This is a genomic window from Martinezella rhizogenes (assembly GCF_000799715.1).
Taxonomy (GTDB): Bacteria; Pseudomonadota; Alphaproteobacteria; order Rhizobiales; family Rhizobiaceae; genus Rhizobium; species Rhizobium rhizogenes_C.
Genome location: NZ_JUHG01000011.1, coordinates 569,186 through 1,028,998 on the forward strand (window position 1 = coordinate 569,186; position 459,813 = coordinate 1,028,998).

The 459,813-nt window shown below is 59.4% G+C and carries 436 protein-coding genes, 3 tRNA genes, 2 other RNA genes, 1 pseudogene and 2 riboswitches (2 of these 444 only partly in view); of the genes and pseudogenes, 179 read left to right on the plus strand and 263 right to left on the minus strand.

The window, feature by feature from the left end:
* Positions 1-165: the start of a Swt1 family HEPN domain-containing protein gene (locus EX00_RS06695; protein WP_202903697.1), read on the minus strand. It extends 381 nt beyond the left edge of the window; 165 of the gene's 546 nt are visible here — the first part of the coding sequence; it begins with the start codon at positions 163-165; its stop codon lies off the left edge, out of view.
* A gap of 43 nt (positions 166-208) precedes the next feature.
* On the minus strand, positions 209-838 hold the full coding sequence (locus EX00_RS06700; protein ID WP_047455353.1) for a DUF5343 domain-containing protein: 630 nt from the start codon (positions 836-838) through the stop codon (positions 209-211).
* 578 nt (positions 839-1,416) lie between these two features.
* Here EX00_RS06700 and EX00_RS06705 point away from each other — a divergent pair.
* Positions 1,417-1,629, plus strand: coding sequence for a cold-shock protein (locus EX00_RS06705; protein ID WP_007696646.1), 213 nt, complete (start codon positions 1,417-1,419; stop codon positions 1,627-1,629).
* 354 nt (positions 1,630-1,983) lie between these two features.
* Here EX00_RS06705 and dusA read toward each other — a convergent pair whose 3' ends face one another.
* Positions 1,984-2,982 carry a tRNA dihydrouridine(20/20a) synthase DusA gene (gene dusA / locus EX00_RS06710; protein ID WP_404944014.1) on the minus strand — a complete coding sequence of 333 codons (999 nt, stop codon included), beginning with the start codon at positions 2,980-2,982 and terminating at the stop codon, positions 1,984-1,986.
* Between the two features lie 156 nt (positions 2,983-3,138).
* Between dusA and EX00_RS06715 the strand changes: the two genes are divergently transcribed.
* Together EX00_RS06715 and EX00_RS06720 are read left to right on the plus strand one after the other, a co-directional pair.
* Positions 3,139-3,834 (plus strand): fumarylacetoacetate hydrolase family protein, encoded by a 696-nt coding sequence (locus EX00_RS06715; RefSeq protein WP_047455358.1) that lies wholly within the window; start codon positions 3,139-3,141, stop codon positions 3,832-3,834.
* A 16-nt stretch (positions 3,835-3,850) separates the two neighbouring features.
* A complete protein-coding gene (locus tag EX00_RS06720) occupies positions 3,851-4,381 on the plus strand; it encodes a gamma carbonic anhydrase family protein (RefSeq protein ID WP_047455360.1) in 531 nt (176 codons plus the stop codon).
* 52 nt (positions 4,382-4,433) lie between these two features.
* On the opposite strand, the gene EX00_RS06725 is transcribed toward EX00_RS06720, so the two are convergent.
* The 3 genes from EX00_RS06725 to EX00_RS06735 are packed head-to-tail and all read right to left on the minus strand — an operon-like array spanning position 4,434 to position 6,503.
* Positions 4,434-4,832, minus strand: coding sequence for a Fur family transcriptional regulator (locus tag EX00_RS06725; RefSeq protein ID WP_047455362.1), 399 nt, complete (start codon positions 4,830-4,832; stop codon positions 4,434-4,436).
* Positions 4,829-5,656 carry a zinc ABC transporter permease subunit ZnuB gene (gene znuB, locus EX00_RS06730; RefSeq protein WP_047457519.1) on the minus strand — a complete coding sequence of 276 codons (828 nt, stop codon included), beginning with the start codon at positions 5,654-5,656 and terminating at the stop codon, positions 4,829-4,831. The genes EX00_RS06725 and znuB overlap by 4 nt, the downstream gene beginning before the upstream one ends.
* Positions 5,649-6,503 (minus strand): ATP-binding cassette domain-containing protein, encoded by an 855-nt coding sequence (locus EX00_RS06735; protein ID WP_047455364.1) that lies wholly within the window; start codon positions 6,501-6,503, stop codon positions 5,649-5,651. The genes znuB and EX00_RS06735 overlap by 8 nt, the downstream gene beginning before the upstream one ends.
* A 99-nt stretch (positions 6,504-6,602) precedes the next feature.
* Between EX00_RS06735 and znuA the strand changes: the two genes are divergently transcribed.
* From znuA to EX00_RS06750, 3 genes are all read left to right on the plus strand, one after another.
* On the plus strand, positions 6,603-7,568 hold the full coding sequence (znuA, locus tag EX00_RS06740; RefSeq protein ID WP_047455366.1) for a zinc ABC transporter substrate-binding protein ZnuA: 966 nt from the start codon (positions 6,603-6,605) through the stop codon (positions 7,566-7,568).
* Positions 7,569-7,661: 93 nt separating this feature from the next.
* The gene (zigA, locus tag EX00_RS06745; RefSeq protein ID WP_047455368.1) at positions 7,662-8,867 is read left to right on the plus strand and encodes a zinc metallochaperone GTPase ZigA; all 1,206 of its coding nucleotides are present in this window, start codon (positions 7,662-7,664) and stop codon (positions 8,865-8,867) included.
* Positions 8,864-9,052, plus strand: a complete 189-nt coding sequence (locus tag EX00_RS06750; protein WP_047455370.1) for a hypothetical protein — start codon at positions 8,864-8,866, stop codon at positions 9,050-9,052. Before zigA ends, EX00_RS06750 begins: the two co-directional genes overlap by 4 nt.
* A 10-nt stretch (positions 9,053-9,062) precedes the next feature.
* Here EX00_RS06750 and EX00_RS06755 read toward each other — a convergent pair whose 3' ends face one another.
* The 14 genes from EX00_RS06755 to EX00_RS06820 all read right to left on the minus strand — a co-directional run bounded on the left by EX00_RS06755 (position 9,063) and on the right by EX00_RS06820 (position 22,224).
* Positions 9,063-9,797, minus strand: a complete 735-nt coding sequence (locus tag EX00_RS06755; RefSeq protein WP_047455372.1) for a PAS domain-containing protein — start codon at positions 9,795-9,797, stop codon at positions 9,063-9,065.
* A gap of 270 nt (positions 9,798-10,067) precedes the next feature.
* The gene (locus tag EX00_RS06760; RefSeq protein ID WP_047457522.1) at positions 10,068-11,000 is read right to left on the minus strand and encodes a lipid A biosynthesis lauroyl acyltransferase; all 933 of its coding nucleotides are present in this window, start codon (positions 10,998-11,000) and stop codon (positions 10,068-10,070) included.
* A gap of 5 nt (positions 11,001-11,005) precedes the next feature.
* Positions 11,006-12,034, minus strand: coding sequence for a zinc-binding dehydrogenase (locus EX00_RS06765; RefSeq protein WP_047455374.1), 1,029 nt, complete (start codon positions 12,032-12,034; stop codon positions 11,006-11,008).
* A 53-nt stretch (positions 12,035-12,087) separates the two neighbouring features.
* Positions 12,088-13,374 (minus strand): beta-ketoacyl-ACP synthase, encoded by a 1,287-nt coding sequence (locus EX00_RS06770; RefSeq protein WP_047455376.1) that lies wholly within the window; start codon positions 13,372-13,374, stop codon positions 12,088-12,090.
* Positions 13,375-13,385: 11 nt separating this feature from the next.
* Entirely contained in the window at positions 13,386-14,591 is a 1,206-nt protein-coding gene (locus tag EX00_RS06775) for a beta-ketoacyl-ACP synthase (protein WP_047455377.1), read from the minus strand.
* A 42-nt stretch (positions 14,592-14,633) separates the two neighbouring features.
* On the minus strand, positions 14,634-15,107 hold the full coding sequence (locus EX00_RS06780) for a 3-hydroxyacyl-ACP dehydratase FabZ family protein (protein WP_047455379.1): 474 nt from the start codon (positions 15,105-15,107) through the stop codon (positions 14,634-14,636).
* 121 nt (positions 15,108-15,228) lie between these two features.
* Positions 15,229-15,513, minus strand: a complete 285-nt coding sequence (locus EX00_RS06785; protein ID WP_155294026.1) for an acyl carrier protein — start codon at positions 15,511-15,513, stop codon at positions 15,229-15,231.
* Positions 15,514-15,723: 210 nt separating this feature from the next.
* Positions 15,724-16,146 (minus strand): L,D-transpeptidase, encoded by a 423-nt coding sequence (locus EX00_RS06790; protein WP_047457534.1) that lies wholly within the window; start codon positions 16,144-16,146, stop codon positions 15,724-15,726.
* A 122-nt stretch (positions 16,147-16,268) separates the two neighbouring features.
* Positions 16,269-17,249 (minus strand): adenosylcobinamide-phosphate synthase CbiB, encoded by a 981-nt coding sequence (gene cbiB, locus EX00_RS06795; protein ID WP_047455381.1) that lies wholly within the window; start codon positions 17,247-17,249, stop codon positions 16,269-16,271.
* Positions 17,246-18,244, minus strand: coding sequence for a threonine-phosphate decarboxylase CobD (cobD, locus tag EX00_RS06800; RefSeq protein ID WP_047455383.1), 999 nt, complete (start codon positions 18,242-18,244; stop codon positions 17,246-17,248). Before cobD ends, cbiB begins: the two co-directional genes overlap by 4 nt.
* Entirely contained in the window at positions 18,241-19,548 is a 1,308-nt protein-coding gene (locus tag EX00_RS06805) for a cobyrinic acid a,c-diamide synthase CobB (RefSeq protein WP_047455385.1), read from the minus strand. Before EX00_RS06805 ends, cobD begins: the two co-directional genes overlap by 4 nt.
* A complete protein-coding gene (gene cobA, locus EX00_RS06810; protein WP_047455387.1) occupies positions 19,545-20,393 on the minus strand; it encodes a uroporphyrinogen-III C-methyltransferase in 849 nt (282 codons plus the stop codon). Before cobA ends, EX00_RS06805 begins: the two co-directional genes overlap by 4 nt.
* Before the next feature lie 306 nt (positions 20,394-20,699).
* The gene (locus EX00_RS06815; protein ID WP_047455389.1) at positions 20,700-21,650 is read right to left on the minus strand and encodes a nucleoside hydrolase; all 951 of its coding nucleotides are present in this window, start codon (positions 21,648-21,650) and stop codon (positions 20,700-20,702) included.
* Between the two features lie 169 nt (positions 21,651-21,819).
* Positions 21,820-22,224, minus strand: coding sequence for a cobalamin biosynthesis protein (locus EX00_RS06820; RefSeq protein ID WP_047455391.1), 405 nt, complete (start codon positions 22,222-22,224; stop codon positions 21,820-21,822).
* 151 nt (positions 22,225-22,375) lie between these two features.
* Between EX00_RS06820 and EX00_RS06825 the strand changes: the two genes are divergently transcribed.
* The 3 genes from EX00_RS06825 (at position 22,376) to EX00_RS06835 (ending at position 24,427) form a co-directional block, all read left to right on the plus strand.
* Positions 22,376-23,161, plus strand: coding sequence for a TSUP family transporter (locus EX00_RS06825; protein WP_047455392.1), 786 nt, complete (start codon positions 22,376-22,378; stop codon positions 23,159-23,161).
* A gap of 100 nt (positions 23,162-23,261) precedes the next feature.
* Positions 23,262-23,627 carry a nuclear transport factor 2 family protein gene (locus EX00_RS06830; RefSeq protein WP_047455395.1) on the plus strand — a complete coding sequence of 122 codons (366 nt, stop codon included), beginning with the start codon at positions 23,262-23,264 and terminating at the stop codon, positions 23,625-23,627.
* Entirely contained in the window at positions 23,624-24,427 is an 804-nt protein-coding gene (locus EX00_RS06835) for a helix-turn-helix domain-containing protein (RefSeq protein ID WP_047455397.1), read from the plus strand. The genes EX00_RS06830 and EX00_RS06835 overlap by 4 nt, the downstream gene beginning before the upstream one ends.
* 18 nt (positions 24,428-24,445) lie before the next feature.
* Here the strand turns inward: EX00_RS06835 and cobO are convergent, their stop codons facing one another.
* From cobO to cobU, 5 genes are read right to left on the minus strand one after another with little or no spacing between them, the layout of a single operon-like run.
* Positions 24,446-25,090 carry a cob(I)yrinic acid a,c-diamide adenosyltransferase gene (cobO, locus tag EX00_RS06840; RefSeq protein WP_047455399.1) on the minus strand — a complete coding sequence of 215 codons (645 nt, stop codon included), beginning with the start codon at positions 25,088-25,090 and terminating at the stop codon, positions 24,446-24,448.
* Positions 25,087-25,686, minus strand: a complete 600-nt coding sequence (locus EX00_RS06845) for a dimethylsulfoniopropionate lyase (protein WP_047455401.1) — start codon at positions 25,684-25,686, stop codon at positions 25,087-25,089. Before EX00_RS06845 ends, cobO begins: the two co-directional genes overlap by 4 nt.
* Positions 25,683-29,669, minus strand: coding sequence for a cobaltochelatase subunit CobN (gene cobN / locus EX00_RS06850; protein WP_047455403.1), 3,987 nt, complete (start codon positions 29,667-29,669; stop codon positions 25,683-25,685). Before cobN ends, EX00_RS06845 begins: the two co-directional genes overlap by 4 nt.
* Before the next feature lie 9 nt (positions 29,670-29,678).
* Positions 29,679-30,728 (minus strand): cobalamin biosynthesis protein CobW, encoded by a 1,050-nt coding sequence (gene cobW / locus EX00_RS06855; RefSeq protein ID WP_047457537.1) that lies wholly within the window; start codon positions 30,726-30,728, stop codon positions 29,679-29,681.
* 5 nt (positions 30,729-30,733) lie between these two features.
* Positions 30,734-31,258 (minus strand): bifunctional adenosylcobinamide kinase/adenosylcobinamide-phosphate guanylyltransferase, encoded by a 525-nt coding sequence (gene cobU / locus EX00_RS06860; RefSeq protein ID WP_047455405.1) that lies wholly within the window; start codon positions 31,256-31,258, stop codon positions 30,734-30,736.
* 141 nt (positions 31,259-31,399) lie between these two features.
* A riboswitch (cobalamin riboswitch) is annotated at positions 31,400-31,803 on the minus strand.
* A gap of 178 nt (positions 31,804-31,981) precedes the next feature.
* Between cobU and EX00_RS06870 the strand changes: the two genes are divergently transcribed.
* The gene (locus tag EX00_RS06870) at positions 31,982-33,778 is read left to right on the plus strand and encodes a chloride channel protein (protein ID WP_047455409.1); all 1,797 of its coding nucleotides are present in this window, start codon (positions 31,982-31,984) and stop codon (positions 33,776-33,778) included.
* On the opposite strand, the gene EX00_RS06875 is transcribed toward EX00_RS06870, so the two are convergent.
* Positions 33,775-35,229 carry a cobyric acid synthase gene (locus tag EX00_RS06875; RefSeq protein WP_047455411.1) on the minus strand — a complete coding sequence of 485 codons (1,455 nt, stop codon included), beginning with the start codon at positions 35,227-35,229 and terminating at the stop codon, positions 33,775-33,777. The two genes, EX00_RS06870 and EX00_RS06875, sit on opposite strands and share 4 nt — an antisense overlap.
* Before the next feature lie 236 nt (positions 35,230-35,465).
* On the opposite strand from EX00_RS06875, the gene EX00_RS31700 reads away from it, so the two are divergent.
* The 5 genes from EX00_RS31700 (at position 35,466) to bmt (ending at position 40,818) form a co-directional block, all read left to right on the plus strand.
* On the plus strand, positions 35,466-35,609 hold the full coding sequence (locus tag EX00_RS31700) for a hypothetical protein (RefSeq protein WP_202903698.1): 144 nt from the start codon (positions 35,466-35,468) through the stop codon (positions 35,607-35,609).
* A gap of 839 nt (positions 35,610-36,448) precedes the next feature.
* Positions 36,449-37,447: an ABC transporter substrate-binding protein gene (locus tag EX00_RS06880; RefSeq protein ID WP_047455413.1), complete on the plus strand. Its 999-nt coding sequence runs from the start codon at positions 36,449-36,451 to the stop codon at positions 37,445-37,447.
* Between the two features lie 245 nt (positions 37,448-37,692).
* Entirely contained in the window at positions 37,693-38,604 is a 912-nt protein-coding gene (locus EX00_RS06885; RefSeq protein ID WP_047455414.1) for an ABC transporter permease, read from the plus strand.
* On the plus strand, positions 38,597-39,649 hold the full coding sequence (locus EX00_RS06890) for a quaternary amine ABC transporter ATP-binding protein (protein WP_047455416.1): 1,053 nt from the start codon (positions 38,597-38,599) through the stop codon (positions 39,647-39,649). Before EX00_RS06885 ends, EX00_RS06890 begins: the two co-directional genes overlap by 8 nt.
* Before the next feature lie 155 nt (positions 39,650-39,804).
* A complete protein-coding gene (gene bmt, locus EX00_RS06895) occupies positions 39,805-40,818 on the plus strand; it encodes a betaine--homocysteine S-methyltransferase (RefSeq protein ID WP_047455418.1) in 1,014 nt (337 codons plus the stop codon).
* Between the two features lie 83 nt (positions 40,819-40,901).
* Here the strand turns inward: bmt and EX00_RS06905 are convergent, their stop codons facing one another.
* From EX00_RS06905 to EX00_RS06925, 5 genes are all read right to left on the minus strand, one after another.
* Positions 40,902-43,424 carry a class I SAM-dependent methyltransferase gene (locus tag EX00_RS06905; protein ID WP_080761211.1) on the minus strand — a complete coding sequence of 841 codons (2,523 nt, stop codon included), beginning with the start codon at positions 43,422-43,424 and terminating at the stop codon, positions 40,902-40,904.
* A 61-nt stretch (positions 43,425-43,485) separates the two neighbouring features.
* Complete coding sequence (locus EX00_RS06910; RefSeq protein ID WP_047455421.1) at positions 43,486-44,952, minus strand: glycosyltransferase family 2 protein; 1,467 nt, start codon at positions 44,950-44,952, stop codon at positions 43,486-43,488.
* Positions 44,953-45,055: 103 nt separating this feature from the next.
* Positions 45,056-45,796: a phosphodiester glycosidase family protein gene (locus EX00_RS06915; protein ID WP_047455424.1), complete on the minus strand. Its 741-nt coding sequence runs from the start codon at positions 45,794-45,796 to the stop codon at positions 45,056-45,058.
* A gap of 77 nt (positions 45,797-45,873) precedes the next feature.
* Positions 45,874-46,563 (minus strand): ferredoxin, encoded by a 690-nt coding sequence (locus EX00_RS06920; protein ID WP_047455426.1) that lies wholly within the window; start codon positions 46,561-46,563, stop codon positions 45,874-45,876.
* A gap of 104 nt (positions 46,564-46,667) precedes the next feature.
* Positions 46,668-48,248 (minus strand): trimethylamine methyltransferase family protein, encoded by a 1,581-nt coding sequence (locus EX00_RS06925; protein ID WP_047455428.1) that lies wholly within the window; start codon positions 48,246-48,248, stop codon positions 46,668-46,670.
* 259 nt (positions 48,249-48,507) lie between these two features.
* Between EX00_RS06925 and EX00_RS06930 the strand changes: the two genes are divergently transcribed.
* Positions 48,508-49,209, plus strand: coding sequence for a corrinoid protein (locus EX00_RS06930; protein ID WP_047457543.1), 702 nt, complete (start codon positions 48,508-48,510; stop codon positions 49,207-49,209).
* A gap of 63 nt (positions 49,210-49,272) precedes the next feature.
* Here the strand turns inward: EX00_RS06930 and EX00_RS31935 are convergent, their stop codons facing one another.
* Entirely contained in the window at positions 49,273-49,434 is a 162-nt protein-coding gene (locus EX00_RS31935; protein ID WP_080761212.1) for an entericidin domain-containing protein, read from the minus strand.
* 19 nt (positions 49,435-49,453) lie between these two features.
* Between EX00_RS31935 and EX00_RS06935 the strand changes: the two genes are divergently transcribed.
* The 6 genes from EX00_RS06935 (at position 49,454) to EX00_RS06960 (ending at position 55,536) form a co-directional block, all read left to right on the plus strand.
* Positions 49,454-50,092: a DUF1638 domain-containing protein gene (locus tag EX00_RS06935; protein ID WP_052210683.1), complete on the plus strand. Its 639-nt coding sequence runs from the start codon at positions 49,454-49,456 to the stop codon at positions 50,090-50,092.
* 240 nt (positions 50,093-50,332) lie between these two features.
* Positions 50,333-50,635 carry a virulence factor gene (locus tag EX00_RS06940; RefSeq protein ID WP_047455430.1) on the plus strand — a complete coding sequence of 101 codons (303 nt, stop codon included), beginning with the start codon at positions 50,333-50,335 and terminating at the stop codon, positions 50,633-50,635.
* Positions 50,628-51,206, plus strand: a complete 579-nt coding sequence (locus EX00_RS06945) for a methylenetetrahydrofolate reductase C-terminal domain-containing protein (RefSeq protein WP_047455431.1) — start codon at positions 50,628-50,630, stop codon at positions 51,204-51,206. The genes EX00_RS06940 and EX00_RS06945 overlap by 8 nt, the downstream gene beginning before the upstream one ends.
* A 3-nt stretch (positions 51,207-51,209) precedes the next feature.
* Positions 51,210-52,316 carry a methylenetetrahydrofolate reductase gene (locus EX00_RS06950; RefSeq protein WP_047455433.1) on the plus strand — a complete coding sequence of 369 codons (1,107 nt, stop codon included), beginning with the start codon at positions 51,210-51,212 and terminating at the stop codon, positions 52,314-52,316.
* Between the two features lie 94 nt (positions 52,317-52,410).
* Complete coding sequence (locus EX00_RS06955; protein WP_047455434.1) at positions 52,411-53,373, plus strand: methyltetrahydrofolate cobalamin methyltransferase; 963 nt, start codon at positions 52,411-52,413, stop codon at positions 53,371-53,373.
* 135 nt (positions 53,374-53,508) lie between these two features.
* The gene (locus EX00_RS06960; protein ID WP_047455436.1) at positions 53,509-55,536 is read left to right on the plus strand and encodes an ASKHA domain-containing protein; all 2,028 of its coding nucleotides are present in this window, start codon (positions 53,509-53,511) and stop codon (positions 55,534-55,536) included.
* 18 nt (positions 55,537-55,554) lie between these two features.
* On the opposite strand, the gene EX00_RS06965 is transcribed toward EX00_RS06960, so the two are convergent.
* Complete coding sequence (locus EX00_RS06965; protein WP_202903699.1) at positions 55,555-56,496, minus strand: LysR family transcriptional regulator; 942 nt, start codon at positions 56,494-56,496, stop codon at positions 55,555-55,557.
* Between the two features lie 78 nt (positions 56,497-56,574).
* Between EX00_RS06965 and EX00_RS06970 the strand changes: the two genes are divergently transcribed.
* On the plus strand, positions 56,575-56,823 hold the full coding sequence (locus EX00_RS06970; protein WP_047455437.1) for a hypothetical protein: 249 nt from the start codon (positions 56,575-56,577) through the stop codon (positions 56,821-56,823).
* Here the strand turns inward: EX00_RS06970 and EX00_RS06975 are convergent.
* Both EX00_RS06975 and EX00_RS06980 read right to left on the minus strand, forming a co-directional pair.
* Positions 56,809-58,611 carry a hypothetical protein gene (locus EX00_RS06975; protein ID WP_150192115.1) on the minus strand — a complete coding sequence of 601 codons (1,803 nt, stop codon included), beginning with the start codon at positions 58,609-58,611 and terminating at the stop codon, positions 56,809-56,811. The genes EX00_RS06970 and EX00_RS06975 overlap by 15 nt on opposite strands.
* A gap of 6 nt (positions 58,612-58,617) precedes the next feature.
* A complete protein-coding gene (locus EX00_RS06980) occupies positions 58,618-59,073 on the minus strand; it encodes a helix-turn-helix domain-containing protein (RefSeq protein WP_047455441.1) in 456 nt (151 codons plus the stop codon).
* Between the two features lie 196 nt (positions 59,074-59,269).
* On the opposite strand from EX00_RS06980, the gene EX00_RS06985 reads away from it, so the two are divergent.
* From EX00_RS06985 to EX00_RS07025, 9 genes are all read left to right on the plus strand, one after another.
* The gene (locus EX00_RS06985; RefSeq protein WP_047455443.1) at positions 59,270-59,575 is read left to right on the plus strand and encodes a hypothetical protein; all 306 of its coding nucleotides are present in this window, start codon (positions 59,270-59,272) and stop codon (positions 59,573-59,575) included.
* 20 nt (positions 59,576-59,595) lie between these two features.
* Positions 59,596-61,584, plus strand: a complete 1,989-nt coding sequence (locus EX00_RS06990) for an AAA family ATPase (RefSeq protein ID WP_047455445.1) — start codon at positions 59,596-59,598, stop codon at positions 61,582-61,584.
* A gap of 217 nt (positions 61,585-61,801) precedes the next feature.
* Positions 61,802-62,614, plus strand: a complete 813-nt coding sequence (locus tag EX00_RS06995; protein WP_047455447.1) for a metallophosphoesterase — start codon at positions 61,802-61,804, stop codon at positions 62,612-62,614.
* 201 nt (positions 62,615-62,815) lie between these two features.
* Positions 62,816-64,828: an AAA family ATPase gene (locus EX00_RS07000; protein WP_047455450.1), complete on the plus strand. Its 2,013-nt coding sequence runs from the start codon at positions 62,816-62,818 to the stop codon at positions 64,826-64,828.
* 74 nt (positions 64,829-64,902) lie between these two features.
* Positions 64,903-67,857, plus strand: a complete 2,955-nt coding sequence (locus EX00_RS07005; RefSeq protein WP_150192116.1) for a hypothetical protein — start codon at positions 64,903-64,905, stop codon at positions 67,855-67,857.
* A 9-nt stretch (positions 67,858-67,866) separates the two neighbouring features.
* On the plus strand, positions 67,867-68,331 hold the full coding sequence (locus tag EX00_RS07010) for a response regulator (protein ID WP_052210684.1): 465 nt from the start codon (positions 67,867-67,869) through the stop codon (positions 68,329-68,331).
* Positions 68,313-69,479 carry a phosphorylase family protein gene (locus tag EX00_RS07015; protein WP_047455455.1) on the plus strand — a complete coding sequence of 389 codons (1,167 nt, stop codon included), beginning with the start codon at positions 68,313-68,315 and terminating at the stop codon, positions 69,477-69,479. The genes EX00_RS07010 and EX00_RS07015 overlap by 19 nt, the downstream gene beginning before the upstream one ends.
* 367 nt (positions 69,480-69,846) lie before the next feature.
* Entirely contained in the window at positions 69,847-70,632 is a 786-nt protein-coding gene (locus EX00_RS07020; RefSeq protein WP_047455457.1) for a DUF4393 domain-containing protein, read from the plus strand.
* Positions 70,633-70,638: 6 nt separating this feature from the next.
* On the plus strand, positions 70,639-71,820 hold the full coding sequence (locus tag EX00_RS07025; RefSeq protein ID WP_047455459.1) for an AlbA family DNA-binding domain-containing protein: 1,182 nt from the start codon (positions 70,639-70,641) through the stop codon (positions 71,818-71,820).
* A 92-nt stretch (positions 71,821-71,912) separates the two neighbouring features.
* Here the strand turns inward: EX00_RS07025 and EX00_RS07030 are convergent, their stop codons facing one another.
* From EX00_RS07030 to EX00_RS07040, 3 genes are all read right to left on the minus strand, one after another.
* Positions 71,913-73,340, minus strand: a complete 1,428-nt coding sequence (locus EX00_RS07030) for a hypothetical protein (protein WP_150192117.1) — start codon at positions 73,338-73,340, stop codon at positions 71,913-71,915.
* A 330-nt stretch (positions 73,341-73,670) separates the two neighbouring features.
* Complete coding sequence (locus tag EX00_RS07035) at positions 73,671-74,387, minus strand: hypothetical protein (protein WP_047455463.1); 717 nt, start codon at positions 74,385-74,387, stop codon at positions 73,671-73,673.
* Positions 74,374-75,015 carry a hypothetical protein gene (locus EX00_RS07040; RefSeq protein WP_047455465.1) on the minus strand — a complete coding sequence of 214 codons (642 nt, stop codon included), beginning with the start codon at positions 75,013-75,015 and terminating at the stop codon, positions 74,374-74,376. The genes EX00_RS07035 and EX00_RS07040 overlap by 14 nt, the downstream gene beginning before the upstream one ends.
* 255 nt (positions 75,016-75,270) lie before the next feature.
* Between EX00_RS07040 and EX00_RS07045 the strand changes: the two genes are divergently transcribed.
* Positions 75,271-76,242, plus strand: coding sequence for a DNA-methyltransferase (locus tag EX00_RS07045; RefSeq protein WP_080761213.1), 972 nt, complete (start codon positions 75,271-75,273; stop codon positions 76,240-76,242).
* A gap of 166 nt (positions 76,243-76,408) precedes the next feature.
* Positions 76,409-76,699, plus strand: a complete 291-nt coding sequence (locus EX00_RS07050) for a hypothetical protein (protein WP_190362258.1) — start codon at positions 76,409-76,411, stop codon at positions 76,697-76,699.
* 179 nt (positions 76,700-76,878) lie between these two features.
* On the opposite strand, the gene EX00_RS07055 is transcribed toward EX00_RS07050, so the two are convergent.
* Positions 76,879-77,205 carry a hypothetical protein gene (locus EX00_RS07055; protein WP_047455467.1) on the minus strand — a complete coding sequence of 109 codons (327 nt, stop codon included), beginning with the start codon at positions 77,203-77,205 and terminating at the stop codon, positions 76,879-76,881.
* Between the two features lie 141 nt (positions 77,206-77,346).
* Positions 77,347-77,577, minus strand: a complete 231-nt coding sequence (locus tag EX00_RS07060) for a hypothetical protein (protein ID WP_047455469.1) — start codon at positions 77,575-77,577, stop codon at positions 77,347-77,349.
* 192 nt (positions 77,578-77,769) lie between these two features.
* On the opposite strand from EX00_RS07060, the gene EX00_RS07065 reads away from it, so the two are divergent.
* A complete protein-coding gene (locus tag EX00_RS07065; protein ID WP_047455471.1) occupies positions 77,770-78,408 on the plus strand; it encodes an alpha/beta family hydrolase in 639 nt (212 codons plus the stop codon).
* A 104-nt stretch (positions 78,409-78,512) separates the two neighbouring features.
* A complete protein-coding gene (locus EX00_RS07070) occupies positions 78,513-78,956 on the plus strand; it encodes a hypothetical protein (protein WP_047455473.1) in 444 nt (147 codons plus the stop codon).
* 318 nt (positions 78,957-79,274) lie between these two features.
* On the opposite strand, the gene EX00_RS31940 is transcribed toward EX00_RS07070, so the two are convergent.
* Genes EX00_RS31940 through EX00_RS30750 form a run of 3 tightly spaced genes read right to left on the minus strand, consistent with a single transcriptional unit; the run spans position 79,275 to position 81,307 of the window.
* Positions 79,275-79,697 (minus strand): ubiquitination-like system serine protease family protein, encoded by a 423-nt coding sequence (locus EX00_RS31940; protein WP_309546359.1) that lies wholly within the window; start codon positions 79,695-79,697, stop codon positions 79,275-79,277.
* Positions 79,627-80,865 carry a ThiF family adenylyltransferase gene (locus EX00_RS07075; protein WP_047455474.1) on the minus strand — a complete coding sequence of 413 codons (1,239 nt, stop codon included), beginning with the start codon at positions 80,863-80,865 and terminating at the stop codon, positions 79,627-79,629. The genes EX00_RS31940 and EX00_RS07075 overlap by 71 nt, the downstream gene beginning before the upstream one ends.
* Positions 80,840-81,307 carry a multiubiquitin domain-containing protein gene (locus tag EX00_RS30750; protein WP_052210685.1) on the minus strand — a complete coding sequence of 156 codons (468 nt, stop codon included), beginning with the start codon at positions 81,305-81,307 and terminating at the stop codon, positions 80,840-80,842. The genes EX00_RS07075 and EX00_RS30750 overlap by 26 nt, the downstream gene beginning before the upstream one ends.
* 159 nt (positions 81,308-81,466) lie before the next feature.
* Between EX00_RS30750 and EX00_RS07085 the strand changes: the two genes are divergently transcribed.
* Together EX00_RS07085 and EX00_RS07090 are read left to right on the plus strand one after the other, a co-directional pair.
* On the plus strand, positions 81,467-81,820 hold the full coding sequence (locus tag EX00_RS07085; RefSeq protein WP_047455476.1) for a helix-turn-helix domain-containing protein: 354 nt from the start codon (positions 81,467-81,469) through the stop codon (positions 81,818-81,820).
* Positions 81,821-81,838: 18 nt separating this feature from the next.
* Entirely contained in the window at positions 81,839-82,423 is a 585-nt protein-coding gene (locus EX00_RS07090) for an ImmA/IrrE family metallo-endopeptidase (protein ID WP_047455478.1), read from the plus strand.
* Between the two features lie 238 nt (positions 82,424-82,661).
* Here EX00_RS07090 and EX00_RS07095 read toward each other — a convergent pair whose 3' ends face one another.
* From EX00_RS07095 to EX00_RS07110, 4 genes are all read right to left on the minus strand, one after another.
* Positions 82,662-84,536, minus strand: coding sequence for a hypothetical protein (locus EX00_RS07095; RefSeq protein ID WP_047455480.1), 1,875 nt, complete (start codon positions 84,534-84,536; stop codon positions 82,662-82,664).
* Positions 84,529-85,545 carry a TniB family NTP-binding protein gene (locus tag EX00_RS07100; protein ID WP_047455482.1) on the minus strand — a complete coding sequence of 339 codons (1,017 nt, stop codon included), beginning with the start codon at positions 85,543-85,545 and terminating at the stop codon, positions 84,529-84,531. Before EX00_RS07100 ends, EX00_RS07095 begins: the two co-directional genes overlap by 8 nt.
* Positions 85,546-85,611: 66 nt before the next feature.
* Positions 85,612-87,936: a hypothetical protein gene (locus EX00_RS07105; RefSeq protein WP_047455484.1), complete on the minus strand. Its 2,325-nt coding sequence runs from the start codon at positions 87,934-87,936 to the stop codon at positions 85,612-85,614.
* On the minus strand, positions 87,933-88,847 hold the full coding sequence (locus EX00_RS07110) for a hypothetical protein (protein ID WP_047455486.1): 915 nt from the start codon (positions 88,845-88,847) through the stop codon (positions 87,933-87,935). The genes EX00_RS07105 and EX00_RS07110 overlap by 4 nt, the downstream gene beginning before the upstream one ends.
* Positions 88,848-89,043: 196 nt before the next feature.
* On the opposite strand from EX00_RS07110, the gene EX00_RS07115 reads away from it, so the two are divergent.
* The 3 genes from EX00_RS07115 (at position 89,044) to EX00_RS07125 (ending at position 92,503) form a co-directional block, all read left to right on the plus strand.
* Positions 89,044-89,601 (plus strand): hypothetical protein, encoded by a 558-nt coding sequence (locus EX00_RS07115; protein WP_150192118.1) that lies wholly within the window; start codon positions 89,044-89,046, stop codon positions 89,599-89,601.
* Between the two features lie 1,374 nt (positions 89,602-90,975).
* The gene (locus tag EX00_RS07120) at positions 90,976-91,182 is read left to right on the plus strand and encodes a DUF1127 domain-containing protein (RefSeq protein WP_047455489.1); all 207 of its coding nucleotides are present in this window, start codon (positions 90,976-90,978) and stop codon (positions 91,180-91,182) included.
* A 301-nt stretch (positions 91,183-91,483) separates the two neighbouring features.
* Positions 91,484-92,503, plus strand: coding sequence for a GlxA family transcriptional regulator (locus tag EX00_RS07125; protein WP_404944007.1), 1,020 nt, complete (start codon positions 91,484-91,486; stop codon positions 92,501-92,503).
* A gap of 36 nt (positions 92,504-92,539) precedes the next feature.
* Here the strand turns inward: EX00_RS07125 and EX00_RS07130 are convergent, their stop codons facing one another.
* From EX00_RS07130 to EX00_RS07155, 6 genes are all read right to left on the minus strand, one after another.
* Positions 92,540-93,871 (minus strand): diguanylate cyclase, encoded by a 1,332-nt coding sequence (locus EX00_RS07130; RefSeq protein WP_047457563.1) that lies wholly within the window; start codon positions 93,869-93,871, stop codon positions 92,540-92,542.
* Positions 93,872-94,069: 198 nt separating this feature from the next.
* Positions 94,070-94,900 (minus strand): response regulator, encoded by an 831-nt coding sequence (locus EX00_RS07135; protein ID WP_047455494.1) that lies wholly within the window; start codon positions 94,898-94,900, stop codon positions 94,070-94,072.
* A 216-nt stretch (positions 94,901-95,116) separates the two neighbouring features.
* Positions 95,117-97,711 (minus strand): mechanosensitive ion channel family protein, encoded by a 2,595-nt coding sequence (locus EX00_RS07140; RefSeq protein WP_047455496.1) that lies wholly within the window; start codon positions 97,709-97,711, stop codon positions 95,117-95,119.
* Between the two features lie 176 nt (positions 97,712-97,887).
* Positions 97,888-98,448, minus strand: coding sequence for a DUF924 family protein (locus EX00_RS07145; RefSeq protein ID WP_047455498.1), 561 nt, complete (start codon positions 98,446-98,448; stop codon positions 97,888-97,890).
* A 180-nt stretch (positions 98,449-98,628) separates the two neighbouring features.
* The gene (locus EX00_RS07150; RefSeq protein WP_047455501.1) at positions 98,629-100,044 is read right to left on the minus strand and encodes an FAD/NAD(P)-binding protein; all 1,416 of its coding nucleotides are present in this window, start codon (positions 100,042-100,044) and stop codon (positions 98,629-98,631) included.
* 378 nt (positions 100,045-100,422) lie between these two features.
* Entirely contained in the window at positions 100,423-101,022 is a 600-nt protein-coding gene (locus tag EX00_RS07155) for an RBBP9/YdeN family alpha/beta hydrolase (protein ID WP_047455503.1), read from the minus strand.
* Between the two features lie 194 nt (positions 101,023-101,216).
* On the opposite strand from EX00_RS07155, the gene EX00_RS07160 reads away from it, so the two are divergent.
* On the plus strand, positions 101,217-102,434 hold the full coding sequence (locus EX00_RS07160; protein WP_047455505.1) for an SfnB family sulfur acquisition oxidoreductase: 1,218 nt from the start codon (positions 101,217-101,219) through the stop codon (positions 102,432-102,434).
* 57 nt (positions 102,435-102,491) lie between these two features.
* Here the strand turns inward: EX00_RS07160 and EX00_RS07165 are convergent, their stop codons facing one another.
* The 11 genes from EX00_RS07165 to EX00_RS07215 form a co-directional block, all read right to left on the minus strand.
* Positions 102,492-102,962, minus strand: a complete 471-nt coding sequence (locus tag EX00_RS07165) for an RrF2 family transcriptional regulator (protein ID WP_047455507.1) — start codon at positions 102,960-102,962, stop codon at positions 102,492-102,494.
* Between the two features lie 203 nt (positions 102,963-103,165).
* Positions 103,166-104,629 carry an FAD/NAD(P)-binding protein gene (locus EX00_RS07170; protein WP_047457566.1) on the minus strand — a complete coding sequence of 488 codons (1,464 nt, stop codon included), beginning with the start codon at positions 104,627-104,629 and terminating at the stop codon, positions 103,166-103,168.
* A gap of 704 nt (positions 104,630-105,333) precedes the next feature.
* Positions 105,334-105,409, minus strand: a tRNA-Lys gene (locus EX00_RS07175).
* 206 nt (positions 105,410-105,615) lie between these two features.
* Positions 105,616-105,691, minus strand: a tRNA-Lys gene (locus tag EX00_RS07180).
* 125 nt (positions 105,692-105,816) lie between these two features.
* On the minus strand, positions 105,817-106,734 hold the full coding sequence (locus EX00_RS07185) for a PhzF family phenazine biosynthesis protein (protein ID WP_047455510.1): 918 nt from the start codon (positions 106,732-106,734) through the stop codon (positions 105,817-105,819).
* A gap of 84 nt (positions 106,735-106,818) precedes the next feature.
* Positions 106,819-107,571 (minus strand): DNA mismatch repair protein MutT, encoded by a 753-nt coding sequence (locus tag EX00_RS07190; RefSeq protein ID WP_047455512.1) that lies wholly within the window; start codon positions 107,569-107,571, stop codon positions 106,819-106,821.
* Positions 107,568-108,680, minus strand: a complete 1,113-nt coding sequence (locus EX00_RS07195) for an endonuclease/exonuclease/phosphatase family protein (RefSeq protein ID WP_047455514.1) — start codon at positions 108,678-108,680, stop codon at positions 107,568-107,570. The genes EX00_RS07190 and EX00_RS07195 overlap by 4 nt, the downstream gene beginning before the upstream one ends.
* Positions 108,681-108,728: 48 nt before the next feature.
* The gene (locus tag EX00_RS07200) at positions 108,729-109,724 is read right to left on the minus strand and encodes an isopenicillin N synthase family dioxygenase (RefSeq protein ID WP_047455516.1); all 996 of its coding nucleotides are present in this window, start codon (positions 109,722-109,724) and stop codon (positions 108,729-108,731) included.
* A gap of 88 nt (positions 109,725-109,812) precedes the next feature.
* Positions 109,813-110,844: an ABC transporter ATP-binding protein gene (locus EX00_RS07205; RefSeq protein ID WP_047455517.1), complete on the minus strand. Its 1,032-nt coding sequence runs from the start codon at positions 110,842-110,844 to the stop codon at positions 109,813-109,815.
* Positions 110,832-112,526, minus strand: coding sequence for an ABC transporter permease (locus tag EX00_RS07210; protein WP_047455520.1), 1,695 nt, complete (start codon positions 112,524-112,526; stop codon positions 110,832-110,834). Before EX00_RS07210 ends, EX00_RS07205 begins: the two co-directional genes overlap by 13 nt.
* A 17-nt stretch (positions 112,527-112,543) precedes the next feature.
* Entirely contained in the window at positions 112,544-113,524 is a 981-nt protein-coding gene (locus EX00_RS07215) for an ABC transporter substrate-binding protein (protein WP_047455522.1), read from the minus strand.
* Positions 113,525-113,700: 176 nt separating this feature from the next.
* On the opposite strand from EX00_RS07215, the gene EX00_RS07220 reads away from it, so the two are divergent.
* The gene (locus tag EX00_RS07220; RefSeq protein ID WP_047455524.1) at positions 113,701-114,759 is read left to right on the plus strand and encodes an aldo/keto reductase; all 1,059 of its coding nucleotides are present in this window, start codon (positions 113,701-113,703) and stop codon (positions 114,757-114,759) included.
* Positions 114,760-114,781: 22 nt separating this feature from the next.
* On the opposite strand, the gene EX00_RS07225 is transcribed toward EX00_RS07220, so the two are convergent.
* On the minus strand, positions 114,782-116,011 hold the full coding sequence (locus tag EX00_RS07225; RefSeq protein WP_047455526.1) for an aminotransferase-like domain-containing protein: 1,230 nt from the start codon (positions 116,009-116,011) through the stop codon (positions 114,782-114,784).
* A gap of 232 nt (positions 116,012-116,243) precedes the next feature.
* Here EX00_RS07225 and EX00_RS07230 point away from each other — a divergent pair, with 232 nt between their 5' ends.
* Genes EX00_RS07230 through EX00_RS07240 form a run of 3 tightly spaced genes read left to right on the plus strand, consistent with a single transcriptional unit; the run spans position 116,244 to position 117,425 of the window.
* A complete protein-coding gene (locus tag EX00_RS07230; RefSeq protein WP_047455529.1) occupies positions 116,244-116,453 on the plus strand; it encodes an AbrB/MazE/SpoVT family DNA-binding domain-containing protein in 210 nt (69 codons plus the stop codon).
* Entirely contained in the window at positions 116,453-116,833 is a 381-nt protein-coding gene (locus tag EX00_RS07235; RefSeq protein WP_047455531.1) for a type II toxin-antitoxin system VapC family toxin, read from the plus strand. Before EX00_RS07230 ends, EX00_RS07235 begins: the two co-directional genes overlap by 1 nt.
* Before the next feature lies 1 nt (position 116,834).
* Complete coding sequence (locus tag EX00_RS07240; protein WP_047455534.1) at positions 116,835-117,425, plus strand: class I SAM-dependent DNA methyltransferase; 591 nt, start codon at positions 116,835-116,837, stop codon at positions 117,423-117,425.
* Positions 117,426-117,480: 55 nt separating this feature from the next.
* Here EX00_RS07240 and ilvC read toward each other — a convergent pair whose 3' ends face one another.
* The 3 genes from ilvC to EX00_RS07255 all read right to left on the minus strand — a co-directional run bounded on the left by ilvC (position 117,481) and on the right by EX00_RS07255 (position 120,218).
* Entirely contained in the window at positions 117,481-118,500 is a 1,020-nt protein-coding gene (ilvC, locus tag EX00_RS07245; RefSeq protein WP_047455536.1) for a ketol-acid reductoisomerase, read from the minus strand.
* A 43-nt stretch (positions 118,501-118,543) separates the two neighbouring features.
* The gene (locus EX00_RS07250; RefSeq protein WP_047457569.1) at positions 118,544-119,194 is read right to left on the minus strand and encodes a TetR/AcrR family transcriptional regulator C-terminal domain-containing protein; all 651 of its coding nucleotides are present in this window, start codon (positions 119,192-119,194) and stop codon (positions 118,544-118,546) included.
* 115 nt (positions 119,195-119,309) lie between these two features.
* Positions 119,310-120,218 (minus strand): AraC family transcriptional regulator, encoded by a 909-nt coding sequence (locus tag EX00_RS07255; RefSeq protein ID WP_047455539.1) that lies wholly within the window; start codon positions 120,216-120,218, stop codon positions 119,310-119,312.
* Positions 120,219-120,424: 206 nt separating this feature from the next.
* Here EX00_RS07255 and EX00_RS07260 point away from each other — a divergent pair, with 206 nt between their 5' ends.
* The gene (locus EX00_RS07260; RefSeq protein WP_047455541.1) at positions 120,425-121,468 is read left to right on the plus strand and encodes an NAD(P)-dependent alcohol dehydrogenase; all 1,044 of its coding nucleotides are present in this window, start codon (positions 120,425-120,427) and stop codon (positions 121,466-121,468) included.
* A 53-nt stretch (positions 121,469-121,521) separates the two neighbouring features.
* Here EX00_RS07260 and EX00_RS07265 read toward each other — a convergent pair whose 3' ends face one another.
* The 3 genes from EX00_RS07265 to EX00_RS07275 all read right to left on the minus strand — a co-directional run bounded on the left by EX00_RS07265 (position 121,522) and on the right by EX00_RS07275 (position 124,016).
* Positions 121,522-122,784 (minus strand): NAD(P)/FAD-dependent oxidoreductase, encoded by a 1,263-nt coding sequence (locus EX00_RS07265; protein ID WP_047455542.1) that lies wholly within the window; start codon positions 122,782-122,784, stop codon positions 121,522-121,524.
* Positions 122,785-122,904: 120 nt separating this feature from the next.
* Entirely contained in the window at positions 122,905-123,459 is a 555-nt protein-coding gene (locus EX00_RS07270; protein ID WP_007696917.1) for a PH domain-containing protein, read from the minus strand.
* A gap of 92 nt (positions 123,460-123,551) precedes the next feature.
* Complete coding sequence (locus tag EX00_RS07275; protein WP_047455546.1) at positions 123,552-124,016, minus strand: Lrp/AsnC family transcriptional regulator; 465 nt, start codon at positions 124,014-124,016, stop codon at positions 123,552-123,554.
* A 159-nt stretch (positions 124,017-124,175) separates the two neighbouring features.
* Here EX00_RS07275 and EX00_RS07280 point away from each other — a divergent pair, with 159 nt between their 5' ends.
* The 5 genes from EX00_RS07280 to EX00_RS07300 all read left to right on the plus strand — a co-directional run bounded on the left by EX00_RS07280 (position 124,176) and on the right by EX00_RS07300 (position 128,485).
* Positions 124,176-124,895, plus strand: coding sequence for an aspartate/glutamate racemase family protein (locus EX00_RS07280; protein ID WP_047455548.1), 720 nt, complete (start codon positions 124,176-124,178; stop codon positions 124,893-124,895).
* A 74-nt stretch (positions 124,896-124,969) separates the two neighbouring features.
* A complete protein-coding gene (locus tag EX00_RS07285; RefSeq protein WP_047455550.1) occupies positions 124,970-125,899 on the plus strand; it encodes a bifunctional helix-turn-helix transcriptional regulator/GNAT family N-acetyltransferase in 930 nt (309 codons plus the stop codon).
* 89 nt (positions 125,900-125,988) lie between these two features.
* Positions 125,989-126,495, plus strand: coding sequence for a GNAT family N-acetyltransferase (locus tag EX00_RS07290; protein WP_234708984.1), 507 nt, complete (start codon positions 125,989-125,991; stop codon positions 126,493-126,495).
* A 102-nt stretch (positions 126,496-126,597) separates the two neighbouring features.
* Positions 126,598-127,215: a TetR/AcrR family transcriptional regulator gene (locus EX00_RS07295; RefSeq protein WP_047455553.1), complete on the plus strand. Its 618-nt coding sequence runs from the start codon at positions 126,598-126,600 to the stop codon at positions 127,213-127,215.
* A gap of 55 nt (positions 127,216-127,270) precedes the next feature.
* Positions 127,271-128,485 carry an MFS transporter gene (locus tag EX00_RS07300; protein ID WP_047455555.1) on the plus strand — a complete coding sequence of 405 codons (1,215 nt, stop codon included), beginning with the start codon at positions 127,271-127,273 and terminating at the stop codon, positions 128,483-128,485.
* On the opposite strand, the gene EX00_RS07305 is transcribed toward EX00_RS07300, so the two are convergent.
* A complete protein-coding gene (locus EX00_RS07305; protein ID WP_047457572.1) occupies positions 128,486-129,733 on the minus strand; it encodes an FAD-dependent oxidoreductase in 1,248 nt (415 codons plus the stop codon).
* 10 nt (positions 129,734-129,743) lie between these two features.
* The gene (locus EX00_RS07310) at positions 129,744-130,160 is read right to left on the minus strand and encodes a winged helix-turn-helix transcriptional regulator (RefSeq protein WP_047455557.1); all 417 of its coding nucleotides are present in this window, start codon (positions 130,158-130,160) and stop codon (positions 129,744-129,746) included.
* A 137-nt stretch (positions 130,161-130,297) separates the two neighbouring features.
* Here EX00_RS07310 and EX00_RS07315 point away from each other — a divergent pair, with 137 nt between their 5' ends.
* A complete protein-coding gene (locus tag EX00_RS07315) occupies positions 130,298-131,185 on the plus strand; it encodes an SDR family oxidoreductase (RefSeq protein WP_047455559.1) in 888 nt (295 codons plus the stop codon).
* A gap of 303 nt (positions 131,186-131,488) precedes the next feature.
* Here the strand turns inward: EX00_RS07315 and EX00_RS07320 are convergent, their stop codons facing one another.
* Positions 131,489-132,073: a glutathione binding-like protein gene (locus EX00_RS07320; RefSeq protein ID WP_047455561.1), complete on the minus strand. Its 585-nt coding sequence runs from the start codon at positions 132,071-132,073 to the stop codon at positions 131,489-131,491.
* Between the two features lie 124 nt (positions 132,074-132,197).
* On the opposite strand from EX00_RS07320, the gene EX00_RS07325 reads away from it, so the two are divergent.
* On the plus strand, positions 132,198-132,566 hold the full coding sequence (locus EX00_RS07325; RefSeq protein ID WP_047455562.1) for a winged helix-turn-helix transcriptional regulator: 369 nt from the start codon (positions 132,198-132,200) through the stop codon (positions 132,564-132,566).
* 248 nt (positions 132,567-132,814) lie between these two features.
* On the opposite strand, the gene EX00_RS07330 is transcribed toward EX00_RS07325, so the two are convergent.
* From EX00_RS07330 to EX00_RS07355, 6 genes are all read right to left on the minus strand, one after another.
* Positions 132,815-133,567: a pyridoxine 5'-phosphate synthase gene (locus tag EX00_RS07330; protein ID WP_047455564.1), complete on the minus strand. Its 753-nt coding sequence runs from the start codon at positions 133,565-133,567 to the stop codon at positions 132,815-132,817.
* A gap of 186 nt (positions 133,568-133,753) precedes the next feature.
* Positions 133,754-134,881, minus strand: coding sequence for an ATP-dependent DNA helicase (locus tag EX00_RS07335; RefSeq protein ID WP_047455566.1), 1,128 nt, complete (start codon positions 134,879-134,881; stop codon positions 133,754-133,756).
* A 49-nt stretch (positions 134,882-134,930) separates the two neighbouring features.
* On the minus strand, positions 134,931-135,302 hold the full coding sequence (locus tag EX00_RS07340; RefSeq protein ID WP_047455568.1) for a nitrile hydratase accessory protein: 372 nt from the start codon (positions 135,300-135,302) through the stop codon (positions 134,931-134,933).
* Entirely contained in the window at positions 135,289-135,948 is a 660-nt protein-coding gene (gene nthB, locus EX00_RS07345; RefSeq protein WP_047455570.1) for a nitrile hydratase subunit beta, read from the minus strand. The genes EX00_RS07340 and nthB overlap by 14 nt, the downstream gene beginning before the upstream one ends.
* Positions 135,945-136,589 carry a nitrile hydratase subunit alpha gene (nthA, locus tag EX00_RS07350; protein ID WP_047455572.1) on the minus strand — a complete coding sequence of 215 codons (645 nt, stop codon included), beginning with the start codon at positions 136,587-136,589 and terminating at the stop codon, positions 135,945-135,947. The genes nthB and nthA overlap by 4 nt, the downstream gene beginning before the upstream one ends.
* A 24-nt stretch (positions 136,590-136,613) precedes the next feature.
* Positions 136,614-137,207: a LysE family translocator gene (locus tag EX00_RS07355; protein ID WP_047455574.1), complete on the minus strand. Its 594-nt coding sequence runs from the start codon at positions 137,205-137,207 to the stop codon at positions 136,614-136,616.
* 210 nt (positions 137,208-137,417) lie between these two features.
* On the opposite strand from EX00_RS07355, the gene EX00_RS07360 reads away from it, so the two are divergent.
* On the plus strand, positions 137,418-138,263 hold the full coding sequence (locus tag EX00_RS07360) for an aldo/keto reductase (RefSeq protein ID WP_047455576.1): 846 nt from the start codon (positions 137,418-137,420) through the stop codon (positions 138,261-138,263).
* Here EX00_RS07360 and EX00_RS07365 read toward each other — a convergent pair.
* The 3 genes from EX00_RS07365 to EX00_RS07375 form a co-directional block, all read right to left on the minus strand.
* Positions 138,260-139,234, minus strand: coding sequence for a capsular polysaccharide export protein, LipB/KpsS family (locus EX00_RS07365; protein ID WP_052210711.1), 975 nt, complete (start codon positions 139,232-139,234; stop codon positions 138,260-138,262). The two genes, EX00_RS07360 and EX00_RS07365, sit on opposite strands and share 4 nt — an antisense overlap.
* Before the next feature lie 157 nt (positions 139,235-139,391).
* Positions 139,392-139,964, minus strand: coding sequence for an acetolactate synthase small subunit (gene ilvN / locus EX00_RS07370; RefSeq protein ID WP_047455580.1), 573 nt, complete (start codon positions 139,962-139,964; stop codon positions 139,392-139,394).
* A 117-nt stretch (positions 139,965-140,081) separates the two neighbouring features.
* Complete coding sequence (locus EX00_RS07375) at positions 140,082-141,875, minus strand: acetolactate synthase 3 large subunit (RefSeq protein ID WP_047455582.1); 1,794 nt, start codon at positions 141,873-141,875, stop codon at positions 140,082-140,084.
* Positions 141,876-142,203: 328 nt separating this feature from the next.
* Between EX00_RS07375 and EX00_RS07380 the strand changes: the two genes are divergently transcribed.
* Positions 142,204-144,243, plus strand: a complete 2,040-nt coding sequence (locus EX00_RS07380) for an ATP-binding protein (RefSeq protein WP_047455584.1) — start codon at positions 142,204-142,206, stop codon at positions 144,241-144,243.
* 6 nt (positions 144,244-144,249) lie between these two features.
* On the opposite strand, the gene miaA is transcribed toward EX00_RS07380, so the two are convergent.
* Positions 144,250-145,131, minus strand: coding sequence for a tRNA (adenosine(37)-N6)-dimethylallyltransferase MiaA (miaA, locus tag EX00_RS07385; RefSeq protein ID WP_234708985.1), 882 nt, complete (start codon positions 145,129-145,131; stop codon positions 144,250-144,252).
* A 13-nt stretch (positions 145,132-145,144) separates the two neighbouring features.
* Between miaA and serB the strand changes: the two genes are divergently transcribed.
* A complete protein-coding gene (gene serB / locus EX00_RS07390) occupies positions 145,145-146,035 on the plus strand; it encodes a phosphoserine phosphatase SerB (RefSeq protein WP_047455588.1) in 891 nt (296 codons plus the stop codon).
* Between the two features lie 35 nt (positions 146,036-146,070).
* The gene (locus EX00_RS07395; protein WP_047455590.1) at positions 146,071-146,646 is read left to right on the plus strand and encodes a GNAT family N-acetyltransferase; all 576 of its coding nucleotides are present in this window, start codon (positions 146,071-146,073) and stop codon (positions 146,644-146,646) included.
* A gap of 3 nt (positions 146,647-146,649) precedes the next feature.
* Here the strand turns inward: EX00_RS07395 and EX00_RS07400 are convergent, their stop codons facing one another.
* From EX00_RS07400 to EX00_RS07430, 7 genes are all read right to left on the minus strand, one after another.
* On the minus strand, positions 146,650-148,416 hold the full coding sequence (locus EX00_RS07400; protein WP_047455592.1) for a Do family serine endopeptidase: 1,767 nt from the start codon (positions 148,414-148,416) through the stop codon (positions 146,650-146,652).
* Positions 148,417-148,634: 218 nt separating this feature from the next.
* Positions 148,635-149,558 (minus strand): protease modulator HflC, encoded by a 924-nt coding sequence (gene hflC, locus EX00_RS07405; RefSeq protein WP_047455594.1) that lies wholly within the window; start codon positions 149,556-149,558, stop codon positions 148,635-148,637.
* Positions 149,558-150,682 (minus strand): FtsH protease activity modulator HflK, encoded by a 1,125-nt coding sequence (gene hflK, locus EX00_RS07410; RefSeq protein WP_047455596.1) that lies wholly within the window; start codon positions 150,680-150,682, stop codon positions 149,558-149,560. The genes hflC and hflK overlap by 1 nt, the downstream gene beginning before the upstream one ends.
* A 176-nt stretch (positions 150,683-150,858) precedes the next feature.
* Positions 150,859-151,377 carry a dihydrofolate reductase gene (locus EX00_RS07415; protein ID WP_047455598.1) on the minus strand — a complete coding sequence of 173 codons (519 nt, stop codon included), beginning with the start codon at positions 151,375-151,377 and terminating at the stop codon, positions 150,859-150,861.
* A 108-nt stretch (positions 151,378-151,485) separates the two neighbouring features.
* The gene (locus EX00_RS07420; RefSeq protein ID WP_047455600.1) at positions 151,486-152,322 is read right to left on the minus strand and encodes an NAD(P)-dependent oxidoreductase; all 837 of its coding nucleotides are present in this window, start codon (positions 152,320-152,322) and stop codon (positions 151,486-151,488) included.
* A 269-nt stretch (positions 152,323-152,591) separates the two neighbouring features.
* On the minus strand, positions 152,592-153,479 hold the full coding sequence (gene yghX / locus EX00_RS07425; RefSeq protein ID WP_047455602.1) for a YghX family hydrolase: 888 nt from the start codon (positions 153,477-153,479) through the stop codon (positions 152,592-152,594).
* Between the two features lie 103 nt (positions 153,480-153,582).
* Entirely contained in the window at positions 153,583-154,506 is a 924-nt protein-coding gene (locus EX00_RS07430) for a thymidylate synthase (RefSeq protein ID WP_047455603.1), read from the minus strand.
* 182 nt (positions 154,507-154,688) lie between these two features.
* Here EX00_RS07430 and ssrA point away from each other — a divergent pair.
* The 5 genes from ssrA to EX00_RS07450 all read left to right on the plus strand — a co-directional run bounded on the left by ssrA (position 154,689) and on the right by EX00_RS07450 (position 157,091).
* Positions 154,689-155,060, plus strand: a transfer-messenger RNA (tmRNA) gene (ssrA, locus tag EX00_RS30995).
* Positions 155,061-155,178: 118 nt separating this feature from the next.
* The gene (locus EX00_RS07435) at positions 155,179-155,688 is read left to right on the plus strand and encodes an SspB family protein (protein ID WP_047457575.1); all 510 of its coding nucleotides are present in this window, start codon (positions 155,179-155,181) and stop codon (positions 155,686-155,688) included.
* 54 nt (positions 155,689-155,742) lie between these two features.
* A complete protein-coding gene (locus EX00_RS07440) occupies positions 155,743-155,937 on the plus strand; it encodes a DUF4169 family protein (RefSeq protein WP_047455606.1) in 195 nt (64 codons plus the stop codon).
* A 105-nt stretch (positions 155,938-156,042) separates the two neighbouring features.
* Positions 156,043-156,255 carry a ribbon-helix-helix domain-containing protein gene (locus tag EX00_RS07445; RefSeq protein WP_047457578.1) on the plus strand — a complete coding sequence of 71 codons (213 nt, stop codon included), beginning with the start codon at positions 156,043-156,045 and terminating at the stop codon, positions 156,253-156,255.
* A gap of 104 nt (positions 156,256-156,359) precedes the next feature.
* Positions 156,360-157,091, plus strand: coding sequence for a metallophosphoesterase (locus tag EX00_RS07450; protein ID WP_047455608.1), 732 nt, complete (start codon positions 156,360-156,362; stop codon positions 157,089-157,091).
* Positions 157,092-157,168: 77 nt separating this feature from the next.
* Here the strand turns inward: EX00_RS07450 and EX00_RS07455 are convergent, their stop codons facing one another.
* A complete protein-coding gene (locus tag EX00_RS07455; RefSeq protein ID WP_047455610.1) occupies positions 157,169-160,876 on the minus strand; it encodes an AsmA family protein in 3,708 nt (1,235 codons plus the stop codon).
* Between the two features lie 193 nt (positions 160,877-161,069).
* Positions 161,070-162,482 carry an FAD-binding oxidoreductase gene (locus EX00_RS07460; protein WP_047455612.1) on the minus strand — a complete coding sequence of 471 codons (1,413 nt, stop codon included), beginning with the start codon at positions 162,480-162,482 and terminating at the stop codon, positions 161,070-161,072.
* A 391-nt stretch (positions 162,483-162,873) separates the two neighbouring features.
* On the opposite strand from EX00_RS07460, the gene EX00_RS07465 reads away from it, so the two are divergent.
* The 4 genes from EX00_RS07465 (at position 162,874) to EX00_RS07480 (ending at position 165,730) form a co-directional block, all read left to right on the plus strand.
* Positions 162,874-163,635, plus strand: a complete 762-nt coding sequence (locus EX00_RS07465; protein ID WP_234709005.1) for a transporter substrate-binding domain-containing protein — start codon at positions 162,874-162,876, stop codon at positions 163,633-163,635.
* A gap of 64 nt (positions 163,636-163,699) precedes the next feature.
* Complete coding sequence (locus EX00_RS07470; RefSeq protein WP_047455616.1) at positions 163,700-164,371, plus strand: amino acid ABC transporter permease; 672 nt, start codon at positions 163,700-163,702, stop codon at positions 164,369-164,371.
* Positions 164,368-165,027 carry an amino acid ABC transporter permease gene (locus EX00_RS07475; protein WP_047455618.1) on the plus strand — a complete coding sequence of 220 codons (660 nt, stop codon included), beginning with the start codon at positions 164,368-164,370 and terminating at the stop codon, positions 165,025-165,027. The genes EX00_RS07470 and EX00_RS07475 overlap by 4 nt, the downstream gene beginning before the upstream one ends.
* Complete coding sequence (locus EX00_RS07480; RefSeq protein WP_047455620.1) at positions 165,005-165,730, plus strand: amino acid ABC transporter ATP-binding protein; 726 nt, start codon at positions 165,005-165,007, stop codon at positions 165,728-165,730. The genes EX00_RS07475 and EX00_RS07480 overlap by 23 nt, the downstream gene beginning before the upstream one ends.
* 19 nt (positions 165,731-165,749) lie before the next feature.
* Here the strand turns inward: EX00_RS07480 and EX00_RS07485 are convergent, their stop codons facing one another.
* On the minus strand, positions 165,750-166,655 hold the full coding sequence (locus tag EX00_RS07485; RefSeq protein ID WP_404944008.1) for an AraC family transcriptional regulator: 906 nt from the start codon (positions 166,653-166,655) through the stop codon (positions 165,750-165,752).
* A gap of 14 nt (positions 166,656-166,669) precedes the next feature.
* On the opposite strand from EX00_RS07485, the gene EX00_RS07490 reads away from it, so the two are divergent.
* Positions 166,670-167,077, plus strand: a complete 408-nt coding sequence (locus EX00_RS07490; RefSeq protein ID WP_047455624.1) for a DUF2000 family protein — start codon at positions 166,670-166,672, stop codon at positions 167,075-167,077.
* 71 nt (positions 167,078-167,148) lie between these two features.
* On the opposite strand, the gene EX00_RS07495 is transcribed toward EX00_RS07490, so the two are convergent.
* From EX00_RS07495 to EX00_RS07510, 4 genes are all read right to left on the minus strand, one after another.
* A complete protein-coding gene (locus EX00_RS07495; protein WP_047455626.1) occupies positions 167,149-167,817 on the minus strand; it encodes a YiaD family glycine zipper/OmpA-like lipoprotein in 669 nt (222 codons plus the stop codon).
* A 200-nt stretch (positions 167,818-168,017) separates the two neighbouring features.
* Positions 168,018-169,031 (minus strand): flagellin N-terminal helical domain-containing protein, encoded by a 1,014-nt coding sequence (locus EX00_RS07500; protein WP_047455628.1) that lies wholly within the window; start codon positions 169,029-169,031, stop codon positions 168,018-168,020.
* 248 nt (positions 169,032-169,279) lie between these two features.
* Entirely contained in the window at positions 169,280-172,438 is a 3,159-nt protein-coding gene (locus EX00_RS07505; protein ID WP_047455630.1) for an efflux RND transporter permease subunit, read from the minus strand.
* The gene (locus tag EX00_RS07510) at positions 172,435-173,583 is read right to left on the minus strand and encodes an efflux RND transporter periplasmic adaptor subunit (protein ID WP_047455632.1); all 1,149 of its coding nucleotides are present in this window, start codon (positions 173,581-173,583) and stop codon (positions 172,435-172,437) included. The genes EX00_RS07505 and EX00_RS07510 overlap by 4 nt, the downstream gene beginning before the upstream one ends.
* Positions 173,584-173,941: 358 nt before the next feature.
* Between EX00_RS07510 and EX00_RS07515 the strand changes: the two genes are divergently transcribed.
* On the plus strand, positions 173,942-176,413 hold the full coding sequence (locus EX00_RS07515; protein ID WP_047457581.1) for an ATP-dependent helicase: 2,472 nt from the start codon (positions 173,942-173,944) through the stop codon (positions 176,411-176,413).
* Between the two features lie 38 nt (positions 176,414-176,451).
* Here the strand turns inward: EX00_RS07515 and EX00_RS31000 are convergent, their stop codons facing one another.
* Positions 176,452-176,778: a hypothetical protein gene (locus tag EX00_RS31000; RefSeq protein ID WP_080761215.1), complete on the minus strand. Its 327-nt coding sequence runs from the start codon at positions 176,776-176,778 to the stop codon at positions 176,452-176,454.
* A 300-nt stretch (positions 176,779-177,078) separates the two neighbouring features.
* Here EX00_RS31000 and EX00_RS07520 point away from each other — a divergent pair, with 300 nt between their 5' ends.
* The 3 genes from EX00_RS07520 (at position 177,079) to EX00_RS07530 (ending at position 180,262) form a co-directional block, all read left to right on the plus strand.
* On the plus strand, positions 177,079-178,362 hold the full coding sequence (locus EX00_RS07520; protein ID WP_047455634.1) for a sugar MFS transporter: 1,284 nt from the start codon (positions 177,079-177,081) through the stop codon (positions 178,360-178,362).
* Between the two features lie 111 nt (positions 178,363-178,473).
* Entirely contained in the window at positions 178,474-179,097 is a 624-nt protein-coding gene (gene pncA, locus EX00_RS07525) for a bifunctional nicotinamidase/pyrazinamidase (protein WP_047455637.1), read from the plus strand.
* Positions 179,098-179,176: 79 nt separating this feature from the next.
* Positions 179,177-180,262, plus strand: a complete 1,086-nt coding sequence (locus tag EX00_RS07530; RefSeq protein WP_047455638.1) for a glycosyltransferase family 4 protein — start codon at positions 179,177-179,179, stop codon at positions 180,260-180,262.
* Position 180,263: 1 nt separating this feature from the next.
* On the opposite strand, the gene EX00_RS07535 is transcribed toward EX00_RS07530, so the two are convergent.
* Complete coding sequence (locus tag EX00_RS07535; protein ID WP_047455640.1) at positions 180,264-181,661, minus strand: hypothetical protein; 1,398 nt, start codon at positions 181,659-181,661, stop codon at positions 180,264-180,266.
* 188 nt (positions 181,662-181,849) lie between these two features.
* Complete coding sequence (locus EX00_RS07540) at positions 181,850-182,740, minus strand: DMT family transporter (RefSeq protein WP_047455642.1); 891 nt, start codon at positions 182,738-182,740, stop codon at positions 181,850-181,852.
* Positions 182,741-182,816: 76 nt separating this feature from the next.
* On the opposite strand from EX00_RS07540, the gene EX00_RS07545 reads away from it, so the two are divergent.
* The 3 genes from EX00_RS07545 to panB all read left to right on the plus strand — a co-directional run bounded on the left by EX00_RS07545 (position 182,817) and on the right by panB (position 185,506).
* Positions 182,817-183,503: a helix-turn-helix transcriptional regulator gene (locus tag EX00_RS07545; protein WP_052210686.1), complete on the plus strand. Its 687-nt coding sequence runs from the start codon at positions 182,817-182,819 to the stop codon at positions 183,501-183,503.
* A gap of 304 nt (positions 183,504-183,807) precedes the next feature.
* Entirely contained in the window at positions 183,808-184,683 is an 876-nt protein-coding gene (panC, locus tag EX00_RS07550) for a pantoate--beta-alanine ligase (RefSeq protein ID WP_047455644.1), read from the plus strand.
* A 1-nt stretch (position 184,684) separates the two neighbouring features.
* Positions 184,685-185,506, plus strand: a complete 822-nt coding sequence (gene panB, locus EX00_RS07555; RefSeq protein WP_047455645.1) for a 3-methyl-2-oxobutanoate hydroxymethyltransferase — start codon at positions 184,685-184,687, stop codon at positions 185,504-185,506.
* A gap of 6 nt (positions 185,507-185,512) precedes the next feature.
* Here the strand turns inward: panB and EX00_RS07560 are convergent, their stop codons facing one another.
* Positions 185,513-185,764 (minus strand): DUF2164 domain-containing protein, encoded by a 252-nt coding sequence (locus EX00_RS07560; RefSeq protein WP_007697121.1) that lies wholly within the window; start codon positions 185,762-185,764, stop codon positions 185,513-185,515.
* Between the two features lie 235 nt (positions 185,765-185,999).
* On the opposite strand from EX00_RS07560, the gene EX00_RS07565 reads away from it, so the two are divergent.
* Together EX00_RS07565 and EX00_RS07570 are read left to right on the plus strand one after the other, a co-directional pair.
* Positions 186,000-186,722 (plus strand): AzlC family ABC transporter permease, encoded by a 723-nt coding sequence (locus EX00_RS07565; protein WP_047455647.1) that lies wholly within the window; start codon positions 186,000-186,002, stop codon positions 186,720-186,722.
* A 2-nt stretch (positions 186,723-186,724) separates the two neighbouring features.
* The gene (locus EX00_RS07570) at positions 186,725-187,036 is read left to right on the plus strand and encodes an AzlD family protein (protein WP_047455648.1); all 312 of its coding nucleotides are present in this window, start codon (positions 186,725-186,727) and stop codon (positions 187,034-187,036) included.
* A gap of 34 nt (positions 187,037-187,070) precedes the next feature.
* Here EX00_RS07570 and EX00_RS07575 read toward each other — a convergent pair whose 3' ends face one another.
* A complete protein-coding gene (locus EX00_RS07575) occupies positions 187,071-188,906 on the minus strand; it encodes an aminopeptidase P family protein (RefSeq protein ID WP_047455651.1) in 1,836 nt (611 codons plus the stop codon).
* Positions 188,907-189,248: 342 nt separating this feature from the next.
* Between EX00_RS07575 and EX00_RS31635 the strand changes: the two genes are divergently transcribed.
* Complete coding sequence (locus EX00_RS31635) at positions 189,249-189,389, plus strand: hypothetical protein (protein ID WP_162184541.1); 141 nt, start codon at positions 189,249-189,251, stop codon at positions 189,387-189,389.
* Between the two features lie 232 nt (positions 189,390-189,621).
* Here the strand turns inward: EX00_RS31635 and EX00_RS07580 are convergent, their stop codons facing one another.
* The 3 genes from EX00_RS07580 to EX00_RS07590 are packed head-to-tail and all read right to left on the minus strand — an operon-like array spanning position 189,622 to position 192,279.
* Positions 189,622-190,500: a 50S ribosomal protein L11 methyltransferase gene (locus EX00_RS07580; protein WP_047455653.1), complete on the minus strand. Its 879-nt coding sequence runs from the start codon at positions 190,498-190,500 to the stop codon at positions 189,622-189,624.
* A 20-nt stretch (positions 190,501-190,520) separates the two neighbouring features.
* Entirely contained in the window at positions 190,521-191,669 is a 1,149-nt protein-coding gene (locus EX00_RS07585; protein WP_047455655.1) for an FAD-dependent oxidoreductase, read from the minus strand.
* 7 nt (positions 191,670-191,676) lie between these two features.
* The gene (locus tag EX00_RS07590; protein ID WP_047455657.1) at positions 191,677-192,279 is read right to left on the minus strand and encodes an SCO family protein; all 603 of its coding nucleotides are present in this window, start codon (positions 192,277-192,279) and stop codon (positions 191,677-191,679) included.
* A gap of 379 nt (positions 192,280-192,658) precedes the next feature.
* On the opposite strand from EX00_RS07590, the gene EX00_RS07595 reads away from it, so the two are divergent.
* Positions 192,659-193,123, plus strand: a complete 465-nt coding sequence (locus EX00_RS07595; protein ID WP_047455658.1) for a chemotaxis protein CheW — start codon at positions 192,659-192,661, stop codon at positions 193,121-193,123.
* 265 nt (positions 193,124-193,388) lie between these two features.
* Here EX00_RS07595 and EX00_RS07600 read toward each other — a convergent pair whose 3' ends face one another.
* A complete protein-coding gene (locus tag EX00_RS07600; RefSeq protein ID WP_047455660.1) occupies positions 193,389-193,883 on the minus strand; it encodes a CreA family protein in 495 nt (164 codons plus the stop codon).
* Between the two features lie 324 nt (positions 193,884-194,207).
* Here EX00_RS07600 and EX00_RS07605 point away from each other — a divergent pair, with 324 nt between their 5' ends.
* Positions 194,208-194,744: a GNAT family N-acetyltransferase gene (locus EX00_RS07605; RefSeq protein ID WP_047455662.1), complete on the plus strand. Its 537-nt coding sequence runs from the start codon at positions 194,208-194,210 to the stop codon at positions 194,742-194,744.
* 40 nt (positions 194,745-194,784) lie between these two features.
* On the opposite strand, the gene ligA is transcribed toward EX00_RS07605, so the two are convergent.
* From ligA to aqpZ, 9 genes are all read right to left on the minus strand, one after another.
* Positions 194,785-196,938, minus strand: coding sequence for an NAD-dependent DNA ligase LigA (gene ligA / locus EX00_RS07610; RefSeq protein WP_047455664.1), 2,154 nt, complete (start codon positions 196,936-196,938; stop codon positions 194,785-194,787).
* 80 nt (positions 196,939-197,018) lie between these two features.
* Entirely contained in the window at positions 197,019-198,692 is a 1,674-nt protein-coding gene (gene recN, locus EX00_RS07615) for a DNA repair protein RecN (RefSeq protein WP_047455666.1), read from the minus strand.
* A 12-nt stretch (positions 198,693-198,704) separates the two neighbouring features.
* Positions 198,705-199,574, minus strand: a complete 870-nt coding sequence (locus tag EX00_RS07620) for an outer membrane protein assembly factor BamD (RefSeq protein ID WP_202903700.1) — start codon at positions 199,572-199,574, stop codon at positions 198,705-198,707.
* A 287-nt stretch (positions 199,575-199,861) separates the two neighbouring features.
* On the minus strand, positions 199,862-200,818 hold the full coding sequence (gene lpxC / locus EX00_RS07625) for a UDP-3-O-acyl-N-acetylglucosamine deacetylase (RefSeq protein WP_047455670.1): 957 nt from the start codon (positions 200,816-200,818) through the stop codon (positions 199,862-199,864).
* A gap of 330 nt (positions 200,819-201,148) precedes the next feature.
* Positions 201,149-202,909 (minus strand): cell division protein FtsZ, encoded by a 1,761-nt coding sequence (gene ftsZ / locus EX00_RS07630; RefSeq protein WP_047455672.1) that lies wholly within the window; start codon positions 202,907-202,909, stop codon positions 201,149-201,151.
* 110 nt (positions 202,910-203,019) lie between these two features.
* Complete coding sequence (ftsA, locus tag EX00_RS07635) at positions 203,020-204,351, minus strand: cell division protein FtsA (protein WP_047455674.1); 1,332 nt, start codon at positions 204,349-204,351, stop codon at positions 203,020-203,022.
* Positions 204,348-205,280 (minus strand): cell division protein FtsQ/DivIB, encoded by a 933-nt coding sequence (locus EX00_RS07640; RefSeq protein ID WP_047455676.1) that lies wholly within the window; start codon positions 205,278-205,280, stop codon positions 204,348-204,350. The genes ftsA and EX00_RS07640 overlap by 4 nt, the downstream gene beginning before the upstream one ends.
* A complete protein-coding gene (locus EX00_RS07645) occupies positions 205,268-206,194 on the minus strand; it encodes a D-alanine--D-alanine ligase (RefSeq protein ID WP_047455678.1) in 927 nt (308 codons plus the stop codon). The genes EX00_RS07640 and EX00_RS07645 overlap by 13 nt, the downstream gene beginning before the upstream one ends.
* Positions 206,195-206,492: 298 nt before the next feature.
* Positions 206,493-207,179, minus strand: a complete 687-nt coding sequence (gene aqpZ / locus EX00_RS07650; RefSeq protein WP_047455680.1) for an aquaporin Z — start codon at positions 207,177-207,179, stop codon at positions 206,493-206,495.
* 260 nt (positions 207,180-207,439) lie between these two features.
* Between aqpZ and EX00_RS07655 the strand changes: the two genes are divergently transcribed.
* A complete protein-coding gene (locus EX00_RS07655; protein ID WP_047455682.1) occupies positions 207,440-208,771 on the plus strand; it encodes an MFS transporter in 1,332 nt (443 codons plus the stop codon).
* Positions 208,772-208,862: 91 nt separating this feature from the next.
* Here EX00_RS07655 and murB read toward each other — a convergent pair whose 3' ends face one another.
* The 17 genes from murB to EX00_RS07740 all read right to left on the minus strand — a co-directional run bounded on the left by murB (position 208,863) and on the right by EX00_RS07740 (position 227,486).
* Complete coding sequence (gene murB, locus EX00_RS07660; RefSeq protein ID WP_047455684.1) at positions 208,863-209,837, minus strand: UDP-N-acetylmuramate dehydrogenase; 975 nt, start codon at positions 209,835-209,837, stop codon at positions 208,863-208,865.
* Positions 209,834-211,249, minus strand: coding sequence for a UDP-N-acetylmuramate--L-alanine ligase (murC, locus tag EX00_RS07665; RefSeq protein ID WP_047455686.1), 1,416 nt, complete (start codon positions 211,247-211,249; stop codon positions 209,834-209,836). The genes murB and murC overlap by 4 nt, the downstream gene beginning before the upstream one ends.
* On the minus strand, positions 211,246-212,370 hold the full coding sequence (murG, locus tag EX00_RS07670; protein WP_047455687.1) for an undecaprenyldiphospho-muramoylpentapeptide beta-N-acetylglucosaminyltransferase: 1,125 nt from the start codon (positions 212,368-212,370) through the stop codon (positions 211,246-211,248). The genes murC and murG overlap by 4 nt, the downstream gene beginning before the upstream one ends.
* A gap of 178 nt (positions 212,371-212,548) precedes the next feature.
* Complete coding sequence (gene ftsW / locus EX00_RS07680) at positions 212,549-213,703, minus strand: putative lipid II flippase FtsW (RefSeq protein ID WP_047455691.1); 1,155 nt, start codon at positions 213,701-213,703, stop codon at positions 212,549-212,551.
* 1 nt (position 213,704) lies between these two features.
* On the minus strand, positions 213,705-215,114 hold the full coding sequence (murD, locus tag EX00_RS07685) for a UDP-N-acetylmuramoyl-L-alanine--D-glutamate ligase (RefSeq protein ID WP_047455693.1): 1,410 nt from the start codon (positions 215,112-215,114) through the stop codon (positions 213,705-213,707).
* Positions 215,115-215,121: 7 nt separating this feature from the next.
* Positions 215,122-216,243 (minus strand): phospho-N-acetylmuramoyl-pentapeptide-transferase, encoded by a 1,122-nt coding sequence (gene mraY, locus EX00_RS07690; RefSeq protein WP_047455695.1) that lies wholly within the window; start codon positions 216,241-216,243, stop codon positions 215,122-215,124.
* 11 nt (positions 216,244-216,254) lie between these two features.
* The gene (locus tag EX00_RS07695) at positions 216,255-217,715 is read right to left on the minus strand and encodes a UDP-N-acetylmuramoylalanyl-D-glutamyl-2,6-diaminopimelate--D-alanyl-D-alanine ligase (RefSeq protein WP_047455697.1); all 1,461 of its coding nucleotides are present in this window, start codon (positions 217,713-217,715) and stop codon (positions 216,255-216,257) included.
* Entirely contained in the window at positions 217,712-219,175 is a 1,464-nt protein-coding gene (locus EX00_RS07700) for a UDP-N-acetylmuramoyl-L-alanyl-D-glutamate--2,6-diaminopimelate ligase (protein ID WP_047455699.1), read from the minus strand. The genes EX00_RS07695 and EX00_RS07700 overlap by 4 nt, the downstream gene beginning before the upstream one ends.
* Positions 219,176-219,240: 65 nt before the next feature.
* Positions 219,241-220,989, minus strand: a complete 1,749-nt coding sequence (locus EX00_RS07705; RefSeq protein ID WP_047455701.1) for a peptidoglycan D,D-transpeptidase FtsI family protein — start codon at positions 220,987-220,989, stop codon at positions 219,241-219,243.
* Complete coding sequence (gene ftsL / locus EX00_RS07710; RefSeq protein ID WP_047455703.1) at positions 220,989-221,540, minus strand: cell division protein FtsL; 552 nt, start codon at positions 221,538-221,540, stop codon at positions 220,989-220,991. The genes EX00_RS07705 and ftsL overlap by 1 nt, the downstream gene beginning before the upstream one ends.
* 1 nt (position 221,541) lies before the next feature.
* Positions 221,542-222,567 carry a 16S rRNA (cytosine(1402)-N(4))-methyltransferase RsmH gene (gene rsmH, locus EX00_RS07715; protein WP_047455704.1) on the minus strand — a complete coding sequence of 342 codons (1,026 nt, stop codon included), beginning with the start codon at positions 222,565-222,567 and terminating at the stop codon, positions 221,542-221,544.
* 14 nt (positions 222,568-222,581) lie between these two features.
* Positions 222,582-223,022, minus strand: a complete 441-nt coding sequence (gene mraZ, locus EX00_RS07720; protein ID WP_047455706.1) for a division/cell wall cluster transcriptional repressor MraZ — start codon at positions 223,020-223,022, stop codon at positions 222,582-222,584.
* 429 nt (positions 223,023-223,451) lie between these two features.
* Positions 223,452-223,851, minus strand: an RNA gene (gene rnpB / locus EX00_RS30780) — RNase P RNA component class A.
* 67 nt (positions 223,852-223,918) lie between these two features.
* On the minus strand, positions 223,919-225,112 hold the full coding sequence (locus EX00_RS07725; RefSeq protein ID WP_047455708.1) for an NAD(P)/FAD-dependent oxidoreductase: 1,194 nt from the start codon (positions 225,110-225,112) through the stop codon (positions 223,919-223,921).
* An 82-nt stretch (positions 225,113-225,194) separates the two neighbouring features.
* Positions 225,195-225,752 (minus strand): lytic transglycosylase domain-containing protein, encoded by a 558-nt coding sequence (locus tag EX00_RS07730; RefSeq protein ID WP_047455711.1) that lies wholly within the window; start codon positions 225,750-225,752, stop codon positions 225,195-225,197.
* A gap of 265 nt (positions 225,753-226,017) precedes the next feature.
* Positions 226,018-226,779 (minus strand): N-acetylmuramoyl-L-alanine amidase, encoded by a 762-nt coding sequence (locus tag EX00_RS07735; RefSeq protein ID WP_047455713.1) that lies wholly within the window; start codon positions 226,777-226,779, stop codon positions 226,018-226,020.
* Entirely contained in the window at positions 226,776-227,486 is a 711-nt protein-coding gene (locus tag EX00_RS07740) for a J domain-containing protein (protein WP_047457585.1), read from the minus strand. The genes EX00_RS07735 and EX00_RS07740 overlap by 4 nt, the downstream gene beginning before the upstream one ends.
* A gap of 288 nt (positions 227,487-227,774) precedes the next feature.
* Here EX00_RS07740 and EX00_RS07745 point away from each other — a divergent pair, with 288 nt between their 5' ends.
* The 3 genes from EX00_RS07745 (at position 227,775) to EX00_RS07755 (ending at position 230,953) form a co-directional block, all read left to right on the plus strand.
* Positions 227,775-228,986, plus strand: a complete 1,212-nt coding sequence (locus EX00_RS07745) for a pyrophosphate--fructose-6-phosphate 1-phosphotransferase (protein WP_047455715.1) — start codon at positions 227,775-227,777, stop codon at positions 228,984-228,986.
* Positions 228,987-229,045: 59 nt separating this feature from the next.
* Positions 229,046-229,681 (plus strand): LysE family translocator, encoded by a 636-nt coding sequence (locus EX00_RS07750; protein ID WP_047455717.1) that lies wholly within the window; start codon positions 229,046-229,048, stop codon positions 229,679-229,681.
* 114 nt (positions 229,682-229,795) lie between these two features.
* Positions 229,796-230,953 (plus strand): transglycosylase SLT domain-containing protein, encoded by a 1,158-nt coding sequence (locus tag EX00_RS07755; protein WP_047455720.1) that lies wholly within the window; start codon positions 229,796-229,798, stop codon positions 230,951-230,953.
* 34 nt (positions 230,954-230,987) lie between these two features.
* Here EX00_RS07755 and EX00_RS07760 read toward each other — a convergent pair whose 3' ends face one another.
* Positions 230,988-232,376 (minus strand): serine hydrolase domain-containing protein, encoded by a 1,389-nt coding sequence (locus EX00_RS07760; RefSeq protein ID WP_047455722.1) that lies wholly within the window; start codon positions 232,374-232,376, stop codon positions 230,988-230,990.
* Between the two features lie 190 nt (positions 232,377-232,566).
* Between EX00_RS07760 and EX00_RS07765 the strand changes: the two genes are divergently transcribed.
* From EX00_RS07765 to EX00_RS07780, 4 genes are all read left to right on the plus strand, one after another.
* A complete protein-coding gene (locus tag EX00_RS07765; protein ID WP_047455724.1) occupies positions 232,567-233,814 on the plus strand; it encodes a BtaA family protein in 1,248 nt (415 codons plus the stop codon).
* Complete coding sequence (locus tag EX00_RS07770; protein WP_047455726.1) at positions 233,811-234,485, plus strand: class I SAM-dependent methyltransferase; 675 nt, start codon at positions 233,811-233,813, stop codon at positions 234,483-234,485. The genes EX00_RS07765 and EX00_RS07770 overlap by 4 nt, the downstream gene beginning before the upstream one ends.
* A 219-nt stretch (positions 234,486-234,704) precedes the next feature.
* Complete coding sequence (locus EX00_RS07775; protein WP_047455727.1) at positions 234,705-235,496, plus strand: glycoside hydrolase family 25 protein; 792 nt, start codon at positions 234,705-234,707, stop codon at positions 235,494-235,496.
* Between the two features lie 79 nt (positions 235,497-235,575).
* On the plus strand, positions 235,576-236,820 hold the full coding sequence (locus EX00_RS07780; RefSeq protein WP_047455729.1) for a lytic murein transglycosylase: 1,245 nt from the start codon (positions 235,576-235,578) through the stop codon (positions 236,818-236,820).
* Positions 236,821-237,352: 532 nt separating this feature from the next.
* On the opposite strand, the gene metF is transcribed toward EX00_RS07780, so the two are convergent.
* The 4 genes from metF to EX00_RS07800 form a co-directional block, all read right to left on the minus strand.
* Positions 237,353-238,249 (minus strand): methylenetetrahydrofolate reductase [NAD(P)H], encoded by an 897-nt coding sequence (metF, locus tag EX00_RS07785; protein WP_047455732.1) that lies wholly within the window; start codon positions 238,247-238,249, stop codon positions 237,353-237,355.
* 1 nt (position 238,250) lies between these two features.
* Complete coding sequence (locus EX00_RS07790) at positions 238,251-239,276, minus strand: ArsR/SmtB family transcription factor (protein WP_047455734.1); 1,026 nt, start codon at positions 239,274-239,276, stop codon at positions 238,251-238,253.
* Positions 239,277-239,469: 193 nt separating this feature from the next.
* On the minus strand, positions 239,470-241,119 hold the full coding sequence (gene ettA / locus EX00_RS07795) for an energy-dependent translational throttle protein EttA (protein ID WP_047455737.1): 1,650 nt from the start codon (positions 241,117-241,119) through the stop codon (positions 239,470-239,472).
* 127 nt (positions 241,120-241,246) lie between these two features.
* Positions 241,247-241,993, minus strand: coding sequence for a ribonuclease T2 family protein (locus tag EX00_RS07800; protein WP_047455740.1), 747 nt, complete (start codon positions 241,991-241,993; stop codon positions 241,247-241,249).
* Positions 241,994-242,158: 165 nt separating this feature from the next.
* On the opposite strand from EX00_RS07800, the gene EX00_RS07805 reads away from it, so the two are divergent.
* From EX00_RS07805 to EX00_RS07820, 4 genes are read left to right on the plus strand one after another with little or no spacing between them, the layout of a single operon-like run.
* Complete coding sequence (locus EX00_RS07805) at positions 242,159-243,091, plus strand: alpha/beta fold hydrolase (RefSeq protein WP_047455742.1); 933 nt, start codon at positions 242,159-242,161, stop codon at positions 243,089-243,091.
* A 20-nt stretch (positions 243,092-243,111) separates the two neighbouring features.
* Positions 243,112-244,071, plus strand: coding sequence for a DMT family transporter (locus tag EX00_RS07810; RefSeq protein WP_047455744.1), 960 nt, complete (start codon positions 243,112-243,114; stop codon positions 244,069-244,071).
* A gap of 17 nt (positions 244,072-244,088) precedes the next feature.
* Positions 244,089-245,291, plus strand: coding sequence for a succinate--glutarate CoA-transferase (gene caiB / locus EX00_RS07815; protein ID WP_047455746.1), 1,203 nt, complete (start codon positions 244,089-244,091; stop codon positions 245,289-245,291).
* Positions 245,288-246,946: a thiamine pyrophosphate-binding protein gene (locus tag EX00_RS07820; RefSeq protein ID WP_047455748.1), complete on the plus strand. Its 1,659-nt coding sequence runs from the start codon at positions 245,288-245,290 to the stop codon at positions 246,944-246,946. Before caiB ends, EX00_RS07820 begins: the two co-directional genes overlap by 4 nt.
* A 39-nt stretch (positions 246,947-246,985) precedes the next feature.
* Here the strand turns inward: EX00_RS07820 and EX00_RS07825 are convergent, their stop codons facing one another.
* From EX00_RS07825 to EX00_RS07835, 3 genes are all read right to left on the minus strand, one after another.
* Positions 246,986-247,330, minus strand: a complete 345-nt coding sequence (locus EX00_RS07825; protein WP_047455750.1) for a RidA family protein — start codon at positions 247,328-247,330, stop codon at positions 246,986-246,988.
* A 95-nt stretch (positions 247,331-247,425) separates the two neighbouring features.
* On the minus strand, positions 247,426-247,764 hold the full coding sequence (locus EX00_RS07830; RefSeq protein WP_047455751.1) for a protein tyrosine phosphatase family protein: 339 nt from the start codon (positions 247,762-247,764) through the stop codon (positions 247,426-247,428).
* A gap of 73 nt (positions 247,765-247,837) precedes the next feature.
* The gene (locus tag EX00_RS07835; RefSeq protein ID WP_047455753.1) at positions 247,838-248,677 is read right to left on the minus strand and encodes a DUF4432 family protein; all 840 of its coding nucleotides are present in this window, start codon (positions 248,675-248,677) and stop codon (positions 247,838-247,840) included.
* A gap of 226 nt (positions 248,678-248,903) precedes the next feature.
* Between EX00_RS07835 and EX00_RS07840 the strand changes: the two genes are divergently transcribed.
* Positions 248,904-250,331 carry a L,D-transpeptidase gene (locus EX00_RS07840; RefSeq protein ID WP_047455755.1) on the plus strand — a complete coding sequence of 476 codons (1,428 nt, stop codon included), beginning with the start codon at positions 248,904-248,906 and terminating at the stop codon, positions 250,329-250,331.
* A 110-nt stretch (positions 250,332-250,441) separates the two neighbouring features.
* On the opposite strand, the gene EX00_RS07845 is transcribed toward EX00_RS07840, so the two are convergent.
* From EX00_RS07845 to EX00_RS07865, 5 genes are all read right to left on the minus strand, one after another.
* The gene (locus EX00_RS07845; RefSeq protein ID WP_047455757.1) at positions 250,442-251,590 is read right to left on the minus strand and encodes an iron-containing alcohol dehydrogenase; all 1,149 of its coding nucleotides are present in this window, start codon (positions 251,588-251,590) and stop codon (positions 250,442-250,444) included.
* Positions 251,587-252,972: an aldehyde dehydrogenase family protein gene (locus EX00_RS07850; RefSeq protein WP_047455761.1), complete on the minus strand. Its 1,386-nt coding sequence runs from the start codon at positions 252,970-252,972 to the stop codon at positions 251,587-251,589. The genes EX00_RS07845 and EX00_RS07850 overlap by 4 nt, the downstream gene beginning before the upstream one ends.
* A 160-nt stretch (positions 252,973-253,132) precedes the next feature.
* Positions 253,133-254,503, minus strand: coding sequence for a glutamine synthetase family protein (locus EX00_RS07855; RefSeq protein WP_047455762.1), 1,371 nt, complete (start codon positions 254,501-254,503; stop codon positions 253,133-253,135).
* A 147-nt stretch (positions 254,504-254,650) separates the two neighbouring features.
* Positions 254,651-256,222, minus strand: coding sequence for an amino acid permease (locus EX00_RS07860; protein WP_047455764.1), 1,572 nt, complete (start codon positions 256,220-256,222; stop codon positions 254,651-254,653).
* Between the two features lie 126 nt (positions 256,223-256,348).
* Positions 256,349-257,116 (minus strand): N-formylglutamate amidohydrolase, encoded by a 768-nt coding sequence (locus tag EX00_RS07865; RefSeq protein ID WP_047455766.1) that lies wholly within the window; start codon positions 257,114-257,116, stop codon positions 256,349-256,351.
* A gap of 180 nt (positions 257,117-257,296) precedes the next feature.
* Between EX00_RS07865 and EX00_RS07870 the strand changes: the two genes are divergently transcribed.
* The 7 genes from EX00_RS07870 (at position 257,297) to EX00_RS07900 (ending at position 263,492) form a co-directional block, all read left to right on the plus strand.
* Positions 257,297-258,169, plus strand: a complete 873-nt coding sequence (locus EX00_RS07870; RefSeq protein WP_047455767.1) for a MurR/RpiR family transcriptional regulator — start codon at positions 257,297-257,299, stop codon at positions 258,167-258,169.
* Between the two features lie 185 nt (positions 258,170-258,354).
* Positions 258,355-259,458 carry an ABC transporter substrate-binding protein gene (locus EX00_RS07875; protein ID WP_047455768.1) on the plus strand — a complete coding sequence of 368 codons (1,104 nt, stop codon included), beginning with the start codon at positions 258,355-258,357 and terminating at the stop codon, positions 259,456-259,458.
* A gap of 71 nt (positions 259,459-259,529) precedes the next feature.
* Positions 259,530-260,423 carry an ABC transporter permease gene (locus EX00_RS07880; protein WP_047457587.1) on the plus strand — a complete coding sequence of 298 codons (894 nt, stop codon included), beginning with the start codon at positions 259,530-259,532 and terminating at the stop codon, positions 260,421-260,423.
* Complete coding sequence (locus EX00_RS07885) at positions 260,420-261,208, plus strand: ABC transporter permease (RefSeq protein WP_047455770.1); 789 nt, start codon at positions 260,420-260,422, stop codon at positions 261,206-261,208. Before EX00_RS07880 ends, EX00_RS07885 begins: the two co-directional genes overlap by 4 nt.
* 11 nt (positions 261,209-261,219) lie before the next feature.
* Positions 261,220-262,281 (plus strand): ABC transporter ATP-binding protein, encoded by a 1,062-nt coding sequence (locus EX00_RS07890; RefSeq protein ID WP_047455772.1) that lies wholly within the window; start codon positions 261,220-261,222, stop codon positions 262,279-262,281.
* An 88-nt stretch (positions 262,282-262,369) separates the two neighbouring features.
* Positions 262,370-262,516: riboswitch (FMN riboswitch) on the plus strand.
* A gap of 89 nt (positions 262,517-262,605) precedes the next feature.
* Positions 262,606-263,082 carry a 6,7-dimethyl-8-ribityllumazine synthase gene (locus EX00_RS07895; RefSeq protein WP_047455774.1) on the plus strand — a complete coding sequence of 159 codons (477 nt, stop codon included), beginning with the start codon at positions 262,606-262,608 and terminating at the stop codon, positions 263,080-263,082.
* A 59-nt stretch (positions 263,083-263,141) separates the two neighbouring features.
* On the plus strand, positions 263,142-263,492 hold the full coding sequence (locus EX00_RS07900) for a VOC family protein (protein ID WP_047455775.1): 351 nt from the start codon (positions 263,142-263,144) through the stop codon (positions 263,490-263,492).
* Between the two features lie 5 nt (positions 263,493-263,497).
* Here the strand turns inward: EX00_RS07900 and phnF are convergent, their stop codons facing one another.
* The 4 genes from phnF to EX00_RS07920 all read right to left on the minus strand — a co-directional run bounded on the left by phnF (position 263,498) and on the right by EX00_RS07920 (position 265,952).
* Positions 263,498-264,226 (minus strand): phosphonate metabolism transcriptional regulator PhnF, encoded by a 729-nt coding sequence (gene phnF / locus EX00_RS07905; protein ID WP_047455777.1) that lies wholly within the window; start codon positions 264,224-264,226, stop codon positions 263,498-263,500.
* Between the two features lies 1 nt (position 264,227).
* Positions 264,228-264,914 (minus strand): class I SAM-dependent methyltransferase, encoded by a 687-nt coding sequence (locus tag EX00_RS07910; protein WP_047455781.1) that lies wholly within the window; start codon positions 264,912-264,914, stop codon positions 264,228-264,230.
* Between the two features lie 114 nt (positions 264,915-265,028).
* Positions 265,029-265,424: a VOC family protein gene (locus EX00_RS07915; protein ID WP_047455783.1), complete on the minus strand. Its 396-nt coding sequence runs from the start codon at positions 265,422-265,424 to the stop codon at positions 265,029-265,031.
* 75 nt (positions 265,425-265,499) lie between these two features.
* The gene (locus EX00_RS07920; protein ID WP_047455784.1) at positions 265,500-265,952 is read right to left on the minus strand and encodes a tautomerase family protein; all 453 of its coding nucleotides are present in this window, start codon (positions 265,950-265,952) and stop codon (positions 265,500-265,502) included.
* Positions 265,953-266,073: 121 nt separating this feature from the next.
* Here EX00_RS07920 and EX00_RS07925 point away from each other — a divergent pair, with 121 nt between their 5' ends.
* Positions 266,074-266,679 (plus strand): TetR/AcrR family transcriptional regulator, encoded by a 606-nt coding sequence (locus EX00_RS07925; RefSeq protein ID WP_047455786.1) that lies wholly within the window; start codon positions 266,074-266,076, stop codon positions 266,677-266,679.
* Between the two features lie 70 nt (positions 266,680-266,749).
* Here EX00_RS07925 and EX00_RS07930 read toward each other — a convergent pair whose 3' ends face one another.
* From EX00_RS07930 to EX00_RS07950, 5 genes are all read right to left on the minus strand, one after another.
* Entirely contained in the window at positions 266,750-267,754 is a 1,005-nt protein-coding gene (locus tag EX00_RS07930; protein ID WP_047455788.1) for an ABC transporter ATP-binding protein, read from the minus strand.
* Positions 267,755-267,766: 12 nt separating this feature from the next.
* Positions 267,767-268,831: a Gfo/Idh/MocA family protein gene (locus EX00_RS07935; protein WP_047455789.1), complete on the minus strand. Its 1,065-nt coding sequence runs from the start codon at positions 268,829-268,831 to the stop codon at positions 267,767-267,769.
* A complete protein-coding gene (locus EX00_RS07940; protein WP_047455791.1) occupies positions 268,828-269,667 on the minus strand; it encodes a carbohydrate ABC transporter permease in 840 nt (279 codons plus the stop codon). The genes EX00_RS07935 and EX00_RS07940 overlap by 4 nt, the downstream gene beginning before the upstream one ends.
* A 12-nt stretch (positions 269,668-269,679) precedes the next feature.
* On the minus strand, positions 269,680-270,633 hold the full coding sequence (locus EX00_RS07945) for a carbohydrate ABC transporter permease (protein WP_047455793.1): 954 nt from the start codon (positions 270,631-270,633) through the stop codon (positions 269,680-269,682).
* A gap of 217 nt (positions 270,634-270,850) precedes the next feature.
* Positions 270,851-272,110, minus strand: coding sequence for an ABC transporter substrate-binding protein (locus tag EX00_RS07950; RefSeq protein ID WP_047455795.1), 1,260 nt, complete (start codon positions 272,108-272,110; stop codon positions 270,851-270,853).
* Positions 272,111-272,662: 552 nt separating this feature from the next.
* Here EX00_RS07950 and EX00_RS07955 point away from each other — a divergent pair.
* Both EX00_RS07955 and EX00_RS07960 read left to right on the plus strand, forming a co-directional pair.
* Positions 272,663-273,547 carry a glucosamine kinase nucleotide-binding domain-containing protein gene (locus EX00_RS07955; RefSeq protein ID WP_047455798.1) on the plus strand — a complete coding sequence of 295 codons (885 nt, stop codon included), beginning with the start codon at positions 272,663-272,665 and terminating at the stop codon, positions 273,545-273,547.
* The gene (locus EX00_RS07960; protein ID WP_047455800.1) at positions 273,544-274,308 is read left to right on the plus strand and encodes a GntR family transcriptional regulator; all 765 of its coding nucleotides are present in this window, start codon (positions 273,544-273,546) and stop codon (positions 274,306-274,308) included. The genes EX00_RS07955 and EX00_RS07960 overlap by 4 nt, the downstream gene beginning before the upstream one ends.
* Before the next feature lie 113 nt (positions 274,309-274,421).
* Here EX00_RS07960 and metH read toward each other — a convergent pair whose 3' ends face one another.
* Positions 274,422-278,198, minus strand: coding sequence for a methionine synthase (metH, locus tag EX00_RS07965; protein ID WP_047455803.1), 3,777 nt, complete (start codon positions 278,196-278,198; stop codon positions 274,422-274,424).
* A gap of 269 nt (positions 278,199-278,467) precedes the next feature.
* Here metH and EX00_RS07970 point away from each other — a divergent pair, with 269 nt between their 5' ends.
* Positions 278,468-279,724, plus strand: a complete 1,257-nt coding sequence (locus tag EX00_RS07970) for an AGE family epimerase/isomerase (RefSeq protein ID WP_047455805.1) — start codon at positions 278,468-278,470, stop codon at positions 279,722-279,724.
* Between the two features lie 44 nt (positions 279,725-279,768).
* Here the strand turns inward: EX00_RS07970 and EX00_RS07975 are convergent, their stop codons facing one another.
* Both EX00_RS07975 and EX00_RS07980 read right to left on the minus strand, forming a co-directional pair.
* The gene (locus EX00_RS07975; RefSeq protein ID WP_047455807.1) at positions 279,769-280,257 is read right to left on the minus strand and encodes a heme-degrading domain-containing protein; all 489 of its coding nucleotides are present in this window, start codon (positions 280,255-280,257) and stop codon (positions 279,769-279,771) included.
* 60 nt (positions 280,258-280,317) lie between these two features.
* Positions 280,318-281,256, minus strand: coding sequence for an ATP-grasp fold amidoligase family protein (locus tag EX00_RS07980; protein WP_047457589.1), 939 nt, complete (start codon positions 281,254-281,256; stop codon positions 280,318-280,320).
* A 93-nt stretch (positions 281,257-281,349) separates the two neighbouring features.
* Between EX00_RS07980 and EX00_RS07985 the strand changes: the two genes are divergently transcribed.
* The gene (locus EX00_RS07985; protein WP_047455809.1) at positions 281,350-282,858 is read left to right on the plus strand and encodes a lipopolysaccharide biosynthesis protein; all 1,509 of its coding nucleotides are present in this window, start codon (positions 281,350-281,352) and stop codon (positions 282,856-282,858) included.
* 5 nt (positions 282,859-282,863) lie between these two features.
* Here EX00_RS07985 and EX00_RS07990 read toward each other — a convergent pair whose 3' ends face one another.
* A complete protein-coding gene (locus tag EX00_RS07990) occupies positions 282,864-284,066 on the minus strand; it encodes a GumK N-terminal domain-containing glycosyltransferase (protein WP_234708986.1) in 1,203 nt (400 codons plus the stop codon).
* A gap of 290 nt (positions 284,067-284,356) precedes the next feature.
* Here EX00_RS07990 and EX00_RS07995 point away from each other — a divergent pair, with 290 nt between their 5' ends.
* The 3 genes from EX00_RS07995 (at position 284,357) to EX00_RS08005 (ending at position 286,263) form a co-directional block, all read left to right on the plus strand.
* Positions 284,357-285,328 (plus strand): polysaccharide lyase family 20 protein, encoded by a 972-nt coding sequence (locus tag EX00_RS07995; RefSeq protein ID WP_047455813.1) that lies wholly within the window; start codon positions 284,357-284,359, stop codon positions 285,326-285,328.
* Between the two features lie 130 nt (positions 285,329-285,458).
* Entirely contained in the window at positions 285,459-285,755 is a 297-nt protein-coding gene (locus tag EX00_RS08000) for a hypothetical protein (protein ID WP_047455815.1), read from the plus strand.
* 301 nt (positions 285,756-286,056) lie between these two features.
* Entirely contained in the window at positions 286,057-286,263 is a 207-nt protein-coding gene (locus EX00_RS08005) for a hypothetical protein (protein ID WP_047455816.1), read from the plus strand.
* A gap of 80 nt (positions 286,264-286,343) precedes the next feature.
* Here the strand turns inward: EX00_RS08005 and EX00_RS08010 are convergent, their stop codons facing one another.
* The 14 genes from EX00_RS08010 to EX00_RS08075 all read right to left on the minus strand — a co-directional run bounded on the left by EX00_RS08010 (position 286,344) and on the right by EX00_RS08075 (position 300,691).
* Positions 286,344-287,204 carry a sugar phosphate isomerase/epimerase family protein gene (locus EX00_RS08010; RefSeq protein ID WP_047455818.1) on the minus strand — a complete coding sequence of 287 codons (861 nt, stop codon included), beginning with the start codon at positions 287,202-287,204 and terminating at the stop codon, positions 286,344-286,346.
* A gap of 51 nt (positions 287,205-287,255) precedes the next feature.
* Positions 287,256-288,341, minus strand: a complete 1,086-nt coding sequence (locus EX00_RS08015) for an NAD(P)H-dependent flavin oxidoreductase (RefSeq protein WP_047455820.1) — start codon at positions 288,339-288,341, stop codon at positions 287,256-287,258.
* Between the two features lie 284 nt (positions 288,342-288,625).
* Positions 288,626-288,955, minus strand: coding sequence for a hypothetical protein (locus EX00_RS08020; protein WP_047455821.1), 330 nt, complete (start codon positions 288,953-288,955; stop codon positions 288,626-288,628).
* Positions 288,956-289,026: 71 nt separating this feature from the next.
* Positions 289,027-289,278 (minus strand): hypothetical protein, encoded by a 252-nt coding sequence (locus EX00_RS08025; RefSeq protein WP_047455823.1) that lies wholly within the window; start codon positions 289,276-289,278, stop codon positions 289,027-289,029.
* 245 nt (positions 289,279-289,523) lie between these two features.
* Positions 289,524-290,159 carry a hypothetical protein gene (locus tag EX00_RS08030; protein WP_047455825.1) on the minus strand — a complete coding sequence of 212 codons (636 nt, stop codon included), beginning with the start codon at positions 290,157-290,159 and terminating at the stop codon, positions 289,524-289,526.
* 62 nt (positions 290,160-290,221) lie between these two features.
* A complete protein-coding gene (locus EX00_RS08035; protein WP_047455828.1) occupies positions 290,222-290,482 on the minus strand; it encodes a hypothetical protein in 261 nt (86 codons plus the stop codon).
* Between the two features lie 10 nt (positions 290,483-290,492).
* Positions 290,493-290,870: a DUF4376 domain-containing protein gene (locus EX00_RS31945; protein ID WP_436030976.1), complete on the minus strand. Its 378-nt coding sequence runs from the start codon at positions 290,868-290,870 to the stop codon at positions 290,493-290,495.
* Positions 290,871-290,891: 21 nt separating this feature from the next.
* Positions 290,892-291,143 (minus strand): hypothetical protein, encoded by a 252-nt coding sequence (locus tag EX00_RS31950; protein ID WP_047455829.1) that lies wholly within the window; start codon positions 291,141-291,143, stop codon positions 290,892-290,894.
* A 10-nt stretch (positions 291,144-291,153) separates the two neighbouring features.
* Complete coding sequence (locus EX00_RS08050) at positions 291,154-296,469, minus strand: phage tail protein (protein ID WP_052210687.1); 5,316 nt, start codon at positions 296,467-296,469, stop codon at positions 291,154-291,156.
* A 105-nt stretch (positions 296,470-296,574) separates the two neighbouring features.
* Positions 296,575-297,003, minus strand: a complete 429-nt coding sequence (locus tag EX00_RS08055; RefSeq protein ID WP_155294027.1) for a DUF6950 family protein — start codon at positions 297,001-297,003, stop codon at positions 296,575-296,577.
* Positions 297,000-297,620 (minus strand): hypothetical protein, encoded by a 621-nt coding sequence (locus EX00_RS08060; RefSeq protein ID WP_047455831.1) that lies wholly within the window; start codon positions 297,618-297,620, stop codon positions 297,000-297,002. Before EX00_RS08060 ends, EX00_RS08055 begins: the two co-directional genes overlap by 4 nt.
* 3 nt (positions 297,621-297,623) lie before the next feature.
* Positions 297,624-298,268 (minus strand): hypothetical protein, encoded by a 645-nt coding sequence (locus EX00_RS08065; RefSeq protein WP_047455833.1) that lies wholly within the window; start codon positions 298,266-298,268, stop codon positions 297,624-297,626.
* A complete protein-coding gene (locus EX00_RS08070; RefSeq protein WP_047455835.1) occupies positions 298,268-299,128 on the minus strand; it encodes a hypothetical protein in 861 nt (286 codons plus the stop codon). The genes EX00_RS08065 and EX00_RS08070 overlap by 1 nt, the downstream gene beginning before the upstream one ends.
* Before the next feature lie 81 nt (positions 299,129-299,209).
* On the minus strand, positions 299,210-300,691 hold the full coding sequence (locus EX00_RS08075) for a hypothetical protein (RefSeq protein WP_155294028.1): 1,482 nt from the start codon (positions 300,689-300,691) through the stop codon (positions 299,210-299,212).
* A gap of 58 nt (positions 300,692-300,749) precedes the next feature.
* Between EX00_RS08075 and EX00_RS08080 the strand changes: the two genes are divergently transcribed.
* Both EX00_RS08080 and EX00_RS08085 read left to right on the plus strand, forming a co-directional pair.
* Entirely contained in the window at positions 300,750-301,292 is a 543-nt protein-coding gene (locus EX00_RS08080) for a hypothetical protein (protein ID WP_047455840.1), read from the plus strand.
* 153 nt (positions 301,293-301,445) lie between these two features.
* Positions 301,446-301,817 carry a hypothetical protein gene (locus EX00_RS08085; protein WP_047455842.1) on the plus strand — a complete coding sequence of 124 codons (372 nt, stop codon included), beginning with the start codon at positions 301,446-301,448 and terminating at the stop codon, positions 301,815-301,817.
* A 38-nt stretch (positions 301,818-301,855) separates the two neighbouring features.
* Here EX00_RS08085 and EX00_RS08090 read toward each other — a convergent pair whose 3' ends face one another.
* From EX00_RS08090 to EX00_RS31955, 13 genes are all read right to left on the minus strand, one after another.
* A complete protein-coding gene (locus EX00_RS08090) occupies positions 301,856-302,161 on the minus strand; it encodes a phage tail assembly chaperone (RefSeq protein WP_047455846.1) in 306 nt (101 codons plus the stop codon).
* Between the two features lie 23 nt (positions 302,162-302,184).
* A complete protein-coding gene (locus EX00_RS08095) occupies positions 302,185-302,586 on the minus strand; it encodes a hypothetical protein (RefSeq protein WP_047455848.1) in 402 nt (133 codons plus the stop codon).
* A gap of 76 nt (positions 302,587-302,662) precedes the next feature.
* On the minus strand, positions 302,663-303,148 hold the full coding sequence (locus EX00_RS08100; RefSeq protein WP_047455850.1) for a hypothetical protein: 486 nt from the start codon (positions 303,146-303,148) through the stop codon (positions 302,663-302,665).
* Positions 303,149-303,151: 3 nt separating this feature from the next.
* A complete protein-coding gene (locus EX00_RS08105) occupies positions 303,152-303,583 on the minus strand; it encodes a phage tail terminator-like protein (protein WP_047455851.1) in 432 nt (143 codons plus the stop codon).
* Positions 303,584-303,621: 38 nt separating this feature from the next.
* A complete protein-coding gene (locus EX00_RS08110) occupies positions 303,622-304,014 on the minus strand; it encodes a hypothetical protein (protein ID WP_047455853.1) in 393 nt (130 codons plus the stop codon).
* Positions 304,015-304,251: 237 nt separating this feature from the next.
* Complete coding sequence (locus EX00_RS08115; protein WP_047455854.1) at positions 304,252-304,608, minus strand: hypothetical protein; 357 nt, start codon at positions 304,606-304,608, stop codon at positions 304,252-304,254.
* Positions 304,608-305,105 carry a DnaT-like ssDNA-binding protein gene (locus tag EX00_RS08120; protein ID WP_047455856.1) on the minus strand — a complete coding sequence of 166 codons (498 nt, stop codon included), beginning with the start codon at positions 305,103-305,105 and terminating at the stop codon, positions 304,608-304,610. The genes EX00_RS08115 and EX00_RS08120 overlap by 1 nt, the downstream gene beginning before the upstream one ends.
* Positions 305,106-305,176: 71 nt before the next feature.
* On the minus strand, positions 305,177-306,148 hold the full coding sequence (locus EX00_RS08125; protein WP_047455858.1) for a DUF2184 domain-containing protein: 972 nt from the start codon (positions 306,146-306,148) through the stop codon (positions 305,177-305,179).
* A gap of 3 nt (positions 306,149-306,151) precedes the next feature.
* Positions 306,152-306,622, minus strand: a complete 471-nt coding sequence (locus tag EX00_RS08130) for a structural cement protein Gp24 (protein ID WP_047455860.1) — start codon at positions 306,620-306,622, stop codon at positions 306,152-306,154.
* 28 nt (positions 306,623-306,650) lie between these two features.
* Positions 306,651-307,775: a DUF2213 domain-containing protein gene (locus tag EX00_RS08135; RefSeq protein ID WP_047455862.1), complete on the minus strand. Its 1,125-nt coding sequence runs from the start codon at positions 307,773-307,775 to the stop codon at positions 306,651-306,653.
* Positions 307,776-307,828: 53 nt separating this feature from the next.
* The gene (locus tag EX00_RS08140; RefSeq protein ID WP_047455864.1) at positions 307,829-309,229 is read right to left on the minus strand and encodes a DUF1073 domain-containing protein; all 1,401 of its coding nucleotides are present in this window, start codon (positions 309,227-309,229) and stop codon (positions 307,829-307,831) included.
* Positions 309,230-309,274: 45 nt separating this feature from the next.
* The gene (gene terL, locus EX00_RS08145) at positions 309,275-310,759 is read right to left on the minus strand and encodes a phage terminase large subunit (RefSeq protein WP_202903701.1); all 1,485 of its coding nucleotides are present in this window, start codon (positions 310,757-310,759) and stop codon (positions 309,275-309,277) included.
* Entirely contained in the window at positions 310,716-311,258 is a 543-nt protein-coding gene (locus tag EX00_RS31955) for a hypothetical protein (protein WP_234708988.1), read from the minus strand. The genes terL and EX00_RS31955 overlap by 44 nt, the downstream gene beginning before the upstream one ends.
* Before the next feature lie 96 nt (positions 311,259-311,354).
* On the opposite strand from EX00_RS31955, the gene EX00_RS08155 reads away from it, so the two are divergent.
* Positions 311,355-312,158: a class I SAM-dependent methyltransferase gene (locus tag EX00_RS08155; RefSeq protein WP_080761234.1), complete on the plus strand. Its 804-nt coding sequence runs from the start codon at positions 311,355-311,357 to the stop codon at positions 312,156-312,158.
* A gap of 41 nt (positions 312,159-312,199) precedes the next feature.
* Here EX00_RS08155 and EX00_RS08160 read toward each other — a convergent pair whose 3' ends face one another.
* The 5 genes from EX00_RS08160 to EX00_RS30760 all read right to left on the minus strand — a co-directional run bounded on the left by EX00_RS08160 (position 312,200) and on the right by EX00_RS30760 (position 314,098).
* Entirely contained in the window at positions 312,200-312,865 is a 666-nt protein-coding gene (locus tag EX00_RS08160; protein ID WP_047455868.1) for a DUF6362 family protein, read from the minus strand.
* Positions 312,840-313,256, minus strand: coding sequence for a hypothetical protein (locus EX00_RS08165; protein WP_047455870.1), 417 nt, complete (start codon positions 313,254-313,256; stop codon positions 312,840-312,842). The genes EX00_RS08160 and EX00_RS08165 overlap by 26 nt, the downstream gene beginning before the upstream one ends.
* Before the next feature lie 57 nt (positions 313,257-313,313).
* Complete coding sequence (locus EX00_RS08170; protein ID WP_047455872.1) at positions 313,314-313,598, minus strand: hypothetical protein; 285 nt, start codon at positions 313,596-313,598, stop codon at positions 313,314-313,316.
* A 99-nt stretch (positions 313,599-313,697) separates the two neighbouring features.
* The gene (locus EX00_RS08175) at positions 313,698-313,895 is read right to left on the minus strand and encodes a hypothetical protein (protein WP_047455874.1); all 198 of its coding nucleotides are present in this window, start codon (positions 313,893-313,895) and stop codon (positions 313,698-313,700) included.
* Positions 313,892-314,098 (minus strand): hypothetical protein, encoded by a 207-nt coding sequence (locus EX00_RS30760; RefSeq protein ID WP_052210688.1) that lies wholly within the window; start codon positions 314,096-314,098, stop codon positions 313,892-313,894. Before EX00_RS30760 ends, EX00_RS08175 begins: the two co-directional genes overlap by 4 nt.
* Positions 314,099-314,256: 158 nt before the next feature.
* On the opposite strand from EX00_RS30760, the gene EX00_RS08180 reads away from it, so the two are divergent.
* The 3 genes from EX00_RS08180 to EX00_RS08190 all read left to right on the plus strand — a co-directional run bounded on the left by EX00_RS08180 (position 314,257) and on the right by EX00_RS08190 (position 316,064).
* A complete protein-coding gene (locus EX00_RS08180) occupies positions 314,257-315,045 on the plus strand; it encodes a LexA family transcriptional regulator (protein ID WP_047456167.1) in 789 nt (262 codons plus the stop codon).
* A gap of 303 nt (positions 315,046-315,348) precedes the next feature.
* Positions 315,349-315,681 carry a hypothetical protein gene (locus tag EX00_RS08185; protein ID WP_234708989.1) on the plus strand — a complete coding sequence of 111 codons (333 nt, stop codon included), beginning with the start codon at positions 315,349-315,351 and terminating at the stop codon, positions 315,679-315,681.
* Positions 315,678-316,064: a hypothetical protein gene (locus tag EX00_RS08190; protein WP_047456171.1), complete on the plus strand. Its 387-nt coding sequence runs from the start codon at positions 315,678-315,680 to the stop codon at positions 316,062-316,064. The genes EX00_RS08185 and EX00_RS08190 overlap by 4 nt, the downstream gene beginning before the upstream one ends.
* Positions 316,065-316,077: 13 nt before the next feature.
* On the opposite strand, the gene EX00_RS08195 is transcribed toward EX00_RS08190, so the two are convergent.
* Complete coding sequence (locus EX00_RS08195) at positions 316,078-316,548, minus strand: MEKHLA domain-containing protein (protein WP_047456174.1); 471 nt, start codon at positions 316,546-316,548, stop codon at positions 316,078-316,080.
* 114 nt (positions 316,549-316,662) lie between these two features.
* A tRNA-Ile gene (locus EX00_RS08200) sits at positions 316,663-316,738 on the minus strand.
* 164 nt (positions 316,739-316,902) lie between these two features.
* On the opposite strand from EX00_RS08200, the gene EX00_RS08205 reads away from it, so the two are divergent.
* Complete coding sequence (locus EX00_RS08205; RefSeq protein ID WP_047456176.1) at positions 316,903-317,643, plus strand: SIMPL domain-containing protein; 741 nt, start codon at positions 316,903-316,905, stop codon at positions 317,641-317,643.
* A 127-nt stretch (positions 317,644-317,770) separates the two neighbouring features.
* Here EX00_RS08205 and EX00_RS08210 read toward each other — a convergent pair whose 3' ends face one another.
* The 4 genes from EX00_RS08210 to EX00_RS08225 form a co-directional block, all read right to left on the minus strand.
* Positions 317,771-318,112, minus strand: a complete 342-nt coding sequence (locus tag EX00_RS08210; RefSeq protein WP_047456178.1) for a hypothetical protein — start codon at positions 318,110-318,112, stop codon at positions 317,771-317,773.
* 281 nt (positions 318,113-318,393) lie between these two features.
* On the minus strand, positions 318,394-318,699 hold the full coding sequence (locus EX00_RS08215) for a hypothetical protein (protein WP_047456180.1): 306 nt from the start codon (positions 318,697-318,699) through the stop codon (positions 318,394-318,396).
* A 176-nt stretch (positions 318,700-318,875) separates the two neighbouring features.
* Positions 318,876-319,304, minus strand: a complete 429-nt coding sequence (locus tag EX00_RS08220; RefSeq protein ID WP_047456182.1) for a secondary thiamine-phosphate synthase enzyme YjbQ — start codon at positions 319,302-319,304, stop codon at positions 318,876-318,878.
* 80 nt (positions 319,305-319,384) lie between these two features.
* Positions 319,385-319,738: a DUF1428 domain-containing protein gene (locus EX00_RS08225; RefSeq protein WP_047456184.1), complete on the minus strand. Its 354-nt coding sequence runs from the start codon at positions 319,736-319,738 to the stop codon at positions 319,385-319,387.
* Between the two features lie 176 nt (positions 319,739-319,914).
* Here EX00_RS08225 and EX00_RS08230 point away from each other — a divergent pair, with 176 nt between their 5' ends.
* Entirely contained in the window at positions 319,915-320,313 is a 399-nt protein-coding gene (locus tag EX00_RS08230; RefSeq protein WP_047456186.1) for a GNAT family N-acetyltransferase, read from the plus strand.
* A 14-nt stretch (positions 320,314-320,327) separates the two neighbouring features.
* On the opposite strand, the gene EX00_RS08235 is transcribed toward EX00_RS08230, so the two are convergent.
* The 9 genes from EX00_RS08235 to EX00_RS08275 form a co-directional block, all read right to left on the minus strand.
* Positions 320,328-321,251 (minus strand): LysR substrate-binding domain-containing protein, encoded by a 924-nt coding sequence (locus EX00_RS08235; protein WP_047456188.1) that lies wholly within the window; start codon positions 321,249-321,251, stop codon positions 320,328-320,330.
* A 325-nt stretch (positions 321,252-321,576) separates the two neighbouring features.
* Positions 321,577-322,806 (minus strand): MFS transporter, encoded by a 1,230-nt coding sequence (locus EX00_RS08240; protein WP_047456190.1) that lies wholly within the window; start codon positions 322,804-322,806, stop codon positions 321,577-321,579.
* 149 nt (positions 322,807-322,955) lie between these two features.
* Positions 322,956-323,648, minus strand: coding sequence for a B3/B4 domain-containing protein (locus EX00_RS08245; RefSeq protein WP_047456192.1), 693 nt, complete (start codon positions 323,646-323,648; stop codon positions 322,956-322,958).
* Positions 323,649-323,731: 83 nt separating this feature from the next.
* Positions 323,732-324,541, minus strand: a complete 810-nt coding sequence (locus EX00_RS08250; RefSeq protein ID WP_047456194.1) for an AraC family transcriptional regulator — start codon at positions 324,539-324,541, stop codon at positions 323,732-323,734.
* Between the two features lie 47 nt (positions 324,542-324,588).
* The gene (locus tag EX00_RS08255; RefSeq protein ID WP_047457596.1) at positions 324,589-325,560 is read right to left on the minus strand and encodes a DMT family transporter; all 972 of its coding nucleotides are present in this window, start codon (positions 325,558-325,560) and stop codon (positions 324,589-324,591) included.
* Positions 325,561-325,695: 135 nt separating this feature from the next.
* Complete coding sequence (locus tag EX00_RS08260; RefSeq protein ID WP_047456196.1) at positions 325,696-327,147, minus strand: DUF930 domain-containing protein; 1,452 nt, start codon at positions 327,145-327,147, stop codon at positions 325,696-325,698.
* Positions 327,148-327,484: 337 nt separating this feature from the next.
* Positions 327,485-329,551 (minus strand): RNA polymerase sigma factor RpoD, encoded by a 2,067-nt coding sequence (rpoD, locus tag EX00_RS08265; RefSeq protein WP_047456198.1) that lies wholly within the window; start codon positions 329,549-329,551, stop codon positions 327,485-327,487.
* Positions 329,552-329,996: 445 nt separating this feature from the next.
* The gene (gene tdh / locus EX00_RS08270) at positions 329,997-331,034 is read right to left on the minus strand and encodes an L-threonine 3-dehydrogenase (RefSeq protein WP_047456200.1); all 1,038 of its coding nucleotides are present in this window, start codon (positions 331,032-331,034) and stop codon (positions 329,997-329,999) included.
* A 21-nt stretch (positions 331,035-331,055) separates the two neighbouring features.
* Positions 331,056-332,243, minus strand: a complete 1,188-nt coding sequence (locus EX00_RS08275; RefSeq protein WP_047456201.1) for a glycine C-acetyltransferase — start codon at positions 332,241-332,243, stop codon at positions 331,056-331,058.
* A gap of 264 nt (positions 332,244-332,507) precedes the next feature.
* Between EX00_RS08275 and EX00_RS08280 the strand changes: the two genes are divergently transcribed.
* A complete protein-coding gene (locus tag EX00_RS08280; protein WP_047456203.1) occupies positions 332,508-333,278 on the plus strand; it encodes an SDR family oxidoreductase in 771 nt (256 codons plus the stop codon).
* A 20-nt stretch (positions 333,279-333,298) separates the two neighbouring features.
* Here the strand turns inward: EX00_RS08280 and recQ are convergent, their stop codons facing one another.
* Positions 333,299-335,179, minus strand: coding sequence for a DNA helicase RecQ (gene recQ / locus EX00_RS08285; RefSeq protein ID WP_047456205.1), 1,881 nt, complete (start codon positions 335,177-335,179; stop codon positions 333,299-333,301).
* A gap of 7 nt (positions 335,180-335,186) precedes the next feature.
* On the minus strand, positions 335,187-337,181 hold the full coding sequence (gene dnaG / locus EX00_RS08290) for a DNA primase (protein WP_047456206.1): 1,995 nt from the start codon (positions 337,179-337,181) through the stop codon (positions 335,187-335,189).
* 564 nt (positions 337,182-337,745) lie between these two features.
* Here dnaG and EX00_RS08295 point away from each other — a divergent pair.
* Positions 337,746-337,988 (plus strand): hypothetical protein, encoded by a 243-nt coding sequence (locus EX00_RS08295; protein WP_047456208.1) that lies wholly within the window; start codon positions 337,746-337,748, stop codon positions 337,986-337,988.
* A 201-nt stretch (positions 337,989-338,189) separates the two neighbouring features.
* Here EX00_RS08295 and EX00_RS08300 read toward each other — a convergent pair whose 3' ends face one another.
* Entirely contained in the window at positions 338,190-338,642 is a 453-nt protein-coding gene (locus EX00_RS08300) for a GatB/YqeY domain-containing protein (RefSeq protein ID WP_047456210.1), read from the minus strand.
* Between the two features lie 309 nt (positions 338,643-338,951).
* On the opposite strand from EX00_RS08300, the gene carA reads away from it, so the two are divergent.
* The gene (gene carA / locus EX00_RS08305) at positions 338,952-340,160 is read left to right on the plus strand and encodes a glutamine-hydrolyzing carbamoyl-phosphate synthase small subunit (protein WP_047457597.1); all 1,209 of its coding nucleotides are present in this window, start codon (positions 338,952-338,954) and stop codon (positions 340,158-340,160) included.
* Between the two features lie 92 nt (positions 340,161-340,252).
* Here carA and EX00_RS08310 read toward each other — a convergent pair whose 3' ends face one another.
* The 4 genes from EX00_RS08310 to ypfJ all read right to left on the minus strand — a co-directional run bounded on the left by EX00_RS08310 (position 340,253) and on the right by ypfJ (position 344,999).
* Positions 340,253-340,825, minus strand: a complete 573-nt coding sequence (locus EX00_RS08310; RefSeq protein WP_047456212.1) for an EVE domain-containing protein — start codon at positions 340,823-340,825, stop codon at positions 340,253-340,255.
* A 98-nt stretch (positions 340,826-340,923) separates the two neighbouring features.
* A complete protein-coding gene (locus EX00_RS08315; RefSeq protein WP_047456214.1) occupies positions 340,924-342,321 on the minus strand; it encodes an MATE family efflux transporter in 1,398 nt (465 codons plus the stop codon).
* 148 nt (positions 342,322-342,469) lie between these two features.
* Positions 342,470-343,726 carry a TCR/Tet family MFS transporter gene (locus EX00_RS08320; RefSeq protein ID WP_047456216.1) on the minus strand — a complete coding sequence of 419 codons (1,257 nt, stop codon included), beginning with the start codon at positions 343,724-343,726 and terminating at the stop codon, positions 342,470-342,472.
* 340 nt (positions 343,727-344,066) lie between these two features.
* Positions 344,067-344,999: a KPN_02809 family neutral zinc metallopeptidase gene (ypfJ, locus tag EX00_RS08330; RefSeq protein ID WP_047456220.1), complete on the minus strand. Its 933-nt coding sequence runs from the start codon at positions 344,997-344,999 to the stop codon at positions 344,067-344,069.
* A 208-nt stretch (positions 345,000-345,207) separates the two neighbouring features.
* Here ypfJ and EX00_RS31960 point away from each other — a divergent pair.
* The 4 genes and pseudogenes from EX00_RS31960 to EX00_RS08345 all read left to right on the plus strand — a co-directional run.
* Positions 345,208-345,315, plus strand: a pseudogene (locus EX00_RS31960) (LytTR family DNA-binding domain-containing protein); the annotation flags it as partial.
* Between the two features lie 170 nt (positions 345,316-345,485).
* Positions 345,486-348,971 carry a carbamoyl-phosphate synthase large subunit gene (gene carB, locus EX00_RS08335; protein ID WP_047456222.1) on the plus strand — a complete coding sequence of 1,162 codons (3,486 nt, stop codon included), beginning with the start codon at positions 345,486-345,488 and terminating at the stop codon, positions 348,969-348,971.
* Positions 348,972-349,212: 241 nt separating this feature from the next.
* Positions 349,213-349,689 (plus strand): transcription elongation factor GreA, encoded by a 477-nt coding sequence (gene greA, locus EX00_RS08340; RefSeq protein WP_047456224.1) that lies wholly within the window; start codon positions 349,213-349,215, stop codon positions 349,687-349,689.
* Positions 349,690-349,695: 6 nt separating this feature from the next.
* A complete protein-coding gene (locus EX00_RS08345; RefSeq protein ID WP_047456225.1) occupies positions 349,696-350,766 on the plus strand; it encodes a glycosyltransferase family 4 protein in 1,071 nt (356 codons plus the stop codon).
* 9 nt (positions 350,767-350,775) lie between these two features.
* Here the strand turns inward: EX00_RS08345 and EX00_RS08350 are convergent, their stop codons facing one another.
* The 3 genes from EX00_RS08350 to EX00_RS08360 are packed head-to-tail and all read right to left on the minus strand — an operon-like array spanning position 350,776 to position 353,089.
* On the minus strand, positions 350,776-351,690 hold the full coding sequence (locus EX00_RS08350) for a glycosyltransferase family 92 protein (RefSeq protein ID WP_047456227.1): 915 nt from the start codon (positions 351,688-351,690) through the stop codon (positions 350,776-350,778).
* Positions 351,691-351,708: 18 nt separating this feature from the next.
* Positions 351,709-352,617 (minus strand): glycosyl transferase, encoded by a 909-nt coding sequence (locus EX00_RS08355; protein WP_047456229.1) that lies wholly within the window; start codon positions 352,615-352,617, stop codon positions 351,709-351,711.
* A gap of 4 nt (positions 352,618-352,621) precedes the next feature.
* Entirely contained in the window at positions 352,622-353,089 is a 468-nt protein-coding gene (locus tag EX00_RS08360) for an Lrp/AsnC family transcriptional regulator (protein ID WP_047456230.1), read from the minus strand.
* Positions 353,090-353,329: 240 nt separating this feature from the next.
* Here EX00_RS08360 and trxB point away from each other — a divergent pair, with 240 nt between their 5' ends.
* The 5 genes from trxB to EX00_RS08385 all read left to right on the plus strand — a co-directional run bounded on the left by trxB (position 353,330) and on the right by EX00_RS08385 (position 358,201).
* Positions 353,330-354,304 (plus strand): thioredoxin-disulfide reductase, encoded by a 975-nt coding sequence (gene trxB, locus EX00_RS08365; protein ID WP_047456232.1) that lies wholly within the window; start codon positions 353,330-353,332, stop codon positions 354,302-354,304.
* Positions 354,305-354,327: 23 nt separating this feature from the next.
* Positions 354,328-355,224, plus strand: coding sequence for a LysR family transcriptional regulator VtlR (locus EX00_RS08370; protein WP_047456234.1), 897 nt, complete (start codon positions 354,328-354,330; stop codon positions 355,222-355,224).
* A 567-nt stretch (positions 355,225-355,791) separates the two neighbouring features.
* Positions 355,792-356,085 carry an ArsR/SmtB family transcription factor gene (locus EX00_RS08375; protein ID WP_047456236.1) on the plus strand — a complete coding sequence of 98 codons (294 nt, stop codon included), beginning with the start codon at positions 355,792-355,794 and terminating at the stop codon, positions 356,083-356,085.
* Positions 356,086-356,205: 120 nt separating this feature from the next.
* Positions 356,206-357,315, plus strand: coding sequence for an alkene reductase (locus tag EX00_RS08380; protein WP_047456238.1), 1,110 nt, complete (start codon positions 356,206-356,208; stop codon positions 357,313-357,315).
* Between the two features lie 82 nt (positions 357,316-357,397).
* On the plus strand, positions 357,398-358,201 hold the full coding sequence (locus EX00_RS08385) for an aminoglycoside phosphotransferase family protein (RefSeq protein ID WP_047456239.1): 804 nt from the start codon (positions 357,398-357,400) through the stop codon (positions 358,199-358,201).
* A 9-nt stretch (positions 358,202-358,210) separates the two neighbouring features.
* On the opposite strand, the gene EX00_RS08390 is transcribed toward EX00_RS08385, so the two are convergent.
* Positions 358,211-359,185, minus strand: coding sequence for an SDR family oxidoreductase (locus EX00_RS08390; RefSeq protein WP_047456241.1), 975 nt, complete (start codon positions 359,183-359,185; stop codon positions 358,211-358,213).
* A gap of 91 nt (positions 359,186-359,276) precedes the next feature.
* Between EX00_RS08390 and EX00_RS08395 the strand changes: the two genes are divergently transcribed.
* A complete protein-coding gene (locus EX00_RS08395; protein WP_047456243.1) occupies positions 359,277-360,167 on the plus strand; it encodes a LysR family transcriptional regulator in 891 nt (296 codons plus the stop codon).
* On the opposite strand, the gene EX00_RS08400 is transcribed toward EX00_RS08395, so the two are convergent.
* Positions 360,164-360,445, minus strand: coding sequence for a DUF2188 domain-containing protein (locus EX00_RS08400; protein WP_047456245.1), 282 nt, complete (start codon positions 360,443-360,445; stop codon positions 360,164-360,166). The genes EX00_RS08395 and EX00_RS08400 overlap by 4 nt on opposite strands.
* 231 nt (positions 360,446-360,676) lie before the next feature.
* On the opposite strand from EX00_RS08400, the gene EX00_RS08405 reads away from it, so the two are divergent.
* Entirely contained in the window at positions 360,677-361,774 is a 1,098-nt protein-coding gene (locus tag EX00_RS08405; protein ID WP_047456247.1) for a calcium:cation antiporter, read from the plus strand.
* 148 nt (positions 361,775-361,922) lie between these two features.
* On the opposite strand, the gene EX00_RS08410 is transcribed toward EX00_RS08405, so the two are convergent.
* On the minus strand, positions 361,923-363,125 hold the full coding sequence (locus tag EX00_RS08410) for a pyridoxal phosphate-dependent aminotransferase (protein WP_047456248.1): 1,203 nt from the start codon (positions 363,123-363,125) through the stop codon (positions 361,923-361,925).
* Positions 363,126-363,761: 636 nt separating this feature from the next.
* On the opposite strand from EX00_RS08410, the gene EX00_RS08415 reads away from it, so the two are divergent.
* The 4 genes from EX00_RS08415 (at position 363,762) to EX00_RS08430 (ending at position 367,188) form a co-directional block, all read left to right on the plus strand.
* Positions 363,762-364,907 carry a PQQ-dependent sugar dehydrogenase gene (locus EX00_RS08415; RefSeq protein WP_052210689.1) on the plus strand — a complete coding sequence of 382 codons (1,146 nt, stop codon included), beginning with the start codon at positions 363,762-363,764 and terminating at the stop codon, positions 364,905-364,907.
* Between the two features lie 106 nt (positions 364,908-365,013).
* Entirely contained in the window at positions 365,014-365,904 is an 891-nt protein-coding gene (locus tag EX00_RS08420; protein WP_047456250.1) for a DMT family transporter, read from the plus strand.
* 494 nt (positions 365,905-366,398) lie between these two features.
* Positions 366,399-366,614, plus strand: a complete 216-nt coding sequence (locus EX00_RS08425) for a cold-shock protein (protein WP_047456251.1) — start codon at positions 366,399-366,401, stop codon at positions 366,612-366,614.
* 148 nt (positions 366,615-366,762) lie between these two features.
* On the plus strand, positions 366,763-367,188 hold the full coding sequence (locus EX00_RS08430) for a BA14K family protein (protein WP_047456253.1): 426 nt from the start codon (positions 366,763-366,765) through the stop codon (positions 367,186-367,188).
* A gap of 59 nt (positions 367,189-367,247) precedes the next feature.
* Here EX00_RS08430 and EX00_RS08435 read toward each other — a convergent pair whose 3' ends face one another.
* A complete protein-coding gene (locus EX00_RS08435; RefSeq protein WP_047456255.1) occupies positions 367,248-367,892 on the minus strand; it encodes an MBL fold metallo-hydrolase in 645 nt (214 codons plus the stop codon).
* 282 nt (positions 367,893-368,174) lie between these two features.
* Here EX00_RS08435 and EX00_RS08440 point away from each other — a divergent pair, with 282 nt between their 5' ends.
* The 6 genes from EX00_RS08440 to EX00_RS08470 all read left to right on the plus strand — a co-directional run bounded on the left by EX00_RS08440 (position 368,175) and on the right by EX00_RS08470 (position 373,114).
* Positions 368,175-368,813 carry a DUF1236 domain-containing protein gene (locus tag EX00_RS08440; RefSeq protein WP_047456257.1) on the plus strand — a complete coding sequence of 213 codons (639 nt, stop codon included), beginning with the start codon at positions 368,175-368,177 and terminating at the stop codon, positions 368,811-368,813.
* A gap of 246 nt (positions 368,814-369,059) precedes the next feature.
* Entirely contained in the window at positions 369,060-369,320 is a 261-nt protein-coding gene (locus EX00_RS08450; protein ID WP_007701529.1) for a hypothetical protein, read from the plus strand.
* 530 nt (positions 369,321-369,850) lie between these two features.
* A complete protein-coding gene (locus EX00_RS08455) occupies positions 369,851-370,327 on the plus strand; it encodes a MarR family winged helix-turn-helix transcriptional regulator (protein ID WP_047456278.1) in 477 nt (158 codons plus the stop codon).
* Positions 370,328-370,415: 88 nt separating this feature from the next.
* The gene (locus tag EX00_RS08460) at positions 370,416-371,117 is read left to right on the plus strand and encodes a response regulator (protein ID WP_047456280.1); all 702 of its coding nucleotides are present in this window, start codon (positions 370,416-370,418) and stop codon (positions 371,115-371,117) included.
* A 25-nt stretch (positions 371,118-371,142) separates the two neighbouring features.
* Complete coding sequence (locus tag EX00_RS08465) at positions 371,143-372,522, plus strand: ATP-binding protein (RefSeq protein WP_047456282.1); 1,380 nt, start codon at positions 371,143-371,145, stop codon at positions 372,520-372,522.
* A 10-nt stretch (positions 372,523-372,532) separates the two neighbouring features.
* On the plus strand, positions 372,533-373,114 hold the full coding sequence (locus EX00_RS08470) for a DUF1349 domain-containing protein (protein WP_047456285.1): 582 nt from the start codon (positions 372,533-372,535) through the stop codon (positions 373,112-373,114).
* A gap of 58 nt (positions 373,115-373,172) precedes the next feature.
* Here EX00_RS08470 and EX00_RS08475 read toward each other — a convergent pair whose 3' ends face one another.
* From EX00_RS08475 to EX00_RS08495, 5 genes are all read right to left on the minus strand, one after another.
* Complete coding sequence (locus EX00_RS08475; RefSeq protein ID WP_155294029.1) at positions 373,173-373,760, minus strand: hypothetical protein; 588 nt, start codon at positions 373,758-373,760, stop codon at positions 373,173-373,175.
* Between the two features lie 167 nt (positions 373,761-373,927).
* Complete coding sequence (locus tag EX00_RS08480) at positions 373,928-374,269, minus strand: tRNA-binding protein (protein WP_047457600.1); 342 nt, start codon at positions 374,267-374,269, stop codon at positions 373,928-373,930.
* A gap of 26 nt (positions 374,270-374,295) precedes the next feature.
* A complete protein-coding gene (gene proC / locus EX00_RS08485; protein ID WP_047456287.1) occupies positions 374,296-375,135 on the minus strand; it encodes a pyrroline-5-carboxylate reductase in 840 nt (279 codons plus the stop codon).
* Position 375,136: 1 nt separating this feature from the next.
* Positions 375,137-375,637: a type III secretion system chaperone family protein gene (locus EX00_RS08490; protein WP_047456289.1), complete on the minus strand. Its 501-nt coding sequence runs from the start codon at positions 375,635-375,637 to the stop codon at positions 375,137-375,139.
* Between the two features lie 391 nt (positions 375,638-376,028).
* Complete coding sequence (locus EX00_RS08495; protein WP_007701515.1) at positions 376,029-376,289, minus strand: accessory factor UbiK family protein; 261 nt, start codon at positions 376,287-376,289, stop codon at positions 376,029-376,031.
* Positions 376,290-376,551: 262 nt separating this feature from the next.
* Here EX00_RS08495 and lgt point away from each other — a divergent pair, with 262 nt between their 5' ends.
* The 6 genes from lgt (at position 376,552) to EX00_RS08525 (ending at position 382,661) form a co-directional block, all read left to right on the plus strand.
* Positions 376,552-377,439, plus strand: a complete 888-nt coding sequence (lgt, locus tag EX00_RS08500; protein ID WP_047456290.1) for a prolipoprotein diacylglyceryl transferase — start codon at positions 376,552-376,554, stop codon at positions 377,437-377,439.
* Between the two features lie 78 nt (positions 377,440-377,517).
* Positions 377,518-378,615, plus strand: coding sequence for a class I SAM-dependent methyltransferase (locus tag EX00_RS08505; protein ID WP_047457601.1), 1,098 nt, complete (start codon positions 377,518-377,520; stop codon positions 378,613-378,615).
* 135 nt (positions 378,616-378,750) lie between these two features.
* Positions 378,751-379,533: a peptidoglycan editing factor PgeF gene (pgeF, locus tag EX00_RS08510; RefSeq protein ID WP_047456293.1), complete on the plus strand. Its 783-nt coding sequence runs from the start codon at positions 378,751-378,753 to the stop codon at positions 379,531-379,533.
* 1 nt (position 379,534) lies between these two features.
* A complete protein-coding gene (locus EX00_RS08515; RefSeq protein WP_047456295.1) occupies positions 379,535-380,686 on the plus strand; it encodes a M24 family metallopeptidase in 1,152 nt (383 codons plus the stop codon).
* Positions 380,687-380,741: 55 nt separating this feature from the next.
* Positions 380,742-381,623, plus strand: coding sequence for a hypothetical protein (locus EX00_RS08520; RefSeq protein ID WP_047456296.1), 882 nt, complete (start codon positions 380,742-380,744; stop codon positions 381,621-381,623).
* A 105-nt stretch (positions 381,624-381,728) separates the two neighbouring features.
* Positions 381,729-382,661: a ribose-phosphate pyrophosphokinase gene (locus EX00_RS08525; RefSeq protein ID WP_047456298.1), complete on the plus strand. Its 933-nt coding sequence runs from the start codon at positions 381,729-381,731 to the stop codon at positions 382,659-382,661.
* A gap of 18 nt (positions 382,662-382,679) precedes the next feature.
* Here EX00_RS08525 and EX00_RS08530 read toward each other — a convergent pair whose 3' ends face one another.
* The 3 genes from EX00_RS08530 to EX00_RS08540 form a co-directional block, all read right to left on the minus strand.
* Entirely contained in the window at positions 382,680-383,915 is a 1,236-nt protein-coding gene (locus EX00_RS08530) for an MFS transporter (RefSeq protein ID WP_047456301.1), read from the minus strand.
* 25 nt (positions 383,916-383,940) lie between these two features.
* A complete protein-coding gene (locus EX00_RS08535; RefSeq protein WP_047456304.1) occupies positions 383,941-385,401 on the minus strand; it encodes a YdgA family protein in 1,461 nt (486 codons plus the stop codon).
* A gap of 104 nt (positions 385,402-385,505) precedes the next feature.
* Entirely contained in the window at positions 385,506-386,966 is a 1,461-nt protein-coding gene (locus EX00_RS08540; protein WP_047456306.1) for a hypothetical protein, read from the minus strand.
* Positions 386,967-387,268: 302 nt separating this feature from the next.
* Here EX00_RS08540 and EX00_RS08550 point away from each other — a divergent pair, with 302 nt between their 5' ends.
* The 5 genes from EX00_RS08550 (at position 387,269) to EX00_RS08570 (ending at position 392,507) form a co-directional block, all read left to right on the plus strand.
* Positions 387,269-387,880 carry a 50S ribosomal protein L25/general stress protein Ctc gene (locus EX00_RS08550; RefSeq protein ID WP_047456309.1) on the plus strand — a complete coding sequence of 204 codons (612 nt, stop codon included), beginning with the start codon at positions 387,269-387,271 and terminating at the stop codon, positions 387,878-387,880.
* Between the two features lie 244 nt (positions 387,881-388,124).
* The gene (locus EX00_RS08555; RefSeq protein WP_047456311.1) at positions 388,125-390,491 is read left to right on the plus strand and encodes a putative bifunctional diguanylate cyclase/phosphodiesterase; all 2,367 of its coding nucleotides are present in this window, start codon (positions 388,125-388,127) and stop codon (positions 390,489-390,491) included.
* A gap of 14 nt (positions 390,492-390,505) precedes the next feature.
* Complete coding sequence (locus EX00_RS08560; protein ID WP_047456313.1) at positions 390,506-391,237, plus strand: substrate-binding periplasmic protein; 732 nt, start codon at positions 390,506-390,508, stop codon at positions 391,235-391,237.
* Between the two features lie 75 nt (positions 391,238-391,312).
* The gene (gene pth / locus EX00_RS08565; protein WP_047457602.1) at positions 391,313-392,029 is read left to right on the plus strand and encodes an aminoacyl-tRNA hydrolase; all 717 of its coding nucleotides are present in this window, start codon (positions 391,313-391,315) and stop codon (positions 392,027-392,029) included.
* A gap of 1 nt (position 392,030) precedes the next feature.
* Complete coding sequence (locus tag EX00_RS08570; protein WP_047456315.1) at positions 392,031-392,507, plus strand: GNAT family N-acetyltransferase; 477 nt, start codon at positions 392,031-392,033, stop codon at positions 392,505-392,507.
* Positions 392,508-392,528: 21 nt separating this feature from the next.
* Here EX00_RS08570 and clpS read toward each other — a convergent pair whose 3' ends face one another.
* From clpS to EX00_RS08585, 3 genes are all read right to left on the minus strand, one after another.
* Complete coding sequence (clpS, locus tag EX00_RS08575; RefSeq protein ID WP_012651940.1) at positions 392,529-392,840, minus strand: ATP-dependent Clp protease adapter ClpS; 312 nt, start codon at positions 392,838-392,840, stop codon at positions 392,529-392,531.
* Positions 392,841-392,950: 110 nt separating this feature from the next.
* Positions 392,951-393,355, minus strand: coding sequence for a type II toxin-antitoxin system VapC family toxin (locus EX00_RS08580; protein ID WP_234708990.1), 405 nt, complete (start codon positions 393,353-393,355; stop codon positions 392,951-392,953).
* Positions 393,352-393,609 carry an AbrB/MazE/SpoVT family DNA-binding domain-containing protein gene (locus EX00_RS08585; protein WP_047456319.1) on the minus strand — a complete coding sequence of 86 codons (258 nt, stop codon included), beginning with the start codon at positions 393,607-393,609 and terminating at the stop codon, positions 393,352-393,354. The genes EX00_RS08580 and EX00_RS08585 overlap by 4 nt, the downstream gene beginning before the upstream one ends.
* 185 nt (positions 393,610-393,794) lie before the next feature.
* Here EX00_RS08585 and ychF point away from each other — a divergent pair, with 185 nt between their 5' ends.
* From ychF to EX00_RS08600, 3 genes are all read left to right on the plus strand, one after another.
* Positions 393,795-394,898: a redox-regulated ATPase YchF gene (ychF, locus tag EX00_RS08590; protein WP_047456321.1), complete on the plus strand. Its 1,104-nt coding sequence runs from the start codon at positions 393,795-393,797 to the stop codon at positions 394,896-394,898.
* 206 nt (positions 394,899-395,104) lie between these two features.
* Positions 395,105-395,569 (plus strand): MaoC family dehydratase, encoded by a 465-nt coding sequence (locus tag EX00_RS08595; RefSeq protein WP_047456323.1) that lies wholly within the window; start codon positions 395,105-395,107, stop codon positions 395,567-395,569.
* The gene (locus EX00_RS08600; RefSeq protein ID WP_047456325.1) at positions 395,566-396,033 is read left to right on the plus strand and encodes a MaoC family dehydratase; all 468 of its coding nucleotides are present in this window, start codon (positions 395,566-395,568) and stop codon (positions 396,031-396,033) included. The genes EX00_RS08595 and EX00_RS08600 overlap by 4 nt, the downstream gene beginning before the upstream one ends.
* 38 nt (positions 396,034-396,071) lie before the next feature.
* Here the strand turns inward: EX00_RS08600 and EX00_RS08605 are convergent, their stop codons facing one another.
* From EX00_RS08605 to petA, 4 genes are all read right to left on the minus strand, one after another.
* Entirely contained in the window at positions 396,072-396,614 is a 543-nt protein-coding gene (locus EX00_RS08605) for an adenine phosphoribosyltransferase (protein WP_047456327.1), read from the minus strand.
* Positions 396,615-396,734: 120 nt separating this feature from the next.
* A complete protein-coding gene (locus EX00_RS08610) occupies positions 396,735-397,601 on the minus strand; it encodes a cytochrome c1 (protein ID WP_047456329.1) in 867 nt (288 codons plus the stop codon).
* Positions 397,602-397,616: 15 nt separating this feature from the next.
* Entirely contained in the window at positions 397,617-398,891 is a 1,275-nt protein-coding gene (locus EX00_RS08615) for a cytochrome b (protein ID WP_047456331.1), read from the minus strand.
* Between the two features lie 14 nt (positions 398,892-398,905).
* The gene (gene petA / locus EX00_RS08620; protein WP_047456333.1) at positions 398,906-399,481 is read right to left on the minus strand and encodes a ubiquinol-cytochrome c reductase iron-sulfur subunit; all 576 of its coding nucleotides are present in this window, start codon (positions 399,479-399,481) and stop codon (positions 398,906-398,908) included.
* Positions 399,482-399,952: 471 nt separating this feature from the next.
* Here petA and EX00_RS08625 point away from each other — a divergent pair, with 471 nt between their 5' ends.
* Positions 399,953-400,888, plus strand: a complete 936-nt coding sequence (locus EX00_RS08625) for an endonuclease/exonuclease/phosphatase family protein (RefSeq protein WP_047456335.1) — start codon at positions 399,953-399,955, stop codon at positions 400,886-400,888.
* A 56-nt stretch (positions 400,889-400,944) separates the two neighbouring features.
* Here EX00_RS08625 and EX00_RS08630 read toward each other — a convergent pair whose 3' ends face one another.
* Both EX00_RS08630 and EX00_RS08635 read right to left on the minus strand, forming a co-directional pair.
* On the minus strand, positions 400,945-402,807 hold the full coding sequence (locus tag EX00_RS08630) for an ABC transporter ATP-binding protein (protein ID WP_047456338.1): 1,863 nt from the start codon (positions 402,805-402,807) through the stop codon (positions 400,945-400,947).
* Between the two features lie 203 nt (positions 402,808-403,010).
* Positions 403,011-404,864 carry an ABC transporter ATP-binding protein gene (locus EX00_RS08635; RefSeq protein ID WP_047456340.1) on the minus strand — a complete coding sequence of 618 codons (1,854 nt, stop codon included), beginning with the start codon at positions 404,862-404,864 and terminating at the stop codon, positions 403,011-403,013.
* 398 nt (positions 404,865-405,262) lie between these two features.
* On the opposite strand from EX00_RS08635, the gene EX00_RS08645 reads away from it, so the two are divergent.
* The 3 genes from EX00_RS08645 to EX00_RS08655 all read left to right on the plus strand — a co-directional run bounded on the left by EX00_RS08645 (position 405,263) and on the right by EX00_RS08655 (position 408,819).
* Positions 405,263-405,724, plus strand: a complete 462-nt coding sequence (locus EX00_RS08645) for a tRNA (cytidine(34)-2'-O)-methyltransferase (protein ID WP_047456344.1) — start codon at positions 405,263-405,265, stop codon at positions 405,722-405,724.
* Between the two features lie 82 nt (positions 405,725-405,806).
* On the plus strand, positions 405,807-406,964 hold the full coding sequence (locus tag EX00_RS08650) for a hypothetical protein (RefSeq protein WP_047456346.1): 1,158 nt from the start codon (positions 405,807-405,809) through the stop codon (positions 406,962-406,964).
* Positions 406,965-407,175: 211 nt separating this feature from the next.
* Positions 407,176-408,819 carry a Na/Pi cotransporter family protein gene (locus EX00_RS08655; RefSeq protein WP_047456348.1) on the plus strand — a complete coding sequence of 548 codons (1,644 nt, stop codon included), beginning with the start codon at positions 407,176-407,178 and terminating at the stop codon, positions 408,817-408,819.
* A 28-nt stretch (positions 408,820-408,847) separates the two neighbouring features.
* Here EX00_RS08655 and EX00_RS08660 read toward each other — a convergent pair whose 3' ends face one another.
* The gene (locus EX00_RS08660) at positions 408,848-409,108 is read right to left on the minus strand and encodes a hypothetical protein (RefSeq protein ID WP_047456350.1); all 261 of its coding nucleotides are present in this window, start codon (positions 409,106-409,108) and stop codon (positions 408,848-408,850) included.
* Between the two features lie 158 nt (positions 409,109-409,266).
* Between EX00_RS08660 and hemF the strand changes: the two genes are divergently transcribed.
* From hemF to EX00_RS08675, 3 genes are all read left to right on the plus strand, one after another.
* Entirely contained in the window at positions 409,267-410,178 is a 912-nt protein-coding gene (hemF, locus tag EX00_RS08665) for an oxygen-dependent coproporphyrinogen oxidase (RefSeq protein ID WP_047456352.1), read from the plus strand.
* Positions 410,179-410,248: 70 nt separating this feature from the next.
* Positions 410,249-410,527 carry a hypothetical protein gene (locus EX00_RS08670; protein ID WP_047456353.1) on the plus strand — a complete coding sequence of 93 codons (279 nt, stop codon included), beginning with the start codon at positions 410,249-410,251 and terminating at the stop codon, positions 410,525-410,527.
* 133 nt (positions 410,528-410,660) lie between these two features.
* On the plus strand, positions 410,661-410,846 hold the full coding sequence (locus EX00_RS08675) for a DUF1059 domain-containing protein (protein ID WP_047456355.1): 186 nt from the start codon (positions 410,661-410,663) through the stop codon (positions 410,844-410,846).
* 17 nt (positions 410,847-410,863) lie between these two features.
* On the opposite strand, the gene EX00_RS08680 is transcribed toward EX00_RS08675, so the two are convergent.
* From EX00_RS08680 to EX00_RS08690, 3 genes are read right to left on the minus strand one after another with little or no spacing between them, the layout of a single operon-like run.
* Entirely contained in the window at positions 410,864-412,120 is a 1,257-nt protein-coding gene (locus EX00_RS08680; protein WP_047456357.1) for a CCA tRNA nucleotidyltransferase, read from the minus strand.
* Positions 412,117-412,752: a CoA pyrophosphatase gene (locus tag EX00_RS08685; protein WP_047456359.1), complete on the minus strand. Its 636-nt coding sequence runs from the start codon at positions 412,750-412,752 to the stop codon at positions 412,117-412,119. Before EX00_RS08685 ends, EX00_RS08680 begins: the two co-directional genes overlap by 4 nt.
* Positions 412,749-413,372 carry a DUF1285 domain-containing protein gene (locus EX00_RS08690; protein ID WP_047456361.1) on the minus strand — a complete coding sequence of 208 codons (624 nt, stop codon included), beginning with the start codon at positions 413,370-413,372 and terminating at the stop codon, positions 412,749-412,751. The genes EX00_RS08685 and EX00_RS08690 overlap by 4 nt, the downstream gene beginning before the upstream one ends.
* A 168-nt stretch (positions 413,373-413,540) precedes the next feature.
* Between EX00_RS08690 and EX00_RS08695 the strand changes: the two genes are divergently transcribed.
* From EX00_RS08695 to EX00_RS08715, 5 genes are read left to right on the plus strand one after another with little or no spacing between them, the layout of a single operon-like run.
* The gene (locus tag EX00_RS08695; RefSeq protein ID WP_047456363.1) at positions 413,541-414,554 is read left to right on the plus strand and encodes an AAA family ATPase; all 1,014 of its coding nucleotides are present in this window, start codon (positions 413,541-413,543) and stop codon (positions 414,552-414,554) included.
* 28 nt (positions 414,555-414,582) lie between these two features.
* Positions 414,583-415,503, plus strand: a complete 921-nt coding sequence (locus EX00_RS08700; RefSeq protein ID WP_047456365.1) for a DUF58 domain-containing protein — start codon at positions 414,583-414,585, stop codon at positions 415,501-415,503.
* A complete protein-coding gene (locus EX00_RS08705; RefSeq protein ID WP_047456366.1) occupies positions 415,500-418,325 on the plus strand; it encodes a DUF4159 domain-containing protein in 2,826 nt (941 codons plus the stop codon). Before EX00_RS08700 ends, EX00_RS08705 begins: the two co-directional genes overlap by 4 nt.
* Position 418,326: 1 nt before the next feature.
* Positions 418,327-420,399 (plus strand): membrane protein, encoded by a 2,073-nt coding sequence (locus EX00_RS08710; protein WP_047456368.1) that lies wholly within the window; start codon positions 418,327-418,329, stop codon positions 420,397-420,399.
* Positions 420,400-420,404: 5 nt separating this feature from the next.
* Positions 420,405-420,830 carry a GNAT family N-acetyltransferase gene (locus EX00_RS08715; RefSeq protein ID WP_047457604.1) on the plus strand — a complete coding sequence of 142 codons (426 nt, stop codon included), beginning with the start codon at positions 420,405-420,407 and terminating at the stop codon, positions 420,828-420,830.
* A 35-nt stretch (positions 420,831-420,865) separates the two neighbouring features.
* Here the strand turns inward: EX00_RS08715 and EX00_RS08720 are convergent, their stop codons facing one another.
* The gene (locus EX00_RS08720; RefSeq protein WP_047456370.1) at positions 420,866-422,857 is read right to left on the minus strand and encodes a PhoX family protein; all 1,992 of its coding nucleotides are present in this window, start codon (positions 422,855-422,857) and stop codon (positions 420,866-420,868) included.
* A 141-nt stretch (positions 422,858-422,998) separates the two neighbouring features.
* Positions 422,999-423,568 carry a GNAT family N-acetyltransferase gene (locus EX00_RS08725; protein ID WP_047456372.1) on the minus strand — a complete coding sequence of 190 codons (570 nt, stop codon included), beginning with the start codon at positions 423,566-423,568 and terminating at the stop codon, positions 422,999-423,001.
* Positions 423,569-423,875: 307 nt separating this feature from the next.
* Here EX00_RS08725 and EX00_RS08730 point away from each other — a divergent pair, with 307 nt between their 5' ends.
* Positions 423,876-424,865 carry a glutathione S-transferase family protein gene (locus EX00_RS08730; protein ID WP_047456373.1) on the plus strand — a complete coding sequence of 330 codons (990 nt, stop codon included), beginning with the start codon at positions 423,876-423,878 and terminating at the stop codon, positions 424,863-424,865.
* A gap of 295 nt (positions 424,866-425,160) precedes the next feature.
* On the opposite strand, the gene EX00_RS08735 is transcribed toward EX00_RS08730, so the two are convergent.
* The gene (locus EX00_RS08735) at positions 425,161-425,652 is read right to left on the minus strand and encodes an NUDIX domain-containing protein (protein WP_047456375.1); all 492 of its coding nucleotides are present in this window, start codon (positions 425,650-425,652) and stop codon (positions 425,161-425,163) included.
* Between the two features lie 68 nt (positions 425,653-425,720).
* Here EX00_RS08735 and EX00_RS08740 point away from each other — a divergent pair, with 68 nt between their 5' ends.
* The 5 genes from EX00_RS08740 (at position 425,721) to EX00_RS08760 (ending at position 429,181) form a co-directional block, all read left to right on the plus strand.
* Entirely contained in the window at positions 425,721-426,638 is a 918-nt protein-coding gene (locus EX00_RS08740; protein ID WP_080761216.1) for a metallophosphoesterase family protein, read from the plus strand.
* Between the two features lie 96 nt (positions 426,639-426,734).
* Complete coding sequence (locus EX00_RS08745) at positions 426,735-427,301, plus strand: tetratricopeptide repeat protein (RefSeq protein ID WP_047456379.1); 567 nt, start codon at positions 426,735-426,737, stop codon at positions 427,299-427,301.
* Between the two features lie 212 nt (positions 427,302-427,513).
* Entirely contained in the window at positions 427,514-428,029 is a 516-nt protein-coding gene (locus EX00_RS08750) for an RNA polymerase sigma factor (RefSeq protein WP_047456380.1), read from the plus strand.
* A 20-nt stretch (positions 428,030-428,049) separates the two neighbouring features.
* Complete coding sequence (locus EX00_RS08755) at positions 428,050-428,868, plus strand: anti-sigma factor (protein WP_080761235.1); 819 nt, start codon at positions 428,050-428,052, stop codon at positions 428,866-428,868.
* 109 nt (positions 428,869-428,977) lie between these two features.
* The gene (locus EX00_RS08760) at positions 428,978-429,181 is read left to right on the plus strand and encodes a hypothetical protein (RefSeq protein ID WP_047456383.1); all 204 of its coding nucleotides are present in this window, start codon (positions 428,978-428,980) and stop codon (positions 429,179-429,181) included.
* Between the two features lie 51 nt (positions 429,182-429,232).
* Here the strand turns inward: EX00_RS08760 and EX00_RS08765 are convergent, their stop codons facing one another.
* Positions 429,233-429,637: a hypothetical protein gene (locus tag EX00_RS08765; protein WP_047456384.1), complete on the minus strand. Its 405-nt coding sequence runs from the start codon at positions 429,635-429,637 to the stop codon at positions 429,233-429,235.
* Positions 429,638-429,997: 360 nt separating this feature from the next.
* Here EX00_RS08765 and EX00_RS08770 point away from each other — a divergent pair, with 360 nt between their 5' ends.
* On the plus strand, positions 429,998-431,845 hold the full coding sequence (locus EX00_RS08770; RefSeq protein WP_047456387.1) for an ABC transporter ATP-binding protein: 1,848 nt from the start codon (positions 429,998-430,000) through the stop codon (positions 431,843-431,845).
* A gap of 69 nt (positions 431,846-431,914) precedes the next feature.
* Here the strand turns inward: EX00_RS08770 and leuA are convergent, their stop codons facing one another.
* The 5 genes from leuA to EX00_RS08795 form a co-directional block, all read right to left on the minus strand.
* Positions 431,915-433,627, minus strand: coding sequence for a 2-isopropylmalate synthase (gene leuA, locus EX00_RS08775; protein ID WP_047456389.1), 1,713 nt, complete (start codon positions 433,625-433,627; stop codon positions 431,915-431,917).
* 328 nt (positions 433,628-433,955) lie between these two features.
* Positions 433,956-435,179, minus strand: coding sequence for a benzoate/H(+) symporter BenE family transporter (locus EX00_RS08780; protein WP_047456391.1), 1,224 nt, complete (start codon positions 435,177-435,179; stop codon positions 433,956-433,958).
* Positions 435,180-435,275: 96 nt separating this feature from the next.
* On the minus strand, positions 435,276-435,758 hold the full coding sequence (gene greA / locus EX00_RS08785) for a transcription elongation factor GreA (RefSeq protein ID WP_047456393.1): 483 nt from the start codon (positions 435,756-435,758) through the stop codon (positions 435,276-435,278).
* Positions 435,759-435,926: 168 nt separating this feature from the next.
* The gene (locus tag EX00_RS08790; RefSeq protein ID WP_047456395.1) at positions 435,927-436,883 is read right to left on the minus strand and encodes an MYG1 family protein; all 957 of its coding nucleotides are present in this window, start codon (positions 436,881-436,883) and stop codon (positions 435,927-435,929) included.
* Positions 436,884-437,031: 148 nt separating this feature from the next.
* Positions 437,032-437,619 carry an ATP-dependent Clp protease proteolytic subunit gene (locus EX00_RS08795; RefSeq protein WP_047456399.1) on the minus strand — a complete coding sequence of 196 codons (588 nt, stop codon included), beginning with the start codon at positions 437,617-437,619 and terminating at the stop codon, positions 437,032-437,034.
* A 232-nt stretch (positions 437,620-437,851) separates the two neighbouring features.
* Between EX00_RS08795 and EX00_RS08800 the strand changes: the two genes are divergently transcribed.
* Positions 437,852-438,643, plus strand: a complete 792-nt coding sequence (locus EX00_RS08800) for a DUF2076 domain-containing protein (protein WP_047457605.1) — start codon at positions 437,852-437,854, stop codon at positions 438,641-438,643.
* A 62-nt stretch (positions 438,644-438,705) separates the two neighbouring features.
* Here EX00_RS08800 and queF read toward each other — a convergent pair whose 3' ends face one another.
* Together queF and emfA are read right to left on the minus strand one after the other, a co-directional pair.
* The gene (gene queF, locus EX00_RS08805) at positions 438,706-439,170 is read right to left on the minus strand and encodes a preQ(1) synthase (protein ID WP_007692459.1); all 465 of its coding nucleotides are present in this window, start codon (positions 439,168-439,170) and stop codon (positions 438,706-438,708) included.
* 1 nt (position 439,171) lies between these two features.
* Positions 439,172-440,086 carry a CDF family cation efflux transporter EmfA gene (emfA, locus tag EX00_RS08810; protein ID WP_047456403.1) on the minus strand — a complete coding sequence of 305 codons (915 nt, stop codon included), beginning with the start codon at positions 440,084-440,086 and terminating at the stop codon, positions 439,172-439,174.
* Between the two features lie 315 nt (positions 440,087-440,401).
* On the opposite strand from emfA, the gene bluB reads away from it, so the two are divergent.
* The gene (gene bluB / locus EX00_RS08815) at positions 440,402-441,148 is read left to right on the plus strand and encodes a 5,6-dimethylbenzimidazole synthase (protein WP_234708991.1); all 747 of its coding nucleotides are present in this window, start codon (positions 440,402-440,404) and stop codon (positions 441,146-441,148) included.
* Between the two features lie 39 nt (positions 441,149-441,187).
* On the opposite strand, the gene EX00_RS08820 is transcribed toward bluB, so the two are convergent.
* The 4 genes from EX00_RS08820 to EX00_RS08835 form a co-directional block, all read right to left on the minus strand.
* Complete coding sequence (locus EX00_RS08820; RefSeq protein ID WP_047456405.1) at positions 441,188-441,823, minus strand: glyoxalase superfamily protein; 636 nt, start codon at positions 441,821-441,823, stop codon at positions 441,188-441,190.
* Between the two features lie 217 nt (positions 441,824-442,040).
* Complete coding sequence (locus tag EX00_RS08825) at positions 442,041-444,230, minus strand: anthranilate synthase (RefSeq protein WP_047456407.1); 2,190 nt, start codon at positions 444,228-444,230, stop codon at positions 442,041-442,043.
* Positions 444,231-444,760: 530 nt separating this feature from the next.
* A complete protein-coding gene (locus tag EX00_RS08830) occupies positions 444,761-446,284 on the minus strand; it encodes an ABC-F family ATP-binding cassette domain-containing protein (protein WP_047456409.1) in 1,524 nt (507 codons plus the stop codon).
* A 409-nt stretch (positions 446,285-446,693) separates the two neighbouring features.
* A complete protein-coding gene (locus EX00_RS08835) occupies positions 446,694-448,916 on the minus strand; it encodes a TonB-dependent hemoglobin/transferrin/lactoferrin family receptor (RefSeq protein WP_047456410.1) in 2,223 nt (740 codons plus the stop codon).
* Positions 448,917-449,213: 297 nt separating this feature from the next.
* On the opposite strand from EX00_RS08835, the gene EX00_RS08840 reads away from it, so the two are divergent.
* On the plus strand, positions 449,214-449,993 hold the full coding sequence (locus EX00_RS08840) for an extensin-like domain-containing protein (RefSeq protein ID WP_080761217.1): 780 nt from the start codon (positions 449,214-449,216) through the stop codon (positions 449,991-449,993).
* A gap of 51 nt (positions 449,994-450,044) precedes the next feature.
* On the opposite strand, the gene EX00_RS08845 is transcribed toward EX00_RS08840, so the two are convergent.
* On the minus strand, positions 450,045-450,893 hold the full coding sequence (locus tag EX00_RS08845) for a protein-L-isoaspartate O-methyltransferase family protein (protein WP_047456415.1): 849 nt from the start codon (positions 450,891-450,893) through the stop codon (positions 450,045-450,047).
* A 149-nt stretch (positions 450,894-451,042) separates the two neighbouring features.
* Positions 451,043-452,722: a formate--tetrahydrofolate ligase gene (locus tag EX00_RS08850; protein WP_047456417.1), complete on the minus strand. Its 1,680-nt coding sequence runs from the start codon at positions 452,720-452,722 to the stop codon at positions 451,043-451,045.
* A gap of 168 nt (positions 452,723-452,890) precedes the next feature.
* Here EX00_RS08850 and EX00_RS08855 point away from each other — a divergent pair, with 168 nt between their 5' ends.
* Positions 452,891-453,400 carry a TIGR00645 family protein gene (locus EX00_RS08855; RefSeq protein ID WP_080761218.1) on the plus strand — a complete coding sequence of 170 codons (510 nt, stop codon included), beginning with the start codon at positions 452,891-452,893 and terminating at the stop codon, positions 453,398-453,400.
* Positions 453,401-453,415: 15 nt separating this feature from the next.
* On the opposite strand, the gene EX00_RS08860 is transcribed toward EX00_RS08855, so the two are convergent.
* Positions 453,416-454,282 carry a COG3904 family protein gene (locus EX00_RS08860; protein WP_234708992.1) on the minus strand — a complete coding sequence of 289 codons (867 nt, stop codon included), beginning with the start codon at positions 454,280-454,282 and terminating at the stop codon, positions 453,416-453,418.
* 630 nt (positions 454,283-454,912) lie between these two features.
* On the opposite strand from EX00_RS08860, the gene EX00_RS08865 reads away from it, so the two are divergent.
* The gene (locus EX00_RS08865) at positions 454,913-455,644 is read left to right on the plus strand and encodes a helix-turn-helix transcriptional regulator (RefSeq protein ID WP_047456421.1); all 732 of its coding nucleotides are present in this window, start codon (positions 454,913-454,915) and stop codon (positions 455,642-455,644) included.
* Positions 455,645-455,746: 102 nt separating this feature from the next.
* Here the strand turns inward: EX00_RS08865 and EX00_RS08870 are convergent, their stop codons facing one another.
* The 4 genes from EX00_RS08870 to EX00_RS08885 all read right to left on the minus strand — a co-directional run bounded on the left by EX00_RS08870 (position 455,747) and on the right by EX00_RS08885 (position 459,209).
* Complete coding sequence (locus EX00_RS08870; RefSeq protein ID WP_047456423.1) at positions 455,747-456,886, minus strand: DUF2333 family protein; 1,140 nt, start codon at positions 456,884-456,886, stop codon at positions 455,747-455,749.
* 126 nt (positions 456,887-457,012) lie between these two features.
* Positions 457,013-458,014 (minus strand): hypothetical protein, encoded by a 1,002-nt coding sequence (locus EX00_RS08875; protein WP_234708993.1) that lies wholly within the window; start codon positions 458,012-458,014, stop codon positions 457,013-457,015.
* 131 nt (positions 458,015-458,145) lie between these two features.
* On the minus strand, positions 458,146-458,532 hold the full coding sequence (locus EX00_RS08880) for a c-type cytochrome (RefSeq protein WP_047456427.1): 387 nt from the start codon (positions 458,530-458,532) through the stop codon (positions 458,146-458,148).
* 95 nt (positions 458,533-458,627) lie between these two features.
* Positions 458,628-459,209, minus strand: coding sequence for a thymidine kinase (locus EX00_RS08885; RefSeq protein ID WP_047456430.1), 582 nt, complete (start codon positions 459,207-459,209; stop codon positions 458,628-458,630).
* A 235-nt stretch (positions 459,210-459,444) separates the two neighbouring features.
* Between EX00_RS08885 and EX00_RS08890 the strand changes: the two genes are divergently transcribed.
* Positions 459,445-459,813, plus strand: partial view of a choline ABC transporter substrate-binding protein gene (locus EX00_RS08890; protein ID WP_047456432.1) — the start only. Its footprint extends 588 nt past the window's final position; 369 of the gene's 957 nt are visible here — the first part of the coding sequence; the start codon lies at positions 459,445-459,447; its stop codon lies off the right edge, out of view.

Consider the following 459,813-nt stretch of genomic DNA (forward strand, 5'->3'; position numbering starts at 1 on the left):
TGAATAGAAGACTTCATAGTGCCGGGCCATATTCGCACCTTCGGCCCGTACGGCAGCATCCAATTGCGGATAATATTCTTTTTCAACAATTTCACCTGACGCCGGCAGGTGTCCCAATTGAATATTGTAATGCCTCTCGATCGCTGCAAGATCTTCGCCAATCATCTGGTTTGTCATTCCAAACGATTTTATTTTCTCGACAGTATCTCTACTCGCCATTCAATAGGTGCTCGCGTAGGCTGCGAAAAATAGCATTAAAAACAGCTTGATCAGACGTTGCCGGAAGATTGAGATTGATCGTGTAAGACAAATTTAGACCGAGTTTCCCTTCCGGCAAATGGGTCGGATGGTAGGGCTTAGTGACCGACAGCGTATCTTCGTCATTCGTGATTTCCGTAGCCTTGGCTTTGGCATCGAAATCGGCGAAGCTCCGCAAATTCTTAAAAGAAGCTACCGTTAGTTTTGCTGTACTGCTGTCCACGGCCGCTCCAGTGGCTTGGCAGACAAGAGACAATAAATCTCTATCTATCAGATCGTAGCAATACTCGTTGATGTCAAATAATTCACGATAACCAATGCGCATTGCTTCCGCTATGGCAAAGCCTGACGTCTGGGTATTTCTAAACCTGTTATAGAGAACACTGGGCGTCGCGTCTGAGTTCACGAGTCCGATCTTCTTTAAGAATGGCGGAATACTCGCCCCTGTTCCGCCTTTTATCTGGAGTTTTGTTTGAATAAAATCCTGAGTTACCCGTTCGGGCGTCGCTGCATTCCTAATCTTATCTAAAGCAGTTTTTATAGATCCCGGAGATGCTATATATGGCAGATTGTCCGGCATACGCAGGAGCTCCTATGATGAGTCGCCGTCGCAACAATACCGGATACTATTCTAAATTACCGTCATTATTACAATAGAATTTCAGAGTTTTAAACAGGTCTATAATTAACGACGAAATAAAAAGCTCTATAGTAATACTACAATCCCCTTACAGGTGACGATAGCCAAAACATAATCTTCGCCATCTTTCAAAATGCCATCGAAGCTATGTTAACTATCGTCCGCATTCTGCTCGTGATACATCATGACGCCAAATTGAAACATGTACGGCGATCATCACGCCCCCAACCCCTTGAAATCCCCCTCCAATCCTTCCCCTTTTCTTGGCTCAGCCCTAATATTCCCCCTTGCCTTTTGTCGCAAATCCTGTCACCGATAGTGTGCTCGGGCATTTGCATGCCGGTGACTGGACTGATTTGGCAATGCCGACTGCGCGAGGCAGCCTCAGGGGGTTAACCTCTGCGTAGACGTTCTTTCCCCGTACGTGAACTTCTCGACTGGCTTTCGCATTTCGCGGGGGCAAAGCCGTCCGGGAGATCTCGGGCAATATTCAGACTGTAGGGAAAAGGACTATCCCAATGGCCACCAAGGGCATCGTAAAATTCTTCAACCAGGACAAGGGTTTTGGTTTCATCACTCCTGATGGCGGCGCTAAGGATGTATTCGTCCATATCTCCGCTCTCCAGGCTTCCGGTATCCAGTCGCTGCGCGAAGGCCAGCAGGTCACCTTCGACACCGAGCCGGATCGCATGGGCAAGGGCCCGAAGGCTGTTAACATCCAGGCTTCCTAAGCCTTAGGTTGATATCCGGATAAAGTTTCGAACGGCGCGGTGCAAACCGCGCCGTTTCGCGTTTGTGCGGATGGGGTAGCCGCTGAGTCGGGGACCTATCTCGCCCTTGGCGGGCGAGAAAGCAATTTCACTGGTTTAGGAATTGCGATACCGAAGGCTCTGCACATTCAAAAGCGCAGCGCAATTTCTAAGCCACTGAAATTGCCAGAGCGGGGGTCACGTTCTTGAGCGAAGTAGTTCAGGATTCAGTGCGTCCCTGCCTACCCCCTCTCTTGCAAAATCTAGCACTTAGCTGAAGCTAAATGCTGATTTTGCTTTCTCGCCCGCAAGGGGCGAGATGGGGGCACCAACCCCTCAGGCGCTAACCCGCTCCACATCCCCGCCAAAATCCACTGCCGCAAACGCCGCCGCAATCACCTCTGGCCCTGCCCCCGGCTTGTTGGCGTCGGTCGACAGGATCTGGCGGTAGCGCCGCGAGCCCGGCAGGCCGGTGAAGAGGCCGACCATGTGGCGGGCGACGTGGTGTACGCGACCACCATTGGCGATGTGGCGTTCGGTATAGGCCATCATCCGGTCGCGCAGGTCGTTCCAGTCCGGCTCGACGGCGGCTTCGCCAAAGAAGCGGCGATCGACATCGGCGAGAATGGCCGCGTTCTGATAGGCGGCGCGGCCGAGCATGACGCCGTCGACATGAGCAAGATGCGCTGCCGCCTGATCCAGCGTCTGGATGCCGCCGTTGATGCCGATGAAAACGTCCGGCCAGCGCTGCTTCATCCGATAGACGATGTCGTAGTCCAGCGGCGGGATCTCACGATTCTCCTTCGGCGACAGACCCTTCAGCCAGGCCTTGCGGGCGTGGACCCAGATGGCGTCGGCACCGGCATCGAGCACGCGGGTGATCAGCTCGGGCAGTGCCTGTTCCGGCTCCTGCTCGTCAACGCCGATCCGGCATTTCACCGTCACCGGCGCCTTGGACACCGCCTTCATCGCCGCGATGCAATCCGCCACCGTCTCCGGCGTCAGCATCAGGCAGGCGCCGAAAGTGCCGGATTGCACACGGTCCGACGGACAGCCGACATTGAGATTGATCTCGTCGTAATTGTAGGCCTCGGCGATCTGCAAGGCGGTCGCGAGCTTCACCGGATCGGAGCCGCCAAGCTGCAACGCAACGGGATGTTCGCTGACATCATGCCCCAGCAGCCGGTCACGCGGCCCATGGATGATCGCATCCGCCACCACCATCTCGGTGTAGAGCAGAGCATTGCGGCTGATCTGCCGGTGCAGATACCTGCAATGGCGGTCAGTCCAGTCGATCATCGGGGCCACCGCGAAAATCTTGCGGCCGTGGTTCAGGGCGTCAGCGTACATGGGAAACCTTTCTGCCCGCGCTCTACACCAAAACCTTCTCCAAGGCCAGTTTTCCCGGTGGCAACAATGATGCTACGCTGACCACTGGAGTCGGAGGGCCACACGTCTTCCAGATACAGATTGAACATTTGAAGAGTAGCCATGACCGAGACCACCGCCACTGTCATTCCCCTGCCCGCGCCCGTGCTGCTGCCGATCGAAGGCGAGGCCGCCTTCTTCCCCGTGCGCCGCGTCTATTGCGTCGGCCGCAACTATGCCGACCATGCGATCGAGATGGGTCACGACCCCAGCCGCGAGCCGCCCTTCTTCTTCCAGAAGAACCCGGACAATCTGCTGGTGTCGGGGGATTTCCCCTATCCGCCGCTGTCGTCCGATGTGCATCACGAGGTCGAGCTGGTGATCGCGCTCAGAAGCGGCGGCGCCGACATTCCGGCCGAGCGTGCGCTGGACTGCATCTACGGCTATGGCGTCGGCATCGATTTCACCCGGCGCGACTTGCAGGGCGAGGCCAAGAAGCTCGGCCGCCCCTGGGAAATCGGCAAGGCGTTCGAACATTCCGCACCGGTCTCGGCGCTGGTGCCGGCAACCCAGGTTGGTCATCCCGACAAGGGTGGCATCTGGCTGATGCGCAATGGCGAGGCGGCGCAAAGAGGCGACCTGTCGCAGATGATCTGGAAAGTGCCTGAGATCATCGCAGAACTGTCGAAGCTCTTCACGCTGGCGCCTGGCGACATCATCCTGACCGGCACGCCCGCCGGCGTCGGCCCCGTCGCGCGCGGCGACCGGATCACCTGCGCCGTTGATGGTGTGGCAACGCTGGTGCTGAACGTGGTTTGATCGCAAGGAGAACCCAATGCCGCTCTACGCCCTTTCCGGCCTGGTGCCGAAGACGCCCGAACCCGGCCTCTACTGGATCGCGCCGGATGCCACCGTTATCGGCAAAGTCGAGCTCGGCGAGGATGTCGGCATCTGGTTCGGCGCGGTGCTGCGCGGCGACAACGAGCCGATCATCGTTGGCAAGGGTACGAACATTCAGGAAGGCGTGATGGTGCATACCGATCCGCGCTTTCCGGTCGAGATCGGCGAAGGCTGCACCATCGGCCATCACGCCATCATCCACGGCTGCACCATCGGCGACAATTCGCTGATCGGCATGGGGGCCACGGTGCTGAACGGCGCAAAGATTGGCAATAACTGCCTGGTCGGCGCCAATGCGCTGGTGACCGAGGGCAAGGAATTCCCGGACGGTTCCCTGATCGTCGGCGCACCGGCCAAGGCGATCCGCGTGCTGGATGAAGCCGCCATCGAGGGCCTGCGCCGCTCGGCGCGCAATTATGTCGCCAACTGGCAGCGTTTTGCGCGGGATCTCAAAAGACTGGATTAGACAGCGTTCCCAAAAGTGTACTCGGTTTTGGGATAAAACGCCGTCCAGAGACTTAAGCCGCGCAGCTCGCGCAATGGCCGCGGATTTCGATGGTCGATTTCTCGGCCTTGAATTTCTGCGATTTCAGCCAGTCCATCAGCCGGTGGTCCACTTCATGGTCGTGGAATTCTGTCACCTGGCCGCAGCTCTCGCAAATGGCGAAAGCGACGAGGCCGTGGCTGTGGCAGTTCTCATTTGGATGGGCGCAGGCGACGAAGGAGTTGATGCTCTCGAGACGATGCACGACACCATATTCCAGCAGCTTGTCCAGCGCCCGGTAGACCTGTAGCGGCGCGCGGAAACCGCTGTCACGCAGCTTGTCGAGGATGGTGTAGGCGCTGAGCGGCCCTTCCGCCTTGGTGAGGACATCGAAGACAAGCGTCTGGTTCTTGGTGAGCATCGGAGTGGTCATGATTCCTGTCCTCCTTGTTGCGCCGCCGGCGCGCCGCCCCTGCGAACGAGGGGCAGCAGACTGAAGATAAATAGGATGAGCGCCGCAACCACGATCGATGGGCCGGACGGCGTGTCGTAGCGCAGCGAGCCGAACAGGCCACCGACGACCGCGATGGCGCCAATGAGCGAGGCGAAGATCGCCATCATCTCCGGTGTTGCCGCAAAACGGCGCGCGGCGGCGGCGGGAATGATCAGCAGCGCGGTAATCAGCAGGATGCCGACGATCTTCATGGCGATGGCAATGACGACAGCCATCAGCAGCATGAAGAACAGCTTGGCGCGCTCCGGCTTCAGGCCCTCGGCCTCGGCCAGTTCAGGATTGACGGTCGATGCGAGCAACGGCCGCCAAAGCCAGACAATCGCTGCCAACACCAGGACACCACCGCCCCAGATCATCGCGATATCCGAGCGGCTGACGGCGAGGATGTCGCCGAACAGGAAGGCGATAAGGTCGATCCTTACCCAGCTCATGAAAGCGACGATGACGAGGCCGATCGCCAACGTCGCATGCGACAGGATGCCGAGTAGCGCGTCCGCTGACAGCGCCTGCCGGCGCTGCAGGAAGAGCAGTAGGATCGATACGAGCGCCGCAACGGCAAAGACCGAGAGCGTCAAGTTAAGCTGGAACAGCAGCGACAGCGCCACGCCGAGCAGCGCCGAATGCGAGATCGTATCGCCGAAATAGGCCATGCGCCGCCAGATGATGAAGCAACCGAGCGGTCCGGTGGTCAGCGCCAGCCCGACACCGGCGACGACGGCGCGCAGGAAGAAGTCGTCAAACACGGCGCTCCCCCTCGGCGTGATGATGCCCATGGTCATCGTGCTCGTGATGGCCGTCATCGGCATGGCAATGGTCGGTGATCGTGCCGTCGGCATGCTGCACCCGGCCATCCGGCAGATGCATGTGGTCGTGATGATGGCTGTAGATCGCCAGCGACTGCGCCGCGCGCGTGCCGAACAACTGGACATATTCCGGGGTCTGGCTGACCGCCTGCGGCGTGCCGCGGCAGCAGACGTGGCCGTTCAGGCAGACAACGGTATCGGTCTCGGCCATGACCACATGCAGGTCATGTGAAATCAACAGAATGCCGCAGCCTTCGGAATTGCGGATCGATTTGATCAGATCGTAAAGCGCGATCTCGCCGCTGAAATCGACGCCCTGCACCGGCTCATCCAGCACCAGCAGATCTGGCTTGCGGGCGATGGCCCGCGCCAGCAGTGCCCGCTGGAACTCACCGCCGGAGAGATGCTGCACCTCGGCCTTGGCGAGATGAGCGATCCCCACCGCCTCCAGCGCCGCTCTCAATTCGGATTCGGGCAAAGGCCCGGTCAATGTCATCAGGCGGTGGACGCTCAGCGGCAGGGTCCAGTCGATCGCAAGCTTCTGCGGAACGTAACCGACCTTGAGGCCGGCAATGCGCTCGACGCTGCCTTCATCCGGCTTCAGCACGCCGATGGCCGCTTTGGCGCTGGTGGATTTCCCCGAACCGTTCGGGCCGATCAGCGTAACGATCTCGCCGCGACTCACTGAGAAATCGACGCCGCGCACCAGCCAGCGGCCGCCACGGCGAACGCCGACCTCATGGAGCGACACCAGCGGCCGTCTCTGATTGTCCACGGAAGAAAGCATGAAATTTCCACTTGCGCTGTTGCGCCTTGCTATCGCACACGTTATAGCATAACGCAATTGATGTAATAACATAACAGACCCATTCAAGGGCGATCGCGTATGACCATGGTAAAAACCATTCTCCCCCTCACCGCTTCTCTGCTGTTTTCCGGACTTTTCGCCGGCGCCTCGCTGGCTGCCGATGCGCCGGATGTGGTGGTGTCGATCAAGCCCATTCATTCCCTCGTCGCCGCGATCATGGACGGCGTCGGCACGCCGGACCTGATCGTCGATGGCGCCGCCTCCCCGCACACTTATGCGCTGAAGCCCTCGAATGCGCGCGCGCTTCAAGACGCCAAGGTGGTTTTCTGGGTCGGCCCCGGCATGGAAGCCTTCCTTGAAAAGCCGCTCTCCGCCCTCGGTGCGAATGCCATCGTCGTGGAACTCGACAGGGCCCCGGGCATTACCAAGCTCAAATTCCGGGAAGGCGGAGCCTTCGAGGCTCATGACGATGGCGACGAGCCAGCCGAAAGCGCCGGTCACGACCACGATCATCATGACCACGATCACGAAGAATTCGACACGCATCTCTGGCTCGATCCGCACAATGCCAAGGCAATGGCGGCTGAGATCACCACGACATTGGTCGCCGCCGACCCTGCCAATGCCCTCACCTACGAAGCCAACCAGAAGGCGCTGGACGACAAGTTGGACGCGCTCGACGCGGAAATCGCTTCAACCCTTGCCCCGGTGAGGAGCAAGCCCTTCATCGTCTTTCATGACGCCTACCAATATTTCGAGCGCCGCTATGGCGTGCGCGTCGCGGGCTCGATCACGGTCAGTCCGGAAAGCATTCCCGGCGCGCAGCGCGTATCGGAAATTCACGGCAAGCTCGCCGAACTCGGCGCCACCTGCGTTTTCGCCGAGCCGCAATTCGAGCCTAAGCTGGTCAATGTGGTGCTGGAAGGCACATCGGCGAAATCCGGCATCCTCGATCCGGAAGCGGCAACCCTGCCGCAAGGCCCGGATCTCTATTTCGACCTGATGCGCGGCATCGCCAATTCCCTGAAGACCTGCCTCTCCTGAGACAGGCACTCTATCGCTGAAGAGAGCGAGCCTATTGTTCGCTTTTTTCAAAACTGCAGACGTAACGATATTACATTACATAAAGAGGCTGCCATGAACAAGAAACTCCCGGTCACCGTCCTCTCCGGCTTTCTCGGCGCCGGCAAGACGACGCTGCTCAACCATATTCTCAACAACCGCCAGGGTCTGCGGGTTGCCGTCATCGTCAACGATATGAGCGAGGTGAATATCGATGCCGCGCTTGTGCGCGATGGTGGCGCCAATCTCTCGAGAACCGAAGAACAGCTCGTCGAAATGACCAATGGCTGCATCTGCTGCACACTGCGCGACGATTTGCTGAATGAGGTGCGCCAGCTCGCCGCGCAGGATCGCTTCGACTATCTGCTGATCGAATCGACCGGGATCGCGGAACCCCTGCCTGTCGCAACAACCTTCGAATTCCGCGACGAAGACGGCAACAGTCTTTCCGATGTCGCCAGGCTCGATACCATGGTCACCGTGGTCGACGCCGTCAATCTGCTGGCCGACTACGGTTCGACCGATTTCCTGGCCGACCGTGGTGAAACCGCCGGCGATGGCGACAACAGGACCATCGTCGATCTCCTTGTCGAGCAGATCGAATTCGCCGACGTCGTCATCCTCAACAAGATGGGTGCGGCAAGCCCTGAGCAGCAGGACGCTGCCCGCAAGATCATCGTTGGCCTCAATCCCGACGCACGGCTGATCGAGACCGATTTCGGCAAGGTGAAACCGGCGGAGGTACTCGGTACCGGCCGCTTCGACATCGACCGCGCCGAAACGCACCCGCTCTGGTATAAGGAATTGCATGGTTTCAAGGATCATGTTCCCGAGACAGAGGAATACGGCATACGCTCCTTCGTCTATCGCGCGAAGAAACCATTCGATCCCATGAAATTTCAAGAATTTCTCAATCGCCCGTGGCCAGGCGTCGTGCGCGCCAAGGGCTTCTTCTGGCTCGCGACCCGTCCGCACTATGTCGGCGAAATGAGCCAGGCGGGCGCACTGGTTCGCACCGCCAAGATGGGCCTCTGGTGGGCCGCCGTACCTCGGGAGCAATGGCCAAGCGATCCCGCCTTCAAGCGGGCGATCGGCCCCTATCTCGACCCGACCTGGGGCGACCGCCGTCAGGAACTGGTTTTCATCGGCGCCGATCCAATGGATCAGCAGAAGATCACCGCTGAACTGGATGCCTGTCTCATCGACGCGAGGACATTCACGCCCGAACGCTGGAGAAATCTGCCAGACCCCTTTGCGAGCTGGAACAGACCAGCCGCATGAGCGAGCCGAAAGCCATCAGCTTCCGCTGCCTCTGCTTTGAATGCGAAACGGAAGCAGGCAAAAAACCAGCAGCAATAGTCCCGAAAGCCGTTTCACCTGCTTTTGATCATGAAAATGAAGATGTTAACAAACCAGCGGCCCGCAAATTTGCGGGCGCGCTGGAACGTTTGCTGTTCGGCACTTGAAACGGTGCGGTCAGGCCACCAGCATGTTCGCTGGAACGACACTGACCTCATGCACGATCAGCAGTGCACCGATCACCTCGCCCCTCGGCCTGGTGGCCCGCAGCGGTGTCATGTGGCATTGCATCGTCTTGCCGGTATCGGACGGACGCTGGACCGGATAAAGGCAATCGACCGTCTCGCCAGCCAAGCAGGCATCGAGCTTGCTCCTGAAGCTGCTCTCGAAGCATTCGGAACCGATGAATTCGGCAAGATGCCGTCCGACCAGCTCGATCGGCTTCGACTTCAGAGATTCGGAATTGGCCGCATTGCTGTAGAGATACCGGTAGTCGCGCGTGATGACAGCGACACGATCTGGCAGGCTGTCGAGAATGACATCGTTCAGAACGTTATCCTCGTCGAAGCCCGGAACCTGGCTCTCGTGCTCGTCTTTATCCGTGGAGAAAGCCATCAGCACATCAGCCGCGGCCTCACTGGCGCCACCGAAATAGCGGTCGATCAGCAGTGACAGCGACGCAGAATTGTTCATCACTCGCGAACGGTCATCCGATTCCTCGCGAATGAGATTACTCATGAATTGGAGCTGCATGTACATTTCAAGAAGACTGTTGGCCTTGTAAGCCATAATCGCCGCTATGAGCGGTTCCAATTCGCGATCCAGAGAACTAACCAGTTCGTCATCACCCAGTTTGATCGCACGTTGAATCTGGGCGCATTTCGTGGAGAAGGCATGAAAGAGTGCCAGCAAATTGCCCTCCTGCCCTTGCCCAAAGATAAGCCCCGGGCCTCATTCCCGACACTCCCATGACCAAGGATTTTCAGCTTGGTGTCCGCAATCTCACCAAACTTTCTGTAAATTGAGATAACATGACTTACCCTCACTTTCAATGCTGGTGAAGGGAAGTTCTCGGAAAAGGCGAATTTTTCGAAAGCATTCGCTTACCCAAGGTCAAGAGTGCGACCCATTGGGATCAAAAGTGTTTCATTTTGGCACAGATCGCTCTGTTTCGGTAATATTTCAGAAAACAGACTTCTTGATATTCCACCGGTCATGATACCAAAGCCACTGCTCCGGATACTCCCTCACCCAGCTCTCGACCTTGTCGTTCAGCATCTGCGCGGTGGCGGGCAGATCCAGGTTTCCACGCTCATCGCGCGGCATCTCCAGCTTCGGTTCTATCTCCAAACGGTAGCGATTGCCGGGCAAACGGATGCATCGGGCCGGATAGACCTCACAATTGAACTGCCGCACCAGCTTGGGCAGCAGCGGATTGGTCTTGACGCCGCGACCGAAGAACAGGGTCCTCAGCCCTTTGCGGAATTTCTGATCGACCAGCACGCCGACCCCGCCGCCATTCTCGAGTTGCCGGGCAAGGGTGAACGACGACCCCGCATGCGAGGGCACGAGACTGCCCATGCGCTTGGCGCGGAAATCGAAGACTTTCTGTGCCACATAGGGATTGTTCGGCGGCCGAAAGAGCACGGTAACCTTCAGTCCGAAGGCCGCGCCGGCCACCGGCAACAACTCGAAGTTGCCCGTATGCCCGGTAAAGACGATGAATGGACGGGGGTTCTCCCGAAGGTCGAGAAAGATCGGAATGCCCGAGACCTCGATACGGCCCGGCTCGTCGCGAGACGGATCAAAATCGAACAGCCGGTCGAGGAAAACATACTCCGCCGCCAGCCGCCCCATATTGCCCCAGCTTGCCAGTGCGATCTCAGCAATCTCCGTCTCGCTCTTCTCAGGAAAAGCATTACGCAGATTGGTCAGCATCAGCTGATGGCGGCGCATGCGCGGCCCGATTTTTCGCGTCAGCCAGTCCGCGAAATTGATGCCGCCATCGGCCGGAAAGAGCTTCAGGAAGTTCAGGAACCCGAAGATGACCTGCGCCACCAGCCACTGCGGGAACTTCCTGAGCGCAATGACGATCCGGGTGATGACGAGCTTCACGCCGGTCAATCCATCTTGAGGATGATCTTGCCGAAGATCTGGCGCGATTCCATCCGCTCTAGTGCGCGGTCGATATCGCTGAAGCTCACTTCAGTGTCGATAACCGGATGCACCAGCCCGCGCGCCATCTTCTGCATGGCGTTCGCCATGTTCTCCATGCGGCAACCGAAGGAACCGAGCAGCTTCAGCTGCTGCTGGAAAAGCATCATCAGGTTCATTTCGGTGGACACACCCGAGGTCGAGCCGCAGGTGACGAGGCGGCCGCCACGCTTCATGCAGAGCATGGAGCCGGCCCAGGTATCCTTGCCGACATGTTCGAAGACGACATCGACGCCCTTCTTCTTGGTCAGCTTGCGCACCACGCCCTCGAAACGGTCGGTGCGATAATTAATGACGTGATCGGCGCCGAGTGCCTTGGCCTTTTCGATCTTGTCGTCGGAACCGACAGTGGTGATGACGGTGCAGCCGATCTTCTTGGCAAGCTGGATCGCCGCCGTGCCGATGCCCGAGCCGCCAGCATGGACGAGGATCGTCTCGCCCGGCTCTAGCTTGGCATTGTCGAACAGCATGTGCTCCACGGTACCGAAGGTGACCGGCGCGAGTGCTGCGCCGATCGCATCGACGCCGGGAGGCGCCGGAACCAGCAGGCGCGCCGGCAGATTGACCTTCTCCTGCGCGAAGCCGTCGAGATGGAAACCATGCACGCCGCCGACATGTTCGCAAAGATTGTCGCGACCCTCGCGGCAATGACGGCAAAGGCCACAGGTGCGCGCGCCGTAAATCGACACCAGCTGCCCCGGCAGCACATTGGCAACGCCCGGCCCGATCGCTTCGACAACGCCGGATGCTTCCGCTCCGATCACCAGCGGCATCTTGCGCTTGGCAAATGCCATGCCGCGCCAGCCCCAGACGTCGATGTGATTGAGGGCGACCGCCTTCACGCGCAGGGTCACCTCACCCGCGCCAGGTGCCTCTGGCTCCGGCAGATCGGTGATCTCAAGTTTGCGGTCGTCGACCAGTTGCAAAGCGCGCATGTCAAAATCCCTCGCCCCTTGGGCGCAGTAATATTTTTTCTTCGAAGGTCCGATTAAGCCGGTTCGAGCGCCATGACAAGGCTGGCGTTCTGTCCGCCGAACCCGAATGAGTTCGAAAGGATGGCGCCCACCTGCTTTTCACGCTTCTGGTTCGGCACGACGTCAAGGATGATCGTCGGATCGGGAGTGTTGTAGTTGATGGTCGGCGGCAACGTGCCGGTGAGCATCGTTTGCAGCGAGAACACCGCTTCGACTGCGCCAGCCGCCGTCAGTGTATGGCCGATCATCGACTTGTTTGACGAAACTGGAATGGAGGCCAGTCCCTCGCCGAAGACGGCGGACATGGCACCATATTCCATCTTGTCGTTTTCCGGCGTCGATGTGCCGTGGGCATTGATATAGCCGATATCGGTCTCGGCCATGCCGGCATCGGTAAGTGCCGCGCGGATCGTCGCGATCGCCGGACCGCCATCAGGCGACGAGCGAGTGCGATGGAAGGAATCGGCCTTGTCGCCGGCGCCCTTCATGATGCCGAGGATCTTTGCGCCACGGGCAACCGCCGATTCCAGCGATTCCAGCACCAGTGTCGCCGCACCCTCGGCGATGACGAAACCGTCGCGGTCCTTGCTGAAAGGCTTGGAGGCCTTGGTCGGCGGATCGTTCTGCGTGGAAAGAGCCGACAGCAGGGAGAAGCGGATCAGTGCTTCGGCGCTGAGCGAACCATCGGTCGCAACCGTCAGTGCCCGCGTCGTGCGGCCCTGGCGGATCGCCTCGATGCCGAGCTGGATTGCGGTAACGCCCGACGCACAGGCCGTCGACAGGGTTACCGGCAGGCCGCGCGTGCCGAACCGGTCGGCAAGACGCTCCGAAATGGCGCCGAACAGGGCCGCCTCGTGAAAGGCCGGATCGGGACGCTGGCGCATAGCGGCAAGAAAGCGATCATAGGCGTCGCCTGGATGATCGGCCGGCGGCGAACGGTCGGCAAGTGCGAAGCGTGCGCTCCATTCCGGCTCGATCGGCGGCGCGGCCAGGAAGAGCGGCGCGTTGAAATCGCCGGAAAGTCCAGCCTGGGCAAGCGCCTCGATCGTCGTCTCGCGAGCGAAGGCGTAGGAACGCTCGACAGCGTTCGGCACCGGGATATCGATGAAATCCACAGTGCCGGCAATCCGCGTCGACAGCCCGTCGGTCGGAAAGCGGGTAATGCCGTGAATGCCCGATGTGCCCGAGGAAAGCGCGTTCCAATTGTCCTGCAATCCCTGGCCGAGCGAAGTGATGATGCCCATGCCGGTAACGGCGACGATCGGACGTCCCAAATGATCCTTGTAGGCGGATACGGTCATGATCTAACTCCTCACGCTTCGGCGGACAGTACGGCGATGCCTTCGCCGCGCGCATGGCCAACGGTCGTCACGACCGCTTTTGTCGCTCCGCTTGTCATCGGCTTTTCATGCGCGGCGTCGAAAGCCGGCACCTTGGCCTTGTTGGCGACCGCGAGCGCCGCAAGAGCAATCCCGAGCGGGAACTGGCTTTCGAGCCCGTGGCCGGAAACCCCGGCATAGCCGCGAATGGCCGAAGCCGGCAACTGCGCCTCCAGCACGGATTTTTCACGCGTTGCAAGATCGGCGATCGCCGTCGTGCCGCAGAAGACGACCGTATCTTCGCCTTGCGCGTCCTTGGCGGGCGCGAGCAGACGCTCCAGCCGCGCCTCGAATTTGCCGGCATCGCGGCTGCCACGATCGCCTTCGATCGCGTCGATCGTCACATAGATGCGTGCGCCCCGCGCTTCCGCATGAGCGCGGGATTCAAGCACCAGGAAGGCACCCAGCGAACCCATGATTATGCCGCCGCCGTTTTCCGGCTTGCGGGACCAAAGCGGATGCCAGTCACCGATCGCATGCGCGTTCACCGACTCGATCAACAGCATCATGTCCTGTCGCTCGGCCGAAAACGCGCCACCGACCAATGCATGGCTTGATTCGCCCGACTTGATGCGATGGAAAGCAGTTTCAACGGCCGAGATGCCGGCAGCTTCTTCGCCCATGAAGGTGCGCGACGAGCCGGTCACCTTATGAACGATGGAGATATTGCCGGCGAGCAGATTGGAAAGCTGCGCCAGGAAGAGCGTCGGGCGCAGCTCGGTCGTCAGCTTCTCGTTCAGCAGCAGTTCGCGGTCGTTACGCTTCAGGCCTTCGTCGACGATCAGCGTATCGACATTGAGATCGCGCTCGCCGCCGCCGGCAGCAACGATCATGTCCATGCTGCCGCAAGCATCAAGATCGTCCTTGAAGCCGGCATCGTCCAGCGCCAGGCCGGCGGTAAAGACGCCGATGCGCTGCCAGTTTTCCATCTGCCGCTGATCGCCGCGCTTCGGGATCTGCTGCGACCAGTCGATCTCCGGCAGCGGATGCACGGGATAGGGTTTGAATTTTTCGGTTTCGACGATGGTCGGCGGCGTCTTGTCCGAAGTCAGCAGGGCGACATGCGCATCCTTGCCGACACCCTGACAGGTGACGATACCGATACCCGTAATCACCACATCATTCTGAGCCTTGCTCATTCATCAATCCTCTAAGAATGCGGGCCATGCAAGCCGGAAGCATCAGCCATTGGCGGCGATGGCGTCGAAAAGTCCGACCTCGCCTGCCCGCTTGCGCACGATATCGGCGAGCGGCACCTCATTAAACGGCATGGTGCGCAGCTTCAACTGCGCATCGCAGATCTTCTTGCCGGCTATGGTGATCCGCGCCTTTGTCACCGCGAAGCCCGAGCCGTCATGCTCCAGTTCCGCCTCGATGTCGAGTTCCGCTTCCGGCTCGACGAAGGTGCGCATCTTGGCGCCATCGACCGACATCAGGAACGGCATGGAGGCGAAGTTGGTCGCAGCCAGCACCAGCATGCCCGAAGCCTGGGCCATGGTTTCGATCAGGAGAACGCCGGGAACCAGCGGCATGCCGGGAAAATGGCCTTCGAAAACAGGACTCTTGGCCGGAACGACCGAATGCGCCTTCAAAAGACCCTTGGACAGATCGACGGACACAACCCGATCGATCATCTGGAAATACTCCAGCAGCATCAACGCCTCCGATCCTCCCCGCTGACCTCTAATAGTCCGGGCAGGATACGATAGTTAAGAATGAAACCGCCCGGCCGCTATAGTCAGGAGCGGCTGGGCGTCAAAAAAGTAAAGACGTTGCTCAGCCCTTGGCGGCGCGCAATTCGTCGATCTTGGCGCAGAGATTCTTGAGAACGAAATATTCTTCGGTCGAAGCCTTGCCGTCGTTAACTTCCTGCGTCCACTTTTCCAGCGGGATCTTGATGCCGAATTCCTTATCGATAGCGAAGACGATATCCAGGAAATCGAGGCTGTCGATGCCGAGATCGTCGATCGTATGGCTCTCCGGAGTGATCGTTTCACGGTCGATTTCGCTTGTCTCAGCGATGATGTCGGCAACTTTGTCGAATGTAGCAGTCACGCCCATACCTCATGAAATAATAATTTAATCCCCCTCATAGGGAAATCCATTCCAAAAGCCAATGGTCTCCACCCGAAACCCCGGCAATTTGGCGGAGCACTGTTGCGCAAACAGCAAAGATGCTTCCGGCCCAGGATACCGCCGGCATGCGAGCAAGATGCGGCAGCATTGCGGCTTGGCCGCCAATGCCTGACAAATTTGCCGGGACAAAGCCGATCAATCGCTGATGATGATACGCGTGTTCCTGAGCCCTGCTTCTGATGTCATCGAGAAGAAGGTTGCGGCGTTTCGCGGCTCCAGACGCACGCAGCCATGCGATGCCGGCCGGCCAAGGCGCTTCAGCTCATAGGTGCCGTGCACGGCATAGCCGCCGTTGAAGAACACCGCGTAGGGCATCGGCGCGTCATCGTATTTCTTGGAGCGATGATCGCGCGACAGCCATTTCGCCGTATAGGAACCGGTCGGCGTCACATAACCCTTGCGCGCCGTCGATACTTTCCAACGATACTTAAGGACGCCATCCTCGGAAACAGTCATCGTCTGCGAGCGAAGATCAATCTTGGCAAGAACGGTTTCGGCCTGCGCCGAAGCGACATGAAACTGCAGGAATAAACATGCGGCTGCCAGTATCCGTTTCATCTTGTCCCCTTCCATCGTTTGCTTCTCTTTGAAACAATTCCGATGAAGGAAACCACTATCATACATGAGATTATGCTAAATTAATACATATGGTATGCGATTCATTAACGCAAACCGATCGATCAAAGCAGCAGCAGGAAACCCACGAAAGCAAGGAACGTCAACATCGAGCAGGCGGAATAGAAGATCGAGATGCCTGCCTCGACATCGCTGACGGTGGCCGTATCCCGGCCGGAACCGTTGATCATCGGCTCGCGCACGATTTCGCCGCCATAGACGCGCGGTCCGGCAAGCTGGATATCCAGGGCGCCGGCCATCGCCGCTTCTGGCCTGCCGGAATTCGGCGAGCGATGCAGCCCGCCATCGCGGACCGCGACGCGGATCGTATTGCCGAGCGCCGAAAGCCCCTTCTTGACGAGCGCGCCGGCGGCGATCAGCAGGATCGAGAGCCGCGCGGCCGGCCAGTTGGCAACGTCGTCCAGCCGGGCGGCGGCCCAGCCGAAATCGATATAGGTCTCGGATTTATGGCCAATCATCGAATCGGCGGTATTCAGCATCTTGTAAATGAACAGGCCCGGCAGGCCGAAAACGCCATACCAGAGCGCCGGCGCGACGACGCCATCGGAGAAATTCTCCGCAAGGCTTTCGATCGCGGCGCGGCAAACGCCCGGTTCATCCAGGGTCTCCGGATCCCGGCCGACGATGCGCGACACCGCGCGGCGTCCGCCTTCCAATCCCTCGCTGCGCAGCGCGCTCGACACCTCGCCGACATGATCTGCGAGGCTCTTCTGCGCCAGGAATATCGCCACCAGTCCCGCCTCGACCAGAAGGCCAAACCAGCCGAAAAAGGCAAACAGCCCATGAACGGCCCAGCCTGCGACGGCCGCGCCGAACAGCAGCGCGACGATCGACATCACGCCATTGCGGCGACGTGTCAGATCCGGCAGATGCACCGCATTGAAATGGCGGTCGAAAAAGGAAATCGCCTTGCCAAACAGCACGACAGGGTGCGGCAGACGCTGCCAGAGCCAGTCCGGATCGCCAATGATACGGTCCAGCAGCAGTGCCAGAATGAGGATGAGCAAGTGTTCGTCGATGATCATATCGAATAAGCCTCCAGCGCTCCGGCCAGCCTGCGGTCGGCCTCCTCGTCCGGGGCAAGACCGAAACGCAGCCAATTCGGCGCATAATCGAACTTACGGACAAGAATATGATGACGGCAGAGATGCGCATATATGTCGCTTGCCCGCTCGTCGATAACGAGAGCGAATAGCCCCGTGCCACCGGCTGCATCGAGTTTGGCACGGCGAAGAATAATGTCCAGCGCCGAACGGCGGTCGAGGATGCGGTTGCGAATAGTGGTCGTGTCGCCGGTCATCAAGGAAGCGGCCAGTGAAAGCGCCGGCCCGGAGACCGCCCAAGGGCCGAGCCAATCCTCGAAACGCGCGAGGATAGAGGCTTCCGCGATGACGAAACCAAGGCGCAGGCCAGCGAGGCCGAAAAATTTGCCGAAAGAACGGAAAATAACGAGGTTCGGCATCAAGGAAGCATAAGGCGCAAGGCTGCACTCCGGCTCCATGTCCCCGAACGCCTCATCAACCACCAATATGCCGCCGTGCTCGCGCAGTCGATCATGCAATTCCCGCAGCCGATCGACGGACAGTCGTCGGCCATCCGGATTGTTGGGATTGACGACCACGACAAGGTCATTGCCGTCGGTGACATCATTGATCTCGGTGGCTTCGTTCAACGGCAATCCGGCCAGCCTAAAGGCTCGGGCATATTCCCCATAGGTCGGCGAGAGGATCGTAGCGCTGCCGACTGGCGCAAGCCGTGGCAAAAGCTGAATGACCGATTGCGTGCCGGGAACCGGCAGCGGCAGGATATCGCCGCTGCGATAATAGCCTCTCGCCGCCTCCCGCGCCCGCTCCAACAGATGTTGATCCGGCAGCCGGTGCCAGGCGGAAACGGGGATATCGGGCAATGGGACCGGATTGGGATTGATACCGGTCGACAGGTCGAGCCAATCTTCCGGTCGTCCGCCATGGAGACGCGCCGCAGCAGTAATACCGCCGCCATGTGCGATCCTGTCCGTCACGCGCCGTCACCGGCAAGGTCGATCAGATGCATATAGGACCCCGCGACATTGCCACGCTGCAGGCCCGCCGTACCGAGGTCGACGCCGAGCGCATCCGTGACCGCGAAGAGCCGATCAGCCTCACCTTCCGAGACGATAGTCGAATAGTGAAACTCATGCGCCGTCATCGGCCGCTCGAAGAAAGACCCCGCAAGCGGCGTCACACGCCGGTAGCCGAGGTGACGTTGACGCTTCTCATAACTGGTGACGACCGGCAGTAGGCCGAGCATCGCGTGGCGCGTGCCGGTGGCATCCACCAATCCCTCGCCGAGCACCATATAACCGCCGCACTCGCCATAGATCCGCACGCCTCGCGCCGCCGCGGCCTTCATCCCGTCACGGAACTGGGCTGCAGCCGCAAGCTTGCCCGCATGCAGTTCGGGATAGCCGCCGGGCAGATAGATGGCATCCGCATCCGCCGCCGGCGCCTCATCGGCCAGCGGCGAGAAGAACGAAATCTCCGCGCCGCGCCGGCGCCAGCCGAGCAGCATATGTTCGTAGCTGAAGGCGAAAGCGATATCGCGCGCGACAGTGATCCGCTGGCCGAACGGCATCAGCCGGGCAATATTAGCGACCGAGGGCCGGACCACATGCTGCTGTGCTGCGCGCAGCAGCAATCCGAAATCGCAGACCTTGTCCAAGGTCTCCGCCGCATATTCGATGAAGTCTTCCAGCCCTGCATGTTCTCCCGCCTGCACCAGCCCCAAATGCCGCTCCGGCAAGGTCAGCCCCTTGTCGGCGCGAATAACAGCGGCGACGGGGATACGAACCGCTTCCAGCGCCCGGCGCAGCATCGTCTCATGCCGGTCGCTGCCGACCCGGTTGAGGATGACGCCGGCGACGCGGATATCGGTGCGGAAATTGGCAAAGCCACTGACAAGGGCGGCAACTGAATGCGACATGCGCGAGACATCGACCACCAGCACGACGGAGAGCCCGAGAAAAGCGGCAAGATCGGCCGGTGTGCCGGAACCATCCGCCGCGCCATCGAACAATCCCATCATGGCTTCGATGACCAGCATCCGCCCGCCAGTACGGTGCAGTGCCGAATTGGCGGAAATCAATTCGTGGCGCATGGCCCAGGGATCGAAATTGAGACAGGGCGAACCGGCGGCCGCGGCAAGAAAGGCGGGATCGATGTAATCGGGACCGGCCTTGCCCGGCGCAACCGCGATCCCCTTCTTCCGCAGCGCCCTGAGCAGGCCAAGCGTGATCGTGGTCTTGCCAGAGCCCGAGGACGGTGCTGCGATCAGCAGGCCGCTCATGCCGGCACCTTGCGACCGCCACCCGCCCGCATCTCCGTTGCCGGCAGGAGTTTGCGTCCGGATAAAGCGCCCAGCCAATCGAGGGAGGGCCGCAGCCGCACCACATCGCCGACGACAACAATCGCCGGCGGCTCCAGGCCGGATGCGATGATATCCGCCTCGGCGCGCCCGAGCGTGGTCTCCAGCACCTGTTGCGCAGGCGTTGCGGCATTGCACACGAAAGCCACCGGCTCGTCGACCGAGCGGCCAGCGGCGATGAGATTGGCGCTGATCTGGGCGATATGCTTCATCGCCATATACATGACGATAACCGGCGAACCCTTGCCGATCGCCTCCCAATTGATCGCATCCGGCACGAGGCCGGAGGAATCATGACCCGTCAGGAAGGTAACGGCGTGATTAACGTCTCGGTGGGTAACGGGAATGCCGGCATAGGCAAGACCGCCGATCCCGGCGGTAATGCCCGGAACGATGCGAAAGGGAATGCCGTGCTCCACCAGCATCAGCGCTTCTTCTCCACCTCGCCCGAACACGAAGGGATCGCCGCCCTTCAGCCGCAGCACGCGTTTCCCCGCACGCGCCAGCTCGACAAGACGCAGCGAAATGTCCCGTTGTTTGGCGGACGGCTTGCCACCGCGCTTGCCGGCATATTCGAGTGCGGCGCCAGGACGGGCGAGCTTCAGGCAATCCTCGTTGACGAGCGCATCGTGCACAATAATGTCCGCCTCCGCCAATCCCTTGGCCGCCAGCAATGTCAGCAGCCCGGGATCGCCCGGTCCGGCGCCAACGAGCCAGACGGAGCCCGGCTCCAGCGCCGGCAGATTGGAAAATGCGGTATCGTTCATCCCATCTGTCCTATGCCCGGATAGCCAAAATTGCAATCTTGAGAACGGGATAAGGCGGCGATGGCGAGCCTCCCGTTTCCTCGATGGAATGATAAATCAAAGCGGATCCGGATGCTGGCAACCGCGCGCTATTCGTTTTCCCGACGACGACGAAAGAAAATCCGATTCAACGCTTTAGGTCTTTGACTCAAGTTGTCATAAGGCACGCACAACAACTTGATAATATTATCAAATAAACAAACTTGTGAACCCAAAAACCTCGGAGAGGGTAGCATCGCCGCCCTCTCCGAGGCTGACTTCAGCGGCTCACTTGCCGAGAATCACATCACGGATCAGGTCGATCGTCGCCTGCGAACGGATACCGGTGCAGACGATCTGGCTTGGCAGATTGTCCCATGCGTTCGCCGGGAAATGCCGGCCGTTGGGCTTGACGATCGTCTGGCCGTCGGCAATGCCGCCACAGACGACACGCACCGAACCCTCGATCGTATCAAACAGCTCCGGCGCCACGACATAGACGCAGGCGCAGCTATCGTGCACCATCATGCCGTCTTCGACGATATGGCCGTAGAAATCGATATAGGATTGCGACAGGTCCGACAGAAGCTGCACGGACGGACCGCCAGATTTCGCCATGTCACCAAGATAGGTGCGGCTCATCGTTGTGACTGCCGTGACGTCGAGACCGACGACAACGACCTTCCAATCGGCGGTCATCACCAGATCGGCCGCTTCCGGATCGCCATGGATATTGGCTTCCGCCACCGGCGTCACATTGCCCGGAATATAGAAATTGCCGCCCATGATGACGACATCCTTGACCAGCTTGGCAATCTCCGGATCGTGCTTCAGCGCCAATGCCAGATTGGTCATACGGCCGACGGCAACCAGTCTCACCTCGCTCGGATTGGCGCGGACGGTATCGATGATGAACTGATAGGCCGGACGCGGATCAGTCGGCAGATCGATCGTCTGCGGCACCTCGATATCACCAAGACCATTATGGCCGTGCACGAAGGTCGGCCACGGCCGCTCCTCCCGCGAGGGATCGAACGTGACGCTAGCGCCGCGGGCAACGGGGCACGGAATGCTCCACTCACGCTTCAGGAATAGCGCATTGCGCGTTGTTGTATCGACTGAAGCATTGCCGAACACCGTGGTGACACCGAGAAGATCGATATCCGGATGACGGTGCAGGAAGAGAAGCGCCATGGCGTCATCGACGCCAGGATCCGTATCGTAAATTACCTTATGCATGAGATTTCCTTACGAACATTCTGATCAAGCTTGATATCGCCGAAAAATGGCATCGTATTGCCGGGGATCTTGCTTTCGGGCTACTCGAATACATCAGAACCACGGCAGGCGAAATGCCTCACCGATGCCTCACCGGTCATTTTCGAGATGTGCTCGACGGCATCAACGCTCAGCCGATTTTCGCAATCGCCGCCGTGGCAAAACTGGATTTGATTTTGGGAACGACAAGCTCCGCATCGGGTCCTGCCGCAGCCAATGCAGCCGCCTCGGCGACCCCATGGCAACCGATATGGGCAAAGACGAGCTCGGACGGATTCTTCAAACGAGGTGTCTCCCGCTCCAGTGCCGCAACAGTGAAACACCGCAGCGGCAGGCGGAAATGCGTGGCGACCTCCAGCATCGCCGGCTCATTCATCCGCGTATCGATCGAGACGACCGCGAGGATCTGGTCGGTCCCTATCCCGATCTCTCGCATGGCGCGCTCGGCAAGCAGGCGCACATCGTTCCAATCCGTACCGCGCTCACAACCCAAGCCAAGGAGGTAGCGGCGAGTAGAATTGGAATAGGTTGTCATAGTCACTCCCGGGCGGCGGTGGTTATGGTCACACACATTTACCCAGCCATCCGCTGCCCGTCAATTTCGCGCAATGTGTCCCATCGGCAATTGCCTTGACGCATCTGGAGTGCAAGAAGGCGCCTCGATTTCATGCCGCCGAGTTCCCGCCTTGCCAGATATTACCCTTCATCTGCTACTTCTGCTCTTTGCCGCCGCCTTCTTCGCCGGATTTGTCGATTCGATCGCCGGTGGCGGCGGATTGGTCACTGTGCCCGCCATGCTGCTTGCCGGCATTCCGCCGCTGCAGACGCTTGGCACCAACAAGGTGCAGTCGATCTGCGGCGCGGCCTCCGCGACCATCGCCTATGCCCGCCAGGGCCATGTGCAACTTCGCGAGCAATTGCCGATGGCATTGATGGCCGTGATCGGCGGCATGCTGGGCGCAGCATTGGCGACAATCATGCCCGGCGATGTCCTGCGCATCATCTTGCCGTTCCTGCTGATCGCGATCGCCCTCTATTTCGCCTTCAAGCCCAATCTCAACGATATCGAAAAACATCGCCGCATGAGCGCTGGCCTCTTCGGCATCACCCTGGTACCGCTGATCGGCTTCTACGACGGCGCCTTCGGCCCCGGCACGGGTTCGTTCCTGATGCTCGCCTTCGTCACGCTCGCCGGCTTCGGCCTGCTGAAGGCGACGGCGCATACCAAGCTGTTGAATTTCGGCTCGAACCTCGGCGGCCTGATCGTCTTCATCTTCTCCGGCGCCATCCTCTGGAAAGTCGGTATTGTCATGGGCTTCGGCCAGTTCCTCGGCGCGCAAGTCGGCTCGCGGCTCGCCATGCGCATCGGCGCGCGGCTGATCAAGCCGCTGCTGGTCATCGTCTGCATCGCCTTCGCCATCAAGCTGCTGGCCGATCCGACCAATCCAGTCCGTCTCTGGATCGGTTTCTAATATCGCGGCTTTGATTACCTGAGACGTAATTGATACTGCTTGCGGGCTCACCCATGATCGCCCTGCCTGAACGGTTCAGGCGATCCAAAGGAGATGACCGATGACCGATGCGACAACCATTGCCGAACGCTATATCGCCGTCTGGAACGAAACAGATGCCACACGCCGGCGCGCGCTTATCAGCCAAGCATGGACGGAATCCTGCACCTACATCGATCCGCTGATGCACGGCGAAGGCCGTGAGCAAATCGATGCGCTGATCGCTGCCGTTCATGACCGCTTCCCCGGTTTCCGCTTCAAACTCTCCGGCTCCCCCGATCGCCATGGCGACAATATCCGTTTTTCCTGGGATCTCGGCCCGGCCGGCGGCGAAGCGCTGGTCAAGGGCACGGACTTCGCCATTCTCGACGGCGAACGGCTGAAAGCCGTGCATGGTTTCATCGACCAGATGCCGGCAGCGGCATGATGATGCCCGCCCGCTCTCTCGGCGATTACCTGCGCGAATGGCGGCAGCGCCGCCGTTTGAGCCAGCTCGAATTCGCCCTCGAAGCGGAGATATCGCAACGGCATCTCAGCTTCATAGAGAGCGGGCGCGCGCTTCCGAGCCGCGATATGCTGATGCATATTGCCGAACGCCTCGACGTACCTCTGCGCGACCGCAATCCGATGCTGCTGGCTGCCGGCTTCGCGCCGGTTTTCCCGGAGCGCTCGCTGGACGACCCGGCGCTTGCCCCGGCACGCCGGGCCATCGACCTCGTGCTGAAGGGCCACGAACCCTTTCCGGCATTGGCGATCGATCGACACTGGACGCTGATCGCCGCAAACGCTGCCCTTGCGCCCCTGCTATCCGGCGTCGCCGACATCTCGCTGCTCAAACCGCCGGTGAATGTACTCAGGCTGAGCCTGCATCCGGGCGGCCTCGCGCCCCGCATCCTCAACCTTGCGGAATGGCGCGCCCATTTGCTGGAGCGCCTGCGCCAGCAGATTGCCGCAACCGGTGATCCCATCCTCGCGGCATTGCTGAAGGAACTTGCAGCCTATCCCGCTCCGCCAGCACAGAGGCCTAATCCGACCGACAGGGACTATGCCGGCATTGCCGTGCCCCTCGAACTCACCACCGATGCAGGGCGCCTCTCCTTTATCTCCACAACCACCGTTTTCGGCACACCAGTCGATGTCACCCTGTCGGAACTGGCAATCGAATCCTTCTTCCCAGCGGATCAGCCGACGGCTGATCTGTTAAGGGAGATGACATCGGTCGGCTGAAACACGTCACTCCCGCAATCAGAACTCGACGCCCGGCTGTCCCTTGATGCCGGAGCGGAAGGGATGCTTGATCAGTTCCATCTCGGTGACGAGATCGGCGATCTCGATCAGCTCTTCCTTGGCATTGCGGCCGGTCAGGACGACATGCGTCATGTGCGGCTTTTCTTCCTTCAGGAATTCCACCACCTCGTTGATATCGAGATAGTCATAACGCAGCGCGATATTGATCTCGTCGAGGAGCACCATGGAGTTCCGCTCGTCGCGGATCAATTCCTTGGCCTTTTCCCAGGCGGCAGAGGCCGCCGCCACATCGCGGGCGCGATCCTGCGTCTCCCAGGTGAAGCCCTCGCCCATCGTGTGGAACTGGCAGATATCGGAGAAATGCGTCTCGATCAGATCCCGCTCGCCGGTCCACATCGCGCCCTTGATGAACTGCACAACGGCGCATGGCTTCTTATGGGCGATATGCCGGAAAATCATGCCGAAGGCGGAGGACGATTTGCCCTTGCCCTTGCCGGTATGGACGATGATCAGACCCTTCTCGTCGGTCTTCGTCGCCATGATCTTGTCACGCGCGGCCTTCTTCTTGGCCATCTTGTCGGAATGGCGGGCGTCGTCGTTCCTCGGTGCGTCCGTGCCGGTTTCGGCTATTTCTTCGCTCATTTTGCTCTCCCTGAAATGATGGATTTCTGCGCCAGCGGTCCGCCTCGCCAGAGGTAGAGCGCCACCAGCGGCGTCTTCTCGGTCCGCATCGCATGGCGGATGTCCGAGGGATGATGAATGATCTCGCCGGACCAGCGCGGCAGAAAATGTTGACCGTCCTTGCTCCACAGCGCCCCGTCGGTCAGCGGAATATAGATTTCCTCGGCCGTATGATGGTGATCCGGATAGTGGATATCCGGCCCGAGCAGAAGAAAACCGCCGGCCATATCATCGCTGACGAAGTGACCGCGTGTACCGAACAGCTCGACCCAGCCGTATCTCTGGAGGAAATCCACGCCGAAATCCGCAATGCTGTAGGTCTGCCCCCAATGCAGAGCGCTCGCAGCATCCGAGAGGCTGGAAAACAACTCACCCTCGGCGACGTTGGCAGGCTGCTGGAGCCCATTGAGATAGTCCAGAACAGGCAGCCGACGTGCAGCAAGCAGCCGCTCGTCCATCCGCCAATCGAAGCCTTCGATGAAACGCCGCAGTAAGGGATCACTCCGCGAAACAACGTAGTCATGGAAAGCCTGAAGAAGATCGCCGGCCTCGCTCACGCTACGGCCTCCTTGCCCCGCACGGGAGCCTCCAGATCGAACCGGGCAGAATTGCTGCGCGGCGTCCAGAGCTGGCGATCGATGGCTTCCAGCAGGCGCTCCTTCATTTCTCGAAGCGCAGCCGGGTTCTTTTCGGCCATAAAGTCGCGCACTTTCTGATCGACGACGAAAGCCTGATAGACGGCTTCGAAATGATGGTTGCGCACTGCGCCCGTCGTCGCCGCGAAGGCGAAGAGGTAGTCGACCGTCGCGGCAATCTCGAAGGCACCCTTGTAGCCATGGCGCATGACACCATCGATCCATTTCGGATTGACGACCCGGCCGCGAACGACCCGGCCGATCTCCTCTTCCAGCGAGCGGATGACCGGTTTTTCCGGCCGGGAATGGTCGTTGTGATAGATCGACGGGCGCGCGCCGGCGAGCTGCTCCGCCGCCGCCGCCATGCCACCTTCAAACTGATAGTAGTCGTCGCTATCAAGCAAATCGTGTTCGCGATTGTCCTGATTCTGCACGACAGCTTGGATCGAGCGCAGCCGCTCCTCGAACACGCCGCGCTCGGCCTTGCCGTCTTCGCCTGCCCCATAGGCATAGCTGCCCCAAACGAGATAGGCTTCCGCCAAATCAGCGCGCCGCTCCCAGCCCTTCTCGTCGATCAGCGCTTGCAGCCCGGCGCCATAAGCGCCCGGCTTGGAGCCAAAGATGCGATAACCGGCACGCCGGCTGGCCGAGACCTGATCCAGTCCCGCCGCCTCAAGCCGCACGATCTCGCCGCGCATCCGCGCCGCAATCGGATTGTCCACCGCATCCTCCTCCAGCGCGCCGACCGCACGGACCGCCTTGTCGAACAGCGCGATCTGCTCCGGAAAAGCATCGCGGAAGAAGCCGGAAATGCGCAGCGTGACATCGACGCGCGGGCGACGCAGCAGAGCGGGCGGAATAATCTCGTAGCCGGTCACCCGCCGCGAGGTCATATCCCAGACCGGTTTGACGCCGATCAACGCCAGCGCCTGGGCAATATCGTCGCCACCGGTACGCATATTCGACGTACCCCAGGCCGTCAGCCCGAACGAAACCGGCCATTCGCCGTGATCCTGCACATAGCGGCGGATCAACAGCTCGGCCGATTTCTTGCCAAGCTCATAGGCCGCCGGCGTCGGCACGGCGCGGCTGTCGACCGAATAGAAATTCCGTCCCGTCGGCAGCACATCCGGCCTGCCGCGCGTCGGCGCACCGGAAGGACCAGGGGGCACGAACCGACCATCAAGGCCCTTCATCAGGGCGAAGATTTCGGCATCTCCGCAGGCAAGGATCGAGGGTTTCAAGCGGGTTTCGATTTCGGCGAGAACGGCGCGCGTGTGGGGCCAGTCCTCGGGGCATGCGATTTCGCCAGAGACGAATTTGGCGGCGAGAAGTTCGATGCGCTCGACGGTATCGCCCTGGGTGCGCCAGGGATCGTCGGAAATATCGGCGAGAATGTCGGGGCGTTGGTCGGTCCATTCGGCAGCCATGTCGCAATCCAACGGGTCGAACGGCTTGCGCGGAGGGATACCCCCCTCTGTCAGCTTTGCTGACATCTCCCCCACAGGGGGGGAGATCGGTGGGAGTATGCCGCTCCGCTCTCCCAAACCGTGACGCACAGCGTCAACAGATTCGATGTCTGTTTGATACGAGGAAGCGCCGCGATTAGACGATCTCCCCCCTTGAGGGGGAGATGTCACGTCAGTGACAGAGGGGGGTATCGCACCCTCCGCATTTTCTGACCTCAACGCATCCCGGGCAATCGCCCGCTGCAAACTCTGATCACCACCCTCACCCAAACCACGCGGCACACGCGCCAGAGCGACGGTCAAATCGGTGAGCAGCCTACCTGTCGGCGAGACACCAAAGATATGCAGCCCATCGCGGATCTGCATTTCCTTGAGATCGCAGAGATAGGCGTCAAGCTTCTTCAGCGCCTCGTCTTCGCCTTCTCCCTTGGCAATGCCCGCATCCTGGTCGAGGCCGATATCCGCGACGAGATCGAGGATCTGTTTGCGCAACAGGCGAATACGGCGCGGATCGCCGCCAGAAGCTTCGTAATATTCATCCACCAGCGCTTCGAGATCCTTCAGCGGACCGTAGCTTTCAGCACGGGTCAAAGGCGGCGTCAGGTGGTCGATGATCACGGCGCTCGTGCGGCGCTTGGCCTGCGTTCCCTCGCCGGGATCGTTGACGATGAAGGGATAGAGATGCGGCAAAGGCCCGAGGATCGCTTCGGGATAGCAGGCCTCCGACAGCGCCAGGGCCTTGCCCGGCAGCCATTCGAGATTACCGTGCTTACCCATATGGATGACGGCATGGGCGCCGAAGGACTGGCGTAGGAACGCATAGAAAGCGAGATAGCCGTGCGGCGGCACCAGATCCGGAGAATGATAGCTTTCCTTGGGATCGATATTGTAGCCGCGCGCCGGCTGGATACCGACTAGCACCTCGCCGAAGCGGGTGAAGGGCAGTGCGAAAACGCCGTCGCGAACATAGGGGTCGCTCTCGGGACCACCCCAACGGGCAACGATCTCGTCCTGAATCTTTATCGGAAGAGACGAGAAGAAATATTTGTATTCACTTAAGGAAAACGTCTCGCGAACGACCTTGCCATCGTGACCCGAATTGGTCGGCCCGTCCATCAGATGCCGGATCAGCGCATCGCCATCACCGGGGAGATCGGCGACCGGATAACCGGCCGTCCGCATCGCTCTCAGCACCTCGATCGTACCCGCTGGTGTGTCGAGCCCAACGCCGTTGCCAAGCCGTCCGTCCCGGTTCGGATAGTTCGCCATGACCAGCGCCACACGCCGTTCCAGCGGCGGCGTCCCGCGCAGTCGCGCCCAATTGGCGGCAAGCCGCGCCGTATAGCGCATGCGGTCTTCAGCCGGCTCGCTACCAACGATATTGGCTTCCACTCGATCATCATAACGCGCCGCCGCCTTGAACGAGACAGCGCGGGCAAGCACACGCCCATCCACTTCGGGCAAAGCCACGTTCATGCCGAGATCGCGCGCTGAAAGCCCTTGCGACGACGCCTCCCATGCCTGTCTCGACGAAGCCGAAAAAATCGCCTGCAACACGACGGAATCGCTTGTCTCCAATACGGTCGGCTGGCGATCGGCACCCGGCGCCGAGACGGCAAAGCCGGTCGTGTTGATAACGACCTCCGGCTTCAATTCGGTGAACACGCTTTCCAGAATGCCGATCGACACCGGGTCCTTGAGACTATAGGCAAATACCGGCAGCGGCCGCATGCCCTCGGCAATAGCGGCTTCGATCAAGGCTTCGACGGGCTTGGTTTCACCGCTTTGAACAAGCGCGCGATAGAACGAGATGGCAACGGTCGGAGGTTCGCGTCCTCCTGGGACTGCCAATTCGGAGGTTCTTCTCCATTCCTCGACCCCAATCACGCCCCTGCCCGGCCACCAGATCCCGGCCTTCATCAGCGGTGATGCCGTTGCCGGCTTCTCCGCCCCCGACAGCACGGCCTCGGCATAGCCAAGAAACGCCCGCGAATTCGCATCCCCGCCTTCGATCAGGTAGGCCCACAGCGCATTGAGATCGTCGAGCGCAATGTTGGAAAACGGCATCAGCCCCGGATCGGACTTCGAATCTCCCGGCAGCACCGCAATAAGAGCGCCACTGCGCGCGGCACAGGCATGCAGCGCCTCGAGCGCATAGTGGAAATAGCTGGCGCCGCCGAGCGCGCGGACGATGATCAGCTTTGCATGCCTCGCCGTCCGCTCGACATAGGTATCGACCGACATCGGATGCTTGAGGCTCATCAGGCTCGCGAGCCGCAGCGAATAGCCGGCCTCTCCCCGCCTATGGGCGGCGGCGATCGCCGCAAGCTCGGTATCGGCCGCCGACAGGAACAGGATATCGCCCGGCGACTGACCGAGATCGATCGCCTCCTCGCCGTCGCTGATCGTTCCCTTTTGCGCTAGGAGGAGATGCATGGGTCCGCCTTAGACCAAAGCCTCGATCGACTTGCGCACGATCCCTTCGTCCATCTCATGCAGCCCGATCACCACCAGCCGTGTCGCGCGCGCTTCGCCCGGCGTCCAGGCGCGGTCGAAATAATAGTCGATGCGGCTGCCGACAGCCTGGATTTGCAGGCGCATCGGCTTGCCGGGCACATCGACAAAGCCTTTGAGACGCAGGACATCGTGTTCGGAAATCACACCCTTCAGTTTTTCGATGAACGAGGTGGGATCGGCGATCGGGCCGAGCTCGACGACGAAGCTGTCGAACTCGTCGTGATCGTGCGGTGCGCCGTCCTCATGTTCCAGTTCATGATGCGATTTGCGGTTGGCGATATCGGCTTCGGTGCCGATGCCGAGACCAAGCAGGATGGCGGCGGGGACATCGCCGTTCTTCGCCTCGATAATCGTCGGCTTGCGAACGGTGCGTGACGCGACTTCTGCGCGGACACGGCCGAGGCCAGTGACGTCGATCAGGTCGGTCTTGTTGAGAACGATGAGATCGGCGCAGGTGAGCTGATCCTCGAACAGTTCCTCGATCGGGCTTTCGTGATCGAGCGAATCGTCCTCGACACGGCGGGCTTCGACGGCGTCATGATCATCGGCGAAACGGCCGGCGGCAACGGCGGCGCTATCGACCACGGTGATGACGCCATCGACGGTGACCTGGGTGCGGATATCCGGCCAGTTGAAGGCGGCGACCAGCGGCTGCGGCAGTGCCAGGCCGGATGTCTCGATGACGATGTGGTCGGGGCGCACGTCGCGCTCCAGAAGCTTGGTCATGGTCGGAATGAAATCGTCGGCGACGGTGCAGCAGATGCAGCCATTGGTGAGCTCGATGATGTCGTCCTCGGTGCAATTCTCCGCGCCGCAGCCCTTCAGCACATCGCCATCAACGCCGAGATCACCGAATTCATTGATGATCAGGGCGATCTTCTTGCCGCCGGCGTTCTGCAACAGATTGCGGATCAACGTCGTCTTGCCGGCGCCAAGGAAGCCGGTGATGACGGTGGCGGGAATCTTTTCTTGGCTCATGCGGATCAACCCTTCATTTTCAGCGGCAGTCCCGCCGCGATAAAATAGACTTCGGCGCTTGCCGCCGCGATCATCTGGTGCAGCCGGCCGGCATGATCGCGAAACTCGCGCGCCATGCGGTTTTCCGGCACGATGCCGAGCCCGACCTCATTGGAAACGAGAACGAGCCGCGACTTGGCCTTCGGCAGAAATTCGGTGAGAGCGGAGAATTCCGCCGCGATATTACGCTCGGCCATCATCAGGTTGGTGACCCAGAGCGTCAGGCAATCGACGAGAATGGCACGACCATCACCGTCGACCGCCGCCAGCCGCGCGGTCAAATCGAGCGGCTCCTCATGCGTCGTCCACAGATCGCCGCGGTCGTTTCGATGCTGGGCGATACGGTCGCGCATTTCGTCGTCCCAGGCCTGCCCGGTCGCCACATAATGACGGTCAAGGCCGGTATCGGAGATCAGGGATTCGGCGAATCGGGATTTGCCAGAGCGCGCGCCGCCGAGGACGAAGACCGCGCTAGATAGTGAGGATGGCATGGGCTATTGTCGCTCCCATACGAGAGCGCAGGTCAGCGCAACGCGGCTAAGACCGAAAAGCAGGCGCTTACGCGCGAAAAATTCGTTTGACGCCATGACAACCTCCGTGCTGGCAACGAGACATGCGTCCCAAGATAGGCTTTCCGCCCGGTACGCATGGCAGGTCTCCTGGCTCGCGGGTGAGGTGCGGCAAGCGGAGGCGAACCGAAACCGGTCGCCCCCGCTCATGCACCAGCGGATCTTCCTCGCCTTCCCGGCAAACCATCATGAAAAAGCGGACGATTCGTAGATATTAGAGGCGTCCAGCCCTGGTTGATCATGACGCTACGCCAGTGGCTTTTTCCGGTTCTAAAGCTGCTTCCGCTTGCCCGCACCATTGCGGGCTGTCAGCGAAATGCCCTCGAAATCGGATGGAAGACCCTGACCGCTCTACAGTCGCGGGGTCGGCTGTGATGAGAACGCCCGAATTGGGTCCGCCCCTTCACATTCCCTTTTCATCCCATGCGGCAGATCGCCGCTCGGGAACCATTCGTTATGCCTCAATGATTAGGCTTTCGGCTCCGTCAAGTCAATCAAGGCGGCGGACGCGACATCGGCTGTTCCAACAGCGAAAAAGGCTTGAGAACCGCTAGCTACGCAGTCTTTTTGCCGTAATTGTTTGATGTTAGGAGTTTATGGAAGCCAGGTATATACATCTGAGCACGAAACTATCGTCAGTTCCCCATGTTGCAGAAATTTCAACCGCGCCGTCTCGGTGTTCTCTCCGCCTTTTTCAGCGCTAGCCGGCTGAGGGCGCTTTTTCGCCGTGGCGAGCTTGGGCTCGTCATTGCCGGCGCTTTCGTCGGCGTCACCTCCGGCTGTGCCGTCACGGCGATGAGCCTGATATCGCGTGAGCTGCACAGCCTGGTCTACGGCATCCCCGACGACGACCGGCTGAGCTCGGCCGCCATGCAGATCACCGACAAGTCGCTGCTGCTGATCGCCCCGATCGCCGGCGGCATCCTGCTCGGCCTGATGATCTTCATTATGTCACGCACCCGCAAAAAGCCGATGGTCGACCCGATCGAGGCCAATGCGCTCCACGGTGGTCGCCTGTCGCTCACCGACAGCATTCTGGTCGCCGTCCAGAACTTGATCTCCAACGGTTTCGGCGCCTCCGTCGGGCTGGAGGCCGGCTATACCCAGCTCGCCGCCGGCATCGCCTCGAAATTCGGCTACAAGATGCAGTTCCGCCGCGCCGATCTTCGGATGCTGGTCGGCTGTGGTGCTGCCGGCGCCATTGCCGCCGCTTTCAACGCGCCGCTCACCGGTGCCTTCTACGCCTTCGAGCTGATCATCGGCACCTATTCCATCCTGACGCTGACCCCGGTTGTCGTCTCGGCGCTGATTTCGACCTTCATCGCCCGCCTGCTTGCCGGCGACGACTTCGCCATCGATGTCGGCCGCTTCGGTGCCGTGGTTCCCGCCGACTACATCCCGGCCATCCTGCTGGGCGGCTTCTGCGCCGGCGTCGGTATCCTGATCATGCAGGGCGTCGCCTTTATCGAGGAGCTGGCGCGCAAGAGTTCGATCGCGCCACCCTTTCGCCCGGCGCTCGGTGGTCTCGTCGTCGGCCTTCTGGCACTGATCTCTCCGCAGGTTCTCTCCGCCGGCCACGGCGCGCTGCACCTGAACCTCGGCAGCGAAGTCACCCTATGGGGACTGGCGAGCCTCCTCCTGCTGAAGTCGCTTGCCTCCGCGGTTTCGATCGGCTCCGGTTTCAGGGGCGGCCTGTTCTTTGCCTCGCTGTTCATGGGCGCGCTGCTCGGCAAGATCTTCGCCTATTGCGCGCCCTATTTCGACCATACCACGCTGACGCCGGTCATTTATGCCGTCGTGGGCATGAGTTCGCTTGCGGTCGCCATCATCGGCGGGCCACTGACCATGACCTTCCTGGCGCTGGAGATCACCGGCGATTTCCCGATCACCGCGCTGGTACTGGCGGCCGTCATCACCTCGTCGCTGGTGGTGCGCACCACCTTCGGCTACTCCTTCGCCACCTGGCGTTTTCATCTGCGTGGCGAAAGCATTCGCAGCGCCCATGACGTCGGCTGGATCCGCAACCTCACCGTCGCGCGGATGATGCGCCCGGATGTGCACACGGCACATGTGGACATGAGCATCGAGGAGTTTCGGCACGATTTTCCGATCGGCTCGGCCCAGCGCGTCATTCTACTCGACAAGGACGAGAAATATGCCGGCATGGTGCTGGTGCCGGATATTTATGCGAGCCCGGTCGAAAAAGACGACGAACAACACGGCCTTGCCGACTTCATCCGCCACCGCAACGACTTCCTGCAGCCGCAGATGAACGCCAAGCAGGCGGCCGCTTTGTTCGACCAGACGGCAAGCGAAGCCCTGGTGGTGGTCAACGACCTCATCGAGCGCCGCGTGATCGGCCTGCTCACCGAGAGCTATACGCTGCGCCGCTACAGCGAAGAACTCGACCGCCGCCGCCGCGAGGTCTCCGGCGAGCTTTAGCCCGCGAGACTGTCGAGCCAGGCCGGATCAAGCACCGCTTCCAGCTCCGCAGCAATCTCATCCAGCGCCGTGTCGACGCTGGCGCGATAATTCATCCGCTCACCGCTCAGGCCGAAGCTTGCCAGCAGCTTTGCCCGATAGGCATCGCTGCTGAAAAGCCCGTGCAGATAGGTGCCCATGACCAGGCCGTCGCCGGAGCGCGCGCCATCCGGCCGGCCGTCGATCATGGTCGAGGGCCGGTCGCAATCCTTGCCGCGTGTCACGCCAAGGTGGATTTCATAGCCGGATAGCGGCGCGTCATATTCCGCAGATTGAGCCGTGCTGTTGCGCACGGTCTTTTCCGGCGCCATCTCGGTCTCGACATCGAGCAGGCCGAGCCCCGGCGTCTCCGTCACCGATCCTTCGATACCGAGCGGATCATGAACCATACGGCCGAGCATCTGGTAGCCGCCGCAAATGCCGATGACGCGCCCGCCGCGCCGGACATGAGCGGCGATATCCCGGTCCCATCCCTGCGTCCGCAAATCCATGAGATCGCCGATGGTCGATTTCGAGCCAGGCAGGATCACGAGCCCCGCATCCGCCGGCAGACGCTCGCCAGCGCGAACGAAGACCAGATCGACATCCGGCTCGGCGCGTAGCGGATCGAAATCATCAAAATTGGCGATGCGCGGCAAAACGGGAACCGCGATCTTCAGCGCGCCGTCGGAGCCGCGCGCCAGCCGCTCCAGCACGACGGAGTCCTCCGGCGGCAACCGGCCCGCCGCCTTCAGCCAGGGCACGATGCCGTGGCAGGGCCAACCGGTGAAGCTGCCGATGGCCTCGATCCCAGCGCCGAACAGCGAGACATCTCCGCGAAACTTGTTGATGATATAGCCGCGGATCATCCGCCGGTCTTCTTCCGGCAAGATGTGATAGGTGCCGACCAGCGAGGCGATGACGCCACCGCGATCGATATCGCCAACCAGCACCACCGGCACATTGGCGCGGATGGCAAAGCCCATATTGGCGATGTCGCCCTGCCTGAGGTTGATTTCGGCGGGCGACCCGGCACCCTCGACGATCACAAGATCGGTTCCGGCGCGCATGGTCGCAAAGCTTTCCAGCACCGCGCCGAGCAATTGCGGCTTCAGCGCCTGATAGTCCCTGCCCTTCGCATATCCCCAGACCTTGCCCTGCACGATGATCTGGCTGCCGGTCTCCGACTGCGGCTTCAGCAGCACCGGGTTCATATGCACCGAGGACGGCACACGTGCCGCCAGCGATTGCAGCCACTGCGCCCGGCCGATCTCGCCACCATCCTCGGCAACGGCGGCATTGTTGGACATGTTCTGCGGCTTGAACGGACGGACCCTCACGCCCCTGTTGGCGAACAGACGGCAGAGCCCGGCAACCAATACCGTTTTTCCGACATCGGAACCTGTCCCCTGCAGCATGATCGCCTTCGTCATCCGTCATTTCTCCGATCGGGCTTTACCACTGAAATACCGGGATTCCGCCTTGATTTAACCGCCATCATCCACGGCTGAAAATCAGCAATCCAGGGCAAGAATGCACCACCTCACCATTTACTCTATTTGCGACATTGGATGACGATTTCATCCGTTGCTCGCCCCGCGGAAGAGGATTATCTCCGCCGTCAAATCATACAACAAAAGCCGGCCGATCCGGCCCGGAGGATACCCCGATGCTCTTCATCTTCAACAACAAGAATTCCATCCAGATCGCCTGGAATTCCAAGCTGCCATCACCCCGTCCCGACAGTCGGCTTCAGCAGCTCGACACCCGCTCCGGCCCCATCGGTTTCATCCGCACCTACAGCGTCGGCTGATTGGCCGTCAAGCCACAGCCTGTTCGCACAACAAGCCGCCATGCGACCGCATCGGCGGCTTTGTTCATATTCCCGCCGTTCAGCGAACAAACTTTGCGCCCGCTAATGCGCCGAGATCACATGCTACATCAATTCTGACGGCGAAGTGAGGCCAAGCCCTGAAACGCGAAAACCGCGCGATCCGGGGATCGACGCGGTTTGCCAAAAACGCCGGCTCGCTTGCATCTTACACTGCAAGGCTCGCTTTCTCCGGGACGCATTACCTGATCCGGAGATGGGCGGTGTCCCCCGCCACATCTCGATTGATAGCCACACATCGTTACCGGAGGGTTATTAAGTGCTTAAATAAGGATGAATCTGAAAGATTTTCCGAAAATTTTCTGGTTTTTCTCGAGGGGCTGAAAACGACGCGAATGGAATATAAAAAGTCTCTGCCGGACGCGATATTTTAGAGATTTTTCATCTCCGCCGGATCAGAACGGCCACCTCCAGCCTGCAATGCCCATTTTACAGCCATGAATAGCGGAAAAGAGGCTAATTCAAGCGCTTATATAAGCTTCCCGATAAGTCGCCGTAAGTCAGATTGGCCGACGGCAGGTTGATTTCCCCCCTCAAATCATTAGGCTGCATCACGTCGATGTGAAAAGAGCACGGCTGCGACAGGGTTCCGCGGCCGTATAAAAAGCAAATGCACGACAGCAGCATGAGGGGGCCGGACAGACGTCGTCAGCGACGCGTGAACGGTTGTGGTTCGACCACGCTGAAGGGAGATCGACCGGCACTAAGTCTGCTTGACGCCGATTTCCGTAACTTAACGAGAAACTGGGAGACATAATCCAATGAAGAAGCTTATCGCTTCCGCCATCTTCGCACTCGGTGCCTATGCTTTGGCTGGCTCGGCACAGGCTGCGGAATGCGGCGACGTGTCGATCGCCGAAATGAACTGGGCATCCGCCGGCGTCGCCGCGCAGGTCGACAAGATCATCCTGCAGAATGGCTATGGCTGTAATGTCACGCTGGTGACCGGCGACACGCAGCCGACCTTCACCTCCATGAATGAAAAGGGCACGCCCGACATCGCGCCCGAACTCTGGATCAACTCCGTCCGCATCGCGCTCGACAAGGCCGTTTCCGAAGGCAGCTTGATCGAGGCAGCGCCGCTTCTCAGCGACGGCGGCGTCGAAGGCTGGTGGATTCCGAAGTTCCTCGCCGACGCCCATCCCGACATCAAGACCGTCCAGGACGCATTGAAGCATCCGGAACTCTTCCCTGCCCCGGAAGATAAATCCAAGGCCGCAGTCTACAATTGCCCGTCGGGCTGGAACTGCCAGATCTCCACTGCCAATCTCTATAAGGCGACTGGCGCCGAGAAACTGGGCTTCACGCTGGTCGATACCGGCTCGGCCGCCGGCCTCGACGGCTCGATCGCCAATGCCTTCGAAAAAAAGACCGGCTGGCTCGGCTACTATTGGGCACCCACCGCCATCCTCGGCAAGTACGATATGGTGCGCCTGAGCTTCGAGGTACCACACGACAAGAAGGAATGGGACGCCTGCACCTCGCAGCAGGATTGCGCCAATCCGAAGATCAACTCCTATCCCGTATCCGAAGTCTATACGGTCGTGACCAAGGGCTTCGCATCCAAGGCAAGCGTCGCCATGGACTACGTCAAGACCCGCAAATGGGACAATGGCACGGTCGGCAAGGTTCTGGCCTGGATGACGGATAACCAGGGCACGAACGAAGATGCTGCAAAGTACTTCCTGAAGACCTACCCCGACATGTGGACCAAGTGGGTTTCCGCCGATGTCGCGACCAAGGTCAAGGCTTCGCTCTGACAGAAGACGCCGGAACTGGCGGCAGGCGCACTGTCGGCAGCCAGTTCCGCATTCGCAACGGCCGCGGCGACGCTCATATACCGACAGGCCGGCACGGCTCAAGGTCGCAACAAGTCCAGAATGGCGCCTGCGAATGATGTAAAAAGGAAGAAGCAGCCTGAAGAACCGGCTCAGCGTTGCTGTACCATCTTGCGTGAAGGCCACACGCATGGGCTGGACAACAACCGGGCAAGAAGGGGAAGTCCATGGCTATTCAATGTAGTTTCCTGCCGGATGTTCTGTGCAATTTTCCGGCGATCGACGAAACGCTGATCCGCCTCGCGCGCAAGAATATCGATGACGGCTTCAGGGCAATCGTGCGTTCCTACGGCGGTATCATCGATACCGTGGTGCAGCCGCTGCAATGGTTTCTGAACCATCTGGAATGGCTTTTCACCAATACGCCCTGGTTCATCGTGATCCTTGTCATGATGGGCGTCGTCTATGCCGCCAGCCGCAATCTCAAGATCGTCGCCGGCACCGCCATTTCCTTGATCCTGATCGGCGTCTGCGGCCTTTGGGGCGACACGATGGTGACGCTCGCCATGGTGACGGTCTGTACCCTCATCGCCATCGTTATTGGTCTTCCGATCGGCATATTGATGGCCCGCTCCGACCGGCTGCAGTCGATCATCAACCCGACTCTTGACGTGATGCAGACGATGCCGAGCTTCGTCTACCTCATCCCCGTCGTCGTCATCTTCGGCATCGGCAAGGTCCCGGGCCTGATCGCCGTCGTCATCTACGCCGTCCCGCCGATGATCCGCCTGACCAATCTCGGTATCCGCCTTGTCGACAAGGAAGTGCTGGAAGCGGCCGACGCTTTCGGCTCGTCGCACCGGCAAAAGCTGTTCAACGTGCAGATCCCGCTTGCCTTGCCGACCATTATGGCCGGCATCAACCAGACCATCATGATGTCGCTTGCCATGGTCGTCGTCGCCTCGATGGTCGGCGTCGGCGGGCTCGGCAAGAACACGCTGCAGGCCATCAACAACCAGTTCTTCACCGTCGGCTTCCTCAACGGTTTCGCCCTGGTCGCCATCGCCATCATTTTCGACCGTACGAGCCAGGCCTATGGCAGGCGGCTCCAGAAGCACTCGGAGGTCATCCATGGCTAGTCACGCGATCCAGATCAAGAACCTCTACAAGATCTTCGGCCCACGCGGACGCGACTATGTGGATGCGGTCAAGAACGGCCTCGGCAAGGCCGAGCTCAACGAGACGCATGGCCATGTCCTCGGCCTGCAGGATATCAACATCGACATGCCGGCTGGCGCGATCACGGTCGTCATGGGCCTCTCCGGCTCCGGCAAGTCGACGCTGATCCGCCACATCAACCGGCTTATCGAGCCGACGGCCGGCGAAGTGCTCTACGACGGCGTCGACGTCTGCAAGATGAGCGAGAATGCCCTGCGCGAATTCCGCCGCCACAAGACGGCGATGGTGTTCCAGAAATTCGCCCTGCTACCGCACCGCACGGTGATCGAAAACACCATCTATGGCCTGGATATCCAGGGCGTTTCTCGCTCCGAGAGCGAGAAAAAGGGCCAATACTGGATCGAGCGCGTCGGCCTCAGAGGCTTCGAAAATCATTATCCGAACCAGCTTTCCGGCGGCATGCAGCAGCGCGTCGGCCTTGCTCGCGCCTTGACCAACGACGCCGACATCCTGTTGATGGACGAAGCCTATTCCGCGCTCGACCCTTTGATCCGCGTCGACATGCAGAGCGTGCTCCTGGACCTGCAGAAGGAATTGAAGAAGACCGTGGTTTTCATCACCCACGATCTAGACGAGGCGCTGCGCCTCGGCGACAAGATCGCCATCCTGCGTGACGGCAAGGTCGTGCAGCAGGGCAGCGGCCAGGACATCGTGCTGAAACCCGCCGACGACTACATCACCGCTTTCGTCAAGGAAGTGAACCGCGGCCGCATCATCCAGACCCAGACCGTCATGAAGCCGCTTGCCGGCGAGGCACACGGGCCTCGCGTACCCGGCGACATGACACTGGAAATGGCAGCCAAGCAGATGACCGACAACGCACAGAATGCTGCCATCGTCACCGATGCCGACGGCCGGCCGATCGGCACGATCGATCTGCAAGGCATCATCACCGCCATGGTGACGCCGACGACGCACGAAACAACGCGTATGGCGGCAGCCTGAAATCGACCACCGTCGCAAAGTGGAAAGCGCCCTGCCTGGGCGCTTTTTTCTTCCACATCGGGTTATCGAGCAAGCGCTGCCTTTATCCCGACATTGCGATCACATAAAGAAATGTTTATATCTGCATTTCAATTCAGAGCATCCGAGGAGACGCCATGACCGTCACAGCCAATCCCTTGACCGATCTTCTCGCCGAAAAGGGCGTGCTGCTTGCCGATGGCGCGACAGGCACCAATCTCTTCGCGATGGGACTGGAGGCCGGCGAAGCGCCGGAAATCTGGAACGAACAGCATCCCGAACGGATCACCAAGCTGCACCAGGATTTCGTTGACGCCGGCGCCGATATCATCCTCACCAACACCTTCGGCGGTACGCGTCATCGCTTGAAACTGCACCATGCGCAGGATCGCGTTCACAGCCTGAACAAGACGGCGGCGGAAATCGCTCGTGCCGTCGCCGACAAGGCCGGTCGCAAGGTCATCGTCGCCGGCTCCGTCGGCCCGACCGGCGAGCTGTTGGTACCGCTCGGCGCGCTGACCTATGACGACGCCGTCTCCGCCTTTGCCGAACAGATCGAAGGTTTGAAAGCCGGCGGCGCCGATGTCGCCTGGATCGAGACCATGTCGTCGGCCGAAGAAATCCGCGCCGCGGCCGAAGCCGCCGTCAAGGTCGGCCTGCCCTACACCTATACCGGCTCCTTCGACACCGCCGGCAAGACGATGATGGGCCTGCATCCGAAGGATCTCCAGGGCGTTGCCAAGGATGTCGGCGAAGGTCCGCTCGCCACGGGCGCCAATTGCGGCGTCGGGGCCTCGGATATCCTCTCGAGCCTGCTCGACATGACCGAGGCAGACCCAACCGCGACCATCATCGTCAAAGGCAATTGCGGCATTCCCGAATATCGCGGCGCCGAGATCCATTATTCCGGCACGCCGCCGCTGATGGCCGACTATGCACGCCTTGCCCGCGACGCCGGCGCCAAGATCATCGGCGGCTGCTGCGGCACGTCCTGCGACCACCTCGCCGCCATGCGCGAGGCGCTCGACAACTACACGCCCGGCCCGCGCCCGACACTGGAGGTCATCATCGAACGTATCGGCCCGCTGCGTAACAAGACCGCCAATGAAGGCGGAACCGCGCCGGTGCGCGAACGCCGGCGTCGCGGCTGAGCGTCAGCCAATATAAAAGCCGGCCGCGAAATCAAGGCGGCCGGCTTTCACTTGAGCCTGTCTTCCGGCGCTTGATACCCGCCTTATTGTCCGAGCGGGCGCTCGTTGATCGTATCGAGGAAAGACATGTCCTCGGCGCCGTCCTTGCCAAAGACAAAGAAGTCCGCCTCCGAAATCAGCGGGTGCTTGTAGGGATTGTCGATGTGCTTGAGCAGCCTCCATTCCGGCAGCCAGCGCGCCACATCATCGGTGAACCGCCGGTTTCTCACATGGATCGCACCGTGCCGGTCAGGGGCATCGTAATTCGAGGTGTAGACGACGACATACCGGTTCGACAGGGAGAACAACCTGTCGATATAGGCGCGGTAAACCTCATCCTCGACAAGATGAAGAATGACGTCGAGTGACAGGGTCAGCTCGAAAGTTTCGTTGTAGATGCTGATGTCCAGCTGCGGGTCGCCAAGCCAGACGAAGGCGCGACCGGGGCGATTTCCGTGCATCTGCCGGCAGAGATCGACCGCTGTCTGCGAGATGTCAAATCCCGTATAATCGTCAAAGGCAAGATAGCGGAGCTGGTTGCCGTCACCGCTGCCAAGTTCGCCTACCCGCTTCAGCTGCTTTTCGGCCACGAAGGCGTTCAGGATATGAGCCTTGTATTCGGCTGATTTATTATACGAGCCGGCCCCTGAATTGCCGCCGGCCAGATAGCGTTGCTCCCAATACTTCGCCGAATCGAAGCCCGGCCGGCCATCGGCAGCGGGCTGCTGAGGTAGAGGGATCAGCGGCATGACATCGGCGAGCGGCGCAATCGGCGCGAGCCATTTTTCCCACTCGCGGCCAGCCGCCGGCTTCAGCTCATTGCCGTTGCGAAGGGTCCATGCCTTGACGCGTGCCGCATGCTTCGACAGCAAGTCATGGTAGGCGGGTGCATGACCGCCACTACGCGCGACAAGATGCACTTCGCAAAGAAAATCCGGATGAAGCGTCACATTGCGCATCTCATCCGTCTCGTGATCGCAAGTGACGAAAACGATGGGATCGCGCTCACGTCCGGCGACCGCCAGGATGAACTCCACCAGCCCGTCGACACGGTCGGTATCCACAAGGTAGACAATCGATGCGGCATCCGCCGCGTCCGATGCGAGGAGCGAGAGCGGGTATATCGACGACAACACCTCGTCCTGCCTGCGCGAGCTGTCATAGGCCGATCCGGTATTGGCCGCCGATTGCGCATAAATCGAGGAACGCGGCACCTCTATCGAGAGCAACCAGCCTTCCTTGCGCGGCACGGCATAGGCCGGAATACCATTGCGATGCAGATATTCCGCAAGCCAGATATCCGCCATGTTGCGATGGCGGAAATCGGCGAGCGTCATCTTGATGAGGCTGGAATGAAACGCGCCGGTGCCGGTCGCCGCCACGTGAACCCGGCGCCGCCGCATGAGGGAACGCTCGTAGTGGAAGACGGCACGGCCGCGATCCTTATAGTAGCCACGGCTCGGCTGCAGGATGATCGAACCGTGCACGCTGACGACCGCCTGGCCGCGCAACTGCGCCAGCTCGCCGACCATGCGCGCGACGAAATCGTCGGGATAGATGATGTCATCGTCGCAGGTGACGTAGATGGCATCCTCGACCTGCTCCAGCCCCCAGAACTTGCCGGCGTCGCCATAGCGACTGCCATCGGTGTCGATGAAATGCCGGATCTTCGGATGCTCGGCAATGAAGCGTGGAGCCTCGGTGAAGCCGTTGAGATAGACATAAAGTCGATCGACCTGTGGCAGTAGCGACATGACCGTTGCCCGCAGGGCAATCTCGTTGCCGGCAACGGTCGCCATGCCGGCGGCGATCTCCCGGGTCGGCGGCAGTGCGGCGAGGTCGCGCGGATCGAGCAGGTCGATTGCTCGTTCAGGTATGGCCGCTTCGACATGCGACACCTCGAAAAGATAGGTCGGCGTCTCGTTGTAAAGCCGAATTTTCCGATAGCCCAAGGGGCGGAGAACGGCCTCCACCGCCGCCAGCACCGCGACACTGCCGGCACTGACGAGCAGTTTCGGCCGGCAACGTGCAATCGTTGCCGCCGCCCCTTGCAGCACATCGGCTTCCGTACCGTTGACATCGATCTTGATAAGATGAACTCGCCGTTCGCCAACGATATCGTCGAGGCTCGCCATGCGGATAGCGCCTTGGTCAGCCGGCAGGAACCGCGCCCCACCGAGGTTGGTGGCATCCGTTCCGACGATCCCGCCGGTGCCGGCGACGGCACCCAGCGCAAGCAGATGGAGTTCAACCAGCCTGTTTATGCCGTTGAGTTCGACATTCGCCTGAAGCACGGCAAAGGCAGCGGGGTTCGGCTCGATGGCGAGCGTCCGGACACCGAGGACGGAGCTGAGAAAGAGCGTGTGGTTGCCGATATAGGCGCCCACGTCGACTACCAGCGCATCTTCAGGCAAGGAGGAACCGACCTCTTCCAGCATGGCCCGCTCATAGAAAGTCCGGTTCTGCAGGATGAACCTCTGTATATGATCGTCCGGATTGGGAAGGTGGAACCGGACCGGGGTCCGGTAGCTGTTCACTTCGCAGGCGACGGTGGCTTGCAGAGTCATCGCGGTTCTTTCCAACATGCAGAGGTTTGTCGAGAATATGCCGGCGCGTTCGAAAGCATCATCAGCGGCCGCCGATGACCATCAAGCCGCTGCCGCCGATCGCATCGAGGCAGAATTTCAGTCCGGAGCTGACGCTCGCCCAACGCTTGGCGGCCATCGCCTCGGTGGCACTGTCCTGGGCGAAGAGGCAGAAGCTGAAGCCACGCGGCGACAGGTTGTTTGCCAGTGCCGGCAGGGCGACGAGCGCGCTCTCGGCCGGATAGGACGTATTCCACAGGTCGACGACCACCAGATCGAACTTGATGTCCTCGCTGATCTGCCTTGTATCGGGGAACGCGGCGGAAAATTCCTCGAAATTTATATTGGTCGCTTCGGATTCGATGATGGAAATGCCCTCGGTCAGACCACTGGCCACGAAGCGAGCTTCCATGTCGCCGACCTGTTCGGGCGAAAGACATAGGCAGTTCAGCCCGGCATCGAGGCCGGAGAGAATGGACGCCAGCGCCAATGCGGAGCGTGGCGCACCGATATGCAGGATATTCGGGGTATCGCCCCTGCTGAGGGCAGCACGGCGAAGCGCCCAGATCTGCATCGGTGTCAGCATGTCTCGACCGGCTGCGGATTGCGCGTCGAGCAGGGTCGGATAGCCGGCAACCAGAATCTGGCCCGCCGTTTCCTGCCAAGCCTGCGAAGCATCGGCGGCGACGCCAGTAGCCGGCGCACGATATTCGGCGGCAACGTTGGCCACCACCGGCGTCGCGGCTGTCTTTGCCGGCCTGGTTAGCGGCAACGGCGGCTTGTTGAATGCCTCCTGCGCAGACCGCTGCTGCGCGGTGGAATTCAGCCCGCGCGACTGCGGATCGAGATTATGGTGCGAATAGGGATTGGTCGCCGTGTAACGGTGAGCGTTGACCGGGATGAACTCATAGCGCCGGGTCTGATCGAGTATGGGCAGGGCAAGGGCGATGTCGCAGGCCGCCATGAACCATTGTCCGGCATCGTCGCGCAAATAGCCCTCGGGAACATTGTCCAGCAGCGAGGCGCGGAAGCTGAAGAGATGGCTGGTCTTCCAACCCTGCCGGCGCGGCGAAAGGTTGGGATCGAGAGCGCCATTACCGCCGACCCCGCCGCCATCGGTGACGAAGTTCGTCCAGACGACATCCTGCCCGCCGGCATAGCTTTCAGACATCCGCTCCAGAATATTGGGAATGATCAACTGGTCGTCGCCATCAAGCATGGCGATGAACTCGGCCATCTTGGTGCGTGGCCTCAGATGCTCCCAGACGTTGCACGACTTTCCGAGACGCGTTTCGTTGCGGATGAAGGTATGGCGATTGGGGAAAAGATCGTTGAGCAGCGCCGCTGCGATAACACCGGTGTCGTCGTCGGAGCGATCGTCGATAAAGAGAACGTGCAGATCGTCAAGCGTCTGCCTGGAGAGGCTTGCCAGGGATTGCCTGACATACATTTCGCAATCGCGCGCCGTCATGAAGATCAGCGCTTTTGCCTCGCCTGCAATTTCCGTCATCGATGTTCGAAGCCCCAATCCGACAATCCGCATCCGAAGGATAAAATCCCCCGCGATGTGGATTAGCGATTGTGGCTGGTTCCAACCTTACGCCTTATGGCGCTCAGCCCGGCAGCGATTGCGTCACCGCGATGATCGGGCCAAGCGGGAATAGGCCGTCCCGCCGCCGCCATTCCGGAATGTCGAGACTGGAAATACTGCCATCGAGGAAGAGCGCATTGGCGCAACCGAGATCGTCGCGGAACAGGGTTGCAAAATCATGGAAGCGGACGAAACCGTCGGAGACGGCGAAGATCACCTTGCCGTCGGCCGAGACGCCAACGCCATTGCGCGTCTTGAAACTGGTGCTGTCGGCAAGGAACGACGGATGCAGCTTGCCGTCGATCACCAGCATCGGCCCGGATTGCGTCGCGTAAAAAGGCTTGATGCCGGAGGCAAGGAAGGCCTTGCTCTCCATGACGCTGGCGCGGCCCGGCTGGATATAGAAGATACCGTTGGGCAGGAGATGGAAATTACCCCATCCCCTGTTGGTGTTGATCGCCTTCAACTGCTTGCCTGCCTCGATATAGAGGCCGACCGGTGACAGATCGTCCTGATACATGCCGCCATTCATCGCGAAACGGACGAAGAGGCGGTCCTGCGCCAGATCGCTTTCCAGCGCCCGGAACGAACCATAGGGCTTGCCGCTGTGGTCGTATTCATAAAGCTGGATGCCGTCGACGGCCGGATCGAAGGTGCAGACGGTATAGCTGTCGCCGAGATGCAGAACCTTGCGGCATGCTTCGTCGGCAAAGGCCGTGGTGGCGCAGGCAAGAATGGCAAGCACAGCCAATAATCGAATCAAGTGACAACTCCGCAGAGGATTACGGCAACGCTAAAGCACATCGCAAATAAGGCGAAAGAAGGAGCGTTCTCGCCCTTCTAAGGTTGGAGCGCCGCCATGTGAAAGGCAAGCTGTGCCGACGAATAGCGATAGTTGGCTCCGACGGGACAGGCGTTGCGCGCCAGACAGCCACCGGTCATGCAGCCGGCCAGCCCCGCATCCGTCCCGAGATGCGACCGACAGCCCACGACATCGAACCCGCCGGATGTGACTGCATCGACGGGACAGGCCGTCAGACAAGGCTTCTCAGCGCAATGATCGCAGAGATGCGCGGTAGCCACGACTGGCTCCCCGGTCTCGATAGCATCGGCAAACCCCAGGGCACCGCGATAGCCATGCCACAAGCCGTATTCCGGGTGAATCAGAATGCCAAGCGGCGAAGCCTTCAGACCTTCCGCCTGCATTGCCCATCGCTGAAACGGCTGCCAGGGCGGATCGGACGGGAAATAGGCCGTCGCGCTAAAAGCTGCGGCAATCGGCTGGATGACCACTTTCGACCAATCGTCGAGCGGATCACGTCGACCGGCATTTTCCGGCAATTGCCGCCAGTGCGAAAACGGCTGCCAGATCGAACCGCCGATATTGCCGAGCAGGATCACGCTTCGTGCCGGCGTGCCATCGTGCAGCAGCGGCCCCTCGCCTTCGTCAAAACACACCACGCCACGAACAAAAACTCCGTGGGCGCCAAGCGCTGCACGGAGTTTTCCAATCATGGGCGAGCCGCTCATCACCGCGGCCCCTTATATTCGTAATGCGGTCGCCAGACTTCCTTCTGGATCAGATCGGCAACACGTACCGCACCGCCTTGCTCCCTGGCGGCATCGGGCTCTCTTCAAGTGAAGGCGTCCGGCATGGAATCCTTGCGCTTCTGGACATAGGCGAGCAGCGCCTCGTCGATCGCGGGGTCGAGCGGCGGAGCTTCGTAATGATCGAGCCAGGAGCGGCAAAGCGCGTTGGCGCGCTGCTCGACACGCTTCTGGCCTTCGATTTCCCACTGCTCGAAGGAGTTGTTGTCGGCGAGCGCCGAGCGATAGAAAGCGCTCTGGAAGTTCGCCTGCGTATGGGCGCAGCCGAGATAATGGCTGCCGGGGCCGACTTCGCGGATAGCGTCCAGAGCCTGGCCGTTTTCGGAGAGATCGACGCCCTCGGCCATCTTCTGCATCATGCCAAGCTGATCCTGGTCGATCATGAACTTCTCGTAGGAAGAAACCAGACCGCCTTCGAGCCAGCCGGCCGCATGCAGCACGAAATTCGTGCCGGCCAGAAGCGTCATGTTCAGCGTATTGGCCGATTCATGCGCCGCCTGCGCATCCGGCACCTTGGAGGCGCAAAGCGAGCCACCGGTCCGGAACGGCAGGCCGAGACGCCGGGCAAGCTGGGCCGAGCCATAGGACACCAGCGACGGCTCAGGCGTACCGAAGGTCGGAGCACCCGACTGCATCGAGATCGAGGCGGCGAAGGTGCCGTAAAGCACCGGTGACCCCTTGCGGATCAGCTGCGTGAAGGAGGCGCCAGCCAGCACTTCCGCCAGGATCTGCGTCAGCGTTCCCGCCACGGTCACCGGGCTCATCGCGCCGGAAAGGATGAAGGGCGAGACCACGGAGGCCTGGTTATGGCGCGCATAGACCTTCAACGCGCCGAGCATGGTCTCGTCGAAGACCATCGGCGAGTTGGCGTTGATCAGGTTCAGCGTGACGCAATTATTTTCGACGAAATCGTCACCGAAAACGATCTTCGCCATGGCAACCGTATCCTCGGCGCGCTCAGGCGCGGTGACAGAGCCCATGAACGGCTTGTCGGAATATTTGATATGGCTATAGATCATGTCAAGGTGGCGTTTGTTGACGGGCACATCGACCGGCTCGCAGACCGTGCCGCCGGACGAATGCATTGACGGCGCCATATAGGCGAGCTTCACGAAATTGCGGAAATCCTCGATCGTCGCGTAACGGCGATTGCCTTCGAGATCGCGGACGAAGGGCGGGCCGTAGACCGGCGCGAAGATCGTCGCCTTGCCGCCGACATGGGCGTTGCGGTCGCTATTGCGCGCATGCCAGGTGAATTCCTTCGGCGCGGTCTTCAGAAGTTCGCGGCACAGCCCCTTCGGGAAGTGCACCCGCTGCCCCTTGACGTCGGCACCGGCGTCTTTCCACAGCGCCAGCGCCTCCGCGTCATCGCGAAACTCGATACCGATTTCCTCGAGTATGGTGTCGGCATTGCGTTCGATAAGCTGCAGGCCCTCTTCGTCCAGCACCTCATAGACGCCGATCTTGCGGACGATATAGGGAAGCGATGGGCCTGGTCCGCCGCCGCTGCGCGATGCGCGCCGTGCGGCGGCACCCCTGCCCTCACCGCGCGAACGCCGTCCGCCACCATCACCGCCCGCGGCCGGTTGCTCAATGATATCGTCCATGATGATCCTCACTCCTCCGCATGAATGCGTCTATTCTGCTCCATGCTACCCTATTCCGCCGCATGAACATTCCTTTATGCGCCAGCGACTAGCATAGGACAGACATGGGCAAGGCGAAATTGCCTCATTTCCATCCGTCGCGATTTATCCGCGCAACGTCGCTTTCGAAAAGAGTTTTGTCATCGTTGAGGTTTATCGCTTATTGAGGCAGTATTTTATACAAGCTTCCGATGCACTGCACGAAAATGGGATGGAGCGCATGTCTGACGACGAAATCATTCTCGCGGAACTTTCTGATGAGGAACTCGTGCAGCAGATGCATGATGACCTGTACGACGGAATGAAGGAGGAAATCGAGGAAGCGACCAATATCCTCCTCGCACGTGGCTGGACGCCTTATGACGTCCTGACGCAGGCCCTCGTTGAGGGTATGCGTATCGTCGGCATCGATTTCCGCGACGGCATTCTCTTCGTTCCCGAAGTGCTGCTGTCCGCCAATGCGATGAAGGCCGGCATGTTTATCCTGCGGCCGCTGTTGGTCGAGACTGGCGCACCGAAGCTCGGCAAGATGGTGATCGGCACCGTCAAGGGCGACATTCACGACATCGGCAAGAATCTCGTCGGCATGATGATGGAGGGCGCCGGCTTCGACGTCATCGACCTCGGCATCAACAACCCGGTCGAAAACTATCTCGATGCCATCGAGCGAGAACAGCCCGATATCCTCGGCATGTCGGCGCTGCTGACGACGACCATGCCCTACATGAAGGTCGTCATCGATACGCTCAAGGAAAAGGGCATGCGCGACGATTACGTCGTTCTTGTCGGCGGCGCGCCACTGAATGAGGAATTCGGCAAGGCTGTCGGCGCCGATGCCTATTGCCGCGATGCGGCCGTGGCGGTCGAGACCGCCAAGGACTTCATGAAGCGCAAGCACAACAGCCTGGCTGCACGAGCCTGATCACCATGAATGTGAGGCCAGCGGCCCCCGCAAGGGTTGCCGCCGGCTGATCGGCATCCCAAATTAGTTGACGACTGCCCGTTTAACCTTGTGACCGGCATCTTCCGTCGCATTAACAGCACCCGCCGTATCTCTGCCTATGCCGCGAATTGTGTTGGCGCATGAAGCGAGTACCATAAGGACGGCGCAGGCGGCGGCGATTTTAGTGAGTGTCGGTGCAGTCATGATCGGGAGCCCTCTCTGAATGGATGTTGATCGACAAAAGGCGGAGACAAACCCTTCGTCCAAGAAACGCATAGCAGCACAAAAGGTTCATGTAATCGCGTGCGGCGCAATCGCGCGCGAGATACTTACGGTCACCAGAATAAATAGCCTCGATCACATCGACCTGCACTGTCTTCCCGCAATCTATCATTCCTATCCACAGAAGATCGCACCGGCCTTGGAAGAGGCGATCGCAGACGCACGCTCCCGCGGCTTCGAGACGATTTTCATCGGCTATGCCGACTGCGGCACAGGGGGTGACATCGACAGGATCTGCGAACGCGAGGGCATCGAACGCCTCTCCGGCCCGCACTGTTACTCCTTCTTCAGCGGCAACGAGGCCTTCGCCGCCCGCGAGGATGACATCACCTCGTTTTTCCTCACCGATTTCCTTGCCCGCCAGTTCGAAGCCTTCGTCATCGTACCACTCGGCCTCGACCGTCATCCGGAGCTGCGGGACATGTATTTCGGCAATTACCGCAAGGTGGTCTATCTCTCGCAGGAAGAAGATCCGGCACTTCAGGAAAAAGCAAAAGCAGCAGCAGCTTTTCTCGGCCTGGACTATGAATATCGCTTCACCGGCTATGGCGATCTCGCGCGTGAATTGCTGGCTGTCTGATTACGACATTCCATCCCATTTCGCCGCTTGCGGCCTCCCTGCGATATCGCCATGCTGCTCCACATCGAAGGCGTTGAATCATGGCCCGAAACCGCTGCCGCCTTGCGCGACGGCAAAGTTTATTGCCGCTTGTGAAGATGCTTTGCCCGGAGCGTCGTTTTTCGGCATGTGCCGCGTCGTGGCGAGCGCAGTCCCGGGGTGGACGGACGTGCATTCTTGATCAAAGAGGAGAACTTGTGCATGGCGGATCGCATTGTCGTCTATTGGCGGGATATTCCGGCCCAGGTGATCATCAAGAAAGGGCGGCAGGCGGCGAAGCGTGAGCTGTCCCTGCGCTTCACCGAGGCGATCGACATGTGCGCCATGCGCACCGGCGCCGCCGAGACGGACGACTATCTGGCTGAATGGCGCAAGGCCGATCCCGTACCTGTCTCCGACGATCTGGAAGCCGAGGCCGACAAGGCCGCAAGCGAACTCGAAGCCGCCTATGACCGGGAGCGTCTCATTGCTCTGGTGAAGGCCGGGGGCCGCGACAATGGCTGATGCCGCCCCAAAACCGGGCAATGCCGCCCCGGGCGCGAAGGCCGCCAGCGGCGCCTATACGCCCGCCGGCGTCTCGCCGAACCGCCGCGCACGGCGCAAATACACCGTCCGCCTCTGGGCGGTGCGCCATTCGCGCTTCCTCGAATGGTTCTACCGCCGCTTCGCCGACGCTTTCCTCCTGCTGCATCCGCTCTGGAAGAAAATTGGCTACGAGCGGGTCGAACGTCCCATCACCTTCGTCGAACGCAATGTGAAGGGTTTTCTCTTCGACTGTCGCATGTGCGGCCAGTGCGCACTGTCATCGACCGGCATGTCCTGTCCGATGAACTGTCCGAAGCAGTTGCGAAACGGCCCCTGCGGCGGCGTGCGCGCCAATGGCAATTGCGAAGTCGAGCCCGATATGCCCTGCGTCTGGGTGCAGGCCTGGAACGGTTCGCGCAACATGGCCTATGGCGATGCGATCATGAACGTACAGAAGCCGGTGAACCAGTCGCTGCGCGAGACCTCTTCATGGTTGCGAGTGACGGCCGAAGCCGCCGCTGCTCGCGAAGCGGCTAGGAAGGAAGCCTGACCGATGGCGCATGTCGATGAAAATCCGCTGGGCGCCCATCTGCCGCTCGATCCCCTGCCCGGCCACTCCTCGCTCGGACGGCTGGAGCGGGTGCTTCGCCGCGGCGAATTCGCCGTCACCGCCGAGCTGAACCCTCCCGACAGCGCCAACCCCGAAGATGTCTATGAGCGCGCCGCGATCTTCTCCGGCTGGGTCGATGGCATCAATGCGGTCGATGCCTCCGGCGCCAATTGCCACATGTCCTCCGTCGGCATCTGCGCACTGCTGACGCGCATGGGCTATGCCCCGATCATGCAGATCGCCTGCCGCGACAAGAACCGCATCGCCATCCAGGGCGACGTGCTGGGGGCTGCCGCCATGGGTGTCTGCAACATCATGTGCCTGACCGGTGACGGCGTGCAAGCCGGTGACCAGCCGGGCGCCAAGCCGGTTTTCGACCTCGACTGCATGTCGCTGCTCGAAACCGTGCGCGTCATGCGCGACAATGCCAAATTCCTCTCCGGCCGCAAGCTGACCTCGCCGCCGAAGGTTTTTCTCGGCGCTGCCATCAACCCATTTGCGCCACCCTACGACTTCCGTCCCTATCGCCTGGCAAAGAAGATCGAGGCCGGCGCGCAGTTCGTCCAGAGCCAATATTGCTACGACGTGCCGATGTTCCGGGACTACATGAAGAAGGTCCGCGATCTCGGCCTGCATGAAAAATGCTTCATCCTGGTCGGCGTCGGTCCTCTGGCCTCGGCAAAGACCGCCCGCTGGATGCGCTCCAACGTGCCGGGCGTGCATATTCCCGATGAGATCATCAAGCGCATCGAAGGCGCGCAGGATCAGAAGAAAGAGGGCAAGCAGCTCTGCATCGATATCATCAACGAGGTGAAGGAGATCGAGGGCGTGTCCGGCGTCCACGTCATGGCCTATCGCCAGGAAGAATATGTCGCGGAGATGGTGCATGATTCCGGCGTGCTGAAAGGCCGCCGGCCATGGAAGCACGAGGCCAACCGCACAGACGCTCTGGTTGCCGAGAGACTGGAACGCATCCGCGAGGGCAAGGAAGAGAACCAGCAGGAAATGGCCGAAGCCGCCTCCCACCAACCGCCGCATCAGACGCATTGAAACGAGTGGCGGGCGGAGGAGCCCGGCCCGCTTGTAACGCCCATCACGGCACGATAGATCTTCTCTATCGTGCCAACTGACCAGAGGATCAGACATGACGCGCACCATCGTTGCATCCGCCACTCGCGAAATCATCATCGGTTTCGACCAGCCCTTTTGCGTGATTGGCGAACGCATCAATCCGACGGGGCGCAAGAAGCTGGCCGCCGAGATGATCGAGGGCAATTTCGATACCGTCATCAAGGATGCGCTCGAACAGGTGGCCGCCGGCGCGACCATGCTCGACGTCAACGCCGGTGTCACCTCGGTCAACCCGAACGAGACGGAACCGGGCCTTTTGGTGCAGACGCTGGAAATCGTCCAGGGTCTCGTCGATGTGCCTCTGTCGATCGACAGCTCGGTGACGGCCGCCATCGAGGCGGCGCTGAAAGTCGCCAAGGGCCGACCTCTGGTCAACTCCGTCACCGGCGAAGAGGAAAAGCTCGAAGCCATCCTGCCGCTCATCAAGAAATACGACGTGCCGGTCGTCGCCATCTCCAACGACGAGACCGGCATTTCCATGGACCCGGACGTTCGTTTCGCCGTCGCCAAGAAGATCGTCCAGCGCGCCATGGACTACGGCATCAAGCCCGAGGACATCATCGTTGACCCGCTCGTCATGCCGATCGGCGCGCTCGGCGATGCCGGCCGCCAGGTCTTCGCGCTGCTGCATCGCCTGCGCAACGAGCTGAAGGTCAACACCACCTGCGGCCTCTCCAACATCTCCTTTGGCCTGCCGCACCGCCATGGCATCAATGCCGGCTTCATCCCGATGGTGATCGGAGCCGGCATGACTTCCGCGATCATGAACCCTTGCCGCCCCCAGGAAATGGAGGCCGTGCGCGCCGCCAACGTGCTCAACGGCACCGACGCCAATTGCACCAACTGGATCATGACCTACCGCGACTACAAGCAGGCAGAAGGTGGTGTCGCCCCGACAGCAGCGGCTCCGTCAGCTGGTGGTGGACGCCGTGGCGGTCGTGCCGCGAGAGCTGGTGCAGGCGCTGCGAGGGAGTAAAAGCCCTCATCCGTCTTTTCGCGATTTCGCTTCGCGCAATCGCTCAAATCCACCCTCTCCCCCCGTTTACGGGGAGAGGGCTAGGGTGAGGGGCAACAGAGGCCTCCATAGGAAATTGTCCGAAAGCCGAATCCAATGACCAACCAAGACCCCCTCGTCCTTTTCATGCCCTCCGGCAAGCGTGGCCGTTTCGCCGTCGGCACGCCGGTGCTGGAGGCGGCAAGGCAGCTTGGCGTCTACGTCGAGAGTGTTTGCGGCGGCCGCGCGACCTGTGGGCGCTGCCAGGTCTCCGTGCAGGAAGGCAATTTCGCCAAGCACAAGATCGTCTCCGCCAACGACCATCTCTCGCCGATCGGCCCAAAGGAAAAGCGTTATGCCGAGGTCCGCGACCTGCTGGATGGACGCCGCCTCTCCTGCTCGGCGCTGATACAGGGCGATCTCGTCATCGATGTGCCGCAGGATACGGTGATCAATGCGCAGGTGGTCCGCAAGGCCGTCGACGAGCGCATTATCGCCCGCGATACGGCCGTGCACATGTGCTATGTCGAGGTCGAAGAACCGGACATGCACAAACCGACAGGCGATCTCGATCGGCTGAAGGCGGCATTGGCCACCGACTGGAAATACGACAATCTCGAGGTCGACTTTCACATCATCCCGCAGGTGCAATCGATCCTGCGCAAGGGCGAGTGGAAAGTCACCGCCGCAATCCACAGGGATCATGAGAGCGATCCCCCACGGCTTATCGCGCTCTATCCGGGCCTGAAGAACGAAGCCTATGGCATCGCCTGCGACATCGGCTCGACCACGATCGCCATGCATCTCTCCTCGCTGCTCTCGGGCCGCACGGTGGCATCCGCCGGCACATCCAACCCACAGATCCGCTTCGGCGAAGACCTGATGAGCCGCGTTTCCTATGTGATGATGAACCCGGACGGGCGGCCCGCGATGACCAACGCCGTGCGCGAGGCGCTGAACGGGCTGATCGACAAGGTCTGTGCCGATGGCGGCGTGTCGCGCCAGGACATTCTCGACGCCGTCTTCGTCGGCAATCCGATCATGCATCACCTCTTTCTTGGCATCGACCCGACCGAGCTTGGCGGTGCGCCGTTTGCGCTTGCCGTGTCCGGCGCGGTGCATCTGACCTCGGCCGAAGTCGCACTGCCTATGAATGCGGGCACGCGCGTCTATATGCTGCCCTGCATCGCCGGCCATGTCGGCGCCGACGCCGCCGCCGCGACACTGGCCGAGGGACCACACCGGCAGGACGAAATGATGCTGCTGGTCGATATCGGCACCAATGCCGAAATTGTGCTCGGCAACCGCCAGCGCGTCGTCGCCGCCTCCTCGCCCACCGGCCCGGCCTTCGAAGGCGCCGAGATATCCAGCGGCCAGCGCGCTGCTCCAGGCGCAATAGAGCGTGTGCGCATCGATCCCGTGACGCTCGAGCCGCGCTACCGCGTCATTGGCATCGAACCTTGGTCCGACGAGCCCGGATTCGTGGAAGCGGCCGCAACCGTCGGCGTCACCGGCATTTGCGGCTCGGCCATCATCGAGGTCGTCGCCGAAATGTTCCTCGCCGGCATCATCTCCGAAGATGGCGTCGTCGATGGTGGCATGATGGCGCGCTCGCCGCGCATCCTGCAGAACGGCCGCACCTATTCCTATCTGCTGCGCGACGGCGAACAGCGCATTACGGTGACGCAGAACGACGTCCGCGCCATCCAGCTCGCCAAGGCCGCGCTTTACGCCGGCGTCAAGCTGTTGATGGACAAACAGGGTATCGATCATGTCGACCGCATCGGCCTTGCCGGCGCCTTCGGCACCTTTATCGACCCGAAATATGCAATGGTGCTCGGCCTCATCCCGGACTGCGCCCTCGACAAGGTGAAGGCGGTCGGCAACGCCGCCGGCACCGGCGCACGCATGGCGCTCCTCAATCGTGGCTACCGCCGCGAGATCGAGGAAACCGTCAGCAAAATCGAGAAGATAGAGACGGCGCTTGAATCAAAATTTCAGGAGCATTTCGTCTACGCCATGGCGCTGCCAAACAAGGTCGACACCTTCCCGGAACTGTCCAAGGTCGTGATTCTGCCGGAACGCAAGTCCGCTGACGATGCGGGTGAAGGTGGCGGCCGCAGACGTCGCCGCAGCCGCGAGTAGCACTTAACTGGCCGCAGTTTACGCGGCCATTTTCCGCCCGATTTCTACGAATGCCTGCCGGATACTATCGGCCACCGCCTTCATCGGCCCCGTCATCTGCGATGCCGTCAGCAGGCGAATGTCGAAGGATGTCAGTTCCGGCAACCCCTCGTTGGGCCCGAGGATCTCCATATCCTCACCAATGTAGGAGCGCGGAAACGGCGCGACCGCAAGATCGGAGACGATAGCGGCGCGCTGCGCCATCGTATGAGCACTGAGATATGAGACACGGTAAGGGCGCTTGTGCCGTTCCAGCTGCGCCAATGCTTCCGACCGCCAGATGCAACCGTCCTCCCAGATCGAGATTGGCAAGGGATCGCGCCGATAGGCCGTGCCACACTTGGCACCGGCCCAGACGAGACGTTCCGTAAAGATCACCTCACCGTCCGTCGGGAAAGGCCGGGTCGCGCAATTGATCAGCGCGAGATCCAGTCGCTGCTCCTCGATGCGCTTCTTCAGCTGGAGGCTCATATCCACGACGACATCGACCATGATGCCGGGATAGCTCTCCGAAAAGCTCTTGAGAATGGTCGGCAGCAGGCGCTCGCCAATATCATCGGGCGCGCCCAGCCGAACGACGCCGCTGAGCTCCGGCATAATGAAGCGGGACACGGCTTCATTAGAAAGCGCCAGGATATTGCGGGCATAGGAAAGCAGCATTTCGCCATGCTGCGTCAGGCTGACCGAGCGCGCATCACGCAGGAACAGTATCACGCCAAGTTGTTCCTCCAGCTTCTTGATCTGCATGGAGACGGCCGACGGCGTGCGAAAGACCGCATCGGCGGCGGTCGAGAAATTACCGGTCTCGGCGATGGCGACAAAGGTGCGCAGAACTTCGTTGTCGAGCAGCGGTATGGGCCGGCGAAACGGTACGGTCATATCGGCATCCTTCAATTTTTCTGATCTTAAGCACCATATCATTTCGTTTGTCTGAATGTCAACGAAGGACCATATTAGCTTTAATGAAATGGACGAAGCAGCCGAAAAGGAGTGACGATCATGGCTGGCGCAGTATTTTACGAGGCATCTCGCCTGTTCAACCTCATGCGTGTCCGCATCATCCAGCGGACAGCACAGCACACACTCGATGAGATTTCGGCGTGCTTTCCGGCGCATCTGATCGACGACGTCAACGCTCGCGGCTTGCCGCCGGATCGCATGCTATGTAGAAACCAATCAAACGAGATTCAGCCAACCTATTGGCTTCTCAACTACCGTCAAAGGTTTATCGATTCAAAACTGCCTTAACCGGTCAGCATAGAACTCTTCGACGGTAGAGCGCGACCTGACGTAGACACGCTCGATAACCGGCTTGATGCCCGCTTCATTAAGTTCCGCACCCACGAAGTTAAGCCGCAAAAACTCGCCGTTCATGAGCAGCCTACAGGATACTTCCTTGGGGCTTATATAATTCCGCCTGAAGGCCCAGACCTCGGTTATTGGAATCTTACCGGCCGGAAGCAGCCGAGCGGCCACAAGGTTCGATATCTGAACAAAACTGCAGTTTAGGTGGAAGCCTGCCTCCCCGCCGGTAACATGCAGGCCGCCCTGATCGCATCCGACTGAATTCTCGCGAAAGAACCTCTTCCAGGGTTTGAAATCAACCACGCCAACAGAATCCAGGAGGCGTGATTGCTGCCTGAGCTTGACCAAAGGAAGTCGGTCCAACGCGATAGCTTCCAGCACAGATGGCCAAGGATTTCCTGGTCCAGAATACAGCGCGGCGACGATATCGCGTAGGGAGAGCACATATCTGCCTCGCGTACGCCGAGTGGGGTTGATCGCAGAAAACTTATAAGCTGATGGTCCGAACGCACGCCGCATGATGCTGTCTGGGCACTCGAAGCCCTTCTGAGAATAGCAATGTAGCAGCGTGTTGATCGGTAAGCCGGTCTCTTCAACTTGAAGCCTCACGGCTTTCGAGGCTCTCGCAAACCGAAAATTATCTTCCCAGGTTTGCTGCGCATCAGGCTGGATAGCCGCACCAATGCTTTCTCTCGGTCTTTTCAGGATGGGCGTCGACTTATCTGATGACTTGAGAGCGCCAGCAACGAGCTTTCGAAATCCTTTTTCGTATAAAGGCGAAGCAAGACGTACCCGCAGAGGATGACTGTAGAAGTCCTTGGTCCTTGGAAAGAACCAAGCGTCCTTCAAGCTCTCCGCAAGTTCCACAAATGCATCTGGCCACCCGAGTATCGCACGTGCGGATCGGCTGAGAGAATGGGCACTCACCTCGCCTACTGAAGCAAAATTCGCTTCAAGTACGCCACAACGGCCTTCATGGAAGTCGATGGCTTTCGCTACCTGACATATGAACTCGAAGAGGTGACCGGGATCGGTTTCCCCCAGAGACGTGTTGATGTTCCACTTAGCGAGATCAGCAAGCGACGTTTCTGGATTGACTAGGTCGGTAGCAAACCGCAGCGCTTCCTCATCGTCAAACTGAGCACGTTCTTGGGGAAACTCGCGTAGATCGACCACTGGACGCATGGGATTGTCTGCGTCCACACAGCGATGGCAGAACGAGATACCTCGCGCCACTTGGAAATTCAGGCGTGTTTTGCAAACGGGACAATGATCGAGAAGAAGCTCGAAAGATTTGGGATCGAATGTAAGCGAGCTGATGTGCCAGACGGCCTTCTGGTAGCCAAGTGTGCGCAAACTGGTTGGGGCCACCCGGCGATGGCCTAGCAATTGTTTCAGCGGCAGATTTCGCCCAAAAAAAGTCACCTGCTGTCTCGCTGAGAGCCCGTAAAGGAGAGGCTCGATATCCGCGTCGCCGTTGGGAAGTCCCAGAAGGTCCCCGAGACCTTCGTAGGAAAGGCTCCACTTGCCCGAGCCGAAGTGAGAAAATCGCTGTTCCCGACGGCCGCCTATCAACTGGATGAGCTGATATGGGTATTGGAAGCCGTTCGCGGCAGCCGCTCGAAGGAGCACATCAGGAATGCCTTCCCCCGGTCTTAAATCGACAGCGACTGCCAGGGACTTCCTGCTTCTATCCAGCCTGCGAAGCGCCGTGTCTCGTGTGACTGTCAAGGAGTGTCACTTCTCGGCTCTCACGTGGCTACGGAGGCGCACGCCCGCTCCGACCTCGACCTCTTCGGCAAGAATTACGACCCCATTCTCAAAGAGCACATCACGGAGTCGACGAGCCGACTGCTCGTTGATCCTCTTACGTTCGGTGGTTTCCAAACGAGCAATGACGTACCTGCCGACACCAGACTTCTCTGAAAGCTCATCAAGCGTATAGCCCAGCATCGCGCGAGCATACCGCAGGCAGTCCACCCACACCTTTCCACTGGGTTTAGCAAACCTTACCCCCTCGCCCGCAGCCTCAGTAGCATCAACGAAGACTAACCCTTCGCCGAGAAGGGCATCGCGTAATTTAGAAAGTGCAAGTTGATCAGGAAGCTTTCGTCCGGGTTGCTCAAGACCAAGCAAGACGCTCCGCGTGATCATCGCTTTGCTGGCGAGGACGCTCTGCGTGAGCCCAAGCATCGAGCGTGCCGCTCTAATCTGACTATGAGTTGGAAGCCCCGCCATGCACGGGAACAAATGCCAAAACCTAAAAATGTCAACATATCTACTCCTATTGCATATTTTCGATTTGTATCGCGAATTTCCTACTTCTGTTGCGCGAATCGGTTTACACATCGTGCAAGGAAATCAGAAATCGAATCGAAGGAGGCTTCGGATGAACGATAAATGGCTCGGCGGTCCCCCTAGCGTGATAATCCCGCGACTGCAGTCGCTTCTTGCCGATATTCAGAGCCTTGCCTCACCCGGCGGCTTCGATGGGCCTACTGATGCTGTCATCATTCGCAACTGCATCCTCGCACAACGCTCCGTTCCTTGCTTGATCGGCCAAATGAAGGGGCACCCTCAGATCAAAGATGGACCCGGGATAACCAGCGAACTCTTCTATCTCGACCGAAAGCGGAAGTTGGCGAGGACGCTCAGCCGCTGGTACCGTTTCGACCAAGGCCTTTTGGACATCTGAGCCCTGTGCGGAGAAAACCGATGGACAAGTCTTTGGCCAACCAACTTGATAATTACATCCACAAGCTTCAGGAAGTATCACGGCAGCTTAAAGGCTCTCGATCTGCGAGCTTCTTGAGAACAGAGCACAGCGGCGCAGCCATCGCACGCGGTTCTGCGCGGGAGTTCCTTGCTTATTGTGCCCTGATAAGCCTTCTTCGGCGGAATATAGGTCCGATCTCGGAGCCCTCTTGCGTGGCATTAATTGCTGTACCCAACCATTGGCGACTGGCGGACGTGAACGAAGCGGTCAAGATTATCTTTAAAGATGAGAAGGTTCGCTATTTGATGCATCCAACTACCCAGAGGCGGGGCAGTTGGGAAGTCGACGCAACCGACTATCTAAAGTCTGGCAAACTGATCGTATTTTTCAATGAAGGCTCGCCTATTCATGAGGATTTCGAGCTTGCGGCGACGATGCGTGACCGACTTAAGTTATGTGACATTCGGCATCTCCAGGCGCTCGGACGACTGCGAGGCTGCGGTAATATTACTGACGACCAAGCTGCGATCATCGCGACGCAACCCTCGGAGAGAATGGAAGCGATCTTTCGGATAGGTCAGCCTGTCAGAAGGATCGCCGTCCGGCTTGCCGAGGAAAATTACCAGCGTTCGGGCTCCAACGATACCAAGCAACTCGATGTCTCCAAGGGCTTCGGAGAAGCCAGTGTCTGGGCACAGGAGCTAAAGACAGACATCCATGAATGGCGCGATGGCAAACTACCTTGGTCCGAGGTCGACAAAGGATGCTTGCTATACGGCCCACCAGGCACAGGAAAGACGCGTTTCGCGGCAGCCCTTGCAGCAGAATGCGGGATGCATTTGGAAGCGACGTCGATTGCAAAATGGCAAAGCAGCAAAGAGGGCCACCTCGGCGACATGCTCAAAGCAATGTACAGAGCCTTTGGGGCTGCCAAAGAGCAGGCACCGTGCCTCCTGTTTATCGATGAATTCGACTCGATTGGCGACCGGGCCAAATTTCCATCGAGGCACGCGGATTACTCCACAAACGTCGTCAATGCACTTTTGGAGTGCCTCGACGGTACTGAAAGCCGTGAAGGCGTAATCGTCGTTGGCGCATGCAATTTCCCAGAGAAGATCGATCCCGCACTGATCAGAAGCGGCCGTCTTGAAAAACACGTCTATTTTCCAATGCCTGATGTGAACGCTCGCGCTGAAATCCTTGCATTTCACTTGCCATCTCTTGCGGAAGACCCTGCCCTCAACAAAATCGCGGCTAGACTTCCTGGAAAAAGCGGAGCGGATTTAGAGCGTCTGGCAAGAGAGGCCCGCCGGGTCGCGCGACGGGAGCGCCGACCTATAACAATAGACGACATCCGAAGTAAAATCGTGCCGCTGCCCGAACTGAACTTTGAGCACCTGCTGCGGATTGCCACCCACGAGGCAGGACATGCGCTCGTGGCGCACATGCTGAAGGTCGGTCGCGTCGAGAGGGTCGAAATTTTTGATAATATCGTGACCTTTTCAACTGAGCTTGACGCTCACGGCATTACCGTTATCGAGCTGCCTGAGCGACCGTTCTGGACGCGATGGGAGATGATGAAAATGATCACCTTTCATCTTGCTGGCGCTGCGGCAGAGGAGGTGTTTTTCAAGGATACCTCGACTATGGCTTCAGGAAGCAAGGATAGCGATTTCGCGAAGGCAACGTCGCTCGCTGTAAAAATGGTGACTGAGCACGGCTTTGGGAGTTCGCGATATTATCTTCCCGGCTCCGTCGATGCGAGCAGTCCTCTTGACCTGTGGCAGGATCAGCGTCTGGAAGCCGAGGTCAATGAAATTCTCGAAACGCAGTATGACCGAGCTTTTGACATGCTTAGCGGCCTGGAAACGAGCCTGGTTCAGTTTGCCGTAAAGCTAGCCGAAATGAAAACTCTTCAGGGAAACGACCTGAAAATGCTCTGGCCGGGAGCAGACATTTTGGATGGGAAGGAGGCAAGGAGATGTTGAGCACTATTTCCCGCTGTATTTCCTTTGTCGAAGCCAAGAGAGCGCCCTCTACTGTTGTCGTCCGTGATGGTGCCGAACCTGAATTCCAAGCACATGGCGGACACGCTATGAAATCCGGCTGATGTAACCGGGCCCCCGAAAATTCAAAACTAAAGAGACTGCGGCGGAGTTCCGGCGCGTCACCACTCCCCATTGTCTTCACGAAAGGAACGGTCGAATGCGAGCATGGATCGTCAGCGACATCCACACCTCCCCTATGGACACTCTTTTGGGTACCTCCCTTCGCATCCAGGATGCGGACATTTGCATCTGTGCTGGTGACATCTCCAACGATATCTCGACGAGCATCGCTTACCTGCTGCGGAATATCGAGCCGCATATGCCCGTCGTCTTAACGCTTGGAAATCATGACTTTTACGGTTCAAGTATTGATTTCGCACTTGAAAAAGCACGGCGCGAAATCGATGGTAGCCGTATCCATCTCCTTGAAAATGACAGTATCGAGATCGGTGGGTGCCGTTTTATCGGCGCTAGCCTTTGGACGGATTTTGCGGTTTCAGTCGGCGACGATGAGCACATTCCGCCAGAGGAGCGACGGACCAAAGCGTTTGAACTCGTTCCATGGCAGATGGCGGATTTCCATGCAATTTTCCGATCCGACGAGCGACGACCAGGTGAAAACGGCCTGGTAACCGTCCAAGAGATTCTCAATCGTCATATTGCAAGTCGATCTTATATCGACCACGAACTGTCGAAGCCGTTCGGTGGCCGGACCATTGTTCTCACGCATCATGCGCCGCATATGCAGTCGATGGATCCGAGCTTTTTCGGCGAAGTTACCAACGCGGCTTTTGCGAGTGATCTATCTGACGTGATTACGCGGCGACGGCCAGCAATTTGGATACATGGCCACATCCATAAATTCCGCGACTATATGGCGGATCAGACTAGGGTGATCTGTAATCCTCGGGGATACAGCCGCGAGCGCGAAACTTCGGGATTTAGGGATAGTTTTGTGATCGATTTATAGGACCACTTCGGCGGCGACGCTTATGTCGCTCTACTTAGAGGCAAGTGGTCATGAAAAGCCCACCCCGCTTGTTTCTTATCCTAATGCACGAATTTCTCGATTTATTTCAATACTGGTGGATTGTTTTTCTATCTAATTATTGGAAGTTGCAAAACGAGCCTCTTCAGCTCTACTATCAGCGGCAGCTGGGAGGATAAGAAGTTGAAACTTTTGAAGGCTCGTATCACCGATTATCGCAGTGTCAAAGATTCCGGTTGGATCGATTTCGAACAATCGAAAACAATTTTGGTTGGCCCAAACGAGGCCGGAAAATCCGCCATCTTGCGTGCCCTTCAGCAAATAAATGCACCCAGCGCAACACCCAGTTTTGACGCTTTGCGAGATTATCCACGCAAGGACTACAACGACATAACCACAAATAAAACAGACCCTTCAAAAACGGATGTTGTCGTTGCGCATTTTACGTTGGACGAAGATGACATAAAGGCAATCGACGAGGAATTCCGAGCGGTAACTTATGTCTTTGGCAGGCGATTGGACAATTCTTGGTGGCATGACTTGGAGGCTGCGCCCCCAAAACCTACGACAGAAAGTATCGCCAAGGATTTGCAACGGTTAGCCGCGCATATCGACGGGAGGCAAAAAGAGGAGGACGAAAAGTCGAGCAAGCTTCTCGAAGTCGCGCTCTCGAAGTGGGCTCATGCCAATCATTGGCTACAAGGCGATATCAGTGCGACCGTGATTGCTTGGCTTACCACGCACTATCCTCTGGTAGACGAAGAAGACGAAAAAGAAGAGGCTCGGTACGATAAAATTTTAAAGCTGGCGAAGTCCGACGCGAAGCGAAAAGCTGCACTGGCCCATCTGCAGAAATCCGTGCCCGTCTTCGTCCTCTTTAGTAACTATTATCGCGTCCGCCCACTTATCCATCTCGAACATCTCGCCACTCGTATTGAACAAAATTTGCTCGATGACGACCAATATGACTATGGCAATCAATGCTTATTGAAGCTCCTGGGTTTTACAGCGCGTGAACTTTCGGACCTCGGGAAAGCACCCGAACCATCCGCAACAGACCACGAAGGGCTGAAGAGGTACAGGGATCAACTCGACAAACGATCTTATCAGTTGAATGCCGCCAGCGTTCGGCTGACGTCAGAGATAGTAAAAATCTGGAATCCAAATCCGGATCGGGCAGAGGCAAACCGGCTTCGAATTACGGCGGATGGCCAGTATTTGAAGGTCGTAGTGGAAGATGAGCTTGGGGTCGAAATCGAGCTTGACCAGCGATCTGAAGGCTTTCAATGGCTGGTATCTTTTTTCGTCGTATTTTTCTCGGAGACTGAAGGGAAGCATTCGAACGCGATTCTTTTGCTTGATGAGCCTGGGATGAGCTTGCATGCGCTCAAGCAGCGTGACTTTCGTGAAACAATCTCAAAATTAGCCGAAGCCAACCAGACTGTTTATACGACGCATTCGCCTTTTCTTGTGGGCCCCGGCGAACTCGACCTCGTCAGAGTTATCGAGATGAAGGATAGGCGAACAGGTACGAAAGCGCACACAACTATTACAGCTGCTGACCCAGCCGCTCTTCTTCCTTTGCAAGAGGCTCTGGGATACGACCTTGCTCAAAGCTTGTTTGCCCAGCAGCGCAATCTTATTCTCGAAGGATTGACCGACTTTTGGTATATCGAAGCCACAGCCGAGCTTCTGCGGCAAGATGGCGTGGCTGATCTGAACTCAAAGATTGCTCTTATTCCCGCCAATACGGCCAGCAAAGTCGTTTACTTTGCAACCATTCTTGTCGCTCACAATTTGAAAGTTGCAGCATTGCTCGACTCGGACAATGCGGGTGATCAAGCCGCAAAACAAGATGTCTTAGTGCATCGCCTGGGCGCGAAACGTATCCTGCGCACAATGGACTTCATAACCCACCCGATCCCCAAAGCAGAAATCGAGGATTTACTTCGAGATACTTTAATAAATATTGCAAATAGGGAGTTTGGACTCGACGTGAGTATGGAGGCGACATCTTCAGCTCAAACGCCAATCGTAGACGTATTAGCCAAAAAGGGTGGTGGAAATTTTTCCAAATATAAGTTGGCTAAGGCGTATGTGCGATGGACTAGAGACCACTCGTCAACAGAACTGAGTCAGGCGGAACGCACAGGATGGGGGAAATTGATCGACGCAATAAATGCTGCTTTAAAATAAATAACAGCAAATGTGGCGGCAAGTTGTAGAAGCCGTGCACCGGCCAGGATCTTGTCTCGATATTCGAATAAGGCGTGAAAATTCTCAATTCGAGGATAGAATTATTGCTTAGTCAGATAGCTAATGTAAGAATTAAAAACCTTCTGCGCGGCGTCCTAAATGCAAATAACGAACGCGCAAAAGAAGAGACCTTCGCCAACTTGCGAAGGGAGACGTCAATTTCGGACGCATATGCGGTCTATCAATTCCTGGAGAGCCCTCTTGCCAGAGGCTTCGCCAAGGTAGATGCCTTTCCTGCCAGGCCACATCGCACATCAGCATTTAATTTTTTCGGTCCAGCTCCGATTGCGCACGAGCTAACGGCGCAACGCGTGCGTATTGAAAACAACAAGGAAAAAATACTTCAGGCGATCAAACACCTTAAAGCTCTGAACACAGCGTTCATACGTGACGAAGACGCTGAAATCGCAAATCAGATACGCTCGATATCATCGCAATTTGGGTATTCTTTATTTTTTTTAAAAAAAATTCTCAGTATTAAGCACCTAAGAACCAACAACCATGACGTAAACCAGGCTATACAGTTGTATGTATCCGCGTTTAATACCCCGAGACGTAATATAATTGCGGTAGCCATCGAGGATTCTATTGATCCGTCGGGGTCGTACCCGAAAACTAGAAAGAGTTTTATAGGTTTCATTGCGCAAGGGCGTTTTGATAAGCCAACCGATGCAATAATTACTGATCATTTCCATCCCGCTCTCGCGAATGAAAGCTCTGCGTCAGCGGTGCTTCAGGCTTATGGTATCATTTCAATAATTGACGTCGCGTTCTTTTTATTGGCCCGAAACGAAGACATTTTGTCGGTCATCACAGAGCGCGATCAACCTTTCCTCGTCCAAGCTGTACCCGCAGAATTGCGAAAGGCTTGGACTGCGGATTTCGACAACTTGGACCTCTCCGTGTTTACGCGGCATGACGATGATGACCCAAAATTCTTTGAGTATAATTTTTTTAGACACACAAGTGCCTGGAATGAATACCGAAATGTTGAGCGTTATAGGCGGTGGGTCGAAGTTGTTGTTGGGAACCGCCTGAACGGCTTAGCGACCAGATCCTTGTCCCGAACTATCGCACCGGCATTACCACAGGTATCATTTACCCTAACGGACCTATGGAAAACTGAATGCAAGGCTCCGCTGCAAATTGCCGCGTTCGATCCTCTTTCAGGTGGCTGCTTTCATCGAACTATCGCGCTGATGTCAATGATCGAAGCCGGAGAAACGTCAGAAGATATGACTGGGAACGAATTACTCGCTCTTCTCGATAAAACGGTGGACGTGGCTCATTGGGCGAGCGCGGTCGAATTGTCATCATTTCTAAGCGAAAGACCGAAAGATTGGCTCTTTCGATACCTAAAGGCCGCGCTAATCCACGATGCTTTGGAAACCAGCGTTTCTGGACACCGGTTGAGAAAGACAATTGAAAACGTAGTTATTGAGCAGTTTGGTGGAAACATCGTCAAGTTCACTGACTTCCTTTATTCTCAAGGCCAACATGTCGGAAGCCACTGCTACCATACTTGTACGGAATCATTCCTTGTGCAGCTTTATCGTCTTTTTGGGAGTTCGAACGATGTCGTTGAGGCCAGAGCGGCCTTATTGGAATGGTATTCAGAAAGGACTAATGCGGCACATCTCGCGGACCGAGCTAAGTCTCTGCGCTTGGACATAAAGCTCAGAAAGGTCAGAGATGACATAGATGACAACCGCATATACGTGGATCCGCTGCGCTTCATTCAATGGTTGAGTGATACAATAGGTCCCGATTTGCGGTCGGCAATTCCACTTCTTTCGGAGTGGCCACAACAGGTTGTTTCAGCAAGCGACCTTGCAAACCCTGTTGCCCCTATCCAGCATCCGGAGCTTCGTCTGGGATTCCTCCTGAATCAAGCGTTTACGGAGTTTTGCTCCAATAAATTTTACGGAGTCGATTCTTATATCGGCAGGCGAATTAGGCATGGAACTCTTCGCGGGACGATGGTCCCCGAAATGCGCTCGCTTCTCGACGGGTTCAGAGCACAGAACTTGCTAACCGAACCTCAAGCTTGTGCCAAATTCGAAACTTGGATGATCAATTATGAAGCAATAATCAAAGCCTTGGGCTTGGAACTTCTACAAATTCGGTCTGACTCCAAAGGAAAAGGAGCAATTTTATCGAACATAGGAGGCAGTGCCAAATATAACACAGTGAAACTTGCGATAGAGAGTGTCGCCAAGTTACTCACGTTAGAAAATCCGGTTCCTAACGCCATTGCGCTTATACCGGAATATTGCTGGCTCATACTTGAAATAGATCTGAAAAAGATACGCGCTGAACTTCAACGCGTACGCGATGAAGAAATTTTGATAGACCCAACTCACTTTCTTTCAGATTGCGAAGCCCAAAATACACGGGCAGTCACAGAGCTTTGCAGAAATTTAAATGAGGCCGTCAGTCGAAAATTCTCGACACTTTCACTTTGGCTAACCAGACCTACCAATATTAGTCCCTCGACAACATTGGCACTATTGTTCAAGGCCGTAATCGTCGAAGTAAAAGAGCAAATTCCGGGATACGACCCGGTGGTCACCGAGTTGGGAATATCTGATTTAGACCTTTACGGGAACAGATATCACTACGTCTACGATATACTTTACATTTTGGTATACAATGCAGCGAGACACGGAAATCCGCGCGGCAAGCTTATATTTACGACAATCGCAGGTGAAAGCGTCGGTTCCAATGCCACATTTGAGGTCACTGTCATGTCAGAACTCAAAGGAGGCGACTTAATTTCCGAAGTGGAGGAAAAAATCCAGGCGGCGATGACCGCCGATATTGAAAACGCTATGGTCGTCGAAGGGTTCAGCGGCATTCGAAAGATACGGACGCTAGCAGCCCAACTGGATGAAATTTCTCATTTTGGTGTGGGAAGTGAAGGTGATTCAGTTAAGTTCCGGGTCGATCTGACCTTTCCGATCACGTAGGCCAGCCCAATGGATTTTCTAGTTGTTGAAGATGACCCGTTCAAGTTCAGAGAAATAGAAGCTTTATTGGATAGTCTAGTTCCAACCGCTACAATCGCGAACGTGACGTCAGTCCAAGCAGCAGTGCTGGCGGTGGAAAAAATGCAGTTTGACTGCATCTTTCTCGACATTGCGCTCCCAAGTCATGATCTTCGACGCGGCGAAGGTGCTCCAACGTCGATGCCGTCTGGCGGCTTGGAGGTGCTTCTCGAATTAAGCTACCTCGGCAGGATCGACCGTGTGATTATTATTACTCAGTATCCCGAGGTGGAGATCGAAGGAAAACTTGTCCCGCTGGCAAAAGTATCCAAGGAAATAAAAACAATAATTGATGTCAATCTCTTGGGCGTGATTCAGTTCGACAAATACACAACCAATTGGAAGAAAGACATCGCTAATAAGATAGGGGGAATTGAGTGGCTACCGCTCTCATAGTTGAAGATTTACAATCTAAAAAAGATTCAATCGCATTAGAAATCGAAATATATTTCGGAAAAGAAAATGTAAATATTGAATGGGTTGACAATTTTTCCGCTGCTACCAAGCGAATATATGAGGCCGCCTACGACATTATTATCGTTGATCTCTTACTTCCCCGAAGACATGGTGAGAATGAGGCCGATGTTTCCGATGAGATAATTGATCATATCCAAGATAGCGAGAAGAATGCCGCCTCTACGGTCGTGGCAATATCGCAGTTCGAAGATGTGGTCGAAGAAAAGAGAAAGCGCTTCGTTGAGGCTGGCATCGTCTTGGTGCATTTCGATAAGCCAGACGGCAGTTGGAAAGCCAGTTTGAATGTCTGCCTTCAGCGGATAGAGCGGAAGCTACAGGTCGATTTCGTTATTATTTGTGCGCTCGAAAAAGAACGAAATGCATTTCAGTCGACGAACTGCCAGATAGGTGAGTTAACTGTAATTAACGGGCTGGATTGTCTTCGCCTTAGGGCTGGAAACATGGAGGGAGTTTGCATCAAATTGCCTCGAATGGGCCTTGTCGATGCCACTGCGATAAGTGCGAGGGCAATCGAGGTATTTTCGCCGAAAGTCATTGCAATGGCGGGAATATGTGGCGGCTTTTCAGATGAAGTTCAGGTCGGGACAATCATCGTCTCGGATGTTTGCTGGGAGCATCAGGCTGGTAAGTGGGCGAATGAGGTTTTCAAACTCGAACACTACCAAATTGGTATCGAAAACAAGGTGCGGGCCTTGCTGAGCCAAATGATTGAGCGTGAAGGAAATTTTTCACGTATCAAACAGAATTTGATCAATGACTGCGACGTGCTTAACCAAGGAGTCTTGCTGAAACCAACGGTAACCGGCTCCGTTGTAATTGCATCGACTGAAAAACTCGACAACATCAAGAGCCAACATCGGAAGGTGGCTGGGTTGGATATGGAGATGTACGGTCTCTACCGCGCGTCAGATTTGTCCACAGTTAAACCAATCTGCTTTGGAGCGAAAACCGTTGTTGATTTAGCCGACTCCGCCAAGGGCGATACTTTCCATATCTACGGATGTGTAATTTCGGCTCGATTCATCGTCGAGGCCCTGCTGGCTGTTCAGAAGGGCTTACTGATCTAGCGCGGAGACCCATCGGACGGCTGTGTGAAGAAGCTGATGGCAGATGGTATGCCGTGGGAAACCCCATGAGACTGATTTCAGCAGTCGAAGGCCATCCTTTTCGATGACGATCAGACCTGGTCCGCCCTCGATTGTTTCGCTTGGTACAGAGAGGGACGGAGACACATCGACATCGAAACGCGTTGCGATCTCCTCGGCCGTCCGAGCAACTGCAAATAGTCTGGACATGGTACCGGCCTCACTACATCAGTTTCCCTTCAATAGCACACGAACAAAAAGGGAACAAGATTTACACTCGGAAACATTCGGGTGATTGCGGAACGAGGTAGCTGTGAAAATCGCCGTCCTAGTGTAAAAAGATTGAGTAATGAGGAGTCCGGGAATAAGTATCGATCCGAAAACAGCGGTTGCAGTTGCCGAAGTCGCCGAAAAAATCGCTCCCCAGACGCTGCAGCAAGTCGATAAATTTGGCGCTGACGTAGCGAAAGCAGTCCGTTTGCTTTTGGCTCCCCTCCAATTCGTGGCAGCATGGCAGGACCGACTTGAGGGTCACATTGAACGTGCAATCCGGCAGGTGCCGGAAGCGCAGCGAATACCTCCCGTCGAATTCATTGCTCTGCCAATTGCCGAGAAGCTTCGATTTCACGAGGAAGGTGACCCTATCACCGATCTCTATGTTAACCTTCTCGCGCGGGCCATGGATGGGCAACGCGTGGGTGAAGCGCATCCAGCTTTTTTCACTGTGATCACGCAGTTGGCACCGGATGAGCTTCTCTTCCTTAACGACGTGGCGACCCACGAACAGTCTGTCATTATGGCGCGTTCGGGCGAGACGGAATATCCCATCCCTTCCGTGCGGGACGCTGTTCTCAGCGAGCTCCAGCTTTCATCATCCACCATCGCGAACGTGCAGGAAATGATGTTTCGCTACGAGAACCTGAACCAGCCGGAAATGTTTCCAGTTTACCTAGAACATTTGCAGCATTTGGGCTTGATTGAATATTCCAATACACTGAGCAAGATTGCGAGTGAGCTTATAGCCACCGGCTACCCTAGAGATGGTTTCAGGCTCTTCTGCATCCGCCTGACACATTTCGGCCGGTTGTTCCTTAAAGCGTGCACCACAAGCGGATTAAGCACCGAAAGGAGTTGATGTCCAATGTCTCTACAGGGCGTTCCCTTCACCAAGGTCTCGGAAGCCGATGTACGGCGACTGCTCGACTTTGGCGTCGGAGAATCCGTTTATCTGGACTATAAGCGGCAGCCTTACGAGAGGTCTGATCGCAAAGAATTCCTGAAAGACATCTCCGCGATGGCAAACACATTGGGCGGAGATTTGCTGATCGGGGTTGCTGAGAAAGACGGGTTTCCTTCGTCACTAAACCCATTTTTAGGTGACTGTGATGAAGAGATGCGGCGTCTTGAACAAATCGCCATTACTGGATTGGACCCTCGGATCCGCAACTTGCAGATTAAGCCGATCCCCCTGGCGGCCGGTGGCAACCTCATTATGGTCCGCGTCCCTCGAAGCTATCTGGCCCCCCATCGAGTCATCCTTGAGAACAGTGCCCGCTTCTACGCACGTGCAGGCACAACAACATACGAGCCAAACGTTGACCAGCTGCGTCTAATGTTCAATTCCACAACGGTTGTTGCTGAGAAAATTAAAGCCTTTCACGCGGATCGCTTGGTCAAAATCACAGCCGGTGAAACACCCATCGCGATGAATGGCGCGGGTAAACTGGTGATCCATGTCGTCCCCTTACCTGCGTTCACTCAGGGGTCAATGATGGACCTCATTGCGAAACTCAGCCATGGGGCCGAAATTCCAATTCCCCCAGATGAGATCGGAATGCCGACAAACCAATCCGTAAATCTGGATGGATATTTGAACCATGTGAGCCCCCAGTCGCACATAGGTTTTCGGATGGCATATGCTCAGTTCTTTCGAAACGGCGTGATCGAAGGCGCTGCTGATCTACGAACGGACGACGGCAAATCATCGCGTTTTGTCGGAATCCCGTTCGTCCAATTGGTCGTCAATCGCGTAAAGCAATATCTGAACATTGTCGATCACTACGACATGGGGCTACCGGCGTATGTCTTTTTGTCATTTTGCAACGCGACGAACACTGCCTATCGCTACGCAGCATCAGGAGGTGGTTTCCAGGAAACAGAACCATTAGGGCGGGAAATAGTCGCTCTGCCGGAAATTTACATCGACAGCTTTGATACTGATGTGGCTAAGGTCATGCGCCCCGCGTTTAACGTGCTTTGGAATGCCTTTGGCCACTATCACTGCGACGTATACGACGCGGACGGTAAAATTCCTGAATCCTGAACGGGCTCTCGCCGTCCAAAGAATGACTGGCCGAATCTCTGCAGCCATGAAAGGCGATCCGGGCATTTCCTCAAGTCAGGCGGGGCTAACGATCAATCGTGCTTTCCGTCGGCATCGCGAATATTACCCCACCATGGCAATAAGTCGTTCGTGTCCAGGGGATAGGCGCGTCCCTCTCCCTCGTCTGCCGTTGACCTTCGTACTTCACGTAACGGCCATCCTTTGAACTCCTCTTTGGCAGCATTCCCCAAAGTAGCGAGAAATTGATCTTCATCCGATATGAACATGATATCTGCCACTTCTTGCATCGCGCAAAATATTACCGGGCGCATATCAGATTCTGTTATTTCCTGATCGTGTTCGACACGGATCTTCGCAAGCGCTATTGCGGCCGCCTGAAGCTCTGCAGATGTCTGCATCCAGGCATCCATGGTAAGCAAGATTCCATGAGCACTGTTGGCGACGGGAATTGCGGAAAATACTCCACGCCGGACGTCAGAGAAAAATTTCCAGAGCTGTGTGATCCCCTTGACCACTTGGGAGTAGGCTTGGTCAGCCGCTTCCATCGGGTTCTCAGCGAATTGGGCTTCGTGGGTCAGTTTCGTCGCCTTGCACTCAATCACGCCCACAACTTCTTCGCCATCCCGTATGAGAATATCCGGAGTGTCGACGGCGGCCTTTTTCGGGCCGTAGCGCTGACTCGGCAGCACGTCAAAGCGTGGAAAGAAGCCTTTGATTACAAGTCGTGCATACTCCTCAAAACGATTGTTCGCTTCTGTAATAAGGTTCCCTGGGCCACCCGCAATGTCATAGTACAGCCCGGCTGTCATTCGAAGCATAATGAGCTGCGGGAGCGGCGCGATGTAAGCCCCGTGTTCTGGTGCAGTGATAATCGGGAAACGTCGCAGCGAGCTGGGCAAGTATGCAGTCTGGGCCGTCCGGTTCTTTCGGGCCTTAGCGACCAAAGCCTGCGCATCCGCACGAGTTTCCTCTAATGACCGTGCGAATAGCGGAAGCGCTCGTTCGAGATGCGCGACGTCCAATGCCAAGCCATCAATCTGGACTGCTTTTGTCCAAGCATACTTTTGTAGCTGAACAAAAAAAACAAAACCGATTTTTAGAAATTCTTGGATCGTCAATCCGTAAGTGGCCTCAAAATAATTTGCGCAAGCACCCTGGCCGTAAACATACGCAAATCGATAGAGTCGCTCGCCAGTAGCAAATCCTCTTTGCCAGCCAAATTGACGATGCCCAATGCGGTGCATTTCTAAAAGCACGTTGTCAGGGTTTAGAAACGTGCCGCTCTCATGTGTCTCTACATCTCGAAGTAAACTTACGGCATTTCTCAAAAGGCCATATTGGACGTAGCTTTGAGTACTGTACAGCTCTCGCTTGGACGAAGCTTTGGACGTCGTGAGCAACAAGGTGAGGAGCGTTTCAATCTCCCATTTAAATACGGAAAATGGGCTATCGAGATCTGTGGTCGCGGCATCCCTCGGGTAACGAAGATAGCTTCGCACGTCTATCCTAAAATCCGACTGCAACATGTTTACGGCCCATGCGAGCCGTAAAAACCCTTCATCATCACACCTGCTCAGCATGTCCCGGAGCTGAGTTATTTTCTTAATGAACCTTCTACGATGTAAATCACGCGAAGCCCGACACATTGCTCACTTCTCAGATATTTCGAATGCAGTCTGTTATGAGTAATCGGCGGTATACTGCCAAACAACTTGCATGGAACGCTGAATGGGGATGATGGCTTTTCTAATCCGCGAAAAACAAGCGAAAGCCAGCGGGCATATTATTGAGATCGGCACGTCGTTCGATGGCCTGCTGGGAGCAGCGTTTTAGTTAGATTTCAACTGTCGTTCCAGGGTCTCGATCTCGCTGGCGTTCGTTGGATCGGCCACAGATAGCCCTACAACTTGCTTGATACCCGTAGGTGTGGTGACGTCGTCGAGAGGTACCGTCCAGAATGACGGAATGGACGAGCAATTCTTTGGAGCAGATGCTGCCTTGAAAATGCTGGCCATATCCACGCCAAATAGACTTTTTACATCGGCGGCATCGACCTCTTTACCTATCACAACGCCCTTATTCTGTTCAGACTGCTTCTTGGCAGCAAGAACGTAAGCCGTCGGCACGTCTTCACATTTCACCACCTGCTTGTGAGGACTGCCCGCAGCGTCTATCGCGCTTACTATAAACTCTCCATTATCTTGAAGCATCCAGGAAGATATGCTGTCGAGCAGTGGGGTTCTGGGCGTGCCTGGCAGAGACTTGCAGTCTTCAGTTGTTTCGACCACGTCGTCTGCTCCCAAATCTTGGGCAGAGTCTGGCTTTCCGCAGGGATGAAACTTGATCCTCGTCTCGCCGCTAGTACTGTAGAAGTAACCAAGCGGCGACGGCGGTGCCTTCATAACCGCGTATTTTATTGTCCCAACATACGCGACGATGGAGATGTCAGCGATTTTGGCTTTCGTCGGATTAGATTGCTGAGCCGTCGCCTGGTGAGGGAGCAAAGCAATAACCAAGCATGCAAACACTATTTCAGCTGTTCTCATGTCGAATATCCCTAATCGGAAGCAATCGCCCGTCTTCATGACGCTGTCCAATAACAAGACCTTCGGTTCCGCCGTCGCCAACAACGCATAGAGCGTAAGTCACTGTCGCCGTGGATATTATGTGACGAAAGTCATTTCTTGCGACGCAGTTCTCATACGTCATGCGTTGTCTGACGCCGAGGCTTAACTCCCAAGACTCTGGCAGTTGATTAAAGAAGACTCGGGCCGTGTCGCCTTTCCAGAGCAGTTCTGCCGCCCGATCCGCGCTCCACTGCGCACAGTGATAGATGAGCAAGAATATAAGGAAGCAAGACACTAGGGCGGCAATGGTTAAATTTAGCGTGGGCTCAAATACTTTAATCAGCCACTCGCGCTGCTTCTTCGCGCATTTTATTTGTATAGCGAAATACGCCACCAGCAAAACAACTACTACCAAGACAAAAGGCAGGCTGTAAAAGACCTTGTAGGAATAGGTCAAAACGAGCTGAACAGAAAGATCAACCTCATGAATATTGATAGAGTAGCTCGAAAGATATGCCGATAAATATATGATCCCACCGAAATATCCAATGGACAGCGGGATGATGATTAGCACAACCTCTGAAAGCTTCTCCGCCAATTTATCCATGCCGCCCCTCGCAACAAGACGACGATACTACGATGTGGGATCATAAAACAGAGGGGGATCGGTTGATCTCGACGTCAGCCGCCTGTCTTTCCGCACTAAAAGGCAGCGTCGCCAGCTCTGTCGCAATCAACAACGCCACAAGGTCTGACCGGCTGCGTGCGCCAATTCGTGCTTTCAGCTTTTCAAAGCGGGTTCTACAGTTCGGTGAGGCAAGCCTACGCTTCGGCGATAAGCACCCTACTGTGACATGGCACTTTGGAAATCACTGTCTTTCTCCTCGGAATGCCTGCCGCCGATTTTCCGCTTGCGCATCTCCTGGATTTAAATGACCATTCTTTTAACGCAACGTTTTCATCACCAATGTTCATATCGAAAGCATCCGGGAATCCAGAGGCCGTTCGTCTCTGTACCCTTTACAACGGCGACTGCGCCGAAATCCTTCCCACTCTGCCCGACGCCTCCGTCAACCTCATTGTTACGTCGCCCCCGTATAACATCGGAAAGGCTTACGAACGGCGGGCTCGCCTCGACGATTACGTAGCGTTCCAGCGCTCGGTTATTACCGAATGCCACCGTGTTCTCAGAGCAAACGGCTCCATCTGCTGGCAGGTCGGCAACTACGTCGATGATGGAGAAATCGTGCCGATAGACAGTCTGGTCATACCGATCTTCCGGGAACTCGGCATGAAAATTCGAAGCCGCATCATCTGGACTTTTGGCCACGGAATGCATTGCACTCGTAGGCTTTCCGGCCGACACGAGACTGTCGTCTGGGCAACGATGTCCGACGACTATCTGTTCGATCTCGATGCCATCCGGATACCGCAAAAATATCCGCAGAAGCGCCACTACAAGGGACCCAAAAAGGGCGAACTCAGCGGGAACCCACTTGGAAAGAACCCCGGTGACGTCTGGGAGATTTCCAACGTCAAGAACCGCCATCCGGAAAAGACGGCTCACCCCTGTCAGTTTCCGGAAGAGTTGGTCCAGCGGCTAGTGCTATCGCTTACTACGCCGGGCGAAATCGTTCTTGATCCTTTTGCGGGCTCAGGAACCGTCGGCAAGGTTTGCAGTCGGCTTGACCGAGCTTCGATATTGATCGAACGCGACGAAGCCTACTGCGACTTGATCCGAGAGCGGCTTGGGGATGGCAATGACGATGCCAGCAAAAGAATGAGAACGGCTGCTCCGGCACATGCTCCAGACTTAACCGCGCTCACTGCGTAGGCGGTGGCGGAAGCCTTGATGCCATTACGACCAAATTGCGGATTGTCGTCAGTTCATCGCGGATTTGGCTCATTCCGTTATCCAATCCTGCAGGCTAAACGCGACCTTCAGCCTGTTTCAGGCGACGGAGGAAGAGTTTGTTGTCATATTCCCGGACGGGCAAGACATGGAATTGGTCGAAGACTTGATCCAACGACTTGGCGACGAGGCTGCAGGTTCCGTTCTGGAATCGATTTGGAACCGCCCAATCCTAAAGCGTGATGCGCTCGGCATTCATGGGACGCTATTCTACGACAATGAACATCGACGGGACCATATCCCGCCGTCGAAGCGCGAAATCGATTGGGATGATGGCTCGATCAATAAAGCCCAGCGAGACCTATTCGAGACATCGGTAATCTGTCCACGCTGCCTGGCCCAGGCGGGCATCCCGGCTGCAGCGGCCGGGAACACCTGAAGATTTCCTACCATGGCTGCAACCGGATACGCTTCGCTGGTGGGAAAGAGTTCGGGGTTTTTCGGCTTCGGGAAAGCCACTATTGCCGCACGCTGCCGTTGTCCCATCCACTGACCACTAGGTCGTGTAATCGTAAACGAAAACGTCCACGGGTTGAGCGTGCCTCGAAGAACCGCGCATCACCACACCAACGCGACTGGTCCACCATTCGAGACGGCTGTTCGACAGGCTTCAAACAGGTCCTCTGCGCATTCGTTGAACATCGGTCGAGGGTCGTTCGGCTTGCTTTCTATCCAAACTCCCAGGGGGTCAATAAGTTTGACCGCATCGGCGGGCGCAATGAGGATATGATCGCTCGCTATCGCAAGCGCCTCGTCGATTCCTCGAACAACATTCTCGACTTCAGGTCCGGCTCCTTCCGAAATCTCAGCCAACACCGCCTCAAACGGCGTCCCGGATTTGTCGCGTCCGACGAACGGTGGACAATGAATATTGATACCGCCCATAACGGCTCTCCCCTTGCTCGGCGAAATGCTTGGCAGCCATGATATCCGCGATTTAGGGGCGAATGCCAGCGGACAGCATCCACATTATGCCGAAATCTGATTCAGCTTTAGCGTGAGCCGCTATAATCGGACTGGCTTGGGCTAAGACATATTTTCGGCAATGGCCAACAGCGCATCGCGCAAGCCAGCAAACGTCAGAGCCTTCACGTGTTCTCGATTATATACGAGCGCACTGCCATCAATTTCGAATGCTCTGTACGTATCGACGCCTTGCCGAAGCTCCAAACCGCTCAGCTTCGCACCAACTGCCGGGTGAGAGAAACAGACACCGACAATTCCGGCGCGTATTACATTCCGAACTGGATCATCCATGCTGATTCATCTCTTTCTTAGCTCGTATGGCGTGACAGACACTTTAGATCCGGGGTGTGATCGCATCGATGACGAATCGGTGCCACGCCTATTGGTGACGGTAACTGCTGCCGGTATGTAGATCGCGACCGGCTCTTCTGAAGTGGCTCTCGCCTTGGTATGACAGCGGTGCCTCGAACCAAGAGAAACCGAATGCCCCACAACCTTCTCGTCGCCGGTCCCGAAGACGCCAAGATCACGATCCTTCTCGCTCATGGAGCGGGCGGTGCAATGGACGCGCCGTGGATGGAAAACATGTCCCAAGCACTTTCCGAGAAAGGGCTACGGATCGTCCGGTTCGAGTTCGGTTACATGTCCGAGCGGCGGTCTACCGGAAAGCGGTCGCCGCCGCCACGCACGGAACTCTTGAAGCAGGAATACGAAACCGTGATCGATAAACTCGGTCCGCAAGGGACACTCGTGATCGCAGGAAAATCCATGGGCGGACGCGTGGCCAGCATGATCGCGGACGACCTCCACGATATTGGGAAGATCTCGGGACTGCTTTGCCTCGGCTACCCATTTCATCCAATTGGAAAGCCAGAGAACTTGCGGACTGATCATCTTGAGGAAATGAAGACACCTACCCTCATCTGCCAGGGAACGCGCGACCTGCTCGGATCGCAGGAGGAAGTTTCTGGCTATAAGCTTTCCAAAATGATCGAAATTCTCTGGCTGGAAGATGGGGATCACGACTTCCGGCCGAGAAAGGCTGTCTCGGGCCTGACGGTTGGCGAGCATGTCACGACGGTCGCCAATCACGTAGCTAAATGGGCCCATGGGCTACCTTAAGCCCCGGACACCTGTTGGGACCGCCGGATGTTAGCCTTGACGGGTGACCGAGTAGCCGCACTTTACATCTGGTTTGCAGAAGTCCCCACCCGGTGAGGCCACGTATGCCGAAACGTGCGAAACCAGAAGCAAGCAAAATTATATGGCCTGAGGTCGAGGTCGATCACTGGAGCGGCGAGTTTGCCGAGAGGCCCTCCGGCTCTATAGGTCAGCACATTCAGCCAGGTCCACCACCGACGCCTGTAGAATTTACCTATCTTATCGTCGGTGCAGTAATCTCATCGCCACGCACAAAGATGCGGTGGCCCGCCGTCGTATCATTCTGGGTACGCACGCCTTTCACTCCACACAGAGTTGAGGCTGGCTTTATGTTTAAGTCGGAGAATAAGCCCACCTTCAATCTCGGTCTGGAGGTGACGCGGCAGCAGTTCACTGAAATGGTATGGTTCTTTAGAGAGAAACTGCTGAGCAACTTCCATTTCACTGTAGGTCAAGGACGCGACAACCATTGGCCAATTACCAGCTGGGGTGCCAGCTTTGAGCTGTAGACCGTTCGCATACGAACGGATCTAGTTTCCGGGCTGAAGGTGTTAACCGAGAATTTTCCGCACGGCACGTGGCTCGGAGTTCTCGAACAGAAGCGCTTCTATCCGAAGAAGAGAACGTCGATATATCCCCCCGAAAGCGTTCCGCTTCCTTTTTCGGTGAGCGACAGGGCGTTTCGAAGATTACATCATTGCGGGACGGCAGCTTCGCGCAATTTTCAGACTAGCGAGCTACAATCTCTGCACAAAGCTGTGCGGGCGAAGAGGCATCGGGACGCACTTTCTATCGCATTGTCCCTCAAGACCAATGACCGTAACTCGCTACAGCCCGAGCCATTTCGCCAGGTGTTTCCAAATCCTGCCAAAGAAACCAAGTTCCTGCGCATGGCGTTCGGCATGAGCGGCGGCAGAAACCCGCTGATCACTGGCTCGATTAGCCCGTATTTGAGCATCGGAAAACGCACCCTCCCACCTGATCTCATTTCGCGAGATGACGTAGTGCGATTGACACGCCGAACTCCAATTTCCAATTGAGGGATGAAGCGATACGAACCCGCCGTCGTTTCTCAACTCCCACTTTCCTGGTTTTAAAGGAGTGACAACTTTCGTACCGCAGCCGCAGCAGCAGTTGTGTGCCGCAGTTCCAAACTCCTCCGATATATATATGACACCGTCATCCATCTCCTTCGGTATTCTTTTCACAAACTCCGGGCGTATCTGTATGCGTTTTGTCATAGATGTCATCTTTGCTCAGGAGGCTATTTCCAATGGTATACGAGACGAACCGTTCACGACCCAAATCGAAATAGAAGCCTCTCACTTTTTTCCAAGCGATCACCGCAAGGCACGCATTCAAAGCATTGAGATCGGCGACCTGAATGTTTCGGTCATATTCATTTTGGGCGTCGTCAGACGCAAAGGAAATTCTTGATCGAGCCTCGTTTCGATTATCAGGAAGACTGAGGACCGAACGCAAAATACCGCCAACGCTGTAGCGCTTGGAATAAAGGCCCATGCCGACATCGATGAACGGCGTCCCGAGGGCCTCAAGCTTTTCAATGATGGCCCGCTTCTCTGGTCCGCTTTCCATGCACAGGAAAACAAAAGACATGCCTTGGAGCTTGTCGACATTCTCGCTCGTCAGCTTTTCAGGATGAGGTACGATGCCGCGATGCATCTTGGAGTAAATCGCGGCAAGGTACTCGACCTTCTTCGGTCTGCTGCGGAGTTCGTCTAACGAAGCCGCCCCTGGCGCTCTGAACGCGTTATGGGTAAGGAAGTCATCTGCATCAAACAGATGAATATTCTTCGCGACGGTTTTGGCGACGAGGTCCAATACGTAGGAACCGGTTCCGCCCAACCCCACAATGGCAACCGCTTCTTCAGCCAGCTTCGCCGTCGCCTCATTGATTTCAGCCCGAGAGGATGCCGTGTCGAGGTAGTTGTGGGGCGATGTGTCAGGATCACCCTCGACAATGCGATGGGTTTTAGCGGTGACAAAGGGATCGATTAGAGCGACCTCTTTCGCCAACAAGGCGATGTAGGTCGTCATCTTCTCGTAGTAGTCATTGTAATAACCGCAAGGCGGCTTCCTGGAGAAGGAGTGGTCCGCCCGAAGGCCGCTGCCAAGCGGGAATGCCTGCGTCTGGTGTTGAAGGATCAACAGCGGATTGCCCTGAGAATCGCAAGGATACTCACCGGAGAATTTCGCGGTGTGATCCTGAGGGCGTACAGTTACGTCACCCGCGAGATCGAGGTTCGTGGCGAACGCCCCGAAGCCAATAGTGCGGTCGTTTTTGACGTACGGGACGTCCTTCACGACGAGAAAATTGGCGTCCGTGATTTGGATGTTGAATCCCTCATCACGGAGCCGTTGGAGATCGGCATTACGAGCGATTAGTGTGTGCGACATCGAAGATCGTCCCATGCTTCTTCACGGTCACGGTGCCGCCAGGTGCAAGATCGCCGTGGTGCGGCTTGCTCTTCGCATGCTCAAAGCTCACCGTAAACGCAGGGTCCAGGCCGGTAGGCGGCTCGGGATATGCAAGCTTCACAAGCTCGTCGAATGTCAGCTCGTCGTGGTCGACAACGAAAGGATCGGTGTTGACGATTATCACGAAATGCTTCTGAGGAGCTTCGGCGCTGTGGAAGTGCTCATCTTCCTTAAGATGAACAGTCGGCCGGTCGATCCGAATAAGCTTGTCTTCTTGGTCGCCCGTGACTTCGCGGTAAAGCACGTAGCCGCCACGAACATGACCAAGCTCATATAGATCGACGCCACTGGTCGGATTTATAGAATGATAAGGCTTCTGATCGATATGGATGCGGACCTTACCCTTGCTTTCTTCGCTCATTTTTCTTCCCTGTAAGCACAAGCCTTGGTTCGCAAGGCGTTTCCTTACCCCTGAACGGCAAGGGCACCGTCGCAATTGCGACTCTGAACAAAAATTGCTAGAGTGCAATTACTTGCTATATTGCGAGATAGGAATCAAATTGCAAGAGTGCAATCAGCTATGACCCCAAAAAAATTCGATGGTGAAGGATTCTTTGCCGCGTTGGATGCCGAGAGGCTAACTCGGACCGCGACGTGGAAGAAGGTGGCAGAAGAAGCAGGCGTACCCGCCTCGACGCTGACACGAATGTCCCAAGGTAAGCGCCCCGATATCGATACACTGGCAGCGCTTTGCCAATGGTCGGGTCTCGAACCCGGTCGGTTTACTGGGCAGATAGACACAAAGCCTGGTGGAGCCTCGACTCTTTCCGAGATCACAACCTTGCTTCGAGGCGACAAGCACCTCTCGAAAGAAGGTGTGCAAGCCTTGGAGGCAATATTGAAGACTGCATATGCGCAACTCAAAAGAGACTAGTTAGTGGGTTGGAGTTAGATGGCCAAAGCGCAGTTTCGTCGCGGTTTCAAGGCAGACGCTAGCTGGTATTCCAAGTCGGTTCGCGCTGAACTCGGCCTGAAACCCTATGAGCCGATTTGCCCATGGACGCTTGCCGAGCACCTTGAACTACCAGTGCTCAAGGTATCGGACTACGTGAAGGTCGAGCCTGATGCGGTCGCGTATCTTCACTCGGTGGCAGGCCAAGACGAGTTTTCAGCCATCACCGCCAATCTTGGCGGCATACGCGTAATCATCCACAACGACGCGCATGATCGCAAGAGGCAAGCTGCCGACATTGCTCACGAAATCGCTCATGGCCTGCTGCTCCATGAACTTGCGCCGCTGACCGGAGCGGAAGGCAAAAGGAATTATCACAGCGAGGTAGAGGCCGAAGCCAGTTGGCTCGGCCCTGCCCTTCTGGTGCCTGACGAGGCAGCGGTCTTCATAGCCAGCCGCCTTGCCGATGGGCGTGTCACAATGCAACAGGCAACAGACGAGTACGGCGTCAGCGAGAGTTTGCTTCGAATGCGGCTCAACGTTTCGGGTGCATTTATTCGGGTGGCAAGACGCAGGGCAGCTTGATCCGGCGTCGTGTTTCGGAGGCTCTATCGCAAGAGAAATAGTGTGTTTCGTCCTGCCCCTCACGGGCCGCTATAACGACATTGTATGGGTTTTGTGCTGGCTCGGGCAACCTGCAGCATTACGTTTTCAAGATTACTCGGTTGCCGCTCTTTGTTGTAAGCGCGGCCTCAGCGCGGACTTGGTTAGATAGTATCGCGCCCATTCGTGGAAATGGAGATAGAGCGTCTTCCGGTTTGCTTCACATGCTGCTCCGACCGCCAAGCGAGAGACTTCCGGCACTTAGGCCGAAATGCTCCTGGACTCCAATGCGAGACCATATCGTCGTGTCACCAATTGAGACGCGGGCCAACGAGGATGCAGCGAGCACCTTCGGGGCGTTCGCAAGCGCCATTCCATGCAAAAACGCCAGATCGCGCACCTCGGACAGAAACATCCAGCTCTTTCGATATTCGGCGACGTCAATACCTGTCGGATTGGGCGGTAGTAGATCATTCCGCACGAGATTACGAATGGTCGTGCGTGATCTACCGAACGCAGCTGCGACATCGGCTTGCGATAGCGGAACGAAGTCAGATTGAGAGCGGGTCTCGCCAAGCGACAGTGCGTGCGCCAGCGAGTCCGCATTAGAGATACAGAGGCTCTGAACGAGGGGCATGCGCAAAGTCGGAACCCACGCAGCCTTGATCGCTCCCGTGATGATTGCTCGGAATATCCGGTTCCACTGCTTGCCATTCAAACCGCCCGAAGCGAATGCCAGGTCGAACAGCGGAAGCGCGTCGCGACTTATGCCGGTACGTTGGATGGGCTCCAACTGCTTGAACAGGGACAGGCCCTGACCAGGAGCGGGAGCCGTTCTCAGAGGACCGAGCACCGAATTGAGTTCTGGAAGCAACCCGTCGTCGAAGAGATCGACAAGATGGGGGATCGGCACGCCGATGTAGCTGGCAAGGCTTCTTGCCTGAGACGAGTTGCGCAGCAGCGCCACCGCTGCTTCCACGGCGTTGATTCCTCCAGCTCTATCGTTCAGCCGCCTCAGTACGACCCGGCCTTGTCGCATTGGACCGGTCTGTCGAATAGGCGCGGAAGGGAGGGACGAACTCGTGGACCGGTCAACCTTCTCGACAATCACCTGTGCAAGGCAAATGTCTTTTCGCTCCTTCAAAAGCGACCGAATATGGGACGACAGCGTTTGATCGAAACATAAGGCGCTGATGTCGCCCTCGTCGTCGTGGGGCCTAGCTGTTTTAGGGGCCATCAGTTGGTCGACGCTATTCGGCCATTCCAGGATCGCACGCCCGGCACGCTCAATCGACCTGACATTAAGGCAACGGCCCCATCCAGCTTTGGTTTTGTGAAAGCGGCTTGCTGTTTGAACGGCAAACTGAAAAAGCGCCCCTCGACCCAACTGGCTCAACTCAGGATGCAGTTTCAGCTTGGCACGACGATCTGCCGCCTCAGGATCAACAAGATCGGCGAAAAGTTGCACCGCCGCTTCATCCCGGATGTCGGCGAGCGGTTGCGGGAAGTCACGCAAATCGACTGCAGCTCTGCCCGGACGTACGCAGCGGTCGCAGAAGTTGACGCCGAGGTTTCTTGACCAACCCAATTCGCCTTGGCAGAGCGGGCAATAATCCAGCAATTCTTCCTTGGTGGCGACGTCGAAGCCAAGTGGTTGCAGCGACCACATCGCCTTCTGCGTTCCGTATTTGCGAAGTGACATCGGCGAAACACGCCGTCGACTTGTCACATGTCGACGGCGCAAATTGACACCAAAAAATTCAACCCAATCCCGACCGCATCCAGGTGTTTCCGTAAGAAGCCCCTTCACCGCATCTGCATCCTTCCGAATACCAAGGACGTCAATCAGGCGAACTATATCGTCGGCCGCCCCGCCATGGAGAGAGGCCAAACTCCTGAAAGACTTCGACTTCGCCAATTTGAGAACGACGCCACTGTTTGAGAACCCATTTCGGTTGACCGCTCGGAACGCAGCGTCCCGGAGGTGTTCGCCAGCCTCCAGGTCGACTGGCAAGGCCAAAACGTGGCCAACGTTCGCAGCCCGTTCAACAGCGTGGGCAATCTCAGCTTCGTGGCGGTCCAACAACTCAGACATGAGCCGCCTCTCCTGGCGCAGGCGGAGCCTGGCGCATCCGCTCTGGCTTATCGAATGGATTGCTGGTCGCAAGCTCGTTAAATACGGTGTAATCGTCCGCTGCCGCTTGTAAGTGGTCGTACTCGACCCGAACTGCACCGGCCTCGATTGCGTAAAGAGCGGCTCGTTCGATCAAATTTGCCGCGTGGCCGAGATAGCCTTTACAAGCAACGAAGAGGCGAGCGGACACGTCCTTGCTCACGAAGTTAGAACGTTCAGCCAGTAACCCCGAACGCTGTAGATGCAGGCCAATCAGGCCAACAAACTCGCCGAACGCCTCGCGATGCTTTGGCTTCTTATAGTTCAACGGTCCCAGGAAGAGCTGCCTGATGCACCTGGCGCGTATCTGTTTGTCTAAGAAGACCTTCGTCCTCGCTTCGCTTGTGCCCACGAAAACGACCGGGCAGCCACCAAGAAGGAAATCCTTCAGTGTGTTGTGCACCCTGGTAGCCTCTGATCTTGCATTTATAGACGCCGCACCGATTCTGAGATGGTTCATCTCGTCGAAAATCAGTAGCTCCGTCCGGAATTCATTTATGTAATTGAGAACCCGATGTTTCTTGTTCCCCAGATTGCCGGTTTCTGGGCAGGGATCGTTGTATGCCCGGAGTATGTCTTCAAGAAGCGACATGAGGGTGGACGTTCCGGACACCGAGATATGCACGACAACCTTCTGCAGCAGCGCGACGGCAACTCGCGGAGTGTCCCGCGCGAACAGCCCGGTTTCGTAGCAGTAGTCTACAACGTTCCGTTCCACATAGGCCGTCACGATGGTGGTTTTGCCACTCTGAGTGTCTGCGAAGAGCGTCGCGCACCTTGCCTCATTCCCAACGGCAGTCCTTTCCATTATGCGCCGCCTGGTGCTGCGAAGCGCATCGAAAGTCTTGTGCGCTTGCTTCATGAACGAGTGCTCGATTCTAAGGTTTTTGAACAAATGTTCGAGTTCATCGAGGGGAGACGTGGTGTGCACGTTGGTTTCCTTATTTGGTGGTTTTTGATGAGCTGGGTGCAGGCTTTCCGCCCGCACCCACTGGATTTAGAAGCCGTAGCGACGCGCCAGCTCATCGAGCGCGGCTTCGCTTTCGTCGAAATCTGGTTGAGCGGCCCAATCAATCTTTGCTGCCCCCTGCTCGTGAGGCTTCGCGTGGTCGTTCGCCACTTCCGCCACTGCCGCATCCTTGCGGGTCTTCGGCTTTTTGGGTTTACGGCCTTTTGGTGCAGTCAAGACATCCGCCCGCTCATTGAACGGCATCGACACTGGGACCGCCTCGGCGACCGGCATCCCGCTGATCGAAGGGCTGATCTTAAGGTCGATGATCTGGCTTCCTGCGGCTAGTTGCGGCTTCTCACGCCCTTGGAGCACACGGATAGTACGCTTCGCTTCAGCGTGATTATCGTTCGCAAGCTTTGCCTCAAGCTCCTTGGTGTATTCGCGGCGAGCCTTGGCCTTTTCTTCCCGCGTGTGGAAGTTCTTGTTGAGCTTGGCCTGATACTCACGCTCGCCCTTGGAGAACGCAAAGGAGACCGGCTTTTCGGCATAGAATGGATCGCTGTTCGGAAGCTCGACGATCTCGTTCGTGAACTCATCAATGACGGAAATCGAGGAGCAATCCATGTCGTCAAAGAAGAGGTGAACACGAAACGACGCGGTCTGACCTGGTTTCTTTTTCCGCCTTTCACGATGGAACCGTGCCATGTGATCGAGCAGCATCGACACGATCCCTTGGTCGTGGAAGGTGTGGCCATTGAGAAGGATGCCTTCCGCATCGAGCGTGCGGGTGTCGTAGCGCCCCAACACAAGTTTGAATGAGCGGGCGTCGTCAACGGAAAGACGACCAAACTCGGCAACGCCTTCCGTCCACTTTTGAGCAGGAGCCATGCCGATGCCGTCATGCTCATCGAGGTTATATTCGATGATCTTGTGATCCATGAGGTCTCGGATCGAGTCGATGGTCAAAGCAGCGCTCTTTTGAGGATCGATGCCCCTGATCTCCAACTCATCGGGAGGATAAGGAATTCCTCCTGGCAAGGCGTGCAGTGCGCCATTCATGGTGCGAACCAATCGCTCGATCCAAGGTTTGTACTCTGGCGTTCGGATCGGCGCGTAGTCGACCTCGAAGCCTACGATGTCACCGACCAGCTGGAGGCTCACGCCAATATGAGCCAACGCGTTGTCGAGAATGACAGTTTTGTACTTCCCCCAGCCGTCAGCAGCGCCCTTCGATAAACCAAAGCGCTCAATCAATGCTGCTTTCGGGCTGACAACGTCACGCAAGCAGGCCATTAGCGTTGCGAGACAAGGCGGATCGAATGTCATGATGAACCCAACGTTCAGCCGCGAAAACAAGTCCATCGCCCACACGATCCAGGGCCGCTTCAGGACAACCGCTATCGTGCCGTCGACTTGAACCTCTTCGCACGCCCACACGTCGCCGAGCGTCTGGTCCAGTACGATGATTTCCAGCGGGGCAATCGCGGTAATGCTTTCCCCTCGGCCGCGCAGCTCTCGGTTCGCCTGCCGCATGCCGAACTTCGACTTTATCGTCGCATGGCATCGCGCCTCATTGATCCAGTTGGTCAGTGTTTGATGGCAGGGCGGCTCGAACATCAAGTCCGCGTATTCAACCGGCTCCGACGAACCGCAGGATAAGGCTTCTCCTTCTTGCTCTCTACGAGCACGGATCAGTTCATCGCGCTTTGCGTAGAATCTATCATCGAAATAGCCATGGGCATGGGTGAAGAGTACAACTGGATCACCCCAGTAGTGGGCTACCGTCGCTTGGCCCAGTTCGTACACCCATGCGGGCCATTTCGACTGCTTCCTAGCGCTCCCCCTTTTGCGAAGGTAGAGAGCTATCGTTCGATTGTTTTCCCCTCCTTTTGCCAACGCCTTGCGGACAGCACTGGCAGACGGTGTCCATTCAAGCCCGGCCGCTTTCGCCTCGCCACCCCTGCCCTCGATAAATGGGTCGAGCGCTTGTGTGCTTTTCTTTGTCCCGGGTGCAGCATCAAAAGCTCGTACGTAGAAAAGAAGCGTTGCCGCACGCTCGAAGTCCGCCCTCCTGATTTTCCAGTCCTTCAACTGCCTGTTTGTCAGATGTTTTCTGGGAGGCTCGTGCAGGCTCCGGATGTCGAAGGCAGTGACGGTGCGTACTATCTCGCCCTGGCGCTTAGTGCGTACCGCGCCGCCTCTCGCTTGAAGGACGGCCAGGTCGAGCGCCTTGATATGGACTACCCGTCCATCCGACAGACCTCTCAGGGAAATCAGCTTGTCATCGTTCTCGCTTTCAACGTTGAAAGCGCCTCGGACCGTTCCGCTACAAAACTGGTATTGATCACCTACAGAGATATCAAGGGTCATTGCGCCGCCCCCTGTTGAACCAGGTGAACCGGCGAACCGCTTTTGGGTCCAGCAATTAGGTCGATGGATATGAACCGTCGGTAATGAAGGGCGACCACCTTCGCTCGCGCGGATGGACCATTTCCAAATGCTTGCTGCAGGGAGGCAAGCGACACCGTGTCCCTTCGAGCAAAGTGGGCAAGGCACGTCATGTAGTCACGCTCGTCGAGGGCAGAATATTTGTGCAGATCGGCACGCCTCGCGATTGCGACGAAGCGCTTATCTAGATGCACCGACTGCCTGATTGTGAAGAACGCAAATCCGCGGCGGTGATAGAGTTCCTGAGCCAGGCTAAGCTTATGCTGATATGCCGGATCGTCGTCACGAGGGTCTTTGTCAGCCTTGATCTCAAGAAGCAAGATTTGCAGTCGATGACGCGGGACATCACGATTGGCTGTAGCGCATGCAGCCTGCGAGAATGGCATGCCCCTCCGGAGGTCTTCGACGAACGAAGGATGCACGTGTAGCAGCAGATCGGGAAAGTATATCAGTGGCCGCCCCCTGTTGCCTCGGACGGAGATTTCAAGTCGGTGCGGCTGCGCAAGCAGGTAGTGAACGCGAGTTGAGAAGTCGGCCAAGGACATTGCCGTACGCTCAAGCTTCGATTCCCAGGGCATAGCTCTCGCGCCACCCTTTAGAGCATGGAAAGTTCCCGTCGGACGGGACTTGCGTCCATCAATGATCGTCCTGATTGGGCCTCCATTTTCAGCCCAAAACAGCTTAGCAACGACGTCCAACGTGTTGGGACGAACGTCCTGCGGGACGTATTCGTCCTCCTCGTCGAACGCTGACGGGTCGAATTCGGGGTCGGGAACGCGCTGGGTTCCGAACACTGCGAATGGGTCGAAAATGTTGTCAGACCGGTGTTTCATTTCAAGCTCCTAGTAAGATTTCTGTGAATTGGCGAAAGGAAATAGGCTCCAACAGAGGCTGAACGGCCCCTAGTGGATGACTGAATCCTCTAGTTGTGTTAATGGTTACAAAATACAGCGCCGCTCGCGACAACAAACAGGAGCATTGCGGCGCATCTTGTACCTATAGCGATTCTCTAGGACACGGAAGAGCCCCATGCAGCAATCATCAAATCAGCCCCAGGAAAGACCGACGCACGCCGCGATGGTGCCGATTGATCGCCAAGTGGCGACCTTGGAGAAGCGGCGCGAAGAGATACGAGCTGAGATGGCGCGGTTGGAAGCCGAGACGCGGCAGGTCGAGCTTGATCTGAGACATCTTCGCGACGCCAAGAGATCGCTCAGCCTACTCGGCGCGACCCCTGGCGACGGGCCAAACCATCTCGATGAACTCCCAGATGTTCCACAAGAGTTCGCAAAAAGGCGGATTCAGCGGCCCGACTCGCAAGCTTGGCAAGTTCGGCAACAGGCTTACCGGATATTAAAAGATCAAGGGCATTCTCTAAGCAGAATCGAAATCTATGACAGGCTTAAAGCGCTGGGCGTCGAAATCGACCACCCCACCCCGGCGAAAAGACTGGGACGGATCTTGACGGACGCAAAGGAAGAGTTCGTGTACCGCGATAATGGCTACTGGATCGCCGGTGAGCCGATAACTGTCGCGGCAGAACGTCCGAAGCGCTTTCGCACGCGACGGAAGCGCAAGGAAATCTAAGCAACAATCCCGTAGACTAACTTGTATCCAAATGATGTTTTGGATACGTAATTCCTTTGGGGGAAGATGTTGACATTTTCGGATACGCAAGGAAATAACTCAATTTGGGTACTAGAAAATACGGTGCCTAGCGCGAATTGCGTTTCCTTGTTTTTCGAGTTCAATCGCAAGGTAATCGGTGCGCTAAAGGCGAAAGAATTCCTTTTGCTGCTTAGATGTCAGGGAATGATCTTCTTGTCTGTCAGAAGCTGATGAGAGCCTTTGCATCCGCGCCGACAAACGTAAGCCCAGGAAATAACTTCGATCTCGCGGCTGCCCGGATGATGGAGAACCAAGAGCGTTCGGCCGATCTTCGTGAGCTTGCGTGTATCGCCCGCGTTTAAGGGCCGCCAACGTCACGGGGAGACCGGAAGATTCTGCCGAGACCCCGCGCCGAGGAGATTCACGCGACGCCCCTTTAGATACCACGTAGCTCGCTGTGGGCGTCGACCAGCACGGGGACTTCGGATCGGACAGCCGACGACGAATGTCTCCTATCAGTTAGCTAACCACGACAGAGGCCCGCAGGGCCCACCAGTCGTGGCGCGGGTTCGCCATCCAAGCGCTGATACAGCTCTACGTGTTTTTGAGTTCGGAGGCGGCAGTCGCCTCGAACTATCGTCTGGTAAGCTGGCCGTTGCGATCCCCGCCTTCAATGATCGAACGTTACCCGTCATCGCCTGGGCTCAGTTGATCATCGCGAGACCACATCCGCAGAGCGCCATAAGATCAATCGAGTAGTAGCAGACTATGCATTGGTGTCGGTTCTTGGCCTATCCCTGTGAGCGTAGCGATGAGCCGCAAACCTGTCTGGTTGGGCGGCGATGTGCGGCTTCTGAATGCTACCGTCGAAACGTACGGTATAGCCTCCGGATCAGCCTCGGTATTCAGTGCAGCAACACATCGCGAGCCGGTGTGGGTCTACACCGTGCCCTCACGGACAGATCAAAGCAGTCCAGAAGCGCGAATAAGAAAATCACTATCCTTTGGATGAAATCGCAAATTTCTTGAGTTGACGTTCAACAACTCTCACGGTGAGGTCCAGTAGTAGCTCGGCTATAACCGCCTGATCTGTCGCAGATTGTATCAGGATATCGATTCAGAAAATCCCAATCCTTTGGGTTTGAATTCCAATCCCTTGAATCGAAAATCGCGTTTGGTTGGGTTCTACATGCTATCGGTCCACGAACGGAAGCCCGCCAAGGCACCATCGTTCAATAATAATCATGGCAGCTATAAGATCTATTCGTTTGATTGATACGCAAACCAACTCCATATTAGCTCGTAAAGGTCGCGACCTTTCGGGCATCTAAAAAAACCGAAAGGAACCTGGAAATGACGACGATTATCTATAGAGACACCGGCGGAACGCGGGGCACATCTCCCTCGGGCGGTGGTTTTGTACCGTTCATGACGCGGATTGCCGACCGTTGGCAACAATGGCGTTCCGAGCGCGAGCTTGAGTCCCTTTCGGACGACATGCGCAAGGATCTTGGCTGGCCCGCCATCGACGAAACCAAGAATCCCAAGGCTACGCGATGATTCTGATACAATCTAAATCCTAAAGGCGGCACTCAACCGAAACGAGTGTCGCCTTTCGAACATTTAGGGCAGCCGAACCCACGTCGATTTTATCTTGATTATCATTCGCATATATATTTGGCTATTTTCGTATATTGCTTACCTACCCTGCCTGCTTTCTTTATCGCGGCAATTTTAATGAGCCAGCATAAATATCTCTTTGCGGCCGCTATTATCCATGCCAGTGTCGCTATTAGACCATCGAGCCGACGCATTTGACGCAAGGTATACGGAATGGTCCTGGAGCATGGATTTTCCCGATATGAGCAAGACTCCGATTAAGACGCGTTCCCTGGTTTTCTTTCTCGTACCCCATTTTACCATGCTGCCGTTTTCCGCTGCGGTTGAGACGCTGCGGATCGCCAACCGTATGCTGGGCTATCCCGCCTACTCCTGGCGCCTTGCCTCGACCGACGGCCAGAAGGTCTATTCCTCCAGCGGCATCGGCCTCGAGGTCAATTCGGCGCTTGCCGACGAGCGCCGCTATCTTGGCGGCGAGAACCGGCCGAGCATGGTGCTCGTCTGTTCCGGCATCTATGTCGAGGAGTTCAACAACAAGTCGGTCAATGCCTGGCTGCGCGAGAGCTACAATCGCGGCGTTGCCGTCGGCAGCCTCTGTACGGGCGCACATGTGCTGGCCCAGGCAGGTCTGCTCAACGGCAAGCGCTGCGCCATCCACTGGGAAAACCTCCCCGGCTTCTCCGAGACCTTCCCGCAGGCCGAAGTCTATGCCGATCTCTACGAGGTCGACAGCAATCTCTACACCTGCGCCGGCGGCACGGCTTCGCTCGACATGATGCTGAACCTGATCGGCCAGGACTTTGGCGAGAATCTTGTCAACCGTATCTGCGAGCAGCAGCTGACCGATCGCGTCCGCAGCCCGCACGACCGCCAGCGCCTGCCGCTGCGCGCGCGCCTCGGCGTCCAGAATGCCAAGGTGCTGTCGATCATCGAACTGATGGAAAGCAATCTCGCCGAGCCGCTGTCGCTCCTGGAGATCGCCGACGATGCCGGGCTCTCACGCCGCCAGATCGAGCGCCTGTTCCGCCAGGAAATGGGACGCTCGCCGGCTCGCTATTACCTCGAAATCCGCCTCGATCGCGCCCGCCACCTGCTGGTGCAGTCTTCCATGCCGGTGGTGGAAGTGGCGGTTGCCTGCGGCTTCGTCTCCGCCTCGCACTTCTCCAAGTGTTATCGCGAACTCTACAATCGCTCGCCGCAGCAGGAGCGCGCCGAGCGCAAGCTCACCATGTCGAGCAACCGCACCGGCGTTGTCATCTGAAGCTGCAATTCATATCCGATCAATAATCGAAGCGGCCTATTCGGCCGCTTCTTTCGTCATTCTGAAGTCGGAATAGACCTGGTTGCGGCCATTATGCTTGGCCATATAGAGAAACTGATCGGCGGCATTGAGATAGTTATCGAATGCCTCGTAGCCGGCGATTTCGGCCACGCCGATCGATACAGTCACCGACAATTCCTCATCATCCGCGCTGACCTTCAGGTTCGAGAGATTGACGCGCACGTCGTCGCAAATGGCGGTGGCGGCGCGTGAATCCATCTCCGTGAATAGAATGGCGAACTCCTCGCCGCCGAGCCGGGACAACAGGTTCTCACTGCCTTCAAACAAGGACTGCAACCGCCCGGCGACCGCCTTCAGCACCTGATCGCCGATCTCGTGACCGTAGGTGTCGTTTAATTTCTTGAAATGGTCGATATCGAGGATTGCCACTGAGCTCGGGCGCTGACGGCGCAGGCACTCATTCACAATCGTCGGACCCTGGTCGAAAAAATATCGCCTGTTGTAGAGCCCGGTCAGATAGTCGCTCGCCGCCAGAGCGCGCAGCTGTTTGATCTGCATCAAGGTTTCGGCATTGAGTGCAATGCGGCACTGCAGCTCTTCTTCCACGAACGGACGATAGATGAAATCGCTGGCGCCCGCCTTCAGGAACGTCGCCGAAAGCAGACGGTCGTTCGAAGAGGATACGCCGATGACGCGCATCCGATCCGAACCGAAGCGATGGCGAATGCGCCGCGTCAATTCCTGGCCGTTCATGTCGGGCATATGATAGTCGGTCAGCACCATCTCGATGTCGCTATAGTCCTCAAGCGCCGTCAGGGCTTCGACACCGGACCCGGCTTCGACGACCTTGAACTGCTGCGCTTCCAGAATTTCGACCAGCACGCGCCGTGCCGACGGTATGTCATCCACCACCAGCACTCGCGTGCTGCGATTGGAGATGGCTCGCTTGACGGAGGAAACGAGATTGTCGAGGGCGAATTCATTGTCCTTCAGGACATAGTCGACAATACGGCGCTCCATGATGCGGTTTCGCATCGCCACATCGAAGGAGGCAGTGAAGACGATGGAAGGGATATGGTGGGCAATGGCAACATCCAGAGCCTCGCCATGCGGAGAATCCGGCAGGTTAAGGTCGACGACGGCCATAGTGAAACCATGCCCATCAAGCGCGAGCACCTCGTTCAGTTGCTTCAGTGAGGCGCAGTGGGTGACGTCAAGTCCAAGTTCTGCTTGGAAGCGATGGCGAAGAACAGCGGAGAACATGCGCGAATCTTCCACCAGAAGTATCTTCTGGCCGCCACGGCGATGACCATGGCCATCACTGAGGAAATTCACGCCGAGCACCATTTCCTTCACGCCCTCCGAACCGCCCGGCATCGCCTGTTCGTCGCTGCTATTGCGGACGAAACGACAATGCCATCGTTCCCATCGTGAACAGGATTCATAAAGAAAGCGGAACCACGGATTGTACAAATCTTATGAAAAACATGAATTATCTTCACGTTTCTCTCAGCTGAACGTCCGTGACCTACCCCTTCCAGCATATCAAGCCCCTATTCTCACCTGTCGGACCGACTGGATCTGCAGCAGCGTGTCGAGATTCTGGTTCACGCGGCAATAGAACTCCTCATCGATAAATGGCCGCAGCATGAAGTCGTTGCCGCCGGCCTTGAGGAAGCGTGCCGACAGGAGCCGATTGGTGGAGGACGAGACGCCGATGATGCGCAGCTCATGCGAACCGATGCTGGCGCGGATGCGGCGCGTCAGTTCGAAGCCGTCGATATCGGGCATGTTGTAGTCGGTGACCATCAGACCGATGTCGCGGTTGGCCTTGAGGATTTCCAGCGCCTTGGCGCCGTTCTCCGCCACGCTCACGCGGAAATTGTAGCGTTTCAGGCGGCTGGACAGCAACGCGCGCGCCGTGGCGCTATCGTCGACGATCAGCACATGATGGCGATGATTGGTGAGGAAACGGCAGATCGATTCCACCAGCAGATCGACGGCGAAGACATTGTCCTTGAGAATATAATCGACAACATCCTTGGCGATCAAATCGTCTCGCGTGCCCGCAAGGAAGGTGCCGGTGAAGGCGATCGTCGGAATGCTGAGATCGATGAGATATTCGAGCGCCTCGCCCTTTTCCGCGCCCGGCAGATTGATGTTGGAGATCGCCAGCCGGATCGGCTCCGACGACTTGTCGTAGGCAAGCTGCAACTCTTCGAAGTTCCGGCAGATTTCAATGTCGATGTCGAGGAGCTCCTTCAGCTTCGCGCTGATCATCGACGTAAAGACATTCGAATCCTCGGCCAGGAGAATACGTGCTCCGGCAAGCGACCCACCGGAATATTGCATTCCGGAAATACCCAAAAATGACATGATAAAAACCTGCTAATAAAAACTCCGCCTCGTCCGAAGTTTCTACAGCAAAGCCTTTGAGTATTTGTTAAGTCGACTGGTTTCCCATAGATGAAGAAAGCAGCCATCATAGCACCGGGCGTGCATCTGGACGCCGAAGGATGCCCTAGTCTTTCAGAACCAGGGCATCTCCATCCTATACTTTCGAACTTTAGATTTCAGATGGGCGACGCCGCATCATTCCGCCGGCGTCCTGCTGCCCCGGCGACGGCCGACGCCTTTGGTTTCCAGCGGCTGTTCCTCTGCCGGGGAAACGACATCCTTAACGACCTCTTCGCTCTCGCCTTCCGGTGCATCCGCGGATTCGACGAGAATGCTGCTCGGCTTGCCACGCTTGCCGTCGCGAACGATATGCAGCTCCTGATGCGGATAGGGAATGGAAATCCCCTCTTCGCGAAAACGCTTCAAGATCTCGATCCGCAGACTGTTGCGAATCTCCATGCCGTCGGACAGATCGGAAAGATAGAAACGCATCTCGAAATCGAGCGAGGAAGGGCCAAAGCGCAGGAATTCGACATGCGGCTCCGGGTTTTTCAGCACCTTCGGGACGCTGCGCACCAGTTCCAGCAGGATATCCATCACCTTCTTTGGATCGGATTCGAAACTGACGGAAACCGGAATTTCCGAGCGTGCCAGACGGTTTCGATGCGTCCAGTTGCCGACGGACGCATTGATCAGCTCCGAATTCGGCACGATGATCGACTGCTTGCGGAACGTCTCGATCTCCGTGGCGCGCACGGAGATGCGCTTGACGATGCCTTCCGAGGCGCCGGAAACGATCCAGTCGCCGACCTTGAACGGCCGTTCGACCAGAAGGATCAGGCCGGAGACGAAGTTCGACACGATATTCTGTAGACCGAAACCGATACCGACCGAAAGCGCGCTGGCGACGAGCGCCAGGCTGGACAGGTCGATACCGGCCGCCGAAATAGCGATGATCGACGCCAGCGCGATGCCGAGATATCCGATGCCGGTCTTGACCGAGTTGCGGACACCGAGGTCCATCTGGCCGCGCGCCATGACATTGCTGTCCAGCCAGCGCTGGAACCAGCGTGTCACCAGATAGCCGCCGGCAAAGAGAAGGATTCCAACGAGAATGCCGACCAGCGAAATCGACATATTGCCGATCCGGATCTCGGTGAACAGCCGGTAGGCGATAAGCTCCAGATCCTGGATATGAAAGCCCCAGGACAGCAGGATCAGCGGAATGCCGGTCAAAAGCGCGACCGCATAGGTCGCAAGGCCCGCGACGAGCCCTGCCTGATCGAGCACGACGTCGCTGAGCTTGAAACGGCTCTCCAGGAAACGCCCGATAATTGTTTCCGCAAAGACGCCCTGCCGCGACACCGCCTTGCCCAGCTGGAAGCCGAGATACATGGTCGCCAGAACCGCGCTGGTCAGGATCAGCTGAGTCGCGATAAAGCGCGCGAGGCCGACATAGCCGATGACAGCGGTGAAAATCAGTAATGTACCCAGCACCCGAAGGATGATCGCCATGCCGTGCGGCCAGCGACGACCGGGAGCTTCGGGATCGCCGCTCTTGGCGAGAATAGGCTTGCCGAAGGAGGCGGCAATCAGGATCAGGCCGATCAGCAGCGCGGCGAAGAAGCTCTTCGCCACCGTGACGACGACAGGCGATCCCATGGATTCGCTGATGCGGTCGAACACGTAATCGAGGCCGTTGACGACGGCCATGGCCTGCATACACCAGCTCAGCGACCTCGCACCCTTGTTCGACAGCTTGACGAGCCGCCAATGCGGCCTGAAAGGCGCAAAAACGGCATTGGTCAGACGACCGACGAAATAGACCAGCCAGATGAAGCCGAAGAACGCCGCCAGCACCGGCGCGATATCCGGTCGCAGCACGTTGAAGTTCGAAAGGCTCAAAAAGGACGTGACGAGAAAGGCGACCAGCGTCAGCGTGCGGATCAATGTCGACCAGAAGGCGACGGAGAGACGACTGATATAGGGCGGGTTCTCGATGGTTTCGTCCCGCACATAATAACGGCGGAACAGCCGGTAGCCACCCAGCAGGAAAATCATGGCCGCGGTGAGCGACAGGAAGACGGCAGCCAGGAGCGGGCCAAGCTTGGCCTTCACAACGAAACCGATCCAGCTTGTTACCGCATCGCTGAACTTTACGCCTTCGTCGACGAAAGCCGTTCCCGCGTCTTCGAATGTCCCGGCGGAAATCCCCGTGCGCTTGAACAGCGTCTCGGCGAATAGCTTGCGGCGCATTTCGACGAGCTGCATCGAGAGCCGATTGGTTGCCGCGACGAGATTATCGCCATCAAGCGTCGCAGCGCTGATCAGCGAGCGTTCGGCGGTGAGCCGGTCACGCTCCTGGGTAACGATCGGAGCTTCGGGCGGCTGTCCTTCCTTGGGAGCCGCGCCGAGTTGCGTCAGACGCGTGTCGATCTCTGCGAAGCGCGGCTTCAACCGCGCGGAAATCGCCGCGATGGAGCGATTGAGATCATCCGTTCGGCCGGACAGCGCCACCAGCGCATCATCGTCCGCTCCTTCGCTCTTGGAACTCTCCTCGATCGAGGTGAAGTCCTTCTTGGCCTGATTAAGATCGGCAACGGCCGTGTCCAACAGACCATTGGCAAGCGGTGCCGGCTGTGGTGGCTGTTCCGATTGTTGGACCGGCTGTGCCTGTTGCTGATCCTGCGCGAAGGCATCCCTGCCCGGCAAAGGACTTGCCATCACGGCAAAGCTCAGCCCCAAAAGCAGCAAGGACAAAAAACGAAGGTGGTGTTTCAGCAGGCGCAAGCAAAGCTCCTCGTCGCGGATAAAGTCGCTGGCGGCCTGAGTAAACGGATTCGCCGCGCGGAAGAAATGAAAGAACGGAATCTATCTATACCGCGATTGCGCATTTCATAGTCCCTACGCGTAAGCCTTGTAAGGCAAAGAAAGGCGACAGAAAGGCATTTGCCGCCTTTATCCCCTCAGAAACCCGCCCCCGGCTCGGCGAGATAATCTTTCTCAGCCTCGGTCGATACGCGCCCAAGCATGGCATTGCGATGGGGAAATCGGCCGTAAGCGGCAATGACGGCACGATGCCGGAGCGCATAGTCGATCTGTTCGTCCATGCCGAGCGATTGAAAAAGAGCAACCGCCCGATCCTGCTCGGCAAGGTTCTCGGCGTGTTCGAACGGCAAATATAAGAATATTCGCCGCTCCGCCGGCATCTCCCGATCCGCGCCAACCTCCAAAGCCGCTTTCGCCTCCTGCAACGCCAAGCCGTCGGTGGCAAAGGCAAGCGGAGTGCCGCGATAGACATTGCGGGGGAATTGATCGAGGACAATGATTGCGGCCAGCCGGCTTTCCGGCGTTGCCCGCCAAAGGTCGGTCACCCCGGCCGCCAGAGCCAGATGCGTGTCGCGAAACCGGCGACCGATCTCCTCATCGAGATTAACCGTCGAGCGAAACCAATCCTCGCTCGTGCATTCCTCGAACCAGAAGCTCAACACCTCTTCCGGCGTACAAACGATAGGCTTTGCTGCCATTCCCTGCCTCCCAGCATTGCACCTCGGGAGATAGGTCCATCAGCGCGTCGCTGCAATGGCGAAATTCGCCATTGCTCGCTCTTTTCGCAGGATGGGAATGAGCCGACAGCGCACCGAAGGCGGCGCTGAGTGGTAGCTCTATTGACGGGGCTTAGTTGAGCACAGAGCCATCTGTCCCAGTTACACTGCCTTGCATTGTGGATAGAACCGCGTCGCAACACCTTCGGCGGCCGCATAGGCCTGCGTCACAATCTCCGGCACCAGATCGATATCCGGCAGGCTCCCAAGCCCCAGCGGTCCCACAGCAAAAAGCCCGTCCGTCGTTCGACTATCCACCGAAAGCGCACCGGTGGCCTCGACGGCAAGGCCGAGACCAAGCTCGTCGGGCATGGCAAGGCCGGCATTGATCAAGCTCTGCATCAGGGGCGTCGTCAGGTCAGGCGCCTGGCAGCGGCAATCGATCACCTCGTCGGCATAGATCTGCTCGATCCCCTGCTGGCCGGCAGGCCTCATCGTCAAGCCGGTCGGCGTACGCCGCAAGAAGTGTCCACGGCGCAGCAGCGTGTTGCCCTCCGCGAGTTCCTGTTGCAGCCGCACATGCAGCGCCTCCGGCAGGCGATTGCGGTGGCTGTCGTAAAGCGCGCGCAGATGGCGGTTGAACTGCTGCTTCTGGCCCGCAGGCAACGCGCGCCAGAGCGAGCGTGCATGCTTGCGCAGACCGTTCATGACGGATTGCCAGTTTTGTCCGCTGGCTTCGGCATTTTCGCAAGCCGCGCGAACGAAGCGGACGATCTCGCTGAGATTGCCGGGCATCGCTTCGGCCGGAAAGACCGGATCAGCGTTGCTGCGAGTGTGGCTCTGCGGCAGGAAGCCTCGCCTGGAAACGAGGGTGATCTGGCCGTCATAACCGCTGTCACGCATCTGCAGCAGCCGGTCGACGACGCGCAGGCCGCTGCCGAGCAAGACCGTATGCGCGCGCGACACCAGGCGACGGGCGCGCACCGTGGTCGGCGTTGCCACGGGCTCGCCGCTCTGCGGCTGATCATCGGCAATGCCGTAACCGGTCGCCAGAACCACCATGTCGAACAACGGATTGGCGACACCGGGACTTTCCACCAGAAAACGGCGGCCACGGCTGCGGCGAAGGCCGACCACCGTCTCGCCGCTGACCTGAACCGTAATATCGCGTCGCGAGGACAGTGCCTCGGAGAAGCGCTGATAGACATAATCGCTGAAAATGCTCTTCGGCACGAAGATCTGCAGAAATCCCGGTATCGCCGCCGGAACGGCGCTGCGAAACGGGGCGTTGCTACAGAGCCAGTCGTTGAAATCGTCAGGGTCTCCGGCTGAGACCGAGAGATCGCGCACGCGGCTGTTGAGGATTTCGCTGCTGTGACCGGAGGCTAGAGCCTGACCACCGCTGACACTGGAGTTGGGGTCGAAGAGCTGCAGGTGAAAGGGCGTCCGCACCGTCTTCATCAACGCGATCGCCATCATCATGCCGGAAAAGCCGCGGCCGATGACGGCAATGCGCGGTATCCCATAGGCTTGTGCCGCGGCATTTGCCTTGGCGGAGAAAAATCCCTGAACCGTCATATCAACTCCTGGGGGGCGAGGTGGTCGATCATGCTTTTCTAAGGGCATACTGATACTTTGCCGGTGAACCTCATACGGCTCGCAGCCATCTGGCCACGAGAGTGCTGCGCGCCCGTAAACACACAAGGGCCGCTTTGGTTCCTTGAACCTGAAGCGCATTTCCAACTTCGGCTCTCATCCGAAAGAGGGATGCTTCAGGCGGGCTTCCGCTCCAGCGCGAAACCCTGCTCCCTTCGGCAACCTTCATACTGCAAGCCTATTGGCTCGGAGGAATGTGGTTGCTCATATAGTCTACTTATTTAGTCGTATATGAAAGCGCGAAAATGCGCCGGTAGCAAGCGCTTTCTTGCGACCGGCGCTTCTGATCGCGGATAGCGCCTACGACATGGCTGGGCACAAGACGTCGTGCAGCCGTGGCCTTGCGCGCTTATTCCCTTGGTTTTCAAACGGCTTGGCAAAGTCGGAAAACAATCGATAGCCCTGCTCCCAGCGACCAAAACCGCTGGCAATATTGATGTGGCCGGCATGGCCGAGATCATGAAACTCGCTGCCCCATTGCGCGGCATAACGGCGAAGCTCCGTAAAATCCATATATGGATCGTCGTGGCTACCGACGACGACGCTTGGAAACGGCAGAGCCTCGGTCGGCATCATGCCGAAATCGATGGCGCCGGGATGCAGCCGCTCCGTCCGTTCTAGATCGCAAGGCGCAACGAGAAAGGCGCCTTTCACACGGCGAGCAGCAGGGCGATTTGCGAGATTGGCGGCAAGCAGGCATCCGAGACTATGGGCAACGAGCCATGCTTCCCCTACCCGCTCCAGCTCGACTTCCAGCGCCGCCTGCCAATCCTCGAGCACCGGCCTTGCCCAGGAGGCCTGGCGGACGATGGTCGCGGCCGCATGATCGCGCGCCCAATGGCGCTGCCAGTGGCCCTCGGCGGAGCCATTCAAACCGGGAACGATCAATGTCGCGACCATGGCGCTCTCCTGGATGGCTTCGGCGGCCGTCGAGCCGCACGCTTACAATTTCTCCATTCAACGCCTATTATGCCGAGCAGCGAAATCAGGATAAGCAAAGAAAATCTAATGTACAGTACATCTATAGAAATTAAGAGCTTATCGATTTAGCGCCGCTAAGTCACTGAATATACCATCGGCTGGTGGAGTGATGGATGGGAACTGTTTCGCAGTTGCACGAGCATGTCAGACCGCTCGCGCATCGCATTCAAAGCGAGGAGGAAGCGCTGCAGATCGCCCGATCGCTGGCCGACCTTTTCGCGCAGCAGGCAAGCGACCGCGATATAAACCGCGTGCTCCCATACGAAGAAGCGGAGGCCCTGTCGCAATCCGGCCTGCTCGGCATCACCACACCCTCCGAATATGACGGCCTCGATATCTCCAATTCCATTCTCGCCGAAATCATCGCCATCCTGGCGGAAGCCGATCCTTCGATCGCCGAGATTGCACGGAACCATTTCTACGTTCTTGAAGCGCTGCGCACCGGCGGCAGCGAAGAGCAGAAGGACGCCTTCTTCGCAAGGGCATTGGCCGGCGATCGCTTCGGCAACGCCCTCTCCGAAACCGAAACCACGACGGCTGGGCAAGATAACACCCGCCTGACGTCTGAAGGACCTGGCCGTCGCATCAATGGCCGCAAATCCCATGCCGCCGGCGTTCTTTTCGCCGACTGGATCGCGATCTCCGCGCTCGATACACAGGATGAACTGACCATCTCCCTCGCCCCGCGCGGCACCGAAGGCATCCAGATCATCGACGACTGGGATGGTTTCGGGCAACGCACCTCCGGCAGTGGCACGACCATCCTGCACAATGTCTATGTAGGTGCCGACGCCGTCCTTGCGCACTACAAAGACTTCGAGCGACCGACGACCGTGGGCCCGGTGGATCAGATCATCCATGCCGGCATCAATCTTGGCATCGCTCGGGCCGCCTTTGCCGAAACCGTGGAATTCGTGAAGACCAGCGCCCGTCCGTGGATGGCCAGCGGCGTCGAGCGCGCGGCAGACGACCCATTGACCATCGCCACGATCGGCCAGATCGCCATCCGCCTCGAGGCGGCGGCGGCATTGCTGGAACGTGCAGGCCGGAAAATCGATACCGCCCAGATCAATCCGACCGATGACCATGTGATCGACGCCACGCTTGCCGTTGCGGCCGCCAAGGTATTGACGACGGAAATCGCCATTGAAGCTTCGAACGCGCTATTTGAACTTGCCGGCACCTCCTCCACGCGTATCGGCCTCAATCTCGACCGCCATTGGCGCAATGCCCGCACCCACACGCTGCAGGATCCCACCCGCTGGAAATATCATCTCGTCGGCAATTATCATCTGAACGGCATAACGCCGCCGAAGAACTGGACGCCGTGAAACGCAAACCGCCGGCTTAGAGCCGGCGGACATGTCCAAAATATTCAGGCTGATAACTCAGCCGACATTCGAAGCGCGATAGTCTTCCCGTTCGTCGGTATCGATCCCCGGTCCACCGCCGGCAACGAACTGTTCCAGCGTCATGTTGTCGAGAATATCGGCGATCGCATCACGGACTTCCGTCATGGAGCGCCGCACATGACAGCGCTCCGGATCGGCGCAATCGTCACAGGCTTCGTAGGCAGTGCGGCTGGCACAGCGGATCGGCGCGAGCGGACCGTCGAGCGTGCGGATGACATGGCCGATGCGGATATCGGAGGCAAGGCGCGACAGCGAATAACCACCGCCAGGCCCCTTCTTCGAACGCAGCACGCCGGCATTGCGCAATTCCAGCAGGATGGTGTCGAGAAACTTCTTCGGGATATTGTTGCGCGAAGCAATGTCGTTGATGAACGCAGTCTCGCCCGGCGCGAGGCGTGCCAGATCCACCAGCGCCTTCAACCCGTATTTTCCTTTTTTCGTGAGCATCGCTATCCGCTTTACTACAAGTTCGATTGTTGGGAGTCCGGCTGACCAATCGAGACTCGGCCACCGATCCTGTCATCACTGGCCACGGAAGTAATCCCGCTGCCTTTGACGAACAAGACAATAACTCACAAATTGTATAGTTTATATGAGTAAATTTAGGCAAATGTATCGTCTAAGCAACGATTTTGCAGTTTTTCTTGCCTTTACGCGGCGCTGGTATCGAATAACGGCCTATCATGCTTGCGATTTGCGTGGTCGCAGATTGCCGACGCCACCTGCCCCGCGACGAAGACGCCATGCTCGACCACCTCCGGCAGGCCCATGAGTTCGCCGAACGTGCCCCGCGCCAGCGGCCCGGAAATGAACAGCGACGGTGCCACCGCGCCATCATCGCTTAGCGCCTGGGATGCCGCATTGCAGGCAAGACCGAGGCGCGTGGCATCGATGGCGAGATAGCCAGCATCCGCAAGTGCACCAATCCAGCCTTGCGTCTCCAATATGCCGCGATGGCCCGGCCCTGTCGTCACCACGACCGCATCAAATTGACGGTCGATGTTCCCGGCCGAGTGGCTGAGGCGGAGCCGGCAATCAATCGCCTCATCCTTTGTCTCCACGGATGCGACGGAGGCTGCGAGCACCTCCAGCCTGCCATTGCGAATCGCTTCCTCGCTGGCGGCCTCCACCTGTGGTGCCACACGGAAACGGTGCACGTCCCAGAAGGGCCGCAAATGCCGCACCACGCGCCGCCGTTCTTCAAGCGGCATCGCCCGCCACAAATCCTGGCCCTGCGCACGTACCTGATCGATGACGGCGTGCCAGCTCCGTCCCTCGGCTTCTGCCTCGCGAATGGTGGCACGCACAAGCCGCAACAGATCGAGCGCCGTGCGCGATGGGTGACTGACGAAATCGCCGAACAATTCCTGTCTCACCGGCGCATGGCCGCGCGAGCGCAGACCACGTCTGGAGATGGCGGTGATCGGTCCCGTGTGACCGCGCAGGGTAAGGGAGGCGATGACGTCGGCGGAGGTCAGGCCGTTGCCGACAACGAGCACGCGATCGTCAGCGCGAATGGCGGCGACCGCATCCGGCCGCGTCGGATCGACGACGAAGCGCGGATGACCGGCCAAAGCGCGCCGCAGCGGCTCCGGCGGCAACGGCGACGGATGGCTCGTCGCGATGACGAGAATATCCGCCTCCAGGCGCCGACCCGCTTCGCCACTGATCACCCAGCGATCATTCAGCCGCCGGACTTCGGCGGTCTTTTCGGCCACATGGGTGATGCGACCATCGTCGACGAAAGGCTGTACCATGTCACCGATATACCGGCCGAAAAGCGCGCGGCGCGGAAACAGGTTGCCATTCGCCGCGACTGCCGTCTCGTCGCCGACCAGTGCATCATTGGCTTCGATCCAGCGCTGAAAATGTTCGAGATCGTCGGGCAGCAGGCTCATCTTCGCCGCCGGCACATTGATACGGTGCGCGGGATCCTGGGTATCATAGGCAAGCCCCGCCCCCAGCCGGGCGCGTGGCTCGAAAATGAAAAGCTGACCGGGCTGCAGCCGCTGGCGCTGCAGCAAATGAAATGCGACCGCCGCGCCCGAAACGCCGCCGCCGATAATTGCGATGACTGGCCGATCATTCGACGGATCGTGAGAATCAGTGGTCATCGCCAAATCCTTCCAGTCGGAGCGATCGCGCGGACGATCTTGGTGCCGCCAATCGCGCATGCTGAACAAGCATTATACTCTACAAATTTTATTGACAATAGAATGCCGCGGCAAGCCGATGGTTCCCACAAGCAAGCGCAACAGCGGCAAAAGCCGATATCGCCTTTGCGAACAAATACTTCTTTGTGCTGCGCACAACAGCGCTATTGCACCGCAGGATGTAAAAACCTTGGCATACACCCAATAAAAGAACATACTAATGATTGTTCTGACTCATGTTCTCTGGGAGGAGAAACATCATGGAACTGCTCCACATGCTATCCGCCTTCGACTATACGCTGATCCTGCTTCTGGTGGTGATCTTCGTCTTCAGCGTGATGGAAAGTGGCGGCCATAAGAGGCATTAGGTAAGCGCTGACACCAATGTCGATTGGTTGAACGCCTGGCGCGCACTGTCGCCCGCATTTTCGCGCTTTCCCTGCGAAAATCTCCCAATCCTGACTTTAAAAAAGCGCGCCGACTAGCGTCTATATGGATGAAGCGGCTCATGCGTGATCATCTGATCGGCTTCTTCGGCCCGATCTGCAAGCTGATGATGGCTATAGCCTTATTGTCCTGAGATCCTGCAAACGAAAACCAAACACCAAAAAGAAAGGCTGCCAGGTTGAGCTGACGCCGTTATCCCTATGTAATTCAGGAGAATTTGGTGGGTGATGTAGGGTTCGAACCTACGACCCGCTGATTAAGAGTCAGCTGCTCTACCAACTGAGCTAATCACCCGTAACCGCTCGCTAGCGGTTTGAATGGCCATATAGATGGGATCGGTTTGATTGTCTAGCGGCCAGATGCATTATCATCAGGTCGACCTTCTCAAACCGATGATGCCTACAGCTTTACGGCGTTGAGTTCCCTCAAAGGAAAAAAATCACAAGGGAAGGCCGACAGCTTAAACTGACGCCTCTATCCCAATGTAACCTAGGAGAATTTGGTGGGTGATGTAGGGTTCGAACCTACGACCCGCTGATTAAGAGTCAGCTGCTCTACCAACTGAGCTAATCACCCGTAACCGCTCGCTGGCGGTGTGAACGGGCATATAAATAGGATCGGTTTGATTGTCTAGCGGACAGACGCATTTTCTTTGGTTATTCGTCAAAAAAATTTCGTATAATGAAAAAAACCAAATAAAATCAAAGCTCAAGAATTCCGGTCGCAACACGTACCGCTTGACCGCCAATCCGCGCATTGGCGATCTCGCCGCCATCGACATCGATATGAAGGTGGATGAAGGACGGGCGACCCATCTCGACTCCCTGCTCGATGATAACGGGATGATGCCCATCCGGCAGCCGGTCGAACTGATGAATCGCGCCGGAGAGCGCGGCTGCGGCCGATCCTGTCGCAGGGTCCTCAACAATGCCCATTCCGACCGGAAACACGCGAGCATGAAACTTCGCCATGTGATTAACGGCACCGCGACAATAGACGAAGGCGGAGGCGAGCGCGCCATCGACGAAGGGGACCATCTTTTCCCAAAGCTGAAGATCGAACTCCAGCCGCTCGGCCGCTCCGATATCATGCACCGGCACCAGCAGGAACGGCACGCCGGCGCTCCAGATCGAGGGTACGTGATTCTCGAAGCCGATCTCGGTGATCTTTAGGCTCAGCGCATTGGCGATATCGGCCTTGTCCAGCGGCAACACGATCTGCTGCGATTTTCGCGGCAGGTCGAACTCGGCAAAACTTGCTTTCTTCTGCCGGAGCCTGACCGCACAGCGCACCGGTCCCACCCGCTCATCCAGCACCGAGACCAGATCGATTTCACCGCCATGACTGGCATGTGCCCGCTCGGCCAGCGCGATTGCCGTCCCGACGGTCGGATGGCCGGCGAAAGGCAACTCGCGTCCCGGTGTGAAGATGCGCAGGTTCGCCGTATGCGCCGGGTTCTGTGGCGGCAGAACGAAGACCGTCTCGGAAAGGTTCATTTCCTTGGCGATCGCCTGCATCGCCTCGTCGCTCAGGCCCTCGGCGTCGAAGATCACGGCCAGCGGATTGCCCGCGAGCCTGCTGTCGGTGAACACATCATAGACACTGAAGCTGCGGGCCACCCCTGGCTCCTCCCTCATATGACTTTAGACTGTACCTGCCATCCCTGCGCGCCCATTCATAACGGCAACACACTTGAGAGCAAGCTAAAGCTGCTCCCCGCGATCGAAGAACCATGCAAGGATCGGCAGCATCGCCACATTGTAGTGATGCGCCGTTGGATCCGCCGAACGGATCGCCACCGCATCGTCGATCTCCTTCTCCTCGTCCACCAGCATATGTGCCCTGATCTTTTCTAGCATCTCATCCGCCGTCCAGGGAAAGCGGAAGACACGGAACAGGGTGAGCGAACGATTCGCGTGTGCAGCGTAATAGCCGGGCTCCGCGGCGGCCTCGGTGAGGTCGAGGCCGGTTTCCTCCATCACCTCGCGCCGCATGTTACCCTCGACATCGCAGCGGCCGTCGACGATATCGTTTTCATCCATCGATCCCGCCGCGCAATAGACCTGGCCGGGATTGGAGGTGTGCTGCGCCATACGGATGGCGATGATTGCGCCATCGGAGGAGACCGCGACCGGAAAGGCGAAAACATGGAAGCCACCGCTGCGGTCTTTTTGTTTGCGCCACCACATAAATGTGGAGAATTGCGTCACATAGGCTTCGCCCTGCACTCCCTGCTCGCTGACCGACAACCGGCGCTGAAAGATCATGCGGCCATCGTAGAGCGCTGGATTGGCGGCAATCTCTATCTTCCAGTTGTCTCGTACCGCCTCGGCTTCGCCAAGATGAAAGGGATGGTCACCGGCAATCACCTTGAGATCGATGCGCGCGACCGGAAATACGGTCTTTTCCGGCGGCCAGCCGGCCATGTCGTTTTGCAATTTAAAAGCGGAGTTCATAAGAGATCCAATGTCATGACGACGGGGCAATGATCGGAGGCCTTCGGCCTGTCCCAGCCCGTGCGCGGATAGCGTTCCACCTCCTGTCCGGGCGGAAAGATGGTGCGAAAGGGTTGCCCGGAACGGACGACGTCGGGCAACCGCGCCGCATTGGCGCGCGCCAAGGCCGGAGACAACCAAATATAGTCGAGCTGGCAGAGCCATTGCTCCTGCGGCCCGCGCGCGTGATAGAGAGTCCAGCGGTCGAGCTCGTCACGCCGCCGCATGACGTTTTCGACGAAACCGTCCTCGCTGAACACATCGAGCGCGCTCGCCTCTTCATCCCGGTGCTCGAAACGATAGCCAGTGTGGCGTGTGCCGATGACGTCGACACGTTCCTGATAGTCATTCATGTCGCCACAAATGGCGAAATTCTTGGCAGCCGTATGACCGGCGCCGAAACGGGTCTCGATGATGTGGCGCACCGCCAGCGTCTCGGCACGGCGCACCGGCATGGTCGACTGGCGGCCATCGACGCCCTCCCGCGCCGGGCCCATCGACTTCAGATGCACGACATAAAGCGAAAACGGCACGCCGCCGATGGTCAGGTCAAGCTCCAGGCAGTCGCGCTTGAAGATCTTGTCGTCCTCATGAAGGCCGAGCGCCGCTAGTTCGTCGGTGAACAGATCGAAATCGCGATAAGTCACCATGGCGTGACTTTTGATGTCGTTCAACACGATCGGCTGTCCGTCGCTCGTCTGCTCCCGCATCATCACGGCAACGTCGATACCCCTGGAATCATTGCCCTCGATCAGGAATTTCTGGCGATAGCCATTGCCGACCATGCGATAGAGATAGCCATATTCGAAGGCCTGCAGCGCCGCCATACTGTCGACTTCCTGCAGGCAGATGATATCGGCATTCGCATCGGCGATGGCGAGCGCCGTCATCTGCCGTGTGTCGTCGGTCGCGGCCACCACGCGGGCGGCTTCAAGCTGCTGGTAGATATTCTCGTTCTTCACATCGAACAGCTTCAGCACGCGGTCCTGCCGCAGCTGATTGCGAAAACCGGTGTAATCGAAACGGGTCAGCAGGTTTTCGACATTAAAAGTGGCAAGACGCAGGGACATGAAGCATTCCGGATTATGGGGATCGGGGGTTGGCTCGGTTCGCACATATCAATCGGCCTTGGCAGTGACGGTCGATTTGAACTTGCCCATGAGATAGGGGCCTGAGAGCACCGGCGCGTATTTTGGCTCGTCGCCCGGTGGCAAGCAGGACGGCAGGCAGGCGATCTCGGCAAACCAGTTCGGCTGATGGAAGAAAGCCAGCGATTGGCGCCGCTGCATACCGCCCTCTTCCGGCGGCGGATTGACGACCCGATGCACGGTCGAGACCCAGCGATCATTCGTCCAGAGCGCCATCAGGTCACCGATATTGATGACGAAAGCACCCGCTACCGGCGGCACCTGCGTCCATTGGCCATCCGGAGCGATGATCTCCAGACCCTTGGAGCCCGGCTGCGGCAAAAGGATCGTCAGACTGCCGTAATCGGTATGCGCGCCGGCGCGCAGCTGGCCCGGCTGCGGCGCAACACGCTGCTCGGGATAGTTCAGGGCCCGGAGCGCGCTGATCGGCGTATCGACGTAACTGTCGAAGAAATGCTCGTCGAGACCGAGCGCCGTCGCAAAAACCCGCATGATCCGCCGCGCCAGATCCTCCATCGAACGGTAATAGGCCTTCCACGCGTCCACGAAGCCTTCAGGCCCTTCGGGCCAGATGGTAGCGGCATAGCAGAAGCCGAGCGCCTCGGGATCGGTCATATCAGGCGGCACGGCAAGCGGTCCGCCGTTGAAACTTTCCTTGAGATCGGGCGGCGTATCGACATTGCGCGACTTCGCCAATGCCTCGGTGCCGGGGCCGAGGTAGCCATAGGGATAGCCCGCATAAGGCGCCCTCACCCGCTGCTTGACGTCGGCTGGCCTATCGAAAAAGGCATGCGTCTTGGCCCAGACACTCTCGACAACGGCATCATCGACACCATGATTGGCGATCGCCAGGAAGCCGGTCGAACGGCAGATCCCGTCAACCTCGGTGCCAAGCCGCTTCTTCTCCTGATCGCCAGCCGCCTCGAAAGCGCCAAGGTCGAAAATCGGGAAGCTCTGGTCGGACATGGCGCGACTCCCATTCTTGAGATCAGGCAAATCAAGCACAGGTGGAGGCAGCGAACAACCGTCTTGTCTTTCCGCTCTGCTGCATCGATCAGAGCCGCCAAGCCGAGCGGATGGCGACGGCATAGGCATCGCCTGGCTTCACCGCATCACGACTATAGGCTCTCAACACCTGGCCGTCCGGCAGTGACAACCGTAGCGCATAGCGCTCGCCCTCATAGAGAACGGAGTCTACCCGGCATCCGATACCCTCTGCATCGGCGACAACGTCCTCTGGTCGAACGAGGATATCGGCACGCGGTATATTCGCCTCCTGCCCGCTCCAGATCGTTTTCAGCGCCGGCCAGTCGATCGACCGCGGCCTGCCATCCGGAATGGCAAGCGACAGGATTGCGCCCTGACCGACCAATCCGCCGACCAGCCGCCCCTCAGGCCGCGCATAGATCTCCGCCGGTGCTGCGACCTGCAGCAACCGCCCCTCGGACATGACCGCGACATCCGTCGCCAGCGCCATGGCCTCGCTCTGGTCATGGGTGACGTAGACCATGGTGGCGCCGGACCGCTGATGGAATTCACGGAACGTCTCCTCCATTTCCTTCTTCAGGTGACGGTCGAGATTGGCGAGCGGTTCGTCGAGCAGCACAACATCGGGAGATGTCACCAGGCAGCGCGCCAGCGCCACACGCTGGCGCTGGCCGCCGGAGAGATCGGCGGGCCGCCGTTCGGCATAATCCTCCAACCGCACCGTCGACAGCGCCTCGCGCACCTTCTGACGGTAGCGCTCACCGGAGATGCCGCGCACCTTCAGCGGATAACCGACATTGTCGGCAACATTCATATGCGGCCAGAGCGCGTACGACTGGAACACCATCGCCATGTTGCGCCGCTCCGGCGGCAGCGTATGGGCGGCATCAGCCAGCAAGCGCTCGCCGAGATGGATAGAACCATCCGTCGGCTGCTCGAAGCCGGCGATCATTCGAAGCACCGTCGTCTTGCCGCAGCCGGACGGCCCGAGCAGCGCCAGGAAACCGCCTTCGCGAACATCCAGCGACAAAGCATGGACGGCGGCGTGACCGCCCGTGCCGAAATCCTTGCTGACGTGATTGAGGATCAGCTTCGCCACGGCACCACTCCCTTCGGCAGGCGCTTGGCCAGGATTTCCAGCAGCAGCATCATGCTGACGACCATGGCGATGACGATGACCGACATGGCGGAGGCAAGATCGGAGCTGCCGCCGTCATCGAGATTGTAGATGACCACGCCCAGCGTCTGCGTCCCCGCCGACCAGAGCAGGGCCGAGACCGTCAGCTCGTTGCAGGCAATCAGAAAAACCAGGATCACCGAGGCCCCTGCCGCCGGCGCGATCAGCGGCACGATGATATCAAAGAGACGGCGAAAGAAGCCCGCGCCCGACAGACGCGCGGCCTCTTCCAGCGCGGGATCGAGCTGCAGGAAGGCGCTCATCACCGGCTTGAGACTGACGGCGAAATAGGCTGAGAAATAGGCAAGCAGAATGATCCAGATCGTGCCGTAGAGCGTAACGTTGAGGATCGGCAAAGGGGCCGCAAAAACAAGGATGAAGCAGACGGCGATAATGATCCCCGGCAGCGAATAGGGGATCTCGATCAGGCCGCCGACGATGCGGCTCAGCATGTCCTTCCGCTTTGTCAGCGCATAAGCCGTAAGGATTGTCACCGCTAGGAGACCAAGCGCCGTCGTTCCGGCCAGAAACAGGGAGTTGGAAAAGGCGGTGCGCGTCACCGTCTGGCGGAACAGGATTTCAGCAAAGGCATGCAGCGACGCCGTCTTGAAACTCAGAGGCACGCCATAGGCCGGCACCAGTGCTCCGGCGACCAGCGCGAAGAAGGGCGCGACCAGCATGATGAACAGGATCGCCCAGAGCAGCGGCATGGCAACAAGACGCCAGCGACCGAGCGAGAAGGCGGCGGATGCGCCGGACAGGCCGATCACCCGATAATCCCGCCCCTTCAACGCCCTGCCCTGAACTGCAAGGCCAGCGACCGAAATCATCGCGATCATCGCCGACAGCAGGGCGATATCGCCAAAGGTGCGCGGACCGAAGGTGGAGAATTTGGTGAAGATCAATGTCGATAGCGTGAAAATCGAAGCCGGTATTCCGAGGATCGCCGGAATGCCGAAATTGCCGACAGAGGAAACGAAGGCGATCGCAGCGCCGGCGATCATGCCAGGCAGTGACAGAGGCAGAATAATGTCGCGAAAGACGCGCAGCCCGGAAGCGCCTGACAATCTCGCCGCCTCGACGCCATCGCGCGGCAGCGCCATCAGCCCGGCTCGAAGCGCCAGATAGACCAGCGGCGCATGCTGCACGCCGTAAAGCAACGCAATGCCACCGACCGAATAGAGCGGTTGCGGCGAGCCGAGCGGTGGAGCGATATGCAGCGCCTTCAACAGCGGGCTCGATGGGCCGGACATCTGCACCCATGCCAGCGCCGTCACCTGCGGCGGGATCATCATCGGCAGCACGAAGAGGAAGCCGAGCGGCCCCCTGCCCGGCATGTCGGTCAAAGTCAGCAGGAAAGCGAAGAGGCAGCCGAGCAGCACGGAAATCATCGTGCCGAGCACGGCCGTCTCGACGGTGTACCAAGCCGAACGCCAGAGGGCGGGATCGGTGATCAGCTCATAGGCGCCGCCGCGCAGCAGCGCCGCTATACCGGCCTCCGCCAGCCGCGCCAGCGGCAGCACGCTCAGAAGCATCACGATGGTGACGACAAAAGGAAACAGCCAGGCTGGCTGGCTGTTTCCCTTACGCATATATCCGTACATCGACTGTCCAGATCAGATCAATTTGATCCGTAATAGGAGGAGAAGGTCTTCAGGTCCTGATCGGTGTTCTTCAGGGCTTCGGCAGCATTCAACGGCAAAACCTTGATGCTGTCACGCGCCGGGAAACCGGCGGGCAGCGCCATGCCGTTGCGGGCCGGGATATAACCGAGCTTCACGAAGCCTTCCTGACCTTTTTCGGAGAGGACATAATCGACGAACTTCTTGGCGGCATCCGCATGCTTGGCGCTGGCAAGAATGCCGACCGGCTCGGTCACGGCCGAAACACCTTCGGTCGGAAATACGAACTCCAGCGGCGCGCCCTTGGCCTTTTCACGGATCGGCATGTAGTCGACGACCATGCCATAGGCCTTCTCGCCCGACGCGACCGATTTCAGCACTGCGCCGTTGCCACCGGCGGCAACCGCGCCATTGGCAGCAAGGTTCTTATAGAAATCCCAGCCGAGGCTGCCGACGCCGGCGAGCGTCTGCGCATGGATGAGTGCCGCGCCCGAAGCAAGCGGGCTCGGCATGGCGACCAGACCCTTGGCTTCCGGCTTCGTCAGGTCCCGCCAGCTCGTCGGCTTCATCGAAGCGGCGGTGTTGTAGACGATGCCGGTGGTGATCAGCTTGGTGGAATAATAATAGCCGCCGGCGTCATAGAGCGCTGCATCGTAGTTCACCGCTTCCGGCGACTTGTAGGCCAAGAGCTTGCCGGCTTCCTTCAGACGCTCCAGCGTGACCGTGTCGGCAATCAGGAGAACGTCAGCAACCGGAGCGCCGGCCTGGATTTCCGCCTGCAGCTTGGCGATGATCTGCGGCGTGCCGTCGCGAACCCAATCGACCTTGATGCCGGGGTTGGCGGCCATGAAGCCATCGACGGTCGCCTGCGCATCGGCATTCGGCTGGCTGGTATAGAGGACGAGGTCGGCGGCGGCGGCCGAACCGGAGAAGAGAGCAACGACCAGGAGGCCGGCGAAAGCGGAAACAAACGTCTTCATGGAGCGTCCTCGACTGTGTGATCAGGAGCGTTCCTTAGACGTGCGGCTTAACATGATTGTGACAGTTCAATTTAGAGTGTCAGTACCGTTCATACTATCATTCGACCTTGACCATCGCCGCCCCGCCCTATTTCCTAGCGCACGAATTTCAGATCTGATTTTTGGAGGATAAATCTATGGAATATCGTCTGCTTGGCCGTTCCGGCCTCAAAGTTTCCACCATCACCATGGGCACGATGACCTTCGGCGGCGTTGGCTGGGCGAAGACCGTCGGCGATCTTGGCGTCAGCGAGGCGAAGCGGCTGGTCGACATGTGCCTCGATGCCGGCGTCAACCTGCTCGACACGGCCGATGTCTACTCGCAGGGCGCATCGGAGGAGATTCTTGGCGAGATCATTGGAGGCCCGCGCAAGAATGGCGTGCTGATTGCCACCAAGGCTCGCTTCCCGATGGGCGATGGCGTCAACGATGCCGGCTCCTCGCGCCAGCATCTGATCCAGGCCTGCGAGGCCAGCCTGAAGCGCATGAAGACCGATGTCATCGATCTCTATCAGTTGCATCAATGGGACGGACAGACGCCGCTCGAAGAAACGATGGAAGCCCTCGACACGCTCGTCCGCCAGGGCAAGGTGCGCTATATCGGCTGCTCGAATTTCTCCGCCTGGCACATCATGAAGGCTCTCGGCGTCAGCGAGCGCGACAAGTACCAGCGCTTCGTCAGCCAGCAGATCCACTACACACTGGAAGCCCGCGATGCCGAATACGAGCTGCTGCCGGTCAGTATCGACCAGGGCCTCGGCGTACTGGTCTGGAGCCCGATCGCCGGTGGCCTTCTCTCCGGCAAGCACCGCCGCAACCAGGCGACGCCGGAAGGCACCCGCCAGTTCGCCGGTTGGACCGAGCCGCCGATCCGTGACGAGAACCGCCTGTGGAACATCGTCGATACGCTGGTGGAGATCGCCGATGGCCGCGGCGTCTCGGCCGCGCAAGTGGCGCTCGCCTGGCTGATCGGCCGCAAGGCTGTCACCTCGGTCATCATCGGTGGACGCACCGAGGCACAATTCAAGGACAACCTTGCCAGCGCTGAGCTGAAGCTGACCGACGAAGAGCGCAAGCGCCTCAGCGATGTCAGCCTGCTGCCGCTGCTCTACCCCTATTGGCACCAGCGCAATACGGCCAGCGACCGTCTCAGCGAGGCCGACCTGTCGCTGATCGCGCCGCATTTGGCGAAGTAAGTAGGGAAAATGGCGTGGCGGCTTACGCCGCCATCGCCCCGATCTCACCTGCAACCAATTTGCCGAGGCGCGAAATCCCCTCGTCGATCATCTGCTCGTTGGCGCAGGAGAAGCTGAGGCGGAAGGTGTTGGGGCCGGAGCCATCGGCGAAGAAGGCCTGGCCGGGCACGAAGGCGACCTTGGCGGTTTCCAGCGATTTCGCCAGCAGCTTGGCGCCGTCCATGCCCTTCGGCAGGGTGACCCAGACGAACATGCCGCCTTCCGGCTTCGTCCAGCTCGTACCTTCAGGCATGTATTTGGCAAGCGCGGCCAGCATGCAGTCGCGGCGGTGGCTATAGGCCTTGCGGACCTTGGCGACCTGCGCGTCGAAGCCACGCTCGGCGACTTGATGGATGGCGATCTGGTTGATGGTCGAGGAATGCAGGTCGGCCGCCTGCTTCATCAGCACCAGCTTGCGGATAACAGGCGCATTGGCAACGACGAAGCCAACGCGAAGACCCGGCGCCAAGGTCTTGGAAAAGCTGCCGCAATAGATCGTGCGCGTGTCGTTGATATGGCCCTTGCGGGCGATTTCCAGCGCCAGGATCGGCGGGACCGGCTCGCCGTCGTAACGCAGCGACTGATAAGCGGCATCCTCGATGATTGCGATATCCAGTTCGTCGCCAAGGTCGATCAGCTTTTCGCGGGAGGCGAGATCGACCGTTTCGCCGGTCGGATTGGCAAAATCGGCGGAGAGATAGGCGAATTTCACCCTACCGCCAGCCTGCTCGGCAGCCGTGCGATAGGAGGCCGGCGTGCGGTTGCCGCCGGGTGTGAGCTGATCGTAGGTCGGCTCATAGGCATTGAAGGCCTGCAGCGCGCCGAGATAGGTCGGCGCGGTCACCAGCGCCGTATCTTTCGGCGACAGGAACAGCTTGCCGAGATAGTCCAACCCCTGCTGCGAACCGGAGACAATAAAGACGTTTTCGAGCTCGCAGGGAACGCCAAGCGCCACCATCTGGCCGACCAGCCATTCGCGCAGCGGCTTATAGCCCTCGCTGACCGAATATTGCAGCGCCGCGTTGACCGCCGGACCGGAAAAAATATCCGCATAAGCCTGCTTGAATTCCTGATCCGGAAACAATGCGGGATCGGGAATGCCACCGGCAAAAGAGATGATGTCCGGTCGCTCCAGGAGCTTCAAAAGTTCACGAATTTCGGAGGCGCGCATACGGCTGGAACGCGTCGCAAAGATATTCTCCCAATTCAACATGGGGCTTCCTCGTAATTTTTGGTCTTTGCAGCACCAAAACACGCAACAAAAGATAAGTCAACAATGCTGACCTATTTTGTTTGTGACGGTGACAAGCAATCGGAATTGATCGCTGGAAGCGATGTGACTCAGCCAACGTCGCACGCCGATTTCACGCTTCCTAAAGGACCTACACATTCCTCTGCTTAAGTGTTATTCTTACGCAATATCAATCGATAGGAAAAACGTAAGAATGGCAACCGCGACCCTCTCATCGAAGTTTCAGATATCGATCCCAAAAGAAGTGCGCGAGCAGCAGCACTGGAGCGCGGGCCAAGAGTTCGTATTCATCCCGAAAGGCAAAGGCGTACTCCTTATGCCTGTTCCAACTTTGGCAGATCTCAAAGGCATGGTGCGTGGCGCAAATCCGGAGAACTACCGTGATCGGGACGACCGTTTCTGATGCGCGTGGTCGATAGTTCCGCGTGGATCGAATGGATTCTTGATAGCCCTCTCGGACAGCAGCTATCCGATCAAATTCCAGAACCCGGCGACTGCATCGTTCCAACGATTGTCCAGCTTGAACTTTCCAAATGGCTGCTTCGCGAACAAGGCGAAGACGCACTGAACAATTTCATCGCCTACACAATGCTATGCAACGTCGTGCCGTTGGACACCGCTATCGCGCGTCGCGCCGCTGAGGTCGCCATGCAACACAAGCTCACCACGGCCGACGCGATCATCTATGCGACCGCCCTCCAGCACGAGGCCGATGTCCTGACTTGCGACGCGCATTTCAAGGGGCTGGAAAACGTAATTTATCTCCCGAAGGCAATAGTTTGACATGACAAACGACGACCCCACCTCCTCTTTCTACGACGACAACGCCGCCCTCTACGCAACGCGCGAACGCAACCTGCCGCGAAGCCGGCTTGATGCCTTCCTCGCCGCTCTTCCTTCAAACGCATTCATCCTTGAACTTGGTTGCGGCGCTGGACAGGACGCGGCCTACATGTTGTCACGCGGCTTCAATGTGACGCCGACCGATGGCTCGACCAAGCTTGCCAAACAGGCGGAAGCCCTGATCGGCAGGCCCGTGCGGATACTACGGTTCGAAACGCTCGATATCGAAGACGCTCACGATGGCATATGGGCCGAAGCCAGCCTATTGCATGTACCTCGCGCCGCCCTGCCCGATATTCTCGATCGAATCCACCGCGCGCTGAAAGACGATGGTATCTTCCACGCCAGCTTCAAAGCCGGCGAAGCCGAAGGCCATGATACGTTCGGCCGGTACTATAACTACCCCTCAGTCGCATGGCTGACGGCTCTGCTCGATCAAGGCGGCTGGAGAGACATAGCGATGACCGAGGCCGACGGTGGCGGTTTTGACGGCAAGCCAACAAAATGGCTCTATGTCAAAGCGCGGAAATAGAAAAAGGCCGGAGTTCTCGCCCCAGCCTTTCCCATTCCAATAATCGCCGAAAAGCTTAGTTGACGCTCTTGTCGACTAGCTTGTTCTTGCCGATCCAGGGCATCATGCCGCGCAGCTTGGCGCCGACTTCTTCGATCTGATGGCTGTCGTTCAGGCGGCGGATACCCTTGAAGCGGGCTGCACCCGAGCGGTATTCCTGCATCCAGTCCGAGGTGAACTTGCCGGTCTGGATGTCCTTCAGGACGCGCTTCATTTCAGCCTTGGTTTCGGCCGTGATGATGCGCGGGCCGGAGACGTATTCGCCCCATTCAGCGGTGTTCGAGATCGAGTAGTTCATGTTGGCGATGCCGCCTTCATAGATCAGGTCGACGATCAGCTTTACTTCGTGCAGGCACTCGAAATAGGCCATTTCCGGTGCGTAACCGGCTTCGACCAGGGTTTCAAAACCAGCGCGGATCAGCTCGACGAGACCGCCGCACAGAACGACCTGTTCGCCGAAGAGGTCGGTTTCGCACTCTTCGCGGAAGTTGGTTTCGATGATGCCCGAACGGCCGCCACCAACGCCGCAGGCGTAGGAGAGAGCAAGTTCAAGAGCATTGCCGGAAGCGTTCTGATGAACGGCAACGAGGCAAGGAACGCCGCCGCCCTTCTGGTATTCGCCGCGAACCGTGTGGCCCGGGCCCTTCGGAGCGATCATGACGACGTCGACCGAAGCCTTCGGCTCGATGAGGCCGAAGTGAACGTTGAGGCCGTGTGCGAAAGCAATCGCAGCGCCGTCACGGATGTTCGGAGCGATGTCGACCTTGTAGATGTCGGCCTGAAGCTCGTCCGGGGTCGCCATCATCATCAGGTCAGCCCAGGCGGCAGCTTCGGCAACCGTCATGACCTTGAAGCCATCGGCTTCGGCCTTCTTGATGGTCGGCGAACCGGCCTTCAGCGCGATCACAACGTTCTGTGCGCCGCTGTCCTTCAGGTTCAGCGCATGAGCGCGACCCTGCGAACCATAGCCAATGATGGCAACCTTCTTCGACTTGATGAGATTGAGATCGGCATCACGATCGTAATAGACGCGCATTGTTTGTCCTTCCCTTTGCTTGTCTGGTGTCAATTGAAACTTCTCAGACGGTCGCTGCCGCTTCCGCCAAAACCTTTTCCGTGCCGTAAAGCGCAAGGAAAGCGCTGACCGCCCTCTCCGCCTGTCGGCTTGTATCCTTCAAACCGGGCTCGCCGAGCAGCATGCGGACATGCAGATCGGACACGATGAGCCCGTAAAGCGTGTGATAAGCCTCGTCGGCGTCCATGAAGCGCAGCAACCCCGCCCGCTTCCCGGCATCGATGAGGCCGCTGGCGCGGCGGTCGATCTGGCGGCGGCCGCGCTCCAGCAGCAGCTTGCCGAGCTTGGAGCCGTCGCGGTTCGACTGGCCGATCGCCAGTCGGTTCAACGCCAGCGACACATCACCCGCCAGAACCTCCAGCAGATCGCGCGCGAAAACCACCAGATGATCGTGCAGGCTCGCCGCCGTCAGCCGCTCGCCGTTGCGCTCGAACGTGCGCACCTTGCTTGCCTGAAAGGTGATCATCGCCGACAGCAGGCCGTCGCGATCACCGAACCACTTATAAAGACTTTCCTTGGAGCAATTGGCGGCGCGCGCGACGCCCGAGGTCGTCAGCGCCTTTTCGCCGCCATCGACGAGCAAACGCAACGCCTGCTCCAGAACGGCGTTCTGGCGCGGCGAAAACTCGCTCGACTGTCCTGCTTCGCTGAGCACGATGTCCACCCTCAAATGAGTACCGTACGGTACGGTTCGTGGCGCGTTATGGCGCAGGGCAGAGCGAGCGTCAAGCGAAAATCGTCGCTGCACCGCATCAATAAAACGCGTGAAACTATTCCGCGGCGATCGGGCTGCGCATGCCCTCGACGTCTCGGAGCGGCGACAGGCCATAGAGCCGGCTATATTCGCGGCTGAACTGCGATGGGCTCTGATAGCCGACGCGATGACCGGCGGAGCCGACATCGAGCTGCTCCACGATCATCAACCGCCGTGCTTCATGCAGGCGAAGCTGCTTCTGGTATTGTATCGGCGTCATGGCCGTGACGGCCTTGAAATGATGATGCAGCGAGGAAACGCTCATGCCGGCGCGCTCCGCCAGTTCCTCGATGCGTAGCGGCTGGGAGAAATTGCCCCGAATCCAGGCAACAGCGCGCGCCACCCTGTTGCTCTGGCTCTCCGCCATAGCAACCTGCAACAACCGAGGGCCATTCGGGCCGGTCAGCAGGCGATAGAGGATCTCCTGCTCGATCAGCGGCGCCATGGCCGGAATGTCCTCCGGCCGGTCGAGCAGCCTGAGCAGCCGCAACGAGGCATCGAGCAGCTCCGGCGAGGCAGGATTGACCGCCAGCCCACGCACGGGTTCCGCCGTCACCGCCTCGCGCGGAATACTGACGCGCGACAGCAGCTCCTTCAGCCGCTCGCTGTCGAGCGCCATGCCGAAACAAAGATAGGGCGTTTCGCTGCCGGCATTGGTGACCTGTGTCGATACGGGCAGATCGAGGGCGGTCAGAATATACTCGCCGACGCCGTAGTGGTATGTATCTGCGCCAACAGTCAGCGTCTTGCGCCCCTGGACCACAACGGCAAAGCAGGGCCGGTAGGCCCCATGTTGCCACACGGTCGCGGCGGCCTGCCGATAGAGATTAAGGCCCTCTATAGGCGTGCGATGCTCTCCTTCGCCAGGGGCGAAACGAGCGATGATGGAAGCGAGTTCCTGGTTTGGGTTGAAAGGCAGGGTCATACGCAACCAATCGCTTTCGAGGATTTGTTCGGGACCTATCTAGGTGTCCGCTCGCTATTTCAAAAGAGCGCCGCTCATCCAGATTCGGAGAATCGTACACAAAGCTTGCAGGATCGCTCTAACGCTGTCGCCCATTTCCGACGCATAGTCGATCATCAGAATTTCGACCTTACCTAAAGCCAATCCTACCAAAAAGGAACTCCCCCATGGCTATTGCAAAGGGCTACGCCGCCACTGACGCGTCCAAGCCGCTCACCCCCTTCACCTTCGAACGCCGCGAACCGAACGAAGACGACGTCGTCATCTCCGTCAAATATTGCGGCGTCTGCCATTCCGACATCCATCAGGTCCGCAACGAATGGGGCTTCTCGAAGTATCCGATGGTTCCGGGCCATGAAGTCGCCGGCATCGTTACGGCTGTCGGCTCGAAGGTGACGAAGTTCAAGGCCGGTGATCGCGTCGGCGTTGGCTGCTTCGTCAACTCCTGCACAACCTGCGCCACGCGCGACCTGGACTACGAGCACTACATGCCGGGCCTCGTCCAGACCTACAACGACGTTGAGACCGATGGCGAGACGCCGACCTATGGCGGCTATTCCGACTCGATCGTCGTCAAGGAAGGCTATGTCCTCTCCTTCCCGGACAATATCCCGCTCGACGCAGGTGCGCCGCTGCTGTGCGCCGGTATCACGCTCTATTCCCCGCTGCGCCATTGGAATGCCGGTCCCGGCAAGAAGATTGCCGTCGTCGGCATGGGCGGCCTCGGCCATATGGGCGTCAAGCTGGCGCATGCCATGGGCGCGGAAGTCACCGTTCTCAGCCAGACGCTGTCGAAGAAGGAAGACGGCCTCAAGCTCGGCGCCGACCACTACTACGCCACCAGCGATGCCGAAACCTTCACCAAGCTCGCGGGCAGCTTCGACCTGATCCTCAACACCGTCGGCACCGCCATCGACTGGAATGCCTACCTGAACCTGCTGAAGTACGACGGCAGTATGGTGCTGCTCGGCGTTCCGGAACATGCCGTTCCGGTCCATGCCTTTTCGCTGATCCCCGGCCGCCGCAGCCTCTCAGGCTCGATGATCGGATCGATCAAGGAAACCCAGGAAATGCTGGACTTCTGCGGCGAGCACAACATCGTCTCGGAGATCGAGAAGATCAATATCGACCAGATCAACGAAGCCTATGAACGCGTTCTGAAGAGCGACGTCCGCTACCGCTTCGTCATCGATATCGCCTCGCTGGCCTAAGCGTCACCGCGAAAAGCATATAAGAAAAGGGCAGCCATCGCGGCTGCCCTTTTTTATTCCTCGCGCATGGTTTCCCTTTGTGTGATCAGCCGGGCGCTGTGCTGGCGGCTGATATAGATCCACAACCAGCTCCAGGCAACGGCGATACGCCAGCGCGTGCCGATCAGGAAGTAGATATGGGCAAGGCCCCAGACCCACCAGGCAAGCCAGCCCTTAAGCTTGATCCGGCCGAAATCGATGATCGCGGCACTCTTGCCGATGGTAGCAAGGCTTCCCTGGTGCTTATAATGAAACGGTCCCGGCGCCGGCCGTCCCGCCAACTTCGCCCTGATCACCTTGGCGACATAAGCGCCCTGCTGCTTGGCGGCCGGCGCGATACCCGGCACGGGACTGCCGTCTTCGCGCGTCACCGCCGCCGTATCGCCAATCACGAAAATATCCGGCTGGCCCGGCGCCCGCAATTCCTTGTCGACCACGACGCGGCCGGCGCGATCGGCGGGAACATCAAGCCATTTCGCCGCCGGGGACGCCTGCACGCCGGCTGCCCAAACGATGGTGCGGCACGGCACGAACGTATCCCCGATCGTCACGCCTTCGGCGGTACAGGATGTGACGGGCTTGCCGAAACGGAGTTCGACACCCAGCTTTTCCAACGCCCCTTGGGCATAATCCGACAACTCCTCGACGAAGCTTGAGAGGACGCGTGGGCCAGCTTCGACGAGGATAATCCTCGCCTTGCTGGTATCGATGTTGCGGAATTCCTTCGGCAGCGTCTTTCGGGCGAGCTCGGCGATGATGCCGGCAAGCTCGACGCCGGTCGGCCCTGCGCCGACGATGGTGAAGGTGAGCAGCGCCTCGCGAACGGCCGGATCTTTTTCCAGCTCGGCCTGCTCGAAGGCCAGAAGCACGCGGCGGCGGATGGTCGTCGCATCCTCGAGCGTCTTCAGCCCCGGCGCCACCGGCTCCCATTCATCATGGCCGAAATAGGCATGGGTCGCCCCCGTCGCCAGCACCAGCGTATCGTAGCCGATTGTGTCGCCATTCCTCAGCGTCACCGTATGCGCTCCGCTATCGACATCAGCGACTTCCGCCAACAGCGTCGTCACCTCCGGCCGGTCCCGGAAAAAGTTGCGGATCGGCCAGGCGATCTCGGAGGTGGCAAGCAAGGTGGTCGCGACCTGATAGAGCAGCGGCTGGAACAGGTGATGGTTACGCCGGTCGATCAGCGTGATGCGGACCGGCGCGTCCTTCAGATCGTTAGCAAGCTGCAATCCGCCGAAACCGCCTCCGACGACGACGATATGATGATCCTGCATGACGACACCCCGTATCTATTGCATCCCCACATACGTAGAGTTGAGGGCAACAGCCAGCAACAGCCTTTTATGCATGGCACCTGTGCGGGCGTGATCCTTACGGGATAATCGAGAATGCCATCATCGATTTCGCGCCCGTTGGATCAGATCGAATGTCTCACGCACATCGGCGATACCAAGAAATTTAGGGGTATTCGAAAGCGCGGGTGTCCAAAGACCGATACCGCCGCCACGGCGGCCATAGCCGATCTGGACATCGTCTCCGAAGCTGATCGTACCCGTTCCATTGCCATTCTGATCCAGATCCAGGGTCTGCAACCGCTCCAGCGATACGGTCAGAAGTTTGGAAAACCAGCCTTCACGCAAGACCATGATACGCTGATCGCTGACCGCATATTGCGTCCTTGCGCGGACGAATGCATCCAGCACGAAACGACCGATGATGAGGTACAAGCCGATCAAGATGAAAGGCAGACCCCACAGCTTGAAAAACAACGGTGCATTGGCCTGGCGCACAGCCATGCTTTCCCAGAAGATAGCAAAGCCACCCCACATAAGCGAAAGCGGCACCAGGAACAGGTCCTTCCTACTAAACATAAGGCCTTGTTTCGGCCGGCCCTGCCACAACAACTTCTCGCCGGGCAGAGCATAGTTCTGAATGTCCGCATTGCTCATGACAAATTGCCTCTAAAGCACACACGCCATGCCACCTTAGCTGAGAGAATTCGCTGAGATAATATGCAAAACCAGCCTGCGACTCTATGGACCTATTGCGCATAGCCGACGGGAATGGAGGCGCCGCTTTTCAGCTCCTCCATCGAGATCGAGGCGGACACATCGAAAAGTTCCACCTTGCGGACGATCTGCTTGTAGATGACGTCGTAGTGCTCGACGCGAGGCAACACGACCTTCAGGATGTAGTCATAATTGCCTGTCAACCGATGCGCCTCGACGATCTCGGGAATATCGCCGATAACCTTGCGGAACTTCTCGATCCATTCGTCAGCATGGTGGGCGGTCTTGATCAGCGCGTAGAGTGTCGTGGGCACGCCCATCTTCTCGCGGTCGAGCACGACGATGCGCCGGGCGATATGGCCGCTTTCCTCCAGCCGCTGGATGCGCCGAGAGGAGGCCGAGACCGACAACGCTACGCGGTCGGCAAGGTCCGTCACCGAGATGCCGGCATCGGCCTGCAAGAGATCGAGAATCTTCCGGTCGCGTTCGTCAAGCATGTGTGGCAATCTCCATGACGACGCTGTATTTTTGCGTCATTCAACATAATGGCGCAAAAAACCGCAGAAGAAAATGGACTCGCGACAAAGATTGCAAACATAAGGCGGCTGACATGCCGCACTATTCCGTCATTCAAAATAATAACGGAGAGCAGCACTATGCGCACCATTGGCCTGATCGGCGGCATGAGTTTCGAAAGCTCCGCGGTCTATTATCGTCTCATCAACGAGATGGTTCGCGCCAAGCTGGGCGGCCTCGCCTCGGCCGAGGTATTGATGTACTCCGTCAATTTCGAAGAGATCGTTTCGCTGCAGAAGGCCGGTCGCTGGGATGCTGCCGCCGCCCGTCTCGGCGATGTTGCCCATCGCTTGCAGGCCGCCGGCGCCGAATGCATGCTGATCTGCACCAACACCATGCATCTGATCGCCCCTGAAGTTGCCGCGCGCATCTCCGTGCCGCTGATCAACATCATCGACGAGACAGCCACAGCGCTGAAAGCTGCCGGCCGCGTCAAGCCGCTGTTGCTGGCCACCCGCTATACGATGGAGCATGGCTTCTACGCCGATCGCATGGCGCGCAATGGTATCTCCGTCATGGTGCCGAGCGCCGATGACCGCACCGTCACGCATGATATCATCTTCAGCGAACTCTGCGCCGGCATCGTCAAGGACGAGTCGCGCAAGACGCTGATCGAGATCATCGAACGCGCCAAGGCCGCGGGCGCCGATAGCGTCATCCTCGGCTGCACCGAGATCTGCCTGATCCTCGATCCGAACGGGCTCGCTCTGCCGGGCTTTGATTCCACCACGATCCACGCGCAAACCGCTGTCGATTTTGCTCTCGACGCGGAAAAGACACGCTCCAGCCAGGCTGCGTGAACCAACCGGAATCTACTTGACTGAGTCCACCAAATAATGGACATCGTTTCCTCTATTGCAGGGAGACGATGTCCATGTCTGTTACTCCGGAATTCGCGATCATCGACGCGGTCCGCGACTTCAATCGTTTTTACACGAATTTCCTCGGTGTTCTGAACAAAGCCTATCTCGACAGCTCTTACACGTTGACCGACGCCCGCGTGCTGTTCGAGATCGGCTCCCATGGCGGTATCGCCGCCTCGGCGCTCACCCGCGATCTGCATCTCGATCCCGCCTATCTCAGCCGCATTCTGAAGCGCTTCCGCGAAGACGGCTTGATCGAGGCCAAGCCTGATCCTGGTGATCTGCGCAGCCAGATCATCACTGTCACCGACAAGGGACAGGCGCAGTTTCTCGAATTTGTCCGCCGTTCCCGCGCCCAGCTCGCCGGGCATTTCGACACGCTTGCCGTCGGCGAACCCGAGCGCGTCGTCGAGGCGATGCGGACGATCCAGACAACGCTCGGATCGGATCGGAATACACCACCACCCCTCGTCCTCAGAACCCATCGTGCGGGCGACATAGGCTGGATCGTGCAAAGTCAGGCCCGCTTCTACACGGAGGAGTTCGGCTGGGATGACCGTTTTGAAGGATTGGTCGCGAAAGTCGGAGGCGAATTCCTATCCAGGTTCAATCCCGATAAGGAACGATGCTGGATCGCCGAGCGCGGCGGCCAGAATGTCGGTTCTGTCATGATTACCGACGGTGGCGACGGTATCGCAAAGCTCCGGCTGCTTTACATCGACAAGGCGGCGCGCGGTCTCGGCCTCGGCAAATTGTTGGTCGACGAATGCATACGCTTCTCGCGCGACGCCAGTTACCGGCAACTCTCACTCTGGACCAACGACATCCTCGACGCCGCCCGGGCCATCTATATCAAGACTGGTTTCCGGCTTGTTTCCGAGGAGAAGCATCGGATGTTCGGCCCGGAATTGAACGGCCAGACCTGGGTGCTGGACTTGTGATCTGTCATCGGCGGTCGTGAATATAGACAGCCGCCAGATCGATCAATAATGTCGATATAGCCTTGATTTGCATGGGGATATCGCCATCCATGACCAGTACGACCGAGATCCGGATACTGCCGATAGCCAACGAGCATATCGAGGGCTTTCATAAGGCACTCGATACCGTTGCGCGTGAGCGAAAATATCTGTCCATGCTGGAAGCATTCCCTCTGGAGGAAACACGCACCTTCGTGCTCGGCATGATCCGGGACGGCAATCCGCAATTCGTCGCCCTGGATAGAGAAACGGTGGTCGGCTGGTGCGACATCAGCCGCCATTTCTTCCCTTCGCACGCCCATGGCGGCAAACTCGGCATGGGGGTCATTCCGTCCTATCGCGGCAAGGGCCTGGGCCAGCGGCTAATAGAAGCGACCTTGCAGGCGGCGCGCGGCGCGGGCTTTGTGCGCGTGGAGCTCAGCGTGCATGCCGACAATGCCCGCGCCATCGCCCTTTATGAGAGGGTCGGCTTTGTCCGGGAGGGCATCGCGCGCAAATCCGCCTGCATCGAAGGGCGCTATATCGACGCCATCAATATGGCGCTCCTCTACGAATAGACCTGCTGTAAATCAGCGAAAGCTCCGGCGAGACTTGTCACGATTTTGTTGCGACGCAAAATTCCGCTTGATTTGGAAACGATCATTTCCTAAAGAAGCTGCATGACAACGGACTCACTGGACATTTCGCCGAAGCTGCGCGGCCGCCCGCGCGAATTCGATATGGACGCAGCGCTTGACGAGGCGTTGCGTGTCTTTTCCGAGCGCGGCTATTATGCCGCCTCGATCAGCGAACTGACCGAGGCCATGGGGCTGACCGCCGGCAGCGTCTACAAGGCATTCGGAGACAAGCGCGGCATATTCCTCGCCGCCTTTGGCCGCTATCGCCATGTACGGCAGCAATTGATCGACGAGTGCCTGGGCCGCGCCGGAAGCGGTCACGACAAGCTGCATGCATTGGTGAGATTTTTTGCCGAGGCATCCTGTGGCGAGATCGGTCGAAGGGGCTGCCTCGTCGTTGGAAGCGCCACCGAACTCGCGCTTTTCGACGAGGAAGTCGCCGGCCGCGTCGGCGCGGCTTTCGAGTTCGATGAGCGCCGCATCCTGGATCTCATCCGCCTCGGACAGGCGGATGGCTCCATACCCAGGCACGTCGATGCCGAAAGCACGGCCTGCACGCTGCTCTGCCTCACGAAAGGCATGCGCGTGATCGGAAAAACTGGCCGAGGACACGAGCAGATGCTCGCCGTCGCCGCAGCAGCCATGAAATTACTGGACTGATTTTCATCGAACTTTCGGGGAGCCCGCTCCCCTTGCCCGCATCAAGGATCAAGACATGCCCGCAACCGCCGCTGCCACGCGGGAGAGCACTCCGCTCCCCGAAAAGACCATTTCGCCATTGATGACCTTCATGTTCGCCGCCGCCTGTGGGCTGGTGGCCGCCAATCTCTATTACGGACAACCGCTGGCCGGCCCGATCAGCCAGGCACTCGGCTTCACGCCGGCGGCAACCGGCCTGATCGTCACGCTGACGCAGATCGGTTATGGCCTCGGCCTGCTGCTGATCGTGCCGCTCGGCGATCTCCTGGAAAACCGCCGGCTGGTGCTGACGCTGGTTGCGCTTGCGGCCGTGGCACTCGTCGGCGCCGCCTTCGCATGGTCGCCGTCGCTCTTCCTGCTCGCCTCGCTCTGTATTGGCCTCGCTTCGGTCGCGGTGCAGGTGCTGGTGCCTTTCGCCGCCCATATGGCGCCGGATGCCAGCCGTGGCGCTGTTGTCGGCAATGTCATGAGCGGCCTTCTCTGTGGTATCATGCTCGCCCGGCCGGCTGCGAGCTTCCTGTCGGAGCTGCTCTCCTGGCATGCCGTCTACATTATCTCCGCCGGTGTCATGATCGTGCTTGCCATCATCCTGCGCATCGTCCTGCCGACCCGCCGTCCGCACACCAAGCTGCATTACGGGCAACTGCTGTCCTCCATGGGCCATCTCGCCCTGCATGAGCCGATACTGCAACGCCGCGCGCTTTATCAGGCCTGCATGTTCGGCGCCTTCAGCCTGTTCTGGACGACGACGCCATTGCTGCTGGCCAGCCCAACCTTCGGCCTGACACAGAACGGCATCGCCCTCTTCGCACTGGCGGGAGCGGCAGGCGCGGTCGCATCGCCGATCGCCGGTCGTCTCGCCGATCGTGGCCTGACGAAGTTCGCCACCGGCTCCGCCATGGTGCTCGCCATCGTCGCCTTCCTCATCGGCCATGCCTCCGGCAGCGGCTCGCTGCTGGCGCTCATCACGCTGACACTCTCCGGCATCATGCTCGATTTCGGTGTGCAGACCAATCTCGTGGTCGGCCAGCGCGCCATCTATGCGCTGAGCGCCGAACACCGCAGCCGCCTGAACGGTCTCTATATGGCGACATTCTTCACGGGCGGCGCGATCGGCTCGGCGCTCGGCGGCTGGGCCTATGCCACAGGTGGCTGGAACCTTACCTCGTGGATCGGCGTCGCTTTCCCGGTCGTGGCGTTGCTTATCTTCCTGACCGAACGGGGAAAATGATCAGGATGGCTGCGGGACGGCGTTCCGCAGCCAATCGCATTCGCTGAGGCCGGCCGCCACGAAGGGGTCAATCAAGGTGCCGGAGACGATCGACGCCAGTATCTGCGGCCCCGGCGGTATCGTGGCGATGGTCGCGACCAACCGGTCGCGGACCCAGGCAAGGGCTGCCGAATCCGACTGGTAGAATGGCGTAAACGCCAACGACAGCAGCTGGAACAACCGCACATGCAACCGCCGCGCCTGCGCGTAGGCGGCAAGTGCTGCGCCAATGTCCTCATTGCTCGCCAATGCGTGCGCAAGAGCGGCTACATCCAGCAGCGCCATATTGGCACCCTGCCCGAGCTGCGGGCTGGTCGAATGTGCGGCGTCGCCGACAAAGACCGTGCGGCCGCTATAGGGCGTTGCCATGGTCCGGTGGGCGTATCGCGCCAGCGTCAACTGCTCCCAATCGCTGATCTGGTCGAGCAAGGGCTGACATTCCGGCCAATAGCTGCGGATTGCCGCCTTCCAGCGATCAAGCCCCTGCAGACGCACCTCGTCGACATCCGCGACCTTGAGGCTCCAGAACAACGCCGCCTGCTTCGGCACATCCGGTTGCCGCCGCCCGATCGGCAGCACGCCGATCATCACCTTCGCCTGATCGTAGCGCTGCGTCAGCGCCCTCTCATCCACCAATCCGTCCGGACAATCCAGCGTCGCCCAGAACGCTCCATAGGTGAGGTTGCGCGTACACGGCGCAACCGGCGAAGCCGTGACCAGTTCGGAACGCGCGCCGCTGGCATCAATGACAAGATCATAGGGTCCCAGCCGCTCGCCGCCCTCAACCGCGAGATAGGTCTGATCGCCCTCCTCCAACAACGAAACCACCCGCCGCCCGGTGAACACGAAATGTCTCCGGGTGGAGACCTCATTGTAAAGTGTATCGAACAGTGCGGCACGATGAACCGCAAGCCCATAGCGCCCACCGGCCAGCGCGTCATAGCGCACATCGAGAACGGTACGACCACGCTTCGTCTCGGTGCCGAACAACCGGTCTATACGATTGCCGGCCGCGTGAATGGCGGGGCCAAGGCCGAGCGATTCCAGCACGGTCAGCCCGGTCGGCTGAAGCATCAGCGCGGATCCGACAGGCGCGGGATTATCGAAACGTTCGATGATCTCAATCGCATGGCCCGCACGCGAGAGAAACAGAGCAGCGGCAAGCCCGGCAGGTCCGGCGCCGACAGTGGCAATTTTCAGAGATTTCACGGTGTCGCGCTCAGTCCTGCGATTGATCGAAATGGACACGCGCGGCGCGCACCGCCTCATGATTGGCCTCGGCCCAGTTCAAAAGCGGCGCCAGCGGTACGTAGAGCGAGCGGCCAAGATCGGTCATGCGGTATTCGACGCTCGGCGGCTTGGTCGGGAAAACCTCGCGACCGACATAGCCGTCCCGCTGCAGGTCGCGCAGCGTCTGGGTCAGCATGCGCTGGGAAATATCGGGCACCATCCGGCGCAGTTCGCCAAAACGATAGGCCCGCTGTGCCAGTGCCTCGAGCAACAGGATCGACCACTTGCCGCCGATCTGCGAAATCAGATCCCGCACTGGGCAATTGGTGAAATCGAGTTTGCTGATATCGACGGCACGCAGCGGTGCCTCTATGCTGCGAAGATTGACGACGGTGCTGGCGCTCATGCTGGTTCCCTTAACGTAACCTACAGCTGAAAAACTGCCTCCTTTACAGGCCGAAGTCAATTCCTATTCTAGTGTTAGTCTCTTTTTGAGAGCGACAAACCTCTGCGAGTCCGTGGCGGTCAAACAAGGATAAAGACATGAGCAGCACCCTCCTCGTTACCGGCGCCGCCGGCCAGCTCGGCCAGCGCGTCATTCATCACTTGCTGGAGACCTACAAGGTTGCTCCCGGCGGCATCATCGCCGCCACCCGCAGCCCCGAGAAGCTCGCCGATCTCGCCGCCAAGGGCGTCGTCACCCGCAAAGCCGATTTCGACGATGCTGCCACTCTTCCCGCCGCCTTCGCCGGTGTCGATCGCCTGCTGATCATCAGCACGGACGAACTCGCAGTTCCCGGTCTGCGCCTGAAGCAACAGACGGCTGCCGTCGAAGCTGCGAAAAAGGCCGGCGTCAAGCATATCCTCTATACGTCCATGCCCGCCCCGGACGGTTCGCTCGTCAGCTTCGCGCCTGATCATCTCGGCACCGAAAACGCCATCAAGGCGAGCGGCATCGGCTACACCATCCTGCGCGACGCCTGGTATTTCGACAATTTCCTGATGGGTCTGCCGCATAGCCTCGAAGCCGGCAAGTGGTACACCGCGACCGGCGGCGGCCGTACCAGCAACATCAGCCGCGAAGATTGCGCGCTCGCCATTGCCGCAGCACTTGCCTCCGACACGACGGAAAGCGCGACCTATACCCTGACCGGCTCCACGTCGTTGACGATCGAAGATGTGGCCTCCGTCGTCAGCAAGGTCACCGGCCGTCCGCTTGAGGTCGTGCAGGCGAACGACGAACAATTCGCCGCTGGCCTGACCGGTGCCGGCCTGCCGAAATTCGTGGTCGACATGCTCGTCTCCGCCGACGCCAACGCCCGCGCCGGCAAATTCGACATCCTCACCAATGACTTCAACAAGCTGACCGGCAAAGAGCCGCAAACGGTGCGCGCCTTTTTCGAAGAGCATAAGGCTGCGCTTTTGGGCTGAGTTTTCGGATGGTCAGGCATCTGCGCCACTATCGCAAACTTGTGCTTGTTCCCTCGTCCCGACCCTCTCCCAGCATTGCGGGGAGAGGGAATTTTCACGCTTTATACGCAAATTCTAACCGCGTCACGTCGGCGAACCGGTGCGGTATTATACAACAAATACCATCAGCCGTTTCGCAGCGTCGCGATGGCCGTCTTGCGCCATTTTCGGCCATTCGCTTGCTCGCGGCCTTCCCAGTGAAACGCACCGCAGCACGGTACGCCCGGCACTGGGAATGCTCGGCTAGCTCTGACTTGTCGCCGGTCAGCTCAATCCCTCCTCTGCGAGCGCCTGGATCACGGAAGGCATCGTCTTCATGCGATCCAGACAGTTCCGCAGATTTTCCGGTAGTTCAACGCCGCTTTTCGGCGCAACCATCAGGACCCAGAAAAGACAGCAATCAGCGATCGTCATCTCGTTGCTCACCAGGAATGGTTTTTCTGCCATCAGATGGGCAAGGATGGCGAAGGCCTTCTTGAGCTTCTCGCGGGCGCGCTCCTTCTCCGGCTCGGGGAAATCCCTGAAAAATGGATTGTAGCTTCCATGGATTTCGGAGGACATGAAGGCGAGCGCCTCGAAGGTCCGCCACCTGAGAATGCTATCGTTGGGCAGGAGCTTGCCGCTCTGGTCCGCAATATAGGCCAGGATGACCTGGTTCTCCGTGAGGATCGTTCCATCATTCATTTCGAGGGTCGGGATACAGCCCTTCGGATTGATCGACAGAAAATCCCGGCCATCTTCAGTCTTCTTTTCGCGATCGATGCTGAGGAGCTTGTAGGGAAGCCCGGTTTCGATAAGTGCTATGTGATCGGCCAAACTGCAGGCCGCGGGATAATAGAAGAGGTTCATGGTGGTCTCCGTGGGTGGCCCATCTCGACATTTCCGGATCGAAGACAAGGTCTACAATGTTGACCACAGCCATTTATGGGACCAAGAAGTAACCGTCAAAAGCATATTTTTAGGAGCTGGTCAGATGGATGTGACCGTCAAGCCCGCAGGAGCCGACTGCAAGGGTGTGAGCGAGATTCTCAACCGTGTCGGCGACAAATGGACGATCCAGGTGGTCGTTGCACTCCGCGCGGGTTCGCAGCGTTTCAACGCAATCAAGCGGCATGTGGGCGGCATTTCGCAACAAATGCTGACGAGGACGCTTAAGACACTGGAACGCGACGGCATGGTCGAACGCGCCGTTCGCCACAGCACGCCGCCGCAGGTCGAATACGCGCTAACGCCGCTCGGACATTCCCTGTCGGAAACCGCGCGGCATCTCGCCGATTGGGCGGCAGCCCATCAACGACAGATCGAAGACAACCGCCTTCATTACGACGCTCGTCAGCTTTGATGGATCCGCAATCCAATGGCTGGCAGCCGTTCAACAATCGGACCTGAATAGAAAGTCCGCAACGGGCTGATAGAAGCCTTTACAAATGAGTTGATTGGGCGAGAACCGACGTTGGTGGCATTTGGCTACACAACACCTAACCGGTTTACTTCACCGTTCCTTCTCTCCGTGTTGTGGAGAGATAGCTGGGACCAGGGGCAGACGCGCGGCAACGGCGTACGCGCCTGACCAGCCTCAGCTCCCATTGATTAAACCGCCTGCCCGCAGACCCGGCAAAACCGGCGCACTGTCTCGGCCATGCCGTATTCCAGCGCATCGGCCGTCAGCCCATGACCGATGGAAGCTTCGGCGAGCGCCGGAATGCGCTTCAGCAGCGCTGGCAAATTCGCAACCGTCAGATCATGGCCGGCATTGATGGCAAGACCGCTAGCAAACGCGGCATCGGCCGTCTTGCCCAGTGCCTCAAGGATGACAGCCGCCCGCTCCGGCGCATCATAGCAGCCGCCATAGGGGCCAGTGTAAAGCTCGATGCGATCGGCGCCGACATGCTTGGCAATCTTCACCGCTTCGGCATCGCCGTCACCATCCGCAAACAGCGAAACGCGGCAGCCAATCGTCTTGTATTTGGCGACAACATCGGCCAGCAGATTGTGGTTCTTGCGGAAATCCCAGCCGTGATCCGAGGTCGCCTGCGACGGATCGTCCGGCACCAATGTCACCTGCTCAGGTTCGACGGAAGCGCAGAGATCGAAGAATTCGTCGGACGGGTAGCCCTCGATATTGAACTCGGCTTCCGGAAACTCGTCGTCGATCAGCGCCCGGATCTCGGGCAGATCGGAGAAGCGGATATGCCTCTGATCCGGCCGTGGATGCACAGTCAAACCGCTGGCACCGGCGGCCAGCGCAATTCGTCCGAGCCCCGTAACACTCGGCCAGGGCAGATCTCGCCGATTGCGCAGCATTGCGATGGCGTTGAGGTTCACGGAAAGCTTGGCAGGCATGATCGAAATCCATGATTTTCAAAGAGGATGATGGCGTCGTTTTATGCCATTGCGGGCCGCAAGACCAACGAGATTCGAACATCGATCCATGCAAAAGATTGATGATCTTTTGCTCGAGACAATGTCGCTCAACCTCGCGGGATGCAAAGAGCGCCATCATCAACGTTGCGAAAGAGAAAAGCAGCCCTAGCGGACGATCGTCAGCGTCTCGGCGGCGCGCGTGATCGCCGTATAGAGCCAGCGCTCGCGCGTGTCGCGGAACGCCCAGCTTTCGTCGAACAGCACGACATTGTTCCACTGCGAGCCCTGCGCCTTGTGCACGGTCAGCGCATAGCCGTAATCGAACTCATCGTAACGCTTGCGCGTCGACCAGGGGATTTCGCCGTCGACTTCCTCGAAGGCCTGCTTCAAGAGCTTGATCTTCGCAGCACCCCGATCCATGTCATCGTCTTCCGGCCGGATCAGCAGGTTGATACCAGGCTTCGTCGTTTCCTTGGAAGAGGTCATCACCTGCCAGAGCGAGCCGTTGAGCAGGCCCTTGGCGGGATCGTTGCGCAGGCAGACCAGCTTGTCGCCGGATTGCGGATATTCGGTCGCAAAGCCCTTGAGTTCGCGCAGACGCTGATTGTAGCGCTTGCGGGTGCGGTTGGTGCCGACCAGCACCTGATCCGCGTCCATCACCAAGGGCTGCGTGACCTCATTCTTCGAAATCACCTTTGCCGCGCCGTAGTCGCCGTGCATGATCTCCTTGCCCTCACGCACATGCATGGCGAGCTGGATGATCGGATTGTCGCGGGCCTGGCGGTGAATATCCGTCAGCAGATAATCCGGCTCTTCGTTGGTGAAGAAGCCGCCGCCCGAAATCGGCGGCAGCTGACCGGGATCGCCGAGCACGAGGATCGGCGTGCCGAAGCTCATCAGATCCTTGCCGAGCGCCTCATCCACCATCGAACATTCGTCGACAATGATCAGCGCCGCCTTGGCGACCGGGCTCTGCCGGTTGATGGTGAACATCGGCGCGATCGAGGTCTTGCCGGTCTCTTCATCCTCGACGGCCTCCTCGCCGCGCGGGCGATAGATCAACGAATGGATGGTCCTGGCATTGCTGGCGCCGCGCGAGCGCAACACCTGCGCCGCCTTGCCGGTGAAGGCGGCAAACAGCACGTCGCCATCGACATGCTCGGCAAAATGCCGCGCAAGCGTCGTCTTGCCCGTGCCGGCATAGCCGAACAGACGGAACAGCGGCGAGCGCCCCTCTTTCAGCCATTTGGCAACGGCCTTGAGCGCTTCATCTTGTTGCGGCGCGAATTGCATCGCTCGACTTGGCAGGATTCGGCCCAAGGACGCAAGCGGTAAAAGCCGTTCAGCGCTGCGGATCGTTTTCCAAGAGGATCGGCTTGCCATGCGGTGTTGCCTCCGCCGCGCGCTGCCAGCTTTTCTGCAGATCGAGGAGCACGCCGGCATCGGCAACGCCGTGGCTGACCAGCAGGCCGGACAGTGCCGACACCCAGCAGTCGAAATAGTCGCTGCCGTCTTCCGCCCGGTCAGGCCTGTGCAGCTCTGCCGAAAGCCGCTCCGCCCACTCGCCCCAACTGAACAGCCCCTTCGCATGCAGATGCACGGTCATTGCGAAAGCCTCCGCCGCCCAGGGCTCCGGAAAGACCGGTTCGCCATCGGCGGATTTCGGCAGTTGCGGCGATTGTGCCAAGGGTGACACTGTCTCACACGCGCTCAAGATAGCTCTCCCAGGCATCGATGGAGATGGTGAGCGAAGGATCGGCGCCCTCGCCCCAGATTTCCGGAGCATCGAAGACGACGGTGTAGACCCATTGCGGATTCTCACCCTTGCCATGAGCATTGTCATCGGGAAAGACGAAGGAGCCCTGCACGGCCTCCACCACTCCGGCCTTCGCACGAGCATAGCGCGGCAGGCGGGTATGTCCCGTTGGATTGAAATTCTTCGTCCGCACGCGATCGCCGACTGCAAAAAGCGCCGCTGTCTCGACCGGCCTGTCGCAAGGCCCGCCCTTGGCGAGAACGCCGGCAACCATATCGGCCTTCAGCACACGCTTCGGCACAGCACCTTGCTGCGACGAATGGCCGGCCTGCAATTCCTCACCCGTTGCAAAGCCGTGCCGTTCCAGAAGCATCTCGATGCCACGCATCCAGATTTCATAATAGCTGGCGGCAAGGTATTCTGCGGGCGGAATGCTTTCGCGCGCATGCCGGCTTTCATCGATGGTCCAGGCGCCGAAAGCGCCGCAGGACAGCGTGATGCCGAGCGCGCGCTTTTCCCATTCGGCATGGAAATAGGGCTCATTCGGTTCGGGCGCGACCGCTCCGAAACCCATCTGCCCGCCGAGATCGTGCGGCCCGTTCATATCGCCGCCTCCGGTGCCTTGGCGATCGCCGTGCCGATCATGGCATCGCGGCTGACAAGATCGGCAAGCGCCGTCTCGCCCATACCCTCGGTGCCATCGGGACGTTCGGGAATGACCAGATAACGCAGTTCCGCCGTCGAATCCCACACGCGGATCTTCTGACCCTGCGGCAGCGTCAGCCCGAATTCGGCCAGCACGCCGCGCGGATCGATAACGGCGCGCGAGCGATAGGCCGGCGCCTTGTACCAGACCGGCGGCAGGCCGAGCACGGCCCAGGGATAGCAGGAGCAAAGCGTACAGACGACGAGGTTATGCGTCTCCGGCGTATTGAAGACCGCGCGCATATGCTCGCCCTGCCGGCCGGTGAAACCGAGGCTGGCAATCGCCGCCGTCGCATCGCGCTTCAACCAGTCGGTAAACTCCGGATCGCTCCAGGCCTTGGCAACCACCTGCGCGCCATTGCGCGGTCCGACCTTCGTCTCGTAGGTCTCCACGATGGCATCGATCGCCAAGGGATCGATCAGCCCCTTTTCCGTCAGCAACGTCTCCAGCGCCTTCACGCGCGCCTGCATGTCGGAATAATGATTGTCGTGATCATGGTGATGATGGTCGTTGTCGTGATGCGAATGCCCGCTGGACATGACTGTCTCCCGTCTGGTCTGCCGTTACTTTAGCATCGGCCAGAGGCTGAGCACCAGCAGGACCGCCATGGTGATATTGAACCATTTCAACCGGACCGGATCGGAAAGCCAGTCGCGCAGAGCTGAGCCAAAGCCCGCCCAGGTCGAGACGCTCGGCACGTTGACGGCTGCGAAAGCAAAACCGACAAGCAGCACGCTGACGAGATAAAGCTGCTCGTTGGTGTAGGTCGCCATCGCCGTCACCGCCATCACCCAGGCCTTGGGATTGACCCATTGAAAGGCGGCCGCACTCAGGAAACTCATCGGCTGCGCACCACTTTCCTTCTCTGCAATGCTGCGCGAGGTGGCGATCTTCCAGGCAATCCAGACGAGATAGGCGCCGCCAGCGAACTTCAGGGCAGTGTAGAGCAGCGGCACGGTATGCAGCAGCGCACCGAGCCCCAGCCCGACACCGAGCAACAATACGAAGAAGCCGACACCGATCCCGAGCATATGCGGGATCGTGCGGCGGAAACCGAAATTCACGCCCGATGCGAACAGCATCATATTGTTCGGGCCCGGCGTGATCGAGGTTGTAAAAGCGAACAGTAGAAGAGCCAGAAACGTATCCAGCGCCATAAAGCCTCCTTGGACACCGCTCCGTTATGACAAGCGGTGTCCATTTCATTCATTGCGATGCGCCATATCATGGCGGCGCATATCTGGCACATCCCTAATTCGCCGTGGATTCGAATGCCATAGGACGATTGTCACAGTGACATGAATGGTCTTGGTTGAAATCCCGATAAACGGACTTATCCTTGACCCTTCTCGCAACGAGGACAGGCCATGTACGATCCCATTCCCACCGTCACCCTCCCCTCCGGCATCACGGTACCAGCACTTGGCCAGGGCACATGGAATATGGGCGAAAATGCCGCCCGCGCCAAGGATGAGATTGCCAGCCTGAAGGCCGGTCTCGACCTCGGCATGACGCTGATCGACACCGCCGAGATGTATGCCGCAGGCGGCTCGGAGGAAATCGTCGGCAAGGCCATTGAGGGGCAGCGCGACGAGGTGTTCCTGGTCAGCAAGGTCTATCCCCATAATGCCAGCCGCAAAGGCACGATCGAGGCTTGCGAGCGCAGCCTGAAGCGCATGAAAACCGATCGCATCGACCTCTATCTGCTGCATTGGCGTGGCGAGCATCCGCTGGTCGAAACGGTCGCCGCTTTCGAAAGTCTGAAGACTTCGGGAAAGATCGGCGCATGGGGCGTGTCGAATTTCGATGTCGGCGACATGGAGGAACTACTTGCGGTTCCAAACGGCGGCAACGTCGCCGCCAATCAGGTGCTCTATAATCTCGTCCGGCGCGGCGTCGAATATGACGTGCTGCCCTGGTGCCAGGAGCGTAGCATCCCGGTCATGGCTTATTCGCCGATCGAACAGGGGCGGTTGCTGCATCATCCCGACCTGATCCACATCGCCAAGACCTATCAGGCGACCCCGGCCCAGGTGGCGCTCGCCTTCCTGCTGGAGCGCGACGGCGTAATCGCCATCCCCAAAAGCTCCAACCCGCAGCGAGTGGAGGAAAATCGCGACGCAGTTTCGCTCGACATCAGTGATGAAGACTGGGCCGCCCTCGACGCCGCCTTCCCGCCGCCATCGCGGAGGAAGCCGCTGGAAATGCTTTAAGCACGCGCCTCGGCGCGTTGCTGAGCAACGATCAGATCGATCGCCTGGAAGACATCAAGCAAGCGCCAATCGGCGGGATCGCGGTAGGTCGGATAAAGCGAAAAGGCAGCCGCCGCGATCTGGTCGACCGTCCGCAGCTTCGTTCTGTTCCCGGCAAGCGTCGCCTTCGCAAAGACGCCAAAATGATCCTCCGTGACACCCCAGCCGGCATAGAAAGGCGCGGCGTAGCAGCGGACCGGAATGCCCCGCAGCAACGCATCGAAGCCGAACTGACTGGAGACCGTCCAGACCTCATCCACGACATCAAGAATCGACGCTACCGACACTTCATCATTGAGAAATATCGACCCGCCCTTTGCGGCGACATCCGTGGAAAGATATCCTTTTGCGTGGCCGGCCATGACATCCGGATGCGTCCGGATCAGGCATTGCGCGCCGCTTGCCAACGCGTCGGCCAGCATCCGCTCGAACGAGGCGCGCGAACCGAGCGCCTTGCCGACGGAGATATCACCGACGACCTGATCGACCAGCAGGATGCGACGCTTTGTCGTCCACTCGATCGCTGGCGCCCTGTGCGGCAGGTGATTGTATTTCGAGAGCCTGTTGCCGACGATCTGCTCGCGGATGGCCTTGCCCAGCGCGCCTACCTCGTCCGCGCCGGCGATCAGCCGCTCCAGGCGCGAGGGCCGGCTCGCGTCCACCGGCAGACCGAGATCGTCAACCACGATGGAAAGCGGCATGGCGCCCGCCTTCCCCAATCCGACCGAGCGCAAAAAGCCGTCTTCGAGATTCCAGCGCGGCAGACCGCGCAACCGTGAAATCGCCGCCGCCGTCTTTGCCGGCACGCGGCCACCCCAGGACAGCACGCCGCCGATGCCGGGCGACAGGGTGGTCGCAATCTTCTGCGCGCCAAAATAGTGGCCAAGCCAGGGAAAGGCATTGCGGACGTAGAAGGTGGCGCCGAGACGCATACCATCAGGCGGATACCAGCTCTTTTCACTGGCTTCCGACAAATGATCCCCGGTCGAAAAACCCACCTATGCTACTCCGCCTGAGATAGGGCCTGTCATGCCCCGAACGCCGCGAAACCTATGCGACGCCCGGAGATCGGTCAATGACGGGTGTATCTCACATCCCCTGCGGGCCGCGGTTCATCGCCGCGATGCCGGTGCGGCAGACCTCGATCAGGCCCAGCGGCTTGATGATGGCCACGAACTGGTCGATCTTCGAGGACTTGCCGGTGATTTCCAGGATGAAATGCTCGATGGTGGCATCCACCACCTTGGCGTGGAAGGCGTCGGCCAGGCGCAGCGTTTCGGCGCGAGCCTCACCGTTTCCGGTAACCTTCAGCAGCGCAACTTCGCGCTCGATCGGCCGTTCCTGGCCGAGTTCGCGGGCGCGCACCGTCAGGTCGACGACACGATGAACGGGTACGATGCGCTCGAGTTGCGCCTTGATCTGCTCCAGCACCTGCGGCGTACCGCGCGTAACGACGGTGATACGCGACAGATGTGCCTGATGCTCGGTCTCCGAAACCGTGAGGCTCTCGATGTTGTAGCCACGGCCGGAGAAAAGGCCGATGACACGGGCAAGCACGCCCGGCTCGTTGTCGACGAGGACCGATAGCGTATGGCTCTCGGCCGCCGCCGTTTCCGGCGAAATGAAGTAGGCGGAGCCCGTGGGTTGAAGGTGTGCGTTCATTGTCCTTGTTCCGTTTCCTCGGTTCTTATCTTCGGGAAGTCAGCACGGCGTCTGCAATATAGCGGCTAGTAGAAAGGACCGGGACACGGGAAATTCCCCGGGGTCCCGGCAATCCGGTCAAACGAGTTGCCGGCCCTTGGCGTCGATGGCGTTGGCGACGGCCTCGTCGGTGGCTTCGTCCGGCAGCAGCATTTCGTTATGCGCCTTGCCCGATGGGATCATCGGGAAGCAATTGGCGAGATTGGCGACGCGGCAATCGAAAATGACCGGCTTGTCGACGTCGATCATCTCCTGGATCATCGCATCGAGATCGCCGGGCTTTTCGCAGCGCAGACCAACGGCGCCATAGGCCTCCGCCAGCTTGACGAAATCGGGCATGGCTTCCGTATAGGAGTTTGACAGGCGGTTGCCGTGCAGCAGCTGCTGCCATTGGCGCACCATACCCATGTACTGGTTGTTCAGGATGAAGATCTTGATTGGCGCATTGTGCTGGATCGCCGCCGACATTTCCTGAATGCACATCTGGATCGAAGCATCGCCGGCGATATCGATGACCAGGCTTTCCGGATGGGCGATCTGCACGCCGAGAGCTGCCGGCAGGCCGTAGCCCATGGTGCCGAGGCCGCCCGAGGTCATCCAGCGGTTCGGTTCCTCGAAGCCGTAGAACTGCGCCGCCCACATCTGGTGCTGGCCGACTTCGGTCGTGATGTAGGTATCGCGATGCTTGGTCAGTTCGTAGAGGCGCTGGATGGCATATTGCGGCATGATGACATCGCCGCTCTGCTTGTAGGCGAAGGAATTGCGCGCACGCCAACGGGCGATGTTCGCCCACCAGTCGCCGAGACGATCGGCAGCCGGCTTCTGCGGCAAGGCGCGCCACAGGCGGATCATGTCTTCCAGAACATTGCCGACATCACCGACAATGCCGATATCGACGTGAACGTTCTTGTTGATCGACGACGGGTCGATGTCGATGTGGATCTTTTTCGAATTCGGCGAAAAGGCATTCAGGCGGCCGGTAATACGGTCGTCGAAACGCGCGCCGATGCAGACCATGACGTCGCAATCATGCATCGCCATGTTGGCCTCGTAGGAACCGTGCATGCCGAGCATGCCGAGCCAGCTCTTGCCCGATGCCGGATAGGCGCCGAGACCCATCAGCGTCGAGGTGATCGGGAAGCCGGTCAGCTCGACCAGTTCGCGCAGCAGCTTCGAGGCTTCCGGTCCGGAATTGACGACACCGCCACCGGAATAGATGACCGGTTGGCGCGCATTCGCCATCAGCTCGATGGCCTGCTTGATCTTGTTGAGGTCGCCCTGAAGCTTGGGCTGATAGCTCTTCTGGACATCATGCGCTTCCGGCGGCGTATAGGTGCCGGTGGCGAACTGAACGTCTTTCGGAATGTCGACGACAACAGGACCCGGACGGCCGGACTGGGCGATGCGGAATGCCTCGTGAATGACGGCGGCGAGCTTGTTGACGTCCTTGACCAGCCAGTTGTGCTTGGTGCAAGGCCGCGTGATGCCAACCGTGTCGCATTCCTGGAATGCGTCCGAGCCGATCAGCGAAGTGGGAACCTGACCGGTCAGGCAGACCAGCGGGATCGAATCCATCAGCGCGTCCTGCAATGGCGTGACCGCATTCGTCGCGCCGGGACCGGAGGTAACCAGCATGACGCCGACCTTGCCGGTCGAACGGGCATAGCCTTCAGCCGCATGACCCGCGCCCTGTTCGTGGCGAACGAGAATGTGCTGGATATCGTCCTGCTGGAAGATCTCGTCATAGATCGGAAGAACAGCGCCGCCCGGATAACCGAAGATGTGTTCGACGCCATTGTCCTTGAGCGCCCGCAACACGATCTCCGCGCCTGTCATCTGATTGCTGCTCGCCTGATTATCTGTGCCGGTCATACGTTTGTTCCGCTATCTGCTAGAGGTTTGGAAAGATGAAATCTCGATTTCGGGCATAAAAAAAGGCTCCTTGGGGAGCCTGTTGTCTTGCGCATGGGTGGCTATCGCCGGACGGTTACACCATCCTGCCCATGCGCATTCCCACCACGATAAGAGCCGTCGAGTTTTTCATGGGCTGGAGTGATAGACAGAAAATTTCCAAGCGTCAACGCATTCCGCAATAAAAAATCGCGGGGCGCACCGCTCCCTTTAAAAAGCACAGCCGCCCGAAAGGGTTTTATTAAGCCGCCATCCCTATGCTCCATTTCCTAACGCTGGGAGTATCCGTTTGCTCAATAACGACTTGCAGACGTCCGGCAAAGCTGGAGACCTTGATCGCCGTGACGGACTGAAGCCGGGAAATCGTTTCCTCGGCCGCGTCGTCGCGTGCACCGGTTCCAGGGCAACTATTGCCGCGGTCGCCGAGGATGGCGGCACCGATCTGACCGAGCTGTGGTCCGTCGGCAAGCTCATCTCGATCAGCGTCGGCACCAATCGCGTCGCGGCCCTCGTCTACGCCATGAATACCGGCAATAGCGGCTGGGGCGAAGGTGAGGACAATCTTTTCCGCATCGAGGTGGAGTTGCTGGGCGAAGTCCGCGTCGGATTGAGCGGCCGCGAGGAATTTTCGAGCGGCATTTCCGCCTATCCCTATCTCGGAGCGATTGCACACCGCATCCGCGCCGCCGACCTCATGCGTATCTATGACGCCGGCAAGGACAGCAGTTGCGTCATCGGCAAGCTGACGCAGGATGAGAGCATCGACGCCGCGATCCATGTCCCCTCGATGCTGGCCAAGCATTTTGCCGTGGTCGGCTCGACCGGCGTTGGCAAGTCGACCGCAGTCTCGTTGCTCCTGCACAAGGCGATCGCTTCCGATCCCAAGCTGCGCGTGCTGATCCTCGACCCTCACAATGAATTCGCCGCCGCCTTCCCCAAGCACTCCGTCGTCATCGATACCGATACGCTCGACCTGCCCTTCTGGCTGATGCGGCTGGAGGAATTCGCCGAGGTCATCTTTCGCGGTCGTCCGCCGATCGCCGACGAACTGGACATGTTGCGCGACATCATTCCCGAGGCGAAGCGCGCCTTTCGCGGCAGCGACTCGCCGTTGATGCGCCGCCAGTCCGAGAAAAGCTCGGTGACCGCCGATACGCCAGTACCTTACCGCATGGCCGACCTGCTGGCCCTGATCGACGAGCGCATCGGCCGGCTTGAGGGGCGCCAGGAAAAACCGCATCTTCGCTCCCTGAAAATGCGCGTCATCTCGGCAATCAACGATCCCCGCTACCATTTCATGTTCTCCAACAACACGATCAGCGACACGATCATGGAGACGATCGCGCAGATCTTCCGCATTCCGGGCGACGACAAGCCGATCTGCACCTTTCAGCTCGCCGGCATCCCCTCCGAAGTCGTCAACTCCGTCGCCTCCGTCCTCTGCCGCATGGCCTTCGAACTCACACTCTGGAGCGATGGCGCGATCCACATGCTCGTCGTCTGCGAGGAGGCGCATCGCTATATCCCGGCCGACCCGACACTCGGCTTCTTCCCGACCCGCCAGGCGATCGCCCGCATTGCCAAGGAAGGCCGTAAATACGGCGTATCGCTCGGCATCATCACCCAGCGTCCGGGCGAACTCGACCAGACAATCCTGTCGCAATGCTCGACGGTGTTTGCCATGCGCCTGGCCAATGACCGCGACCAGGACATCATCCGTTCCGCCATTCCGAATTCCTCGATCTCGACCACCAGCTTCCTCTCCTCCATCGGCAACGGCGAAGCCATCGCGTTTGGCGAGGCGATTGCCGTGCCGATGCGCATGCGCTTCTCCCGCGTCGAGGAGCATCTGCTGCCCAAGGCCAATGGCAGCGTTGCGAGAACGAGCGAGGACACGCCCGATACCGTCGACTTGCGCACCGTCGTCAGCCGCATGCGCTCGATCGCGGGCCCCGATATCTCCGCATTCCAGCAGAGCTACGCGGCTTTGAACGACACGGCGGATGATATGGATGAGGATTTCAACAATGATCATGTCGAACAGCCAGCACCCACACCGCAGCCGACAAGAATTGTCGCGCCGCCGATAGAACCCTATCGACCCGACATGCTTCCGCGCGCTCCGGTACCCACCGTCGACACCACACCCCGGACATCGATCGATAGCCGGCTTGCCGAACTACGTCGCGACTATCGTGGCGAGGACAACTCGGGCAACCAGCCACACCCGGCAAGGGACGTCGCCACGGCGCCACGGCGCGAAGCCGGCCTGTCCCTGCGCGACAGCATCCTGAAGAAGCCGCTGAGCAGCCTTTATAATAAGGATTGATACCGGTTACGGACTAACGCGCTCCCAGCTCTCGTCCATCTGGTTGCGAAACCATGTCATTTGCCGCTTGGCATATTGCCGCGTCGCGGTCGCACCCGCGTCCAGAACCTCCGCGCGTGTCATCTCACCTCTCAGCATCGCGGCGATCTGCGATACGCCAATCGCCTTCATGACGGGCATTTCCGGTGACAGGTTCAACGCCAGCAGCGCTTTCACCTCATCTTCCGCCCCCATGGCAAGCATCTTCTCGAAACGGCCGTTGATGCGCTGATGCAAAATAGCGCGATCCGGCAGCACGACGATTTTCCGCGCACGATTGGCGTCGATAATGACGGGGCCTGTCTTGCCCCGAAAAGCCGCGATGGATTGCCCCGTCGCCTCGATCACCTCCAGGGCACGCACGATACGTTGTCCGTCTTGCGGATTGAGGCTTTCCGCCACGGTGGGATCGCGATTGAGGAGCTCACGATACAGCTCGCCAGTCCCCTCCACCAGCAACCGCTCCCGCAGGCGGCTGCGAATCTCCGTAGGGATATCGGGCATGTCGGAAAGCCCACCGGTCAGCGCCTTGAAATAGAGCCCGGTGCCGCCGACAAAGACAGGCATGCGCCCGTCCTTGCGCAATTGCGCCACCAATGCGGCCGCCTCGCGCAGCCAGAGGCCCGTGGAATAAGCTTGCCCCGCCGGCACATGGCCGTAAAGATGATGCGGAATGCCAGCCATATCCGCTTCAGACGGACGGGCCGTCAGCACGCTGAGCGTATCATAAACCTGCATGCTGTCGGCATTGACCACAACGCCGCCATGCGCGCGCGCCAATTCCACCGCAAGCGCGGACTTGCCGCTGGCGGTCGGCCCGGTTATCAGGATCGCGTCGATATCGCTCATAGGATTTCTGATCATGGCCTTCGTTGCCACGCTTATTGCCAATCCGTCAAACCCCGTTCTCGCTCCGGCCATCGCCGAACGGGCATCGGACGCCGTCAACGCTTCGGGACTCTATTGGCTGGCGGACGGCATCGCTTGCGATATCGCGTTACGCGACGGCGCTGACCTGCAGGCCGCTGAAGCCAACATTCTCGCCGTCATCGGCAGCGCGCCGATCGATCTGGTTATCCAGGATGCGGAGACGCGGCGCAAGAAGCTGCTGATCGCTGACATGGATTCGACCATGATCGGAGAGGAGTGCATTGATGAACTGGCAGCCGAGGTCGGCCTCAAGGATAAGGTCGCAACGATTACCGCCCGCGCCATGAACGGCGAGATCGCCTTCGAGCCGGCGCTGCGCGAGCGCGTCGCTCTTCTGAAAGGTCTGCCGATCTCTGTTGTCGACGAGGTCATTGCCAAGCGCATTACCCTCACCCCGGGAGGACCCGAACTGATCGCCACGATGAAGGCGAAGGGCTACTACGCCGCCCTCGTCTCCGGCGGATTCACCGTCTTCACGAGCCGCATCGCCGCGACGCTCGGTTTCGATGAGGACCGTGCCAACATCCTGCTGGAAGATAACGGCATTCTGACGGGCCTTGTCGCCGAACCGATCCTCGGCAAGCAGGCCAAGGTCGACGCGCTCAACGATATCGCCGAAAAGCTCGGCATCTCCACGAATGATGCTCTCGCCGTCGGCGACGGCGCCAACGATCTCGGCATGCTGCAACTCGCCGGCTCCGGCGTCGCCCTGCACGCCAAACCATCCGTTGCCGCAGAAGCCAAGATGCGTATCGATCACGGCGACCTGACCGCCCTGCTCTACATCCAGGGCTACCGCAAGAGTGATTTCGTCAGGGCATAATTTCGGCGGGACCCCATCAAGGATCGTATGCCATCATGATCATTGCCGAAACCGAACGCCTCATCATCCGCAACTGGCGCGATGAGGATCGCGATCTCGCCTATGAGATCAATTCCGACGATAAGGTGATGGAGTTCTATCCATTTCGACGCAATCGCGCGGAAGCGGATGCATTTTTCGAGCGGGTCCGCTCCATGATCGCCGACACTGGTCTTGGCCTCTATGTGTTGGAGCTCAAGGCCAGTGGTGAGGCCATCAGATATTGCGGGCTGATGCGGACAGATCATCTGGAGCCGTTCGTGACGGTAGGCACAGTCGAGATCGGCTGGCGGCTGGCGACACCGTTCTGGGGCAAGGGGTTTGTCAGTGAAGCGGCCCGGGCGTTGCTCGCCCATGGCCTCCAAACGCTCAATCTCGACCGGATCGTTTCCTTCGCCGTCCACAACAATGTCAGATCGACGGCCGTGATGGAGCGGATCGGCATGCATCGTGTCGAAGGCGGCGATTTCGATCACCCCGGCGTTCCCGATACCCATCCGCACCTGAAGCGCCATGTTCTCTATAGCCTGACCGCCGCCGAATGGCGGCTGCGGCAAGCGTCGAAAGACTAACGACTATTCCAGCGCCACGGCGATGAAACGCAGGTCACCACTCGGAGACGCGATCATCAACTGCGCGTTGCGCCGGCCCTCCCGCTTCAGCGATGCAACCTTCTCCGAGGCGGCCGTTGGCGTCTGCACGAATTCCTGAGCCACTTCCACGACGACATCGCCGGGCTTCAGCCCTTTCTCGGCTGCGGCCGACCCCGGAGCAACCTCGGTGACGACAACGCCGTCGACGCTGTCGGCGATGCCGAAGCTCTTGCGGTTTTCGGCGTTCAGTGTTGCGAGCTTCATGCCAAGCACGCTCTGGGCAGCCTGCTGCTGCGGTGCCTGCTGTTGCTGGTCCCCGCCCTGATCCTGACCGTCCATGCCGTCGTCGCCGTCGTCATTCCCGTCTGGATTGATGACGCCGTCACTACCGCCGTTGCCGCTACCATTGTCGTCAGGCGCGAGCCGTGGCGTCTTGTTCTTGTCGTCACCACCACCCTTGTCGTTGGTCGCCGCCGCCGCCTGATCGCTGTCCTCGAGCCGGCCGAGCGTGACCTTGACGGTCTGCTGCTTGCCGTCGCGCATGATGACCACGTCGACTGCCTTGCCCACCGGGCTTTCGGCAACGACACGCGGCAGGTCGCGCATTTCATCCACATCCTTGCCATCGAATTTCAAGATGACGTCACCGGCCTTGATCGAGCCATTGTCGACAGGGCCGCCCTTGATGACGCCAGCCACTAGAGCGCCCTTGGCGCCATCCAGGCCGAGGCTGTTGGCGACATCGTCGGTGACCGGTTGAATGCGCACGCCGAGCCAGCCACGGCGGGTCTCGCCGAAATCCATGAGCTGCTTGACGACACCCTCGGCCAGCTCGGACGGCACGGCAAAGCCGATGCCGATGGAACCGCCGCTGGGTGAAATGATGGCCGTGTTGATGCCGATCACCTCGCCCTTCATGTTGAAAAGCGGTCCGCCGGAGTTACCCTTGTTGATGGCCGCATCCGTCTGGATGAAATTGTCATAAGGTCCGGCGTTGATGTTGCGGCCGCGCGCAGAGACGATACCGACCGACACCGAGCCGCCGAGCCCGAAGGGATTGCCGATGGCCATGACCCAATCGCCGATCCGCATCTTGGCGGAATCGCCGAATTTCACTGACACCAGCGGCCGTTTCGACTCCACCTTGAGCACGGAAAGATCGGTCTTCGTGTCGGTGCCGATCAACCGTGCCTTCAGCTTGTTGCCGTTCGGAAAGATCACCTCGATATCGTCGGCGCCTTCGATGACGTGATTGTTGGTGACGATATAACCCGTGGGATCGATGACGAAACCGGAGCCGAGCGAGCTGACCTTGCGGTTGCTGTTGTCGTTGTTCCGGTTCTTGAAGAAGTCGTTGAAGAAATCCTGGAACGGCGAATTGTCGGGCACCTTGGGATTTGCCGGGCCATCACCCTCATCCTTGATCTTCTGCGACGTCGAAATATTGACCACCGCATCGAGCAGGCCGGATGCCAGATCGGCGACGGAGGCCGGGCCGGCATTCATCGCCGGATTACCAGCGATCGCGGGCGCGGCGGCTGGATTGGTCGTCGTCGCGGTCGAGGCGCCCGTCGGAGCCTGAACCGGATTGGTTGCTGTTGCTGGCTCCTGATTATCGGAGGTCGAGGGAGTTTGTGCCGTCTGCGCACGCGCCTGTTCGACACTGCCCAGGACGGGGCCGGCAATCAGCGCCACGCTGGCCAGAAGAGCGAACGAACGTCTGAAAGGCAGGCGAATGGTCAAGGCCATCAGGCATCCTCATCGAGAAAGGGAAATCTTGTATAAGCATCACCATAAGGCGGAATGATGAAGCGTGTAATCATCTTTTTGCGATATCCCCGCAGCTCCCTCCAACCTTTACAATCATGGTAAAGCTGACACGGGCCGGCACAAAAACAAGGGGCCGCCAACCGGCAGCCCCTCGAATTTCAGCTATTTGTCCCACGTCAATTCGCGGGTGTCGCCGTTCACGGCTTAGCCGGTGCCGGCGCGCCCGATGTGGTAGCCGAGCCGGTCGAACTGTCAAAATACTTGAAGAATTCCGACTGGTTCGGCGGGAGCACCAGCGTCTTGCCGCCAGAGCCGAACGACGAACGATAGGCCGCCATCGAGCGATAGAACTCGTAGAAGCTCGGATCGCGCGTCGAGGCATCGGCGAAGATGCCGTTGCGTTCGGCCTCGCCTTGACCGCGCAGGATTTCCGAATCCTTCTGCGCATCCGCGAGGATCTCGACCACCTGACGGTCGGCGATGGCGCGGCGGCGCTGGCCTTCTTCGTTACCCCTGGCGCGGATCAGTTCCGCTTCCGCCAGACGCTCGGCCTTCATGCGATCGTAGGTCTGCTGCGACACTTCCTGAGTCAGATCGGTGCGGCGGATACGCACATCCTCGATGTTGAGACCGAGGGTCTCCGCATCGCGATGCAGATCGTCGCGAACTTCCGTCATCATCGAGGCGCGCTCTTCAGAGAGAGCCGCTTCGAAACCGCGCAGACCGTAGACCCGGCGCAGCGAAGCGTCGAGGCGGGTTCTGAGGCGCGATTCCGCCGCGTCGCGATCGCCCGATACCGTCTCGCGGAATTTCCGCGCATCGGTGATCCTGTAGACGACGAAGGCATCGACCTCATAGAACTTGCCGCCCGAAACCTGGACGCGGATATTGTCCAGATCGAAGCGCAGTTCCTGTTCCTGGATATATTGCACCCGATCGGCATCCATGAAGGCGAAAGGCAGCTTGAAGTACAGGCCCGGCTCGGTCTTGACTTCACGGATCTGACCAAAGCGCAGAACGATTGCCTGCTCGCGGGCGTTGACCACGAACACCGAGGAGTAAACGATCAGCAGCACCACCGCGAGCGCGATGAGAAGGGTTGGCAAACGGCTGGATGTCATTATTTGGCCTCCGGCTGAACCGCAGTTGCAGGCTTGCCGCCCGTCTGCGTCGTGGACTTGCCGAGATCATTCAGCGGCAAGTAGGGCAAGACGCTCTGCTTGTCGTCAATGATGATGCTGTTGGAATTGCCGATAACCGACTCCATGGTTTCGAGGAACAACCGCTTGCGGGTCACATCCGGCGCCTTGACGTATTCGTCGTAGATCGAGATGAAACGCTGTGCCTCACCCTGAGCTTCCTTGACGACACGATCCTTGTAGGCGGCAGCCTCTTCGCGAATCTGGGCGGCGCCACCACGGGCCTGACCCAGCTTCTGGTTGGCATATTGGTTCGCCTCTTGCACCTGCTGGTCTTCGTTCTGTTCGGCGCGCTGCACCTCGTCGAAGGCATCGGCCACTTCGCGCGGCGGAGACACGTCCTCGATCGGCACGGCATTGATGGAAATACCGGCGCTATAGCGATCCATCGTGTCCTGAATGATGTTCCGCACTTCGACAGCGACCTGCTGACGATTGTCGCGGTAGATGTCCTGTGCCGGACGGCGACCAACCACCTCGCGCATGGCGCTTTCAGCGACCTGCTGCAGCGTCTCGTCCGGGCTTTCAACCTCGAAGAGATAGGCTTGCGGATTGGTGACGGTATAGAGCACCGAAAACTGAACGTTGACGATGTTCTGGTCGCCCGTCAGCATCAGACCGGCATTGGAACCGGAACCAGAGCGCCCGCCGATATTGCGCTGCTGCTCGGTAACCTTGGCGATTTCGACACGATCCATCGGCCAGAAATGGAAATGCAGGCCAGGCATGGACACTTCGGCGCGCGGTTTGCCGAACCGCAATTCGACGCCGCGCTCGTCCGGCTGAACCGTATAGACGCACTGAATAAGCCAGAAAACGGCAATAACCGCCGCGACGACAAGAAAAGCACCGCCATTAAAACCGCCGGGAACAAGCCCCTTCAGGCGGTCCTGGCCACGACGAATAATGTCTTCAAGGTCGGGTGGCCCGCCGCTGCCGCTTCCACGCGGCCGGTTCGGTCCCTGCCCCCATGGCCCTTGATTATTTCCTCCGCCTCCGCCGCCGCCCCATGGGCCGCCGCCGCCATTCTGATTGCTCCAGGGCATCAAAACCTCTTTGTTAGTGAACTCCCAGTCATCGCGCTAAACTTTGCCATTCGCAGTGCGAAACTCACAAGTTGCGGCGATTGTCCCCGTTATAGGTATCGACGCACCTGCTTTCAACGCAACTTCAGGAAGTTAGGCGGATTTATTGGAAAATAATTGAATTCCGCCTGCAGGATTTAGGCCCGCCGCCTGAAATAACTGACAAAGCGCGTTGGATAGTTGTCCTTCTCGCCCGCCGGCACGGCAAGCTCGCTATCGACCTGCCACAGGGCCGGATCGATCGCCGGAAAGGAGGTGTCGCCGTCAACCTCGGCTTCGACATGCGTGATCAACAGCCGGTCGGCATGATCCATCGCCTGCCGGTAGATCTCGCCGCCGCCGAGAATGCAGATTTCGTCCACGCCGCTCTCCGCTGCCAGGCGGGCCGCGAGATCGATGGCGTCAGCCAGCGAATGCGCGACCACAACGCCTTCGGCCGAAAAACCGCTATCGCGAGTGATCACCACATTCGGACGGCCCGGCAGTGGCTTGCCGATCGATTGAAACGTCTTGCGCCCCATGATGACAGGCTTGCCGAGCGTCAAGGCCTTGAAGCGCTTGAGATCGGACGACAGCCGCCAGGGCATATCACCATCGCGGCCGATGATGCCATTGCGCGATACCGCAACGACGATGGTCTTGATTGGCGTGCTCATCCTTCTCCCTCGCTTTGCGATCGACGGCTTCATATGCGTGTCGAGCTCACCGCCTTGCAAGCTGATATCCGCGGCTATGCAGGCAAAAATATTGGTCCCGCAGCAATCTCAAACGTCGCTATTGAGCTGATCCAGCTCGCCGGCAAGTACACCGCCGGCCTCTCGGTCCTCCGCCATCTTGCGATAGAGACCCGCCATGCCCTTGAAGATCAGGGCGGCGGGATCGTCCTCACCGAGGAATTCGGCGATCTCCTCCATCTCCGCAACCCAGCGATAGGCCTTCGGGTACATATCCGGAATGGCCTGCGCAAACTTGCGGTCAAGCTCCGGCAGGCTCTCCTGAAGCTCCCGTTTCAGGGCCTGATCCGCTCCGGATCTGATTGCGGCAAGCAGCATGGCGGTGCCGAGGCCAGTAACGCCCTTGTTGATACCGGCGTAGCACATCTTCAAAGCTGATGCGGCCCCGATCGGCCCGTCGATGCGGCGCACCTGAAGCCCATGGTCGGCAAGCACGCCGCTCCTGTTTGCGGCATCGCCGCTGACATAGAGCTTGGGGCCTTGCTGACCGGGCTTCGGCGGCGAACCGATGATCGATCCATCCAAGATTTCCCCACAATCGTTGCCGAAGACCGAAGCGACCTGCGCCATCGTCTTCGGCGAGATCGCATTACAGTCGATGAATGTCGTTGTCCTGCCACGGCGTCGCAACGCGGCGGACAGAGCCTCGGTTACGCCAACAGCATCCGCGGGCGGAACGATGGAAAGGATGACATCGGCCTCGATGAGGCGATCCAGCCCGACGGCCTTCATACCCGCCGCCTTTGCCCGCTCGATGGTCGCTGGCGAGCGGCCTTCAACATACGTGAGAACGTGAGCGCCACCCTCGACCAGTCGCCCCGCGATGGCGCTTCCCATCGCACCGGCTCCAATGATTGCGATATCCATCGGCGATCTCCTTCCCCTTGTTCAAAGATGAAGGCTATCCAGGACCTCGCGGAACACATGGCGGGCAAGGCGCGAAACGACGCGAGATAGCTTCGGGCCTATTCGTAAATAAAAATGCCCTGGGATGTAAGTCAACTTCGCGAGATGAAGAGGCTGCTCCGACCAAGCCCGATGCCGGGCTTACAGCGACGAAGATCGTCCTCAAGCCGGTGAAGACCGTCAATCCGTCAGCGCGGCAGCGGATGGATGCCCGTGGCCATCACCACCGCTCAAGCCAGGTAACGCTTGAACCAGCCTATCGTTCTGTCCCAGGCAAGCTTGGCCGCCGCCTCATCATAGCGAGGTGTCGAGTCATTGTGGAAGCCGTGATTGACGTCGGGATAGATGTGGGCCTCATAGACCTTGTTCGACGCCTTGAGCGCCGCCTCATAGGCTGGCCAGCCCTCGTTGATGCCTTTGTCCAGCCCGGCATAATGAAGCAGCAGCGGCGCCTTGATGCGCGGTACATCCTCCGCTCGTGGCTGCCGGCCGTAAAACGGCACGGCGGCGGCAAGCTCGGGATAGGCGACAGCTGCGGCATTGGCCACGCCTCCACCATAGCAGAAGCCGGTAATGCCAACTTTTCCGGTCGTGGCATCATGCTTCATCAGAAGCTCGATCGCGGCAAAGAAGTCGTTCATCAGCTTTTGCGGATCGACTTGCTGCTGCAGCTCCCGGCCCTTCTCGTCATTACCGGGATAGCCGCCGACGGATGTCAGGCCGTCCGGCGCAAGCGCGATGAAGCCCGCCTTGGCCACACGCCGCGCAACATCCTCGATATAGGGGTTCAGCCCTCGATTCTCATGCACCACAACGACCGCCGGCACTTTTTCCTTGGCGGCGGCCGGTCGGACGAAATAGGCCCGAACAGTTCCGTTCCCCCGCGGCGACGGATAGGTGATGTATTCGGGCTGGATATCAGGATCTGTAAACTCGACCTGCTGCGCAAGCGCATAATTAGGGCTCATCAGACCGAGAATCGCGGCAGCGGTCAGACCGCCCACGGCATACTTGCCGGCCCGATCGAGAAACTCGCGTTTGGTGATTTTCCCATGGGCATAATAGTCGTAGAGTTCCAGCAGTTCCGGGTGAAAGTCCTTGGCTGTCAGACGTGTCATTGGCGCGCTCCTCTCTTCTCTGCAGAGATAAGCCTAAACGCTTAAGCCAGTTCTTGAATTCACTTTTGCGCTATCGACTGAGCACTCGCTCGGGCAACGACACCTAAACCGCCACTTCCGCCGCAATAGCCGCATGAGGTTCGTAATTGCTGACTTCGAAATCCTCGATGCGGTAATCGTCTATGCTTTCCGGCCGGCGGAGCAAGCGCAAGGTTGGAAATGGCCGTGGTTCCCGGCTCAACTGCTCGCGGATCGCATCAAGATGGTTGAGGTAGATGTGGACATCGCCTCCTGCCCAGACCAGTTCGCCCACATCCATGTCCACCTGCTGGGCAACCATGGCCAGCAACACGGCCTGCTGGCTGATGTTGAAGGGGTTGCCCAGAAACAGATCGCAGGACCGCTGGTAAACCATCATGCTCAGGCGCGACCGCTTGGTCTCACCGGGAGAAGGCAGGTTCGAGACATGGAACTGATAGACCATGTGGCACGGAGGAAGCGCCATTCCGGCAAGTTCGCCGACATTCCAGGCATGGAAGATCATTCGGCGGCTGCTTGGATTATGCTTGAGCTGATCGATGACCGTCGCAATCTGATCATGCACTTGGCCGTCGGCATCCCGCCACTGCCGCCATTGCTTCCCGTAAACAGGACCCAGATCGCCCCATGTCTCGGCAAAGGCCTCGTCGGCCAGTATCCGCGCCTCGAAATCCGCCTGGCTGATGGTCTCGCCCGTCGCCTTGCGGTAGGCCGCCAAAGGCCAGTCGGTCCATATCCGCACGTTCTGCTTCAGAAGGTTGCGAATGTTGGTGTCGCCCGTCAGGAACCAGAGCATTTCCTTGACGGCTAGCTTCCAATAGACCCGCTTGGTCGTGAAAACCGGAAGCTGGCCCTTGGAAAGATCGAAGCGCATCATAGCGCCGAGCCCGCTGAGCGTGCCCACACCGGTCCTGTCGATCCGGCGATCGCCGTTTTCAAGCAGGTGCGCCATCAGGTCGAGATATTGATATTCCGGGTGGCGAACCATTCTTAGCTCCGACATTTTCGCGAGGGGCCGGCAAGAACGTTACCCGGCGATTCCATTTGTCGCTAATTTAATGGCAAGTCGGCGCGAAACCAACCGTATCAGGGCATAATCCCGGCAATTCTCGTCCCCGATGGCCAGCTATCGCAGTAAAGCGGTGTCCAGGTGATGCATTTATGACAATTGCCCTTCCCTTCGCCCGAGGAAAACACTATATCAGCCTTGCCGGTCTTCGGGCCGGCTATGGCGATAAATGAGCGATGTAATAAACCTATTGGACCCGGGGGCGGTACCCGGCGCCTCCACCAAAAACCGGCCAGTCGAGCTTTGCTTCAGACCGGCTTTTGATGGGGGCGAAATAGGATCGACAAGGGCGTAAAGATCGACTTTTTGCTCGGCATTGTACCACCGTTATCGGGCTAAAATTGTAGTTGCAAATGACAACTATGCGGAAGCTCGTCTCGCTGCTTAATCGCAGTGTGACACTTCAAATCAAGTCCTGAAGGTTCGCACCTTAAGGCGGGGTTCGAAGGTACCTGGCAACAGAAACCTTCACCTTCTCCCTATCTTCGATATTATGTATGATCAGGCGATGACTCGCGCGGGGGCTTTCCCGTCTGCACCCGGCGTGGCATAAGCCTTAGAAAAAACATGGCCAACGAAAGACAGGAAAGCATGGGGCAGGATCATATCCGCTACGATATTTTGGCACAGGACGCCCTGCGTGGAGTTATCCGTAAGGTGTTGACCGAAGTCGGCGCCACCGGTCGTCTGCCCGGTGACCATCATTTCTTCATTACCTTTCTGACCGGAGCGCCCGGTGTGCGCATTTCGCAGCACCTGAAGTCGAAATATCCGGAACAGATGACCATTGTCATCCAGCATCAATTCTGGGATCTGAAGATCACCGAGAGCCTGTTCGAGATCGGCCTTTCCTTCTCCGACGTCCCCGAAAAGCTGGTCGTTCCCTTCAACGCGATTCGCGGATTCTATGATCCGTCCGTGAATTTCGAGCTGGAGTTCGATGTGCCGCTCGCCGACGACGAGGAAATGCCGACCAGCGAGATCACAGCCTACCCGATCCCGGCCGAAGGCAGTGAAGAGCCGGCGATTGAAGCCAAGGAAGGCGAAGAGAAAAAGCCGGGCTCGGTCGTCTCACTCGACGCATTCCGCAAGAAGCAATAAAACATCCGGGGGAAGCACAAGCTTCCCCTTTCTACATCGTCCGTGGGGACAGTGATGAGCGCCGAAGTCGTCAATCTGCGTCAGTTCCGGAAAAAGCAGGCCCGCTCCGAGAAGGAAAAGCAGGCGGAACAAAATCGCGTCAGCTTCGGTCGCACTAAGGCGGAGAAGCACCTGACCAAGGCGCTCAACGACAAGGCGACCCAAACGCACGAGGCCGGCCATATCGAGCCGTCCAAGACGGACGAATAGCCTACCGACCCGAACGAAGTCTTTTCGAAATCAGCAACTTACCCCAATACTTTGAATCATTTTCAGAATTCCCTCCCCCTTCCGAGCTTTTTGATCGATCCACCGATGATCCGCAAACATTCCGCGACGTTGCATGGCCACCGCACGAGCTTTTCCCTTGAAGACGCGTTCTGGAGCGAGCTGAAGGCAATTGCCAAAGCGCGCGGCACCTCGCTTGCCGCACTGATCTCAGAAATTGATGACGGGCGGGAACCGGAGAGCAACCTTTCCTCCGCGCTTCGGCTCTATGTCTTGAAATGGCTGAAAGAGCGCGTTTAATTCAGGTTCCGACGAAAGCAGCGGCCAATCACGCCCGCCCTTTCTGACATTGGAACATCTGTCTGGAGCGCGCTCACAGCTTCGAGAAGGGAGGAGTTCTTGCCATGCTCATCGCCCAAATCACCGACATCCACGCCAGCCGTGAAAATGATAATCTTGCGCGGCTTGGCCGAGCAATCTCTTGGCTGACAAACATCCGACCTGATGTGGTGGTGGTGACGGGGGATCTTGTCGAAGGCGACTGGCCGCAGGGTTACAGGCTGATCGCAACGGCGTTGCAACGCCTTGAGTGCCGCTCGCTGATCTTGCCTGGCAACTCGGACCAGCGAGCCATCATGCGCGAGGCTATGCCGGAGGTCGACTACTGGGTAAATGATCCCAAGATGCATTTTGTCGTCTGCCACGGCGAGACCCTTATCATCGGGCTCGATGTGTGCGTTGATGGCGAAGCGCACGGCGATATCGCGGGCAGCCTTCAGTGGTTGCGGGAGACATTGGCTAGCGATCAGCCGGGAATGCCGTTATTGTTCACGCATCACCATGTCTTCAGGTCAGGCATAGCACCCATTGATGATGTGATGTGCAGAGACGCCGATGCTTTAGGTCATCTGTTATCAGGCAGCGCCAGACCGCCGATCGCCATTTGCAGTGGCCACGTCCACTGCAGCATGTCGAGTATGATAGCAAAGATTCCGGCCCACATCTGCGGTTCCATATGTCCAGCCAATCCGCTGCTGCTTGACCCAACTCGCGAACCGCCCGCCACCGATCCACCAGCACTCATGATCCACGACCTCAGAAATGGCCAACTCGTTAGCAGCCATATCTCTGTTTAGAAGCTGCGCTCACAAGCATGTTGCCAATTTCGCCTGTCGAACCACGCGGAGATCAGCATGGTCGACGTCGGCTGGTCCTACTGGGCTATGCCCGGAAGACCATTAAAGTTCAGCGGTGCAATCTTCTGCGGTGCCTGCCCGTTGAGAGCCGGCAACTGCTGTGCCTGCGCTTTCGCGCGGGCCTCCGCATCGGCCTTTGCCTTGGCCGCAGCTTCCGCTTGCTTCTCGGCGGCAGCTTCGCGCGCCAGTTCCCTCAAACGCGTCTCTTCAAGGCTCCGCTGTTGCTCGAGTGCCGCGTCGCGCTGGCGCTGGGCTTCGCGCATAGTGGCGGTGTATTTGTATAGCGCCACCTCGCGCCGCAGCCGTTGCTTTTCCAATACGCTCGCCTGAAGCCGCTCGACGCGCCGGCGCTCGCGTTCAAAGGCACGCAGCGACAGGAAGCTGGTGATGTCGGTGATATCAATCGTTCGGCCGGGGCTTGCCAACGGACCGGCGAAATTAAGGTGCAGCGCCGGCTCGGCGCCGTTCAGCACCTCATTGCCAGCATTGAAATCGATGCCGAGCGAACCACGCATGCGCTCGTCCGGAAGGCTGATCTCGGCGCTGCCCGAAAGCTTCGCCACATCGTTGCCGGCGCTGAGATTGGTGGCGCGGATGACGCCGGTCGAGATGTTGAAGGGTATACTCATCGCCGGCAACGCCGCCTCGCCGTTGTTGAGCAGCGTCTGTACGATCGGCAGCACCTTGTCGGCGGTTATGTCGCCCTGGATCTGATCCGTGGCCGCCAATAACGGTGGGAGCACGGAGAGATTGAGACCACGGACATGAGTGTCGCCGAGCTTGGCCTCGCCCGAGCCGCTGGCATTGGCGGCAAGCTCGCCCATGCTCTTGCCGCTACTCTCCATGCTCAGGTCCAGGCCAAAGCGGCCATTGGCCAGCGGCGCGCCGTCGCGCTGCCAGGCAACGGCCGTAAGATCGCCATTGGTGAGATTGAGCTTCGTCTGCATTAGCCCGGTGCCGTCGGAATTGGCAAGCATCAGATTGCCGCCAAGCGTGCCGCCGTTCCAGGCACCGGCAATATCGTTCAGGCGCAGCTCTTCACCCTTATAGGCAGCATTTGCGCTGAAATTGGTGATCGGACCGAATATCCCCGGCCAAACCTGCTTGGCCGAAAGCTTGATGTTGAGATCGAGCCCGCTAAACGTCGGCAGCCCGAGCTTGGCCTTGGTGAGGTTGCCTGTCGCGGCATCCGTCATCGGCCCGTAGATCGCTTCGCCCAGCCAGCCAAGATCGGCCTTGTCGAGCGCCAGCTCGCCGGTCGCCTTGATGTTCGGCGACTTGCGATCGAAGGTCAGCGCGCCGGAGACATTGTTGTCGGCAAGCTGGCCCTTCATGTCGGAGAGCGCGATCTTGTCGGCATCGAGCACGGCGTTCGCCTGGAATTTGACCGGCAGTCCCGTGCCCATCTGCGGCATGCCGATGCCGTTCATCACGAAATAGGGATCGAGATCGGCGCTGTCGAGCGACAAGGCGATCGTGCCGTTGAGGAAGGTGCTGGGACGCACATCGACCTTGCCGTTGGCGGTGAACGAAGTCTTGTCGGTGGCAAAAGTCAGCGCCGCATCCGCCGGCTCCGTTCCGTCCGCCGTCACCTTCAGCGTCAGGCGGCCATTGGCATCGGCCTCGACGGGTAGCGGATCGAGACCCGCCTGCCCGAACAGGATTGAGGTCACCGAATTTTCAAGCGTCGCCTCCAGCGTCGTCGTGCCCTTGCCGGTCAGCGCCAGCAGATCGGACATTCGATAGTCGAGATTGACGCGGCTGCCGTTGGAAACGCCCGCAAGCGTCACCGCCACCCCATCACCCTCGTCGCCGCCAAGGGTCAGCGCGCCACGCAGCGCGGTGTTGCCATACCAGGCAGCGTTGCGCACCAGCCGATCCATGACCGGGTGATGCGGCAGATGCTGGCTGAGCATTGCAAAGAAGGGACCGGGGTCGGCCGCCTTGAAGGTGATCTCGCCAGATCCCTTGTAATCCAGCAGCGAGCCATCGCCACGGCCCGTCGCGGTGATCTCTGCCCCGGCGACATCGCGCACCGCCAGCTTGTCGAGCGTCAAAGCTCCGTCAGTAATCGAGAAGGATGTCTCGACATTGTCGGCCTGGACACCGAAAGCTGCGAATTTGTCCGCCTTCAGATGCGCCGTGATCCGGTGATCGAGCAAGGCTTCACCAGCATCCTGACCGGTAAACAGGCCCGTCAACGCCCTCAATGCATCGAGATCGAGCGCATCGCCGCTGAGATCGACCGAAAGCTTCGGTGCCTGCTTGTCGGCCGGCGCCTGCCGGTCCAGCTTGCCTTTTACCGTTGCCGAACCGATAGCGATCTCGAGATTGTCGAAACGCTGTTCCTCGTGCCGTAAGTTGACATCGGCGGAGAAGCCCGCCTGCCGTAGCTGCCGGATCGCCGGATCGACCGAACCCACCAGCCAGGACGCCAGGCCGGACGGTTGATTGGAGGCAACGACGAGATTACCGATGAAATTCGGCTCGCCCTGCAGCATCAGCTTGCCGGTCGCCTCGACCTGCGTGCGCCCTGGCAGCATGCCGATCGCATGGTCGATCTTCCACCCGGCCCCGGCAGGCTCCAGGTCCAGCTGCACGTCGCGAATGGTCGTGTCGCCGGCAACGATCGCCGGTAGGCGGAAAGTCGCCTTGCCGGGCACCTGCGGGATCGGTATCTCTGCGGCGATGGCAATCAGGTTGTTCAGGCGCTGGCGGGCTGAAACGGCGGGATTGCGGTTGGTCTTGCCGTTGGTGCCCTGATTGTTGCCGAGACGGTTGACATCGATCTGCTGGCCATCGGCAGTCAACAGGAATTCCGGCTTGGTGCCTGTATCCAGCGTCGCTTCCCCCGTCACCACGTAAGGATCGTCCACCGCTCCGACCTCAAGGCGATATTCCGGGATGCGGATGCGCTCGTTGGTCAGCTCGAAACGCCCCTTGATGCGGGGTTGAGCTTGCTCGTCCGCGGACTTACGCGTCTGCTTGTCCTCGATCCCCGCAGTGAAGAGACCGAGATAATCCGGCTTGCGATCGACCAGCTTCAGCTCGCCATCAAGATCGACATTGAGCGGATGGCGGTCCGGATTGAGCCGGGTGCGGACGCGCAAAACGCCGCTGTCGTCCGGCTGGCTGCTGGAAATGGTGAAATTGCCGTGCTCGCCATCGAGCGCCGCATCCCCTTCGATCCGCCAGGGACCGGCCAGCGACTTCGCGGACATTTCCGCATTCAAGCCCGTAATGTGCCGAGTGCGCCCGGATTGCTCATCGATGAACTGGATGTCGCCGCCATCGACATGCACGCTTTCCAGCACGACCGACTTGGCGGGCATTTCCGGCTGGCTGCCGCGCATCCAGTCAAGCGTACCATCCTGCAGCAACCGCAGACGCACCTTCGGCTCCGAGACGCGCATGTCGAAGATCAACGCTTCGCCCGACAGAAACGGCGCCAGTTCGGCATCCATGGAGAACTGAGCGATCTGCACCAGCGGCGTCCCGTCGGCTTCCTGACCGACGCGGACGTCATGCAATGTCACGGAGGGAAACGGCAGGAAACGGGCATCGACGGTACCGTGAACGGTCACTTTCTTGCCGATGATACGGCTCGCCTGATCTTCGAAATTCTTGCGAAAATCGGTCCAGTCTATGAAGAGCGGAGCGAGCAGCGCCACGAACAGCACCACTACAAGCAATCCCCCCAGGAAAACCAGGACCCTAGCTAACAATGCGCACCGTCTCCATTCTGCATTCCAATTACGATATCCAAGGCGTCACATATTGAGCCGTATAGGCAAAAGGCAGCTTTGATCTTTAGCTAAGCCTGATTATCCGCTTTCCATGACGCCATCTGAAAACGGGACGTTATAGCCTAGCGCCATTCACGCGAGGGGCAAGCCGGGATCACGGGTATTCCATTTTTCAATGGCCATGAAAGATCTTGCCGGGGTTGAAAATCGCGTCGGGATCGAGAGCGTGCTTCACCTGGCGCATCAGATCGACAGCGCCGCCAAGCTCCTGCTCGAGAAACGACATCTTGCCCTGCCCCACCCCATGTTCGCCGGTGCAGGTTCCGTCCATGGCGAGCGCCCGCGTGTTCAACCGCGCAACGAAGGCTTCGATGACGGCGATACCTTCGGGCGTCTTGTCGTCGAACAGTACCAGCACATGGAAATTGCCGTCGCCGGCATGACCGACGATCGGCGCCAGCAATCCGTGTTTCTCGATGTCGGCCTGGGTCTCGGCAACGCATTCGGCAAGCCTTGAGATCGGCACGCAGACGTCCGTCGACAGCGCCGCCAGTTCCGGTGCCAAGGCGCGTGCCGCCCAATAGGCATCGTGACGCGCCTTCCAGAGCTTGTTGCGCTCTTCGAGATTGCTGGTCCAGAGGAACTCGCCGCCGCCGCATTCCGCGGCGATCTCGGCGAACTGCTCCGATTGCAGCGCGACGGTCTCTTCGGTGCCGTGAAATTCGAGGAACAGCGTCGGCTGCTCCTGATAGGTCAGGCCGGAATAAAGATTGCAGGCACGCAATTGGACCGCATCGAGCAGCTCTATCCGGGCGACCGGAATGCCCATCTGGATCGTCATGATGACGGCGTCGCAAGCCGCCTTGATGGTCGGAAAGGCGCAAGCGCCACCGGCGATCTTCTGGGGAATGCCTTGCAGGCGCAGCGTCACCGACGTCAGCACACCAAGCGTCCCCTCGGAGCCGACGAAAAGCCGGGTCAGATCGTAGCCGGCGGAGGATTTCCTGGCGCGGCGGGCGGTGCGGATCTCCTCGCCATTGGCGGCAACCACGGTCACGGCCAGCACATTGTCCTTCATCGTGCCGTAGCGCACGGCATTGGTGCCGGAAGCGCGCGTCGCCGTCATGCCGCCGATCGAGGCATTGGCGCCGGGATCGATCGGGAAGAACAGGCCGGTATCGCGCAGATAGGTGTTGAGCTGTTCGCGGGTGACGCCGGGCTCGACCGTGCAATCGAGATCCTCGGCATTCACTTCAAGCACCCGATTCATCCGACTGAAATCGATGGAAATTCCACCCTGCGGCGCATTCACCTGCCCCTCCAGCGAGGAGCCGGTGCCGAAGGCGATGATCGGAACCTTATGCTCGGCGCAAGCCTTGACGACCGCCTGCACATCCTTGCTCGTCTCGGCGAACAGCACCCCATCCGGAAGCTGCGTGGGAATATAGGTCGTCGTATGCGCGTGCTGGGCGCGAAAACTTTCGCCGGTCTGGAAACGCTCGCCGAAGGCCTGCTTCAGGATGCCGAGAACGGCAGCAATCCCTGCCTCATTGCGTATCCCCGCCTTCGCATCAGCCAGAGCCATCGTCCCGAATCTCCCATCAAAAACATATAAGAGGGCGTTAACCTTTTGCGGTTCTATGCGGCATCGCAGCGACGCTGTCCAGTCATGAAAATCTCCCGCGGTTTCCACACGAAGCGAGCGCTCGCCAGCCTAAGATCAAGCCGCCTCGATTGCGATCGCCGACGCATGTCGGATAATGTTGGCGGCCAGCAATTATGCTTATTTTTTAAGCAAAATCTGGCAAAATGTGCATTTGCCGCAAAATTCCCTCCGAGAGAAAGCGCGCCTTGAGCGAGCGAGCATATCCTTCAACCGACTGGCATACCTCTTGCGTGCTGTCCGGCAGTTACACATAGAGCCACGTTTGGAAGGACATTCGATGAAGCGCAGACAATTGCTCACGGCACTGGGTATGGCGATGCTGGCGATGGGGTCGCTGTCGAGCCCGCACGCAGCCCAGGCGGACGCCTTGAGCGATCTTACGTCACGAGGCACGATCCGCGTTGCCGTTCCCCAGGACTTCCCTCCTTTCGGCAGCGTCGGAACGGATATGGCGCCCATGGGCTATGATATCGACGTGGCAAACCTGATCGGCGAGAAGCTCGGCGTAAAGACCGAACTGGTGCCGGTCACCAGCGCCAACCGCATTCCCTATCTCCAGACCAACAAGGTCGATCTGGTGATTTCGAGCCTCGGCAAGAACGCCGAGCGCCAGGCCGTTATCGACTTCACCGACGCCTATGCGCCCTTCTTCAACGGCGTCTTCGGCCCCGCCGATGTCACCGCCACCAAGCCCGAGGATCTCTCCGGCAAGACGATCGGCGTCACGCGCGGCGCAATCGAGGATCTGGCGCTGACGAAGGTCGCCCCACAGGACGCGACGATCAAGCGCTATGAAGACAATAACGGCACCATCTCGGCCTTCCTCTCGGGTCAGGTCGACCTGGTCGCCACCGGCAACGTCGTTGCCGCGGCGATCCTCGCCCGGAACCCGCCGAAGAAGCCGGAGATGAAGTTCCTCATCACCAACTCCCCCTGCTTCATCGGCCTGAACAAGAACGAGGCCGACCTACAGAAAAAGGTCAACGACATCATCGCCGCCGCCAAGGCCGATGGCACGCTCGGCAAGATATCGCAAAAATGGCTGGGCGCCGACCTCCCCGCCGGCTTCTGATTAACGCAAGCCCGGTCGCGCCCTCTCCCGATGGTGCGGCCGGAGCCGAGCGAGGCACCATTTCATGCGCTATCATTTCGATTTCGGCTGGCTCGCCGAATATTATCCGGTTCTGATCAAGGGCGTCCTCATCACCATAGAACTGACCCTGGTCGGCGCGGTGGTCGGGATCGCGCTCGGCATTGCCTGCGCCTGGGCGCGCGCTCTGGGTCCGCGCTGGCTCAAACCCATTGTCGCTGCTTATGTCGAGCTGATCCGCAACACGCCGTTCCTGATCCAGCTTTTCTTCATCTTCTTCGGCCTGCCCGGCATCGGCATTCATATGAGCGAAATCACGGCGGCGAATCTCGCCATGATCGTCAATCTGGGCGCCTATAGCTGCGAGATCATCCGCGCCGGCATTCAGGCAACGCCGCGCGGCCAGTTCGAGGCCGGCGCCAGCCTGGCGATGACGCCGTTCGAGACTTTCCGCCACGTCATCCTCGTCCCCTCACTCCAGCGCATCTGGCCGGCCCTGTCGTCACAGGTCGTCATCGTCATGCTCGGCTCCGCGGTCGTCTCGCAGATCGCCGCCGAGGACCTGACATTTGCGGCGAACTTTATCCAGTCACGCTCCTTCCGCGCCTTTGAAGCCTATTTCGTCTCCACGGCGATCTACCTGCTTCTGGCCATCATCCTGCGGCAACTGCTTGCCGCCGCCGGTTCGCTCATCTTTCCGCGCAGGGTCCGTCGATGATTCAATTCACCACCTGGGATATCCTGCGCGGCCTACTGCTCGCCACGCGCTGGACCGTTCTGCTGTCGCTCGTTTCCTTCATCGGTGGCGGCACGGTCGGTGCGATCCTGCTCTTCCTGCGCATCGGCAAGAACAAGGTCGCGCGTGTCGCCGTCAAATATTTCGTCGAGCTCTTTCAGGGCACGCCGCTCTTGATGCAGCTTTTCCTTGCCTTCTTCGGCCTAGGGCTCTTCGGCATCGACGTGCCGGCATGGTTGGCCGCGGCTGTTGCCCTGATCCTCTGGTCCTCCGCCTTCCTCATCGAGATCTGGCGCGGCTGCGTCGAGTCAGTGGCGAAAGGTCAGTGGGAGGCCTCCGCCAGCCTCGGCATGGGCTACCTCCAGCAGATGCGCTACGTCATCCTGCCACAGGCGCTCCGCATCGCCGTCCCGCCGACCGTCGGCTTCTCGGTACAGGTGGTCAAGGGCACGGCCCTCACCTCGATCATCGGCTTCGTCGAATTGTCGAAGGCCGGCACGATCATCACCAATGCGACGTTTCAGCCGTTCACCGTCTACGGCTTCGTCGCGCTCATCTATTTTGCCCTGTGCTGGCCGCTGTCGAAGAGCAGCCAGATCCTGGAAAGGAAGCTGAATGTCGCTCATCGAGGTCACTGAAGTACGCAAAAGCTTTGGCGAGAACGAGGTGCTGAAAGGCATCAACCTCGACGTCGAGCCCGGTGAGGTGATCGCCATCATCGGCAAGAGCGGCTCGGGAAAATCGACGCTGCTGCGCTGCATCAACGGGCTGGAAGACATCAACGACGGCTCGATTTCCGTGGCCGGCGCGCAGCTTCTGCCTGACGAGCTACATCTGAAGGCGCTGCGGCTGAAAGTCGGGATGATCTTCCAACAGTTCAACCTCTTTCCGCATTTGAGCGCCGGCCGCAACGTCATGCTCTCGCAGATGGTCGTCAAGAAGACCTCCAAGACCGATGCCGAGGCTATGGCGCGGCGCATGCTCGACCGCGTCGGCCTCGGGCATAAGTTCGACGCCTTTCCCGACGAACTCTCCGGCGGCCAGCAGCAACGCGTCGCGATCGCGAGAGCGCTCGCCATGCAGCCGATCGCGCTCCTTTGCGACGAAATCACCTCCGCGCTCGATCCCGAGCTGGTGGCCGAGGTTCTCGCTGTTGTCCGCGAACTCGCCAGCGAAGGCATGACGCTGCTGATGGTGACGCATGAGATGAAGTTCGCCCGCGACGTCTGCTCGCGCGTCGTCTTCATGCATCAGGGCCGCGTCCATGAAATCGGACCGCCAGGCGACGTCTTCGCCAATCCGAAAACACCGGAACTGAAGCAATTCCTCGGTATGCTCTGAGCATTGCCTGAAGGGTTGCTTATGGGTGCCGCGCCGATAGTCGCGCGGCACCGACCATCCCGCCCCATGCGCCCGGCGCCATGCCGAACGCCTTCTTGAAATGCCGTGTCAGATGGCTTTGATCGGCAAAGCCCGTGGCCGCCGCCACTTCGGCGATCGGCTCGCCATCGCCGATCATCCCCTTGACCCGCTGCAGACGCCGCATCAGCAGGAAGCGATGCGGACTGGTGGCAAAGGCGGCGCGGAAATGGCGTGACAGCGCGAACCGATCGAGCCCGGTGACGCGCTCCAGCTCTTCCGAACGAACGCCACGCATCGCATGCGCCTCCAGATAATCACGAGCCGTTTTGACCTGGCCCCAGGCGATAAGTCCCAACGGCTTCTGCGGCAGACGCGCATGCGAGGCAAGCCCCGTCGCCATGCGTGCGATGAAATCGTCGACGAAAAGCTCATCCAGCTCGCGGTCAAGTTCGCCGAGTGCCCCGAGCAACAGACCGGCGAGACGCTCGTCCTCGATCACCGGCTCATCGACGAAAGGCAAACCGATGCGCGCCGCTTCCAGGCATTGCATCAGCATCGACGGCTCCAGATAGAGCATGCGGTAGATCAGCCCGTCATCGGTCGCGGCACCGCCATCATGCACCTCATCCGGATGCAGGATGATTACCCGGCCCGGCAGGCTGTAGCGACGCTCGCCGCGATAGCTGAAAGTCTGCACGCCGCGGATGGTGACGCCGAGAGCATAGGTGTCGTGCCGATGTGGCTCAAAGGCATCTCCGTGGAATTGCGCGTGGATGCGCTCGATGCCGGGATAGGCGGGAGCCGATACGATGCGGTTCGCGTCCGGCCCCACGCACAAACGTTCAAGACCCTCAAGGGCCCGACCGGTTAAATCCTCGCGCAATGGCTCATTCCCAGACAGCATGAAAGTGACGACTGATGTTTGATACCAAAATCGCGATCGTACTGCGAAACAATCTTCAATCCTGGCAAAAACTGAATGTGACCGCCTTCCTGTCAACCGGGATTGCCGGGCAATTTCCAGACATTATCGGTGAACCCTACAGCGACCGCGCGGGCAACCGCTACAATGCCTTGTCGATCCAGCCGATGATCGTGCTATCCGCCGATGACGAAACGATCGCCACCATCCACCGCCGCGCGCTGGAACGCGGCATCACTTCGTCGGTCTTCATCGAGGAAATGTTCTCAACCGGCCATGACGCCGCCAACCGCGCGGTCTTTTCTGAATTTGCCCCCGAAGACGCCAAGGTCGTCGGCATTGCGCTACGCGCCGACAAGAAGATCGTCGACAAGATCACCAAGGGCGCGGCGATGCACGCATGAAGACACGCCGACTAAAAGCAAAAGGCCGGATCGCAGGACCCGGCCTTTTTCTAATTGAGATGATTGCCAGATCAGCCGTTCTGCGTGATCGGCGCAATCTGGATTTCGACGCGGCGGTTCTGGGCGCGGCCGGATTCGTTGGCGTTGCTGGCAACCGGTTGCGTCGGGCCGAAGCCGACGGCGGAAACGCGGCGCTGGTCGATGCCCTGGCTGCCGAGATAGGACGCGACCGAGCCGGCGCGGCGTTCGGATAGATCCTGGTTATGCTGCATGCTGCCGGTCGAATCCGTATGGCCGTTGACGTCGATCAGCGTGCGGTTGAACTTGCGCAGCACGATCGCGACCGAGTTCAACGTCGCGAAGAATTCCGGCTTGATCTCATCCCGGTCGATGTCGAAGGTGATGGCCGACGGCATATTCAGGATGATGCGGTCGCCGACGCGCGTGACGGAAACGCCAGTGCCCTGCAACTGCGCGCGCAGCTCGGATTCCTGCTGGTCCATATAGTTGCCGATACCGGCACCTGCGAGCGCACCCACACCGGCGCCGATCAGCGCGGCGTTGCGGCGCGATGCCGGCGAATGTCCGATGAGAAGACCGGCAACCGCGCCGACGCCGGCACCGAGCGCTGCGCCCCCCGCTGTGTTGGATACTTTCTGCTCGCCCGTATAAGGGTCGGTCGTCGTGCATGCGTTAAGAAAGGCTGCCGAGACGGCAAGAATGGCAATTTTTTTGATCATGGAATCGTCGCTCTCCGGTTCGATGGCCCGAAGGAGATATGGAGCATTGCGGCAATATGATGAAGCGGAATCTTCATGCGGCTATCGACGACCTTCCTTGCTGCCGTCCGGCGACCCGTGTCACCGATATCGACCAACACGGAAAGCGGGCCAACATCCCCCGATAGCGCGCCAATTCCCCTGAAACTCAGGCTTTACTCTCAAAAATTCTGGAAAAGCTGCGTCAGCGTATTGTAGCTCGCATTGGCGATCGACAAGGATTGTATCCCCAACTGTTGCTGGGTCTGCAACGCCAATAGTTTGCTCGATTGCTGCTCCATGTCGGCATCGACGAGCTTGCCGACGCCGCTGGTGAGCGAATCACTGAGGCTGCTGGCGAATTCACTTTGCAGGTTGACACGCGTCTCCAGAGAGCCAAAGGCCGAGCCAATCGTGTTGAGCTGATGCAGCATGGCGGTGACGGTATTGACCATGTCCGTCAATGCGCCATTGGTCGTAGTCGCGTCGAGCGAGATTTCCACCTGTCCGCTGGTATCGCCATACTTGCTGCTGACCAATACATAGTTCTGGGCCGCGCTGGCTTCCGTCGCAAAGACGGTGGAGGTGAGCACGCCATAGCCGCCGGTACCGCCGGACTGGTCGTCGATGAGATATCGCGCATCCGTCGATGCGATGGAACCGCTGGTGGACGTGACGCCTTCGTAGTCCAACATCCCGATTGAAATGGTGCCATCGGTGTTGCGGATGATCGAGCCCGGGATCCGATGCGGTTCCGTGGGATCTTCTCCGTCCTGAAGCACGATCCAGTTAACGCCGTTGAAGCTCGCAGACTGACCGACGCTGCGAAGCTGGTCCTTGAGCTGGGTGATCTCGTCATTGAGCTTGGTCTTGTCGACGCTGCCCTCGTAGGCGCTCACCAGTTTCGAGCGGATCTGGGTGACGACATCAATCGCGCTGGTAACGCCCGTGGACGCGGTGCTCACCGTGGCGGAGGCAAGCCCGAGCGCATCCTGCACGGCCGACACCGCGCCGATATCGGTACGCGTCAACGTCGAGATGCGCCAATAGGTGGCATCGTCCTTGGCGGTCTGAACGCGCAAACCGGAGGACATCTGACGCTGGGCGACATTCAAATCTGACTGGGTGTTTCTGAGAACTTCAAGGGCGGTACTGACGGAGGGACTGACCCTTATGAAGGTCGAAAAAATACTCATGACATACGGACTCCGGACGCAACGATACACAACAGGCACAAGGAGACATTGGAACCATGCCGCGAGCGCTCATGCACGCGGGCCGACTGCGTCGGCGAACGTGAGCCCGGCAAAAAACAGCGCCTGAACTCGGGTGGTTACAGGTACCTATGATTAACAATCATGTTTAATAAACAGCTAATCGAAACGGTCGAGTTACTATAAATCTTTGGTTGAAGTCGATTTATCTATTACGCCGAAACGCGTGATTACTCCGCCGCCCTGAGTTTCGTCAGCTTCGCCCGCAGCGCGGCATCCGACATTTCCTCGTGCAGTCGCTGCTCCTCATGCGCCTGCGGCTTGGCAAAGCGTGCGATCAGGAGATAGGCGACCGGCGTGACGTAAAGCGTCACCAGGGTCGCAAAACCGAGGCCGCCGACAATCACCCAGCCGAGCGCGATGCGCGCTTCCGCGCCTGCCCCGTGCGCGAACACCAGGGGCACGCCGCCAAGGATGGTAGCGATCATCGTCATCATAACCGGACGCAGACGCAGAGCACAGGCCCTCTCGATCGCCTCGCGCACGTCCTCGCCCGCGTCGCGCAGCTGATTGGCGAACTCCACGATCAGGATACCATTCTTCGCCATCACACCGACCAACAGCACCAGCCCGATCTGGCTATAGATGTTGAGGCTGGAACCGGTGATGACGAGCGCAAACACAGCGCAGGCAAGACCGAGCGGCACCGTCGACATGATGATCAATGACGACAGCACACTCTCGAACTGCGCGGCCAGCACCAGGAAGATGATGATGATAGCAAAGCCGAAGGTGAGCGCCATGCCGCTGGAATTCTCCTGCAGCGTCGCCGCTTCTGCAAGCGGGATCAGCCGTGCGCCGGGCGGCAGGAGCGGCGCGGCGATCCGCTTCACCTCTTCGACTGCCTGGCCGAGCGACATGTTGTTCTTGAGCCCAGCGGTGATTGCCACCGACGCCAGCTGCTGCTCGCGGGTGAGCTGCGGCGCGACCGCGCCCTCCTTCAGGCTGGCGATGACCGACATCGGCACGATCTTGCCGTCGCCGGTCTTCAGGAAGACGTTTTCGAGATCGGTCGGATCGTCGATCGGCCGCATGGTCGAGGTCAGAAGCACCGGATAGGCTTCGCCCTTGACGAAGACATCGACGACGGAGCGACCCTCGAGCAGCGATTGCAGCGCCGTCGACAGGCCGGTGATATCGACGCCGAGATCGGAGGCGCGCTCGCGGTCGATCGCGACGGAAACCTGCGCCTGGGTCGGCTCATTGTTGAGGCGCGGCGTGTCGAACTGCCCGGTTGCGTCCAGCGCCTGCACCAGCTTCAGCGCCGCCTGCGTCAGTGCCTCGTGGTCATTGCCCGTCAGCGCCATCTGCACGCCGCTGCCGGCACCACGAATGCGCAGGCTGTTCGACTGGAAAACGTTGCCGCGCAGCGCCGGCACGCGGGCCATCGCCCGATTGATATCGGCGACGATGTCGGTCTGCGTGCGATGACGCTCGCTCCAGGGTGCCAGCGTCAACACCATGAAGCCGGTATTCACTTGCCCGTTCTGGCCGGAGATCGCATAGACATTACGGATATCGCCGCTGTCCATCAACGGCTGCAAGTTTTCTTCCACGCGCTGCAGCTGATCCTTGGTGTAGTCGAGGCTGGCACCCTGCGGCGTGGTCAGCCGGAGCATCACCAGGGCACGATCCTCATTCGGCGTCAGCTCGCTCTTGACGCCCAAAAAGGCGAAGACGGCCGCGGCAGAAAAGATCGCGCAGAAAATGATGACCACCAGTGGCGCATTGAGGCAAGCCCCGAGCGTACGGCGATAGACCCCGGAAAACAGCTCGCCGAAGCGGCCGAGCATGCCGTGATCCTCGCGCATCTCCTTGGTCAGCATGCGCGAGGCCAGCATCGGGCAAAGCGTCAGCGCCACGATCGACGACAGGCCGACCGAGAAAGCCAGCACGAAGCCGAACTCGCGGAACAGGCCACCCACCTGCCCCGGCAGGAAAGACAGCGGAATGAAGACGGCGGCAAGCGTCGCGGTCGTCGCGATGACCGCGAAGAAGACCTCGCGCGTGCCAAGCACCGCCGCCGCGCGCGGACCCATCTTTTCCGATCGACGCCGAACGATATTTTCGAGCACGACGATGGCGTCATCCACCACGAGGCCGGTCGCAAGCACGATCGCCAGCAGCGTCAGGATATTGATCGAAAACCCAACCATGTAGAGCGCCGCCAGCGTCCCCGTCAGTGTCACCGGCATGGTAACCGCCGGGATCAGCGTCGCGCGCCAGTCGCGCAGGAAGAGGTAGATGACGATGGTAACGATCAGCCCCGATAGCACCAGCGCCAGCACCACCTCATGGATCGCACCCTGGATGAACACGGCATCATCGCTGGTGATGGCGATATTGGTTCCTTCCGGCAGGGATTTCGACAGCTGCGTCACCACGGCTTTCACGCCATTCGAGATATTCAGCGTGTTCGACTGCGCCTGCCGGATGATGCCGAGGCCGATGCCCTGCACGCCGTTGGAGCGCAAAGCCGTAGTCCCATCGCGAGGGCCAAGCGTCACGGTCGCGACATCGGCGAGCCGGACGCGATCCTTGACGATCAGCCGCGAGAAATCCTCGGGGGTCTGCAAGGCAGCCGTGGCGCGCACGACGATATCCTGCCGGTTGCTCTTCAGCGATCCAGCCGGTACGTCGAGCGCCGCCGTTGCCAGCGCCGTCGTCAGGTCGCCGATCGTCAGCCCTCGCCCGGCAAGCGCTCCCTGATCGACATCGATGCGAAAGACTTTCTCCTGGTCACCATAGAGCTCGACATCGGCAACGCCGTCGACGGAGGCCAGCCGGTCGGTGATCTCGTTGTCGACGAGCTGCGTCAGGTCGTCCATGGTCAGCGTATTGGAGGTAACGGCAAGGCGCATGATCGGCTGCGAGTCCGAATCCGCCTTGACGATCTGCGGCGCGTCGGCCTCGTCGGGCAGTTGCTCGGTGATGCGGCCGATCGCATCGCGAACGTCATTGGCGGCAACGGAGAGATCGATGGCGTCGGAAAATTCGAGCGTCACCCGGCTCTGGCCGAAGGATGAGCTCGACGAGACCGATTTCAGGCCGCTGACGCGGGCAACCGCGCCTTCGATAACCTTGGTCAGCTCCTGATCCACCGTCTGCGGCGAAGCGCCGTCGAACATGGTTCGCACGGTGACCACCGGGCGGTCGACATCGGGCAGTTCACGTACCTCGACCCCGAAATAGGCAGCAAGGCCGGCAACGACCATCAGCGTGTTAAAGACCAGCGCCAGAATCGGACGGCGTACGAAAAGCGCGGTAAAAGCCTGCTTGCCGGAACCAGTCCCGGCCCCATCGCCGGTATCGTTGCCATGCCCCATCATTGCGTGACGGCCTCCGTGGCCTCGGCGACTTCGCGGGCAAAGCGTACGGCACCGCCCTCGGTCACGCGCTGCAACCCCTCGGTGACGATCCGGTCGCCGTCCTTGAGTTCGGCCTGAACCAGCACCGCATCCGGATTGCGCTGCACGACGCTGACGCGCACCTTGGACGACTTGCCGTCAACCACGCGCCAGACGTAAGAGCCTTCGCCGTCCCACTGCACCGACAGTGGATCGACGGAGGGATAGGTTTCACCGGCAAAGCGCATGCCGACATTGAAGGACATGCCGGCGCGCAACTCGTCCGTGGCATTGTCGATGCGGGCGCGGATACGCAAGGTCCGGCTGGCGCCATCGACGCGGTTATCGACGGCCTCGACGGCACCGGAGAACAACCGCCCCGGCCGCGCCACCGAGGTCGCCTCGACCGGCTGGCCAACCTTGACCGTATTGGCGAACCGCTCCGGCACCCAGTAATCGACTAGGACTTCAGAACGGTCGTCGAGCGTAACGATGCTGGTCGTCGTTGTGACATTGTCGCCGATGACGACGGGAACGATACCGACGATGCCATCGATCGGCGCAACGATATCCCGGCGCTTCAGCGCCAGTTCGGCCGATTGCAGCGCCAGCCGTGCGCCCTGCTCGGCGATCTCCGAGTCGAAGACATCCATGCGCGACACGCTGGATTTGATGGTGTGATAGAGCTGCGACTTCTCGACGGCGCTCTTCAACGCGACTTCCGCCTGCCCGCGCGCGATGATCTGCTCGTCATCGTCGAGGCGGGCCAGCACCTGGCCCTGCTTTACATGATCACCGGACTTGATGAGGATTTCGCGGATCGTGCCCGTTGCCTGCGGCATGACGACAACGGAACGGATGGCATCGCCGGTGCCGATGGCGCTCAGGCGATCATTGACCACGCCGCTGACCACGGCCTCGGTCACCACCAGCGGCGCATCGGCGCTACGCCGCGCACCGCCACTCGCTGCCTTCTCAACCGCGCCCGGCGCAACAGTCGCCACGACCGCTTCCGGGACGCCAGCTCCTCGCAGCAGGCCGGCTGCGCCGGGCACGAAAGCCACGACGGCGGCAATGCCTGCCACCAGCAACAGAAAAGACAAGAAAAGCTGCTTCCAGGCGGTCATGCACGTCTCCGGCTCGTTGTGTCAGAGGCGATGAAATCGCGTCGTCAGTTTAATATAGCCTCGTCACGCCAAACGCACTTGCTGAGGCCAGCCTAGGGCAAATCGCGATATAACGCAGGATTGTGCCCGATTTGCTGCAATATCGTTTTTTTGAGCATATGCGGCAAGCTTTGCCACACATTATGACAAAGTTGTAATCCCGGCGGGAACAACGAGGCATTTCATTTGCATCCTGCGTGCCTGTCGGACACCGCAATAACCTCTCCATAACCTCCACACACCTGTGAATGTACACTTTTTGTTCTATTTTCGGGCCGTTTCTTTTGCCTTTCAGGGCAGAATCATTACATTGAGCCGCATGACCATCGGACATGACGACATTCCCTTCTTCGACGAGGAGCCGGAACACCTGGTTCCGCGCCAGCCTGCTCCCGCACCCGGCCCTGCCAGCGTAGGCGGCGGCATTGCGGCCCGCGCCATGGCGGCACGCGACGGCGGCAGACGGCCCGACTATCTCACCGGCCTCAACCCGGAGCAGACGGAAGCGGTCGAGACGCTGGACGGTCCGGTTCTCGTCCTCGCCGGCGCCGGCACCGGCAAGACGCGGGTGCTGACGACCCGCATCGCCCACATTCTCTCCACCAACCGCGCCTTCCCCAGCCAGATCCTCGCCGTCACCTTCACCAACAAGGCGGCCCGCGAGATGAAGGAGCGCGTCGCCCTGCTCGTCGGCGGCGCTGTCGAAGGCATGCCCTGGCTCGGGACATTCCACTCGATCGGCGTCAAGCTGCTGCGCCGTCATTCCGAACTGGTCGGCCTCTCCTCCAGCTTCACCATCCTCGACACCGACGATGTCATCCGTCTGATCAAACAGCTGATCCAGGCCGAGGGCCTGGACGACAAGCGCTGGCCGGCCAAGCAATTCGCCGGAATGATCGACACCTGGAAGAACAAGGGTCTCAGCCCCGCCGATATTCCCGAGGGCGACGCTCGCGCTTTCGCCAACGGCAAGGGCCGCGAGCTCTATTTCGCCTATCAGGCGCGACTGAAAACGCTGAATGCCTGCGACTTCGGCGATCTTTTGCTGCATCCGATCAATATGTTCCGGCAGAATCCGGATATATTGAAGGACTATCACCAGCGCTTCCGTTACATTCTCGTCGACGAGTATCAGGACACCAACACGGCGCAATATATGTGGCTGCGGCTGCTCGCACAGCGGCCGAAGGGCGAGTTGCAGAACGTCTGCTGCGTCGGCGACGACGACCAGTCGATCTATGGCTGGCGCGGCGCGGAAGTGGACAATATCCTGCGTTTCGAAAAGGATTTTCCGGGCGCCAAGGTGATCAAGCTGGAGCGCAACTATCGCTCCACCGAGCACATTCTCGGCGCCGCCGCCCACCTGATCACCCATAATGAGGGCCGCCTCGGCAAGACGCTGTTCACCGATCGCTCCGACCCCGAAGACATCAAGGTGCAGGTGCACGCCTCCTGGGATTCGGAAGAGGAAGCCCGCGCCATCGGCGAGGAGATCGAGCAGCTTCAACGCAATCAGCACAAGCTGAACAATATGGCGATCCTGGTGCGCGCCTCCTTCCAGATGCGCGAATTCGAAGATCGCTTCGTCACGCTCGGCCTCAACTACCGCGTCGTCGGCGGCCCGCGCTTCTACGAGCGCCTCGAAATCCGCGACGCCATGGCCTATTTCCGCCTCGTCTGCCAGCCGGCCGACGATCTCGCCTTCGAGCGCATCGTCAACACGCCTAAACGCGGCCTTGGCGACACCACGGTCCGCGCCCTGCACGACTATGCCCGCGCCCGCGATATCCCGATGTTGGCGGCATCGGCCGACATCATCGAGACCGACGAGATGAAGCCGAAGCCTCGCAAGGCGCTCTTCGACGTCGTGCAATCCTTCCGCCGCTGGCAGGGCCTGCTCGAAAACACGCCGCATACCGAACTTGCCGAGCAGATCCTCGAAGAGTCCGGCTATACCGACATGTGGAAGAACGACAAATCGGCGGAAGCGCCCGGACGGCTGGAAAACCTGAAGGAACTTATCCGCTCGATGGACAGCTTCGAATCCATGCGCGGATTCCTCGAGCACATCGCGCTTGTCATGGATGTCGAGCAGAACGAAAATCTCGACGCCGTCTCGATCATGACGCTGCACTCCGCCAAGGGTCTGGAATTCGAAACCGTCTTCCTGCCCGGCTGGGAGGAAGGCCTGTTCCCGCACCAGCGCTCGCTCGACGAGAGCGGCCGCGCCGGCCTGGAGGAAGAACGCCGCCTCGCCTATGTCGGCCTCACCCGCGCAAAGCGCCGCTGCCACATCTGGTTCGTCTCCAACCGCCGCATCCACGGCCTCTGGCAGTCGACCATCCCGTCGCGCTTCCTCGACGAACTGCCGGTCACCCATGTCGAAGTCGCCGAAGTGGAGCAATCCTACGGCGGTTACGGCCGCGGCGGCTATGGCCAGTCGCGCTTCGACAAGACCGAGCCCTTCGCCAACTCCTATTCCACCCCCGGCTGGAAACGCGCCCAGGCCAACAAGACCGACGCCACCCGCGACAACTGGGGCTCCCGCTCCGGCCACGCCGTCGAACGTATCGGCTACGGCGAAAGCGGCCCCAAAACCCGCACCATCGACGGCGAACTCATCGCCAAATCCACCTCCACTGAGCCCTCAAAATTCTTCGTCGGCGATCGCGTCTTCCACATCAAGTTCGGCAACGGCAATGTGTCCGGCGTCGAGGGGAACAAGCTGACGATCGAGTTCGATCGCGCGGGGCAGAAGCGGGTGCTGGACGGGTTTGTGGAGCGGATCTAGAAAACCCAACAAAGGCCGCACTACTTTGCTAGTCAACTTCAACCGATTTTTTTGACATCTTTAAGCACCTGATCAATATTTTTTACTGCCACCTCAAGAGCCGATTTTGCCTCCTCAAGTGCTTTGACCGCTTGATAAGCAGCTCTGCCGGAAGAATAAGGACCTGGCGGCGGCAAATCGCCCCCAGAGGCAACGGGTGCCCACGCAAACTTTGCGCCAGACACTACTTCAGCAACGCGCCCTTGGTTTACTCCGAACCAAGCCGCAATATCATGGTGTCTATCCCCTCGTTGATCCATACCTTTAACTAGTGACGCATCCGCTTCAGAAAGTCGTCTTCCGCTAGCTCTTGCTCTACCACTCATTGTCACCTCCCATTATAAGTTGCATATTATTACAACAAAATTCGCGTGAATATCAGCAGACTTTTGTGAAAGGGCTGGGAGCATGGGCAGCAGATTGCCGTCCACTTCCCGCATTGCTGCATTGCAAAATCCGCATCGCTAGCACACTACCAATCTCGGACCATTCCCTTATATCCAACCCCACGGCTTCGAGTCAGCGCGCCTCCCGCGATGTCTCGGCAAGCCGTTGCCAGCCTGCCGTTCGGCACACCTGAAGGGGCCCCACCCTCGTCTGGCAAAACAAAAATCGAGGATAAAAAAGTGGTTGGCATAGCAACACGCTCTGCGCCCACGAGCGCCGGTGCATCCGCACATCAAGGCCAGGGCAATTATCAATTCGCGCTTGTCGCACTCACCTCACTCTTTTTCATGTGGGGTTTCATCACCTGCCTGAACGACATTCTGGTGCCGCACCTGAAAAGCGTCTTTCAGCTCAACTATACGCAGTCAATGCTGGTTCAGCTCTGCTTCTTCGGCGCCTATTTCATTGTGTCGTTGCCGGCGGGCGCGCTGGTGAAGCGCATCAGCTATAAATGGGGCATCGTCGTCGGCCTCGTCATCGCCGCCATCGGCTGCGCCCTGTTCATCCCGGCCGCCAGCTATCGCATCTACGCCCTCTTCCTGGGCGCCCTCTTCGTACTCGCCGCCGGCGTCACCATCCTGCAGGTTGCGGCCAACCCTTATGTCACCGTGCTTGGCCCACCGGATACCGCCGCCAGCCGCCTCAACCTCACCCAAGCCTTCAATTCGCTCGGCACCACGCTTGCCCCTTGGTTCGGCGCCATGCTGATCCTCTCTGCCGCAACGGTGGCAATCGCCAATGCGACACCGGAACAACTCGATGCCAGCAGGCTTGCAGAGGCTGGCGCGGTGAAACTCCCCTACCTGATGCTTGCAGCCGCTTTCCTTCTGCTTGCCGCCATTTTCGCGGCGCTGAAGCTTCCACAGGTCGAAGATGAGGAAACGATCGAGCCCATGCGCGGCGGCGGCTCGGCCTGGCAGTATCGCCATCTCGTCCTTGGCGCGGTCGGCATCTTCCTCTATGTCGGCGCCGAAGTCAGCATCGGCAGCTTCCTCGTCAATTTCCTGAGCCAGCCGGATATCGCCCATTTCTCCGAGGCCGAAGCCGCGCATTACGTCTCCTACTTCTGGGGCGGCGCCATGATCGGCCGGTTTATAGGCTCGCTGGTCATGCGCCATGTCGACGACGGCAAGGCGCTGGCCTTCAATGCCATCATCGTCGCCATCCTGCTTCTGGTGACCGTGCTCACGACCGGCCATGTCGCCATGTGGTCGGTGCTGGCGATCGGCCTGTTCAACTCGATCATGTTCCCGACGATCTTCAGCCTGGCGCTGCATGGGCTCGGCAAATATACGAGCCAGGGCTCCGGCATTCTTTGCCTCGCCATCGTCGGCGGCGCCGTCCTGCCGATGATCCAGGGCGGGCTTGCCGACACCATCGGCATCCACCTCGCCTTCCTGATGCCGATCATCTGCTACGTCTATATCGCCTTCTACGGCCTAAATGGCCACAAGCCCTCGTAACTGTTCGAAAACCTTGCGCCGCGCCTGATCACCAGGCGCGGCGCAAAAGGCTTGATCCGCAGCGCAACGCTTGGCATCGTGCAGCGCAACAGAAACGGAAGGACAGGCCTCATGAAAGCATTGCTGCTGATCGACATCCAGAACGGTTTCTGCCCCGGCGGCAATCTGCCTGTTCCCGAAGGCGATCAGGTGGTGCCGGTTGCCAACAGGCTTATCGACAGCGGCAAATACGATATGATCCTTGCTTCCCAGGATTGGCACCCCGCAGGCCACGGCAGCTTCGCCTCCGCTCATCCCGGCAAGAAGCCCTTCGAAATGGGCATGCTCTCCGGCAAGCCGCAGATGATGTGGCCGGACCATTGCGTGCAAAATACCGAGGACGCCCGGCTTCACCCCGCTCTCCATGTCGACGGCATCGATTTCATCCAGCAGAAGGGTCAGAAGCCGGATGTCGACAGCTACTCGGCCTTCCGCGACAATGATCAAGCCGCCCTCACCGGCCTTGCCGCACAGCTACGCGGCGAAGGTGTGACCGAGCTCGACCTCTGCGGGCTCGCGACGGACTATTGCGTGAAATTCTCGGCGCTCGACGCTGTCGAGATGTTGCCGGGCGTCACCGTTCGCTTCATCGAGGACGCCAGCCGCGGCATAGATCCCGCCGGCGTTCAGGCTGCGATCAACGAGATGCGGACACGCGGCGTCGCTATCATCAACAGCAAAGACGCGCTTGCTTAAAATCTCTTGCCGCAAGCTAAAGCTTCTCTAAAGAAAATGACGCAAACTATTCCAGATATTAGAAAATCGGGATATTCGCGTGCACTCGATCACCATCAACGGACGTTTTCTCGGCCAGCCATTGTCAGGCGTGCAGCGTTTCGCGCGCGAACTGACGCTGGCGCTCGACCGCAAGATCGCCGCCGGTGCCGTGCCCGCCGCGCTGAAGGGTGCAAGCTGGCGGCTGGCCGTGCCGCGCAACACGCCGGTCGATATCGAACTCTCGGCCATATCGGTCGATGCCTTCGGCTCCGGCCCCGGCCATCTCTGGGAGCAGACTGCGCTGCTTGCCCGCTCTCGAGGCGGCCCACTGATCGGCTTCGGCGGCAGTGGTCCGCTGCTGCATCGCCGGCAAGTCGTGATCATCCATGACGTGACGATCTTCCGCCATCCACAGTCGTTCAAGCGCAGCTATCGCCTGCTGCACGGCGCGCTCGGCTCGATCCTGACTCGTACAGCGAAGATCGGCACCGTCTCGGATTTCTCCCGCAAGGAGCTAGCCTCCGTCTTCCGCGTCCCCGCAGACGGCATCGATGTCGTCTACAACGCCGTCGATCACTTTGCCGCCATTGAGCCAGACGAAACCATCATCCAGCGCCTCGGCCTCAAGAGGAACGGCTTCTTCCTGCTGGTCGGCACGATGAAGCCAAACAAGAACCTCGATTTCGCCATCCGCGCCTTCGAAGCACTTGGCGATCCCGATCAAAAACTGGTGGTCGTCGGCGGCACCGCGCCGACCGTGTTCAAATCGGATGGCCCTCGATCCAACGACCATATGCTCTTCCCCGGCCGGCTGAGCGATGCAGAAATCGCCGCACTCGAGCGCCATGCCACCGCATTCGTCTTCCCAAGCCTCTACGAGGGCTTCGGCATTCCGCCGCTGGAGGCTATGACCCAGGGCTGCCCTGTGCTTGCGGCCGATATCCTCGCCGTGCGCGAAGCCTCGGGCATCGCCGCGCTCTACTTCGACCCGATGAAACAGGATGAGCTGGTCACAGCCATGCGCCGGATCGCCGGCGATGAGGCGTTGCGCGCGGATCTTCGCCAAAAGGGCCACGAGAATGTCGCCCGCTTCTCCTGGGATAGTAGCGCCGAAAAAGTGCTGAGAATGCTCGAAAGTCTCTGAGTTACGAGGCCATTCGTGGGCGGAACATCGTCACGAAATAGCTGTAGAGGCCGAGCAGGCAGAAGACACCACCGCCGATAATCCCCGCCGCCACCGAGATCCACAGCGAATAGTGGAAGCCGGCGGTCGCAAGGACAGGCACGGCAAGCCCGACGGCGGAAAGCACGACCGGTTGCCAGACGAAGTCAAACGGCAGCGCCATCAGCACCTTAACCCCGATCAGCATCGCGATCAGTGCCCCGACCATGCCGCCCGCCATCAACGCACCGTCGCTGAAGGAATGAAGATACCCGCCCGCCAAGGCCCCGGCATTGAGTAGCACGCAATCCACCACCGCCAACAGGAAGATCGCCGACAGCCGATGGCGCAGATGCGCCGGCGTCGGTAGCATGTTGAGCGTCAAGGCCCGGCAGACAGCAAGGCCGGTGACAAATGGCGCGGCGGCCAGAAAACCATCACGCAGACCCGACGCGATGACGAAATGGCCGACCGGTTGCAGCAGCGCGAAAATCCCCGCCGCCGTCATCAATGTGAAACCCGACAGCAGCGAGTAATAGCCGCCAAGCTGACGCCTGAAAGCCAGTGTGGCGCCCTCGCGATCATAGGTCGCGACCACATCGGGATATTGGATCGCCTGCAGCGCCGCGACAATGAGCACAAAGGGCCGCTGCAATAGATCAAGCGCCAGCAGTGCCCCCGCCGCACCGCCCGCCCCCAATACCGCCGTCAGGATCGATTTCAGACCAAGCGGCGCCAGAAGCCCGATGACCGAGGCACCAGCCGCCACACTGCCGTAAACGAAATGCTTTCTGACCAGCGGCGGCCGGAAGCCCGCCGCTTCGCGCAGGCTGTTGCGAGTGAGAAACATCGCCAGGATGCTATAGGCGACATAACCACCGAGCAGACCGGCCACTGTAGAGGTGAAATTCGGCGCGATCGCCGCACCGGCCAGTGTGCCAATGGCCAGAATGGTGGCACGCGAACCCTGCAGGCGTGAAAAGGCGTGAAACTCCTGGCGGAAGCGCAGCATGGTCAGATGCAGGTCGCTGCCACCCTGAAGGATGACCACAAGGCTGCCAAGCACCGCGATCTCGGGCGCGACAGAAAAGAAGATCGACGCACCGGCAACCAGAATGCAGATCACGGCGCAAGCGGCAAACTCGATGCTCAACGCCGTACGCTCCGCCGCCTCGCTGCCGGACGCCTGACCGGGATAGAAGCGGCTGCAGGCAAAGCGGATCCACTCGAAACAGAAGATCGCCGCGAACTGGCTGATGGAGATAAACAGCGAATAGGCGGCATAATCCGCCGGAGCCAACAGATGCGCCACCGCGATCAGCAGCCCGAAAGCAATCGCCGCCTGATAAAAATATGCCGCCAATGCCACGATCTTTGCCATGGTGGCAGTTAACCGGAAAAGATTGAGGAAAGGGCTAATCTTGGAGGGATAATTGCGGAATTAGAAAGCAAAGGCCATTGATGAAAAGATGACCGCTTTGCGCCAAGAGTGGGCGTTTCAGTTGTTTTGCATGTCGCAGAAGTCAGGAAATAGGTGTCGCTCTAGTTGGGATTTTTGCGACAATCGTCTTAGTCTGGAGCCAGGGCCTCAGCACTTTTTTGTCGCCGCTTCGATTTCGTCAGAACGTCAAAGATCACCGCTCCCATGACAAGGCCGCCACCGAGCCAAGTAGCCCATGCGGGAAGTTCCCCGAAGGCCAGCCATACCCACAGCGGCGCGAGAGGGTTTTCCATGCTGCCTATCAGAGCGGAACGCGTGGCAGAGATCAGCCGGGTTCCGACAGTCATCAACAGCAGACCGAGACCGAATTGGACGGTTCCGAACAGCACAAGATCTAACATGGCCGGGGCCGTCACCTGCATGGGCTGAGCGAATGGCAGCACTACAAACGCGCAGAGAAAGGCCGACAGGCCGGCGGCCGGCAGCATGGAAACTTGGCGGTTCTTGCGAATGATGACCATCATTGCGGCATAGGATAACGCCATCGTCGTCGCGAAGGCGTAGCCTGCCAGATGGCCGCCCGAGGCTTGCGGGTTGACGATGATCATGACGCCAACAAGCGCCATGAAGCTGGCCGCCCATGTCGCCCAGTCCTCTCGCTCGCCTGTGAAGACAAGCGCGAGGATGGCGGTCATGAAGGGAAGTGCCGCGTGGATTGTCATCACGTCTGCCACCGGAGCCAGACGCAGGGCATTTATGAAGCAGATCGTGGCTACTGTGGACAAGACCATGACCCAGAAGCCAGCCATTCCAATGGCTCGGATCACCACCAACAGGTCTTTCCGGTAACGCCAGACCACATAAGTGCCGATGAACAACCCACCGAAGATCCCGCGCCAGAACAGGACCGTCCAGACGTCGAGCATAATAAGCCGGGTAAAATATCCGGAAAGGCTATAAGCGATCGCAGAGCCTATAATCAGCAGTGTACCGAGCCACTTGTTTCGATCATCTTCCATGGCGCCCCCCTTGCATCCGCAGCTTTATACTCCAATGCTACTGACACCGTTTTGTCAGTGACCTTGGAGGCTGCGCGTGCGCCGTGCGGATCGTCTTTTTGATATTATCCAGGCGCTGCGCGGAAAGACGCAGCCGACGACGGCCGCCACGCTGGCGCAAAAGTTGGAAGTGACGACTCGCACCGTCTATCGAGACATCGCAACCTTGCAGGCCCGTCGAATTCCGATCGAGGGTGAACCTGGGCTTGGCTATATGCTACGAAAGGGGTTTGATCTCCCACCCTTGATGTTCACAATGGAGGAAATAGAAGCCATCACGGTCGGAGCAAACCTCATTCATCGCATCCGCGATCCGAAATTGCAGGAAGCGGCCGAAAGCGTTCTGAACAAGCTTCAACATATCGTCCCGAAAGAACTGCGCTCTTATCTTGCATCACCCCGGTTTTATGTGTCGGAGGGGGATGCCGTGCGACCTGAAGGGATCGAACTGCTCGACGTGCGCAATGCCATCCGGGCATGTCGCAAGATCGCCATCACTTATCTCGACGAGCAACAGCGCCGATCACGGCGCACGATCTGGCCTATCGCCACAGTTTACTATGTCGATGTGACCTTGATCGCTGCTTGGTGCGAGCTTCGCGAAGACTACCGTCATTTCCGGGCAGATCGCATCCTGCAATCCGAAGTGCTCGAAGAGCGGTATGCCGCCGACAGCAACCCTCTTATGGTCGAGTGGATGGCCAAGCGTTCGCAGAACTCCTGACATTCGCGGCAAATTCCCCAACCCGTAACAGCAGAAAATCTGTGTGTGGCAAATATCTCTCAAAGTCTGCGTTTCTCGACCGACTTTTGCGATGGAAATGTCCACTTCGGGCCGAAAGCGACCATCGGCGCGGATAGTTCCCGTCATGAAACGGATAGTTCTGGGGTGAGCCGTCTCACACCACAAGGGCGAATGACCGCCTCTCCTTGAATTGCCTTTTTGCACTGCACACGTTAGAAGAGCCGCCAAAATCAAAAGACGGGAGACGGACAAGCGTCGGGCGGCGCGTCCGTGGAGGAGCATTATGGAGACCATCAGCACGATAGCCGCATTGCGCGAGCGCCTTGTCGCGCATCGTAGGGCCGGCAAAAGCATCGGCCTGGTGCCGACCATGGGCTATCTGCATACCGGTCACATGGAACTGGTTTCCCGCGCCAGGGCGGAAACCGACATCGTCGTCGTCTCGATCTTCGTCAATCCGCTACAATTCGGCGCCAACGAGGATCTGGCGAAATATCCGCGCGATCTCGAGCGCGACAGCGCCATGCTGCGCGACGGCAAGGTTGATTTCATCTTCGCGCCCGCTGTCGTCGACATGTATCCCCGGCCGATGGAAACGATCATCGATGTGCCAAAGCTCGGCATGGAGCTGGAAGGCGCGGTTCGCCCCGGCCATTTCGCCGGCGTCGCCACCGTCGTCACCAAGCTTTTCAACATCGTTCAGCCCGACAGCGCCTATTTCGGCGAGAAGGATTACCAGCAGGTGGCGATCATCCGCCGCATGGTGGAGGATCTCGCCCAGCCGGTCCGCGTCGTGCCGGTGCCGACCATCCGTGATGCCGATGGCCTGGCGCTATCCTCGCGCAACGTCTACCTCTCGACCGAACAGCGCGCCGCCGCCGTCATCGTGCCGAAGGCGCTGGCCGAAGCCGAACGGCTCTATAACGAGGGCGCCGACGATCCCATCGCATTCGAAGCGGCACTGCGCGACTTCATCGCCAGCGAGCCGCTGGCAACACCCGAAGTTGCCGCCGTCCGCCATCCCGACACGCTGGAACCGCTGACGAGCCTGCAAGGCCAGCCGATCCTCGTCGCCCTCTTCGTGCGTATCGGCGCGACCCGCCTGCTCGACAACCGCGTCATCGGCCACAAGCAGGCCGCCAGCGACAAGGCCGCCTGACATGAGCGCTACCGGACAGACCAAACGTAACACCCCCACCCAGATCGAGGCGATGAAGGGCACGCGCCCGATAGTCAGTCTGACGGCCTATACGACGCCGATTGCCCGGCTGCTCGACCCGCATTGCGACCTGCTTTTGGTCGGCGATTCCCTCGGCATGGTGCTTTACGGGATGGAATCGACGGTCGGCGTGACGCTGGAGATGATGATTGCCCATGGCCAGGGCGTCATGCGCGGCGTCCAAAAAGCCTGCGTCATCGTCGACATGCCCTTCGGCTCCTATCAGGAATCGAAGGAGCAAGCCTTCCGCAATGCCGTGCGGATCCTGAAAGAAACCGGCTGCGACGGCGTCAAGCTGGAGGGCGGGGAAGAGATGGCAGAGACCGTCGCATTCCTGACCGCTCGCGGCGTGCCGGTCTTTGGCCATGTCGGGCTGATGCCGCAGCAGGTGAAAACGGCAGGCGGCTATCGCGCGCTAGGCCGCTCGGAAGAAGAAGCCGAGAAGATCCGGCGGGATGCAAAAGCAATCGAGGAAGCCGGCGCCTTCGCGCTCCTTGTCGAAGGCACCGTCGAACCGCTTGCCCGCGAGATCACGGCTTCGGTCAGCATTCCCACCATCGGCATCGGCGCCTCCCCCGCCTGCGATGGCCAGATCCTCGTCTCCGACGACATGCTCGGCCTCTTCAGCGATTTCAAACCGCGCTTCGTGAAGCACTTTGCCGAACTGGCGCCGACGGTTTCCAAAGCGGTGGAAGCTTATGCGGAAGAGGTGAAGGCGCGGACATTCCCGGGGCCGGAGCATACGTTCCAACCGAAGAAATAGAGCCGATCAGCGCTTCTCCGCCTCCCTCTCCAACAGATAGATCGCCTCGCCAAAATCCTCCATCTTGGTCATCAGCGCCGCATGGGCGTCGCGCAGGCCTTGATTGTAGAAATGCGGGCCGATTTCGGTGGTGAAAAAATCGAGCAGGAATTCCGCCGGCAGCGTGCCGATCGTCTGATCGAGTTCGTCGGCGAAATATTTCTGAAGGCGGACCACGATCGCGGCCTTTTCTTCCTTCGGGAAGGTGATTTTCTTCATCGATGACACCCAGGCGTTTCGTGGACATATCTGATCGGATGTTCAACGGAATCGATTGTCCTATCAAGGAAATTGAATTGCCGATGCTTGCCTCCCAGCTTACAGCTCCTCCGTGCACAGCGCATCCCATCCAACGCGCCAAGCCAGTTGTATTTTTTCGCCGCATATAACCCGTTAAATCCACGCGGATTCAGCCGGTTATGCGCGGATATTCCCATGAAGGACAGAGCGGACCATGAGTCGCGCGGATTTTTTTGAGGGCTTGAAGGGCGGCATTCCCGTTGCCATCGCGGCGGCGCCATTCGGCTTATTGTTCGGTGCCCTGGCCCGCGACCAGGGCATGTCGCTCGGTGAACTGACTCTGATGAGCGGCACCGTCTATGCCGGCGCCAGCCAGATGGTGGGCATCGATTTGTTCGGCCACAACGTCCAGGCCTGGCTGATCGTACTGTCAATCCTGGCGGTCAATTTCCGCCATGTGCTCTATTCGGCCGCGATCGCCCGCTATATCCGGCATTTCTCGCCGATCCAGAAATTCTTCACCTTCTTCCTGCTGGTCGATCCGCAATTTGCCGAAACGGTCAAGCGTCACGAGAGCGGCAAGCCCGTGACCTTCGCATGGTATCTAGGTTTCGCAGCTGTCGTCTATGTCGTCTGGGTGGTGCTCAGCCTCATCGGCGGCCTGCTCGGCAGCATGATCGGCGACCCCAAGGCGATTGGCCTCGATATCCTGCTGCCGGTCTACTTCCTCGGCATCGTCATCGGCTTCCGCAAGCGCGACAATTTCCTGCCCGTGGTGATCGCCAGCGCTGCCGCCTCCGCCATCGCCTATCGCTATGTCGGTTCACCCTGGCATGTCAGCATCGGCGCACTGGCCGGCGTCGCGCTCGCCGCCGTGCTGCCACCAGTCAAGGCGAACCGCAAGCCCGACCTCGCGCACGAAAATCACGAGGTCTGACCATGTTCGATTTCGACCTTCACATGGTCCTGTTGATCCTGACGGCCGCCGTCGTCACCTTCATGACGCGCATCGGCGGCTACATACTGATCGTCAAGATGACGCGTATTCCGCCGCGCGTCGAAGCGGCGCTGAATGCCGTGCCCGCCGCCGTTCTCACCACCCTCGTGGCACCAGCCTTCTTCAATGGCGGCTGGGATACCAAGGCGGCGATGACCGTCGCGCTGTTCGTCGGCCTGCGCTATCCGTCGACATTCATGCTGATCACCGGATGGATCGTCGTGATGGCATGGCGGCGCTTTGCCGGGATTTAATACCTTCTCCCAAGCTGGGAGAAGGTAAGCTACTTCAATGGCTCAACTCCAGCGTCGCGTTCTCAAGCCATGCCCGAATATTCGGGTCGTGGATCAGCGGCATCAGCGCTTCACGAGTCCTAGTGTGATAGTCGTTCAGCCAATGCAGTTCGTCATGCGTCAGCAGTTCCGGAAGGATTACGCTGCGGTCAATCGGGCAGAAGGTCAGCGTCTCAAAGCCGAGCATCGGGATATCGCCGCCGTCGATTTCCTCGGGATCACGAATATAGATCAGGTTTTCGATGCGGATACCGAAGTGGCCTGGACGATAATAGCCGGGCTCGTTCGACAGGATCATGCCAGGGAGCAATTCCTGCGTCGATAGCCGCGAGATGCGCTGCGGCCCCTCATGCACCGAGAGATAGGAGCCGACGCCATGACCGGTGCCATGAGCGAAGTCGACGCCGGATTTCCAGAGAGCGATGCGCGCGAGCGGATCGAGATCGCAGCCGCGCGTGCCCTTGGGGAAACGCGCCGTGCTGATGGCGATCATGCCCTTCAGCACCAGCGTGAACAGCCGCTTCTGCTCCTCGGGGACGGCACCGATACCGACCGTACGGGTGATGTCGGTGGTGCCGTTGATATATTGCGCGCCTGAATCGATCAGGAACAACTCGCCGGCCTGGATCAGCCGGTCAGTCTCCGTCGTCACGCGATAATGCATAATCGCGGCATGCTCGCCGGCGCCTGAGATGGTGTCGAAGGAAATATCCTTCAGCGGGTTCTGCATGTTTTGGCCAACATGGGCGCGGCAGGCCTCCAGCCGTTCAGCAGCGGCGATTTCGGTCACCGTGCCCGGCTTGCTGGTCTCCAGCCAATAGAGGAACTCGACCATGGCGGCCCCATCCTGCAGATGGGCGGCGGCCGAGCCGTTGATCTCGGCGGCATTCTTGCGAGCGCGTGGCAGCTTTGCCGGATCCGTGCCCTCCACCACCTCGCCACCCTCGCGGCGGATGATGTCGGTCAGCGCATAGGACGCTAGATCGGGATCGACCAGGATGCGCCCGCCATTCGCGGAGGCCGCAGTAAGGCGCTTGACGAGTTCGGATGGCGGAAGCTGCTTGCAGATCTGCGCGAGGTAAGCCTCCGCCTCGACCTTGGTCTTGCGCTTGTCGAGGAAAATCTCGGCTTCGCCCTCGGCATAGATGATGGCGCGCGCCAGCGGATGCGGCGTGTGCGGCACGTCGTTGCCGCGAATATTGAAAATCCAGGCGACGGAGGACGGATCGGTGATCAAGGCAGCCTTGAGGTTCTTGTCCTTCAGATCGGCCGCGATGGTCGCCAGCTTGTCCCTTGCCAAAATGCCGGCTTGCCCGATGTCCTGGATGATGACGCCGCCAAGCGGCTCGGTCGGCCGGTCGGCCCAGAGCTTGTCGAGCGGGTTATGCGGCAGAAAGACCAGCTTGCCGCCGATTTCCGCCAACGCCTTTTCCAGCCGCCGGACTTCGGCGCCGGTATGCAGCCACGGATCAATGCCGAGCCTGAACCCTTTCTTCGCATGACGCGGCAGCCAGACATGCGGCGGCTCGTCGACCAGATCGCCGCCGGTGAAGACGGATCGGTCCACCTGTTCGGCGAGTTGGGTCACATAGCGGCCGTCGACGAAAACAACGGCCTGCGACTGTGTCACGAGCGCCACACCGGCCGATCCGGTGAAACCCGTTAGCCAGGCCAGGCGCTCCGAACATTTGGGCACATATTCACCCTGATATTCGTCGGCACGGGGCACGAGGAAGCCGTCAATTCCAAGATCGTTGAAGGCTGCGCGCAGGCCGGTAACGCGCTCGCGACCGAATTGTGGAGTGGACGTGACATCGAAAGACTGGAACATGGCTAAATCCGAAAACTGACCGAGAATCCGCGAAACCGTGCGGCAACAGCATGTTAGAGCATGATCCAGCCAGGTGCGAAACGATTTTCACGCATGATCGCATGCGAACGAGCGGACGTGAATCTCCAGCCTACGCACCTTTAGCCGGATATGTGCCGCTCGTTAACGATTCCGCCCATTTCATGAGCAACCGACATCGATTGTGACATCTTCACGGCATGCAATATGCACATAATGCATAGCTCCCATGAAACACACCCCCTGCCACTCGGGAGAACAAGTCGCTATATGCAGCCCATCAAACGGGGTTCACAACGAACCCGCTCGAAAAGGACAATGAAAATGCCTATCTCTCGCTCCGCATATGTTAGCCCGGCACTGGCTGGCGAGCGGCGCACCGTACGCCACTCCATCGGCGCACTTCGTCAGCTCGAAGTCGAAACGTCGAAAGCAATCGGCGCAAGCCGTGGCGGTCGCTACTAACAATTCCAAGAGCTACACGTTCATATTGGATCGGCCCGGGACTCCTCCTCCCACCCGGATCGAACCAGGACGGTAGAGCCCGCTTGAGCACTCCTCCACACGCTCGCGGGCAAGATCGGTCAAATACCGATCTGCAAGGCGGTGCTTCGGCATCGCCTTTTGCATTTTAAGGGCCATACTAAAGTCCCTTCTCCCCGCCCCTTCGACAAGTTCAAGAGCGGGGCGAAGGATTTTAGGGCCGGTCGAGATGGATGGTGACCCAGCCGTTGCGCCAGATGGTGCGGACATGGCGCATCTTGGCCCCATTATAGGCCGCCAGCACCTTCCAGCGCTGGTTGGCGAGGATACCAGAGAGAATGACCGAGCCGCCGGGTGCCAGATGAGCAACCAGTTGCGGCGCCATCCTTATCAGCGGCCGGGCCAGAATATTGGCGATGATCAGGTCGAAAGGCCCATGGCGGGAAAAGGCCGTGGAATGAAAGCCGGGTGCCGTTTCCAGCGAAATGCCGGAGGCAATGCCGTTGCGGCGGACATTCTCGCGGGCGACGCGGACGGCGATCGGATCGATGTCGGTGGCGAGAACCGGGATATTGCGCAGCTTGCGCACCCCGATCGCCAGAACACCGCTGCCGGTGCCGAGATCGAGCGCATTGCGCACCCGCCGGCTGGCAAGCACCGTCTCGATCGTCTCCAGGCAGCCCGCCGTCGTGCCGTGATGGCCGGTGCCGAAGGCTTGGCCGGCATCGATCTCGATCGCGATATCGCTCGAACCGATCTTGTCGCGGTCATGGGAACCGTGCACCAGAAAACGCCCGGCGCGGACCGGCTTCAAGCCTTCCAGCGACTTGGCGATCCAATCGACATCAGGAATGACTTCCTTTTTGATGACAAGCTCGGGAAAGGCCGGCTTCAGCAAGGCCGCAAAACGCGCGCGCACATCGTCTTCATCATCCGCATAGAGATAGATCGACGCTTCCCAGATGTCGCTCTTCTCATCGATCTCGCTGGTTGCGATCGGCAACTCTTCGTCTTCGAACACCGGCGTCATCAGATCGAGAACCTGCTCGGACTTTTTCTCGGTCGTTGTCACGTAAAGGCGGATTTCACTCAACTCTTCGCTCTTTCTTGCTCTTATTCGGCCCAGTCGATCCAAGGCGGCTTCGGCGTGTCATAGCCGGCGACATTGTAAAGCAGCCTGCGCCGCGCCGGCCCGAAACGCAAAAACAGCGGCACGAACAGATTACGCACCGCGATCGCCAGCGCATTTTCCATGGTGATCAAGCGGGTCAAACCATAAGTCTGCTTCAGCACCTGCTTCACGGCTGGAATTCTGAGGGCCGAATACTCCTCTTCGCGCCCTTCCGCAATGAGCCAGGCGAGCCAGCAGGCATCCTCTATACCAAGATTCATGCCCCGAGCCCCTGCCGGAGAATGAATATGGGCCGCGTCACCCGCCAGGAACACATTGCCCTTGGCCATCGGCTCGACGTGGCGGAAATGAATGCGGAACTGCGAGACCCAGACCTTCTCGGCAACCACCTCCGGATGAACGATACGACTTTCAAAATCCTCCCGCGTGGAGATATAGCGCAGGACATCGGAAGACACCGGCAGACGCCCGATCATGCCGGGATCGCAAAGCGTGATTTCAACGAAATGCGTATCCACCGGTTTGGCATAGCGAAAATCGGCAATATAGAAATAAGCCTCCAGCGCCTCGCCGGGAAAACCGGCGCCGAGCGCCTTGCGCACCGCCGAATGTGCACCGTCGGCACCGATCAGGATATCGGGACGAACGGTTTCCGTATCCCCGCTCTCTCTCCGCAACGTCACTTCCGGATGCAGGATATCGGTGATCGGATCAGCGATGACAGCGGTCTGCCATTCCGGCGCGATGCCGTAAGCGGCAAGCGCTTCGATCAGCAGCCGCTCGGTCGCCCCCTGCGCCAGGACATGCATGGCGCCGAAGCGGCCAGGCACCTGCCGCGTGTCGACATCGGCAAGAATCTTCGCTCCGGAATGGATTCGGAAATGCATGATCGCCTGCGCGGCTGTAACGATGCGCTCGGTCACACCGGATGGCGAAAGCAGCGTCAAGGTACGAGCGTTGATGCCGAGAGCCCGGCTCTCCTCCACGGGAACCGGCCCTTCACCATCATCGACGATGCGCGGCACAAAGCCGCGACGAGCCAATTCCAGCGCCGCGGTCAGGCCAGCCGGCCCCGCGCCCGCAATCAGGATCGACCTGGATTTTCGCTCTCCCCCGGCCCTATCTCCCATAGGCGCCCTATCCCTTCTTGATCAGGTTCTCCAGCTTCTTGACCGCGATATCCGGGTCCTCCTGATAGGCGATCGTGCCGGCGAAGCGGCCAGAGGCGTCAAGCAGGAAGACCGAGGCGGTGTGGTCCATTGTATAATCGCCGTTCGGATCCTTCTCGTCGAGCGGAACTTTCTTAGCATAAACCCGGAAGCCCTTGACCATGTCCATCACCTTGGCGGGATCGCCGGAAATGCCGGTGATGCGGCTGGAGACATTAGACACATACTGGCTCATGATCGCGGGCGTATCGCGCTCCGGATCGACGGTGACGAAATAGGCGTTCAGCTTCGTGCCATCAGGATCGACCTTCTGCATCCAGCCGTTCATTTCAAACAAGGTCGTCGGGCAGACATCGGGGCAATGCGTATAGCCGAAGAACAGCGCCGTCGGCTTGCCGCGAAAGGCCTGCTCGCTGACCGGCTGGCCGTTCTGCGCCGTGAGCGTGAACGGCACGCCATAGGGTCCTTCGGCCGCCGCCTCCGGCGACTTGCTGCCCCCGAAGGTCAACCACCCCAGCACTCCGGCCATGATCAACACGGCCACCCAGACAACAATCCGCACGGTTTTCATCGCTGCTTCTTCCCCACCACGCCCGGCTAATACCTCGGCATTCGAGACGGCGGACGATCATTGCCCGGGTGTAGCGGGTTGAATTGGAGGACGCAATTCAAGAAGATGTTTTCGAGCATGCCGGAATCGCTTCCACGTTAAAGCTATCCTAATCAGTTCGCGCCAACATCAAAGTCCTATAGGCGAAGTCAGATTCGCCGGCCGCGAGACCTGCGGCAGATCCATTTTCATCCAGAAGGGCATGACGCCCGCCGAAGCAGCCAGTCGCTTTTCAAGCGCTCAAGCCTTCGGATGCTGTAGCTGCCTTGAACCGCTCCAGCCGATCCTCTTGAAATCGCCACGCCGCGTGCCGCCGGCGCCAAACGGGAAATTCTTCACCATGACGAATGCCATCAAACAAACAGGCGCCTATCTGGAGATCGTCTCCTTCCATCTTGGCGACCAGGAATTCTGCATAGACATCATGGCCATCCGCGAAATCCGCGGCTGGGCGCCGGTGACGCCAATGCCGCATACGCCGCCCTATGTGCTCGGCCTCATCAACCTGCGTGGCGCGGTGATCCCAGTCATCGACATGGCCTGCCGTCTCGGCATGAAGATGACCGAACCATCCGAACGCTCCGCCATTATCGTGACCGATATCGCCGGCAAGCTCGTCGGGCTGCTGGTCGAACAGGTGTCCGACATGATGACCATCAAGAGCGAAGACCTGCAGCCGCCGCCAGAAATCATTCCGGAGGCACAGCGGGATTTCTGCCGCGGCATCATCGCGCGCGAAAAGACCATGGTCTGTTTCCTCAACCTCGACACGGTCATCGCCGAGCAGCTGGCGCAGGCAGCCTGATTTCGGACAATGGCACGAATCAAAATCGCCCTGGAGCAACAGCCTCAGGGCGATCATGTTACTGAACCGACGTCGACAGGGGTGTAGTCGGCGCGGGCGGATCATGCAGGCCGTGAACGGATGGAAGTGGCACTCCCACGTTCGCCCATAAAATTGCACCAAAATGATGCAATACGGAAGCGTTTAAGTGGTTTTGGCAACTAAGAGGCTAAACTTTTTTTGGTACAAGCCGCTTTACGGTTGTCAGCGCAGCATCTCGGCAATCTCAGTTAGGCTTGCCGTTCTTCCAGGTCACGGTCTGGCCGAACAGCGGGATGGTGGAAATCGCCATCTTTGCCGAACCATTGGTCAGTTCGCGCGAATGAATGAGATAGATCAGCGTATCGTTCTTCTTGTCGTAGATCCGGGTGACCACCAGCTTCTTCCAGATTAGCGACAGCCCCGCACGAAACACTTCCTCCCCGCCCTGCGACAGATCGATGTCCCCGATCGAGATCGGCCCTGTCTGGCGGCAGGCAATGGAATTGTTGGAGGGGTCCTCGAACCAGTTGCCGTTTCTCAAACGATCGATGACGCTGCGGTCGAAATAGGTGACGTGGCAGGTGACGCCGGTGACGCCCGGATCAGGCACGGCATCGACCAGAATGTCATTGCCGGTCCAGTCCACCCCGACCTTGCCAACGACCTCGGCGGATGCGGAAACGGGTGCCAGTGCCAGAAACGAGGCGGCAATGGCGGCATGCAACTTCAAAGACGTCATCAACTATCCTCCGACGTGCGCCACCGGGAGTTCAAGCGGCATTGCTAACGTAAGATAGCCCTCGGGGGATGCAAGAGGCCAACGTGGCCACCAACCGCCCTCGCCCTTCCAAGCAGGCAATCCCGTTGACTTCGGAGCAAAAGCACCGGAAGCTAGCGGCATGATCGCAAACCGCGCCACCATGATGCATCTTCTCATCACCTCACCCCTTGCAGGGCGAGTGGGAGCAGCATTGCATTAAGCTGACTGCGATCCCCTTCAACCCTGCCGAGGCGAGCAGGGTTTGAAGTCCTTGCTCTCCTCCCGAATATCAAGGAGAGCCATATGAACTCAGGACAGCAAGATCCGGACCAGCGACGGCCACGAAAAGCCGTGGGAGCGGAGATTCGAGCCGCAGCTCCATCCGACGCCGAAGGCATCGCCCTTATTGCCAATCTGCCCGGCTTTCGTGCCGGCACATTGCGCCTGCGCTTCCAGACCATTGAGGAGACGCGGCGATGGCTGGAAAAGTCCACGCCCGACTCGATCAAGCTCGTCGCCATCCTCGAGGACCAGATTGTCGGCAATGCCGGCCTGCAGCGCCATTCTGGCCGGCAGATCCACACCGCGCACATCGGAATGGGCGTCCACGACAATTTCGTCGGGCGAGGCATCGGATCGGCGCTGCTTGGCGCGCTCGTCGACACCGCCGACAACTGGCTGGCAATCAAGCGCCTGGAGTTGACCGTCTATGTCGACAACGCACCCGCCATCGGGCTCTATGAGAAATTCGGTTTTGAGACCGAGGGAAGGCTCAGGGCCTTTGGCTTTCGCAACGGCGCGTATGTGGATGCCTTCACGATGGCGCGGATCAGGATGTAAACGCAATAGGCGGCAGATCCATCGATTGGCCGCCGCCATATCACCCCGCGATCAGTTCCAGCCACTCATCCTCGGTCATGACTTGCACGTTGAATTCCCGTGCCTTGTCGAGCTTCGAGCCGGCGCCGGGTCCCGCCACCACGATGTCGGTCTTTTTCGAGACCGAGCCGGAGACCTTGGCGCCGAGGCTTTCGGCCCTGGCCTTGGCTTCGTCGCGGGTGAATTTTTCCAGCGAGCCAGTGAAAACCACCGTCTTGCCGGCGACGGGACTGCCTGAGGTGGTCGGCTGTTCGGCCTCCTGTGGCCGCACCTCGTCAAGCAGCTTCGAAATCACCTCGACGTTGCGCGGCTCCTTGTAGAATTCGACGACGGCGCGGGCGACCACTTCGCCGATGCCCTCGATATTGTTGAGGTCGTTCCAGGCGTCGCCCGCAAGCGGAGCCGCCTCCTTCATCCCCGCCTCGAAAGCTTCGTAGGTGCCATAGGAGCGCGCCAAGAGCTTTGCCGTGGTCTCGCCGACATGTCGGATACCGAGCGCGAAGATGAAGCGATGCAGGGCGATATCGCGCCGCTCGTTGATAGCCGCATAGAGCTTGGAAACGCTGACCTTGCCGAAACCGTCAATATTCTCCAGCTTGGTCAGCGAGGACTGCTGCCGCCTTTCCAAGGTAAAGATATCGGGCGCGGTACGAACCTGCAGCGCCGGGTCGTCGCTTTCAAAAAAGAAATCGATCTGCTTCGAGCCGAGCCCCTCGATGTCATAGGCATTGCGCGAGACGAAGTGCTTTAGATGTTCCGTCGCCTGCGCCCGGCAGATGAAGCCGCCGGTACAACGCGTCACCGCATCGACCTTGCCGGTCTTCTCATTGATATCACGCACCGCATGGCTACCGCAGACCGGGCATGTCTTGGGGAATTCATAGGCGGCGCTTGCCGCCTCTCGCTTTTCCAGAACGACATCGACGATCTGCGGAATGACGTCGCCGGCGCGCTGCACGATCACCATGTCGCCGATGCGGATATCGCGGCCATCGCGGATCGGCTCGCCCTTGTTGCCGATGCCCTTGATGTAATCGGCATTGTGCAGCGTCGCATTGGTCACCACGACACCGCCGACCGTGATCGGCTCCAGTCTAGCGACCGGCGTCAGAGCGCCCGTCCGGCCGACCTGGATGTCGATATCGAGCAGCCGGGTAAGTGCCTGCTCGGCCGGGAATTTATGCGCAGTCGCCCAGCGCGGCGAGCGCGAGCGGAAGCCGAGGCGCGCCTGCAGCTCCAAACTGTCGACCTTGTAAACGACGCCGTCGATATCATAGTCGAGATCCGGACGCTGAAGGCCAATCTCATCATAATGCGCGAGAATATCGGCGACCGAATTCAGCCGCTTCATCAGCGGATTGACCGGGAAACCCCACTCTCCGAACGTTTGCACCATGCCGAACTGCGTGTCGGCCGGCATGTCGGACATTTCCCCCCAGGCATAAGCGAAGAATTTCAGCTTGCGGCTGGCCGTGACCTTGGCGTCGAGCTGGCGCAGCGAGCCGGCTGCGGTGTTACGCGGATTGACATAGGTCTGCTTGCCCTCCGCCTCCATTTGCGCGTTCAGCGCCAGGAAATCGCTCTTGGCCATATAGACCTCGCCGCGTATCTCGACGACCGAGGGCGCGCCGGCCGGCAGGGTCTGCGGAATTTCCCTGATGGTGCGGATATTAGCGGTGACGTTTTCGCCGGTCGTACCGTCGCCACGCGTTGCAGCACTCACCATCCGGCCATTCTCATAGCGGATCGACATCGAGAGCCCATCGATCTTCGGCTCGGCGGTGAAGGCGATGGACTGGTCCGGCAACCGGCCGAGGAAGCGATAGACGCCAGCGACGAAATCCTGCACGTCTTCCTGCGAGAAGGTATTGTCGAGCGATAACATCGGTCTCGCATGCACGACAGGCATGAAGGTTTCGGACGGCGCGGCGCCGACCCGCCGCGATGGGCTGTCGGCGCGAACGAGTGCTGGAAAGCGCGCTTCGATGGCATCGTTGCGCCGTTTCAGCGCATCATATTCCGCATCCGAAATCTCCGGCGCGTCGTTGCCGTGGTAGAGCGCGTCATTGCGCGCGATCTCGGCGGCCAGATAGGCGAGCGCTGCGGCGGCCTCTTCTTCGGTCAAATCTTCAACGGGCTTCTGTTCGCTGCTCATGGATTCGCACTCCCGGATTTCCGAGATGTTTTAGTGAAAATTTGCGGAATGGGAAGTGCGCAGGGTGAGGCTTGATGCTCTCAGCCGTTGCCCGCCAACAACCGCTTGGCCGCCGCCCTCGCCTCCTCGGTGATTGACGCACCGGCAAGCATGCGGGCGATTTCCTCGGTACGATCCGTGGGCGCCATGGTGGCGACGCGGGTGGAGATCTTTTCGGAACCGTCGGCAACCGGCCCCTTGGAGATCAGGAGATGCGTGGCAGCGCGCGCCGCGACCTGCGGCGCATGGGTGACGGAGAGCACCTGCACGCGATCAGACAGACGCTTGAGCCTCTGGCCAATAGCGTCGGCCACCGCACCGCCGACACCGGTGTCAATTTCGTCGAAGACCAGGGTCGGCGCCGAGCCGCGATCGGCCAGCGCCACCTTCAGCGCCAATAGGAAACGCGACAGCTCGCCGCCGGACGCGACCTTCGTGATCGGTCCCGGACGCGTGCCCGGATTGGTCTGCACATGAAATTCGATGACATCGATGCCTTCGGCCGTGGCTCCTTTGGCATCCGTGGTGATTTCCACCATGAAGCGCGCCCGTTCCAACTTCAGCGCCGGCAACTCCGCCATGACGGCGGCGGCAAGTGCTTCACCGGCATGATGACGTTTGTCGGAGAGGCTATGCGCAGCCGCATCATAGGCAGCTTTGGCAACGGCCAGTTCCGCATCCAATCGTGCCAGCCGCTCTTCCCCGGCGTCAAGATCAGCGAGATCGGCAACCATCTTCTCAGCTAAGGCCGGCAGCTCGGTTACCGGCACGGAATATTTGCGCGAGGCGGCGCGCAGCGCGAACAGCCGCTCCTCGACCCGCTCCAGTTCGCGCGGATCATATTCGGTCTTGCGAAGGGCGGCCTCCACCTCCATCTGCGCATTGGAAAGCTGGTCCAGCGCCGCGTCCAGCAGGGCTACCGTGTCTTCAAGCAGACCCGGCGCCTCATGGCTCTTGCGCTCCAGCCGGCGTACCAGCGAGGCAATATGGGGCACGGGGGAAGCATTGCCATTCAGGAATTCGGAAGCTTCGGCAATATCGCCGGCAATCCGCTCCGCCTTCATCATCCGTGAACGGCGCTCGGCCAGATCATCCTCTTCGCCATCCTGTGGCGACAACTTCTCCAGCTCCTCGACCGCGGCGCGGATATAATCGGCTTCGCGGGCGGCATTCTCCACCTGCTCCCGTTGCTTCCTGAGCGTCCGCTCGGTGTCGCGCCAGACCTTATAGAAACGGCCGACACCCTGCACTTCCTCGGTGACACCGGCGAAAGCGTCGAGCAGCATGCGGTGCGCATCGGTGTCGACCAGGGCGCGATCGTCGTGCTGTCCATGAATTTCGACGAGAAGCTGGCCGGCCTGGCGCATCAGCTGAACGCTGAGCGGCTGGTCATTGACGAAAGCCTTGGTGCGGCCATCGGCGGATTGAGTACGGCGGAAAATCAGGTCGCCATCGTCATCGATGCCGTTTTCGCGCAGAAGCTTGCGGGCGGCATGCTGCATACCGACATCGAAGACGGCCGTCACCTGGCCACGATCCTCGCCGTGGCGCACGAGATCGCCGTCGCCGCGCCCGCCAAGGGCCAGCGACAGACTATCAAGCAGGATGGATTTGCCTGCACCCGTCTCGCCGGTCAGCACCGAGAGCCCGGTCTCGAAGGCGAGATCCAGCCGCTCGATCAAGACGATATCGCGGATCGAAAGCTGGATCAGCATGCGCGCTCAATCTCACGTCCCAAGAAGAAGTTTCTTGCCCGCCTTTGAAATCCAGGAGCCTTCGTTTTCATTCGGCGAAAGGCCGCCCGACTTCAGAAGCTTGAAAGAATCGGCATACCAACGGCTATCCGGATAGTTGTGGCCGAGAACGGCGGCTGCCGTCTGCGCTTCCTGAACGATGCCCATGGCGTAGTAGGCTTCGACCAGGCGCGCCAGCGCTTCTTCGATCTGATTCGTCGTCGGGTATTGTTCAACGACAATACGGAAGCGGGAGATGGCCGCAAGGTAATCCTTGCGTTCAAGATAGTAGCGGCCGATCTGCATTTCCTTGCCGGCGAGCTGGTCGCGGGCAAAACGGATCTTGGCCTGCGCATCGCTGACATATTGCGAGTTCGGATAGTTGGTGACGACCTTGCTCATCGCCTCGATCGTCTGCTGCGCCGCGCGCTGATCCTGCGTCACGCTGACGATCTGCTTGGCAAAGGACGAGCCGACGAGATACTGCACGTAATCGGCATCTTCGGAGCCGGGATACTGCTTGAGATAGCTATTGCCCGACTGCACGGCATCATCGTAACGGCCGGTGCGATACTTGACGAAGGTGCTCATCACCAGCGCCTTGCGCGCCCATTCGGAGAACGGCTGTTGCTGGTTGATGGCGTCGAACTTGCGTCCGGCTTCCGCCATGTTGCCGGCCTTGATGTTGGCAAGGCCTTGATTGTAGAGGGCTTCCGGCGGATCGGTCTCGACGCCAAGCTTGCTGATATCGATATCTTTATCTGTATTGCAACCCGTTACCACAGCACCGGTACCGGCCAGGAGAAGCGATACGAGCAAAGCCCGTGCTGTAATCTTCATGCTTTCAGACCCTGCAAAACCCATCGGATGACTGTCCCACTAGCCGTTGTTGCGGAAACGGCGTTCTCTCGCTGGCGTTTCTAGCCGCAAAAGCACCATCAGGGCAACGCAATGATGAAGCATTAACGCATTTTTGTGGCAAAGCCCGCCGAATGGCGGGCTTTAACCGCTGTATTGACAAGAGATTTCTTTCCAGGCCACTCGAATGCGAAAAAGTGCTCGACATCCAGACGTCACCCGCGAATCTCCTGTTAAAAAAAGAGCCGCCCCCTTGCGGGAGCGGCGACTTTGCTCATCTGGATTTCTGGAGGTCACGCCGACCAGGGAGCGAATTCGGCAGCATTCACGGTGACGAAATCGCGGCTGTGCGCGCGCTGGCGCGGTGCCGAGGTTTCGACGACGTCATAGGCGGAAGGATCGCTGAGCAGCGCCTTCAGTGCGTTTGCATTCATGCGATGTCCGCCGCGATAGGAGCGGTAGCAGCCGATGAACTGGGTGCCGGCCAACGCCAGATCGCCAACGGCATCCAGCGTCTTGTGGCGGACGAACTCGTCCTTGGCGTAACGCAGGCCTTCAACATTGATCACCGTGTTGTCGTCGGAGATGACGACGGAATTTTCCAGCGAAGAGCCGAGCGCATGACCAGAAGCCCAGAGACGCTCAACGTCACGCATGAAACCGAAGGTACGGGCACGCGACAGCTCGGTCTTGAAGGTCTCGGCGGTCATGTCGCCTTCCCACTTCTGGCGGCCAATCAGCGGGCAATCGAAATCGATCTCGACCTCGAAGCGCGTGCCGTCATAGGGGCGGAACTCGCACCAGGAACCACCGGCTTCGATACGAACCGGCTTGGTTACGCGGATATAACGACGCTTAACACCGAGCGAGACGATGCCGACCTGCTCGAAGGCCTCGATGAAGGGATAGGAGCTGCCGTCCATGATCGGCATTTCCGCGCCGCTGACTTCGACGATGACATTGTCCAGGCCGATCGCATAGATCGCCGCCATGACATGCTCGACCGTCGCGACCGAGCGCGCGGGAGAGAAACCGAGAACCGTGCAAAGATCGGTATTGCCGACCTGCGAGGAAACCGCGCGCAGTTCCGTCACGTCGCCATTGTCATGCATACGCTGAAAAATGACGCCGGCGCCGGCTTCGGCCGGGTAGAACGTAATCGACACATCAGCGCCGGAATGAACGCCGATACCCGAAAGTGTCACAGGGTTCGCAATGGTGGTCTGAAAACCCAGCAATCCGATTGCCATATAAAATCTGCCTTCGTCTGCCTGTACCAGACCGGGCGGTCATCTTTGGACCTTGCCCTCGTTGCTGGTTCAGTCTGTTACCTACTCTACGGAAACCACATACAGTCATTGATGAATGCGATTCCGCAGGCTCACTTGCCCTTTACATACGCGCGGGGGGATCGCATTCCAAATCACTGTTTCTTTCGCTTTGTTACGAAAGCAGATGATTGAATTTGCTAAGTAATTTTAGGATTAAAGAGAGGGCCCAAAAAAAGAAATCCGGGGCTCTCGAGCCCCGGATTCACCAAACATGGTTAGCATCCTATTAAAAGGATGTCTTGGACCGGATCAGTTCGACTGCCGGCGCAGGAAGGCCGGAATTTCGAGCTGGTCGTCTTCCTGGTTCGTCATGCGAGCCTGCGGAACCTGGCGGCCCTGGTCGTCGAGCTGGCCACGACGCGGTGCGTAGAGGCTGGCTTCCGGCGACGGAGCGCGGCGCTGCTGCGGGGCAGCAGCCGGAGCCGGAGACGTCATGTCGTTGAAGGCCGGGTCCTCGTCACGGCGGCCAAGCGAATTGGTGATTCGCTTCAGCAGGCCCATCGGACCACGCTCTTCGGCCGCCTGGGCGGTAGCTGGCTGAGCCCGATGTTCCATTTCGGCCTTAACAACCGGAGGAAAATCCTCAACCTTCGGCATGCGAACCTGCTCGACAGCCTGTCGGACGATCGGCTGCTGCATCACCGGCTGCTGGTGCATGGCCGGCTGCGGCTGAACCGGAGCCTGACGCACTGGCTGAGCCTCGGGCGCGGCAGCGAAGATGCGGCTCTGCGGACGGAAGCTTTCGTCCTGAGCGACAGCCTGCTGCATGACCGGCTGCTGAGCGGGAGCCTGGCGAGCACCCATCTGGATGTCCAGCTCGCGTTCCATGTCGGCTTCCGCCATGCGAATGGTCTGCGCGATCGGGTCGACGGCTCTCTGAGCCGGCGCGGCAGGAGCCTGATTGACCTGAGCCTGTGCGGTATGGGCCTGCGCGACATGGGCAGGCTGGGCTGCGGCCGCTGCCGGAGCGGCGGCCGCGGAGGGACGGATAGCCGGCTTCGCGGCCTGACGGAATTCCATATTCCTTTCGGCCGCTTCGTTCATCGCGCGATCGATGCCCGTCGCAACAACGGAGACGCGGATGATGCCTTCCAGCGATTCGTCGAAAGTGGCGCCGAGGATGATGTTGGCGTCCGGATCGACTTCCTCACGGATGCGGGTCGCGGCTTCGTCGACTTCGAACAGCGTAAGGTCACGGCCGCCGGTGATCGAGATCAGCAGGCCCTGCGCACCCTTCATCGAGGTTTCGTCGAGCAGCGGATTGGCGATAGCCGCTTCCGCGGCCTGCATCGCGCGGCCCTGGCCAGAAGCCTCGCCGGTGCCCATCATGGCGCGGCCCATTTCGCGCATGACCGAACGGACGTCAGCGAAGTCGAGGTTGATGAGACCTTCCTTCACCATCAGGTCGGTGATGCAGGCAACGCCCGAATAGAGAACCTGGTCGGCCATCGAGAACGCGTCGGCGAAGGTCGTCTTGTCGTTAGCGATACGGAACAGGTTCTGGTTCGGAATGACGATCAGCGTGTCGACCGACTTCTGCAGTTCCTGGATGCCCATTTCAGCCAGCCGCATGCGGCGGCCGCCTTCGAAGTGGAACGGCTTGGTGACGACGCCGACTGTCAGGATGCCCTTGTTGCGAGCTGCCTGCGCAACGACCGGCGCAGCGCCTGTGCCGGTACCGCCGCCCATGCCGGCTGTGACGAAGCACATGTGGGTGCCGTTCAGGTGGTCGATGATTTCGTCGATGCACTCTTCAGCGGCGGCACGGCCGACTTCCGGCTGCGAACCAGCACCGAGGCCTTCGGTGACGTTAACGCCGAGCTGGATGATCCGCTCCGCCTTCGTCATCGTCAAAGCCTGTGCATCCGTATTGGCGACGACGAAATCGACGCCCTGCAAGCCTGCCGTGATCATGTTGTTGACGGCATTGCCGCCGCCGCCACCAACACCGAACACGGTGATCCGCGGCTTCAGCTCGGTGATATCTGGCTTATGCAGCTTGATAGTCATTGTACCCGTTCCTTCTCTTTATGGCCGCATCGCCACGCCGGCCAATTCACTATATTTCATTCGCCTGACCCCTGCCCGGAAAGCGCTTGTCGCGATCCGGGATCAGGCACTCAGAAACTCTCCTTCAGCCATTGGCCAACGCGACCGATACGGCTGTTGTTACCTCCAAGCGACGAGAGCAGACCGCTGCCCGCCGCGTGTGTCTCCATGTCCGCGACCTGCGGATAGATCATCAGTCCGACCGCTGTTGAAAAAGCCGGTCCCTTGGCCGCCGTCGGCAGGCCGGACACGCCCATCGGGCGACCGATGCGGACGTTGCGGGCGAGAATGCGCCTTGCCACGTCCGGCAGACCGGTCAACTGGCTGGCGCCGCCCGTCAGCACGACGCGCTTGCCGACGATCGGGCTGAAGCCCGAGCGCTGGATACGGTCGCGGATCAGCTCCAGCGTCTCTTCGATGCGGGCTCTGACGATGCGCGACACCAGCGCCTTCGGCACCTGTGTCGGCTGGTCGCGGTCATCCTCGCCGATCGGCGGGATGGAAATCAGTTCGCGCTCTTCCGAGGAATTGGCGAGCGCCGAGGCATGCACCACCTTCAGCCGCTCGGCGTCCTCGATACGGGTCGAAAGGCCCCGCGCAAGGTCGGTGGTGACGTGATGGCCGCCAAGGCTGACGGCATCGGTGTGCACAAGCTTGCCTTCGGCAAAGACCGAGATCGTCGTCGTGCCGCCGCCCATGTCGATGGCGGCGCAGCCGAGCTCGACTTCGTCGTCGACGAGAGCGGCAAGCCCGCTGGCATAAGGCGTTGCAACCATGCCCTCGACCGACAGATGCGCCCGGTTGATGCAAAGCTCGAGATTGCGAAGCGCTGCCCGCTCGGCGGTCACGACATGCATGTCGACACCCAGCTCATCGCCGAACATCGCAAGCGGATCGCGGATGCCGCGTTCGCCGTCGAGCGAATAACCGGTTGCCAGCGAATGCAGTATCGCGCGTTCCTGGCGGAGCGACTGCTGGCAAGCGGCGGAAAGAACCTTCTTCAGGTCGTTGGCTTCGACTTCTTGGCCGCCGAGATCGATGGTGGCGGTATAGATGTCGCTGCCGAGACGACCGGCGGAAACATTGACGATCAGGCTGTCGACCGTGAGGCCGGCCATGCGCTCGGCAGCATCCACCGAGAGACGGACGACGTTTTCCAACGCATCGAGATCGGCGATCACACCGGTCTTAATCCCGCGCGAGCGCTGATGGCCAATGCCGATGATCTCGATATTATGCGTGCGGTTCGGAAGAACCTGGCTTTCCTCGCGTGGCGTCAACCGGCCGATCATGCAGACCACCTTGGTCGAGCCGATGTCGAGGACCGATACGATATGCGACCGCTTGGAGGACAGCGGCTTCAGACGCGGCAGACCGAAATGGGACGAACTGAACAAGCTCATGTATCCTGCCCTGCTTTCTTCAAAGCCTTGGTTCTTGCATCCACCGCCGCCTGGCGGCGAACCACTGCATCCGGTGTCAATTCAATGGCCATGCGATCGTCGAGACGAAGATCCACGGCCGCGATATCGCGCTGCAACAGGTTCTGATCCTTGTCGATCTTGGTCAGCCGAGCCAACGCGCCGTCGATGTTGTCTTCCGGCAATTTGATGATCACGCCATTGTCGAGATAGAGATCCCAACGGCGGCCGGCGACACGCACGAATGCTTTTACATGATCGCGAACATCCGGCCACTTGGCGAAAGCCTGGTCGATCGACGCCGCAGCCGTCTCCGCGTCACGGCCGACGAAAAGTGGCAGCTTGGCGAATTTGTTGTCGCGCAACGGCGCGATGACGCTGCCATCCTTCTGGATCAACGAGAGTTCGGAACCATGCTGCCAGATGGCGTAAGCCTTGCGCTCCGTGAGCTTCACTTCGATGGCCTTCGGGTAGACCTTGCGGACCTCGACGTTCTCCACCCATGGCAAATTAGCGATCTTCTGGCGCGCCGCATCGGCATCGAGCGCCACCAGCGACGTGGTGCCATCAAGACCGAGAAGCTGCAGGATTTCGATTTCCGAGGTCTGATCGTTGCCGGAAACCTTTACATCCTCGATGGCAAAGCCGGCAGCCGACGTCGTTGCCTGCGCGACATCCTGCGCATGACCACCAATCGACATACCATAGAGGCCGGTCGCAGCGAACAAAGCCAGCGCGGAGACAGTGCCGGTATGCGCCGGAATATTGACGCGACCCGAACCGAGACTCACGAGGAAGCGCACAACGCGACGCATCGGCCGAGGCAATACAAATGCGTCCTCGACATCATCGATCTCGAGCTGGACACGGTGGCGGGACCGCCTGATATTTTTGACCGTCAGCGCGAACAAGACGCGTCCTCCACCATCCACCGGAGAAATTCACCAAAAGAGTAGCCGGCGTGAGCCGCCATTTCGGGCAACAGCGAGGTAGGCGTCATGCCCGGCTGGGTATTGATTTCCAACCAGATAAGCTCACCCTCTTCGGAGAAGCGATCGTCAAAACGGAAGTCAGACCGGCTGACGCCACGGCAGCCGATAGCTTGATGCGCCCTTAACGCCAATAATTGTATCTTTTGGTAAAGATTCGGTGAAATTTCCGCCGGGATGACGTGTTTTGATCCACCAGCAGCATATTTGGAGTCGTAGTCGTAGAAGCTATGCCCCTGCGGCACGATCTCGGTGACGCCAAGCACCACATCGCCCATGACACCGCAAGTTAGCTCGCGACCATGGATATAACGCTCGACGAGAACCTCGTCGCCATATCGCCATTCGGACGAGGTAACGATCTGAGGCGGATGCGCCTGGTCTTCCTTGACGATCACGACGCCAAAGCTGGACCCCTCCCGTACCGGCTTGACGACATAAGGCGGCACCATCGGATGCTCGCCGGCAATCGCAAAGCGATTCAGGACAAGCGAAGCAGCAACAGGAATGCCGGCCGCAGCCGCAACGGTTTTGGCGCGCGCCTTATCCATCGCCAGCGCCGAAGCCATCACGCCGGAATGCGTGTAGGGAATCTGCAGATATTCGAGGACACCCTGGATCGTACCATCTTCACCGAAGGGACCATGCAGAGCATTGAAAACGACATCGGGCTTCAGATCGCCAAGGCGCACGGACACGTCGCGCTCAACGTCGACGCGCGTAACACGATAACCTTCGGCCTCCAGGGCATCAGCGCATGCTTTTCCCGAAGACAGGCTGACAGGCCTCTCCGAGGAAAATCCGCCCAAAAGGACAGCCACATGCTTGCCACCCATCAATACCCCCAGTTCACCATCTTCAACTGACGTCCGCTCGGTCCGCCTGGCAGCGATTCTCGCCACCTCTTCTGTGACCCGATTAGAACGACATTAAGGTTAATGAAGCGTTTACTTTCGTTAACTTCTGACCGCTCTCGCTGAAATCGATTTTCTCGAATCAAATCGACCTAAAGAATTCTGCCATTAGAATCAGAGAGTTGCTACTTTGGAAATATCCATCTTTAGATTTTTTAAACAAACAGGCCCGCGACGGGGTGTCCGGCGCGGGCCTGAGTAAGCATTCTGACGCCCGATCTCAGTCTTTATCGTCGACCAATTTCCAGACGAGCCCGCCGATCGCCCCGCCGACGATCGGAGCCACCCAGAACAACCAAAGCTGCTGCAACGCCCAGCCACCGACGAACAATGCCTGCCCCGTCGAACGAGCCGGATTGACCGAGGTATTGGTGATCGGGATCGAGATCAGGTGGATCAGCGTCAGCGCGAGGCCGATGGCGATCGGCGCGAACCCAGCCGGCACCTTGCTGCTGGTCGAACCGAGAATTACGACCAGGAAGAACAATGTCAGGACGATTTCGGCAACCAGTGCCGAAACCAGCGAATAGCCGCCCGGCGAATGCTCACCATAACCATTGGCCGCAAAGCCGCCGAGCTGGAAATCCGCCTTACCGCTGGCGATCAGATAAAGCACCGCCGCCGCCGCGATAGCGCCGATTACCTGTGCGACGATATAAGGAATGAGCTGCGAACCTGGGAAACGGCCCGCAACCGTAAGGCCGACGGAAACCGCCGGATTGAAATGACCGCCCGACACACCGCCGACCGCAAAGGCCATGGTGAGTACGGTCAAACCGAACGCCAGTGCGACGCCCAGAAAACCAATGCCAAGTCCTGGAAACGCCGCTGCGAAGATTGCACTTCCGCAGCCGCCGAATACGAGCCAGAACGTCCCAAGAAACTCCGCAATAAGCTTTTTCTGCATGAACCCCTTCTCCTTTGCCCTAGACCAAAAGCGAAAGCCTGCCATTTGCGAAAAATAGGCCTTGCCCAACCCGCCGGCTGGATGCCTACGAAAACGGCAAACGCTCGCCTAACTGCTTGCGACTCAACGATTACGGCTAAATGGTAGCATGCATTTGTTGATTTCATGCTTTTTTAACATTTGCGCTGAACAAAAATTGCGCTAAGGACACGCGTTGCCTGCTGAGGCGGCATTTTAGCATCATATAAATTGGTGAAACCATGACTGACGCGATATCTCCCTTATCGCCGACCCCCTCGTCATCGAACAGCGTTGTTGCGAACTCCCCGGCGCGCGTTCTGATTGCGAGCCTTATCGGTACAACGATCGAATTCTTCGACTTCTATGTTTATGCGACGGCGGCGGTTATCGTCTTCCCCAAGCTATTCTTCCCCGCCAGCGACCCGACCTCGGCGACGCTGCAATCCTTCGCGACCTTCTCGATCGCTTTCTTCGCCCGACCAATCGGCGCGATGATCTTTGGTCACTTCGGCGACAGGGTCGGCCGCAAGGCAACGCTGGTGGCGGCATTGATGACCATGGGCCTTTCGACCGTCGTAATCGGCCTCCTGCCCGGCTATGAGTCGATCGGCATTCTTGCGCCGATATTGCTGGCGCTTTGCCGTCTCGGCCAGGGCCTCGGCCTCGGCGGTGAATGGGGCGGCGCGGTGCTGCTCGCAACGGAAAACGCGCCGGAGGGCAAGCGTAGCTGGTACGCCATGTTCCCGCAGCTCGGTGCACCCATCGGCTTCATTCTCTCCGCCGGTCTCTTCCTGATCCTGCGCGAAAGCATGACGGACGCGGATTTCCTCAGCTACGGCTGGCGCGTTCCCTTCCTGCTCAGCCTATTGCTGGTCGGCGTCGGCCTTTATGTTCGTCTGAAGATCACCGAAACGCCGGAATTCCGCCGCGCCATTGAAAAAGAGGAGCGTGTCTCCGTTCCGATCGTGGTGATTTTCCGCTCGCATTTCCGCAGCCTGATACTCGGCACTATCATTGCCGTCGCGACTTTCGTGCTCTTCTATCTGATGACGGCGTTTACGCTAAGCTGGGGCACCAGAGCACCCGGCAATGGGCAGTTGCCTTTGGGCCTCGGCTATTCACAGGCCCAGTTCCTGGTCGTCCAGCTCGTCGGCGTCGTCTTCTTCGGCCTGACGATCCCGATCTCCGGCCTGCTGTCGGACCGCTATTCGCGCCGGCTGATCCTTGGCCTGACGACGGTCGGCATTCTGATCTTTGGCCTGTTCTATGCGTCGCTGCTGACTGCCGGCCTCGCCGGCGCCTTTGCCTGCTCGATCATCGGCCTGGCACTGATGGGCTTCACCTACGGCCCGATCGGAGCGGCACTTTCCGCGCCCTTCCCGACGGCGGTGCGCTACACCGGGGCGTCGATGACCTTCAACCTCGGCGGCATCGTCGGCGCTTCGCTGGCGCCCTATATCGCCACCTGGCTGGCAACGAATTACGGCCTTGACTACGTTGGCTATTATCTTGCCGGCGCAGCCGCCCTGTCGCTCATCGGCATCCTGCTGTCGAGCAATGAAGAAATCTGAGAACTTCAGCATAACCAATTGAAAAGGCCGGGTGAAAACCCGGCCTTTTTTTGTTGATTCGATACATGAGGTCAAAGCGAATGGGGCGGGCTTATTCCGTTGTGACGCCTTGAAACGGGCGAACCTCGCGGCCGGGCATGAAGTTGCCGAGGCGCTTGATTTCCCATTCCAGCTTGACGCCCGACTTTTCGAAGACTTCACGGCGAACCTGCTCGCCGAGATATTCGAGATCGTAGCCGGTCGCCTGCTCCATGTTGATCATGAAATTGCAGTGCAGCGACGACATCTGGGCGCCACCAATCACGAGGCCGCGGCAACCGGCTTCGTCGATCAGCTTCCAGGCGGAAAGACCATCGGGGTTCTTGAAGGTCGAACCGCCGGTCTTTTCGCGGATCGGCTGCACTGTCTCGCGATGTGCTCTCACGGCATCCATTTCGGCCCGGATCTTGGTGCGATCCTCGGGATAGCCCTCGAAAAGAACGTGCGTGAAGATCAGATCGTCCGCTGCCGCCGAGTGACGATAGGTGTAGCCCATCTGGTCATTGGTCAGGACATGCTTCACGCCCTTACGGTCGACCGCATGCACCTCGACAACGCGATCGCATGTCTCGGCGCCGTTGGCGCCGGCATTCATGCGCGCAGCGCCACCGATGCCGCCGGGGATGCCGTAATAGAAGTGAAAGCCGCCGATGCCGTTATCCATCGCCATGGCGGCCACATGCTTGTCCGGGCAGATCGCGCCAGCCAGGATGCGGTTCTCCCCTGCAAGCTCGACCGAACCGAAGCCCTTGGCCGAAAGCCGCAGGACGACGCCGGGAATGCCGCCGTCGCGCACCAGAATATTCGACCCCACGCCAACTACCGTCAACGGCACTTCGTCCGGAAGCACCTTCAGGAAATCGATCAGATCGTCCGTATCATGCGGCTGGAACATCAGCTCCGCCAGCCCGCCGGCGCGGAACCACGTAACGCGATCCATCGGCGCATCCGGCGTCAGCCGACCCCTGATATCCTTCACGCTGTCGCCGAGCGACGCCAGAAGCTTTTCCCCATTTACCTGTTTCATGCGGACTTACCCGAGAGGCCTTCCAATTCCTTTGGCAATGATGCTGCCCAATATGTGATGCTGCCAGCCCCCAAGAGAACCACAAAATCATCCGGTTGCGCAATCTCTGCAATCAGAGGGGCAAGATCTTCCTGAGACGACATATAGCGCGCGTCGCGATGACCGCCAGCCTTGATGCGCGATACCAGCTCCTGCGAATCCACGCCCTCGATCGGATCTTCTCCGGCGGCATAGACCGGCGCGAGGAAAATGCTGTCGGCATCGTTGAAGCAGGCGGCGAATTCTTCGAACAGGCTCGACAGGCGCGAATAGCGATGCGGCTGATGAACGGCGATGACGCGGCCCTTGCACGCCTCGCGCGCCGCCTTCAGCACGGCCTTGATCTCGACCGGATGATGGCCGTAGTCGTCGAAGACCTTAACGCCATTCCATTCGCCAGTCAGCGTGAAACGGCGCTTGACGCCACCGAAGGAGGCAAGCCCCCTGGCGATGGCCTCGTTTGAGATGCCAAGCCGATTGGCGACGGCGACCGCAGCCGTTGCGTTGGAAATATTATGGCGACCCGGCATCGGCATGACGAGATCCTTGATATGGATCACCTTGCCGGTGCGGCGCCTACGGATTTCAATGTCGAATAGCGAGCGCGTGCCATCGATGCGGACATTCGCGAAGCGCACATCGGCTTGCGGGTTCTCGCCATAGGTGATGATCTTGCGATCTTCGATGCGGCCAACCAGGGACTGCACTTCCGGATGGTCGATGCAAAGGACACCGAAGCCATAGAACGGCACATTCTCGACGAACTGCCGGAAGGCGGCGCGCACGGCATCGAAATTGCCGTAGTGATCGAGATGCTCCGGGTCGATGTTGGTGACGACGGCAACGTCGGCGGGCAGCTTCAGGAAGGTACCGTCCGATTCGTCGGCCTCGACCACCATCCACTCGCCCTCGCCCATGCGGGCATTGGTGCCATAGGCGTTGATGATGCCGCCATTGATGACCGTCGGGTCGAGCCCGCCAGCTTCGAGCAGCGTCGCGACCAGCGAGGTGGTGGTCGTCTTACCATGCGTGCCGCCGATGGCGATGGCATTGCGGAAGCGCATCAGCTCGGCCAGCATCTCGGCGCGGCGCACCACCGGCAACAGCTTTTCGCGCGCGGCGGCGAGTTCCGGATTGCTTTTCTTGATGGCGGTGGAAACGACCACGACCTCGGCGTCGCCAAGGTTTTCCGCCTTATGACCGATATGGACCGGGATCCCCTTGTCGCGCAGCCGCTGTACGTTGGCGCTCTCCGACTGGTCGGACCCCTGCACGCGATGGCCGAGATTATGCAGCACCTCGGCGATACCACTCATCCCGATCCCGCCGATACCGATAAAATGCACAAGGCCAATGGCCTTCGGCAGCTTCATACGCCTGCCCCCTTGAATTCCTGAATTGAACGTTTTGCGGCAATAGCCTCAACGATATCGGCAAGCAAGCTTGCCGCATCCGGCTTACCAGCCTGCTTGGCCGCAGCCGCCATCTTCGCGAGCTTCTCCGGCATCGTCATCGCGCCGCGAAGAATGGTTGAAAGTTTCTCCGGCGTGAGCTCGGATTGCGGAATGACCTTGGCGCCGCCGGCCGCCGCCAAAGCCGCCGCATTGGCCGCCTGATCGTGATCGAGGGCATAGGGATAGGGCACCAGGATCGCCGGACGGCCGATGACAGCGAGTTCCGACACCGTCGAAGCGCCGGAACGGCAGAGAACGAGGTGGGCCGCACCGATGCGCTCGGCCATATCAGTGAAGAACGGTGCGATATCGGCACCCATCTCCAGCTTCCTGGTGCAGCTATTGACCGTTTCCATATCCTCGGGACGGACCTGCTGCGTAATACGCAGACGCTTGCGCAGCGGCTCCTCCAGCAGGCTGATGGCCGTCGGCACTGCCTTGGAAAAATACTGTGCGCCCTGGCTTCCGCCGAAGACGACCAGATTGAAGGGATCATCCGGAACGGATGGCACATAGGGTTGTTTGGCGGCTTCGATGACAGCCGGACGCACGGGATTGCCAGTCGTCACCGTCTTCTGCGGAAACGCGCCGCCGTTCTCCGGCAGGAAACCACCGGCGATCGCCTGCACGCGCGCGGCGAGCGCCTTATTGGCACGGCCCATCACGGCGTTCTGTTCATGGATCATCGCCGGCACGCCCATGCGGGTGGCGACCAGCAGCGGCGGCACGGTCGGATAACCGCCGAAGCCAACGACACAGAGCGGCTTGAGATTGCGGATCAGCTTGCGCGCGGCGCGCATGCCCGTCCACAGCGTCCAGAGCGACCTGGCGACCTTCACAGGGTTCTTCGAGCCGATCGTTGCCGATGGCACGACATGGATCTCGTCGGCCGGAAATTTGCCGGCATAACGCTCGGCGCGGCTGTCGGTGACGAGGTGCACGGAATAGCCGCGTTCCTTCAGCTTGTAGGCCAACGCCTCGGCCGGAAACACATGGCCGCCGGTTCCCCCGGCGGCAAGCAGGATAATGCCTTTACTCATAATCTTCGCTCCCGCGAATACCCCTCTACGCGGGGCATCTCCCTCATATAGGAAGCCGCCGCGGCTGCTTCATCGAAGCGCGTCATGCTTCCTTCATAAACCGCCATCTTCGCAAATGCGAACGGAGAATGGTCGAAAGCCGAGGGATGGGAATGAAGAATAGACAGCTCCAACACGATCACTCCGCCGGCAATCCATGCGTCACACGGAACTGGGTGCGGTCCTGAGCCCGTTTTTCCGGCCGATGGCGCGTCAGAGCCAGGATGAAGCCCGCCGTCACGCAGATGGCGGTCATCGACGAACCGCCATAGGAGATAAGCGGCAGGGTCATGCCCTTGGCCGGGAGCAGCTGCAGGTTCACGCCGACATTGATGATCGACTGGATGCCGATCTGCAGCACCAAGCCCGCGACGGCAAAGCGGTTGAAGTCGTTCTTTTCCTTGTAGGCGTGCGACAGCCCGCGCAGTACCAGGAAGGCGAAGATGCAGACCAGGACCATGCAGAAGACGGCGCCGAATTCTTCGGCTGCCACGGAGAAGATGAAGTCGGTATGGGCGTCCGGAATGATGCGCTTGACGATACCTTCGCCGGGACCGACTCCGAACCAGTTACCGTGAATGATGGCTTCCTTGGCGGTATCCACCTGAAACGTATCGCCCTCGCCGGTCAGGAACTTGTCGACGCGAAGCGCCACATGCGGAAAAACGTAATAGGCCGTCACGAAACCGCCGGCGCCGAGACCGCCTAGCACCGAAATCCACAGCCAGGGCATGCCAGCCATGAAGAACATGCCGCCCCAAACGGCGGTGGTGAGGATCGTCTGACCAAGGTCAGGCTGGGCGACGAGAAGTGCGGCAACGATACCGAAAAGGATAATGGCGAAGAGGTTGCCCGGAATCTCCGGCTGGCGCGCATGCTCGGCAAACAGCCAGGCACAAACGACGACGAAGGCCGGCTTCATGAATTCCGACGGCTGGACGGAGAGCGAGGCGATATTGACCCAGCGCCGCGATCCCTTGACCTCGATGCCGAAGAACAAGGCGAACAGCATCATTGCCAGTGAGACAATGAGCAGAATGACCGCCGTTCGCCGCACTTGCCGCGGCGTCATGAAGGAGATGCCGATCATCGCCGCGATCGCCGGAACCAGGAACAGGGCATGGCGCTTGACGAAATGGAAGGGTTCAAGCCCGATGCGCTCGGCAACAGCGGGCGACGCCGCGAAGGAGAGCATGAAGCCGATACCGATCAGCAGGACGAATAATGCCAGGAACACACGGTCGATGGTCCAGAACCATTCGGCCAAGGCCCCACGCTCAACGCGGCTTACCATATCATTTGCCTCCTGTTGCTGAACCAACCAGCATGGTGACACCCTCAATCGCAGCCACATGGCTGACGAAGGCGTCACCCCTGACCTCGAAATTCTTGTATTGGTCGAAGCTTGCGCAAGCCGGTGACAACATCACCGCCGCGTCATGCTCGTCCCTGTCCGCATCGTCAGCCGCGTGAGCGACCGCGCGCTCCAGCGTGCCGGAAATCTCGTAGGGCACCTGTTCCCCAAGCGTCGCCGCAAAGGCGGGCGCGGCCTCACCGATCAGATAGGCCTTGGCGATACGCGGAAAGAGCGGCGCTAGCGTCGTGATGCCACCCTCTTTCGGCAAGCCGCCGGCAATCCAATAGATGCGATCGTAGCTGGAGAGCGCAGGCGCGGCCGCTTCGGCATTGGTCGCCTTGGAATCATTGACGAAGACGACGCGACCCCGCCGAGCGACGGGCTGCATGCGATGCTTGAGGCCGGGAAACGATTGGAGCCCGGCACGAATATCATCGGCGGAAATCCCGACCGCCAGGCAGGCAGCGATCGCGGCGGCGGCATTCTGCGCATTGTGGCTGCCACGCAATGTCTGGATGCCGTCGAGATTAGCGATCTCCTCGATCGCGCAGGTCGACGCCTCGATGATGCGGCTGCCTTCCGCGTAAAGCCCATCAGCCAACGCATGCCGGCGCGAAATACGAACAACCTTGGCGCCCGCTCGCTCGATGCGGTCGGCGATCAGCGAGGAATAGCTGTCATCAACGCCAACGATGGCCACGCCACTGCCGGCCACCAGCCGTTCCTTGATGTCGGCATAGTGTTGCATCGTGCCGTGCCGGTCGAGATGATCGGGGGTCAGATTGAGCAGGATACCAGCGGATGGGTCAAGCGTCGGGGCAAGGTCGATCTGATAGGAGGAGCATTCGACAACGTAATAACGCTCCGCCTTTGGCGGCTCCAGCGTCAGAATAGCCGTGCCAATATTGCCGCCGAGCTGCGTGTCGCGGCCGCTCGATTGCAGGATATGGGCGATCAGCGCCGTCGTGGTGGATTTCCCGTTCGTGCCGGTGATGGCGATGAAGGGGCAATCCGGCGCATGCGCCCGCCGCTCCCGAACGAACAGCTCCACATCGCCGACGACCTCGACGCTAGCGGCGCGAGCAAGATCGACGGTCCAGTGCGGCTTCGGATGGGTCAGCGGCACGCCCGGCGACAACACGAAGACCGAGAGCGCGTTCCAGTCGATGGCTCTAAGATCGGCGACCGGAATCCCCTCGGCCAAAGCCTTTGCCACGCTATCGGGATTGTCGTCCCAGGCAGTCACCTCCGCGCCGCCGGCGACAAGCGCCCGCGCGGTGGCAAAGCCCGAGCCGCCGAGGCCGAACAGAGCGACCTTTTTTCCCTTGAGCGTGGTGACTGGGATCATCGCCGCCTCACCGGAGTTTCAAGGTGGAGAGGCCGACCATCGCCAGGATGACCGCGACGATCCAGAAGCGCACGACCACCTGGCTTTCCGTCCATCCCTTCTTTTCGAAGTGATGGTGGATCGGCGCCATCAGGAAGACGCGACGCCTGGTCATTTTGAAGAAGCCAACCTGGATGATCACCGAAAGCGCCTCCAGCACGAAGAGACCGCCGATGATCGCCATGACGATCTCATGCTTGGTGGCAACCGCCACCGAGCCGATCAGGCCGCCGAGCGCCAGCGAACCGGTATCGCCCATGAAAATGGCGGCCGGCGGCGCGTTGAACCAGAGGAACCCAAGACCGGCGCCGATAACAGCGCCAAGCACCACGGCCAATTCGCCGGTGCCGGGCACGAAGTTGATTGCCAGATAGTCGGCAAAGACGAAGTTGCCGGCGAGATAGGAGATGACGCCGAAGGACGCCGCGGCGATCATGACCGGCACGATGGCAAGCCCATCGAGCCCGTCGGTCAGGTTCACCGCATTACCGGCGGAAACGATGACGAAAGCACCGAACAACACGAAGAACATGCCGAGATTGAGCATAAAGCTCTTGAAGAACGGGAAGGCGACGGACGAACCGAAAGTCGAGCCGGCGGGACCGGAGGACAGCGCCGTGTTCATCATGAAGTAGACAGCGATCGCGGCAATGACGAATTCGATGCCAAGGCGGGCGCGACCGGAAAAGCCCTTGTCGCTCTGCTTCGTAACCTTGAGATAATCATCATAGAAACCGATGGCGCCGAAACCCAGGGTGACGAGCAAAGTCGCAACCACGTAGACGTTGGCAAGATCGGCCCACAGCAACGACGACACCACGATCCCCGCTAGGATCATCAGCCCGCCCATCGTCGGCGTACCGGCCTTCTTGAAGTGGGTCTGCGGGCCATCGGCGCGAATCGGCTGCCCCCTGCCCTGGCGCACGCGCAGTGAGGAAATGATTCGTGGTCCGAAGAGGAATACGATAAACGCCGAGGTGAACAAGGCGCCGCCTGTGCGGAACGTGATGTATCTGAACAGATTGAGAAATCTGAAGTGGGTACTGAAAAAATGAATATGGTCCGACAGTTCGGCAAGCCAGATTAGCATACGAGCCCTTTCTAAAGCCCCTGATGGGAGTGGGGCTCCGTGTCGGAGAATGCTGGAAACTTGTCAAGCAAAGCCGTCACGATCTTCCCGAAACCTGTCCCCAGCGACGATTTCACCATCAAGACGTCGCCAGGGGCGACGGAATTGAGTACGAATTCCGAGAGCTCTTCCGTGTTCTCGCGGTATTCGACATAAACACTTTCCGGCAGCGCATCCCTTAGCGCCGCCATCTCCGGACCCGCCAGCCAGACATGCTCAATGCCGGCCGCAAGCAGCGGCCCGGCAAGGTTGGCATGCACCCTCTGGGCATAATCCCCCATTTCCAGCATGTCGCCGAGAACGGCGATCCGCCTGCCCGCCCTGCTGCCGACATTTGCATCCGGCGATGACGTCGCCAAAAGCGCGATAGCCGCGCGCATGGAAGCAGGGTTTGCGTTGTAACTTTCATCGATCAGCGTGAAGTAGCCGTTGCCGACTATTCGCTTGTGGCGCTGCCCCCTGCCCTTTGCGGCCTGTAGCGTCGCCAGCGCATCGATCGCCTTGTCGAGATCGGCATCGACCAGCATCACAGCCCCAAGGGCGGCTAGCGCGTTTTCCGCGATATGCCGTCCGGGCGCGCCGATCGCCACTTCCATCGTCTCGCCGCCGATCGTCAGCCACAGCGTCGAATTTTCTTCCGAGGCATTGAACTCCGCCAGCCGCACATCCGCCTTGGCGTGCTGGCCGAAGCTATGCACATGCTCGACACCGGCGGCCAATGCGGCCCGCTCCAGAAATTCGAACTGGTCGTTGTCGCGGTTGAGGATGACATGACCACCCGGCACGACGCCGTCGAAGATCTCCGCCTTGGCGGCGGCTATTTCCGTGATGCTCTTGAAATTGCCGAGATGAGCCGGCGCGATCGTGGTAACGATCGCCACATGCGGTTGCACCATCCTGGCAAGCGGCCGGATCTCCTCCGGATGGTTCATCCCGACTTCGAAGACCCCGAAGTCCGTATCCTCGGGCATGCGCGCCAAAGTCAGCGGCACGCCCCAGTGATTGTTGAAGGAGGCGACGGAGGCATGCACCTTGCCGGAAGGCAAGAGCGTCTGGCGCAGCATTTCCTTAGTCGTCGTCTTGCCGACCGATCCAGTGACGGCGATGATTTTCGCCTGTGTGCGCTGACGGGCGGCAACACCCAATCTCCCGAGCGCCGCCAGGACGTCGTCGACAACGATCTTCGGCACAGTCAGCCGACCCATGGCCGGTAGCCGCGCCTCGCTGATGACGATCAACGCCGCGCCATTGGCCATCGCCAGGTTCGCATAGTCATGGCCATCGACACGATCGCCCTTGATAGCGAAGAAAGCTTCGCCGGGCTTGATCGAGCGGCTATCGATGGAAATCCCCGTAATGCCTTCAGGCATCGCCCCGAAGGAGCGGCCTACAATGGCGGCGATCATGTCTTCAGTTGTCCAAAGCCAGCTCAAGACTTTACCTCCTCCAATGCTTTGTGCAGTTCGGCATGGTCGGAGAAAGGCAGCGTAATGCTGCCGATCGTCTGACCTTCCTCATGCCCCTTGCCCGCGACAATCAACGTGTCACCGGATTTCAACATGCTAACCGCCTCGCGGATCGCCTCGGCGCGATCGGCGATCTCGGTGGCGCAGGATGCCGCCGCCATGATCTCGGCGCGGATCGCCGCCGGCTCTTCCGAGCGCGGATTGTCATCGGTGACGATGACCACGTCGGCCAGACGGCAGGCAATTTCGCCCATGATCGGCCGCTTGCCGCGATCGCGGTCACCGCCGCAACCGAAGACGACAATGATGCGGCCGGTGGTGAACGGCCGTACGGAATTCAGCACATTTTCCAAGGCATCCGGCTTATGCGCGTAGTCGACATAGGCAAGCGCGCCGTCATGGGTATGGCCGACAAGCTCCAACCGACCGGCAGCGCCCACGAGCTTTTCCAGCGCCGCCATGGCAACCGGCGCGGAAACGCCGGTGGATATGGCAAGGCCCGCCGCGACAAGCGCGTTGGCAACTTGGAAATCGCCGGCAAGGGGAATGTGAATCTCGAAAATGTCGTCGCCGACATGGACTTCCGCGATCTGCTTGTGACGGAAATGCTCGACGCGCTTCAGCGCCAGGAATTCGCCCTTGCGGCCGACGGTGCGTATGTCCTGCCCGGCATCGCGCGCGGCGGCAATCGCCTCGCCCGACCATGGGTCATCGGCAAAGATAACAGCCGGCGAGCCCTTGGGCAGCAGATCCCGGAACAGGCGCATCTTGGCGGCCATGTAATCCTCGACCGTCGGATGATAGTCCATGTGGTCGCGGCCAAGATTGGTGAATGCGGCGGCGGCCAGCCTGACGCCATCGAGGCGGAATTGGTCGAGGCCGTGACTGGAGGCTTCCATCGCCGCATGGGTCACGCCTTCGTCGGCAAGCGCTGCGAGCAATTGGTGCAGCGATACCGGATCAGGCGTCGTCAGCGAGCCGTAATCGTTGCGTGTCGGCGACACGACGCCGGTCGTGCCGATCATCGCGGCCGGATGACCGGCATATGCCCAGATCTGACGGGTGAAGGAAGCAACCGAGGTCTTACCGGCGGTGCCAGTGACGGCAACCATCGTTTCGGGCTGCTTGCCATAAAAGCGTGAAGCGGCAACGGCGAGAAAACGGCGTGGCTCTGCAACGGTCAGAAGCGGCGCGCCAACTGCGGCTGCACCATGGCCGGCGACAACAACGGATGCGCCACGCGAAACAGCATCGGCAATGAAACTTGCGCCGTCAGCCTTCGTGCCGGCGACAGCGACGAACGCCATGCCCGGTGCAACCTTGCGACTGTCGGCGGAAAGGCCAGTTATCTCGATATCGCCAAGTGTCCCGCCGACCTGTCCGTTGAGTTCCGGAAACGCATTTCCGGCAATGTCCCGCAAGTTCATCGAATATACTTTTCGTTTTTGATCAGTCCGCCCTCTCGCGAATCGACCCGTGTATTCTTTCACGCTTAATAAGACACCAGCAAGGCCGAGTTATCTTTTCCAAAGCTGGGCTGTATTCCGAGGATCGGCGCGGCCCGCGCGATGATATCGCGGGCGATCGGCGCCGCCGTGAAGGCCGAGATCGTGCCGCCATGCTCGCCGGTCTTCGGCTCGTCGCAGAAGGTCATGATGATGTATTGCGGATTGTCGATCGGGAAGACCGCCAGGAAGGTGTTGAAGTTCAGCGTATTCGAATAGCGACCGTGGACGACCTTGTCGGCCGTTCCGGTCTTGCTGCCAACATCGTAGCCCGGCACGCGGGCGGCGCGGCCGGATCCCTTGGAGCCGTTGAAGTCGAGCAGGAAGCGGACGTTGTCGCTGGTGCTCTTCTTGATAACGGTTTTCGCGACCGCGTCGGCTTCAGAGCGGGTACGCGGCAGGAAGGTCGGCTCAATCAGCTTGCCGCCATTGACAAGGGCGGCACCGGCAACGGCCGTCTGCAACGGCGTGGTGGAGACGCCGTGGCCGAAGGAAATGGTGATCGAGTTGATCTTCTTCCACACACGCGGCTGGCTCGGCGCCTTCACTTCAGGCAGCTCGGTGTTCATCTTGGTGAGCAGCCCTATGCGGGTCAGGAATTCCTTGTGGCCGTCGATACCGACGAGATCGGCGATCTTCGCCGTGCCGATGTTGGAGGAATACTGGAAGATTTCCGGAACGGTCAGCACACGACGCTGGCCATGAAAATCCTTGATAGTGAAACCGCCGATACGGATCGGGTTGGTGGCATCGAAGGCGTCGCGCAGCGTGACTTTGCCGGAATCGAACGCCATGGCCATGGTGAAGGTCTTGAAGGTCGAGCCCATTTCGAAGGTGCCGTTCGTCATGCGGTTGAGCCAGCCTTCCGTGGCACCCTCGTTCGGATAGTTCGGATCGAAATCGGGAGCCGACGCCATCGCGATCACTTCGCCGGTGTGAACGTCGAGCACTGCCGCACCCGCGCCCTTCGCCTGGAAGTTATTGACCGCGTTGACGACGGCGTCATGCACGATGTCCTGCACGCGCAGATCGATCGAGAGCTTGACCGGCTGCAACGGCTGATCGTTGGTCATGCCTGCGGCCGCGAGATCGGCGAGCCCCTGGTCGTCAATGTACTTCTCCATCCCGGCGACACCGCGATTGTCGATGTTGACATAGCCGAGAATGTGGGCGGCGGTGGAGCCGCCCGGATAGAAGCGGCGCTTCTCGGGGCGGAAGCCAATGCCGGGAATGCCGAGTGCCAGGATCTGGCTCTGCTGCTTCGGCGTCAACTGACGGCGAAGCCAGGCAAAATGCGAAGTCTTCACCGCGAGCTTCTTGTAGGTGCCCTTGGTGTCGAGATCAGGCAGAACAGTCCGCAACTCCTCGACCGCTTCGTCGGGATCGATGATCTTGTTCGGCTCAGCAAACAGCGACACGGTGCGGATATCGGTCGCAAGCAGCGCGCCGTTGCGGTCGACAATGTCGGGTCGCGATGCCATCAGCCGGTCCGGTGGCAGGATGCTCGACGTCGTATCCGGCGCCGTCATGGCGAACTGGGCAAGACGACCGCCGATAACGCAGTAGACAACGGCAAAGCTTGCAACCAGCAGAACGACCCGGCTCTTGGCCTGATTGGACTTGCGCTTGCGAGCGCCCTCGAAGGTCGAATTGCCGGTACCGCTTGGGCGATTGTTGCCGTCGGTGGAGAAGTGGGCCTTGCTCTTCAAGACCATGATGCGCGAAAGGAATGACATCACTCGTCCACCGATCCTGTTGCGATATTGTCGATATCCTGTTTCTTGCGCTTCGCCAGCGACGGTTGCTTGGCGGCCGGACGCGGCGCGGGAGCGGAGGCGACATCGGCGATAGCCTTCCTGATCGCCGCATCCGTCGTATCGCTATTCTTCGCAGCCGCGGCAGCAGTCACCTTGCCGCTGCTCGTCTTGGCGCCACCGGCCTTGGCATTCCCTGACGTCGTATCATCCTTGGCATCGGCGACGATTTCCGGCGGAAGCTGCGTGCGCAGCATCGGCAACTCGCTCGGCTGCACGATTGCGGTCGAGAGCGTCGGCTGCAGCTTGAGTTCGCTATTGTAGTTGTTGACCAGCCGCTCCAGGCGGTTCGGCTGAACGACCAGCGCCCAGTCCGCCTTCAGAAGCTCGATCGTGTCCTTCTCCAGCTTGATCTCGGATTCAAGGCGATGAACCTCCTCGAGCTTCAGCTCGGCACGATGCTTGATCGTGTAGGTGATACTGGCCGTTGCCGTCATGACGCCAATCAGAACGATGTCAAAAGTCCTCAGCATATCAACCTCCGAGCTTTCCGAGACTGGCGAGATTGGGCAGATCGAAGATCGATAGATCGGCGGCTTCAGCCGGCACGCTGGTGCGAAGACCGGCGCGCAGCTTGGCCGAACGCGACCGCGGATTGATCTCCGCCTCGGCATCACTAGCCGAAATCATCGGCTTGCCGATCGGGTCGAAGGTTGCCAGCCGCTCATGCACCACGGGCATATGGCGAGAACCGCCGGCGCGGCCGGAACGGTCGGCGAAGAACTTCTTGACGATGCGATCCTCCAGCGAATGGAACGTGACGACCACCAGACGGCCGCCCGGCTTCAGCGCCCGCTCGGCGGCAAACAGCGCCTGCGCCAGCTCGCCAAGCTCGTCGTTGACGAAGATGCGCAATGCCTGGAAAACGCGGGTTGCCGGATGAATCTTGTCCTTGGCCTTTCGTGGCGTGACGATTTCGATCAGACCGGCAAGATCGCGGGTCGTGACGAAGGGCGCTTCCGCCCGGCGCTTTTCGATCGCATGCGCGATCCGGGGAGCTTGCTTTTCCTCGCCGAGAAAGACGAAAATGCGGATGAGATCGGCAAGCTTGGCATGATTGACGACATCGGCCGCCGACACGCCGCTTGCCGACATGCGCATGTCGAGCGGGCCGTTCTTGCTGAACGAGAAGCCACGCTCGGCCTCATCGAGCTGCATGGAGGAAACGCCGATATCGAGCACAATACCGTCGAGCCCACCCTGAGGAGCGTGATCGGCGAGCTGCGAAAACTGCGATTGAATGAGCGTAAGATGACCCGCATGCGCGGCGACCATCGCCTGCCCCGCGGCGATCGCCGAGGGATCCCGATCGAGCGCGATCACGTCGGCGCCGGCCGAAAGGATTGCCGAGGTATAACCGCCGGCACCGAACGTGCCATCGAGAATAACTTTCCCGGCCGCTGGTGCGAGCGCCTCAAGCACCTCAGCGAGAAGAACCGGAATGTGGCGAACCGGTCCGCCATCGGCATCAGTCAAACCTCCGCCAGAATTCGCCGCCATTCCGCTTCCCCGTTCTATTCCGAGCGCCGCCCCGCCAGCTTGCGCTCCTCTCGTGCCTGCGCCTGCAAGACCTGAAAGGCCTCCGGCTGCCACAATTGAAAATGGTCCGCCCGACCGACAAAGGTCACCTCGTTGGTGATACCGGTGAAGCCCCGGATAAAATCCGTGACCATCAACCGCCCTTCCGCATCGAGCTTCATGAAGACCCCGCCCCCGTGAATGAGGAGCGACATCTGGTTCGCCGCCGGCGAAAACGGATCCTCCACCGCAATCTGCCGCTCGAACCGATCGAGCAGATCGAGGCCGCCGACGCTGATCGCCGGGAACACAAAATCCTGGAAACAATACAGCTCCTGAATATTGCGCTCCGCCAGCACGGACCGAAACGCCGCCGGCACGGATACCCGGCCCTTGGCATCGACCCTGTTGGTCGCATTCGACAGGAAGCGGTTCATGACGCGAAACACCCGTTCCCCATGACCTGCGGGCAACTACTCGCCCACAGACACAGCCAAAATCGGACACAGCTTCGCAAGCCGAAAGAACGAACACTCTTCCGACGCCTCCTTGAAGGGAGGTATCATGGCTTTGCGATGAATGGGCACTGATTTGCCCTTGTGCAATGTGCTTTTGGGATACCATGGGACCATATGGGCGTCAATGGGATGAAGCCACGGAGACGTGGCCACAGCCTGAATATTCATAAGCCGTTAAGTTTAACGAAAGGTTATGATCGCCCTGAACGGGTGCTCCAAAACGGTTTGTTTTCACAGGTGAAAACGCCTTCTCCTGGTATGGCGGAGAGGCCCCGAACCAAAGCTTCTGGCCTTTTGAAAAATGTTTTCGCAAGGCGGATGACCAGGCATCGGCGACGCGAAGGATGATTTGCCAGTTGGCCTGTAAGCCGGGTTCTGTATGGCTCCGACCGAGGCCGGAACGTGGCAGCCATTCATCTGGGACGACGCTTGCGCGCCGCCTCATGCAACCCACCCGGATGACCGGCCCGGAAACGGGCTGGAGCGCTCTCGCGCTCCGCGTCATCCCTATTCGGTTTTGCTCCCGGTGGGGTTTACCGTGCCGTCGCTGTTTCCAGAGACGCGGTGGGCTCTTACCCCACCCTTTCACCCTTACCCGATCCAAAGATCAGGCGGTTTGCTTTCTGTGGCACTTTCCCTGAGGTCGCCCTCGCCGGACGTTATCCGGCACCGTGTTTCCGTGGAGCCCGGACTTTCCTCCCCCTACCGCCTTTCGGCATTGGTAAAGCGCGGCTGCCCGGCCAACTGGCAGAGGCTCATTAGCCGAGACCGCCGGCAATTGCCACCGAAATATGCGGCCTTGCGACAGCTCATGGCTAGCTGCGGAAATATGCAGAGAAATCCGTGCGGTAGCCGTCGTCCTTGATTCGACCTTCGAGCAGCAGCTCGGCGCCGATCCTGCCGATCTCATCCGAACTCTTGGCTGCCATGCCGCAGCCTCCGGTCAGAACCGCCACGCGCGGTGAAGAGGTGTAGCCGATCATGGGATAGCCGGTGGGCGAATAGGAAACAGCGCAGGAATTGGTAAGCGTAGCGGGCCGGGTCACGCCGGGGACCAGTTCGTGAAAAATCCGCGCCAGGTGATCGCGCGCCTTGTCGCGGCCATCAGTGCGAAACCATGCGCGCAGCTCCGGTTCGCTATCGAACTGGAGGTCGTCCGGATCGCCGCCGATCTTCATGTAATATTTGCCGTCGGGATAGCGGATCGGCGGCAGCATATAGATGCTGTCGGCATCGTCGAGCGTCTTGGATATCAGCGACGGCATCGCCGACATCGCCTCGGCTTCGTCCTTGCTGACCTCGAAGAAAGTCACGGTGCGGCCATAAACCTTCATCTCAACAGGCCGCGGCAACAGATTCTCCGCAATGGAGAAACCGCCGGCGGCAAGCAGGACTTTCCCGGCACGGAACGTTTCGCCTTCCGCCGTGGTGACGACCGCAAGACCGTCTTCGTCACGGATCGAGACAGCGGTCTGTTTGATGACCTTCGCTCCCGCTTTTTCCGCCAGCAGCGATTGCGCCTTCACCAGCCGCCGTGGGCTGATATGACCGGCACCCTGTGGCTCGTGGACGCCTTCACTTTCCGCCACGAAGGAGAAGAAGGGAAATTTCGCCTTCAGCCCGGCATCGTCCAGAAGCACCGTCTGGACACCGAGCCGAGACGCCGCGTCGATGACATCGCCGACATAGGCATCGCCGCCGCCCCGCCTCGGTCCGACGACAAGGCAGCCGACCGGCGAATAGAACTGGATGCCGCTGTCGCGCTCGATCTCGGCATAGCGGGCGATCGAGCGGTTGGCGAGCCGCGCCCAGTCGGCATCGGGATCGATGGTGCGAGTGATGCGGCCTTCGTCATAGTGACTGCCGAACACACCCTGATGGTTGGCGCGATCTTCAGGCTCGTCGGGGCCGATAACGGCGATCCCGTCCGTTTGGCTGGCCAGATGGCGGGCGGCGGCCGCCCCCATCATTCCCCGACCGACGACGATGAACCTGAAATCCGCTGCCATATCACGCTCCTCGCAAATGATCGCGATTTCGATAGCATGGAAAGCGATTCCGCCCTACCCGCAATCCCATCGAAAAGCGACCTTAATCGAGCAGTGCCAGCACCTTACCGCAATATCTTTTCGAGATCGGATTCATGCGGGTCGCCCCGTGGCCGGCATTGTATTTGAGGATGGTATTGCAGGTCGGACCGCCGCCAAGATCCTGCGCCATGGCAAGGTATTTCATGCCGAACTTGATGTTCGTCTCGGGATCATAGAGACCCTTCGTGCTGCCTGAATAGCCCATCAGCCGTGCTGTCGCCGGCTTGATCTGCATCAGGCCGATCTCGCCGGCGCTGCCGCGCAGTCTCGGGTTGAAATTGCTTTCGATCTGGACGACGGCGGTCGCCAGTTCGACCGGCACGCCATTCTGTTTGGCGTATTTGGTAATCAGAGCCGAATAGGCTTTTCGTCCGGTGAAGGAATTTTCCACGTCGCGCAATTCCGCGGGGACACCCGATACTGGATAGTTGGCCGTGCGCTTGGTGATCCGCAGGGAAACCGTTTCGGTTTTTCCGCCACGCTGGCCGGCAAAGGCAGAATCATATCCTGTCAGCAGCACGCTCACGCACGCTGCCGCCGCAACAATCAAATTTTTCATGTAGTCTTTTGTCTCCGGGCGTGGGATCGCGGATGGCATTCACCATCAGTCCGGCGGGAGGCAAAAAGAGCCGCCGGAGGGCACGGTCCCCGTTATTCGTTTACGGCCATGCGACACACAAACTAAACTTGCACGGCCGCCGTTCAGCAAGCGCCGTTAGACCAGTGCAATGCGGAGATAATAGGGAAATGATGTGGCAGTGCAGCACCTTAGGCTTTTCCCGCGCGAGAGCGGGCCTGCAACCGCAAGCAAAGGACCGCTTGAATCAGGAAAAGCGAGGCAGGCTGGAGAGCAGACGGTGCAGCGTATCGATGGTCGAAAAATCGGCAATCCCATCCACTCGTTCCGGACGGAAATGGCGCTGGAAAGCCTGAACATCCCCCTCCAATTTGGTAGAGAATTCACCTGTGATTTCAGTTCCATAACCATAAAGCGAGAGCATCGACTGCAACGCCTCTATCGGCTGACCGACATCACCCTTCTGGAAGAACCGCCCGCCAGTGATCGGCGCCGGCTCCACCCAATGGCCGACACCCGCCGCGGCCAGTCGTGTCCAGGGGAATTTTTCGCCCGGATCGACCTTGCGGACAGGGGCTACATCGGAGTGTCCAAGCACCCGCTCGGGCGCGATTGCCCAGCGTTGGCCGCAATCGCGACATAGTTCGATGACCGCTTCGACCTGCGCATCGGGGAAATCCGGCAGCCCGCCGGGATGGCCGGCATTGGCAATCTCAATGCCGATCGACAGCGAATTAATATCCGCCTCGCCCTGCCACAAGCTCTTGCCGGCATGCCAGGCTCGGCGCTCCTCCGGAACAAGCTGGATCACACGCCCGTCCTCGAAGACGAAGTAATGGCTCGACACCTGGCTCTCGCCGCGACAGAGCCAGTCAAGCGCGCCTTCGGCGGTGCCCATGCCTGTATAGTGCAGAAGGATCATGTCCGGCCTGCGTCCATCCTTCCTCTCACTATGGTTCGGCGACGGCTGCACGCTGGCACCCGCAAAGTCTGCCGGAAAGGAACTCATGCGGCGCGACGTTCTCTCTCGATTTCCTCATAGGCAGCGTTGAGAACCGCCATACGCTCATTGGCGATGACGTGGAACTCCTCCGGCACGCCCCGTGAAACGAGACGGTCGGGATGGTTCTCATAGACCAGGCCGTGATAGCGGCGGCGAATGGTCGTGAAATCATCCTGGGGTGAAACACCCAATACCTTGTAGGGATCGCGACCGTCGGCGCTGACATGGCGCGCCATGATCTGCTCGAAGCGCTGCTCGCTCATATGGAAGATCTGCGCGACGTGCTGAAGGAAAGCCATTTCCTTCTCGTGGATCAGGCCATCGGCCTTGGCGATATGGAAAAGGCCGTCAAGCACATCTTCCAAGACCGGGCAATTGGCGGCGCAGGTAACGCAGAGCGATGACAGCCGCTCGGCATACGCCTCGTAACCGGCGACATCCTGGCGCGCCAGATTATAAAGGCGCGCGACGTTCTTCGCCTGATCGTCCGGGAACTCGAAAATCTCGCGGAAAGCGTTGACTTCGTTTTCTGTCACCACGCCGTCCGCCTTCGCCATCTTGGCGGAAAGCGCGATAATGGCGACGGAAAAGGCCACCTTGCGGCGGGTTTCCGGGTCACCTTCAAACAGTGTGCGGATGGCTTCGACCACAGCCGACAGGGGATTGCCAGCAGAGCTGCCAACAGCATTCAGCAATTTTTCCCAAAACGACATCACGGTCTTAATCATCCTTCCTGATAGGAAACACCTTGATCAAATAATGGTTGCGATTGCAAGCTGCCCATTGGTCGCAAGGCCGAAAACACTTTTCACATTTCGGTAATGATGGCGTGTTTGATGATGTGATTTGCGAAGCCGCGCGATCGGGAGCGCTCATCCCCCTAAACGAGAAAACAAAGCGCGTATTTCTTAAATTCTTTACTTTACAGCCATGCCCTCCTGTCGCATCCATTCGGACGGCAATCACCGAAATGATGCAGTACGGCTGCAAGGAGGATCCCCATGGCCAAACAGAAAGTCGCAATGCTCACCGCAGGCGGATTGGCGCCCTGCCTCTCTTCCGCTGTCGGCGGCCTGATCCAGCGCTATACAGACGTGGCGCCCGATCTCGATCTCATCGCCTATCGCTCTGGCTATCAGGGCGTTCTGCTGGGCGACCGCATCGAGATCACCCCTCGCATGCGCGAGGATGCGTATTTGCTGCATCGCTACGGTGGCTCGCCGATCGGCAACAGCCGCGTCAAGCTCACCAACGCCGCCGACTGCGTCAAGCGCGGGCTGGTCAGGGAAGGTGAAAATCCGCTGCGCGTCGCCGCGGAGCGCCTCGCCTCCGATGGTATCACTATTCTGCACACGATCGGCGGCGACGACACCAACACGACGGCCGCCGATCTCGCCGCCTATCTCGGCGCCAATGGCTACGACCTGACCGTGGTCGGCCTGCCGAAGACGGTCGACAATGATGTCATGCCGATCCGCCAGTCTCTCGGCGCCTGGACCGCAGCCGAAGTCGGCGCGCATTTCTTCGACAATGTCAGCAACGAACAGACAGCCGCTCCGCGCACCCTCGTCATCCATGAAGTCATGGGCCGCAGCTGCGGCTGGCTGACGGCTGCAACCGCCCGCGCCTATATTCAGAAGACCAGCGCCAATGAATATGTCGAGGGCTTCATGACCAATGCCGAGATGAAGAGCATCGACGGCCTTTACCTGCCGGAATTGGCCTTCGATATCGAAGCCGAAGCTGAACGCCTGAGGACCGTCATGGAAAAGACCGGCCATGTGACGTTGTTCGTCTCGGAAGGTGCGGCACTCGACGCCATCGTTGCCGAGCGCGAAGCCGCCGGTGAAACAATCAAGCGCGATGCCTTCGGCCATGTGAAGATCGACACCATCAATGTCGGCAGCTGGTTCCAGAAGCAGTTCGCCTCCCTCCTCGGCGCCGAGCGCTCTATGGTGCAGAAGTCGGGTTACTTCGCCCGCTCCGCGCCGGCCAATGGCGAAGACCTGCGCCTGATCCAGGGCATGGTCGACCTCGCGGTCGAAAGCGCCTTGAACAAGGTATCCGGCGTCACCGGCCATGACGAAGGCCAGGGCGGCAAGCTGCGCACCATCGAATTCCCGCGCATCAAGGGCGGCAAGCCCTTCGATCTGTCATTGCCGTGGTTTGCCGGGGTCATGGATCATATCGGTCAGAAATACACGCAATCCTAATTGACGGATCGCAAATCCAATGTCTTTGCTGGCGGCGAAAAGGAATAGAGGAGGATTCCATGTCGATTGAAACCTGGCTCGCTTTCGCCGCCGCATCCTGCATCATGCTGGCAATTCCCGGCCCGACCATTCTCCTCGTGATCTCCTATGCACTGGGTCATGGCCGCAAGACCGCGCTGGCGACCGTCACCGGCGTAACGCTCGGCGACTTCACCGCGATGACCGCATCGCTTGCCGGCCTTGGCGCGCTTCTTGCCACCTCGGCGACGCTGTTCACGATCCTGAAACTGGTCGGCGCAGCCTATCTCATGTTTTTGGGAATCAAGCTCTGGCGTGCGCCGATCGTGACCGGTCCAATGGGAGACAACGATAATCTTCCTGAGGAAAAACCGCTGAAGATTATGCTGCACGCTTATGTTGTAACGGCCCTGAACCCCAAGAGCATCATCTTCTTCGTCGCCTTCGTGCCGCAGTTTCTCGACATGTCGAAGCCTTTTTTCCAGCAAACCCTTATTCTGGAGGCAACCTTCCTGACTTTGGCAGCGCTGAATTCGTTGGTTTACGTCTTCGTTGCCGACATGGCGCGCGGCTTTATCCGCAAGGCAAGCGTGCAACGCACCGTCAACCGGACGGGTGGAACCCTGTTGATCGCGGCCGGCGCAGTCACCGCCGGATACCGTCGGATGGCCGCGTGAGGCTGTCCAGGGTTGCGATGGGACCGTTCATAGGTTAATGGGAATTCATAAATTTATTGATCCTGTGACGGATTTGCATCGCAGGACTGGGGCGGTTTTTTCGAAAGTGACAGAATGCTAGCGATTGGATTTCCCAGCCTGAAGCGCAGCGTTGCCTTTTCGGCAATGATGTGCGGCGCTCTTGCGGGGTGTGCAAGCACCCAGCAGCAGACGTCCCAGGCCGGACTCCCGGCGGCACAAACCAACGTGCCGCATCCGAATACAGCCTCGACCACAGGCGCTGTTGCCACGCCTGTTGGCGGCGTTGCGGTAGCATCCACCGCTCCTGCAACAGGCTTGCAAGGCCAGCCTCAGCAGCAGGTGGTATTGATGAAGTCCGACCGCGTTCAAGCCGTCTCAGTTGGCCAGGGCCAAATCCAGGCAGCCCAAGATCGCATGGGCGCTTCGGCCGCAAATGCGCCGAACGCCGCGAACCAGGGCACGGTTGCCATTGCTACCGCAACCGGCGCACCGGCGGCAAATACATCGCCAGCGGCAGCCTATGCCGCTTCAGACGAACCGCCGATTCCGGCCGTTGTCGCCATCCCGATGCCAAACCCGGCACGTCCCGGCGATAGCGCTCTTCTTCCGATCTCGAGTTCTGCGTCTGCCGCTCAAGCGACCATTCCCATGACCTCCGATTTGGCAGCGATCCAATCCGTCGTTCCAACGCCGCGCCCCGATGAAGATGCACCGGTCATGGCGCCTGCCGAGGTCGCCTATGCTGCCCCCCAGCAGATCGGCGCCTTGCGTTATGCCGACAACCGCATGCGCTATGACTTCAACTTCGACACCAGCGGTCCTACTGTCGTTTCAGCCGTATTGACCACCCCGAATTACGAATCCAACGTGCCGCCGGCGGAAAAGAGCTACGTTACGAAGCTCATCCAGAAATACGCAAAGATTTACGAAATCCCTGAATCGCTGATCCATCGCGTCGTTCATCGCGAGAGCCGTTACGATCCGAAAGCCTATAACAAGGCCGGCTATTTTGGCCTGATGCAGATCAAGTACAACACCGCCAAGTCGATGGGTTATGAAGGCCCGGCGTCGGGTCTGCTCGATGCCGAAACCAACATCAAATATGCCGCGAAATATCTGCGCGGCGCGTGGATGGTTGCCGACAACAAGGCCGATAACAAGGAAGTCAAGGCCGTTCAGCTCTACGCGCGTGGTTATTATTATGACGCCAAGCGCAAGGGCCTGACGGACATCGCCCACGGCAACTACTGATCCGGGCTTTAGATTTGCAAACGCCGGTCGGACCTTAGGTCTTGGCCGGCGTTGTCACATCCAGGATTTTCTTCAGCAGGATTTGCGGCTTGTAATTCAGCCAGCTTGGCGTCAGTCCCATGCGCACCAGCACGAGATTGGCTGAAGGAACAATGGCGACACTCTGGCCGTCATGTCCGAGCATCCAGAACGTATCCGTCGGCAGACCGAACTGCCCGTCCGAGCCACCCGGCCCGGCAAGCCAGGCCTGAACCTGTGAATAGACGCCTTCCGATGCCTTGGTCGGCGTGCGCATGGCTCCGACGAAACCCTCCGGCAACAGGCGCTGGCCCTTCCAGACACCATCCTGCAACAGGAATTGCCCGAAGCGCGCCCAGTCACGAGCCGTTGCGTAGAGATAGGAGCTGCCGATGAAGGTGCCACGCTCATCGGCCTCCAGTACGGCGCTCGACATGCCGAGCGGCATAAACAACGCCTCGCGCGGATAGGCGATTGCCGCGCTTTCGTTCGGAAGCCTGTTCATCCAGAGTCTTGAAAGCAGCGTCGCCGTGCCGCTCGAATAGCTGAAACGCTCGCCGGCGGGCGCCTGCTGCGGCGCGTTTGCGGCAATCCTGGTGGAGTCCGGATCGAGATAGAGCATGCGTGTCACATCCGACACCGCGCCATAGCTCTCGTTGAAGGCAAGACCGCTTTCCATGCCGAGGAGATCGCTGAGCTTGATGTTCTTGCGGACATCCCCACTCCATTGCGGTAAAAGATTCTGATCATCGAAGGACATGCGACCGGTCAGCATCAGCCGGCCGATGATCGCCGCGTTGACCGTTTTCGTCATCGACCAGCCGATCAACGGGGTCCCCTTGCCGAACCCTTCGCCATAGGTCTCCGCGACGATGCGGCCATCCTTGATGACGACAACCGCGCGCATGGAAGGGCCGGCAAGATCCGGATCGGTCACGAGCTTCGAGAGCGCTGCGCTCACCTCGCCCTCATCGCCCGCGACCTTGTCGCCGTCCGGCCAGGGAGAATCGCGCTTCGGCACCTTCACCTTGTTCAGGAAGGCCGCGCTTCGTGCTGTCTGCAGATCCCCATCCGGCACCGTCACGCATCCGAGCGCGCCGCGATAGAGCGCATAATTCGGCGCAAACATGCCAAGGATGCGGGCCGTCACCACCCCCTCCTCTCGATCGACCGAAACCCGAACGAGTTTCAGTGCCGGATTGCCCGGCGCCTGCACGTCGTCCGCCAGCACCTGCTCAGGATCGCGCTTGGCGATAAAGGTGTTCGAACAGACGATCTTGGCGGCGTAGCCGTCGCCGACCCTCAGCAATTCCGGCGGAGAAACAGAAAGCCAGACGACGCCACCGGCAACAATGATCAGCAATAAAAGAACAAGAGCCGTAATCGCTCTCGATATAAAACGCATGCCGCAAACCCTCCAAAGGTCAGCGGAGACAATCAGGAAACGCTGCAATATGAAAGACCTATCGTCATCACAGTTCCGCAAATATCCACATGGTCGCCGCATGGCCGAACCTACCAACAGGCCACGTCATCAGACTGTAGCATTGCCGGGTTACACGCCCTGAACCTGACAAATTGGTGACAAGACTCAGATGACGGAATTCGCCCCGGAAGCCGGTCTCCACAAGAATCGGAAACTCAAGGACGCTCTGCTGCAACACAAGGCCCTGTCCAAGGCCGGCTTTTCCGAACGTCTGTTCGGCATGCTGTTCTCCGGCCTTGTCTATCCGCAGATCTGGGAGGATCCGGATATCGACATGGAGGCGATGGAGCTTCAGCCGCATCATCGCATCGTCACCATCGGCTCCGGTGGCTGCAACATGCTTGCCTATCTCTCGCAGAGCCCCGCCTCGATCGATGTCGTCGACCTCAACCGTCACCATATCGCGCTGAACAAGCTCAAGCTAGCCGCCTTCCGGCTGCTGCCCGGGCACGCCGATCTGGTGCGTTTCTTCGCCACGCCTGGCATCGACACCAATAGCCAGGCCTACGAAGAGTTCATCGCGCCAAGGCTCGATCCGGCAACCGCGACCTATTGGGACGGTCGCGACATGTACGGTCGCCGCCGCGTTACGGTGTTCAACCGCAACATCTACAAGACCGGCCTGCTCGGCCGCTTCATCGGCGCCGCCCACATCCTAGCCCGTCTGCACGGCGTCCGCCTCGCCACGCTGACTGAAGCCCGCACATTGCGCGAGCAGCGGCAGTTCTTCGACAACGAGATCGCGCCGATCTTCGACAGGCCAATGGTGCGCTGGCTGCTCGGCCGCAAGAGCTCGCTTTTCGGCCTTGGCATTCCGCCGCAGCAATATGACGAGCTTGCGAGCCTTGCCGGTGGCGATTCCATTTCTGGTGTGCTCAAGCATCGCCTGGAAAAGCTGGCATGCCACTTCCCGATGCAAGACAACTATTTTGCCTGGCAGGCTTTCGCGCGCCGTTACGCCGCCCAGCACCAGGGGCCGCTACCGACCTATCTGAAGCCTGAGCATTATACTGCCATCCACGCCAATGCCGATCGGGTCAGCGTGCATCATGCCAACTTCACCGAGCTGCTCGCCTCCAAGCCCGCGGCCTCTCGTGACCGCTATATCTTGCTCGATGCCCAGGACTGGATGACCGACGAACAGCTCAACGAACTCTGGGCGGAAATCAGCCGCACGGCCCGCGAAGGCGCGCGCGTCATTTTCCGCACCGCCGCCGAAAAGAGCATTATCGAGGGCCGCCTTTCGACCGCTATCCGCGATCAATGGGTCTATGACGAAGAGCGCTCGCAGGAGCTTAATCTACGCGACCGCTCGGCAATCTACGGCGGCTTCCACATTTACGGGAAAAAAGCGTGAGCCAGGCGGATACGGGCGTCGACGCAAATTCGAAGAACCATGCCGGACTGATGGACGGCATGTACCGCTACCAGCGGCATATCTACGACCTGACGCGCAAATACTATCTCTTCGGCCGTGATCGAACCGTCGCCCACCTCAACGTGCCCTTCGGCGGCTCCCTGCTCGAAGTCGGCTGCGGCACCGGCCGCAACATGTTGCTGGCGCATCGCCGCTTCCCGTCGGCCAAGCTCTACGGCCTCGACATCTCTCAGGAAATGCTGCTTTCGGCCCGCAACAATTTTCGCGGCCTGAAGCAGATGCCGGACTTCCGCGTCGCCGACGCCACTGCCTTTTCTCCGACCGATTTCGGTGTCGACGGTTTCGACCGCGTCATGGTCTCCTACGCGCTGTCGATGATCCCCGACTGGAAGAGCGCGATCGATGCGTCGCTCGATGCCGTCGCCCCCGGAGGCGAATTGCATATCGTCGATTTCGGCCAGCAAGAGCGGCTGCCCGGCTGGTTCCGCACCATGCTGAAGGGATGGCTGAAAAAATTCCACGTCACCCCGCGCGCCGACCTGCGCACGGTGCTGGAAGAACGGGTCAAGGCCCGCGGCGCGAAGCTGATCTTTGAAGAAATCGGGCGAGGCTACGCCTGGAGAGCCGTCATCACCAAGCCGGCCGCCTAGGCTAAAGACCCGAATTCGGGTCGAAATTCGCCTACTTGGCGCTTCAAGTATAAGAATTTACTTGAAGATAACGGATTTTTTACGTTGATATGGTGAATAGAGTGGTAAGGCCCGGTTGCAAGCAGCTTGGCCCGCCGCTTCTTGGGATTTTCGGGGACCAGACATCACGGAAGCCAAGCCTTGGGGCAGCAATATCACTCGCGCCATAACGGGATATCCATGCGCAGGCTTCTGTTGTGCTTACTGCCGCTCGCCTTTCTCCTGAATAGCTGCACGACGAGCTATGATGCCCTCGAGACGGCGTCCCTTCCGAAGACCCGCTTCAAGGATACCAAGCCGCAGGATTTTGGCCGCGATCACCCCGAACGCCACCCCATCCACGGCATCGACGTGTCCAAATGGCAGGGCGATATCGACTGGCAGACCGTGAAGGGCTCCGGCGTCGCCTTCGTCTTCATCAAGGCGACGGAGGGCAAGGACCGGATCGACCCGCGCTTCAGCGAATATTGGCAGGAAGCCAATACGGCCGGCATCCTGCACGCGCCTTATCATTTCTATTATTTCTGCTCGACGGCGGACGAGCAGGCCGACTGGTTCATCCGCAACGTGCCGAAGGATGCCATGGCGCTTCCGCCTGTTGTCGACGTCGAATGGAATCCCGGTTCCCCGACTTGTCGCACCAGACCGGCCCCGGAGACGGTCCGGACGGAAATGAAGCGTTTCATGGATCGCCTGCAGGCCTATTACGGCAAGCGCCCGATCATCTATACCTCGGTCGATTTCCATCGCGAGAATCTTGCCGGTTACTTCAAGGACTACCACTTCTGGGTCCGCTCAGTCGCCAAGCATCCGACGGCGACCTATGCCGACCGTTCCTGGGCCTTCTGGCAATATACCTCGACCGGCGTCATTCCCGGCATCAAGGGGCCGACGGACATCAATGTTTTTGGCGGTTCCGAGCAGAATTGGCACAATTGGGTGGCGGCAGTAGAGAAGCAGGGAAATTCTTGAGACTGCTCTAACTTCTCTCTTGCTTCTGTCACAATCTTCTGTGAAAGCGACCCTATTCTGTCAGAAAAGAGGATCGCCCATGGACCGCCATACCATCCGACGCAGCGCACTCGCATTGATCTTCGCTTCAGCCATGACAAGCATGGCGATGGCGCAGAGCGCGACACCTGCCGCCCCGTCGAATGCGGAGGGTAACGGCGCTCCCAAGGTCGCCTGCGGTGGTGACCTTCCTGCTTTCCTGGCAGGCGTCAAGGCCGAAGCCATCGCTGCTGGCGCCGATGCCGCGTCCGCCGACAAGACATTTTCCGGCGCGCAGATCGACCCCAAGGTTCTCGCCATGGACCGCAGCCAGGGTGTGTTCCGCCAGACCTTCCTCGAATTCTCACAGCGCACCGTCAGCCAGGGCCGGCTTGATATCGGCCGCCAGAAATTGAAGCAATATGCCGATGTCTTCGCCAAGGCCGAGAATGACTATGGCGTGCCCCCCGGTATCATCACCACTTATTGGGCCATGGAAACCGATTTCGGTGCCGTTCAGGGTAATTTCAATACCCGCAATGCGCTGGTCACCCTCTCGCACGACTGCCGCAGACCTGAGTTTTTCCGTCCGCGTTTGATCGGCTTCATCGAAATGGTGCAACATGGCGATGCCGACCCCGATACCATGACGGGTGCCTGGGCCGGGGAAATCGGCCAGACCCAGATGCTGCCCCCCTCGATCATCTCTTACGGCACCGATGGCGATGGCGATGGCCATGTCAATATGAAAACAAGTGCGCCCGACGTCATTCTCACGACAGCGCGGTTCTTCCAAAGTCTGGGCTTCCAGCGTGGTCAGCCGTGGCTGCAGGAGGTAAGTGTGCCCGACAATCTGCCCTGGGAAAAGTCCGGCCTTGGCGGGACGCTCACGGCTGCCGACTGGTTCCAGCTCGGCGTCAAGCCGCGCGACGGCAATACCAACTTCGGCTCGCTGCCCACCGCTCTTATCCTGCCGCAGGGTCGCAAGGGTCCGGCTTTCCTGACCTATCCGAATTACAGCGCCTTTCTTGAATGGAACCAGTCGTTCATCTACACGACGTCGGCCGCCTATTTCGCTACCCGCTTTAGCGGCGCCCCGACCTATAACAAGGGTACGCCAGAAGCGGGCCTGAACGACGTCGACATGAAGGCGCTTCAGACCAAGCTTACGGCTCGCGGCTACGATGTCGGCAAGATCGACGGCATCCTCGGCTCTGGCACGCGCGTTGCCATCCAGAAGGAACAGTTTCGCCTTGGTCTCCCGGCCGATGGCTGGGCGACGCAGGCGCTATTGAACGCGCTCTAAGATTTGCTTCTTATTCTATGAAAGGCGGCCCCGGGTCGCCTTTTTTTGCATTTTTGCTGCTTCTGTATCGGAATACAGATGGCTTTCCGGAACTCGGTCAATAGGAGCAGGCGGCAAACCGTAGCCGCCATTCGTGGTAGATATTAATTTCGTTCACAGCCAAATTAACAATGCTTTAAATTCCGTGAACGAAAGATTTTCCGTATTAAAACAATAGCTTATTTTGATATCTTGATTCAATTTCTCTGTTTCGTACCGCGATGCAGCATCGAATTCGCTTTTCAAGCGACACATTTCCGACATAGACTCTAACGGTTGACTAAGGAGGAAGACATGGGATTGACGCGATCCATCAACGTCCTAGTGGTCGGTGCAGCCTTCGTATTCGTGGTAACGATGCTTTTCATCTGACGAAGAACGACTGTTGCAGACAACCGAGCTCCTGAAAGCAAACAAAACAGCCTATTCCATTTAAGAAGCGCATGCCGAAGATCAGCATGCGCTTTTTCACGGCCACGTTCCCCGGATTTCGTCAGGCGACAGCGCGCGCATCTGCCTTGCGCTGCAGACCCAATCGCTCCAGAACAGCCGAGACGAGCGGCGAACGGTTCATCGTATAAAGATGGAACTCGTGGATGCCTCGCCGTACCAGATCCTGGATCTGCTCGGCGGCGACATCGGCGGCAACCTTGGCGCGTTCATCGGCATTGTCATCGAGGCCGTCAAAACGATCGTCCAGCCAGGAGGGGATGCTGGTGCCGCAAGCCCCGGCAAAACGCTTCAGCTGCGTCAGGTTCTGGATCGGCATGATGCCCGGCACGACAGGGATCTTGATACCGGCGGCGCGAACCCGGTCGTGATAACGCTCGAAAGCATCATTATCGAAGAAGAACTGTGTCAGCGCCCTGTCGGCGCCATTATCGGCCTTACGTTTCAGCATGTCGATGTCGGCCGCGGTATCGCGGCTCTCCGGATGTTTTTCCGGATAGGCAGACACGGAAATATCGAAATCTCCGCGCTCGCGCAGCGCCGCCACCAGCTCGGCAGCATTGGCATAACCGTCCGGATGCGGCTGATAGGCGGAGCCAACGCCCGTTGGCGGATCGCCACGCAACGCCACGAAACGGCGGACGCCGGTCGCGAGAAAGTCATCGATGACCCGATGTGTGTCTTCGCGCGTTGCACCGACGCAAGTCAGATGCGACGCCGTGGTGAACGGCGTCTCATGGATCATCCGGCGCACAGCCGACAGTGTCGGCGCTTTGGTCGTGCCACCGGCGCCATAGGTGACTGAAACAAATTCAGGTTCCCATTCGCTGAGCTCCTCGACCGTATTCCACAATTGCGCTTCGGCTTCCTCCGATTTCGGCGGAAAGAACTCGAAGGAAATGCGAATGCTGCCTTGGCCATTCTCGATCTTCGAAGACATATCAAACTCTCCCGGCAAGAATGGGGGATGACTGACGGCTCTGCTCGGCGGCGATCAGCAGCCGCGGGTCGCGCGCCAGCCAGATCGTAACCGTCAACCCTGAACCGCCTTCCCTCCCCGAATGAAGGTCCTGCACCTGCTCGACATCAAGCCCCGCCGTTTTCAACCAATCCGACATCATCTGATGGGAAAAGCCGAGCCTTAGATGCGCATGTTCGTCGCGCAGATATTCCAGCCCGTGCGGTGCCAGATCGATGATCACCAACCGCCCGCCGGGCCGCAGCATTCGCGCCGCCTCGTTGATGGCGATTTCCGGTTGATCCAGGAAATGCAGCACCTGATGAATGGTGATCAGATCGAAATCCTGCGCCTCGAGCGGCAGATTGAAGATATCGCCATGCCGCACCGAAGCCGCAGTGATGTTCGACCGGTCGAGATTGGCGCGTGCCACGGCCAACATGTCGCGGCTGGCATCGATACCGACCGCACGGCGATAGTGTCCCGCCAGCAATTGCAGCATCCGGCCGGTGCCGGTGCCGAGATCGAGAAAGGCGTCGATCTGCTGCGGGCCGATCAGCTCGATCATCACCTTGTCGACATCTTCGTCGGCGACATGCAGGCGGCGCAGCTCGTCCCATTCGGCGGCATTGCGGCTGAAATAGGCTTGCGCCCGCTCGGCGCGAATACGCTTGACGGCAGTCAGGCGCTCGCCGTCGCGCAGCAGTACCGGGTCGTTCTCGGCTGTGTGCCGGAGAAGCTCGCGCGCCAGGATGACCGCCTTGCCGTCCTGCTTCAGGCGAAAGTAAGCCCAGGCGCCTTCCTGATAGCGATCGATCAGATTGGCCTCGCCGAGCAACTTCAGGTGCCGCGAGATACGGGGCTGCGATTGGCCGAGAATTTCAGTAAGATCGGTGACGGTCAGATCGCCGGCGGCAAGCAGTGCCAGCAGACGCAGCCGTGTCGGCTCGCCCGCCGCCTTCAGCACATCCACCAGATTATCCAAGCCCAATTTAACCAGATCTGCCATTTTCCACCCAATCAAGATATAAAGATATCTTTATGTGATTTCGTCGCAATCTGCAAGAGCCAATTCATTCCCGGAGAATTCGGGCGTCGGAAATCTGTTAGTATTTGTCGGCAAGGGAATACGCATTTCCTTCGCCAAAACAAAGAAAAACCCCGGACAGGCCGGGGTTCTTGATGGCAGAAAGGCAGTAGACTTATCGTGTCAGGCGCTTGTAGGTCACGCGGCTCGGATTGATGCTGTCAACGCCGAGACGACGCATCTTGTCCTGTTCGTAGTCTTCGAAGTTGCCTTCGAACCATTCGACATGGCTATCGCCTTCGAAAGCGAGGATGTGCGTGGCCAGGCGATCGAGGAACATGCGATCGTGGCTGATGATCACGGCGCAGCCAGCGAAGTTTTCGAGCGCGATCTCGAGTGCACCGAGCGTTTCGGTATCGAGGTCGTTGGTCGGTTCGTCGAGCAACAGAACGTTGCCGCCGGCCTTCAGCATCTTGGCAAGATGCACGCGGTTGCGCTGACCGCCGGAGAGGTTGCCAACCTTCTGCTGCTGATCGCCGCCCTTGAAATTGAACGTCGCGCAATAAGCTCTCGAGTTCATTTCATACTTGCCGAGCTTAATGACTTCAGCGCCACCGGAGATTTCTTCCCAGACATTCTTGCTGCCATCGAGCGCGTCACGGCTCTGGTCGACATAGCCGAGATGAACGCTGTCACCGACGCGGATAGAACCGCTATCCGGCTTTTCCTGGCCGGTAATCATGCGGAAAAGCGTTGTCTTGCCGGCACCGTTCGGACCGATGACGCCGACAATGCCGCCCGGCGGCAATTTCAGCGACAGACCTTCGATCAGCATCCGGTCGCCGTAACCCTTGTTGATGCCTTCCATTTCGATGACCACCTGGCCGAGGCGCTCGCCGACCGGAATGATGATCTGCGCATCGCCAGGACGCTGGTTCTCTGCTGCATCGACCAGCTCGTCATAGGCACGGATACGAGCCTTGGACTTCGACTGACGTGCCTTCGGGCTGGAGGCGATCCATTCCTGTTCGCGCGTAATCGCCTTCTGGCGACCAGCCTCTTCGCGACCTTCCTGCTGCATGCGCTTTGCCTTCGCCAGCAGGTATGAGGAGTAATTGCCTTCGTAGGGAATGCCGCGGCCGCGGTCGAGCTCAAGGATCCAGCCGGTGACGTTATCCAGGAAGTAGCGATCGTGGGTGATCATCAGCACGGCGCCCGGATAGGCACGCAAATGCTTTTCCAGCCAGGCGATGGTCTCGGCGTCGAGATGGTTGGTCGGTTCGTCGAGCAGCAGCACGTCCGGCTGCGACAGCAGCAGTTTGCATAGGGCTATACGGCGGCGTTCACCACCGGAGAGACTGGTGACGTCGGCATCGCCGGGTGGGCAGCGCAGCGCATCCATCGCCATCTCGACCTGGCTTTCCAGATCCCAGAGGTTCTGGGCGTCGATGATGTCCTGGAGCTTGGCGCCCTCTTCCGCGGTCTCGTCGGAATAGTTCATCATCAGCTCATTGTAGCGATTGAGAACGTCCGTCTTCGCCGCAACGCCTTCCATGACGTTTTCAAGCGCGGTCTTCGCCGGATCGAGCTGCGGCTCCTGCGGCAGGTAGCCGATGGTGGCGCCTTCGGCCAGCCAGGCTTCGCCGGTATATTCCTTGTCGAGGCCGGCCATGATGCGCAGCACGGTCGATTTACCGGCACCGTTCGGGCCGAGAATACCGATCTTGGCGTCGGGGTAGAAGGAGAGATGGATATTCTCGAGAATTTTCTTGGCGCCATAGGCCTTATTCAGACCGGCCATATGATAAATGAACTGACGTGCCATAGCTTGGGTTACTCCACGGGCGGATAACATTGCGAATTGTGCCGCTATGTAGGCGAAACCCCGCTCTCGGGCAACGGCGAAACCTTGTCCGAGAGCTATTTATCCGCGTCAGACGGGCCGCCAGGCCTCAAAAACCGGCCGCATCCACCACGCCTTGATCACAGCCGAACGACGTGCGGCCGGCTCCCTGGATCAGTTCCTCGAGCCGAGGCTCGTTCCCTGGCGCGGGCTGAATGGCGTCCTCGGATAGGCCAATCGTCAGCTCCGAGATCACACGCACCTTGCCGACACGACGGCAGCTCATCTTTACCCGGTCGCTGGCGCCTTCGCCGAAGCTCTTGTCGAAAGCGGCCTTGATCGTATCGGCATCGAGTGTCTTACCGATATTCTGCGTGAAGAGATCGCGCACGGCGGACGCATTGAGTTCATTGATCAAACCAGCGGCTGCGCCGAAATAATCATCGGCGCTAAGCTTGGTGCAGGTGCCGTGCTTGATCCATTCATGCCGCTCCAGACCGGATTGCGTGCCCGGCATGACCTTGTCCAGTGCAGCCTTGGTGTCCGCCGACAGTTCGACAGCCGGCAGATCCTTCCAGTCACTGCTGCGATCGGCCTGCTTCAGATCGTCGGAAACGTCACAATATTCCTGTCGCATCGGCCAGAGGCCATGAAGCGAAAAATTCTTTGCATCATGATTATCGGATGACTGGTTGCGGCACTCCGCCTTCTTCTGGTTCGTCTGGCAGAATGCCGGTTCCCAGCTTGCCGCCAAAATGAACCGGGTCCGGCCCCGACTGTTCTCCTGCGCAACTGCACCCGTTGCCATTACCGCCGCCAGAATCACGACTACGCATCCCCGAACCCAATACCTCATTCCATGTCTCCAGATAGAACAATATGAGAACAAATAAGCAGTTTGATCGGCCGGGCGCAACCCTGATTCACAGGCATCGCGGAGATTTATTTCTGTGAGCTTCGCTGACACGTCATTGCAATCCCGGAGGTGATGACCTCTCGTCTGCGTGAGGAGGAAATGCACATGTTTGCCGAAACGAGGCATCTGGACAGCCCGACGGGCGCGACGCTCGCCTACCATCACCTGCCGGCGCGGGACAAAGCTCATGGCGTGCTTCTCATAAGCCACGGCCTTGCCGAACATTCCCGCCGCTACGAGGGCTTCGCCGAGGCCATGGCGGCGCGCGGCTTTCATGTCTACGCCCATGATCATCGCGGCCACGGCGAAACAACGGCCGTCGACGCGCCGCTCGGCTGTTTTGCCCGGCGGGGTGGTGTCAATATGGTCATTGCCGATGTTCTGGCGATGCGCGAGCTTGCCGCGACCGCCCATCCGGGTCTGCCGATCATTCTTTTCGGCCACTCCATGGGCGGGCTGATCAGCCTGAACGTGGTGGTGACGCATCCTGAAGAATTCGATGCCGTCACCGTCTGGAACTCGAACTTCAATCCCGGCCCTGCCGGGCGCGCGGCGCAGGTCATCCTGAAGACGGAACGCATGCTCAAAGGGTCGGACGTGCCGAGCGGGCTGCTACCGACGCTGACCTTCGGCGTCTGGGGCAAATCGATCGCCGACCGGCGCACCGAATTCGACTGGCTCTCGCGCATCCCCGAGGAGGTGGACAAATATATCGCCGATCCGCTCTGCGGTTTCGATGCCTCGGTATCCCTCTGGCTGGATCTGTTTGAACTGACCTTCCGCGCGCCGCAAAAGACCTGTCTTGACCGGCTCCGGCGCGACATGCCGATCCATCTGGTCGGGGGCGGCCGCGACCCGGCGACGAACAATGGAAAGGCGATGTCCTGGCTGTCAAACCATTTGAAAATGGCCGGCTTCTCGCATATTAGCCTGACCATCTATCAGGACATGCGCCATGAGACGCTGAACGAGATCGGCGCGGCCGCGGCCATTTCCGATTTTGCGGACTGGTGTCGGCAAGTGACGGCAAAGGCCTGATCCCCAAAGGATTTTTTCGAATGAATGCCACCGGCGGTTCCCTGCCCCGTTTTCGTCAATCGGAGCTGACGTTCGGCCTGTTGATGATGTTCCTGTCGGTGATCCTGTCACCGATCATCGACATTTTCGCAAAGCTTGCCGCCACCACTATCCCGCCAGCGGAAGTCACCGCCGCGCGCTTCATTTTTCAGTCGCTGTTCGCCTTGCCGATGATGATGTTGCGAGGACAATGGGGCCTGTGGTCGCTGCGTCGAAGCGGCGTGCATGCCATTCGTGCCGCGGTGCTGACGCTATCGATGATTTCCTTCGTCACGACGCTGCAGGTCATGGAAGTGGCCGACGCCATCGCCATTTTCTTCGTCGAGCCGATGATGCTGACCATTCTCAGCAGCATCTTCCTGAAGGAGACCATCGGCTGGCGACGCTATACGGCCTGCGCCGTCGGTTTCTTCGGCGCGATGCTGATCATTCAGCCGAGCTTTGCGGAGGTCGGCTTCGTCGCACTGTTGCCGGTGGTCACCGCACTTTGCATCGCCGTATACGTCATGATCACGCGTATCGTCTCACATAGCGAGGATGCATGGCCGATGCAGTTCCAGACCGGCATCTGGGGCACGGCGATCTGCCTCATTCTGCTGGCGATCGGCCAGGGCACAGGTTCGCTGATCATCGATCCCGTAGTACCGGACGGCACCGCAATGCTCCATCTCCTGGGCGTCGGCGTGTCTGCCGCTGTCGCCGGCGTCCTCACCATCTATGCCTATCGCTCCGCCCCGGCCTCGACGCTGGCGCCGCTGCAATATTTCGAAATCGTCTCTGCGACGATCTTCGGCTGGCTGGTCTTCGGCAACTTCCCCGATCTGATAAAATGGGTCGGCATTTTCATCATCATCGGCTCCGGCCTCTATATCCTCTGGCGCGAGCGGCGCTTTGCTTCCAAGCCGGTATCCGATACATCTGAGGTCACTTTCACACCCTAGCCGCCATCCGGATCGACATGACAGCCAACAGCACCAAGAAACCGCCCCTCACCGGCATCCGTGTCATCGAATTGGCCCGCGTTCTCGCCGGCCCCTGGGCAGGGCAGATGCTGGCCGATCTCGGCGCCGATGTCATCAAGGTGGAAAATCCCGATGGAGGTGACGACACGCGTCAATGGGGACCGCCCTTCGTCGAGGGCAAAGATGGGGAAAATCTTTCCGCCGCCTACTACCATTCCACCAATCGCGGCAAGCGTTCGATCGTTGCCGATCTCAAGACCGAAGAGGGCCAGGATCTGGTTCGCCGGCTGGTCCTGACCGCTGACGTGGTGATCGAGAATTTCAAGCTCGGCGGGCTGGTGAAATATGGCCTGGACTATGAGAGCCTGATAAAAATCAATCCCAAGCTGGTCTATTGCTCGATCACCGGCTTCGGCCAGACCGGTCCCTATGCCGGCCTCGCAGGCTACGACTATATCGTCCAGGGCATGTCCGGCTTCATGTCGATCACCGGCGAACCCGACGGCCAACCGATGAAGGCGGGCGTGGCGATCGCCGATATCTTCACCGGCATCTATGCGGTCTCCGCGATCGAAGCAGCACTCATCCACGCACTGAAGACCGGCGAAGGCCAGCTTGTCGACATGGCGCTGCTTGACGTCCAGTCCGCCGTGCTCGCCAACCAGAACATGAACTACCTGATTTCCGGCAAGGCGCCAGTGCGCCTCGGCAATGCCCATCCCAATATCTCGCCCTATGAGGTCGTGCCGACCGCTGACGGATATCTGATCCTTGCTATCGGCAATGACGGGCAATTCCGCCGCCTTTGCGCGATCCTCGGCATCGGCACGTACGCGGACGACGAGCGTTATGCGACCAACAAGGCCCGCGTCGCCCACCGCCATGATGTCCGCGCCTTCATTTCGGCAAAAACGCTGACATGGAACAAGGCGGATCTGCTGAAGGCCTGCGAAGACAATGCGGTGCCTGCCGGCGCCATCAATACGATCGAGGATATGTTCGCGGATCCGCAGATCAAGGCACGCGGCTTGCGGATCGATCTTGAAGATGCTGTGGGTACCGTCATCCCGAGCGTACGTACGCCGGTGGTCCTGTCAGAGACGCCGCTGACCTACACGCGGCCAAGCCCGCGCCTTGGCGAACATCAGGAGGAGGTTCTGGCCGAATTGGCGGAACTGGAGGGAAAGGCAAAAGCATGAAACGGACTGGCGGCCAGCTCATCGTCGAAGCCCTGAAGGCAAACGGCGTGCAGCGCATTTCCTGTGTTCCCGGCGAGAGCTTTCTCGCCGTGCTCGACGCTTTGCATGACAGCGACATTAAGGTGCTCGTCTGCCGCCAGGAGGGTGGCGCAGCGATGATGGCGGACGCCTGGGGTCGGCTGACGGGCGAACCCGGCATCTGCATGGTCACCCGCGGCCCCGGCGCGACCAACGCCTCGGCTGGCCTGCATATCGCCCGACAGGATTCGATCCCGATGATCCTCTTCATCGGCCAGGTGCAACGAGACGCCCGCGAACGCGAGGCCTTCCAGGAGGTCGAGTTCCGCCGTGCTTTCACGGAATTCGCCAAATGGGTCGGCGAGATCGATGACGCCGCCCGCATCCCCGAATTCGTCACCCGTGCCTTTGCCGTCGCGACATCTGGCCGACCCGGCCCTGTCGTTTTGACGCTGCCCGAGGACATGCTGCGCGATAAGGTCGAAGCTCCATATGCCAAGCCCTATACGCCGGTAGCGGCCCATCCGGGCAGCAGCCAGATTGATGATCTGCGCCAGCGCTTGCTCGCGGCTGAACGGCCACTGGTCATCCTCGGCGGCACGCGCTGGGATGAGGATGCGGTCGCCGGTATCAAGAGTTTCGCCGAGCGCTTCAAGCTGCCGGTCGGCTGCTCCTTCCGCCGTCAGATGCTGTTCGATCACCTGCATCCGAGCTATGCCGGCGATGTCGGCATCGGCATCAATACGGCGCTGGCAAAGGAGATCAAGGAAGCTGACCTGCTGATCCTGCTCGGCGGCCGCTTCTCGGAAATGCCGTCCTCCGGCTACACGCTGATGGACATCCCCTACCCGCAACAGCAGCTCGTCCATATCCATCCCGATCCCTCCGAGCTCGGGCGTGTCTATCGCCCGGATCTTGCAATCTGTGCCAGCCCGGCCGATTTCGTGGCGGCCCTGGCCGATCTCGAAGCACCGGCGGAGCCGCGCTGGGCGGAGCGGACTGAGCGCATGCATGCCGCCTATCTCGCCTGGTCGAAGACGCCGGAAACGAGCCCTGGCGCGGTGCATATGGGCCGGATCATGGATTGGATCGAGGCCAATACGGCAGCCGACACGATCTTCACCAACGGCGCCGGCAACTATGCCACCTGGCTGCACCGCTTCCATCGTTTCCGCCGCTTCAACACCCAGGCCGCCCCCGCCTCCGGCTCGATGGGCTACGGCCTGCCGGCAGCAGTTGCCGCCAAGCAGCTCTTTCCGGAGCGCGAAGTCATCTGCTTTGCCGGCGACGGCTGCTTCATGATGCACGGCCAAGAATTTGCGACCGCTGTGCAATACGACCTGCCGCTGATCGCGCTGGTCATTAATAACGGCATGTACGGCACGATCCGCATGCATCAGGAACGCGAATATCCCGGCCGTGTCAGCGCCACGGCGCTGAACAATCCGGACTTCGCGGCCTTGGCCCGCGCCTATGGCGGCCATGGCGAAACGGTAAAGGTGACGGAAGATTTCGGCCCCGCCTTCGAGCGAGCGCGCGCAAGTGGCAAGCCGGCAATCATTGAGATCGTGCTCGATCCCGAGGCAATCACACCTTCCCGCACTTTGACGGAAATTTCGCAAGCAAAAGGCCGGTGAGAACAAACTCACCGGCCTTATAAAAAGTGTCAGATCGAATTAGTCGATTGCGGCGATGACGATGAACTCGACCTTGTACTTAGGTGCAGCGAGCTTGGCTTCGCTGGTGGCGCGAGCAGGCGTGTTGGCCGGATCGACCCATGCTTCCCAGGCAGCGTTCATTTCGGCGAAGTCGGAAATGTCGGAGAGATAGATCAGCGTCTGCAGGATCTTCGACTTGCTGGAGCCGGAGGCGGCGAGCAGGCGATCGACTTCGGCCAGAGCCGACTTGCACTGATCCGTAACGCTTGCACCTTCGCCAACCTGGCCGGCGAGGTAAACGGTGTTGCCGTGGATGACGGCGCCGCTCATGCGGGCTCCGACGTCGATACGCTTGATGCTCATGGTTTCTCTCCTGATGTTGTCCGGTGACGGGTCACAAACCAGGCGCTGCTCACCAGCAACGCCCGAAATCTCTTTTATGTTCGGGAAGCGGCGGCTCAGCCGCGAATATGATGCGTCTTCTGGTAGATCGCGGTCGAGCGAGCGCCGGAACGGCAATAGCCGAGCATCGGGCGCGGGAATTCGTCGAGCGCGTCGACCATGCCCTGCACGGCCTCTTCGGTCACGCCCATCGGCCCGACGGGCACATGGGTGATCTCGAGGCCAAGTTCCTTGGCGCGTGCTTCAATGACGGCGAACGGCGTCTGATCCGGGCTTTCATCATCCGGGCGATGGCAGACGAGCGACTTGAAACCCAATGCCTTGATCTGGTCGAGATCCTCCAGGCTGATCTGACCGGAAACCGAGTATTCGTCATCGATCGGGCGGATATCCATCGTTCGCTTCCTCTATAAAACCGAGGGCTTTGATCTACGCCGCCAAAAAGCGAGCGTCAACCGCTGAAGCCCGTCAGACGAAGGCAAAGTTGAGTGCGAAACTCCTGGCTTCGCCGGGCTGGAGAATGTTGAATTCGCTCGCCGCCTCCAGCTCGTCGCGCGACACCCAGCGGTGCGATACGGGCTCGATGCCGAGGACATGCGCCGGCGCACGCTGATTGCGCCAGACCTGCAGGAACGGCAGCGTATCCGTGCCGAACCGTACCCTCAGCGACTTGCCGCCGACAGCGGCGATCGGCCCAAGGCTGAGTTCCGACCAATCTTCACCCTTCGCCGCTGCCGGCACGCAGAAAATCCCGCCGTGCTCTTCGCCGAAAGTCCAGGGAAAGCCGCCATTTTCCAGCATCTGGCCGGAGAGGCGAACGCCGTCGTCGAACCATTTGCCGCCGACATTCATGTGATACATCAGAAAGACCGGCATCGCTTCGGTGCTGGTGTTGACGACGCGATCCGTGAGCGAAACCTCGCCCGTGGCGCCATCGATCCGCCAATGGCGTTCCAGCCGCGCGGTACGGCGCTCGGCTGTGATGACGTCGATATCGGCACGGCACTCGGCATTGCCGTCCTCGAACCGGGTCCAGAGAATTTTGGCCTTATGCGAGGAGAAGGAGCCGTGCAGCGGATATCGCTGCCCCTCGAAAGCACCCGACATTGGCTGCGGATGACGGATGTGATCAGGGCCGCAGGTAAAGAGAAAGCCTTCTAGCGAATGATCAATGCGCGGGTCGCCGTCATCTGGAATGGCGCGTCCCGGCGCAAGATTGTTGCCATCGACGACGCAGGCGCCGATATCCAGCACGGAATCCTCATCCAGCGTCAATCTCGGCCCCTTGGCCGCGGCAAAGTCGATCATGTCTTACAATTCTCCCTGGTCGGCGTCTGATTGGCCACCCATCCGAAAGTGGTCTCGAAATGGCGCGCGGCAAGAATAAATGGCGATTTCTCTTACCGAACGTTAACTTGACGCCTTGATCTCACAAATTTTTATATTTTATTCAGCATGATAATCTTAAATTCCACACTAGTGTCAAAATTGCCATGTGTGTGTCGGGCAGCCACCATCCGAGGATTCGACTAACGTGAACCGGTTCCTGAAAATCAGCCTTTCTTTGGCCCTGACGGCCACGGCATCCGCCTTTGCATTGACCGATGCACAGGCGCAGTATTATCGCGGCGGGAACAACGACGTCGTCCTGGTGACCCCCGACGGACGAATCCTCGATCAGTTTCCAGAGCAAGATTATGTAAGAACGCGCGACGGGCGTGGTCGGCGCGTCTTGGTGGATCGTTACGGCAATGTCGTCGCCACCGAGATGCGGGCCAGCACCTATTATCCTCAGGCACCGGCTCACGACGCCTACAGTGACAATGGTGGCGGCGACCGCTATGGCGACACGCAGCTTTCCAGCAATGGCGGTTACCGCGACTATCGGCAGTATCGCGGCGACGGCAGTGATGACAGCGTCGTTACCGGTGGTATTCCTCGTGACAGCTCCATTCAACGCGTGCCGCTCGACGACCAGGCCCAGCCGAATACGGACGCGCAAACCCAGCAGGGTCAGACGAACCCGAACGGTAACGACTATGCCTCGATCGATCCGCAGCAGACGCCCGAGGTCCAGAGCAAGCCTCCGGCCGAACCGGTTATCACGCTGAAGGGCAAATCAAAGATGGAGATCACGGCGATTGAGGTCTTCCTCGCTCGCCAGGGCATTTCGCCGGGCGCCATCGACGGCCGCATGGGCGGCAATGTCACCAAGGCCATCTACGCTTATCAGCAGATGACCGGCCAGACGCTTGATCCGAAGGATACGGATTCGATCCTCGAGCAGCTGCGCCTGTCAGGCGGCATGCCAATCATCAACTACACGATCACGCCCGCCGACGCGGCCGGCCCCTATGTCGCATCGATCCCCGAGGACTATGCCGAAAAGGCCCAGATGCCATCGCTCGGCTATACGTCGACCACAGAAATGCTGGCCGAGCGCTTCCATATGGATGAAGGCTACCTCAAAGAACTGAACCCAGGTGTCGATTTCACCGTCCCCGGCAACACAATCAAAGTGGTCAATACCGGCCCGAGCAAGACCGGCGCCGTCGCAAAGATTCTTGCCGACAAGGGTCGAAAGCAGGTCTTCGCCTATGACGCTGCCGGCACGTTGATCGCCGCCTATCCCGCCAGCATCGGCTCGACCGACACGCCCTCGCCATCCGGTACGGTCACGGTCGAACGCGTCGCCTTCAATCCGGGCTACACCTATAATCCGAAGATCAACTTCAAGCAGGGTGCCAACGACAAGATCCTCGACATTCCGCCCGGCCCGAACGGCCCGGTCGGCGTTGTCTGGATGGCGCTATCGAAGCCGACCTACGGCATCCATGGTACGCCCGAGCCTTCTAAGATCGGAAAGTCGCAAAGCCACGGCTGCGTGCGCCTCACCAACTGGGACGCGACCGCGCTCGCCAAGATGGTCAAGCCCGGCGTAGTGGTCGAATTCGTCGATTGATTGCAAGCCTAAACAAATAAAAAGGGCCGCCGGATGATCTCCTGGCGGCCCTTTTTGTTGTCTTAAAATTGTCGACGCGCGCCAATACATTCCGACGCGTCGATGGTTTTCTAGAAGCAGTCGCGGAATAGCGCCTTGGTGTTTTCCAGCGTCATTGGCACGGGATTGCCACCGGCGCTGGGATCCTCGATCGCCATGGCCGAGAGCTCGTCGATCCGATCCGGCGTGATGCCCATGGCCGAGAGGCTTTCGGGAACGCCAAGCTCGGCGCGCAATTGCAGCACGTATTCGTAAAAGCCGTCGAAGCCACCGGAAATCCCGAGATAAGCGGCCGCGCGGGCGATCTTGTCTTCGATGAGCTTGCGGTTGAAGCGCAGCACGGCCGGCATGACGACGGCATTGGTCATGCCGTGATGCGTATTGTAGACGGCGCCGATTGGGTGCGACAGCGCGTGAATGGCGCCGAGCCCCTTCTGGAACGCGACGGCGCCCATGGCGGCAGCGCTCATCATGTTGGCGCGGGCTTCAAGATCGGTGCCTTCCTTGTAGGCACGCGGCAGGAATTCCTTCACGAGCCGCATGCCTTCCAGCGCAATGCCGGCCGACATCGGATGATAGAAGGGCGAGGAATAGGCTTCCAGGCAATGAGCGAACGCATCCATGCCGGTGCCGGCGGTAATGACCTTCGGCATGCCGACCGTCAGTTCCGGATCGGCGATGACGACGCCCGGCAGGAACTTCGGATGGAAGATGATCTTCTTCACATGCGTTTGGGAATTGGTGATGACGCTGGCACGGCCGACTTCGGAGCCGGTGCCGGCCGTTGTCGGAACGGCAACGATCGGGGCGATGCCTTCGACATTGGCGCGGGTCCACCAGTCGCCGATATCCTCGAAATCCCAGACCGGACGCGTCTGGCCCGCCATAAAGGCAACACACTTGCCGAGGTCGAGGCCCGAGCCGCCGCCGAAGGCGACGACACCATCATGACCGCCATCCTTGAATGCCTTGACGCCGGCCTCGAGGTTCTTCTCGTTCGGATTGGGATCGACGTCGGCGAAGATGGCACGGCCGAGACCGGCATCCTCAAGAATATCCAGCGCCGTCTTGGTGATCGCCATCGAGGCGAGGCCCCGGTCGGTGATCAGCAGGGGCTTCTTGATCCCCAGGCTTTTGCAGGCATCCGCCAGTTCCGTGATCCGGCCGCGACCGAGCTTGAAGGCGGTGGGATAGCTCCAATTGGCTGAGATAGTGCTCATGCTGTTACTTTCTTCAGATGGTAGGATTTCGGACGCGTCAGGTTGTGGAAGCCGATGACGGAGAGCGAGCCGCCACGGCCCGTTTCCTTGACGCCGGTCCAGCACAGTGCCGGGTCGAGATAATCGGCACGGTTCATGAAGACGGTGCCGGTTTCGATGTCCCGGCCGATGCGTGCGGCGCGCTCGACATCCTTGGTCCAGAGCGACGCCGTCAGGCCATAGGGGCTGTCGTTCATCAGCTCCAGCGCTTCCGCATCGCTCTTCACCTTCATGATGCCGACCGCCGGGCCGAAGGTTTCTTCGCGCATGAAGGTCATGGAATGATCGACATTGACGAGGATCTGTGGCGCCAGATAGGCACCGCCGTCATCGGCCGGGAACAGCTTGGGATCGACCAGAGCCTTGGCACCCTTGGCGACGGCATCGGCGATCTGCTCGCGCACCACCTTGGCGAAGCGCTTATGCGCCATCGGCCCAAGTGTCGTTTCCGGATCAAGGGGGTTGCCGAGCTTGTAGTTCGACACCCAGGCGACCGACTTCTCGACGAAGGAATCATAGAGCGATTCATGCACATAGATGCGCTCGATACCGCAGCAGCATTGGCCGGAATTGAAGGTGGCGCCGTCCATCAGCGTATCGACGGCAGCCTCCAGATCGGCGTCTTCCATGACATAGCCGGGATCCTTGCCGCCCAGTTCGAGGCCGAGGCTGGTAAAGGTGCCGGCGGCGGCGCGTTCGATGGAACGCCCGCCTTCGACCGAACCGGTGAAGTTGACGAAGTTGAAGCTTCCGGCTGCGATCAGCGCCGAGGTCGTCTCGTGGTCAAGGAAGACGTTTTGGAAAACATCGGCGGGAACCCCAGCCTCGACAAAGGCCTGCACCAACCGCTCACCGACCAGAAGCGTCTGGCTGGCATGCTTGAGGATCACGGTATTGCCGGCCATCAACGCTGGAGCGATCGTGTTGATCGCGGTCATGTAAGGATAGTTCCAAGGCGCGATGACGAAGACGACGCCATGCGGCTCGCGTTCGATACGCCGCGCAAAATTCGCGCTGTCTTCCACCACCAGCGGCGACAGCGCATCGGCCGCGATCGAGGCGACGTAGTTGGAGCGCTCGTTGAAGCCGCGATACTCACCGCCATACTTGATCGGGCGTCCCATCTGCCAGCTCAGCTCCGGCACGACAACATCGGCCATCTCGTTGAGGCGGGCAACGCCTTTCAGCACCAGTTGAACGCGGTCCTCCAGCGGGCGGCGGGCCCAATCCTTCTGCGCCTTGCGGGCGCGGGCCACCACGTCCTTGGCAGCCTCCAGCGACAGCGCCGGGCGTTCCGCATAAACCTCGCCGTTCACGGGTGATACACATGTGATCATGGTCATGATCGAAATCCTGTTTTTATAGTCACGAACATAGTTTCGGCCGGCCACGAAGAAGGTTTTTGGAAGCCCTGCGCCGCCGAAAGAAGCGCTTCGCCACAGCCTTCTTCCCTGCCCTCGCCTGGCGACGAAAATTGGGCAGGGCTCGCAATCAGCGGCAGGCTTACGCCCTTTCGAATCCGCGCGCCACCTCCCAATCGGTGATGCGGCGATCATACTCCTCCTGCTCCCATTCGGCAGCGCGGGTATAGTGATCGATGACCTCGTCGCCGAAGGCTGCGCGCAGCATCTTCGAGCCCGACAGCGCCACTGCCGCGTCGCGGAGCGTGCGTGGAATTTCGCGGACTTCGCGGGCACCATAGGCATCTCCGACGAACGGCGCTTCCAGCTCAAGCTTGTTCTCGATGCCATCGAGACCGGCGGCAATCAGCGCGGCAAAGGCGAGATAGGGGTTGAGATCGGAGCCGCCGACGCGGCATTCGATACGGATGCTCTTCGTCTCGGCACCGCAGAGACGATAGCCCGCCGTGCGGTTGTCCGTGCTCCAGATCGCCTTGGTTGGCGCGAAAGTGCCGGCGACGAAACGCTTGTAGGAATTGATATAGGGCGCGAGGAAATAGGTGATTTCGCTGGCATGGTTCAAAAGGCCGGCGACATAGTGCTTCATCAGTGGCGTCATGCCGTGCTCTTCTTCTTTGTCAAAGAACAGCGGCGTCTTGCCGTCAACGCTCCACAACGACTGATGAATATGCGACGAGCTGCCGGCGGCGCTGTAATTCCACTTCGCGAGGAACGTGATCGCCTTGCCCTTCGCCCAGGCAATCTCCTTGCAGCCGTTCTTGATGATCGCATGGCGGTCGGCCATATCAAGCGCGTCGGCATAGCGAACGTTGATTTCCTCCTGGCCGGCCGAGGCCTCGCCCTTGGAATTCTCGACCGGGATGTCGGCACCCTGCAAGCCCTTGCGGATCGCCCGCATTACATCCTCTTCCTTGGTGGTCTGGAAGATGTGGTAGTCTTCATTGTAGCCACTGACGAGATTGAGGTTGCGATAACCGGACTCGCGGGCGCTGTCATAGGTTTGATCGAACAAGAAGAATTCGAGCTCCGAGGCCATATAGGCCTTCATGCCCAGCGCTTCGAGACGCTTGACCTGCTTCTTGAGTATGGCGCGCGGCGAATGAGCCACTTCTTCGTGGGTGTGATGGTCAAGCACGTCGCAGAGCACAAGCGCCGTGCCTTCGAGCCAGGGAATGCGGCGAAGCGTGGAGAGGTCCGGCTTCATCGTATAGTCGCCATAACCCTTTTCCCAGCTGGTCGACTTGTAGCCGGAAACGGTCTCCATCTCGATGTCGGTCGCCTGCAGATAGTTGCAGCTATGCGTTTCCTTCCAGGCGCTGTCGACGAAGAATTCCGCCTGGAATCGTTTGCCCATCAGACGGCCTTGCATGTCCACCTGGCATGCCAAAACCGTGTCGATGCGACCCTCGGCCACATCCAGTCTGAGGTCGTCTAACGTATAGCTAGTGCTCATGTTTGATCCGCCTGAACATTAATGGTGGCATCGGACAACAAAACGCCATTCCCTGACGGGAGAAACCCGCATTCGGCGCTGCGTTTGTGCCGGTGAAAGAGGCCGCACGCATGCGGCCTCTTGGTTTTAGGACGTGTGGTCCAGCCCTCAGCTTTCGCCGACAGCCGCTTCCGCCGCTGCGATATCCGCCTTGCGCTTGGCGATCGCATCACCGATCGGCGGGCCCTTGAAGCGGCGGCGCTCGAAACCAAACCAGACGATTGCCGTCAGCACGAGGAAGCCGACGGTAATGATACTCGCCCAGTCATTCGGCGGCTGAATACCAATAACGAAGATGATGATCATCGAGATGACCGTCAGCACGGCAAAGAGCTTGAACAGTCCCTCACCGAGGTTCCATGGACCCATCTTGTCCCACTTCGCCGTGCCCCATGCGAAGAGGCCGAGCGTGATCGGGATCGCGAAGGAGAAGAAGAGGAAGATGACGGTGCACGACACGACGATGCTATACACCGGCGTATCGCCGATAGACACCAGCGACGAACCCCAGACGAACAACACCGAAAGGATCGAGCCGGTCCAGATCGCCGAAACCGGCGTGCGGTATTTCGGGCTGACCTTGGCGAGTGCCTTGGAAGCCGGAAGGCCGCCGTCACGCGAAAACGCGAAGATCATGCGCGACACCGACGTCACCGTCGCCAGACCGCACAGCCACTGGCTGATGAGGATCAGGAAGTACAGAATGTCCTTGATGATCGGGTTCACCTGAGTGTTCATCGCCCAGAAGAACACGTTCCAGCCCTGCTTTGCGGCGTCGTCCATGTTCGGGAGCATCAGCACGAACGAGCACAGCATGATGTAGCCGAACAATGCCGACCAAAGCACGGAGCCTACCATGCCGCGTGGAACGGAATGGGCCGCCTTGACGGTCTCTTCCGAGGTATGCGCGGAGGCATCATAGCCGGTGATCGTATAGATCGGCAGGAGCAGGCCGAGAGCGAAGACCCAGAAGGTAGACACCTGCGGCCAGACCGGAGCGCCGGTCGCCGTGCCGTCGGCTGCAATCGTGGCCAAGCCCGAATAGTTGGTGAAGGTGAACAGCCGGGCAAAATCGAAGGATGGCGCGGCGGCCAGGCACACGACTGACAGTGCGATCGCCGTTGCGAAGATCAGATAGCCGGAAAAGTCGGTCAGCTTGGCCGTCAGTCCGATGCCCATATGGTTCACCAGTGCCTGAAGCCCGGTGATGACGATCAGGAACACCATACGGACCAATGTCGTATCGGTCATGTCGAAATAACCGCCGAACGCGCCGATAAAGAAGTAGTAGGTGCCGACATTGATCGCGCCGAGAACCGTGACGAGACCGAGAAGGTTGAACCAGGCGGTCAGCCAGCCCGTGAACCGATTACCAAGGATCGAGCCCCAGTGATAGAGCCCGCCCGCGGTCGGATAGGCTGAGCTGATCTGTGCCATCGCAACAGCGAATACGAGAGAAATAAAGCAACCAACCGGCCAGCCGATGCCGATCGCGGCACCGCCTGCGCCTGATGTTGCCTGAGCAAGCGAGTTGATGCCACCGGAAAGAATACAAATGATCGAAAAGGATACCGCGAAATTCGAGAACGAACTCATCCGCCGTTCCAACTCCTGGGCATAGCCCATGGAGTGCAGGATATGCACATCCTCTTTCTTGTCTAAGTCTGTGTAATCAGACATGTCATTCCCCCTAAAACCAAGCCTTCCGCGGAATTGCGAAAGACCGTATCTCATGTGAGCCACCGGCTTTTTGCCGTATGGCCCGATCGCAGTTGAGCTGCTCCCCGGGGTCTTTTCTTCTTCTAATCAGGCTTCCAGACTGCTCTGGAGAAGCCCTGTCAGATAGTCGGCCACGACCCCTTGGCCGACGTCATCCACGACGAGGTCGTTGCGGACCTCGATCATTACATTATGCAAACCATTGGCGACCCCATGCAACTTCAGCGTATGGGTGACGCCATCATCAGGCCCGTAAGGTTCGTTGCGCTCGGTACGATAAAGCGGCGCCTCAGCCGCCGCATCGAGCATCCGATCCGCCAGCCAACGATCGTCATCATGCAGAATGCCGAGCTCCACCGCCCGAGGCTTGCCATTGTAGACAGGGGTAAAGCTGTGGACGGTGACGATCACGTTTTTTTGTCCCCTAGCCGCCCGCTCTTTCAAAAGTGCCTGAATGCGATTGTGGAACGGTATGTAAAGCGCCTCGGTCCGAGCCTCCCGATCCGCGGCCCGCAGATGCTGATTGCCGGGGATCGTGTAGATCTCGCTGACTTCCGGCATCGCGCCAGCGCTTTCCGGCGGCCGGTTGCAATCATAAATCAGACGAGAGAAGCGCTGATGCACCAATGTTGCATCAAGGCTATTGGAGATTTTCTGGGCAATCGCCAATGCTCCAGGATCCCAGGCAATGTGGCTGGCAAGCGCTTCGGGCGACAGGCCGAGATCGCCGAAGCGCTCCGGCAGTCTGCGAGATGCATGTTCGCAAATGATGAAAAACGGACTCTTTCCGTTCGGCCGTTCGACCGCGACGCACTCCCCATCCGCTTCCGTCAGAATGCCTTGCTGGGCAAGCATTGCAGGCGCCCCATCGCTTCTTAATAAAATATTTATAAGAAAAGAATTCTTCAGGTTTCGACTGGTGTCAACCGCAAACTGAAAATATTTCTTCATTTGTGACATTGACTCGAAATGTGACAGCGTTGTTATATCGTCGCAGGAGACTGGCATAAGACCGTCCCGGGGAGCTAAAATCGAGTGAGCAATGCGTCGAAGACAGTTTCGGACGTAATCCATGCCCAATTCGACGCGTTGACGCGCGCCGAAAAGCAGCTCGCCAAGAGCCTGCTCGACAATTACCCCGTTTCGGGGTTGGGCAGCATTACGACGGTCGCCGAGAACGCCCGCGTGTCCACGCCGACCGTGGCGCGCATGGTGCAGAAACTTGGCTACAAAGGTTATCCGGATTTTCAATCGCACCTCCATCACGAGGTCGAGGCGACCATCTCCAATCCGCTGACGAAGCATGATCGCTGGGCATCCAAGGCCCCTGGCACGCATATCCTCAACCGCTTTGCCGACGCCATCATGGGCAATCTCCGCCAGACCCTGACGGATCTCGATGTGGCGACCTTCGAGAGCGTCGCCGCGCTGCTGTCGGAGCGCAAACGCGGGCTTTATTTCGTCGGTGGGCGCATTACCGGCGCGCTTGCCGAATATTTCTTTACCCATATGCAGGTCATCCGACCGAACACGACCCTGCTCTCCTCCAATTCCAGCTCGTGGCCGCAATATGTTTTGAACATGAACCCCGGCGATCTGCTCGTGATCTTCGATATCAGGCGCTATGAGCAGGAGATGGTCAATCTCGCCGCCGCCGCCCGCCGCCATGGAGCCGAGATCATCGTCTTCACCGACCAATGGGCCACGCCCGCCGCCAAGCATGCCAGGCACACGTTTCGCGTGCAAATAGAGGCGCCGTCGGCCTGGGATTCCTCTGTCGTCACCCTCTTCATCGTGGAAGCACTGATTGAGGCCGTGCAGAGTTCGACCTGGGATGAGACGAGCGAGCGTATGAAAACCCTGGAGGGTCTCTTCGAACAGACGCGCCTGTTCCGCAAGCTAAGTTAGAAGGAAAAGAAGTATTGAATAACGACCTGCGAATTTGCCAGCAAGACATTACCCGTCATAGTTCGTGAATAAGAGTAAATCCCTGCATTTGTTGGAAACGCAACTCATTGAACCCGTCACACAACCTTCATGCAACGTCATTAACAGCAACGCCAGACACTGAAAACCTAAAAGGAGGAATACCAGTGATCACGAAAATTCATCGTCTTCTGACGCTCTCCACTGCGATGATCATGGCTTCGACCGCCATCGCTGCTGCTGAACCGAGCGCGGACCTCATCGCTGCCGCCAAAAAGGAAGGCACGCTGACCACGATCGCCCTGCCCCACAACTGGTGCGGTTATGGCGATCTCATCGCAGCCTTCAAGGCGAAGTACGGCCTGGAGGTCAACGAACTCAATCCGGACGCCGGCTCGGGCGATGAAGTCGAAGCCATCCGCGCCAACAAGGGCAATACCGGCCCGCAGGCTCCCGACGTAATCGACGTTGGTCTCTCCTTTGGTCCCTCCGCCAAGAAAGACGGCCTGATCCAGCCTTACAAGGTCTCGACCTGGGATTCGATTCCGGACAGCGCCAAGGATGCCGACGGCTACTGGTACGGCGATTATTACGGCGTTCTCTCCTTCGTCAGCAACAAGGACGTCGTGAAGAACCCGCCGAAGGATTGGGCCGATCTGCAGAAACCGGAATATGCGAACTCGGTTTCGCTCGCCGGCGACCCACGCACCTCGAACCAGGCCATCCAAGCTGTTTACGCAGCTGGTCTCGCAGCTGGCGAGAAGGATGCCACCAAGATCGGCCAGGCCGGTCTGGACTACTTCGCCAAGCTGAACAAGGCTGGTAACTTCGTTCCGGTCATTGGCAAGTCTGCATCGCTCGCTCAGGGCGCAACCCCAATCGTGGTCGCCTGGGACTACGGTGGTCTCGCCTGGCGTGACAGCCTGAACGGCAACCCGCCGGTCGACGTTACAGTTCCGGCTTCGGGCGTCATCGCAGGCGTATACGTGCAGGCGATCTCGGCTTTCGCGCCGCATCCGAATGCTGCCAAGCTCTGGATGGAATTCCTCTATTCCGACGAAGGTCAGATCGGCTGGCTAAAGGGTTATTGCCACCCGATCCGCTTCAACGACCTGGCGAAGAACAAGAAGATCCCACAGGATCTTCTCGACAAGTTGCCGCCGGCTGCTGCCTATGAAAAAGCCGTTTTCCCGACGCTCGACGAACAGGCCGCCAGCAAGGTCGCCATCACCACCAATTGGGACGCTGTCGTCGGTTCGAACGTACAGTAATCCGACTAGAAATGACCTCCCCGTTTCGACGGGGAGGTTTTCCGTTTTCGATGCCGCAGATTGGGCACCTCATGAGCACCGTCACCACATCAACGATCAGTTCTGCTCCCCTGATCAGCAAGCGCGCCGTCATCGACTGGCTGGGTATTGCACCCTTCCTGATCTTCGCGCTGCTGTTTCTGATTTTCCCGACGATCTATCTCGTCGCCGGCGCATTTCTGACACCGGACGGGAGCTTCACGCTCAAGAACATCGCCGATCTGTTCACGCCGTCGATCATGAGTTCCTACTGGATCAGTATCAAGGTGTCGGTTGTTTCCGCGCTCGGCGGCGCGCTCATCGGTTTCTATCTTGCCTGGGCACTGGTCATGGGTGGCCTTCCAGCCTGGGTCCGCCATACATTTCTGACCTTTTCGGGCGTGGCCTCCAATTTCGCCGGCGTACCGCTAGCCTTCGCGTTCATCGCCACGATCGGCCGTCTCGGGCTCGTCACCGTGCTGATGGTGGAGTTGTTCGGCTTCAATCTGTACTCGACCGGCTTCAATCTCTACAGCTTCATCGGCCTCACCATCACCTATATGTATTTCCAGATCCCGCTGATGGTGCTGATCATCACCCCAGCGCTGGACGGCATGAAGAAGGAATGGCGCGAGGCCGCCTCCATTCTCGGCGCCACCAACGGACAATATTGGCTGATGGTGGCGCTGCCCATCCTCTGGCCGAGCCTGCTCGGCACGACGCTGCTGTTGTTTGCCAACGCTTTCGGCGCGATCGCAACAGCCATCGCACTGACCGGCAGCTCGCTCAATATCGTACCGATCCAGCTTTACGCACAAATTCGCGGCGACGTGCTGCATAATGCCAATCTCGGCTATGCCATGGCGCTCGGCATGATCGTCATCACCGGCATCTCGAACGTCATCTACATTCTCATGCGCATGCGCGCTGAACGGTGGCAAAAATGAAGCTGCAAAAATTCTTTGCCTGGATCGCGGTTGCCATCGGCGCCTTCTATTTCATCGTACCGCTTATCGGCACATTGGAGTTCTCGTTGCGCATGCGCCGCAACGCCTACAGTTTTGATGCCTATACCTCGGTCTTTTCCGATCCCAGCTTCCTTTATGCCTTCGGCTATTCGATGCTGATGGCCGTGCTGACCATCATTTTCGGCATGCTGCTTGTGGTGCCGACGGCCTATTGGGTTCGCCTGCGCTTGCCGCAGATACGCCCGCTGGTGGAATTCATCACCTTGATGCCGCTGGTCATCCCGGCGATCGTCATCGTCTTCGGCTATTTGCGTCTCTATAACTCGTCGTCGATCCTGCCGCTGACGGGCTATAATCAAACGACGAATATCCTGCTCGTCTGCTCGTACATTGTGCTGTCCCTGCCCTACATGTATCGTTCGGTCGATACGGCGATGCGTACCATCGACATCGGTACGTTGACCGAAGCCGCCGAAAGCCTGGGTGCCAGCTGGACGACCATCATGTTCAAATGCATCTTCCCGAATGTCATGAGCGGCGTGCTTTCCGGCGCCTTCATCACGCTCGCGATCGTCATGGGCGAGTTCACCATGGCCTCGCTCCTCAATCGTCCGGCATTCGGCCCCTACATGCAGCTCGTCGGCGCCAACCAGGCCTATCAGTCCTCAGCGCTGGCGATCATCGCACTCGCCATAACCTGGCTCAGCATGGGCTTGCTCCAGCTGGTCTCCCGTTTCTCAAAATCCGCTCCGATTAAGGCGTAAGGCTCCCCACCATGGCTTTTCTCGAACTCACCCATCTCAAGAAATCCTTCGGCGAAGTCCAGGTCGTTCACGACTTCACCATGCACATCGAGAAGGGAGAATTCGTCTCCTTCCTCGGTCCGTCGGGTTGCGGCAAGACGACAGTCCTGCGCATGATCGCCGGCTTCGAAAGCCCGACCGCCGGGACCTTGACGATCAACGGCAAGGACCAGCGCCCGCTGAAGCCGAACCAGCGCAATATCGGCATGGTGTTCCAGGCCTACGCGCTGTTTCCGAACATGACCGTGCATGACAACGTCGCCTTCGGCCTCAAGGTCGCCGGCATGGCCAAGCCCGACATCGACAGCCGAGTCAAGGAAATGCTCGGTCTGATCAAGCTCGATCATCTTGCCGACCGCTACCCTTACCAGATGTCCGGCGGCCAGCAGCAGCGTGTGGCGCTCGCCCGCGCCATCGCCGTCAAGCCGCAGGTGTTGCTGCTCGACGAACCGCTTTCGGCGCTCGACGCCAAGATCCGCGTATCGCTGCGCGAGGAAATCCGCGCCATCCAGCGGCAACTCGGCATCACCACCGTCTTCGTGACGCACGATCAGGAAGAAGCCCTGTCGATCTCCGACCGCATCGTCGTCATGAACGGCGGTCGAGCCGACCAGATCGGTACGCCCTACGAAATCTACAACACCCCGGCCACCCGCTTCGTCGCCTCCTTCGTCGGTACGTTGAATCTGATCGAAGGCAAGGTCGTCGATCCGGACAGCAACCGCATCATGATCGGTGATCAGGGCGTGACGCTGAAGCAGTCGGTCACGGCCTACAAGCCGGGCGACACCGTATCGCTGGCGCTGCGCCCGGAAGCGGGATCGCTGGCGGAATCGGCCAAGGGCGACACCGCGCTGACCGGCGAAGTCTCCTCGGCGCATTTCCTCGGCTCCGTCATCCGCACGCGCATGAATGTCGGCGGCAACACCATCTCCTTCGACATGTTCAACAGCCCTGGCCTGTTGCCGCCCAGCGTCGGTGAAAAGGTGACGCTGCGCTTCGCCTCCTCCGATCTACTGGTCATCCAGGACTGATCGACGTCTGTTGGACAAATTTTTCACAAGCGCCGGGTTAATCGCCCGGCGTTTTTCTTTGATTCCTGTTGCACTGCATCTATATTCCAACCGTTCTCAGGGCGGGGTGAGATTCCCCACCGGCGGTATGGAGACTTGTCTCCGAGCCCGCGAGCGCCTTCCACACAATGGAAGGGTCAGCAGATCCGGTGAGAGGCCGGAGCCGACGGTATAGTCCGGATGGAAGAGAGCAAGCAGGGTCGATGGCTCCTCCGCGCGAGGAGTTCGGCGGCCTTGCGTGTTCGCCCAAGGGATATTGAGTTAAACCCTTGAAAGGCAGAGTTCATGACCATCTCCATTTCCACGCAGCCGGGCCGCATTGCACTGATCCGGGCCCGTTGGCATGCCGACATCGTCGATCAAAGCGTCGATTCCTTCGTTGCCGAGTGGCAGAAGACCGAAGGCGCCTCCCCCATCGACATCTTCGATGTGCCCGGCGCCCTGGAAATCCCGCTGCATGCCCAGACGCTCGCCCGCAATGGCCGCTATTCGGCCATTGTCGCCACGGCCTTCGTGGTCGACGGCGGCATCTATCGCCACGAGTTCGTTGCCAATACCGTTCTTGACGCGATGATGCGCGTCCAGCTCGACACCGGCGTGCCGATCCTCTCGGCCGTGCTGACGCCGCATCATTTCCAGGAATCGGAAGCGCATATCCAGTTCTTCAAGGAGCATTTCGTCCTCAAGGGCCGCGAAGTCGCGAGCTCCTGCCGGCAGATCCTCGCCGAGCGCGCCAAGCTGCTGCCATCGGTAACGGTCTGAGTTAAGATGATGGAGGCGTGGCCAGGCCCCGCCTCCATTTTTCCATTGCGGAGCACCGCATGACCGTTCTGCGCATCATTCCCAATCTCCACGCCGCCGATCCGGCGAGCGCCCGTCTTTTTTACGGCGACCTGCTCGGTCTCGATATTGTCATGGATCACGGCTGGATCCTCACCTTCGCCTCCGACGCGCTAACCGTGCCGCAGATCAGCATTGCCAGCGAAGGCGGTTCTGGAACCATCGTCCCCGATCTCTCCATCGAGGTCGATGATGTCGATGAGCTTTATGCGCGCGCCCAATCGATGCAGTTCGATATCGTCTACGATCTGACCGACGAACCCTGGGGTGTCCGGCGCTTCTACGTCCGCGATCCGCTCGGCAGGATCGTGAATATTTTGTCGCACCGATAGGACGCCTACCCCAAATCGACCTTGAAGGTCACCCGTTCCGCCGACCACACCGTTTCCGAATAGGCTATAGGCGCGCCGGAAGCATCCACATCCACCTTGAGGATCACCAGCACCGGCGCCGATTTCGGCTGCCGCAACAGCCGCGCCTCTTCGCCGGTCGGCATGCGCGCCTCGATCTCGGTCGACAGGCGCTCGTAGTCGCGAACACCGTAGCTTGCCAGTGCCGCCGTGATCGTCGGATATTGCAGCCGCGCCTTGTCGAAATCGGGAAAACGTTCCGCCGGATAATAGCTGTCGCCCAATTCGATGGGGACGCCATCGGCCGTCATTACGCCACGGCGACGGATGACCAGCGCATTCGGCGCAAGCTTCAGCCGCGCCGCGACACGCTCGGACGCCGGAATGATTTCGTGGATCAGCAATTCCCCACCGGGCTCGAAGCCTTGCTCTATGAGATTCTTGGAAAACCGGGTCTTCTTCGAGAGGGTATAATCGATAACACCCTTGTGCACGAACGTGCCCCGCCCCTGCTCGGCGCGTACCAATCCGCGCTGCTCGAGATGCCCAAGCGCCTGACGGACGGTAAAGCGGCTGACGCCGAAGCGCTCCATCAGCTCCGGTTCTGTTGGCAATTTGGCGCCCGCGGCAAATCTCCCGGCGGCAATATCCGCCGCTAGGACTTCGCCGATCTGATACCAAAGAGCGCTGCCGCTCTTGCGATCGATCGTCTCCATGTCACACGCGCTTCTCGAGCCGGAACAACAGCTTGTATTCGGCGGGATAGGCCAGAGCATCGAGAATGCTCGGATAATATTTGCGGTCCTTCGAACCGCTCACGAAGCCATCATAGCCGAAACGCTTGACGGAGACATTGAAACCAGCCGCAACGAAGGCATCGATATAGTCCTGCGGAGACCGATCCTGCACCGGCGCATTGCTGTTGCCGCCGATCAGCTCCCGCCATTTCGGCCAGAGCGGCATTTCATTGTGGCAGCCGGTGACGGCGTAATAGACACCGCCGTCGCGCATGACTTGAAACATCTGCTCGGCGTGACGTTTCAAGTCCGGCAGCAGATAGACGACCTCATAGCTGAAGGCGACATCGAAGCTATCGCTGAAGGGTGAGAGATCGGTCGTGACGTGAAACTGCAGCGGCATATTGCCCTTGGCGGCGTCAGCGGCGGCGACGGATTCCGAGGCAATATCGATCCCGACGCCACAACGGAACGGCCGCATCGCATGCAGCAGCCGGAGGAAACCACCGCGATTGCAGCCGAAATCCAGTACTGTCTTCGACGAAAAATCCCGCTCCGGCACGGTCTCGATGAAATGCCGCCAATAGGGATTATGCGATTCAGCCATCGCGATGTCGCCATTCGGTTCGATATGCCATGTCGCGTAAGTAGAAGTCGCGTTTGTCATGATGCGCTCGCTGTTGGAGTGGACTGAACTTTTGATAGCCCGGCTTCATGACAGTAGAATGAATTCGTCCGGACGACCGGACTATACGAACTAGATTCCTTCTGTTCGAGATCGCTACTTCACGCAATCCACCATCCACTGAACGCCAAACCGATCCATGAGCTTGCCGTAATAGCTCCCCCACGGTTGAACGGCGAGCGGTGTCGTTACCCTACCACCCTCGGCCAACAGAGAGAAAACCCTGTCGGTGCTATCGCGGTCATCTGTAACCAGCATATGGGCGGAGCCGCGCATCGGCTCGGCATCGTGGTTGTCGGATGCAAAAAACAGCAAGCCCGGTCCCTCAAAACGAGCATGCATCACCCTGCCCCGCATAGAATCCTCAGCAAGCGGCATTCCATCCGCGCCATGGCGGATCAAAAGCGTGACCCGGCCAAGCCCGCAGGCGGTGTAGAAGGCAAGCGCCTCCTCGCAATGTGTCGTGAAGAACAGATAATTGGCGAGTTGCATGTCCTGCCTCCCTCTTGCCGTCGGACCACGGTGGCTTGGTACACGTCGGTCCGACACTTCGGTGATTCCGCCGCTTCAGGCGGTTAAGAGACCCTGGCTTACTTGGGCAGCCGCAGCCTCCTGAATGGCGCCGATCAGATCGGCATTACTGTAGCTGCGCCCCGCAATGCCCCAAGCACCGTCCGGCGCATAGACTATATTCGACCAGATGTGTTCACGCTTGATCCGCCCTTCGGCCGCCTGTTCGACGACATCGGTCGCTCTTTCGATGAATGCGCGCTTGGCCTCCGCGGTCGCAAGCGCGATCTCAGGCAGCTTTAGTTCGATGAGGGCCGCCGCAACGGGCTTTCCTGCAGCCAGAATATGCCCGGCCGGAAGCACGTTGATCGTGCCGATGACGTTGGCCGTCATGAAGACATTGCCGGTCAAACCGGCAACATCGAGGACCGCATCCGTCAATCCGGCAAAGGCCTGCGCCTGCGCTTCTGGCGAGAGCAGCCCTTCGGGTACGGTGAGCGTAATAGGCATGGGATATCTCCTTATTGGACCTGTGGTGGCAATTGATATATACCGATCACTCTTTATGAATACATGCTGATCGCTCTCTATGCAACCCATAAAGAGTGACCACTCTTTATGGAGACAAAAAATGCGCTATAGCGCCGAACACAAGCAGGAAACCCGGACACGGGTCGTCGCAGCTGCGGGGCAGGTATTTCGAAGGGAAGGTTATGGCGGGGCGGGCATCGATGCTCTGACGAAAGCGGCCGGCGTCACGAACGGCGCTTTCTATGGACACTTCAAATCCAAGGGCGAAGCGTTTCGCACGGCTGTCGTGGAAGGATTGGAGGAATTGCGCCAAGGGATCTCAGCACTTAAGGAAAGTCAGCCAAAAGACTGGCTGAAGGCCTTTGCCAGCTATTATCTCGGCTACAAGCGAACCTGCGATCTCGGCGACAGCTGCGCTCTGCCGAGCCTCTCTCCCGATGTCATGCGTGCGGACGATGAAACGCGCGATGTCTATACGGCGGAGTTGAGAAAACTTATCGCTGATGTTGCGGCTGGCCTGCCGGAGAGCGCGAACTCCGCCGAAACAACGGCGGAGGATCGTGCGATCTTTCTCCTGGCAACACTCAGTGGCGGTGTGACGCTTGCTCGCGCCGTCTCCGATCCCGCCCTTTCCGAACGCATCGCCGAAATCATCGAGCGAGCCGCCCTGGCAATAGGCGTTCCCTCAAATTCGCAAAGCAAATGACGGAACACAATATCCATGCCACGGTAGGCGAGCGAGACGAAGACTGTCACTTCGCCTCGGTCAGTCTGGTTTACGAGCGGATCGCTTTGTCGTTCTCGTCGAAGCGATGCATATGTCCGGTATCCGGCGTCGCATAGACTGTTTCATCCGGCTCGTATTGATGCTCACCGAACAGGCGCACGGTCAAAAGGCCGGTGTGGTCGGATTCGAGATAGATGATGGTGTCGGCGCCGAGATGTTCGACGTGGACGACCTTGGCGGCCCAGGTGCCCTGCTCGCGCGATAGCGTGATGTGTTCGGGACGGATGCCGATAGTCTTGGCGCCGCCCTGTTCGAGCTTTTCCGCCGAGATGAGATTCATCTGCGGCGAGCCGATGAAACCGCCGACGAAGACATTGGCCGGGCGATTGTAGAGTTCCATCGGCGAGCCGATCTGCTCGATAGCGCCAGCGTTCATCACGACGATCTTGTCGGCCAGCGTCATCGCCTCGACCTGATCGTGGGTGACATAGATCATCGTCGCCTTCAAACTACGGTGGAGGCGAGCGATTTCGAGGCGGGTCTGAACGCGCAGCGCCGCGTCGAGGTTCGATAGCGGTTCGTCGAACAGGAAGAGTTCCGGTTCGCGCACGATGGCGCGGCCGATGGCGACGCGCTGACGCTGACCGCCGGAAAGTTCGGATGGACGGCGAGCGAGATAAGGTTCGAGAGAAAGCATGCCCGACGCCTTTGCGACACGGCTCTCGATCTCTTCCTTGGCGGTGCCGGCCTGCTTCAGGCCGAGACCCATATTGTCCTTCACCGTCAGGTGCGGATAGAGCGCGTAGGACTGGAACACCATGGAAATGCCGCGCTTGGCCGGCGGCGTCACGGTTACGTCCTTGCCATTGATCAGCACGGCGCCCGAGGTCACGTCTTCAAGGCCAGCGATGCTGCGCAGCAGGGTCGACTTGCCGCAACCGGATGGGCCGACGAAGATGACGAACTCGCCGTCCTTCACCTCGAGGTCGATGCCCTTCAGCACATCATGCGTGCCATAGGCCTTGCGGATGGATTTCAGTTGAAGCGATCCCACAGTTTCTTATCCTTACAAATAAACGGGCTTGCCGGTGCGCACGCTCTCGTCGGCGGCAAGGCAGATGCGCAGCGATTGAACGGCGTCAGTCATGTGGCGGCCAAGGTCGACATCCTCGCGGATGGCCTTGAGCACAAAGGCCTGCTCGAGGTCGCACAGCTCCTGATGACCCGGCTCGCCATCCATGTGCAGATCCTGATCCGGCCGGATGAATTGGCCGTTCGGCCCTGTCTCGGCGCTATGCAGCCGGATGACGGAGGTTTTGGTGTGCGCATCGATATCGTCGGACTTGGCGTTCGGGTCCATGACGATGGACACCGCACCATTCGGCGACATCACATCCTTCACGAAGAAGGCGGTCTCGGACATCATCGGTCCCCAGCCGGCTTCGTACCAGCCGACCGAACCATCCTCGTAGATCACCTGCAGATGGCCATAATTGTACATATCCGGCGCGATCTCGTTCGACAGGCGCAGGCCCATGCCGCGCACCTCGACCGGCTTGGCGTCGGTGATCTGGCACATGACATCGACGTAGTGGACACCGCAATCGACGATCGGCGACGTCGTCCGCATCAGCGCCTTGTGCGTCTCCCAGGTTAGACCGCTCGACTGCTGGTTCAGGTTCATGCGGAAGACGAAGGGGCCGCCGAGCTTGCGGGCCTCGGCAATCAGCCGTGTCCATGAGGGGTGATGACGCAGGATATAGCCGATCACCAGCTTGCGGCCTGCCTTCTTGGCGGCAGCCACGACACGCTCCGCATCCTCGACCGTCGTTGCCAACGGCTTTTCGACAAAAACATCGCAGCCCGCCTCGAAGGCCATGACGGCATAATCGGCGTGGCTGTCGGAATAGGTATTGATCGAGCAGAGATCGGGCTTCAGCTCCTTCAGCGCCGTCTCGAAATCCGGATGGATCGTGTAGCCCTGCAGCTCCTCCGGCAGCTTCGGGCTGGAGCGGTTGACGAGGCCGACGATCTCGAAGCCGGGATTGTTGTGGTAGGCGAGCGCATGGCTGCGGCCCATATTGCCAAGGCCGGCGACGAGAACGCGGATCGGCTTTTCGGATGCACTCACTTGACTGCTCCAGAGGTGATACCGCGAATGAGCTGGCGGGAGAAGATGACGTAAAGCACCAGGATCGGCAGGATAGCGAGCGTCAGCGCCGCCAGCACGGCGTTCCAGTTGGTGACGAACTGGCCGATGAAGATCTGCGAGCCCAGCGTCACCGTCTTCGTCGCCTCGCTCGGCGCCAGGATCAGCGGGAACCACAGATCGTTCCAGATCGGGATCATCGTGAAGACGGCAACGGTCGCCATGGCCGAACGGACCAGCGGCAGCACGAGGCGGAAGAAGATCGCATATTCGCTGAGGCCGTCGATACGGCCGGCATTCTTCAGGTCATCGGATACGGTGCGCATGAATTCCGACAGGATGAACACGGCGAGCGGCAGGGCCTGCGCCGTGTAAACGAGGATCAGCGCAGTTAGCGTATTGACCAGGCCGGCTGCGACCATGCCCTGAAGGATGGCAACCGTACCGAGGCGGATCGGGATCATGATGCCAATGGCGAGATATAGCCCCATCACCGTATTGCCGCGGAAACGATATTCCGACAGCGCGAAGGCGGCCATGGCGCCAAACAGCAAGGTAAAGATGATTGAGACGATCGTCACGACGAAACTGTTCTGGAAATAAGTGACGAAGCTCCCCTGCCCGAGCACGGTCTGATAGCCGATCAGGCTGAAGCTGGATGGCGTCGGGATGCTCAAGGGCGCGCGGAAAATCGAAGCGCGATCCTTGAACGAATTGATGATGGTCAGGAACACCGGGAAAATGGCAACGAGCGTATAGGCGATGAGCGCCAGATGCACGAGGCCGGTGCGGGCAAGGGAAGTGCGTGCCTTGGACATGGTCATCGCTCCTCAGAACTGGTAGCGACGGATGCGCCGCTGGACGATGAAAAGATAAAAGGAAACGCCGGTGAGGATGATCAGGAACATCACCGTCGCGATCGTCGCCCCCATCGAGCGGTCACCAAGCTGCAGCTGGAAACCGAAGAAAACGCGGTAGAGCAGCGTGCCGAGAATATCGGTGGAGCCGTCTGGCCCGGCCAGAGCCCCCTGAACGGTATAGACCAGGTCGAAAGCGTTGAAATTGCCGACGAAAGTCAGGATCGAGATGATACCGATCGCCGGCAACACCAGGGGCAGCTTGATCTTCCAGAACTGGCTCCAGCCGGTAATGCCATCGCATTCGGCCGCCTCGATGACCTCTTCCGGAATATTCAGCAGCGCCGCATAGATCAGCATCATCGGGATGCCGACATATTGCCAAACAGAGATCAGCGCGACCGTAATCAAGGCCGTACCCGGCCTGCCAAGCCAGGGCGCGAAGAACGACTTGAGGCCGACCATGCTCATCAAATCGGGCGCAACACCCCACAGCGGCGACAGGATCAGCTTCCAGATGAAGCCGACGACGACGAAGGAAAGCAGCGTCGGCAGGAAGATGGCCGTGCGATAGAAGGCGACGAAGCGCAGCTTTGGCAGCGACAGTAGTGCCGCGAGTGCCACACCGATGGGGTTCTGCACGCACATATGGATGGCGAAGAAGATCAGGTTGTTGCGCAGCGCATTCCAGAAGTCGTGCGACCAGCGCTCGTCCCCGAACAATACCTTGAAATTGTTGAGCCCGACGAAGGTCGTCTGACCATCGACCACGTTGTAGAGCGACAGCCGCAGCGTTTCGATCAAGGGCAGGATCATCACGGCCGTGTAGACGATGAGGGCCGGAAGAAGAAAAACGACGATGTGCCAGCGCCTCTGGCGCTTGATCGGAGCCGCGTGATATGCGGCGGATATATCGGCTTCGCTCATGGCTTTCTGCCTGATTTTACTGGCTGCTGATCGGGGCAGCGCAAATGGTCAAATCCGTTCGCTACCCCGGTCTCCTTAGCCAAGCATGGAGAAGCGATGTCGGGCGCGACACGATACTGATGTTGCGGTAGTCGCCGGTCCGGCGGCCTATCGGCACAAGAAATGGCGACGGGTGAGGAGCGATGAGGCCCCTCACCCGGATTGCATCAGGGCAGGATCACTTAGCCGGCTTGTACCAGCTGTCGAGACCCTTCTGCAGCTTCGCAGCAGCAGCGTCCGGCGTATCCGTGCCGTTGATCACGTTGGCGGATTCCGTCCAGGTTTCGTTTTCCAGGTTCGGCGTACCGCGCGACAGGATCTGGTAGGTCGAGCGAACGGTGGACTTGTGGTTGTCACGCCAGGAGACGAATTCCTGGGCGAGAGGATCGCTCATCTTCACCGGATGCGAATTCAGGCTGAAGAAGCCCGGCAACGAGTTGGCGTAGATGCTGGCGAACTCGTCGGACGCGACCCAGCTCAGGAACTTCTTGGCTTCCTCCTGATGCGCGCTCTTGGCATTCAGGCCAACGCCGATATCCGGATGGTCAGAGATGTAGGCGGTGTCGCCAGCCTTTCCGACCGGTGGCGGGAAAGCGCCCATCTTGAACTGAGCCTGCGTGTTGAAGAGCGAAATCTCCCACGAACCGGCCGGATAGATGGCGGCCTTGCCCAGCGTGAAGAGGTTCTGGCTGTCCGGATAGCTCTGAGCTTCGAAGCCGTCGCCGAGGTAAGGCTTCCACTTGGCGAGTTCCTTGTAGGGCTCGACCCACGGAGCGTCCGTCAGCTTTTCTTTGCCCGAGATCAGGGCCAGACGGCCGTCTTCACCCTTCCAGTAGTTCGGGCCGATATTCTGGTAGCCCATGGTTGCGGCTTCCCAGAGGTCCTTCGTGCCCATGGCCATCGGGATATAGGTGCCATCAGCCTTGAACTTGTCAAGAACGGCGAAGAATTCGTCGCGCGTCGTCGGCACCTTGAGGCCGAGCTTATCGAAGGCATCCTTGTTGTAGATGAAGCCGTGGATGACCGAAGCCATCGGCACGCAGAAGGTCGACTTGCCGTCGTCGGTGCTCCAGGCGGCCTTGGCGACCGGCGAGAAGTTTTCGATACCCGACAGCGACGTCAGATCCGACAAATGCTTCTTGTTGAAGAGATCGAGCGACGCGTCGAAGGGACGGCAGGTGATGATGTCGCCCGCGGAGCCAGCATCGAGCTTTGCGTTCAGCGATGCGTTGTACTCGGTCGGAGCCGTCGGCGAAAAGACGATCTTGATGCCAGGGTTCTTGGCTTCGAAAGCGGGGATGATCTTTTCCTGCCAAATCTGCAGGTCGTCGTTGCGCCAGCTTTCAACCGTCAGCGTCACGTCCGCCGCATGCGCGAAGCTGACCGACGTCAGCAGGCTGGATGCGAGGAGCAAGCCTTTCAGAATATTGTTTTTCATTTCCCTCTCCTGTTTTAAGCGCCTGATAAGGCGCTGTTCTCCGTCTGAAAAATCCGTTGGCATATCCGAGGAAACGACCAACATTCCACAAGAGCCGCCAACATTGCCGACCCCAAATGCACAAGGGCGCTCGAGACTGTACGCCCGATCGGCCCGATCAATCGTGTCCTGCCGGACGACCCGACAGAGACACCGGAAACTCAATACATAGGGAAATCATGACGAACGTCGTCGCGCGGACCCTCGTGATCCACGCGGCTCCTGACAACGGCAGAGGTCCGCCACCTTCTGCTGGGCCTTCCGGCTATTGTTATTTTGCCGGTTCCGCCGATATCAGTTCGAACTGTTCCCTTGGTAAGAATTAAGGCCAAAAAAATACCAATTGTCCAGCCGAATTTAACTTTTAGGCACGATAAAAATTGACAAGGAAATTTTATCAATATTTTTCAATGATGTACACAGAAACAAAAAGCAACGAATTGCCTCTTGGTAAATGGTATTTTTTTGGTATTGTAAGAAAAAACGGGGAATGGATGGTATCCGGAGGGTGTAATGGCGGAGTTTTCGATCGGCATCGATGGTGGCGGAACCAACTGCCGCGCTGCCGTAACGGACAGGACGGGCAAAGTTCTCGGCACCGGCAAGGCGGGTGCTGCCAATATCCTATCCGACCTGGAAAACTCTCGGATCAACATCGTTGCATCCGCCCGGCAGGCGCTTGTTGACGCTGGCCTCGATCTGGGATTGACGGATAAATTGCCCGTCGTTATCGGCACGGCCGGTGCCAATGTTGGCGACTACGGCAAACGCCTCGAAAAGGCCCTGCCCTTTGCCACGGCGCATGTCGTCACCGATGCGACAATTGCGCTTCAGGGGGCACTTGGCGATGCCGACGGCATCATCGGCGCCTTTGGTACCGGCTCCGTCTACAACGCCCGCCGCAATGGTAAGAGCTGGGGAATTGGCGGCTGGGGGTTTGTCATCGGCGATCAGGCCAGCGGCGCGCGCCTCGGCCGCGACTTGCTCGAACGATCGATTCTGGCGCATGACAAGGTCTCACTCCCCTCACCGCTTACGGAAGCACTCATGGCAGAATTCGAAGGCGATCCCGAACGTGTCGTCGAATTCGCGCATGCCGCCAAGCCGAAGGATTTCGCGCGCTACGCGCCGATGATCTTCGAATATGCCGAAAAGAACGATGCCGTCGCTGTCGATATCGTCAAGACGGCGGTGAACGCGATCGCCCGAAGCCTCGATGCTCTGCTCTGGCCGGACTGCCCGTCGATCTGCCTCCTCGGTGGCCTTTCCAAGGCATACTACCCCTGGCTTGATACCCGCTATAAGGCGCTTCTCAGGGAGCCGAAAGGTGATGCATTGAGCGGCGCAATGGAACTGGCGGCAAAGCTCCTGCGGGACGACAAAGGGAGCACGCGATGACCGAGGATCTAAGCCGGATTTTCTCATCCGGACGCCTGCTCGCCGGTGGCACTGGCCCGCTCTACGTCAAACTGCGCCGAACGCTTGAGGACGCCGTCAAAATCGGAACGCTAAAGCAGGGTGACGCCCTGCCGGCGGAACGCGACATCGCAGAATATGCCGCCGTCAGCCGGGTAACGGTGCGCAAGGCGATCGACGATCTCGTCGCCGAAGGTATTCTCGTCCGCCGCCACGGCTCCGGCACCTTCGTCACCAAACCCGTTTCCAAGGTCGAACAGCGACTGTCGCAGCTGACATCCTTCACCGAGGATATGGCACGGCGCGGCATGACAGCGCGTTCGCAATGGCTGCATAAGGGTGTGCACACGCCCTCGCCGGACGAAATGATGATCCTTGGCCTTGCTGCCGATACCAAGGTCTCCCGCCTCAGCCGATTGCGCATCGCCGACGATCAGCCGCTCGCCATCGAACATGCAAGTGTCTCCGGCGAATTCCTGCCCGACCCTTCGATCGTCACATCCTCGCTCTATGCCGAACTGGAGAAACGCCAGGTCCGCCCGGTGCGCGCCGTTCAACGCATCTCCGCGACCAACATGAAAGAAGCGGACGCCGGACTGCTCGGCGTTCCCGTTGGCGCGGCCGGCCTTTCTATCGAGCGTATCTCTTATCTCGGCTCCGGCCGTGCGGTGGAGTTCACACGCTCGCTCTATCGAGGCGATGCCTATGATTTCGTCGCTGAGCTCACGATCGCGACAACATAAATCACAAATAGAATCAAAAAGATGCGGCCGAAAGATGAATCATCCTCCGGCCGCACCAATAGTCTGAATCAATTTATCAACACAGAGACCCAAGCCACCGAAACGACTCGCAATTATGCCGCGTCGTCCACCATGACATCGCGCTTTTCCGGCACATAGTTGAGCACCGGTCCGAGCCAGCGCTCGACCTCCACAACCGGCATTCCCTTGCGAGCCGCATAGTCTTCGACCTGATCGCGCTCGACCTTGGCGACGCCGAAATAGTAGGAAGCGGGGTGGCCGATATAGATGCCGGAGACGGAAGAACCGGGCCACATCGCATAGCTCTCGGTCAGCTTTACGCCCGTCGCTGCTTCAGCATCGAGCAAGCGGAACAAGGCCTCCTTCTCGGTGTGATCGGGCTGCGCGGGATAGCCCGGCGCCGGACGAATGCCAGCATAGGCTTCCGACAGCAGTTCATCATTGCTCAGGTTCTCATCCTTGGCATAACCCCAGAACTCACGTCGCACCCGCTCATGCATCCGCTCCGCAAAAGCTTCGGCGAATCGATCGGCCAACGCCTTGACGAGGATAGAGGAGTAGTCGTCATTGGCACGCTCGAAGCGCTCGGCAATGGCGATTTCCTCGATGCCGGCCGTGACGACGAAACCACCGATATACTCGTCGACACCACTGGCAACTGGCGCCACGAAATCCGCCAGAGCCACATTCGGCCGTCCATCACGCTTCGATAGCTGCTGACGCAGCGTGTAGAAGGTCGCTAGTTCATCGGAACGAGCTTCATCGGTGAACAGCTTGATATCGTCGCCGACAGCGCCCGCCGGCCAGAAACCGATAACAGCGCGCGGACGGAACCAGTTTTCCGCGATGATTTTCTCGAGCATCGCCTGTGCATCGGCATAGAGCTGCCGTGCCGCCTCACCCTGCTTCTCGTCTTCAAGGATCGCCGGGAAACGGCCCTTCAGCTCCCAGGTCTGGAAGAACGGCGTCCAGTCGATGTATTTGGCAAGCTCGGCCAGGTCGTAATTCTCGAACACCTTCGTTCCGAAAAACTGCGGCTTCACCGTCTTATAGTTCGCCCAATCCAGCTTCTCGGCATTCGCACGGGCCCTTGCGATCGGCAAGCGCACCTTCTCGGCCTCGCTGCGGGCGTGCGCCGCCGCTACCTTGGCATATTCCGCCTTGATGGTGTCGACATAGCCCTGCTTCGCTTCGGGGGACAACAGTGCCGAGACAACACCGACAGCGCGGCTGGCATCGGTGACATAGACCGTCTGGCCCTTTTCATAGCGGGGATTGATCTTCACCGCCGTATGCACGCGGCTGGTGGTCGCGCCGCCAATCAGCAATGGAATGTCAAAGCCCTGCCGCTCCATTTCCGCCGCGACATGCACCATTTCGTCCAGCGAGGGGGTAATCAGGCCGGAGAGACCGATGATATCGACCTTCTCGGCAATCGCTGTTTCGAGGATCTTTGTCGCCGGCACCATGACGCCAAGGTCGATGATTTCATAATTGTTGCAGGCGAGCACGACACCGACGATGTTCTTGCCGATATCGTGTACGTCGCCCTTGACGGTCGCCATCAGTATCTTGCCGGCGGCCTGGCGTTCGCCGCTACCGCCATTGGCAAGCTTCTCGGCCTCCATGAAGGGCAGCAGCACGGCAACAGCCTGCTTCATGACGCGAGCCGACTTCACCACCTGCGGCAGGAACATCTTGCCCGAACCGAAGAGATCGCCAACCACATTCATGCCGGCCATCAGCGGCCCTTCGATGACATGCAGAGGCCGCGCTACAGTCTGACGAGCCTCTTCCGTATCGGCTTCAATGTATTCGGTGATGCCGTTGACCAGTGCATGTTCGAGCCGCTTCTCGACCGGCCATTCACGCCAGGCAAGATCCTGCACCTTGGCTTCCCGGGTGCCGGCTCCGCGGAACCGTTCGGCAACGTCCAGCAGCCGCTCGGTGCCATCGGATCGGCGGTTCAGAACCACATCTTCACAGGCATCGCGCAGTTCGGAATCGATGTTGTCGTAAACCGCAAGCTGGCCGGCATTGACGATGCCCATATCCATACCCGCCTGAATGGCATGGTAGAGGAACACCGCATGCATCGCCTCGCGCACCGGCTCGTTGCCGCGGAAGGAGAAGGAGAGGTTCGATACGCCGCCGGAGATATGGACTAGAGGCATGGTCTTACGGATCGTCCGCGTCGCCTCGATGAAGTCGACGCCATAGTTGTTGTGCTCTTCGATGCCGGTCGCAACCGCGAAAATGTTCGGGTCGAAGATGATGTCTTCCGGCGGCAGCCCGGCCTGTTCGGTCAGGATCTTGTAGGCGCGCGCGCAGATCTCGACCTTACGCTGGTAGCTATCCGCCTGCCCCTGTTCATCGAAGGCCATGACCACGACGGCGGCGCCATAATTGCGCAGCAGCCGCGCCTGCTTGAGGAAATTCTCCTCGCCCTCTTTCAGCGAGATCGAGTTGACGATCGGCTTGCCCTGCACGCACTTCAGGCCGGCTTCGATGATCGAGAATTTCGAGCTATCGATCATGACCGGCACGCGAGCAATATCCGGCTCGGCAGCGATCAGGTTGAGGAATTCAACCATCGCCTTTTCGGAATCGATCAGGCCCTCATCCATGTTGATGTCGATCACCTGCGCGCCGTTCTCGACCTGATCGCGAGCAACGGCCAGCGCGGCTGTATAATCAGCATTGGTGATCAGCTTGCGGAATTTCGCCGAGCCGGTGACATTGGTTCGCTCACCGACGTTGACGAAGGGGATGTCCTTGGTCAATTCGAAGGGCTCGAGGCCGGAAAGTGACATGAATGGACGGTGCGCCGGGAGCTGACGCGGAGGATATTTGGAAACGGCTTCAGCGATCGCGGCAATGTGCTCGGGTGTCGAGCCACAGCAGCCGCCAACAATGTTGACAAAACCATCGCGGGCAAAACCTTCGACCTGTTCCGCCATCATCTCCGGCGATTCGTCATATTGGCCGAATTCATTCGGCAGGCCGGCATTCGGATAGGCGCAGATAAAAGTATCGGCAGCGCCCGAAAGCTCCTGCAGATGCGGCCGCATGGCATTGGCACCGAGCGCGCAGTTGAGACCGACAGTGAAGGGTCTGGAATGGCGCACCGAATTCCAGAAGGCCGACGGCGTTTGGCCGGAGAGCGTACGACCGGAAAGATCGGTGATCGTACCGGAAATCATCACCGGCAGACGGATGCCCTTAGCCTCGAACCGCTCCTCGCAGGCGAAAATTGCAGCCTTGGCATTCAGCGTATCGAAGATGGTCTCGATCAGGATGATATCGGCACCGCCGTCAATCAGGCCGTCGATCTGCTCGCCATAGGCAATACGCAAATCGTCGAAGCTGACGGCACGATAGCCGGGATTGTTGACGTCGGGAGAAATCGAGGCGGTGCGGTTGGTCGGCCCGATGGCGCCGGCGACAAAGCGGCGCTTGCCGTCCTCGCGTTCGGCACGGATCGCCGCACGGCGGACAACGGCGGCGCCCTCCTTGTTGAGGTCGTAAACCGCGCCTTCCATCTGATAATCGGCCTGGGCGATGCGGGTCGAGGAAAACGTATTAGTTTCCAGGATATCCGCGCCGGCCTTGGCATAGCGATAATGGATTTCCTCAATGGCATCAGGCTGCGTGAGAATCAAAAGGTCGTTGTTGCCCTGCTGATGACAGGCACAGCCGATGAAGCGATCGCCGCGAAAATGATCCTCGTCAAAACCGAGCCCCTGGATCTGCGTGCCCATGGCGCCATCAAGCACAAGAATGCGCTCACTCGCAGCCTGCCTCAAGGCCGCAAACACCTCGCTGCCGTCGCGTCTCGCTGTTTCCGAACCAAAAAGATTGTCAAACATAAGCGAATTCCCTTGGCCTGATTGCGACTTCGCATCCAGATCACATAAAGATATCTTTATGTCAACATATCTATGCGTTATCGCGCCTTGGCGCAAGAACAATGCTGCTATGATTTGCCGTGCTTCGGAAAAGCTGAATACGCACGACAAAAAATTCCGACAGGGGTGGATAACGCAAAGCCGCCGACACAGTTTCATCCCATAAAGTCATGACAGCGCTTTCAGGCAGCGCTATAGGGCTTACGGCAAAAGTGTATCAGGAGGATAGCATGAGCATACAGCGTGAAACGGCGGCTCTCGGGAATTGGAGCACGCGTGCCTACCACCGGCGCTGGCTGCTTGACCAGGCAAGCGGCCTTTTCGATTTCTTCCAGTATCGCAGCGTCAATCCCAAGGGTGGCTTCTACGATATGGACGATGCCGGCAAGCCGCTCGATGCGGTCAATCCCGTGCGTGGTATTCACTCGACCGCGCGCATGGTGCATTGCTTCGCGATCGGTTCGCTGCTCGGCCGTCCCGGCTCGGAAGATATCGTCGACCACGGCATCAACTATCTTTGGAAGCATCACCGCGACGCCAAGCATGGCGGCTATGTCTGGTCGCTCAACAATGACGGTCCGGTCGATGCCAGCAAGCAAGGCTATGGCCATGCTTTCGTGCTGCTTGCCGCCTCCTCCGCTAAGATCATCGGCCATCCGCTTGCCGACGGCATGCTCGCCGATGTCACCGAGATCCTGAACACGAAATTCTGGGAAGAGAAGCACGGCGCCATCGCCGAGGAATTCAACCGGGATTGGTCACCGATCGACGGCGGTAGCTATCGCGGCCAGAATTCCAACATGCATCTGACGGAAGCGTTGATGGCCGCCTTCGAGGCGACCGGCGACAAGGCCTATCTCGACAAGGCCGAGAGCATCGCCGATCTCGTCATCCGTCGCTCCGCCGGCTCAGTCGGCTGGCGCGTCGCCGAGCATTTCAATGCCGATTGGGTACTGGATAAAGACTATCGCGGCAACGAGATGTTCCGTCCATCCGGCACGACGCCGGGGCATTGGCTGGAATGGGCACGCCTCATCCTGCAACTCTGGTCGCTTGGTGGCCAGCGTCACGACTGGATGCCGGAGGCTGCAAAGGGCCTGTTCTCCCAATCCATGTCGCTGGGCTGGGACAACGATAAGGGCGGCTTCTTCTATACATTGGATTGGGCCGACGTGCCGGCCAAGCGCAACAAGCTGTGGTGGCCGGCGAGCGAAGGCGCTGGTGCTGCGCATTATCTTAACGAGCATCTGCCGAGCGATTTCCACGAGGCGAGCTACCGCAAGATCTGGGGCACCATCGGCAACTCCTTCATCGACCACCGGAATGGCGGCTGGCATGAGGAGTTGACGGAAGACCTCGTACCCGCTCACACGCTCTTCCCCGGCAAGGGCGACATTTATCACGCCCTGCAGGCGTGCCTCATCCCCCTGTTCCCGGCAACCGGCAGCCTGACGAAAGTCATCGCCGAGGCCGGCGGAAAGATCTGAGATCGAAGGCGGCGCCCGCTTCAAGCGTGGCGCCGCAATTACCCCTAAGACAGGCTGAGATTGTGCAGTTCGTGACCGAGCGTCAGTGCCAGAGCCTCGACGACGAGATTATGGTCCTCACGCTGCGGAAGACCCGACACGGTGACCGCGCCGATGCAGCCCGTACCATTGACGAAGATCGGAAAACTGCCACCGGATGCGGCGTAGTCGGCGCTGGTAAGCCCGTTATCCTCGATCGTCTTGCCCTGCTTTTCCAGGCGCAGCGTGCTCGAGTAGCTGCTGCGGAAATAGCGCAACACCATATTGCGCTTCCGCCGGATCCAATGGGAATTGTCCGGCGTCGAATCCGGCAGCGCGATATAGAAAACCGGCATGGAATGCAGCGTGATGTCGATCGCGACCCCGAGATTGCGTTCGCTGGCAAGGTCGTGCAGCAACTTGCCGAGCACCCAGGCAGTCGAGAGATCGAAAGCGTCGAAGCGCAGCGTCTCTTCCTGCAATGCGATGCGGCTGAGGTCCTGTTCGATCGTCATGAAAATCTTTCCTCTAAAATTCGATCGGCCTATCAAACGCGGACGATGCGATTTGTCTACCTATCTCTTCGGTATCTCAAAACCGAGCTGCCATTTCTGGCCGAGCACGAGATCGTAATCCTCGGGCTCGAAAGCCTCGAAGCCGCCACCGGGATAAAAGGTCAGCTCGCCGACATAGACCCAGTCAGCCGAAGCATAGAGATCGACGCGGACAAAATCGATGTCGCGAGCAATCGTCTCGGCGATATGGATCATCTCATCAAGCCGCGGTGGACGAGTGACGTCACCCGGATAGAGACCGAGATAATCGGGATCGTAGAACGGTAATTTCTGCCAGTCTGGCGTATAATTACAGGAATAGCCTCGACCATTTTCGCGGATGTCGATCTCGATATGCGAGACCTTGCCATTGAACGTGAAAAGCCGGTAGTCCCAGGGGACATGCCCGTCGGCAAGCAACATGGTCTCGATGAGAATGCGAGGTTCAACCCGGCTATAGGCCCACTCCCTGTTGTAGGAAGCATGGTCGATCGCCTGCCACTCGGCCGAAGGGTCGCTCTTCAGCAGCTGCTCGATGTCGCTCTGCCCATAGAGAAACCGGCCGACGCCGCTCGCATGCGTCGGCTTGACGACGGCGGGCAAAGTGATGACAGACCAATCGACCTTGGAAAGATCGGTGCCAACCCATTGCGTGGGAATGACATATTGGCTGCCGACCCGCTCGGCAATCAGCGTCTTGGCCCCGGCCTTGTCGACGAAACGCGGAAACAGCGGATTGCGATCGTAGAGCTTGCGAGCCTGGATCTTATCGGTGAAAGTCCGCGGCGACGTCAGGTTCGGAAACTTGCCGCGAATGACGAAATATTTGAGCGCGCAATAGTGCCTGTCCGACAGAGGCGACATCAGCCGCCAGAGCAGATTGCGCGCGCGTTCACCCAATCCCTTCTGCAAATATCCGGGAATGAGGAACGCATCTCGTTCGGCAGGCTTATCCGTCACGGCAGCGGTCTCAAATTTCAACTTGAACGCTAGTTAGAAGTATCAGTCGGCCTTTAACACAAGGTTATGAGAGTACCCTCATGATCAGTAGCCATGAGTGCCTATACATCCAACCTCTTGAAGAGCTCGCTGATCAGCTTGGCGGCGACGGTGATTTCGCTTGCGGCCGGCTTCGCCAGCAGTGTCATCGCCGCGCGCCTGCTCGGCCCCGCCGGCTCCGGCAAGGTCGCTTATGCACTCTGGATCGCGACATCCGCCACAGCCCTGGCCGATATGGGCCTGCCCCAGACATTGCTGCGCAATGCCGGCGTTCTCTCAGGTGAAGGCGACGCCTGGAAGGCATTGGTACGCGCGGCATTCCGCAGTTTCATGATATCCGTCGCCATGGTGGGCTCCGGCATCCTTTTCTATGCCATGATCACCTATACCTATCGCGATGCGCGGCATGCCTGGTTCTGGGTCGTGACGGCGCTGCTGTTCCTGAGCTACGCATTCTATGTCTTTTCAACCGCCATCGCTCGCGGTCGTAATCGGTTCGGACAAACCGCGCGCAGCACGGTCGTCGGTGGCACTCTCCAGATTCCGCTCGTCTTGGCAGGCGCCTGGCTGCTCGGCCCGACGGGGGCGCTGATCGGCTATGTCGCTCGCTATCTGCCGCAAGCATTGCACCTGCGCAGTTATATCGACCGTAACGTCCATGCTTCGAGCGGAGCGTTGACGCCAGAAATGCATCGCTATGGCCGCTACATGTGGCTAAGCGACCTCATAGAGATCCTGGTACTGTCTCGCATCGAATTCCTGTTTCTCGGCTTCTTCTTCTCGTCAACCGGCATCGGCTATTTCGCAGCCGGCCTCGGTCTCGCCGGACTGATCGAGCAGGTCATGCTGCAAATCTCGCCGGCGCTGATCGTCAGCTTTGCAGACGCCCATGCCAAGGGGGATCGTGAAGCGCTGCAAGCCACCTATGGGCGCGTCATCCGCATGGTAGCCTTGGTCATGCTGCCAATCAGCTTCGGCGGCGCGATCATCATGCCTGACCTGATGCCGCTCATCTTCGGTGATGCCTTTGAGCCTGCCATTGCGGCCGCCGCAACACTGCTTGCTTTCGTCTGGCTTGCCGGCCTTTCGGTCATTCCCTGGGGCATGATCAGCGCGTCCGGACGCAGCGACCTGCTGTTGCGCGTACAGATTATCTGCGGTTTACTGACGATGCTGCTGCTTGCCGCCATGGTGCCGCTGGCGGGCCTCGAAGGTGCGGCGATCGCCCGTGCGACTATCACCACACTCACCTTTGTCCTGCTCGCCTGGACCGCATGGAAGAGCGTCCATGCTTCGATCCCGATTGGGGCGCTGGCAAGAACAATCTTTGCTGCCGCCATCTGCGCCGCTTCGGCCGGTGTCGCCGTTTATTATCTTGACGGGCTAGCAGCAATCGCGATGGCCATTCCCGCTGGCACGATCGCTTACGTGCTGGCGGTCCGCATCCTACGTCTGGTGGAAGCGAGCGATAGCCAATTACTGATGGATACGATCGGAGACAAGCTGCCCAGACCAGCACGTCTGCTGGTAAACGGCCTGCTGACCTTCCTCGCGCCAGGCTGAGGCGGTTACTTCGTCTCGAAGGCAGCGTCGAGCGTTTGCCGGGCAACATCATCCCAGGTCAAAATTCCTTCGCGAAAAGCCGGTGAACGCCGCATCGCCAGCGCCGCATCGATCTTCTCTCGCCAGGCGGTTTCGCCGTCCAATCGATAGGCGATGGCATTCGCGCGGGTAAAAGGGATCAGATCCGGCAGGAGGATAGGCAAGCCGCAATAACTATATTGCGCAAGCTTCAGGCTCGACTCCGCCAGATAGACCTCGTCCTTCGTCAAACGGTAGGGTGCAATGCCAAAATCCGCATGCTGGAGAAATGGCACGATGCTGTCGAAATCACGCTCGCCATAGACCGTGACATTTGGCAGCACAGAGCCCTGCCAATCCGCGCCGAAGACGTGAAAATGCATGTCTGGCGCAGCCGCCGCCATTGCAGCGACCGTGGTCTCGTCAAACAGCATATTGCCGATGGAGATGGCATTACGGCTGCCGGGAGCATAAGGGGAAGGTTGTTGGCGATCAAACAGAGCCGCATCGACTCCTTGTGGAATAACCCGCACACGCCCACCGACTGGCAGCAGGGCACCGAGCCGCTCCGAGGGTACGCAGACTGTATCGAAACGTCCGATTGCAACAGCCTGCATATCCTGCAATGCGGGCGCCGCACCGACGCTCCGGAGCAGATCACGGCAAAAATAGAGAGTTTGCGCTTTGGGATTGAGCCTCTTGGCATAGTCGAAAAAGGCAAGCGCTGAGCCGCTTTCAATCATCACTAGATTAGCCTCCGCAAGAACATCGCGAGCAAAGCGCGGCAGGTAATTGCCATAGAGCCGGAAAAGCATTCCATTTGCCGCGTTCAGGACGCGATTGCCGGAACTGAAGGCATGCAACGGCGGCAGGTAAGCGCCCGCCCTAAGATTTGGTGCGACCGTCTCGAACTGGTTTGCCTGACGCTCCGACAGCGCCCGAAAGCGCGGGCGATCCTTCAGCAGGGTCAACCAACTGTGGCCAATCGTCAGAAAATGCACATCATGCCCCTGCTCCGCCCAGCGGGACGCCACGAAATGGACCGACGCCTTACGATAGCCACGCAGAAAGACATGCGACGTTAGAATGACGATTTTTCGTCGTGGACCAACGCCGTCTTCCGCCGACTCTCCTTTTCCCAGGTCTGTCACCGGCAACCCCAACTGCGATTCTCGATCGGCCTTACTCATGCCCGACATTCAAATCGTTGATTCAAGCCGCGGCGGCGAACCTTCATGTCCGGGGCGCTGATATCCGCAGGCAAAGCCCAATATGGATCGATATGAACCGAAAAGCGTCTAACAGGCAGTTAAAGTGGAATTATTAAATCAGATAATCGGTATGTGAAGCTCTGCCGTAGCCACCAGATATCGCCCGACTGTGATGGGCTGCAACGTCGCGGAATTCCCTCCTCTTGCCCGAAAGAGGGGAACAGGTCATTGATAGCGCTCGATGATCACCCGCCGAAGGAGCTCCCGTCATGAACGCAAAATACGCATTGCCCGCCCTTTTGGCCTGCACTTGCACCAGCGCCATGACCCCGGCCTTGGCCAAGGATCCCGCCCAATTGGTTCTTCGCGACGGTTTCGACGGTACCGATTTCGATCCGGCAGGCCATCTCTACTATCGCGATAATTCCGAACAGAAGGCCGGCACGGTCGAATTCCAATCGGAGGTGAAGCGCAGCGGCACGGGCGCGCTGAAACTCAGCGTCAAGCCACTCTGCGCGCCAGGCAAGGCGAATTGCAGCGAGAGAGCGGAAATCTGGGAGCGCACCAAATATCGCGTCCCCTATGATCAAGGGGTTTGGTACGGCTTTGCGGTCAAATTCGCCGATCCCATTCCGTCAGGCGATCATCGCTATCTCATTGCGCAATGGAAGCGAGAGATTGGACCTACGGCAAAGGGTGATTTCAGTCCCTTCCTGGCGCTGCGGCTGAACAACGGCAAGCTCTTCGCGACAGTCGAAACCAACTATGTCGCCCCACCGAAGACGTACTCCCACGATGGAGCAAAAGCCTGTGACGGCAACCAGACACCTGTCTGGTTCCGATCGGACACCAACCAGATGCGTGCGCTGGTCGCTACCGACAGCAATTGGGGCAAGGACGATGGCCAGGAATTTACCGGCTGCACGAGCGCTATTACCGTGACCGACCATGGCAACAAGTTGCCGATGCCGAATGCCGGCTGGATCGACTTCGCTATCTACAGCAAGCCGGGCCCCGACGGTACTGGGCATATCGAGATATTCGCCAACGACAAATGGATTGTCACCATCAAGGGACATATCGGTCATGCCGACAAAGGTCTGGGTAAAAACCAGTATTTCAAATTCGGCCCCTATCGTGCCGCCGACACGACGGAATGGACGCTTTACTACGACGATTTCCGCCGTTCCCCTCGCTGCGCCGATGTATTGGCGGACCCGAATCTTTGCCCGATGAAGTGAGGATTTCCCTATACTTCGCCACCTGCAGCAGCCTAGAAAACATTATTGGGGCTAATTCAAACTTTCCTTGAATTCCGCTGAACCTTTTTGCGTCTCGATGGTTATGTTTTATCCAGAGGAGGCTAACGAGATGCTCACCACTCATCGCGATTGCAAAGATCACGTCAAGAGAAATGCTATTCCTTCCCTTGGCGAAATTGAAGGGCGTGTCGCAGTCCTCGAAGTTGTCGCTCAATCGGCCCTGACGCATGTTTTTTACGAAGGTCATGTCGATCTCGACGCCACCCTATTGGTGGAAATCCGTAGAGCCATGCATCGCAAATGCAGGGAATTGAAACTTGATGGCGAAGATACTGCCTCCGCCCTCTCCTACGCGGAAGAATTGATCGAAGCAGCGGTAGAGGCGTCGCATCCGGTCCATCAATGATGCCTTCGCGGCCAAGATTTATACTTTTGATGATGGTGGCACTCGCCATTGCGCTCGGCGTCCTGCTGTTTGTCGTGCCCCATAATGGCAAGGATGGATTCGAAAATCCGGCACCGCACGCACCAGACCAGAAACCACAATAACCCTTTTTCGTGGGTACTTGTGCCAATACGAAACTCGGTCTGTATCATATCAGGCTGACGTTAACGTCGGCACGCGAAGCTGATTGCAAACTTCGGAAATCAAAGCAGTCTCTGCCCCGCCCCCGCTCAAGTCCGAGCTTCCAACCACGGTGTAGCGAATGTCTATGATGGTCAACTCGCCCCTTTATCCCGATGATGTCGACATCCTCGCCAGCGCACTTTATGCTTGGTGCGCGGAACGCAGCATCAAACTGCAAAGCCAGGAAGGCTTATCCGCAGCCAATGTAGCGATCAGCCTCTATGAGACCGGCTATCAGACGCAAGACCAATTGCTCGGCGCTCTGCATGAATACGAGTTCCACTGAAGTTCACAGCGCCGACCCAGCCGGACTTTGATGCCGCAATTGCGGACCAAAACCGCCAGCGGCACCACTATTCAGAGCGATCACGCTGCAGCAGCAGTCTTCCGCAACACGCTGGCGATGCAATCTCGCTCTTCCAAAATGCCGGACCATTCATCGATGTGGAATGAGGAGTCGTAGATCAACGTAAACGGGCCTTTGTACCCGGCAACATTGGAAAGCTCGACGCAACGAATATAATCCTCGGCATCGAGGCCGGTTTCCGAATAATGCGCCTTGGCATGGCAGAGCTCGGCACGCCCCATGATCTTTGCCAGGTCGGCATACTTCCCCGGACCGTGCCAATTGCCGAAATCACCGTTGAGACCGAGTTTGCCGCCCAGAGTATCAAGCACCCGATTGACCTCGACAGGCCCCGGCAACAACGAAAACCAGTTTTCGATGACAAGGCGGACGCCGGTGTCCGCCAGTTGTTCGGCCAGTCGATAGAGGTACATTTCCGCGCGGCTCAGCGTCTCGTCATTCGGCTGCTCCTTGCCGGCGATCACGCGCATATTCTCAGCTCCGAGCGCAACGGCAATCTCGACCCAGCCCGCCATCCAGTCAGCATCGCGTTCGGCCGTCTCGGAATTGCTGAGATCCCCAGCCTCGATCAACAGCGTCTGTATCTTCACGCCCGCTGTCTCAAGGGCTTTTCGCAGGTCGGCAATGTAAGCGGTCGAACGGCTTGGCAAATGAAACGAGCATATCTCCATACGGAAGATGCCACGTTCGGCAAATTGTTTCGGGAGGTCGATCAACTCCACCGAGCCTTCGCCATAGGTTGGCTGGCGCTCAGGCGTTGGAATTCCACCAGGCTTGTATTGATACGTACCACCAAGCGCACGGTGCAACGACCATGTGGAAACGGCAAAACGATCCGTCAAATCCGTCGTAAAGGTCATCTGTCTCTCCTCCTCCTTCGCTTCCGCAGTATCAGATAGTCAAACGGCACATCAACGCCGTGCGAGCCGTTTCATGAGTGCAATCGCCTCATTCGCCAAACCGATGGTGAGCTCGGACGACGGAAGCGGTTGCGCCAACTTCGCGGCCTGGCCGGACCAGAGGTTGGTAAAATCGCCGGAGCCGATCGCCTCAGCCTCGGCACGCAGCGGCGCCAGCGCGCCACCGGCCGTCGGAAATGCCGGCGCGAGATCCGTAAGCGGCCCAACCTCGCGCATAATGCGGTTCATCACGCCTCTCGCCGGCCGTCCGGTGAAGACATTGGTCAAAGCCGTAGTGTCGTCACCAGCATGCTCCAAGGCAGCCCGGTGAACAGGGGGAATGTTCGCTTCAGGCGTGAACAGATAGCTCGTACCGATCTGCACCGCGGAAGCACCGAGCGCGAAAGCGGCCGCGATCCCGCGTCCATCCCCGATACCGCCTGCAGCGATAACGGGAATCTTGACGGCATCGACAATCTGCGGCACCAGCGCCATCGTACCCACCTGTGTCGCCATATCCTGAGTCAGGAAATTGCCGCGATGACCACCCGCCTCGAAGCCCATGGCGATAATCGCATCGACACCACGATCGGCAAGCCATCGCGCCTCCGCCACCGTGGTCGCCGAGGAGATGATCTTCGCTCCTGTGGCCCTTACCCGCCGAACCAGCTCCACATCCGGCAGCCCGAAATGAAAGCTGACGACTTCAGGCCGATAGGCCTCGACGACTTCGCAGAAAAAGCTGTCGAATGGTGCCCGGCCGCCAGCAGGAACCGACATCGCCGGATCGAGGCCAGCCTCTATGTAGTAAGGCGCGAGCCGCGTTCGCCACGCCGTTTGTCGCCCGGGATCAATCTCCGGCATGGTGTGAGAGAAGAAATTCACATTGACCGGCTTTTTCGTCGCCGCCCGTATCGTATCGAGCGCGATGCGTAGCTGTTCGACATTGTATTGCGCGCTTGGCAAAGATCCGAGTCCTCCAGCCTCACTGACCGCGATCACCATCTCTGGCGATGTCGCCCCAGCCATCGGCGCCTGAAGGATGGGGAGGTCGATGCAAAATAGATCAAGAATACGGGTGTCTGGCCATTGGCTCATCGCGTGTGCCTTTTTCATCTGCAATCTCTGCCAGCCAGTATTACCAGCCCTGCGGCAACGGTAGAAATGAATAGTTCAAATGAAAGACATCACGCTCGGTAATGTGAATCGAGATCTCTCAGCACCAACCCGACCAGCTGGTATACTTCAGCAAAACATGGATCGGACCAATCACAGAAGCCATAAACGCAAAAATGCGCCCTCTCCCGTTAAGGAGAGGGCTAAAAGGCACGCAGCCAACCGCGTGAAACGGTTACAGCGATGCATCATGAAGCGGCGCCGGATCAGGGCGCGGCTCTTCCACCCCTGATCCAGCGGGAAATGGTATCGAAGATCAGGTCGGCGATCCACATGGCGCAGACACCGACCACAAAGGCCATGGCATTCATGGCAGCAACATCCTTTTGTGGCAAAGGCCAATTGACGGCTCGCAGGTAATAAAGCACCGGTTCCGTCAAGTAAGCTGCCGCAAGCGCTCCACAGATGGGCGACGCAACGATTTCACGGGTCGTATATCGACGTCGCGACAGGCCACGCAAAATGCCGCCTGAAAGGCCAGCGATGACGACCCCGACCTTGATGCCCAACGCATCGAGAAATTCGTTCACCGCCATAACCTGCCTCTACGAGTGTTTATTGAAATCGGCCCTCTGTTTCAGCTAAAAAATAGCTGAGACGAGCGGCTTCATTTGATGACCGGCGGCTGTGGCTTAACCAAACCGGACAGTCCATCGCGGATGATATTGACCACAATCTTGAGGGTACCGAGACCCGCAACGGCAAGTGCCGTGAAGCCCGGACCAACAAAGGATTGCGAACATTCCAACGTGCCATCGGCAAACTGCGTACAGCCCGTTGCCAACAGAATGGCGACCAACAGTGCCGAGAGGGTAATCAGGATATTCAAAACATTGTGCAAAGCATTGGTGTTGAACATGGGGCTTCCTTTGGAGCTATGAAATTGATTGAGTTTATCGAGCGACATGGGGATGGCGCGATTGTCGCCAAGGCCCGCACACCGGTGCCAACACGGCGATGCAGGGCCATGTGAAAATCAAGCCGACATAAACCAGGGTAACTTTGCCGATTGATCGACTGCTTAGACTTGTGGAGGATTGCGGTGAGCACGAAATCAGCACACCGCCCTCCAGCGTCCGGAAGGCTTTCTGAAGATTCAAGCGATCACGAGCGCGCAGCTTCGAGCGCCACAATGAATTTCTTGGCGTAGCTGGCAATATCAGCAGCCCGATCGGTGCCGTTGATGATCTTGCGCGCCCCGGTCCAGTCGATGACAGTCGCGCTAAAATAGTCCGCGAGCTTCTTGCCGGTGAAGCGACCATTGATCATCCCATCGAACAGAATTTCGACGGCCTTGGCCGGATTAAGCGCGGTGTCCGGATCATCGGCGATGCCATATTTCGCATAATTGTCGCGACCGGTGATCTGCACAAGGCCACGCCCACGATAGCGCCAGCCGTCGCCGCTAGCCTCCTTGCTATTGCCCATGCGGTTTGCATAGGCTCGATTGGCGATCCGCTCCGGTTGCCAGGCGTAGGCCGCTGCCTGCGCCATTGTAAAATATTTCGGGAAAGTGGCGCGCAAGCCGGCCGCCGAATAGCTCAGATTTTCTGAGATTGCACACATGGCATTATCCGTCTCATGACAGGTCGTCGCCAGCATGTATGCGAGCCAACGCGCATCGAAGGGCTTTGCATCCCATGCGCTGAGTATGGCGCTGATGCCATTGACCTGATTTGCTGACAGCCGCCCACCGAACAACAACAAGCGCACCGCCGCGAAGAACTTCGCGTGATCCATGAATTTCAATCCTTGTGAAAAAGACTCCGTCGAGCGGCAAGGCTCACCCAGGAAGGGGTCGGTTAGCGCTCTTCGCGCAGCCGTTTTTCTGAGGTCGCGATGAGCTGTTGTGCATCGATCTTCTCGGCATCGACCACCTCACCGTCGATCAATACGCTGTTTTCGGTCGGCGCTATTTCAGGCTGCACAGCTTGAAGCGCCTTGAGCTGATTTTGCGCGTCGACAAGCTGAGCAGCGAGACTGTCGACAGCGTTCGCAAAGCGCTCGACTTCGCCTTGCAGAAGCCCGTTCTGCTTCTTGAGGGATTCTGCGAGGGTGGACATCAAGGCTCCCTCACGTATTCGACGACCATGCGAAGCCGTCAATCTCCGCCGTGGTGGTGATCGTGCCAGCTATGATTTCCTGATCGATAGCGCCTTCGGCCGCAAAGCTCGCCTGGACATGGGCCGCAACCGCATTGGCAACCGCCTTGATCTGCGTGGCCGTCAGCTCGACGAAGCCGCTTGTGGTCTTGAACTGCACCGTCACATCGGGGTTGGCGTCGACATAGTTGTAAGCGCCGGTGATCAGCGATTGACTCTGCCGATCAGTCATAACCGACATGCCGTTGATGACGATGCCACCCGTCTCGACCACATAGCGCTTTGCCGCCGCATAAGCGTAGAGATCAACCGGGACCGGCTCCGGAGACCATCCGGCGATGATGGCCAGAAGGCTCGGCGGCGTTTCGGGCTAGTCGCCTGCCGCTCCGATCAACGCGGTTTCCGACTTGCTCAGCTGATCAAGGATCGCATCCTTGTCGGCAACATCAAGGCCGGACGTGATTTTGGCCGCGAGTTCAAGCCAATAGTCCGGCACGTTGTAGATTTGCTGCCTGCCAAGCCAGAAGGCTACGCCGGCCATCCAGCGATCGGCCTTGTTCTCCGATCGAGCCGCAAGCAGCGCCTCGACCATTGGATCATACATGCTGTCTATGCGATACATCGCGTTCTCCTTAACGATAGCTCCATGTCTGGTAGACCGAACCAGAACAGGTTGTGATTGAATAGCCTTGAATGACGTAGGTCGACGTGCGCGGCGAAGCCGGCGCGTCCTCGATCTGAACGAGGTAATTCCCGCTGTTTGTGTTGGTGGAACCGGATGCGGCAAAGACGCTGACTTGCCAAACGACCCGGTTTTCAGTGACGTTGAATAGCCGGACATACCCAGTGTTCCCGCTGCTGCTGCCACCGCCGTTGGTAGATAAGGTCACCGAAAAGTTCGTCGTGACCGCAGAAGGATTGGCGTTGTCGATCGTCCACGAGGTAATATCAGTCCAAGCGCCGATTGAGCTTGCGCTAAAACCCCTCGAAAATGATCGCCCAACCGAGCCTTGCGCTATGTTATTATAGGTCACGCCGCCAACGGTAAGCTTGTCGGTGCTGATCGCACCCGCCTGTATCATACCCGCCGTGATGGCATTCGCCGCGATCGCGTTGGCAGTAACCGCACCATCAACGATCAGTTCGGCGCTTACCGCCTTGCGCATTGCTGGCCTTGACCAAACAGCACCTGCTCCGCCGGTCGAGGGGCGACCAATTTGCAAGGCCATGGCACACCGCGTTTGCCCGGTAGGAATGGTCACCTTTCCCCGCAAAAGCACCCATGAACCTTTTGTTGCCGTGGACGCCGCCATCACGAACGTTTGCGTATCTGAAATAGATCCCTTGCAGACGGCGTAGACGGCAATATTGTAATCCGGATCGTTGTTTATCGCCCAGACTTCAAATGCATATTGCTGACCTGGCTGCACTGGAAAGAAGTTCGAAACGGCGCCGAACACGGCGTTCGAAATCAACCGCCATCCGGACGCGTCGCCCTGGTTGGGGTCGTTAGCCCAGCTGGTGACCCCGGAGGTAGTCCATCCGTCGAGATTACCTTGAGACCATCCGTTATCTGCTAGATTGCTGAAGTCGGTCAGGATGAGGCTCTTGGCCGTAATCGCGTTGGCCGCGATCTGGTTCGCACCGATGGTGTTTGCGGCGAGCTTGTCACCGGTGATCGTGCCGGCCGCGATCGTCGCAGCGGTCACCGCGCCCGCCGCGATCGTTCCGGCTGTTACCGCGCTGGCTACTATCTTGCCGGCAGTGACAGCATTTGCAGCAATCTTATCGGCGGTCACCGCGCTCGCAACAATGCCGCCGTTGGTAATCAGGACGATATCGCCGCTGCTCCAGGGCGTCGGCTCCGTTGCCCCGGTCGGGATGCGGCAGAGCATCGGCTTGTTGATGAACATATAGCTGTCCGTCTGGCCGGCATTGGTGTCGCGCTTGCGCATATGGATGGCGGCGCAAACAGCACCCGCCGGAGCGGCACCCACTGTCCGAAGGCGTGGCCAATTGTCGGGATTGGCCGCGTCCGATGAATTTGCGGAGTTGGACGAGACAGCGGTATAGCTGATCACCGAACCATCGGCCGCCCGCCACTCGATCCTGAGATCCGCGATGCAGCGATGGGCCGAGACATAAGCGGCGACCTCCAGCCACTCACCCGCCGTGCAGGACACACCCCATTTGAGCGCATCGACAGCAAGCGCGTCCGCATCCGGCCGAAACCAGCGGACATCCGTATAGTAGCCACCCGAGGTCGGACCGCTCCCCTGATAGACCATCAAAGTTGGGTTGTTCTTCCCCGCATAGTTCTCAGTAGTGGTCCGAATTCTGACGGACAGGCCGGGGACGGCTCCGTTCGATCCATAGGCCCAGCAGTCCATACCGGCCGCGAAGTTGGCATTCTGCAGGAGGTTCTTGCCAGAGCCGACAGCGAGAGCGTCGGTGGTGACCGAATTGGAGGCGAGCTTATCCGATGTGATCGCGCTGGCGGCAATCTGCGTGGCCGAGACAGCACCGGCCGCGATGGTGCCGGCCGTCACTGCGTTGGCGGCAATCTTGCCGGCAGTGATGGCGTTGACGGCAAGCTCGTTCGCGGTCACCGCGCCAGCCGCGATCGTGTTGGTCGTGATCGCACCGGCTGCGATCTTGGCCGTCGTGATCGACCCCGCATTGATTGCGACAGCAGTCACCGCGTTAGCCGCAATGGCATCCGCCGTCACCGCGCCGGTGGCGATGGCGGCGGCGGTCACTGCATCGGCGGCAATCTTGCCAGCAATGACGGAACCATCAACCAGAAGGTTCGCTGTCGCCCGGCGCAGCCAGCTCAAGCCGCCGAACGAGATATTCCCATCCGTCAGATCACGCTGGACGTAAATCTGCACGCGAGCGCCGAAAGCCGTGGCGGGCGGCGTGATCGTCGCTGAGAAGGTTTGGACACCAGCAACCGTGTTCGCGGCCCCCGTGGCTGCGCCGATCGTGGCATAGGTGTCGGGGCTAAGCAGTGCGCCATTTGCGTCAAGCCAGTGAGCGCGGACCCAGAAGCCCATTTGGGTGCCCGATGTCCGCGCGACCTGCACGGAGGCAAAATACTGCTGGCCGGAAACAATCGCGAAGGGTGATCCGACACCGATCGTCAGGTATCCTGCCCCGGCTGCGTATGTGTAATCAATCGACCCCTTGCTGGTGAATGCCTGTGCCGTCGCTGGATTGATCACGCAGCTCGCAAGGGTCGGCCATGCCGCTGACGCCTGTATTTGATTGTCGGGGATCAGATTTTCCCAATCCTGAAGAACAAGGCTGCGTGCGGTGACAGCTTGGGCGGCGATGTTGACGGCAACGACGCTGTTTGCCTGAAGCTTTGGCGTCGAGATCGCATTGTCCGCAATCTTCGTCGTGGTAATGGCGCTGTCGGCAAGCTTGGCGGCATCCACTGCAAGGGCGGCAAGCTTGCTGTTGGTGATCGCGCTATCGGCGATCTGCGAGGAGACCAGCGTGCCCGTCACCTTGGCGGCGGCGACGGCGGCAATCTGCGCATCGGTCATCTGGCCAGTGACCTTGGCGGCAGCAACGCTCTGGATCTGCGCATCGGCTAGGATGCCATTGATGTCAGTCGCAGCGACTGCCGCCGTCCAGGCATTGTTGTGGTAGCGGTAGAGCTTGCCGTCCGTCGTGAGATATACCTGCCGCCCTTCGACATTGCCGGTGGTCGGCAAGACCGAGACGATTTCGACGGGCTTGATGCTTGATGCAAACTTGGTGGCATCAATGGCCTCGGCTGCAAGCTTTGCCGCCGTTACCGCGCCATCGGCAAGCTTCGACGAGATCACGGCGCTATTCGCCAGCACCTCGGCTGTCACCGCAGCAACCTGCAACTTCGCCGTCGTAACGGCCGCATCTGCAAGCTTCAGGTTCGTGACGGCCTCGTTCATGATCTTTTCAGCCGTCACGGCTGCGTCGGCAATCTTCGACGCAGTGATCGCGTCGTCGAGAACGTCCCCGCTGGCGATCAACACATTCGGTGTCTTGACCGCTAGCCAGGCCGACCAGTCAGTGGCCCGGTTTGTTCTCGGGATGTAGCGACCTCGCGCCTCATAGTCCGTGTTCGGCAGCGTCCATTGGCCAGAAATCAACCAGGAGAATGGTGACGCATAGCGCGTGCTGTCGCTGTCGAAAACGACGTCGCCGGTTTCCTTCAGCCGGACTTGCACCCAGACCCGCTCGACATCGTCCATGTCCGGCGCGCAACTGATCTTGATGGCCGGACGCCGGTCGATGCCGCTGGCATCCTTCACGGTTCCCGGTTCAACGGTCCAGCCGACCATCGGCTGCGACGGCGGCGTGATCGGGCCGATCCAGCCGATGGCGGTGGGCAATTGCAAGCCGCTATGCCAATCATAATCGGCGGGATCGACTTCCTTCAGCGTAACGACGGTCAGGAAGTTCGCCTGTGGCTCGACCTTCACGACCAGGAATTTCTTTTCCGCATAGCCGTTGCGTGCTGAGGTCCAGGAGACGACGTCGTTCGGCTCCAGCGGATAGGCATCCGGCGGCAGCGATATCTGGTGCACGCGGAAGCGCCGGTAGTCCTGGATCATCGCCAGGCCGACGCGCTGCACCTGGTTGGCAAAGGGCACGGCCGGAAACTGTATCTGCGCCGGCAGGCGGCGATCGCCATCCTGGGTTTCCAGATCGGCATTGTAACGGCCGGGTGCATCCTTCGTCGCCCATTTTTCGCTGGGCTCCGGATAGGTCGCCTCGATCGCGTTGTAAGTATCCGAGAGCGACGGAAAAGGCTGGAAATCCTGCTCCTCCGTCACGACGATATCATCGTCTGAGAAAGAATAAACGGCGCCTCCGGGCGTGCTAATCAGCATCTTGAAGACGCCGCCGACCTCGGCCATGCGGCCGTTGCAGCCTTTCAGGAGCTCTGAAATAACATCGAGCGGCTGTTGGTCGCACTGGACCTCATAGCCGGCACGGAAAGCCGGTTCCCTGCTGCCGTCGTCGAGCGTTACCGCTGCATCACAAGCATTTGCCGCGGCCATCCAGTTTGCAGCCGGCAGGGAGAAAGCGGCGATGTTCTGGCCGCCATAGACCCATTCGGAGCCATGATAGACGCCCCGCGCCAAATTGTAGACCATCGTTGCGGGATTGCTGGTGGGCTCCCAGGTGGCGCGGTTGTCCCAACGATGCGCGCCATTGCCGCCGGCAGACGAGTCCCTGCGGATGTCATAGAGCGGGACAGGATGCGGTTGATAGAGGCCGGCGGGGATACCGGAAAAGAGATCGGTATTGTAACGGGCAGTGAGGATGACGACCTGGCAGCCGAGGCCGATCATGGTCGGCTTCCAAGGACGGTCCGGCTCGGCTCCGAATTTTGCCGTCAGGAAGGCATCAGGACCCGACTGCGTGCCGTCGAGGAACCTGATCCAGAGATAGTCCTTGCTGCCGACACGGTATTGCGCGACTGGATAACCGCGCCCGTCGGGATGCGGCTCCTCCCAGAGAACGCCGACCTCCTGATCGTCAATCCAGACGCTGGCGAGGCCGCGCTCGCCGGCATGGTTGGACAGGCTGCCGATCTCGATGACATCGGTGAAATAGGCGTTCGGCGTCTTGCCGTCATCGCCCCAGGAACCGGCATATTTGCGCCGGCCGGCGGTGGCGTAGCTGCCGATGACGAAGGACATGGGATGGTCGTCGCCCATGCTGATCTCGAGCTTGGCGCCAGCTTGTTGCGGCTGCTCCTTCTTCGCCAATGCCTTTTCGATCAACGACAGGCCGACATTCAGGGCGACCGTCAGGATCAGCTTGCCGATACTGATCGAGCCGAAGAATCCCGAAATCGCACTTACCGCCAAGCTGATTGGGTCGGCATGCGCGGCATCCGCAATCAGCCAAAAGCCAAGGACGTTCAGAATCAGGATGAGAATTTTCATGGACCGGGCGACCTCGAATGGCGCATGGGAAAGGGTGCGTCGCCGGGGAGCCGGCAGCGGCATGTCATCAACGGGTGACGAGAAGATTGCAGCGCCTATGCCGGCTCAGCCGACCTTGAAGACCCTGGTGGCATCGAGCAGGTCGACCGTGCCGAGGCCGGTTTCGCGCAGCACGAAGACACGCTCGCCATTGACGACGCCAAGCGCATAGCCGAAGGGGCCTTCGTGAGGGATGGCGGCGATATCGCCGATGTAGGCCTCGCTCGGATGGATCTCCGGCAGCATGGTGGCGACGAGATCGCCGAGATTGTCGAAGCCCGCCGCCTTCATGGTCTTCAGCGCGCCGGCGGCGGTCGAATATTCGCCGCGAAACTGCGCGGCGCAATCGACGCCGGTGATCGCCATGACCAGATTGCCCGCCAGCCCCGGCCCGCAATCATGGCTGCCCCAGGCAAAAGGCGTGCGCTTCAGCCGGTCGATCTCGGCGACGAAACAGGCGCGCCAGTTCTTGACCCTGACAAGATCATCAATCACTTCTGCCCCCATGGGATCTGCCAATTGGCGACGGTGCTGGAATAGAGGCCGAACTCGTCGCCGCTGCGGCGCTTCTGGCCCTCATAGGAGGATTTGGCCGGATTGGTGCGCTCCAGCATGGCGATGGCGGCGGAGATTGCCGATATCTCGACATTACCGTCCTGCCCGACCGCCGGCGTCTTGATCGGCGCGCCGTCGGTAATGCCGAGAAAGGCGATTTCCGGGGCGGCGCTCGGCTGGCGGGTGACAGTGTCGAAAGCCATGTCGTGGATTTCCACCGGCGCCAGGCGCAGATCGTAGCCGCGCACCAGCTGCTGCGCCACCGCGGCGATCTGACCGATGGTGATCGTCACCGTCTGGATCGTCAGATCGGCGGTGCGCGCGATCGGGCTCACCTGCAGATTGAGGCCGCCATAATAGGTCCGCGCCTCCGGCAATCCAGTGATGCCGGAGACGACGGTGATGTTGATATCGTCGTCGCCGGTCCAGAGGCCGATCGGGTTGATGACGCCGGTATCGAAGCTCTTGCCCTTGATCCAGACAAAACGACGGGGCACGAGTCCCCGGTCGCGCGCGCCGGTCAGCGCCGCGAAAAAAGCGGAGGTGATATTTTTCATTGGCTATTTCTTCTGAACGATCTTGAAGGTAGCTTCCGTGGTGATCAGGCCGCTTGCCGTGCCGGGGTTGTGGCTGCCCGGCATGATGATGCATTTGCAGGCCGGGAGCAGCAGCACCACGCCCAGACCAATGGAAAAACCGGCCGGCAGATGCGGAAAGACGCCGAAGACCGGGGTCGTGCCCGCGCCGTTCGCCACCACCGTCTCCGACACTTCGAGAAAGGCATAACGGCCGCCATAGCCGATCTGCATCTTGTCGCCGACGGTGAGCCTATAGCTTGCCGGCAGGCCCTGGAGACTGAGCGAGGCATTGTCGGCGCCGAGTACCGCGATGCTGACGCTGGCGGCCCCGAGCTTCGTTCCATCAGGATCGGCCTGCGGATATTTCGACAGCGGATCATAAAGAAACAGCGCCTCCTGGGCGCCGTGAAGTTTGCGGATGCGGGCGGCGATCTGTTTCGCCTCCGCATTGTACATGTCGGCCAGCGTCACCGTGCCGGTCCAGAGCGGCGGCGCCAGCTCCGCCTGCCAGACCCGGCCATCGCCGGAACCGGAAAGCTCGTCATTGCGCTGGATGTCCCAGACGACGCTCGAGATCTTCAGGAGATCGGCAAGGGCCGGCAGGCTATAGGGATAGGAAACAGCCATCATCGCCTCCGGGGATTACGGTTGATCTGGGCGACGCGATCGGGAAGCTGCTGATTATAGTCATTCAGCCCCTGCCGCGTCGAAGTCTGCGCCTCGCTCTGGGCGACGTTTTTCACATAGGCCTTCAGATTGCCGTCCTCATCGACGGAAACGCCGACAGTGACGTGCGCCCCGGAACCGGAGCCGGAGGCATCGTTCTGATTGCCGGCCTTGAGGCGCTGGGTGGGAACGGATGCATCCGGCCGAACCCTGGCAAATTGCGGCCAGCCCTCGCCGACCGCACCGCCATCGGCATAACCGCGCCGGCCAAGCCGCATCGCCTCGACCACGCCGACGCCGCCGGCACGCGAAACATCCTTCTGGCTCCAGACGACCTCGCCGGCATGCACGACACCGACGGGATCATGGACACCGCCGGGGCCGGTGTAGCCGCCATCTGCAAACAACCCGGCCGAACCGCTCGCTATAGCGCTCGCCGCCTGCGGCGACCGCGCAAGGATGCCAAGATCCAGCCCGCCGCCACCGCCGAAGAGCCCGCCAAGAATCCCGCCGCCACCGAACAGCCCACCGCCTGCGGCGGCACTGTTGACCTTGAACAGACTGTTGAGCACATCGTTCAGCAACCTGTCGGAAATCTTGGTGAGCACGGAAATCGCCGCCTTCCCCAGGGATTTCCAGAGGCCCTCGCCATTGCGCAAACCGCTGACCAGCGTCGAGGCGAAATCGCCGGCAAGCTCGCGGGCATATTTCAACTGTTCATTGTAGCGGATGATATTGGCCGAGGCCGAATTCATGTCGACGGGTAGGCCATATTGCTTCTGTGTCGAAGCAACCGTCTGATCGACGGTCGAACGGCCCATCTGCTCCTGCTGAAACTGGATATCGCCCGAGAGCTTCTGCAGCGCCTGCGCCTCAGCAACGCGCCGATAGGCATCAGCCTGCTAGTTGGCCGCCTTGGTCAATTGCGGCATTTGCGCCAATTGCACGGCGCAGCTCTTCTGAAGATCGTCCTGGCTTTGCTTCAGTGTGACGACCTTTGTTTTCACATTTTCTGTCGCGGCAGCGGATTCAGCGGAGGCTTGAGTTCCGAGTTTTGTTTGCTCGGTGTTGGCTTTGGAAGATCTCGTAAGAGCGTCCATGCCTTGCTGAGTGCTCTGGGCCTCGTCTTTTTGGCTGTTTTGAACGCCAATACTGTTCGCGACGGGCTGCTTCGATGCAGCTTCAATCGCAAGAGGACCTAAGCGAGCGAAAGATGAGAGCGCTGGAAAGAATGTTTCAGCGAGAGTTTCCATTTGAGAAAGCCTGGATTGCTGTTCAGTTGGTCGAGCGGAGGCAATTCCATTTTGCTCAGACTTTATTTTGGCGTTTATTGCAGCGGACGTCGCGTCAACGTTTTTGTTGACCTTCTCATCCATGGCAGCATAGCCTCGGTATAAATCCGAATTCAGGACCAAGCTGGGCATGGCCTCCTTAAAAAGCTGGGAAAAAGTCTGAAGGTTTACAAACTGCGGATTCTTCGCAGCATTTTCGGCCAAGCTATTCCCAAATGATTGGTATTGCTCTCTCGTTGCTTTTCCCGACATGATTAGCGGCTTAATTTCGTTGTATTGCTTCTCGAGATCAGCGAAGTGCCCTCCCCCGACAAATGAATCCGTGCCGAACTGCATTTCGGCAGCAACGCTCACTGAATTGAACGTATCGCGCACTGTTTTCAGTGAAAGATCGGATAGCTTTTTATAAGTCTCCAACGCTTTCACTACGCCGTCTTCAGTCTGACTATTTTCATAATCGGCTTTCATCGCTGGAGTTACGGCCAGAGGAAGCCCTTGTACCGTTTTGGTCATTTTCGCTTTGTCAGCGATGTATTCTTTTGAATTTTTAAAGAGTTTTGATGGTAAATTTTGATCAATTTTGTCCGCTGCGGAATTAAAAAGGATGTCTGCAAAGAACCCTCGGATACCCGGAACCAGACTGCTACCGCTTTTTATCATTTGACTTCCAGCGCGTAACGCCATGTCCGATAGGTTTTTTCCCTCGTCAGGTCGGTTCTCAAGATAGTATTTCATCTCAGGTGATCTGAGATAAGAGGATTCTCCATTTGGAGCGGATTGCGACTTACTGCCCACAGGCTGTATATTTCCACCACCATCGCTTGACTTCACGTTCAAGGCGATCAGAGCGCTCGACAATTTGATGGGGGACGATCGAATACTGCCATTCAACTTGCCAATGGTGCCACCAACTCTAGCGAGAGAGCCCGTCGCACCTTTTGCTTCGTTGCCCATCGCTTTTAGTGCACGACCAGCCACGCCGGATACTTTTTTCGCCTGACCTACCGCAACAACAAAATCTCTTACATCGTTACTTGCCGTTTTGATGTCACCGCTATCAACTTTAATGCCTAGAGTTGCGATTTCTGTCACTGGACCACCTTTTGATTTCATGCGAGAGACTACGGCTAAGCTATTTGCGGGAGTTTTGATGAAGCTCATTTCCAGCGTGATTGCAGTGCTTGCCGCGTTGCTGTTTCTCTACAGCTTTGGCGTCTTTGATCCGCCGATTGTTAAGGCTTGCGAAGCACGTCTCAAAGGGTATCTAGCGGCGCCATCCACCTATGAGCGCAACAGATTCTTTCTCGGCCAAAGGCGGGGAACCAGAGCCGATCTAGAACAAGAGTACAAAGGCTTTCCTGATATACAAAGTTTTTATCAGAAGGAGTTTGATAATGGCTCGATGAAGCCGGTGCTCTATACCACGACCATAAATTTCAGCGTGTTAGACACGAAAGCTGAAAAGGCTACGACGGCGATTACTTGCCAATATTTTTCCACCGATGGCAACATTTCCGAAATATCAGTGGGAGGAGTTTCCATTCTTCCGGCCGATACCACGACCTATTCTCAGATAGTTCGGGATTTCAGCCATGACTCTCCTCTGACGTTGAAAGAAGGGCGGAGAAAATTGGAGCCAATCGCCCCTTATGCTGGCTGGATTCGCGACACGCTTCGTCGTGTCTTCGGCTGAGTACCGATATCTAAGATTGTTTATATCAACCCGTGGGACAGCATGCGTCGCATAGAAAAAGAGTGCACCGTCATTGTAATGCAAATTCGCGCAGCACTTGTATTTCTTCCCACGTCGCTTTAGCATCGACTTCGGTTGAAATTAGGATGAGCAATGCGCGGAGTTGTTGCACTTATATGCCTATGCCTTATAGGCGATAGCGCTTTTGCCGGCAGTACCAAAAATAGCGATGCTCGCGCGGACGTGCTGATTAAAGCCCTCTATGACAATTTAAGTGGCACCTACCTATGCCGAAACGTTGCGGGCGTTGACATATACTTGAAAGCGCGTAGCACAGTGGAAACTACGATGCTGAAATTTTCAAAGAATGCAGACCTCACTCAAAAAGTTCTGGCAAAATGGGAAGGCGAATTCCAAAAGAACTCAAGTTATCAAAACCCTAACATTTCAGTTGATGAATGTAAGGTTTTGCTAAAGGGACGACTTGAGAAACTCAATGCAGCTTTAGATTCCTTTCTGCGGTAACAACGCTTGTTGTTTCGCTTTCGTTGTCAGAACTCGTACTACCCCGCCTCTCGCGCCCTGATCGCCTCCGCCTCCTCATCCACCGCCTGGCAATAGCGCCCATCCATCGCCTTCAGCACCGCGATCTCCTCGCGGCGCAGAAGGTTGCCGGTCAGTTGCAGCCAGGCAAGCATTTCCTGGTTTAACAGCGGCGCTGGGCCGGAAAAGCCGGGAGCCTGCGACGTGCGCAGGTCCCAGAACCAGTCCCAGAGCGCATATCCGGCCTCGGGCATCTCGGCTTCCGGGCTCACCAGCTCGAAAGCCTCGTTGCGCTCGCGCCGGGTCTCGCCGTTCTTGTCGCGCACGCAATCATAGCGCGCGACGATGCCTACGGCTGCGGCGAGGCCTTCGGCAAGCTCCTCATAAAATTTGCGCGGTCCTCCGAGGCGGCGGCCACCTGATCATAGATCCAGCCGGCTTCCTCGACGACTTCGCGGGCCTTGTCGAAGGAGAGCACGGGCTGCTCGCCCTTCCACTGCTGCTCGCCCCAATTCCACGACGCGATGGAGGCGGCGGCCTTGTCGAGATATTCGGCCTCGACCTTGCTGGTGGTCAGCTTCTTCTTGCGGCTGGCGAGGAAGCGGTCGCTGTGCTGGCGGACGATCTTCTTCACCTCGTTGCTCTCCGCCGAGCGGATCATGAAGGAGATGCCGAGCGGCTCTTCGCTGGCCGGGTGCAGGAGCTGCAGTTCGAAGAGATCTTCGGAATTGACGAGATTGGAGATATCCAAGGAAACACCTTATCGGTTGGCTATGGGGATGGCCGCGCGCCCGGCTGAGCGCGCGCGAGGCTTCGCGAGATCGCGGTTACGGCGCTGTGACGGGATCGACGCGGATCGGCAGCTGGTTGAGGCCGATCTTGAACTTCTCCAGATCGAAATCGTCCGAGCCGCCGCCGGGATAGAGCGGGCCGGAAACGACGCCGCGCGAATAGAAGACCGTGTTGGTCTTGCCCTGCGGCGCATCGTTGCGCTCGACCTTGATCGCGATGTTGTTGATGTTCAGCGGATCGCCGAAGGTGCGCAGAATGATCTGGCCGGCATCGTCGGCGATGGAGGCAACTTCAAGCTCCGGGTCGCCCGCATTGGAGACGCCCTTCTGCTTCTGCTGCACCGGCTCGTCCAGCGTATTGTAGTTGTTGATGGTGGAATCGGAGCCGAAATCGCCGATATTGCCGACCTTGCCGACCTGCACCCAGGTCAGCGCGGCATAGGCGCTGGCCGTCAGGTCGGTATTCTGGGCGGTCTCGCATACGTAGACCTTGGAGCCCTTCTTCGTGCTTTTATTCGCCATGGATCATTTCTCCGGTTCAAAGGCGGTGTAGGGAACGGTGACCGGTATTTGCACCCGGTCATCCTCTTGGATCGGGCCTGCGGCCCACGGCTCGCCGCTGATCGTGATCTTCACGCCAGAGGCAAACAGCGTCATGTTGTTGAAATGGTCGATCACCAGGCCGGCGGCATCGAGCGGCTTGATCAGCCCGCCGCCGGCCTTCCAATAGACCGAGATTTGCAAAAGCCCGCGCTTCTGCTGCGGATCGTCGCCCAGCGTGACCTGCCGCGGCTGGGCGGGCAGAAAGCTGACAGCCAGATAGTTATCCGGCTTACTTTCCCCTGCGGGCGGAAAAGTAATGCCGGGCTGCGCCACCGGCAGCGGCGGGGTAAAGGTCAGCGCCGCCAGATGGTCCAGCAGCGCAGCCAGAATGATTGCGTCCGTTGCCGTCGCCATGCGTCACCCATATCTGTGATGTTGAAAGTCTTGAGCGGTCAGTCCGTCTCGCGAACGGCCTGACCGACAATGTTGCGCCATTCCTGCGCGGCGCGGCGCACCATGCCGTGCCCCGCCCGGCCATCACGGCCATATTCGACCTCGGCCGCATAGGGCTCGGTAAAGCCCATATAGATCATGCCGCCGAGCGGCACGCTGAGGCTTGCCGGGTTGACCGCCTCTGCATCCTCGCCGGAAGCGCCGGCCCGCATGACCGGCATTGCGGAGCCGGAAACCTGAAACGAATTCACCAACGCGCCGCTGGCATCCGGGGTTCGTTCGATGACAGCTTCGGCCAGCAGCCGGGTAGACGTCTGGACCACATCCTCCATCCGCTGCTTGGCATTTTCGGCCCAGGCAGCGACGGAGGCGGAGAAATCGGAAGAGGCCATTGCTTCAGCCCTTTGAAATGATTAAGCATCACCGTTCGGATGAACGAGCGCATCTTTTGAAATTCAGAAAAGTCAGAGCGCCGTAACGCGCGCTGATCGCAGAGAAACCGCCTCTATCGGCCACCCTCTCCGCCACCATCCGCTCGATCTCCGGCGACGATGACAGCCGCTCCAGCGTCCGGATCAGTCGAACAAGCAACCAAAGTGCGAGCACGGCCTTGAAACGGGCAACAGCACTCACCGGCGCACCTGCAACTGCCAAAGCACAGCAGTCCCGCCCGGCGACAGCGGCTGCACATCGACGATCGCATGCTCGACACCGGCGATCACCAACCTGTCGGCAAGCGCCGGTACAATCGACAGACCCGCCGTCGAGAGATAGACCATACGGTCTCCACGCTGGATCAGCGTGTCACCGATATGCGCTTGAGTATGGTCCAGATCGACCAGCGTGCAGGCGAAGTCTTCGCTCGTCTGCACCGGATCGTAATCCGGGCCAGAAGTCAGAATGCGCCGGAGTTGGCCTTGTTGGCCGAATTTGGCAATCAACCGCTCCGCCGTAGCCCGGGTTTTCACATAGTCAAAACCAGCCATCACACCACCAGAATGCCCGGCAGAACCGGACGCAGGAAGAGATAAAGCAGGCCATCGAGCACCGTCAGCACCGGCCTTGCGGCAGCGATGCTATCCTCGAGCGAACCGACAACAGCATATTCCATCTCCAGCGGCCCGACCTTCTCGCGCTTCACGGTCTGCGCCGCCGTGACAACCGGGGTCAGGCTGCCGGGATCAGCGAGTTCAACCACGGCAACCTCATAGGCGGCGTAGGTCACCGGCAACGGCACGATGTCATCGGGAATGGCCTCGCCGTTCGCCGTCACGGCCGCCCTGCGCGGCCAGGATAGCGGCTGCTCATAGCCCCCGGCGCGAAGACCGGGAAAACGCGGCTCGTACAGTCCGTCGACAACCTGCGACCCACGCACCAACGCGGCCATGCGGTCATCGTTACTGGCCGCGGCCCAAGCCACATTGGCGCGATCGGCAAAATAGAGATCGGCAGCATCGAGCGTGCCGTAGAAAGCTGCGGGCATGGGAACTCCAGTCTATCAATGAAGAAAGCGGATGCTCCTCCCTCCGCCGAAACGGAGGGAGGACGCTAAACTCACGCCGCCGCGCTGATCTCGTCGCCATAGGCCATGGCCGCCGGCAGGCGCACTTCCGTGCCGCCGGTGCGGGCGATGATGCCGGTCTCGAAGCTCATGATCGACTTCTGGCGCGGCTGCAGCACGCGACGCGGCATCGGCAGATGGAAGCGCAGCACCTCGGGATCTCGGCGGTAGACCACCATGCGGCCACCGCTATCCTGCGATGCCGTCGCAAGCTCGCGCAGCGGCTGGATATCCAGCGGCAGGCCAGTTTCGGCGGTATAGACATTGCCCCGGCGCAGGAACTCCAGCACGGTGATATAGCCATCGCCATCGGCCAACCGCTTGGTGGCGATCAGACGGAAGGCTTCCGGCGGCAGACGCAGGCTATCCACCCATTCGACCTCGCCGGTGCTCGAGCGCACGCCACCGATCAGATCGTTGACATCACGCAGGATTTGATCCCCCGTCTTGGCCGACCAGTGGGTCGAGGAACTGGCGCCATCGGCGGCGACATCGACCCGCGACACCTTCGGATCGTTGACGAAACCGGTCCAACCCTTTTCGGCCGAACCGACCATGGCGACGGAATTCAGCAGACGTTCGATCTTGTCGGCGGCAAAGATGGCGTTGGAGGCATTGAGGTCGAGATTGTAGAGTGCTGCCTGATTGACCTCCTCCAGGTTCCATTCCCAGCCGGAGCCGATCATCGCGAAATCATGGCTGGCGCTGTCACGCGTCGACTGGTTGAAGGGCATGTCCGTGCCGGCGCCGGAAAGGAACTTCGCTTCGCCCGCGCTGTCGACGGTAAAGAAGGTCGTACCAGCAGCCCATTCGTTGCCCTCGGTGACAACGGGCACATGCAGTCCGTAATTGAAGGTCGGATAGCGACGCTGGTAGATGCGGGTCTCGATGTTGCGACCCTGCGCGATGACAAAGGAATAGGCCGCCTGGGCATCGGCGAAATGCTGTCGAACGAACTGGTTCATGGATTAGGCGCTCCTGTGCTTCAGCGAGATTTCGACGATATCGCCGTTGCCACCGCTCGTGTCGAAGAAACAATCGGGAATGGGGCCGACGATGCCGGAACCGGCAGCGTTGACGTAGGCGTTGGTGGTCGGGTTGTAGTAGACGGCATCGCCATCAGCGATCGCGCCGCCCGCCCGCACGTACATCTGGCCGGAGGTCAGGAAGGCGCCGGTGACGAATTGTGCATAACCGTCGACCTGCGTTGCGCCGGGCAATACGGTCGGTGTCAGCACGGCAATGCCGAGAAACTTGCCGCCGGCGGCAAAGGGCGCGACACCGTGATCGGCAAGACCGCGTTGGGCCGGCTGGCCGAACTTGATGCCGCCGGCATTTTCCACCGTGCGGCTGATCTTGTTGGATTTTTCCTCGGAAGCGATCTGCCCGTGCAGGCCCTTCTGAGGAGCGTTTCCATAGGTGGTCTGATAAGTCGCCATTGAAGCGTCTCCTTTTTCGTTGACCTGGTTAAACGGGGTTGGCCGGCTGGTGCGCGGATTGCAGGTCGCGCACCATGGCGGCATAGGCGGTGAAGGCTGCGGACATCGACGTCTGAGGCGTCGTGATGCCGTCCTTGACGGCGGCAGCAAAGAGATCCGGCGTTTCGCGGATGGTGTCAGCGAGCATGTCGAAGCGCACATCGATGTAGGCGTCCGATCTGCCTTCGACCGCGCCCTCCCCGATCTTGGCGACGACGACCGCCTTGCGGATTGCCGCATCCGAAAGGCCCGTGGTCTTCACATCGTGGGCGATTGCCTTCGCAAGCCCGATGAGATCGGCGCGAGCCTCGGCTCGCCGTTCGATCTCGACATCGCTCACGAGGCTTGCCTTGGCGGCGTCAAGCTCGGCATCACGAACAGCAATTGCCTTCTGATAGGCGGCATCGGCCGCCGCGATCTGGGCCTTGGCATCGGCAAGTTGTTGCTGGAGCTCCGAGACCTCATCGCCGACTTCGATCCCAATGCCATCGACGGTAATTGTCTTTATGGACATCATCCCTTCCTTGTTTTCATGATGATCGGAAATGGAGCGTGGGGCTGCGAGAGGAGCGCAGCCCCACGGTGCGGCGGCATCGCCGATACGGACTTTCGATCCCGCTCGGCCACGGCGCACAATGGCAATATGATTGATGCGAATATTCGTCTGGACGGCGTCGTAGGCCTCACCGGCGGATGTCACGCCCGCGGTGAAATCGAGATCGCAGACATAGCCGGCAGAAAGCTCCTGCTTACCGCTCTCAATGTCCTGGATCGCCGCCTCGTCGCTGACCATCAGCGGCACGCGAATGAAGATACCCTCGCCGGCGATCTCATCGCCGGTCTGCCCGACGGAATACTTCTTCCAATTTTCCGATGTGACCATCTCCGGTGGATGCTCATTTGTCACCGGTCGGTGAGCCGCACTCTTCAGCGTATCTTCGGAGAACACTTCCGTGCTGGGCCGATAGACACGCACGGTGCGCATCTCCGGCCGGCCGATTTCCGCACCAAGATAGTTTTGAATACCCGTACGGGCGACCCGGGCGTCAGCGACAAGATAGCCGTCTCCGGTCCGTCGCGTTCCCGCGACGGTGACAATGTCTGTGAAGTTCATGATTGGATATCCCTTGGTCGGAGCCGACTTTGGTTGTTAGATATGTCTTCGACTTATGAAGAGGATGCGTCAGGAACAGGAGCCTCAGACGCAGGGTTCGCGTGCCCAGCTTCCTCCGGCGCAAGCTCTGGCTGATCGGCTTGCATCGACCCTCCGAATGCCGCGATCGCAGCCTCCAGCCCAGGCAGCGATCCGTCTTCGACCAACGTGTTCACCAGTGCCTCAGACAGCGCCTGACGCGGAATGATCTCCTGTCCGGAAGATGAGCCGAACAGGGTTCGCGCCGCATCGGCCTTGGTCTTGAAAATATCGGCCTTATCCTTCTCGCTCATCTGCTCAAGCGGTGCCCAGGAGGCATAGATATTCGGATCATGGGCGCCAGTGGCGGAGCGAATGAGGCATTCGTCGAGGCGGGACATGGCGGGCGTGAGGTCGAGTTCCTGGATCGCCTGGATCCGATCGTGATAGTTCTTCATGTCGGCATCGCCGGTGGCGTTGAGACCGGCGGGGGATTGGCCGAGCAGACGCGTAACCGGAATATCGGCGGCACCGGAGACGATCTGCAGGAAAGCCATGAGGATTTCAGTGAGACCGGAAAGCGGCGCGCTCTTGCTGTCGTATTCCTCCTCGGCGTCGAGGATCAGCGTGCCGTTGACGCCCTTGATGGTGTTGGCCAGCGTATAGCGGCGCAGCACCGCATCCTCATAGGCCTGGTTGCCGATATTAGCCGAGAATTGCGGCACCTTGATAATGTCGATCTTCGCCTCGAAGACGAGGCTGGCGATATTGGCAGCCGTGCTATCGGCGTTCTTGATGGCATCGAGCGTCGCGGTGAGCACGCTCTCGCCCCAGCCGTGACTGCCCTGCCCCAGCACGCCGCCGAAATCCTCGTCCGGCACCATGGCGCCATTGAAAATCACCAGTCGAGACGGATGAATGGCAACCTGCGCGCCGCTTGCGCCGGTCAAGGTGTAGAATTTCGGCTTGCCATACCATTCCGAAGCGGGATCGCGCTCGATCTCTCCAGCGGCAAGTTGACGACGCGTCAATACCGTCAGATGTTTCAACCCACCTTTGCCGACACGCTCGATATCGAGCGGCCGAGAGGGATCGGCATCGCCGACACCGATGAACAAAGCCGCGCCACCAAAGAGGCGTGCCTTCTTCGACGCCTCCAGCACCTTGCCGCGCAAATTCAGCCGGCGCTCTTCACCCTCGATCAATCCGATCTGATCACTCTCGGCCTGCCAGTTGCGCCATTTTCGGCAGCTATCCAGCGCCGGAATATCGACGATCTTGCGCGGCAGCCAGGAGCCGCGATAGGCCGCGATGATCTGTTCATCGGTCAGGATCGGCTGGATATAGAAGACCGATGCCGCCTTATCGCGCTCCGTCCCCATGCGAGACGCAAGGCTCACCAGCCCATCGCGAACCATAGAGAGTACGTGTCCCATGGATTATCCTTTGGCATTTCTGTGAAGGAGAGGCCCGTACAGAGCCTAGAAATTCTTGAAGCTGAAGGAGGAGCCCAGCGCCAACTCGTTCAGCGCATCGGCAAACGCATCCACCTGATCATCGAACTGCGCATTCGGAAAGGCACAGATCTCATCGAGAAATGCCTCGTTCCAGTCGCCGCGTAGCAGTTTGACATTCCCCGCCTCCGCCTGTGCCGACGCCGGCTTGGCGCGGGTCGCCTTGTCACCGGTGATGGGCAAGACCTTGATGGGAAAGCCGGCAAGCAACTTGATTTTCGTCTCAGCGTCGGCCTTGCCTGCAGCACCCGGATCCTGCGGCATGCGGATCATCACCGTCGGCCCGTCCTGCGTCGCCATGTTCTTCAGATTTCGCTCCACTTCCGCCGGAGACCACCGGCCGCGGGCGACTGTTTCGACATAGAAGATGCCATCGGCTTCGGCCATGCGCAGGCCGACTGTCCAGTCCGGCTGGCGGCCCGGACGTACTTTTGAAGCCGCAAAATCCCAGGCACGGCAGCGTTTTGCGCCCGCCGGAACAGCATCGACGATCTCGAAATCACCACGTTGGAACAGCCCGCCCGAACGCGGCGCTGGTCGCTGCTGAAACTGGCCGGCGACGGCATAGGAACCGAGCGGCACCTTATCCCGTTCCACGACGGCGCGCGGAAAGCGCTCGGGAAAAAGCAATTCGCCCTCTTCCGTTCGCGGATCGACAAAACCGATCGATGTTCGGCAGCAACGCTCCGGCTCAAATTCCATAGGCAGCATCAGGTGCTCGTAACCAAGCCCAAGCGTCAGGATCGTGCCGGAGACATCGGCCTCGTGCAGCCGCTGCATGACGACGACGATCGCCGAACGTTGCGGATCGTTGAGCCGCGTCGGCACGGACTCTCGAAAGGTGCGGATAGTCGACAGCCGCTCCACTTCGGATTCCGCACCGTCGACCGAATGTGGGTCGTCGATGATCACCCGGTCGCCACGCCCGCCCGTCAGCCTTGAAAACGGCACGCCCTGACGAAAGCCGGTACGTGTATTGGCAAAGGCCATCTCACCCGACCGCGTCAGTTTCACCCGGTCACCCCAGAGCGTCTGATACCATTCGGAGGCAACGAGATCGCGCATGCGCCTGTTGTCGCGCTTGGCATAGTGTTCCGAATAGGACGAGCCGAGATAGCGCAGCTCCGGCCTGTTCTTCGGTCCCCATTCCCAGGCAGGCCAGAAGACGCCGCAGAGAAGCGACTTCATCGTCCCCGGCGGCACATTGATCAGCAGCCGCATGATCTCACCCGACGTCACCGCCTCAAGATGTCGGCAAATCGCATCGATGTGCCAGCCGTGAACATACTCGACGGAAGGCTCAACCACATGCCAGGCCTCGCGGACAAAGCCGGCGAGCGAACGACATCGTCCCCGAATCCTCTCTGCATCCGCTGCAATCCGCCGGGCAAGCTCAGCCCGCTCGGCATCAACCTTCCGTTTCGCTCTCTCCTCGCGGATCGCCGCCATCATCGCCGCCGGATCCGGCAAGCGGACCGAAGAGGGTTTCGAGGGTCGCAAGCTGCTCATCCGTGGCGTTGGTTAAGTCGATGATAAAACTTTGTCCGCCCTTGGCTCCATTGCCTGGGCGTTCACTCGGCTTCTGGTGAACATAGGATGCGGCGATCTTCGCCATTTCATCCCGCCTTTTCTGATCCGCCTCGTCGTCGCGCATGACTTTCAGCATATAGTCGAGCGGCGTATCACCGGCGGACACGGTTTTGCGCCGTCGGGCACGCGGCTTGCGCGGCGCGACGGGCTTGTCGGCTGTGGACATGCTGTGTGATTTCCGATGGAACGTTGAAAGGAAACAAACGGCTGAAAGAGAGCCGCTTTCGGTCAACAGTGCGTCGCTGCAACTGTTCTCATCATGCATAAATGAATACCCCAATTCGGCGCTGTTGGCGACACCCTTGATCGGGAAACTGGCTGCAAGGATTGGGGAATCTTTGGCGTCTGTATAGATAATCATTTGAAATCACACTAAAATATCGCATTCTATCGTCCGACAAAGAGAATAAGATTACTCTCCTCTTTCCTTCAAACGGCAATGCTGCCAGACAAGCGAATGCCCAAAAAACAGGATGGACATCGGCTCAATCAGGATCTCGCCCATATCCGCACGATGCCGTCGCGCGAATGGGAGCCGATCAACAGCGACGACGAACCAGAAGACGTGGCGCAAGCCGCAGCCACGATCGACGCAGCGCGGACTTTCATCGCCTCCAATCTTCCCGTTCTGCCTGTCCCGTCGCTTCCCGAGATTCGCCTGCACAAGGCCGGACCGCAAAGCGGCCTACGTCGGCTCGCCGAGCGGGACGAGGCATTCGGCTCACCCTATTGGGCGCATTACTGGGGTGGAGGTCTGGTGCTGGCGCGGTATCTTCTCGACCGGCCCGATGTCGTTGCCGGCCGTTGTGTGCTCGATCTTGGCGCCGGCTCCGGCATTGTCGGCATAGCCACAGCAAAGGCGGGGGCAGCCAAGGTGATCGCAGCCGACGTCGATCCCTATGCTATTGCCGCCATGGAGCTGAATGCCGCTATCAACGGAGTGACGATTCTACCTGTTCTTGCCGATCTGACGACCGGAGAGCCTCCCGCAGCGGATATCGTTTGTGTCGGTGATCTCTTCTATGAAGCGGCACTTGCCGAGCGCGTTACGATCTTTCTCGACCGCTGCCGGGAGCAAGGCATGGACGTCTTGATCGGAGATCCATGGCGTGCCCATCTACCGCGTTCGCGGCTGCGCCTGCTAGCGGAATATGCCGTGACGGACTTCGGCAACGCGGCGGGAAGCACGAGGTCGAGCGGAGTGTTTGCCTTTGAAGGAAATCCGTCGCGGCAAGACCGGCGCGATGGGGAGGCATCCTAACGAAAAAAGCCCTGGGTTCGAACCAGGGCCATTCTTACGAGTTAGGCTTTCATCTTCGCTCGCCGCTTGTTTTCTCGCTCCAAGCGTTTCGCCAGCGCCGCGAGCTCCGGGCTGGCCGCATCGAACACAGGCTTTGCGTCATCCGGTAACCAGTATGTCTCATGTTTTGCAGCAGGCGGTTTCGCCCGCTCGAGACTACCCGCCGAATTCGGCATCATCGGCGATATGCGTGACCAATCCGGCTCCTGCAACCCCGGCGAAACTCCAAGCAAGGCCTTGGCCACGGCCTGAAACTCCGCTTGAATCCACCGCTCCGCCGTTCGCCGCACCCGCCCGGTTCTTGCGCAGAAATCGCGGAAAGAACCGGCAACATATGGCGCAGCAAGGCAAACCGACCACCGGGACAGCAGAATACGACGCTCCTCGTCCCGGACATGGCTCAACAGCCAGCCCTGCAGCACCTCCTCCGCACGGCTGATGGCCGCCGCGCTCGGGCGATAGCGGACGCGGATATCCGCGTGATCTCCGGGTTCGGGAAGAACATCGGGCCATAGACTACGCATCCGATCCGGACGCACGCCACGCACATCGAGATGAACCATCGTGTCGGCAGCCTCGACGAAACGGGCACGAACGATCTGGCTCAGATCGGCAATCTCGGCCGCGCGCTCGGAAAGATCGTTAAACTGCAATGCGTTCTGGTACATCAAGTCGTCTCTCCAGTTCCCGATAGATCAAAATCCGAAGCGTCGCGCGCACCGGCCATGGCCGCCGCGCCACGGCATCTGAGCGCAACATCCCCAGCGCAATATCGTCAAAGGCGGACAGCAGATCGCCGGGCCGCTGCAATGCCCAATCCTGTCGCTGCACCAGGATGTCGGAGACCGCTCCAATCGTATCCGACCAGAGTTCATCGCGATTGTTGCCGGTCTGGCGAATGCAGCGCAGGACAAAGACGAGATGGCCGTCGCCATGCTGTCCCCGGATTTCCTGCATAGTGCCACGCGCATGGCTTTGTGCCGGTGCACGGCGGCGACGGACCGGAACCAGCTTGATCCCGAGGCCATCAAGAAGAGTGTCGAGCCTGCCTTTGGTCATGGGTGCATCCCTCCCTTCAACAAGGAAAATTCAAAGCGATCAGCGGCATCATTTCAATCATGCAACCTTCCCGTTTTCGGCTGCCACAGAGGAACTCCTCGGCTTGAACAGGGCTTCCGCCCTAGACATTCTCTCCACCCTCGCCCCATCCCGCAGCATCGGCGTGTTGAGGTAGGCAACCATCGCCTCGCCGGCGGCGGCCTTGGCTGCATCCTGGGTGGAGAAAATGATAGGCTCGCCGCGATTGTCCTTCAGGACCTCGTTCGTGGCGCGGTGAACCTTGCGTATCCAGCCAAGATGACCGTCGGCGACCGCTTCCGTTCCGATTTGAAATTCATTCATAGAAACCTCCTCTGGCCGCGCCCGGCCAGTTATTTAGATTGACTTTTGTAAGCAATTCAGGTGCTTGGCAGCTCCGGCCAAGCGATAGTCATGACCTCGTCAAAGGCTCGCTCCGCGCTGAGATACATCGTCAGCCGTCCAGAAATGAACCTGATCACCCTCCGGCGCACCACTGACGTCGTCGCCGTCGCCTGCATGTCTCGGTGACGAGATGATCGGCGCGACAGCCGCAAGCACACAGACGAAAAACAGAGCAGCGCCGATACACGCTAGGAAACCTTGAACGATCTCACTCATGCGATCGTCTCCGCTTCGTTCTGGCAGCCAGGCAAACCGCGATCGGACATCTCCACCGGCTCGACACGCTCGTCGCAAGCTTCACAGTGCCGCTCGATCACCTCGGCAATCGACAGAGCCCGCCGACAGCTGGGGCAGCCCCAGAAGAAGTCGAAATACAATGGGCCGGAACCCGCTCTTCTGCCTTTCCTAATCGAAACCATGCGACTGCTCCTAAAACCGCTATTGCCGGGCGAAACCCGCCTCTGCACCTCAGCCTCGCGGCGAATTTCTCCGCAGGCATCTTGATGGACACAAATTATGTTGTTATTAATATCGATGTCAACATGATTTATGTTAATTATTTTGCGAGTGTCTGATCATGCAGAAATCCATGGGCGAACGACTGAAGGCGGCGCGCGAAGCCGCAAATTACTCCTCGGCAACGAAGGCGGCGGAAGCGCTTGGCGTCAGCCTGTCCACCTATCGCGCACACGAAAACGGCCAGAACGAATTCGGCCCCGAAATCGCCGATCGCTACGCCAAGAAGTTCGGCACCACCGCCGGCTATCTCTTAACTGGCGAAGGCCCACACAAGGTAGAACGGCCGGGGCCACGCATGGTCACGTCCTTCGACCCCGATGAACAATACAATGACGGGTTCGCCGAGGACGGCGAGAACGTCAGCTACAGCCGCGAGCACTGGCAATCGAAGATCGAGGGCGCGACGCCGGAGGTGGATGTCAAACTCGGCGCCGGTAGCGGCGTTGTCGGCGAAGTGATCAATCTACCGGTCGGCGCTGGCAATGTCGCTGGCCACAAGATCATCGCGGAATGGGTGATTCCCGCAGGTTACCTACGCAATGAGGCAAAGGCATCGCCCAGCCACACCATCATCATGGAAGTGATCGGCGACTCCATGCAGCCCACCTACATGCCCGGCGACCGCGTCATCGTCGATCTCTCGCAGAACCTGATGGTAACCGACACGGTCTATGCCATCAGTGACGGTTATTCCGAACCGCAGATCAAACGCCTGCAGCGTATCCCCTTCACCCAACCCAGCCAGGTCAAGATCATCTCCGACAATCCGGTGCTGGAAACTTTTACGGTCGAGTTGGAACGGCTGACGATCATCGGGCGCATCTGCGGGCATATCGCGCGGAAGTAAGGGCGGACTGCCCCTTCAGTCATCCGTTGCCACGAACTTGTCGAAACCAGATATGACAAGATATTCGACGTGCGGACCCACCAAACATCATTTATGTTTAAATGATTGCCACTAAACATATATAGTGTTGACATCGATTGTGTCGCATGCCATCTCTCTTCTCGCGAGCCAATCGCCCGAGACGGAATGAGCCCATGCAGGTTTCAAAATCCTGCGTGAAGTCCGCGAAACCGGATCGGAGATCGAGCGAATATGAATGTCGTGTCCCAATGGGTGGGCACGCAAAAGGAGGGTGCGTATTTCATGTCAGCGAAGTCAGACGTCATGATCATCGCCTGGACGCTCTATCACCGCGATACGCGGCTACACCGGCCATCGACCGCAGCCGGCCGGCGCAAATGGTTCGCCCGCGCCCTGGCGACGGCCTGGACCTGGGTGCAGCAGCAGACAATCGACGCGACCAAGACCGAGGAACAGCAGCGTGCCGAGCGACTGACGAGCCTGAAGCTGGAATTACTGCGTATCGACGCCCGACCGTTTGGAATGTCGATTGCAAAGGATCGAACAACGCTCAAGGCAGAAATCGATCGTCTGACCGCCCAATCATCCGTATCGGCAACACGGATGGCGGCATGACAGCACGCAACGACGTCTTCTCCTGCGAATACTCTTTCGATGAGCTCACCATCAATCTCTGCGATCGCTGGGAATCGGGCTTACTCCTCTATGGCCGCGCCGAACTGACCTCGGCCGGAGACGGCTATGATGGCGAATTTTACGTCTCTACCGTCCGATTGGATGGTGGAGCACGGCTAGCACGGCCGAATCCCACCGCCCAGGCAGCCAGCTTCGAGGCCGAGCTGTTCCGGCGCATCGCCGCCGTGATCGAAAACGACAAAACACTCACCGGTCGGCACGCCGCCGAGCTGTTCGCCTGTGAGTTCGAACAGTCCATGGAGACGGATCATGACATGCTTCATGAGATCAAGCGGGAACAGGCATTGGAGCCGGTTGCATGACGCTCACGCCTGTTTAGACATCTTTCCACTTGGAAAACGTCGCTGCTTGCCCCCGACGGCGCCCATCCCGGTCGATGAGCTGCCAAACGACACCATCCTCGATCCAGAAGCGCCGTCCCGATTTTGCGATCCGCAGCCCACGATAGTCCGAAATAAAGCCGTTGCGCGTAACCGCGTCCAACAATTGCTGACGTTCTTCCCGGTTTGGAAGTTCCGCCGAAAGACGCGACGGCAGGGTCACGAATTCATCCCACGGATATTCAAAACAGGCCTGGCCGGCTCTATTCGCATAGACGAATCGCGGATCGGGATCCGTGTTATGCGCCACGACCACGAAGGGGGCATCGTGATAGAGCCATTCCGGTCCGCGACTCTGATCGACAAGGGGCATCCCGACGATGCGGGCGTAACTTCCAACAAGCAGATCGAAGAACTCGCGATCAAGCGACAAGTCTGAAGCGCTATGTCCGGAACCATCAGCCATCGACATCTTTCCTATCGAACCCTTTCCTGCTTTTTCTAAGCCCACGGCGCCAGAAATCAAACAGAATCACTCGCTGGATCCTGTGATTGGTCCGGTTTTGTGGCTTAGATAAAATGGTGGGCCCGGCAGGACTCGAACCTGCAACCAAGCGGTTATGAGCCGCCGGCTCTAACCATTGAGCTACAGGCCCGGCACGACTAAAAGTGATCGTGCATGCAGTTCCGGAGCAATGGTCCCCCGGAAGCCGATCTGGCTCTAACCCAATTCGTCTTTTCCCACAAGGGACTGCCGCAATACCTTCACAATCAATCAGCAAAAACGAATACTGAGGAAACACCAACCAAGGAACGAACCATGCCCATGACGAAAACCAGAGATTTCATTCTTGCCGCTCTGTTCAGCGCGACGCTTCTCGTGCCCGCCGCCCAGGCATTCGCCGAAGACGCCAAGCCGCGCGAGGCGATCATCACCGTCACTGGTGAGGGGCATTCGGCGATCGCGCCCGACATGGCCATCGTGACGCTCTCGGTCGTCAAGCAGGAGAAGGCCGCCCAGGATGCACTCGACCAGAACAACAAGGCGATGGGCGCCGTGCTCGCGACGTTGAAGGATAGCGGCATTGCCGAGCGAGACCTGCAGACCTCGGGCTTTTCGATCCAGCCGCAATATGTCTATCCGAACGACAAGGACGGCCAGTCGCAGCCGCCGACGCTGACCGGCTATCAGGTGAATAATGGCCTGACGGTGCGCGTGCGCGACCTCTCCAAGCTCGGCACTCTTCTCGACCAGGTCGTCAAGCTCGGCATCAACCAGGGCGGCGATATCCAATTCACCAACGATAAGCCGGATACCGCACTCCAGGAGGCTCGCAAGAACGCCGTGGCCGATGCAGCGACCAAGGCAAAGACGCTGACCGACGCCGCGGGCGTCAAGCTCGGCCGCGTCATCTCGATCCGTGATGGCGCCTTCTCCGCCCCGCCGCAGCCTTACGCGCGCCAATCCATGGCCATGGCCGCCGACAAGGCCGTGCCGGTGGCAAGCGGCGAGAACACCTATAACGCCTCCGTCAGCATCACCTACGAAATCCAGCAATAGCTCAAAAACAAAACCGCCCTTCGCTCAAGTCCGATTGGACCGAGCAAAGGGCGGTTCGCGGCCCCCGCCGATAAAGCGAAAGCGTAAACGGGTGGTCGCCGGACGCCAGATGCGTCCGTCAACCTTATCAGCGGCCGATCATTGGGCAACCGCGAACATTGGCGAACATCATCGTATCCGGGCCACGACGGGTGAAGCCGTCGACGATAACGCGGCGCGGCGTCACATCGACCACGCGAGCACGGCGCAGGCCGTAGCTGCGGGCGACATCCATGGCCTCCCGCGGATCGCAGCCCCGGCGGCGGTCGAAGCGCGGCCGCGGGTTATCATAGTCCGGTGGTGGCGGCCGATGGCGACCGGGGCCGACATAGATGTCCAGGCCCTGGGCAGACGTGGTTTCAACCATGCCCGATAGCGCTGTCACCGCGATGGCGGCAGCGACCGCCAACTTTGCCAGTAGTTTTTTCATTCTATCCTCCATGGAGTGAAAGGCTGCTCTCTCATAGGCTTGCCGCATCTCCCGAGTGAGCGCCTGAGGAATAACGGCCCGACACTGAACAAGTCCAGAATCAACCGCTCATGCCCTATTCAGGTACAACGAAGACAAAACCGATACCAGAGGCAGATTCGTCGGAAGACGGGAAAATAAAAGTCGCCCCCTTTCACGAGGACGACTTTACTAAGCTTGGAATTGCAGAGAAGCGGCTGGATATCGTCCGTAAACGGCTACGCACCCACCGCCTTCCGATCTTAACGACGGATCAACGGGCAACCTCGCGCGTTGGCGAAAACGATGCGGTCCGGACCGCGGCGGCTAAAGCCGTCAACGACGACACGGCGCGGCGTGATATTGCCGATATGGGCGCGGCGCAGACCCATGGCCCGGGCCTTCTGGACGGCTGCGATCGGCGAGCACGCGCGGCCGCGATGATGATCGTAACGTGCCTGATGGACGCTGGCCGAAAAATCATTGGCGGATGCGGTCGCAGCCGTGGCGGAGATGGCGCCGAGCGTGATGAGGGCTGCAATGCCTGCCTTTGCGATGAGGCTGATCATGGGTGTTTTTCCTTCAAGTCCTTGGATCGTTGCAATCCCGAAATCCGGTCCCATCAATTGGTCCGGTGCCCTTGGGATTGGAGACACATTAGGTCAGCCAAGCTGAACCGAACGCGAATTGGCCATTCACAATGTATTCAGGAGCATTAACAAGGATTGACGTCGATAGCCAAGGCTCAGACGGAAAGATGCAGCACGATGTCGCGACGATGCGGCCGATCGCGATGCTCGAAGAGATAGATGCCCTGCCAGGTGCCCAGCGCCAGCAGGCCGCGCGTCACGGGAATACCGATCGACACCTGCGTCAACGCCGCCTTGATATGCGCCGGCATATCGTCCGACCCCTCGGTCGTATGCACGATCCATCGCATCGATGGATCGGATGATGGCGGCACGAGGCGACGAAAAAAAGCATTGAGATCGGTCTTCACATCCGGGTCGGCATTCTCCTGGATCAGCAGGGAACAGGAGGTGTGGCGAACAAAGACGGTCAGCAGCCCCTCACCCGCACCTGAACTCGCCGCGCGGACGAAATCCGCCGCCTGCTCCGTGAACTCGTAAAGCCCTGGGCCACGGGTGGACAGCGTGATGACGGTTTGCGGCATGGTATCTTCCCCTGATGACGACGGCAGAACGCACGAGCTCGGGCGCGGCAGCCGGAAAGTCAAGCCCAGCCGTCGATGGGTTAGAACTGCAGGAAGATATCGAAGCCACCATAGATCATGCGTTTGCCATCGAAAGGCATATTCTCCATCCCGTCCTTCATTCGCGGATCAGCCATGACTTTTTCCAGCACGGCATCGCGGTGCTGGCGGCTTTCATAGGTGATCCAGGAGAAAATCACGACCTCGTCCTCCTTGGCCAACACAGCGCGCGGGAAAGACGTCAGATCCCCATAGGGCACGTCATCCCCGATCGCCTCGACATAACTGAGCGCGCCATGCTCCTTCCAGACCTCGCCAGCTATGTGTGCCAGCGTCTTGTAGGCCTCAATCTTGTCTTTCGGCACAGCAAGAATAAAACCATCCACATAGGGCATGTCAGCCTCCTCTGTTTTGTTGACACTTGCAAAGGACGATCGATGATAGCGCGATCCGACATGGGATGCACTTTTCCATGCTGATTTCCCCAATATCAGCGGCGTATGCGGCTGTTGCATCTGCTTGGCTTGCGGTAGGCTTGGCGTCATAGTTCCATCAACAATCAACGAGGGGGATGATTGTGACGGTTGAATTCAGGATCGACCCCTACCCTGAAAACGAAGCGCTCAACGCTCTGTGGGCCGAGGCTTGGAATGAAACCGCCACACGCGACTTCTCACCGATCCTGTTGCGAAGCCTCGCTCATATCGGCGCCTTCGCCGGAGAGCGTCTGGTCGGCTTTGTCAATGTTGCCTGGGATGGCGGCATCCATGCGTTCATTCTCGACACTTGCGTCCTCCCAGAGTTCCGCCATCAGGGAATAGCAACCGGTCTTGTCGACATGGCCACGAGGGTCGCGCGCGAACGCGGTGCGGAATGGCTGCATGTCGATTTCGAACCGCATCTCGCCGGCTTCTATCGGAACCTGGGCTTCAGGGCGACCGAGGCAGGTTTGATCAAGCTTCGCGATTAACGGCGACTTCTCTCTCAATCAGCCTCGTTGACCTGAGATATCAACCAGTTGCGAAACAGCGCAGCCGCCGGGTTTTGCAGGGCATTGGGCGGATAGACCAGATTATAGCTGACGGCAGACGGCTGCACCTCCACGAAACAACGCACCAGTCTTCCATCCGCTATGTCTTCCGCGACAAGTGAGCTGCGAACCAGCGCAAAGCCGAGACCATCGCGGCACGCCTTGAGCATGTCCACGAAAGATTCGAACAACGGCCCGGATTCCACCGCTTGGCCGATATCGAAATCCGCGACATCGCCATTGTCGTGGCTGGTCACCTGCTCGTACCAGCGCTGCCAATCCAGCACTGTATGCCGCATGCCGGCGTAGCGCAGCAGCGGCGCTACCCTTATCGCATTGCGCGGCGGCAATCGCTCGGACAGGCCTGGCGAGCTGACGACAAACTCCTCGTCCGTCAGTAATTCCTCCAGCGCAAGCCCGACTTCAGCCCGCCCAAGCCAGATGGCGAGATCGACGCCGTTGGAGCCAAAATCCGGCCTCTGATAGCCGACGGCCATCTTCAGCTCGATGTCGGGATGGCGCTGGCAAAAATCCGGCAGCCGCGAGGCCAGCCACTGGCTAGAAAATTCCGGCGTCACCGACAATCCCAAGGCACGGACCAACACACTTGCCCGTGCCTGATAGAGCGCTTTCTCCAATTGAGAGACCGTTTCCGCAATTGACGGATGCAGACGCGCGCCGAGCGGCGTCAATCGCGCGCCCGACCGACCTCGATCGAAAAGCCTGCCGCCGATCCAGCCTTCGAGTTGCGAAAGCTGATGACTGATCGCAGTCTGCGTCAGCCCCATCCGCTCAGCCGCGCGCCCGAAGCCGCCGGTTTCGACGATGGCGCAGAATGCCTGCAAGACGGTCAATGGCGGGAGCGGCCTCTTACCCATGAATATCCTTCATATATTACCGGCTAAGGCTTCATTATACACCGCAAATTTTTGGGCGCATTCCTTTTGATCATAGGGCAAAAAAGGTGCGTGAAAGATGAGAGATTATCATGGAAATATTGAGCCGAAAATTATCCAGAAATGGATCGATCAACTACTGAAGGCACCTCGATGCATGCGGAGATCTCGCCCCAAGGACAAAGCAGCACGCAAGAATGCCCTAAGTCTCAGCAATCATCTCAAACGAGATGCCGGGCTGGATCATATCCCGGATGACCAATGAGCCTGCGGGACCACCCGTCGCGTCGGCTTCACCGATCGTGCCTCACCCGTTGAGTGTCTTGACCTTGGTCAAATCCGGAAAAATCCGCGTCCAGAGCAGCACGACAGCAATGGTGCCGACGCCGCCGATAATGCCGGTGAGCACGGGACCAAAAGCGCTGGCGAGCATGCCGGATTCAAATTCGCCGAGCTGGTTGGACGTACCGATGAACAGCGAGTTCACCGCATTGACGCGGCCGCGCATGGTATCCGGCGTCAGGAGCTGCACCAGCGAGCTGCGCACCACCACGCTGACCGTATCCGACGCACCGACAACGAACAGCGCCGCAACGGAAAGGATGATGTTGGTCGAGAGCGCGAAAACAACGGTCGCGACGCCGAAGATGAAGACAGCGATCAGCATCTTCTTGCCGACGTCGCTCTGCAGCGGCCGCCGCACCAGCCAGATCGACATGACCAGCGCACCGATGGCGGGCGCCGCGCGCAGCAGGCCAAGCCCCCAGGGGCCGGCATGCAGGATATCGCGGGCGAACATCGGCAATAGCGCCGTGGCACCGCCGAGCAGAACCGCGAAGAGATCGAGCGAGATGGTGCCCATCATCACCGGCCGGCTCTTGATGAAGGAAACGCCGGCAAAGACCGAGCTCAGCGTCACCGGCTCGCGCGAAGACGGCTGCTGCCGCTCGACACGGATGGAAATGACATTGACGCTGGCAATGACATACAGCACCGCGGCCACGAGGAAAGGCGCGACCGGGCTGACGCCGTACAGCAGACCGCCGAGCGACGGACCGATGATGAAGGCGGTCTGCATCATCGAAGTCGAGGTGGCGATCGCCACTTGCAGCATCGAAGGCGGCACGATGTTCGGCAACAGCGCCGCCATGGTCGGGCGTTCGAAGGCGGTGGCAGCGCCCATGACGGCAACAGCGGCGAGAATGCCGTGGGGGCCAATCCAATGCTGCCAAACGGCAACGGCCAGCACCAGCGCCGTCAATGCCTCGATCAATTGACAGACGAGACCGATGCGCCGCCGGTCGAACCGATCCGCGACATGCCCGACGATGAAGGTCAGCACCACCATCGGCAGGAACTGGCAAAGGCCGACCAGGCCAAGATAGAAAGCGCTATGGGTCTGGTCGTAGATCATCCACCCCATGGCAACGGTGACAGACTGGAAGCCGATGGAGGAAAAGACGCGGGAGGCGGCGAAGGAACGATATCCGGGATGACCGAGCGCGCTTGTCCGGTCTTGGCTCTGCAGGGTGTCCATTGGTCTTTCTTCGGTTCCGCGCATAAGACACGGAACCATCTTCATGGGAAATATGAGATATTGAGTTGAGTTCCCTGCTCTGCCCGAACACCGCGATTGTCAACCGCGTTTTTGTCTCGATCAGCCTTCTGCTCGAAAAAGACACCAGGCTAGAGATCAAAACGTGGTGAAGAGCGGCTGAGCAGCGCGGTCTTTGCCTTGATCTTCCCTACAGCGGCGAGCTCCACAGCAATGGTCTCGACCAGCTTCGGCACATCACGACCAGCTGCTTCATGCATCGCCTCGGCAACGATCAGCACCGATCGCGTATCCGCACGAACGGCGGAGAGGCCACTCTGCCGATTGGTCCAGCGCCGCGCATGCGCCCGCTCAGTGCTATCGGCAAAAATCACTTCACGCGGCTCCGGATGCTCCGTTTCGCCGGAGAATGTCAGATAGGTCTCCCTACCGGTCGCATGCCTGACCTCGAGATCGCCCGAAATCTTCGCGAGATCGAACACGGCAATTGGAATGGCAAACGCGATGGAGATGGCGTTGCAGAGATCGACCAGCGGATGCAGCTGCGGCAGTGAATTTTCCTGACGGAAGCGGCGCAGCAGCGCCTCGGAGGCGCAACGATACTGCGTCGGCTTCAGCCCCATCTTTGAGAAGGTGCGCCGCCAGGCCTGGATCTCCGGCATCTCACCTTCCGCGCCAGCCGCCAGCCGTTCCTTGGCGATGGAATGGTACTTTGCGACAGGATCAGTGACGTCGGCATCCGTCGTGATCCCTTCGACATAGAGCACACCGGGGACCAGATCGGGGAATTCGTTCCACATCTCGTTCGAATGGCGGAAATACATGGTTTTTCCTTCTGCGCGGTTCTGATTTGTTGCCGCAGAAAAGCCCGTCGCCGTCGCCCGGTCTTGAACAAAATTGCAGAGAGCTAGCCGGCAGCTGCCGCATAGACGCCCGGTGATATGCCGAAATTGCGCACGAAGAGGCGCGTCATGTGGCTTTGATCCGCAAACCCACTGGCAAAGGCCGCCTCGGCCAATGACGTGCCCGCCACGATCAACCGCCGCGCCTCATGGATACGGCGTTGCAGCAGATAGGCATGAGGAGTAAGCCCCGTCGCTTTAGTGAATGCGCGCAGAAACTGGAAATGGCTCAGCCCGCAGACGTCAGCAAGTTCGCCAAGCGTCAGAGGGGCTGAAGGATCGTCCTCGATCAGATCACGAGCGCGGTCGATGGAGGCAGGAACGGCAATAGCCCGCGATATCAGCATGCCCTCGCCCATCACAGCCGCAACGAGCGATAACAGCAACCCATCCCGCAACAGCGCGTCCCGTGGCTCAGGGTTGCCGACCACGAGCGGGAACAGGGCTTTGAAACATGCCGCCACTTGGCTATCGCGAATGACAGGCGACGGAAATTCCGCGCCGCCAATCCTGCCCTCGCCGATATCGTTCAGCAGATCGCCGATCACCGGCGGATCGAAATGAAGCATCGTCCAGGCTCGGCTTTCGCCGATGGGCATGCCATCATGCACCTCATTCGGATTGAAGCAGATGACATCTCCGGCCTCGGCCCGCACCAGTCCGCGCCCGCTCAGCGATGCATGCGCGCCAGATTCGATAATGCCGATGCCGAATTGGTCGTGCGTATGCTTGGGAAAGCTGTAGCCCGTTTCGGCTTTCACGGCCTTGATGCCTGCTACACGAGAGCGAAACATCTTAAACTGGCCGGTTTTCATGCGCCTTGCCCTTCAACCCTGCTGAAAGCTATCGGCCGAAGCATATATCACGTCTCCGGCTTATCCTGCGCGGTCGTTGTGAGTGCCGCCTGCGTATTGGCCGTGACGGCCGCCGGCAAAGGCGTGCCGCGCTTGCGCTCACGCGCCAGCGTCAGCAGGCCGGAGAAAATGATGAGGACGATGCCGAGCGCCATGGGCAGATCGATACTGTCGTTGAACAGCAGATAGCCGAAAGCAATCGCCCAGATCATCTGACTGTATTGCGGCGGCGCGACAAGGTTGGCCGGCGCCATCTGCGCGGCAAGCAGCAACAGCACGCTACCGGCAGCGCCAAGCAGCCCATAGCTCGCCAAAAACATCCATTGCCAAGGCGTCGGCATGGTTACTTCGGACAGCATGAGGAAACCGCTGACGATGAGCGTGCCGAACAGGCCCGCGCCATAAAGCGAAATGCGCTTCTCCTTCGCCCCTAGCCCACGATTGACGACGATCGAGATTGCGGCCGCCAAGCCGCCGATCGCGGCGCAGAGATGGCCGATCGAAAGCTCGCGAAAGCCCGGCCGCAGCACGATGAGCACGCCGATAAAACCGAGGGTCACCGCCGTCCAGCGCTGCCAGCGGACATCTTCCTTCAAGAAGATGACCGACAGGATGGTGACGAAGGACGGCAACAGAAAGAGCAGCGCAAAAGCTTCCGCCATCGGCAGTTTGGTGAAGGCGACGATGGAGCAAATGGCGCCGGTCGCGCCGCAGACGAAGCGCAGCATCCATAAGGGCCGGTTCGATGTCTTCACCATATCCAGCCAGTCATCGTCGCGCTTCTTCAGGAACGGGACGGCAGCCAGACCGAAAAGCGCACCGATGAAGGCCACCTGATAGGACGGCAGCGTCCCATGCAGCATCTTGATCGACGCATCGCTGAAGGCAAAGACGGCATAGGACGCAAATGCCACCAGGACACCGCGAAGCGTGGAATGGCCGGCGGCCAAGGATTTGGAATCGGCAGTGATCGATGTCATCGGATTGAGCAATGCAAAGGGAGGGAAACTGAATCGCCTGAGTACGGGCAATTGTATGATGAAATGGGCTGAATTTCGATTGGCGCTGAAATAAACTATTGTTTCAAAGCGATGGGGCGGGTGTTGTTTGGCGGATCAGTATTCAGGCAAACCAAGCTTATCAAACTGCCCACTCGGGACACGCCCAATAACTGCGTGTGAAAAAGCTGTCACCTTCAAGGCGTCGGCGTCGACCTGGCATGTGAATTTGACTTGCTGCCAGCCCTTGGGAGTTTGAACTGCCACGCCATTGCCGAAGAGACCGGTGTCCGAAACCATGGCTGGCGATAGGGCGGAGTTTACAAAGCCAACCGCGTTCATCTCATGCCCGAACTGCAGCTTCTCCTCCGACTTGCAAAGGTAGGAAATGCGCTGACGCCGCGGCAGCTCTTTCCAGGCATCATAATTGCTCTTGGATAGCTTGGCCATCTCGCTGCCGGAATAGAGTTTCGTGGACTGCTTAAGTTGCGCCTTCTGTCCACCAGGCTTGGTATTGGCGGCTTGCTGTTGTGCTTTGGCATCGGGTTCAGTGACGAAGGACGTCCCATTCGTCGGATCGCTTTTATTGTCCGAAGCAGCCTGCTCTTTTGACGGCTGCTGCGATTGAGGCCCCGAAACGGTTGGCACGGCGATTTGCGGATCAACCTTGTTGTCGGCGGATGGCGGCTGCTGTTGCGGGTTGGGATCGGCGGCATTCGCCTGCTCCGTCTCGGGATCAGATGTCGCCGCGGCCTTCTGCTGCGTGTCCGTGCCATCCTGCTCCGTCGCCGGAGCTTCCGGCTGCGCCACTTGCGCGTCCGAAGGTTGATCCGTAGCAAGCTCCTTCGGCTTCGGCATCGAGGCAGGGTCGCGTGAATTGGGGTCGGTTACCGGCGAGGCAGCCTTCGCCTGCTCGGTGGGTGCTGCTGGGGTAGCCTGCGCTTGTTGCGGCTGCGGATCAGGATCCTTGGCCGGCGATGCGGCATTGGCCTGATCGGTTTTGGCATCCGCGTCCTTGGCGTCCGGCGACGCCGGGGCTTGGTCTTCGGCTTGGCCATCGTTCGCAGCCGGTGCTTCATTTGCCCGCGTCGAGGCATCCGCCTGCTGTGTGGTTGAGGGATCCTTCTCCGCGCCCTTCATGTCCGGAAGGGGTGTCTCCTCTGCCGAGGCCTGCTGTTCAGGCTTCGGCGTAGATGTATTGGAGCTTGGATCGCTTGCGGGAGGCGCCGCCTTTTCAGCCTCAGCCTTGTCCTGCTGATCTGATTGCGCCTTGGGATCGCCAGGCTTCTGTTCCGGCTGCTTCTGCGCTTCCGCCTGCTGCGACTTCTCATCCGGCTTAGGCGTTGGAGTTGGAACCTGTCCGGAAGCCTCCTTCGGCTTCGTCGCGTTCTCCTGCTGCTCCTGCGGCTGCGGCACGAGCTCGACATTGACGCTATCTTCAGGCTTTGCCTGAGGTGGAGCTATAAACGACGGCAGCAGGAAAATGGCCGCCAGCACGACATGCAGGAGGATCGACAGGACAAAGCCCCGCCCGATCTTCTCATCCTGCTTTATCGCGGTCTGTTCCATCGCTCAGCGAACGGCTCGCCGGGCAAGAGCAGCCGATGGGAAAACGTGTATCAACTTCATCAGAACCTTACCGAAAACGACAGATCGAGCGGCGACAGATCCCCGACATATGGGGGGCAACAATGCGGCTCGAAAGAGGCAACTGCGAAAAGGCAGATTGTCAGGCCCCTGGCCGCTCCGCAATGCCCGGAAAACACACCTGCGTGATCGCACCATATAGCAAGCGATGCTAACTGCCGGTTTTCGCCAATAGCAGCAAAACAAGCTCTTTGGCAGCAAACAAAAACCCGGCTCGCTTTCGTGAACCGGGTTTTGATTTCGTAACGGCAGAAACCGCTTAGCTGTCGAGGAACGAGCGCAGCTTGCGGCTGCGGCTCGGATGCTTCAACTTGCGCAGCGCCTTGGCTTCGATCTGGCGGATACGTTCGCGGGTAACCGAGAACTGCTGGCCGACTTCTTCGAGCGTGTGGTCCGTGTTCATGCCGATGCCGAAGCGCATGCGCAGCACGCGTTCTTCGCGCGGCGTCAGTGAGGCCAGCACGCGGGTCGTCGTCTCGCGCAGGTTCGCCTGGATGGCCGCGTCGATCGGCAGAAGCGCGTTCTTGTCCTCGATGAAATCGCCGAGATGCGAATCCTCTTCGTCACCAACTGGCGTTTCGAGCGAGATCGGCTCCTTGGCGATCTTCAGCACCTTGCGCACTTTTTCGAGCGGCATGGCAAGCTTTTCGGCCAGTTCTTCAGGCGTCGGCTCACGGCCGATTTCGTGCAGCATCTGGCGCGACGTGCGAACGATCTTGTTGATCGTTTCGATCATATGCACCGGAATACGGATCGTGCGGGCCTGGTCGGCGATCGAACGGGTGATCGCCTGCCGGATCCACCATGTGGCGTAGGTCGAGAACTTGTAACCACGGCGATATTCGAACTTATCGACCGCCTTCATCAGACCGATATTGCCTTCCTGGATAAGATCCAGGAACTGCAGGCCACGGTTGGTGTATTTCTTGGCGATGGAGATGACGAGGCGGAGGTTTGCTTCGACCATTTCCTTCTTGGCGATGCGCGCTTCGCGCTCGCCCTTCTGCACCATATGCACGATGCGGCGGAATTCCGAGATCGAGATACCGGTTTCGGTCGCAAGATTTTGAATTTCCTGGCGGATATCGCGGATGGTAGTGTTTTCGCTCTTGGCGAATTCCTTCCAGCCGCGCGCGGCCAGATTGCCGATCGACTTCATCCAGTTCGGATCAAGCTCGGCGCCCTGATACTGTTCCAGGAACGAGTCGCGCTTGACGCCATAGGATTCGGCAAGGCGCAACAGACGACCTTCGTTCTGCACGAGGCGCTTGTTGATGTCGTAGAGCTGCTCGACGAGAGCGTCGATGCGGTTCTGGTTCAGCGACAGAGACTTGACCGACTTGACCAGCTCATCCTTGAGCTCCTTGTAACGGCGCTCCTGGGCCGACGACAGCGTACCCGATGCCGACAGACGCTGCTCGACCTGCTGGTCCTGCAGCTTACGCAGCTTCTTGTAGGTCTCGGCGATCGTGTCGAGCGTTGTCATCACCTGCGGGCGAAGCTCGGCTTCCATCGCGGCAAGAGAGAGGCTGGATTCGTCCTCGTCTTCTTCTTCTTCCTCACCCGGCAAGCCTTCGCCGCCGACATCAGTGATGTCGTCACCACCAGAGGGCGAACGGCCACGACGGGCCGTTTCCTTCTCTTCGGCAGCCTTGCGGTCCGCTTCAATCTTTTCCGGGCTCTGGAACTGCGGCGCAGCCTTGGCTTCCGGGCCGGAATAGGTGGTTTCGAGATCGATGATCTCGCGCAGCAGCGTCGTGCCTTCGTTGAGTTCGTCGCGCCAGATGATCAGCGCCTGGAACGTCAACGGGCTTTCGCAGAGGCCACCGATCATGGTCTCGCGGCCGGCCTCGATACGCTTCGCGATCGCGATTTCGCCTTCGCGCGACAGCAGCTCGACGGAGCCCATTTCGCGCAAGTACATGCGCACCGGGTCATCCGTGCGGTCCGTCGGCTCTTTCTTCTTGGCGGTGGCGAGCGCCGAACCGGTGGAAGGTGCGAGTTCGCCGCCTTCCCCATTGTCGTCGTCGCTGGAATCGTCGTCGTCGTTGCTGCTGGTAGACGCACCAGTCTCTTCGACATCCTCGTCCTCGATGACGTTGATGCCCATATCGGAGAGCATCGCCATCGTATCTTCGATCTGTTCGGACGTCACTTCTTCGGACGGGAGAACAGCGTTGAGCTCGTCCATCGTCACGTAGCCGCGTTTCTTCGCGGCCTTGATCATCTTCTTGACCGCGTCGTCGGAAAGATCGAGAAGCGGGCCATCGGAGGTGCCGTCGCGTTCGACTTCAGCTTCTTCGTTTTCTTTGACCTTGGTTGCCATCTCTATATCGTCGCTTTCCCTGACGCTTAAAACTTATACGCGGTGAATAACCGCTCTGGCCCGGCGCGCCTCGCGCCAGCCCCGAATCACCGACAAAGACCTAACGGAATGACCTTTAATGTCTGCTTAACCACGATCACCGGCACCGGACAGCAAAGCTGGATTGCGTTTGGATTTCCGGCCATGGTAGATGAAGGTCCGCCTGATCCAGTTTACCGTTTTCCGAGGACAAACGGTGATTCCTATAATTTTTGTTCTCGTCAAGCTTTTCCAGCAAAAAAGCCTGTTAAAATCGTGAAAAAGCCTTATCCACAGGCTCCGCACGCCGGAAACAATTGTTCCCCGTATTTAGGAAGTCCCCGCACGATGACAAGAGCAGCTTCGTCAAACGCCGGTATTTCCACAATCTGCGGGCTATACTGATGCGATCAAGCCACAAATAGGCTCAAATCCAGTCCATTACCACCTTGCCGGAGTTGCCGGAACGCATCGCTTCGAACCCTTCCCGAAAATCATCGATGCCGATGCGATGGGTAATGACCGGCGAGACGTCGAGCCCGCCCTGAACGAAGGCGATCATCTTGTACCAGGTCTCGAACATTTCGCGGCCATAGATGCCCTTCAGGTTCAGCATCTTGAAGATCACCTTGTTCCAGTCGATCTCGAAGCCGGCGGGCGCGATGCCGAGAATGGCGATCTTGCCGCCATTGTTCATTTTGTCGATCATGTCGCGAAAAGCGGGGGCCGCACCCGACATTTCCAGACCGACGTCGAAACCCTCGGTCATGCCGATGGACTTCATCACATCGGCAAGATTTTCCTTAGACGCGTCGACGACGTAGTCGATGCCAAGTTTGCGAGCGAGCGCCAGCCGGTTCGGGTTGATATCGGTGATGACAACCTTGCGCGCGCCGGACCGTTTGGCAACCATCGCGCCCATGATGCCGATCGGACCTGCTCCAGTGACCAGCACGTCCTCACCCACGAGATCGAAGGACAGCGCCGTGTGCACGGCATTGCCGAAGGGATCGAAGATTGCCGCCACCTCGTCCGGAATGTCATCAGGGATCGGTACGACATTGGATTCGGGAATGCAGACGAATTCGCCGAAGGAGCCGGGGCGATTGACGCCGACGCCGAGCGTGTTGCGGCAGAGATGTCCCCTGCCCGCCCGACAATTGCGACACTTGCCGCAGACGATATGCCCCTCGCCGGAAACACGCTCGCCGACATGATATTTCGTCACCGCCGAGCCGACCTCGGCAATCTCGCCGCAAAACTCATGACCGACGACCATCGGCACCGGAATGGTTTTTTGCGCCCATTGATCCCAGTTCCAGATATGCACATCCGTGCCGCAGATCGCCGACTTCCTGACCCGGATCAGCACATCGTTCGGCCCGACCTCGGGAACCGGCACATTTTCCATCCACAGCCCGACTTCAGGCTTCGATTTAACCAGCGCCTTCATCATGTTCGACATGATCTGTCGTCTCCAACCGATTCAAATGATTCCGAGTTCTCGTCCCGCCTCGGCGAAAGCGGCAATCGCGCGCTCGACGTCGGCCTTCGAATGTGCCGCCGACATCTGCGTGCGGATACGCGCCTGCCCCTTCGGCACGACAGGGAAGGAGAAGCCGACAACATAGACGCCCTTTTTCAGCATCAGCGCCGCCATTTCCTGCGCCACCTTGGCGTCGCCAAGCATGACCGGAATGATCGGATGGTCGGCACCGGCAAGCGTAAAGCCCAGCTTGGTCATTTCGCTGCGAAACAACTCGGCATTGCCGCGCAGTCGATTGCGCAGAGTATTGCCGTTATCGATGAGGTCAAAAACCTTCAGCGACGCAGCCGCGATGACAGGCGCCAGCGTATTGGAGAAGAGATAGGGGCGCGAACGCTGGCGCAGCCACTCGACGATCTCGGCCTTCGCGGAGGTATAGCCGCCCGATGCGCCGCCGAGTGCCTTGCCGAGGGTGCCGGTGATGATGTCGATCCGGCCCTCGACGCCGCAATATTCCGCCGAGCCGCGGCCGTGATCGCCGACGAAACCGACCGCGTGACTATCATCGACCATGACCATGGCGCCATATTTTTCGGCGAGATCGCAGACGCCACCGAGATTGGCGATAATGCCGTCCATGGAGAAAACCCCATCGGTGGCAATCAGCTTGAAGCGGCTGCCCTCCGCCTTCTTCAGCTCTTCCTCCAGCGCCGTCATATCATTGTTGGTATAGCGAAACCGTTTCGCCTTGGAGAGACGCACGCCGTCGATGATCGAGGCATGGTTGAGCGCGTCGGAGATGATTGCATCCTCCTCCGACAGCAGTGTCTCGAACAGCCCGCCATTGGCGTCGAAGCACGAGGAATAGAGGATCGTATCCTCCATACCGAGAAAGGACGATATCCGCGCCTCAAGCTGCTTGTGCTCCTCCTGCGTGCCGCAGATGAAGCGCACCGAGGCCATGCCATAGCCGTAGCGATCGAGCGCCTTCTTCGCGGCTTCGGCCAGCTCGTCGTTATCAGCGAGACCAAGATAATTGTTGGCGCAGAAATTCAACACGCGCTCGCCGCTGGCAACCGCAATCTCGCCGGCTTGCTTGGAGGTAATGACGCGTTCGGACTTATAGAGCCCCGCATCTTTCAGGCCGGCGAGTTCCGTACGCAAGTGAGATATGAACGCAGAGGTCATGGTCGCATTCCGATGCTGGTCACAGTGCCTAACTCATCAAGAAATAACACAGGATTCGGCCTCTTGCTGCATCCAGCAGCGGCAAAAATGCGCGGCGTCGTGGCGCTGGCACGATACGGGCCACGTTCGATATTATCTGTCGAACCGACCGAAATATACGCAAGTTCTCAGCCTGGTTTCATCAGCTGCCATTGCAAAAATTACTTGACTGAGTCCAATATCTTGCTGCAAGTCGATCTTGATCTCAAAAACAAGGGGAGAGCCATGAACATATTTCACAGATTCTCCCTCGCGGGCCGGATCGCGCTCGTCACCGGCGGCGGACGTGGCCTGGGTTTCGAGATGGCCAAGGCGCTCGCCGACGCGGGAGCGCATGTCGTTATCAATGGGCGCACGCCAAAGACACTGGATAGTGCCGTGGAAGCCATCCGCACGACGGGCGGTTCCGCCGAAGCCGCCGCTTTCGACATTGCCGACCGCGAGGCGCAGCGCGCCGCGATGGCGGATATCGAGAAAAATCACGGACGGCTCGACATTTTGATCAACAATGTCGGCGCCCGCGACAGGCGCCGGCTGGCCGATTTCGACGACGAGGCGATCCTCGCTTTGCTCAACACGGATCTTGCCGCCTCAATCATGCTCTCCCGTGATGCCGCCCGCCTGATGAAACAACGCAATCATGGACGCCTGATCTCGGTCACCTCGATCAGCGGCCAGGTCGTCATGCCCGGCGACTGCGTCTACCCCGCTGCCAAACAGGGGCTGACCGGCCTGATGCGTGGCATGGCCGTGGAATTCGGCCCGCACGGCATCACCAGCAATGCCATCGCTCCAGGTTGGTTCGCAACGGAAACGAATGCCGCGATGGCGGCGAATGAAGAGCTAATCCCCTTTGTCCGGCAGCGTATTCCGGTTCAGCGCTGGGGACGGCCGGAGGAGATCGCGGGTGCTGCGCTGTTTCTCGCCAGTGACGCCGCCTCCTTCGTCAACGGTCATGTCCTGACCGTCGATGGCGGCATGACCGTCAGGATGTGAATAAGCACAGCACCTAGACGTCACCGATCAGTGAAATTCTTGATGACTTTCAAGAACGCATCCCCATAGCGCTCCAGCTTCGCCTGCCCGACACCTGAAATCCCTAGCAAAGCATTGCGGCTCGTCGGCTGTTCCGTCGCAAAGGCGATCAGCGTCGTATCCGGGAAAACGACATAGGGCGGTACGCCGAGTTCCTTGGCGATCCTGGTACGCTCGGCTCTCAAAGCATCGAACAGGGGCTGTGCCTCGCCCGAGAGGCTCGACTGCCGCTTTTCGATCCGTGCACCCTTCTTGGTGCGACGGCCTGCTTCCGGCCGGTCCTTGCGGAAGAAGACCTGACGTTCGTGCTTGAACACGGCCTTTGCCTCCGGCTCCAGCTTCATCGCGCCAAAGGCGGTATGATCGACGCTGATAAGACCGTTTGCCAACAATTGCCGAAAGACGGATTGCCAGGTGCGGGCGGGAATATCCTTGCCGGCACCGAAAACCGGCATGTCGACATGACCGAAGCGCTCGGTCTTCTCGTTAACGGTCCCCATCAGCACATCGATGACATGGCCAGTGCCGAAACGCTCGCCGGTGCGATAGACGGCGGCCAGCGCCTTGATCGCCGCTTCCGTGCCGTCCCAGGTCTCGACCGGCTTCAGGCAGGTATCGCAATTACCGCAGCCGCCAGCATGCGCCTCGCCGAAATGCCCAAGGATCGCCTGCCGCCGGCAGCCGGCTGTCTCGCAGACCGCAAGCAGTGCATTGAGTTTCCCCCGCTCGACACGCTTGATTTCTTGCGCCGCATTGCCCTCATCGATCATTCGTCCCCGCTGGATGACGTCGGCCATACCGTATGCCATCCAGACCTCCGACGGCAGCCCGTCGCGGCCGGCGCGGCCCGTCTCCTGATAATAGGCCTCGATGGAGCCTGGCAGATCGAGATGGGCGACATAGCGCACATTCGGCTTGTCGATGCCCATGCCGAAAGCGACCGTTGCCACCAGGCAAAGATCTTCCTCCTTCAGAAACGCATCCTGATTGGCATCACGAACCGAGCGGTCCATCCCGGCATGATAGGCAAGCGCACGAACGCCCTGCCCGTTCAGCCATTCCGTAGTATCCTCGACCTTGGCCCGCGACAGGCAATAGACAATGCCGCTATCGCCACGATGACCATCGAGAAAGCGCAGCAACTGCTGGCGCGGCTGGTCACGCTCGACAATCTCATAGGCAATGTTCGGCCGGTCGAAGCTGGTTGTGAAGACTTGGGCGTTGTCGAGCCCCAGCCGCTCGATAATATCGTCGCGCGTATGCGGATCGGCCGTTGCCGTCAGCGCGATGCGCGGCACATTGGGAAAGAGTTCCGCAAGCTTGCCGAGATCGCGATATTCCGGCCGGAAATCATGTCCCCATTGCGAGACGCAATGCGCCTCATCGATCGCGAATAGAGCAATCTTCGCCCTGGCGATCATCTGCTGGAACCCGTCGGTGAGTATCCGCTCGGGCGTGACATAGAGCATGTCGAGCGTGCCGCTGGAGACGGCGCGATAGATATCGCTCGCCTCCTCGCGCGACAATGACGAGTTCAATGCCGCCGCGCGGATGCCGAGCTGTTTCATGGCCTCGACCTGATCGCGCATCAGGGCGATCAGCGGCGAGACGACGATGCCTATGCCGTCGCGGCAAAGGGCCGGAATCTGGAAGCACAGCGACTTGCCGGCCCCGGTTGGAAACAGTACCACCGCATCGCCGCCTGCCACGACATGCTCGACCACCTGCTGCTGCTTGCCGCGAAAGGCGGGGTAGCCGTAGACCCGCTTGAGTATGTCGAGCGGCGCCATTCCGGAACTGCGCTCCGCAAATAGCGCATCGTCGGCGGAAAACCGCGGTTCCTGTCTATCCGGCTGTGACATTTATCCCCTACTTCCCTGCGGGTCCTTTGATACGGCCGGAAAGCACCCCGAAGCCGTCAATGATCGCTTCCTGGTTTTCCAGCCGCAAGGCTTCGAGCTGCACTTCCTGCAAAGCGCGCATCAACTGTTCGATGAGTTCGCCGTCGCTCTCCTCCGTCGCCTCGGCAACGGCACGCTCCAGCTCGATCTTGTGCCAGCGCAGCGCCTTCGAGCGCTTATGGAGCGCAAGCGCCTGGCGATAGCCCTCGCGCGCATCCTCCATCGCCGCTTCCTCGGTCGCCGTCCAGAGGCGGGCATTGCGCACCTGCTGGTCGAGGGTCTTCAGCAATGCGGCGAAACCCTGCTCTTCCAGCTGTTCGATCAAACGCTCTCGGCTAAGCTGCTGAGCCGATATGGTTGCCGCCGCTCCGAGCATGGCAGACCATAGGCGCTGCAATTCGCGGCTCTCGTAGTCGATCGCGGCGATCTCATCATATTCGTCCTGCAACAGCAGCGGATGATTGACAATGGTCACCGCCAGCACGCTTTCGCGCAGGCCCGGAATATCCTGATGGCCCTTGATCATTCCCGAACGCATCAACCGATCCGTCGCCTTCGTGCTGACGGCCACCGGCCGACCACCGCCCTGTCCACCACGACCGCCGAAGGAGCGGCCGTTGCCCTCGCGAGAAAACCCGCGCCCCTGCTGATTGTCGTTGCGGCGGAACTGTGGTTGGAACAGCCCGTTCAAACGGTCGCGAATATCCTGCTGATAATGACGGCGGACATTCTCGTCGGCGATAACCGAAACCATCTGCTTCAGCCGCGCCTCAAGCTCGGCGCGCGCCTCCGGCGTGTCGAAGGTACCCTTGCTGATTTCGCGACTCCAGATCATCTCCGCCAGCGGCTTTGCCTGCGCCAGCACCTTGTCGAAGGGCGCACGCCCGTCATGGCGGACGAGATCGTCCGGGTCCTTGCCGTCGGGAAGAAGCGCGAAACGGACCGTGCGGCCGGGCTTGATATGCGGCAACGCCAGATCGGCGGCGCGATTGGCGGCGCGAATGCCAGCGCCATCGCCATCAAAGCAAAGCATCGGCTGCGGCGTCATCTTCCACAGAAGCTCGAGCTGGTTCTCCGTCAGCGCCGTGCCGAGCGGTGCGACGGCGTTCTCAACGCCGGCCTGATGCAGCGCGATGACGTCCATATAACCTTCGACGGCGATGATCGTCCCTGAACCGTCGTTTCCCTGGGCGGCACGCCGCGCGCGGGTGAAATTGTAGAGCACATTGCCCTTGTGAAAGAGCTCGGTCTCGTTGGAATTGAGATACTTCGCCGGCGCGTCCGCCGACATCGCACGGCCGCCGAAGGCGATCACCTTTTCGCGCGACGACAGAATCGGGAACATGATGCGGTCGCGGAAGCGGTCGTAGGAGACGGGAATATCCGGGCCATGCACCACGAGACCGCAAGCTTCGATCTGTTCTTTGGCAATATCCTTGCCGGCCAAAAATTCCTTCAGCGCGTTGCGGCTTTCCGGCGAATAGCCCAGACGGAAGGTCTCGATGGTGCGGCCGGTCAATCCGCGATCGCGCAGATAGGCGCGCGCCCTCGCCCCGTTTGCCGTCTGTAGCTGATCCTGAAAGAACTGCGTCGCCATCTCCATAACATCAAGCAGCGAAGTGCGTTCCTTTTCGCGCTTCGCTTCCATCGGATCGGCGATCGGCATGGGAACACCGGCCATATCGGCGATCTGCTGCACCGCCTCGGGAAAGCTCAACCCTTCCAAATCGGTCAGGAAGCGGAAATGATCGCCGGTGACACCACAGCCGAAGCAATGATAACGGCCCTTGCGATCCTCGCAGTGGAAGCTCGGCGACTTCTCGCCGTGGAACGGGCAACAGGCCCAATAATCGCCGCGCGGCACGTTGGTCTTGCGCCGATCCCACGTCACACGACGGCCAATCACGTCCGAAATGGGAACGCGGTCGCGAATCTCGTCGAGAAACGTATTGGAAAATCTCATAATTACCTCTGGCTTGCCCCCTTATAAGCAGGAACAGCGCGCATTGCCACGAGAACCCTTCACCACACCCACTATTCACAACCCCTCGCGCACGGGCCGAAATTCAACCACTCCGATCACAAGACCGTGATTGCAGCCGTGTTGTTAATGCCCTCGTAACCGCCTGAAAAGCGATTTTGACATCATCGATGACAGAAACCGCAGCGCCTTCTTGCGGCACTCATGCACACCTGAAACACAGCTCCTCCGTGCAAGAAAAATGATGGAAAAGCAAATGCTTGTCCACCATCTTAGCTAGCCAGAAGAGAGTGCTGCAACACCCACCGCAACCATTGGCCGAAGATCGAAGCGCGCGCGATCTTCCCCTTTGGTGGCACATTTGCGGCATGGTTCGTAAGCCAAACATTATTTTTTTGTAATTTGATTGTTCATGTGCAGAGCAATAGCTTTCATCCCAAGGGACGAGACAAGCCGGCGAAACAAAATGGTTTCGCGACGCGACATGCCGAGACGCCCCGACGAGCCGGAAACCAAAGATACTGGTTTTCAGTTTAGGAGACTAAAATGCGCGTTCTGCTGGTGCCTTTTGCCGCCGCCGCTCTCTTCGCCACAGCTAACTATAGCTCGGCAACGATGACGGATGGCGCAGCGCCCGCGACGACCACGAACGTGCTCTATACGGATGTTGGCTATCAGCTTCCGGTTGATGTGAAAGTTCCGGCTCTCAGGGCCGGTGTGAAAGTTCAAATATCCTGGCTGGAATCGCAAGGCATGGAATTGCCGCAACAGATCAGGATCACTAGATAAGATTTAACCTATCCCCAGGTGAGGCACCATCCCTACCCCCGGCGCCGCCTCACCTGGGTGCCTTTGCAATAGACGTTTGATTTTTGGGCCCCACCCTGCGTTATCAAACGGCTGCAAAGCGCAAGAAGGCAGGAGCTCCCCCAGCTCCTGCCTTCTCTATTTTGGGCCTATAGCAGAATAAAATATCGAGAATCGAACGGCTTACTTCAGCAGCTCTTTCAGGATCGCCGAAGCCTTGGCGAAATCCATCTGCCCGGCATAGCGCTCGCGCAGCGCCGCAATGCACTTGCCCATATCCTTCAGGCCCTGGGCGCCAAGCTCAGCCACGACGGCGGCGCAAATCTCGCGCACTGTCTCTTCGGGGAGCTGCTCAGGCATAAAGCCCTGAATGACCGTGATTTCCTCACGCTCCTTCTGAGCCAGCTCCGGGCGGTCACCATCGGTATACATCTTGACCGATTCTTCGCGCTGCTTGATCATCTTGGCGAGCAACTGCAGGATTTCGTCGTCGCTTGCCGGTTCCTTGGCCAAGCCGCGATTGGCGATATCCTTGTCCTTGATCGCGGCCAGGATCAGGCGCACGGTCGAAAGCCTCGCCGCATCCTTGGCCCTCATGGCATCCTTCTGGGCGTTGGAAAGCGTTTCGCGGATCATGTCTTTAACTCCCTAAGCAGGCCGGCGACGATCGCCCAGCCTCTCATTTCATGTTGCCAGTCTCATAGACCATGAGCCGCGATCAATGCAATTGCGCGCCCTGCGGCCGAAACTCGGCGAATTCCCTGGCGGGAAACGAAAACGGCGCATTGACCGGAACGCCTTGTTTGGCTATGTCCAACACCTGCACATTAGATCGATATTAAGGTCTCAAGCCGCGACGCATGTCGCTGGCTGCAATCTGCGACAAACATGGCGGAAGCCCCCGGCCTTTTCAAGGCCGCGCACGACGCCGGAAACGGGATGACAATGACCGCCACAGCTCCATGGACAATTGAAAAGCCAAGCGCCCTGCTCGTTCTCGCGGACGGCACCGTGATCGAAGGCAAGGGCATCGGCGCGACCGGCAAGGTCCAGGCCGAAGTCTGCTTCAACACGGCGCTGACAGGCTACGAGGAGATCCTGACCGACCCCTCCTATCTCGGCCAGATCGTTACCTTCACCTTCCCCCACATCGGCAATGTCGGCACCAACGAAGAAGACGTCGAAGACCTGACGCCGGCCGCCCGGCACGGCGCCGTCGGCGTCATCTTCAAGGCCGATGTCACCGATCCTTCGAACTACCGCGCCGCCAAGCATCTCGACCAGTGGCTGAAGGCCCGCGGCATCATCGGCATGTACGGCATCGATACCCGCGCGCTGACCGCCTGGATCCGTGAAAACGGCATGCCCAACGGCGTCATCGCCCACGACCCGAACGGCGTCTTCGATATCGACCAGCTGAAGGCGGATGCCAAGGCCTGGAGCGGCCTCGAAGGTCTCGACCTCGCCAAGGTCGCCACATCAGGCCAGTCGTCGCAATGGTTGCAGACACCCTGGATCTGGGACGAAGGCTATGGCGAGCTGAAGGCTGCCGACGCCAAGTATCACGTCGTCTGCCTCGATTACGGCGTGAAGCGCAATATCCTGCGCCTCTTTGCCGGCCTCGACTGCAAGGTCACCGTGCTGCCGGCAACCGCATCCACCGACGACGTACTGGTGCTGAAGCCGGACGGCATCTTCCTGTCGAACGGCCCTGGCGATCCGGCGGCAACCGGCAAATACGCCGTGCCGGTTATCCAGGACCTGCTGAAGACGGACATTCCGCTGTTCGGCATCTGCCTCGGCCACCAGATGCTCGGTCTCGCGCTCGGCGCCAAGACCGCGAAGATGCATCAGGGCCATCACGGTGCCAACCATCCGGTCAAGGATCACACGACGGGTAAGGTCGAAATCGTCTCGATGAACCACGGCTTCGCGGTTGACGCGAGCTCGCTGCCTGAAGGCGTTGAAGAGACTCACGTTTCGCTCTTCGACGGCAGCAATTGCGGCCTGCGCGTTTCCGGCAAGCCGGTCTTCTCGGTGCAGCATCATCCGGAAGCCTCCCCTGGCCCGCAGGACAGCCACTACCTCTTCCGCCGCTTCGTCAATCTGGTGCGCGAGAAGAAGGGCGAAACGGCCCTAGCCGAGCGCGCATAAGCAGCGCCGCCATCATCATTAGCTAAAAGGAAAGCCCCGGATTGATCGTCAATCCGGGGCTTTTACTATTAGGAGCTAGCAATACCGCTTGGTCAGGCCTGCAAGCGGCGGCGCCGGACCTCTTCAAGTTCGCTCGTGAGAATTTCCTGCAGGAACTCGAAATCGGATTCACCGAACGGAACCAGGCCGAACCTCAACTTGTAGCCCCAGTTCTTGTCCTGGGTGAAATCGAGCCAATCCAGCAGCGGGCGGATAGGTTGCTCCGGCACATCAAGCCAATCGACATCGCGGCGATACGCCTTGCCGCATGCCATCTCGCCTTGATAAGGCTCGCCATCCCGAACATATCCGATCGCCGTAAAGCTCTTAAAGCCGTCCTTGTCGCCCATGGCCACGGACGGGGAATAATAAACCACGCCGTCACCCGGCTTGATCCGCTTCAGCGGCCCCTGCTTGCCATGATTGACCTGCATGAAGCCATGCGCCCGCCCGTACCGGACATGCGCGGCACAGGCTACCGCCAACCAGTACGACCTTGCTTTCGGCTGCTCGCGCCGAGGCGAAGCATCGGAACGGGCGAGCATGTGCACGACGGCACCGTGGTTGAGATATCCATCCAGCGGGAAAAGCGTGGCCTCGCTATGAGCGCTTGCTTTGTATGTCATGGTCGTCTCCCATCAAATTGGTATGACGCCACTATACGGGATCATGCTGCCAATATCTGTCAGCAGTCTTCTCGCCGAGATACGAAAAAGGGCCGGCGTCAGCCGGCTATTTTCTCCGAGCGCACCAGAACATAGAACCGCACGCAAAGCATCACCGAGGCTGCGGTCAGCCCCAGGAGGAAGCCGAGCCAGATGCCGACGCCACCGAAGCCGAGCGGAAAGGCAAGCAGCCAGGCCAGGAAGAAGCCGATCGGCCAATAGGCGATCAGCGCCAGGATCATCGGCACGCGCGCATCCTTCAGGCCGCGCAACAGGCCGCTGGCGATCGCCTGCAGACCATCGACGAGCTGGAACAGGCCTGCAACGACGATCAGCGGCGCGGCATAGGCGAGCACCTCCGGCGCCTCGACCGAGGTCACATCGAGGAACCAGCTTCCGAACCAGGTCGGCATGGTGGCGAACAGGATACTGCCCAGCAGCGAGATACAGCTCGAAACGATGAGCACGACGATCGCCGCACGCGTCAGACCAATGTGATCCCCCTGGCCATGCGCGACGCCAACCCGAACGGTCGCCGCCTGACTGAGGCCGAGCGGGATCATGAAGGCGATCGACGCCCATTGCAGCGCGATGCCGTGGGCGGCAAGCTCGATCGTGCCGATCTGCCCCATCAGCAGCGATGCCACAGTGAACAGGCTGACCTCGGCCAGAACCGTGATGCTGATCGGGAAACCGAGACGAATCACGTCCCACAATGCATGCCAATCCGGCCGCCAAAGACGAACGAAAATCTCATAGCGGCGCGTCTTTTCGCGGCTCTGCACGAAGGCGACGATGAAGAGGAAGCCTGCCGTCTGCACCGCCACCGATACGATCGCAGCGCCGTGCAGCCCGAGCGCCGGCATGCCGAAATGGCCGAGCACCAGCCCGTAGGCGAGTATGGCGTTCATCACCAGCATGGCGATGGTGACATAGAGAATGATGCGAGCCATGCCGATCGCGCTCACCAGCGCGCGGATAACGTTATAAAGCAGCCCCGGCAGCACGGCGTAATGACCGATGGCGATATATTCGCTGGTAAGCCTTGCCACATCAGGCTTCTGTCCTGCAGCCAAGAGGATCTGCTCGGAATAAAAGAAGGCCGGCTGCGTCAACAGCCAAAAGGCGGTGACGACCCAGATGCCCATGCGCAGCGCCCGGCGCACCGAAGTGACATCGCCTTGGCCATAGGCCTGCGCCACCAGCGGCACGACAGCGATGGAGAAGCCGGAACCAAAAATCTGGATGGTGAACAGGAACTGGGCAGCCAGAACCATGGCGGCCAGTTGCTCGGCGCCGAGACGGCCGACGATCATCACATCCGTGGTGTTGATGCCGAGCTGCGCCAGCTGCGCGCCGATCAGCGGTATGCCGAGCGCCAGGGTGGCGCGGAAATGCGCAGACCACGAATTATCATTGTCGCGCGCGAACGGGCGCGCAGTTGCCGGCATATCCATTTTGAAAACTCGTTTTCAGAAACGCGCTGACCGCTCCTACCCAAGGACGCGCGAGCCTGCCGCCTTAGCGCAACTTCAGCCAAAAAGCCAGTTGGCAAAGCCAAGATGCTAAAGAATTCATCAGATCATCAAAATATCTGATGATTATTTAGGCCACCTCTTGAGCGGCCGGTTCTCGCGCGGCTTTCGGCTCGTCCTTGCGCACCTTGACAACGAAGAGGATCACCGCCGTCAAGATCAGGATCGCCGACATGATGAAAGGGGCACCGGCAAAAGTGACGGGTGCTTCCGGAGCAGTGAAAAAGCGAAACAGGTAGGGAAACAGCACTGGTCCGATGATGGCCGTGATGCTGGTCAAGCTCCCGAGAGCGCCTTGCAATTCTCCCTGTGCTGACGGCGATACCTTGCTTGCGGCGATAGAGCGCAACGGCGCATCCGCAACGTTTTCGATCACGGTCAGGACAATGACCGCATAAACCATCCAGCCCTGCCAGGCGAAGGCATAGCCCACCAGGCCGATGCCGGAAAAGACAAGTCCCAACACCACGGTTTTCCATTCGCCGAGCACGGGCACAATGCGGGGCAAGACCAGCCCCATAACCAACGCCATGCCAATGCCGTAGGTGCCGAGCGAAATGCCGATCTCCAACGACGTCCAGTCATAACGATAAGAGGAGACAAAGGACCAGACCGCCGGGAAGACACCATGCGCCAGCCAATTGAAGAACATCACGACGAAAATCCAACCGAGCCCCTGATAGCGGCGCACCTGCCGCAGAGCGCCGAACGGACTGGCGCGCCATAGCTCAAAACGGCGACGGTTCTTCGCCTCCAGCGTTTCCGGCAGCAGGAAATAGGCGCCAATAAAGTTCAGCAACGCCAGCGCGGCCGCGCCATAAAAGGGTGCACGCGGACCGAACTCGCCGAGAAAACCGCCAATGACCGGCCCGAGCACGAAACCGACGCCAAAGGCCATGCCGATCAGGCCAAAATTCTTCGCCCGGTTCTGGTCAGTGCTGATGTCGGCGATATAGGCAGAGCAGGTCGAGAAACTTGCACCGCTGATACCAGCCAGGATGCGGCCAGCGAACAATATCCAGTAGGTTCCGGCGATAGCGCAGATGAAATTATCAATCGCGAAGGTCAGCACGGAGGCAAGCAGGATCGGGCGGCGGCCGAAGCGGTCGCTCAAATTGCCGATCAACGGCGAGAACAGGAACTGCATGGCGGCATAGGCAAGCAGCAGCCAACCGCCATCCGTCGCCGCCTCGCTGACCGAAGCGCCCGTCAGCTCTTCCAGATATTGCGGCAACACCGGCATGATGATGGCGAGGCCCATGACATCAAGGAAGAGGATAATAAAGACGAGCAACAAGCCGCGGCGCGCAAATTTCTGGTCGATCATGGAGTTTGCCTTTTGGCGGCCCTATCTTCATGAAGAGACAGAACGTGAACGAAAATTGGTGCGTCCCCAATACTTGAAGATTTTGCCCGAAACAATCCGTGAACGCTTCAATCTTTCTGATTTATCGGCCGTTTTCTTTGATCTTTGGCGTCTGGGATGCCCGCTTTGCTGCAGTCGCGACGAGAGGGCTCGCACGGGCCGCCAGCAATCCGGCGATCACCGCCAATGTTGAGAAGATCTCATCCGGCCAGTCGGCGTTTTGCCGTGCTCAAAAGCTCCAGACCGCCACCTTCTCCCGCCCCTTCCACAGGTTCAGGAGCGGGAAGAAGGGATCGAGATGCTAAACCGGATTGTTCAGCGTATCGCAATCGCTGAGCTTGCCGGAATCGAAGCCCTGCTTGAACCATTTCATCCGCTGCGCCGAGGTGCCGTGGTTGAAGCTATCGGGAACGACGTAGCCCTGGCTGCGCTTCTGCAGCGTATCGTCGCCGATCTGCTGCGCGGCATTCAGCGCCTCTTCGAGGTCGCCCTGCTGCAGAATGCCCTTCTGCTGCGTGAACTTGCCCCAGATACCGGCAAAACAATCGGCTTGCAGTTCAATACGCACCGACATCTTGTTGGCATCCGCCTCGCTCATGGTCTGACGGGCCTGATTGAACTTCGGCAGGATGCCGAGCAGGTCCTGAACATGATGGCCGACTTCATGCGAAATCACATAAGCCTGCGCAAAATCGCCGGAGGCGCCGAACTGGTCCTTCATCTGCTGGAAGAAGGTCATGTCGAGATAGACCTTCTGGTCAGTCGGGCAATAGAACGGCCCGGTCGCCGCCGAGGCCGTGCCGCAGGCCGAAGGGAAACTGCCCGAAAACAGCACCAGCTTCGGATCGGTATAGGTCTGGCCCATGGATTTGAAGATACCGGTCCAGGTATCCTCGGTATCGGCGAGCACCGTAGCGACGAACTGCTTCATCTCGTCATTGGCCGGTGCCGCCGTGCCGCCGCTGGAATCACTTTGCTGATAGCCGGAGCCGGAGCTCGAGCCGCCGGTCAAGGCACCGCTCTGCTGCAGCAACCCGATGACGTCGACACCCATGGCTCTCAGCACCAGAAAGATCACCACCAGAACGATGATGGTGCGGAAGCTCAAGCCTCCGCCCCCTATGCCTCCACCGGGAAAGCGAAACCCGCCGCCGCCGAGAGGACCGCCCCCCGTCGGCGAGGAGCCGCGCTCATCCTCGATATTGTCGGATTGCCGACGTCCCTTCCAGTCCATGGTGCACCTCCGGGCGACTGTTGAATCGATACTGTTTCATACACTTATATATCGAGGACGGGACGCAACGCCAGTTCTCCGTGAGGGCATTATCAAATCAAACGTCGACGCCTCCTTGCTTCCAGGATCGCAAGCCATACGAGGACGGCCGCTATCGTTGCGACCATGACAGGCAGAGCCATCACATCGCCGGAAAAGACCTCCCCACGAAAGATTGAAACGCGACAACGGTAAGCTTTTCGTGGTGACGCGCGACGGTACGACAATCCCGGTGAGCCGCCCCTATGCGGAGGATGCGCGGCGGCGCTTTGGATAGAAGCGGCGGGAGCTGTCGATTCCTGTCGATTCCGCGATTTATGGGGTTCCGTTTATAGATACATTTGCCTATAAGCCGCTTCTAGCCTGAAAAGACTTGACCATGCGCCCCGGCCGGTGATCTCCCACCCTGGCCGGTTTTTCGCGCAGCCAAAAAACGGATGTGAGCCCATGCCGAAGCGCCAAGATATCAAATCGATCCTCATCATCGGTGCTGGACCGATTGTCATTGGTCAGGCATGCGAATTCGATTACTCCGGCACACAGGCCTGCAAGGCGTTGCGGGAGGAAGGCTATCGCGTCATCCTCGTCAACTCCAACCCGGCGACGATCATGACCGATCCGGGCCTGGCGGACGCGACCTATGTCGAGCCGATCACGCCGGAAGTGGTTGCCAAGATCATCGCCAAGGAACGTCCGGACGCGCTGCTGCCGACCATGGGTGGCCAGACGGCGCTGAACACCGCGCTATCGCTGAAGCGCATGGGTGTGCTCGACCGCTACAATGTCGAGATGATCGGTGCCAAGCCGGCCGCAATCGACATGGCCGAAGACCGTGCCCTCTTCCGCGAAGCCATGGCCCGCATCGGCCTCGAAACGCCGCGCTCGATGCTGGCCAACGCCACCGACATCAAGGATGCCGACCGCAAGACGCATGAAGCCGAGCGCAGCAAGCTGAAGGCCTCCCTTTCCGGCGCCAATCTCGACAAGGCGCTCGACGAGCTGGAAAACCAGTGGAATCTCGGCGAGAGCGACCGCAAGCAGCGTTATATGAGCCATGCCATGGCAATTGCCGCGCAGGCGATCGATCATGTCGGCTTGCCCGCCATCATTCGCCCCTCCTTCACCCTCGGCGGCACCGGCGGCGGCATTGCCTATAACCGTTCGGAATTCTTCGAAATCGTCGGTGGCGGTCTCGATGCTTCGCCGACCACGGAAGTGCTGGTCGAAGAATCGGTGCTCGGCTGGAAAGAATTCGAGATGGAAGTGGTCCGCGACACGGCGGACAACTGCATCATCATCTGCTCGATCGAAAACATCGACCCGATGGGTGTGCACACCGGCGACTCAATCACGGTTGCGCCGGCACTGACGCTGACCGACAAAGAATACCAGATCATGCGCAACGCCTCGATCGCAGTTCTGCGCGAGATCGGCGTCGAGACCGGCGGCTCGAACGTGCAGTTCGCTGTCAATCCGAAGGATGGCCGTCTGGTCGTCATCGAAATGAACCCGCGCGTGTCGCGCTCCTCCGCGCTGGCCTCGAAGGCAACCGGCTTTCCTATCGCCAAGGTCGCGGCCAAGCTTGCCGTCGGCTATACGCTGGACGAACTGGAAAACGACATCACCGGCGGCGCAACGCCGGCCTCGTTCGAACCCTCGATCGACTATGTCGTCGTGAAAATTCCGCGCTTCGCCTTCGAAAAATTCCCCGGCGCCTCGCCTGTGCTGACCACTGCGATGAAGTCGGTCGGCGAAGTCATGGCCATCGGCCGCACCTTTGCGGAATCGCTGCAGAAGGCGCTCCGTGGCCTCGAAACCGGCCTCACCGGCCTCGACGAGATCGAAATCCCGGGCACGGAAGAGGGTGAAGGAAACCGGAACGCCATCCGTGCCGCCATCGGCACGCCGACGCCGGACCGCCTGCGCATGGTTGCCCAGGCGCTGCGCCTCGGCCTGACCCCGGAAGAAGTGCATGAAGGCTGCAAAATCGACCCCTGGTTCATCGAGCAATTCAAAAACATCGTCGATATGGAAGCCCGCATCCGCGAGCATGGCCTGCCGGAAGACGCAACCAACCTACGCATGCTGAAGGCCATGGGCTTTTCCGACGCGCGCCTGGCGACGCTGACCGGCAAGCGGCCGAAGGAAGTGGCGGAGCGGCGCAACGCCCTGAACGTCCGCCCCGTCTTCAAGCGCATCGACACCTGTGCGGCCGAATTCGCCTCGCCGACGGCCTATATGTATTCGACCTATGAAACGCCCTTCGTTGGCGCCGCCCGCTCGGAAGCGCAGGTCTCCGACCGCAAGAAGGTCGTCATCCTCGGCGGCGGCCCGAACCGTATCGGCCAGGGCATCGAGTTCGACTATTGCTGCTGCCATGCCGCCTTCGCGCTGAAGGATGCCGGCTATGAAGCAATCATGATCAACTGCAACCCGGAAACCGTTTCGACCGACTACGACACCTCGGACCGGCTCTATTTCGAGCCGCTGACGGCCGAAGACGTGATCGAAATCCTGCGTGCAGAGCAGGAAAACGGCGAAGTCGTCGGTGTCATCGTGCAGTTCGGCGGCCAGACGCCGCTGAAGCTTGCCGAAGCGCTCGAAAAGAACGGCATCCCGATCCTCGGCACAGCCCCGGATGCGATCGACCTTGCCGAAGACCGCGACCGCTTCCAGAAGCTGCTGATGAAGCTCGACCTCAACCAGCCGAACAACGGCATCGCCTACTCGGTGGAGCAGGCCCGCCTAGTCGCCTCCGAGATCGGCTTCCCGCTGGTCGTGCGCCCGTCTTACGTGCTCGGCGGCCGCGCCATGCAGATCATCCATTCGGAAGGCATGTTGCAGACCTACCTGCTCGATACCGTGCCGGAACTGGTCCCAGAAGACATCAAGCAGCGCTATCCGAACGACAAGACCGGCCAGATCAACACGCTGCTCGGCAAGAACCCGCTGCTGTTCGACAGCTACCTCGCCAACGCCATCGAAGTCGATGTCGACTGCCTGTCCGACGGCACCGACGTCTACGTTGCCGGCATCATGGAGCATATCGAGGAAGCCGGCATCCACTCCGGCGATAGCGCCTGCTCGCTGCCGCCGCGCACGCTGTCGCCCGCCATGATCGACGAGCTGGAACGCCAGGCAAAGGCCATGGCCAAGGCGCTGAACGTCGGCGGCCTGATGAACGTGCAGTTCGCCATCAAGGACGGCATCGTCTACGTGCTCGAAGTCAACCCGCGCGCTTCGCGTACCGTGCCTTTCGTCGCCAAGACCATCGGCGCGCCGATCGCCAAGATCGCCGCTCGCGTCATGGCCGGCGAAAAGCTGGATGCGGTCTTTGCCGCCTATGGCGAAAAGCCCGATCCGCGCAAGCTGAAGCACATCGCCGTCAAGGAAGCCGTCTTCCCCTTCGCCCGCTTCCCCGGCGTCGACATTCTGCTCGGACCGGAAATGCGCTCGACCGGCGAAGTCATTGGCCTGGATACGGATTTTGCGCTGGCCTTCGCCAAGTCGCAGCTCGGCGCCGGCGTCGAACTACCGCGTGACGGAACGGTCTTCGTCTCCGTTCGCGACGACGACAAGCCGCGCGTCCTGCCCGCCATCCGCATGCTGACCGAGCTGGGCTTCAAGGTGCTCGCGACCGGCGGCACGCAGCGTTATCTGGCCGAGCAGGGCATTGCCGCCACCAAGATCAACAAGGTGCTGGAGGGTCGTCCGCATATCGAGGACGCCATCCGCAACCGCCAGGTCCAGCTCGTCATCAACACGACTGACAGCAACAAGGCGATCTCTGATTCGAAGTCGCTGCGCCGCGCGACGCTGATGCAGAAGGTGCCTTACTACACCACCATGGCCGGCGCCGAAGCCGCCGCCATGGCGATCAAGGCACTGAAGGCCGGCAGCCTCGAAGTCCGGACTTTGCAGAGCTATTTCTAAGGCAAGCGAAGGCCACGGCCACTACTTCCCAGCTGCTGATCGTTGGTTGTGCAAAACAGGCTTTGGCGAGTGTGGACCACGACCAACCTCGCCAAAAGTCACCGAATTTTCTGGAAATCGGCTGTCGCAATCTGCTATAGATGACAAAATAATGGCTCTACATGGTTCCGAAGTACCGCTTCGGGACCTGTTTTCTTTTGTGTCTGCGACAGAGCAACACAGGGAGTGAAGGACAAGAAAAATGGTTGAAAAGGTACCGATGACACAGAACGGGTTCGTCAAGCTGCAGGAAGAACTGCGCTGGCGTCAGCAGAACGAGCGCCCGCGAATCATCGAAGCGATTTCCGAAGCCCGCGCCCATGGCGACCTCTCCGAAAACGCCGAGTACCACGCCGCCAAGGAAGCCCAGAGCCACAATGAAGGCCGCATCGGCGAACTCGAAGACCTGACGGCACGCGCCGAGGTCATCGACCTCTCCAAGATGTCCGGCTCGACGGTCAAGTTCGGCGCCAAGGTAAAGCTCGTCGACGAGGACACCGAAGAAGAGAAGAACTATCAGATCGTTGGCGACCAGGAAGCCGACGTGAAGGCCGGTCGCATCTCGATTTCGTCGCCGATCGCCCGCGCGCTGATCGGCAAGGAAGTTGGCGATTCCATTGAGGTCAACGCTCCCGGCGGCGCCAAGGCCTATGGAATCCTCTCCATCACCTGGGGCTGATCGCCCGTGCGTGACCGCGACACATCGCACTCAAGCGATATCAGCGAGATCGAGGTCATCGCGACGAACTTCAAACGCCGGCTCTCCGGCGTTACTTCCACGATCGTGCAACTGATTCCGAAGCAGATCGAGCTTGGCTGCCATATCGTCACGCTCGGCCCGGGCTTGCCGGAAGATTTGCCGAGGCTCGGCTGGGCTCGGCTTCCGGGTCTCTGGACGAAGCCACGTCGCCATCGCGCCCGCGTCTGGCATGCCCGCCGCAACAACGAGATGCTGGTCGGATTGCTTCTGCGCTCCGTGCTGCGCATGCCGCTGAAACTGGTCTTCACCTCGGCCGCCCAGCGCCGCCACACAGGCTATACGCGCTGGCTGATCCGCCGCATGGACGCGGTGATCGCCACCAGCACCCGCTCCGGCAGCTTCCTTGAGGTGCCGCATACCGTCATCCAGCATGGTGTCGACCTCAACCTGTTCCATCCGCCGGAAGTGCCCGACGACCGCATGGCCGCCACCGGCCTGCCCGGCACCTATCTGGTCGGCTGCTTCGGCCGCGTCCGCCACCAGAAAGGCACCGATCTCTTCGTCAAGGCGATGATCGAGCTTCTGCCGCTCTATCCGGACTGGACTGCGGTCATCTGCGGCCGCGTGACCACAGAGCATCGCGGCTTTGCCGACGACTTGGTAAAGATGGTAACCGCCGCCGGCCTTGCCGACCGTATCCGCTTTCTCGGCGAAGTCGATGATGTCAGGCCCTGGTATCGCCGCACGACGCTTTATGTCGCCCCTTCCCGCAATGAAGGTTTTGGCCTGACGCCGCTGGAGGCCATGGCCTCGCGCACCGTCGTCGTCGCCTCCGACGCCGGCGCCTACGCCGAGCTTGTCGCGCCGGGAGAAACCGGCGCTATCGTGCCCGCCGGTGATGGCGAGGCGCTGACGAAGGCAATCGCCTTCTATCTGGCCAATCCGGAACAGGCGCTCCAACAGGGTGAAAATGCCGTGCGCCACGTCCGCAGCGAATTCGCCCTGGAAAAGGAAGCGACGGCTATCGGCGATGTCTATCGGCAATTGCTCAGCTGAGCCGCCAGGCTACTGACCAAGGTCGATGCGGTTGCGCTCGATGAAATTGATCATCGCGCGATCCTCGACCACATCCTCCTCGATGCTTTTGACGATCGCCAGAACCTTGTCCCGATATTTGGTCGGCGAAGTATCGTAGGCCCATCCACGCGCCAGCTTCGCCATCAGCTCCTCGCGGGACTTGGTGTAATAGTGATTGAGCTGCAGAAAACGGTTCGAATAGAATGCCGGCGATTTCCGCGCTCGGCGCGTGAAGCGCTTGCCGGCATCGTTGGCTGTGAGATCTCCGAATTCGCGGGTCTGGAATTGATGCACGCTGACTTCCGTCACCTCGCAGGGATCGACGATGCATTTGAAATTGCGGACATCTTCCTTATCGGTCATCGGATCGGCGCCGCGCATCGCATAATTCAGCGCCAGCGGGCCGTCGGGCGGCGTCTCATGGCCGCTGGTGGCAAACATGTGCCACGGCAGCGAGACATTCGGGAAATCGCCGACAGCTTCGAGTGCCTGCTCGACCGTGCGCCCTACCTTCGGCAGCAGAAATTCGTCGACATCGATGAAGGCCATCCAGCGGTAGGCGCCACCGAAATTGAGGATGGCATGGGCAAAGACGATGACCTGGCCGTTCAACGTCGTTCCGGTGGCCACATCTTTCATCCGCCCGGCCCAGGGGATGATGGTCAACGTATCGGCGTCGAGCAGGCCGCGCAGAATTGCCAGGGTCTCATCCGTCGAACCGTTGTCGTAGATATAGAAATGGCGAATGCCGACGGCGCGATGGAAACGCACCCATTCCTCGATGTAGCGCGCCTCATCCTTGACGCAGACGGCGATAGCGATCCCGTGCCGGCCGTCCTGGGGCCGTGGCGGATCGATGGCCAATTTCTTGGCATCGGCAGTCCTAGGTTTCAGCCAACCCATGCGTCCGTTCCCTGCAACTCATATCGTCGATGCGGCCGCGAACCTGTCGTCATAGCCGAACCCATGTTTCAACAATGCCGAAACCGGCGAATAATTGACAAACGCCATACCTCGCTCCGAGGCGATTTCCCTTGCCAGAACAAGATGCTCCAGGATGCGGCCCTCGGCTCGGGCGATGCCGGAAAAGGCGGCTTCGTCGCTCGTCTCATAAAAACGTGGCTCACCGGCATTGGAAATGTCGATGCCGAGGAAACCGATCGTTTTGGGCGAGCAATAAAGCGCGAACTGCAACGCCGACACGGCAACCGAGCCTCCCTGGAAAACACCCAGATCCGGCGCAAAGGAGAAACCGGCGGTGCCTGCTACGTTAAGCCGTACAAAATCGAGCTTTCTGATATCGTCTATCAAGCGGCGCCGAGCGCCATAGGGTTTACTGATATTGTCAATCAGAATGATTGCCTTATCCGACAACCAACGGCTGTCCAGCTCCGAAATCGCCCGCAGCACGGGGATTGAAAACAGGCAGACCGTGCCGGGCTTGATCCTGCGCCGCATCATCTCCGAATGCCGCCAGACGAAACGCTCATCCTCCACGGCAACAGCAAGTGGCGAGGCAATCTGCTCGCCGATCAACCCGATCGCGCCGTTCAGCAGGATGGCACTATTCGTCTCCAGCCCCGTCAGATCGCTGTCGCGGATCGATGGGCCGGAGCCAACGATATGGATGATTTCACCCGCCCTTTCGCGCAACCAATCACTATCCGAGAGATCGGCGATCTTGGCGCGGTGGTAGAACACCTCCCCCGCGCCACTCTTGCGCACGATATTGAGACCCGGAAACCAGTCTTGTGCGTGAGCGCGTGAGCTGCCAAGCAGCACGCGGGCACCCATCTTGATCAATGTTCGGTGCCAGGGGCGGTCCGCCATGTCCTTAGAGCTCCACGAGACCGAGTTTCTTCACCTGCCGGATGGTCAACATGGTGCGGACCGTATCGACATGCTCGTTGGCCGTCAGGACTTCGATGACGAAATCCTGGAAGTGGGTGAGATTTTCGGCAACGCAATGCAGCAGGAAATCGCTGTCGCCGGACACCATCCATGCCTGGCGCACCAGCGGCCACTCCGCCGTGGCGCTGGCGAAAGCCTTAAGATTGGCCTCCGACTGATGCTTGAGACCGACCATGCAGAAAGCAACGAGATCAAACCCGAGTCTCGGGCTGTTCAGCATGGCGTGATAGCCCTCGATGATGCCGGCTTCTTCCAGCTTACGCACCCGGCGCAGACAGGGCGGCGCGGAGATGCCGACTCGATCGGCCAGCTCGACATTGGTCATGCGCCCGTCGCGCTGGAGTTCCCGCAAAATCTTGATATCGATGGCGTCGAGTTCAGCTCGCAGCACTTTTATTGCCTTTCTTTAATTCCCCATCGCCAGCTTCTATATAAAGCGAGGAAATTCGCAAGAAAGTTTCGCTTGAGTAACCGAATCTTACACAAAGCAGATTTGCCCTGTTGGTAATGCAAGGCTGCCCTTGAATAAATGCATGCGGCAATCATAAATGGGTCAGCAGATCGTGAAATCGCCCGCTTCGCCCGTTTGAAGCTGCAATTCACGACGCGCTGAGATTGAAAGGACTTAACTATGCCCGCCCGCCACACCAAGGTGCTCATCATCGGTTCCGGCCCCGCCGGTTATACGGCTGCCGTCTACGCGGCGCGCGCCATGCTGGAGCCGGTCCTGATCGCCGGCATGGAACAGGGCGGTCAGCTGATGATCACCACGGATGTCGAAAACTATCCGGGCTTTGCCGATCCGATCCAGGGCCCTTGGCTGATGGAGCAGATGCTGCAGCAGGCCCAGCATGTCGGCGCCGAGATCGTCAACGACCTCGTGACCGAAGTCGACACCAATCAGCGCCCCTTCGTTGCGCGCACCGATAGCGGCCAGGTCTGGACGGCCGATACGCTGATCATCGCGACCGGCGCCAAGGCCAAGTGGCTCGGCATCGAGACCGAACAGCATTTCCAGGGCTTTGGCGTCTCGGCCTGCGCCACCTGCGACGGCTTTTTCTATCGCAACAAGGATGTGATCGTGGTCGGCGGCGGCAACAGCGCCGTCGAGGAAGCGCTCTATCTCTCCAACATCACCAAGTCGGTGACAGTGGTGCATCGCCGCGATTCCTTCCGCGCCGAAAAGATCCTGCAGGAGCGCCTGTTCGCCAAGCCGAATGTCAAGATTCTCTGGAACACCGAAGTCGCCGAAATCACCGGCACGCCGGCCAAGCCGCCGATGCCACCATCGGTTTCCGGCTCGCGCTTGCGCGACACCCGCACGGGCGTCGTCACCGACGTGACCATCGACGGCATTTTCGTCGCCATCGGCCATGCGCCGGCGACCGAACTTTTCAAGGGCAAGCTGAAGCTGAAAGACAATGGCTATCTCTGGACCGCACCGGATTCGACTGCGACCAGCGTCGAAGGCATCTATGCCGCCGGCGACGTGACCGACGATACGTTCCGACAGGCGATCACCGCAGCGGGGATGGGCTGCATGGCCGCGCTTGAGGCGGAACGTTACTTGACTGGGCACATGCCCGTCGCCGTGGCTGCGGAGTGATATAGCCGATGAGGGGAAGCGGCATGCCATTGGACTGGGACAAGCTGCGTATTTTTCACGCGGCTGCCGAAGCGGGATCGTTCACGCACGCGGCCGACAAACTGCATCTGTCCCAATCGGCCATCAGCCGCCAGGTCAGCGCTCTCGAGCAGGATGTCGGCATCAAGCTGTTCCATCGCCATGCCCGCGGCCTGATCCTGACCGAACAGGGCGAATTGCTTTACCGCACCGCGCATGATGTTCTCCTGAAGCTCGAAACGGTCAAGATGCAATTGACCGATACGACCGACAAGCCGAGCGGCAAGCTGCGCGTGACGACGACGGTGGGCCTCGGCCAGGGCTGGCTGACGGATAAGATCCAGGAGTTCCTGCAGCTTTACCCCGACATGCAGATCCAGCTCATCCTCGACAATGAGGAGCTGGACGTGAACATGCGTCACGCCGATTGCGCCATCCGCCTGCGCCAACCGCAGCAGTCGGACCTGATCCAGCGCAAGCTCTTCACCGTGCACATGCATGTTTATGCCGCGCCTTCCTACATCAACCGCTACGGTGAACCGCAGTCGGTCGAGGACCTGGACGAGCATCGCATCATCAGTTTCGGCGAACCCGCGCCGAACTATCTTCTCGACGTCAACTGGCTTGAAATCGCCGGTCGCTCGTCGGACAACAAGCGTCTGCCGCACCTACAGATCAACAGCCAGACCTCGATCAAGCGCGCTTGCCTGCTCGGCATCGGCATCGCGGTACTGCCGGACTATATTGTGGGACGTGACCCCGGCTTGATTCAGCTCGCGATCAATGCCGACGTGCCATCCTTCGACACTTATTTCTGCTATCCCGACGAGATGAAAAATGCGGCAAAACTTAAAGTTTTCCGCGATTTTGTCGTTGCGAAGGCACGGAACTGGAACTTCTGATCCAATCTAAATGGTTGTAAACTCAACTCTTTTTCCATCTAATATATCAGTCATACGCATTATGCATAGCTGATATGCATAAAATAGAGTTGAAGCATGCCCATTTAACTACCATATCGCACATAGCTGATGCACACGGTGGCTTTTCCTCCCAGTTCCACCGCATTGGCTGTTCCCCTCTGGAGGTTTTTAACCTTCATACCTATAGGGCCCTGGTTTACTCCGGTGGCCCTTTTTTTTGCCTTTTTGCGCCAGACGTCGCAAACGCATAACTGCCATGCACAAAAAAGCATTGCGCATTGCACAAATTAGCATCATAACGCCCACAGCTGATGCACATGGTGGCTTTTCCTCCCAGTTCCACCGCATTGGCTGTTCCCCTCTGGAGGTTTTTAACCTTCATACCTATAGGGCCCTGGTTTATTCCAGTGGCCCTCTTTTTTTGCCTATTTTTTGAGCGCGCATTAAAATGCGCCGCACAAAAATAATATCTGGCGACGCACCTTGATATATCGAAAAACGACGATACATAAATCGTCTACTTTCGATATTCGTGAGGCAAACCCGATGGACAGGACTGAGATACTGAAGGCATTGGCCCATCCGGCCAGGCTCGAAATCCTCAATCACCTCAAAGACCCACACGCGCATTTTCCGACACAGGAACACCCGCTGGAGCTTGGCGTTTGCGCCAGCCAGTTCGAGCGCTGCGGTCTGTCGCAATCCACCGTATCTGCTCATCTCGGCACGCTGCAGCGCGCCGATCTGGTGACCACCAAGCGCCTCGGCCAATGGATTTTCTACAAGCGCAACGAGGAAACCATCGCTGAATTCCTCGCGACCCTGCAGGAGGAGCTCTGACATTAGCTTTGGCCCTCTGCGCCCTCGCGTCGAGCTCCTTTGCCGTCGGCTCGCCGACTACGACGACCTCCATCTCAGCCCCTCTCCCACCCGTCACCCCGCATAGAAAAAGGACCCCCAATGACCAAACTCTTCGACCCGACAAAACTTGGCGACATCTCTATCGCCAACCGCATCGTCATGGCGCCGCTGACGCGCAACCGCTCTCCCAATGCCGTTCCGAACGATCTGAACGTCAAATACTATGCCCAGCGCGCCACCGCAGGCCTGATCATCACCGAAGCGACCGCCATCACGCATCAAGGTCAGGGCTATGCCGACGTACCCGGCCTCTATACCAGGGAAGCCCTCGACGGCTGGAAGAAAGTGACCGATGCCGTGCATGCCAATGACGGCAAGATTGTCGTGCAGATGTGGCATGTGGGCCGCATTTCCCACACCAGCCTGCAGCCGAACGACGGTAAGCCGGTGTCCTCGACCTCCAGGACCGCCAAGGCCAAGACCTACCTCGTCCACAATGACGGCACCAGCGGCTTCGCCGACACTTCCGAGCCACGCGCACTCGAGACCGCCGAGCTTCCAGGGATCGTCGAGGACTATCGCAAGGCTGCACGCGCCGCGATTGACGCCGGTTTCGACGGCGTCGAAATCCATGCCGCCAACGGTTATCTCATCGACCAGTTCCTCCGCGCTGATGTCAACGACCGCACTGACCAGTATGGCGGCTCGATCGAGAACCGCGCTCGCTTCCTCTTTGAGGTTGTCGACGCTGTGACCAAGGAAATCGGTGCCGGCCGCACCGCGATCCGCATCTCGCCGGTAACGCCGTCTGGCGATTCCAGCGATCCGCACCCGCAGGCGCTCTTCACCTACGTCATAGAAGGTTTGGCGAAGTACGATCTCGCCTATATCCACGTCGTCGAGGGCCAGACCGGCGGCGCGCGTGACTTCCTGCCCTTCGACTACGACGCCCTGCACGCTGCCTACAAGGCGGCGGGCGGCAAGGCAGGCTGGATGCTCAACAATGGTTACGATCGTCAAATGGCGATTGAAACAGTCGACAGCGGCAGGGCCGACGTCGTCGCCTTCGGCAAACCCTTCATCTCCAATCCGGATCTCGTGCGCCGGCTGAAGGAGAATGCCCCGCTCAACACCCTCGACCAGGCAACGCTCTATGGCGGCGGCGGAAAGGGCTATGCAGACTATCCGACCCTGGACGAAGTGGCGTAACGCCAACAAGCTCCGGTATGATGCAGAAATCCCGCCGCAAGGCGGGGTTTCTTTTTGAACGATGAAAGCTAAAGTCGAAGGCATGTTCGCCCCCTATATCGACCGCTGGTCGCTCACCGCCGATGGCAAGCCCATCATCACCCATTCCAGCAATCTCCTGCCGGTCATCTGGCGGGACAAGCCCGCCATGCTGAAGGTCGCGCTCAACATCGACGAAAAATTCGGCAATCGGGTCTTGGGTTGGTGGGATGGCGACGGAGCCGCCTACGTCTATCAACATGACGACGACGCCGCACTTCTGGAACGGGCGACCGGGCCAGGCTCGCTGCTGACGATGGCAATGGACGGCGGCGATGACGAGGCAAGCCGGATCATGTGCCGCACGGCGGCGAAACTACATGCGCCACGGCTGGCGGAACTACCGTCCGATCTGGTTCCACTCGACCGTTGGTTCCACGAATTGGAGCCGGCCGCCCGCGCCCACGGCGGCATGCTCGCCACTTGCGCAGACGTGGCGCAGGGCCTGCTGACGGATCAGCGGGACCTTACCGTGCTTCATGGCGATATCCACCACGAGAACATCTTGGATTTCGGCCCTCGCGGCTGGCTCGCCATCGACCCGAAGCGCGTTTATGGCGAACGCGGCTACGACTTCGCCAATACATTCTGCAATCCGGAACTGCCCATCGTCTCCGCCCCAGGCCGCCTGCAGCGGCAATTGCCGATCGTCTGTGCCGAAGCAGGGCTGGAGCCAAAGCGGTTGCTGCGGTGGATCATCGCCTATGCCGGCCTTTCAGCAACATGGTTCCTCAGCGACGGCGACACGAAAAACGCGGAGTCGGATTTTACAGTCGCCAGGATCGCACTCGCCGAGCTCCAGACCTGACGGCGGGTCTCATCGCGCCGGCAAGCAGCCTATTCCGACCAGGCTTGCCTTCACCGCCTCATCGATCGGGGTATGCGGCTCCTCACCAAGCACGGCCACGAGCTTGTCATTTCTCATTTGCAACGGCACATTCCAGAGATAACGCATCTCGCGAAGTTCCTTCATGAGCGGCACGAAGGGTGCGGCAAGAGGCAGCACCCACCAGGGAAAAGCCTTCACTTTCACCTTATGTCCAACCGCGCGCTCGATCGCGCCGATCATCTGCCGGCCATCACCGTCCCAATGGCCGCGCATGTGATAGACCGCAAAGGCCGGAAGCGCATCGCCCTTCTCGATCAGCCGGATCATCGTCTCCGCGACATCGGGCAGATAGGCCCATTGATGGCCGACACCCGCCTTGCCCGGATAGGTTATCGACGTCACCGGCTTTCCCGGCTTCACAATGGCCTGCGACAGCCAGCCGTTAGCGCCATGGTGGCCAAAGAAGTCCCCGGCGCGAAGGATGATGACTGGCGTGCCGCTCTCGGCCGCCGCCTTCAGACGTCGCTCCATTTCGACGCGGATCGCTCCCTTGCGCGTCCGGGGACGCTGCGGGCTTTCCTCGGTCACGTCGGGAAGGACATCCGGCCCGAAATTATAGACGGTTCCCGGCAGCACAATCCGCGCGCCGACCGCCCTCGCCGCCGCAATCGTGCTGTCGAGCATCGGCAGCACCAGTTGCCCCCAGTTGCGATAGCCGGGCGGGTTGACCGCATGCACGATCAGCTCCGCCCCTTCCGCCGCCTTCAGCACATCGCTTGCCTGCATCGCATCGCCCTGTATCCAGTCGAAACCGGGTTCACGACGCGCAGCCTCGGCTGCATTGCGGTTCAGCGCCCGGACGCGCCAGCCGCGAGTGGCGAGCCCCCGCGCAACAGCGCCACCGATACCGCCAGTGGCACCCAATACGAGGGCGGTCTTTCCATTTTCCATCTGCTCAGTCATCGTCATCTCCATCACTTTGATGACGTGACTATGCCGTGCGCCGGCAATAAACGAAATTGCCGAAAAACCTGCATATGCTATACAAAAATTTATGACTACATTGGAACCAAGCTGGGATTTCTACCGCACCTTCCTCGCTGTGCTACGTCACGGCTCGCTTTCGGCTGCCGCCCGAGACCTGGGCCTCACTCAGCCGACCATCGGTCGTCACATCGATGCGCTGGAAGACGCCGTCGGTGCCGAGCTGTTTACCCGCTCGCAGCAAGGTCTTCTGCCGACGGACGCAGCCCTCGCCTTGAAACCCTACGCGGAAACACTGGCCAGCACCGCCGCCGCCCTTCTCCGCGCCGCAACCGGTTCGCGCGACCGCGTCAACGGTACGGTGCGCATCAGCGCCAGCGAGGTCATCGGCGTGGAAGTCCTGCCGCCGATTCTGGCCGGGCTGCAGGCAGCATATCCCGACCTCACCATCGAACTGTCCGCCTCGGATGCCGTCGAAGACCTGTTGCAGCGTGAGGCCGACATCGCCGTGCGCATGGTGGCGCCCGCGCAGGATGCGCTACTGGCGCGTCATATCGGCTCGATCCCTCTTGGCCTGTTCGCCCATCATCATTATCTCGAACGACATGGCGAGCCGAAGAGCATTGCGGAGCTACGCCAGCACAAGCTGATCGGCTTCGACCGCCAGACCGCTTACATCCGCACCATGATGAAGCGCTATCCCCTGCTCGACGGCATCTCCTTCGCCTTCAAGTCGGATCACAGCATCGCCCTGCACAACGCCTTGCGCGCCGGCATCGGCATCGGCTTCTATCAGGTGCCGCTTGCGAAAAGGGATGGGAATCTGGTTCGGCTATTGCCCGAGATGGAACTGCCGCTCGACACCTGGGTCGCCATGCATGAAAACCTCAAGACATCGCCGCGCTGTCGCGTGACCTTTGATGCGCTGGTAGCCGGGCTGCTGGATTATATTCGTAACTAGGCGCCTGGCGCCGTATCGACCGGCGGGAAATGCGCCTTGCCGTCGACCACTTCCGTTTCCGGGCGATCGCCGCCATCGGCATATTCCTCGTGCCACTTGCCCCTTTCATCCTGCCAACTGATCTCGGCGGAATCGCCGCCGACCTGCTGTTCGGCCGCTACGATCCGGGCTGCCTCCACGGCTTCTGAATGGGTGGGAAACGCCTCGGAATAGACACCCCCCAAACGGTACGCCCAACCACCATCATGCGGCACAATTTCGTATGTGACCTTGACCATGCATATCCTCCTTCTCATCTGCCAAGACCTTGAGAGCCGGGCGCACCCGGCAGGACCGCGGTCCATCTGAGACGAGTATCGAGGATGCCGCGACATTTTATTGGGCAGACCTATTAGAGCAGTATTCCATTAAACGCCGTCGACTGCAAATTTTGTCGTCCTGGGATGTGCTTGATGTGAGAAATCATTGGTTTAGAGTGCGAAAATGAATCGGCGCGAGAGGTGGGGACCTTGGCTATATCGAATTGGCTGAAGCAGGAGAAATTCCTGATCATCGCATTGGCAATCGCGGTGATTGCCTATCTCTGCGAACATTCCGTGCTGGAGATGGGGCGGGCAGCATCGATGCTGGCAGCCGTGGCACTGATTGCCACCATCATCCTTGTCTCGATGCGCGTCGCCCATCACGCCGAAATCCTTGCCACGAAAGTCGGCGATCCCTACGGTACGATGATCCTGACGCTATCGGCCGTCGCGGTCGAAGTCATCATGCTGGCAATCCTGATGGGTGGCGAAAGCTCGCCAACGCTGGTGCGCGACACCATCTATTCCGCCGTCATGCTCGACATCAACGGCATCATCGGTCTCGCCGCACTGATCGGCGGATTGAAGCATGGCGAGCAGGCCTATAATGACGATTCCAGCAGATCCTATGGCGTGATGATCCTGACGGCCATGGGCATCTCGATGATCGTGCCGGAATTCATCCCCGATGCGAAATGGCACTATTATTCCGCCTTCACCATCTTTGCGATGATCGCGCTCTACGCGCTCTTCCTGCGGATGCAGGTCGGCAAACACAGCTATTTCTTCAGCTACAGCTATCCGCGCATCGAAAAACAACAAGGGGTCGAGGAAGACCATCACGGCGCGGAATCGACGACCACCTCCGTCGTCACGATCCTGATCGGCGTCGTGCTGATCGGCGGACTTGCCGAGTTCATGTCCGCCTTCATGGATGTCGGCCTCAAGAATAGCGGCGCGCCACCCGCCATTGCGGCGATCGTCGTCGCCACCATTTCCGCCGCCCCGGAAATCCTGACGGCGCTGCGTTCGGCACTGCGCAATCGCATGCAGGCGACGATCAACATCGCCATGGGCGCCTCGCTCTCGACTGTCATCCTCACGGTGCCGGTCATGGAAGCGATCGCGCTCTATACCGGCCAGCCCTTCATCATGGCCATGACGCCGGTGCAGACCGTGATGATCATGATCACCCTTATCGCCGCCGCCATCAACCTCAACGACGGCGAGACCAACGCCATCGAAGGCATGACCCATTTCATCCTCTTCGCCACCTTCATCATGCTGACGATATTAGGACTTTGAGTCTGATTTCAGCGGGTTAGGGCGAAGAGCGGAATCGGATTGAGAGAGACTTGAATCAAGGGATGAAGCAGCACCTCTTCTGAAGCCGGTAAACGCAAAAAGCCCGCCATCACTGGCGGGCCTTCTGATTTGTCTTGGTTGAGGCTGCTTACTTGCAAGCGCCGCAGAAGCGCTGGATACGACGGCAAGCTTCCTCGAGAAGCTCTTCAGAGGTCGCATAGGATATGCGGAAGTTCGGGCCGAGGCCGAAGGCGGAGCCATGGACGACGGCCACACCTTCCGATTCCAGCAGTTCCGACACGAAATCCTCATCCGTCTCGATGACCTTGCCGGTCGGAGCGATCTTGCCGATCAGGCCGGCGCAGGACGGATAGACGTAGAAAGCGCCTTCCGGAACCGGGCAGGAAATGCCCTTCGCCTGGTTCAGCATCGACACAACGAGGTCGCGGCGGCCTTCGAAGATCTTCTTGTTGCGCGGGATGAAATCCTGCGGACCGTTCAGTGCTTCGACGGCAGCCCACTGCGCGATCGACGTTGCGCCCGAGGTCTGCTGACCCTGGATCATATCCATCGCCTTGATGAGCACCAGCGGACCGGCGGCATAGCCGATGCGCCAGCCGGTCATGGCATAGGCCTTCGAAACGCCGTTCATCGTCAGCGTCCGATCATAAAGGCTTGGCTCGACTTCGACCGGCGTGGCGAATTTGAAATCGCCATAGGTCAGGTGCTCATACATATCGTCAGTCAGGATCCAGACATGCGGATGCTTGACCAGCACGTCCGTCAGCGCCTTCAGCTCGGCATGCGTATAGGCTGCACCCGACGGGTTCGACGGCGAGTTGAACATGAACCACTTGGTCTTCGGCGTGATCGCCTTTTCGAGATCGGCCGGCTGAAGCTTGAAGCCGTTGGCCTGCGTCGTCTCGACGAAAACCGGAGTGCCACCGCACAGCGCCACCATTTCCGGGTAGGACACCCAGTAAGGCGTCGGGATGATGACCTCGTCACCGGCGTTCAGGGTCGCCATGAAGGCGTTGAACAGGATCTGCTTGCCGCCCGTGCCGACGATGGTCTGCTCGGGAGCGTAGTCGAGATTGTTCTCGCGCTTGAACTTGGCGGCGATCGCCTTGCGCAGTTCCGGGATGCCGGCAACCGGCGTATACTTCGTCTCGCCGCGGTTGATTGCGTCGATGGCGGCAGCCTTGATATTGTCGGGCGTATCGAAATCAGGCTCGCCGGCGCCGAGGCCGATCACGTCGCGTCCTTTTGCTTTCAACTCGCGCGCTTTCTGGGAAACGGCGATGGTGGCAGAAGGCTTTACACGGGAAAGGGCGTCGGCAAGAAAGGCCATGATGATCGGTCCTATTCGGTTGAAATGGGCAGAAAGCCTGTGGACCAGATTTCTGCGCTAAGCTCTATGTCGAATGTAGGCCGCCGTTTCAAGCAGAAAGGCGTCACGGTGACGTTATTTCGCGCGACCGTAGACAGCGCGCCACACGTTGGCGTTGGGCAGCCGTTGCCCGCCGTTCTCCAGAAGAAAGCCTCACCACACGCCCAGGCTGAAATGAATAGCGGAAGATGGGTAGCAGCAAACAGGCCGCTCGACGATTGAATCACTTTATGAAGGGCCTGATTCAATCTCTCAATTCACCCAAAATACTTCATTCAAATCAGTCATATCAGCCTATATCTCAACCGCCATAAATTAGCGTCGCGAAATTCCTTCGGCATCCAATTCGATCTGGCAGAAGTGTGCCATTCACACTTTTATCGCGTAATCATCGACCGCACCGCTCGGGGAGAAAGCCACGTTTTGGATGATGACGCCATCATACCTGGGTCGATGCGCTATATCGCAAATACCGGCGACGGCGGGTGACACCGCCTCCATGGACACAATGACGTTATCGACACCCTGGCGCGCTTGAACCCTGATCCACCTATCCCACGTTGCATAAGTTATTCCTGCCACGGAGGAAATGGATCGATGCGTCTTCACAGAACAGGACTTTTCATTGCCCTTGCAGCATCTGCTCTGTCAGCGACAAGCGCTGCCCTCGCCGATCCGGCCAAGACTATCAACACGCAGAAAATTGCCGTCAAGGTCGAGACCATCGCGAGCGGGCTCGACCACCCATGGGCCGTGGAAGCCCTGCCGGACGGCGCCTATCTCGTGACGGAACGACCGGGGAGCATGCGCATCATCCGCAACGGCAAGGCGTCCGACCCCATCGCAGGGGTGCCCGAAGTCCATGCCCGTGGCCAGGGCGGGCTGCTCGACCTCGCCCTTGATCCGAAATTCGCCAGCAACCGCACCATTTTCTTCACTGCGTCCATTTCCGAGGATGGCGGTAGCGGCACGGCAGTCTTTCGTGCCGTCCTGTCGACGGACGAGCGACGGCTGACCGACGTGAAGCGCATCTTCCTGATGAACAAGCTGTCGCGCGGCAATATCCAATATGGCTCGCGCATCGCCATCGCCAGCGATGGCAGCCTGTTCGTCAGCCTCGGCGACCGTGGCGAGCAGGATCGTGCCCAGGATTTTCATGATGATGCCGGCTCGATCATCCACATCAGGGCCGACGGCAGCATTCCCACCGACAATCCGTTCAAGGATAGCGCCAGAGCCCTGCCGGAAATCTGGTCGAAAGGCCATCGCAATCCCCAGGGTCTCACCTTCGATGCCGCGGACGGCAAGCTCTATACGGCCGAACACGGCGCCAGAGGCGGCGACGAGATCAACACGCCGGAAGCGGGCGAGAATTATGGCTGGCCGGTCATTTCCTATGGACGCAATTACTCCGGCACCAAGATCGGGGTCGGCACGGCGAAAGAGGGAATGGAACAGCCGATCTTCTATTGGGATCCCTCGATCGCGCCCGGCGCCATCGCCGTCTATCGCGGCAAGATGTTTCCCGAATGGAATGGCGACTTCCTCGTCACGGCGCTGAAATTCGAGCTGCTTTCGCGTCTCGATCGCGACAGCAGTGGCAAGGTGCTCGAGCGAGAACGCATGCTCAAAGGTGATTTCGGGCGACTGCGCGACGTCGTCGTCGCGCCGGATGGGGCGCTGCTGATCACCACGGATGAGGATGACGGCGCGTTGCTGCGTGTTTCAAGAGCAGCGAACTAGCAATGGAATTTGCCGTTAGCGGCCAACCTTTCACCCTTGCTCCGGAGAAAAGCAGCTGCTAACGCACCGTCTCCCATTTTTTTCTTGCTTCCCCCACAGGTTGTCGATGACTCGCGTACAGGCGAATTTGGTATTGTTGCTGGCTGCCGCGATCTGGGGCGGCGGCTTCGTCGCACAGTCGACGGCGATGAAGGCCATTGGGCCATTTTGGTTCATAGGCCTACGCTTTGCCGTCGCCACCATTGTCGTCCTGCCCTTCGTCTGGATGGAAAACCGCAAGGCGAAAAAACCGCTCACGCGCCGCAACTGGCTCTCCTTTCTCTGCATCGGTATCGCACTCTTCGGCGGCGCGGCAACACAGCAGCTCGGGCTCTTGACGACCACCGTCACCAATTCCAGCTTTATCACCGGCCTTTACGTCGTCTTCGTGCCGCTGATCGCCGTTGTCTTCCTGCGCCGGCAGCCGCACTGGATCATCTGGCCAGCTGCGCTAACGGCACTTGGCGGTATCTATCTGCTGTCCGGCGGCTCCCTTTCCCAGCTCACTCCCGGCGATTTCCTAACGGTCGTCTGCGCTGTCTTCTGGGCGGTACAGATCACCCTCGCCGGCTCGTCGGTCCGCGAAACCGGCCGGCCGCTCGGCATTTCCGCCGCGCAATTCGCCGTCACCACTATCCTCGCTCTCATGGTTGCTGTCGTGAACGAACCGATCAGCATCGCCGACATTCAGGCAGCGCTCGGCGAAATCCTCTATGTCGGGATATTCTCGTCCGGGCTTGCATTCGCTCTGCAGGTCATCGGCCAGCGCTATACAAGCGCCCCGCAGGCGGCGATCATCCTCTCTTCCGAGGCATTGTTCGGCGCTTCGCTCGGCGCGTTGCTGCTCGGCGAAACCATCGGACCGCTTGGCTATGCCGGCTGCGCCCTGATGTTCAGCGCCATGCTCGCGGTGGAATTGGTGCCCGAACTCACCCGGCGGCGCAGCGTCCCCGCATGAAAAGCCACGGGAAATGCCCGTTATGGCTGTGCCGAACCGCTTCCGTTAGATTTTTTAAATGACCGGAAAGACTTATCTCGGGGCCGTCATTTGGGAAAATTTCGCCAAACTTATATCGCAAACGATACAAAAACCTTGGAAATCTATTTCCCGTGAGGGAAAATTTGCGAATCGCCTTAGCGCACGCCAATTACGGCAATGCGCCCCTTTTACGACATTAAAAACTTTTACTTGCCAATTCCCGATAAACACAGCACTCTCAACGGTGTTCGGGCATTTTTAAAGCATGGGAAGTCCTTAAGAAAGTGCGCGCCGGGAACGCTAATATTCCGGTCAGCCTGGTCGAGAAATGATACGCGGATATCGTTTCATGGCCACGCCGAGGTATAGGGGACCTTTTCCTTCAAATTGCGAGAACTGCCTGCGAGCGCCCGCAAGGGCATACAGCAATGCTGCCCATGTGGATGGTGGGCAGAGAGAAAAGGACCTGACGCATGGCCGAGACTGGCACTGTAAAGTTTTTTAATACCGATAAGGGCTTCGGTTTCATCAAACCGGACAAAGGTGGCGCTGACATCTTCGTGCATATTTCCGCAGTACAGGCTTCTGGTCTGTCGGGACTGTCGGAAAACCAGAAGGTAAGCTTCGACACGGAACCGGATCGCCGCGGCAAGGGACCGAAGGCTGTCAATCTCCAGATTGACGGTTAAAACGCCCTACGGCTACCATTCGAGTTGAAGCCCGGCAGAGATGCCGGGTTTTGTCATTCAGTCTGTATTCAGCTTGCCGTGCCTAGTTTATCCCCCAATACAAGATTGGGAACAACGGTTCTCCCGTTCCCGCTCAGAGGATAGACGAATGAACATGCTCGGCAAAACCCTCCTTATGTCCGCCATGGCTGCAACGCTGACGCTGACCTCCATGTCAGCGGCTTCGGCCGACGATCGCTGGCATCACCGCGACGGCTGGGTGCTGGGCGGTGCCGCAGGTCTCGCCACCGGCCTGATCGTCGGCTCCGCTATCGCCAGCCAGCCACGTTATGCTGAACCCGCGCCGGTTTACGTCGATCCCGACTACGACGCACCGCCCCCACCCTATTACTATCGCGCACCGCCGCGCCGCGTCTATGTCGAGCGCGATGTCAGCTATTACGCTCCGCCGACCGCCGGCCTGCGTCCCTGGTCGTCGCAATGGATGCGCTATTGCTATGATCGCTACAGAAGCTTCGACGGCCGCAGCGGCACCTATGTCGGCTATGACGGCATGCGTCACTTCTGCAACTGATCGACGTATCAGCCAATGTCACAACACGAAGCGCCGCCTCCCGCGGCGCTTTTTTGCTTCTAAAGCCCGCGCAGAAAGGGGTTCGTCCGCCGTTCCTCGCCGATCTGGCCGCCGGGACCATGGCCGCAGATGAAGCCGACATCGTCGCCCAGCGGAAATACCTTGTCGCGGATCGAATCCAGCAATTGCTGGTGATTGCCGCCCGGCAGGTCGGTACGGCCGATCGAGCCATTGAACAGCACGTCGCCGAGATGCGCGAATTTCTGCTTCCTGTTGACATAGATGACATGACCCGGCGCATGGCCTGGGCAATGAAAAACCTCGAATTCATGCTCGCCGAAGGAGACCTTGTCGCCATCCCCAAGGAAACGATCCGGCACGACGTTGCGCACGCCTTCGATGTTGAACATCTTGCCCTTGGCCTCGATATCCTGCAGCAGCGTCAGATCATCCTCATGCGGGCCGATCACCTCCAGGCCAAGCGCTTCGCGAAGTTCGTCCGCGCCGCCGGCATGGTCGATGTGGCCATGCGTCAGCCAGATCGCCTTCAGCGTGATGTTATTCTCACGCACCGTCTGCAGGATAAGATCGACATCGCCACCGGGATCGACCACGACCCCTTCGTTCGTCTCCGGATCGAACAGGATCGTGCAATTCTGTTCGAAAGGTGTCACCGGAATGATGCCGGCCTGGAGCATGCCCATAAAGCGCCTCGTCTGTTTGATGTCGTCCTGCCGGTATAATCACAAACACTGGGCAAAACAGCCCCTCGCCCTGAAAATGCCCGGGCGACAAGGACGGCACGCCAGGTTCCGACGACAGCCCTCGAAAATTCGATACGCCGCAAACTCTCCAAAAGCGAAAACAGTTCCAGATGCTTAAGAGAAATATCTCCCATAGAACATCAATCGATATGTCCATCCGGGGGAACACTGAAGCATTCGAGGCGTTTGCTCTGAGGCTCCCAAAGCAAAAGGAGAAAGCCAATGTCCTTGAAGAGAAGCCTGCTGCTGGCCAGCCTCGCTCTTCTCGGTAGCGCCGGACTGGCGCAAGCCGAAATGTCCGCGACCACAGCCACCGACATGGAGGTTCGCTCCGGCCCTGGACCACAATATCCGACAGTCGGCATGGCGACCCGTGGCTCCGAGGCCATGCTTGACGGCTGCATAGAAGGCAGCCGCTGGTGCCGTGTCGACGTCAATGGCATGCGCGGCTGGGTCTATGCCGAATATCTGAACGTCGAGCAGAACGGCAATACGCTCGTCGTCGAAGAACATCGCGACGACCTTGGTGTCCCGACAATCACCTATCAGCAGACGGACCCGACAAGCACCGGAAGCATCCAGACAGTGCAGCCGAGCCCGAATGACGAGTTGCTCGGCCCCGTCGACCAGGGTGGCGGCAATGTCGTTGCGATCACGCCGCCGAGCGAGGTCGAAACCTACATCACGGACAATCCGGTCGACGCGGTTCAGTTGCGCGGCGACCTTGTCGTCGGCGCCACCCTGCCGGAAAGCGTGACCGTTCACCGCATACCGGACTATCAATACAGCTATGTCGAGGTGAATCGCCGGCCAGTGCTGGTCGATCCGGACACGCGCCGCATCGTCTATGTCTACCGCTGATTCGCGTTGCGGCGGCGGCAATGCGTCGAAATCACGGGCGGTCACATGGCCGCCTCACCCGCAAAACGGCTTTTCCCCCGATTTATTGCAAATTTCTCCCGTTTGAGTTGCCTTTCTATTTCCACCAGCCAATGCATGATGTAATTCTTATATAAATTAGGATTATCGCCGCTCCCAAGGCTCAATCCGGGACGTGGCGCGACGGCATCCGGAAATGGCTTCCGGTACAATGGGAGAAGGCTGATCATGGAAAGTTTAGGGCCTATCATCACGCAACTGGTTGCCGGCGCTATCGGCGGCAACGGCGCCAGCGCCGTTTTGAAGCAGGAAGGGATCAATCTCGTTGCCAGAACGATTGCCGGCGCTGTCGGCGGTCTCGGCGGGGGCCTCATTCTCAACCTGATCGGCAGCGAAGCCCTGACCGGCTATATCGCACAGGGCCTCTCCTCACTGGTTGCTGGCGGCATACTCTCGGCAATCGTCGGCGCAGTGCTCGGCCGCAAGTAAGACGAGAATATCAGATCAAGGAAAGCCGGGCGGGAGAAACCGCATCCGGCTTCCCTTGGCCGCTCCACAATCTTGCCCGACAGCGGCGGCAGTCGGGCAGTCTGTTTCTATATAGTCGCTCATCAGGCTCTCGCTGATCGCTGCCGGCGTGAAGCAATAAAGCCCAATTCCGATACCGGCGACGGTGTATGAATGTCGCCACCCCTTGGCAAAGACAATCTTGGCACCCGTAACCTCCGCTATCTCGCTGCCATAGTCGGGCGTTGTCGTTGAACTGGACTCCCCCAATCCGGTTGCATCTGGGCCTTCACTGTTGGTTGCTATTCCGACATCGCTTCCCCACAAAGTACGTGGGAAGATATGAGGCCTGTTGGAGTTTTGCCAAGCCGGGTCTAGTTTCCATTCATGGCTATCCGTTCGGGCTGCAAAAGGTTGGAGAAACTTGCAGTGACCCAAAAATACGTCAATAAAGCTGACATATTTTTGGGTAAGTTTCCCAGTTGCCCTAAAACAGGAAAGGAAATGCCAAGGTGACACGGCAGGTGAACCCAAAAGCGGCGAAGCCGGAACTACTGGCGGCGCCAATGCAAAATGTCGGGATCATTGATTTCGAGATCATCGAGCTGCTTTTCTTCGCCTATCGCGACTTCGTATCCGATCCGGATCAGATCCTTGATAAGAGCGGGTTCGGGCGCGCGCATCACCGCGTCGTTCATTTCGTTAACCGCGAACCCGGCATGACGGTTGCGGACCTTTTGGAAACATTGAAGATCACCAAACAGAGTTTGGCGCGGGTTCTCAAACAATTGATCGATTCGGGTTATATTCATCAGGTAGCCGGGCCTGAGGACCGTCGGCAGCGTAAGCTGTATCCAACGCAGGCCGGCCGAGATTTGGCGTTGGCGCTGGCGGAGCCGCAATCACGCCGTATTGAACGGGCATTCGAAGGCGCGTCCGACGCGACGCGCGAAAGCGTCAAACGGTTCCTGAGGGGAATGCAGGACTAGGACATGATCTCGAACCGGAGAACCGCGAAGCAGGTTTGGGATAAGATCATCTCAATCAAATAGATAAAACAAGATCGAGACGGATTGAATGACGACAAAGACAGCAATTTCCGATGATGCGGCGCATCTCCTGGTCGTGGATGACGACACGCGTATCCGCGCCCTTCTCAATCGCTATCTCATGGAAAAGGGATTCCGGGTGACGGTCGCCGCCGAAGGTGCCGAAGCCCGCCGCAAGCTTGAGGGGCTGGATTTCGACCTGATCATCATGGACGTGATGATGCCCGGCGAGTCTGGCATCACGCTGACGTCGAGCCTTCGCGCCATCAAGAACATCCCGATCATCATGCTGACCGCCCTCGCCGAAGCCGATGCGCGCATCGCCGGATTGGAAGCCGGCGCCGACGATTATCTGCCGAAGCCTTTCGATCCGCGCGAACTCGTGCTGCGCATCAACAATATCCTCCGTCGCAATACCCCGGCCGACTCGCCGAAGATCGAACAGGTGATGTTCGGCCCCTATACTTTCTCGCTGACCCGCAAGGAGCTGAAGCGGGCCTCGGAGCTCATCCGCCTGACCGACAGGGAGCAGGAAATCATGCTGCTCTTCGCCAAGCGCGCCGGCGACACCATTCCGCGCCACGAGTTGATCGGCAGCGACGCCGAAGTCGGCGAGCGCACCATCGACGTGCAGATCAACCGCCTGCGCCGCAAGATCGAGGACGATCCGGCCAATCCCATCTGGCTGCAGACGGTCCGTGGCATCGGCTACCGCCTGAGCATAGATTGATATCAAGTCTCAGAGGCCAGCGGCGATGGTGACATTCGACTCGATCAGACGCGATCAGGACCACCCGCCGTCCAGCGGCATGCGTTGGCTGTCACGCTGGCTGCGCCGGCGGCTGCCGACCGGTATCTATGCCCGCTCGCTGCTGATCTTCATCCTGCCGATGATCATCCTGCAGGCGGTCGTCACCGTCGTCTTCATGGAGCGCCACTGGCAGATGGTGACGCAGCGTCTGTCGATGGCGACCACCCGCGACATCGCCGCCATCATCGCGATCATCGAAACCTACCCGCAGGATGCCGACTATTCGGCCGTCACGCAGATAGCCCGGCAAAAGCTCGATCTCACCATCTCGATCGAGCCGGGCGGTGAGCTGCCGCCGCCGCGCGAAAAGCCGTTCTTCTCGATTCTCGACGGCATCCTCAGCGATGAAATCCGCGACCAGATCAACCTGCCGTTCTGGGTCGACACTCTCGGCAATTCCAGCCTTGTCGAAATCCGTGTCAAGCTGCCGGACAAGGTACTGCGCGTCTTTGCCAAGCGCAGCCAGACCTATGCCTCGAATACCCATATCTTCATTCTCTGGATGGTCGGCACGTCGCTGGTGCTGATTGGCATCGCCGTTCTGTTCCTGCGCGGCCAGATCCGGCCGATCCTGGCGCTGGCGCAAGCCGCCGAAAGTTTCGGCAAGGGCCAGCGACTGGAGAATTATTCGCCGCGCGGCGCTGACGAAGTTCGCCGCGCCGGCCTTGCCTTCATCCTGATGCGCGAGCGCATCGAACGGCAGATCGAGCAGCGCACGGCGATGCTCTCCGGCGTCAGCCATGACCTGCGCACGGTGCTCACCCGCTTCAAGCTGCAGCTCGCCCTTGTGGGCGAAAATCCCGACCTTGACGGCCTCAGCGAGGATGTCGAGGACATGCAAAGCATGCTGGAGGGCTACATAGCCTTCGCTCGCGGCGAAGCAGAAGAGGATGTCGGCACGCTCCGTCTCAGCGATATCCTCAACAGGGTCGAACAGGACTTCTCTCTCCACGGCAAATCCGTGACCTACTCGATCGACGGCGACGATGAAATCTCCGTCCGCCCGAACGCCTTCGCGCGGCTGGTAACGAACCTTGCCTCCAATGCGCGCCGTTATGCCCATACGCTCCGCATCGAAGCCAAGCACAGCGCCAAATGGCTGACGATCATTTTCGACGACGATGGTCCCGGCATTCCCGTCAAGGCGCGCGAAGACGTGTTCAAGCCGTTCTTCCGGCTGGACGAGGCGCGCAATCTCGACAATTCCGGCACCGGCCTCGGCCTGGCGATTGCCCGCGACATCGCCCGCAGCCATGGCGGCAACGTCACGCTCGGCGATAGCCCGCTCGGCGGCCTGCGCGCCACCATCCGCATTCCTGCATGAAGGGAAGCACATGCCGATCGACATCAATGACATGCACTGGCTGAACACGCCGCCGCTCTGGGAAATGAACCAGGGACGCCTGCTCGTCCGCTCCGGCGAAAAGACCGACTTCTGGCAGGGAACCTATTACGGCTTTCACCGCGACAACGGCCATTTCCTCGGCCGGCCGCGGCAAGGCGATTTCACCGCCGAAATCACATTCATCGGGCAGTATCGCGAACTCTACGATCAGGCCGGCCTGATGGTCCGCCACGACGCCACCCGCTGGATGAAATGCGGGATCGAATATACTGACGGCGCCAGGCATTTCAGCGTCGTGGTTACCAACGGCAATTCCGACTGGTCCGCCTTCCGGCTCGAGCATGAATTCGATGCCATATCGATCCGGGTGACCCGCAACGGCGACGCCCTCTTCATCCAGTATCGCACCGACAAGATGACCGAGTGGCGCATGGCCCGGCTCGCATGGTTCGATCCAGCCCTGGACGAGGTCTCCGTCGGCCCCGCCTTCTGCTCACCGCAGCGCGAAGGTTTTGAAGCGGAGTTTCTGGATTTCAGCCTGACGGAACCGGTATCGCGGGATATTCATTGAGCATCTGGCATAGTCATTACTCGAAGGCGCGCTGCCCGCTTTACATTTCACGCACGCCTTATAAGTCGAAAGGGTCAGACTTTGTTGAGGGAGAGGCTTTCCCTGCAAAAGGATCTTTGGTGGTTGCCGGTGGAGCAGAAAAGCTATTCCCAACGGCCTTCTGACATTGAATAAGTTCAATTGCAGCCGCCGCAGATCCTCTCAAACTCAGATTTGCAATTACATTCCCGTTAAATGAAAATTTAAGACCAAGCTTCCGCACAAACTCGTTCACAAAATTTGTATCGGAAAAGCTAACTAGTAGCATCTTCAAATTATTCATATCGATGCCCCTGGCCGTAGCAGTCCAAGGTGAATTCTGGTCGAGTTGAATTGCGATGTCGTAATCTTTTCCAACTTCTATCGATTTCCAATCACCGCTGCCGATAGCAATATAGGCAGGACCTAGGGAATTTGTACTGTCGAATCCAAGTCTAAGAACAATGCCATTTTCATAAATATTGGCAATAAAACAAGAATTCCCCAAAGAAGAATCAATGGCGACAATCCAACCATCAACATTCTTCCATGGAATAGATGCATCATTTGCAATAGCATATGTCATCGATGTCAGAAAAAGAGCCACCGAAAGAACGACCCGAAACATCTGCACCATCCTACTCAACACGCGATTCATATTCAGACGAATTCCCGCAAAAGTCGAGAAAATATTTTCTGAAATACTACCCTGTGATGGCAATCAAGCGCTGAGCATCAAGGCAAAAATTTTCTCAACAGCCTAATCAAGGAATTTTTGCTTAAACTTTCTAGATATCACATCATCCTCTTGCCGTTCGGCACCGGCTGCGTCACGGCAGTAAGCACGATGGCACCATTCTCATCCTCGAATCCAAGCGTCAGCACCTCGGAACGGACGGGGCCGATCTGGCGTGGCGGGAAATTGACAACGGCGAGGATTTGGCGGCCGATGAGGCTCTCCGGCGTATAGTGCACGGTAATCTGCGCAGAAGAGCGCTTGAGGCCGATCTCCGGCCCGAAATCGATCCTCAACTTATAGGCCGGCTTGCGCGCTTCCGGAAAGGCTTCGGCCTCGATGATCGTTCCGACACGGATATCCACCCGCTCGAAATCGCCATAGGTGATCTCTTCCGTCATATGCATGCCCTCTTAGTCTTGGATATTCAGCCGGCCAGTTCCTGCGCGCGCTTGCGTGCCGCCTCCAGAGCCTCATCGAACAGAGGCTGCATGCCGCCTTCCGCCATCAGCACGGCAAGGGCCGCCGCAGTCGTGCCGCCGGGAGACGTCACGTTCTGACGCAGGCGCGAGGCGTCGTCGGGGGACTGATGTAACAATTCACCAGCCCCCGCGACAGTTTCCCGCGCGAGGCGCATGGCGAGGTCCGCCTGCAGGCCAAGCTTCCGGCCCGCTTCCGCCATGCACTCGACGAGATAAAAAACATAGGCCGGTCCGCTGCCGGACACCGCCGTCACGGCATCGATATCGCCCTCTTCCGGCACCCATTCGACCGGGCCGGACACCTTCAGAAGGTCCTGCACCAACTGCCGCTGCTGCTCGCCGACTTCGGCATTGGCAAAGGCGCCAGTGACGCCACGACCGACCATGGCCGGGGTATTCGGCATGGCACGCACCATCGCCGCTTTCCCCAGGTTCCTCTCGAGGGAGGCCAGCGTCTTGCCGGCCGCGATCGACACCACCACCGTATTCGGCCCGACCGTTTCCTTGAACGGCGGAAGCACGACATCCATGACCTGCGGCTTGACCGCAATAAAGAGAACGCCCGCGGTGACACCGGCGGGAACACCAGTGACATGGCTTGCGCCGGCATCGACAATAAGCTTCAGCATCGCCTCGGATGGATTGGGATCGACCACGGTCACAGAGGAGCCCGACACACCGTTTTTCAACCAGCCCGTCAGCATCGCGCCGCCCATATTGCCAGCGCCAATCAGGATGATGGCGCCGGAAGATGCGAGAGCGCTTGAGGATGCCCCGGTCGTCATATCAGCATTCGCCCACGGTTTCGAACAGCACGGCTTCCATGGCGCGATTTGCGTCAAGGCCGGACCAGACAACGAACTGGAAAGCCTGATAGTAAGCCTCGCAGGTGTCAAGAGCGTTGGACAGCAGCACTTCCACCTGCCGGTTGGTCGGCTCGGCGCCACCGGCAAGCAGCAGCGACTGCCGGAAGATCACAATATCCTCCTGCCGCCACAGGTCGAAATGGCCCATCAGCACTTGGCCATTGACGCAGGACAGAAGCTTGATGACTTCATTGGCACGGATGTCCGGGACCTTGATGTCGAAGGCGCAGGCAATATGCAGCGCCTCGAACTCCTCCATCCAGGAGAAGGAAACATGATAGTCCGTCCATTTACCTTCGACAGTCATGGCAATTTCGTCTTCGCCCGACCGCTCAAACGACCAGTCGTTATTGGCAGCCACGAACTCGATCATATCGACCGGATTTGACTGGCGTTCGACTTCTATTTCCATAAGGCTCATGCAGCACCTTCTTGACCGGAACGAATGCAGCTTTCGCGTGCTTCAACATTGAGAGAACGCAAACTGTTTTACTCCGGAAACATCTTCGGGATGATGTTGAACGGCTGCCAGACTAACGCATCCACCCTGCCCGGAGCTTACCAAGTCCGTTTCGAATCATCATTTAAAATCAGTGTATAACGGCATGCCCGGCATGCCAGCCCCTCAAGGGAGATTTTGGGCAAGGGCGCTGTGGAAAGCTCTTCCGATGTCTATTCAGAAGGGAGTCATAACTGACTCTGGCGATTGGCTTTTTTGCCAGTGTCCACAGGTGGATAAATCGCCGAAAATTTTAGAGGAAAAGTGCGTGGCAGAGGCCTGCCACGCCTATTTATCGCAAAATTAATCGCGCTTACTTGCTTTTCGAGGAAAGACGCGCTTCCAGCGCCTCGATTCTGGCGAGCAGCGCTTCGTTCTCGTCACGCGCCTTGATCGCCATTTCGCGAACGGCTTCGAACTCCTCGCGCTTGACGATATCGAGGCTGTTCAGCCAGCGTTCGGCATGTGCGTTGAAAGCCGTTTCGATCTCGCGGCGCACGCCCTGGGCAGCACCGGCGGCATCGGTCATCAACTTGGCGAATTCGTCCATGATACGGTTCGGTCCAGTACTCATTATGGTCTCCTTGCGGCCGTCGGCCCCGAAAATGAACAACATCCTATAGGGGCCAGATAGGGATGAGGTAGGATTTCCGAGAGTTCGATGCAAGCAAATTGAGATTGAGCGGGACAAGCTGGCCCATGACAAAAGACTTATGAAAATCGACTTGACCGTTTCAATACCGAACGTCATCTTCCGGCCACATTGGATTTAGCATGCTCTTGTCCAAGAATCGTATCGCAATCTTGCGAACCATGCTCTAACGGATCTGACAATCTTGCTGACATCCGCCAACCTCGCCGCCATCCTGCCGTTTCCCGATATCGATCCGATCGCCTTTTCGCTCGGCCCACTTGATGTCCACTGGTACGGCCTTGCCTATGTCGCCGGCATCCTGCTCGGCTGGCTCTATGCGCGGCGGCTGGTCGACAACGGCAAGCTTTGGCTGAACAACACCGCGCCGATGACGCGCGCGCATCTGGACGATTTCATCCTCTGGGTAGCGCTCGGCATCGTTCTCGGCGGCCGCATCGGCTATATCCTGTTCTACGATCTCGACAAGGTGATCGCCGACCCGATCCGCGCCATCCAGATCTGGAAAGGCGGCATGTCTTTCCATGGCGGATTGATCGGCACCACCATCGCCATGATTTTGTTCGCAAATCGCAGCAAGATCCCGGTCTGGAGCCTGTTCGATATCGTCGCCGCCGTCGCCCCCATCGGCCTTTTCTTCGGCCGCATTGCCAATTTCGTCAATGGCGAGCTCTGGGGCCGAGCCAGCGACGTCCCCTGGGCCATGGTCTTCTGCAGCCCTCACATCATTGCCGCCCATGATGGCATCTGCCCGGCCGGCCCCGATCCGCGCCATCCGAGCCAGCTCTACGAGGCCGGCATCGAGGGCATCGTCCTCTTCGTCGTCCTCTTCATCCTGACGCGCTGGGCCTTGGCACTGAAGAAACCCGGCACCATCAGCGGCGTTTTCGTCATCGGGTACGCCTTCTCGCGCATTTTAGTCGAGTTCTTCCGTCAGCCGGATGAACAGCTCGGCTATCTCATGGGCACGAACTGGCTGACCATGGGGATGGTGCTGTCCGTGCCGATGGTTGCGATCGGCCTCTGGGCAGTCATTCGCGCCCGCTACGCTGCCGCCAGGCAGACCGCTTGATCTCTGGGTGAAATATCGCATGATCCTTCCGAGAACTGCTTTATATTTCTCGGAATCATGCTCTAGCGAGACCAAATGATGACGACCCCGCTCGGCGAAAAAATCAAAGCCATTATCCGCACGAACGGACCGGTCAGCATCACCGACTATTTCTCTCTCTGTCTCGCTGATCCGCAGCACGGTTATTACAAGACGCGCGAGCCCTTCGGCAGCGTCGGCGATTTCGTCACCGCGCCCGAGATCAGCCAGCTCTTCGGCGAAATGATCGGCATCTTCATGGTGCATGCCTGGCAGCGCCACGGCTCGCCCGCTGATGTCCGCCTGGTGGAAATCGGCCCCGGCCGCGGCACGATGATGGCTGATATGCTTCGCGTCATCGGCAAACTGGCGCCGCCACTCTATGACGCCATGAGCGTGCATCTGGTCGAAACCAGCGAGCGACTGCAGGGCTTTCAACGGCAGACGCTTGCCGACCATGGCGACAAGGTTTCCTGGCAATCGGACGTCAACGATACCCCCGCGGGCTTCACCCTGCTTGCCGCCAACGAGCTCTTCGACGCCATTCCCATCCGTCAGTTCGTCCACACCGCGAACGGGTTTCGCGAGCGCACGGTCGGGCTTGACGCCCATGACGAGCTGACCTTCGCGGTCGGCGTCGCTGGCCTCGACCCGGCGTTCCTCCCGGAAGGATCGTTGCCACCCATCGGCACCATCTTCGAGATCGCCCCTGCCCGCCAGGCGGTCATGACCACAGTCTCTGACCGGATCGCCGCCCATGGCGGCACCGCGCTCGCCATCGATTACGGGCACATGGCGACAGGCTTCGGCGATACGCTGCAGGCCGTGCGCATGCATGAATACGATCCGCCGCTGGAGCATCCCGGCGAAGCGGATCTCACCAGCCATGTCGATTTCCAGCATCTGGCGGAAACAGCTGCGGCCTCCGGCCTGCAGATCAACGGATGCTGTCATCAGGGCGATTTCCTCATCGGGCTTGGGTTGTTGGAACGGGCAGCGGCACTTGGCCGTGATCGCGACGTCGCAACGCAAGAGGGCATCCACGCCGCCGTCGAACGGCTTGCCGGCGCCGGCGAAGGCAAGATGGGCGAGCTCTTCAAAGTACTGGCGGTCTCAAGCCCTGCGATCGATCTCCAGCCCTTTCGCCCCGCGCGCTGATAAAGAGTGCCGAAGCCAGCGGATTGACAGAGCGCGCATGGCTGGGCCAACATCCCGGCCAAATCGAACCGCTTCGCCACAGACGCGTTATTCATCACGCTCCACGCCAAAGACCATATCAAGGGATACGCGGTATTGCCGACTCCGATTGAAAGCACATTGCTGAGCGCCACCAAAAGCGCCGGTATCCGCCATGGCTATTTCACCCGCGAGGGCGGCGTTTCGCAGGGCCTCTATCGCGGTTTGAACGTCGGTCTCGGCTCCCATGACGACCGCGCGCATGTGGAGGAAAACCGCCGCCGCGTCGCCGGCTGGTTCGGCCTGCCCCTGGAGCGGCTCGCGACCGTACATCAGGTCCATTCGCCCGACGTCATCACCGTCGATACCCAATACAATGGCGATCGCCCGCAGGCCGACGCTATGGTGACGGCGACGCCTGGGGTGGTGCTTGGCGTACTCGCCGCCGATTGCGGTCCGATCCTCTTCGCCGATCCCGAAAACCGAGTGATCGGTGCCGCCCATGCCGGCTGGAAAGGCGCGCTGACCGGCGTGCTCGAAAACACCATCGAGGCAATGGTCGCGCTCGGCGCCAAGCGCGAGGCGATCACCGCGTGCCTTGGCCCCTCGATCAGCCAGGCAAGCTATGAAGTCGGTCCGGAATTCGTCGACCGCTTCACCGCTTACGACCCGAGCTACAGCAAATACTTCGTTCCATCCGAAAAAACCGGCCATGCAATGTTTGACTTGCCGGCGCTGACGGTCGACCGCCTGCGCAAGGCAGGCGTGACCGCCGAAAGCCTGGCCCTCTGCACCTATCCCGACGCCGACCGCTTCTTCTCTTATCGCCGCACCACGCATGCGAAGGAGCCGGATTACGGTCGTCAGATTTCCGCTATCGCCATCGAGGAGACCTCCTAAAATGGCCCTGCATTTTGAACGCAGCGAATTCGACGCTCGCCTGGCCCGTCTCCTGGCGAAGATGCAGGAGGAGAAGCTCGACGCCATGCTGCTTTTCGCGCAGGAGAGCATGTTCTGGCTGACGGGCTACGATACCTTCGGTTACTGCTTCTTCCAGACGCTGGCGGTCAAGTCGGATGGCACGATGGTGCTTTTGACCCGCTCGGCCGATCTTCGCCAGGCCCAGCTCACATCCGTCATCTCCGATATTCGCATCTGGGTCGATCGGGTCAACGCCGATCCGACGCTCGACCTCAAGGAATTGCTGGTGGAGCTCGATCTTCTCGGCACCCGCATCGGCGTCGAATATGATACGCACGGCATGACTGGCCGCGTCGCCCGCCTGCTCGACAACCAGATCGCCACGTTCGGCCAGATCGTCGACGCCTCCTATCTCGTCGGGCGCCTGCGCCTTATCAAAAGTCCGACGGAAGTTGCCTATGTCGAGCGCGCTGCCGCCCTTGCCGACGATGCGCTGGACGCGGCACTCGCGCTGATCAAGCCTGGCGCCGACGAAGCCGACATTCTGGCTGCCATGCAGGGCACGATCTTCTCCGGCGGCGGCGATTACCCCGCCAATGAATTCATCATCGGCTCCGGTCCGGAGGCCCTGCTCTGCCGCTACAAAGCCGGCCGCCGCAAGCTCGACGTCAACGACCAGCTCACCCTCGAATGGGCCGGCACCTACGCCCATTACCATGCCGCCATGATGCGCACGGTTGTCATCGGCGACCCCAGCCATCGCCACCGCGAACTCTTCAGCGCTTGCCTTGAAACCATCCAGGCGATCGAAACCGTGCTAAAACCTGGCCACACCTTCGGCGACGTCTTCGACATGCATGCCAAGATCATGGACGAGCGCGGCCTTGCCCGCCACCGGCTGAATGCCTGTGGTTATTCGCTCGGCGCCCGCTTCTCCCCCTCCTGGATGGAGCATGAGATGTTCGTTGCCGGCAATCCGCAGGAGATCGAAGAGAGCATGTCGCTCTTCGTACACATGATCATCATGGATTCCGACACCGGCACCGCAATGACGCTCGGCCAGACCTATCTGACGACATCTCAGGCTCCGCGAGCTTTGTCGCGCCATCAGCTCGAATTTCTTAACCGTTAGCAGCGTAGAATAGCGATCCTGAACGGGGTGACCCTCGAAGGAAAGGATCGCGCATATGAGACAGGTCAGGACAACGTTGATTCCCGTTGGCTTCTGCCTTGCGCTCGCCGCCTGCAACACGACAGACGCCTTGACGCCGCCCGGAACCATCGGCGATGCCGGCTCCAGCCCCGTCACGCAACGCGATGTCGAACGCATGGCCTCCGCGCCGAAGCGCCAGCAAACGTATCAGACCGCGCAGGACAGCTACAGCTACCAACGACAGGGCTATCAGCAGCAGGGTTACCAACCGCAAAGCCCTAGTGGAGGCTCACTGGACGATCAGGCGGCAGCGCTGAGAAGCGGCGGCGGCAACCCTTACGCCTCCCGCCCTCTCGACGGCTCCCAGACCGCATCCATTCCGCCAGGCAGTGCTCCGATCTCGGAATCCGATGAGCAGCGCGAAGCCGATCGCCGCCTCGCGGATGACCAGCAGCCACAGCAACAGGCGGCCCAGGATCAGCAAGACGATCAACAGCCGCCCGTGCAACAGCAACAGCAAGCCTCCATCGCCCCCGCGGCGACAACCGGTGGAAACAGCGTTCGCTTCCTGCCGATCATCGGTGCGCCGGTGGAGGCCGTCACCCCGCTTTCACGCCAGCTCGGCGCGGAGGCGCGTTCGCTTGGCCTTGCGATCAAGAGCTCGAGCGATTCGAGCGCCAGCTACATCCTGAAAGGCTATCTTTCCGCCTTCCAGGATGGACCGCAGATTTCCGTCACCTATGTCTGGGATGTCCTCGACAATAGCGGTGCCCGCCTGCACCGAATCCAGGGGGCGGAAAGCGCACCGCTGAAGCGCGGCGATCCGTGGACCGCCGTTCCGCCTGCCGTCATGCAGAAAATCGCCACCAAAACCATGTCGGAATTCAATTCCTGGCGTGACTCTCGCGGTGGATAGCCACAGGCTTTTCAGAAATATGAAAGCTATCATGCCTCACCCCCTTGCATTCGGGAGCAAGGCGGTTAAAAGCGCGGCTATCAGGTTGGTAACAGGCGGGCCAAAATGAAGATTTTCGCAGGCAACTCGAACAGGCAACTCGCCGAAGCGATCTGCAACTATCTCAATCTTCCTTTGGGTAAGGCAAGTGTCCGGCGTTTCGCGGACCAGGAAATCTTTGTTGAGATCCAGGAAAACGTGCGCGGCGAGGACGTGTTTGTCGTTCAGCCGACATCGTTTCCGGCCAATGACCACCTCATGGAATTGTTGATCATGGTTGACGCAATGCGGCGCTCCTCGGCGCGGCGCATCACGGCTGTCATTCCTTATTTCGGCTATGCTCGTCAGGACCGTAAGGCCGGCCCGCGCACGCCGATCTCGGCAAAGCTCGTGGCGAACCTCATCACCGAGGCCGGAGCCGATCGCGTACTGACGCTTGATCTGCACGCAGGCCAGATCCAGGGGTTTTTCGATATCCCGACGGATAATCTTTACGCCCTGCCGATCCTGACGCGCGATATCGTCGCCAATTACGATATCGGCAATGTCATGGTGGTTTCGCCCGACGTCGGCGGCGTCGTGCGTGCTCGCGCGCTTGCCAAACGTCTCGACTGTCTGCTGGCGATCGTGGACAAGCGCCGTGATCGCCCGGGTGAATCCGAAGTCATGAACATTATCGGCGACGTGGAAGGAAAAGACTGCCTGCTGATCGACGACATCGTCGATTCCGGCGGCACACTCTGCAACGCCGCCGAGGCGCTCCTGAAGAATGGCGCGACCAGCGTCACGGCCTATATCACCCACGGCGTTCTGTCCGGTGGCGCCGTGACCCGTATCGCCAATTCGAAGCTGAAGGAACTGGTGATCACCGATTCCATTCAGCCGACGACAGCGGTGCTATCCGCGCCCAACATTCGCGTCATCAGCACCGCCAGCCTCATCGGCGAAGCCATCAACCGCACCAGCCAGGAAGAATCGGTTTCCAGCCTGTTCGACTGAAAACCGGCCATCCCTTCCTTATGCCGGTGTCACACCGGCCGGACGTCTTTGCCGCCAGACCAGCAGTCCTATTCCGATCAGCCCGGCGACGAAAACTGCGGCGCCCGATCCCATGATCGACGGCCCGATGCCGAACCAGGCAAAAAGCGTCGGCGACATGAGATAGGCCAGGAAAAGGCCGAGGAAGATCGCGCACATCATCAAGCGATAGACCTGCGCCAGACGGTGCGGCTCGCTCCTCGTCTGCATCAGATGCAGCATGGCGAGATTTTCGAAGGGGCCGTTGATCGAGGCAAAGCATGCAACGGCCATCAACCAGAGACGGTCATGCATCAGCGGCAGCAGGAAAACGCCGGTGCCGAAAATCAGTTTTGCCACGATGATCCAGACCACCGGCCGCCGTGGTTTCATGTTGCTGAGGATGAGGTTGGTCGTCACGTTGCCGATGCCATAGGCCGTCATCATCAGGCTGTAATCCGTCAACGGATCGGTGCTGGTTTCGCGCAGATGCAGGATCATGCCGAGAAGAATGCCCATGGCCCAGGCAATATTCCCCATCAGGTTGGTGAACAGGCCATAAAGTATGGCGGCGTGACCCCGCGCTGCCCTCCATCCGCCCAGCACGCCGTCGATCACCGCGGCCGCGCCTGAGAAATCGCGACGGCGAGGCGCGGGCGGCAATTTGGCGACAGCCAGCCAGACCGCCAGGGCCGATAGCAGCAATGTCGCCGCCGTCACAGCGAAGAACTGCGACTTCGGCAGGAAACCGTTGACCAGCGCAATCAAGCTCGGCCCGAGAATGCGGGCCATGCGCCTCGTGGCGTCGAACAATCCGTTGGTCGCATGCCGGATGTCGGGCTCGACAGCAATCGTCGGCAAGGTCGCCTGCAACGACGGATCGAACGCCGCCGTCAACAGGGCGATGCATCCGGCAAGCACTATCAGCAATGGCAGGCTCATGACATGCATCAAGCCGGCGACAGACAGCACCAGCAACAACAACGCGCGCAGCACATCGGACGAAATCATCGTCGTGCTATGCCGCCAGCGATCCGTCAGGATGCCGCCGAAGAGACTGCCGAACAGAAGCATACCCGACTGCAACGCGGACACGTAGCCCGCGTTGCTGCCAATGAAATCCGCCGCGATCCAGACGACGGCGACCATGTAGAATTCGGATCCGGTCGCCGCCAGCACCTGGCCGGCCCATAGGAGAGAAATCGAGCGCTGGGCCAGCGGCCTTAGGACAAACATCTTCGCATTCTGAAACTTGAGCGGCTTACTTGATGACCTGGCCGTTGATCATCACGGTCTTGTCGTCGGCGATGCTGACCTCCCAACGCGAACGTCCGTCGGGATCGGTCTTGGCAAAACCCTTGGCCATCATCAGGCCGAAGGAAAACTGGTTGAGATCCTGCTGCGTCTTAGCGGCTTCCTGAACAGCGGCGATCGTCTTGTCGAGATCGCGGGCAAGCACCGTCATGTTCATGGTGACACGGTTGGTGTCATCAAGCGCGCCGTGCATGCTGCCGGAAGTCTCTACATCGTAGAGCCCCGAAATCGCACTGATCTTCGGAAAATTGACCGTCATGGTTCCATCAGGAAACATGGCTTGCCGCAACTGGTTATCCACGGCGTCCTGGCCGGCCGGATGGTTAAAATCGGTCTGCTGCAGAACCTCCGCGAGAGCGGTGAAATTCAGGTTCGGCAGCTGCACCTGCATTTCGGCAGCGTTGGGAATGAACGCGACATAATCTTCGGGCACCAGACCGGATGCCAGGGTAAGCTTTTCGGCGCGCAGACCGAAATCGGCATTCATCGCATTGCTTGGTCCCGCCACTTTGAAGGAATAGTCCATCTGCCGCAGACCGCCATCGCCCAAGGGGGTCGTCACGGAAACATCCTTGAGGGCGACCGTCTCGCCGAACGAACCGACGATCGGCATCATCTTCTGCAGCAACGCCTTGAGCGCCGTGCTCTCGTCCTCGGACAGGGTCTTTGCTTCCTTGTGCTCGGAGAAGAAGCGAAACAGTTCATTCAACGCCTTCACCGGCAGCTTGGTCGCCGATGCGTTGAAATCGATCGCGCCGACCTTGATCTCGGCAAGCGTCATGGTGTCGGAGGAAATCTTGTTGTTGAAGGATTGCAGGCTACCGTCCATCTTGAGGTCAAGCCTGTCCGGCTCGCCGCTGTCGGACGATGACAGCGTGTAAGCGATGCTGTCGGCCGTGGCATCGTTCTTTTGTACCGCTTTGTCTTTATCGATGGTCTTCGTGGCGAAGGTGATGCCGCTGCCCTTCATGTCCATCGAGCGGACATAGTAGAGCGCAGGATCGAAGACGCCCTTAAAGCTGGAAGATGCAAGCGCATAGCGGAGCTCGACACTTGGGGTTTTACCGGACTTTGAGCGCGCGGTGACGTCGATCGCATTGTTGCCCTCGATGTTCCAAAGGCCGTTATCCTGCGGCATCGCAAGCGCCGTCAGCGGCTTGAGCCCTGTAATGGCAAAACCAGTGACGTTCAGCTTATCGAGGAGTTTCTTCAGGTCGTAGGTCACTTCATAGCGACCGTTCACCGGCTTGACAGCGATGATTCCACTCTTCGCCATGTCTTTCGGCATGAAATACGTAAGGTTCCCAAGTAGATCCTTGGCACCCTGCTCATTGACTTCAGCCGCCTGCGACGCGCCAGCCAGACCCACGGCGAAAACCGCCGCCGCGGTTACTGCTTTGAAACGCATGTTTCATTCCCCCAAATACCTAAAAAACAGTTGGAAACCGAAGAACCCTGAAGTGAGTTCCCGATCAGATCGAAGACGCCGAAACGAGCGTCGGGTACAAACTCTTAAGGACTTTTGAGGCCCTTAGGCCCTTTCAAAACCTGTCCATTCACCGTGACGGTGCGGTTTTCATCCATCATGACATCCCAGCGCAGGCGGCCATCCGGAGCGGTCTTGGCAAAGCCCTTGGCTGCCATCAGGCTGAAGGAAACCTTGTTCAGTTGCGGGTCCGTCTTGGCAGCGTCCTGAACGGCGGTGATCGTCTTGTCGAAATCGCGAGCCAGGATCGTTGCCTGCAGAGAATAGCCGGCATGGGATTGGGTGGTCCTCTTCAACGCGCCGGAAACCTCGACATCGTAAACGCCGGAAATCGCGCTGATTTTCGGAAATTCGAGAGTCGCATGGCCGCCTGGGAACGCTATACGCTTCAGTGCCTCGCCAGAAACCGGCGTGGCACGCGTCGCTACATTCTTCAGCGCCGCATCGACAAGGCCGTCGAAATTGATATCGGGCATGCCGATCTGCACATCGAGCGTTTCCGGCAGGAAGGCGGCATAGGCCGACGGAATGAGGCCAGGGTCAGGCGTGAAATGCTCCGCTCGCAGGCCGAAATTGACGTTGGAGGTTTTGGTGAGGCCATCCATCTTGAAGCTGTAGTCGACTGTCTTGACGCCGACCTTTCCCTTTGCGGTCGTCACCAGCAGATTGTTCAGCGTCACCGTTTCATCCAGCGAGCCGAAGCCCGGCAAGGTGCGCCGCACCAGTTCTGCGAATTTCTCGCTGCCACTATCGGACAGCTGCTTGGCCTTGACGTGCTGGATGAAGAAATGGACGAGTTCACGCAACTCCTTCGCCGGCAGGCTCGTCGCCGCCGCCTTGATATCGATGCTGTCGGCGCTGAGATTGACGGACGAAGCCCCAGGCCCGGTCACTGTTTCATTGAAGCGCTGCAACGTGCCCTGCGATTGCAGATCCACCTTGCCGGCCTCGGCGCCGTCGGTCACCGAACTGGAGAACGATGCACTATCGATGGTGGCATCCATCGCATGCCCGGTGTTTCTGCCACTGCCGACGCTGGAGAACTTGATGCCATTGCTCTTCGTCTCCAGCGACCGCATCACCTCGAGCGCCGGATCGAAAATGCCATCAATCGCGTTGGAGGCAACCGAATAGGTGATGTCCGATGCCGGCGAATGGACCGAAACATCGAGGCTATTATCACCCTTCAGGTGCCATTTGCCTTCCGCAAGTGGCTGCGCGAACAGCAACAGCGGCTTGAAACCGGTAACCGACAACGCGCTGGAATTGATCTTGTCGAAGAATTTCGCGAGGTCGTAGGTGATCTGATATTGATCTCCGGCGGGCGTCACGGTGACGAAGCCGCTACGGGCAAGATCGCGCGAGAGGGAATGCGTCAGGATGGTGCGCAATTCCTTGGCGCCCTGCTCGTTGACGTCGGCCGCCTGCGACGCGCCAGCAAGACCGATGGAAAAAACCGCCGCGGCGGCAATAGCCTTGGAGCGCATACCCGACCTCTCCTTTTGACCCTGATCGATTGAAATCGACTGTTGAAGAGGCCAAGGGTATATGTCAAGGCATTGATAGAAATAGCATCGCCGGCTCTTTATCTTGAGTTGCAATGTCGTCACAGGTGCGCTTCCTACGGAGATACTTGCACCTTGGGCCCGTTTGTACTATACGCCACGCGTCCGCGTAGACACCCTTGGAGGCAACGCGGATGAGGCAGGGCTCGCCCTCCTCCAGTTCAATCGGTCCCCGCATGCCGGCGACCGGATGAACTCTCCAAATAACCTCGAAAGGAATAGCTATGAGCCACGAAAGCTACGAGCTCAAGGCCGAGGCGCGCGAACGGGTTGGTAAGGGGTCCGCCCGTGAACTTCGCCGCAATGGTTTGATTCCCGCTGTCATCTATGGTGACAAGCAGGCCCCCATCTCGATCACTCTCAACACCAATGAAGTGACGAAGCGTATTCATGCCGGTGGTTTCCTCACCACGATCGCGACGATCGACGTCGGCGGCACGAAGATCAAGGTTCTGCCGAAGGACTACCAGCTCGATCCGGTCCGTGACTTCACGCTCCATATCGACTTTCTGCGCGTCTCCGGCAACAGCCAGGTGACCGTTGAAATCCCGGTTCACTTCGTCAACCAGGAAAAGTCCCCGGGCCTCAAGGCTGGCGGCGTGCTGAACATCGTTCGCCACGAAGTCGAAGTCCATTGCCCGGCTGATGCGATCCCGGAATTCTTCACGGTTGACCTGTCGGGTCTCAAGGCCGGCGACAGCATCCACATCTCGCACGTAACCCTGCCGAAGGGCGTGTCTCCGGTCATCGCTGACCGCGACTTCACGATCGCAACGATCGTCGCTCCGGCTGCCGGTCTTACGGAAGAAGAAGGCAGCGAAGAAGCCAGCGCCTAATCAGCGTCTTCATCGCTACACATTAAGACCCGCCTCCCCTCTGGGGATGGCGGGTTTTTTATGTGTAAATTCTAATAAAAGTCGCAGAAAATCTTGCGAACTACAGAATCAATACTTGGTTTAAATCCATTAACCCCACGGTTTCAGCAACATTTAACACATTCGTGAAATTTTACGCCAAACAGTTGTAGAGAACGGCCCGCCCCAAGATCAGCCGGTCTACGACCGGGGAGCAAGCGGAACTATGAATCATTCCGTCGAAAACAGGTTTTTCGCGATCGTCTGCGGCGCGCTGCTGGTTTTCGTCGCGCCCCTCTTTGTGCTGTTTCTTTTCTTGTCGTCCGGACGCGCCGAAAAGGAAATCAAGGACCATATCTCGGTCCTGCTGATCGCCAACGCCCAGGCATTGGCCAAACCGCTGTGGGACCTTGACGAGGATAGCGTCACACAGATCAGCGCCACGACGGTCGCCGAGGGCGCCATCGTCAAGGTCAATGTACGCGATCTCTCCGGCCAGCTCGACGTCACGCAATCAACTATCCCGAAATCCTACAAGGGCCTGTTGGAGGCCGTTTCACGCCCGATCATCTACAATGGCGTGGACGGCGCAAGAAACCTCGGCACCATTACCGTCTATTACCCGACGCTCGGCCTCTTCGACGGATTGAAGAGCGAGGAGATCGTCTTCATCTCGATCTTCATCTTCGCCGTGTTGACCGTTTTCGGCGCCGCCCTGATCGGCAACCGCATCTTTGTCATTCAGCCGCTGATGCGGCTGACCCACGCTATCGAAGCGACGAGGCGGCTAGGTTCACGCCACCATGTCGATTGGCAGTCCAACGACGAAATGGGTCGGCTCGCCAACAGCTTCAACGAGATGCAGAGCAAGCTGGAGCGCGAGGAAACCGAGCTGAAGCTCGCCCATCGCCGCGCCACGGATACCTACAATCTGACGCCAGCTATGCTGTTCTCCCTCGACAAGGACGATTGCATCGCCGCCGTCAGCGACTATTGGCTGGCCGCCACCGGCTATGCCCGCTCCAATGTGCTTGGACGCAAGTTTGCAAGCCTGGTGCTGCCGGAATCGCGCGCGAAATACATCGAGCGCAAACGCAGCCATCCCGACAGCGCCGACCGTTTCGACGTCACCGTGAAATTCCACTGCCGCGATGATCGGGTCATGGACGTGCTGATCCTCGAGACGACGGCAATCCAGGATGGTCTTTCGCTCTCGGTCATGACCGATGTCACCGATCTCAAGCAGTCCGAGGACCGGAACCTGCGCCAGGCAATCACCGATCACCTGACCGGTCTCTTGAACCGCCAGGGTTTTGAAACGGCACTCGACACCAAGATCAACGAGGCGGACAAGCGCAAGCGCGAGCTTGCCTGCCTTTTCATCGATCTCGACCGCTTCAAATGGATCAACGATAACAAGGGCCATGCCGCCGGCGATGCGGCTCTACGCGAACTGGTTGCGCGCTTGCAGGCACGGCTGGAACCCGGCGACATCGCCGCCCGCCTTGGTGGTGATGAATTCGCTATCCTACTGCTTGCCGAGGACGCTGAAGCGAGGGCAGTCGATATGGCAACCCGTATCGCCGAGGTATTCGAAACCCCCTTTGGTGGCGACGCCCGCCTCAGCGCCAGTATAGGCATCGCCATCTACCCCCGCCATGCCGCCAATGCCGCGGAACTGCTGCTGAAATCCGATATCGCCATGTATGCCAAGAAGCACGATGGCAAGAACGGCGCGCAAATCTTCGACAACAGCATGCTGGATGCCTCGCGCCGCCGCGCCGAACTCGAGAGCCATATCGAAAGCGGGCTGAGCGAGGACTGGTTCGAGGCTTACCTGCAGCCGATCGTCAATATCGATGATCGCTCCATCGCCGGTTTCGAGGCGCTGATGCGGCTGCATCATCCGCAAAAAGGCATTCTGCCTCCAGCCCGGATCATCGAGGTCGCCGAAGAGACGGGCTCGATCATTCGTATCGGCAATCGCATCATGGAGAAGGCGGTTTCCAATTTTGCCCGTCTCTCGCGCCTCGATGGCATGCAGGACACTTATCTGGCCATCAATTTTTCGCCGCTGCAATTCGAGCCGGAACTGCCCGTGCGCATCGCCGCCCTGCTCTCCCGCCACGATATCTCCCCCAAACGGATCGTTGTGGAAATCACCGAAGCGGTACTGATGGACGACAATCCTGAAACGCGCATGGTCATCAACGAGATATGCCGCTACGGCTGCCGCATCGCGCTCGACGATTTCGGCACGGGTTATTCGTCGCTGAGTTACATCAACCGCTTCCCGGTGGACATTATCAAGATCGACCAATCCTTCATCCGCGCGATCAACGACACCGCTTCGGATGTGAGTGCCAAGAGCCGCATGCTGGTCGAAAGTATCACGACGCTGTCGCACAAGATGAATTGCACCGTCATCGCCGAAGGCATCGAGACCGAAGAGGAGTGCACGACACTGCGCATCATGGGGCTGGATTACGGTCAAGGCTATCTGTTCCACCGGCCACAACATCCAAACGATCTGATGAAAACGCTCGCGGAACCGCGAGCAGGCAGCCTCCCCTCCGTAGCGCAAGCATCATAGCGAGAGAAGGACACATGCTGAAACCGCTGCTCCTCGCCCTTCTTAGCCTCTCCTCCTCCAGCCTTCTCTCTGTGGCCCGAGCAGAAACCATCACCTTCACCACGGAAGAATATCCGCCCTTCAACTATCGCGATGGCAAGACGGTCGTCGGTGCGACCGTCGAGCAGGTGCGTAAGGTGATGGCCGATATCGGCGTCGATTACTCGATCGAGGTCATGCCGTGGGCACGGGCCTATTCCCAGGCGCAGACGGTGTCGATGACCTGCGTCTTCGCCACCGCCCATAATGAAGAGCGCGACAAGCTGTTCAAATGGGTCCAGCCGCTGCTGGTCGACCGCAACATCCTGATCAAGCATAGCGGATCCAATGTCACCGCCGCCACCCTCGATGAAGCGCGGAAGTATGCTGTCGGCACTTGGCGGGAAGACTATACCGAGGCCGCCTTACGGCAGGCCAATTTCCCACGGATCGATGTCGCCAGCGACTTCAGGGCGACGCTGAAAAAGCTGATGAGCGACCGCATCGACCTGATGCCAATCTCCGAAAGCTATTTCGACAAATTGAGGAGAGAAGGCAACGCCGTTGAGAAGGTAACCGTTCTCTCCGCGCAGCCCATGGGCATCGCCTGCCAGAAGGACTTTCCGGACGATCTGCTGAAGAGGATGCAGACAGCGCTCGACAGCTTGATTGCCGACGGCACGCAGAAGCGGATATTCCTGAAATACGGCCTGCACCTCGGCGGCTGACGAAAGGTCCCGCCTTGACTTTGCCGTCAATTCCCTGTCGTGAAGGGCATCGGCATTTTCCAAAGGGTGAAGCGCATGCTTCTCATCGTGGGCCTCGGCAATCCCGGCGCCAAATATCAGGGCAACCGTCACAATATCGGTTTCATGGCCGTCGACGCTATTCATCGTCGGCATAGCTTTTCACCCTGGTCGAAGAAGTTCAGGGCGGAGATTTCCGAAGGCGAACTTGGTGGCCAGAAGGTCCTGCTGATCAAGCCGCAGACCTTCATGAACCTGTCCGGCGAATCCGTCGGCGAGGCCATGCGCTTCTACAAGCTCGAGCCTTCCGACCTCGTCGTCATCTATGACGAACTCGACCTGCCCGCCGCCAAGGCGCGGCTGAAGACCGGTGGCGGCCATGGCGGCCACAACGGCATCAAGTCGATCGACGCCCATTGCGGCCGGGAATACCGGCGCCTTCGTCTCGGCATCGGTCATCCCGGCGTCAAGGAGCTGGTACAGAATCATGTGCTCGGCGATTTCGCCAAAGTGGATCGCGATTGGCTCGAGCCGATGTTCGACGCGCTCGCCGATAACGCCGACATGCTGGTGCGCGGCGAGGATTCGCAGCTGATGAACAAGATCGCGCTAGCGCTGGGCGGCAAGGCGGAAGAACCGGCGCCGAAGCCGGAAAAAAAGACTGTCGCCAAATCGCATATCCATCAGGCCCGCAACCATAACCAGCCGCGCATGCCCGAGAGCGGCCCGATGGCCGAGATGCTGAAGAGAATGTTCGGTAAGAAGGACGATTGAGATGCTAGGGGCCGTAAACGGCGGCGACACGGTGGTGATCCGTCCGGTCGTTGCAGGCGATCTTCCTACCCTTCTCGCGCGCTACCGGCACCTTAATCACAGTGATCCGGAACTGGAACCGACGCTGGCGGAAAGCCGCTTTGCCGAAATCCTGGCGCATCCCGGAATGACGATCTTTGCTGCCTTCGCCGGCCCCCTTGCCATCTCCTCCGTCACGCTGGCCATCATCCCCAACCTGACGCGCGGCGCGGCGTCTTACGCGCTAATCGAAAATGTCGTCACCCATGCCGACCATCGCCAGCGCGGCCATGCACGGGCGCTGATCCACAAGGCCATTGCCACAGCCTGGGAGAAGAATTGCTACAAGGTAATGCTGCTCACCGGCTCGAAGACACCCGCAACGCTGCGCTTCTATGCCAATTGCGGCTTCTCGCAGGACAAAACCGGCTTCCAGATCCGCCGCCCTATTGCGGGCTGACAATTCACCCTCTCCGAAACTCTACTCTTCCGGCTCGGTGGTGAACATCAACGGGAAGTCGGCACTTTTCGCCAGATCGATCGCTTCCTGCGCCTTGGTCTCGGCAATGTCCCTGGCGCAGACCATCACCACGCAGCTGCCAAGCTTATGCGCGGTCATCATCACGCGATAACCGGCCTCCTCGCTCATGCGGAAGACGGCCTGCAGCACCATGATGACGAATTCGCGCGGCGTATAATCATCATTGACGAGAATGATCTTATAAAGCTTCGGCCGCTCGACCTTGGGTTTCGTCTTGGTCTTCGGTTTTAGGACAACGTCATTGTCACTCATCGGAGCCACCGTTGATGACAGGGGAAAAGAGCTTGTTGCTGATAACAGGTTTATACCGCACCGCAACCGGCCATTCAAGCGAGACGAGTGTTCCACAATAGCAGTTTGGATCAATCGGTCGTGAGCAGAAGGCAATTTTGGCCGACGCCTTTCAATAGCGCGGCGGCCTTCTTGTCGAAGGTAGCAAAAGTATCGCCACCCAGCCGGCGACCCTCGAAAGCTATAACGCCATCGGTAAAATCTCCGCCAGCTTGCAACAACGCAAGCCCCGCTTCCACGGCAGCGCGATCAAGAACAAGTTTCTCTGTTTGAAGCAAACGTGTGACAAGCTGGACAAGCTGTGCCTTTTGAACTCGATATCGACTGTGAAGAACCCATATGGTCTCGCAGAGCGTTATCGTCGGAATAATGATCTTGTCAGTCTCGGCAAAAAGTCGTCGTGCCCTTTCTGCCTCATCCGGATCGTCGTTGATGATCGTGCGAAGAAAGACATTGGTATCGGCAACAATGCTCAAGGTTTGGCCTCACCCGCCCATCCCGCGGCAATGGCTTCATTGATTTCGTCGATGGTGAAATGCAAGCCTTCCTCGTTCTTGAACATCCCGAAGATACTTTCGATCGGCAATTTTCGTTCTACAGCATGTATCGCCACCCTGCCCTGCGGCAGCAGATCGATTTCCATCTCGTCGCCCGGTTTAATGCCAAGATGATTCAGCACTTCTTTCTTCAGGGTCACCTGGCCTTTTGACGTAACCTTCAGCTTCACCATCACAAGCTCCTTTATCGAATAAAGTAAGGCGATTATGCCTTACTTACAAGACTCGCTTTGCGCTTCGTCTACCGGATGATCTGGGATGCCCCGGAAAATCGGCTCGTTGTCTGCACAAGACTTGACCCGCAACGGCCCTTCCCCCATACGCACTGCAAAGATTTTCAAGATATGGACAAGGTGCCATGGGTTTCAAATGCGGTATCGTCGGGCTGCCGAATGTCGGCAAGTCTACTCTGTTCAACGCGCTGACCAAGACGGCGGCGGCGCAGGCGGCGAATTATCCGTTCTGCACGATCGAGCCGAACACCGGTGAAGTGGCGGTTCCCGATCCGCGTATGGAGCAGCTTGCCCAGATCGCCAAGTCGAAAGAGCTGATCCCGACACGCATCTCCTTCGTCGATATTGCCGGCCTGGTGCGCGGCGCGTCGAAGGGCGAAGGCCTGGGCAACCAGTTCCTCGCCAACATTCGCGAAGTCGATGCCATCGTGCATGTGCTGCGCTGCTTCGAAGACAGCGACATCACCCATGTCGAGGGCCGCATCAATCCGGTTGCCGACGCCGAGACCATCGAGACCGAGCTGATGCTCTCCGACCTCGAGAGTCTGGAGCGCCGCACCGAGCAGACGCGCAAGCGCGCCACCGGCAAGGACAAGGAGTCCATGGCGATGCTGCCGCTGATGGAAGCCTCGCTCAAGCTGTTGAACGAAGGCAAGCCGGTTCGCACCTTGCTGTCGAAACTCGATGAAGAAGAACTCCGTATCCTCAAGAGCCTGAACCTTCTGACCTCGCATCCCGTGCTCTATGTCTGCAACGTCGCCGAAGCCGATGCCGTCACCGGCAACGAACATACGGCCGCCGTCGCCGCCATGGCGAAGGAGCAGAATTCCGAAGTGGTGATCATCTCCGCCGCCATCGAAGCAGAAGTGGCGCAACTGCCCGCCGAGGAAGCCATGGAGTTCCTCTCCGAGCTCGGCCTCGCGGAAGCCGGCCTCGACCAGCTGATCCGCGCCGGCTACAAGCTGCTGCACCTCATCACCTATTTCACCGTCGGCCCGAAGGAAACGCGCGCCTGGACGATCGAGCAAGGCACCAAGGCCCCGCAGGCCGCCGGCGTCATTCACTCCGATTTCGAACGCGGCTTCATCCGCGCCCAGACCATCGCCTATAGCGATTATGTCGCTTTCAAGGGCGAAGTCGGCGCCAAGGAAAACGGCAAGATGCGCTCGGAAGGCAAGGAATATGTCGTCCAGGATGGCGATGTCCTCAACTTCCTCTTCAACGCCTAAAGAATGAAGGGATTGCCGGCCTCACTTGAGTGCCGGCAATCTCCCCCGAACAAAGGGTGGCAACAGCCCGACGGTAACGCGGCCCAAGCCGCATTCACGGCACGCATTCGCCGCGCCGTTTCCGCACAGCGACCACGAAAATACTTGCACCGTTCCTGTTCGGTATGCGATTGCGCTCGGGAGGAATGAGGAGGTCGCTAACGGATATGGCGAAACTAACATATGAGGATTTTCAGCCGGGGCAGGAATTCCCGCTCGGGCCGAAGCATGTGACGACCGAGGAAATCATTGAATTCGCAAGCGAGTTCGATCCGCAGCCGATGCATCTCGACGAGGCCGCCGGCCACGCGAGCATTCTCGGCGGGCTTGCCGCCTCCGGCTGGCACACCTCGGCGATGTTCATGCGGATGATGTGCGACAGCTATCTGCTCAACACCGAGTCCGAGGGCGCGCCGGGCATCGATTTCATGGACTGGAAAAAGCCGGTTCTCGCCGGCGACACGCTCTCCGGCCACTCGATCGTGCTCGAATCCCGTGCCATGCGCTCTCGCCCTGGCATCGGCATCGTCAAGTTCCGGCATGAGGTGAAGAACCAGCACGGCGAACTCGTTTGCCTCGGCGAGAACGCCACCATGATCCGTATGCGTTCGCCAGTGGAGGTCTCGGCATGAGGATGACGGAGCTCTATCCCATCGGCGAACGGGCCGAGATCGGCAGCCATACGTTTACGGCCGAAAACATCGTCCGCTTCGCCTCACGCTTCGACCCACAGATTTTCCATATGGACGCGGAAGCCGCCAAGGACACGCTGTTCGGCGGCCTCTGCGCTTCCGGTTGGCACACCTGCGCAGCCTGGATGAGGACCTTCATCGACTATTGGAAAGGCGAAGCCGCCCGCCTGATCGCCGAGGGCGAAAAACCACCTAATCTCGGCCCCTCTGCCGGCTTCCAGAAGCTGCAATGGCTGCGCCCGGTCTTTGCCGGCGACACCGTCACCTACGGCGTCACCCTGCTTTCCAGCCGCCCACTGGCATCACGCCCCGGATGGACGCTCAACACCATCCTGTGTGACGGAACGAACCAGCATGGTGTGCCGGTAATACGCTTCGAGAGCACTGTGCTGGAGTTTGAATAAACACCTTCGCCCCGTTTGAGGCGAAGGCAAGTTGGTCTTCAATGCCCGCTGAATTCCACCAGCGTGTGGACCGGCACATCGAGTGCTTCCAGCTTCTTGCGGCCGCCGAGATCCGGCAAGTCGATGACGAAGCAGGCGGCAACGACTTCGGCGCCTATCTGGCGTAGCAACTGGGTGGCGCCAACGGCGGTGCCGCCCGTCGCGATCAGGTCGTCGACCAAGATCACCTTTTCGCCGGGGTTCACCGCATCACGGTGCATCTCCATCTCGTCGACGCCGTATTCCAGGCTATAGGCGATACGCACGATATCGTGCGGCAGCTTGCCCTTCTTGCGGATCGGGACGAAACCGGCCGACAGCTGATGCGCCACCGCGCCGCCCAGAATGAAGCCGCGGGCCTCCATGCCGGCGACCTTGTCGATCTTGTTGCCGGCATAGGGCTGCACCAGCGCATCAACGGCCCGGCGAAACGCCTTGGCATTGCCGAGCATCGTGGTGATGTCGCGGAAGATGATGCCGGGCTTGGGATAGTCCGGAATGGAGCGAATGCTGGCGGCAAGCTCCGAAGCGATAGTATTCATGGAAATATGTACTCTCAGGCTAAGATAAGGCCGGTCGCACCCTATCAAGACGCGTGCACGATACCAACAAAAAAGGCGACCACAACGGGCCGCCTTTTGTTGATTGGAGGGCCGACCTGCTTAGTGAGCGCCGGCCTTGGCATAGACCGACCGCTTGGTGAGATAGATCAGCGTCGAGAAGATTAGCAGGAATATGATGACCATGAAGCCGAGGTGCTTGCGCTCCTCCAGATGCGGCTCCGCGGCCCACATCAGGAAGGCGGAAACATCGTGCGAATACTGATCGACCGTCTGCGGCGAGCCGTCGTCATAGGTGACCTGACCGTCGGAAAGCGGCTTCGGCATGGCGAAAGTCGCGGCCGCATCGAAATACGGATTATAGTGCGAGTTCTGCGCAACCTGGAAGCCAGCCGGCGGTTCTTCGTAGCCGGTCAGCAGCGAGTAGATATAATCCGGGCCGCCTTCCTGATACTGCGTGAAGATGTCGAAAACGAACTGCGGGAAGCCGCGCTCGATTTCGCGCGCCTTGGCAAGCAACGACATGTCCGGCGGCACAGCCCCGTTGTTCGAGGCGGCTGCCGCTTCGTCGTTCGGGAATGGCGACGGGAAATGGTCGGACGGAAGCGCCTTGCGTGTGAACATCTCGCCTTGAGGGTTCGGACCGTCCTGCACTTCGTAGTTCGCCGCGAAGGTCTTGACCTGCGCTTCCGAATAGCCGAGTTCGCCCAGCGTGCGGAAGGCCACCAGCTTCATCGAATGGCAGGCGGAACAGACTTCCGTGTAGACCTTGAGGCCACGCTGAAGCTGCGCCTTGTCGTAATAACCGAAGGGGCCGGAGAAGCTCCAGTGCTGGGTCCTCGGCTCCTTGAGCGGGTAGTGCGGTGTCGCTTCTTCGGCGGCTGGCTTGGTCTCCGCGGCAACGGCGGCTACCGTGGCAAAGCCACCGATAAGTACGAGCGACAGAAGGCCGGCAACAAGCTTTTTCATTGTTCTCTTCCCCGGTTACGCTTGAGCCGGAACGGCTGTCTTGCCGCTCTGCTTCTCAAGGACCGCCTCCGTAATCGAATTTGGAATGCGCCTCGGTGTTTCGACAAGGCCGAGAACCGGCATGGCAACGAGGAAGAACAGGAAGTAGAACAGCGTCGCGAATTGCGAGATCACGACGAAATTGCCTTCCGCCGGCTGCGAACCGAGCCAGCCGAGCAGAACGGCATCGGCCACGAATAGCCAGAAAAACAGCTTGTACCAGGGACGATAGACCGCCGAGCGGATCTTCGACGTATCCAGCCAAGGCAGAAAGAACAGCACGATGATCGCGCCGAACATCGTCAAAACGCCGCCAAGCTTGGAGTCGATCGGGCCGATGTTGAAGGTGATCGAGCGCAGCATCGCGTAGAATGGCAGGAAGTACCATTCCGGAACGATGTGGGCCGGCGTCTTCAGCGGATTGGCTGGAATGTAGTTGTCGGCATGGCCGAGGAAGTTCGGCAGGTAGAAGACGAAATAGGCGAATACCAACAAGAAGATGGAAACGCCGAGCGCATCCTTCAGCGTCGCATAGGGCGTGAAGGGCACGGTATCGGTCTTCAGCTTGACTTCGACGCCGGTCGGGTTCGTCTGGCCGGTCACATGCAGCGCCCAGATGTGCAGGATAACGACACCCGCGATCATGAACGGCAGCAGATAATGCAGCGAGAAGAAGCGATTGAGCGTCGGATCGTCGACGGCGAAGCCGCCGAGCAGGAAGGTCTGGATCCAGTCGCCGACCCAGGGAAAGGCCGAGAAGAAGCCGGTGATAACGGTCGCGCCCCAGAAGGACATCTGGCCCCAGGGCAGAACGTAGCCCATGAAGGCCGTCGCCATCATCAGGAGATAGATGATCACGCCCAGAATCCAGAGGATCTCACGCGGCGCCTTGTAGGAACCGTAATAGAGCCCGCGGGCGATGTGGAGATAGACCGCGACGAAGAAGAAGGACGCGCCATTGGCGTGCATGTAGCGCAGCAGCCAACCATGATTGACGTCGCGAACGATCTTCTCAACCGAGTTGAAGGCAACAGTCGTGTCCGCCGCATAATGCATGGCAAGAACGACGCCAGTCAGGATTTGCAGGATAAGCATCACGGCCAGCATGGCGCCGAACGTATAGGCATAATTCAGATTGCGCGGGACCGGATAGGCAATGAAACTGTCATAGACCATACGCGGTAGCGGCAACCGCGCGTCGACCCATTTTTCGAGCCCTGTTGATGGCTCGTAAGACGAATGACCACTCATGATTCAGTTCCCCCTCAACCGACCTTGATCTTTTTTTCTGCGGTGAACGCATATAGCGGAATGGCGAGGTTCTGCGGCGCCGGCCCATGGCGGATGCGACCGGCAGTATCATAGACCGAACCATGGCAGGGACAGAACCACCCGCCATATTCCCCTGCCTGACCGAGCGGTATGCAACCGAGATGCGTGCAGACGCCGATCATGACGAGCCAGTTCTCTTTGCCGTCACCGGCCGAACGCGCGACATCGGTCGCCTGCGCATCCGCTGCCAGATTGGCATTGCGAGCGACAGGGTCCTTCAGATCCGAGACCTGCGTGCCCTTGGCATCGTCGATTTCCTTTTGCGTGCGGTTGCGGATGAAAACGGGCTTACCGCGCCATTTCACCGTCAGAGACATGCCCGGCTCGAGGCTCGACACGTCAACTTCGATGGAAGCAAGGGCAAGCGTCGAGGCATCCGGCCGCATCTGGTCGATAAATGGCCATGCGACGGCGACCGCGCCGACCGCACCGGCCATGCCCGTCGTCAGATAAAGGAAATCTCGGCGAGTTGGCTCGCCCGTGGTTTCACTCGTAGTATGCTCGCTCAAAGCCGGACCATCCTCTTCCGCAAAACCGCAGCTAGGCGCTGCGGTACCCCCTCACTACCGGCGAATCAACGCGACCATAATTCCGCCATAGATTCCTCCGTATCCCGCCGCGTTCTAAGCTTGATCGCAAATTATGTCCAGTCTTGGCAAGGGGTGGAGGCACAATGTCGCGGCAAAAGCGCGCAATTTGGCTGCGAGCACCGAGCTTAGAACCTCCGCCGTCAGTCAAATCGGCGTAAGAGCATGAAAAACCGTAAGATTCGCATAATAAAATTTCTTATTGCAGAGCAAAATAAACAATGATTTCAATGCTGCATCGCAACAAATTCAATGACACGCTGGTCATTGATCTCTAAGACGACAGTCTTTCCTCGCCTTCAATCCCGATAGATTTCATGACGGCATCATGCACCATTTCACGTACTGCCGCCCGCTTTTGAGTCGCGTTTTAGCAATGCCAAGGATATGTTTATGAGGCAGACGATTTACTGCGTTTTATGCGTGCTCGCGACTTTGTTGCTGGTCACGCTAGCGGCACGCTATGCCTTAGATCTCTGGCTACTCGCCTTCTTCGAGAGCCTGCAGACGCATTTCAGTCTTTTCGGCATTGCCCTTGCCCTGCTCGCGCTGCTTTTCCGGCGGCACTGGTACGCGGTTCTCCTGGTCGTCTTCGGTATCGGGCTTGCAGTCCATTCTGTCCTGATGCTGCGGGAATATGCCGCCGCCCCTTTGGCGGCACCCAGCGCGGGCAAAAGTTTCAAGCTGCTCTCGTTCAATATCGAAAACAGCAATTTCGAAAACGGCACCCGCATCGCCGACTTCATCCTGGGCTCCAATGCCGACGTCGTGGAGATTTTCGAGGCTGAGCCAATCAAAACCGAGTTGCAGCGTATCAGTGGTACCTACCCCTATCGCATCGGCTGCAGCGATATGACCACCGAATGCGATTCACTTTTACTGTCGAAGCGTCCGTTTCGGGCACAGGATATGCGCAGCCTCGGCAGCCTCTGGCGCAATCGTTTCATCCTCGTGACCATCGACATGGATGGTCAGCCGGTGAACTTTGTTTCGGCGCATCTGAGCAAGCCCTATTTCGATGAATTTCATGCCGACGAGTTGAGCATTCTCGGCCCGATCCTCAAGGATATTCAAGGACCGCTGATCCTTGCCGGTGATTTCAATGCGTCGGTCATTGCCCCCGATATGCGGGATTTCCTCAACGATACCGGGCTCGGCCACATCTTTCCGGAGCCCGCCACCTGGCCGGTTATGGCTGGTGCTTACGGCATCGCCATCGACCATGTCTTCGCCCGCGCGCCGTTGCAGCTGATATCCGTGCGACAGATACCGGATGCCATGGGCTCGAACCATTTTGGTCTGATGACCGAGTTCAGCGTTTCGAAGTAGCTCTTTGATTTTGCACGAGCTTCTCGGAAGATCGAGTGACGCTTGCGATGACGGCGCTACTCGGCGTCCTCTGCGATAAAACCGCCAGATTGGCGTGCCCAAAGCTCGGAATAGAGGCCGCCACGGGCAATCAGTTCGTCATGCGTGCCGTCCTCGATGATCTTGCCCTTGTCGATGACGATCAGCCGGTCGAGCTTGGCGATGGTCGACAGGCGATGCGCGATGGCCAGCACCGTCTTGCCTTCCATCAGCGTTTCGAGATTGGATTGCAGCGCCGCCTCGGCTTCCGAATCCAGCGCCGAGGTCGCCTCGTCCAGCACCAGGATCGGCGCGTCCTTCAGCATGACGCGGGCAATGGCGATGCGCTGGCGCTGGCCGCCGGAAAGTTTGACGCCGCGCTCGCCGACATGTGCGGCATAGCCTTTTCGCCCCTTCTGGTCCTCCAGCGTCGCGATGAAGCTGTCGGCCTCCGCTCGCCGGGTCGCCTGCGCCATCTGCTCCTCACTCGCCCGCGGACGGCCGAAGAGGATATTGTCGCGGACCGAGCGATTGAGAAGCGCCGTATCCTGGGTAACCATGCCGATCTCGGCGCGCAACGACTCCTGCCGGACTTTGGCGATATCCTGTCCGTCGACCAGGATACGGCCGCCTTCGAGATCGTAAAAGCGCAGGAGCAGATTGACGAGCGTCGTCTTGCCGGCGCCGGAACGGCCGACGATGCCGACCTTCTCGCCGGCGCGAACGGTCAGCGAGAAATCCTCAATGATGCCGCTGCCGCGACCATAGTGGAAGGTTACGTGCTCGAAGCGAATGTCCGGACGAACGATCTGCAAATCCCTGGCGCCAGGCCGGTCGATCAGACCGATCGGCTCCGAGATCATTTCCGCCGAATTCTGGATCGTACCGAGATTGCGCATGATCGCATTGAACTGCGACATCATCCGGCCGAAGAGCATGTTGAGCCGCAGCACCATGCTGAGCGTGAAGGCAACGCCGCCGGTCGAGATTTCGCCGGCAAGCCACAGATGGATGGCAAGGGCCGCGATCGTCGTGATCATGACACCCGACAGAAGCGCCAGCGACGAGCGCACGCCGGTCAGAAGTCGCGTAAACGGCATGACCGCCGCCTGGAAACGGTCGAAGCCGTTGCGGATATAATCGTCGTTCTGCTCTTCACGGCCGAAGAGCTTCAGCGTCTGGATATTGGCATAGGCATCGACCATGCGCCCGTTCAACACCGACGCAGCTTCAGCGGAGTTGCGGGCATGACGGCGGATGCGCGGCACGAAATAGCGGGCAAGCAGCGAGAAGACGCCGATCCAGATGGCGATTACCAGCGCCAGACGCCAGTCCAGCCCGCCAACCAGCACGATGGTCGAGGCGGCATAGATGATGATGAACCAGACCACCTGCAGCAGCGACACGACGAGATCGCCCGTCGACTGCCCCGCCGACCAGACCTTGGTAACGATGCGGCCGGAAAAATCGTTCTGGAAGAAGCTTATCGATTGACGCGCGACATGCGCATAGGCCTGCCAGCGCACAAGATTGAGAAAGCCGGGAACGACCACCTGCTCCTCGACCAGCGCGCCGAGGCTCACCACAAGGAACCGCACGACCAGCACGACGAAGACCATGCCGAGTAGCGTGCCGCCATGGCCGGCAAGCAGCCCCGGCCAGCCCTCGCCCGGCTGTACCTTGTCCAGAATATCGACGAGATGCCCGACGAACCAAAACAGCGCGGCTTCAAGCATTGCCACGGCACCGCCAAGCACCGCCATCGCCAGGAACGGCCCTTTCGCCTGACCGACATAATACCAGATGAACGCCCAGAGCGACCGCGGCGGCCGAAGATCGCCACTGCGGTAGTAGGGATCAATCCAGGTCTCAAACAGCCGGTAGACAGAGCGGATCAACATCCCATGCGATATAGGAGGTTTCACCGAGGGCGCAAAGGAATGCCGAGGGTGGAAAACATTATATTTTTGTCATGTTTGCAAACCCGCGGACCGTCAAACGAACATCGGGTGAGATGGATATCGACCAAACTGACCGCATCATTCAATAGCATTTTACCCCAATCGAAAAGGGCGAGCCCTGAAGCCCGCCCTTCCCTTGATCCTCATTGCGCCGCCGCCTCGGTCTCTTCATGGTCCGCCAGGAAGCCGCCGGACTGGCGGTTCCAGAGGTCGGCGTAGATGCCGCCTTGCTGGGCCAGATCCTGATGCGTGCCCGTCTCGATGATGTGGCCATGGTCGAGAACGATCAGGCGGTCCATTTCGGTCAGTGTCGACAGGCGGTGGGCAATCGCGATCACCGTCTTGCCCTCCATCAGCGCGAAGAGGTTTTCCTGGATCGCCGCTTCCACTTCGGAATCGAGCGCCGAGGTTGCCTCGTCCAGCACCAGGATCGGCGCGTCCTTCAGGAAGACGCGGGCGATCGCGATGCGCTGCCGCTGGCCGCCGGAGAGCTTGACGCCACGCTCGCCAACCTGTGCGTCGAGACCCGTGCGGCCTTGCATGTCGACCAGACCCTCGACAAACTCCCAGGCATTGGCGCGCTTGGTCGCCTGGATGATATCGGCGTCCGTCGCTTCCGGATGACCATAGGCGATGTTGTCGCGGATCGAACGGTGCAGCAGCGACGTATCCTGCGTCACCACGCCGATCAGCGAGCGCAGGCTGTCCTGCGTCACCTTGGAGATATCCTGGCCGTCGATGGTGATGCGCCCGCTTTCCAGATCGTAGAACCGAAGCAGCAGGTTCATCAGCGTCGTCTTGCCGGCGCCGGAGCGACCGACAAGGCCGACCTTCTCGCCGGCACGGATATCGAAGCTCAGGTTGTCAATGACACCCTTGGCCTTGCCGTAATGGAAGCGGACATGATCGAAGCGGATCGCCCCCTGCTTGGCGGTGATCGCCGCTGCCGAGGTTGTATCAACGATATCATGCGGCTTCGTCATCATGTCCATGCCGTCATAGACCGTGCCGATATTCTCGAACAGCGCCGAGACTTCCCACATCACCCATTGCGACATGCCGTTCATGCGCATGGCAAGACCGATGGCGATGGCAATGGCGCCGACCGAGATGGAGTCGCCGAGCCAGAACCAGAGGGACATCGCCGAGACGACGAACAGCGCCGCGCAGTTGTTGATGTAAACAGCGGCATTGAACAGCGTCACCTTGCGCATCTGCAGATGCACAGCGTCGAGGAACTCCTGCATCCCTGCCTTGGCATAGGTCTCCTCGCGGCCCGCATGCGAAAACAGCTTCACCGTGGCGATATTCGTATAGCTGTCGACGACGCGGCCGGTCATCGTCGAGCGCGCGTCCGCCTGCTGCGCGGCGATCTTGCGCAAGATCGGAACGAAATAGGCGACAATGCCAATATAGATGGCGAGCCAAAGCAGGATCGGCAGCATCAGCCGCCAATCGGCGGCCGCGATGACCACGATCATCGATAGGAAGTAGGTCGCGACATAAACGAAGACATCGAGGATCTTCATCACCGTTTCGCGCACGGCAAGCGAGGTCTGCATCACCTTGGTGGCGACGCGGCCCGCGAACTCGTTGGCGAAAAAGGTCATGCTGTGGCGCAGCAGAAAGCGGTGCATCTGCCAGCGCGCGATCATCGGATAATTACCGAGCAGGACCTGATGCATGATGAAACTGTCGAGCACGGCGGCCAGCGGCAGGCCGACGAGCACCATGGCGCCCATCCAGAACAGCTTGTGCCATTCGTTTTGCAGGAAAGTCGCCTTGTCGGCCTTCGTCAGCCAGTCGACGATATTGCCGAGAAACTGGAACAGCGCCACCTCACCGATCGCGATCAGCATGGTGAGAAAAGCCATGGCGATCAGCCAGGGCGCGGCCGGCTTGGTATAATGCCAGCAGAAGGCAAACAGCCCGCGCGGCGGAACGCCCGGCACTTCGCTCGGAAAGGGATCTAATCGCTGCTCGAACCAGCCAAACATGAAACGCTCCAAAGACTCGACCCTTTGGCCACGACTGCTGCATCTCAAGGGATCGCAGACTGATATGGTGGCCGGGTGATAAAAGAACGAGGCCATACCAGCCGCGTAACGAATCGAAAAAGGGGAAACTCGCGAAAATGCGCTTTAGAGCGCCTGAATCACAGCCATGTGCGCATGGCCAGGGGGCGCATCATCACAAAAGATATATTCATCTGAGCCTCCCTATGTCGCAAGTTGCAGAGCGGCTCCCTTTTACCGTGCATTTTTAGCTTTGAAAAGCGAAATATGCCTAAAAACGCGCCGAAATCTTCAATTTTGCTGATGGGGGTCATCACAAAAACAGTGGTATTCGCCGAATACCCGAAGACAAATCCAAGTGTTTTCGCTAGTTGCAACCCATGACTTCGCTGCGCATCGCCCTCTACCAGCCCGACATCCCCGGCAACACCGGCACGATCCTGCGGCTTGCTGCCTGCCTCGGCCTTGGCGTTGATATCATCGAGCCCGCCGGCTTCGACATATCGGACCGCAACCTCAAGCGCGCCGGCATGGACTACCTGTCCGCTGTCTCGCTGAAGCGACATGTCACCTGGGAACATTTCGAAATCTGGCGTGCGACAACCGGGCGGCGACTGGTGCTCGCCTCCACCAAGGCGGCCGAACCCTACACGGATTTCGCCTTCCGGGAAGACGATATCCTGCTCTTCGGCCGCGAGAGTGCCGGCGTGCCTGATCACGTCCACGAAACGGCGGATGGCCGCATCCTGATTCCCATGATCGAAGGCCAACGCTCCATCAATCTGGCCATGTCCGTGGCGATGATATCAGGCGAGGCTTTGCGGCAGACGATGTGGTCGTGAATTGTCGTTGGCTTGCCAAATAAAGTGTGAGAAGCTTTCAATTGGAATGCTCTAACTTACGGCAGCCTTGGCGAGGTGACCCATGTTCCAGACGGCATTCACTCTCACACTCACGCAATTTGCGCGCACCCTCAGCCTTCCCGAACGGCTACAACACTCGCCGGTGCGCAATCTCGCCCTGGAAGCGCTTCGCCAGCGCAACACGACGCTCGACGCGCTGTTTTACGACGTCAAGATCATCACTCCCGACGAAGCTTTCTACATCAGCGACTCTCTGGCCGCAGAAGGTACGATCATGATCGTACCGCCGAGCGGCACCGGCGCAATCATTCTGTGCGAGACGCTGGAAGAGTTCGCGCGGCGCGGCGGCCTTGACGTGCAAGTGCTGGCAGTCGCCGGCATCGGTGGCTCCGCACTCGGCGCGGCGGCCTTTGCCCGCAACGTTGCAGACGCGATCGACGCTCCCGTCGCAGTCGTCGTTTCCGGCTATGGCCTCGCCGATGTCGTCACCGAGACGCTCGGCGGGCATTTCTTCTTCGGCCATCTCAAGGGTCTGCGCCCTGTCCTTGAAATGCTGGACGACCTTGCCGGTCGGCCGAAATTCGGCGCCGCCGACGCGCGCAGCGACGAAACAACCTCGCGCACCAGCCTGGACACCCGCACCGTGCGCGCGCTTCTGGCCGATCCCCGTTTCTCCTTCCATCTGCTCGTCGGGCACTCCAAGGGCAACCTGGTGCTCTCGGCAGCACTTCACGACCTCGGCAAGCAGGATGAGGCCCGCGTCGCAAAACTGGCGATAAACACGAAGATAATCACCATCAGCACCCGCATCGCCATGCCACCGATCTTTTCCGACGTCATCGACGTCATCGGCGAGTGGGACTGGTTCGGCGAAATGAATTCGCGGCCGTTCATTACCGCCGACCGTCGCATTCCGCATGCCGGGCATCATACCAATACGGATTTGCACAGCCACCTGCCGGTGACATCAGTGCTGAAAGAGATCCTGGCCGCCGAACCGATTGCCCAAAAGGCTCAGCCCGCGTCGGCGCTGCATGTCGCGGCGAAAACAGAGACTTCGACGAACGAACCCATTGCCGCATCGCCTTCAGTGCAACCGAAGCGGCGGTCTGTAACGATTGAAAAGGTAAAAAAGGCTTTCTCGGACAAGACCTTACCCGATATTCCACCGAAGGAAATCAGTTCCTCCGCCGAACTGCCACCACCGAAACCGCACTAAAATCGGGCACTGCGCAAATATTGCCTCAATATGTCGCGTATGGTGTTGGAGCATGGGCATTGCGGGCGTATAATTCTTAGCCGGCAAGCAAAAATGTCTCGATTCCCAAAGCAGATAAAGCCACAGAAATCCATGCCTTTTCAGTGACTTCCGCTTAGGCTTTACCTATCGTCAATGGCATCACGGCATGAGAAAGATATAAAAAGACGACATGGAATCCACCGTCGTGATGATCAACCTGTTCGGAGCCGTGGCATTGTTGCTATTCGGCCTCGCACAGGTAAAGGATGGTGTATCGCGTGCCTTCGGCGCACGGCTCAGAACCGGCCTTGCCAGCGGCACACGCGGCGGTCTTCGTTCCTTCGTATCCGGTTTCGTCGCAACCGTGGCGCTGCAAAGCTCAACCGCAACGGCCCTGATGATCGCCTCCTTCGTCGAGCGCGATCTCGTCCTGCCCAGCATGGCCCAGATCGTGCTGCTCGGCGCCAATGTCGGCACCGCGGTGACGGCCTGGATCGTCGCGACCGGCATCGAATGGTTGTCGCCGCTGATCATCCTCATCGGCATCGTGCTCTATCGTCGCTCGTCCACCACGCAACAGGGCGCAGGCACAGCCCTGATCGGCATCGGCCTGATGCTGCTGTCATTGCAGCTCCTGAGCCTCGCCACGGAGCCGATGCGGCAATCTCCAGCGCTTGCCGCTTTCATCGGCCTGCTCGACGGCGCGCTGCCGGTGGCGCTGATCTTTTCGGCTGTGCTCGCCTTCGTCTCCTCGTCCAGCCTCGCCGTGGTCGTGCTGATCCTGTCACTTGCCTCGGCCGGTATTCTATCTCCGGCGCTGACAGTGGTGCTCGTGCTCGGCGCCAATCTCGGCGGCGCGATCCCACCCGTCGTGGCTACTCTCTCCGGCCCCGCCACCGCTCGGCGCGTGACGCTTGGCAACCTGATCGTGCGCACCATCGGCTGTCTCATCGTCCTACCCTTTGCAAGCTATATCGGCGCGTGGATGCAGGGCCTGCATTTTTCGCCAGCCAAGCTGCCGGTCGACGTGCACCTGCTCTTCAACATCGCCCTCGCCATCTGCGCCTGGCCATTCTCGTCCTTCCTGTCGAAGACGATGCTGCGGCTGGTGCGCGACGATCCGCAGACCGATGACGGACCGAAGTTTCTCGATCATAACGCACTCAGCACGCCAGTCGTGGCGCTCGCCAGCGCGACGCGCGAAGTCCTCGGTGTCGGTGATCTCATCGAACGCATGTTGATCCGCACGCAAAATTCCTTCAACCACAACGACCTGTCGCCGTTGAAGGAAATTGCAGGTCTGGAAAAGCGTGTCGACCGCATCCAGCAGGAGGTGAAGATCTATCTCTCCAAGCTCGGGCGCGAGGGGCTGGACGACGAAAACGGCCGCCGCTCGATCGTCATCATCGACTATGCCATCAACCTCGAGCATATCGGCGACATCATCGAAAAGGGCCTGGCCGAACAGGTGGCGAAGAAGATCGGCAAGGGCCTGACCTTCTCGGACGACGGTTATCAGGAGCTGCAAAAGCTCTTCAGCATGACGATCGACAATCTGCGCATCGCCCAGACCATCTTCGTCACCCGCGATTTCAACCTCGCTCGTCAGCTCATGGAAGTAAAAGTCGATGTCCGCCGGCTGGAGAAGCAATCCTCCGAGCGCCATCTCGAACGCCTGCGCGACGGCCGCGTCGACAGCCTGCAGACCAGCTCGCTGCATCTCGACATGCTGCGCGACCTGAAGCGCATCAACGCCCACATCGTCTCCGTGGCGCATCCGATCCTGGATGAAAGCGGGCTATTGATCGAGAGCCGGCTGCGGAACACGCAGTAGCCGTTTCAAACCGCCGACGACGTTCCGATCAATCCGCCGATGGCAGGCGCCGCATGGTGAACTCGATGCGGTCGCCGTCGACCTGTCGCCAGCTTTCGACTTCGGTCCAGTAAGCAGCTTTTGGGAAAGCATCGAACCATTCACGCGCCTTGGCGCGTGCTTCCGGACGACTGAGGCAAAAGGTCTCGCGAACAAATTCGCTTTTTCTACCGGTGGGATTTTCCTGCCGGTACCGGAGCATTCTGCGTTTCAACCCGTCAAGGGGCGGCGGTCCGGGTATCTTCATCATGAAACCTCGCCTTTAAGAGGGAACATAATACCGCATTTGGCAATTTGCGAGTCGATTCTCCCGAGGGACCAGCGTGCTGGTTCCGCCACGATGTTGCTGATATTCAAAGCGACAAATCGAATCGCGGGCCTCTGGCCGCCCGTATCCGGAGAGCACATATGGAACGACCGAACCTCCCCAAGGAACTGCCCGAGGACATCGAAGAAAAGAAGGAAGCGGCGCAAGGCTGGTTTCAGAGCCTGCGCGACGCACTTTGCGCCGAGTTCGAACAGCTGGAAGACGAGCTCGCCGGTCCCCTGTCCGATCAGACGCCGGGGCGCTTCGTCGCCAAGGACTGGCAGCGGGAGAACGGCGAAGGCGGCGGCGGCCGCATGTCGATGATGGAAGGCCGCGTTTTCGAGAAGGTCGGCATCCACACATCGACCGTCTATGGCGAATTCTCGCCCGACTTTCGCAGCCAGATCCCAGGCGCCGAAGAAGATCCCCGCTTCTGGGCCTCCGGCCTGTCGCTGATCGCCCATCCGGTCAATCCGAATGTGCCGACCGTACACATGAACACCCGCATGGTGGTAACGACAAGCCAATGGTTCGGCGGCGGCTGTGATCTGACGCCGATGCTCAACCGTCGGCGCACGCAGGAAGACACCGATAGCGTCCTCTTCCACCGCGCGATGCAGATCGTCTGCGATCGCCATAAGGTGGCGGACTACCAGCGCTACAAGGCATGGTGCGACGAGTATTTCTATTTGAAGCACCGCAATGAATCACGCGGTATCGGCGGCATTTTCTTCGACTGGCTGCATTCCTCGGAAGAAGCCGGCGGCTGGGATGCCGATTTCGCCTTCACCCGCGATGTCGGCCGCGCATTCTCGATGGTCTATCCCCGGATCGTGCGCTCGAACTTCAACGAAGCATGGACCGAAGAGGATCGTGACGAACAATTGATCCGTCGCGGACGCTATGTGGAGTTCAATTTGCTCTATGATCGGGGTACAATATTCGGGCTGAAGACAGGCGGCAATGTTGAGTCGATCCTATCGTCCCTGCCGCCCGTGGTGCGTTGGCCGTAAGCGCCAGCATTAAAACATCGGAGGAGTACTTAAGGTTAGGTAATGCGCGTTTCAATCGGAGGAGGTTGTTATGGCAGTACAGAATCAAGTGGCGGAGATTGCAACTGAACAGAAGCTTTCGCATGGCGTCGACACGCCGGACTTCATCATCCGGCTGGCCGAGGATATGCGGGTCAGAAGCGGATCGGATCTGCCTCTCTCCTGCTTTGTCGAGCAGGTCAGGATGCAGTTTGCGGGCAAGTCGCCTGGCGAAATCGCCCGCATGGCAGTGGATCGCCCAGCGCGGCAAAAACTGGGCGCGACGTATCAATCCGCGGATTGCTTCAAAGCGTGGGCCATGCCGGACTGATGTCCGGAAAGCATCGTCCGGCAGGAGAAAAGCCTTGCCGGGCGCACGAAACCTTTCCTCACCTATCGCGTTTCGACCTTCGTGCCCTCCGGCATGAAGAAATGACATCGCGTTGAAATATCAGGAGGCAGATATGCGACTGTTCGAATGTGGTACGCTCGTGCCCGGCTGCGACTGGCACACCCGCGCCAATGACGATGCCGAGGTGGTTCGTCGCGCCGTCGAGCACATGCGTAACGCCCATGGCGAGACGATCATCCGGGAAAGCATGGTCGACAATATCAAGACCCGCATTCGCGACGAAGCGAACGCCGCCTAGTCACCAGCCCGTGGACATCAGGACTCGATCAACTCCTTCAGCCGGGCGAGCAGCGCCGCCCGGTCCATGGCGAAATTGCCGTCGAGCCATTGCTGCTCGAGCTTGCCAAGGATATCGCCGACCCGAGGACCTGCGCTGACGCCCGCAGTCAAGGCATCCGCGCCGCTGACCGGAAACACCGGCTTCTTCCAGCGTGTCGTCCGCTCCAGCAGCCTGCCCAGCCGGGCCGTGCGTGCCATCTCCTCGAAATCAGCTTCCGCCTTGCCCCGCGCAACGGCAAGCGCCAGCTTCAGCCGAGCGCCGACGCCAGAGGTATCATAGCGGTAGAGCAAGCGATCGAAGGCCGCTTCCGACATATCGTCCTTGAGACCGGGCGCATTCGCCCAGCCCTGCAAATAGGCGGCCTCCGCCTTCGACAGTCGCAGCCTTTCGGCAAGCTTTGCCAGCCGCGCCGCGTCCGGCGGCACGATGGCCGCAAGCCGCAGCAGCGGATCGGCTGTCCAGCCGAGCGCCTGTTCCGTGGAGACCAGCGCCGGAATGGCATCGATGCCCCATTTCTCGGTCTCCGGCAGCACCTCGGTCAGGATCCCGACCTGCCGCATCCACAGCAAGGCCCGGCCCGGGTCCTTGGCCGCAAGCAGCTTTTTCATCTCCGACCAGACACGCTCCGCCGACAGCGATGCGATCTTGGAGCGCGCCGCCGCGCAGGCGCGCAACCCGTCGGCATCCGGTCGACCACTGCCGTAATAGGCAAAGAAGCGGAAGAAACGCAGGATACGCAGATGGTCCTCGGCGATCCGCGTCGCCGCGTCGCCGATAAAGCGGATATTGCGGCGCTCGAGATCGGCAAGCCCGCCGACCATATCGACGACCTCGCCATCGTCAGAAGCATAGAGCGCGTTGATCGTCAGGTCTCGCCGCTCGGCATCCGCCTGCCAGTCATTGCTGAAGGCCACCTGAGCACGGCGACCATCGGTTTCAACATCGCGGCGCAAGGTGGTGATCTCAAACGGTTTTCCATCGATGACCAGCGTCACCGTCCCATGCGCGATACCCGTTGGCACCGCCTTGATACCGGCGGCAACCGCCCTTTCGATGACCGCCTGCGGCAGCAGGGTCGTGGCAATATCGATATCAGCGACAGGCAACCCCAGCAGGCTATTGCGCACCGCGCCGCCGACGACACGCGCCTCGCCACCATTAGCATTCAGCAGGGACAGCACGCGCTGCAGGGCCTCGTCCTTGAACCAGGTCTCGCCGGCAACGGAAGTCATGAATAAAGCCTTTCATAAAGCGTGCGGACAATGCCAGCGGTAATGCCCCAGATCATGTGCGATCCATAGGGCATGCGATAGAATTGACGCTCGATTCCCTGCCATACCATGCTGTCGGTAACGTGATGGTCCGGATCCATCAGGAAGGAGAGCGGAACCTCGAAAGCATCCTCCACCTCGGTCGGATTGAGCGCCAGTTCGAAGCCGGGCTTGACCACCGCGAGGATCGGCGTGATGCGAAAGCCAGTTGCGGCCAGATAATGGGGCAATCGGGCCACCGGCTCGATAAAGATATCCGCCAGGCCGATCTCCTCGGCCGCCTCGCGCATCGCCGCCATTTCCGGCGACGCATCCTCCGGATCAATGGCGCCGCCGGGAAAGGCGATCTGGCCGGAGTGCTTGCGCAAGGTCGAGGTGCGCAGCGTGAAGATGACCTTGGCGTCCTCGCCGTCATCCACCACCGGCACCAGCACCGCCGCATCGCGCAGCGTCTGCCCTTCGACTTGCAGGATCGTTTCCGGATTGAGCACATGGTCGCCATGGTCGCGCCAGGCAAGCTCGACCGGTCCGCCGCTCTGATTGAGCGCACGTCGCCGGAATTCACCGGCGGAATAAAGAGGAAATTCGCTCATCGCGTCAGCGCGTCCAGTTCGGCAACCGGCATGACGGGAAAGACAGAGGTGCCGGAGCGCACGCAAAATATCTCCCGCCCGGCAATCACCACCGTCTCTCCGAGTTCGACGAGATCATACATCACCGCGCGTGTCACCAGCGCTTCAAGCCGGCCGCGAACATGCAGATAGGGTTTCAATTCATCATTGTCGCCGCGGATGACGAAGCGAATCGGATGCTCCCGACCCGCCTCGACGACATCGCCGACATTAGTGCGGAACGTCAGGAGCCGTTTGCCGTCCCGTTCGGTCACGCTCATCTCCACGGCGACGAAGTGCGCGTCGACGACACGGATGCCGACCTTTTCCACAGGGGTGACGAGATAGGTCTTCTCATCCGCATCCTTACGCAGAACCGTGGAAAACAACCGAACCAGCGGCGCGCGGCCGATCGGCGTACCCATATAGAACCAGGTGCCGTCGGCGCGGATTTCCATATCGATATCGCCGCAAAACGGTGGGTTCCAGCGATCGACGGGCGGCAGGCCCTTCTTGCGTCCGCCACTGTCGCCAGCCGCGCGCGAAATCAGCGCAGCCAGACTTGCCGCATCGCTGGTCGACCTGATTTCTTCGCTTGCCATCGTTCCGTCCCGGTTTGCACTTAGTCCTGAATACAGCCGTTTCTCACGAGATAGTCATTCGAAACGCGCTTGTCAGCTATCTTCATGGCGGTAAGTTGTATTGAGTATGAGGCAAATGTGTAAGTTCTGCGAATCGCGCGTACCGTTTATCAGCCGTTGGAGATGCAAATGGGCATGATCAAATCGACCGAAACGAGCCTCGATGACCAGGCCATGATTGCATCCGCCGAACGGGCACTGGGTGATATCGCCACCATTCGCGAAGAGGTTTCGAAGGTCATCTTCGGCCAGGAAAGCGTCGTCGAAAACACGCTTCTCGCCGTGCTTGCCGGTGGTCATGCCCTGCTGGTCGGCGTACCGGGCCTTGCCAAGACCAAGCTGGTGACCACGCTCGGCGCCGTCCTTGGCCTTGCCGCCAGCCGCGTGCAATTCACACCGGACCTGATGCCGTCGGATATTCTCGGCTCCGAAGTCATGGACCAGGATGAAAGCGGTCGCCGCTCCTTCCGCTTCGTCAAGGGCCCCGTCTTCGCGCAGTTGCTGATGGCCGACGAAATCAACCGCGCCTCGCCGCGCACGCAATCGGCGCTGCTGCAATCGATGCAGGAATATCATGTCACCATCGCCGGCCAGCGCTATGACCTGCCGGCGCCATTCCACGTTCTGGCAACGCAGAACCCGCTGGAGCAGGAAGGCACCTACCCGTTGCCGGAAGCGCAGCTCGACCGTTTTCTGCTGCAGGTCGATGTCGATTATCCTGAACTTGCCGACGAACGCCGGATCCTGCTCGAAACCACCGGCCTCAACGAGGCGACGCCGCATGCGGTGATCGATGCCGAGCGATTGATCGAGATCCAGACGCTGATCCGCCAGATGCCGGTCAGCGACGGTGTCGTCGATGCCATCCTTTCCCTGGTGCGATCCGCCCGCCCCGGTCAGGGCAATGCCTCGACCGACAAGCATGTCGCCTGGGGCCCCGGCCCCCGCGCCGGCCAGGCGATGATGCTCTGCGCCCGCGCCCGCGCGCTCTATGAAGGCAGGCTTGCGCCTTCGCTCGATGATGTGCACGCGCTGGCCGAGCCGGTGCTGCAACACCGCATGGCGCTGACCTTTTCGGCTCGCGCCGAAGGCATGTCGGTGCGGGACGTGATTGCAGAGCTGGTCAAGCAGTCAAGAACGTAACTCGGAATATCGAGGAGACTATAAGCGCGTGGCATCCATCGGACAGATCGTCAGCCCGACCTCAGGCAATGATGCACTCTCCCGCGCTCGCAGCCGTGCCGCCCTCGTGCCGGATTGCCTCGTCGAAGCCAAACGCATCGCCAACACCGTCATTGCCGGCTGGCATGGCCGGCGCAAGCGCGGCATCGGCGAGAATTTCTGGCAATTCCGCCCCTACAGCGAGGGCGAAAGCCTGTCGCGCATCGACTGGCGCCGCTCGGCCCGCGACGATCACACCTATATCCGCGATCACGAATGGGAAGCCGCGCACACGATCTGGCTCTGGGCCGACATGTCGCCGTCGATGATGTACAAATCGACCTACGGCCATGTCTCCAAGGAAAGCCGCGCGCTGGTACTGATGCTGGCGCTTGCCGAAATCCTTGCCCGCTCCGGCGAACGCGTCGGCTGCCCCGGCATCATGGAGCCGGTCTCCACCCGCAATGCCGCCGAACGGCTGGCGGCGGCGCTGATGCACACGCCGCTCGAGGGCGGCCTGCCGCAGACCGCGATGATCCGGGGCTGGAGCGATATCGTGCTGATCGGCGATTTTCTGGATGACGCCGATAGCGTCATGAGCCGGATCGGGCCGCTTGGCCGCCGGGGACTGCGCGGCCATGTCGTCGAGATCGCCGACCCGGCCGAGGAAATCTTTCCCTATAGTGGCCGCACCGAGTTCAGCGATCCCGAAACCGGCACAAAGCTGGTAGCCGGGCGGGCGGAAAATCTGCGCGAGGATTATCAGCGCGCCTATCTCGCCCGCCGTGACAGTCTTGGCCAGTCGCTCCGCCATCTCGGCTGGACCTTCGTCAGCCATCGCACCGACCGGCTGGCATCGGAAGCGCTGGTCGCCGTGCACATGTACCTCTCCGGCATGCCTGCGAAACTAGCGTCGGGAGGGCAGTCGTGAGCGGTCTCTCCTTCGCGTTCGCCTCCCCTGCAATCCTCGGCGCCCTGATCCTTCTTCCGGCGATCTGGTGGCTGCTGCGTCTCACCCCGCCGCATCCAAGGGCGGAGGTCTTCCCGCCGCTGCGCATCTTGGCAACGATCCTGAAGCGCGAGGAAACGCCGGCGCGTAGTCCCTGGTGGCTGACGCTGCTGCGCATGGCGCTCGCCGCCCTCGTCATCCTCGCTATCGCCAATCCGATGTTCAATCCGCGCACCAATACGCTGTCGAGCAGCGGTCCGCTGGTGCTGCTCATCGACAATAGCTGGGCGACCGCCTCCGACTGGGAGCGTCGCGTGCAGACGGCCGACGCTCTGATCGACGATGCCGACGCCAAGGGCATCCCCGTCTCCATCGCGTTTACCGCCGAACAAAGCAACGATACCACGCCGGGCGCTGCCACGGCCGCCCGCGACAGGCTGCATGCGATCAATCCGAGACCGCTGGTGCCGGATCGCCAACGCGCCGCCCAGGCTATCAAGGCCGCACTCAACGGCACCGAGCCGGGCACGATCGCCTTCCTCTCCGACGGCGTCGAAAGCAAGGACAAGGACGATATCCTCAATCAGCTCGCGGCCCTGAAGCCGAGCGAACTGCGCCTGATCCAGGGCGACGGCAGCGATGTGCTGGCAATCACCGGCGCCACCAACGCCGCCAACGACATGACGGTCACGGCAACGCGGCTGAACGGCACCAGCCCGCTCCGGCTGGGGCTGACCGCGCTCGACAATCAGGGGCGGCCGATCGCGGCCGGTTCGCTGAACTTCGCCGGCGGCCAGACGGTCGCGACCGGTTCCATCGCCGCGCCCTTTGAAATGCGCAATGATTTCGCCCGCATCAGCATCGACCGGCATGCAAGCGCCAGCACCGTGCATCTGCTCGACGACGGTTTCAAACGCCGCCGCGTGGGGCTGCTATCCGGACAGGCCGCCGACGAATTCCAGCCGATCCTGTCGCCGCTCTATTACATCCAGCGCGCCCTGCAGCCCTATGCGGACCTGGTTCAGCCGAACAGTGCCGAGCTCGCGAGATCGATCCCCGAACTGCTGGCCGGCAACCCATCCGTGATCATCATGGCTGACGTCGGCCGCCTGCCGCAGGAAAGCTATGGGCCGCTGCAGCAATGGATCCAGAATGGCGGCACGCTGGTGCGCTTCGCCGGGCCGCGCCTCGCCGCTGCTCCCGCCGAAGATCCGCTGGTGCCGGTAACGCTGCGCCAGGGCGAACGCACTTTCGGCGGCGCGCTCTCCTGGGCCGAACCGCAGCCGCTCGCCGATTTTCCCACCTTCGGCCCCTTCGCCGGCATGCCGAAGCCCGCCAATGTGCTCGTCAAGCGGCAAGTGCTGGCCGAGCCGACACCGGATCTCGCGGAGCGCACCTGGGCGAGCCTTGCGGACGGCACGCCGCTGGTGACCGAAAAACAGATGAAGGCCGGCCGCATCGTCCTCTTCCATGTTAGCGCCGAACCGCAATGGTCCGACCTGCCGATCTCGGGTGATTTCGTCGAAATGCTGCGCCGTATCGTGCAGCTTTCCCGCTCGGGTGGCGTCACCTCTGGCGACAACACACCGAAGACCAGCGAAGCCATGTCGCCGTACCGGCTGCTAACCGCTAAGGGCGCGTTGACCAGCGAAACCGGCAATGCCCGCCCGCTCGAGCCGGGCAACAAGGGTGCAATCACCGCCAATTTCGACAACCCGCCCGGTCTTTACGGCTCGGAGGAAGGTTTTGTCGCCCTCAACGTTCTGCCGGATGGCGCGCAACTCAAGCCGCTGGATGCCTCCGCCACGAGCCTCTCGGTCTCGCGTGAGGGCCTCATTGGTGGTGAGGCCTGGTCGGCCAAGCCTATCCTCTTCACCATCGCCTTCCTCGTGCTTCTGGCGGACAGCTTGATCGTGCTCTTCATGAATGGCGCCTTTCCGCGCCTTCGCAAATCGACAAAGACGGTCGCAACCGGTGCCGCGATGCTGCTACTCGCAGTCTCGGTAGCCACCTTCCTGCATCCGGGCAGCGCCTCGGCCGACGATTCCAAGCCCGGAGATGACACCATCTTTTCCCGGCTCGACAAGACGCATCTTGCCTATGTCGTCACCGGCGAGACTGACGTCGACCATATTTCCGAACGCGGCCTTGCCGGCCTTTCCGATTTTCTGACCTATCGCACGACGCTGGAGCCCGGTCCTCCCGTCGGACTGGATCCCGCCAAGGACGACCTCGCCTTCTATCCGATCATCTACTGGCCGATCTCCGCCACAGCGCCGATGCCGTCCAACGATGCCATCAACCGCATCGACGCCTATATGCGCAACGGCGGCACCGTGCTCTTCGACACGCGCGACGCCATCGACACGATGGGCGATACCACAACACCGAGCCCGAACGGCCAGCGCCTGCAGGCGATCCTCGCCAATCTCGATATTCCGGCGCTGGAGCCGGTGCCGAAAGGCCATGTGCTGACGAAATCCTTCTATCTGCTCTCCAGCTTTCCCGGTCGCTATGCCGATAGCCCGCTCTGGATCGAGGCACGGCAGGATACGCGCAGCGACGGCAATGCCGTTGCCTCGGCGGATGGCGTGACCCCGATCATGATCACCGGTAATGATTTCGCCGGCGCCTGGGCGGTGGACGACAATGGTTCGCCGCTGCTGCCGACCGTGCCGCCGGATGAGGCGCAGCGCGAATATGCCTACCGTACCGGCGTCAACATCATGATGTACATGCTGACCGGCAACTATAAAGCCGATCAGGTGCATATCCCGGATATCCTGGAACGGTTGGGGCAATAGAATGAATATCGGTTTCGCCCCCTTCCTGCCCTGGCCCGTTCTCACCGCCCTCGCGGTGATCACACTTGCCATCGCCGCGCTGGCGGTCTTCCGGCGCATGCGTGGCGGCTGGATCCGCGCGCTCGCGGCATTTGCCCTCTTGGCCGCACTCGCCAATCCCGTACTGATGCAGGAGGACCGCGACCAGCTCTCCACCATCGTCCCCGTCATCGTCGACCGCAGCCTGAGCCAGCAGACGCCGGAGCGCATCAAGATGACCGACGCGGCGCTGGAAGCGCTGAAGGACCGGCTGGCGCAGTTCCCGCGCATCGAACCGCGCATCGTCGAAGTGCGCGAACCAGCGGAATCCGAATCTCCCTCGACGCGGCTCTTCTCGGCGCTCTCCTCGGCGATCGCCGACGTGCCGCCCGCCCGCGTCGGTGGCGCGATCTTCCTGACCGACGGTCAGATCCACGATATTCCCGGCGTCAATCAGGCGCTCGGCTTCGACGCCCCGATCCACGGACTGATCACCGGCAAGCCGGACGAGTTCGACCGGCGCATCGAAGTGGTGCGCGCGCCGCGCTTCGGCATCGTCAACGACGAACAGCAACTCGTGCTGCGCGTTATCGACGATGGCAAGAGCCCCGGCGGCACGGCAGACGTGACCGTCAAGATGAATGGCGATGAGATCGCGACGCTGCAGGCGACACCCGGCCAGGACACGCCTTTCAGCTTCAAGGTGCCGCGCGCCGGCAACAACGTGCTCGAATTCGCGGTTGCCGAAGTGCCGGGCGAAGTCACGCCCATCAACAACCGCACCGTCCAGATGATCGAAGGCATTCGCCAGAACATGCGCGTTCTGCTGGTCTCCGGCGAACCGCATGCCGGCGAGCGCGCCTGGCGCAATCTGCTGAAATCGGACGCCTCCGTCGACCTCGTGCACTTCACCATCCTGCGTCCGCCGGACAAGCAGGACGGTACGCCGATCAATGAATTATCGCTGATCGCTTTCCCGACACGCGAACTCTTCGTCGACAAGATCAACTCATTCGACCTGATCATTTTCGACCGTTATCAGGACCGTCCCAACGTCCTGCCGACGATCTATTACGATTACATGGCCCAATATGTCGAAAATGGCGGCGCGCTGCTGGTGGCCGCCGGGCCTGAACATGCGGCCGGCAATTCGATCGCGCTGACACCGCTCTCCGCCGTACTTCCGGCCGAGCCGACCGGACAGATGATCGAGAAACCCTTCTATCCGCGCCTGTCGGATCAGGGCCGCAAGCATCCGGTGACGCGCGGCCTCGACGGATCGGATACCGAGCCGCCGCATTGGGGCCGCTGGTTCCGCAGCGTCGATGTTGAGAAGCCGCAGGGCCAGACCGTGATGGTCGGCGCCGACAGCAATCCCTTGCTGGTGCTGAACCGCGTCGGCCAGGGCCGTGTCGCCATGCTGCTGTCCGATGAAGGCTGGCTCTGGGCACGCGGCTTCGAAGGTGGCGGACCGCATGTGTCGCTCTATCGCCGCATCGCCCATTGGCTGCTGAAGGAACCGGCGCTGGAGGAAGAGGCGCTGACGGCGCGCGCCGCCGGCCGTACGCTGGAAGTGACCCGCCAGACGATCGGCGACGATCCTGGCCCCGCCACGATCAAGTCTCCCTCCGGCAAGACACAGACATTGCCGCTGAAGCAGACGGAGCCAGGGCTCTACCAGGCCGAAAAGCGCATGGACGAGATCGGGCTCTATCAGATCGCCAATGGCAACCTCTCGACGCTGGTGCATATCGGCGCCGTCGACGCGCCGGAGTTCAAGGCGATGATTTCCAGCACGGAGACGCTGAAGCCTTTGGCCGAAAAGACCAAGGGGCTAGTCACCCGGGTCGCGACCGCTGCCGGCGGCGTCACCGTTCCCCCGATCCTGCCTGTGCGCGGTGCCGTACGTGTCGCCGACAATCAACGGCTGACCATCCGCATGACCGACGAGACCATATTGAAGGGCATCAACAACCTGCCGCTCTTTGCGGGCTTTGCCGGTCTTGCCGCCCTTCTCTTTGGCTTTTCCGCCATGTGGTGGCGTGAAGGACGGTGATTGCCATGTCGCGACTTGATGTAACGGACACGCCTTCCGAAAGCGACCTCGCGGCGATCGGCGAAGGCCTGACTGCCTTTAACGCCGGTGATGTCGGCCCCTCCGAGCGCCGCGTGCTTGCCGTCCTGATCCGCGACGAAAGCGGCAAAACGATCGGCGGCGTCTCGGGCTATACGGCCTGGGGCTGGCTGTTCACGGCATGGCTGTTCGTTCCGGAAGCATTGCGCGGCCAGGGCATGGCCGGCAAGCTGCTGGAAGCGGCGGAAGCGGAAGCCATGACGCGAGGTTGTTTCGGCGCCTGGATCGATACCTTCAATCCGCAGGCACTGCGCGCCTATCAGCGGCAGGGCTATGCCATCTTCGGCGAGCTGCCGGATTTTCCCTTGGGCCGCAGCCGCTACTTCCTGCAGAAAAAACTATCGCCCCGCTGAGGCAGACGGGGCGATAGTTTGTTCTTTACAAAGCCTTAGACGGCGATCTTGCCGCCACCGGTCTTGGTGATAGCCACCACGGCGGGACGTACCGGCATGTCCGGCTTGAAGTCCGGCCAGCGCGTCGACAGATCCTCGTAATAGGACGGACGGCCATGACCGGACCAATCATCGCCACCGTCGCCCGGATGCTGCACGGCCACGAAAGCCGTCTGGTCATCGGGCAGGAACAGCGGGCCGCAAAGCTCGGCGCCGACCGGCACGCGGTAGAACAATTTCGAGGTCGCCCGCGCATCGCCTTCCGTATCGACGGCCCAAAGGCCATCGGTGCGTCCCGTCGCCTTGTTGTTGTTGCCGTCGGTCGCCACCCAGAGACGGCCGGCGGCATCGATGGAACAGTTGTCCGGCATGCCGAACCAGCCGTTCTTCGTCGTCTCGGTCGAGAAGGAAGCCCCGACGGCGGCAACGGAAGGATCGCCGCATTTCAGCAGCACTTCCCACTTGCCCTTGGTTGCCGAGAACACGCCGTCCTCTTCGCTAATCTCGATGATATGGCCGAAGGCGTTGTCGGCGCGCGGGTTGGCGGTGTCGACCTGATCGGCTTTGCGCTTGGTATTGTTGGTCAGCATGACATAGACCTTGCCGTTGACGGCGTTGGGCTCGATGTCTTCCGGCCGGTCCATCTTGGTCGCGCCGAGCAGGTCGGCGGCGCGGCGTGTTTCGATCAGCACGTCGGCCTGGCTGGCAAAGTCGTGTTCCGCCGTCAGCGGCCCCTCGCCGAAGGTCAGCGGCAACCAGGCAAGCGTGCCATCCTCGGAGAACTTGGCGACATAGAGCGTGCCTTTGTCGAGCAGATCGAGATTGGCGGCGCGGTCGGCGGCATTATAGGTGCCGGCGGTCACGAACTTGTAGACATAATCGAACCGTTCGTCGTCGCCGAGATAGAGGACCACACGGCCATCCTTGGAAACGATATTGGCAGCACCCTCATGCTTCACGCGGCCAAGCGCCGTGCGCTTTTTCGGCACCGACTGCGGATCGAGCACGTCGACTTCGACGACCCAGCCATAGCGGTTCGGCTCGTGTGGTTCCTTGGAGAGATCGAAACGGTCGTAGAAATTCGCCCATTCATAGCTGCCTTCCGGCACGCCATAGCGCTTGTAGTTGGCGGCTTCCTTGTGGCCTTCCGGCAGCTTGCCGGAGAAATAACCATGGAAGTTCTCCTCAGCCATGATGTAGGTGCCCCAGGGCGTAACGCCGCCGGCGCAGTTGTTGAGCGTGCCGAGAACCTTGGCGCCGATCGCGTCGGCCGAGGTCTTCAGCCGGTCGTTGCCGGCGGCAGGGCCGGTCAGTTGCATCTCCGTCGTCGCGGTGATGCGGCGATTGTATTTGCTGTCCGGAACGATCTGCCACTTGCCGTCAACCTTGCGGATCTCGACGATGGTGCCGCCATGCGCGGCCATCTCGATATCGACCTGCTCCTTGCTCAACGGCGCCTGCTTGATCTTGCCGTCAGCGATCGTCACCAGGCCCGGAAACATCAGATGCGGGTTGGTATATTCGTGGTTGACCACCAGCAGACCATGTTCGGAAGAACCCTCCAGCGGGATATAGCCGACATAGTCGTTGTTGTAGCCGAACTGGCGGCGCTGTGCCTCGGCGGTCTGGTTCTTCGGATCGAAAGCCGGTGAATCGGCAAAGAGCGCGTCGCCCCAGCGCAGCAGCACATTGGCATCATAGCCTTCCGCGACATGATGATCGGCGTCAACGCCGGCTTCGACTTCCTTGAAGGCGAAGGCCGAGCCGCCGGCCGCGCGTGCCTTTTCCGCGCTTACCAATGCGAGCGGCCCCACCGTCGCGGCAATTGCGGAAACAGCGAGCGACCCTTGCAGGAAGCCACGGCGGGAAAAGCGACGTCCGATGATTTCCCCCATCGTCGGATTGTCGGTTGAGTTATGGCCTTCCCCGTCAGCGTCTTCCAGCTGACTGGTCGGAAATATATCTTTTTGCGTGAGATTTTCAGTCATTGCACTACCCCCAAAAGTTTCGCAATTGCTCTGATCGGAACAGGCAAAACTCTAGGTTGGCCGTATGACAGGTAGATGAAAAATGCCCGCGCAAGCGAGCGCGCGGGCGGTAATCGGGCCAGCCTGTGGAAATCGTCGTGGTTAGACCGCGATCGCCACCGGCGGCAGGTCTTCGTCGTCAACGTCCTCGGCAGCGGCAACCGTTGCGGCATCATCATGCCAGGCAATCATGCCCTTCAGCCGCTCATGGGTGTCGGCGGCGAGGGGCACGACAAGCACCCTGCCCGGATCGACTGGCCCTGGAAACGCCAACGCGTTATAGGCGACCTTTTCGAAGCCGAGCGGCCCATAGTAAGGCGGATCGCCCACCAGGATCACGGCTTCCGATCCCTTGCGTCTGGCGGCCTCGATCGCGATCCGCACCAGTTCCCGGCCGATGCCCCGGTTCTTGTGCGACGGACGGACGGCGAGCGGCCCAAGCAGATGCCCCTTGACCGAGCCGGCGAGCACCGGCGTCATCCGGACCGAGGCGATCGTCTCGCCGTCGTCGGCACAGATGAAGGAGAGCGTGCGGTCATGCGGCCCTTGCTCACGAATCCGCGCAGCGGCGCGTGTGAACCGGCCAGGACCGAATGCTTCTTCGTTGATGAGTTCGATGACAGCGTCGTGCGACGCATCCTCAGTGAGGTAGACCAGATCGTGCTTGTACATTAGACCACAGAAACCAGATAGACAGACGGGATGGTTCTCGAAAACGCTTCTCGAGCGTTCGGGATCATCGGCGTCGTCGCAGGCTTCTGGTTGCTGTCATGACAAGTGGTCCTCAAAGTGTGACAAGCCCGATAGCAGGAAATATTCGGCGCGTCCAATGCAAAATGCGCGCAGTCGTTTGTTGATGCATGATCATGTCGGGATGATGTCGTAACGCACTGTTCATCATTTGCCGTCTCGCTATTCCGCAGACATGCCATATTTTCCAGAGCAAGTTTTTCGACAGGATTTCCGAAAGGATGGAACAATGGGCATGTTGGTTGATGGCGTCTGGCACGACGTCTGGTACGACACGAAGGAAACCAAGGGCCACTTCAAGCGCGCCGCCTCACAGTTCCGCAACTGGATCACCGCCGACGGAGCGCCGGGGCCGAGCGGTACTGGCGGCTTCAAGGCAGAGGCCGGGCGCTACCATCTCTACGTCTCGCTCGCCTGCCCCTGGGCGCACCGTACGCTGATCTTCCGCAAGCTGAAGAAGCTTGAGGACCTGATCTCCGTTTCCATAGTCGATCCGCTGATGCTGGAAAATGGCTGGGAATTCAAAGGCAAGGATGGCGGCACGGTCGACCATCTCTTCGGTGCAAAGGCGCTCTGGGAAGTCTACGTCAAGGCAGATCCACATTATTCCGGCCGCGTCACCGTTCCCGTCCTCTGGGACAAGCAGACCGGCACGATCGTCAACAATGAGTCCGCCGAGATCATCCGCATGTTCAACAGCGCCTTCGACGGCCTGACCGGCTCGAAGGATGATTTCTACCCGACGGACCTCAGAGCCGAGATCGATACACTGAACGAGGTCGTCTACGACACGGTCAACAACGGCGTCTACAAATCCGGCTTTGCCGGCACGCAGGAAGCCTATGACGGCAATGTCCGCCGCCTGTTCGAAACCCTCGATATGCTCGACAAGCGCCTGGAGGCAAGCCGCTATCTCCTGGGCGACCGGCTGACCGAGGCCGACTGGCGGCTCTTCACCACGCTCGCCCGCTTCGACGCCGTCTATGTCGGTCATTTCAAATGCAATATCCGTCGCATCGAGGACTATCGCAACCTGTCAGGCTACCTGCGCGACCTCTATCAGGTTCCCGGTGTCGCCGAGACCACGAACCTTACGCATATCAAGGATCACTACTACCGCAGCCACAAGACGATCAATCCGACCGGTATCGTCCCCCTCGGCCCCGATCTGGATTTTGACCGCCCACATGGGCGAGAAAGATTGGCGAAGGCGGCATGAGGCGCGGTCAATCTCGCCCCTTGCGGGCGAGAAAGCAAAATCAGCATTTAGCGTCAGCTAAGTGCTAGATTTTGCAAGAGAGGGGGTAGGCAGGGACGCAAGATGCAGACCCCCGCTCTTGCAATTTCAATGGCTTAGAAATTGCGCCAAACCTCGAATCCTGAGCTGCTTTCGAAGCCGCAATTCCTAAACCAGTGAAATTGCTTTCTCGCCCGCCAAGGGCGAGATAGGCTTCCCCCGCCGCTCGTTTGGCTTTCCACGTCGAACCGCGTCATGATGTTCGGCACGAAAGCCGTCACCAATAATTCGAGGGCGCCTCGCCGCCCTCCAGCTCCTTCAGCCGCCGATACGTCGCCTTGGTCGTCCCAATCGGCAGGGCGTCGAGCGGAAAGAAGCCACTTTCGACGATCTCGAGATCCGGCTTGCGCGGCGCGGTCTGCTCGACCTGCACACGGAAAAAGACGACATGGTCGCGTTTGCTGGTGCGGTTGTTGAAATAGACGTGGAAGAGCTGCGGCCGGCCCGATATCGCCAGATTGCCCTCCTCCCGCAGTTCCTTCACCAGCGCCTGCTCCACCGTCTCGTGACGCTCGACGCCGCCGCCGGGCATATGCCAGCCGGCGATATAGGAGTGCCGCACGAGAAAGATCCGCCCTTCCTGATCGAAACAGGCAGCTCGCACACCCATGGTCATGCTGCGGGTGAGCGCGAAATAGCTATGGAGCATTCGCCCGAGTAGCCTCACCCGCCAACCGCGGGATTCGTCGGGAGACGTACGCTCGTTCATGTCACAGCTCCGCCATCGCGATCGGCCAGCGGCAAATGGATGTATTTGTTTTGACAATGGACTGGGCTATGTCTCAACCCATGTTCAAACTCGCGCATATTTCCGACGTTCATCTGGGTCCCTTGCCCCGGCTTTCGATCAGAGAACTCGCTTCGAAACGCATTACCGGATTTGTGAACTGGCACCGAAACCGGCGCAAGCATCTTTTCGGCGGCACCCTCGATCTTCTTCTGGACGATATCAGGGCAAAGCAGGCCGACCATCTCGCCGTAACCGGCGATCTGGTCAATCTCGGCAGCGGTATCGAGATACGGACCGCCGCCGAATGGCTGAAGACGGTCGGCGATCCCGCCTTCACCTCCGTCGTTCCCGGCAACCACGATGCCTATGTACCCGGCGCCTATGAGAAGGCCATGCGCGCCTGGTATCCCTACGTTCAGGGCGATCATGCGCCACCGGAGTGGCCGGAAGACCGGCACGTCTTCCCCTATCTGCGCATCCGCGACCGCGTCGCCATCATCGGCTGCTCGACAGCGGTTGCCACTCCCCCCTTTGCCGCCAGCGGCTTCTACTCCGCCCGGCAGGCGCGCGAGACGGTGAACATGCTGCGCGCCGCGGGCGAGGCTGGCCTCTTTCGCGTGCTGATGATCCACCACCCCCCGATCCGTGGCGCGACCAGCTTCTACAAGCGCATGATCGGCATCCGCCGCTTTGCTGCCGTCGTCTCGAGCGGCGGCGCCGAGCTCGTCCTGCATGGCCATACCCACCTCAACACGCTGCATTGGCTGAAGGGCCAGACCGGCCCGGTGCCGGTCATCGGCATCGCGTCTGCCTCACAAGGCCCCGGTGGGCTGAAGCCGGCCGCCGCCTACAATCTGTTCACCATAGGTGGCCATCCGGGTGCATGGGAGCTCAAGGCCGAGCGCTTCAGCCTCAACGCTCGCGGTGATGGCGTAGAGGCCCAGGGCATCGACATCCTGGCGTGATAAAAGGTGGTATTTTGTGAAAACCGCCCTATCGTTTCGGTAGCGTTTTCGACTATCCGGAGCTACAATCCAACCATCTGATTTTGGGAGGATATCATGAGCTTTGGCGTCACGATGAAGAATTCCGCCATAATGGCGCTTGCCGCCGGATTCTTGTTCGGCGCCAGCCTGCAGGCCTTCGCCGCCGGCTCGGAGAGCGACGAGACCGCGCCGCCGCCGAAAACCAAGACGACCACCAAATGCACCGATGGCAAGGTCTGGGACAAGGACAAGAAGGAATGCGTGAAACCGCAGAAAAGCGGCTTCAATGACGACCAGCTTTTCCAGGCCGCGCGCGAATTCGCCTATGCCGGCCAATATGACAACGCCATCGCCGTGCTCAAGCTCGCCAGGAACCAGGAAGACCCTCGCATTCTCAACTATCTCGGCTATTCCAACCGCAAGGCCGGCCGCATGGAGCTCGGCATGAGCTATTATCGCAGGGCCCTGCAGCGGGACGAAAACTATATCCTCGCGCGGTCCTACATGGGCCAGGCACTGCTTCAGCAGGGCGATGTCCAGGCAGCCCGCGTGCAGCTTGTCGAAATCCGTGATCGCGGCGGCGAGAATAGCTGGGCCTATCGCTCGCTACAGCAATCACTGAACGGTCAGATCACCTATTGAGACGAGTGCGCGCACCGCCTTTCCTCAAGATCCGGCCGGATGCGAAAAGGAAGTGACAGACGCAATTTTGAAGACTTGCGAAACGGCAGGAAAATGGTTCATACCAATACAGGACGATGCTTCGGCTCAAGCCGCTTTTCCCCGGAGAAAAGCCGTCTTTTGCCGCAAGGCGTCCGCAGGACAATAAGCCTCAACGTCTCTCTGGAAAGACAATGCCGACGCCGGTAGCAGCCATCGATATCAGACGCGATCTGGTCGGCCTTCTCCCGAAGCTCCGGCGCTTTGCCGTGACACTGACCGGCGATCTGGCCGAGGCGGATGAGCTCGTGCAGAGCGTCTGTCAGCGCGGTATTGCCAAATTCCACCTCTGGAACAATGACGGTCGGCTGGAAAGCTGGCTCTATACCATGGCCCGCCATCAATGGATCGACGAGGCACGGCGTCACCGCCTGCGGTCCGTCACCAAAGGAAGCGCGCTGGAACACGGCGAACTGGCAACCCCTGGCACACATACCAATCCCGTCGAAGCAAGCGAAGCGCATCAGATGGTCATATCTTTGCCTGAAGGATTGGCCAGTGTCTTCCTGCTCGTCGATATCGAGGGGCACAGCTACAAGCAGACGGCCGATATTCTCGGCATTCCCCTGTCGACGGTGGCGTCGCGGCTTTCCAGTGCCCGGCTTCGTCTTGCCACCCAGGGGCACAGCCGCTCGCCACGAAGGTTTTAGCATTGCAGGACATGAAGAAAATGCCGCTCGAAGCTCGTCTGTCCGCGTTTATGGACGGCGAAACGAGTCGTGAGGAAAAGGAAGAGCTGGAGCGGCTCATCGCCTCCGATCCAGAAGCACGCCGGATCTTCGACGAGTTGAGGCATGGCTCCGATGTCGGCCGCAAGGCTTTCGAGGAAGTACTGAAGGAGCCCGTACCGCTGGCGCTGGTGCGCTCCATCAAGAGCGCGCAGGCCCCAAAGGCGCGGGAACCCGCCCCTCGGCTCGCCCGGCCATCCTTGAAACTCGCGCCGACCGGCCGCCAGGCGCTTGCTGCCGCTCTCATCCTCTTCCTCGTCGGCGGCGGCATCGGCTATCTCCTCGGCATCCTGCCGACACGCGCCCCGCCCCCTGCCCCGATCACGACCGCGCAGAACCGCACATGGCTGGACGATATTGCCGCCTACCACCGCGTCTATTCGCGCCAGCCGCATCATGTCGTCGAAGTGCAGGCGACCGAGGCAGACGAAATCAGCAAATGGCTCACGGGTACGGTCGGCGTGAAATTCAATCTGCCGGATCTTGCCGCCGACGGGCTCGTTTTCCAGGGCGCGCGCATGTTCATCGCCGGCGGCAAGCCGGCTGGCCAATTGATCTACAAGAACCTCGACGGCGATGTCATCGCCATCTGTTTCGCGAAAGATGAGGGCGTCTCCGACGGCGGCAATCTCGATGAGACGATCAAGGACGATGTGAGTATCGTATCCTGGCATCGCAACGGCACCGCCTATGCCGTCGTCGGCCCTTCCTCCGACGCGATGCTCGATGAAATCGCCAACCGGGTCTCGACCGAGATTTAAGCTGACCGCTGACCGAGGTCCTGCTTGCGGCTTCGGCCCAGCGAGAGGATACTGTTCCTCCATCAATCGCATCCGGAGGCATCGCCCGACGGGTGCCCGGAGATCGACCATGTCCGACATCCTGCTGACTATCCCGGAGCTTGACAAGCGCATCGCCGCAATCAGGGGAAACCTGCGCGAATTGATCGAGCAAGCCGCCGCCTATTCCGGCGCGGCGGACGAAGAGCGGGCATCGGAGCGTATAGCAGATCAGGAAGAAGAGCTCGAACGCCTGATCAAACGTCGAGATGAGCTTTCCAAGACGCAATCCTGAATGCGGAGAGACGGGTAGAACGACTATCCATTCCCGTCTCTTGTCGCAGGATCAGTGAGACGGAGCGGGCGAAACCGTCGTCGCGGTTTGCTCGCCTGTAAAGATGATGACGGCGAACAGCAGCACACCGATGAAGGTGACGACCGACGCCACGGCCACCACCGGCTCCATGGCCATGTTGCCGAGAAGCATGAAATACAGCGCCGGCACCATGACCGCGACGCCCGCCGTGTAGACGTAGTACTGGATCATCACCAGCCGCTTTTCTGCCTTTCGCGGGTTCAAGGCATGATAGCCGCCGAATATCGCCATCGTCACCCAACCAAGAAGATTGGCATGCGCATGAGCGGCGACGACGCTGTGATCCTCGGTGATCGCCATATTGAGACCTATCCCGATTCCGATAATCAGGAAGATGATCGCTGTCTTGAAGTATAGACTGGCAATTCGTGGCATGATTTCCCCCTTAATTTTGTTGGACTTCGAAAATATCACACGAACGCTATTCCGGAAATACAAATTCAAACATCGACAGAGAACGGATTTATTTAACAATAAATGGATTTACCTTTTCCGTGAAATCAATGAGCAGTATTGATGTCATTGCTTCTGCGGACATTCAACCTGACACTCCAGGCCAGCAAATCCTGCTGACATCGCTGCCATCATGCGCTATACAACCGTCAAGCGACTTTCAGAGGAGAGCACTTTGATGAGAACCTACGGCACCCAAAACCACCGCTGAAAAGCAGTGCCGTGAAGGGCTGCTTGTTTGGCCCATCCATCAAATTGCCATCTCGCCCCTGGAGGGCACTCATGTTTCGTCGCTTCGAAAAGCTCGTCGATCCGTTCCAGCATTATGACGACCTGACCCCGCCGCCGGATGCCTGGCGGTATCTCAAAAGCAATCTGCGCCCCTTCCGCTTCGTCATGACCATGAGCCTTGCGCTCACCGTCATCGGCGCGGCGATCGAGGTCTGGCTGATCGGCTATACCAGCCAGCTCGTCGATATTCTGGCCACTGCCCGGCCGGATCAGCTCTGGGCGTCCCACGGCACCGGCTTGCTCGCCGCCGCCGCTCTCGTGCTGATCGGCCGGCCGATTGCCGGCTATCTCCGCGAAAGCCTCGACGACATCGCGTTCCGGCCGAATGCCGAGACATTGGTCCGCTGGCGAGCCCATCGCCATGTCCTGCGGCAATCCGTCGGCTGGTTCCGCCAGGATTTTTCCGGACGGATCGCCGCCCAGGTGCGCGATATCGGCAACTCCGCGACCGGAGCTGCCTATGCGGTGCTGCATACACTATCCTTCGTCAGCATCTATGTCGCAGGCTCGCTTTGGCTTATGGCCTCGATCGATTGGCGTCTCATCTGGCCGCTGCTCATATGGGTCAGCTGCTATCTCGGCCTGATGGTCTTCGTCATCCCCAGGCTGCGCAAGGCATCCGAGGAGTTCCAGGGCGCCTATGCTTCCCTGACCGGCATGCTGGTCGATACCTATGCCAATATCGACATCATCAAGCTCTTCGCCAATGCGGCGGAAGAAGACCGTGAAGGGCGGGAGCGTTTCGCTGTCGCTCGCGAGACATTCGTGCGAGTTCAGAGGCTCGAGGTCATGGTCAATTCCAGCATGCTGTTCCTCGGCAGCTTTCTGATCGTCGGGCTGGTCGGCTATGCCGTTATTCTGTGGCAGGGCGGTGGCGCGCCGCTTGGCCTCATCGCCGCCTCGCTCGCCCTGAGCTTCCGCATCACCGGCATGGCGGAATGGATGCTCGACGCCGTATCGTCGCTGTTCGGCCATCTCGGCGCGATGCGGCAATCGCTGCTGACCGTGGCGCAACCGCTCGCCATTGCGGGTGAGCCTGCCGCGCGCGAGCTTGTGGTCAATAGCGGCGCGATCGCCTTCCGAAACGTGACGCACCATTACGGCAAGGGCAATGGCGGCCTGAACGGTGTCTCGCTGCGGATAGCGCCGGGCGAAAAGGTTGGCCTCGTCGGCCGTTCCGGCACCGGAAAATCGACGCTCGTCAATCTGCTGCTGCGGTTCTTCGATCCGGAAGCCGGCTCCATCGAAATCGATGGACAGGATATCCGCAGCGTCACCCAGGAGAGCCTACGCCGGCAGATCGCCATGGTGAGCCAGGATGCCGCCCTGCTCCATCGCTCCGTTCGTGACAACATCGCTCATGGAGATCCGCGCTTTTCCGAGAGCGCGATTGCAGCGGCGCTGGATAAAGCGGCGGCGAGTGAATTCGTCGCCGCCCTGCGGGACCACGAAGGCCGCACCAGTTACGATGCTCATGTCGGCGAGCGCGGCGTCCAGCTTTCGGGCGGCCAGAGGCAGCGTATCGCGCTTGCCCGTGCTATCTTGAAGGACGCACCGATCCTCGTGTTGGACGAGGCCACATCCGCGCTCGACTCGGAGGTGGAGGCCGTCATCCAGGATACGCTCTATCGCGTCATGGAGGGCAAGACGGTGATCGCCATCGCTCACCGCCTCTCGACCATCGCCCGCATGGACCGTATCGTCGTTCTCGATGACGGGCAGATCGTCGAGAATGGCACGCATGGCGAACTGCTGGCGCAAAATGGCATCTACGCCGCTCTCTGGGCGCGCCAATCCGGCGGCTTCATCGGCGACGACGATCCCGCCCTGGCTGAATAGGTGGAAACAAAAAATCCCCTCGATCATCTCGAGGGGATTTTGTCTTCACTGGACTACAGCGGCTGAAATTCAGCCCTTCTTGGCCTTGATGTCGAGCACCCGGTTCGCCGCCGAGACGATCGCCTCGAGAGAAGCGGCGACGATATTGGTGTTGATGCCGGCGCCGAAGAGCTTGCCGCCGGGATAGGAGGTCTCGACATAGGAGATCGCCGCTGCGTTCGAGCCATGCTGCAGCGAATGCTCGGAATAGTCCTCGACCGTCATCTGAATGCCGAGATAGATCGAGAGAGCATTGATGAATCCATCGATCGGGCCATTGCCGCGACCTTCGATGCGCTTCACCTCGCCATTGTCGGTGATCTCGGCTGCTACGATGCGCAGGCCCTTATGCTCGGGATCGGCGAAAGTGTGGTGATCGACGAACCGGATACGGCCGTCAGGCTGCGTCACATAGCGCTCGATGAAGTGCTCGTAGATCCGCTTCGCCGGCAGTTCCTTGCCTTCTTCATCGGTGATCCGCTGGATCTCCTCGCGATATTCCACCTGCAGATTGCGCGGCAGATTGATGCCGTAGTCCTGCTGCATGATGTAGGCGATGCCGCCCTTGCCCGACTGCGAATTGATGCGGATGATCGCCTCGTAGGAGCGGCCGACATCCTGCGGATCGATCGGCAGATAGGGCACTTCCCAGATCGAATGGTTGGCAACCTTCGACGCCTTCATGCCCTTGTTGATCGCATCCTGATGCGAGCCGGAAAAGGCGGTGTAAACCAACTCACCGACATAAGGGTGACGCTCACCGATCGCCATCTGGTTGGAATATTCGAAGACGTCCTTCATCCGTTCGATGTTGGAGCAGTCGAGCTCGGGATCGACGCCTTGCGTGAACATGTTCAGCGCCATGGTGACGACATCGACATTGCCAGTGCGCTCGCCATTGCCAAACAAGGTGCCTTCGACACGGTCGGCGCCGGCCAGCAAGGCCAGCTCGGCGGCAGCGATACCGGTGCCGCGGTCATTGTGCGGATGCAACGAGATCAGCAGGTTTTCGCGATTGTCGAGATTGCGGCACATCCATTCGATCTGGTCGGCATAGATGTTCGGCGTCGCCATTTCGACGGTGGACGGCAAGTTGATGATCAGCTTGTTGTCCGGCGTCGGCTTCACCACCTCGATGACGGCGTTGCAGATTTCCAGCGCCACATCCAGCTCGGTGCCGGTAAAGCTTTCTGGCGAATATTCGAAACGATAACCGCCGCCGGCCTTGGCCGCCATGTCGGTGATCATCTTGGCGGCATCGACGGCGATCTGCTTGATGCCCTGCACATCCTTGGCGAACACCACGCGGCGCTGCAATTCGCTGGTGGAATTGTAGAAATGCACGATCGGCTTGTTGGCGCCTTCCAGGGATTCGAAGGTGCGGGTGATCAGCTCGGGCCGGCACTGCACCAGGACCTGCAGCGAGACATCGTCCGGCACGTTGCCCTGCTCGATGCACCAGCGGGCGAAATCGAAATCGGTCTGCGAGGCCGAGGGGAAACCGATCTCGATTTCCTTGAAGCCCATGTCCAGCAGCAACTGGAACATGCGGGCCTTGCGGTCGTGGCCCATCGGGTCGACCAATGCTTGATTGCCGTCGCGCAGATCCACGGAACACCAGATCGGCGCCTTGGTGATGACCTTCGACGGCCAGGTGCGGTCGGGAATGTTGATCTGCGGGTAAGAGCGGTACTTCACCGCTGCTTCGGGCATGCCTTTGGGGGAATGGCTGTTCGCGTCCATGGTTTCGTCTCTTCCTTTCCCGTCATATGCCCCGCGTCTTAACCGATCATAGGCGGCTTGGCGATGACAAATGCGGACCCTCTAGGGGTATGCGGTCAATTTTGGGAAATGTCTCGAGGAGCGATGGCCGGGCGGGCTTTACGGCCGCCGAGCGCTCCTCAAAGGACCCGGCAACCGCGCGTAAGGCCGAGAAGAAGAAGCGAAGTGAGGGCGCGCGTATTGTCACGCAGGGCAATGCGCCCACGTACAATCTGCTCGGAAATCTTTGCGCCAGTCGTCTTCATGACCGCGCTTATAACCGCGCGGCGGAAAGGAAGCAACCCCCTGCTTATCTTTTCAGCACTTGCACAAAATGCGAGAGCGCCATCATCAACAAGCCGGCGATCAAGCCCCAGAAGGCGCCGGAAATCCCGGCGAAGGACACGCCGGATGCCGTAACGAGAAAGGTGACCGCCGCCGCCTCGCGCGATTCTACTCTCTGAAAGGCGTTCATGGCCGAGTTGGACAGCGCGCCGACCAGCGCCAGCCCCGCGACCGCCTCGATCAGGACCGGCGGGGCCAGCGTGACGAAGGCGATGACGGCGCTCGCAAGCAATCCGAGGATGATATAGACGACACCCGCGATGATCGCCGCCCAATAGCGCCGCTTGGGATCGGCATGGGCGTCCTGTCCTGCGCACATGGCGGCCGTGACGGCAGCGAGATTGATGGCATTGCCGCCGAAGGGCGCGCTCAGCAGCGAGAACAGGCCGGTGACGGCAAAGAGCGGGCCGGGTTTCGGATCATAGTGGTGCACCTTCAGCACCGCGATCCCCGGAATATTCTGGGACGCCATGGTGACGATGAACAGCGGCAGCGCGATGGAGACGAGCCCTGCAACGGTGAAAACCGGCCTGACCAGCTCGACGCTCGGCAACAGCGAGTGCTCCAGCGACATCAACGCTCCATCCGGTATTCTCACGCCGAAGGCCAGCACCAGCGCAAAGGCGACCACCGCCGCCGGTACCGCCCAGAGCCGTTTGACCGCGCCGACTACGATCCAGGCAAGGACGATAGGCAAACCAAGCAATGGATTGAAGGCGATCGCGTTAACCGGCGCAAAACAGAGCCCGATCAGCACACCAGCCAGCATGGCATTCGCCAGTGGCGCCGGAATGGAGGCAACGGCGCGCCCAAGCGGCCGGAACAGGCCGGCAATCACGATCAGCACAGCACAGACCAAAAACGCTCCGACCGCCGCCGGAAAACCACCCTCGATCGCGCCGGTGCTGGCAAGCAATGCCGCCCCAGGCGTCGACCAGGCAATACTGATCGGCATCTTCGTCACGCCGCTGACCACGATGGCGCAAAAACCCATCGAAACCGACAACGCCATCAACCCGGACGCCGCCTGCGCCTCTGTCGCCCCGACCGCCTGCAACCCGTGCACGATCACGGCAAAGGAACTGGCGAAGCCGACAAAGGCGATGAGACAGCCCATGAACAGGCTTTGAAAGGAGAAATCTTTGAGCATGGCAGTGATGGAAGACTCATGGATGCGAAGGAAACGCATGGAGCATCTTAGACGGTGGTCATGCAAGAGTTGTTTGGGGAGAGAATAGCGCAACCCTAAAGGCCATCACGCACGCATCATTGCCAAATGAGCGCTCTAAGAGATCGCGACGATCTCAAGTTCTTGATCGCCGACGCTCGCGACATCTCCAACCGCCTTCCCCATCAGCAGCCTTCCCACCGGGGATACGAAGGAAATCGATCCGGTCTTGGGGTCCGCTTCATCCTCTCCGACGATACGATAGGTCTGCACGCGCCCGTCGTCGCGGCTGAAGGTTACCGTGCTCCCAAAGGCAACCGTGTCGATCGAAGCAGGTGCAGGGATAGGCTGAGCCGTGCGAATTCTTTCCGCCAGGTAGCGCAGATCACGCAAGGGGCCGGCAGCCTGGCGCCGTCTTTCATTGATGTCTTCGATCGTGCTCGCTACGGCATAGGCCGCGCGCGCCTGTTGCAGCTGCGACTCCAGAGCCTTCAGTCCCGCCTCCGTCACAAGGTTCGGATGTGGTGAAATCGGACGGTCGGGCAACAGGGTTTCCGAAGCGGTTTCGAAACTCTCTTCCTTGGTGAAGGCAACGGCCATTTCGAACTCCGGTTAGTCGTGGTGTGTTCTTGCGGCGCATGAGGCGATTGCCCCACGCGTTTGTCAAAACCATATATACGACGAGAACGGACGAACCGCCAATCTTGACCCATCGGTGGATGGACGGCTGATCGGGTCTTTCAATGGCAACGAGAATAATTCAGAGCCTCAGACAGCGCTCGCGTCGGCGGTCGATTCTTGCTCGATGGAGACAGCTTCCGTTACCGCCAGCTCGGCCATGGCGAGAGCGGCCTCGCGGGTCTTGGCGGCGGCGATGAAGCGGCCATTGTGGCAAAAACTCGCGCCCTCCACGCCGCAAACCACTTCCAGCTCACCATTGGTCAAGCCAGCCCAGGCGGCAGGCAGATCGGCCCGCAGCTCAAATCCCTGGTCGGCGCGGCGGATGCCGGTCAGACACCAATCCTTGTCGCGCGGGTGAACGACAAACAGCAGGTGATCGGCGCCCGCCTTCACGATGGCGGGACGGAAGGGCATTCCCATCGGGAGTTCCAGAATACGGCCTTCGCCTGTCTCCACAATTGCCTGATGCACGAGCGCCTCGGCGCGCAATTTTGCAGCGCTCTGGCCTATCCTTGCCTCGACGAAACTACGCGCAATGGCAAGTGCGCTTTGGAATCCACGATCCTCGGCCTTGGGGTCGGTTTCGTCGAAAACGGGCTTCAAAGTTTCTAGCAGGGCTGGCAGTGTGAGCCCAGCCAGTTGCCCGGCAACGGAGGGGCTAAGCGCACCATTGTCGACCAGATCGACCGGCAGCACGAAGCTGTTGTCGAAAGAGGTGTGCAGCGCCTCGATATGCGCTTCCGGCAGGCCGAAAGCGGCAAGATAATCGCGGCCATAATGCTTCCAGATCAATCCGAACGAGCTGTAGGGCTGGCCATCGTCCCGTAACGGTGCGCCGCGCTGGTGGTGATCGAAGATCCGCTCTGCGGCATCATATTTTCCGCCGACATCATAGATGATCCGATCCGCGCCGGGTGTAATCCATTCTGGCGCCCTGCTACGGACGATACGAGCCTGCGAGAAAAGCCGGGTCAGGATGACGCTAGACAGCAGTTCATCGGCATGGAAGCCACCGGAATGGGTGACGAGGAAATCTGGGATCATACCGATATGCGCCTTGTTGTTCGCGGAAGGTCCGCTTGGGATTGGCACCAGATAACCGTTGCTGGATGCCAGCTCAACCCGTCATCACGAAAAACGCCCTCGCCTGCCTTCCGGCAAGCGAGGGCGTTTTATAATCGATATTGCTAGATCAAATCTCAGCCTGAGACGTAACGATCCGCGAAACCAGGCCATAAGCCTTGGCTTCTTCGGCCGACAGCCAATAGTCGCGGTCGGTGTCCTTGGCGATCTTTTCGATCGGCTGGCCAGTGGCTTCCGAGAAGATCCGGTTCAGACGCTCGTTCATCTTGATGATCTCGCGAGCCTGGATCTCGATATCAGAGGCCATGCCGCGCGTGCCACCGGACGGTTGGTGCAGCAGGAAGCGCGTGTTCGGCAGGCAAATACGACGCTCCTTGGGAACCGAAACGTAGATCAGCGCACCAGCGGAGGCGACCCAACCGGTGCCGATGATCCAGACCTTCGGCTTGATGAACTTGATCATGTCGTGAATGGAATCGCCGGATTCGACGTGGCCGCCGGGCGAATTCACGTAGATGCGGATATCCTCATCGCTGGCGGAGGAAAGTGCCACGAGCTGCGAGCAAACCTTTTGAGCCAGTTCCTGCGTGATGCCGCCGTAAATGAAGATGGAACGCGACTTGAAAAGATTCGCCTCCGCGTCCTTGCCCAAGGGCTGCTCGGTCTTCTTGTCTTCCTGTTCGTCTTCGTCGTTCATTCAACTCTCCAGCATGATGCGTCGTTCACCGCACATAGTGCGACTCAATGCGTAAAACAATGCCGGAAAAAGGCAAGGCGGGAATAGCACCTGGGAATAGGGCGTTATGGTTGCGGATTACCGAAATGTAACTTGCCGCGGCTTTGAAAAACCGAAATTGCATCCTACGTCAGGTTAGCGCGAGAAAAAGCGCGCCCCGAATTTGCAGCAACAGATTGCCAAGGAGGCCATCATGTCGCCTGAAGAACGTCAATTGCTCGCCTCTCTCTTCGACCGCGTCCGCGCCGCCGCCGGCACCCAGCGCGATGCCGACGCGGAGAGCTTCATCAATCAGTCGGTTCACGACCAGCCCTATGCCCCCTATTTTCTCGCGCAGGCCGTCATCATGCAGGAACAGGGCATGAAGGCCGCGGCCGACCGCATCCAGCAGCTCGAAGCGCGCGTGCATGAGCTGGAACAGCAGGGCGCTGATAACCATCCGCAGGGCCAAAGCGGCGGTTTCCTCGGCGGCCTCGGCTCGCTCTTCGGCGGTGGCCAGCAGCAACAGCGCGGTCCCGCGCCCCAGGCCGGCTACCCGCAGCAGCAAGGTCATCTCTATGACGATTACGCCCGCAATGCCCAACCGCAGCCCGGCCCATGGGGCGGCCAGCAACAACCGAGCGGCCCCTGGAGCCAGCAAGCAGCCCCTGCCTCGGCCGGCGGTAGCTTCCTGCGCGGAGCGCTCGGCACAGCCGCCGGCGTCGCCGGCGGCGTGATGCTGGCGAATTCGCTCTCCAGCCTCTTCAGCCCCCATCTCGGCGGCACCGCCGCTGGCGGCCTCTTCGGCGGCACCGGCACCGCTGCCGGCGTTGCCGAACAACCAGCCCAGGAGACGGTCATCAACAACTATTACGGCAACGACGACAACAACGATCAGAATGATCAGAGCGCGGCCGATTACGCCCAGGATGCTGCCCAGGACGCTCAGGACGACGCCAATGACGATTCGTTCGACAATAGCGGCGACGACAGCTCGTTTGCCTGAGGCCAATCGTCTTTGACCCATAAGAAAAGGCCGCCTCCCTCGGGATAGCGGCCTTTTTCAATTCAACCGCGCCCGCGATAGGGCTGCACGCCCTGATCCGGCAGCCACACGCCTTCCGGCGGCTTGCCCGTCTGCCAGAAGACGTCGATCGGGATGCCACCACGCGGATACCAGTAGGCGCCGATGCGCAGCCACTTGGGCTCCAGCAACTCCACCAGACGCTTGGCGATATAGATCGAGCAATCCTCGTGGAAGGCGCCGTGGTTGCGGAAGGAATGCAGGAAAAGTTTTAGCGACTTCGATTCCACCAGCCACTCGTTCGGCACATAGTCGATGACGATATGGGCGAAATCGGGCTGGCCGGTCATCGGGCAGAGCGAGGTGAATTCCGGCGCGGTGAAGCGCACGACATAATCCGTGCCGGCATGGCCAGCGGGCACCTTCTCGAGAACGGCCACCTCGGGGTTCGCGGCCGTTTCCGTCTGGTTGCCGAGCATCGACAGGCCGGAAACATCGGTCTTGGGCATATCAGGTCTCCTTGATCACTTTGACGCGGATGCCGTGGGCCTTTTCGCCCTCGGGTTCCACATGAATGGTTATTTCCGCGCCCGCATGGATCGCCCGTATGGCGTCTTCAAGGCGGTCGCAGATGCGATGTGCTTCCCGTACCGGCATGGCGGCGGGTACGACAAGGTGGAAATCGACGAAAGTCACGGCCCCTGCCCGGCGCGTCTTCAGATCGTGGACGCCGAGCGACCCATCCGCATGCGTCGCAATTGCCTGCTTGATCACCTCTTCCTCATCCGGAAGCACGGCCTTGTCCATCAGTCCATCGATGGACGTGGAGATGACCTTCCAGCCCTGATAGAGGATGTTGATCGCGACGAGAATGGCAAGTACCGGGTCGAAAATCGGATAGCCGGTGCCAAGCGCCAGAAGCAAGCCGATGAGCACGCCGACCGAGGTATAGACATCCGACATGATGTGCTGCCCGTCCGCCGTCAGCGCTGGCGAACGGTGTTCGCGGCCCACGCGGATCAGCGTCAGCGCCCATACGCCATTGATGACGCCGGCGACGAGGTTGATGGCAAGACCAAGGACAGGCGCCTGCATCGGCTGCGGATTGCCGAGGTGCCCCACCGCCTCCTGCACGATCATCAACGCCGCAACGACGATCATCACGCCCTCGGTAACGGCGGAGAGATATTCCGCCTTGTGGTGACCGAAGGGATGGTCGTGATCGGCCGGCTTCTGCGCATAGCGGATGACAAAAAAGGCGATGAAGGCGGCGACGACATTGACCGTGGATTCGAGACCATCCGACAACAGCGCGACGGAGCCCGTCACCCACCAGGCGGCCATCTTCAGCCCCATGACGCCTAGGGATAGCGGCATGCCCCAGAAGGCCAGCCGCCGTATTGTCTGATTGCCCTGTTCGTTCATGCGTGTCTCCAATGCGGATGCGGCCCATGCATATGCGAATGAATTGCAAAAACAGTGCCATTGAAATGCAAAACCGCCCGCGCGAAAATCGCGCAGGCGGCTCATTGGGGGCTCATATGGTGCAGAACGTACCATTTGTCAAAGGATGACCTGCACCTCGCACACCACAATTTATCCCCAATACACCGGTTAGACAGAACCGAGCAGCGCACTCGCTCGCCGGTGAAAATCATGCTGGTAGTTTCCCGCGCGATCGCGCACTAAGCTATATGCTAGCCCAACACATCGCCGCCCTCGGTAAAACCATGGTTGAACATGCCCGCTCTTGATGATCGCATCGATCCGAATACTCCTCCTCCGGCTGCCGACGCGTCGCCAAAGGAGTTGGATCATCTGATCGCGGCATGCGCCTTTTCGGATGTGGAGCGCGCAGCGGTTTACCACGCCATCGAAACCCGCCGCGATGTCCGCGACCAGTTCCGCTCTGATCCCCTGCCCGAAGACCTCGTCCGCCGCCTGCTCGAGGCGGCCCATCACGCGCCGTCCGTCGGCTTCATGCAGCCGTGGAATTTCATCATGATCAGGCAGGCCGAGACGCGGGAACGCGTGTGGCAGGCGTTCAGCCAGGCGAATGAGGAAGCCTGCCTGATGTTCGAAGGGGATCGCCGCGCGCAATATCAGCGACTGAAGCTCGAAGGCATCCGCAAGGCGCCGCTCAGCATCTGTATCACCTGCGATACCAAGCGCGGCGGCCCCGTCGTGCTTGGGCGCACGCACAACCCCGCAACGGACGTCTATTCGACAGTCTGCGCCGTCCAGAATTTCTGGTTGGCGGCACGCGCCGAAGGCGTCGGTGTCGGCTGGGTCAGCATTTTTCACGAGGACGCCATCAAGACGATCCTCAACATACCGGAGCATGTCAAAATCGTCGCCTGGCTCTGCGTCGGCTATGTCGATGAACTCTATGACATGCCCGAGCTCGCCGTGAAGGGCTGGCGTGATCGCCTGCCGCTCGACAAGCTTGTCTTCGAGGAATGCTGGCAAGATAGCGAGGAAATGTAGGAACCGCCGCCCTTCGGCAGCTTTCGATAAATCCAAACATCAGGACCTGAACGCGACAAACGAGATCACGTTGCCGTCCGGATCACGTACGTGAAAATCGGTGCCTCCCCAGGCCTGCTTGGTAAGTGGCTGCGCGAATTCCACACCCCTGGCCTTGAACTCTTCAAACAGTCCCTGGACATTCGAAACCTCGATCGAAGCCAGAATGAGCGACCCTTCCTTTGCCGCTGCCGCAGCAAAGTAGGGCTCGTAGACGAGCCGCAAGTGAATCCAGATGCCGTCACGCGAGACCGCTCCATAGAACGGCGGTGCGCCATGCAGGAAATCTGTCACGAAGCCCAGTCTGTCCCTGAAGAACGCCGCGCTGGCCGTCACATCCCGCACGAAAAGGATCGGTATGACGCTCTTGAAAACCGGCGGCTCGGGCGATGTCGCCGGCGTCTTCGGCGCATTCACTGCCACGGCCTTCAACTCGGCCCAACTTTTGTGGCCCGCTTCGACCGCAACAATCTCCTGCGCCAGCGTCAGAGTGAATTTCATCGCCAGGATCTCACGATCCGTCAACGCGCTGAAACGGTCGAGCGTTCGAACTCTTCCACCAATGGAATAGTCACGATCACGGTGCCAGCGCATCAGCAGCTTGGCTTGTTTGCGATAGGTATCGAGGGTTGGCATGGACGGACTCCTGCTGAGGATTATCAGCGGGCAGGCCTAGCCCTTTCGGCCTCAATGCCGATGTGCCCCACAGGAACGCTGGAAGATTAATTTACAGCCCACGGCAAGTCAAACCACCTATAACGTACCTGTGCGAGCAAGACTTGCAGCAAAACACCCCCATGCACTTTTCAGAGCGCATGGGGGTGTCCAAATTTCGCGGCTAACGGCTCTCGCGTCAGGCCGCCTTGGTTTTCGCCCGACGCGCCAGATGCGCCACCACATTCTCGATCATCCGCATACCGGCGTCGCCGCCGAGCGTCATGATCGATTCCGGGTGGAACTGCACCGCCGCGATCGGCTCCTTGACGTGCTCGATGCCCATGATCGTGCCATCCTCGCTTTCCGCCGTGATCATGAAATCGCGCGGCAGGGTCGATGGATCGGCGAAGATCGAGTGATAGCGGCCGACGGTGACTTCACGGCCGAGACCGGAGAACACCAGGCCTGGCTCCAGCACGCGGATACGCGACGGCTTGCCGTGCATCGGCACTGCGAGATGGCGCAGCTCGCCACCATAGGCTTCCGCGAGCGCCTGCAGGCCAAGGCAGACGCCAAAGATCGGCAGACCACGCGCCCTCGCCTTCTTGATCGTCGCCTTGCAATCGAAGTCTTTCGGATTGCCCGGTCCCGGTGACAGCACCACCAGATCCGGATCCAGCCGGTCGAAGACCTCTTCCGGCACCGGCGTGCGCACGGTGGAAACCGTGGCGCCCGTCTGGCGGAAATAATTCGCCAGCGTGTGCACGAAGCTGTCTTCATGGTCGATCAAAAGGATCTTCACGCCCTTGCCGACGGACGCGACGTCGCGCTGCTGCTTGCCGGAATTGCCGATCTTGGCATCACGGATGGCGGATAGCATGGCGGAGGCCTTCAGTTCAGTTTCGGCTTCTTCTTCCTCGGGGTTCGAGTCGTTCAGCAACGTCGCGCCGGCACGCACCTCGGCAATGCCGTCCTTGATGCGTACGGTGCGCAGCGTCAGGCCGGTGTTCATGTCGCCGTTGAAGCCAACCATGCCGATCGCCCCACCATACCACGCACGCGGGCTCTTCTCATGGCTCTCGATGAAGCGCATGGCCCAGAGCTTCGGCGCACCGGTGACGGTGACGGCCCAGGCGTGGCTGAGGAAGCCATCGAAGGCGTCCATGTCGTCGCGCAGGCGGCCCTCGATATGATCGACCGTGTGGATGAGGCGCGAATACATCTCGATCTGCCGGCGGCCGATGACCTTGACCGATCCCGGCTCGCAGACGCGGCTCTTGTCGTTGCGGTCGACGTCGGAGCACATGGTCAGCTCAGACTCGTCCTTCTTGGAATTCAGGAGCTTCAGGATCTGCTCGCTGTCGGCGATCGGATCGTCGCCGCGCTTGATCGTGCCCGAGATCGGGCAAGTCTCGATGCGACGGCCGGAGACACGCACGAACATTTCCGGCGAAGCGCCGACCAGATATTCCTGATTGCCGAGATTGATGAAGAAGGAATAGGGCGACGGGTTGATCGCTTTCAGCCGCTTGGAAATATCCGACGGCTTGCTGTCGCAGCGCTCCATGAACTTCTGGCCGGGCACGACTTCGAAAAGATCGCCCTTGCGGAAGCTTTCCTTCGCCTTGGTCACAAGTTCCGCATATTCGCCCGGACGATGATCGCTCTTCGACGGAATGGCGTCTGTATGGTGGAACGGCTCCGGGGCGATATCGCCGGCCTTACCCTCGGTCGAAACGCCGCCCTTGGCGAAGTCGTAGCGATCGATCCACGCCTTGGCGGAGTAATTGTCGACCACCAGGATTTCGTCCGGCAGGTAAAGCACCATGTCGCGCTGATCGTCCGGACGCTTGAGCTTCAGGTTGATGGCGTCGAACTGGAAAGCGAGATCGTAACCGAAGGCGCCGTAGAAGCCGATGCTAGCATCAGCCTGCGAATAGAAGAGATCGGTGACGGCGCGCAGCACGGTGAACACCGTCGGCATCTTCGAGCGCTCTTCCTCGGTAAAGACGCGATCCGGCGTCTTTACCGTCAGATCAAGGCGACGCGCGGTCGAGGCGCCGAACGTCACTTCGGAAACCGTCTTCAGCTTCTCCGTGATGAAACCGAGAATGACTTCGCCACGCTCATTATAGGCTTCGATCCAGACATCGCGCCCATTGCAGGACAGGCCGAGCGGCGGATCGACGACGGCGGTGTCCCAACGGGTATAGCGGCCGGGATATTCGTAGTTCGACGAAAACACCGCGCCACGGCGCTCGTCGAGCTTGTCGATATAGGACGAAACCGCATCCGCATAAGGCGTCGGCCTACGCTGCCGGGTGACGGTGATCCCGCCCTTGGTCTCGTAGATTTCCGCACCGTCATCCCGAAGGATCGTTACCATTGTTCCTCACTCCGTTATCAGGCCCGGATGACAGACGGCCATTATAACAAAAAAGCCGCCTCGAAATCTCGGGCGGCTCACTCGTCGTCTTTGAACACGATTGGTCGAGGCCGCCTTAGCGAGCCCGCCACCAAACTGCAATGTTGTTCAAGGACATGTTCATGGTGCGGATTGTTAGCGTGAGATGACGTGATGCGCAAGCGGGGGATGGGAGGAAAGTTCTTAGCGGACGGCAAGCACGGCAGGACGCGGAGCCGATCTCGCCCCCGGCGGGCGAGAAAGCAATTTCATTGGCTTAGGAATTGCGACACCGAAGACCCAGCATATTCAAAAGCTTAGCGCAATTTCTAAGTCATTGAAATTGCAAGAGCGGGGGTCTGCTTCCTGCGTTAACGGGCCGGCAATGCATCGCGCCCCTACCTACCCCCTCTCTTGCAAAAACTAAGACTTAGACGAGGGACGAGCCCTCATCTAAGCCAAAGTTTTTGCTTTCTCGCCCGCCAGGGGCGAGACAAGGCTCCGCACCCTTTTTACTCCCGCCGACCCGCCTCCGCGAAAAATGCCTCCGGCCCTTCCACCTCGACCAGCCGCTTCCGCTCGATCAGCCAGAAGCGGTTGCCGATGTTGCGGACGAAGCTGCGGTCGTGGGAGACGAGCAGGCAGCTTGCCTCCTGCGCCATCAGTTCCCCCTCCAGCGCCTCCTGCCCGTCGATATCGAGATGGTTGGTCGGCTCGTCGAGCAGGTAGAAGTTGGGATTGGTGAGCCTCAGCACCAGCATCGCCAGCCGGGCCTTTTGCCCGCCCGAAAGCCTGCCGATGGCGCGGCCCTGCATGTCGATGCCCATGCCGGCGCCGGCAAGCAGCGTGCGGGCTCGTTGCTCGCCAAGCTCGAACAGCCGCGTGATCACGCCGAGCGGCGTATCGTTCTGATCGAGATTGGACAGGGCCTGGTCGCTATAGCCGAGCACCAGCGACGGCGTCGCCTTGACCGCCCCCAAGGCAGTCTGATCGGCGATGGCCTTGCGGATCATCTCGACAAGCCGGGTCTTGCCCGCGCCGTTAGGCCCGAGCAGGACGATGCGGTCGCCCTGGCAGATCCAGTTCTTGCCGGTCTTGAACAGCAGCGTTCCGTCCGGCGTCTCGACGGAGGCGTCGTCGAGCGTCACCAGTATTTTCGCTTGCGTGCCGCGATTGGCGAGCTTGATCGCGCCCGCCGAGCGCTCCAGATAGCCCGGTCGGGCAGCCTCTTCCAAGCGTTCGGCCCGCGCCTTCAGCTGCTTCGTCTTCACCGTCAGCAGATCGCTGCCGGAATTGATGCCGAGATTGTTGAGCTTGGCCGCCTGCTTGCGCAATTGCTGCGCCACCTTCATGTCCTTCTGGAAACGCCGCTCGTCCGAGGCGTCCGCCTCGTCCAGCGCCGCCCGCGCCCGGCCATAGGGCAAGGCGTAGGTCTGCGATTGCTCCTGGCGCAGGAACAGGGTGCGGTTGGTGACGGCGTCGAGAAAGGCGCGGTCATGGCTTGCGATCAACACCGGCACATCGCGGGGCAGAGCGTTCAGCCACTCTTCCAACAGCGCGATCTTGGCGAGATCGAGATGGTTGGTGGGCTCGTCCAGCAGCAGCACGTCCGGCTCGGTCACCCAGACACGGGCGAGCAAGGCCAGCCGCTGCCAGCCGCCACTGAGTTCGCTTAACGCCCTCTCCCGCAGCACCTCCGGTACGTCGAGTGAATCGAGCGTGACATCGACGCGCCAGCCCTCGCTTTCGGCCTGCTCTGCCGACAGAGCGCGGAGAACCGCATCGTAAAAGGGCACATTCGCAAGATCAGCGGGAACATTCTGCTCGACATAGCCGACCGTGAGGCCGCGCGAACGGGTGATATCCCCCACCGTCGGCTCCAGCCTGCCCGCGATGCAGTTGAGCAGCGTCGACTTGCCCCGCCCGTTGGCCGCAACGATGCCGATGCGGTCGCCGGCCGTGACGGTGAAATTGAGATTGGATATGAGCGGCACGCCCAGGGTGATGCCGAAATTGCGGAGATTGATCAGAGTCATGGTCTTCTTCCGGTTTGACCCGAACATGTCGCCGGCATCTATCGAAGGCGTCCTATCGCCTCATAATGCCGGAATTGCTCGGTCAATTGTCATGACGCAGCCACGCGAACGCAAAAGCTCGGCGCTGCGATACCCACAGGGGCAGACCAGAAGGAAGTGAGTGAGTGACAGCCTCTGATCAGCCCTGCAAACGCATTTGCAGGGCCGGAGTCGGACCGAACTGGCGAATATGCCAAACTATCTTGCTCATACGGTCCTCCTCTCTCAAAACGGGGTTGTAGGCTGCGCAGCTTCAGTAGCATCGAAGGCTGCGATTTACAATTGCGTGCGCTTGGCGGCACCGCGCGTAAAACGCAAAAAAGAGGCGATGCCGAAGCATCGCCCAAGTTTGCTGCGTCGATAGGACTGCCTAGAACTTCTGCGTCAGCGTCAGCTTGAAGACACGGCCGGGCTCGGAATAATAGGCCGACGGCTGCGTGAGACCCGTGGAAGCAACGTTGATCGCGTCATAGTAGGTCTTGTTGAAGATGTTGTAGACGCCGGCACGCAGCGACAGGCCCTTCACCTGCTCCGGCTCCCACCAGCCCGTCAGATCGAAGATGCCGTAGCCAGGCGCGCGGAAATTATCGCTCGTCTTCTTCGGCTCACTGGTTGCGGTGATGAAGGTCAGGTCCGTTCCCCAGACATCGGCCGCATATCCCACGGTGAAGGCTGCCTTGGCTGGCGCGACGGAGTCGATCCATTCGCCGCTATCGGAGTCCTTGCCGTTGACATAGGCAAGCGAGCCTTTGACGTGGATACCGTTGTCGAACTTCTTGTGCGCGTTGACCTCGATACCGAACATGCGGACGTTGGCACGGTTGAAGTATTCGGTGATCCCCAGCGGATAGGTACCCGTCAGATCGGCCGATCTTTCGTCGTCGATGAAGTTCTTGTATTTGTTATAGAATGCACCGATGTGACCGCCGAAATCGTCGTCGCCGAGATTTGTGCCGATTTCGATGCCGTTGCTTGTTTCCGGCTTCAGGTCCGCGTTGCCATAGCTGACATAACCGCCTGGTATGCCGTAGTTGAGGTAGAGTTCGCTGGCATTCGGCGCCCGGAAGCCCATGGCCCATTGCGCATAGAATTCGACATTGTTCTGCGGCTGGTATGCCGCACGCAGCTTCGGCGAAAAGCGGACATCGGACTGGCCGGACGGCAGACCGGTGTAATTGGAGCTGTCGCGAAAGGCAGCCGTGTTCTTCGGCGCGTAATCATACCAATCAAAGCGCAGGCCTGGCGTCAGCGAGAAGTTGCTGGAGCCGATTTCGATCTTGTCGTCAATGAAGGCGCCGACGCGCTTGCCATCGACATCGGGCATATCAGACTGGTTGGTATGTAGGAATGCGCAAGTCGCGCGCCAGCGGGGAAGAGCGCAATTGTCCTCGCCTGCCGAATACTGATGCAACTTGCTGAAGGCGACGTTCAGGCCGACGGTGACATTGTGACGGAAGTCGCCGGTATCGAAGGACTTCGACGCATTGCCGTTGAAGCCGATGCTGCGCTCTTCAAGCTCGTTCCGGCGCCAATAATCGCCGATGACCGAGGTATTGCGATAGCCCTCAACCCCGTTTTCACGCACAAGGTTCTGCCAGTAGAAGACGGCATTGGCGGTGTCGATGAGGGAATCGGCGCTCTCGGCCTCATATTTGTAGTCGAGCGACACGCGGTTGCGCTCGACATTGTCGGTCTTGTCGTAGTCACCCGGGCGGAAGTTGCCCGTCAGGCTCTGGGCGCTGCGCCAGTCAATCGTCTTGTCCTTGTTGTAATGCTCCGCCGTGATGCCGAATGTGCCGATATCGGTATACTGGCGGATCTTGAACAGGCCGCTCCGCTCGTTGTAGTCGGCTGGATCCTGCTCTGTGCGCTTGGTCGAGTAGCCGCCGACATCGCCGTTGTTTTCGCGTTCATGCCCATGCGTGTAGCCGCCCTGGAAGAGGACAGCGGTATTGTCGATGCGCTTGGCAACCCCCGCCGAGCCGCCGATGCTGCGGTCAGTGCCGTCATAGCCGAACTTGAAGATACCGCCCCAGGTGGCGTCGGGACCGATCAGGTCTTCCGGCTCCAACGTGCGCAGCACGAGCGCGCCGCCAAGAGCACCCGAACCTGCACGGCTGGAATCGGCACCACGCACGACATCGACCGCCGAAAGCGTATTGAAGCTGAAGCTGTTGACGCCACCATCGGCATCGCGCGAGCCGTCGAGCAGAAAGGGAATCTCGATACCGTCGACGGTGGTCAGCACCCGGTCGTCGCCGAGGCCACGGATATTGACGCCACCGGTGGTGCGATTGAAACCGACACCAACCTCGGTGCTGCGGCCAAGATCCTCGATGCTGTTGATCTGTTTGTCGTCGATCTCTTGCGCAGTCGTCTCGGTGGTCGTCGGCGAGTCGGCGAGCACGTCTTTCGTCGCCTTGCCCTTGACGGTGATCGGCTTCAGAGCAGTGACACGATCGCCTTTCGGCGCCGCATCGTCTGTGGCCGCATCATTTTGAGCGGCAGTCTGCGCATAGGACACCGTGCCGAGCCCAAGGGCCAGAAGCGTGGTGCATGCCAAGAGAACCGAGCGGGATCGCCGGACAACCATAACCATTCCTTTCGAATTGCTTTACCGGGCTGGCTGGTTGCTACCGTTAAGAGCGCAAGGGGCTGGCTAGGTTCATTCCGTTAACAAGGCAGAAAAACATGCCTTCTTTCTGCCGCATAAAAAACATGAGTATTATTGTCAATATATCCACCCAAGATAATCATGAATAAAATTATCATGTTTAAAAGTGGATCGGAAGAGTTGCTGAATTGCAACGAAATCGCTGCGTCGAGCGTTTCCACCATGCCATCATTAGAAACAGGCAAAATACTTCATTAGAGAGGGATGAAATACTTGATGCTATTCCGGATCATCTCCGCCATGACTGCCATCACCGTGCTGACAGCAGCATCCCTCCCCCAAACCGGCCCGATGCCGCAGCAAAAACCCGATCAAGAGCAAGCTCAGCCTTCCGCCGGACCGCCTGTCCCGATCGAGAAACCGGCGGCTCCGGAGCCCCAGTCAACCACCGGGGAAATGCAGGGGCCACCCAGACCGCCGCTGGCCATCGCGGGGGAACCGGGCGACGAACATAAGGCGTGCCTCGCGCAATTGACCGCCATCGGCGCCAGCTTCAAGGATATTCCCCGCATTGACGACGGCAATGGCTGCGGCATCGACAAGCCGATTGCCCTCAGCGAGCCGCTACCGGGCATCCAGATAAAGCCGGAAGGCACGATGCGATGCGAGACCGCCCTGGCGCTCGCTCATTGGATGAAGGAAAGCGTGATACCCTCCGCCATGGCGCTGAAGGACAATGGCCGGATTGTCACCGTCAACCAGGCCTCGACCTATATCTGCCGCCTGCGCAACAACGCTGCCACCGGCAAGATCTCCGAACATGCCCGCGGCAATGCCGTCGATATCGCCGGCTTCACCTTCGAGAACGGCAAGACCATCGGCATCGAACCGCGCCGCGAAGACCCGACGCTCACAGGCGCGTTCCAGCGCACCGCCAGCGCCTCCGCCTGCCTCTACTTCTCAACCGTCCTCGACCCGGACAGCGATGCGGCCCACGAGACGCATTTCCATCTGGATGTGCTAAAGAGGAAAGGCGAGTTCAGATATTGCCATTAGGCTCCGCTGGAATGGCGATCTTGCCACAATGATCCAGATTTGCGCAGAACCCTATCTCGTTGCCCCACCAGCGTTTGAGAACCACAGGTCTTTGTAAATCGCGACAGCCGTTTCATCGGGCGAGCGATCTCGCGTCAGCCAGACCGACCGGATAGACCAGGCATCGCTGACACTTGGAGCCTTGCCGCGTTGTGTGGGGTCTGACGCACCGATGCAGGGGATGAAAAAGGCGGGCATCAAGGACCGGGCGTTGTATCCCGCGTCCGTACGAGTGATCAGAACGGCAAGGCCGATCCTCTCGTTTGCCTGCCACGGCACGATGATCCGACCTCCGGGCCGCAACGCCTCAAGCCACGATGTCGGAGGCGCAACCACGCCGGCATTGACGTAAATCAGATCGGCACTCGGCAATTCCAAAGAGGTCGCATCGCCGTGAACAACGGAAACGCCCTTGTACGACGCGAGATTTTCGCGTGCACGGCCAGCGAGTTCCTCGTCGATCTCGAAAGCGTGGACATGGCCACCTGGCAGCACCAGCTTCGACAAAAGAGCGGTATAGTACCCGGTTCCCGTGCCGATCTGGATGACCGTCTCGCCGGACCTGGGAGCGACAGCACCGATAAAGGCCGCATGGAGAAACGGCTCTCCATTGTTGATGCCCTTTGCTCTATCCAAAGCGACGAGCACATTCTGATAGACAAAAGAAGGATCGTCGCTCGGCGTTTTGAGATAGCGCCGGTTGACGACGATCTGCCAGGGCCCGGGTCCAAGGAATGCTTCGCGCCGCACCAGCCCGAAAACACGCTCCAGCCGTTCATCTGTCGAATTACTGGCCGCCGCCATCATCTTCGCATGGAAGGCTCGTATCTCGTTCAAACTGGCGCGGCGATTTTTGGTCACAACCTGACTCCGCCTTTTGTCACGATCATATCGAGGCTCGTTTCGATTTTACTTCTGATGTTTGCGACGTCAATGAAACTAGCGTTCTGCGAGAGCTAAGTTCAGTCGCGTTGGCTTCCAAATAACCGCCGCTCCACCAGAATCAGAACTTAAAACAATCCCTCGATATATCCCTGATCATTGAGGAAAATCCGTTCCGCCGCCGGGGATTTCGGCAGGCCGGGCATGGTCATGATCTCGCCGGTGATGACGACGACGAAGCCCGCGCCAGCCGAGAGACGCACCTCGCGGACCTGTACGATATGCCCCTCCGGCGCGCCGCGCACGTTGGGATCGGTCGAGAAGGAATATTGCGTCTTCGCCATGCAGACCGGCAGGTGGCCATAACCCTGGTCTTCCCAGGAGCGCAGCTGGTCGCGCACGGCCTTGTCGGCGGTCACCTCGCCAGCATGATAGATCTTCGACGCGACGATCTCGATCTTTTCGAGCAGCGGCAGGTTGTCGGGATAAAGCGGCTGGAATTTCGCCTGGCCGGATTCGGCAAGCTCCACCACCTTGTAAGCCAGATCCTCAATCCCCGCCGATCCCTCCGCCCAATGGCGGCAGAGGATCGCCTCGGCACCGAGCCTTGCGACGTAATCCTTTACCGCCTCAACCTCGGCGTCTGTATCCGAAATGAAGTGATTGATGGCGACGACGACGGGCACGCCGAACTTGCGGACATTGGCGAGGTGCCGGCCGAGATTGGCGCAGCCCTTCACCAGGGCCTCGACATTCTCCTGGCCAAGATCGTCCTTCTTGACGCCGCCATTCATCTTCAATGCCCGCACGGTCGCAACGATGACCGCCGCATCCGGCGAGAGCCCAGCCTTGCGGCATTTGATGTCGAAGAATTTCTCCGCGCCGAGATCGGCGCCGAAACCCGCCTCGGTAACGACATAATCGGCAAGCTTCAGCGCCGTGCGCGTCGCGATCACCGAATTGCAGCCATGGGCGATGTTGGCAAAGGGACCGCCATGCACCAGCGCCGGATTATTCTCCAGCGTCTGAACCAGGTTCGGCTGCATCGCGTCCTTCAACAGCACCGCCATTGCCCCGTCAGCCTTGAGATCGCGAGCATAGACCGGCGTGCGATCGCGGCGATAGCCGATAATGATGTCACCGAGCCGCTTTTCGAGATCCTTCAGATCCGAAGCCAAACAGAGGATCGCCATGACTTCGGAGGCGACTGTGATGTCGAAACCGCCCTCGCGCGGATAGCCATTGGCCACGCCGCCCAGCGAGGCGACGATGTCGCGCAACGCCCGGTCGTTCATGTCCATGGCGCGCCGCCAGGTGATGCGGCGGACATCGATATTCTCTTCGTTGCCCCAATAGATGTGATTGTCGATCAGCGCCGCCAGCAGATTGTGAGCCGAGGTGACCGCATGGAAATCGCCGGTAAAATGCAGGTTGATGTCTTCCATCGGGATGACCTGCGCATAGCCGCCGCCGGCCGCCCCGCCCTTGACGCCGAAGCAGGGACCGAGGGACGCCTCGCGCACGCAGACGATCGCCTTCTTGCCGATGCGGTTCAGCCCGTCACCAAGGCCGACGGTCGTGGTCGTCTTCCCCTCGCCCGCCGGTGTCGGGTTGATGGCGGTGACGAGGATCAGCTTGCCGTCCTTGTTGCCCGCCTTCGAGGCAATGAACTTCGCTCCGATCTTCGCCTTGTCATGCCCGTAGGGTGCAAGGTCTTCGGCCGGAATGCCGAGCATGGCGCCAATCTCGATGATCGGCAGTTTCTTCGCAGCGCGCGCGATTTCTATGTCGGATTTTACCGTTGCCATGAGATCTGCTCCCGCCCTGGACATGAGGTATTCACACAACCGGGATAACCCAATAAATATCCACTGTGAATAGCCGCGAATTGTCGTCCGTCGTGAAACTATCCCGCCTTGCCGCGAGGCGGCGGCCCACCTATTGTCCCACGCCGGACGAACGAAAAAGGAAAAGACATGAAGTCCCTGGAACTACTGGTCGAGCGCATCATTCTCTCCAGCCGCTGGATTCTCGTCGTCTTCTATCTCGGTCTCGCGGCCTCGCTCGCGGTCTATGCGGTCTCGTTCGGCTACAAATTCTACAAGGTCGCCATCAACGTCTTCCAATATGAAGAGGCGGACATGATTCTTGCGATCCTCGGCCTCATCGACGCCGCACTGGTGGCAAGCCTGATCGTCATGGTGATGATTTCCGGCTACGAGAATTTCGTCAGCCGCTTCGATGAAGGAGAGGATCAGGTCTCCTTTCTCGGCAAGCTCGATTCCGGCAGCCTGAAGATCAAGGTCGCCTCCTCGATCGTGGCGATTTCCTCGATCCACCTGCTCCAGATTTTCCTCAATGCCACCCAATACGACAATAGCAAGCTGATGTGGTTCACGATCATCCACCTTGCCTTCGTCGTCTCGGCCGTCCTGCTCGGCTACCTCGAAAAGATCATGGCGAAAGTTAAAGGCAAGGACGCCTGACATCGCAGAGCGCGGTTACTCGCTAACCGTCGCAGGGACAACGGCGGCCGGTGGCGGTGTCGCACAGTCGGCAATCGATTGCTTGTCCTTGCAGTCCCTCGCAAAGACGAGCTGATCGGCGGTGGCAAGCTCCGTCGTCAACCGCAGCTTCAGCGCGTCCATCTGCTCAATGAGATGGATCGAGGTGGGTTGGGTACCCAGCATCAGGTCGAAGAGGGATTCATCCACGCCCATCTTCTTCAGAAAACCGGTGAGCCTTGCCCTCTGCTGCCTGCCAAGCTTGGTGGTATCGTACTTGCCGACGAACTGACGCCCGATTTCCTGCTTGGAGAGGACCGTTCGCTTGCCGTTCACCGTTTCGTATTCGGTGCGATATCGGATTCGGACTTCGCTGTAGGTCGTGGTGATCTGATGCACTCCAAGGAGCGCGAAGGGGCTGGAGACGCGCTGGACGCCGCCGGCGAAAAACAGCGGACAGGCCGAAAAGCAGATGGCGCCGACAGAAAAAGTTTCACCCTTGATGGACCGATCCTTTGAGCGTGCCGCCGAACAGATCGGCTCGGCATAGGGGCAATCGCGCGAGCGCGTCCGACCGACCGCTATCGCCAGCTTCTGCTTGCGGATCACAGAGGCCATCTCCATGGCCGCCCGGACATCCCCACCAGGCGAACTGACGATTATAGGTAACGTCCTGCCGCCGAGGCGCTTCAGCAGTTTTTGCAGCTTCTTCGGCGAATCCGCCATGATCTGCCCTTCGGCGGAGATCCAGTCGGGGCAATTATTCGTGGCACGACAGGTGGCCATGTCGCCATGAACCAGCAGGAATTCCATCGGTTGGCCAACGCCTGAACCGGCAGCCTCGGCGGAGATGAAGGAAGACACGAGAAAACAAAGGACTGTCAGGAACGACAGTATCTGTCGGCAACAGCACACGACAAGCTGTGGGGGAAAACGAAAGGGCATGAAATAAACGCCTGGAAGCGATTGCTATGACAAGATCGATAGCAATCGCTTTGGACCTTCGCAAGGCGCGCTGGCACCATCAACCACCCATCGCGATCAGGTTGGCATTGCCGCCGGACCACTACCTTGTCGAAAACCGGTTGTTCGCGCGCGAAACGCCGCGGACGGGTCAGTCCGTCGGTCGTTAATCCGGAACCCTGGATCGCCGAAAGGCTGCGCACTGACCACGGCGTCGACAAGCCTGGAAACTTCAAGTTTCAACCAATGCATGCAGTCACGGCAGGCGCATACCGACAGTTTTTCCCGAGATTTTGCCCCTGCCCGGCATTCGGAAGACACGCCGCGGGCGCTCCCATGAAGGAAGTCGCCGGAACAACTTTTTCTGTCCGTATCGGGACCATTTAAAAAAAGTATTACAAATCAGCAATTTACAATATTAAGATATATGAAAATGAAATTATTTCTGGATATGTGGTATTTTTGCGTCTAGCATTCGCCTGCAAATCCAGTATTTGATAGCGGCAACACGCTGTGGGCGCTCATATTCAAATGTCCTATTTCATCACTGCTGAGAGACAACTGTTGCTTTCCGCCGAGTTGGCCACAGCCCGGACGCAGACGGCTTTTGCCCAAGCTTTGGAACGGACGAGTTCGGCCTTCGGCTTCAGCCAGGTGGCTCTTATCAACGCCCCGGTCTCAGAAGACTCCATACTGACGCCACTTGTCATCGAAGGTTCGATACAACCGCAATTTCTGCGCGATTTTGATCGCCTGCAATTGCTTCGCCGCTGCCCGATGCTGTTGCATGTGCGGAACTCGGTAATGCCCCGCGCCTGGCACCTCCTGGAGAAAAACATCTCGCAAGACATGGAGCTGCCGCGCGAACTGCATACGCTCCTGCTCAGTCACGATTGTCCGATGGGCATCGTCATCCCCATCAACTCCTCCGACGGGCAGCGCCTCGTCTTCTGGCTCATGGGTAACCGCAGCAGCCTTGGCCAGAGCGAGCTCAACGAACTGAACATGATCGTGCTGCAGGCGCTCGACACTTATAATTGCCTCAAGCGCAATGACGGCTCCGTGCCGCATATGCTTTCCGCCCGTGAGCTGGAAGTTGTCCGCTGGACCGCGCAGGGAAAGACCTCGGTCGAAATCGGCCAGATCCTGTCCCTCTCCGACCACACGGTCAACGCCTATATGATGAATGCCATCAAGAAGCTCGATTGCGTCAATCGCACCCAGCTCGTCGCAAAGGCCATCCGGCTGAAACTGATCAGCTAATCCTTTTAGCCACTCCCTGGAATTCCGAAATTTCTGGCCTATCGACGCCGCAGGTCGCGGTGGAGAATGGGCGATCGTCAGAACAACGATCGCCCTGTCCTCTTAGCGGCCGCCGAGGACGGAGCGCATTTCCACCAGATTCGAGCGAACGCGCAGGATATAGAAGCCCATCGTCGCGAGATGGCTCGGCATGATCCAGCCGTCCTCACGCCCGTTTGAGATGATGAAGGGCTGAATACGCAGCGCCGCCTCTAGCTGCTTCATGGTGCCGGCCCAAAGCGCGCCGAGATTACGCTCGGCGATGACTTTCTGGAAATCTGTCCCGACGGCGCTCAGGATACCGTAATAGCCGTAGAGCTGACCATAAGCGAACCAGAAGCGGTCGTCGGCGCGCGTATCGAACCAGCCGTAATTATGGTTCTCCGATCGCTCCGCGAGAATGTCCGAGGTGCTGCCGAGATCGTTGGCGACACGATCGATGAATTGCAGCAGGTTGTCGGCACGGCTGTCGAAAACGACATTGCAGGCGCCAAGATCGGTATTGAACTTGCGCAGGCTGGTGATCGCCGCGCGATAATAGCTCGGCGTCGGCGTCTTCGGTCCGAAGGGACGCATGCCGAAATACCAGCTCGCTTCGTCGAATTGCAGATTACCGCGGGCGCTTTGCAGATCGCCATTGATGCCCGACGTACCACGCACGCGGCCGAGCGTGTCGACCAGCTCCACCGCCGTGCGCCGTACCGCCTGATTCACGCCACGCTGGAAGGCGGCCTTGTTGTCGAGGAACGGCGTGTCATCCCAATTCATGCCGAAGAACCCGAGCTTGAAGAGCAGCATCGAGGAGATCCAGGCATTCTGGTTGACGTTGAAATCGATGAGATCGGCGGTGACGTCAACGGTCCCGGACGTCTGGCAAGCTTTCGGCGCGGTCGCCGCGACCTGCTGCCCGCTCGCCGCCGGCACTTCCTGCCCTGCTCCGACCTTGCGGTCCTCGAACCGGTAGACGCTGGGGTAATTGGCATCAAAGCCACTCCAGACCTGCGTCTGCCAGATGAAGTAGATGTACAGCACCGCCATCAGCGTCACGAAAGCGGCGAGCGGCAGCTTGATCAGCCAATTGCGGCGCTGATACCAGCCGTGCGCGGCCAGGAAGGGCCAGACGATCCCGACGACGAGAAGCCCGAGACCCCGCGCAATGGCGGCGCCGATCCGCTTGAAGAACGCAGTAATGGAATCAAGCATGAAGGTCTCCCCTGAAGCGCCGCAATCCCCCGGATACGCAAAGGACGCTAGGACACTTTGAAACTGCGCAACATATTCACGCCCCTGCAGATATGTGTTTCCGCGGGAGACGGCAACCGGCTGATATCATTTTTCAATCGTGGACGATAACGAGGTCTCAGGCTCAGGCTCGACCGGTTGCTCCTCTTCCATCCCCCGCGTGGCTGGCGGCGGAGATTCCAGTCGCCGTGTAAAGACCTTGTCGGCATGCTCCTTGCGTCTTGCAAGATCATGACCGGCAAGCACATTCGCATCGAAGGCCTCGATCAACGCGGCGACTGGGGCCGCTCTTTCAACGGTAGGCAAAGGCGGCACGGCCTCCGACATCACCGCCTTCAGCAGGGCGATCCGTTGTTCGATATCGATCGCAAGCTTGCCCGCCATCGCGTTGACGGCGGCAACCTGCGCATTCAGAACCCCCGCCACATCCTCGTAGATATCGATGAGCCGCTGCAACGCCACCCGTCCGGGCTGCAAAGCGCGCTCTCGCGCATGGAGAGCATCCTGCTCTGCGAGCAGTCGCCGATACTCCGCTTCCAGTTCGGATCGCGAATCCAAAGCGCGAGTGGATGAAGCATCGACACGCCGGTCCACAATCCTCGGCGCCAGGTCATCAGCCTGGCGCTGGGTGTCCTCAATATCGAGATCGACGCGTTGCCGACGCTCGATGACCTGCGCCAGATGCGTCTCGCAACCCTGAAAGGCTTGAACCAGTAGCGGTCGCGCCTCCTTGAACAGTGCGTTGAGTGAGGCTGACGCCGCCAGCACCGCATCGAGTTCCGCCACGATCGATGCGGGCTCGGCATGTCCTTGGCCGATCCTGCGCGTGAACCAGGTTGATGTTTCAGCCCCAGCCGTTTCATCAAACAATCGCCGATGCTGTAAATCCGCAGCCGCGGTGACCTCATCGAGTTCCCTGACCAGCAATCGAGTTAGCGATTTCCAGCGCTCGAGCAACTCGAGCGTCTCGCGCACCTGCGCCTCCTCCACCGGGACGTTGACGGCTCCGGGGCGGGCATCACCCCTGGCGTAGCCGGCAAGCACGGTGTTTGCCGCATCCAGACCCTTGATCGCATCGTCGAGCGTCACACGCGCCCTGTCGAGTTCGCCATCGAAGGAATGAGCCTTGGCCATGAAAGCGTCTCTCAATTGCCGTTGTGGATGAGACTAACCGCTTATATGCGCGAAGAGAATGACTGAATGCGCGAGGCTTCCGCCTCCTACTGCGCGACGGCCGGGCTCTTCAGATAGGCGATGATATTGTCGAGATCCTTGTCGCTCTTCAAGCCCTGAAAAGTCATCTTCGTGCCCTTCACCAGGAATTGCGGGCTGGGCAGGTATTTTCTGAGCAGCGCCTCGTCCCAGACCTTGCCATCGGCGCCAAACGCCTTCATCGCCGTCGAGTAGTTGTAGTCCGGCACGGCGGCGACTGGGCGGCCGACCACGCCCATCAGCGATGGCCCGACATGGTTCTCATGGGCAGTCGCAGTGTGGCAGACGGCGCATTTCTTGAAGACTGCAGCACCAGCGATCGCATCACCGTCAGCAAGGGCGACGGAGCTGGAGAAGAGAGCAGCGGCCGCAGCCAGCAGACAGAGCGATTTCATTGTTCCTCCCGACGCGAGATCAGAAAGCGATCCCGTTGCCGTGACCATAGAGACATTTGCGGCCAGTCGCCGGATGACGCAATGACGCGGACGACTTATTCCTCCGCCATTGCCTCTTCCCAGTGACGGCGGCAGAGCGAAACATATTTGTCGCTGCCGCCGATCTCGATCTGAGCGCCATCACGCGCCGCCTTACCGGCCGCATCCAAGCGTACAACCATCGTCGCCTTTCGCCCGCAATGGCAAATCGTTCTGACTTCGCGCAACTCGTCGGCAATGGTCAGCAGCTCCTGCGAGCCCGGAAACAATTTCCCATGGAAGTCCGTACGCAATCCGTACGCCATGACCGGCAGGTCAAGGCGGTCGACGATATGGGCAAGCTGCCACACCTGCTCGTGCGACAGGAATTGCGCCTCATCGACGAAGACGCAGGCCAGAGGCTCTTCGGCATGCATTTTATCGACCAAGGCGTAGAGATCGTCGGCGGCGTCGAACGGTATGGCGTCCATCGTCAGGCCAATCCGCGACGCTATCTTGCCGCGACCGGCGCGATCGTCCAACGCTGCGATAAAGGCCGCAGTGCGCATGCCGCGCTCCTGATAATTGTAGGCCGCCTGCAACAGCATGGTCGACTTGCCGGCATTCATCGTCGAATAATGGAAATAGAGCTTCGCCATGACTTTCTCCTTGATTGCTTCATGGGTGCTCTGAAGCGCGAAGGAAAGACGCCTCTAGCGAAAACCACAGGATTTACCGTGGATTCACGCAATACGGGATCAGCTCGATGACACTCGACCGGAAAAATGAGTGGCGTCGCAATCAGCCCCTCCAAACCGGCGCAAATACGCAGTGGTCGCTTGTAAATGTCGGTTATTGGTGCTTGCTTGGGAACGTTAGACTGGGAGTCACGTAATGATAAAAATGACATTTACCGCACTTGCCTTCGCTTCAACCCTTTCCGCGCTCACCCTGGGCGCAACCGCAGCTTCCGCCGCCGAACCCGCAAGCTGTAGCACCGTGCGCTTCGCCGATGTTGGCTGGACGGATATCACCTCCACCACGGCGACGGCCTCCATCCTCCTGAAGGCTCTCGGCTACGACACCGACGTCAAGGTGCTCGCCGTGCCGGTGACCTATCAGTCGCTGAAAAACAAGGACATTGACGTCTTCCTCGGCAACTGGATGCCGTCCATGGCCGAGAACATCAAGCCTTTCGCCGAAGACAAATCGGTCGAAACCGTCGGTGCTAACCTGGAAGGCGCGAAGTACACGCTCGCGACC

Coding starts and splice junctions, on each gene's coding strand:
- EX00_RS08000 (WP_047455815.1), top strand. CDS start 285,459: ATGCTCACCACTCATCGCGATTGCAAAGATCACGTCAAGAGAAATGCT.
- recN (WP_047455666.1), bottom strand. CDS start 198,692: ATGCTGATCCAGCTTTCGATCCGCGATATCGTCTTGATCGAGCGGCTG.
- EX00_RS08870 (WP_047456423.1), bottom strand. CDS start 456,886: ATGCTTGATTCCATTACTGCGTTCTTCAAGCGGATCGGCGCCGCCATT.
- EX00_RS06905 (WP_080761211.1), bottom strand. CDS start 43,424: ATGACTCTGCAAGCCACCGTCGCCTGCGAAGTGAACAGCTACCGGACC.
- mraY (WP_047455695.1), bottom strand. CDS start 216,243: ATGCTAATCTGGCTTGCCGAACTGTCGGACCATATTCATTTTTTCAGT.
- queF (WP_007692459.1), bottom strand. CDS start 439,170: ATGCCCAAGACCGATGTTTCCGGCCTGTCGATGCTCGGCAACCAGACG.
- EX00_RS08005 (WP_047455816.1), top strand. CDS start 286,057: ATGTCTATGATGGTCAACTCGCCCCTTTATCCCGATGATGTCGACATC.
- EX00_RS08600 (WP_047456325.1), top strand. CDS start 395,566: ATGAGGATGACGGAGCTCTATCCCATCGGCGAACGGGCCGAGATCGGC.
- EX00_RS07150 (WP_047455501.1), bottom strand. CDS start 100,044: ATGACGGTTCAGGGATTTTTCTCCGCCAAGGCAAATGCCGCGGCACAA.
- EX00_RS06965 (WP_202903699.1), bottom strand. CDS start 56,496: ATGATATGGTGCTTAAGATCAGAAAAATTGAAGGATGCCGATATGACC.
- EX00_RS07215 (WP_047455522.1), bottom strand. CDS start 113,524: ATGAAGACGTTTGTTTCCGCTTTCGCCGGCCTCCTGGTCGTTGCTCTC.
- EX00_RS06780 (WP_047455379.1), bottom strand. CDS start 15,107: ATGCTGCTGGAGTATTTCCAGATGATCGATCGGGTTGTGTCCGTCGAT.
- EX00_RS08190 (WP_047456171.1), top strand. CDS start 315,678: ATGACAGCACGCAACGACGTCTTCTCCTGCGAATACTCTTTCGATGAG.
- EX00_RS07065 (WP_047455471.1), top strand. CDS start 77,770: ATGCCCCACAACCTTCTCGTCGCCGGTCCCGAAGACGCCAAGATCACG.
- EX00_RS08760 (WP_047456383.1), top strand. CDS start 428,978: ATGTCCGACATCCTGCTGACTATCCCGGAGCTTGACAAGCGCATCGCC.
- EX00_RS08725 (WP_047456372.1), bottom strand. CDS start 423,568: ATGTACAAGCACGATCTGGTCTACCTCACTGAGGATGCGTCGCACGAC.
- yghX (WP_047455602.1), bottom strand. CDS start 153,479: ATGACACGTCTGACAGCCAAGGACTTTCACCCGGAACTGCTGGAACTC.
- EX00_RS06880 (WP_047455413.1), top strand. CDS start 36,449: ATGAAGAAGCTTATCGCTTCCGCCATCTTCGCACTCGGTGCCTATGCT.
- EX00_RS06955 (WP_047455434.1), top strand. CDS start 52,411: ATGACGCGCACCATCGTTGCATCCGCCACTCGCGAAATCATCATCGGT.
- EX00_RS06750 (WP_047455370.1), top strand. CDS start 8,864: ATGAGCGAGCCGAAAGCCATCAGCTTCCGCTGCCTCTGCTTTGAATGC.
- EX00_RS08660 (WP_047456350.1), bottom strand. CDS start 409,108: ATGATGAAGATACCCGGACCGCCGCCCCTTGACGGGTTGAAACGCAGA.
- EX00_RS08245 (WP_047456192.1), bottom strand. CDS start 323,648: ATGTATTTCCGCCATTCGAACGAGATGTGGAACGAATTCCCCGATCTG.
- lpxC (WP_047455670.1), bottom strand. CDS start 200,818: ATGGCAATCGGATTGCTGGGTTTTCAGACCACCATTGCGAACCCTGTG.
- EX00_RS06700 (WP_047455353.1), bottom strand. CDS start 838: ATGCCGGACAATCTGCCATATATAGCATCTCCGGGATCTATAAAAACT.
- EX00_RS07275 (WP_047455546.1), bottom strand. CDS start 124,016: ATGCTTGACGAACGCGACCGGAAGATTCTCGATCTCTTGCAGGCCGAT.
- EX00_RS08430 (WP_047456253.1), top strand. CDS start 366,763: ATGAACATGCTCGGCAAAACCCTCCTTATGTCCGCCATGGCTGCAACG.
- EX00_RS07360 (WP_047455576.1), top strand. CDS start 137,418: ATGTACGATCCCATTCCCACCGTCACCCTCCCCTCCGGCATCACGGTA.
- proC (WP_047456287.1), bottom strand. CDS start 375,135: ATGACGACCGGGGCATCCTCAAGCGCTCTCGCATCTTCCGGCGCCATC.
- EX00_RS06930 (WP_047457543.1), top strand. CDS start 48,508: ATGTCTGACGACGAAATCATTCTCGCGGAACTTTCTGATGAGGAACTC.
- EX00_RS08115 (WP_047455854.1), bottom strand. CDS start 304,608: ATGGCTGGTTTTGACTATGTGAAAACCCGGGCTACGGCGGAGCGGTTG.
- EX00_RS08490 (WP_047456289.1), bottom strand. CDS start 375,637: ATGAGCCTTATGGAAATAGAAGTCGAACGCCAGTCAAATCCGGTCGAT.
- EX00_RS07880 (WP_047457587.1), top strand. CDS start 259,530: ATGAGCACCGTCACCACATCAACGATCAGTTCTGCTCCCCTGATCAGC.
- EX00_RS08880 (WP_047456427.1), bottom strand. CDS start 458,532: ATGAAATCGCTCTGTCTGCTGGCTGCGGCCGCTGCTCTCTTCTCCAGC.
- EX00_RS07060 (WP_047455469.1), bottom strand. CDS start 77,577: ATGGATGATCCAGTTCGGAATGTAATACGCGCCGGAATTGTCGGTGTC.
- EX00_RS07900 (WP_047455775.1), top strand. CDS start 263,142: ATGACCGTTCTGCGCATCATTCCCAATCTCCACGCCGCCGATCCGGCG.
- EX00_RS07990 (WP_234708986.1), bottom strand. CDS start 284,066: ATGAGTAAGGCCGATCGAGAATCGCAGTTGGGGTTGCCGGTGACAGAC.
- hflC (WP_047455594.1), bottom strand. CDS start 149,558: ATGACATCCAGCCGTTTGCCAACCCTTCTCATCGCGCTCGCGGTGGTG.
- EX00_RS07925 (WP_047455786.1), top strand. CDS start 266,074: ATGCGCTATAGCGCCGAACACAAGCAGGAAACCCGGACACGGGTCGTC.
- EX00_RS08380 (WP_047456238.1), top strand. CDS start 356,206: ATGACCAAACTCTTCGACCCGACAAAACTTGGCGACATCTCTATCGCC.
- EX00_RS06765 (WP_047455374.1), bottom strand. CDS start 12,034: ATGCGCGCTTTGCAACTGGTCGACGACCGCAAACTTGAGATCACCGAT.
- greA (WP_047456224.1), top strand. CDS start 349,213: ATGGTTGAAAAGGTACCGATGACACAGAACGGGTTCGTCAAGCTGCAG.
- pncA (WP_047455637.1), top strand. CDS start 178,474: ATGAAAGCATTGCTGCTGATCGACATCCAGAACGGTTTCTGCCCCGGC.
- leuA (WP_047456389.1), bottom strand. CDS start 433,627: ATGGACGCGAACAGCCATTCCCCCAAAGGCATGCCCGAAGCAGCGGTG.
- EX00_RS08315 (WP_047456214.1), bottom strand. CDS start 342,321: ATGGATATGCCGGCAACTGCGCGCCCGTTCGCGCGCGACAATGATAAT.
- EX00_RS08515 (WP_047456295.1), top strand. CDS start 379,535: ATGGCCCTGCATTTTGAACGCAGCGAATTCGACGCTCGCCTGGCCCGT.
- metF (WP_047455732.1), bottom strand. CDS start 238,249: ATGTCTTCGAAGATCGAGAATGGCCAAGGCAGCATTCGCATTTCCTTC.
- EX00_RS07585 (WP_047455655.1), bottom strand. CDS start 191,669: ATGGGAGATAGGGCCGGGGGAGAGCGAAAATCCAGGTCGATCCTGATT.
- murB (WP_047455684.1), bottom strand. CDS start 209,837: ATGAAACAGGTAAATGGGGAAAAGCTTCTGGCGTCGCTCGGCGACAGC.
- aqpZ (WP_047455680.1), bottom strand. CDS start 207,179: ATGCAGAAAAAGCTTATTGCGGAGTTTCTTGGGACGTTCTGGCTCGTA.
- EX00_RS08220 (WP_047456182.1), bottom strand. CDS start 319,304: ATGCCGCAAACCGTCATCACGCTGTCCACCCGTGGCCCAGGGCTTTAC.
- EX00_RS08730 (WP_047456373.1), top strand. CDS start 423,876: ATGGGCATGTTGGTTGATGGCGTCTGGCACGACGTCTGGTACGACACG.
- EX00_RS07170 (WP_047457566.1), bottom strand. CDS start 104,629: ATGACCACTGATTCTCACGATCCGTCGAATGATCGGCCAGTCATCGCA.
- EX00_RS06820 (WP_047455391.1), bottom strand. CDS start 22,224: ATGACAACCTATTCCAATTCTACTCGCCGCTACCTCCTTGGCTTGGGT.
- EX00_RS06805 (WP_047455385.1), bottom strand. CDS start 19,548: ATGAGCGGCCTGCTGATCGCAGCACCGTCCTCGGGCTCTGGCAAGACC.
- EX00_RS07945 (WP_047455793.1), bottom strand. CDS start 270,633: ATGAGCGAAGCCGATATATCCGCCGCATATCACGCGGCTCCGATCAAG.
- EX00_RS08765 (WP_047456384.1), bottom strand. CDS start 429,637: ATGCCACGAATTGCCAGTCTATACTTCAAGACAGCGATCATCTTCCTG.
- EX00_RS07865 (WP_047455766.1), bottom strand. CDS start 257,116: ATGCTTGCCCAGCAAGGCATTCTGACGGAAGCGGATGGGGAGTGCGTC.
- EX00_RS08835 (WP_047456410.1), bottom strand. CDS start 448,916: ATGGTTGTCCGGCGATCCCGCTCGGTTCTCTTGGCATGCACCACGCTT.
- EX00_RS07145 (WP_047455498.1), bottom strand. CDS start 98,448: ATGGCAGCAAAGCCTATCGTTTGTACGCCGGAAGAGGTGTTGAGCTTC.
- EX00_RS08170 (WP_047455872.1), bottom strand. CDS start 313,598: ATGAATGAATTTCAAATCGGAACGGAAGCGGTCGCCGACGGTCATCTT.
- EX00_RS07510 (WP_047455632.1), bottom strand. CDS start 173,583: ATGACCGCCTGGAAGCAGCTTTTCTTGTCTTTTCTGTTGCTGGTGGCA.
- EX00_RS30760 (WP_052210688.1), bottom strand. CDS start 314,098: ATGGTTTCGATTAGGAAAGGCAGAAGAGCGGGTTCCGGCCCATTGTAT.
- EX00_RS08225 (WP_047456184.1), bottom strand. CDS start 319,738: ATGCCCTATGTGGATGGTTTTATTCTTGCTGTGCCGAAAGACAAGATT.
- mraZ (WP_047455706.1), bottom strand. CDS start 223,022: ATGAACCGCTTCCTGTCGAATGCGACCAACAGGGTCGATGCCAAGGGC.
- EX00_RS08755 (WP_080761235.1), top strand. CDS start 428,050: ATGCCGCTCGAAGCTCGTCTGTCCGCGTTTATGGACGGCGAAACGAGT.
- EX00_RS08865 (WP_047456421.1), top strand. CDS start 454,913: ATGTCCTATTTCATCACTGCTGAGAGACAACTGTTGCTTTCCGCCGAG.
- EX00_RS07805 (WP_047455742.1), top strand. CDS start 242,159: ATGTTTGCCGAAACGAGGCATCTGGACAGCCCGACGGGCGCGACGCTC.
- EX00_RS07760 (WP_047455722.1), bottom strand. CDS start 232,376: ATGCGTTTTATATCGAGAGCGATTACGGCTCTTGTTCTTTTATTGCTG.
- EX00_RS07960 (WP_047455800.1), top strand. CDS start 273,544: ATGACCGAGGATCTAAGCCGGATTTTCTCATCCGGACGCCTGCTCGCC.
- EX00_RS07025 (WP_047455459.1), top strand. CDS start 70,639: ATGTCTCTACAGGGCGTTCCCTTCACCAAGGTCTCGGAAGCCGATGTA.
- EX00_RS08205 (WP_047456176.1), top strand. CDS start 316,903: ATGCCCATGACGAAAACCAGAGATTTCATTCTTGCCGCTCTGTTCAGC.
- EX00_RS08100 (WP_047455850.1), bottom strand. CDS start 303,148: ATGGCGAATAAAAGCACGAAGAAGGGCTCCAAGGTCTACGTATGCGAG.
- EX00_RS08010 (WP_047455818.1), bottom strand. CDS start 287,204: ATGACCTTTACGACGGATTTGACGGATCGTTTTGCCGTTTCCACATGG.
- EX00_RS08675 (WP_047456355.1), top strand. CDS start 410,661: ATGCGACTGTTCGAATGTGGTACGCTCGTGCCCGGCTGCGACTGGCAC.
- EX00_RS08280 (WP_047456203.1), top strand. CDS start 332,508: ATGAACATATTTCACAGATTCTCCCTCGCGGGCCGGATCGCGCTCGTC.
- EX00_RS08825 (WP_047456407.1), bottom strand. CDS start 444,230: ATGGTAACGATCCTTCGGGATGACGGTGCGGAAATCTACGAGACCAAG.
- EX00_RS08795 (WP_047456399.1), bottom strand. CDS start 437,619: ATGAACGACGAAGACGAACAGGAAGACAAGAAGACCGAGCAGCCCTTG.
- EX00_RS08460 (WP_047456280.1), top strand. CDS start 370,416: ATGACGACAAAGACAGCAATTTCCGATGATGCGGCGCATCTCCTGGTC.
- EX00_RS06815 (WP_047455389.1), bottom strand. CDS start 21,650: ATGCATAAGGTAATTTACGATACGGATCCTGGCGTCGATGACGCCATG.
- EX00_RS06735 (WP_047455364.1), bottom strand. CDS start 6,503: ATGCTTTCTTCCGTGGACAATCAGAGACGGCCGCTGGTGTCGCTCCAT.
- EX00_RS07220 (WP_047455524.1), top strand. CDS start 113,701: ATGGAATATCGTCTGCTTGGCCGTTCCGGCCTCAAAGTTTCCACCATC.
- EX00_RS08130 (WP_047455860.1), bottom strand. CDS start 306,622: ATGGCGACTTATCAGACCACCTATGGAAACGCTCCTCAGAAGGGCCTG.
- EX00_RS07465 (WP_234709005.1), top strand. CDS start 162,874: ATGGCGATGCTGGCGATGGGGTCGCTGTCGAGCCCGCACGCAGCCCAG.
- EX00_RS07310 (WP_047455557.1), bottom strand. CDS start 130,160: ATGAGCGCCAGCACCGTCGTCAATCTTCGCAGCATAGAGGCACCGCTG.
- nthA (WP_047455572.1), bottom strand. CDS start 136,589: ATGTCCAGCGGGCATTCGCATCACGACAACGACCATCATCACCATGAT.
- EX00_RS07570 (WP_047455648.1), top strand. CDS start 186,725: ATGTTCGATTTCGACCTTCACATGGTCCTGTTGATCCTGACGGCCGCC.
- EX00_RS07940 (WP_047455791.1), bottom strand. CDS start 269,667: ATGTCCAAGGCACGCACTTCCCTTGCCCGCACCGGCCTCGTGCATCTG.
- zigA (WP_047455368.1), top strand. CDS start 7,662: ATGAACAAGAAACTCCCGGTCACCGTCCTCTCCGGCTTTCTCGGCGCC.
- EX00_RS08440 (WP_047456257.1), top strand. CDS start 368,175: ATGTCCTTGAAGAGAAGCCTGCTGCTGGCCAGCCTCGCTCTTCTCGGT.
- EX00_RS07315 (WP_047455559.1), top strand. CDS start 130,298: ATGAGCAGCACCCTCCTCGTTACCGGCGCCGCCGGCCAGCTCGGCCAG.
- murC (WP_047455686.1), bottom strand. CDS start 211,249: ATGAAGCTGCCGAAGGCCATTGGCCTTGTGCATTTTATCGGTATCGGC.
- EX00_RS07470 (WP_047455616.1), top strand. CDS start 163,700: ATGCGCTATCATTTCGATTTCGGCTGGCTCGCCGAATATTATCCGGTT.
- EX00_RS07120 (WP_047455489.1), top strand. CDS start 90,976: ATGACGACGATTATCTATAGAGACACCGGCGGAACGCGGGGCACATCT.
- EX00_RS07320 (WP_047455561.1), bottom strand. CDS start 132,073: ATGAACCTCTTCTATTATCCCGCGGCCTGCAGTTTGGCCGATCACATA.
- EX00_RS08855 (WP_080761218.1), top strand. CDS start 452,891: ATGAAGTCCCTGGAACTACTGGTCGAGCGCATCATTCTCTCCAGCCGC.
- EX00_RS07105 (WP_047455484.1), bottom strand. CDS start 87,936: ATGACCCTTGATATCTCTGTAGGTGATCAATACCAGTTTTGTAGCGGA.
- EX00_RS06790 (WP_047457534.1), bottom strand. CDS start 16,146: ATGAAACGGATACTGGCAGCCGCATGTTTATTCCTGCAGTTTCATGTC.
- EX00_RS07230 (WP_047455529.1), top strand. CDS start 116,244: ATGGCAACCGCGACCCTCTCATCGAAGTTTCAGATATCGATCCCAAAA.
- EX00_RS08080 (WP_047455840.1), top strand. CDS start 300,750: ATGAAGCTCATTTCCAGCGTGATTGCAGTGCTTGCCGCGTTGCTGTTT.
- EX00_RS08175 (WP_047455874.1), bottom strand. CDS start 313,895: ATGAGTGAGATCGTTCAAGGTTTCCTAGCGTGTATCGGCGCTGCTCTG.
- EX00_RS07265 (WP_047455542.1), bottom strand. CDS start 122,784: ATGCAGGATCATCATATCGTCGTCGTCGGAGGCGGTTTCGGCGGATTG.
- EX00_RS07725 (WP_047455708.1), bottom strand. CDS start 225,112: ATGGCAGCGGATTTCAGGTTCATCGTCGTCGGTCGGGGAATGATGGGG.
- EX00_RS07325 (WP_047455562.1), top strand. CDS start 132,198: ATGGATGTGACCGTCAAGCCCGCAGGAGCCGACTGCAAGGGTGTGAGC.
- EX00_RS08235 (WP_047456188.1), bottom strand. CDS start 321,251: ATGGGTAAGAGGCCGCTCCCGCCATTGACCGTCTTGCAGGCATTCTGC.
- EX00_RS06720 (WP_047455360.1), top strand. CDS start 3,851: ATGCCGCTCTACGCCCTTTCCGGCCTGGTGCCGAAGACGCCCGAACCC.
- EX00_RS08105 (WP_047455851.1), bottom strand. CDS start 303,583: ATGGCGACGGCAACGGACGCAATCATTCTGGCTGCGCTGCTGGACCAT.
- EX00_RS07790 (WP_047455734.1), bottom strand. CDS start 239,276: ATGGCAGATCTGGTTAAATTGGGCTTGGATAATCTGGTGGATGTGCTG.
- EX00_RS08060 (WP_047455831.1), bottom strand. CDS start 297,620: ATGAAAAATATCACCTCCGCTTTTTTCGCGGCGCTGACCGGCGCGCGC.
- EX00_RS07920 (WP_047455784.1), bottom strand. CDS start 265,952: ATGCCTATTACGCTCACCGTACCCGAAGGGCTGCTCTCGCCAGAAGCG.
- caiB (WP_047455746.1), top strand. CDS start 244,089: ATGACAGCCAACAGCACCAAGAAACCGCCCCTCACCGGCATCCGTGTC.
- EX00_RS08180 (WP_047456167.1), top strand. CDS start 314,257: ATGCAGAAATCCATGGGCGAACGACTGAAGGCGGCGCGCGAAGCCGCA.
- EX00_RS31950 (WP_047455829.1), bottom strand. CDS start 291,143: ATGTATCGCATAGACAGCATGTATGATCCAATGGTCGAGGCGCTGCTT.
- EX00_RS07335 (WP_047455566.1), bottom strand. CDS start 134,881: ATGCAATTCGCGCCGCAACAAGATGAAGCGCTCAAGGCCGTTGCCAAA.
- emfA (WP_047456403.1), bottom strand. CDS start 440,086: ATGAACGAACAGGGCAATCAGACAATACGGCGGCTGGCCTTCTGGGGC.
- EX00_RS08720 (WP_047456370.1), bottom strand. CDS start 422,857: ATGACTGAAAATCTCACGCAAAAAGATATATTTCCGACCAGTCAGCTG.
- EX00_RS06870 (WP_047455409.1), top strand. CDS start 31,982: ATGTTGCAGAAATTTCAACCGCGCCGTCTCGGTGTTCTCTCCGCCTTT.
- EX00_RS07375 (WP_047455582.1), bottom strand. CDS start 141,875: ATGACCGGCACAGATAATCAGGCGAGCAGCAATCAGATGACAGGCGCG.
- EX00_RS07285 (WP_047455550.1), top strand. CDS start 124,970: ATGTCTGTTACTCCGGAATTCGCGATCATCGACGCGGTCCGCGACTTC.
- EX00_RS08350 (WP_047456227.1), bottom strand. CDS start 351,690: ATGGGTTGGCTGAAACCTAGGACTGCCGATGCCAAGAAATTGGCCATC.
- EX00_RS08230 (WP_047456186.1), top strand. CDS start 319,915: ATGATTGTGACGGTTGAATTCAGGATCGACCCCTACCCTGAAAACGAA.
- miaA (WP_234708985.1), bottom strand. CDS start 145,131: ATGAGCGATATCGACGCGATCCTGATAACCGGGCCGACCGCCAGCGGC.
- EX00_RS08125 (WP_047455858.1), bottom strand. CDS start 306,148: ATGAACCAGTTCGTTCGACAGCATTTCGCCGATGCCCAGGCGGCCTAT.
- EX00_RS08520 (WP_047456296.1), top strand. CDS start 380,742: ATGAGACAGGTCAGGACAACGTTGATTCCCGTTGGCTTCTGCCTTGCG.
- EX00_RS08570 (WP_047456315.1), top strand. CDS start 392,031: ATGCTAGGGGCCGTAAACGGCGGCGACACGGTGGTGATCCGTCCGGTC.
- EX00_RS08165 (WP_047455870.1), bottom strand. CDS start 313,256: ATGACCAAAGGCAGGCTCGACACTCTTCTTGATGGCCTCGGGATCAAG.
- EX00_RS08630 (WP_047456338.1), bottom strand. CDS start 402,807: ATGTTGATCCGCTCTGTCTACCGGCTGTTTGAGACCTGGATTGATCCC.
- EX00_RS07605 (WP_047455662.1), top strand. CDS start 194,208: ATGAACTCAGGACAGCAAGATCCGGACCAGCGACGGCCACGAAAAGCC.
- EX00_RS08525 (WP_047456298.1), top strand. CDS start 381,729: ATGAAGATTTTCGCAGGCAACTCGAACAGGCAACTCGCCGAAGCGATC.
- ypfJ (WP_047456220.1), bottom strand. CDS start 344,999: ATGGACTGGAAGGGACGTCGGCAATCCGACAATATCGAGGATGAGCGC.
- EX00_RS07125 (WP_404944007.1), top strand. CDS start 91,484: ATGAGCAAGACTCCGATTAAGACGCGTTCCCTGGTTTTCTTTCTCGTA.
- EX00_RS08540 (WP_047456306.1), bottom strand. CDS start 386,966: ATGCGCTCCAAGGCTATTGCCGCCGCGGCGGTTTTTTCCATCGGTCTT.
- EX00_RS08420 (WP_047456250.1), top strand. CDS start 365,014: ATGACTCGCGTACAGGCGAATTTGGTATTGTTGCTGGCTGCCGCGATC.
- EX00_RS08015 (WP_047455820.1), bottom strand. CDS start 288,341: ATGAGCCAATGGCCAGACACCCGTATTCTTGATCTATTTTGCATCGAC.
- hflK (WP_047455596.1), bottom strand. CDS start 150,682: ATGCCCTGGAGCAATCAGAATGGCGGCGGCGGCCCATGGGGCGGCGGC.
- EX00_RS30750 (WP_052210685.1), bottom strand. CDS start 81,307: ATGAGCGAAGAAAGCAAGGGTAAGGTCCGCATCCATATCGATCAGAAG.
- EX00_RS06980 (WP_047455441.1), bottom strand. CDS start 59,073: ATGCTTGGGCTCACGCAGAGCGTCCTCGCCAGCAAAGCGATGATCACG.
- EX00_RS06830 (WP_047455395.1), top strand. CDS start 23,262: ATGACCGATGCGACAACCATTGCCGAACGCTATATCGCCGTCTGGAAC.
- EX00_RS06885 (WP_047455414.1), top strand. CDS start 37,693: ATGGCTATTCAATGTAGTTTCCTGCCGGATGTTCTGTGCAATTTTCCG.
- EX00_RS07890 (WP_047455772.1), top strand. CDS start 261,220: ATGGCTTTTCTCGAACTCACCCATCTCAAGAAATCCTTCGGCGAAGTC.
- EX00_RS07115 (WP_150192118.1), top strand. CDS start 89,044: ATGCAGCAATCATCAAATCAGCCCCAGGAAAGACCGACGCACGCCGCG.
- EX00_RS07975 (WP_047455807.1), bottom strand. CDS start 280,257: ATGACGATCGAACAGGACCTCAGCCGCATCGCATTGCAGGAAGAGACG.
- EX00_RS06925 (WP_047455428.1), bottom strand. CDS start 48,248: ATGGACGATATCATTGAGCAACCGGCCGCGGGCGGTGATGGTGGCGGA.
- EX00_RS07365 (WP_052210711.1), bottom strand. CDS start 139,234: ATGCGTCTCGGCGCCACCTTCTACGTCCGCAATGCCTTTCCCTGGCTT.
- ftsA (WP_047455674.1), bottom strand. CDS start 204,351: ATGAGCTTGTTCAGTTCGTCCCATTTCGGTCTGCCGCGTCTGAAGCCG.
- EX00_RS07495 (WP_047455626.1), bottom strand. CDS start 167,817: ATGATCAAAAAAATTGCCATTCTTGCCGTCTCGGCAGCCTTTCTTAAC.
- EX00_RS07035 (WP_047455463.1), bottom strand. CDS start 74,387: ATGAGAACAGCTGAAATAGTGTTTGCATGCTTGGTTATTGCTTTGCTC.
- EX00_RS08735 (WP_047456375.1), bottom strand. CDS start 425,652: ATGAACGAGCGTACGTCTCCCGACGAATCCCGCGGTTGGCGGGTGAGG.
- ettA (WP_047455737.1), bottom strand. CDS start 241,119: ATGGCACGTCAGTTCATTTATCATATGGCCGGTCTGAATAAGGCCTAT.
- EX00_RS07535 (WP_047455640.1), bottom strand. CDS start 181,661: ATGGCAAAGATCGTGGCATTGGCGGCATATTTTTATCAGGCGGCGATT.
- EX00_RS08435 (WP_047456255.1), bottom strand. CDS start 367,892: ATGGGCATGCTCCAGGCCGGCATCATTCCGGTGACACCTTTCGAACAG.
- EX00_RS08275 (WP_047456201.1), bottom strand. CDS start 332,243: ATGACCTCTGCGTTCATATCTCACTTGCGTACGGAACTCGCCGGCCTG.
- EX00_RS31635 (WP_162184541.1), top strand. CDS start 189,249: ATGCCTATCTCTCGCTCCGCATATGTTAGCCCGGCACTGGCTGGCGAG.
- EX00_RS07460 (WP_047455612.1), bottom strand. CDS start 162,482: ATGGCTCTGGCTGATGCGAAGGCGGGGATACGCAATGAGGCAGGGATT.
- EX00_RS08585 (WP_047456319.1), bottom strand. CDS start 393,609: ATGGTGAAGCTGAAGGTTACGTCAAAAGGCCAGGTGACCCTGAAGAAA.
- EX00_RS07845 (WP_047455757.1), bottom strand. CDS start 251,590: ATGAGCACTATCTCAGCCAATTGGAGCTATCCCACCGCCTTCAAGCTC.
- EX00_RS08355 (WP_047456229.1), bottom strand. CDS start 352,617: ATGGCGGACCGCCCCTGGCACCGAACATTGATCAAGATGGGTGCCCGC.
- EX00_RS08085 (WP_047455842.1), top strand. CDS start 301,446: ATGCGCGGAGTTGTTGCACTTATATGCCTATGCCTTATAGGCGATAGC.
- EX00_RS07095 (WP_047455480.1), bottom strand. CDS start 84,536: ATGTCTGAGTTGTTGGACCGCCACGAAGCTGAGATTGCCCACGCTGTT.
- EX00_RS06960 (WP_047455436.1), top strand. CDS start 53,509: ATGACCAACCAAGACCCCCTCGTCCTTTTCATGCCCTCCGGCAAGCGT.
- EX00_RS07430 (WP_047455603.1), bottom strand. CDS start 154,506: ATGGTTCGCCACCCGGAATATCAATATCTCGACCTGATGGCGCACCTG.
- EX00_RS08310 (WP_047456212.1), bottom strand. CDS start 340,825: ATGACATACAAAGCAAGCGCTCATAGCGAGGCCACGCTTTTCCCGCTG.
- EX00_RS07540 (WP_047455642.1), bottom strand. CDS start 182,740: ATGGAAGATGATCGAAACAAGTGGCTCGGTACACTGCTGATTATAGGC.
- EX00_RS08615 (WP_047456331.1), bottom strand. CDS start 398,891: ATGAGTGGTCATTCGTCTTACGAGCCATCAACAGGGCTCGAAAAATGG.
- EX00_RS08410 (WP_047456248.1), bottom strand. CDS start 363,125: ATGGCCTTTCTTGCCGACGCCCTTTCCCGTGTAAAGCCTTCTGCCACC.
- greA (WP_047456393.1), bottom strand. CDS start 435,758: ATGGCCGTTGCCTTCACCAAGGAAGAGAGTTTCGAAACCGCTTCGGAA.
- EX00_RS07490 (WP_047455624.1), top strand. CDS start 166,670: ATGTTTGATACCAAAATCGCGATCGTACTGCGAAACAATCTTCAATCC.
- EX00_RS07135 (WP_047455494.1), bottom strand. CDS start 94,900: ATGTCATTTTTGGGTATTTCCGGAATGCAATATTCCGGTGGGTCGCTT.
- EX00_RS07200 (WP_047455516.1), bottom strand. CDS start 109,724: ATGTCCGACCAGAGCTTCCCGATTTTCGACCTTGGCGCTTTCGAGGCG.
- EX00_RS07745 (WP_047455715.1), top strand. CDS start 227,775: ATGGCCAAACAGAAAGTCGCAATGCTCACCGCAGGCGGATTGGCGCCC.
- EX00_RS08560 (WP_047456313.1), top strand. CDS start 390,506: ATGCTGAAACCGCTGCTCCTCGCCCTTCTTAGCCTCTCCTCCTCCAGC.
- EX00_RS08160 (WP_047455868.1), bottom strand. CDS start 312,865: ATGTACCAGAACGCATTGCAGTTTAACGATCTTTCCGAGCGCGCGGCC.
- EX00_RS07300 (WP_047455555.1), top strand. CDS start 127,271: ATGCCCGCAACCGCCGCTGCCACGCGGGAGAGCACTCCGCTCCCCGAA.
- EX00_RS07600 (WP_047455660.1), bottom strand. CDS start 193,883: ATGACGTCTTTGAAGTTGCATGCCGCCATTGCCGCCTCGTTTCTGGCA.
- terL (WP_202903701.1), bottom strand. CDS start 310,759: ATGATGGCGGCGATCCGCGAGGAGAGAGCGAAACGGAAGGTTGATGCC.
- EX00_RS07955 (WP_047455798.1), top strand. CDS start 272,663: ATGGCGGAGTTTTCGATCGGCATCGATGGTGGCGGAACCAACTGCCGC.
- EX00_RS08385 (WP_047456239.1), top strand. CDS start 357,398: ATGTTCGCCCCCTATATCGACCGCTGGTCGCTCACCGCCGATGGCAAG.
- EX00_RS31940 (WP_309546359.1), bottom strand. CDS start 79,697: ATGACATCTATGACAAAACGCATACAGATACGCCCGGAGTTTGTGAAA.
- EX00_RS08070 (WP_047455835.1), bottom strand. CDS start 299,128: ATGGGCCGTTCGACCGTCGATCAGACGGTTGCTTCGACACAGAAGCAA.
- EX00_RS07445 (WP_047457578.1), top strand. CDS start 156,043: ATGATCCGCAAACATTCCGCGACGTTGCATGGCCACCGCACGAGCTTT.
- EX00_RS08370 (WP_047456234.1), top strand. CDS start 354,328: ATGCCATTGGACTGGGACAAGCTGCGTATTTTTCACGCGGCTGCCGAA.
- bmt (WP_047455418.1), top strand. CDS start 39,805: ATGACCGTCACAGCCAATCCCTTGACCGATCTTCTCGCCGAAAAGGGC.
- EX00_RS08535 (WP_047456304.1), bottom strand. CDS start 385,401: ATGCGTTTCAAAGCAGTAACCGCGGCGGCGGTTTTCGCCGTGGGTCTG.
- EX00_RS07090 (WP_047455478.1), top strand. CDS start 81,839: ATGGCCAAAGCGCAGTTTCGTCGCGGTTTCAAGGCAGACGCTAGCTGG.
- EX00_RS08065 (WP_047455833.1), bottom strand. CDS start 298,268: ATGGCTGTTTCCTATCCCTATAGCCTGCCGGCCCTTGCCGATCTCCTG.
- EX00_RS31700 (WP_202903698.1), top strand. CDS start 35,466: ATGCTCTTCATCTTCAACAACAAGAATTCCATCCAGATCGCCTGGAAT.
- EX00_RS08655 (WP_047456348.1), top strand. CDS start 407,176: ATGGAATCCACCGTCGTGATGATCAACCTGTTCGGAGCCGTGGCATTG.
- EX00_RS06785 (WP_155294026.1), bottom strand. CDS start 15,513: ATGGGCGTGACTGCTACATTCGACAAAGTTGCCGACATCATCGCTGAG.
- ilvN (WP_047455580.1), bottom strand. CDS start 139,964: ATGAACGCACACCTTCAACCCACGGGCTCCGCCTACTTCATTTCGCCG.
- rsmH (WP_047455704.1), bottom strand. CDS start 222,567: ATGGCGGCGAATTCTGGCGGAGGTTTGACTGATGCCGATGGCGGACCG.
- EX00_RS06890 (WP_047455416.1), top strand. CDS start 38,597: ATGGCTAGTCACGCGATCCAGATCAAGAACCTCTACAAGATCTTCGGC.
- EX00_RS08635 (WP_047456340.1), bottom strand. CDS start 404,864: ATGTTTGGCTGGTTCGAGCAGCGATTAGATCCCTTTCCGAGCGAAGTG.
- recQ (WP_047456205.1), bottom strand. CDS start 335,179: ATGTCACAGCCGGATAGACAGGAACCGCGGTTTTCCGCCGACGATGCG.
- cbiB (WP_047455381.1), bottom strand. CDS start 17,249: ATGATCATCGACGAACACTTGCTCATCCTCATTCTGGCACTGCTGCTG.
- EX00_RS08830 (WP_047456409.1), bottom strand. CDS start 446,284: ATGACTCTGATCAATCTCCGCAATTTCGGCATCACCCTGGGCGTGCCG.
- EX00_RS08745 (WP_047456379.1), top strand. CDS start 426,735: ATGAGCTTTGGCGTCACGATGAAGAATTCCGCCATAATGGCGCTTGCC.
- EX00_RS07130 (WP_047457563.1), bottom strand. CDS start 93,871: ATGGTGCTCGGCGTGAATTTCCTCAGTGATGGCCATGGTCATCGCCGT.
- EX00_RS07810 (WP_047455744.1), top strand. CDS start 243,112: ATGAATGCCACCGGCGGTTCCCTGCCCCGTTTTCGTCAATCGGAGCTG.
- cobO (WP_047455399.1), bottom strand. CDS start 25,090: ATGAGCGAAGAAATAGCCGAAACCGGCACGGACGCACCGAGGAACGAC.
- cobU (WP_047455405.1), bottom strand. CDS start 31,258: ATGCCATCCTCACTATCTAGCGCGGTCTTCGTCCTCGGCGGCGCGCGC.
- EX00_RS07500 (WP_047455628.1), bottom strand. CDS start 169,031: ATGAGTATTTTTTCGACCTTCATAAGGGTCAGTCCCTCCGTCAGTACC.
- EX00_RS07485 (WP_404944008.1), bottom strand. CDS start 166,655: ATGCTGTCTGGGAATGAGCCATTGCGCGAGGATTTAACCGGTCGGGCC.
- EX00_RS06875 (WP_047455411.1), bottom strand. CDS start 35,229: ATGACGAAGGCGATCATGCTGCAGGGGACAGGTTCCGATGTCGGAAAA.
- EX00_RS06935 (WP_052210683.1), top strand. CDS start 49,454: ATGGATGTTGATCGACAAAAGGCGGAGACAAACCCTTCGTCCAAGAAA.
- EX00_RS07210 (WP_047455520.1), bottom strand. CDS start 112,526: ATGTACGGATATATGCGTAAGGGAAACAGCCAGCCAGCCTGGCTGTTT.
- EX00_RS07655 (WP_047455682.1), top strand. CDS start 207,440: ATGACTGACGCGATATCTCCCTTATCGCCGACCCCCTCGTCATCGAAC.
- carB (WP_047456222.1), top strand. CDS start 345,486: ATGCCGAAGCGCCAAGATATCAAATCGATCCTCATCATCGGTGCTGGA.
- EX00_RS08300 (WP_047456210.1), bottom strand. CDS start 338,642: ATGATCCGCGAAACGCTTTCCAACGCCCAGAAGGATGCCATGAGGGCC.
- EX00_RS06990 (WP_047455445.1), top strand. CDS start 59,596: ATGGACAAGTCTTTGGCCAACCAACTTGATAATTACATCCACAAGCTT.
- EX00_RS07700 (WP_047455699.1), bottom strand. CDS start 219,175: ATGAACTTGCGGGACATTGCCGGAAATGCGTTTCCGGAACTCAACGGA.
- EX00_RS06725 (WP_047455362.1), bottom strand. CDS start 4,832: ATGACCACTCCGATGCTCACCAAGAACCAGACGCTTGTCTTCGATGTC.
- cobN (WP_047455403.1), bottom strand. CDS start 29,669: ATGCATCTCCTCCTAGCGCAAAAGGGAACGATCAGCGACGGCGAGGAG.
- pth (WP_047457602.1), top strand. CDS start 391,313: ATGCTTCTCATCGTGGGCCTCGGCAATCCCGGCGCCAAATATCAGGGC.
- EX00_RS07515 (WP_047457581.1), top strand. CDS start 173,942: ATGACCATCGGACATGACGACATTCCCTTCTTCGACGAGGAGCCGGAA.
- EX00_RS06715 (WP_047455358.1), top strand. CDS start 3,139: ATGACCGAGACCACCGCCACTGTCATTCCCCTGCCCGCGCCCGTGCTG.
- EX00_RS07155 (WP_047455503.1), bottom strand. CDS start 101,022: ATGGTCGCGACATTGATCGTTCCCGGTTTGAATGGCTCCGCCGAGGGC.
- EX00_RS06920 (WP_047455426.1), bottom strand. CDS start 46,563: ATGAGCGGCTCGCCCATGATTGGAAAACTCCGTGCAGCGCTTGGCGCC.
- EX00_RS06835 (WP_047455397.1), top strand. CDS start 23,624: ATGATGATGCCCGCCCGCTCTCTCGGCGATTACCTGCGCGAATGGCGG.
- EX00_RS07775 (WP_047455727.1), top strand. CDS start 234,705: ATGCGCAGGCTTCTGTTGTGCTTACTGCCGCTCGCCTTTCTCCTGAAT.
- EX00_RS08670 (WP_047456353.1), top strand. CDS start 410,249: ATGGCAGTACAGAATCAAGTGGCGGAGATTGCAACTGAACAGAAGCTT.
- EX00_RS08770 (WP_047456387.1), top strand. CDS start 429,998: ATGTTTCGTCGCTTCGAAAAGCTCGTCGATCCGTTCCAGCATTATGAC.
- trxB (WP_047456232.1), top strand. CDS start 353,330: ATGCCCGCCCGCCACACCAAGGTGCTCATCATCGGTTCCGGCCCCGCC.
- EX00_RS07415 (WP_047455598.1), bottom strand. CDS start 151,377: ATGAGCACGCCAATCAAGACCATCGTCGTTGCGGTATCGCGCAATGGC.
- ftsW (WP_047455691.1), bottom strand. CDS start 213,703: ATGGTAAGCCGCGTTGAGCGTGGGGCCTTGGCCGAATGGTTCTGGACC.
- EX00_RS07480 (WP_047455620.1), top strand. CDS start 165,005: ATGTCGCTCATCGAGGTCACTGAAGTACGCAAAAGCTTTGGCGAGAAC.
- EX00_RS08295 (WP_047456208.1), top strand. CDS start 337,746: ATGCGCGTTCTGCTGGTGCCTTTTGCCGCCGCCGCTCTCTTCGCCACA.
- EX00_RS07765 (WP_047455724.1), top strand. CDS start 232,567: ATGACGGAATTCGCCCCGGAAGCCGGTCTCCACAAGAATCGGAAACTC.
- EX00_RS07850 (WP_047455761.1), bottom strand. CDS start 252,972: ATGACCATGATCACATGTGTATCACCCGTGAACGGCGAGGTTTATGCG.
- EX00_RS08400 (WP_047456245.1), bottom strand. CDS start 360,445: ATGGTCAAGGTCACATACGAAATTGTGCCGCATGATGGTGGTTGGGCG.
- EX00_RS07260 (WP_047455541.1), top strand. CDS start 120,425: ATGGCTATTGCAAAGGGCTACGCCGCCACTGACGCGTCCAAGCCGCTC.
- EX00_RS08035 (WP_047455828.1), bottom strand. CDS start 290,482: ATGTCCACCCTCGCAGAATCCCTCAAGAAGCAGAACGGGCTTCTGCAA.
- EX00_RS08025 (WP_047455823.1), bottom strand. CDS start 289,278: ATGTTCAACACCAATGCTTTGCACAATGTTTTGAATATCCTGATTACC.
- ligA (WP_047455664.1), bottom strand. CDS start 196,938: ATGAGCAGCGAACAGAAGCCCGTTGAAGATTTGACCGAAGAAGAGGCC.
- EX00_RS08475 (WP_155294029.1), bottom strand. CDS start 373,760: ATGTTTCGGGTCGTTCTTTCGGTGGCTCTTTTTCTGACATCGATGACA.
- carA (WP_047457597.1), top strand. CDS start 338,952: ATGACCGCCACAGCTCCATGGACAATTGAAAAGCCAAGCGCCCTGCTC.
- EX00_RS07395 (WP_047455590.1), top strand. CDS start 146,071: ATGATCATTGCCGAAACCGAACGCCTCATCATCCGCAACTGGCGCGAT.
- EX00_RS07740 (WP_047457585.1), bottom strand. CDS start 227,486: ATGTCGTTTTGGGAAAAATTGCTGAATGCTGTTGGCAGCTCTGCTGGC.
- EX00_RS07730 (WP_047455711.1), bottom strand. CDS start 225,752: ATGAAAAATTTGATTGTTGCGGCGGCAGCGTGCGTGAGCGTGCTGCTG.
- EX00_RS07780 (WP_047455729.1), top strand. CDS start 235,576: ATGGACCGCCATACCATCCGACGCAGCGCACTCGCATTGATCTTCGCT.
- EX00_RS07085 (WP_047455476.1), top strand. CDS start 81,467: ATGACCCCAAAAAAATTCGATGGTGAAGGATTCTTTGCCGCGTTGGAT.
- EX00_RS07950 (WP_047455795.1), bottom strand. CDS start 272,110: ATGAAAAACAATATTCTGAAAGGCTTGCTCCTCGCATCCAGCCTGCTG.
- EX00_RS06940 (WP_047455430.1), top strand. CDS start 50,333: ATGGCGGATCGCATTGTCGTCTATTGGCGGGATATTCCGGCCCAGGTG.
- EX00_RS07195 (WP_047455514.1), bottom strand. CDS start 108,680: ATGTCCCTGCGTCTTGCCACTTTTAATGTCGAAAACCTGCTGACCCGT.
- clpS (WP_012651940.1), bottom strand. CDS start 392,840: ATGAGTGACAATGACGTTGTCCTAAAACCGAAGACCAAGACGAAACCC.
- EX00_RS06985 (WP_047455443.1), top strand. CDS start 59,270: ATGAACGATAAATGGCTCGGCGGTCCCCCTAGCGTGATAATCCCGCGA.
- EX00_RS08885 (WP_047456430.1), bottom strand. CDS start 459,209: ATGGCGAAGCTCTATTTCCATTATTCGACGATGAATGCCGGCAAGTCG.
- EX00_RS08415 (WP_052210689.1), top strand. CDS start 363,762: ATGCGTCTTCACAGAACAGGACTTTTCATTGCCCTTGCAGCATCTGCT.
- EX00_RS07575 (WP_047455651.1), bottom strand. CDS start 188,906: ATGTTCCAGTCTTTCGATGTCACGTCCACTCCACAATTCGGTCGCGAG.
- EX00_RS07755 (WP_047455720.1), top strand. CDS start 229,796: ATGCTAGCGATTGGATTTCCCAGCCTGAAGCGCAGCGTTGCCTTTTCG.
- serB (WP_047455588.1), top strand. CDS start 145,145: ATGGCCTTCGTTGCCACGCTTATTGCCAATCCGTCAAACCCCGTTCTC.
- EX00_RS07400 (WP_047455592.1), bottom strand. CDS start 148,416: ATGGCCTTGACCATTCGCCTGCCTTTCAGACGTTCGTTCGCTCTTCTG.
- EX00_RS08530 (WP_047456301.1), bottom strand. CDS start 383,915: ATGTTTGTCCTAAGGCCGCTGGCCCAGCGCTCGATTTCTCTCCTATGG.
- EX00_RS08030 (WP_047455825.1), bottom strand. CDS start 290,159: ATGGATCACGCGAAGTTCTTCGCGGCGGTGCGCTTGTTGTTGTTCGGT.
- EX00_RS08135 (WP_047455862.1), bottom strand. CDS start 307,775: ATGAACTTCACAGACATTGTCACCGTCGCGGGAACGCGACGGACCGGA.
- EX00_RS06910 (WP_047455421.1), bottom strand. CDS start 44,952: ATGACGGAAATTGCAGGCGAGGCAAAAGCGCTGATCTTCATGACGGCG.
- EX00_RS07075 (WP_047455474.1), bottom strand. CDS start 80,865: ATGTCGCACACACTAATCGCTCGTAATGCCGATCTCCAACGGCTCCGT.
- EX00_RS08690 (WP_047456361.1), bottom strand. CDS start 413,372: ATGGCAAGCGAAGAAATCAGGTCGACCAGCGATGCGGCAAGTCTGGCT.
- EX00_RS08605 (WP_047456327.1), bottom strand. CDS start 396,614: ATGAATACTATCGCTTCGGAGCTTGCCGCCAGCATTCGCTCCATTCCG.
- EX00_RS08395 (WP_047456243.1), top strand. CDS start 359,277: ATGACTACATTGGAACCAAGCTGGGATTTCTACCGCACCTTCCTCGCT.
- panC (WP_047455644.1), top strand. CDS start 183,808: ATGGAGACCATCAGCACGATAGCCGCATTGCGCGAGCGCCTTGTCGCG.
- EX00_RS07270 (WP_007696917.1), bottom strand. CDS start 123,459: ATGAGCAATGCGGACATTCAGAACTATGCTCTGCCCGGCGAGAAGTTG.
- EX00_RS08140 (WP_047455864.1), bottom strand. CDS start 309,229: ATGGGACACGTACTCTCTATGGTTCGCGATGGGCTGGTGAGCCTTGCG.
- EX00_RS07450 (WP_047455608.1), top strand. CDS start 156,360: ATGCTCATCGCCCAAATCACCGACATCCACGCCAGCCGTGAAAATGAT.
- EX00_RS07225 (WP_047455526.1), bottom strand. CDS start 116,011: ATGTTGAATTGGGAGAATATCTTTGCGACGCGTTCCAGCCGTATGCGC.
- EX00_RS06770 (WP_047455376.1), bottom strand. CDS start 13,374: ATGACCGTATCCGCCTACAAGGATCATTTGGGACGTCCGATCGTCGCC.
- EX00_RS08425 (WP_047456251.1), top strand. CDS start 366,399: ATGGCCGAGACTGGCACTGTAAAGTTTTTTAATACCGATAAGGGCTTC.
- EX00_RS08715 (WP_047457604.1), top strand. CDS start 420,405: ATGTCGCGACTTGATGTAACGGACACGCCTTCCGAAAGCGACCTCGCG.
- EX00_RS07280 (WP_047455548.1), top strand. CDS start 124,176: ATGCGCACCATTGGCCTGATCGGCGGCATGAGTTTCGAAAGCTCCGCG.
- murG (WP_047455687.1), bottom strand. CDS start 212,370: ATGAGTAAAGGCATTATCCTGCTTGCCGCCGGGGGAACCGGCGGCCAT.
- EX00_RS07010 (WP_052210684.1), top strand. CDS start 67,867: ATGGATTTTCTAGTTGTTGAAGATGACCCGTTCAAGTTCAGAGAAATA.
- EX00_RS08710 (WP_047456368.1), top strand. CDS start 418,327: ATGAATATCGGTTTCGCCCCCTTCCTGCCCTGGCCCGTTCTCACCGCC.
- EX00_RS07560 (WP_007697121.1), bottom strand. CDS start 185,764: ATGAAGAAAATCACCTTCCCGAAGGAAGAAAAGGCCGCGATCGTGGTC.
- EX00_RS06995 (WP_047455447.1), top strand. CDS start 61,802: ATGCGAGCATGGATCGTCAGCGACATCCACACCTCCCCTATGGACACT.
- EX00_RS07440 (WP_047455606.1), top strand. CDS start 155,743: ATGAGCGCCGAAGTCGTCAATCTGCGTCAGTTCCGGAAAAAGCAGGCC.
- EX00_RS07040 (WP_047455465.1), bottom strand. CDS start 75,015: ATGGATAAATTGGCGGAGAAGCTTTCAGAGGTTGTGCTAATCATCATC.
- EX00_RS07855 (WP_047455762.1), bottom strand. CDS start 254,503: ATGAGCACTAGCTATACGTTAGACGACCTCAGACTGGATGTGGCCGAG.
- EX00_RS08840 (WP_080761217.1), top strand. CDS start 449,214: ATGCTATTCCGGATCATCTCCGCCATGACTGCCATCACCGTGCTGACA.
- EX00_RS08195 (WP_047456174.1), bottom strand. CDS start 316,548: ATGGCTGATGGTTCCGGACATAGCGCTTCAGACTTGTCGCTTGATCGC.
- ychF (WP_047456321.1), top strand. CDS start 393,795: ATGGGTTTCAAATGCGGTATCGTCGGGCTGCCGAATGTCGGCAAGTCT.
- EX00_RS08155 (WP_080761234.1), top strand. CDS start 311,355: ATGCCCAAAAAACAGGATGGACATCGGCTCAATCAGGATCTCGCCCAT.
- EX00_RS31955 (WP_234708988.1), bottom strand. CDS start 311,258: ATGATTATCTATACAGACGCCAAAGATTCCCCAATCCTTGCAGCCAGT.
- EX00_RS08695 (WP_047456363.1), top strand. CDS start 413,541: ATGGGCATGATCAAATCGACCGAAACGAGCCTCGATGACCAGGCCATG.
- EX00_RS08780 (WP_047456391.1), bottom strand. CDS start 435,179: ATGCGTTTCCTTCGCATCCATGAGTCTTCCATCACTGCCATGCTCAAA.
- EX00_RS08650 (WP_047456346.1), top strand. CDS start 405,807: ATGTTCCAGACGGCATTCACTCTCACACTCACGCAATTTGCGCGCACC.
- EX00_RS07735 (WP_047455713.1), bottom strand. CDS start 226,779: ATGAGTTCCTTTCCGGCAGACTTTGCGGGTGCCAGCGTGCAGCCGTCG.
- EX00_RS07160 (WP_047455505.1), top strand. CDS start 101,217: ATGGGAACTGTTTCGCAGTTGCACGAGCATGTCAGACCGCTCGCGCAT.
- EX00_RS08645 (WP_047456344.1), top strand. CDS start 405,263: ATGACTTCGCTGCGCATCGCCCTCTACCAGCCCGACATCCCCGGCAAC.
- EX00_RS07475 (WP_047455618.1), top strand. CDS start 164,368: ATGATTCAATTCACCACCTGGGATATCCTGCGCGGCCTACTGCTCGCC.
- EX00_RS07290 (WP_234708984.1), top strand. CDS start 125,989: ATGACCAGTACGACCGAGATCCGGATACTGCCGATAGCCAACGAGCAT.
- cobA (WP_047455387.1), bottom strand. CDS start 20,393: ATGAACGATACCGCATTTTCCAATCTGCCGGCGCTGGAGCCGGGCTCC.
- EX00_RS07050 (WP_190362258.1), top strand. CDS start 76,409: ATGGAATTGGTCGAAGACTTGATCCAACGACTTGGCGACGAGGCTGCA.
- murD (WP_047455693.1), bottom strand. CDS start 215,114: ATGATCCCAGTCACCACGCTCAAGGGAAAAAAGGTCGCTCTGTTCGGC.
- EX00_RS07240 (WP_047455534.1), top strand. CDS start 116,835: ATGACAAACGACGACCCCACCTCCTCTTTCTACGACGACAACGCCGCC.
- EX00_RS31000 (WP_080761215.1), bottom strand. CDS start 176,778: ATGAGTGGTAGAGCAAGAGCTAGCGGAAGACGACTTTCTGAAGCGGAT.
- EX00_RS07020 (WP_047455457.1), top strand. CDS start 69,847: ATGAGGAGTCCGGGAATAAGTATCGATCCGAAAACAGCGGTTGCAGTT.
- EX00_RS08820 (WP_047456405.1), bottom strand. CDS start 441,823: ATGCCAACCCTCGATACCTATCGCAAACAAGCCAAGCTGCTGATGCGC.
- EX00_RS07590 (WP_047455657.1), bottom strand. CDS start 192,279: ATGAAAACCGTGCGGATTGTTGTCTGGGTGGCCGTGTTGATCATGGCC.
- EX00_RS08210 (WP_047456178.1), bottom strand. CDS start 318,112: ATGAAAAAACTACTGGCAAAGTTGGCGGTCGCTGCCGCCATCGCGGTG.
- bluB (WP_234708991.1), top strand. CDS start 440,402: ATGCCCGCTCTTGATGATCGCATCGATCCGAATACTCCTCCTCCGGCT.
- EX00_RS07110 (WP_047455486.1), bottom strand. CDS start 88,847: ATGAAACACCGGTCTGACAACATTTTCGACCCATTCGCAGTGTTCGGA.
- rpoD (WP_047456198.1), bottom strand. CDS start 329,551: ATGGCAACCAAGGTCAAAGAAAACGAAGAAGCTGAAGTCGAACGCGAC.
- EX00_RS08595 (WP_047456323.1), top strand. CDS start 395,105: ATGGCGAAACTAACATATGAGGATTTTCAGCCGGGGCAGGAATTCCCG.
- EX00_RS07595 (WP_047455658.1), top strand. CDS start 192,659: ATGACGAATGCCATCAAACAAACAGGCGCCTATCTGGAGATCGTCTCC.
- EX00_RS08260 (WP_047456196.1), bottom strand. CDS start 327,147: ATGGAACAGACCGCGATAAAGCAGGATGAGAAGATCGGGCGGGGCTTT.
- EX00_RS08050 (WP_052210687.1), bottom strand. CDS start 296,469: ATGAAAATTCTCATCCTGATTCTGAACGTCCTTGGCTTTTGGCTGATT.
- EX00_RS08250 (WP_047456194.1), bottom strand. CDS start 324,541: ATGAAAACCGGCCAGTTTAAGATGTTTCGCTCTCGTGTAGCAGGCATC.
- EX00_RS08625 (WP_047456335.1), top strand. CDS start 399,953: ATGAGGCAGACGATTTACTGCGTTTTATGCGTGCTCGCGACTTTGTTG.
- EX00_RS08790 (WP_047456395.1), bottom strand. CDS start 436,883: ATGATCCCAGATTTCCTCGTCACCCATTCCGGTGGCTTCCATGCCGAT.
- EX00_RS07055 (WP_047455467.1), bottom strand. CDS start 77,205: ATGGGCGGTATCAATATTCATTGTCCACCGTTCGTCGGACGCGACAAA.
- EX00_RS07645 (WP_047455678.1), bottom strand. CDS start 206,194: ATGGGTGGCAAGCATGTGGCTGTCCTTTTGGGCGGATTTTCCTCGGAG.
- EX00_RS06775 (WP_047455377.1), bottom strand. CDS start 14,591: ATGAGCAAGGCTCAGAATGATGTGGTGATTACGGGTATCGGTATCGTC.
- EX00_RS08110 (WP_047455853.1), bottom strand. CDS start 304,014: ATGGCCTCTTCCGATTTCTCCGCCTCCGTCGCTGCCTGGGCCGAAAAT.
- EX00_RS07190 (WP_047455512.1), bottom strand. CDS start 107,571: ATGAACTCCGCTTTTAAATTGCAAAACGACATGGCCGGCTGGCCGCCG.
- EX00_RS06945 (WP_047455431.1), top strand. CDS start 50,628: ATGGCTGATGCCGCCCCAAAACCGGGCAATGCCGCCCCGGGCGCGAAG.
- znuA (WP_047455366.1), top strand. CDS start 6,603: ATGACCATGGTAAAAACCATTCTCCCCCTCACCGCTTCTCTGCTGTTT.
- EX00_RS07330 (WP_047455564.1), bottom strand. CDS start 133,567: ATGCCTGCCAAGCTTTCCGTGAACCTCAACGCCATCGCAATGCTGCGC.
- EX00_RS08120 (WP_047455856.1), bottom strand. CDS start 305,105: ATGCCCGCAGCTTTCTACGGCACGCTCGATGCTGCCGATCTCTATTTT.
- EX00_RS08450 (WP_007701529.1), top strand. CDS start 369,060: ATGGAAAGTTTAGGGCCTATCATCACGCAACTGGTTGCCGGCGCTATC.
- EX00_RS08185 (WP_234708989.1), top strand. CDS start 315,349: ATGTCAGCGAAGTCAGACGTCATGATCATCGCCTGGACGCTCTATCAC.
- EX00_RS06950 (WP_047455433.1), top strand. CDS start 51,210: ATGGCGCATGTCGATGAAAATCCGCTGGGCGCCCATCTGCCGCTCGAT.
- EX00_RS08020 (WP_047455821.1), bottom strand. CDS start 288,955: ATGGCGGTGAACGAATTTCTCGATGCGTTGGGCATCAAGGTCGGGGTC.
- EX00_RS08505 (WP_047457601.1), top strand. CDS start 377,518: ATGACGACCCCGCTCGGCGAAAAAATCAAAGCCATTATCCGCACGAAC.
- EX00_RS07435 (WP_047457575.1), top strand. CDS start 155,179: ATGGGGCAGGATCATATCCGCTACGATATTTTGGCACAGGACGCCCTG.
- EX00_RS07860 (WP_047455764.1), bottom strand. CDS start 256,222: ATGTCTGATTACACAGACTTAGACAAGAAAGAGGATGTGCATATCCTG.
- panB (WP_047455645.1), top strand. CDS start 184,685: ATGAGCGCTACCGGACAGACCAAACGTAACACCCCCACCCAGATCGAG.
- EX00_RS08680 (WP_047456357.1), bottom strand. CDS start 412,120: ATGACTTCCGTTGCCGGCGAGACCTGGTTCAAGGACGAGGCCCTGCAG.
- EX00_RS07895 (WP_047455774.1), top strand. CDS start 262,606: ATGACCATCTCCATTTCCACGCAGCCGGGCCGCATTGCACTGATCCGG.
- phnF (WP_047455777.1), bottom strand. CDS start 264,226: ATGGAGACGATCGATCGCAAGAGCGGCAGCGCTCTTTGGTATCAGATC.
- EX00_RS08390 (WP_047456241.1), bottom strand. CDS start 359,185: ATGACTGAGCAGATGGAAAATGGAAAGACCGCCCTCGTATTGGGTGCC.
- EX00_RS08320 (WP_047456216.1), bottom strand. CDS start 343,726: ATGATCGACCAGAAATTTGCGCGCCGCGGCTTGTTGCTCGTCTTTATT.
- EX00_RS07505 (WP_047455630.1), bottom strand. CDS start 172,438: ATGATGGGGCATGGCAACGATACCGGCGATGGGGCCGGGACTGGTTCC.
- EX00_RS07355 (WP_047455574.1), bottom strand. CDS start 137,207: ATGGCGCTGGATACGTTTCTGGCTCTTCTACTGTTCGCTTTTACAACC.
- tdh (WP_047456200.1), bottom strand. CDS start 331,034: ATGTCGAACATGATGAAGGCGCTGGTTAAATCGAAGCCTGAAGTCGGG.
- EX00_RS08495 (WP_007701515.1), bottom strand. CDS start 376,289: ATGAGTACTGGACCGAACCGTATCATGGACGAATTCGCCAAGTTGATG.
- ftsL (WP_047455703.1), bottom strand. CDS start 221,540: ATGCTGAGGACTTTTGACATCGTTCTGATTGGCGTCATGACGGCAACG.
- metH (WP_047455803.1), bottom strand. CDS start 278,198: ATGTTTGACAATCTTTTTGGTTCGGAAACAGCGAGACGCGACGGCAGC.
- EX00_RS06705 (WP_007696646.1), top strand. CDS start 1,417: ATGGCCACCAAGGGCATCGTAAAATTCTTCAACCAGGACAAGGGTTTT.
- EX00_RS08555 (WP_047456311.1), top strand. CDS start 388,125: ATGAATCATTCCGTCGAAAACAGGTTTTTCGCGATCGTCTGCGGCGCG.
- EX00_RS08375 (WP_047456236.1), top strand. CDS start 355,792: ATGGACAGGACTGAGATACTGAAGGCATTGGCCCATCCGGCCAGGCTC.
- EX00_RS08610 (WP_047456329.1), bottom strand. CDS start 397,601: ATGAAAAAGCTTGTTGCCGGCCTTCTGTCGCTCGTACTTATCGGTGGC.
- EX00_RS08740 (WP_080761216.1), top strand. CDS start 425,721: ATGTCTCAACCCATGTTCAAACTCGCGCATATTTCCGACGTTCATCTG.
- EX00_RS08800 (WP_047457605.1), top strand. CDS start 437,852: ATGTCGCCTGAAGAACGTCAATTGCTCGCCTCTCTCTTCGACCGCGTC.
- EX00_RS07970 (WP_047455805.1), top strand. CDS start 278,468: ATGAGCATACAGCGTGAAACGGCGGCTCTCGGGAATTGGAGCACGCGT.
- EX00_RS08465 (WP_047456282.1), top strand. CDS start 371,143: ATGGTGACATTCGACTCGATCAGACGCGATCAGGACCACCCGCCGTCC.
- nthB (WP_047455570.1), bottom strand. CDS start 135,948: ATGAACGGGCCGCACGATCTCGGCGGGCAGATGGGTTTCGGAGCGGTC.
- EX00_RS08255 (WP_047457596.1), bottom strand. CDS start 325,560: ATGACATCGATCACTGCCGATTCCAAATCCTTGGCCGCCGGCCATTCC.
- EX00_RS07420 (WP_047455600.1), bottom strand. CDS start 152,322: ATGGATATCGCAATCATTGGAGCCGGTGCGATGGGAAGCGCCATCGCG.
- ftsZ (WP_047455672.1), bottom strand. CDS start 202,909: ATGACTATCAAGCTGCATAAGCCAGATATCACCGAGCTGAAGCCGCGG.
- EX00_RS08550 (WP_047456309.1), top strand. CDS start 387,269: ATGAGCCACGAAAGCTACGAGCTCAAGGCCGAGGCGCGCGAACGGGTT.
- EX00_RS07255 (WP_047455539.1), bottom strand. CDS start 120,218: ATGACCCTGCCTTTCAACCCAAACCAGGAACTCGCTTCCATCATCGCT.
- EX00_RS31935 (WP_080761212.1), bottom strand. CDS start 49,434: ATGACTGCACCGACACTCACTAAAATCGCCGCCGCCTGCGCCGTCCTT.
- EX00_RS06970 (WP_047455437.1), top strand. CDS start 56,575: ATGGCTGGCGCAGTATTTTACGAGGCATCTCGCCTGTTCAACCTCATG.
- EX00_RS07235 (WP_047455531.1), top strand. CDS start 116,453: ATGCGCGTGGTCGATAGTTCCGCGTGGATCGAATGGATTCTTGATAGC.
- EX00_RS07705 (WP_047455701.1), bottom strand. CDS start 220,989: ATGTCATTCCTTTCGCGCATCATGGTCTTGAAGAGCAAGGCCCACTTC.
- ilvC (WP_047455536.1), bottom strand. CDS start 118,500: ATGCGCGTCTATTACGATCGTGATGCCGATCTCAATCTCATCAAGTCG.
- EX00_RS08215 (WP_047456180.1), bottom strand. CDS start 318,699: ATGATCAGCCTCATCGCAAAGGCAGGCATTGCAGCCCTCATCACGCTC.
- EX00_RS07070 (WP_047455473.1), top strand. CDS start 78,513: ATGCCGAAACGTGCGAAACCAGAAGCAAGCAAAATTATATGGCCTGAG.
- EX00_RS07620 (WP_202903700.1), bottom strand. CDS start 199,574: ATGGGTTTTGCAGGGTCTGAAAGCATGAAGATTACAGCACGGGCTTTG.
- EX00_RS07830 (WP_047455751.1), bottom strand. CDS start 247,764: ATGGATATCCGCCCGATCGATGACGAATACTCGGTTTCCGGTCAGATC.
- EX00_RS08685 (WP_047456359.1), bottom strand. CDS start 412,752: ATGAGCGAATTTCCTCTTTATTCCGCCGGTGAATTCCGGCGACGTGCG.
- EX00_RS07835 (WP_047455753.1), bottom strand. CDS start 248,677: ATGATCGACTTTGCCGCGGCCAAGGGGCCGAGATTGACGCTGGATGAG.
- EX00_RS07985 (WP_047455809.1), top strand. CDS start 281,350: ATGAGTGCCTATACATCCAACCTCTTGAAGAGCTCGCTGATCAGCTTG.
- EX00_RS08750 (WP_047456380.1), top strand. CDS start 427,514: ATGCCGACGCCGGTAGCAGCCATCGATATCAGACGCGATCTGGTCGGC.
- EX00_RS08470 (WP_047456285.1), top strand. CDS start 372,533: ATGCCGATCGACATCAATGACATGCACTGGCTGAACACGCCGCCGCTC.
- hemF (WP_047456352.1), top strand. CDS start 409,267: ATGGAACGACCGAACCTCCCCAAGGAACTGCCCGAGGACATCGAAGAA.
- EX00_RS08850 (WP_047456417.1), bottom strand. CDS start 452,722: ATGGCAACGGTAAAATCCGACATAGAAATCGCGCGCGCTGCGAAGAAA.
- EX00_RS07800 (WP_047455740.1), bottom strand. CDS start 241,993: ATGAGGTATTGGGTTCGGGGATGCGTAGTCGTGATTCTGGCGGCGGTA.
- EX00_RS08240 (WP_047456190.1), bottom strand. CDS start 322,806: ATGGACACCCTGCAGAGCCAAGACCGGACAAGCGCGCTCGGTCATCCC.
- EX00_RS08480 (WP_047457600.1), bottom strand. CDS start 374,269: ATGACGGAAGAGATCACCTATGGCGATTTCGAGCGGGTGGATATCCGT.
- EX00_RS07825 (WP_047455750.1), bottom strand. CDS start 247,330: ATGAGCATCAAGCGTATCGACGTCGGAGCCCGCATGAGCGGCGCCGTC.
- EX00_RS07750 (WP_047455717.1), top strand. CDS start 229,046: ATGTCGATTGAAACCTGGCTCGCTTTCGCCGCCGCATCCTGCATCATG.
- EX00_RS07910 (WP_047455781.1), bottom strand. CDS start 264,914: ATGACAAACGCGACTTCTACTTACGCGACATGGCATATCGAACCGAAT.
- EX00_RS07565 (WP_047455647.1), top strand. CDS start 186,000: ATGAGTCGCGCGGATTTTTTTGAGGGCTTGAAGGGCGGCATTCCCGTT.
- cobW (WP_047457537.1), bottom strand. CDS start 30,728: ATGAGCCAAGAAAAGATTCCCGCCACCGTCATCACCGGCTTCCTTGGC.
- EX00_RS07995 (WP_047455813.1), top strand. CDS start 284,357: ATGAACGCAAAATACGCATTGCCCGCCCTTTTGGCCTGCACTTGCACC.
- EX00_RS07820 (WP_047455748.1), top strand. CDS start 245,288: ATGAAACGGACTGGCGGCCAGCTCATCGTCGAAGCCCTGAAGGCAAAC.
- EX00_RS07915 (WP_047455783.1), bottom strand. CDS start 265,424: ATGCAACTCGCCAATTATCTGTTCTTCACGACACATTGCGAGGAGGCG.
- EX00_RS07165 (WP_047455507.1), bottom strand. CDS start 102,962: ATGCTCACGAAAAAAGGAAAATACGGGTTGAAGGCGCTGGTGGATCTG.
- EX00_RS07295 (WP_047455553.1), top strand. CDS start 126,598: ATGACAACGGACTCACTGGACATTTCGCCGAAGCTGCGCGGCCGCCCG.
- EX00_RS07885 (WP_047455770.1), top strand. CDS start 260,420: ATGAAGCTGCAAAAATTCTTTGCCTGGATCGCGGTTGCCATCGGCGCC.
- dnaG (WP_047456206.1), bottom strand. CDS start 337,181: ATGAGATTTTCCAATACGTTTCTCGACGAGATTCGCGACCGCGTTCCC.